This window comes from Dryocola mayonis, from assembly GCF_051307045.1.
In the GTDB taxonomy this organism is placed as follows: domain Bacteria; phylum Pseudomonadota; class Gammaproteobacteria; order Enterobacterales; family Enterobacteriaceae; genus Dryocola.
This window is the reverse complement of sequence record NZ_CP150452.1, coordinates 517,931-979,303: the sequence shown is the minus strand read 5'-3', so window position 1 is coordinate 979,303 and position 461,373 is coordinate 517,931. Positions and strand designations below refer to the sequence as shown.

The 461,373-nt window shown below is 56.1% G+C and carries 346 protein-coding genes, 8 tRNA genes, 3 rRNA genes, 87 pseudogenes, 1 riboswitch and 1 other annotated feature (2 of these 446 only partly in view); of the genes and pseudogenes, 161 read left to right on the top strand and 283 right to left on the bottom strand.

Annotation, left to right across the window (positions count from 1 at the left end):
• Positions 1 to 313, bottom strand: the 5' portion of a protein-coding gene (gene nrdR, locus WLO32_RS04730) for a transcriptional regulator NrdR (protein WP_064516598.1). 137 nt of this gene lie to the left of the window's left edge; only the first 313 of its 450 coding nucleotides appear in the window; it begins with the start codon at positions 311 to 313; its stop codon lies beyond the left edge, outside the window.
• A 150-nt stretch (positions 314 to 463) separates the two neighbouring features.
• Here nrdR and WLO32_RS04725 point away from each other — a divergent pair, with 150 nt between their 5' ends.
• Positions 464 to 1,012, top strand: a complete 549-nt coding sequence (locus WLO32_RS04725) for a DUF3251 domain-containing protein (RefSeq protein ID WP_435947360.1) — start codon at positions 464 to 466, stop codon at positions 1,010 to 1,012.
• 361 nt (positions 1,013 to 1,373) lie between these two features.
• Positions 1,374 to 2,259: pseudogene (locus tag WLO32_RS04720) on the top strand (nucleoside-specific channel-forming protein Tsx).
• Positions 2,260 to 2,457: 198 nt separating this feature from the next.
• Here the strand turns inward: WLO32_RS04720 and secF are convergent.
• From secF to queA, 5 genes and pseudogenes are all read right to left on the bottom strand, one after another.
• On the bottom strand, positions 2,458 to 3,429 hold the full coding sequence (gene secF / locus WLO32_RS04715) for a protein translocase subunit SecF (RefSeq protein ID WP_435947359.1): 972 nt from the start codon (positions 3,427 to 3,429) through the stop codon (positions 2,458 to 2,460).
• Positions 3,430 to 3,439: 10 nt separating this feature from the next.
• On the bottom strand, positions 3,440 to 5,287 hold the full coding sequence (gene secD / locus WLO32_RS04710) for a protein translocase subunit SecD (protein ID WP_435947358.1): 1,848 nt from the start codon (positions 5,285 to 5,287) through the stop codon (positions 3,440 to 3,442).
• 26 nt (positions 5,288 to 5,313) lie between these two features.
• Complete coding sequence (gene yajC, locus WLO32_RS04705; protein ID WP_121265305.1) at positions 5,314 to 5,646, bottom strand: preprotein translocase subunit YajC; 333 nt, start codon at positions 5,644 to 5,646, stop codon at positions 5,314 to 5,316.
• A gap of 21 nt (positions 5,647 to 5,667) precedes the next feature.
• The gene (gene tgt, locus WLO32_RS04700; RefSeq protein ID WP_435947357.1) at positions 5,668 to 6,795 is read right to left on the bottom strand and encodes a tRNA guanosine(34) transglycosylase Tgt; all 1,128 of its coding nucleotides are present in this window, start codon (positions 6,793 to 6,795) and stop codon (positions 5,668 to 5,670) included.
• 81 nt (positions 6,796 to 6,876) lie between these two features.
• Positions 6,877 to 7,948 (bottom strand): annotated as a pseudogene (queA, locus tag WLO32_RS04695) (tRNA preQ1(34) S-adenosylmethionine ribosyltransferase-isomerase QueA).
• Positions 7,949 to 8,052: 104 nt separating this feature from the next.
• Between queA and acpH the strand changes: the two are divergent.
• The gene (gene acpH, locus WLO32_RS04690) at positions 8,053 to 8,634 is read left to right on the top strand and encodes an ACP phosphodiesterase (protein WP_435947356.1); all 582 of its coding nucleotides are present in this window, start codon (positions 8,053 to 8,055) and stop codon (positions 8,632 to 8,634) included.
• Between the two features lie 200 nt (positions 8,635 to 8,834).
• Positions 8,835 to 9,437, top strand: a complete 603-nt coding sequence (locus WLO32_RS04685) for a peroxiredoxin C (RefSeq protein ID WP_121265297.1) — start codon at positions 8,835 to 8,837, stop codon at positions 9,435 to 9,437.
• A 74-nt stretch (positions 9,438 to 9,511) separates the two neighbouring features.
• Here the strand turns inward: WLO32_RS04685 and malZ are convergent, their stop codons facing one another.
• Positions 9,512 to 11,329: a maltodextrin glucosidase gene (malZ, locus tag WLO32_RS04680; protein WP_435947355.1), complete on the bottom strand. Its 1,818-nt coding sequence runs from the start codon at positions 11,327 to 11,329 to the stop codon at positions 9,512 to 9,514.
• A 678-nt stretch (positions 11,330 to 12,007) separates the two neighbouring features.
• Between malZ and WLO32_RS04675 the strand changes: the two genes are divergently transcribed.
• On the top strand, positions 12,008 to 12,280 hold the full coding sequence (locus WLO32_RS04675; protein ID WP_435947354.1) for a SymE family type I addiction module toxin: 273 nt from the start codon (positions 12,008 to 12,010) through the stop codon (positions 12,278 to 12,280).
• Between the two features lie 60 nt (positions 12,281 to 12,340).
• Here WLO32_RS04675 and WLO32_RS04670 read toward each other — a convergent pair whose 3' ends face one another.
• From WLO32_RS04670 to WLO32_RS04655, 4 genes and pseudogenes are all read right to left on the bottom strand, one after another.
• A complete protein-coding gene (locus WLO32_RS04670; RefSeq protein WP_435947353.1) occupies positions 12,341 to 12,637 on the bottom strand; it encodes a hypothetical protein in 297 nt (98 codons plus the stop codon).
• Between the two features lie 374 nt (positions 12,638 to 13,011).
• Positions 13,012 to 13,527, bottom strand: a pseudogene (locus WLO32_RS04665) (DUF6862 domain-containing protein); the annotation flags it as partial.
• Positions 13,528 to 13,746: 219 nt separating this feature from the next.
• Complete coding sequence (locus tag WLO32_RS04660) at positions 13,747 to 14,232, bottom strand: hypothetical protein (RefSeq protein ID WP_435947352.1); 486 nt, start codon at positions 14,230 to 14,232, stop codon at positions 13,747 to 13,749.
• Positions 14,229 to 15,554, bottom strand: a complete 1,326-nt coding sequence (locus WLO32_RS04655) for a VENN motif pre-toxin domain-containing protein (RefSeq protein WP_435947351.1) — start codon at positions 15,552 to 15,554, stop codon at positions 14,229 to 14,231. The genes WLO32_RS04660 and WLO32_RS04655 overlap by 4 nt, the downstream gene beginning before the upstream one ends.
• Here WLO32_RS04655 and WLO32_RS04650 point away from each other — a divergent pair.
• Together WLO32_RS04650 and WLO32_RS04645 are read left to right on the top strand one after the other, a co-directional pair.
• The gene (locus WLO32_RS04650; RefSeq protein WP_435947350.1) at positions 15,541 to 15,921 is read left to right on the top strand and encodes a hypothetical protein; all 381 of its coding nucleotides are present in this window, start codon (positions 15,541 to 15,543) and stop codon (positions 15,919 to 15,921) included. The two genes, WLO32_RS04655 and WLO32_RS04650, sit on opposite strands and share 14 nt — an antisense overlap.
• 178 nt (positions 15,922 to 16,099) lie before the next feature.
• Positions 16,100 to 16,384: a SymE family type I addiction module toxin gene (locus WLO32_RS04645; protein WP_435948244.1), complete on the top strand. Its 285-nt coding sequence runs from the start codon at positions 16,100 to 16,102 to the stop codon at positions 16,382 to 16,384.
• 66 nt (positions 16,385 to 16,450) lie between these two features.
• On the opposite strand, the gene WLO32_RS04640 is transcribed toward WLO32_RS04645, so the two are convergent.
• From WLO32_RS04640 to phoB, 7 genes and pseudogenes are all read right to left on the bottom strand, one after another.
• Positions 16,451 to 16,720: a colicin immunity domain-containing protein gene (locus tag WLO32_RS04640; protein ID WP_435947349.1), complete on the bottom strand. Its 270-nt coding sequence runs from the start codon at positions 16,718 to 16,720 to the stop codon at positions 16,451 to 16,453.
• A pseudogene (locus WLO32_RS04635) lies at positions 16,717 to 16,944 on the bottom strand (colicin D domain-containing protein); the annotation flags it as partial. The pseudogene WLO32_RS04635 and the gene WLO32_RS04640, both read right to left, overlap by 4 nt.
• Before the next feature lie 417 nt (positions 16,945 to 17,361).
• A pseudogene (locus WLO32_RS04630) lies at positions 17,362 to 26,299 on the bottom strand (hemagglutinin repeat-containing protein); the annotation flags it as partial.
• A 352-nt stretch (positions 26,300 to 26,651) separates the two neighbouring features.
• On the bottom strand, positions 26,652 to 28,025 hold the full coding sequence (gene proY, locus WLO32_RS04625; protein WP_435947348.1) for a proline-specific permease ProY: 1,374 nt from the start codon (positions 28,023 to 28,025) through the stop codon (positions 26,652 to 26,654).
• A 70-nt stretch (positions 28,026 to 28,095) separates the two neighbouring features.
• A complete protein-coding gene (brnQ, locus tag WLO32_RS04620; protein ID WP_435947347.1) occupies positions 28,096 to 29,418 on the bottom strand; it encodes a branched-chain amino acid transporter carrier protein BrnQ in 1,323 nt (440 codons plus the stop codon).
• A gap of 451 nt (positions 29,419 to 29,869) precedes the next feature.
• Positions 29,870 to 31,175 (bottom strand): annotated as a pseudogene (gene phoR, locus WLO32_RS04615) (phosphate regulon sensor histidine kinase PhoR).
• A 22-nt stretch (positions 31,176 to 31,197) separates the two neighbouring features.
• Entirely contained in the window at positions 31,198 to 31,887 is a 690-nt protein-coding gene (gene phoB, locus WLO32_RS04610; protein ID WP_121265288.1) for a phosphate response regulator transcription factor PhoB, read from the bottom strand.
• 182 nt (positions 31,888 to 32,069) lie between these two features.
• Here phoB and sbcD point away from each other — a divergent pair.
• Positions 32,070 to 33,282, top strand: a pseudogene (sbcD, locus tag WLO32_RS04605) (exonuclease subunit SbcD).
• Positions 33,283 to 33,284: 2 nt separating this feature from the next.
• Positions 33,285 to 36,441 (top strand): annotated as a pseudogene (gene sbcC / locus WLO32_RS04600) (exonuclease subunit SbcC).
• Positions 36,442 to 36,481: 40 nt separating this feature from the next.
• On the opposite strand, the gene mak reads toward sbcC, so the two are convergent.
• Entirely contained in the window at positions 36,482 to 37,393 is a 912-nt protein-coding gene (mak, locus tag WLO32_RS04595) for a fructokinase (protein ID WP_435947346.1), read from the bottom strand.
• A 126-nt stretch (positions 37,394 to 37,519) separates the two neighbouring features.
• Here mak and rdgC point away from each other — a divergent pair.
• Positions 37,520 to 38,432 (top strand): annotated as a pseudogene (rdgC, locus tag WLO32_RS04590) (recombination-associated protein RdgC).
• Between the two features lie 91 nt (positions 38,433 to 38,523).
• Here the strand turns inward: rdgC and ppnP are convergent.
• The 4 genes from ppnP to aroL form a co-directional block, all read right to left on the bottom strand.
• Positions 38,524 to 38,817 carry a pyrimidine/purine nucleoside phosphorylase gene (gene ppnP, locus WLO32_RS04585; RefSeq protein ID WP_121265280.1) on the bottom strand — a complete coding sequence of 98 codons (294 nt, stop codon included), beginning with the start codon at positions 38,815 to 38,817 and terminating at the stop codon, positions 38,524 to 38,526.
• Positions 38,818 to 38,898: 81 nt separating this feature from the next.
• Positions 38,899 to 39,576, bottom strand: coding sequence for an AroM family protein (locus tag WLO32_RS04580; protein WP_435947345.1), 678 nt, complete (start codon positions 39,574 to 39,576; stop codon positions 38,899 to 38,901).
• Positions 39,577 to 39,856: 280 nt separating this feature from the next.
• Positions 39,857 to 40,048 (bottom strand): YaiA family protein, encoded by a 192-nt coding sequence (locus WLO32_RS04575; RefSeq protein ID WP_121265276.1) that lies wholly within the window; start codon positions 40,046 to 40,048, stop codon positions 39,857 to 39,859.
• Between the two features lie 44 nt (positions 40,049 to 40,092).
• Entirely contained in the window at positions 40,093 to 40,617 is a 525-nt protein-coding gene (gene aroL / locus WLO32_RS04570) for a shikimate kinase AroL (RefSeq protein WP_435947344.1), read from the bottom strand.
• A gap of 351 nt (positions 40,618 to 40,968) precedes the next feature.
• Between aroL and WLO32_RS04565 the strand changes: the two genes are divergently transcribed.
• Positions 40,969 to 41,682 carry a DUF2076 domain-containing protein gene (locus WLO32_RS04565; protein ID WP_435947343.1) on the top strand — a complete coding sequence of 238 codons (714 nt, stop codon included), beginning with the start codon at positions 40,969 to 40,971 and terminating at the stop codon, positions 41,680 to 41,682.
• A gap of 15 nt (positions 41,683 to 41,697) precedes the next feature.
• Here WLO32_RS04565 and WLO32_RS04560 read toward each other — a convergent pair.
• The 3 genes and pseudogenes from WLO32_RS04560 to WLO32_RS04550 all read right to left on the bottom strand — a co-directional run.
• A pseudogene (locus WLO32_RS04560) lies at positions 41,698 to 42,141 on the bottom strand (YaiI/YqxD family protein); the annotation flags it as partial.
• Entirely contained in the window at positions 42,141 to 42,596 is a 456-nt protein-coding gene (locus WLO32_RS04555) for a DUF421 domain-containing protein (protein ID WP_435947342.1), read from the bottom strand. The pseudogene WLO32_RS04560 and the gene WLO32_RS04555, both read right to left, overlap by 1 nt.
• Positions 42,597 to 42,605: 9 nt before the next feature.
• Entirely contained in the window at positions 42,606 to 43,121 is a 516-nt protein-coding gene (locus WLO32_RS04550; protein WP_435947341.1) for a hypothetical protein, read from the bottom strand.
• 94 nt (positions 43,122 to 43,215) lie between these two features.
• Between WLO32_RS04550 and proC the strand changes: the two are divergent.
• A pseudogene (proC, locus tag WLO32_RS04545) lies at positions 43,216 to 44,026 on the top strand (pyrroline-5-carboxylate reductase).
• A 102-nt stretch (positions 44,027 to 44,128) separates the two neighbouring features.
• On the opposite strand, the gene adrA reads toward proC, so the two are convergent.
• The 6 genes and pseudogenes from adrA to WLO32_RS04515 form a co-directional block, all read right to left on the bottom strand.
• Positions 44,129 to 45,247, bottom strand: coding sequence for a diguanylate cyclase AdrA (gene adrA, locus WLO32_RS04540; RefSeq protein WP_435948243.1), 1,119 nt, complete (start codon positions 45,245 to 45,247; stop codon positions 44,129 to 44,131).
• 90 nt (positions 45,248 to 45,337) lie between these two features.
• Positions 45,338 to 45,667, bottom strand: a complete 330-nt coding sequence (locus tag WLO32_RS04535) for a PsiF family protein (RefSeq protein WP_435947340.1) — start codon at positions 45,665 to 45,667, stop codon at positions 45,338 to 45,340.
• 102 nt (positions 45,668 to 45,769) lie between these two features.
• Positions 45,770 to 47,186, bottom strand: a pseudogene (gene phoA / locus WLO32_RS04530) (alkaline phosphatase).
• Positions 47,187 to 47,270: 84 nt separating this feature from the next.
• Positions 47,271 to 47,531, bottom strand: coding sequence for an anti-adapter protein IraP (gene iraP / locus WLO32_RS04525; RefSeq protein WP_121265260.1), 261 nt, complete (start codon positions 47,529 to 47,531; stop codon positions 47,271 to 47,273).
• A 260-nt stretch (positions 47,532 to 47,791) separates the two neighbouring features.
• Positions 47,792 to 49,009, bottom strand: a complete 1,218-nt coding sequence (locus tag WLO32_RS04520) for a multidrug efflux MFS transporter (RefSeq protein ID WP_435947339.1) — start codon at positions 49,007 to 49,009, stop codon at positions 47,792 to 47,794.
• Positions 49,010 to 49,080: 71 nt separating this feature from the next.
• The gene (locus WLO32_RS04515; protein WP_435947338.1) at positions 49,081 to 49,779 is read right to left on the bottom strand and encodes an extensin-like domain-containing protein; all 699 of its coding nucleotides are present in this window, start codon (positions 49,777 to 49,779) and stop codon (positions 49,081 to 49,083) included.
• A 133-nt stretch (positions 49,780 to 49,912) separates the two neighbouring features.
• On the opposite strand from WLO32_RS04515, the pseudogene ddlA reads away from it, so the two are divergent.
• Positions 49,913 to 51,014 (top strand): annotated as a pseudogene (gene ddlA, locus WLO32_RS04510) (D-alanine--D-alanine ligase).
• 1 nt (position 51,015) lies between these two features.
• Here ddlA and WLO32_RS04505 read toward each other — a convergent pair.
• Positions 51,016 to 51,246, bottom strand: a complete 231-nt coding sequence (locus tag WLO32_RS04505; protein ID WP_435947337.1) for a DUF2754 family protein — start codon at positions 51,244 to 51,246, stop codon at positions 51,016 to 51,018.
• 267 nt (positions 51,247 to 51,513) lie between these two features.
• Here WLO32_RS04505 and WLO32_RS04500 point away from each other — a divergent pair, with 267 nt between their 5' ends.
• Positions 51,514 to 51,840 (top strand): DUF2755 family protein, encoded by a 327-nt coding sequence (locus WLO32_RS04500; protein WP_121265250.1) that lies wholly within the window; start codon positions 51,514 to 51,516, stop codon positions 51,838 to 51,840.
• A gap of 30 nt (positions 51,841 to 51,870) precedes the next feature.
• On the opposite strand, the gene WLO32_RS04495 is transcribed toward WLO32_RS04500, so the two are convergent.
• Positions 51,871 to 52,980: a DUF1615 domain-containing protein gene (locus WLO32_RS04495; protein ID WP_435947336.1), complete on the bottom strand. Its 1,110-nt coding sequence runs from the start codon at positions 52,978 to 52,980 to the stop codon at positions 51,871 to 51,873.
• Positions 52,977 to 53,867, bottom strand: coding sequence for a LysR family transcriptional regulator (locus WLO32_RS04490; RefSeq protein ID WP_435947335.1), 891 nt, complete (start codon positions 53,865 to 53,867; stop codon positions 52,977 to 52,979). The genes WLO32_RS04495 and WLO32_RS04490 overlap by 4 nt, the downstream gene beginning before the upstream one ends.
• A gap of 101 nt (positions 53,868 to 53,968) precedes the next feature.
• Here WLO32_RS04490 and WLO32_RS04485 point away from each other — a divergent pair, with 101 nt between their 5' ends.
• From WLO32_RS04485 to WLO32_RS04470, 4 genes and pseudogenes are all read left to right on the top strand, one after another.
• On the top strand, positions 53,969 to 54,553 hold the full coding sequence (locus tag WLO32_RS04485) for a nuclear transport factor 2 family protein (RefSeq protein ID WP_435947334.1): 585 nt from the start codon (positions 53,969 to 53,971) through the stop codon (positions 54,551 to 54,553).
• A gap of 86 nt (positions 54,554 to 54,639) precedes the next feature.
• Positions 54,640 to 55,095, top strand: a complete 456-nt coding sequence (locus WLO32_RS04480) for a MarR family transcriptional regulator (RefSeq protein ID WP_435947333.1) — start codon at positions 54,640 to 54,642, stop codon at positions 55,093 to 55,095.
• A gap of 23 nt (positions 55,096 to 55,118) precedes the next feature.
• Positions 55,119 to 56,298: pseudogene (locus WLO32_RS04475) on the top strand (efflux RND transporter periplasmic adaptor subunit).
• A 10-nt stretch (positions 56,299 to 56,308) separates the two neighbouring features.
• A complete protein-coding gene (locus WLO32_RS04470) occupies positions 56,309 to 57,844 on the top strand; it encodes a DHA2 family efflux MFS transporter permease subunit (RefSeq protein ID WP_435947332.1) in 1,536 nt (511 codons plus the stop codon).
• Between the two features lie 32 nt (positions 57,845 to 57,876).
• Here WLO32_RS04470 and sbmA read toward each other — a convergent pair.
• The 3 genes and pseudogenes from sbmA to lpxP all read right to left on the bottom strand — a co-directional run bounded on the left by sbmA (position 57,877) and on the right by lpxP (position 60,711).
• Positions 57,877 to 59,095 (bottom strand): annotated as a pseudogene (sbmA, locus tag WLO32_RS04465) (peptide antibiotic transporter SbmA).
• Positions 59,096 to 59,205: 110 nt separating this feature from the next.
• The gene (locus WLO32_RS04460) at positions 59,206 to 59,730 is read right to left on the bottom strand and encodes an isochorismatase family protein (RefSeq protein WP_435947331.1); all 525 of its coding nucleotides are present in this window, start codon (positions 59,728 to 59,730) and stop codon (positions 59,206 to 59,208) included.
• Between the two features lie 54 nt (positions 59,731 to 59,784).
• Positions 59,785 to 60,711 (bottom strand): kdo(2)-lipid IV(A) palmitoleoyltransferase, encoded by a 927-nt coding sequence (gene lpxP, locus WLO32_RS04455; RefSeq protein WP_435947330.1) that lies wholly within the window; start codon positions 60,709 to 60,711, stop codon positions 59,785 to 59,787.
• 321 nt (positions 60,712 to 61,032) lie between these two features.
• Here lpxP and WLO32_RS04450 point away from each other — a divergent pair, with 321 nt between their 5' ends.
• The 3 genes from WLO32_RS04450 (at position 61,033) to WLO32_RS04440 (ending at position 63,998) form a co-directional block, all read left to right on the top strand.
• Positions 61,033 to 61,320: a hypothetical protein gene (locus WLO32_RS04450; protein ID WP_435947329.1), complete on the top strand. Its 288-nt coding sequence runs from the start codon at positions 61,033 to 61,035 to the stop codon at positions 61,318 to 61,320.
• A gap of 171 nt (positions 61,321 to 61,491) precedes the next feature.
• Positions 61,492 to 62,649, top strand: a complete 1,158-nt coding sequence (ampH, locus tag WLO32_RS04445) for a D-alanyl-D-alanine-carboxypeptidase/endopeptidase AmpH (protein ID WP_435947328.1) — start codon at positions 61,492 to 61,494, stop codon at positions 62,647 to 62,649.
• A gap of 77 nt (positions 62,650 to 62,726) precedes the next feature.
• Complete coding sequence (locus tag WLO32_RS04440; protein WP_435947327.1) at positions 62,727 to 63,998, top strand: DUF445 domain-containing protein; 1,272 nt, start codon at positions 62,727 to 62,729, stop codon at positions 63,996 to 63,998.
• A 35-nt stretch (positions 63,999 to 64,033) separates the two neighbouring features.
• Here the strand turns inward: WLO32_RS04440 and WLO32_RS04435 are convergent, their stop codons facing one another.
• The 6 genes and pseudogenes from WLO32_RS04435 to WLO32_RS04410 form a co-directional block, all read right to left on the bottom strand.
• Positions 64,034 to 65,122: a YncE family protein gene (locus WLO32_RS04435; RefSeq protein WP_435947326.1), complete on the bottom strand. Its 1,089-nt coding sequence runs from the start codon at positions 65,120 to 65,122 to the stop codon at positions 64,034 to 64,036.
• Positions 65,123 to 65,257: 135 nt separating this feature from the next.
• A complete protein-coding gene (locus tag WLO32_RS04430) occupies positions 65,258 to 66,019 on the bottom strand; it encodes a sensor histidine kinase (protein ID WP_435947325.1) in 762 nt (253 codons plus the stop codon).
• Positions 65,994 to 66,635, bottom strand: coding sequence for a hypothetical protein (locus WLO32_RS04425; protein WP_435947324.1), 642 nt, complete (start codon positions 66,633 to 66,635; stop codon positions 65,994 to 65,996). The genes WLO32_RS04430 and WLO32_RS04425 overlap by 26 nt, the downstream gene beginning before the upstream one ends.
• On the bottom strand, positions 66,604 to 67,290 hold the full coding sequence (locus tag WLO32_RS04420) for a response regulator transcription factor (RefSeq protein ID WP_435947323.1): 687 nt from the start codon (positions 67,288 to 67,290) through the stop codon (positions 66,604 to 66,606). Before WLO32_RS04420 ends, WLO32_RS04425 begins: the two co-directional genes overlap by 32 nt.
• Positions 67,290 to 68,066 (bottom strand): MipA/OmpV family protein, encoded by a 777-nt coding sequence (locus tag WLO32_RS04415; protein ID WP_435947322.1) that lies wholly within the window; start codon positions 68,064 to 68,066, stop codon positions 67,290 to 67,292. The genes WLO32_RS04420 and WLO32_RS04415 overlap by 1 nt, the downstream gene beginning before the upstream one ends.
• Positions 68,067 to 68,127: 61 nt before the next feature.
• Positions 68,128 to 68,980: pseudogene (locus WLO32_RS04410) on the bottom strand (SDR family oxidoreductase).
• Between the two features lie 92 nt (positions 68,981 to 69,072).
• Between WLO32_RS04410 and WLO32_RS04405 the strand changes: the two are divergent.
• Both WLO32_RS04405 and WLO32_RS04400 read left to right on the top strand, forming a co-directional pair.
• A complete protein-coding gene (locus WLO32_RS04405) occupies positions 69,073 to 70,053 on the top strand; it encodes a LysR family transcriptional regulator (RefSeq protein WP_435947321.1) in 981 nt (326 codons plus the stop codon).
• 141 nt (positions 70,054 to 70,194) lie between these two features.
• Positions 70,195 to 72,822 carry a bifunctional diguanylate cyclase/phosphodiesterase gene (locus tag WLO32_RS04400; RefSeq protein ID WP_435947320.1) on the top strand — a complete coding sequence of 876 codons (2,628 nt, stop codon included), beginning with the start codon at positions 70,195 to 70,197 and terminating at the stop codon, positions 72,820 to 72,822.
• An 18-nt stretch (positions 72,823 to 72,840) separates the two neighbouring features.
• On the opposite strand, the gene WLO32_RS04395 is transcribed toward WLO32_RS04400, so the two are convergent.
• From WLO32_RS04395 to WLO32_RS04380, 4 genes and pseudogenes are all read right to left on the bottom strand, one after another.
• The gene (locus tag WLO32_RS04395; RefSeq protein ID WP_435947319.1) at positions 72,841 to 73,167 is read right to left on the bottom strand and encodes a hypothetical protein; all 327 of its coding nucleotides are present in this window, start codon (positions 73,165 to 73,167) and stop codon (positions 72,841 to 72,843) included.
• A 321-nt stretch (positions 73,168 to 73,488) separates the two neighbouring features.
• Positions 73,489 to 74,277: a phosphotransferase family protein gene (locus WLO32_RS04390; RefSeq protein WP_435947318.1), complete on the bottom strand. Its 789-nt coding sequence runs from the start codon at positions 74,275 to 74,277 to the stop codon at positions 73,489 to 73,491.
• A 203-nt stretch (positions 74,278 to 74,480) separates the two neighbouring features.
• Positions 74,481 to 74,651 (bottom strand): annotated as a pseudogene (locus WLO32_RS04385) (helix-turn-helix domain-containing protein); the annotation flags it as partial.
• A gap of 43 nt (positions 74,652 to 74,694) precedes the next feature.
• Entirely contained in the window at positions 74,695 to 75,723 is a 1,029-nt protein-coding gene (locus WLO32_RS04380; RefSeq protein WP_435947317.1) for an LLM class flavin-dependent oxidoreductase, read from the bottom strand.
• A gap of 216 nt (positions 75,724 to 75,939) precedes the next feature.
• On the opposite strand from WLO32_RS04380, the gene WLO32_RS04375 reads away from it, so the two are divergent.
• Together WLO32_RS04375 and WLO32_RS04370 are read left to right on the top strand one after the other, a co-directional pair.
• Complete coding sequence (locus tag WLO32_RS04375) at positions 75,940 to 76,731, top strand: MBL fold metallo-hydrolase (RefSeq protein ID WP_435947316.1); 792 nt, start codon at positions 75,940 to 75,942, stop codon at positions 76,729 to 76,731.
• A gap of 135 nt (positions 76,732 to 76,866) precedes the next feature.
• Positions 76,867 to 77,566 (top strand): annotated as a pseudogene (locus tag WLO32_RS04370) (RluA family pseudouridine synthase).
• A gap of 16 nt (positions 77,567 to 77,582) precedes the next feature.
• On the opposite strand, the gene WLO32_RS04365 reads toward WLO32_RS04370, so the two are convergent.
• From WLO32_RS04365 to WLO32_RS04340, 6 genes are all read right to left on the bottom strand, one after another.
• Positions 77,583 to 78,122, bottom strand: coding sequence for a DUF2058 domain-containing protein (locus WLO32_RS04365; protein WP_121265205.1), 540 nt, complete (start codon positions 78,120 to 78,122; stop codon positions 77,583 to 77,585).
• 129 nt (positions 78,123 to 78,251) lie between these two features.
• Complete coding sequence (locus tag WLO32_RS04360; protein ID WP_435947315.1) at positions 78,252 to 79,805, bottom strand: peptide MFS transporter; 1,554 nt, start codon at positions 79,803 to 79,805, stop codon at positions 78,252 to 78,254.
• 523 nt (positions 79,806 to 80,328) lie between these two features.
• On the bottom strand, positions 80,329 to 80,679 hold the full coding sequence (locus WLO32_RS04355; RefSeq protein ID WP_435947314.1) for a VOC family protein: 351 nt from the start codon (positions 80,677 to 80,679) through the stop codon (positions 80,329 to 80,331).
• 482 nt (positions 80,680 to 81,161) lie between these two features.
• On the bottom strand, positions 81,162 to 81,509 hold the full coding sequence (locus WLO32_RS04350; protein ID WP_435947313.1) for an SRPBCC family protein: 348 nt from the start codon (positions 81,507 to 81,509) through the stop codon (positions 81,162 to 81,164).
• Positions 81,506 to 81,820 carry an ArsR/SmtB family transcription factor gene (locus WLO32_RS04345; RefSeq protein WP_435947312.1) on the bottom strand — a complete coding sequence of 105 codons (315 nt, stop codon included), beginning with the start codon at positions 81,818 to 81,820 and terminating at the stop codon, positions 81,506 to 81,508. Before WLO32_RS04345 ends, WLO32_RS04350 begins: the two co-directional genes overlap by 4 nt.
• A 70-nt stretch (positions 81,821 to 81,890) precedes the next feature.
• Complete coding sequence (locus WLO32_RS04340; protein ID WP_435947311.1) at positions 81,891 to 82,484, bottom strand: ATP-dependent Clp protease proteolytic subunit; 594 nt, start codon at positions 82,482 to 82,484, stop codon at positions 81,891 to 81,893.
• A 668-nt stretch (positions 82,485 to 83,152) separates the two neighbouring features.
• On the opposite strand from WLO32_RS04340, the gene WLO32_RS04335 reads away from it, so the two are divergent.
• From WLO32_RS04335 to WLO32_RS04285, 11 genes are all read left to right on the top strand, one after another.
• Entirely contained in the window at positions 83,153 to 83,992 is an 840-nt protein-coding gene (locus WLO32_RS04335; RefSeq protein ID WP_435947310.1) for a DeoR/GlpR family DNA-binding transcription regulator, read from the top strand.
• Between the two features lie 4 nt (positions 83,993 to 83,996).
• Positions 83,997 to 84,977 carry a substrate-binding domain-containing protein gene (locus WLO32_RS04330; RefSeq protein WP_435947309.1) on the top strand — a complete coding sequence of 327 codons (981 nt, stop codon included), beginning with the start codon at positions 83,997 to 83,999 and terminating at the stop codon, positions 84,975 to 84,977.
• A 1-nt stretch (position 84,978) separates the two neighbouring features.
• On the top strand, positions 84,979 to 86,487 hold the full coding sequence (locus WLO32_RS04325; protein ID WP_435947308.1) for a sugar ABC transporter ATP-binding protein: 1,509 nt from the start codon (positions 84,979 to 84,981) through the stop codon (positions 86,485 to 86,487).
• Complete coding sequence (locus WLO32_RS04320; protein WP_435947307.1) at positions 86,480 to 87,469, top strand: ABC transporter permease; 990 nt, start codon at positions 86,480 to 86,482, stop codon at positions 87,467 to 87,469. Before WLO32_RS04325 ends, WLO32_RS04320 begins: the two co-directional genes overlap by 8 nt.
• Before the next feature lie 14 nt (positions 87,470 to 87,483).
• On the top strand, positions 87,484 to 88,533 hold the full coding sequence (locus WLO32_RS04315) for an ABC transporter permease (RefSeq protein ID WP_435947306.1): 1,050 nt from the start codon (positions 87,484 to 87,486) through the stop codon (positions 88,531 to 88,533).
• Positions 88,533 to 89,225: a D-allulose 6-phosphate 3-epimerase gene (gene alsE, locus WLO32_RS04310; RefSeq protein ID WP_435947305.1), complete on the top strand. Its 693-nt coding sequence runs from the start codon at positions 88,533 to 88,535 to the stop codon at positions 89,223 to 89,225. The genes WLO32_RS04315 and alsE overlap by 1 nt, the downstream gene beginning before the upstream one ends.
• On the top strand, positions 89,222 to 90,118 hold the full coding sequence (gene alsK / locus WLO32_RS04305) for an allose kinase (protein WP_435947304.1): 897 nt from the start codon (positions 89,222 to 89,224) through the stop codon (positions 90,116 to 90,118). Before alsE ends, alsK begins: the two co-directional genes overlap by 4 nt.
• A complete protein-coding gene (locus tag WLO32_RS04300; RefSeq protein ID WP_435947303.1) occupies positions 90,115 to 91,083 on the top strand; it encodes a ribokinase in 969 nt (322 codons plus the stop codon). Before alsK ends, WLO32_RS04300 begins: the two co-directional genes overlap by 4 nt.
• 49 nt (positions 91,084 to 91,132) lie before the next feature.
• A complete protein-coding gene (locus tag WLO32_RS04295; RefSeq protein ID WP_435947302.1) occupies positions 91,133 to 92,110 on the top strand; it encodes a substrate-binding domain-containing protein in 978 nt (325 codons plus the stop codon).
• A gap of 12 nt (positions 92,111 to 92,122) precedes the next feature.
• On the top strand, positions 92,123 to 93,091 hold the full coding sequence (locus WLO32_RS04290) for a nucleoside hydrolase (RefSeq protein ID WP_435947301.1): 969 nt from the start codon (positions 92,123 to 92,125) through the stop codon (positions 93,089 to 93,091).
• Positions 93,092 to 94,190: 1,099 nt separating this feature from the next.
• Positions 94,191 to 94,784, top strand: a complete 594-nt coding sequence (locus tag WLO32_RS04285; protein ID WP_435947300.1) for a LuxR C-terminal-related transcriptional regulator — start codon at positions 94,191 to 94,193, stop codon at positions 94,782 to 94,784.
• Between the two features lie 28 nt (positions 94,785 to 94,812).
• Here WLO32_RS04285 and WLO32_RS04280 read toward each other — a convergent pair.
• A pseudogene (locus WLO32_RS04280) lies at positions 94,813 to 94,938 on the bottom strand (hypothetical protein); the annotation flags it as partial.
• A gap of 149 nt (positions 94,939 to 95,087) precedes the next feature.
• On the opposite strand from WLO32_RS04280, the gene WLO32_RS04275 reads away from it, so the two are divergent.
• Positions 95,088 to 95,858: a winged helix-turn-helix domain-containing protein gene (locus tag WLO32_RS04275; RefSeq protein ID WP_435947299.1), complete on the top strand. Its 771-nt coding sequence runs from the start codon at positions 95,088 to 95,090 to the stop codon at positions 95,856 to 95,858.
• Positions 95,859 to 96,620: 762 nt separating this feature from the next.
• Here the strand turns inward: WLO32_RS04275 and WLO32_RS04270 are convergent.
• The 7 genes from WLO32_RS04270 to WLO32_RS04240 all read right to left on the bottom strand — a co-directional run bounded on the left by WLO32_RS04270 (position 96,621) and on the right by WLO32_RS04240 (position 102,520).
• A complete protein-coding gene (locus tag WLO32_RS04270) occupies positions 96,621 to 97,481 on the bottom strand; it encodes a hypothetical protein (RefSeq protein ID WP_435947298.1) in 861 nt (286 codons plus the stop codon).
• Positions 97,482 to 98,023: 542 nt separating this feature from the next.
• Positions 98,024 to 98,548, bottom strand: a complete 525-nt coding sequence (locus WLO32_RS04265; RefSeq protein ID WP_435947297.1) for a fimbrial protein — start codon at positions 98,546 to 98,548, stop codon at positions 98,024 to 98,026.
• A gap of 16 nt (positions 98,549 to 98,564) precedes the next feature.
• Positions 98,565 to 101,144, bottom strand: coding sequence for a fimbria/pilus outer membrane usher protein (locus tag WLO32_RS04260; RefSeq protein WP_435947296.1), 2,580 nt, complete (start codon positions 101,142 to 101,144; stop codon positions 98,565 to 98,567).
• A gap of 91 nt (positions 101,145 to 101,235) precedes the next feature.
• Positions 101,236 to 101,481: a fimbrial biogenesis chaperone gene (locus WLO32_RS04255; protein WP_435947295.1), complete on the bottom strand. Its 246-nt coding sequence runs from the start codon at positions 101,479 to 101,481 to the stop codon at positions 101,236 to 101,238.
• Positions 101,453 to 101,941: a fimbria/pilus periplasmic chaperone gene (locus tag WLO32_RS04250; RefSeq protein WP_435947294.1), complete on the bottom strand. Its 489-nt coding sequence runs from the start codon at positions 101,939 to 101,941 to the stop codon at positions 101,453 to 101,455. The genes WLO32_RS04255 and WLO32_RS04250 overlap by 29 nt, the downstream gene beginning before the upstream one ends.
• Positions 101,942 to 101,991: 50 nt before the next feature.
• Positions 101,992 to 102,363, bottom strand: a complete 372-nt coding sequence (locus tag WLO32_RS04245) for a fimbrial protein (protein WP_435947293.1) — start codon at positions 102,361 to 102,363, stop codon at positions 101,992 to 101,994.
• A complete protein-coding gene (locus tag WLO32_RS04240) occupies positions 102,356 to 102,520 on the bottom strand; it encodes a hypothetical protein (RefSeq protein ID WP_435947292.1) in 165 nt (54 codons plus the stop codon). Before WLO32_RS04240 ends, WLO32_RS04245 begins: the two co-directional genes overlap by 8 nt.
• Before the next feature lie 936 nt (positions 102,521 to 103,456).
• Between WLO32_RS04240 and WLO32_RS04235 the strand changes: the two genes are divergently transcribed.
• Positions 103,457 to 103,723: a hypothetical protein gene (locus WLO32_RS04235; RefSeq protein WP_435947291.1), complete on the top strand. Its 267-nt coding sequence runs from the start codon at positions 103,457 to 103,459 to the stop codon at positions 103,721 to 103,723.
• Between the two features lie 149 nt (positions 103,724 to 103,872).
• On the opposite strand, the gene WLO32_RS04230 is transcribed toward WLO32_RS04235, so the two are convergent.
• The 4 genes and pseudogenes from WLO32_RS04230 to WLO32_RS04215 all read right to left on the bottom strand — a co-directional run.
• Positions 103,873 to 104,511, bottom strand: a complete 639-nt coding sequence (locus WLO32_RS04230; RefSeq protein ID WP_435947290.1) for an IbrB-like domain-containing protein — start codon at positions 104,509 to 104,511, stop codon at positions 103,873 to 103,875.
• Positions 104,490 to 105,710 (bottom strand): phosphoadenosine phosphosulfate reductase, encoded by a 1,221-nt coding sequence (locus tag WLO32_RS04225; protein WP_435947289.1) that lies wholly within the window; start codon positions 105,708 to 105,710, stop codon positions 104,490 to 104,492. The genes WLO32_RS04230 and WLO32_RS04225 overlap by 22 nt, the downstream gene beginning before the upstream one ends.
• Before the next feature lie 232 nt (positions 105,711 to 105,942).
• Positions 105,943 to 106,443 (bottom strand): NlpC/P60 family protein, encoded by a 501-nt coding sequence (locus tag WLO32_RS04220; protein ID WP_435947288.1) that lies wholly within the window; start codon positions 106,441 to 106,443, stop codon positions 105,943 to 105,945.
• Positions 106,444 to 106,883: 440 nt separating this feature from the next.
• A pseudogene (locus tag WLO32_RS04215) lies at positions 106,884 to 107,064 on the bottom strand (type VI secretion system baseplate subunit TssF); the annotation flags it as partial.
• Positions 107,065 to 107,314: 250 nt separating this feature from the next.
• On the opposite strand from WLO32_RS04215, the pseudogene WLO32_RS04210 reads away from it, so the two are divergent.
• Both WLO32_RS04210 and WLO32_RS04205 read left to right on the top strand, forming a co-directional pair.
• Positions 107,315 to 107,704 (top strand): annotated as a pseudogene (locus WLO32_RS04210) (GTPase); the annotation flags it as partial.
• Positions 107,705 to 107,799: 95 nt separating this feature from the next.
• Positions 107,800 to 108,657: pseudogene (locus WLO32_RS04205) on the top strand (site-specific integrase); the annotation flags it as partial.
• Between the two features lie 14 nt (positions 108,658 to 108,671).
• Here the strand turns inward: WLO32_RS04205 and WLO32_RS04200 are convergent.
• The 4 genes and pseudogenes from WLO32_RS04200 to rbsK form a co-directional block, all read right to left on the bottom strand.
• Positions 108,672 to 108,747: transfer RNA gene (locus WLO32_RS04200), tRNA-Thr, on the bottom strand.
• Between the two features lie 177 nt (positions 108,748 to 108,924).
• Positions 108,925 to 109,939, bottom strand: a pseudogene (locus tag WLO32_RS04195) (aldose 1-epimerase family protein).
• Positions 109,940 to 109,950: 11 nt separating this feature from the next.
• Positions 109,951 to 111,267: an L-fucose:H+ symporter permease gene (gene fucP / locus WLO32_RS04190; RefSeq protein WP_435947287.1), complete on the bottom strand. Its 1,317-nt coding sequence runs from the start codon at positions 111,265 to 111,267 to the stop codon at positions 109,951 to 109,953.
• Positions 111,268 to 111,294: 27 nt separating this feature from the next.
• Positions 111,295 to 112,216: pseudogene (gene rbsK, locus WLO32_RS04185) on the bottom strand (ribokinase).
• 325 nt (positions 112,217 to 112,541) lie between these two features.
• On the opposite strand from rbsK, the gene WLO32_RS04180 reads away from it, so the two are divergent.
• Positions 112,542 to 113,330: a DeoR family transcriptional regulator gene (locus WLO32_RS04180; RefSeq protein ID WP_435947286.1), complete on the top strand. Its 789-nt coding sequence runs from the start codon at positions 112,542 to 112,544 to the stop codon at positions 113,328 to 113,330.
• A gap of 90 nt (positions 113,331 to 113,420) precedes the next feature.
• Here WLO32_RS04180 and proA read toward each other — a convergent pair whose 3' ends face one another.
• Complete coding sequence (gene proA, locus WLO32_RS04175; protein WP_435947285.1) at positions 113,421 to 114,674, bottom strand: glutamate-5-semialdehyde dehydrogenase; 1,254 nt, start codon at positions 114,672 to 114,674, stop codon at positions 113,421 to 113,423.
• Between the two features lie 10 nt (positions 114,675 to 114,684).
• Positions 114,685 to 115,788, bottom strand: a complete 1,104-nt coding sequence (gene proB / locus WLO32_RS04170; RefSeq protein ID WP_435947284.1) for a glutamate 5-kinase — start codon at positions 115,786 to 115,788, stop codon at positions 114,685 to 114,687.
• Between the two features lie 292 nt (positions 115,789 to 116,080).
• Here proB and ompC point away from each other — a divergent pair, with 292 nt between their 5' ends.
• Positions 116,081 to 117,178, top strand: coding sequence for a porin OmpC (gene ompC, locus WLO32_RS04165; RefSeq protein WP_435947283.1), 1,098 nt, complete (start codon positions 116,081 to 116,083; stop codon positions 117,176 to 117,178).
• 44 nt (positions 117,179 to 117,222) lie between these two features.
• On the opposite strand, the gene crl is transcribed toward ompC, so the two are convergent.
• From crl to gpt, 3 genes are all read right to left on the bottom strand, one after another.
• A complete protein-coding gene (gene crl / locus WLO32_RS04160) occupies positions 117,223 to 117,624 on the bottom strand; it encodes a sigma factor-binding protein Crl (protein ID WP_435947282.1) in 402 nt (133 codons plus the stop codon).
• Positions 117,625 to 117,680: 56 nt separating this feature from the next.
• The gene (frsA, locus tag WLO32_RS04155; protein ID WP_435947281.1) at positions 117,681 to 118,928 is read right to left on the bottom strand and encodes an esterase FrsA; all 1,248 of its coding nucleotides are present in this window, start codon (positions 118,926 to 118,928) and stop codon (positions 117,681 to 117,683) included.
• Positions 118,929 to 119,042: 114 nt separating this feature from the next.
• Positions 119,043 to 119,501 (bottom strand): xanthine phosphoribosyltransferase, encoded by a 459-nt coding sequence (gpt, locus tag WLO32_RS04150; protein WP_121267589.1) that lies wholly within the window; start codon positions 119,499 to 119,501, stop codon positions 119,043 to 119,045.
• 265 nt (positions 119,502 to 119,766) lie between these two features.
• Between gpt and pepD the strand changes: the two genes are divergently transcribed.
• Complete coding sequence (pepD, locus tag WLO32_RS04145; protein ID WP_435947280.1) at positions 119,767 to 121,224, top strand: beta-Ala-His dipeptidase; 1,458 nt, start codon at positions 119,767 to 119,769, stop codon at positions 121,222 to 121,224.
• A gap of 47 nt (positions 121,225 to 121,271) precedes the next feature.
• On the opposite strand, the pseudogene dinB reads toward pepD, so the two are convergent.
• The 8 genes and pseudogenes from dinB to WLO32_RS04105 form a co-directional block, all read right to left on the bottom strand.
• Positions 121,272 to 122,329, bottom strand: a pseudogene (gene dinB / locus WLO32_RS04140) (DNA polymerase IV).
• A gap of 311 nt (positions 122,330 to 122,640) precedes the next feature.
• Complete coding sequence (gene nqrM / locus WLO32_RS04135; protein WP_435947279.1) at positions 122,641 to 122,856, bottom strand: (Na+)-NQR maturation NqrM; 216 nt, start codon at positions 122,854 to 122,856, stop codon at positions 122,641 to 122,643.
• An 11-nt stretch (positions 122,857 to 122,867) separates the two neighbouring features.
• On the bottom strand, positions 122,868 to 124,091 hold the full coding sequence (gene nqrF / locus WLO32_RS04130; RefSeq protein ID WP_435947278.1) for an NADH:ubiquinone reductase (Na(+)-transporting) subunit F: 1,224 nt from the start codon (positions 124,089 to 124,091) through the stop codon (positions 122,868 to 122,870).
• A 12-nt stretch (positions 124,092 to 124,103) separates the two neighbouring features.
• Positions 124,104 to 124,700 carry an NADH:ubiquinone reductase (Na(+)-transporting) subunit E gene (gene nqrE / locus WLO32_RS04125; protein WP_435947277.1) on the bottom strand — a complete coding sequence of 199 codons (597 nt, stop codon included), beginning with the start codon at positions 124,698 to 124,700 and terminating at the stop codon, positions 124,104 to 124,106.
• A 6-nt stretch (positions 124,701 to 124,706) separates the two neighbouring features.
• Positions 124,707 to 125,345 (bottom strand): NADH:ubiquinone reductase (Na(+)-transporting) subunit D, encoded by a 639-nt coding sequence (locus WLO32_RS04120; RefSeq protein ID WP_435947276.1) that lies wholly within the window; start codon positions 125,343 to 125,345, stop codon positions 124,707 to 124,709.
• Positions 125,338 to 126,133, bottom strand: a pseudogene (locus WLO32_RS04115) (Na(+)-translocating NADH-quinone reductase subunit C). The gene WLO32_RS04120 and the pseudogene WLO32_RS04115 overlap by 8 nt, the downstream one beginning before the upstream one ends.
• Positions 126,126 to 127,364, bottom strand: coding sequence for an NADH:ubiquinone reductase (Na(+)-transporting) subunit B (locus WLO32_RS04110; RefSeq protein ID WP_435947275.1), 1,239 nt, complete (start codon positions 127,362 to 127,364; stop codon positions 126,126 to 126,128). The pseudogene WLO32_RS04115 and the gene WLO32_RS04110 overlap by 8 nt, the downstream one beginning before the upstream one ends.
• 3 nt (positions 127,365 to 127,367) lie before the next feature.
• Positions 127,368 to 128,711 carry a Na(+)-translocating NADH-quinone reductase subunit A gene (locus WLO32_RS04105; RefSeq protein WP_435947274.1) on the bottom strand — a complete coding sequence of 448 codons (1,344 nt, stop codon included), beginning with the start codon at positions 128,709 to 128,711 and terminating at the stop codon, positions 127,368 to 127,370.
• A gap of 476 nt (positions 128,712 to 129,187) precedes the next feature.
• On the opposite strand from WLO32_RS04105, the gene dpaA reads away from it, so the two are divergent.
• Positions 129,188 to 129,925: a peptidoglycan meso-diaminopimelic acid protein amidase gene (gene dpaA / locus WLO32_RS04100; RefSeq protein ID WP_435947273.1), complete on the top strand. Its 738-nt coding sequence runs from the start codon at positions 129,188 to 129,190 to the stop codon at positions 129,923 to 129,925.
• Here the strand turns inward: dpaA and WLO32_RS04095 are convergent.
• Both WLO32_RS04095 and lpcA read right to left on the bottom strand, forming a co-directional pair.
• Complete coding sequence (locus WLO32_RS04095; protein WP_121267580.1) at positions 129,896 to 130,663, bottom strand: class II glutamine amidotransferase; 768 nt, start codon at positions 130,661 to 130,663, stop codon at positions 129,896 to 129,898. The genes dpaA and WLO32_RS04095 overlap by 30 nt on opposite strands.
• A gap of 65 nt (positions 130,664 to 130,728) precedes the next feature.
• On the bottom strand, positions 130,729 to 131,310 hold the full coding sequence (gene lpcA, locus WLO32_RS04090; RefSeq protein WP_435947272.1) for a D-sedoheptulose 7-phosphate isomerase: 582 nt from the start codon (positions 131,308 to 131,310) through the stop codon (positions 130,729 to 130,731).
• Between the two features lie 215 nt (positions 131,311 to 131,525).
• On the opposite strand from lpcA, the gene fadE reads away from it, so the two are divergent.
• Entirely contained in the window at positions 131,526 to 133,970 is a 2,445-nt protein-coding gene (fadE, locus tag WLO32_RS04085) for an acyl-CoA dehydrogenase FadE (RefSeq protein WP_435947271.1), read from the top strand.
• Between the two features lie 110 nt (positions 133,971 to 134,080).
• Positions 134,081 to 134,848 (top strand): amidohydrolase, encoded by a 768-nt coding sequence (locus WLO32_RS04080; protein ID WP_435947270.1) that lies wholly within the window; start codon positions 134,081 to 134,083, stop codon positions 134,846 to 134,848.
• A gap of 88 nt (positions 134,849 to 134,936) precedes the next feature.
• Here WLO32_RS04080 and WLO32_RS04075 read toward each other — a convergent pair whose 3' ends face one another.
• The 13 genes and pseudogenes from WLO32_RS04075 to WLO32_RS04015 all read right to left on the bottom strand — a co-directional run bounded on the left by WLO32_RS04075 (position 134,937) and on the right by WLO32_RS04015 (position 148,829).
• On the bottom strand, positions 134,937 to 136,538 hold the full coding sequence (locus WLO32_RS04075) for a gamma-glutamyltransferase family protein (RefSeq protein WP_435947269.1): 1,602 nt from the start codon (positions 136,536 to 136,538) through the stop codon (positions 134,937 to 134,939).
• A gap of 15 nt (positions 136,539 to 136,553) precedes the next feature.
• Positions 136,554 to 137,429 (bottom strand): ABC transporter permease, encoded by an 876-nt coding sequence (locus tag WLO32_RS04070; RefSeq protein ID WP_435947268.1) that lies wholly within the window; start codon positions 137,427 to 137,429, stop codon positions 136,554 to 136,556.
• A gap of 2 nt (positions 137,430 to 137,431) precedes the next feature.
• A pseudogene (locus WLO32_RS04065) lies at positions 137,432 to 138,374 on the bottom strand (ABC transporter permease).
• A 22-nt stretch (positions 138,375 to 138,396) separates the two neighbouring features.
• Positions 138,397 to 139,912, bottom strand: a pseudogene (locus WLO32_RS04060) (ABC transporter substrate-binding protein).
• A gap of 21 nt (positions 139,913 to 139,933) precedes the next feature.
• Positions 139,934 to 140,998 (bottom strand): ABC transporter ATP-binding protein, encoded by a 1,065-nt coding sequence (locus WLO32_RS04055; RefSeq protein ID WP_435947267.1) that lies wholly within the window; start codon positions 140,996 to 140,998, stop codon positions 139,934 to 139,936.
• Complete coding sequence (locus tag WLO32_RS04050; protein WP_435947266.1) at positions 140,995 to 142,008, bottom strand: ABC transporter ATP-binding protein; 1,014 nt, start codon at positions 142,006 to 142,008, stop codon at positions 140,995 to 140,997. Before WLO32_RS04050 ends, WLO32_RS04055 begins: the two co-directional genes overlap by 4 nt.
• Positions 142,005 to 142,725, bottom strand: a pseudogene (locus tag WLO32_RS04045) (FadR/GntR family transcriptional regulator). Before WLO32_RS04045 ends, WLO32_RS04050 begins: the two are co-directional and overlap by 4 nt.
• Positions 142,726 to 143,103: 378 nt before the next feature.
• Positions 143,104 to 144,441, bottom strand: coding sequence for a nucleobase:cation symporter-2 family protein (locus WLO32_RS04040; RefSeq protein ID WP_435947265.1), 1,338 nt, complete (start codon positions 144,439 to 144,441; stop codon positions 143,104 to 143,106).
• Positions 144,442 to 144,466: 25 nt separating this feature from the next.
• Complete coding sequence (gene uraH, locus WLO32_RS04035) at positions 144,467 to 144,802, bottom strand: hydroxyisourate hydrolase (RefSeq protein ID WP_435947264.1); 336 nt, start codon at positions 144,800 to 144,802, stop codon at positions 144,467 to 144,469.
• Positions 144,799 to 145,305, bottom strand: a complete 507-nt coding sequence (gene uraD / locus WLO32_RS04030; protein WP_435948242.1) for a 2-oxo-4-hydroxy-4-carboxy-5-ureidoimidazoline decarboxylase — start codon at positions 145,303 to 145,305, stop codon at positions 144,799 to 144,801. Before uraD ends, uraH begins: the two co-directional genes overlap by 4 nt.
• Positions 145,300 to 146,551, bottom strand: a pseudogene (gene hpxK / locus WLO32_RS04025) (allantoate amidohydrolase); the annotation flags it as partial. The pseudogene hpxK and the gene uraD, both read right to left, overlap by 6 nt.
• Positions 146,551 to 147,792, bottom strand: coding sequence for a pyridoxal-phosphate-dependent aminotransferase family protein (locus tag WLO32_RS04020; protein WP_435947263.1), 1,242 nt, complete (start codon positions 147,790 to 147,792; stop codon positions 146,551 to 146,553). The pseudogene hpxK and the gene WLO32_RS04020, both read right to left, overlap by 1 nt.
• A 197-nt stretch (positions 147,793 to 147,989) precedes the next feature.
• Positions 147,990 to 148,829 carry a MurR/RpiR family transcriptional regulator gene (locus tag WLO32_RS04015; protein WP_435947262.1) on the bottom strand — a complete coding sequence of 280 codons (840 nt, stop codon included), beginning with the start codon at positions 148,827 to 148,829 and terminating at the stop codon, positions 147,990 to 147,992.
• Between the two features lie 114 nt (positions 148,830 to 148,943).
• On the opposite strand from WLO32_RS04015, the gene WLO32_RS04010 reads away from it, so the two are divergent.
• Genes WLO32_RS04010 through hpxZ form a run of 4 tightly spaced genes read left to right on the top strand, consistent with a single transcriptional unit; the run spans position 148,944 to position 152,483 of the window.
• Positions 148,944 to 150,530: a gamma-glutamyltransferase family protein gene (locus WLO32_RS04010; protein WP_435947261.1), complete on the top strand. Its 1,587-nt coding sequence runs from the start codon at positions 148,944 to 148,946 to the stop codon at positions 150,528 to 150,530.
• A 10-nt stretch (positions 150,531 to 150,540) separates the two neighbouring features.
• A complete protein-coding gene (gene hpxX, locus WLO32_RS04005; protein WP_435947260.1) occupies positions 150,541 to 150,726 on the top strand; it encodes an oxalurate catabolism protein HpxX in 186 nt (61 codons plus the stop codon).
• On the top strand, positions 150,723 to 152,099 hold the full coding sequence (locus WLO32_RS04000) for an AtzE family amidohydrolase (RefSeq protein WP_435947259.1): 1,377 nt from the start codon (positions 150,723 to 150,725) through the stop codon (positions 152,097 to 152,099). The genes hpxX and WLO32_RS04000 overlap by 4 nt, the downstream gene beginning before the upstream one ends.
• Positions 152,100 to 152,483, top strand: a complete 384-nt coding sequence (hpxZ, locus tag WLO32_RS03995; RefSeq protein ID WP_435947258.1) for an oxalurate catabolism protein HpxZ — start codon at positions 152,100 to 152,102, stop codon at positions 152,481 to 152,483.
• Positions 152,484 to 152,543: 60 nt separating this feature from the next.
• On the opposite strand, the gene puuE is transcribed toward hpxZ, so the two are convergent.
• Positions 152,544 to 153,500, bottom strand: a complete 957-nt coding sequence (gene puuE, locus WLO32_RS03990) for an allantoinase PuuE (protein ID WP_435947257.1) — start codon at positions 153,498 to 153,500, stop codon at positions 152,544 to 152,546.
• Between the two features lie 33 nt (positions 153,501 to 153,533).
• Complete coding sequence (gene hpxA, locus WLO32_RS03985; RefSeq protein WP_435947256.1) at positions 153,534 to 154,271, bottom strand: allantoin racemase; 738 nt, start codon at positions 154,269 to 154,271, stop codon at positions 153,534 to 153,536.
• A 226-nt stretch (positions 154,272 to 154,497) separates the two neighbouring features.
• Between hpxA and WLO32_RS03980 the strand changes: the two genes are divergently transcribed.
• A complete protein-coding gene (locus WLO32_RS03980; protein WP_435947255.1) occupies positions 154,498 to 155,997 on the top strand; it encodes an NCS1 family nucleobase:cation symporter-1 in 1,500 nt (499 codons plus the stop codon).
• A 54-nt stretch (positions 155,998 to 156,051) separates the two neighbouring features.
• Here WLO32_RS03980 and WLO32_RS03975 read toward each other — a convergent pair.
• Both WLO32_RS03975 and dnaQ read right to left on the bottom strand, forming a co-directional pair.
• Positions 156,052 to 156,128, bottom strand: a tRNA-Asp gene (locus WLO32_RS03975).
• Positions 156,129 to 156,253: 125 nt separating this feature from the next.
• Positions 156,254 to 156,991, bottom strand: a complete 738-nt coding sequence (gene dnaQ, locus WLO32_RS03970) for a DNA polymerase III subunit epsilon (protein ID WP_435947254.1) — start codon at positions 156,989 to 156,991, stop codon at positions 156,254 to 156,256.
• Between the two features lie 52 nt (positions 156,992 to 157,043).
• On the opposite strand from dnaQ, the gene rnhA reads away from it, so the two are divergent.
• On the top strand, positions 157,044 to 157,517 hold the full coding sequence (gene rnhA / locus WLO32_RS03965) for a ribonuclease HI (RefSeq protein ID WP_435947253.1): 474 nt from the start codon (positions 157,044 to 157,046) through the stop codon (positions 157,515 to 157,517).
• Here rnhA and WLO32_RS03960 read toward each other — a convergent pair.
• A complete protein-coding gene (locus WLO32_RS03960) occupies positions 157,474 to 158,232 on the bottom strand; it encodes a class I SAM-dependent methyltransferase (protein ID WP_435947252.1) in 759 nt (252 codons plus the stop codon). The two genes, rnhA and WLO32_RS03960, sit on opposite strands and share 44 nt — an antisense overlap.
• A 36-nt stretch (positions 158,233 to 158,268) precedes the next feature.
• Between WLO32_RS03960 and gloB the strand changes: the two genes are divergently transcribed.
• Together gloB and mltD are read left to right on the top strand one after the other, a co-directional pair.
• Entirely contained in the window at positions 158,269 to 159,024 is a 756-nt protein-coding gene (gene gloB, locus WLO32_RS03955) for a hydroxyacylglutathione hydrolase (protein ID WP_435947251.1), read from the top strand.
• A gap of 70 nt (positions 159,025 to 159,094) precedes the next feature.
• Positions 159,095 to 160,465, top strand: coding sequence for a murein transglycosylase D (mltD, locus tag WLO32_RS03950; protein ID WP_435947250.1), 1,371 nt, complete (start codon positions 159,095 to 159,097; stop codon positions 160,463 to 160,465).
• 49 nt (positions 160,466 to 160,514) lie between these two features.
• Here the strand turns inward: mltD and WLO32_RS03945 are convergent.
• The 3 genes and pseudogenes from WLO32_RS03945 to WLO32_RS03935 all read right to left on the bottom strand — a co-directional run bounded on the left by WLO32_RS03945 (position 160,515) and on the right by WLO32_RS03935 (position 163,479).
• Positions 160,515 to 161,283: pseudogene (locus WLO32_RS03945) on the bottom strand (class I SAM-dependent methyltransferase).
• A 70-nt stretch (positions 161,284 to 161,353) separates the two neighbouring features.
• Positions 161,354 to 162,157 carry an endonuclease/exonuclease/phosphatase family protein gene (locus WLO32_RS03940; protein WP_121267556.1) on the bottom strand — a complete coding sequence of 268 codons (804 nt, stop codon included), beginning with the start codon at positions 162,155 to 162,157 and terminating at the stop codon, positions 161,354 to 161,356.
• A 146-nt stretch (positions 162,158 to 162,303) separates the two neighbouring features.
• Positions 162,304 to 163,479: an MFS transporter gene (locus tag WLO32_RS03935; RefSeq protein ID WP_435947249.1), complete on the bottom strand. Its 1,176-nt coding sequence runs from the start codon at positions 163,477 to 163,479 to the stop codon at positions 162,304 to 162,306.
• Positions 163,480 to 163,583: 104 nt separating this feature from the next.
• Between WLO32_RS03935 and yafC the strand changes: the two genes are divergently transcribed.
• Positions 163,584 to 164,486, top strand: coding sequence for a DNA-binding transcriptional regulator YafC (gene yafC / locus WLO32_RS03930; RefSeq protein ID WP_435947248.1), 903 nt, complete (start codon positions 163,584 to 163,586; stop codon positions 164,484 to 164,486).
• A 7-nt stretch (positions 164,487 to 164,493) separates the two neighbouring features.
• Here the strand turns inward: yafC and dkgB are convergent, their stop codons facing one another.
• The 8 genes from dkgB to gmhB form a co-directional block, all read right to left on the bottom strand.
• Positions 164,494 to 165,297 carry a 2,5-didehydrogluconate reductase DkgB gene (gene dkgB / locus WLO32_RS03925; RefSeq protein WP_435947247.1) on the bottom strand — a complete coding sequence of 268 codons (804 nt, stop codon included), beginning with the start codon at positions 165,295 to 165,297 and terminating at the stop codon, positions 164,494 to 164,496.
• Between the two features lie 174 nt (positions 165,298 to 165,471).
• Positions 165,472 to 165,548: transfer RNA gene (locus WLO32_RS03920), tRNA-Asp, on the bottom strand.
• A 53-nt stretch (positions 165,549 to 165,601) separates the two neighbouring features.
• Positions 165,602 to 165,717, bottom strand: a 5S ribosomal RNA gene (gene rrf / locus WLO32_RS03915).
• A 106-nt stretch (positions 165,718 to 165,823) separates the two neighbouring features.
• A 23S ribosomal RNA gene (locus WLO32_RS03910) occupies positions 165,824 to 168,730 on the bottom strand.
• 195 nt (positions 168,731 to 168,925) lie between these two features.
• Positions 168,926 to 169,001, bottom strand: a tRNA-Ala gene (locus WLO32_RS03905).
• A 113-nt stretch (positions 169,002 to 169,114) separates the two neighbouring features.
• Positions 169,115 to 169,191: transfer RNA gene (locus tag WLO32_RS03900), tRNA-Ile, on the bottom strand.
• A gap of 68 nt (positions 169,192 to 169,259) precedes the next feature.
• Positions 169,260 to 170,801 (bottom strand): 16S ribosomal RNA (locus WLO32_RS03895).
• The 16S, 23S and 5S rRNA genes sit together here with 3 tRNA genes alongside, the layout of an rRNA operon.
• A 396-nt stretch (positions 170,802 to 171,197) precedes the next feature.
• Positions 171,198 to 171,758: a D-glycero-beta-D-manno-heptose 1,7-bisphosphate 7-phosphatase gene (gene gmhB / locus WLO32_RS03890; protein ID WP_435947246.1), complete on the bottom strand. Its 561-nt coding sequence runs from the start codon at positions 171,756 to 171,758 to the stop codon at positions 171,198 to 171,200.
• A 189-nt stretch (positions 171,759 to 171,947) separates the two neighbouring features.
• Between gmhB and metN the strand changes: the two genes are divergently transcribed.
• The 6 genes and pseudogenes from metN (at position 171,948) to proS (ending at position 177,538) form a co-directional block, all read left to right on the top strand.
• Positions 171,948 to 172,979 (top strand): methionine ABC transporter ATP-binding protein MetN, encoded by a 1,032-nt coding sequence (gene metN / locus WLO32_RS03885; protein ID WP_435947245.1) that lies wholly within the window; start codon positions 171,948 to 171,950, stop codon positions 172,977 to 172,979.
• Positions 172,972 to 173,625: a methionine ABC transporter permease MetI gene (locus WLO32_RS03880; RefSeq protein WP_271121938.1), complete on the top strand. Its 654-nt coding sequence runs from the start codon at positions 172,972 to 172,974 to the stop codon at positions 173,623 to 173,625. Before metN ends, WLO32_RS03880 begins: the two co-directional genes overlap by 8 nt.
• Before the next feature lie 44 nt (positions 173,626 to 173,669).
• A pseudogene (gene metQ, locus WLO32_RS03875) lies at positions 173,670 to 174,486 on the top strand (methionine ABC transporter substrate-binding lipoprotein MetQ).
• A 113-nt stretch (positions 174,487 to 174,599) separates the two neighbouring features.
• Positions 174,600 to 175,004 (top strand): Rcs stress response system protein RcsF, encoded by a 405-nt coding sequence (rcsF, locus tag WLO32_RS03870; protein WP_121264603.1) that lies wholly within the window; start codon positions 174,600 to 174,602, stop codon positions 175,002 to 175,004.
• Positions 175,001 to 175,708 carry a tRNA (N6-threonylcarbamoyladenosine(37)-N6)-methyltransferase TrmO gene (gene tsaA, locus WLO32_RS03865; protein ID WP_435948241.1) on the top strand — a complete coding sequence of 236 codons (708 nt, stop codon included), beginning with the start codon at positions 175,001 to 175,003 and terminating at the stop codon, positions 175,706 to 175,708. The genes rcsF and tsaA overlap by 4 nt, the downstream gene beginning before the upstream one ends.
• A 111-nt stretch (positions 175,709 to 175,819) precedes the next feature.
• Positions 175,820 to 177,538: a proline--tRNA ligase gene (gene proS / locus WLO32_RS03860; protein WP_435947244.1), complete on the top strand. Its 1,719-nt coding sequence runs from the start codon at positions 175,820 to 175,822 to the stop codon at positions 177,536 to 177,538.
• A 48-nt stretch (positions 177,539 to 177,586) separates the two neighbouring features.
• Here proS and nlpE read toward each other — a convergent pair.
• From nlpE to WLO32_RS03845, 3 genes and pseudogenes are all read right to left on the bottom strand, one after another.
• A pseudogene (nlpE, locus tag WLO32_RS03855) lies at positions 177,587 to 178,283 on the bottom strand (envelope stress response activation lipoprotein NlpE).
• Between the two features lie 37 nt (positions 178,284 to 178,320).
• Positions 178,321 to 178,740 carry an alternative ribosome rescue aminoacyl-tRNA hydrolase ArfB gene (arfB, locus tag WLO32_RS03850; RefSeq protein ID WP_435947243.1) on the bottom strand — a complete coding sequence of 140 codons (420 nt, stop codon included), beginning with the start codon at positions 178,738 to 178,740 and terminating at the stop codon, positions 178,321 to 178,323.
• On the bottom strand, positions 178,740 to 179,282 hold the full coding sequence (locus WLO32_RS03845) for a YaeQ family protein (RefSeq protein ID WP_435947242.1): 543 nt from the start codon (positions 179,280 to 179,282) through the stop codon (positions 178,740 to 178,742). Before WLO32_RS03845 ends, arfB begins: the two co-directional genes overlap by 1 nt.
• A gap of 203 nt (positions 179,283 to 179,485) precedes the next feature.
• Between WLO32_RS03845 and WLO32_RS03840 the strand changes: the two are divergent.
• Together WLO32_RS03840 and rof are read left to right on the top strand one after the other, a co-directional pair.
• A pseudogene (locus WLO32_RS03840) lies at positions 179,486 to 179,687 on the top strand (YaeP family protein).
• On the top strand, positions 179,674 to 179,934 hold the full coding sequence (gene rof, locus WLO32_RS03835) for a Rho-binding antiterminator (protein ID WP_121264583.1): 261 nt from the start codon (positions 179,674 to 179,676) through the stop codon (positions 179,932 to 179,934). The pseudogene WLO32_RS03840 and the gene rof overlap by 14 nt, the downstream one beginning before the upstream one ends.
• Positions 179,935 to 180,033: 99 nt before the next feature.
• Here rof and tilS read toward each other — a convergent pair.
• The 20 genes and pseudogenes from tilS to rpsB all read right to left on the bottom strand — a co-directional run bounded on the left by tilS (position 180,034) and on the right by rpsB (position 203,627).
• A pseudogene (tilS, locus tag WLO32_RS03830) lies at positions 180,034 to 181,342 on the bottom strand (tRNA lysidine(34) synthetase TilS).
• A 63-nt stretch (positions 181,343 to 181,405) separates the two neighbouring features.
• Complete coding sequence (locus WLO32_RS03825; RefSeq protein ID WP_435947241.1) at positions 181,406 to 181,795, bottom strand: VOC family protein; 390 nt, start codon at positions 181,793 to 181,795, stop codon at positions 181,406 to 181,408.
• A 55-nt stretch (positions 181,796 to 181,850) separates the two neighbouring features.
• On the bottom strand, positions 181,851 to 183,992 hold the full coding sequence (locus WLO32_RS03820; protein ID WP_435947240.1) for a lysine decarboxylase LdcC: 2,142 nt from the start codon (positions 183,990 to 183,992) through the stop codon (positions 181,851 to 181,853).
• Between the two features lie 116 nt (positions 183,993 to 184,108).
• Entirely contained in the window at positions 184,109 to 185,068 is a 960-nt protein-coding gene (accA, locus tag WLO32_RS03815) for an acetyl-CoA carboxylase carboxyl transferase subunit alpha (protein ID WP_435947239.1), read from the bottom strand.
• 12 nt (positions 185,069 to 185,080) lie between these two features.
• Positions 185,081 to 188,564, bottom strand: a pseudogene (gene dnaE / locus WLO32_RS03810) (DNA polymerase III subunit alpha).
• A 38-nt stretch (positions 188,565 to 188,602) separates the two neighbouring features.
• Entirely contained in the window at positions 188,603 to 189,196 is a 594-nt protein-coding gene (gene rnhB, locus WLO32_RS03805; RefSeq protein WP_435948240.1) for a ribonuclease HII, read from the bottom strand.
• Positions 189,196 to 190,346: pseudogene (lpxB, locus tag WLO32_RS03800) on the bottom strand (lipid-A-disaccharide synthase). The gene rnhB and the pseudogene lpxB overlap by 1 nt, the downstream one beginning before the upstream one ends.
• Positions 190,347 to 191,135 carry an acyl-ACP--UDP-N-acetylglucosamine O-acyltransferase gene (lpxA, locus tag WLO32_RS03795; RefSeq protein WP_435947238.1) on the bottom strand — a complete coding sequence of 263 codons (789 nt, stop codon included), beginning with the start codon at positions 191,133 to 191,135 and terminating at the stop codon, positions 190,347 to 190,349.
• 3 nt (positions 191,136 to 191,138) lie between these two features.
• Positions 191,139 to 191,595, bottom strand: a pseudogene (fabZ, locus tag WLO32_RS03790) (3-hydroxyacyl-ACP dehydratase FabZ).
• Between the two features lie 114 nt (positions 191,596 to 191,709).
• Positions 191,710 to 192,735 (bottom strand): UDP-3-O-(3-hydroxymyristoyl)glucosamine N-acyltransferase, encoded by a 1,026-nt coding sequence (gene lpxD / locus WLO32_RS03785; RefSeq protein ID WP_435947237.1) that lies wholly within the window; start codon positions 192,733 to 192,735, stop codon positions 191,710 to 191,712.
• A gap of 3 nt (positions 192,736 to 192,738) precedes the next feature.
• The gene (gene skp / locus WLO32_RS03780) at positions 192,739 to 193,239 is read right to left on the bottom strand and encodes a molecular chaperone Skp (protein ID WP_121264556.1); all 501 of its coding nucleotides are present in this window, start codon (positions 193,237 to 193,239) and stop codon (positions 192,739 to 192,741) included.
• 120 nt (positions 193,240 to 193,359) lie between these two features.
• Positions 193,360 to 195,767: pseudogene (bamA, locus tag WLO32_RS03775) on the bottom strand (outer membrane protein assembly factor BamA).
• A 33-nt stretch (positions 195,768 to 195,800) separates the two neighbouring features.
• Positions 195,801 to 197,153, bottom strand: coding sequence for a sigma E protease regulator RseP (rseP, locus tag WLO32_RS03770; RefSeq protein ID WP_435947236.1), 1,353 nt, complete (start codon positions 197,151 to 197,153; stop codon positions 195,801 to 195,803).
• 11 nt (positions 197,154 to 197,164) lie between these two features.
• A complete protein-coding gene (cdsA, locus tag WLO32_RS03765) occupies positions 197,165 to 198,022 on the bottom strand; it encodes a phosphatidate cytidylyltransferase (RefSeq protein ID WP_121264547.1) in 858 nt (285 codons plus the stop codon).
• 18 nt (positions 198,023 to 198,040) lie between these two features.
• Positions 198,041 to 198,794: pseudogene (gene ispU / locus WLO32_RS03760) on the bottom strand ((2E,6E)-farnesyl-diphosphate-specific ditrans,polycis-undecaprenyl-diphosphate synthase).
• 186 nt (positions 198,795 to 198,980) lie between these two features.
• On the bottom strand, positions 198,981 to 200,180 hold the full coding sequence (gene ispC / locus WLO32_RS03755) for a 1-deoxy-D-xylulose-5-phosphate reductoisomerase (RefSeq protein ID WP_435947235.1): 1,200 nt from the start codon (positions 200,178 to 200,180) through the stop codon (positions 198,981 to 198,983).
• A 155-nt stretch (positions 200,181 to 200,335) separates the two neighbouring features.
• The gene (gene frr, locus WLO32_RS03750) at positions 200,336 to 200,893 is read right to left on the bottom strand and encodes a ribosome recycling factor (protein ID WP_121264542.1); all 558 of its coding nucleotides are present in this window, start codon (positions 200,891 to 200,893) and stop codon (positions 200,336 to 200,338) included.
• Positions 200,894 to 201,029: 136 nt separating this feature from the next.
• Positions 201,030 to 201,755, bottom strand: coding sequence for a UMP kinase (pyrH, locus tag WLO32_RS03745; protein WP_034460858.1), 726 nt, complete (start codon positions 201,753 to 201,755; stop codon positions 201,030 to 201,032).
• A 144-nt stretch (positions 201,756 to 201,899) separates the two neighbouring features.
• Positions 201,900 to 202,751 carry a translation elongation factor Ts gene (gene tsf, locus WLO32_RS03740; protein ID WP_435947234.1) on the bottom strand — a complete coding sequence of 284 codons (852 nt, stop codon included), beginning with the start codon at positions 202,749 to 202,751 and terminating at the stop codon, positions 201,900 to 201,902.
• 150 nt (positions 202,752 to 202,901) lie between these two features.
• Positions 202,902 to 203,627 (bottom strand): 30S ribosomal protein S2, encoded by a 726-nt coding sequence (gene rpsB, locus WLO32_RS03735; protein ID WP_121264537.1) that lies wholly within the window; start codon positions 203,625 to 203,627, stop codon positions 202,902 to 202,904.
• 309 nt (positions 203,628 to 203,936) lie between these two features.
• Between rpsB and map the strand changes: the two are divergent.
• The 4 genes and pseudogenes from map to WLO32_RS03715 all read left to right on the top strand — a co-directional run bounded on the left by map (position 203,937) and on the right by WLO32_RS03715 (position 208,836).
• Positions 203,937 to 204,732, top strand: a pseudogene (gene map / locus WLO32_RS03730) (type I methionyl aminopeptidase).
• A gap of 64 nt (positions 204,733 to 204,796) precedes the next feature.
• Positions 204,797 to 207,471 (top strand): annotated as a pseudogene (gene glnD / locus WLO32_RS03725) (bifunctional uridylyltransferase/uridylyl-removing protein GlnD).
• Between the two features lie 39 nt (positions 207,472 to 207,510).
• Positions 207,511 to 208,335 carry a 2,3,4,5-tetrahydropyridine-2,6-dicarboxylate N-succinyltransferase gene (gene dapD, locus WLO32_RS03720; RefSeq protein WP_435947233.1) on the top strand — a complete coding sequence of 275 codons (825 nt, stop codon included), beginning with the start codon at positions 207,511 to 207,513 and terminating at the stop codon, positions 208,333 to 208,335.
• A 111-nt stretch (positions 208,336 to 208,446) separates the two neighbouring features.
• Positions 208,447 to 208,836: a DUF3461 family protein gene (locus tag WLO32_RS03715; protein ID WP_121264525.1), complete on the top strand. Its 390-nt coding sequence runs from the start codon at positions 208,447 to 208,449 to the stop codon at positions 208,834 to 208,836.
• A gap of 87 nt (positions 208,837 to 208,923) precedes the next feature.
• Here WLO32_RS03715 and WLO32_RS03710 read toward each other — a convergent pair whose 3' ends face one another.
• The 3 genes from WLO32_RS03710 to dgt all read right to left on the bottom strand — a co-directional run bounded on the left by WLO32_RS03710 (position 208,924) and on the right by dgt (position 213,344).
• On the bottom strand, positions 208,924 to 210,081 hold the full coding sequence (locus tag WLO32_RS03710) for a CdaR family transcriptional regulator (protein ID WP_435947232.1): 1,158 nt from the start codon (positions 210,079 to 210,081) through the stop codon (positions 208,924 to 208,926).
• A 168-nt stretch (positions 210,082 to 210,249) separates the two neighbouring features.
• A complete protein-coding gene (gene degP, locus WLO32_RS03705) occupies positions 210,250 to 211,689 on the bottom strand; it encodes a serine endoprotease DegP (protein WP_435947231.1) in 1,440 nt (479 codons plus the stop codon).
• Positions 211,690 to 211,829: 140 nt separating this feature from the next.
• Positions 211,830 to 213,344, bottom strand: a complete 1,515-nt coding sequence (gene dgt, locus WLO32_RS03700; protein WP_435947230.1) for a dGTPase — start codon at positions 213,342 to 213,344, stop codon at positions 211,830 to 211,832.
• Positions 213,345 to 213,438: 94 nt separating this feature from the next.
• Between dgt and mtnN the strand changes: the two are divergent.
• The 3 genes and pseudogenes from mtnN to WLO32_RS03685 all read left to right on the top strand — a co-directional run bounded on the left by mtnN (position 213,439) and on the right by WLO32_RS03685 (position 215,571).
• Positions 213,439 to 214,138 (top strand): annotated as a pseudogene (mtnN, locus tag WLO32_RS03695) (5'-methylthioadenosine/S-adenosylhomocysteine nucleosidase).
• Positions 214,131 to 214,931 carry a vitamin B12 ABC transporter substrate-binding protein BtuF gene (gene btuF, locus WLO32_RS03690; protein WP_435947229.1) on the top strand — a complete coding sequence of 267 codons (801 nt, stop codon included), beginning with the start codon at positions 214,131 to 214,133 and terminating at the stop codon, positions 214,929 to 214,931. The pseudogene mtnN and the gene btuF overlap by 8 nt, the downstream one beginning before the upstream one ends.
• Before the next feature lie 19 nt (positions 214,932 to 214,950).
• Positions 214,951 to 215,571, top strand: a complete 621-nt coding sequence (locus WLO32_RS03685) for a TRIC cation channel family protein (protein WP_435947228.1) — start codon at positions 214,951 to 214,953, stop codon at positions 215,569 to 215,571.
• 51 nt (positions 215,572 to 215,622) lie between these two features.
• On the opposite strand, the gene erpA is transcribed toward WLO32_RS03685, so the two are convergent.
• Entirely contained in the window at positions 215,623 to 215,967 is a 345-nt protein-coding gene (erpA, locus tag WLO32_RS03680) for an iron-sulfur cluster insertion protein ErpA (protein WP_121264506.1), read from the bottom strand.
• Positions 215,968 to 216,048: 81 nt separating this feature from the next.
• Positions 216,049 to 217,470 carry a H(+)/Cl(-) exchange transporter ClcA gene (clcA, locus tag WLO32_RS03675; protein ID WP_435947227.1) on the bottom strand — a complete coding sequence of 474 codons (1,422 nt, stop codon included), beginning with the start codon at positions 217,468 to 217,470 and terminating at the stop codon, positions 216,049 to 216,051.
• A 138-nt stretch (positions 217,471 to 217,608) separates the two neighbouring features.
• On the opposite strand from clcA, the gene hemL reads away from it, so the two are divergent.
• Positions 217,609 to 218,889, top strand: a complete 1,281-nt coding sequence (gene hemL / locus WLO32_RS03670) for a glutamate-1-semialdehyde 2,1-aminomutase (protein WP_435947226.1) — start codon at positions 217,609 to 217,611, stop codon at positions 218,887 to 218,889.
• Between the two features lie 83 nt (positions 218,890 to 218,972).
• On the opposite strand, the gene fhuB is transcribed toward hemL, so the two are convergent.
• The 6 genes and pseudogenes from fhuB to hrpB all read right to left on the bottom strand — a co-directional run bounded on the left by fhuB (position 218,973) and on the right by hrpB (position 230,152).
• Positions 218,973 to 220,958 carry a Fe(3+)-hydroxamate ABC transporter permease FhuB gene (fhuB, locus tag WLO32_RS03665; RefSeq protein WP_435947225.1) on the bottom strand — a complete coding sequence of 662 codons (1,986 nt, stop codon included), beginning with the start codon at positions 220,956 to 220,958 and terminating at the stop codon, positions 218,973 to 218,975.
• Positions 220,955 to 221,845 (bottom strand): Fe(3+)-hydroxamate ABC transporter substrate-binding protein FhuD, encoded by an 891-nt coding sequence (gene fhuD, locus WLO32_RS03660; protein ID WP_435948239.1) that lies wholly within the window; start codon positions 221,843 to 221,845, stop codon positions 220,955 to 220,957. Before fhuD ends, fhuB begins: the two co-directional genes overlap by 4 nt.
• Before the next feature lie 8 nt (positions 221,846 to 221,853).
• Positions 221,854 to 222,651 carry a Fe3+-hydroxamate ABC transporter ATP-binding protein FhuC gene (gene fhuC / locus WLO32_RS03655; RefSeq protein WP_435947224.1) on the bottom strand — a complete coding sequence of 266 codons (798 nt, stop codon included), beginning with the start codon at positions 222,649 to 222,651 and terminating at the stop codon, positions 221,854 to 221,856.
• A gap of 48 nt (positions 222,652 to 222,699) precedes the next feature.
• Positions 222,700 to 224,884: pseudogene (gene fhuA / locus WLO32_RS03650) on the bottom strand (ferrichrome porin FhuA).
• Between the two features lie 211 nt (positions 224,885 to 225,095).
• Positions 225,096 to 227,638: pseudogene (gene mrcB, locus WLO32_RS03645) on the bottom strand (bifunctional glycosyl transferase/transpeptidase).
• Positions 227,639 to 227,718: 80 nt separating this feature from the next.
• Positions 227,719 to 230,152 (bottom strand): annotated as a pseudogene (hrpB, locus tag WLO32_RS03640) (ATP-dependent helicase HrpB).
• A gap of 73 nt (positions 230,153 to 230,225) precedes the next feature.
• On the opposite strand from hrpB, the pseudogene thpR reads away from it, so the two are divergent.
• The 9 genes and pseudogenes from thpR (at position 230,226) to panD (ending at position 237,220) form a co-directional block, all read left to right on the top strand.
• Positions 230,226 to 230,766 (top strand): annotated as a pseudogene (gene thpR / locus WLO32_RS03635) (RNA 2',3'-cyclic phosphodiesterase).
• Positions 230,767 to 231,471 carry a DNA/RNA nuclease SfsA gene (gene sfsA / locus WLO32_RS03630; protein ID WP_435947223.1) on the top strand — a complete coding sequence of 235 codons (705 nt, stop codon included), beginning with the start codon at positions 230,767 to 230,769 and terminating at the stop codon, positions 231,469 to 231,471.
• Positions 231,472 to 231,662: 191 nt separating this feature from the next.
• The gene (dksA, locus tag WLO32_RS03625) at positions 231,663 to 232,118 is read left to right on the top strand and encodes an RNA polymerase-binding protein DksA (protein WP_121266913.1); all 456 of its coding nucleotides are present in this window, start codon (positions 231,663 to 231,665) and stop codon (positions 232,116 to 232,118) included.
• A gap of 64 nt (positions 232,119 to 232,182) precedes the next feature.
• Positions 232,183 to 233,079 carry a tRNA glutamyl-Q(34) synthetase GluQRS gene (gluQRS, locus tag WLO32_RS03620; protein WP_435947222.1) on the top strand — a complete coding sequence of 299 codons (897 nt, stop codon included), beginning with the start codon at positions 232,183 to 232,185 and terminating at the stop codon, positions 233,077 to 233,079.
• A gap of 57 nt (positions 233,080 to 233,136) precedes the next feature.
• Positions 233,137 to 234,534: a polynucleotide adenylyltransferase PcnB gene (gene pcnB / locus WLO32_RS03615; protein WP_435948238.1), complete on the top strand. Its 1,398-nt coding sequence runs from the start codon at positions 233,137 to 233,139 to the stop codon at positions 234,532 to 234,534.
• Positions 234,531 to 235,011, top strand: a pseudogene (gene folK / locus WLO32_RS03610) (2-amino-4-hydroxy-6-hydroxymethyldihydropteridine diphosphokinase). Before pcnB ends, folK begins: the two are co-directional and overlap by 4 nt.
• 70 nt (positions 235,012 to 235,081) lie before the next feature.
• Complete coding sequence (panB, locus tag WLO32_RS03605) at positions 235,082 to 235,876, top strand: 3-methyl-2-oxobutanoate hydroxymethyltransferase (RefSeq protein ID WP_435947221.1); 795 nt, start codon at positions 235,082 to 235,084, stop codon at positions 235,874 to 235,876.
• A 13-nt stretch (positions 235,877 to 235,889) separates the two neighbouring features.
• Positions 235,890 to 236,745: pseudogene (panC, locus tag WLO32_RS03600) on the top strand (pantoate--beta-alanine ligase).
• A 94-nt stretch (positions 236,746 to 236,839) separates the two neighbouring features.
• Positions 236,840 to 237,220: an aspartate 1-decarboxylase gene (gene panD / locus WLO32_RS03595; protein WP_435947220.1), complete on the top strand. Its 381-nt coding sequence runs from the start codon at positions 236,840 to 236,842 to the stop codon at positions 237,218 to 237,220.
• 47 nt (positions 237,221 to 237,267) lie between these two features.
• Here panD and WLO32_RS03590 read toward each other — a convergent pair whose 3' ends face one another.
• From WLO32_RS03590 to WLO32_RS03575, 4 genes and pseudogenes are all read right to left on the bottom strand, one after another.
• A complete protein-coding gene (locus WLO32_RS03590; protein WP_435947219.1) occupies positions 237,268 to 238,518 on the bottom strand; it encodes a polysaccharide deacetylase family protein in 1,251 nt (416 codons plus the stop codon).
• Between the two features lie 80 nt (positions 238,519 to 238,598).
• A complete protein-coding gene (locus tag WLO32_RS03585) occupies positions 238,599 to 239,030 on the bottom strand; it encodes a PTS sugar transporter subunit IIA (RefSeq protein ID WP_435947218.1) in 432 nt (143 codons plus the stop codon).
• Positions 239,031 to 239,147: 117 nt separating this feature from the next.
• Positions 239,148 to 239,919: pseudogene (locus WLO32_RS03580) on the bottom strand (ABC transporter permease).
• Positions 239,916 to 240,839: an ABC transporter ATP-binding protein gene (locus tag WLO32_RS03575; RefSeq protein ID WP_435947217.1), complete on the bottom strand. Its 924-nt coding sequence runs from the start codon at positions 240,837 to 240,839 to the stop codon at positions 239,916 to 239,918. Before WLO32_RS03575 ends, WLO32_RS03580 begins: the two are co-directional and overlap by 4 nt.
• Before the next feature lie 108 nt (positions 240,840 to 240,947).
• Here WLO32_RS03575 and can point away from each other — a divergent pair, with 108 nt between their 5' ends.
• A complete protein-coding gene (gene can, locus WLO32_RS03570) occupies positions 240,948 to 241,628 on the top strand; it encodes a carbonate dehydratase (RefSeq protein WP_435947216.1) in 681 nt (226 codons plus the stop codon).
• 52 nt (positions 241,629 to 241,680) lie between these two features.
• Here can and hpt read toward each other — a convergent pair whose 3' ends face one another.
• Positions 241,681 to 242,217, bottom strand: a complete 537-nt coding sequence (gene hpt, locus WLO32_RS03565) for a hypoxanthine phosphoribosyltransferase (protein WP_435947215.1) — start codon at positions 242,215 to 242,217, stop codon at positions 241,681 to 241,683.
• Between the two features lie 193 nt (positions 242,218 to 242,410).
• Here hpt and WLO32_RS03560 point away from each other — a divergent pair, with 193 nt between their 5' ends.
• Positions 242,411 to 244,795, top strand: a complete 2,385-nt coding sequence (locus tag WLO32_RS03560; protein ID WP_435948237.1) for a glucose/quinate/shikimate family membrane-bound PQQ-dependent dehydrogenase — start codon at positions 242,411 to 242,413, stop codon at positions 244,793 to 244,795.
• Between the two features lie 50 nt (positions 244,796 to 244,845).
• On the opposite strand, the pseudogene cueO reads toward WLO32_RS03560, so the two are convergent.
• Positions 244,846 to 246,406 (bottom strand): annotated as a pseudogene (gene cueO, locus WLO32_RS03555) (multicopper oxidase CueO).
• A 145-nt stretch (positions 246,407 to 246,551) separates the two neighbouring features.
• On the opposite strand from cueO, the gene WLO32_RS03550 reads away from it, so the two are divergent.
• The 3 genes from WLO32_RS03550 to speD all read left to right on the top strand — a co-directional run bounded on the left by WLO32_RS03550 (position 246,552) and on the right by speD (position 248,683).
• Positions 246,552 to 246,899: a YacC family pilotin-like protein gene (locus WLO32_RS03550; protein ID WP_121266924.1), complete on the top strand. Its 348-nt coding sequence runs from the start codon at positions 246,552 to 246,554 to the stop codon at positions 246,897 to 246,899.
• A gap of 108 nt (positions 246,900 to 247,007) precedes the next feature.
• Positions 247,008 to 247,874: a polyamine aminopropyltransferase gene (gene speE / locus WLO32_RS03545; protein ID WP_435947214.1), complete on the top strand. Its 867-nt coding sequence runs from the start codon at positions 247,008 to 247,010 to the stop codon at positions 247,872 to 247,874.
• Between the two features lie 14 nt (positions 247,875 to 247,888).
• Positions 247,889 to 248,683: an adenosylmethionine decarboxylase gene (gene speD, locus WLO32_RS03540; protein WP_121266926.1), complete on the top strand. Its 795-nt coding sequence runs from the start codon at positions 247,889 to 247,891 to the stop codon at positions 248,681 to 248,683.
• Positions 248,684 to 248,732: 49 nt separating this feature from the next.
• Here the strand turns inward: speD and yacL are convergent, their stop codons facing one another.
• From yacL to pdhR, 6 genes and pseudogenes are all read right to left on the bottom strand, one after another.
• Positions 248,733 to 249,095 (bottom strand): protein YacL, encoded by a 363-nt coding sequence (yacL, locus tag WLO32_RS03535; RefSeq protein WP_435947213.1) that lies wholly within the window; start codon positions 249,093 to 249,095, stop codon positions 248,733 to 248,735.
• Positions 249,096 to 249,245: 150 nt separating this feature from the next.
• Entirely contained in the window at positions 249,246 to 251,843 is a 2,598-nt protein-coding gene (acnB, locus tag WLO32_RS03530; RefSeq protein WP_435947212.1) for a bifunctional aconitate hydratase 2/2-methylisocitrate dehydratase, read from the bottom strand.
• Positions 251,844 to 252,196: 353 nt separating this feature from the next.
• A pseudogene (gene lpdA, locus WLO32_RS03525) lies at positions 252,197 to 253,622 on the bottom strand (dihydrolipoyl dehydrogenase).
• 213 nt (positions 253,623 to 253,835) lie between these two features.
• Positions 253,836 to 255,725, bottom strand: coding sequence for a pyruvate dehydrogenase complex dihydrolipoyllysine-residue acetyltransferase (aceF, locus tag WLO32_RS03520; RefSeq protein ID WP_435947211.1), 1,890 nt, complete (start codon positions 255,723 to 255,725; stop codon positions 253,836 to 253,838).
• 15 nt (positions 255,726 to 255,740) lie between these two features.
• Positions 255,741 to 258,405, bottom strand: a pseudogene (aceE, locus tag WLO32_RS03515) (pyruvate dehydrogenase (acetyl-transferring), homodimeric type).
• A gap of 142 nt (positions 258,406 to 258,547) precedes the next feature.
• Positions 258,548 to 259,313, bottom strand: a pseudogene (pdhR, locus tag WLO32_RS03510) (pyruvate dehydrogenase complex transcriptional repressor PdhR).
• Positions 259,314 to 259,865: 552 nt separating this feature from the next.
• Between pdhR and aroP the strand changes: the two are divergent.
• Positions 259,866 to 261,240, top strand: a pseudogene (gene aroP, locus WLO32_RS03505) (aromatic amino acid transporter AroP).
• 67 nt (positions 261,241 to 261,307) lie between these two features.
• Here the strand turns inward: aroP and ampE are convergent.
• Positions 261,308 to 262,163, bottom strand: a pseudogene (ampE, locus tag WLO32_RS03500) (beta-lactamase regulator AmpE).
• Entirely contained in the window at positions 262,160 to 262,723 is a 564-nt protein-coding gene (gene ampD, locus WLO32_RS03495) for a 1,6-anhydro-N-acetylmuramyl-L-alanine amidase AmpD (protein WP_435947210.1), read from the bottom strand. The pseudogene ampE and the gene ampD overlap by 4 nt, the downstream one beginning before the upstream one ends.
• 84 nt (positions 262,724 to 262,807) lie before the next feature.
• Here ampD and nadC point away from each other — a divergent pair, with 84 nt between their 5' ends.
• The 4 genes from nadC to hofC all read left to right on the top strand — a co-directional run bounded on the left by nadC (position 262,808) and on the right by hofC (position 266,940).
• The gene (gene nadC, locus WLO32_RS03490; protein ID WP_435947209.1) at positions 262,808 to 263,698 is read left to right on the top strand and encodes a carboxylating nicotinate-nucleotide diphosphorylase; all 891 of its coding nucleotides are present in this window, start codon (positions 262,808 to 262,810) and stop codon (positions 263,696 to 263,698) included.
• A 230-nt stretch (positions 263,699 to 263,928) separates the two neighbouring features.
• Positions 263,929 to 264,354, top strand: a complete 426-nt coding sequence (gene ppdD, locus WLO32_RS03485) for a prepilin peptidase-dependent pilin (protein ID WP_435948236.1) — start codon at positions 263,929 to 263,931, stop codon at positions 264,352 to 264,354.
• 2 nt (positions 264,355 to 264,356) lie between these two features.
• On the top strand, positions 264,357 to 265,742 hold the full coding sequence (gene gspE, locus WLO32_RS03480; RefSeq protein ID WP_435947208.1) for a type II secretion system protein GspE: 1,386 nt from the start codon (positions 264,357 to 264,359) through the stop codon (positions 265,740 to 265,742).
• Positions 265,735 to 266,940, top strand: coding sequence for a protein transport protein HofC (gene hofC / locus WLO32_RS03475; protein ID WP_435947207.1), 1,206 nt, complete (start codon positions 265,735 to 265,737; stop codon positions 266,938 to 266,940). The genes gspE and hofC overlap by 8 nt, the downstream gene beginning before the upstream one ends.
• A 29-nt stretch (positions 266,941 to 266,969) precedes the next feature.
• On the opposite strand, the pseudogene WLO32_RS03470 reads toward hofC, so the two are convergent.
• Positions 266,970 to 268,014: pseudogene (locus WLO32_RS03470) on the bottom strand (GMP reductase).
• Positions 268,015 to 268,286: 272 nt separating this feature from the next.
• Between WLO32_RS03470 and coaE the strand changes: the two are divergent.
• From coaE to yacG, 3 genes are read left to right on the top strand one after another with little or no spacing between them, the layout of a single operon-like run.
• Entirely contained in the window at positions 268,287 to 268,907 is a 621-nt protein-coding gene (gene coaE / locus WLO32_RS03465; protein ID WP_435947206.1) for a dephospho-CoA kinase, read from the top strand.
• Positions 268,907 to 269,650 carry a cell division protein ZapD gene (gene zapD / locus WLO32_RS03460; protein ID WP_435947205.1) on the top strand — a complete coding sequence of 248 codons (744 nt, stop codon included), beginning with the start codon at positions 268,907 to 268,909 and terminating at the stop codon, positions 269,648 to 269,650. Before coaE ends, zapD begins: the two co-directional genes overlap by 1 nt.
• Positions 269,651 to 269,659: 9 nt before the next feature.
• Complete coding sequence (gene yacG / locus WLO32_RS03455; protein ID WP_121266942.1) at positions 269,660 to 269,857, top strand: DNA gyrase inhibitor YacG; 198 nt, start codon at positions 269,660 to 269,662, stop codon at positions 269,855 to 269,857.
• Here the strand turns inward: yacG and mutT are convergent.
• From mutT to secM, 3 genes and pseudogenes are all read right to left on the bottom strand, one after another.
• A pseudogene (gene mutT, locus WLO32_RS03450) lies at positions 269,854 to 270,245 on the bottom strand (8-oxo-dGTP diphosphatase MutT). The gene yacG and the pseudogene mutT sit on opposite strands and share 4 nt — an antisense overlap.
• A gap of 64 nt (positions 270,246 to 270,309) precedes the next feature.
• Positions 270,310 to 273,017: pseudogene (secA, locus tag WLO32_RS03445) on the bottom strand (preprotein translocase subunit SecA).
• A gap of 22 nt (positions 273,018 to 273,039) precedes the next feature.
• Entirely contained in the window at positions 273,040 to 273,591 is a 552-nt protein-coding gene (gene secM / locus WLO32_RS03440) for a secA translation cis-regulator SecM (protein WP_435947204.1), read from the bottom strand.
• 22 nt (positions 273,592 to 273,613) lie between these two features.
• Here secM and WLO32_RS03435 point away from each other — a divergent pair, with 22 nt between their 5' ends.
• Positions 273,614 to 274,123 (top strand): DUF721 domain-containing protein, encoded by a 510-nt coding sequence (locus WLO32_RS03435; protein ID WP_435947203.1) that lies wholly within the window; start codon positions 273,614 to 273,616, stop codon positions 274,121 to 274,123.
• 15 nt (positions 274,124 to 274,138) lie between these two features.
• On the opposite strand, the gene lpxC is transcribed toward WLO32_RS03435, so the two are convergent.
• The 20 genes and pseudogenes from lpxC to leuO form a co-directional block, all read right to left on the bottom strand.
• On the bottom strand, positions 274,139 to 275,056 hold the full coding sequence (gene lpxC / locus WLO32_RS03430) for a UDP-3-O-acyl-N-acetylglucosamine deacetylase (RefSeq protein WP_121266946.1): 918 nt from the start codon (positions 275,054 to 275,056) through the stop codon (positions 274,139 to 274,141).
• Between the two features lie 100 nt (positions 275,057 to 275,156).
• A pseudogene (ftsZ, locus tag WLO32_RS03425) lies at positions 275,157 to 276,315 on the bottom strand (cell division protein FtsZ).
• 63 nt (positions 276,316 to 276,378) lie between these two features.
• Positions 276,379 to 277,635 carry a cell division protein FtsA gene (gene ftsA / locus WLO32_RS03420; protein WP_435947202.1) on the bottom strand — a complete coding sequence of 419 codons (1,257 nt, stop codon included), beginning with the start codon at positions 277,633 to 277,635 and terminating at the stop codon, positions 276,379 to 276,381.
• The gene (gene ftsQ, locus WLO32_RS03415; RefSeq protein ID WP_435947201.1) at positions 277,632 to 278,468 is read right to left on the bottom strand and encodes a cell division protein FtsQ; all 837 of its coding nucleotides are present in this window, start codon (positions 278,466 to 278,468) and stop codon (positions 277,632 to 277,634) included. The genes ftsA and ftsQ overlap by 4 nt, the downstream gene beginning before the upstream one ends.
• Position 278,469: 1 nt before the next feature.
• Positions 278,470 to 279,390 (bottom strand): D-alanine--D-alanine ligase, encoded by a 921-nt coding sequence (locus WLO32_RS03410; RefSeq protein WP_435947200.1) that lies wholly within the window; start codon positions 279,388 to 279,390, stop codon positions 278,470 to 278,472.
• Complete coding sequence (murC, locus tag WLO32_RS03405) at positions 279,383 to 280,858, bottom strand: UDP-N-acetylmuramate--L-alanine ligase (RefSeq protein ID WP_435947199.1); 1,476 nt, start codon at positions 280,856 to 280,858, stop codon at positions 279,383 to 279,385. Before murC ends, WLO32_RS03410 begins: the two co-directional genes overlap by 8 nt.
• A gap of 76 nt (positions 280,859 to 280,934) precedes the next feature.
• A complete protein-coding gene (gene murG, locus WLO32_RS03400) occupies positions 280,935 to 282,002 on the bottom strand; it encodes an undecaprenyldiphospho-muramoylpentapeptide beta-N-acetylglucosaminyltransferase (RefSeq protein ID WP_435947198.1) in 1,068 nt (355 codons plus the stop codon).
• Complete coding sequence (ftsW, locus tag WLO32_RS03395; protein WP_435947197.1) at positions 281,999 to 283,243, bottom strand: cell division protein FtsW; 1,245 nt, start codon at positions 283,241 to 283,243, stop codon at positions 281,999 to 282,001. Before ftsW ends, murG begins: the two co-directional genes overlap by 4 nt.
• Complete coding sequence (murD, locus tag WLO32_RS03390) at positions 283,243 to 284,559, bottom strand: UDP-N-acetylmuramoyl-L-alanine--D-glutamate ligase (protein ID WP_435947196.1); 1,317 nt, start codon at positions 284,557 to 284,559, stop codon at positions 283,243 to 283,245. The genes ftsW and murD overlap by 1 nt, the downstream gene beginning before the upstream one ends.
• Positions 284,560 to 284,561: 2 nt before the next feature.
• A complete protein-coding gene (mraY, locus tag WLO32_RS03385) occupies positions 284,562 to 285,644 on the bottom strand; it encodes a phospho-N-acetylmuramoyl-pentapeptide-transferase (RefSeq protein WP_435947195.1) in 1,083 nt (360 codons plus the stop codon).
• Positions 285,638 to 286,996, bottom strand: coding sequence for a UDP-N-acetylmuramoyl-tripeptide--D-alanyl-D-alanine ligase (gene murF / locus WLO32_RS03380; RefSeq protein ID WP_435947194.1), 1,359 nt, complete (start codon positions 286,994 to 286,996; stop codon positions 285,638 to 285,640). The genes mraY and murF overlap by 7 nt, the downstream gene beginning before the upstream one ends.
• Positions 286,993 to 288,481: pseudogene (murE, locus tag WLO32_RS03375) on the bottom strand (UDP-N-acetylmuramoyl-L-alanyl-D-glutamate--2,6-diaminopimelate ligase). The gene murF and the pseudogene murE overlap by 4 nt, the downstream one beginning before the upstream one ends.
• Positions 288,468 to 290,235: pseudogene (locus WLO32_RS03370) on the bottom strand (peptidoglycan glycosyltransferase FtsI). The pseudogenes murE and WLO32_RS03370 overlap by 14 nt, the downstream one beginning before the upstream one ends.
• A 15-nt stretch (positions 290,236 to 290,250) precedes the next feature.
• Positions 290,251 to 290,613, bottom strand: coding sequence for a cell division protein FtsL (gene ftsL / locus WLO32_RS03365; protein ID WP_435947193.1), 363 nt, complete (start codon positions 290,611 to 290,613; stop codon positions 290,251 to 290,253).
• Complete coding sequence (rsmH, locus tag WLO32_RS03360) at positions 290,610 to 291,551, bottom strand: 16S rRNA (cytosine(1402)-N(4))-methyltransferase RsmH (protein ID WP_435947192.1); 942 nt, start codon at positions 291,549 to 291,551, stop codon at positions 290,610 to 290,612. Before rsmH ends, ftsL begins: the two co-directional genes overlap by 4 nt.
• 3 nt (positions 291,552 to 291,554) lie before the next feature.
• Positions 291,555 to 292,013 carry a division/cell wall cluster transcriptional repressor MraZ gene (gene mraZ, locus WLO32_RS03355; RefSeq protein WP_435947191.1) on the bottom strand — a complete coding sequence of 153 codons (459 nt, stop codon included), beginning with the start codon at positions 292,011 to 292,013 and terminating at the stop codon, positions 291,555 to 291,557.
• Positions 292,014 to 292,577: 564 nt separating this feature from the next.
• Positions 292,578 to 293,584 (bottom strand): annotated as a pseudogene (gene cra, locus WLO32_RS03350) (catabolite repressor/activator).
• 175 nt (positions 293,585 to 293,759) lie between these two features.
• Positions 293,760 to 294,251: an acetolactate synthase small subunit gene (gene ilvN, locus WLO32_RS03345; protein ID WP_121266960.1), complete on the bottom strand. Its 492-nt coding sequence runs from the start codon at positions 294,249 to 294,251 to the stop codon at positions 293,760 to 293,762.
• A gap of 1 nt (position 294,252) precedes the next feature.
• Positions 294,253 to 295,977 (bottom strand): acetolactate synthase 3 large subunit, encoded by a 1,725-nt coding sequence (gene ilvI, locus WLO32_RS03340; protein ID WP_435947190.1) that lies wholly within the window; start codon positions 295,975 to 295,977, stop codon positions 294,253 to 294,255.
• A 408-nt stretch (positions 295,978 to 296,385) separates the two neighbouring features.
• Positions 296,386 to 297,331 (bottom strand): annotated as a pseudogene (leuO, locus tag WLO32_RS03335) (transcriptional regulator LeuO).
• Between the two features lie 817 nt (positions 297,332 to 298,148).
• Between leuO and leuA the strand changes: the two are divergent.
• From leuA to leuD, 4 genes and pseudogenes are all read left to right on the top strand, one after another.
• Positions 298,149 to 299,721, top strand: a pseudogene (leuA, locus tag WLO32_RS03330) (2-isopropylmalate synthase).
• Between the two features lies 1 nt (position 299,722).
• Positions 299,723 to 300,814 carry a 3-isopropylmalate dehydrogenase gene (leuB, locus tag WLO32_RS03325; RefSeq protein WP_435947189.1) on the top strand — a complete coding sequence of 364 codons (1,092 nt, stop codon included), beginning with the start codon at positions 299,723 to 299,725 and terminating at the stop codon, positions 300,812 to 300,814.
• Between the two features lie 2 nt (positions 300,815 to 300,816).
• On the top strand, positions 300,817 to 302,217 hold the full coding sequence (gene leuC, locus WLO32_RS03320) for a 3-isopropylmalate dehydratase large subunit (protein WP_435947188.1): 1,401 nt from the start codon (positions 300,817 to 300,819) through the stop codon (positions 302,215 to 302,217).
• 12 nt (positions 302,218 to 302,229) lie between these two features.
• Positions 302,230 to 302,835, top strand: coding sequence for a 3-isopropylmalate dehydratase small subunit (gene leuD / locus WLO32_RS03315; protein ID WP_435947187.1), 606 nt, complete (start codon positions 302,230 to 302,232; stop codon positions 302,833 to 302,835).
• Between the two features lie 100 nt (positions 302,836 to 302,935).
• On the opposite strand, the gene WLO32_RS03310 is transcribed toward leuD, so the two are convergent.
• The 6 genes and pseudogenes from WLO32_RS03310 to sgrT all read right to left on the bottom strand — a co-directional run bounded on the left by WLO32_RS03310 (position 302,936) and on the right by sgrT (position 306,102).
• Positions 302,936 to 303,400, bottom strand: coding sequence for a DUF943 family protein (locus WLO32_RS03310; RefSeq protein WP_435947186.1), 465 nt, complete (start codon positions 303,398 to 303,400; stop codon positions 302,936 to 302,938).
• A pseudogene (locus tag WLO32_RS03305) lies at positions 303,384 to 303,572 on the bottom strand (DUF3289 family protein); the annotation flags it as partial. The gene WLO32_RS03310 and the pseudogene WLO32_RS03305, both read right to left, overlap by 17 nt.
• A 110-nt stretch (positions 303,573 to 303,682) precedes the next feature.
• A complete protein-coding gene (locus WLO32_RS03300; protein WP_435947185.1) occupies positions 303,683 to 304,147 on the bottom strand; it encodes a DUF943 family protein in 465 nt (154 codons plus the stop codon).
• A gap of 39 nt (positions 304,148 to 304,186) precedes the next feature.
• Positions 304,187 to 304,465, bottom strand: coding sequence for a DUF3289 family protein (locus WLO32_RS03295; protein WP_435947184.1), 279 nt, complete (start codon positions 304,463 to 304,465; stop codon positions 304,187 to 304,189).
• Between the two features lie 180 nt (positions 304,466 to 304,645).
• The gene (locus tag WLO32_RS03290) at positions 304,646 to 305,824 is read right to left on the bottom strand and encodes a sugar efflux transporter (RefSeq protein ID WP_435947183.1); all 1,179 of its coding nucleotides are present in this window, start codon (positions 305,822 to 305,824) and stop codon (positions 304,646 to 304,648) included.
• Between the two features lie 92 nt (positions 305,825 to 305,916).
• On the bottom strand, positions 305,917 to 306,102 hold the full coding sequence (gene sgrT, locus WLO32_RS03285; RefSeq protein WP_435947182.1) for a glucose uptake inhibitor SgrT: 186 nt from the start codon (positions 306,100 to 306,102) through the stop codon (positions 305,917 to 305,919).
• 88 nt (positions 306,103 to 306,190) lie between these two features.
• Between sgrT and sgrR the strand changes: the two are divergent.
• The 4 genes and pseudogenes from sgrR to thiQ all read left to right on the top strand — a co-directional run bounded on the left by sgrR (position 306,191) and on the right by thiQ (position 311,283).
• Positions 306,191 to 307,850, top strand: a pseudogene (gene sgrR, locus WLO32_RS03280) (HTH-type transcriptional regulator SgrR).
• Between the two features lie 35 nt (positions 307,851 to 307,885).
• Positions 307,886 to 307,987, top strand: a riboswitch (TPP riboswitch).
• Positions 307,988 to 308,022: 35 nt separating this feature from the next.
• Positions 308,023 to 309,006 (top strand): thiamine ABC transporter substrate binding subunit, encoded by a 984-nt coding sequence (gene thiB, locus WLO32_RS03275; RefSeq protein ID WP_435947181.1) that lies wholly within the window; start codon positions 308,023 to 308,025, stop codon positions 309,004 to 309,006.
• Positions 308,982 to 310,592: a thiamine/thiamine pyrophosphate ABC transporter permease ThiP gene (gene thiP / locus WLO32_RS03270; protein WP_435947180.1), complete on the top strand. Its 1,611-nt coding sequence runs from the start codon at positions 308,982 to 308,984 to the stop codon at positions 310,590 to 310,592. Before thiB ends, thiP begins: the two co-directional genes overlap by 25 nt.
• Positions 310,576 to 311,283 carry a thiamine ABC transporter ATP-binding protein ThiQ gene (thiQ, locus tag WLO32_RS03265; RefSeq protein WP_435947179.1) on the top strand — a complete coding sequence of 236 codons (708 nt, stop codon included), beginning with the start codon at positions 310,576 to 310,578 and terminating at the stop codon, positions 311,281 to 311,283. Before thiP ends, thiQ begins: the two co-directional genes overlap by 17 nt.
• Here thiQ and WLO32_RS03260 read toward each other — a convergent pair.
• A pseudogene (locus WLO32_RS03260) lies at positions 311,274 to 312,048 on the bottom strand (DedA family protein). The gene thiQ and the pseudogene WLO32_RS03260 sit on opposite strands and share 10 nt — an antisense overlap.
• Positions 312,049 to 312,135: 87 nt before the next feature.
• On the bottom strand, positions 312,136 to 312,981 hold the full coding sequence (araC, locus tag WLO32_RS03255; RefSeq protein ID WP_121266974.1) for an arabinose operon transcriptional regulator AraC: 846 nt from the start codon (positions 312,979 to 312,981) through the stop codon (positions 312,136 to 312,138).
• A 341-nt stretch (positions 312,982 to 313,322) separates the two neighbouring features.
• Here araC and araB point away from each other — a divergent pair, with 341 nt between their 5' ends.
• The 6 genes and pseudogenes from araB (at position 313,323) to rluA (ending at position 323,494) form a co-directional block, all read left to right on the top strand.
• A complete protein-coding gene (gene araB / locus WLO32_RS03250) occupies positions 313,323 to 315,029 on the top strand; it encodes a ribulokinase (protein WP_435947178.1) in 1,707 nt (568 codons plus the stop codon).
• 10 nt (positions 315,030 to 315,039) lie between these two features.
• Positions 315,040 to 316,542 carry an L-arabinose isomerase gene (gene araA / locus WLO32_RS03245; protein WP_435947177.1) on the top strand — a complete coding sequence of 501 codons (1,503 nt, stop codon included), beginning with the start codon at positions 315,040 to 315,042 and terminating at the stop codon, positions 316,540 to 316,542.
• A gap of 107 nt (positions 316,543 to 316,649) precedes the next feature.
• A complete protein-coding gene (gene araD / locus WLO32_RS03240) occupies positions 316,650 to 317,345 on the top strand; it encodes an L-ribulose-5-phosphate 4-epimerase (RefSeq protein WP_435947176.1) in 696 nt (231 codons plus the stop codon).
• A 76-nt stretch (positions 317,346 to 317,421) separates the two neighbouring features.
• Positions 317,422 to 319,783 (top strand): annotated as a pseudogene (gene polB / locus WLO32_RS03235) (DNA polymerase II).
• Positions 319,784 to 319,928: 145 nt separating this feature from the next.
• Entirely contained in the window at positions 319,929 to 322,835 is a 2,907-nt protein-coding gene (rapA, locus tag WLO32_RS03230; RefSeq protein WP_435947175.1) for an RNA polymerase-associated protein RapA, read from the top strand.
• Entirely contained in the window at positions 322,835 to 323,494 is a 660-nt protein-coding gene (gene rluA, locus WLO32_RS03225) for a bifunctional tRNA pseudouridine(32) synthase/23S rRNA pseudouridine(746) synthase RluA (protein WP_435947174.1), read from the top strand. Before rapA ends, rluA begins: the two co-directional genes overlap by 1 nt.
• An 89-nt stretch (positions 323,495 to 323,583) precedes the next feature.
• On the opposite strand, the gene djlA is transcribed toward rluA, so the two are convergent.
• On the bottom strand, positions 323,584 to 324,396 hold the full coding sequence (gene djlA / locus WLO32_RS03220; protein WP_435947173.1) for a co-chaperone DjlA: 813 nt from the start codon (positions 324,394 to 324,396) through the stop codon (positions 323,584 to 323,586).
• Between the two features lie 182 nt (positions 324,397 to 324,578).
• Between djlA and lptD the strand changes: the two genes are divergently transcribed.
• The 6 genes and pseudogenes from lptD (at position 324,579) to apaH (ending at position 331,346) form a co-directional block, all read left to right on the top strand.
• Positions 324,579 to 326,957 (top strand): LPS assembly protein LptD, encoded by a 2,379-nt coding sequence (lptD, locus tag WLO32_RS03215; RefSeq protein WP_435947172.1) that lies wholly within the window; start codon positions 324,579 to 324,581, stop codon positions 326,955 to 326,957.
• 56 nt (positions 326,958 to 327,013) lie between these two features.
• Positions 327,014 to 328,307, top strand: a pseudogene (gene surA / locus WLO32_RS03210) (peptidylprolyl isomerase SurA).
• Positions 328,300 to 329,289 (top strand): 4-hydroxythreonine-4-phosphate dehydrogenase PdxA, encoded by a 990-nt coding sequence (pdxA, locus tag WLO32_RS03205; RefSeq protein WP_435947171.1) that lies wholly within the window; start codon positions 328,300 to 328,302, stop codon positions 329,287 to 329,289. The pseudogene surA and the gene pdxA overlap by 8 nt, the downstream one beginning before the upstream one ends.
• On the top strand, positions 329,286 to 330,110 hold the full coding sequence (gene rsmA / locus WLO32_RS03200; RefSeq protein WP_435947170.1) for a 16S rRNA (adenine(1518)-N(6)/adenine(1519)-N(6))-dimethyltransferase RsmA: 825 nt from the start codon (positions 329,286 to 329,288) through the stop codon (positions 330,108 to 330,110). The genes pdxA and rsmA overlap by 4 nt, the downstream gene beginning before the upstream one ends.
• 2 nt (positions 330,111 to 330,112) lie before the next feature.
• A complete protein-coding gene (gene apaG, locus WLO32_RS03195) occupies positions 330,113 to 330,490 on the top strand; it encodes a Co2+/Mg2+ efflux protein ApaG (RefSeq protein ID WP_121266984.1) in 378 nt (125 codons plus the stop codon).
• A gap of 4 nt (positions 330,491 to 330,494) precedes the next feature.
• The gene (gene apaH / locus WLO32_RS03190; protein ID WP_435947169.1) at positions 330,495 to 331,346 is read left to right on the top strand and encodes a bis(5'-nucleosyl)-tetraphosphatase (symmetrical) ApaH; all 852 of its coding nucleotides are present in this window, start codon (positions 330,495 to 330,497) and stop codon (positions 331,344 to 331,346) included.
• 32 nt (positions 331,347 to 331,378) lie between these two features.
• On the opposite strand, the gene folA is transcribed toward apaH, so the two are convergent.
• Positions 331,379 to 331,858: a type 3 dihydrofolate reductase gene (folA, locus tag WLO32_RS03185; protein WP_121266986.1), complete on the bottom strand. Its 480-nt coding sequence runs from the start codon at positions 331,856 to 331,858 to the stop codon at positions 331,379 to 331,381.
• 270 nt (positions 331,859 to 332,128) lie between these two features.
• Between folA and WLO32_RS03180 the strand changes: the two genes are divergently transcribed.
• A complete protein-coding gene (locus tag WLO32_RS03180) occupies positions 332,129 to 332,743 on the top strand; it encodes a LysE family transporter (protein ID WP_435948235.1) in 615 nt (204 codons plus the stop codon).
• 30 nt (positions 332,744 to 332,773) lie between these two features.
• On the opposite strand, the gene kefC is transcribed toward WLO32_RS03180, so the two are convergent.
• The 8 genes and pseudogenes from kefC to WLO32_RS03140 form a co-directional block, all read right to left on the bottom strand.
• On the bottom strand, positions 332,774 to 334,633 hold the full coding sequence (gene kefC, locus WLO32_RS03175) for a glutathione-regulated potassium-efflux system protein KefC (RefSeq protein ID WP_435947168.1): 1,860 nt from the start codon (positions 334,631 to 334,633) through the stop codon (positions 332,774 to 332,776).
• Complete coding sequence (gene kefF, locus WLO32_RS03170) at positions 334,626 to 335,156, bottom strand: glutathione-regulated potassium-efflux system oxidoreductase KefF (RefSeq protein WP_435947167.1); 531 nt, start codon at positions 335,154 to 335,156, stop codon at positions 334,626 to 334,628. The genes kefC and kefF overlap by 8 nt, the downstream gene beginning before the upstream one ends.
• A 103-nt stretch (positions 335,157 to 335,259) precedes the next feature.
• Entirely contained in the window at positions 335,260 to 335,493 is a 234-nt protein-coding gene (locus tag WLO32_RS03165; protein ID WP_435947166.1) for a YgdI/YgdR family lipoprotein, read from the bottom strand.
• Between the two features lie 122 nt (positions 335,494 to 335,615).
• A complete protein-coding gene (locus tag WLO32_RS03160; protein WP_435947165.1) occupies positions 335,616 to 336,104 on the bottom strand; it encodes a toxin-antitoxin system YwqK family antitoxin in 489 nt (162 codons plus the stop codon).
• A gap of 124 nt (positions 336,105 to 336,228) precedes the next feature.
• Positions 336,229 to 339,454 (bottom strand): annotated as a pseudogene (gene carB, locus WLO32_RS03155) (carbamoyl-phosphate synthase large subunit).
• A 16-nt stretch (positions 339,455 to 339,470) separates the two neighbouring features.
• Positions 339,471 to 340,619 (bottom strand): glutamine-hydrolyzing carbamoyl-phosphate synthase small subunit, encoded by a 1,149-nt coding sequence (carA, locus tag WLO32_RS03150; protein ID WP_435947164.1) that lies wholly within the window; start codon positions 340,617 to 340,619, stop codon positions 339,471 to 339,473.
• Between the two features lie 459 nt (positions 340,620 to 341,078).
• Positions 341,079 to 341,900 carry a 4-hydroxy-tetrahydrodipicolinate reductase gene (dapB, locus tag WLO32_RS03145; protein ID WP_435947163.1) on the bottom strand — a complete coding sequence of 274 codons (822 nt, stop codon included), beginning with the start codon at positions 341,898 to 341,900 and terminating at the stop codon, positions 341,079 to 341,081.
• Positions 341,901 to 342,050: 150 nt separating this feature from the next.
• Positions 342,051 to 343,058 (bottom strand): LacI family DNA-binding transcriptional regulator, encoded by a 1,008-nt coding sequence (locus tag WLO32_RS03140; RefSeq protein WP_435947162.1) that lies wholly within the window; start codon positions 343,056 to 343,058, stop codon positions 342,051 to 342,053.
• Positions 343,059 to 343,255: 197 nt separating this feature from the next.
• Here WLO32_RS03140 and WLO32_RS03135 point away from each other — a divergent pair, with 197 nt between their 5' ends.
• The 5 genes from WLO32_RS03135 to WLO32_RS03115 are packed head-to-tail and all read left to right on the top strand — an operon-like array spanning position 343,256 to position 347,557.
• Positions 343,256 to 345,001 (top strand): class I mannose-6-phosphate isomerase, encoded by a 1,746-nt coding sequence (locus WLO32_RS03135; protein ID WP_435947161.1) that lies wholly within the window; start codon positions 343,256 to 343,258, stop codon positions 344,999 to 345,001.
• Positions 345,002 to 345,005: 4 nt separating this feature from the next.
• Positions 345,006 to 345,434: a PTS sugar transporter subunit IIA gene (locus WLO32_RS03130; protein WP_435947160.1), complete on the top strand. Its 429-nt coding sequence runs from the start codon at positions 345,006 to 345,008 to the stop codon at positions 345,432 to 345,434.
• Between the two features lie 9 nt (positions 345,435 to 345,443).
• Complete coding sequence (locus tag WLO32_RS03125; RefSeq protein WP_435947159.1) at positions 345,444 to 345,938, top strand: PTS system mannose/fructose/N-acetylgalactosamine-transporter subunit IIB; 495 nt, start codon at positions 345,444 to 345,446, stop codon at positions 345,936 to 345,938.
• Positions 345,939 to 345,947: 9 nt separating this feature from the next.
• Positions 345,948 to 346,742 carry a PTS mannose/fructose/sorbose/N-acetylgalactosamine transporter subunit IIC gene (locus tag WLO32_RS03120; RefSeq protein WP_435947158.1) on the top strand — a complete coding sequence of 265 codons (795 nt, stop codon included), beginning with the start codon at positions 345,948 to 345,950 and terminating at the stop codon, positions 346,740 to 346,742.
• Entirely contained in the window at positions 346,742 to 347,557 is an 816-nt protein-coding gene (locus WLO32_RS03115) for a PTS system mannose/fructose/sorbose family transporter subunit IID (protein ID WP_435947157.1), read from the top strand. Before WLO32_RS03120 ends, WLO32_RS03115 begins: the two co-directional genes overlap by 1 nt.
• A 79-nt stretch (positions 347,558 to 347,636) precedes the next feature.
• Here WLO32_RS03115 and WLO32_RS03110 read toward each other — a convergent pair whose 3' ends face one another.
• The 3 genes from WLO32_RS03110 to WLO32_RS03100 form a co-directional block, all read right to left on the bottom strand.
• Positions 347,637 to 348,419 (bottom strand): glucose-6-phosphate isomerase family protein, encoded by a 783-nt coding sequence (locus tag WLO32_RS03110; protein WP_435947156.1) that lies wholly within the window; start codon positions 348,417 to 348,419, stop codon positions 347,637 to 347,639.
• On the bottom strand, positions 348,412 to 348,609 hold the full coding sequence (locus WLO32_RS03105; protein WP_435947155.1) for a hypothetical protein: 198 nt from the start codon (positions 348,607 to 348,609) through the stop codon (positions 348,412 to 348,414). Before WLO32_RS03105 ends, WLO32_RS03110 begins: the two co-directional genes overlap by 8 nt.
• Before the next feature lie 111 nt (positions 348,610 to 348,720).
• The gene (locus WLO32_RS03100) at positions 348,721 to 349,350 is read right to left on the bottom strand and encodes an alanyl-tRNA editing protein (protein WP_435947154.1); all 630 of its coding nucleotides are present in this window, start codon (positions 349,348 to 349,350) and stop codon (positions 348,721 to 348,723) included.
• A 91-nt stretch (positions 349,351 to 349,441) separates the two neighbouring features.
• Between WLO32_RS03100 and WLO32_RS03095 the strand changes: the two genes are divergently transcribed.
• Complete coding sequence (locus tag WLO32_RS03095) at positions 349,442 to 350,356, top strand: LysR family transcriptional regulator (RefSeq protein WP_435947153.1); 915 nt, start codon at positions 349,442 to 349,444, stop codon at positions 350,354 to 350,356.
• Here WLO32_RS03095 and rihC read toward each other — a convergent pair.
• The 6 genes and pseudogenes from rihC to ribF all read right to left on the bottom strand — a co-directional run bounded on the left by rihC (position 350,353) and on the right by ribF (position 357,043).
• On the bottom strand, positions 350,353 to 351,270 hold the full coding sequence (rihC, locus tag WLO32_RS03090; protein ID WP_435947152.1) for a ribonucleoside hydrolase RihC: 918 nt from the start codon (positions 351,268 to 351,270) through the stop codon (positions 350,353 to 350,355). The genes WLO32_RS03095 and rihC overlap by 4 nt on opposite strands.
• Before the next feature lie 71 nt (positions 351,271 to 351,341).
• Positions 351,342 to 352,293, bottom strand: a pseudogene (gene ispH / locus WLO32_RS03085) (4-hydroxy-3-methylbut-2-enyl diphosphate reductase).
• Positions 352,274 to 352,744 (bottom strand): FKBP-type peptidyl-prolyl cis-trans isomerase, encoded by a 471-nt coding sequence (fkpB, locus tag WLO32_RS03080; protein ID WP_435947151.1) that lies wholly within the window; start codon positions 352,742 to 352,744, stop codon positions 352,274 to 352,276. The pseudogene ispH and the gene fkpB overlap by 20 nt, the downstream one beginning before the upstream one ends.
• A gap of 3 nt (positions 352,745 to 352,747) precedes the next feature.
• The gene (lspA, locus tag WLO32_RS03075; protein WP_435947150.1) at positions 352,748 to 353,254 is read right to left on the bottom strand and encodes a signal peptidase II; all 507 of its coding nucleotides are present in this window, start codon (positions 353,252 to 353,254) and stop codon (positions 352,748 to 352,750) included.
• The gene (gene ileS, locus WLO32_RS03070; RefSeq protein WP_435947149.1) at positions 353,254 to 356,070 is read right to left on the bottom strand and encodes an isoleucine--tRNA ligase; all 2,817 of its coding nucleotides are present in this window, start codon (positions 356,068 to 356,070) and stop codon (positions 353,254 to 353,256) included. Before ileS ends, lspA begins: the two co-directional genes overlap by 1 nt.
• Positions 356,071 to 356,110: 40 nt before the next feature.
• On the bottom strand, positions 356,111 to 357,043 hold the full coding sequence (gene ribF / locus WLO32_RS03065) for a bifunctional riboflavin kinase/FAD synthetase (RefSeq protein WP_435947148.1): 933 nt from the start codon (positions 357,041 to 357,043) through the stop codon (positions 356,111 to 356,113).
• 327 nt (positions 357,044 to 357,370) lie between these two features.
• Between ribF and rpsT the strand changes: the two genes are divergently transcribed.
• Positions 357,371 to 357,634 carry a 30S ribosomal protein S20 gene (gene rpsT, locus WLO32_RS03060; protein WP_039897887.1) on the top strand — a complete coding sequence of 88 codons (264 nt, stop codon included), beginning with the start codon at positions 357,371 to 357,373 and terminating at the stop codon, positions 357,632 to 357,634.
• 66 nt (positions 357,635 to 357,700) lie between these two features.
• Here rpsT and nhaR read toward each other — a convergent pair whose 3' ends face one another.
• From nhaR to WLO32_RS03035, 5 genes are all read right to left on the bottom strand, one after another.
• Entirely contained in the window at positions 357,701 to 358,588 is an 888-nt protein-coding gene (gene nhaR / locus WLO32_RS03055; RefSeq protein ID WP_435947147.1) for a transcriptional activator NhaR, read from the bottom strand.
• A gap of 63 nt (positions 358,589 to 358,651) precedes the next feature.
• Positions 358,652 to 359,830: a Na+/H+ antiporter NhaA gene (gene nhaA, locus WLO32_RS03050; RefSeq protein WP_435947146.1), complete on the bottom strand. Its 1,179-nt coding sequence runs from the start codon at positions 359,828 to 359,830 to the stop codon at positions 358,652 to 358,654.
• Between the two features lie 217 nt (positions 359,831 to 360,047).
• Positions 360,048 to 361,181 carry a molecular chaperone DnaJ gene (dnaJ, locus tag WLO32_RS03045; protein ID WP_435947145.1) on the bottom strand — a complete coding sequence of 378 codons (1,134 nt, stop codon included), beginning with the start codon at positions 361,179 to 361,181 and terminating at the stop codon, positions 360,048 to 360,050.
• Positions 361,182 to 361,265: 84 nt separating this feature from the next.
• Positions 361,266 to 363,182, bottom strand: coding sequence for a molecular chaperone DnaK (dnaK, locus tag WLO32_RS03040; RefSeq protein ID WP_435947144.1), 1,917 nt, complete (start codon positions 363,180 to 363,182; stop codon positions 361,266 to 361,268).
• Positions 363,183 to 363,356, bottom strand: a complete 174-nt coding sequence (locus WLO32_RS03035) for a hypothetical protein (protein WP_183042622.1) — start codon at positions 363,354 to 363,356, stop codon at positions 363,183 to 363,185.
• A 125-nt stretch (positions 363,357 to 363,481) separates the two neighbouring features.
• On the opposite strand from WLO32_RS03035, the gene satP reads away from it, so the two are divergent.
• Positions 363,482 to 364,048 carry an acetate uptake transporter gene (satP, locus tag WLO32_RS03030; RefSeq protein WP_435947143.1) on the top strand — a complete coding sequence of 189 codons (567 nt, stop codon included), beginning with the start codon at positions 363,482 to 363,484 and terminating at the stop codon, positions 364,046 to 364,048.
• 48 nt (positions 364,049 to 364,096) lie between these two features.
• Here satP and WLO32_RS03025 read toward each other — a convergent pair whose 3' ends face one another.
• From WLO32_RS03025 to tal, 3 genes are all read right to left on the bottom strand, one after another.
• A complete protein-coding gene (locus WLO32_RS03025; RefSeq protein WP_435947142.1) occupies positions 364,097 to 365,422 on the bottom strand; it encodes an MFS transporter in 1,326 nt (441 codons plus the stop codon).
• A 125-nt stretch (positions 365,423 to 365,547) separates the two neighbouring features.
• The gene (gene mog / locus WLO32_RS03020) at positions 365,548 to 366,135 is read right to left on the bottom strand and encodes a molybdopterin adenylyltransferase (protein WP_435947141.1); all 588 of its coding nucleotides are present in this window, start codon (positions 366,133 to 366,135) and stop codon (positions 365,548 to 365,550) included.
• Positions 366,136 to 366,247: 112 nt separating this feature from the next.
• Positions 366,248 to 367,201: a transaldolase gene (gene tal, locus WLO32_RS03015; protein ID WP_435947140.1), complete on the bottom strand. Its 954-nt coding sequence runs from the start codon at positions 367,199 to 367,201 to the stop codon at positions 366,248 to 366,250.
• 216 nt (positions 367,202 to 367,417) lie between these two features.
• On the opposite strand from tal, the gene WLO32_RS03010 reads away from it, so the two are divergent.
• Both WLO32_RS03010 and yaaA read left to right on the top strand, forming a co-directional pair.
• Positions 367,418 to 368,863, top strand: a complete 1,446-nt coding sequence (locus tag WLO32_RS03010) for an alanine/glycine:cation symporter family protein (protein ID WP_435947139.1) — start codon at positions 367,418 to 367,420, stop codon at positions 368,861 to 368,863.
• A 68-nt stretch (positions 368,864 to 368,931) separates the two neighbouring features.
• Positions 368,932 to 369,706, top strand: a pseudogene (yaaA, locus tag WLO32_RS03005) (peroxide stress protein YaaA).
• A gap of 36 nt (positions 369,707 to 369,742) precedes the next feature.
• On the opposite strand, the gene WLO32_RS03000 reads toward yaaA, so the two are convergent.
• From WLO32_RS03000 to yjjY, 7 genes and pseudogenes are all read right to left on the bottom strand, one after another.
• Positions 369,743 to 370,018, bottom strand: a complete 276-nt coding sequence (locus WLO32_RS03000) for a DUF2502 domain-containing protein (RefSeq protein WP_435947138.1) — start codon at positions 370,016 to 370,018, stop codon at positions 369,743 to 369,745.
• Between the two features lie 215 nt (positions 370,019 to 370,233).
• Positions 370,234 to 371,520: a threonine synthase gene (gene thrC, locus WLO32_RS02995; RefSeq protein WP_435947137.1), complete on the bottom strand. Its 1,287-nt coding sequence runs from the start codon at positions 371,518 to 371,520 to the stop codon at positions 370,234 to 370,236.
• 3 nt (positions 371,521 to 371,523) lie between these two features.
• On the bottom strand, positions 371,524 to 372,453 hold the full coding sequence (thrB, locus tag WLO32_RS02990) for a homoserine kinase (protein ID WP_435947136.1): 930 nt from the start codon (positions 372,451 to 372,453) through the stop codon (positions 371,524 to 371,526).
• A 1-nt stretch (position 372,454) separates the two neighbouring features.
• Positions 372,455 to 374,918 (bottom strand): annotated as a pseudogene (gene thrA, locus WLO32_RS02985) (bifunctional aspartate kinase/homoserine dehydrogenase I).
• Between the two features lie 26 nt (positions 374,919 to 374,944).
• Positions 374,945 to 375,061: a sequence feature (Thr leader region), on the bottom strand.
• The gene (locus WLO32_RS02980; RefSeq protein WP_435948234.1) at positions 375,000 to 375,050 is read right to left on the bottom strand and encodes a thr operon leader peptide; all 51 of its coding nucleotides are present in this window, start codon (positions 375,048 to 375,050) and stop codon (positions 375,000 to 375,002) included. It overlaps the preceding feature by 51 nt.
• A 164-nt stretch (positions 375,062 to 375,225) precedes the next feature.
• Complete coding sequence (locus tag WLO32_RS02975) at positions 375,226 to 375,954, bottom strand: tRNA/rRNA methyltransferase (RefSeq protein ID WP_435947135.1); 729 nt, start codon at positions 375,952 to 375,954, stop codon at positions 375,226 to 375,228.
• Positions 375,955 to 376,338: 384 nt separating this feature from the next.
• Positions 376,339 to 376,480: pseudogene (gene yjjY, locus WLO32_RS02970) on the bottom strand (protein YjjY).
• Positions 376,481 to 376,575: 95 nt separating this feature from the next.
• On the opposite strand from yjjY, the pseudogene arcA reads away from it, so the two are divergent.
• Positions 376,576 to 377,293 (top strand): annotated as a pseudogene (arcA, locus tag WLO32_RS02965) (two-component system response regulator ArcA).
• A 286-nt stretch (positions 377,294 to 377,579) separates the two neighbouring features.
• Here arcA and WLO32_RS02960 read toward each other — a convergent pair.
• Both WLO32_RS02960 and creA read right to left on the bottom strand, forming a co-directional pair.
• Positions 377,580 to 377,717, bottom strand: a pseudogene (locus tag WLO32_RS02960) (two-component system response regulator CreB); the annotation flags it as partial.
• Positions 377,718 to 377,730: 13 nt separating this feature from the next.
• A pseudogene (gene creA, locus WLO32_RS02955) lies at positions 377,731 to 378,202 on the bottom strand (protein CreA).
• Between the two features lie 207 nt (positions 378,203 to 378,409).
• Here creA and robA point away from each other — a divergent pair.
• The gene (gene robA, locus WLO32_RS02950; protein WP_435947134.1) at positions 378,410 to 379,279 is read left to right on the top strand and encodes an MDR efflux pump AcrAB transcriptional activator RobA; all 870 of its coding nucleotides are present in this window, start codon (positions 378,410 to 378,412) and stop codon (positions 379,277 to 379,279) included.
• Here the strand turns inward: robA and gpmB are convergent.
• On the bottom strand, positions 379,276 to 379,923 hold the full coding sequence (gene gpmB / locus WLO32_RS02945) for a 2,3-diphosphoglycerate-dependent phosphoglycerate mutase GpmB (protein WP_121267023.1): 648 nt from the start codon (positions 379,921 to 379,923) through the stop codon (positions 379,276 to 379,278). The genes robA and gpmB overlap by 4 nt on opposite strands.
• 52 nt (positions 379,924 to 379,975) lie before the next feature.
• Here gpmB and yjjX point away from each other — a divergent pair, with 52 nt between their 5' ends.
• Positions 379,976 to 380,491, top strand: a complete 516-nt coding sequence (gene yjjX, locus WLO32_RS02940; RefSeq protein ID WP_435948233.1) for an inosine/xanthosine triphosphatase — start codon at positions 379,976 to 379,978, stop codon at positions 380,489 to 380,491.
• Here the strand turns inward: yjjX and trpR are convergent.
• Positions 380,488 to 380,817 carry a trp operon repressor gene (gene trpR / locus WLO32_RS02935; protein ID WP_435947133.1) on the bottom strand — a complete coding sequence of 110 codons (330 nt, stop codon included), beginning with the start codon at positions 380,815 to 380,817 and terminating at the stop codon, positions 380,488 to 380,490. The genes yjjX and trpR overlap by 4 nt on opposite strands.
• Before the next feature lie 55 nt (positions 380,818 to 380,872).
• The gene (gene sltY, locus WLO32_RS02930; RefSeq protein ID WP_435947132.1) at positions 380,873 to 382,807 is read right to left on the bottom strand and encodes a murein transglycosylase; all 1,935 of its coding nucleotides are present in this window, start codon (positions 382,805 to 382,807) and stop codon (positions 380,873 to 380,875) included.
• Between the two features lie 228 nt (positions 382,808 to 383,035).
• Here sltY and ettA point away from each other — a divergent pair, with 228 nt between their 5' ends.
• A complete protein-coding gene (gene ettA, locus WLO32_RS02925) occupies positions 383,036 to 384,703 on the top strand; it encodes an energy-dependent translational throttle protein EttA (RefSeq protein ID WP_435947131.1) in 1,668 nt (555 codons plus the stop codon).
• Between the two features lie 45 nt (positions 384,704 to 384,748).
• Here ettA and nadR read toward each other — a convergent pair whose 3' ends face one another.
• The 3 genes and pseudogenes from nadR to serB form a co-directional block, all read right to left on the bottom strand.
• A complete protein-coding gene (gene nadR / locus WLO32_RS02920; protein WP_435947130.1) occupies positions 384,749 to 385,981 on the bottom strand; it encodes a multifunctional transcriptional regulator/nicotinamide-nucleotide adenylyltransferase/ribosylnicotinamide kinase NadR in 1,233 nt (410 codons plus the stop codon).
• 36 nt (positions 385,982 to 386,017) lie between these two features.
• A pseudogene (radA, locus tag WLO32_RS02915) lies at positions 386,018 to 387,401 on the bottom strand (DNA repair protein RadA).
• 11 nt (positions 387,402 to 387,412) lie between these two features.
• Positions 387,413 to 388,391 (bottom strand): annotated as a pseudogene (serB, locus tag WLO32_RS02910) (phosphoserine phosphatase).
• 107 nt (positions 388,392 to 388,498) lie between these two features.
• Here serB and WLO32_RS02905 point away from each other — a divergent pair.
• Positions 388,499 to 389,137: a YtjB family periplasmic protein gene (locus WLO32_RS02905; RefSeq protein ID WP_435947129.1), complete on the top strand. Its 639-nt coding sequence runs from the start codon at positions 388,499 to 388,501 to the stop codon at positions 389,135 to 389,137.
• A 1-nt stretch (position 389,138) separates the two neighbouring features.
• On the top strand, positions 389,139 to 390,155 hold the full coding sequence (gene lplA, locus WLO32_RS02900) for a lipoate--protein ligase LplA (protein ID WP_435947128.1): 1,017 nt from the start codon (positions 389,139 to 389,141) through the stop codon (positions 390,153 to 390,155).
• Between the two features lie 82 nt (positions 390,156 to 390,237).
• Here lplA and deoD read toward each other — a convergent pair whose 3' ends face one another.
• The 12 genes and pseudogenes from deoD to WLO32_RS02840 all read right to left on the bottom strand — a co-directional run bounded on the left by deoD (position 390,238) and on the right by WLO32_RS02840 (position 401,488).
• A complete protein-coding gene (gene deoD, locus WLO32_RS02895; RefSeq protein ID WP_121267031.1) occupies positions 390,238 to 390,957 on the bottom strand; it encodes a purine-nucleoside phosphorylase in 720 nt (239 codons plus the stop codon).
• 60 nt (positions 390,958 to 391,017) lie between these two features.
• Positions 391,018 to 392,242 (bottom strand): annotated as a pseudogene (gene deoB / locus WLO32_RS02890) (phosphopentomutase).
• A 70-nt stretch (positions 392,243 to 392,312) separates the two neighbouring features.
• A complete protein-coding gene (gene deoA / locus WLO32_RS02885; protein ID WP_435947127.1) occupies positions 392,313 to 393,635 on the bottom strand; it encodes a thymidine phosphorylase in 1,323 nt (440 codons plus the stop codon).
• A 56-nt stretch (positions 393,636 to 393,691) separates the two neighbouring features.
• A complete protein-coding gene (deoC, locus tag WLO32_RS02880) occupies positions 393,692 to 394,471 on the bottom strand; it encodes a deoxyribose-phosphate aldolase (RefSeq protein WP_435947126.1) in 780 nt (259 codons plus the stop codon).
• A 507-nt stretch (positions 394,472 to 394,978) separates the two neighbouring features.
• Positions 394,979 to 395,755 carry a TatD family hydrolase gene (locus WLO32_RS02875; protein WP_435947125.1) on the bottom strand — a complete coding sequence of 259 codons (777 nt, stop codon included), beginning with the start codon at positions 395,753 to 395,755 and terminating at the stop codon, positions 394,979 to 394,981.
• Entirely contained in the window at positions 395,752 to 396,825 is a 1,074-nt protein-coding gene (locus tag WLO32_RS02870) for a patatin-like phospholipase family protein (protein ID WP_435947124.1), read from the bottom strand. Before WLO32_RS02870 ends, WLO32_RS02875 begins: the two co-directional genes overlap by 4 nt.
• A 121-nt stretch (positions 396,826 to 396,946) precedes the next feature.
• The gene (locus tag WLO32_RS02865) at positions 396,947 to 397,108 is read right to left on the bottom strand and encodes a DUF1328 domain-containing protein (RefSeq protein ID WP_002437547.1); all 162 of its coding nucleotides are present in this window, start codon (positions 397,106 to 397,108) and stop codon (positions 396,947 to 396,949) included.
• Between the two features lie 140 nt (positions 397,109 to 397,248).
• A complete protein-coding gene (osmY, locus tag WLO32_RS02860) occupies positions 397,249 to 397,860 on the bottom strand; it encodes a molecular chaperone OsmY (RefSeq protein WP_121267036.1) in 612 nt (203 codons plus the stop codon).
• 414 nt (positions 397,861 to 398,274) lie between these two features.
• Positions 398,275 to 399,864 (bottom strand): peptide chain release factor 3, encoded by a 1,590-nt coding sequence (prfC, locus tag WLO32_RS02855; protein ID WP_435947123.1) that lies wholly within the window; start codon positions 399,862 to 399,864, stop codon positions 398,275 to 398,277.
• A gap of 100 nt (positions 399,865 to 399,964) precedes the next feature.
• Positions 399,965 to 400,642 carry a pyrimidine 5'-nucleotidase gene (gene yjjG / locus WLO32_RS02850; RefSeq protein WP_435947122.1) on the bottom strand — a complete coding sequence of 226 codons (678 nt, stop codon included), beginning with the start codon at positions 400,640 to 400,642 and terminating at the stop codon, positions 399,965 to 399,967.
• Positions 400,643 to 400,662: 20 nt separating this feature from the next.
• Positions 400,663 to 401,106 carry a ribosomal protein S18-alanine N-acetyltransferase gene (gene rimI / locus WLO32_RS02845; protein WP_435947121.1) on the bottom strand — a complete coding sequence of 148 codons (444 nt, stop codon included), beginning with the start codon at positions 401,104 to 401,106 and terminating at the stop codon, positions 400,663 to 400,665.
• Positions 401,075 to 401,488 carry a DNA polymerase III subunit psi gene (locus tag WLO32_RS02840; RefSeq protein WP_435947120.1) on the bottom strand — a complete coding sequence of 138 codons (414 nt, stop codon included), beginning with the start codon at positions 401,486 to 401,488 and terminating at the stop codon, positions 401,075 to 401,077. The genes rimI and WLO32_RS02840 overlap by 32 nt, the downstream gene beginning before the upstream one ends.
• 107 nt (positions 401,489 to 401,595) lie before the next feature.
• On the opposite strand from WLO32_RS02840, the gene rsmC reads away from it, so the two are divergent.
• The 4 genes from rsmC to WLO32_RS02820 all read left to right on the top strand — a co-directional run bounded on the left by rsmC (position 401,596) and on the right by WLO32_RS02820 (position 403,084).
• A complete protein-coding gene (gene rsmC / locus WLO32_RS02835; RefSeq protein WP_435947119.1) occupies positions 401,596 to 402,627 on the top strand; it encodes a 16S rRNA (guanine(1207)-N(2))-methyltransferase RsmC in 1,032 nt (343 codons plus the stop codon).
• A 121-nt stretch (positions 402,628 to 402,748) separates the two neighbouring features.
• A tRNA-Leu gene (locus WLO32_RS02830) sits at positions 402,749 to 402,835 on the top strand.
• Positions 402,836 to 402,865: 30 nt separating this feature from the next.
• Positions 402,866 to 402,952, top strand: a tRNA-Leu gene (locus WLO32_RS02825).
• Between the two features lie 45 nt (positions 402,953 to 402,997).
• A tRNA-Leu gene (locus tag WLO32_RS02820) sits at positions 402,998 to 403,084 on the top strand.
• 55 nt (positions 403,085 to 403,139) lie between these two features.
• On the opposite strand, the gene WLO32_RS02815 is transcribed toward WLO32_RS02820, so the two are convergent.
• On the bottom strand, positions 403,140 to 403,376 hold the full coding sequence (locus WLO32_RS02815) for a DUF1435 domain-containing protein (RefSeq protein ID WP_435947118.1): 237 nt from the start codon (positions 403,374 to 403,376) through the stop codon (positions 403,140 to 403,142).
• A gap of 263 nt (positions 403,377 to 403,639) precedes the next feature.
• Here WLO32_RS02815 and WLO32_RS02810 point away from each other — a divergent pair.
• A pseudogene (locus WLO32_RS02810) lies at positions 403,640 to 404,705 on the top strand (GGDEF domain-containing protein).
• Positions 404,706 to 404,823: 118 nt separating this feature from the next.
• Entirely contained in the window at positions 404,824 to 405,612 is a 789-nt protein-coding gene (fhuF, locus tag WLO32_RS02805; protein WP_435947117.1) for a siderophore-iron reductase FhuF, read from the top strand.
• A gap of 57 nt (positions 405,613 to 405,669) precedes the next feature.
• On the opposite strand, the gene WLO32_RS02800 is transcribed toward fhuF, so the two are convergent.
• Positions 405,670 to 407,016, bottom strand: coding sequence for a PTS sugar transporter subunit IIC (locus WLO32_RS02800; protein ID WP_435947116.1), 1,347 nt, complete (start codon positions 407,014 to 407,016; stop codon positions 405,670 to 405,672).
• A 13-nt stretch (positions 407,017 to 407,029) separates the two neighbouring features.
• Positions 407,030 to 407,335, bottom strand: a complete 306-nt coding sequence (locus tag WLO32_RS02795; protein WP_435947115.1) for a PTS sugar transporter subunit IIB — start codon at positions 407,333 to 407,335, stop codon at positions 407,030 to 407,032.
• Positions 407,336 to 407,544: 209 nt separating this feature from the next.
• On the opposite strand from WLO32_RS02795, the gene WLO32_RS02790 reads away from it, so the two are divergent.
• From WLO32_RS02790 to WLO32_RS02760, 7 genes are all read left to right on the top strand, one after another.
• Positions 407,545 to 408,003 (top strand): YbaK/EbsC family protein, encoded by a 459-nt coding sequence (locus tag WLO32_RS02790; RefSeq protein ID WP_435947114.1) that lies wholly within the window; start codon positions 407,545 to 407,547, stop codon positions 408,001 to 408,003.
• 242 nt (positions 408,004 to 408,245) lie between these two features.
• Positions 408,246 to 409,022, top strand: a complete 777-nt coding sequence (locus WLO32_RS02785; RefSeq protein ID WP_435947113.1) for a threonine/serine ThrE exporter family protein — start codon at positions 408,246 to 408,248, stop codon at positions 409,020 to 409,022.
• Positions 409,013 to 409,486: a threonine/serine exporter gene (locus WLO32_RS02780; RefSeq protein WP_435947112.1), complete on the top strand. Its 474-nt coding sequence runs from the start codon at positions 409,013 to 409,015 to the stop codon at positions 409,484 to 409,486. Before WLO32_RS02785 ends, WLO32_RS02780 begins: the two co-directional genes overlap by 10 nt.
• Before the next feature lie 57 nt (positions 409,487 to 409,543).
• Complete coding sequence (locus WLO32_RS02775; RefSeq protein ID WP_435947111.1) at positions 409,544 to 410,185, top strand: TetR family transcriptional regulator; 642 nt, start codon at positions 409,544 to 409,546, stop codon at positions 410,183 to 410,185.
• Between the two features lie 76 nt (positions 410,186 to 410,261).
• Positions 410,262 to 410,708, top strand: a complete 447-nt coding sequence (locus WLO32_RS02770; protein ID WP_435947110.1) for a MarR family winged helix-turn-helix transcriptional regulator — start codon at positions 410,262 to 410,264, stop codon at positions 410,706 to 410,708.
• A 97-nt stretch (positions 410,709 to 410,805) separates the two neighbouring features.
• Positions 410,806 to 411,234, top strand: a complete 429-nt coding sequence (locus WLO32_RS02765; protein ID WP_435947109.1) for an organic hydroperoxide resistance protein — start codon at positions 410,806 to 410,808, stop codon at positions 411,232 to 411,234.
• 133 nt (positions 411,235 to 411,367) lie between these two features.
• Positions 411,368 to 411,874 carry a DUF2501 domain-containing protein gene (locus WLO32_RS02760; protein ID WP_435947108.1) on the top strand — a complete coding sequence of 169 codons (507 nt, stop codon included), beginning with the start codon at positions 411,368 to 411,370 and terminating at the stop codon, positions 411,872 to 411,874.
• 46 nt (positions 411,875 to 411,920) lie between these two features.
• Here the strand turns inward: WLO32_RS02760 and WLO32_RS02755 are convergent, their stop codons facing one another.
• Positions 411,921 to 412,673, bottom strand: coding sequence for a CDP-diacylglycerol diphosphatase (locus tag WLO32_RS02755; RefSeq protein ID WP_435947107.1), 753 nt, complete (start codon positions 412,671 to 412,673; stop codon positions 411,921 to 411,923).
• A 157-nt stretch (positions 412,674 to 412,830) separates the two neighbouring features.
• Positions 412,831 to 413,754: a LysR family transcriptional regulator gene (locus tag WLO32_RS02750; RefSeq protein ID WP_435948232.1), complete on the bottom strand. Its 924-nt coding sequence runs from the start codon at positions 413,752 to 413,754 to the stop codon at positions 412,831 to 412,833.
• A gap of 131 nt (positions 413,755 to 413,885) precedes the next feature.
• Between WLO32_RS02750 and WLO32_RS02745 the strand changes: the two genes are divergently transcribed.
• The 5 genes from WLO32_RS02745 (at position 413,886) to fimZ (ending at position 420,353) form a co-directional block, all read left to right on the top strand.
• Complete coding sequence (locus tag WLO32_RS02745; RefSeq protein WP_435948231.1) at positions 413,886 to 415,667, top strand: adenine deaminase; 1,782 nt, start codon at positions 413,886 to 413,888, stop codon at positions 415,665 to 415,667.
• A 33-nt stretch (positions 415,668 to 415,700) separates the two neighbouring features.
• A complete protein-coding gene (locus tag WLO32_RS02740) occupies positions 415,701 to 417,044 on the top strand; it encodes an NCS2 family permease (protein ID WP_435947106.1) in 1,344 nt (447 codons plus the stop codon).
• Positions 417,045 to 417,436: 392 nt separating this feature from the next.
• Positions 417,437 to 418,039, top strand: a complete 603-nt coding sequence (locus WLO32_RS02735) for a fimbria biosynthesis transcriptional regulator FimW (protein ID WP_435947105.1) — start codon at positions 417,437 to 417,439, stop codon at positions 418,037 to 418,039.
• A 336-nt stretch (positions 418,040 to 418,375) separates the two neighbouring features.
• Positions 418,376 to 419,149 (top strand): helix-turn-helix transcriptional regulator, encoded by a 774-nt coding sequence (locus tag WLO32_RS02730; RefSeq protein ID WP_435947104.1) that lies wholly within the window; start codon positions 418,376 to 418,378, stop codon positions 419,147 to 419,149.
• Positions 419,150 to 419,720: 571 nt separating this feature from the next.
• Entirely contained in the window at positions 419,721 to 420,353 is a 633-nt protein-coding gene (gene fimZ / locus WLO32_RS02725; protein WP_435947103.1) for a fimbria biosynthesis transcriptional regulator FimZ, read from the top strand.
• A 78-nt stretch (positions 420,354 to 420,431) separates the two neighbouring features.
• Here the strand turns inward: fimZ and sfmF are convergent, their stop codons facing one another.
• The 6 genes and pseudogenes from sfmF to fimA all read right to left on the bottom strand — a co-directional run bounded on the left by sfmF (position 420,432) and on the right by fimA (position 426,525).
• Positions 420,432 to 420,965, bottom strand: a complete 534-nt coding sequence (sfmF, locus tag WLO32_RS02720; protein ID WP_435947102.1) for a fimbria assembly protein — start codon at positions 420,963 to 420,965, stop codon at positions 420,432 to 420,434.
• Complete coding sequence (gene fimH / locus WLO32_RS02715) at positions 420,958 to 421,962, bottom strand: type 1 fimbria D-mannose specific adhesin FimH (RefSeq protein WP_435947101.1); 1,005 nt, start codon at positions 421,960 to 421,962, stop codon at positions 420,958 to 420,960. The genes sfmF and fimH overlap by 8 nt, the downstream gene beginning before the upstream one ends.
• A gap of 27 nt (positions 421,963 to 421,989) precedes the next feature.
• A pseudogene (locus WLO32_RS02710) lies at positions 421,990 to 424,579 on the bottom strand (fimbrial biogenesis usher protein).
• A gap of 31 nt (positions 424,580 to 424,610) precedes the next feature.
• Positions 424,611 to 425,306, bottom strand: a complete 696-nt coding sequence (fimC, locus tag WLO32_RS02705; RefSeq protein WP_435947100.1) for a type 1 fimbria chaperone FimC — start codon at positions 425,304 to 425,306, stop codon at positions 424,611 to 424,613.
• Between the two features lie 41 nt (positions 425,307 to 425,347).
• Positions 425,348 to 425,893 carry a type 1 fimbrial protein subunit FimI gene (fimI, locus tag WLO32_RS02700; RefSeq protein ID WP_435947099.1) on the bottom strand — a complete coding sequence of 182 codons (546 nt, stop codon included), beginning with the start codon at positions 425,891 to 425,893 and terminating at the stop codon, positions 425,348 to 425,350.
• 68 nt (positions 425,894 to 425,961) lie between these two features.
• The gene (gene fimA / locus WLO32_RS02695; RefSeq protein ID WP_435947098.1) at positions 425,962 to 426,525 is read right to left on the bottom strand and encodes a type 1 fimbrial major subunit FimA; all 564 of its coding nucleotides are present in this window, start codon (positions 426,523 to 426,525) and stop codon (positions 425,962 to 425,964) included.
• Between the two features lie 377 nt (positions 426,526 to 426,902).
• Between fimA and nepI the strand changes: the two genes are divergently transcribed.
• Positions 426,903 to 428,087: a purine ribonucleoside efflux pump NepI gene (gene nepI, locus WLO32_RS02690; RefSeq protein WP_435947097.1), complete on the top strand. Its 1,185-nt coding sequence runs from the start codon at positions 426,903 to 426,905 to the stop codon at positions 428,085 to 428,087.
• A 92-nt stretch (positions 428,088 to 428,179) separates the two neighbouring features.
• Here nepI and tauD read toward each other — a convergent pair whose 3' ends face one another.
• The 4 genes and pseudogenes from tauD to tauA all read right to left on the bottom strand — a co-directional run bounded on the left by tauD (position 428,180) and on the right by tauA (position 431,603).
• Positions 428,180 to 429,028 carry a taurine dioxygenase gene (gene tauD / locus WLO32_RS02685; protein ID WP_435947096.1) on the bottom strand — a complete coding sequence of 283 codons (849 nt, stop codon included), beginning with the start codon at positions 429,026 to 429,028 and terminating at the stop codon, positions 428,180 to 428,182.
• The gene (gene tauC / locus WLO32_RS02680; RefSeq protein ID WP_435947095.1) at positions 429,025 to 429,852 is read right to left on the bottom strand and encodes a taurine ABC transporter permease TauC; all 828 of its coding nucleotides are present in this window, start codon (positions 429,850 to 429,852) and stop codon (positions 429,025 to 429,027) included. Before tauC ends, tauD begins: the two co-directional genes overlap by 4 nt.
• On the bottom strand, positions 429,849 to 430,616 hold the full coding sequence (gene tauB, locus WLO32_RS02675) for a taurine ABC transporter ATP-binding subunit (protein ID WP_435947094.1): 768 nt from the start codon (positions 430,614 to 430,616) through the stop codon (positions 429,849 to 429,851). Before tauB ends, tauC begins: the two co-directional genes overlap by 4 nt.
• Before the next feature lie 11 nt (positions 430,617 to 430,627).
• Positions 430,628 to 431,603: pseudogene (tauA, locus tag WLO32_RS02670) on the bottom strand (taurine ABC transporter substrate-binding protein).
• 255 nt (positions 431,604 to 431,858) lie between these two features.
• Here tauA and WLO32_RS02665 point away from each other — a divergent pair.
• Positions 431,859 to 432,755 (top strand): LysR family transcriptional regulator, encoded by an 897-nt coding sequence (locus WLO32_RS02665; RefSeq protein ID WP_435947093.1) that lies wholly within the window; start codon positions 431,859 to 431,861, stop codon positions 432,753 to 432,755.
• Here WLO32_RS02665 and WLO32_RS02660 read toward each other — a convergent pair.
• The 3 genes from WLO32_RS02660 to WLO32_RS02650 all read right to left on the bottom strand — a co-directional run bounded on the left by WLO32_RS02660 (position 432,733) and on the right by WLO32_RS02650 (position 435,491).
• The gene (locus tag WLO32_RS02660) at positions 432,733 to 433,524 is read right to left on the bottom strand and encodes a substrate-binding domain-containing protein (RefSeq protein WP_435947092.1); all 792 of its coding nucleotides are present in this window, start codon (positions 433,522 to 433,524) and stop codon (positions 432,733 to 432,735) included. The two genes, WLO32_RS02665 and WLO32_RS02660, sit on opposite strands and share 23 nt — an antisense overlap.
• Before the next feature lie 10 nt (positions 433,525 to 433,534).
• Positions 433,535 to 434,842, bottom strand: a complete 1,308-nt coding sequence (locus tag WLO32_RS02655; RefSeq protein WP_435947091.1) for an MFS transporter — start codon at positions 434,840 to 434,842, stop codon at positions 433,535 to 433,537.
• A gap of 340 nt (positions 434,843 to 435,182) precedes the next feature.
• On the bottom strand, positions 435,183 to 435,491 hold the full coding sequence (locus WLO32_RS02650) for a LysR substrate-binding domain-containing protein (protein ID WP_435948230.1): 309 nt from the start codon (positions 435,489 to 435,491) through the stop codon (positions 435,183 to 435,185).
• Here WLO32_RS02650 and WLO32_RS02645 point away from each other — a divergent pair.
• Positions 435,490 to 435,996 carry an EamA family transporter gene (locus WLO32_RS02645; protein WP_435948229.1) on the top strand — a complete coding sequence of 169 codons (507 nt, stop codon included), beginning with the start codon at positions 435,490 to 435,492 and terminating at the stop codon, positions 435,994 to 435,996. The genes WLO32_RS02650 and WLO32_RS02645 overlap by 2 nt on opposite strands.
• Before the next feature lie 62 nt (positions 435,997 to 436,058).
• Positions 436,059 to 436,412 carry a DUF1294 domain-containing protein gene (locus tag WLO32_RS02640; RefSeq protein WP_435947090.1) on the top strand — a complete coding sequence of 118 codons (354 nt, stop codon included), beginning with the start codon at positions 436,059 to 436,061 and terminating at the stop codon, positions 436,410 to 436,412.
• Between the two features lie 45 nt (positions 436,413 to 436,457).
• Here the strand turns inward: WLO32_RS02640 and WLO32_RS02635 are convergent, their stop codons facing one another.
• The 7 genes and pseudogenes from WLO32_RS02635 to uxuA all read right to left on the bottom strand — a co-directional run bounded on the left by WLO32_RS02635 (position 436,458) and on the right by uxuA (position 443,310).
• Complete coding sequence (locus tag WLO32_RS02635; RefSeq protein WP_435947089.1) at positions 436,458 to 436,931, bottom strand: VOC family protein; 474 nt, start codon at positions 436,929 to 436,931, stop codon at positions 436,458 to 436,460.
• A 168-nt stretch (positions 436,932 to 437,099) separates the two neighbouring features.
• Positions 437,100 to 437,522, bottom strand: a complete 423-nt coding sequence (locus WLO32_RS02630; protein ID WP_435947088.1) for a hypothetical protein — start codon at positions 437,520 to 437,522, stop codon at positions 437,100 to 437,102.
• On the bottom strand, positions 437,509 to 437,940 hold the full coding sequence (locus WLO32_RS02625; protein WP_435947087.1) for a hypothetical protein: 432 nt from the start codon (positions 437,938 to 437,940) through the stop codon (positions 437,509 to 437,511). The genes WLO32_RS02630 and WLO32_RS02625 overlap by 14 nt, the downstream gene beginning before the upstream one ends.
• Before the next feature lie 191 nt (positions 437,941 to 438,131).
• A pseudogene (gene uxuR / locus WLO32_RS02620) lies at positions 438,132 to 438,897 on the bottom strand (Uxu operon transcriptional regulator).
• A 222-nt stretch (positions 438,898 to 439,119) separates the two neighbouring features.
• Complete coding sequence (gene uxaC, locus WLO32_RS02615) at positions 439,120 to 440,532, bottom strand: glucuronate isomerase (protein WP_435947086.1); 1,413 nt, start codon at positions 440,530 to 440,532, stop codon at positions 439,120 to 439,122.
• Positions 440,533 to 440,543: 11 nt separating this feature from the next.
• The gene (locus WLO32_RS02610; RefSeq protein WP_435947085.1) at positions 440,544 to 442,016 is read right to left on the bottom strand and encodes a fructuronate reductase; all 1,473 of its coding nucleotides are present in this window, start codon (positions 442,014 to 442,016) and stop codon (positions 440,544 to 440,546) included.
• Between the two features lie 109 nt (positions 442,017 to 442,125).
• Positions 442,126 to 443,310, bottom strand: a complete 1,185-nt coding sequence (uxuA, locus tag WLO32_RS02605) for a mannonate dehydratase (protein ID WP_435947084.1) — start codon at positions 443,308 to 443,310, stop codon at positions 442,126 to 442,128.
• Positions 443,311 to 443,715: 405 nt separating this feature from the next.
• Here uxuA and WLO32_RS02600 point away from each other — a divergent pair.
• Positions 443,716 to 445,021 (top strand): annotated as a pseudogene (locus WLO32_RS02600) (MFS transporter).
• Positions 445,022 to 445,066: 45 nt separating this feature from the next.
• Here WLO32_RS02600 and uidC read toward each other — a convergent pair.
• The 3 genes from uidC to uidA are packed head-to-tail and all read right to left on the bottom strand — an operon-like array spanning position 445,067 to position 449,551.
• Positions 445,067 to 446,332, bottom strand: a complete 1,266-nt coding sequence (gene uidC, locus WLO32_RS02595; protein ID WP_435947083.1) for a glucuronide uptake porin UidC — start codon at positions 446,330 to 446,332, stop codon at positions 445,067 to 445,069.
• A 37-nt stretch (positions 446,333 to 446,369) separates the two neighbouring features.
• Complete coding sequence (gene uidB, locus WLO32_RS02590; protein WP_435947082.1) at positions 446,370 to 447,743, bottom strand: glucuronide transporter; 1,374 nt, start codon at positions 447,741 to 447,743, stop codon at positions 446,370 to 446,372.
• Positions 447,740 to 449,551: a beta-glucuronidase gene (uidA, locus tag WLO32_RS02585; protein ID WP_435947081.1), complete on the bottom strand. Its 1,812-nt coding sequence runs from the start codon at positions 449,549 to 449,551 to the stop codon at positions 447,740 to 447,742. Before uidA ends, uidB begins: the two co-directional genes overlap by 4 nt.
• A gap of 406 nt (positions 449,552 to 449,957) precedes the next feature.
• Here uidA and WLO32_RS02580 point away from each other — a divergent pair, with 406 nt between their 5' ends.
• Positions 449,958 to 450,551, top strand: coding sequence for a TetR/AcrR family transcriptional regulator (locus WLO32_RS02580; protein ID WP_435947080.1), 594 nt, complete (start codon positions 449,958 to 449,960; stop codon positions 450,549 to 450,551).
• Positions 450,552 to 450,829: 278 nt separating this feature from the next.
• On the opposite strand, the gene WLO32_RS02575 is transcribed toward WLO32_RS02580, so the two are convergent.
• The 5 genes from WLO32_RS02575 to WLO32_RS02555 form a co-directional block, all read right to left on the bottom strand.
• Positions 450,830 to 451,342 carry a lysozyme inhibitor LprI family protein gene (locus WLO32_RS02575; protein ID WP_435947079.1) on the bottom strand — a complete coding sequence of 171 codons (513 nt, stop codon included), beginning with the start codon at positions 451,340 to 451,342 and terminating at the stop codon, positions 450,830 to 450,832.
• Positions 451,343 to 451,523: 181 nt separating this feature from the next.
• Positions 451,524 to 451,781 (bottom strand): colicin E3-like toxin immunity protein, encoded by a 258-nt coding sequence (locus tag WLO32_RS02570; protein ID WP_435947078.1) that lies wholly within the window; start codon positions 451,779 to 451,781, stop codon positions 451,524 to 451,526.
• 8 nt (positions 451,782 to 451,789) lie between these two features.
• The gene (locus tag WLO32_RS02565; protein WP_435947077.1) at positions 451,790 to 452,695 is read right to left on the bottom strand and encodes an S-type pyocin domain-containing protein; all 906 of its coding nucleotides are present in this window, start codon (positions 452,693 to 452,695) and stop codon (positions 451,790 to 451,792) included.
• Positions 452,652 to 453,365: a PAAR domain-containing protein gene (locus WLO32_RS02560; RefSeq protein ID WP_435947076.1), complete on the bottom strand. Its 714-nt coding sequence runs from the start codon at positions 453,363 to 453,365 to the stop codon at positions 452,652 to 452,654. Before WLO32_RS02560 ends, WLO32_RS02565 begins: the two co-directional genes overlap by 44 nt.
• A gap of 416 nt (positions 453,366 to 453,781) precedes the next feature.
• Complete coding sequence (locus tag WLO32_RS02555; protein WP_435947075.1) at positions 453,782 to 454,042, bottom strand: helix-turn-helix domain-containing protein; 261 nt, start codon at positions 454,040 to 454,042, stop codon at positions 453,782 to 453,784.
• A gap of 126 nt (positions 454,043 to 454,168) precedes the next feature.
• On the opposite strand from WLO32_RS02555, the pseudogene WLO32_RS02550 reads away from it, so the two are divergent.
• From WLO32_RS02550 to WLO32_RS02540, 3 genes and pseudogenes are all read left to right on the top strand, one after another.
• A pseudogene (locus WLO32_RS02550) lies at positions 454,169 to 454,418 on the top strand (helix-turn-helix transcriptional regulator).
• Between the two features lie 251 nt (positions 454,419 to 454,669).
• A complete protein-coding gene (locus WLO32_RS02545; protein WP_435947074.1) occupies positions 454,670 to 455,662 on the top strand; it encodes a DGQHR domain-containing protein in 993 nt (330 codons plus the stop codon).
• On the top strand, positions 455,659 to 456,549 hold the full coding sequence (locus WLO32_RS02540) for a hypothetical protein (RefSeq protein ID WP_435947073.1): 891 nt from the start codon (positions 455,659 to 455,661) through the stop codon (positions 456,547 to 456,549). Before WLO32_RS02545 ends, WLO32_RS02540 begins: the two co-directional genes overlap by 4 nt.
• 133 nt (positions 456,550 to 456,682) lie before the next feature.
• Here the strand turns inward: WLO32_RS02540 and WLO32_RS02535 are convergent, their stop codons facing one another.
• Together WLO32_RS02535 and dndA are read right to left on the bottom strand one after the other, a co-directional pair.
• The gene (locus WLO32_RS02535) at positions 456,683 to 457,393 is read right to left on the bottom strand and encodes a restriction endonuclease (RefSeq protein ID WP_435947072.1); all 711 of its coding nucleotides are present in this window, start codon (positions 457,391 to 457,393) and stop codon (positions 456,683 to 456,685) included.
• Positions 457,390 to 458,514, bottom strand: a complete 1,125-nt coding sequence (gene dndA / locus WLO32_RS02530) for a cysteine desulfurase DndA (protein WP_435947071.1) — start codon at positions 458,512 to 458,514, stop codon at positions 457,390 to 457,392. The genes WLO32_RS02535 and dndA overlap by 4 nt, the downstream gene beginning before the upstream one ends.
• A 421-nt stretch (positions 458,515 to 458,935) precedes the next feature.
• On the opposite strand from dndA, the gene WLO32_RS02525 reads away from it, so the two are divergent.
• The 3 genes in view from WLO32_RS02525 to dndD are tightly spaced (at most 2 nt apart) and all read left to right on the top strand, a layout consistent with a single transcriptional unit that may run on beyond the window.
• Positions 458,936 to 459,553 (top strand): phosphoadenosine phosphosulfate reductase domain-containing protein, encoded by a 618-nt coding sequence (locus WLO32_RS02525; RefSeq protein ID WP_435947070.1) that lies wholly within the window; start codon positions 458,936 to 458,938, stop codon positions 459,551 to 459,553.
• Positions 459,519 to 460,592, top strand: coding sequence for a DNA phosphorothioation system sulfurtransferase DndC (gene dndC / locus WLO32_RS02520; RefSeq protein WP_435947069.1), 1,074 nt, complete (start codon positions 459,519 to 459,521; stop codon positions 460,590 to 460,592). The genes WLO32_RS02525 and dndC overlap by 35 nt, the downstream gene beginning before the upstream one ends.
• A gap of 2 nt (positions 460,593 to 460,594) precedes the next feature.
• On the top strand, positions 460,595 to 461,373 hold the beginning of the coding sequence (gene dndD / locus WLO32_RS02515) for a DNA sulfur modification protein DndD (RefSeq protein WP_435947068.1). 1,198 nt of this gene lie beyond the right edge of the window; the window shows 779 of its 1,977 coding nt (coding positions 1-779); it begins with the start codon at positions 460,595 to 460,597; its stop codon lies beyond the right edge, outside the window.

Sequence of the window (461,373 nt, the reverse complement as noted above, 5' to 3'; positions counted from 1 at the left end):
TCGGCACCTCGCGCTCGCCGGTGCCGCGCAGCTGCGATTTGATGTGGTTGACCGCCATCTCTACGTCATCTGAGCTGACCGGGCGCTTTTCCAGCGCCTTCAGAATACCGCTGCGCAGCTTGTCTTCGTTAAACGGTTCGCGCACGTCGTTGCTTTTTACCACCCTCGGCATAACCAGCTCGGCCACTTCAAAGGTCGTGAAACGTTCATGACAAACCAGGCACTGACGGCGGCGACGCACGGAAGAGCCTTCGCCAACAAGACGGGAGTCGATCACTTTGGTGTCTACGGCAAAACAGAATGGGCAATGCATGGCGCGTCCTGAAGGATTATTCAATTAACAACAGTTTACCGCGAAGTGGCAGGAGTACAAAGACGCGGCCCGCCTCATCGGTGAAATATGACTTTTCATGGTCGAACAGCTACGCTTAGCTCAGGGATAACGAATAAGGAATTACAAGCTATGACAAAGACTTACTTAAGATTTTTCCTGGCAGGCGGCCTGATAAGCCTGACCGCCTGCGCCCAGCCAACCGAAGTGCACCAGATGCGTCAGGAGGTGGGCACCTTAAATAAGGAAATGACAAAGCTTAGCGATCAAACGGTAAAACTCACCCAGCAGAACTCGCTCAACGCTAAGTCTACCACCGGCGTATATCTGCTGCCGGGATCGAATACGCCGGCGCGTCTGAACAGCCAGATTGGCAATCTGCAGATGTCATTGAGCAACGTGGCGGCAGAAGCAAACGGCACGCGTGCAACCCTTACCATTAAGGGCGAATCCAACAAGCCGCTGCCGGCGTTCACCGGCGAGATTGCATGGGGACAAATCCAGGGCACTACGGACAGCTATCAGGAGGTAAATGTCCAGACGCAGCGGTTCGCGGCTCCGGCGAGCATTCTGGCGCCAGGCGAAGTCACTCTTCCTCTGCGCCTGTCTGGCATTACGCCGGACCAGTTGGGCTTTGTACGCATTCACGATATTCAGCCGAACGTTCCGCAGGCTGAATAAACGCAGCGTCCCGCTGGCTGACCACAGGCAGGGCGCATCGCGCAGGCTTATCCGCCCTGCCGGGGAAGCTTACATTCCCTTTTCCAATGTCACTTAGTGACACCCATCACATTTACTTGTAACAACCAGACACTCATTTGCTTAATTTTTCGTGGCAGGTACAATCACGCCGTTTTTAATGTATGCAAACGTGAACGCAATCGATTACGTATGTGACGATAATGTGAAATGAAACATATTTTTGTGAGCAGGGATTTCTATAATAGGCGCGCCGATTAAAAACCAGGTCAATGGTTGATGGCTTCGGGTGACGACTCACCTCCTCCCCTCACGGGAATCATGTAAAACAGTGGCAAATAATATGAAAAAAATTATTCTGGCGGCCGGCACCGTTCTGGCGCTTTCAAGCTCTTTCTCCGCTAACGCGGAAGACACTAAAAGCAGCGAATATATCTCTGACTGGTGGCACCAGAGCGTAAACGTGGTAGGCAGCTATCACACCCGCTTCGGGCCGCAGATCCGCAACGATACCTATCTGGAATATGAAGCCTTCGCCAAAAAAGACTGGTTTGATTTCTACGGTTATCTGGATGCGCCGGTCTTCTTCGGCGGCAACACCGACGCGAAAGGTATCTGGAACCACGGCTCGCCACTGTTTACGGAAATCGAACCGCGCTTCTCCATTGATAAACTGACCGGCACCGATCTCAGCTTCGGGCCGTTCAAAGAATGGTTTATCGCCAACAACTATATCTACGACATGGGCCGCAACAAGTCCGGTCGTCAGAGCACCTGGTATATGGGTCTGGGCACCGATATCGACACCGGCCCTGCCAATGAGCCTGTCGATGAACGTGTACGCTAAGTACCAGTGGCAGAACTATGGCGCCTCCAACGAGAACGAGTGGGACGGCTACCGCTTCAAGGTGAAATACTTTGTGCCAATCACCTCCCTGTGGGGCGGCAACCTGAGCTACATCGGCTTCACCAACTTCGACTGGGGTTCAGATCTGGGCGATGACAGCTTCTACGACAACAACGGCCGTCATGCGCGCACCAGCGACTCTATCGCCTCCAGCCATATCCTGGCGCTGAACTACGATCACTGGCATTACTCGGTGGTGGCGCGTTACTGGCACAACGGCGGCCAGTGGAACGATGACGCCAGCCTGAACTTCGGCAACGGCGATTTCAGCGTGCGTTCTACCGGCTGGGGCGGTTACCTGGTTGTAGGCTATAACTTCTAAGATTTACCAGCTTGTCGGGCGGCGCGACGCCTGCCCGACATCCAAAACCCGAGTTTGTAGGGTGGATAAGCGGATACGCCATCCCCTGACTTACCGGATTCAAGCCAGCTTAACCGCTGGCTTTTTTACGTCTGCCCCTGGCATCAGGCGAAAAAAAACCGCAGCACGGCGGCTGCGGTTTTATCTCTGGCTAAACGGTTAAGGCAGAATGGACGGCTGATCCGCGCCTTCTTTTTCTACTTTCTGCTGCAGCATGTGCTCGCGCTTCATGCCCAGCTTCAGCGCCAGCGCGGACGCCACGTAGATAGAAGATGCCGTACCGATAGAAACGCCGATAAGCATGGTCAGCGAGAAGCCTTTAAGCATCGCGCCGCCGAACAGATACAGCATCAGAATCACCACTAAGGTGGTGCCGGAGGTGATCAAAGTCCTGTGCAGCGTCTGGGTTAACGACACGTTGAAGATTTCGTAAGGCGTTCCGCGGCGGATCTTGCGGAAGTTTTCACGAATACGGTCGGATACCACGATGCTGTCGTTAAGGGAGTAGCCGATAACCGACATCAAAGAGGCGACGATGGTTAGGTCCACTTCGATATGGAAAAGCGACAGTACGCCCATGGTGATGATGACGTCGTGCGCCAGGGCGATAACCACGCCGGCCGCCAGGCGCCATTCAAAGCGAAAACCGACGTACACCAGAATGGAGATCAGCGCGACCAGCAGCGCCATCGCCCCGTTCTGCGCAAGATCGGCGCCCACGCTCGGCCCCACGAACTCAATGCGTTTTACCGCCGCGTTCTGGCTGGTCGCGTCGTTAATCACGCTGACGACTTTGCTGCCCAGCACCTGGCCGCCGGTTTCGCCCTGAGCAGGCGGCATGCGCACCATAATGTCACGGCTGCTGCCGAAGTTCTGCACCAGCGGCTCGGCAAAGCCCGCTTTTTCCAGCGCTTCGCGCATCTGATCCAGATCGGCTGGTTTTTCCAGCGAGATTTCGATGACCGTACCGCCGGTAAAGTCCAGACCCCAGTTGAAGCCCTTCACGCCGATAATGACGACGGAAAGGATCAGCAGCAGGCCGGAGATGCCGAAAGCCCAGTAATCCCAGCGCATAAAGTCGTAGACTCTACGCCCGTGGTTTAATTGTTCAACAGTATATTCCTGTGCCACAACGCACTCCTCAGATAGACAGCTTGTTGATGCGTTTGCCGCCGTACAACAGGTTTACGATGGCACGGGTACCGACGATAGCGGTAAACATTGACGTCGCCACACCAATACCGGTCGTGATCGCAAAGCCTTTAATTGCCCCGGTGCCAACGGCATACAGGATGATGACCTTGATAAGCGTCGTAATGTTGGCATCGAAAATGGAGCTGAATGCGCCCTGATAGCCTTCATGGATGGCCTGCTGTACCGAACGTCCGTTACTAAGCTCTTCCTTAATACGTTCGTTAATCAGTACGTTAGCATCGACGGCTACGGCAAGGGTGAGCACTATCCCCGCAATACCCGGCATGGTCAGCGTCGCGCCCGGCAGCAGGGACATAATCCCGACTATCAGCACCAGGTTAACAAGAAGCGCCGAGGTCGCAATCAGGCCAAACTTCTTATAGAAGAAGAGCATAAAGATGATTGAGACCGCAAGGCCCGCCAGACAAGCTTCGAGGCCCTGCTTGATGTTTTCCATACCCAGCGTTGGGCCGATGGTGCGTTCTTCAACAATCTGAATAGGCGCGATCAGCGCACCGGCGCGCAGCAGCAAGGAGAGCTGGCGGGCTTCGTTCGGGTTGTTGATGCCGGTGATGCGGAAGCTGTTACCCAGCCGCGACTGAATGTTCGCCACGTTGATAACTTCTTCTTCTTTCACCAGAACCGCACGGCCGGTGGCGTCTTTCTTACCGCTGTCTTTGTACTCCACAAACAGGGTCGCCATCGGTTTACCGATATTGTCCTTGGTGAAGTTAGACATGATGTTGCCGCCGGCGCCGTCGAGGGAAATATTAACCTGCGGCTGGTTGTACTCATCGGTGCTGGAAGTGGAGTCGGTGATATGGTCGCCGGTGAGGATCACGCGCTTGTACATGACAATCGGCTGGCCTTCACGGGTTTGCTTCACTTCAGAATCACCCGGCACGCGGCCCGATGCGGCAGCGGATTGATCGACGCTGGTGTTAACCAAACGGAATTCAAGCGTCGCGGTTGCGCCCAGGATCTCTTTCGCACGCGCGGTGTCCTGAATACCAGGCAGCTCAACCACGATGCGATCGGAACCCTGACGCTGTACCAGCGGCTCAGCCACGCCCAGCTGGTTTACGCGGTTACGCAGGATATTGATGTTTTGCTGAACCGCGTACTCACGCGCTTCGCTCAAGCGTGCGTCGGACATCACGGCGCGCAGCGCGTTGCTGCCCTGGCTTGAGATAACCAGATCGCGATGGCGAGGGCTTAAGTAAGAAACGGCCGCATCGCGGGCCGCCCCGTCACGAAAGACCACGTTCACGCCGTAGTTATCGGCCTTACGCACGTTGGTGTAGACAATGCCTTTTTCACGCAGGTCGCTACGCAGGCCTTCAATGGTTTGTTCCTGCAGTTTGCTCAGCGCGGTATCCATGTCGACTTCCATCAGGAAGTGCACGCCGCCGCGCAGATCAAGGCCGAGCTTCATCGGTTCCGCAGCAATTTTTGTCAACCAGTATGGGGTTGCCGGAGCGAGGTTAAGCGCAACGACGTACTTGTCGCCCAATACGCTCATCAGCGCTTCGCGTGCGCGCAGCTGCGTATCGGTGGTGTCAAAGCGTGCAAGGATCGCACCCTCTTCCAGAGCCACAGACTTAGCGGTGATTTTTTGTTCTTTTAAGGTGTTCTGGACCTGGATCAGCGTTTGCTCACTGGCGGCGACGCCGCGCGCGCCAGTTAACTGAACTGCCGGATCCTCACCATATAGGTTGGGAAGTGCGTATAGCAGGCCGACGATGATCACGACGACCAGCATGATGTACTTCCACAAAGGATAGCGGTTTAACACGGTAGTTCCCTTAGGGAAAACGAAAATTACAGCGCCTTCATGGTGCCTTTCGGCAGAACGGCAGCTACGAAATCACGTTTGATGACCACTTCATTGGTATCGTTCAGCGCGATGGAGAGGTAGCCGGTATCAGCAACTTTCACTACGCGCCCTACCAGACCACCGGTCGTCAGCACTTCATCACCTTTAGCGATGGAGTCCATCAGCTTCTTGTGCTCTTTAGTACGTTTTTGCTGCGGACGCAGGATCATGAAGTAGAAGATCAGGCCAAAGACCACCAGCATCAGGATCAAAGAGTACGGGCTGCCCTGCGCTGGAGCACCAGTTGCCGCTACCGCATCAGAAATGAAAAAGCTCATTAAAATTCCCTCATTATTAAATTAATCAACGTTCAAAGGTGGAACTGGTTTACCTGTGCGCTCGTAAAAATCACTCACGAAGTGCTCTAATTTACCCTCTTCAATGGCCTTGCGTAAACCAGCCATTAAACGCTGGTAATAGCGCAGGTTATGAATGGTGTTGAGCCGTGCGCCGAGTATTTCGTTGCAACGGTCAAGATGATGCAAGTAGGCACGTGAATAATTGCGACACGTATAGCAATCACACTCAGGATCGAGCGTTGAAGTGTCATCCTTATGCTTCGCATTGCGGATTTTCACCACGCCGTCGGTGACGAAAAGGTGACCGTTACGCGCGTTACGAGTCGGCATTACGCAGTCGAACATATCAATACCGCGACGTACGCCTTCGACCAGGTCTTCCGGTTTCCCTACGCCCATCAGGTAACGTGGCTTGTCAGCAGGGATCTGCGGGCAGACGTGCTCCAGAATGCGGTGCATATCTTCTTTAGGTTCGCCTACAGCCAGGCCGCCGACAGCGTAGCCATCAAAGCCTATCTCTACCAGACCTTTTACCGAGATATCTCGTAAATCTTCGTAAACGCTGCCCTGAATAATACCGAACAGCGCGTTTTTATTGCCAAGAGAATCAAAGCGATCGCGGCTGCGCTTCGCCCAGCGCAGGGACATTTCCATGGAGCGCTTCGCGTAATCCCAGTCCGCCGGGTACGGCGTGCATTCGTCAAAGATCATAACGATATCGGAACCGAGATCGTATTGAATTTCCATAGATTTTTCTGGATCGAGGAAAATCGCATCGCCGTTGATCGGGTTGCGGAAATGCACGCCCGCCTCGGTAATCTTGCGAATGTCGCCAAGGCTGAACACCTGGAAACCGCCGGAGTCGGTCAGAATCGGGCCTTTCCACTGCATAAAGTCGTGCAGGTCGCCGTGCAGCTTCATGATTTCCTGGCCCGGACGCAGCCACAGGTGGAAGGTGTTGCCGAGGATGATTTGCGCCCCGGTGTCCTGGACTTCTTCCGGCGTCATCCCTTTTACGGTGCCGTAAGTGCCGACAGGCATGAAAGCCGGGGTTTCAACTACGCCGCGGTCAAACACCAGGCGGCCGCGGCGTGCGCGACCGTCGGTGGTATCTAATTCAAATTTCACATTTCCTCCAGCATCAGAGAGACAGTCTGATGATTAAGACAAAAACGCCGTCGGGTTAGCCGGCGGCGCGCAATAAGGGGGTTAAGCGCCCGGGCGCTCGTTAATCGCCTGCGGATTGTACGTGATATACATCGCATCGCCGTAGCTAAAAAAACGATATTCGGCGTTAATCGCGGCCTGATAGGCCCGCATGGTGTGTTTGTAGCCGGCGAAAGCGGAAACCAGCATGATAAGCGTCGATTCCGGCAGGTGGAAGTTGGTCACCAGCGCGTCGATAACCTTGTACTGATAGCCCGGATAGATAAAGATTTGCGTATCGCCGAAAAAAGGTTCGATCAGATCGCTCTTCGCGGCCTGGGCTGCGCTTTCCAGCGAGCGAACGGAGGTGGTGCCTACCGCGATAACTTTATTACCGCGCGCTTTACAGGGCCAGCACGGCGTCCACCACCTCCTGCGGCACTTCCGCGTATTCGGAATGCATGATGTGGTCTTCGATGCTGTCTACCCGCACCGGCTGGAAAGTGCCCGCCCCAACGTGCAGCGTCACGAACGCCTGCTCGATGCCCTTGTTGCGCAGCGCTTCAAGCAGCGGTTCGTCAAAATGCAGACCGGCGGTCGGAGCCGCTACGGCGCCGGGTTTCTGGCTATAAACGGTCTGATACAGCTCGCGGTCCGCGTCTTCATCCGGACGGTCGATATACGGCGGCAGCGGCATATGGCCGATGCTGTTAAGGATATCCAGCACGCTGCGCTCGTCTTCAAACCGCACTTCGAACAGGGCGTCGTGGCGCGCAACCATGGTGGCGTGTACGCTTTCATCATCGCCCAGCAGCAGTTCAGCACCCAGCTTAGGCGCTTTGGAAGCGCGAATATGCGCGAGGATACGCTTGTCATCGAGCATGCGCTCCACCAGCACTTCAATCCTGCCGCCGCTGGCTTTGCGGCCAAAGAGGCGCGCGGGAATGACGCGGGTATTATTAAAGACCAGCAGATCGCCCGGGTTGAGCTTAGCGAGCAGATCGGTGAAAGTGCCATGCGTTAAATCACCCGTCGGCCCGTCAAGCGACAGCAAACGGCACGCGCTGCGGCTTGCCTGCGGATAGTGAGCGATCAGGGATTCAGGTAATTCAAAGGAGAAATCGGCAACACGCATGGCTTAAAAACTCAGACTCAAAAAGTGGCGGTACAGTCTAGTGCCAGGGGACATTCCCTGCAACCGGTAAGCCGCCATAAAGCTCAATACGGATAAAGTAATTTATGAATTTTCTCGCCCATTTGCACCTTGCAAGCCTTGCCCGCAGTTCGCTGCTGGGCAACCTGCTGGCAGATTTCGTCCGCGGTAATCCGGATGACAGCTTCGCGCCCGATATAGTGGCGGGTATTTATATGCATCGCCGCGTAGACGCGTTGACCGATGGGCTTCCCGAAGTGACGACGGCCAAAGGGTGGTTTCGTCCCGAAACGCGCCGCGTCTCGCCGATTACGCTCGACGTGATGTGGGACCATTTCCTCTCGCGCCACTGGTCGACGCTCAGCCCGCACATCGAGCTTGCAGACTTTATCGCCCACGCCCGGGCGAACATTGAACCGCACCTGCCGGACACGCCGCCGCGCTTTATTAACCTGAACAACTATCTGTGGGAAGAGCGCTGGCTTGAGCGATACAGCGATATGGCTTTTATTGCCAACGTTCTCAACGGCATGGCTTCGCGTAGACCAAAACTTGACGCTTTGCGAGCCTCCTGGCAGGACCTTGAGGATCATTACGAGCCGCTCGAAGAGCTGTTCTGGCAGTTTTACCCGCGAATGATGCTGCTGGCGGAACAAAAAAGTTTGTAAGCCATCGCAAACCGCGTATTAACTTCTTGCCCTTTGCTAAAAAAGGGCTATTTTGTCCAGCCGGTTTGCAAACATTCGATTTTTGATAGGTGAATCCTATCTGATTAATCGGCGCAGCGCGCTTGAGTTGCACAGATCACAACCCCTATACTCCCCCCCGTTGCGTTAACATTCACTTTTAAAAATTAACAGGAGTACATATGGTCCTGGTTACTCGTCCAGCCCCAGATTTTACCGCAGCTGCCGTACTTGGCAGTGGCGAAATCGTTGAAAACTTCAACTTCAAAGCACACACCAACGGTAAAGCAACCGTTGTGTTCTTCTGGCCTATGGACTTCACCTTCGTTTGCCCGTCTGAGCTGATCGCGTTCGACAAGCGTTACGAAGAGTTCCAGAAACGTGGCGTAGAAGTCGTTGGTGTATCTTTTGACTCCGAGTTCGTTCACAACGCATGGCGTAAAACCCCTGTTGAAAACGGCGGCATCGGCGAAGTGAAATACGCGATGGTTGCTGACGTTAAGCGTGAAATCCAGAAAGCTTACGGCATCGAACATCCGGAAGCGGGCGTTGCGCTGCGCGGCTCCTTCCTGATCGACAAAGCCGGTATCGTGCGCCACCAGGTTGTTAACGACCTGCCGCTGGGCCGTAACATCGACGAAATGCTGCGCATGGTTGACGCGCTGCAGTTCCACGAAGAGCACGGCGAAGTGTGCCCGGCGCAGTGGGAAAAAGGGAAAGAAGGCATGAACGCGTCTCCGGACGGCGTTGCTAAGTACCTGAGCGAAAACGTAGCTAAGCTGTAATCGCTAAAGCAAGTTTTAAAAAAGGCCGCGCAAGCGGCCTTTTTGTTTTTCCAGAACCGATATCCAGCAAAAAATTACAGGCTGCGCCACACCGCCGCCGAAACGCCCGGCAGCGACAGCTCGCGATTATCCAGCTTCGCTTCGCCTTCATGCTGCGTCCAGGCTTTGCCGCTAAGCAGCGGATTCCACGGTAGCGTTATCTCTGCCGCCTCGCCCCGATTAATCGCCACCAGCACGCGCTCGTTCTGGTAGACGCGCACGAACACCACCACGTCGCCTTCGGCATACGCCACCTGACATCCGCCCTGCCGCAGCGCCCTGCTCTGACGACGGAGCTTGCCCAGCCGCTGATAGAGCGCCAGCAGATCCAGATCCTGATCGCGTTTGTTCCACGGGAAAGGCTTGCGGCAGAACGGATCGTTAAAACCGTCCAGCCCGACTTCATCCCCATAGTAAACGCACGGCACGCCCGGCCAGCAGTACAGCCAGACAACCGCCAGCGGCAGACGGGCTACATCCTCGCCGAGGATCGACTTAAAGCGCGCCGTATCGTGGCTGTCGAGCTGGTTGAACATGCGCAGCTGCTGCTGATGAGACAGGCTCGCCCGGTAATTATCCATCCACGCCATACAGGTTTGCGCGTCGATGTGCTGCGGATCGTAGGAGATATCCGTGTTGGCCAGAAAGCCCCACACCGGGAAGGTAAAGCCGCGATAGTTCATCGCCGCGTCTTCGGCATCCACCTGTAGCCACTGGCGCGCGTCGCCGAAATGCTCGCCCAGCATATAGGCGTCCGCTTTGGTTTCCTTCGCCGCTTTGGTAATGCCGCTGACGTGCAGCAGGTTATTCTTCGCCCCGCCCTCTTCGCCCAGCATATGCACCACGTCCAGCCGCCAGCCGTCCATGCCCCAGGGTTCGCGCAGCCAGTGGCGAACCACGCTATCCTCGCCCTGGTAAATCTCTTCAACTAACGATGCAGAACGGTAATCCAGCTTTGGCAGGCTGGAGTAGCCCAGCCAGTCCAGCGCGCGCCCTTCTTCGGAGAAGCTGTAAAAATCACGCCACGGCGATGCCGGGTTATTGCAGGCGCCGGCCTGCGCCTGCTGGTTGCGGTCAAACCACGGATGCGTATCCCCGCTGTGGTTAAATACGCCGTCAAGCACCAGGCGCATCCCCTGCTGCTGCGTATTCTTACGCAGGCGCAAAAGCGCATGGTCGCCGCCGAACTGGGCGTCAACGTGGCGATAATCCTGCGTATCGTATTTATGTACGCTGGGCGCGGTAAATACCGGGTTGAGATAGAGCGCCGTGATGCCGAGCTTCTTCAGGTAGGGCAGCTTTTCGCTGATGCCGTCCAGATCGCCGCCGTAAAACGTCGAACCGCCCGCCTCGCCGCTTAGCGGCTCATCCCAGTCGCGCAGAATAATTTCGCGTTTCGCAGCGTGGTGATAGTAAATCTGGTCCTGTCCGGCTTTACGCGGCTGGCTGCGGGCAAAGCGGTCCGGGAAGATCTGATAGAACACCTGGTCCTGCACCCACTGCGGCCCTTCATCGGGCGCGTCAAAGGCAAACTGTTCCAGCCGAGCCGGGGGAATCAGGCTGAAGCCCTGCGGCGTAAACCAGCGCTGCTTATCAAGCCACAGCAGCTTAAAAGCGTAGCGGCGGCGCGGCTGGCCGGAGTTCAGATCGATAGCTCCGCTCCAGGCGACAACGCCCTCGTAAGGCGCATTTTTCTGCCGCGTCATGGCGACCGACGTTTCTTCGTTATCTTTTTCGCAGCGCAGCACCACGCGCTCAGGCAGATCGTCGCCTGCCAGCCAAAGGGTGATATGCAGCTTCTCTTTGCGAGTTTGTACGAATGGCGCAACCGGAAGGTGCCAGGCGTTCAACATAGTAACTTCCCCGTGTCTTAAAATTGACGCCACCTTGCCACAGCCGGTAGCTGCGTCACTCCCCATTCTCATTTAATTTGGGGGAGGAAAGCGGGGGTGGAGAAATAACGTTAGCTATAAAGCCAGGAACCCGCCAGAGGGAAGCGGGTAGCTTTGCGCCACACCGGACTAAGGTTCTGAGACCCTTAGATTCCAGCGGTAACCAACATAAAATAATTCGGTTATTTTTCTTATTTATTAACCTGTTAATGCATGAATAACTAACGGTTTGCATAAAACTGCGAGGGAGGTTACGCAGCTCCGCATCGCTCAGGTTACCGTGTTTCTCCCTGGCCGCCTTCATGCCTGCGGTCTCACCCAGCGTGATGATGCTCATCTGCCCGTTAATCTGGCTGAGTACCTGCTCCTCCTTCAGGCGCTGCTGCTCTTTTTCCTTGTCAAAGATGGGCGCAATGCTGCCATTGGCGTGGAGGCTATTATCACGCTGGCTGAAAGCGTCAGGTCATGACCCGCCTGCGATGCTGCCATCCAGACCACTGCCGCGCATGGGATCATCACCAGGATCATTAGCACAAGTCGTCGGCGAACAGCCCAGCATATTATTCTCAGCTGAGAAAAATTCTCAGTCAGAAGTTGTCACAACTGAAGCCCCGGAGCTAAAAAACCCGTCGTTATACCGTGGGTTACATCCGCGACTGGAAGACGTATAAAAAGGCTACCGCCATCACGCTTAAGGGCGGCTGGCTGGATGATGCGGGATTCAGGGCCGGCATACCGCTGAAGGTGCGGGTGATGCACGACTGTCTGGTGCTCACCGCTCAGGAGCCGCTCCCGGCTCCGCCGCCCGAGCCGGAGATCATGCAGATCCTGCGCAGGGTCTGTAAGTTCTCCGCCCGCAAGCAAAAACAGGTTACTGAGCTGATCGAAGTGATCAGTAAGCCGCAGCGGTAAGACGTTAACTGTCTGGCATATAAAGTAAAATCCCGGTGCAGTGGCCGGGATTTAGTTCATTTAATAATCAGAGTAATATGTGATTTGATAAGTATCGCCCAATTCTAGCTGAAGTAATTTAGCTAACTCTCTACCATCTCTAATAAAATTTAATTCATCTTCCTTTGTCTCAAAGCCTGATGCTGCTGGGTCTTCATCATTGAATATTGAGTCATATTTTTCTGACCAATTATCAAGTCGTTCCTTTAGCTCCTCAGAAAGGGGTAAGCTTTCCGGATCAATATTACCGACTTCTCCAGGAGAATTTTCCCATAGTGGAAATGAGTAATAATCCGCCATTAACTTTATCATTTTCATTTTACTCTCCCGGCAGGATTAGCACCTACCATAAAACCATTACTAGATACAGTAATTGCGAGGCGATGAATTTCACCATTTATAACTGTTTCATATATTGGACGGCCCGTTCCTTTTCCTTGATATCCAACAATTTTTCCTTCCGCAACAGCTTTCATTACCACGCCAGGTATTTGTGTTTCAGATACACCTATATTAGCAAAGTCTTTTGCGTGTTCTCCAGTGATGTGCTGCAATCCGGCCTTACTATTACCAGTTTCAAGAAAGACAATTTTCCCATCCGCGTTTTTGGCAACCTGTACAATATTTTCAGGAGTGTATTTTATTCCTTGAGATGTCATTTCTTTAAGTAATGATGCTTTTGTATTAGCATCTATACTTATATTTCCCAGTTTACTTGCCGCAGCACTACCTAACATAGGCGTCACCGAAGCAACGATGATATCCATTCCTTGCTTGGTTTCTGCATAACTCTGAGCAGTCTGGCGATCCACACCCAGCACATCCATTGCATACTGTGTCAGTGCATCCGTCACCTGCTGCTGATTCTGCGCATCAACGCTGGTGATATTCAGCAGGTTCACTATCTGGCCGTAAGCATCCGCGTACTGCTGGCTGGCTTTCGAGTTATAGTTGCCGGTGTTCTCGTACTCGCCTTTGGCGGCGATAACCTCCAGTCGCGCACTCGCACAGGCCGCGCTCCCTGCCGCACCGTTACCGCAGGCGTCGATAACCTTCTTATCGCTGGTGATATCTTTTTCACGCAGTTCATCGTATTTCTGCTGCGCTTTCTCCCGCTCTGCCGGGTCTTTGCTGTTGAGTTTCTGTTTCGCTATCTCAAGCTCTGTCTTCTCCGACACGCTCAGCCAGTTATTCTCAACAACAACTTTATCCATTGCAGATTGCCTGGACGAAATCTGTTTTCCCTGTACTTTCTGTTGTTATAACCATTTTTCTCGCTGTGTTTCCGGCGTAACAACTTTTTGCCCTGATGCGCCTTTTCAGCCTGTTACACTATTTCCCCCAAATCTGTTAAAGAACAGCTCCCAACACACTATGCCCATAATCCTTCCATGCAGTCATAGACAATATTCCCTGGGCGATAGCTTCTAATTATTCAGAGGGTAAGCTTTGGAAAAATCATTGTACGTCTCATAAAGATGATAAAATTTTGCACTAGGATCATTTTTCAGTTCTTCATATCTTTTCATTAGTTTTTTGAATAAACCCTCTGGTACAGGATAAGGATCTGTCTCATTTTTTGCACAATAAAAGTAGAACAGCGCCTTTTCAAGCTCTGCAAGAGTTATATTTTCTGCATTACCTGTCAAATACTCAAAGGCGTAAGGCCACTGTTCTGACAACAATAAGAAATTCAGTGCTGAACCTTTAATGAAAACACCATCAATGTTATTTGAATTAAGTATTTTTTTACAAAATGACAGACAGCATTCCGAATCTTTAACTAATAAATCACTGAGACACTCTAACGCATCATCCTCTGGATCGTTAAAAGAGTTAGCCTCTACATAGCCATTAGCTAGGTAACTTTCTAAACCTTCAATATCCTTTTCGGTACTATTCACATTTATCATTTGAATGCTCCCGTATTAACAGTTGAAAGTCTTTTCGTGCCATCAGGTAATATTGTCCATGTAGCATAAACCCTTACGTTACCGTTAGGCCCTGATACAACAATAGATGTTTGTCTATTTGAAGACGTAGCACCCTGTGCTGAGTCCAGTAACTTATCCATTATCTTGCTGTTATTACTGGCAGTATTCACTATACCTGCTTGTTCTAATACACGAGCCATATCTTGAGAACGCTCAATATTATGGATTTGTTTTTCTAACACTTCCATCCTTTTAGCATTACTTGGATCTTTTGCAAATTCTTTTTGGCTGCTAATTTTTGCATGTTTTAAAGAGTTATATTCTGTTTGCAAAGATTCCAAGTCACCAGAGGCTTTACCACGCATATATAGTTCAATCTTATCGACAGGTATTTTAGCATCACCTTTTACAGCTGTGATGTGATTTTTCCCATTTGCATCTGGGAGTGAGCTAACCTCGAAACTATTAGACAACCGTTGTTTACCAGCCAGAACCTCTATCTTACTGGCCGCAGCAGCACCTATTACTGGTGCCATCGAAGCCGCTACAACCTTCATTCCATCATAAGTTTCAACGTATGACTTTGCTGTCGCCTTATCGACACCAAACTGCACCATGGCATAGTTCACCATCGCATTCTTCACCTGCTGTTGATTTTGTGCATCAACGCTGGTGATATTCAGCAGGTTCACTATCTGGCCGTAAGCATCCGCATATTGCTGGCTGGCTTTCGAGTTATAGTTGCCGGTGTTCTCGTACTCGCCTTTGGCGGCGATAACCTCCAGTCGCGCACTCGCACAGGCAGCGCTCCCTGCCGCACCGTTACCGCAGGCGTCGATAACCTTCTTATCGCTGGTGATATCTTTTTCACGCAGTTCATCGTATTTCTGCTGCGCTTTCTCCCGCTCTGCCGGATCTTTACTGTTGAGTTTCTGTTTCGCTATCTCAAGCTCCGTCTTCTCCTGCACGCTCAGATAGTTATTCTCAACCGCATTCTTCCCGGCCACGGCACCGGCACCTGCCGCCTCTGTACTGTTACCGCTCAGGCCTCCGGCTATCCCCGCTGCTATCGTTGCCAGCGTGCTGATTTGCTGGCGTTCCTGCTCGCTCAGGTTATCAGTTTTACCACCGTAGTAGTTACTGATGATGTACTGCGCTGCCGCCTCACCGCTGAACGCCCCTGCCGCTCCCGCTGCGGCACTGTTCCCGCCCAGCTGGGCTGCCAGTGCGCCCCACACCGCATGCGTCATCAGGTTCGCTTCCCGGTTATCCCCGGTGGCATGCCTGATGGCCTGCGCCATCGCCGGACTGAGCCCCCCTGCCAGCGCCTGGCCGAAGTTGTCCGCATTCAGCCCGCCCAGTATGCCCGTGATGGCCCTGCACCACCATCTGCGGCGTGCTGCCCGTGCCGTACCCCTTCACGGTATCTCTGTATTCCTGAGTGTTGCGCAGCTCCGCATCGCTCAGGTTACCGTGTTTCTCCCTGGCCGCCTTCATGCCTGCGGTCTCACCCAGCGTGATGACGATGTTGCTCATCTGCCCGTTAATCTGGCTGAGGACCTGCGCCTCCTTCAGGCGCTGCTGCTCTTTTTCCTTGTCAAAGATGGGCGCAATGCTGCCGTTGGCATGGAGGCTATTATCACGCTGGCTGAAAGCGTCAGGTCATGACCCGACTGCGGTGCTGCCATCCAGACCACTGCCGCGCATGGGATCATCACCAGGATTATTAGTACAAGTCGTCGGCGAACAGCCCAGCACATTATTCTCAGCTGAGAAAAATTCTAAGTCAGAAGTTGTCACAACTGAAGTGCCGGAACTAAAAACCCGCCGTTAAACCGTAGGTTACATCCGCGACTGGGAGACGCATAAAAAGGCCACCGCCATCACGCTTAAGGGCGGCTGGCTGGCTGATGCAGGATTTGAGACCGGGACGCCGCTTAAAGTACATGTGATGCCCGGTTGTCTGGTACTTACGGCTCAGGAGCCTGTCGTTATTCCTCCACTGCCGCCGGAGCCGGAGGTCATGCTGACGCTGAGGAAGGTCTGTAAACTCCCGCTCCACAGGCAGCGGCAGGGCACTGATTTTATTGAGATGGTCATGGCGAAGAAGCCCCCGCTATCGGGAAGTTGAGTTGATAACTACCTGACAGGTAAAAGGATCCCGGCTTGATGGCCGGGATCCTTTATGTGAGATATATTAATTTGTTAGTTCATCTACTAATTTAGATATTTGATCTCGCAATTGATCTTCATCTAATTCATAGTCCTCTCTATCCAGTTCAGGATTATATAGATCAGCCAAGCAAAATATGCTTGATAAGCATTCGCTTAGTTTTTCTTCATCTTTCAATATAAGGCCTGAATCCCGTTCGATTCTCCATAACTCACTATAAGCCTCGGCAAAAACCGTGCCATTAATTCTTCCTCGAACAAATGACTTAGCAAACTCCAGAACAACAAAGCTCATCGTAACACCCCATTTTTAATATAATTTTCATACTGTGGCGTACCTGGTGTTAATTTGAACCCAGTGACAAAACCACCTGATTTATCTAGAACAACAGCATTATTAGTATTTGAATTAAAGTAAACCTTTGAATCTTTAACAAAACCGTAAGTTCCCTTCTCTGCTGTAGCAATATCTTCCATATGACTTTCAATTGCTGAGGCATACTGTTTTAGTGTTGCTGGATTTTTCTTCGTTGTCTCTATACCAAAATCAATAGCATGTTTGAATTTCTTATCCAGTTGTTTTTGAGATATCTCTGTTAATGCATTTTTAACGGGACTCGCTGTTTCTTTTATAACAAGCTTTCCTAATTTACCTAATAAGGCCAAAGCTCGCTCCGCCGGTAATGACGATAATACAGCTAACGCATAATCCCCAGTAGTTTCGGCCTGAAGCAATGCCATTACGGTATCTGACCCAGGATTTTTTTCCAGAATGGCTTTAATGACATCTTCTGGTAGATCACCTTTGCGGTAATGATCCCTGATAGCCTGTTTTTCCTGAGCAGTCAGTGAGCCATCAGTTGCAAGCTGCTCTTCTAATGTTCCTGCTCCTTCAAAATACTTCGCACCTTGGCTACCAAATATGTCTCCAAGGCTACTCAGCGCATTATTCTCAACCGCATTCTTCCCGGCCACGGCACCGGCACCTGCCGCCTCCGTGCTGTTACCGCTCAGGCCTCCGGCTATCCCCGCTGCTATCGTTGCCAGCGTGCTGATTTGCTGGCGTTCCTGCTCGCTCAGGTTATCAGTTTTACCACCGTAGTAGTTACTGATGATGTACTGCGCTGCCGCCTCACCGCTGAACGCCCCTGCCGCTCCCGCTGCGGCACTGTTCCCGCCCAGCTGGGCCGCCAGTGCGCCCCACACCGCATGCGCCATCAGGTTCGCTTCCCGGTTATCCCCGGTGGCATGCCTGATGGCCTGCGCCATCGCCGGACTGAGACCGCCCGCCAGCGCCTGGCCGAAGTTGTCCGCATTCAGCCCGCCCAGTATGCCCGTGATGGCCTGCACCACCATCTGCGGCGTGCTGCCCGTGCCGTACCCCTTCACGGTATCTCGGTATTCCTGAGTGTTGCGCAGCTCCGCATCGCTCAGGTTATCGTGTTTCTCCCTGGCCGCCTTCATGCCTGCGGTCTCACCCAGCGTGATGACAATGTTGCTCATCTGCCCGTTAATCTGGCTGAGGACCTGCGCCTCCTTCAGGCGCTGCTGCTCTTTTTCCTTGTCAAAGATGGGCGCAATGCTGCCGTTGGCATGTTCCACATCCCGGCTCAGCTCAGCCACGTCCTGCCGCTGATTTTCCTTGTCCCGGATAACAATGCTGCCACCGCTGATGGCCGACGACGTGGTGCCTTCCGCATGGCCCTGACTGCCGGACATACCAGTGAAAGCATTCGCCGCATTCGCCATCGCATTCCCTGCAGCCATCTGGCTGGCTGACATGCCCGATGCACCGGAGACGCTGATGCCGGTATGGCTGGTTTTATAGTCCGCTTCGTTGTGGATATCCGTCCAGCCGAGCGTTCCGGTATCGAGCCTGTTTTTGTCTGCCGTTGCCGTGGAGGCAATCACCGCGCCATCCAGCTGGGTATGGTTCCCCACGGTGACATCAAACCCGCCTTTACCAGCGTAAATCCCGCTCTGCTCCTGCACGGAATCGTAATTACTTTTGATTTTGTCCTTGCTCGCACTGACGTACGCGCTGCCGCCTCCGCCACCAAATGTGAAGCTGCCGCCAGCCGCCACGCTGCTCTGTTTGCTGTCGTAACGGTCACTGTCCTGCAGGCTGGAGAGGGTGAGGTTGTTACCCACATCTGCCGTCACTTTCTCTCCGTTGACCTGAGCCCCGCTCAGGGTGGTGTCACGCCCGCTGGTAATGGCGACGTTACGGCCTGCATCAAGGGTGGTCTCAGTCCAGGTGGTGCCGTTCCCCTTTTCACTCCCTTTGGAGCCATTTATGCTGGCAAAAATACTCAGGCCACCACCGTTTGTGCCCCCGCCAAAGCTGACGCCCGCACCACCGCCCTTACTGCTGTTTTTACCGGTGGTCTGCTGCGTATTGGCTGCGGCGCTTAAAAGAACATCGTTCTGCGCATCCAGCGTCAGATCGTTGCCCGCCTTCACCTGGCTGCCCGCAATCAGGATATCGCCGCTGTTGCCGTTGCCCTGATTTTTGCCGGTGGCAGTAATGGACACATTGTTACCGGCGCTGATGCCCGACCCTGACGCCATATCGTGCTGGTATTTCGATTCGGATTTCGACTGTTGATGATTCAGCGAGATGCTGACTCCTATGCCGTTATTCGGGTCCGCGCTCTGCTGCTGTAGCCCGTGATTTGCTCCAGCCTGCACGCCGGACAGAATAGCCTGGGTCCCTTTCAGTGCGCCGAGGCGGCTGTCACTGCTTTCTTTCGCCTCCCGTGCGGAGGAAACCGCTGAATTAATGGCCTCGCCCACCGCCCCCGACAGAGCCAGCGTTATCCCGGTAGATTTCTGCTCAAACTTCTCTTTAACCGAACGTTTGTCATGACCTGGATCGATAATCACGCTGTCGCCGGTGATACTGATGTCCCGGCTGGCAACCACATCTGAACCGCTGATGCGTGCCTGATTGTCTGCGGTGATGCTGACGCTGCCGGTTGTTGAACCCACGGTCGAGGCGCTCTGGCTCTGCGTCGTGCCAGCTTCGCGCCTGTCATGAGTGCTCCTGCTGCTGCCGACGGTGATACCAATCCCGCCGGTACCCATCAGACCGGACTTCTTCGTTTCTTTAAAGCGCCAGGAAGTGTCCGTATCGGTGGCTGCGGTAATCGAGACATCGTTACCCGCGACAAGCGCCACGTCACGGTCAGCCACCACATCCGACCCCTTAACCTTCAGATCGTTACCTGCACTGACGGTGACGCTGTTCCCGGAAAGCAGCGTGCCTTTCTCGCTTGTGTTGCTGTCTTCGTTAATGGTGTGGGTGGTCTTTTTACTGAAGAAACCGCCGCTTTTTTTCTTCTCTTCTTTATAGTGATAGTCACTTTCAGTTGCGGTGGTGAGCGTCACGTCACGCCCGGCGTTCAGTCCAATATCGCCTCCGGCCACAACTTCAGAAGCCTCCGCAGTGACATCCCGACCGGCAATAATGGTGGTATCCCCCCCGCTGAGAATCTCTGTTCCCTGCTGGCGGACGGATTCCGTGTTTTCCTTTTTCTTACTGGATTTGTAGCTGCTCCCTGCCGTGGTTTCCTGCGCCAGCAGATTCACGTCGCGCCCGGCCTGCATCGCGACATCATTTTCTGCGGCAAGACCCGCCGCCTGGCTGGTGATGTCCCGGCCTGCGGCTAATGTCAGGTCACCGCCGCTGCTGACGGTGGTGCGGGCAATATCCGTGCCGTGGGTTTCGCTTTTGCCCCGGCTGGCGCTTTCGCCGGTCTGCGCGGCGTTAAGGTTCAGGTCGTTGCCCGCCACCAGGGTCGCGTTGCCGCCCGCATTCACCGCGCTGGCTGAAAGCGTCAGGTCGTTGCCCGCCTGCATGCCCAGGCTGCCGCCTGCGGTAATGGTGCTGCCGCTTTGGGTCACAGATCCTTTGCTGGTTGCCTCCAGGCCCCGGAAGCCCGACTGGCTGTAGCTGCCGGTCACCTGGTTCGCCGTGACCGCAATATCGCCCCAGGCGTCCATCAGCAGGTTGCCACCGGCCGCAACATTTGCGCCGGTGATACTGATGTCCCGGCCCGCGCTCAGGCTCAGCGAGTCAAGCGCGGTAATTGAGGCGGTGTTGCCCAGCGTGGTGCCGGACATGCCGGCGTGGCCATATTTGCCTCCGCCGTCGAGGCTCCACCTCTCCGCCAGCGTGATGTTACTGATGCTGCCGTCCAGGCTCTCAAGCGCGACGGTTTTGCCGGCGATGGTCGAGCCGATATTATTGATATCACCCAGCGCGCTCAGCTGCAGGTTACCGCCCGCGTTCATCAGGCCGCCGTTCAGGTTGCTGATGCTGTTCCGGCTGTCGAGGCTCAGGCTATTGTTCGCGGTCAGGGTGCTGCCGCTGTTGGTAATATTGCCGCCGCTGAGGCTGACGTTATTACCGGCGATCACGCTGCCGTTGTTCACCGTCACGTCTTTCGGCGAGAGGTAAACTTTCGGGATCATCACCGTCTGGCCGTTGATGGTTGCGGCTTCCCACCACAGGATGCTGTGGTCAAGCGCCGCAATCTGTCCGGCGGTGAGCGACACGCCAAACTGCAGGCCCAGCGCCTGCTGCGCGCCGGCCGCGTTATCCATCAGGTACTGCATCTGCTCAAGATCGGAACCGATACCGTTGATGTAGCGCGTCCCGGTCTGGTTGAGGATGACATTATTCACATAGCGGGTGTCAAACGCCGCATCGCCGAGGAAGCGGTAGTCCTTGTCCGGGTTCAGGCTGAGGCGGTCCAGCATATACGACGAGCCAAGGAACTGACTGACGTTGGTGTACTGGCTGCCCGTCTCGCGTGGGGCTGCACCCGGGTTCATGCCGAGCAGCTTATACAGATCGCCAAACAGCGACGGATCGAGCTGGCCGAGGCCATCGAGTTTTGGGTTAACGGTGATCAGATACGGGCTGTCCGGATCGGTGGACGGCACAAAATAGCCGTTGTTGCCGGATGGCAGGGGATAGTTGCCATCCATGCCGCCTGGAGCCAGCCCCGTGCCGCCGCCGATTGCCTGGCTGGCGGTTGTGTCTTTCCAGTCCGGACCTGTAATGGCTTGGGTTCCGGCGTCTGCAAGTGCCTGCTGGCTTGCGCCGCCGCCGATGCTTTGCGCTGAAGGCGTGTTGAGGTTCGGCTTTGTGATGGTGTTGCTGATTTTGCCCGCGTTGGCGGTAGTATTGGTGTTACTGATATCGCTGGCAAAATTGGCGATAACGTTGCCACCAGCCTGAATGACAGCTCTGTAAGTCTCGCCCTGAACCTCATTAACTTCGTTATCTGAAAGAGTATACAGGAACCATATATCCTCTGGTTTCGGTACCCAGTTTGAATTAAATCCAGCCGAGTCAAATTCATATGTCTGCCAGACTTCATAAAATTTATTTTGATATGACTTATTTTCGAAAACTTTCCCACGGAGATTAATATCACCGTTCGCTAATATGAAAGATGCATTGTTAAAAAGATAATCAGCCTCAATGTTTATCTTGCCAGCAGACATGATTCGGGACACATTGCCCGTAGCAACGGCCTGCTCAGTGTTACTCTCAAGCAGATAACGTTTTGTGCGAGTTGTATCATCAATGTAGACATAAAGTTTTGGAGCAGGCCCCGCATTCCCACCACCCACCAACACCTCATATTCTGGGTGCCACTCTTCGTTTGCCCAGACTTTTATCGAGTTGCCATCCAGGTCAGGTATCTGGTCACGATAATCATTTTTTGAGCTGATAAATTCAATTTTTTGATATGAATTTTCGAGCCTCCCGGTCTTAATGGTGATATCGCCATTGGTGGTTTCGATATTCCCGGAGGTATTAATCACCTCGGCGTTCGCCGTGCCGCTGGCATCTTTCTGCATCACCAGGTTATTGCCCGCCAGCATATCGCCGCGCAGGTTCTGGATGCTGTTGGCAAACAGCGAGAGGTTGTTGTCCGCATACAGCAGGGCGGTGTTGATAATCGCCCCGGCCGCCGTTAACGCCAGGCTGCCCGCCGTGCCGGTAAAACCATCCAGGTTAATATTGCCCCGGCTGGTCAGGCTGACGTCCCCGCCTGCCTGCAGGCTGCCGCTGGCGTTCATCGCAATCTGGCTGCCGCTCAACGCCGTGGTGCCGCTGCCTGCGGTCAGTTGCCCGTTGTTGGTCAGCTTGCCCGCCGCGTTCAGCGTGATGCCGTTGCCCTGCAATGTGGCTCCGTTGGTGATATCGCCCTGGCTGCTGATGGCCAGCTGCCTGTTCGCGGCGATAACGCCCTGGGTGGTAAAGCCCTTGGTGAGCTTCAGCGTCAGGTTGCGGAGCGCCACCAGCTGGGCCTGCGCCGCTAAGCGAGATCATTTCGGCAAGCATATCTCCACCGCTGAACACCTTCCCGCCCGCGTTGTTGAGGCTGTTCCCCTTGAGCGTCAAACCCTGATTGCCCAGCAGCGTGCCGCTATTGGTCACAGTCTGCGTGTTGACGTTCAACTGTGCGGCCTGGAAGGTACCGCCGTTGGTCAGGCTGTTACCAGTAAGCGTCACCTGGTTTGCCGCCATCACGGTGCCGTTGCTGGCAAGCTTCGCCACGTTCAGCACCAGGTTCGTGGCCTGTAGCCAGCCGCTACCGCTGTAGTCTGGCGTGATGAAACTCAGATTGCCGCCAGAGAGAATTTTGCCGCCGTTGCGGGCCTGCGTTGCCGCGCTGAGCGTGGTTGTACCGTTGCCCTGAATAGTGCCGTCGTTGGTCAGCACGGGCGCGGTGAGGCTTAATGCGTTCTGGCTGAGCAGCACGCCGCTGGCCTGGTTGGTCAGGGCATTCAGCAGGGTGAGCTTCAGGCCGCTGTCGCCCTGCACGCGTCCGCTGTTGGTGAGTGAGCTGGCACTGAGTTGAGTATTCGCCCCCTGAAGCTGCCCGCTGTTGCTGACGTCTTTAGCGTTGACGTTAAGCAGCCCGCCGGTCAGCATTTTGCCCTGCTGTTGCAGGTTACCGCTGAGCGCGACATTCAGGCCGTTAACGCCACTGATTTCGCCGCCGTTGCTGAGTGAATCGCCTTTCACCTCCAGCGTTTTCGCACTGATCAGACCCTGATTACTCAATGCCTTACCAGTCAGGCGGGCGTCGCCCAGGGCGGTGATTTTGCTGCCGGTGGCGGCGATAACGTCGCCGCTCAGGGTCAGGGCTAAATCGAGCGCGCTCTGAATCGCACCGCTGTTGTTCAGGCTACTGCCGTCTAAGGTGATGTTCTGCCCCTGAAGCCGACCGCTGTTGGTCACGTCTCCCGCGCTCAGCGTCAGTGATTTCTGGCTCAGCAGGTCTCCGCTGTTGCTCAGCGCGCCGGTGCTGTTCAGGGTCACGCCGTTCAGGCCAATAACCGCTCCTCTGTTGTCGATGCTGTTCTGGCGCAGTGAAAGCGTATTGCCCTGAAGCTTGCCGTCGCTGGTGAAGGTCATTCCGGCGAGCGACATTTCACCTGACGAGAGGATGCTGCCGTGGTTGGTCAGAAGGGGCGCGTTCAGCCCGACATTGCCCTGGCTCATCAGATCGCCATTGTTGAGCAAAGCGGAGCCCAGCGTAGCGTTGAGATTGCCGGTTGCCAGCACGGAGCCGTTGTTGGTCCAGCTATCTGCCTGAGCGGTGAGGTTCTGCCCCTGCGTGGTCCCGGCAGTATTCAGCGTTTTACCGCTGAGAGAGAGGTCGCCCGCCGTCAGCCAGCGCCCGTTGCTCCCCTGCGAGAGCGTATCCCCGGCAAGCGTCAGCGCCCCGGTTCCCTGCAACAGGCCGTCGCCATTCAGCGTGGTTGCTTTAACGTTCAGCGTGTCAGCGATGATTTTGCCAGGATTGCTGAGGGAGCCAGAGCTTAGCGTTAAACCGTTGTCGCTGGTGATAAGCCCGCTATTGCGGATGTCCGGAATAGCCAGCGTCAGATTTGCGGCGCTGTAGAGGGTGCCATTCTGCTGGTTGTCCAGCTTTTGTGCGCCAATCAGCAATGCGCTTTCGCCCTGCATCAGGCCGCTGTTGGTGAGGGTTTGCAACTGAGTATTCAGGGTGGAAGCCACGAGCACGCCGCTGTTGGTCAGCTCTGGCGCACTGAGGCTAAGCGATGCCGCGCTGCTTTTGCCGCTGTGGGTGAGCTTTTCGCGAGCGTTAACCGTCATGGATTTTTGTGCCGCATGCGTTCCCGACAGAATGGCTTCCCGCACGCTGAGGCTGAGATTATTGCCGCTCTGAAGCTGTACGCTCGCCGCTGTGGAAAGCCTGTCGCCCTGCAGCTGGAGATCGCCACCCGCGCTGGTTTCGCCATCCAGCGTCGCCGTGGCGGTATTCAGCGTCATGGCGGCGTCACTGTGCGTCACCGAATTTTTGCCGGAGGCCAGGGTCTGCGCATTGACCGTCAGCCCTTTACCGCCGGACAGCACGCCGTTCTGCGCTACATCCTGCGCCTTCAGCGCCAAAGCATCGTCGCTCACCAGCGAGCCTGTATTGATCAGCTTCCCGCTGGCGGTGATGTCCGCTTTGCCCTTCGCGCCGGTGCTGCCGCTTTGGGTAAAATCTTTCGTATTGACGGTCAGGCTGCCGCCGCTCAGTAGGGAACCCGAGTTGCTGAGCATGGAGCTGCCCACGCTCAGGGAAGCCCCCTGAACGGAGCCGCTGTTATTCAACGTGCTGGAATTCAGCTGAGCACTGTTATGCGCCAGCAGCTTGCCGCCCTGCGTCAGGGTGTTGCTGCTTACCGCCAGCTTTTGCCCGGCGGTCATCTGCCCCTGCGTGTTCAGCGTATCGCTGGCTTTAGCCGCGATATTGCGGGCAGCGTTAATCTGGCTGGAGGCATCCTGGCTGATGTTTTTCGCGGTAAGCGTCGCATCGCGTCCGGCGGTCAGCTTTTCATTGGCGTACGAAATCGTGCCGCTGGCGTTCAGTACCAGGTCGCCATCGCTATTCAGCGAGCCGTTGCTCAGGGCAATGTCGCCCTTGCTGCTCAGCGTCATATTGCCGCCAGCTTTGTGATCGCCCGTCAGAGCGAGGCTTTCACCTTTGGCGGACAGCGCCCCGCTGGCAAGGCTGTTTTTCACCGCAAGCCTGCCGCTGGCATCAAGGGTGATGTCGCCCTGCCGCGCATTCAGGTTGCCCAGGTTAACGCCTACGCCTTTGTCGCTGGATACCAGGCGAATACGGTTGGCGTACATGCCGCCGAGCGCGCCGGTATCGACCGCAACGACCGGTGCTGCGCCTTCCCCGGCTATTGCCGTGGCGTTACCGCTGGCATCAACCCGGTTCGCCCCGGCGATCACCTTTAAGTCTCTGGCGTGGATCTCCGCATTCACTTCCGTGGCGCGGGCGATAATCGACAGCGCGTCCGTCTGGCTGGCGTCCAGGCCCTGGCCTTCAATGGTGATGGCGCCCTTTTTCACGTCCACCGCCAGCAGGTTACCGGCCGCATCAAAGACCGGTTTGCCGGTGGTCAGGGTGACGTTCGGCGTATTGATAAAGCCGCAGCCGTTGCAGGTGATGCCGTACGGGTTGGCGACCATCACGTTCGCCGCTTTGCCCGCCACTTCGGTGAACCCCTGCAGCTGCGAGCGGTTGCCGCCGTTAACTTCGTTAATGATGCCCCGCGCTTCCCGGCCCGCTTTCAGGTTCGGGTTGTTCTGGATTAAGCCGCCGAGCTGCGTCTGGTTAAGCTGCCCGGTGGCGTTATTGAGGATAATGCCCTCTTTGCCGACGTTGTAATCTTTGAACTGATTATGGGAAATCCCCGCCCCGTTCGGCGTGGCGATATTCACCACCGGCACGCCGTTTCCCGCCTTGTCGATTTGCGTGCCCGGCGCGGACGGCGTAAGGGTTGCGGCTACGGCAGGCAGTAAGGGCTGGGTTGCCAGCATGGCGCTGATGGCCCAGCTCAAAAGACGGTGATGCAGGCGGATCGGGGGCTGTTGATTATCCATAATCCAGGTTCCTTAAATCACAAACGCAATGCGGCAGTAAACGCTGACGTGGTCCGGCGCCAGCCAGTCGGAGATTTCACCGACTCGATCGTGAAGGTAACGAGGAGCTAGTCATATTCCGAAATGAACAGGAAATTAATCACAGTTAATGGCAGGCAACAATAAGCAGGGGATTATTTAAGATAATTCCAATGGCTTAACAGCAATTCAGTGAATTAAGGCTTGCGATCTTGCTGAGGAAGTTGAAGAGATTAAAACAAAAAACCCCGCCGCTGGCGGGGTTTGCATATCAATTATGTTGCGAGGCGACCTGCATATGGCGGCGTTTAAACATCCAGCCCACCAGCAGCAGGGCTATCCAGCCGCAGCCCACATAGAGCGAAATGCGGGTATCCGGGTGCCATCCGATAAGCGCGATGATAAACACGAGGAACACCAGGCCAAGGATAGTGGTCGCCACGCCGCCGGGAACCGGGAATTTTAGCGCTTTGGCTTCTTCCTTCGAAAGCCTGCGGCGGAAGGCGACCTGCGACAGCAAAATCATGATCCACACCCAGACGGTGGCGAACGTCGCCAGCGACGCAATCACCAGGAAGACGTTTTCCGGGATCATATAGTTCAGGTAGACGGCCAGCAGCATAGCGACGCTCATCACCAGCACGGTTACGAATGGAATGCCGTTGCGCGAGGTTTTTGCGAACACCTTAGGCGCGCTGCCCTGCTCCGCCATACCGTGCAGCATACGGCCTACGCCGAACACGTCGCTGTTAATGGCGGACAGCGAAGCGGTGAGCACCACAAAGTTCAGAATGCCCGCCGCAACGGTAATGCCCATATGCTGGAAGGTCAGCACGAACGGGCTGCCGGAAGTGCCCACCTGGTTCCACGGGTAGATGGACATGATGACAAACAGCGTGCCCACGTAGAACACCAGAATACGCAGCGGGACGGAGTTAATCGCGCGCGGAATAGATTTCTGCGGGTCTTTCGCTTCGCCGGCGGTGATACCGATAATTTCTATGCCGCCGTAGGCGAACATCACCATCTGCAGCGACATCACCATGCCCACCCAGCCGTTGCTGAAGAAGCCGCCGTTGCTCCACAGGTTGTGTATGCCCGTCGCCTGGCCGCCGTTGCCGATGCCCCAAAAGATGATGCCGATGCCGGCCACGATCATGATGATAATGGTGGCGACTTTAAAGAACGAGAACCAGAACTCCAGCTCGCCAAATACCTTCACGCTCATCAGGTTGATGGCGCAGATAATCAGCACCACGCTAAGCACCCAGATCCAGTGCGGCACCGCCGGGAACCAGACGCCCATATAAATGCCGAATGCGGTCACGTCGGCGATGGCAACAATCAGAATCTCGAAACAGTACGTCCAGCCGGTGATATAGCCCGCAAGCGGCCCCAGGTTATCCTGCGCATAGCGGGAAAACGAACTCGCTGCAGGGTTATGCACCGACATCTCGCCCAGCGCGCGCATGATGATATATGCCGCCACGCCGCCGATAATGTAGGCCAATAATACGCTTGGCCCCGCCATTTTGATGGCGTCCGCCGAGCCGTAAAACAGCCCCGTACCAATCGCCGAACCCAGCGCCATAAAGCGAATGTGCCGAGTGCTCAAGCCGCGCTTGAGCTTATTCTTGTTTTCCATCGTACCAAATCACTCTCAACAAATAAAAAACCACGGAGCGCAGCCCCGTGGTTAAACAACACACAAATTTTTAGTGGGCGTTTGAGACCACTCGTCGCCCTGCTGCGCGGTCCCAGACCACGGCGATTATCACCATCGCCAGGGTCGGCAATACCCACGCCAGGCCCTGATCGGCCAGCGGCAGACGCGCCGTCCACGCCGGCAGCATATCGCTAACGGCCGAGGCCTTGATCCCGTCAATGATACCAAACATTGTGCTGATGAGCATCGCCGGCGCTATCACGCGCGTTGAGTTGTGCCACCACGGACGGGTGAAGCTCAGCACCACCAGCGCGATACACGGCGGATAAATGGCCGTCAGGACGGGAATAGAAACCTGAATCAGGTGGCTCAGGCCGAGGTTCGACACCACCATCGAGAACAGGCCAAGGATAAACACCAGCGCGCGATAGGACAGCGGCAGATACTGGCTGAAGAACTCGGCGCAGGCGCAGGTCAGGCCGACCGCCGTCACCATGCAGGCGAGGAAAATCAGCGCGGCCAGGAAGAAGCTGCCCGCGCCGCCGAAGGTATGGGCCACGTAGGCATGCAGGATCGCGGCGCCGTTGGCGTTCTGATCGGCAACGAGCGTGGCGCTGTCGGAACCCAGGCGGAACAGCGCCAGATAGATAAGCGTCAGGCCAACGCCGGCAATCAGGCCGGCCCAGATGGTGTAGCGCGTCAGCAGGCGGGACTCGGTGACGCCGCGCGAGCGGGCCGCGTTGACGATAACTATGCCGAACACCAGCGAAGCCAGGGTATCCATCGTCAGGTAACCGTTCACGAAGCCGTTGGAAAACGCGGCATTCTGATAGGCTTCGGTGGCGGTGCTGATGCCGCCCGCAGGCCACAGCACGGCGCCGGCGGCCAGCACCAGAAGCGCGACGATTTTCACCGGCGCCAGCACGTGCCCGACGGTATCAAGCAGCTTGCCCGGATACAGGGAGATGCCGATAACCATGGCGAAATAGATAAGGCTGTAGATAAACAGCGGCAGTTCGCCCGTTCCCGTCAGGGGCGCGATGCCCACCTCAAAAGAAACGGTCGCGGTGCGCGGCGTGGCGAACAGCGGGCCGACGGCCAGATAGCAAATGGTGGCCAGCAGCACGCCTGCGCGACGGCCAATCGGCGAGCTCAGGCTGTCAATACCGCCGCCCACGCGGGCAATGGCGACAATGGTCAGAACCGGCAGACCCACGGCGGTCACCAGGAAGCCAAGCGAGGCCATCCAGACGTGTTCGCCGGCCTGTAAGCCAACCATCGGAGGGAAAATGATATTGCCCGCGCCGACAAATAACGCAAAGGTCATGAAGCCCAAAGCGATGATGTCGCGAGATTTTAAATGATGGGTCATAAAATAATTGCAGCCTGTGGATGTGTGGTGTTGAGTTTTTTCAAATTTCTCTGCCGTACAGCATGGCAAAAAAGTGGCGTATCCAGTTATCGACAGCGGAAAATACTGATCCCGATCGGCGGCGAAGAATAGTTGGTCGAATTACCACGCAAATTCAGTCGGTCTGGTAACACCAGGGGCGCAATTAAAACGCTTATAGCGTTTGAAGACAAGAAGGGATCGGGAAACCAGATTGATATCCTTAAATTAACCACAAATGCAGTGGATAAATTCAATTATCGGAAATTATTATGGTGCATCATGCGGTCATTTTAGCAACAGCTGACGAAATTTGGTTAACAGGCGGGCAAAAAACGCACAATTACCGGCGACTGGAAAGAGAAATTGACAGATTTGATTAAAAAATACTCAAAAGCCGGACGGGTAAGCACAGCGCTACCCGCCCGTTGCGTTACAGAGCCGTTGCCTTTTCGCTGACGATCAGCCGCTCGGGCAGCACAAAAGAAAAAGTGGTGCCCTTGCCCGGCCGGCTTTCGATCTCCAGCCGCGCCTCGTGGTGGCTCAGGGCGTGCTTGACGATTGCAAGCCCCAGCCCGCTGCCGCCCGTTTGCCTGGAGCGCGCTTTATCCACGCGGTAGAAACGCTCCGTCAGCCGCGGAATATGCTCCGCCGAGATGCCCGGCCCGTTATCCGCCACGCTGAATTTCGCCCCCTGCGGCGCCTTTTGCCAGCTGACGGTAATATGCGTGCCTTCAGGTGTATGATTCACGGCGTTGTAAACGAGGTTCGAAATTGCGCTGCGCAGCTGCTCCTCGTTGCCGAAGACCTTCAGCTCCGGGTCGACCTCAAACCGCAGCGTCTGCTTTTGCTGGCTTAGCGTCTGCGCCTCGCGCTCCACCACGCGCAGCATCAGCGGCACGTCGATCTTTTCGTTCAGCGCCATCGCCGGCGCCGCCTCAATGCGCGATAGCGTCAGCAGCTGCTTCACCAGCCCCTCCATACGCGACGTCTGCTCGCGCATGGTTCCCAGCGCTTTATCCCGCAGCGGCCCTTCCAGGCTCTGGTCCTGCATCATCTCCAGGTAGCCCTGCAGCACCGTTAGCGGCGTGCGCAGCTCATGGCTGACGTTGGCAAAAAAGTTGCGCCTTGCGCCTTCCAACTGGTGCATCTGCGTCACGTCGCGCGCCACCAGCAGCCACTGCTCTTCGCTGTAGGACATCACGCGAAACTCCAGGTGGCGCCCGTTGTTCAGCACCAGGGTCAGCGGACGGGTAAATTCTTTATCGGTTAAGTAGCGGGTAAATTCCGGATAGCGCAATAAGTTAAGGATATTCTGGCCGTTATCGTCCGGCCAGCGCAGGCCCGAGCAGCTGCTGCGCCAGGCCGTTGCACCAGAAAATCGTTCCTTCTTCCGTGGTCAGCACCACCGCGTCCGGCAGCGATTCGGCCCCGCTGCGAAAGCGCTTAATCAGATTTCCCAGCTCCTTACGCCGTTTCTTGTTGCGCAGCTGCATCTGATGCAGGCCGTAGAGCAAAGGTTCCCAGCTGCCCCGCCCCGGCGGCGGCGTCATGCTGCGGTCGACCCACAGCCACCAGGAAAGGCGCAGTAAATTCCAGAAATGCCAGGCCAGCAAAGCGGTAACCGCCGCCAGTAAAAACCAGGGAAGGTGGCCAAAAATCAGCCCGAGGATGACCGCCGGTAAACAGCAGAGCATCAGCTCCAGTACCAGCCTTTTCCATGACAAGCGTTCGAGCACGCGTCACACTCCTGTAAGGAAACTAAAAACGGGTCGAGAAGCGATAGCCCGTGCCGCGTACCGTTTGCACCATGCGGTCATGGCCGCTTAGTTCCAGCGCCTTGCGCAAACGTCGGATATGCACATCCACCGTGCGATCCTCAACGTACACGTTGGTGCCCCAAACGTGATTGAGCAGCTGTTCGCGGCTGTAAACCCGTTCCGGATGCGTCATAAAGAAGTGTAAAAGCTTAAACTCCGTCGGGCCCATATCAAGAGGATTTTCACCGGTCATCACGCGGTGCGACGACGGGTCGAGGCTTAGCCCCTGCATTTCAATAACCTCTTCCACCGCCATTGGCGAAATACGGCGCATGACGGCCTTGATGCGCGCCACCAGCTCCTTAGGCGAAAACGGCTTGGTGATATAATCATCCGCGCCCACTTCCAGGCCGCGCACGCGGTCTTCCTCTTCGCCGCGCGCGGTCAGCATCATAACGGGAATTTCTCTGGTCAGCGCCTCGCGTTTGAGGTGCTTAATAAACTGAATGCCGGAGCCGCCGGGGAGCATCCAGTCGAGCAGGATCAGATCGGGGAAAGGTTCGATAAGAAGATTCACGGCGGCGTCATAATCTTCCGCTTCTACTGGCTGAAAACCGTTTTGTTCGAGCACGAAGCTCACCATCTCACGGATTGGAGCTTCATCTTCTACGACTAAAATACGCTTCGCCATGTTTTGCCCTGTTTAAACAATGCCATTGCTGATTTGTGCGACAGTATGCGTCAGATTTATGACAGATTTATGAAAAAAATAACGGCCAGATGACGTATTGCCTTGAATTATGACGCGCGGAAGTGCCCTTCGTGACGACTGCCCTTATAATCTCCACACGCTTTTTTGCCACAGGACGGATTATGCGCATTATCCACACATCGGACTGGCACCTCGGTCAGAACTTTTACACCAAAAGCCGCGGGCCGGAACATCAGGCTTTTCTCGACTGGCTGCTGCAGGGCCGCGGTCGAGCATAGCGTGGATGCGATAATCGTTGCGGGCGATATCTTTGATACCGGCTCGCCGCCGAGCTACGCCCGCGAGCTTTACAACCGTTTTGTGGTGCAGCTGCAAGCCACCGGCTGCCGGCTAATCGTTCTCGCCGGGAACCACGACTCCGTCGCCACGCTCAACGAGTCCCGCGAGCTGCTGGCCTGCCTGAATACCTCGGTTATCGCCAGCGCTCGCCACGATGCGAGCGAACAAACGCTGGTGCTGAATAAAAAAGACGGCACCCCCGGCGCGATCCTCTGCCCGATTCCATTTTTACGCCCGCGCGATATTCAAAGCAGCCGGGCGGGGCTTAGCGGCCATGAAAAACAGCGTTCATTAATGGAAGCCATCACCGAACACTACCAGCAGTGCCACGCCGCCGCGCTGGCCGTTCGCGGCGAACAAAAGCTGCCGATTATCGCCACCGGCCATTTAACCACCGTAGGCGTGACCAAAACGGACGCCGTACGCGATATCTACATCGGCACGCTGGACGCCTTCCCGGCGCAAAATTTCCCGCCGGCCGACTACATCGCCCTCGGGCATATTCACCGTGCGCAGCTGATTGGCGGCACGGAACATATCCGCTACAGCGGCTCGCCCATTTCCCTGAGCTTTGATGAAACCGGCAAAGCCAAAAGCGTATACCTGGTGGAATTTGCCGAAGGCACGCTGCATGAGGTGACCGCTCTTCCCGTGCCCGTCAGCCAGCCGCTGGCGGTCATAAAAGGCTCGCTGAGCGAAATCGAACGGCAGCTTGAGCAGTGGCGGGATGCGTCTTGCGAGCCAAAAGTCTGGCTGGATATCGAAATCGCCACCGATGAATATCTGCACGATATACAGCGCCATATTCAGCAGCTGACGGAAAGCCTGCCGGTCGAGGTGGTGCTGCTGCGCCGCAGCCGGGAACAGCGCGATCGCGTCCTCGCCCAAAGCCATAAAGAAACCCTGAGCGAGCTGACCGTGGAAGAAGTGTTTGAGCGTCGCCTGGCGCAGGAAGAGACAACCGAAGAGCGCGGCCAGCGCCTGCGCACCCTGTTCGCCCGCACCGTCGCCGGCCTGCAGGATACGGAGGAATAAGCATGAAAATCCTCAGCCTGCGCCTGAAAAACCTCAACTCCTTAAAAGGCGAATGGAAGATAGATTTCACCCTGGAGCCCTTTGCCAGCAACGGGCTTTTCGCCATCACCGGCCCAACGGGCGCGGGGAAAACCACGCTTTTAGACGCCATTTGCCTTGCCCTTTACCATAAGACGCCGCGCCTCAATACGGTTTCGCAGTCGCAGAACGATTTAATGACGCGCGATACCGCCGAGTGCCTGGCGGAAGTTGAATTTGAGGTCAAAGGCGTGGCGTACCGCGCATTCTGGAGCCAGAACCGCGCGCGCAATGCGGTAAACGGCAATCTTCAGGCCCCGCGCGTCGAGCTTGCGGAAGTGGCAACCGGCAAAATCGTCGCCGATAAAGTTAAAGACAAGCTTGAGTACACCGCAAAATTAACCGGGCTGGATTACGACCGCTTCACCCGCTCAATGATGCTTTCGCAAGGACAGTTCGCCGCCTTTTTAAATGCCGACGCCAACGACCGCGCCTCGCTGCTTGAAGAGCTGACCGGCACGGAGATTTACGGCCTGGTCTCCGCCGCGGTGTTTGAAAATCACAAAAACGTACGCGGCCAGCTTGAGCAGCTGCAGCTTCAGGCGGCGGGCGTGGCGCTGCTGGACGAAGAGCAACAGCAGCAGTTGGCCGCAAGTTTGCAGGCGCTCACTCTTGATGAAAAAAACCTGCTCGCCGAACAGCAGAAGCTGCAGCTAAACCAGCAGTGGTTAAGCCAGCTTGAACAGCTCGATAGCAGGCATAGCCAGGCCAGACTTTCCCTTGCCGCCGCGGGCCAGGCCCTGCAGGACGCCGCCCCGCAGCTGGAAAAACTGACGCTGGCCCAGCCCGCCGAGAAGCTGCGTCCGCACTGGCAGCGCCTGCAGGAGCAGCAGGCCGCTTTGCAAAGCACGCTGGCTCAGGCAGATAAAGTAAACGCTCGCTTACAACAGGCGACGCAGCGCCGCCAGCAAACGCGGCTGTTCGCGGCGGCCAGGACAGCGGAACTTGCCGCAGAAACCGCGCGTTTGCAGGAGTGGCTGACAACGCACGATCGCTTCCGGCTGTGGGGCGCCGAGCTTGCCGGCTGGCGCATGGCCTTTAATCAGCAACAGCGCGATACCGCCCAGCTGCAGGCCCTGCAGCGCGATATTCTCGCCGGGCAGCAAAAACTCCAGGCTTTGCCCGCGGCTGAACTGAAGCTAAGCGCTGACGAAGCGAGCGCTCAGCTACAGGCGTTAGTCGCCGCTCGCCCCCGTCGCCAGCAGCTTGCCACCCTGCAGCCGCAGCTTGTTTCACTGCTCAAACATAAAAAACAGCAGCAGCAGGAGATCGCGACGCTCGAAGAGCAGTTAGCGAAAGGCGATGCGGAGCTGGCGCTAAAGCGTCAGCAATATAAAGACAAGCGTCAGCATGCGGACGACCTGGAGAAAGTGTGCGAAATGGAGCAGCGCATCGTCAGGCTGGAGGCCGAGCGCGCGCATCTGCAGCCCGACCAACCCTGCCCGCTGTGCGGCTCCACTCAGCATCCGGCGGTTGCGGAGTACCAGGCTTTACGGCCCGATGAAAACCAGCAGCGCCTGAGCGCGCTGCAACGGGAGGTCGCGACGCTGGCGGAACAAGGTTCGGCGGCCAGGGGCCTTGCTGGAAGCGCAGCGCCAGCAGCAGGCGAAGCTTACCGCCGCGGTTAAGGCGCTTAATGAAGAAGAGGCCGCGCTGCGCGCCCGCTGGCAGCAGCTGTGCGCCGAACTGCAGCTGGAATTGACTGCGGAAGACGATCTCAACGCCTGGCTCGAAGACGCAGAGCGGCGCGAACGGCAGCTAAACCAGCTCAGCCAGAGAATCGTGCAGGAGGAGCTGCTGGCTAAGGCGCAGCTGCAGTACGCCAGGCTGGAAGCGGAGATGGCCTCCGGGCGCGATGAGCTGAATGCCGCGCTCGAAAAAGCGGGCCTGCAGCATCCGCCTCACGGGGAAGAAAACAGCTGGCTTGAGCAGCGCCTGCAGGAATCGCAGCGGTGGCAGCAACAGCATGAACGGCTGCCGCATTTACAGCAGCAGCTCACCACGCTGGACGGCGTGTTAACCGCTTTCGTTGACGACGGCACCGCGCCACCGCCGCTGCCTGAAAATGAGCAGGCTCTTGCGCTGCAAAACTGGCATCGCCTGCACAGCGACTGCATTTCTCTTGCAAGCGAATGGAAAACGTTGCAGCAGCAGCGGCAGCAGGAAGAAACCCGCGCGGCCCGGGCAAAGGAGCAGTTCCTGAGCGCGCTGGCGGCCAGCCCCTTCCCTGAGGCCGCCGCGTTCCAGGCGGCCCTGCTCGACGAGCATGAGCGCCAGCAGCTGGAAGCGAAAAAACAACGGCTTGAGCAGCAGCATCAGCAGCAAATCATTCTTTGCCAGCAGGCGGAGCAGGCGCTTGCGCAACACAAATCGGCCCGTCCGCAAACGCTGGCCGCGGATGCGACCCTGGATTATCTGCAGCAGCAGCTTGCCCAGCTTCATCAACAGCTGCGTGAAAACACGACCCGGCAGGGCCAGATCCAGCAGCAGCTTCGCCAGGACGCGGAAAATCGTCTGCGCCAGCAGGAGCTGATGCGGGCCATCGCCGACTATCAGCAGCAGGTGGAAGACTGGGGCTATCTCAACGCGCTGATCGGTTCTAAAGAAGGGGATAAATTCCGCAAGTTCGCCCAGGGGCTGACGCTCGACAACCTGGTGTGGCTTGCCAATAACCAGCTCAACCGGCTGCACGGCCGCTATCTGCTGCAGCGTAAGGACAGCGAGGCGCTGGAGCTGCAGGTGGTGGATACCTGGCAGGCGGACGCGGTTCGCGATACGCGCACCCTTTCCGGCGGAGAAAGTTTCCTGGTGAGCCTGGCGCTGGCGCTGGCGCTGTCCGATCTGGTGAGCCATAAGACCCGCATCGATTCGCTGTTCCTCGATGAAGGCTTCGGCACGCTGGATGCCGAAACGCTGGATACGGCGCTGGACGCGCTGGATACGCTGAATGCGAGCGGGAAAACCATCGGCGTGATTAGCCATGTGGAAGCGATGAAAGAGCGCATTCCGGTGCAAATTAAAGTTAAAAAGATCAACGGGCTGGGGGTTAGCCGGCTGGCGAAGGAGTTTTCCGTAGGCTGATTTGACGACGTCGGATGGCGCACGCGCCACCCACCGCCTGTCACTTCTCCAGCGGCCAGAGCCACGCCGCGCCGCGCACGCCGCTGGAGTCCCCATGCACCGCCTTGCGGATCGGCGTCTCAAACTCGCCGCCGAACACCCAGGGTTTAACCAGCTGCGGCACCGTTTTATACAGCCGCTCGACGTTGCTCATCCCTCCGCCAAGCACGATAACGTCAGGGTCGAGAATATTGACGATGTGGGCGAGAGATTTTGCCAGACGCGTTTCGTAACGGCTGACAGCCAGCTCCGCCAGCGGATCCTGCTGTTCAGCAAGGTGGATAATCTCGTTGCCTTTAAGCTTAGCGCCGCTCAGGCGCTGGTAGTCGCCGGCGAAACCGGTGCCGGAAACGAAGGTTTCAATACAGCCCTGCTTCCCGCAGTAGCACGGCACCTCCTGGCGATGGCGCAGTTCGTCTTCGTCCATCCACGGCAGCGGATTATGGCCCCACTCTCCCGCCGTGCCGTTGCCGCCAATCAGGCTGCGGCCGTTGATGGCGATGCCCGCGCCGCAGCCCGTGCCGATAATCACCGCAAAGACAATGCCCGCTCCAGCCGCCGCGCCGTCGGTCGCTTCGGACACGGCAAGGCAGTTCGCGTCGTTCGCCAGCCTGACTTCACGCTGCAGCGCAGCCGACAGATCCTTGTCGAACGGCTGGCCGTTGAGCCAGGTGGAGTTAGCATTTTTCACCACCCGGGTGTAGGGCGAAATGGAGCCTGGAATGCCAAGCCCCACGGTGCCGCGCTCGCCCGTCGCCTCTTCGGCAAGCCGCACCAGCTCAACGATGGTGCCGATGGTTTGCTGATAATCATTTTTGGGGGTGGGCAGGCGGTGGCGAAATAACTGTTTGCCATCGTCCGCAAGCGCAATCACCTCGGTTTTGGTGCCGCCTAAATCAATGCCTATACGCACGGAAATGTCCTCATTTGATTAGCATTATCAACACAATAGAAGTAAGGCGCCGTTTAGGCAATGAAACGCAGCGGCTGATTCGCTATCATGCCCGCTGCGTTTCACTGACCTGACCGGGAAAAAATCATGCTGTGGTTCAAAAATTTAATGGTTTACCGTTTAAGCCGCGACATCACGCTTTCAGCGGATGAAATGGAAAAACAGCTGGCCCGCCTTCACGTTCAGCCCTTGCGGAAGCCAGGATATGGCAAAAACCGGCTGGGTGCCACCGATGGGCTCGCACAGTGATGCATTAACCCATGCCAGTAACGGGCAGATTGTGATTTGCGCCCGTAAAGAGGAAAAAATCCTCCCCTCGCCGGTTATCAAGCAGGCCCTGGAAGCGAAGATTAGCAAGCTGGAGGCCGATCAGGGCCGCAAGCTGAAGAAAACCGAGAAAGATTCTCTCAAAGACGAAGTGCTGCACTCTTTACTGCCGCGCGCCTTCAGCCGTTTCAGCCAGACCATGATGTGGATTGATACCGTTAACGGTTTAATCATGGTGGACTGCGCGAGCGCCAAAAAAGCCGAAGATACCCTGGCGCTGCTGCGTAAAAGCCTGGGATCGCTGCCGGTGGTGCCGCTGGCGCTGGAAACGCCTATCGAGCTGACGCTGACCGAGTGGGTTCGTTCCGGCGACGTGCCGGCGGGCTTTGCCCTGATGGATGAAGCCGAGCTGAAAGCCATTCTGGAAGGCGGCGGCGTGATCCGCTGCAAGCAGCAGGATCTGGTGTGCGACGAGATCGCCACCCACATTGAAGCCGGGAAAGTGGTCACCAAACTGGCGCTCGACTGGCAGGAGCGTATTCAGCTGCTGGTGGCGGACGATGGCTCGATTAAGCGCCTGAAGTTTGCCGACGCGCTGCGCGAACAGAACGACGATATCGACCGCGAAGATTTCGGCCAGCGCTTTGATGCGGATTTCATTTTAATGACCGGCGAACTGGCGGCGTTGATTAAGAATCTGGTGGAAGCCTTGGGCGGAGAGGCGCAGCGTTAACAATAAAGCGGCGGGTGGCGCTTACGCTTGCCCGCCCTGCGAAGAGCTGTCGTAAGGTGGATGAGCACACGCGCTCGCCACCGGTACAGGATTATTTATCAGCCAGATAACGGCAAAGATAGGACGTTGGTTCCGCCACCTGCAGATGGAATTCGCTGTGGCCCGGCACGTTGAAAACTTCGCCCGCGCCGTAGGTTTTCCACTCGGTTTCCCCCGGCAGCAGCACGTGCAGCGCCCCGCTTACCACAGTCATCTCTTCAGGTTGCGCGGTGCCGAAAGTATATTCCCCTTCCGCCATTACCCCGACGCTTGCCCGGCCCGTGCTGCTGCTGGTAAAGCCAATGGATTTCACTTTGCCGGAGAAGTACTCATTACTTTGAAGCATGGACTGGTCCTTTTAAAAATATTCAGAAAAAACAATATAGGGGGCAAAGCTTGAACCTGTCACGCAAATTGTTGCCCGCCGTCAGGCAAGCAGCTCGGAGGCCAAACGCGCAACCAGCACGTTCGATAATAATACCGGCACATCAAGCGCCTTTTGCAGCATATCGCGGTGCTTTTGGTGATAGCCAAGGCAATCCAGCACCAGCACATCCGCGCCCTCGGCGAGTAATTTTTTCCCGGCGTTAAGCAAATCGTCTTCCGTTCCGTGTACCGGGTTAGCCAGCTCGTAAAAAGGCGGATGCTCCAGCTGCTGCCACTTTCTATGCTGCGCCTTCAGAAGCTCTGGGATCGGCAGGATAATGCCCACCTGATGTCCGTCGACAATGGAGGCGACCAGCGGGGGAATAATGCGCTCCGGCTCCAGCAGTATGCCGTTATGGGCGGCAAGGCCGGTGAAGCGCTCCGTGCTCATCAGCAGGATGACATCGTAATCCTGCTTATCCAGCAGCCCGATCACGCTTTGCAGCGCCTGCTCGACTTTTCTTTTGGCAACGTGCACAAGGGTTCTGTCGGCAAGCAGACTAATGATTTCTTCTTCACCCTGCTCAACGCCGAATTCCGCTATGACCTCTTCCCGGGACATGTCGCCCAGCAGCGTAACGTGCTTGATTTGGTCTACAGAAATATGCTCGGTTAACAACGGCAGAATTTCACTGACGGGAACGACACCGATGGTGAGAATGGCTAATGTTGGTTTCATCTTTCTTTCCGCCTCTGTCCCGTATCAGCCCTTTACGCGCTGATGGTTTTCCCACTCGTAGATGCTGGCCGCAGGGTCGCTTGATAAGCGCTCACAAAGCGTAGCAGCATATCGCGGGAGCATCGCTGGATACTTTAACGAAACGTCAACGACACCGCCGCATCACATTATCGTAATGAGTTTTTAACTTAAGGAAGGGTTAAAAAATGTGATAGCAGAACAAGCACGGGGCTATTTGAGAAAATTCTTGGCGGGTTTACGGCGTCCTTGCCTGTACGGATCAGGTTTTTTCCGGATCCTCATAACGCCGTTTTGCATCCAGCGCTTCCTGCTCGGACTCGTGTTCGCTGATAAGCGTATCCGGGTGCGGATGGTCGGCCCTGAGTTGATACCAGGTCACGGTTTGGGTTTGCGAACCTTTCTGCACTTCGACTATTCGCGCAACTCTTGGGTAGGGAGGTCTGCTCGCCATCGCTCTTCCTTCAGTCATGGATGAGCGTTAAGTATAGACAAAGATTAGCTTGCGCGGGCCATTTGCAAAGCAGCGAGTACCGCATCAACAACGGCATCCGGCGCGTGGGAGGCATCAATCACGTGGTGGGCCGCCTGGCGATACAGCGCTTCCCGGGCCGCCAGCACCTCGACAATTTCATCGGTGATCGGCTTGCCGGTTAAGGTAGGACGCTGCCCTTCCTCGGGGAAAGCTTCCAGCCGGTCCGCCAGGATCTGGGCCGGCGCGCGCAGATAGATAACCACGCCCTGCTCGCGCATAAACTGACGATTAGCTTCGGCCAGCACCATGCCGCCGCCGGTAGCAACGACGACGTTCGGCGAGGTGACGCTCTTAAGCGCCTGAGTCTCGCGAGCGCGAAAGCCGTCCCATCCTTCCTGCGCCACAATATCCGCCACGCTCATGCTGGTGGTGGTCAGCAGATAATTATCGGTATCGACAAAATCACGGTTCAGAGCCTGCGCTAACGCCACGCCTACCGTCGTTTTACCGCAGCCGCGTGCGCCGACCAGAAATATGGGTTGAGTCATCAGGGGCTAATCCTCAGCAGTAAGCCTGGGTGTCACAAACACATCCATTAACAACGCCTCCATCATACCAGCTAGCTAGTACAGAAGGCGAGTGTAAATAAATCGTTACAAATAAACATTTTCGCTACGTAAAATGCTAATAAGCCACTCACGGTAAGCCTTAAGCATGTAAAGGAAATTTACCAGCGCTGGCGTGCGCCACCTTACTTGAAAGCCGCGGTGAAAAACAACCCCACAGAAGCTGCGATTCAGTAACACAATTGCGTAAACCTTTACCGTCGCGCCATTTTACATGCTGCGATTCTGATCCAGACTGAATAGTGAGAACTCATGATGACAGAGGTATGAACCATGCAATCTGAAGAGCAGCGTCTGATTGACGGGCTTTTTGAGCGCCTGAAACGGGCCGAAGAGAACAGCTCTCCACGCGACGACGCCGCAGACCAGCTCATCCAGCAGCATCTGGCGAAGCTTCCCGGCGCGGCCTACTACATGGCGCAGACGATACTGATTCAGGAAGCCGCCATGAAGCAGCTTAATAGCCGTATTCAGGAGCTGGAAGGCCAGGTGGCGCAGCTACAGCACGCTTCCCGCCAGCAGCAAAGCAGCGGCGGATTTCTTGCCGGGCTATTCGGTGCCGGCTCTTCGCGCGTCGCGGATCCTATTCCCGGCGCGCAGCAGTACCAGAGCGTGCCGCCGGGCAGCTACAGCGCGCCGCAGGCAACACCGGGCTATGCCGCGCCCGCGCCGCGCGGCGGCGGCTTTATTGCCGGAGCGCTGCAAACGGCCGCGGGCGTAGCAGGCGGCGTCATTATGGCGGATATGCTGACCAGCATGTTCCATCACGCCCGGCCCGAAGAGATAGTGAACATTATCAACGAGCCTGCGCAGCCGGTTAATAACGCGCCGGTCAACGCGGTCGACGACTATAACCAGGCCGACGACAGCCAGTTCCTGAACCAGGATGCGGGCCTGCCGCAGGACAATACAAACGACTACGACGGTTTCGCTAACGATGATTTTGGCAACGACGACTTCGGCAACGACGATGACAGTCTGATTTAAGCTTTTTTCGCCCGCGCGGGCCGCCAGCAGCCATTTTTCCAGCTCATTGGCAAACTGCTGGCGGTCACGCTGGTTCAGGCTGTCCGGCCCGCCCGTCTGCACGCCGCTTGCCCGCAGGGTATCCATAAAATCACGCATGGTTAACCGCTCGCGAATCGTCGCCGGCGTATAGCGTTCGCCGCGCGGGTTTAGCGCCATCGCGCCTTTTTCAATGACGTCTGCGGCCAGCGGAATATCAGCGGTAACCACCAGATCCCCGCTTTCGCAGCGGCGTACGATTTCGTTATCGGCGACGTCGAATCCCGTCGCAACCTGCAGGCTACGAATAAAGCGTGAAGGCGGGGTTTTCAGCCCCTGATTGGCGACCAGGGTAACCATTATCTGCGCGCGTTCCGCGGCGCGGAACAGCACTTCCTTGATAACTTTCGGACACGCGTCGGCATCCACCCAAATTTGCATTACGACTCCTGATCTTCTGTGGGAATGATGGCGATCTTGCCGTTCTTTTCCAGAATGGCAAATTTTATCTGATCCACCCGCTCCAGCCCCTGATTTATTCGCGCGGAAGAGAGAATGTCATCAATGTCTATCCCCGCCTTGCGCATACGCTTTTCCAGCGGCTGGCCGTATTCCACGAGGATAAGCGGCGATCCGTCGATAAACAGCTCGATCTTCGGAAAGCGCTCCTTCATTTTCCCGAAGACGATATCCATAGCAATCAGCGTGATAATGGTTATTGCGGCGCCGGTAAACGAAAAATCATTCCCCAGCAGCGCCTGCTGGGTCGCCTCGCTGATGATCAGCAGCAAAATGAAATCAAACGAGGTCATTTCCAGCAGCGTGCGTCGTCCGGCGATTTTCAACACGATCATCAGCAGAATGTACATCCCAACCGCGCGCAGAACGTTATCCATAATTTTTCCTTAGGGGAGTACCCACTGGCTCAGGCTCACAGGCTCTGCGCCTTTAAGCCGGATGGTAGAGGTAAAATGCCCGGCAGACTGGGGCTGGACCGTCAGCCAAAGCGCCTGCTCTTTGCCCATATTCGCAGGCCAGGTGAGTATCATTTCATGGCGGCTGGCGTGGGTAAGCAAGGGCTGCGGCTGGAGGCTTTGAATCACAAAGTTATCCATAAAATCCTGCCCCAGCGTCAGCACCGCGGGCTGGCCGGTGGCGAACTTAACGCGCAGGGTGAAGCTCTCATCGCTTTTGGCGCGCATAATGCGCTGATGCTCGACGCTCAGGCTGCCCTCTGCGTTGCTCGTGGTCGTCTGGCTTAGCCAGCCGTCGGAAAATGCCCCCAGCATGGCAAGCAGCACCAGCGCCAGCAGGCCGCGGCTGCCCCACTTTTCCAGGCTCCACTCTCTGAGCTGCCACTTCATATCCTCTTGCACCGGATAAGTTCGACCGGTGTATTCATCAGGTACGCGTTTTGCCATGGGTTCCTCCCACCGTTTTGCTTAAGCGTAGCCGAATCGCTTAAAAGCGCGTTAAGCTATAGCCCATCAAACATCACGGTCCTGGAGATACGCAATGGACAAGAAAATAGGTTTTGTTGGCTGCGGCAACATGGGTAAAGCGATTCTGGGAGGCTTAATCTCCAGCGGGCAGGTGCAGCCCGGCAGCATCTGGGTTTACACCCCGTCGCCGGACAAAGTGGAAGCCCTGCGTCAGGAATTTGGCGTCAACCCGGCGCAAAGCGTCCAGGAAGTCGCGCAGATCGCCGATATCGTCTTTGGCGCGGTGAAGCCTAATGTGATGCTAAAAGTGCTGGGAGAGATTAGCTCCAGCCTTAACAAAGAAACGGTGGTTATCTCCATTGCCGCAGGCGTCACGCTCGACTCGCTGGCAACGGCGCTGGGCCACGACCGCAAAATCATCCGCGCCATGCCTAATACCCCCGCGCTGGTGAATGCCGGTATGACATCCATTACGCCGAACGCGCTGGTTAATCCGGAAGATATCGCCGATGCGCTAAATATTTTCCGCAGCTTCGGGCAGGGCCGAGGTGGTCAGCGAAGCGATGATCCATCCGGTCGTGGGCGTCAGCGGCTCTTCCCCGGCCTATGTGTTTATGTTTATCGAGGCGATGGCGGACGCCGCGGTGCTGGGCGGCATGCCGCGCAGTCAGGCCTATCAGTTCGCAGCCCAGGCGGTGATGGGCTCCGCGAAGATGGTGCTCGAAACCGGTAAACATCCGGGCGAGCTGAAGGACATGGTTTGTTCGCCGGGCGGCACCACCATCGAGGCGGTAAAGGTCCTGGAAGAAAAAGGCTTTCGCGCAGCGGTAATGGAAGCGATGGTGAAATGTATGGCGAAGTCAGAGCAGTTAGGCAAGTCATAATCTTTTGCGGGGCGGGCAAGCATCGCCCGCCGTCAATGGCGGATGGCGCTGCCTGTCCGTCTTACGCTGTTGCAGGCTTCTCCTTTTACAAAGCAAAATCCGTCAGGCTGCGGCTTCGATGCGCCCGCGGCCGGCGTTTTTTGCTTTGTAAAGCGCAAGGTCCGCGGCTTTCAGCCACTCACGGTAGCTGGTCATCCTGTGATCGAACTCGGCCACGCCCACGCTAACCTGCAGGGTGACCTGCGGCGCGCACGGCAGCCGGAATGAATCGAGATGTTCGCGAACCCGCATCATCGCCTGAATGGCGTTTTCCTGCGGCGTGCCGGACATGATCACGCCGAACTCATCGCCGCCGAACCGCCCCACCACGTCCGTAATGCGCAGGGTCAGCTGCAAATGCTCGGTGATCGCCACGATCGCCTCGTCGCCCACGTCGTGCCCAAAGGTGTCGTTGATAGCCTTAAAGTGATCGATATCGATCAGCAATAGCGTGGCGTTGCGCTGGTAACGCAGGCAGTTTTCATATTCCCCGTGCAGCAGATGCTCCCAGTGGCGGCGGTTGTACACGCCCGTCATGCCGTCGCGCGTGCTTAGCTGCATCAGGCGCCGCTTGTGCTCGGCGAGTTTTATTGCCGTCCGGTAGCTGACCAGCCCGTAATAAATGGGATAGATAATCAACAGCGGCAGGCAAATCCAGACCTGAGAAGGCATGGTTTCAAGATTTAGCGGAATATGTATCAGGCCAAGGGTTATCGCACAGGCGCAGACAAGCAGCCCAAGGCCGCTTAAAAACAGCTTTACGCCGCCGCAGCCCATGTTGTTCATGCTCATCAGGGCCACGATAAGCGCGGAAGGCAGCGCGTTTAAGCCCATCACCGCGATCCACACGCCGCCCATCAGGGAGTCCACCAGCAGGTTACGGATTTCCGCGCGGGCGGGATCGGTCGCCCGGTCGGCTATCTGCCAGGCAAGATGCGGCCAGATAAAGCCGTTGGCCACCAGCAGCAGCCACCACCAGCCGGAAAGGGGCTGCATCACCAGGACGGAAGCGACGCAGAAAAAACCTGTCGCAAGTCCGATGACGCGGGGCAGATAGACCCGTCGGGCAAAGCGCCGCGCTGAGCGATGCTTGTCTTCATTAAGGTGTGTCGGGCAGTCCATAGATCCCCTGGAAAACCATCTGCTGAAATCGTGTTCATCACTCATGATTATTAGGAAGATTCTGGCGCATTTGCCGTAATTATAGAGAGGGGATACAGGGGGCAAGTATGATTTTTCGGGTGAGCCGGCCGGCCGGCTCACCCGTTGGAACTAACCCGCCTGTTTTTTCAGGCAGTTACTGATAAATGTTTTACGCGCATCGCCGGACAGCGTTTGCCTGCCCGCCTGTGCGTTACACGCCTTCATTTTTTGCTGCTGCGGCGTGAGTCGTTTATCGCCGGGAGCGGACTCGCTGTTCTTCAGGCAGTTGCTCATGTATGTCTTGCGCTCGTCCCCTTTGAGGGTTTTAGCCGTGGCCTGCTGATTACAGGTCGTCATACGCTGCTGCTGCGGCGTCAAGGCTTTGTCCGCCGCAGCCGCCGAACCTGCTACAGAGCCTGCTACACCTGCCAGTAACAACATCACCAGGGTCATTTTCATAGCACCATCCTTCTTAATATGTGGCGCTTTAAGCCTGGCCTGCGCGGCTCAAAAAGGCTACTTACCGCGCTGAGAATTCACGGTAATGTAGCCTTCGCCACATTATTGCAGCTCCATCGCCGCCTTCATGGTGTAGAAGAGATCCGTCTGGTCGGTTAAGCCCACCACGTTCGCCGCATAAGGGCCGTAAGCGGCAATGCGCAGCTGCGTGCCGGTATGCTCCTGCGAATCGCCCTCCGCATTACCGTAGCTGATGGCCATAACCGAGCCGTCTTTGGTGTTCAGCGCCTGGGTGAGGCCCGGCGCCCGGGTGTCAGGGGCGACAATCTGGCTGGCGTGCGCGTGGTCGGCCGTCACAATAACCAGCGTATTGCCGTCCTGACGGGCAAACTCCAGCGCTTTTTGTACCGCTTCGTCCAGATCGACCGTTTCGCCGATCTGCCCGCAAGGGTTTGCGGCGTGATCCTGTTTATCAATGGATGCGCCCTCCACCTGCAGGAAGAAGCCTTTTTCGTTGCCTTTTAGCAGCTCGATAGCCTTGTCGGTCATCTGCGCAAGCGAAGGCACGCTGGCGTCGCGTTCAGGGTTCGGCGTGCAGGTGACGGCCGGTTTGTCTATGTTGCCGTGATAGCTGGCCTTAGGCCCCTGCCAGCGTACCGGCATGTTGCCCGGCGCGAACATGCCAATCAGCGGTTTTTGCTGGCTGGCTTCGCTAATGGCAGCCAGGCCGCTGGCGTTATCCACCCACTGATAACCGCGGATCTCAGCCTGTTCGCGCAGCGTTTTACCCTGCCATTCTCCCGCTTTTGCGGTTTCAGCGAAGGTGGCCCGCTCCGCCGCCTAAAGTCACGTCGGCGCGGGCATTAAGCAGCTGTTCGGTAATGGAGCCCTGGCCGCCGTTTTCCAGCGCGTTTACCGCGCACTGTTCGCTGGTCGCCGTCGGGCCGTAGCATTTACGGGAAATCACGTGCGAAATTAACGCCGCCGGCGTCGCATCCTGGATCTCCGCCGTGGAGACGTTGCCGGTGGCTTTACCTGCGGCTTTAGCCAGCTCCAGAATAGTGGCGTTCGCTTTACCGTTTACATCGACGCCCAGCGCGCCGTTGTAGGTTTTCACCCCGGTGCTCCAGGCCGTGGCCGAAGCCGCGGAGTCCGTGACGTAATCAGGCTTGCGGGATTTTTTATCCAGCGAATAATGTGTGTACTGGCCGGTCAGCGGCAGCGCGTCGATGCCTTTAAAGAAACCGCCCGCTCCTTCGGCGTAGTTACGCGCGGCGGTGATTTCGGAATCGCCCATGCCGTCGCCAATTAGCAGGATGACGTTTTTAGCAGGTTTATTGATTAACGAAGCGCGCAACGCTTCCGTGCGATCGCTATTAATACGGCGAGCGCCGCCGGGCTGGGTGATATCCCCCGCGGCGGCGCGAAAATCTAAAGGCGAAGAGGTATTTTCCGCGGCGGCTGCCGTTCCGCTTAGCAACAAAGGGAATAAGGTTAGAATAATTGCGCTCTGTTTCACTTTATTTTCTCCGTGTAATAACTACAGGCTTAAATAAAAACAGAGCAAACAATATAAATATTGCGTGACAGAAAAATGACGGTTTCAGCTACGCGGATGGGTCAGCAGCTTCTCTAAATATTGCTTTAGCAAAAGCGTGTCACGAGTAGACACTTCCCCCTTTGGGCGAGCGTCGTGCATAGCCCCCTCAATGCTGGTAATCAACGCCTGCTGTTCGCTTTGCTCCATACGGCGAAGCAGCGCGGTAACGACTATCTCCAGCGCCTCTATCTGTGCCACAAACTCTTTTGACTCTTCTTCCTTTTCAGCGAGTTTAACCAGTAACTCGGCAATAAGATTTTTCATAACGCATGTCCCTGAGGGTTTGAAACCTGACGGTAGCACTACGTTTAACGCATTCCTAGAGGGCAAAGGTATTATTTTTACAGGGCGGTTTAATATTGTGCGAGACCGCAAAAAATGCAGGCCTATTAGCCCTGCATAAAAGTTGACGCCGCCCCGCCAATTCCCTATTTCCTGCGGCCGGAATAATAAAGCGCGCGGCGGTTGCTTATTATCCGGGGAAAAGACGTATTAAAAATTCCAGTTACCCAGGCCCGCTTCCTTTAACTTTGCAGCTTCCGCTGTTCGTCCTGTTGACGCTTACGGCGCAGGGCCAGCCCTAATTGCCAGACGTTAATCAGCACCACCAGCGCGGTGGCCATAAATACCCAGCGGAATCCCGCCACGGCCGAAACGCCGGCGCCCATCAGCGGCCCAACCACGTTGCCCAGATACATAAACGACTGGTTATAACCAAATATCCGCCCGGTCACCTGGTCGCTGGAATATTTCACCAGCAGGGTTTGCACCGCGGGCAGCATGGCGCCATCGGCAAAGCCGAGCAGGAAGCGCAGCACCGCAAGCTGCATCGGCGAGGTGACCCACGACATAGCGAAAAACAGCGCTACGGAGAAGATAAGCGTCGCCATTAATACGCGCGCGGTGCCGATCCTGTCGCCAAGCTTGCCGAGCCTCGGCGCCGAAAACAGCGCCGAAATGCCCGGCACGGCGGCGATAAAGCCGCTCATAAAGGCGATATTGCTGCTGTCCGGGGAGAGATGCTTGATAAAAAGCGCAAGGATAGGACCAATCGAACCATTGCAAAGCTGAATGACCAGCGTGGTGATAAACAGGCTAAGCATCAGCCAGGGATAAGGTAAGGTGGCGAAAACCGCCTTTCCCGACAGCCGTCCGGCCTTGCTGACCTGCGGGCGCACGCCTTCTTTTATCAGCAATAGCGTCACCGTAAAGCTGACCATCAGCAGGGCCGCCGTGACGAAAAAAACCATCCGCAGGCCGAGGTGGTCGGCCATATAGCCTCCCAGCAGCGGCCCCACGATAACCCCGCTGATTTGCGCGGTGGAGAGCGTACTGAGCGCCCAGCCGCTGCGCTCACGCGGCACCTGCGAGGCCACCAGAGCCATAGCGTTAGGAATATAGCCGGACGTCAGCCCCATCACGGCGCGCAGAATAAAAAGCTGCCAGACGCTGGTGGCGAAGGCCTGCAGGAGAATCGCCACCGCCATGCCCAGCGACGCACGCAGCAGCATCAGCTTGCGCCCTTTGCGGTCGGCGAGGCTGCCCCACATCGGCGAAACAATGGCGGAAACCAGGAAGGTGATGCTGAAGGTCAGCCCGGACCACATCGACAGCGCCTGATGAGAGGTGACGCCAAGCTGCTCCACGTAAAGCGGCAGAAACGGAAGAATTTGGCTGATGGCAAGGCCGGTAAAAAAGCAGCCGAACCACACCGAGATAATGTTGACCTTCCAGGATTCCATACTGTGCGCTTAGTAAGTGAGGTAAAACAAAAAGAAGCGGAATGCCGACAAGTTTATCATACAAAATCAGCTCACCGACACAGGCCGTAGCCGCGCATCCCCAGATGAAAGTGGTTGGCATGCGCCGCGTTGTAATCAGGTCCCAGCGCGTTGCCGAAAAATGGACAGCCGTTTTCAAAGACCGAATGCAGGTAGTCGCTGCCCTTTCCGTCAGCGTGCCAGCCTTTTAACACGCTGACCTGCTGCCCGTTGGCGAAGCCAAAACCGCTGACGTCCAGCGCGTCGGCCGTCGCGTGTTCGCTAAGGCGCGCGTTCTGGCGATGATAGATATTGCGGCAGGCGTAGCTGCCCAGATGATTGACGAGGGTTAACCTGCTGCCAAAGACGGTCTGCGACTGCGGCAACGCGCGCTGATGGACAAACATCGTGCTGCTCAGCGCCAGAGGACAGCTGGCCAGAAAGCTGCTGCTGAGCCTGACTTCGCCAAAACTCTGCACTCTTACCGCATCGGTTAAAGGACAGTCGCCGCTCGTCTGCGCCACGCTGCGAAAGCTCAGCTGCTTGCGTTCCTGCGCCTGCTTTAGCAGCGCAAGGCAGGCCTCGGGGTGGTTTGCCATCTGGCGCAGCTTGTAGCGGGTGACCAGCGTCGGCGGATCGTCGATGGACAGGGGCGCAAAGGGATTGTACTGCGCAGGAAGATGCTGATAAATCCACAACGCCGCCACCGCCGTTACGGCTAAGCCAATCACCGTGGTCACTCCTTTCGCCATTCCGCGGCCCTTATTTGTTTATGGAATAATCAGTATAGAAGTTGAGAGCTTTTAAGCGCGACGAAGCACATGAATCCACGTTATGAGCGTGGTATGTTGTCCGCCTTCGTAATGATTAAGGATGGGTTCAGGCATGGCAAAACTGCGGGTTGGTATCGTGTTTGGTGGAAAATCGGCGGAACACGAGGTGTCGCTGCAGTCGGCAAAAAATATCGTCGACGCCATTGATAAATCAAAGTTCGACGTGGTGCTGCTGGGCATTGATAAACAGGGCCAGTGGCATGTCAACGACGCTTCCGGCTACCTGCTGCACGCGGAAAACCCGGCGCTGATTGCCCTGAACCGCTCCGAGAAAAACGTCGCGCTGGTGCCGGGGCCAGACCCGCCAACAGCTGATTGAAGCCCGCGGCGCCCGGCCGCTCGATCAGCTGGACGTGATTTTCCCTATCGTGCACGGCACGCTTGGCGAAGACGGTTCGCTTCAGGGCATGCTGCGGGTGGCAAACCTGCCGTTCGTGGGCTCCGGCGTGCTGGGCTCGGCGGTGAGCATGGACAAAGACGTGACCAAACGCCTGCTGCGCGACGCCGGGCTGAACGTCGCGCCCTTTATCACCCTGACCCGCGCCAGCCGCAGCAAAATCAGCTTTGCCGAAGTGGAAAAGCAGCTCGGCCTGCCGCTGTTTATCAAACCCGCAAACCAGGGCTCTTCCGTTGGCGTAAGCAAGGTGAACAACGCACAGCAGTATGAAACCGCCGTCGCGCTCGCCTTCGAATTCGATCACAAAGTGGTGGTGGAAACGGGCATCAAAGGCCGCGAAATTGAATGCGCCGTGCTGGGCAACGACGACCCGCAGGCCAGCACCTGTGGCGAAGTGGTGGTCAACAGCGACTTCTACTCTTACGACACCAAATACATCGACGACAAAGGCGCGCAGGTTGTGGTTCCGGCAAGCCTTGCCACCGATATCAACGATAAAATTCGCGACATCGCGGTGCGCGCATACCAAACGCTTGAGTGCAGCGGCATGGCGCGCGTAGACGTATTCCTGACGGAAGATAATGAAGTTATTATCAATGAAATCAACACGCTGCCGGGCTTTACCAATATCAGCATGTATCCAAAGCTCTGGCAGGCAAGCGGGCTGGATTATCAGACGCTTATCACCCGCCTGATCGAGCTTGCGCTCGAGCGCCATCAGCAGGACAGCGCTCTGAAAAGTTCGATTACCGCTTAAGCTACTCTTTGGCCGCGCCCGGTTCTTCAGGCTCCGGGCGACGGCGAATCACCAGCCCCGCAAGCCAGAAGCATATTACCCAGGTCACCAGCCCCACCGCATAGCTTTGCCAGCCTTCGGTTTTAAAGCCCAGCAGGCCAATCACCCCGTTAAGAATGAAAATCAGCCCGATCGCCACGGCGTAATAGTGCCAGTCGCGACGCATTTTTAAGCTCAGGGTTTTCGCAGTCATGGTGCCGTCCATCAGGATAAAAAAGTTATCGCATTGTCGCACAGGCCGCGAAGGGAAGCCGCACGTTAATAGACGTCAATCGGCATAATGTTACAAAAATTTCATTTAAGTTACGAAATTGTGATTTGACGCAAAAAATGCAACTCCAGGAGGATTCCGGCGCGGAAATTACCAACAATCTGATATTGACAAAGCTTATGACCTGCCAAACTTGCTGCAATTATCGGGCGGAAACCTGATTGGCGTTTCGGTTCCATGGGAGGTCATATGACTGATATCACTTTGTCGAAACACGTTGTCCCCGCAACGATTACCGTTTCCACAAACAAAACAGGCGGCGCGACGCTCAGCAATATCGCCTATGCGGTGTTTATCCTGTTTTGCTTCTGGGTCGGCAGCCAGATCCTGAACCTGGTGGTTCACGCCCCCGGCGTGCTGGAACATCTGGCGCAGGGCAACGACGCGACTCGCCCGCGCATCGAAATGGGGCTGGCCGTCAGCACCGTGTTCGGGCTTGTGCCCTTCCTGCTGGGCTGCCTGTTCCTTGGCATCATCGGCCTTGCGGTAAAATTTCGCCACCGTCACTATTATTAAGTATTAAGCCCTCCGCGGAGGGCTTTGCTTCTAGCGCTTCATGCACGCTGCACGTCTTTCATCCACCCTTTTAGCAAACCACGCGGTGGTCAGATTACGCGTGATTTTCGGGCTCTCGAGCGTAATCCCCGGCAGCATTTCTCGCGGCAGTTTCTTCCCGGCTTTCTTGTCAGCCAAAGCATAAACCTGCTCGTACAGATCGGTCTTTTCAAAGTCTAGGCTGTCGCCTTTTTGCAGCGCGCGGTGAATCTGGCTTTCGCTCATATCCAGCCTGCTCGCCAGTTTTCTTACCGCCAGCTCCGTGCTGCCCGGCTTGTCGGTGTTATAGAGAATCAAATCGCCGTCCAGCGCCAGCTTCACGCCCGCGGCCTTGCTTACCGCGTTCTGGAAGGCGGCGTTACGGCTGGCGTACCAGCCCGCGTTGAAGTCGGCAAAACGGTAAAGCGGCTGGGTATAGCTGGCCGGATAGTTCAGCAGATGGTAGGTGCCAAACCACAGCCCGCCGCGACGCGTAAATACCTCCTGGCGCACCGTGCCTTCCATCTTCCACGGATAGCCCGCGCGGTGCTGTTCGGCAAAGGCGATGCTGACCTGCATCGGGCCGCCGGTGTGTACCGGGTTGAGATTGCCGAACAGCGTCTGCCCCATCGGCACCATATCGATAAAATCGTCAAATATCGCGCTTAGCTGCCCTTCGGTTTTGACGTTGTCCAGCCGTTCGCTGTAGCTCTTGCCGTTTGGCGATTTAATCAGCAGCGCGGTGCGCACCAGAAACGCCGGGATATGGAGCCTCTCAGCGCGGCGATCGATCTCTTTCCAGGCGATTTTACTCAGGCCGGGCACCGCCGGGTCGGCCACCAGATTCGACTCCTGCTGGGCAACCGCCAGCACCGAACAGATATTTTCTTCGCTTGGGGCGATATTCTGGCTCTTAAACGTCGTGGCCAGATCCTTTGCCCAGCCGCCGCGGTCCTGCACGCCCGCCGGGATTTTCTGCCTCGCTACCGTTTCGACATCGACCGGCTTTGCGGTTGCGGAAACCGGCGCGTTAGATTTAGTGGTACAGCCGGCGAGAAGCAGCATCGCTCCCAGGCCAAGGGCGAAAATTCCATGCTGTCGATTTAGCGTTGCAGTAGTCATAACGTTCCGTTGTGATGGTTTTGTAAAGCAAGGTGAATATAAGCGAGCGCCGCCCCCTGGGTTTCATCCCGGCGGCTCAACAATAGCAGCTCCGCGACAAAGCTTTTATCGGATATTGGACGATAAACCAGATGAGGAATGGCGACGTGGGTAAACGAATCGGGGAGCAGGACTACGCCCTGGCCGGAAGCGGCTATTGCAAGGGCGCCGAGCGTGCTGCTCGCATATTGCATTTCCGCGCCCTCGTTATCCCATTGCCGATGCATCCGCCTGAGCGCGTCATCCCCTACGCCTTCGGCGAACACCACCAGCGGAAACTTCGCCAGCATCGCCAGGGACACCGCCTGGCTGCCGGCCAGTGGATGGCTTTCCGCGAGGGCGAAGATCATCGGCCACTCGCCGATTTTAGCCGCGTCAATGCGCGGCGGAAGCTCGCCTGCGGGCGGCGAATAGGCGATATCGATCTGCCCATGCCCCAGCGCCTCTATCAGCGCCTTTGGGGCCAGCTCCCGCAGCTGTATTTCCACTTCGGGCGCCCGCAGGCGAAAGGCGCGCACGTGCTCCATAAGCCTGCCGGAAAGCACCGCATTGCCGGCAAAGCCAATGCGTACGCACCCCGTCTCGCCACGCAGGGCGCGCTGTACTATGGTTTTACTGTGCCCGGCCTGCTCAAGGGTGCGCTTTGCTTCCGCAAGCAGCAGCCTGCCCGCCTCGGTTAGCTCCACCTTCCGGCTGGTGCGGGTAAACAGCGCTCCTCCCAGCTCCTCTTCCAGCGCGCGGATCTGCATGCTCAGCGCGGGCTGCACGATGTTGAGCAGCTTCGCGGCCTGGCCGAAGTGGCCGCATTCGGCAACGGCCACAAAATAGCGTAAATGCCGTAATTCCATAACGGGACTCATCAGTAATAGTGATTGATTAATCATATCAATATATTTGAGCTATCACTATTTCGGGAACAAAATGTGGACCTACACCACAGGAGCCAACCATGAACACAAGCTATCTTGAAGACCGCCTCGCTATTAACGATTTAATGAACGGCTGGATGCACCGGGATCTGTCCGAGTGGGACGAGCTGGGCAAACTTTTTCATCCGGAAGGCACTATCGAAGTGACCTGGTTTGAAGGGCTGGCAAGCGAGTTTATTAAGGGGTCGATACGCATGGGCGGATCGGATATCGGCACCAAGCATCTGATTGGCACTCCGGTGGTCGCTTTTAACAGCGCGCGGGACAAGGCGATCTGCGAAACCAACGCCATGATTATCGGCCAGAACAGCAAGCTGGAGCTGGGCGCAACCTGCCACAACCGCTTTTACGACATGCTGGAAAAACGCGACGGCGTATGGCGTATCCTGCGCCGCCAGGTGGTCTATGATTTCGGCGCGTTCGACTTCCCGTTTGGCGCGGTCGAAATCGATAAGGAAGCGGCGAAGCGCTATCCCGCAGCCTATGCGCCGCTGGCGTACCTGCTTGAAAAATCAGGCTTCCCGGTTCAGCGCGTCTTCGCCACTAAAGGATCGGCGCTGGAAGCGGACATGAAGGCGCAGGCGCAGCGCTGGCTCGCCGCCTGACAAAACGTGCGCTTTTCTTGACATAACGTTGACAATTAAATGCCTGGTCAGTAGTTTCATTTGTAATTACTGACCAGGCAAATATCATGAGCAACAATCCGGGTATTATCGACAACAGGTTTCACCTTGGTTTGCTAATCCATCTGGCGAACCAGTTTAAAGATCAGCTTATCAGCCACTATTTTTCGGGGGCCGATATCACCCCGCCCCAGTTCAAAGTGTTGATTAGCATCTATAAAGGCTTCACCAGCCCGGTTGAGATCAGTAAAAATCTGGTGATGGACGCCGGGGCGATGAGCCGCATGGTGGATCGCATGGTTAAGCGCGATCTGATTATGCGCAGCCCGAATCCACACGATAAACGCCAGGTGATCCTGGCGCTCACTGATAAAGGCCTGGCCATTTGCGATCGCTTTCAGAACGAGGCGCTCTCCTCGATCCTGGGCAATCTCACCGCACGACTCACCCCTGATGAATCCCGTTTACTGGTAGAGCTGATTACAAAAATGCTGCCGGACGAGATTGTCGCTCCTCATCGCTAACGTCTTTAAAGGTCGCCAAGAAGATGGAAACCACCTCTACTGAACAAGTACAGCGCGGCAGCAAGCGCAAACGTAACTTCATTATTTTGCTTATTATTCTGGTGCTTGCCGCAGCGGGATGCCTCGCCTGGTATCTGCTGTATGCCCGCTACTACGAATCCACTGACGATGCCTATGTCAGCGGCAACCAGGTGACGCTCACGCCGCAGATCGCCGGGACGGTGACGCAGGTAACCGTGGACGAAGGCGATTACGTGCAAAAAGGCCAGCCGCTGGTGCTGCTCGATCCGAGCGAGACCGAAATCGCCCTGCAGCAGGCCGAGGGCCGACCTGGCCAACACAGTTCGCCAGGTGCGCGGGCTGTACAGCACCGCCGATAACTATCGCGCCCAGGTGGAGGCCAAACGGGTCGCCCTGCAAACGGCGCAAAGCGATTACGCGCGCCGTCAGAAAATCTTCGCAACCGGCGCTATCGCCGCGGAAGATCTCTCCCATTACCGCGATGCGGTCACCAGCGCGCAAAGCGATTTAGCGGCGGCCCAGCAGGCGTTAAGCACCAATACCGCTATGGTGGACGACACGGTCATCGACAGCCATCCGGAAATTAAAAGCGCCGTCGCCACGCTGCGCAGCCGCTATCTGGAAAACTCGCGCAGCACCATCGTCGCTCCGGTGAGCGGCTACGTCGCCAAACGTGCCGTACAGCTCGGCATGCGCGTGGATTCGGGCACTACGCTGCTGGCTATCGTGCCTCTTAACGAAGTGTGGGTTGACGCCAACTTTAAAGAGAGCCAGATGAAAGCCATGCGCCTGGGACAAAAAGTGACGCTCAGCGCGGATCTCTACGGCGACGATGTGGCATACCAGGGCACCATCGAAAGCCTTGGGATCGGCACCGGCAGCGCCTTCTCTTTGCTGCCCGCGCAGAACGCCAGCGGCAACTGGATCAAAATCGTTCAGCGCCTGCCGGTACGCATCAGGCTCGACCCGCATGACATGCAAAAACAACCGCTGCGCATCGGCCTGTCGATGAACGCCCGCGTGGATATCCGCAACGTCGAGGGTCATCTGCTGCCGCAGCAGACGGTTAGCGCTCCGCGTTTCACGACGGACGTCTACCAGAACCCGCTGACCGAGGCGGACAAGCTGGTGGCGCAAATCCTTCATGACAACAGCAAACCGGCGGCCGTAAAAGCCCGTTAAGAGAGACGTGATGCAAGATAAGGCGGCGTTTACGCCCCCCAGCCTGTGGCTTGCGACGCTCGCGCTGTCGCTTGCGACCTTTATGCAGGTGCTGGACTCCACCATCGCAAACGTTGCGCTGCCGACTATCGCCGGCAACCTGGGCGTCAGCGCGGACCAGGGCACCTGGGTTATCACCTCGTTCGCGGTGTGTAACGCCATCGCCCTGCCGCTTACCGGCTGGTTTACGCGGCGCTTTGGGCAGCTCAAGCTGTTTGTCGGTTCGGTGGCGATGTTTACCCTCACCTCCTTCCTGTGCGGTTTCGCCCACAGCATGACGGAGCTGATTATCTTCCGCGCGCTGCAGGGCTTTTTTGCCGGCCCCATGTTCCCCATGTGCCAGACGCTGCTGCTGGTTATCTTCCCGTCCAGCAAGCGCAGCATGGCGCTGGCGCTGTTATCGATGGTGACCGTGGTCGCGCCCATCGTCGGGCCTATTACCGGCGGCTGGATAACCGATAACTACTCCTGGCCGTGGATTTTCTATATCAACGTGCCGATAGGGATCTTCGCGGCGCTCGTCGTCTGGGCGCAGCTGCGCGAACGCGAAGAGACAACGACCCACGCGCCAATCGACTACATCGGCATCGCGCTTCTGGTGCTTGGCGTTGGGCTGCTGCAGGTGGTGCTGGACAAGGGCAACGATCTTGACTGGTTCTCCTCGACGGAAATTATCGTCATGTCGACGATCTCCGCTATTTCGCTGGTGTCTTTCGTAATCTGGGAGCTGGGGGAACGCCACCCTATCGTCAACCTGCGGTTATTTATGGATCGCAACTTCGCGGTGGGCACAACGGCGCTGACGCTGGGCTACGCGGCGTTCTTTGCCATCAATATTATCCTGCCGCAGTGGCTGCAAACGCAGATGGGCTATACGGCGATTTGGGCCGGGCTTGCCGCGGCGCCCATGGGCGTGCTGCCGCTGATGATGACGCCCGTTATCGGGCGCTACGCCGGCAAGTTCGACCTGCGGATCCTCGCCTCGCTGTCGTTCCTGACGATGGGCGCATCCTGCCTTATTCGCGCGCAGTTTAATACCGACGTGGATTTCCGCACCATTGCCGAAGTGCAGCTGTTTATGGGCATCGGCGTGGCCTTCTTCTTTATGCCGGTCACCACTATCGTGCTGTCGAACCTGAACGGCGCGCAGGTGGCGGAAGGCTCGGGGCTGGCCACCTTCTTCCGCGTGCTGGGCGGCTCTTTTGCCTCGTCGCTCACCACCTGGATTTGGTCGCGTCGCGAGGTTTATCACCACGCGAACCTGACGGAAAGCGTCTCGGCCTACAATCCGTCGGCGCTGGACTATCTGCATAAAGCAGGCGGCGCCACGCAGCAGCATATGGCGGCCATAGACAAAACCATCGAGCAGCAGGCCTACATGATGTCGACCATCGACTACTTCTGGATTTTAGGCTGGGGGTTTATGGCGCTGATGGTGGTTATCTGGTTCGCCCGCCCGCCGTTTATACGCTCAGGCGCGCCTGGCGCCCCGTCCGCGGGGCATTAAGAAAAAAGCTGCCCGCAAAGGGGCAGCTTTTTTTATACCGTTTCGCCAACGGCCGGCACCGGAATATCCTGCAGCGTGCGCTCGAAGCTGCGCAGACGCTTATAGATAGACATCAGCTCAACCAGCGTGGTCCAGGAGCTAATCAGGTACTGGAACGAGCCGCGAACCTGGCCGAACGCGTTGGTGATTTGCTGCATCAGCCCCAGGGTTATGACCCCGGCGGCAATTGACGGGAACAGCAGGAACAGGCCGAATACGTTATCCACCTGCAGGTAGAGGATGCGGACGATATTGAAATAGGTGTAGTGGAAATAGAGGCGGAAATAGTTATGCCTTACCTCGCCGAACAGCGCCTTGACCGTCGGCGGCGTGGCGCGCGACGGATCGTCTTCGCCGTAAACCAGCTCCTTACGGTAGGCCGCCTCCACCTTCTGATTGTTAAACTGCAGGCCCGGCAGTTTAATCCCCACCACCGCCAGCAGGCCGGTGCCCATAATCGACCAGACGATAGCGGCGATAACCAGGCCATAAGGCACCTCGCCAATAACCGGCAGCTCCTTAACGTGCGGGGAAAGCGCCACCAGGATCGGCAGGAAGGCGATAAGCGTCATCACCGACTGCAGCAGGCTGACGCCCATATCCTCAAGCGTCGAGGCAAAGCGCATGGTGTCTTCCTGCACGCGCTGCGCGGCCCCTTCGATATGGCGCAGCATCTGCCAGTGCTCCATATAGTAATCGTTCATCGCGGTACGCCAGCGGAACACGTAATGGCTGATGAAAAAGCTGTTTAACACGCCGACGGTGACATAGATTAGCGCGATGCCGAGGAACACCCCGGTTTCGCTGTAGAACTTATTGAGCGGAACCTTGTGCGGTGAGCTTAAGGCGCTCTGAATCAGGTCGAAGAAGGGCGCGTACCAGGCGTTGATCGCCACCCCCAGCTCCACCATAAACCAGGTGACGAAGACAATCAGCGCCGAGCCGAGAATCGACCAGTTCTGCCAGCGGTGAGGGCTGTAGATAAACCAGAACAGCGCAAACAGGCCCACGCACAGCGCATAGTAAGCATAAAAGATCAGCGCTTTTAACGTCCAGAAACGGCTGGCGTTAATGGGGATCTGCTGGCTTGCGCCGAACGCATTTTCCAGCCATACGCCCCCGCCGGCCCTGCCAGAAAATAACTGCGAGTAGTCCCCAAATGACCGCCGAAAGGAAAAACGCTTTCGGGTGCGGGAAAAAGGATTTGAACATACAACACTCCTGAGCACGACTTTTTGTTGTTATATCGGTTAGTTATAGCGAACCGGGCACATTACCGCTTGCGCAAACTTGTATCAAGGAGTGAAACCGCCTTACGGAATTTATCGCCAGCCGGCGACAATCTCCCCGACGGGTTTAACCTGCAAGCGGTTCCCCGGAATCGACAAATTGGCCCACACCTCGTTGTGCTGCTTAATCAGCGCTTCAGCGCTGACCGCTGAACGATTGGCGGTCGTGTGGGCGTCTGCGGCTACGGTGATGGCATAGCCGCGGCTGACGCCGTTTTTAATCGTCGTATCCACGCAGTAGTCCGTCGCGCAGCCGCAAACCACGAATGCATTGATGCCGTTTTTTTGTAAAAGTTCATCGAGTTCGGTGCGGTAGAAGGCGTCGCAGGCGGTTTTGGTGACGTACAGGGCGTCTGCCGGGCGATGAAGTTCAGGCAGGAGATCGAACGCCGGATGGCCGGGCTTCAGCTCCTCTTCGGCATGCTGAATGAAAATGACTTTATCGGCGGCCTGAATGAGCTGATTGATGCGGGAGGTGCAGTCTTCGCGGTTGATACGCGGGTTTGCAAACACCCCGTTTTGCATATCAATCACCATTAAAACACGTTGCGCGGGCATGGCTTATCTCCTGGTCAGAAAGGTAACCAGAAGACTAACATACCCGCGAAAGCATTAAGCGGTATAAAGCTTTGCCTGTCCGAAAGGACGAGTTTTGAAACGGCGATGCAGCCACAGATACTGCTCCGGGGCGCGCATGATTTCGCGTTCGATTTTGCGGTTCATATACGCGGCGGCGGCCTGTTCATCATCGACCGGATAGTCGTTAAGCTCCGGCTCGATAACCAGCTGATAGCCCGAGCCGTCGGCGTTGCGGATAAGCACGGTGGTGAGGATAACGGGTTTCGCCAGGCGGGCGATGGTGAAGGTGCCGTTGGTGGTCGCGGCCTGTTGCACCGCAAAGAACGGCGCAAACGAGCTGCCTTTCGGGCCGTAATCCTGATCGGGGGCAAACCAGACGGCCTCGCCGGACTTCAGCGCTTTCACCATGCCCTTCAGGTTGCGCCTGTCGATCATCGCCTTATTCGAGCGCGAACGGCCGAGGGTCTGCACAAACTCCATCACTTTATTGTTGTGCGGGCGGTACATGGCCATCATCGGGCGGCAAAGGCCCATCACGCGGCCGCCCAGCTCCAGCGACATAAAGTGCACGCCGATAACCATCACGCCGCGGCCTTTGTCGCAGGCGGCGTTGAGATTATGCAGGCCACGTACGTCAAACCATTTACGCACGCGTTCATCCGTCCAGAACCACGCCATGCCGGTTTCAATCAGCCCCATGCCGAGGGAGGCGAAGTTTTGCCTGACGATAGCGTCGATATGCGCATCGGAGTACTGGGGGAAACACAGCTTAAGGTTCTGACGAGCTATAGAAACGCGGCGCTTTAAAAAACGCATGGAAAACTTGCCGATCAGACGGCCCATTTTCAGGAGTACGGGGTAAGGCAGCTGTACCCAGAGCCACAGGATGGCCAGGCCAAACCAGGTTAGCCAATAGCGTGGATGGAGCAGGGGTTTGCAAAACAGCGGTTTAGTAGGCATATATCAGCTTCTTAATGCGTGAATAGTGTGTATCGCATAAAGAACTGAATCATTAGCGGTACAGCAGGATGCTGTTACTTGGACGCCACCGGGCGTGGATAGTTGCAGCGAGGTAAAAATTTACCGTCGTGATGATACGCATTTTCCGTTAAGTCTATGTATAAGACATGTCAGTTTTTTTACGTATTTCGCTTCATTGCGCCAGCGGCGTTTGTTATACAGCCTATCGCGATTAAAAAACAGGCAATAAATGCCAGGCTTTGAATTTTTTACGTTCATACTTAGAGAGCTTGCCCCTACCCATAACAGGAATCTTACAAGATGAAAAAACTTACTCTGGCTTTGCTCTCAGGTACCTTTTTGTTTGCCAGCGCCGCCGCAGTCGCGCAGAACCCGGCCAACAGCACCTCGACGCTGCAGGCTGAGAAGGAACAGCTCAATAATCCGAACCACATTATCGACGATTGCCGCGCCCCTGGAAATGAAGATAAAAAAGGCTGCGAGTCAGGCCATGAAATGCGCAAAGAGCATAAGAGCAACGATAAAACCGTTGAGCAAGGCGGCACCAAAGACGATGTGATGCAAAAAGATGTCGATAAATCTAACTAGCTAATCTGCACTGCGGCCGCCGGCCGCGGTGCTTTTCTACACGAAAAAGGCGCGGAAATGCCGCGTTACGCTTTTTTTGCTCACATTTATCATTTTCCATATTTGCGTAGCGCCCGGGCGTAGTATAAATACGGTGAATATCGCCCCACTTCGTTAAATGGATTACTCGCGTTGAAAATTCGTCTCCCGCGCATCGCCGCGCTAGCCATTGCTGCGCTCCCTGTTTTTGGTTTTGCCCAAACCTCGCCCGATCCCGTTTTCGCCTCTGAAATAGCCGAGCGCTACGCCAACCACATTTACTATGGCAGCGGGGCGACCGGCATGGCCATGGTGGTGATTGACGGCAACCAACGCGTCTTCCACAGCTTCGGGGAAACCCGCCCCGGCAATAATGTCCGCCCGCAGCTGGATTCGGTTATCCGTATCGCCTCGCTGACCAAGCTGATGACCAGCGAAATGCTGGTTAAGATGCTCGACCAGGGCAAGGTGAAGCTCGACGATCCGCTGAGTAAATATGCGCCGCCGGGCGCTCGCGTTCCCACTTTTAACGGCCAACCTATAACCCTCGTCAATCTGGCGACCCACACCAGCGCCCTTCCGCGCGAGCAGCCCGGCGGAGCGGCGCACCGCACCGTCTTTACCTGGCCTACGCGCGAGCAACGCTGGAACTGGCTTGCCGGCGCGACGTTAAGGTATGCACCCGGCACCAACGCCTCCTATTCGAACCTTGCTTTCGACCTGCTGGCGGACGCGCTGGGACTGGCGGCGGGCAAGCCCTATGCCGACTTATTCGATGAGCAAATCGCACGCCCGCTGGGCATGAAAGACACAACCTTCACGCCCTCTCCCGATCAGTGTAAGCGCCTGATGATCGCGCAAAAGGGCGCCAGCCCCTGCGATAACACCCTGGCGGCGGCCGGCAGCGGCGGCGTCTACTCCACGCCGGACGATATGATGCGCTGGATGCAGCAGTTCCTGAGCTCCGACTTCCACCAGCGCAACAGCCAGGCCGATCGCATGCAGACGCTGATTTATCAGCGTAAACAGCTGCACAAAGTGATTGGGATGGACGTGCCCGGCAAGGCCGATGCCTTAGGGCTGGGCTGGGTCTATTTAGCGCCGAAAAACGGCCGGCCGGGCATCGTGCAAAAAACGGGCGGCGGCGGCGGATTTATCACCTATATGGCGATGGTGCCGCAAACTAACGTGGGCGTTTTCGTGGTGATTACCCGCTCGCCGTTAACGCGCTTCGTTAACATGAGCGACGGCGTCAATGACCTGGTTTCCGAACTGAGCGGCTTTGCGCCGCGGGTCACTCCGGCTTCCTGATGCGGATAAGCAGGCCGTCGCGGCGGCCTGCCTGATTAAAGCTACCGCTTACGCAACAGCGGTTCTATGCTTAAGCCATGGAAAAAATGGCTGAATTAAAACGAACCAAGCGCCTTGCGCTTTCTTTACTGCTGATTGCTGCGGCAGTTTTTGTCACCACCCTCTTTTTGCCTCCCGGCTTCTGGGTAAGCGGGCTGAAGGCCATTGCCGAAGCGGCGATGGTGGGCGCGCTTGCCGACTGGTTCGCCGTGGTGGCGCTGTTCCGTAGGGTGCCTATTCCCTTTATCGCGCGGCATACGGCGATTATTCCGCGTAATAAAGATCGCATCGGCGAGAACCTCGGCTACTTCGTGCAGGAAAAATTTCTTGATACCCAGTCGCTAATCAACCTGATTCACCGCTACGAACCGGCGCAGACGATCGGCGTCTGGTTCAGCAAGCCGGATAACGCCCGGCGGGTCGGGCGGCACCTGCTGCAGGTCATGGGCGGCTTTCTGGATATGACGGATGACGCGCGCATCCAGGGGCTGCTGCGTCGGGCGGTGCATAAAGCCATCGATAAGGTCGATTTAAGCTACTCCAGCGCCCTGCTGCTGGAGAGCATGACGAAAAATAACCGCCACCAGGCCCTGCTGGATTCGATGATTGCCCAGCTGTTAACGCTGCTCAACCGGGACAGCACGCGGGAGTTTATCGCCCGCCAGATAGTGCACTGGCTGGAAACCGAGCATCCGCGTAAATCCAGGGTCTTGCCCACCGAATGGCTGGGCGAGCACAGCGCCGAGCTGGTCGCCAGCGCGGTCAACTCCATGCTTGACGATATCAGCCAGGATAAGGGCCATCAGATGCGCCAGGCCTTTGACCGCGCCACCTTCAAACTTATCGATAAGCTAAAAAGCGATCCGGAGATGGTGGAAAAAGCGGAAAACATCAAAAGCTATCTGAAAGAGGACGAGGCGTTTAACCGCTATCTGGGCGAGCTCTGGGGAGATTTACGCCGCTGGCTAAAAGAGGACATGAACAGCGAAGATTCGCGCATCAGGCAGCGTATTGCCGAAGCCGGGCAGTGGTTTGGCGAAACGCTGGTGGGCGATAGCGCCCTGCGCGCCTCGCTGAACGAACACCTTGAGCAAGCGGCCAGAAAGGTTGCGCCGGAGTTTGCGGCGTTTCTCACAAAACATATCAGCGATACGGTAAAAAGCTGGGACGCCCGCGATATGTCGCAGCAGATTGAACTGAATATCGGCAAGGATCTGCAGTTTATCCGCATCAACGGCACCCTGGTGGGCGGCTCCATCGGCCTGGTGCTCTATTTGCTGACCCAGATCCCCGCGCTGCTGAATTTATAGGGCGAATGGGCAAAAGCCCGTTCGCCCGGGTACACCTACAGCCGGGAGAGCTGCGCTAAAGGCACGCGTACAATGCTGTCCGGGCCTTTGCTTGAATGGTCTTTGTTAAAGCCCTGCTTCACCGTGACGTACAGCGTTTGTCCATCCGCAGACAGCAGCAGGCTGTTCGGATGCGGCGGCAGGCTCAGCTCTTTTTTCACCGCGTAGCTGCCGGCATCAAGAATCAACAGCCTGCCGGATTCGCGCTGGGTAAGGTAAATCTCGCCGCGCGCAGGGTTAAATTTCACCGCCAGCGTATCGCCCGTTTGCAGGTTCTTCAGCAGCTTGCCGGTATTAATATCCAGCACCAGCGTGGTTTTCGCTTTCGAGTTGTCGGTCACGAACAGACGGCCCGTCGCCGGATCTTCTGCAAGGTTAAGCAGCAGGGCTTCTTTCTCGCCGAGCGGCTTCCAGCGTTTTTCGATACGGTTTGTCTTCGGGTTGATAACGAGGATTTCGCCGCCGCCGTTGGCCGCATAGATACGCTGCGTCCGCTCGGAATAGAGCAGGCCGGTCACCCATTTGCCCGCGTTAGTGATGCGTTTTTTCAGCTTCAGCGTTTTCGCCTCCACCACCCAGATCACCGCCGGATCGGCCACGCCGCCGATGTACAACAGGCCATCATGCAGGATGATTTCACGCGCGCCGTAAGGGAAACCCTTCTCGTTACGCTCGCTGAACATCAGGCGCTTGAGCACCTTGCCGTCTTCTACGTTAACTGCGCTGATGCCGCCGTCCAGCGAGTTAGTCACATACAGCGTTTTGCCCTGCGGGTCCATCACCGCGCCGAAGTTCTTCAGGTCGGTATGCGCCTGGCCGATGGTTTTGAGCGAGACGGGATCGAGCTTATAAATCACCCCGCCCTGCACGTCCTTAAAGCCCTGCGCGGTGGCGACGTAAAGCGCGCCGTTCTGCTGGCTGAGCGCCATTTCATATACGCCTTCAGACAGCTCGCGCTGCGCTAACGGACTCTTCTGCTCCGCCGCAGCGACCGGCGTTGGTTTCGCCGTGGTGGCCTGATGCGCGCTACAGCCCGTCAGCGCCAGGGCGATCAGCGCAGCCAGCGCCGTTGTTCTTTTAGTCATGGTTTGATCCTTTCCCGTCAATGAGGCGGCGGCGAGTACGCCCCGAGCCGGACAGAACTCCGCAAAACCCGCCGCCCTCAAATGCAAATGAGAAACATAATCATTTATAACGGAAATGTAAAATGCTATCGCTGACTAAGCTGAATCTGTCGTGACTGCGCCTCTGTCCACCCGGACCACCAGCCCGGCTTCGCCATTAAAGGCAGCCAACGTCCAGCCGTGCGCGGAGCAAATCTCCTGGCAGATAGCCAGGCCCAGCCCGGCGCCAACGTCCCGACGATGCGCGCCGCGCCAGAACCGTTCAAACAGGTGCGGTATATGCTCCTGCGCGACGCCCGTTCCGCGATCGCGCACGCTCAGGCTGCCTGAGCGGATATCAACGCTGACCGTGGCGCCCGCCGGAGAATGCTGGACGGCATTCTCAATCAGGTTTTTCAGCAGGGTGAAGAACGCGCCACGATCCGCCCGCCATTTGCTTATTCCCTCCGCGGCGTTAACCCTAAGCTTCACGCCGGCGTCATCCGCTATTTTTTGCAGGTAGTTCACCGTATCCCGGGTAATCTGATACGCGTCCACGTCCGTGAACTGGTAGCTGAGCGGCTCGCTCGCTTCCGCCAGCAGCAGCAGTTGCTGCACCTGCCGCGAAAGATGGGCGACCTGGGCCAACAGCGCCTCGCGAACATCGGTATTGTCATCCATCAGCTCCACTTCCGTGCGCAACAGCGTCAGCGGCGTTTTTAACTCGTGCGCGGCTTTGGCGAGAAACTCCTGCTGGGTGCGAAAGCCGTTCTCCAGCCGATCGAGCGCCTGGTTGAAGCTGGTGATAAGCGGGATAAGTTCGGCGGGAACCAGCTCCGTGCGCAGACGTTCGCTAAGCGCCTGCGGGGAGATTTGCATGGCGGCCTGCGAAACCTTGCGCAGCGGCCCGCAACGAATATTTCAGGCTGACGCAGGCGCAAACGGTAAAAATCAGCAGCAGCAACAGGCTGAAAACGACAATGCCAAGCCGGATAAAAGGCAGCGCGAATCCCTGATGCAAAAAATCGACGATTCGCGAGCTAACCACCAGCTGCAAAAACCACCTTCGTCCATTATTTTCAACGCTCCCGGTCGCTCCCTCGTAGAGCACGCCATCCCGGGTGAAGGCGAAACGCCGGAAGGGCAACGCTGTAATATCGTTACCAGCCGGCCAGAATTTCTCATCCGCCGAGACAAGCACGACATTACCCTTGTCATCCAGCAGTCTCCATGCGGTTTCCTGACGCAGGCTGTCGTAAATCCACAGAGGATGCTCTTTGCTGTCGATTAGCCCTGTCGGCTTGCCCTGCGTATCGAACGTCAGATGCCCGACCAGCGCCTGCGCCCGGTCGGGAAGCTCCATGCCCGGCAGCCGATCCTGAACGATCGCGCCGAAAAGCACCAGCAGGCCGATACTCAGCAAAGTGCCGGCTACATAAGCCAGCAGGATCCTTACCGACAGGCTATTCATCCAGGTTGGCTTTTTGCAGCGCATAGCCCTGTCCCCGCAGATTGACGATGTGCAGCCCGGAGCCGAGAGCCGCAAGCTTGCGGCGTAAACGATGCAGGGCCACATCAAGGGCGTTCGGCGTAACCGTTTCGCTAAGCCCCCAGCCGGCGGCTTCCATCGCGCTGCGGCGAACTACCCCGCCCTGTTTATGCAGCAGCGTCATCATAATCTGCATTTCCGCCGGGGGGAGCACGCTGCGCTTGTCGCCGCAGCATAATATGCCGGCATCGGACAGCAGCCTAATATCGCCATAGGCAAGCTCCGGCTCCTGGCTCAGGGCCGGACGACGCAGCAAAGCCCGCACGCGCGCAACCAGTTCCGCCATAGCAAAAGGTTTCGCAAGATAGTCATCGGCGCCCGCCTCCAGCCCCTCGATGCGATCGTGTAAGGCATCGCGCGCGGTGAGGATCAGGCAGGGTAGCGTAAGATTGCGCAGCTTTAGCTGCTGCAGCAAAAGCAGGCCGTCCCCGTCAGGCAAACCACGGTCAAGCACCAGCGCCTGGTAAGGCACCAGCTTCAGCGCGCTTAACGCAGCTTCCCTGCTGCCGACTATGTCCGCAGAGATCCCCGCCTTAGCCAGACCCTTGCAAATCAGCCGGGCCAAAAGATCGTGATCTTCGATTAAAAGTATTCTGCCCATCAGAAACGATACAGATATCCCAGGAAAATTCGGTCTTCGGTTGAACGGTCAACTAACGGACTGTCCTTCACTTCGGAGGAAAGCCGTGTCGCCTCGAGATCCAGCATTAACGAGTGATGAGAGCTAAACTGGTAGACGCTGCGCAAGCCGAATTCCGTGCTAAAAGAGGCCTCTCCCTGCCAGGCCTGCCGCCAGTCGCGGACTTCATCCGCCCGCACGCCGTAGTAGTAATCGACATATTTTTTATCATGCCAGGCTGCGACGATTCGCGGTGTTAAGGAAAAGTCGCCCAGCTGCCAGGTCCGTTTCGCGCCGATCCTGACCCGCTGTCCTTTGCTGTTGCCGGACAAATCGTGCGTCCAGTCGGCGCTGATATTGACCCAGCTACTCTGCCACTGCGCCTGTGCCCCGCCCCAAAAGCCGCTTTTGCGCTTCGCCATGCCGTCGAGGATACCGGCATCGTCAGCATCATAGCCTGAACCATCGTATCTGCCGATAAGACCGAAATTTACGCGCTGGGTTTCACCAAACCGCAAAGGAGGGAGTTTTATTTCCCCCTCGGTGCCGAAAAAATGCAGATAATCATTCGCAAAATAGAGAAGCGGAACGGGCGTCGTCTCGCGCGACATATCTTTATAAGGCTTTTGCGTGCTTGCCGCGCCCAGGCCAGCGCCCCATTCTGCGCCGAAAGTGGAGGATGAAATCATCAGCGAGGCGCTGATGATGGCCGCGGCTACGCCCCATCCGGCCGGAAAGTGAGAGTGTCGGGATCCCATGCTTGTACTCCACGGATAAAAATGAGAGTGCGATTATCGGTGGTGTACTCTTACTGCTTACTTACTGACGACAGCCGGCCTCATATATTTTATCCACGCTTAACGCCACCGCTTTTGTCTCCTCAAGCACCCGCAGCCTGGTTGTCAGCGCCTCATGTATGGAGCGGTACGCCTTGCCGCCCAAAGCCAGCCGGAAAGGGGGATTGTCGGCGTCCGCCGCGGCAATAATGGCGTCCACGGTTTTTCCCGCATCGCCGTTAATCGCGATGCTGCCGTCGGCCAGGCCACGACGCACCTCGCCGGCGGGCGTGTCGTCATAGCAGGGCCATGGGCTCAGCGCTATCAATCCCGGCGGCAAAATTCGTGTCGGTCGGTCCCGGTTCGGCAAGCAGAAAATCAATGCCAAACGGCGCCACTTCCTGCGCAACAGATTCGATAAACCCTTCGATACCCCATTTAGTGGCGTGATAGAGGCTGAAATTCGGCCAGGCGATTTGTCCGCCTTCCGAGGAGATCTGAACAATACGTCCGCCCCCTTGCTGACGCAGATACGGCAACGCCGCCCGAATCAGCTGAACCGGGCCGGTGAGATTGGTGGCAAGCTGGCGTGTAATCTGCGCATCGCTCACCTCTTCCGCGGCGCCGAACAGCCCGTAGCCCGCGTTGCTGACCAGCAAATCGATACGCCCGGCATGCGCAAACGCCTGCTTTACGGCGCTGCGTATCGCTTCGGTATCCGTAACGTCCAACAGCAGGACGTGCAGCCGCCCACCATATGCGCTCAGCAGATCGTCCAGCGCGCCGGGCTTACGCAGGGTGGCGATAACCCTGTCACCCCGCGCCAACAGGCGCTCTGTCATCAGGCGCCCCAGGCCGCTGGAGGTGCCGGTAATAAACCAGGTTTTGTTGCTCATAATGTTCTCCGTAAAAGGAATTAACGTACGGATAAAGGGTATGGCACTATGACTGGCGTGATAAGACTCAACAAATAGCATGAAGAGGTGAAATGAAATCACCAGTGAAGTCCCCCACCCTGTCCGATCTGAAGGCCTTTATCGCCGTGGCGGAGCAGCGCAGCTTTCGCCGTGCGGCGGACCTGTCCGGCGTGACCCGCTCCACGTTAAGCCACGCCATTCGCGGCCTGGAAGAGCGTCTCGGCATCCGCCTGCTGCACCGCACGACGCGCAGCGTGGCGCTGACCGAAGCCGGAGAACAGCTGCTGCGGCGTATTTCGCCGCACCTGAGCGGGCTGGAGCAGGCGCTGGAAGAGGTGGCGGATACGCAAGGGCAAATGCTGGGCACCCTGCGCATCAACGGCGGTAAAGAAGCGATTTATCTGCTGCTGCATACGGTGATAGAGGAGTATCAGACGCGTTATCCCGGCGTGGAGCTGGATCTGGTGGTGGACGGCAGGCTGGCGGATATCGTCGCTGAAGGTTTTGATGCAGGCATTCGGCTGGCGGAAGATGTGCCCGCCGATATGGTAGCCGTGCGTTTTAGCGATGACGTGCGTTTTCTGGCGGTGGCCGCGCCGGCCTATCTGGCGCAGCACCCGGCTCCTGAAGTGCCGGACGATCTGGCGCGGCATCGGTGTATCCGCCAGCGGTTACCCAGCGGCAGACGTTATCGCTGGGAGTTCTCCCGCCGCGGGCAGAGCATCGCCCTGGACGTGCCCGGCACGCTGACGCTGAACAGTTCTCAGCTGATGGTGGATGCCGCCGTGAAAGGGCTGGGAATTGCCTATGTCCCGGAGCTCCACGCCCGGGCGGCGCTGGATAACGGGCTGCTGGTAACGGTTCTGGAGCCCTGGTGCCCGCCGATCCCCGGCCTGTGCGTCTATTTTCCGGCTAATCGCCATATGCCCGCCAGCCTGCGGGCGCTGATAGATATCATTAAAAATAACTCTCCGGTATCAGCCGGCAACCCCTTCCAGACGGCGTCGCGCGAGCTTTCAGGATCGCCTGGGCATGGGCCGGATAAAGTTTAAATCTGCCGTCAGGCCCCCCTTTTCTTTTCTTTATCAACTATCTTCAGTTTATCCACCCGCCAGTAAAGGCCCGGCGAACCAGGTCGATAACAAACCCGATCGGCAAGCCCGCCTCATAGACGGATACTCTGGTAAACAGGCATGAAAAACTACCCGATAGAAGATGACATCAGCAGCCCGGACGCTGAGTACCGCACTACCGCCGCCTTTATCAAACGCGCGCTGCTGCTGATGGTATCGCTGCTGGCCGCATTGTTTGTGGTGGCGATTTTCTCCCTGCTTTCCATTGCCAACAGCCTCAATCGCGACGCGGACGAGCGCAGCGGCATGCTGCTGCAAAAGGCCCTGCATAACCGCGTCGATACGCTTTCCAGCCATATAAAAGATTACGCATGGTGGGGCGAAGCTTATGCCAATCTGCACGTCAACCTCGATGCCGACTGGGCCTACAACCGGCAAAATATGGGCAGCTCGCTTTACCGCGATTTCGGCTACGAAGGCGTTTTCGTGCTGGACGGCGCGGGAAACAACCGTTACAGCGTGATCAGGGGCCAGCTTGCCTCCCGGAGCCTGACCGAGTGGCTCGGCGTTGATCCTGTGCCGACGCTGCTGCAGTCAATGAACCGATCCGATGCCCTGCCGCTTTCCTATACGATGGTGCTGAAGGGAAACCACCCCGCGCTGGTCGCCATGGCGGAGATCACCAACGGGGATGATAAGCATGTCGCCCTCGTTCCCGGCCCCCCTTCCATGCTGGTATTTGTCGATGTGCTGGATGATAAAAAGCTTGCGCAGATGGGCGAGTTTTACGGCATACACGAAACGCGGGTGCAGGATAAAAACGCGCCCCCGGAGCAAGGCAGGCGAGGCACGCTGACGCTGCCCGTACATGGCCAGACGATCGCTCTTGAATGGAAAAGCGAAGAGCCGGGCCGCCAGCTGATTCACTATATTTTGCCGCTGCTGGTGCTGCTGGCGATAAGCTGCGGCGCCCTTGCCTGGATGCAAAGCCGTAACCTGCTGAAAAAAGCCCGCATGTACGATGAGAACAGCTATTTGCTCGCCCAGAGCCGGCAGGCGCTGGCCGCCAGCGAACGCCGCTTCCGGGACGTCGCCGAGGCCACAACGGACTGGATATGGGAGACGGATAATGAGCTGCGCTTTACCTGGCTGTCGGACAGGTTTCCCGGCATTACCGGGCACAGCATCTCGTCATGGCTGGGCCGGCCCGTGACCGATCTGATGGAGGCCGATAACGTCCCGCTGGCGGAATGGATAACCCTGCCGGGCCAGACCGGCCACCGCCGTCTTCTTCACTGCAAATACCGCTCTGCGATGGGCCACCAGCGCTACTGTCATATCGCGATTAAACCGGTCATCAGCGCGGAAGGCGTGGCGGGCTACCGCGGCACCGCGACGGACGTCACCCTGGAGGTGGAAGCCCAGGAGCGCGTGCAGTATCTCTCCCGGCACGATGAGCTGACCGGCCTGCCAAACCGGGTGCGGATGCGCGAGTTTCTGGAGGGCAAACTGCGGGCGCTGCCTACGCTTGAGCATCCGCTGGCGATGATAAGCCTCGATCTGGACAAGTTTAAGCCGGTCAACGATCTGTTTGGTCACGGCGTGGGGGACAAGGTGCTGCACGAAGTCTCGGCCAGGCTGCGTAACTGCATTCGGGATAACGATCTGGTGGCGCGCCAGGGGGGCGACGAGTTTATCCTGATCATCTCGGATATCGCCGAACACAAATATCTTGAGACCCTGTGCAAAAGAATTATCAGCGAGCTGGTGCGGCCGTTCACGATTAACGGCCATGAGATCTTTATCGGGGCCAGCCTGGGCATTGCCCTGGCGCCGCACGACGCCGTGGAGGCAGGCGATCTGCTGCGCTATTCCGATATTGCGCTGTATAAGGCGAAAAACTCCGGGCGTAACAGGTGGCAGTTCTACACGCCGGAGATGGCCCAGCAGATGGTGCAGCGCCGTGAAATGGAGGACAGCCTGCGCGAAGCCATCAGGCTGCAGCAGTTCTGCCTGGTTTACCAGCCGCGCTACAACCTGAATCATTCGCAGATTGTTGCGGTAGAAGCGTTGATTCGCTGGCAGCACCCGCAGCTTGGGCTCTTAATGCCGGACCAGTTTATTTCGCTGGCGGAAGAAACCGGGCTTATCGCGCCTCTTAGCGAATGGGTGCTGAAAACCGCCTGTCGCGACGCCCAGCAGTCCCTTGATGGGCTGGCGGTATCGGTCAATATTTCTGCGCTGGAGTTTCAGTCCTGGGGAATAGTCGATCGCGTAAGCGAAGCGCTGCGGGAGTCGCAGCTCGATCCCGGCCGTCTGGAAATTGAGGTGACCGAAAACGCCACGCTCTGGAACCCGGAAAACAGCCTCGAGCTGATGCATGCATTGAAAAATATCGGCGTACGCCTGCTGATGGATGACTTCGGCACGGGTTATTCTTCGCTGAGCTACCTGCGTAATTTCCCGTTTGACGGCATCAAGCTTGATAAGTCCTTTATCTCCGGCATGCCGGAAAGCGAAAGCGCCAATACCATTGTGGAAAATATTATCGGCCTGGGGAAAGCCTTCTCGCTGAGCATTACCGCCGAAGGCGTGGAAACGCAGGGCCAGCTGCAAAAGTTGAAGATGCTGGACTGCGATGAAACCCAGGGCTATTTAATCGGCAAACCTATGACCCTGGCCGCGCTGAAGGAAGAAAGAGCGGCGATGGATGCCGCCGCGCAGCAGAATCTGGATAACGAGACGTAGGCCAGAGCGAGGGGGGAATTATAAAAAATAATTGCCACCTCGCCTTCTGACAAGAATAAAAATTTTCGCCCCCAACCACATGGGGGCAAAAAACAAAAATATACACACCGTAAAAAAATAAGCCAGAAAAAAAGGGACAAAATCATCTGCGCTAAAAAACTCAAATATAGCAAGAACTGTAAGCAGAACTAAAAAAATGGATACACCACAGAATACCCTATAGAGCCGTCTAATCGTTTCTTCGTATGATATTCTTTCTTTTTCTGACCATTTCTTTATAAAAGCCATATCTTTTTCAACGAATCCATTTTGCTTTAACTGCTGCATAACTTCTGAATTATTCATCTCCATAATATCCCTTTACTGAAGTGCAAATATATCAAGGCATCCCAATAAAAAATTTAGCTTTTTAGATAAGCATCCGGTGTAGCAGCAGATAGTAACACTGAGTAAATCCGTTCCCGATAGATGCGCGACACAAAATCAGAATTTTGACCGGGCAACTATCTTAAAAACCAGGAATAAACATCTTCTTTATAAATATTAGCTGTAGTTTGAGATGCCCGAACCGTGGCATGGAAACGATTAAATCTGGCCGTCGGCTATGAGCGAGGAGCAGATATCACAGCCTGTAATGGAAATCACGTTTTAATACTCAGTATTCCTTCAAAGCATTTCAACTACGTTATCTAACCAGTCAGGAAGATGGTCCTTGTACCAGTTAAGATAAAAAGGAAATACTGTCTTTTGTCTCTCATCAAGCAGCGTAATAACCTCGGTGACAATCCATGCTTTGGCAATAGCAATTTCCCTCGCTAACGCACGGGAATTATGCTGACCAGATAGGTGGCAATAGCGTTCTGCAAGGTCAATATACGTTTGCTTCGTTCCCATTCCTTTTATAAGGGGAGCCAGATCGATAGCTGGACTCCCTTTTCCAAACCTTTCCCAGTCGAAGAGAACTAAATCACCGTTTTCTCTCCTTCCCCAGTTGCCCGCATTGCTATCGCCCGATACCAGACTCTGGTAATCAAACAAAACATCACTACGCTGCTGAAAACGCCGTAGCAGTTGTGCACTTTTGTCAGGTAATGCCAGGAAGATAAGGGACTTTTCAAGCGCTAATGCTGACCATAGATGACGATGGTAAAGCCATTCGGTATTCGGAGGATAACGATGCAAAAGTCCCAGCATAGCTAATGCGTCATGATCTGCTACCGCGGCCTGTTCAACCCGGTGAGGAATATACTCCATTCTTAGCTTACGCAGGCTGGCATCAGCGGAAAAGAGCTTTGGGGTAGCAATCTCTGCCTGATTAAGCTCCATCGCAGCATGTTGATAAAAAGCATACTCAACCTCTCCGACAGGACACTTTTCAATGACCTGATGACCGCAGTCATTAACATCCAGAGCCACGTTGGCGGCGCCCATTTTGGATAAATCCCTACCAGACATACCCAGTCCTTTCAGAATCAGTGGATTGGCTGTCCCAATTGTAGAAGATAATGCCCACCGGCAATCACGCGCAGAACGATGAACCATAAAATTAACGTCGTGCGGGTTAGCTGTGTCTGCTTATGGCACTGACACAAAGTTGCCGGTACATAGCTACTTAGGACAGCCAGGAAGGTTTTAGCTTTGGCCACGGCAGGCTACGCGCTTCGGGTGGTTCGGGTCAGTAGCCGTATGTTTAAGCGCTCTTCCGGCGCCTTCATTGCATGGCCGAGCGCGGACTGTGAAACGCCAGGCTTACCGGCTGCTTTGGTAAAACTTCGCTCTCCTGCAACCACCAGAAAGCTCTGCAGCTCGTTGAAGTTTTCTTCAAGCATTGGCGATTCCTTTAAAACATCCGCGGGCGTTTTCATTTAAAACTTATGCGTCGCGCCAGCCCATGGCCGGAGCAACATGTTTCAGAATGGACTCGATAACGTGCGCGTTGTAATCCACACCCAGCTGGTTCGGCACGGTCAGTAATAAAGTGTCAGCTTCGGCGATCGCTTCGTCCTGTTTTAGCTGTTGGATCAGCTTTTCAGGCTCTGCGGCATAGCTGCGCCCGAAAATGGCGCGCGTTTTCTCATCAAGGAAACCAACCTTATCGCTGTCGTCACGACTTGCTCCGAAATACATGCGGTCGCGATCGTCCATCAGGGCAAAAATGCTGCGGCTGACCGAGACGCGCGGGGTACGCGTATGCCCCGCCTCCGCCCAGGCCTGCCGGTAGGCACGGATCTGTTTTGCCTGCTGTATATGGAAGGGTTCGCCTGTTTCATCGTCTTTCAGCGTGGAGCTTTGCAGGTTCATTCCCAGTTTCGCAGCCCACACCGCTGTGGCGTTCGAACCGGCTCCCCACCAGATACGATCGCGTAAGCCTGCGGAGTGCGGCTCAAGGCGCAGCAGGCCCGGCGGATTCGGGAACATCGGCTGTGGATTAGGTTTCGCAAAGCCTTCGCCACGCAGCACGTCCAGCAGCACCTCGGTGTGGCGGCGCGCCATATCAGACTCGTTTTCTCCTTCCTGCGGCACGTAACCAAAATGACGCCAGCCATCAATCACCTGCTCCGGGGAGCCGCGGCTGATACCAAGCTGCAAACGCCCTTCTGAGATCAAATCCGCCGCGCCCGCATCCTCCGCCATATACAGCGGGTTTTCATAGCGCATATCGATAACGCCGGTGCCAATTTCAATACGCCTGGTTTTCGCAGCTATGGCGGCCAGCAGGGGGAAAGGTGAGCTGAGCTGGCGGGCAAAGTGGTGCACCCTGAAATAAGCGCCGTCCGCGCCCAGCTCTTCGGCGGCAACGGCCAGATCGATGGACTGCAGCAGCGCGTCGGCGGCCGAACGGGTTGCAGACTGGGGCGACGGCGTCCAGTGGCCAAATGACAAAAATCCGATCTTTTTCATGGCGAGTTTATCCTGGTTTCAGGGAAAGGGGCGGCAGGCGGGCATGGTCCACAGCAAGGCACGCCCTTTCCTGTGTTGGGTTATCCCTACTTTACGCATTACCAGATGAGAATAAATATCGTTTGTTTAACAGACTACATCAAATAAATTCATTACGCGCTTATGTCCCGATGTGCCATGCTGATTATCGGATAGCGGAGCACAGAGGACGACTTAATGATCGCTATATGCAAAGCCTGCGGCACATCCTATGAAAGCGCGGGTTCCCATCCGCCACATTGCACAATTTGCGAAGATGAGCGGCAGTATGTGCCGGCAACGGGACAGAAATGGATCGATTCAGAAACGCTTATCGCTTCGCACACCAATAAGTGGCAGCAGCACGAAACCCATCTCCTCAGCATCCAGACCGTTCCTGGCTTTGCGATTAATCAGCGCGCTTTTATTCTGCGAACGCCGGAAGGCAATATTCTGTGGGACTGCATTGCCACCCTCGACGACGCCACCAAAACGCTTGTTTCCTCCCTGGGCGGGCTTAAGGCGATCGCCATATCGCATCCTCATTACTACACCACCATGCAGGAATGGGCAGCCGAATTTGACGCGCCAGTTTATCTACATGCCAGCGACAGCAGGTGGATCATGCGCGACAGCCCGTGGATTACCCTTTGGGAAGGTGACGTCCTTCAGCTGACCGCTGACGTCAGCTTAATACGTCTCGGCGGACACTTCGCCGGCGGCAGCGTTCTTCACTGGGCGCGGGACGAAGGCGTGCTGCTTACCGGAGACATCGTTCAGGTTACGCCGGGCGCAGATGGCGTCTCCTTTATGTGGAGCTATCCCAACATGCTGCCGCTGTCGGCAGCGACGGTCAGCGATATTATCCGCCGTCTGGGCGCGGTGAAATTTAAGAAACTCTACGGCGCCTTTGAAGGAAAGGATATTAAGGAAAATGCCGATGCCATCGTGCGTCGTTCAGGTGAAAAATATATCGCCTGTCTCGGGTAGCTTATTATTTCTGTAAGTTAAAGAATAACCGGGCGGCTCACTTTATTGAGTTCATCGGCCGGTCGCAGAAGAAAATAACGCCCGCGCGCTGAAAATTGGTTATTATCCGCTCCCACTCTTTATCCGGGCAGCCTGATGTCTACGATTTTCGATACCTTTATTGCCCCGCCGTGCCATGACAGCATAGAAACGCTCTATCAGGACGACCACCTGGTGCTGATCAATAAACCTGCCGGGCTGCTCAGCCTCTCGGGCAAAAATCCGCAAAACCTCGATTCGGTGCACCATCGGCTGGTACAGCTGTTTCCCGGCTGTACCTTGGTTCACCGCCTGGATTTCGGCACCTCCGGGCTGATGGTGATTGCCCGCAATAAGGCCATCAACGCCGCCCTGTGCCAGCAGTTCAGCCAGCGCACGGTGACCAAAGTGTACAGCGCCCTGCTCTGCGGGCATCTGGAAGATAACGAAGGGACGATAGACGCAGCGATTGCCAAAGATCCGGCGCTGTTCCCGCTGATGTCGATATGCGCCATCCGCGGCAAGCCCGCTCGCTCCCGCTATCGGGTCGTTGAGCGCTTTTATCATCGGCTGGAAGACGGAAGGTTACTGCCGCTGACGAGGGTGCGGCTAACCCCGGAAACCGGGCGCACTCACCAGCTCCGCATCCACTGCCGGCAGCTGGGCCACCCTATTTTTGGCTGCGATCTGTATGGCGGGCCGCCTGCTGCCGGGCACCGAAAGGACGCCGCGGCTGATGCTGCACGCCAGCGAGCTGGATTTTGTGCATCCCATCAGCGGAGAGTGGATCAGAGCCCGTCATACGAGCCCGTTCTGAAAGCGAAAGTACCTGCTTACCACATCAAATCGTCAGGCACTTTGAAATCGGCGTACGGATCGTCTTCATCCTGCTCTTCCTGGCTGAGCGCGCTGTTTAAGACAATGCTGTCCGCATCCCGCTGCGCAATTTTATCGGCGACGCTCGCGGGGATGATGGCATATTGACTCTCGCCGCCGTTATCAACCACCAGACGGGCAATGGCGAGACGGCCGCTAATCAGCTGGGCCTGCGTAAGCTTATCGACGAATATTTTTTTAATTAAATTATTATCGGTGAAGTTAAAACCAATATCGCCTTTGGCGACGTCGATTCTGTTCATCTCAATTAGCTGCTTGACCTGCGCTTTATATTCTTTAGATAAAGCGGCCTGTTTTTGCTGTTCGCTCAGCTGCTTATCACGCTCAAGCTGGGCTTTTTTATTTTCTTCCACGGCCTCTCTGGCCTCGCGAGCCTGAACCCTTGATTTCTTAGCCGTTCTCTGGACCTTAGCCATTTTTTTGCTGGTCACTAATCCCGCTTTGAGCATCTGCTCTTGTAAGGTGAGTTTTGTCATTTTCGTCTCTGCATGCGTTGCATATTTTGCAGGATTATACCCGTAATGGCGGAGGTTGTTCCATGACACAAAAAAGCCGATCGTTCGATCGGCCCTTTTGTTACAAGGTGATGATTTCCCGCTGACGGCTCAGGCGCTGGTCACCGGCTTTTGCTCCGTCTTCGCCTGGGCGTTTTCCAGCATACGGCGCACCGGAACGATAAGCACCATCAGCACCGCGGCGCAGATCAGCAGCGCAATGGAGCAGCGTGCGAAGAGATCCGGCAGCATATCCAGCTGATCGGCCTTCACGTGGCCGCCAATCAGGCCTGCCGCCAGGTTACCTAGTGCGCTTGCGCAGAACCACAGCCCCATCATCTGGCCGCGCATTCTTTCCGGCGCCAGCAGCGTCATGGTCGCAAGGCCGATCGGGCTCAGGCACAGCTCGCCAAGCGTCAGCATCAGGATGCTGCCCACCAGCCAGAACGGAGACACGCCGGCCCCACCGCTGCTCAGCACGTTCTGCGCCGCCAGCATCATCAGCCCAAAGCCCGCGGCGGCGCACAGAATGCCGATGACGAACTTAGTCATGCTGGCCGGACGCACGCCTTTGCGCGCCAGCATCGGCCACGCCCAGCTGAATACCGGCGCCAGCAGAATAATGAACAGCGCGTTGATTGACTGGAACCACACGGCGGGAATTTCAAAATCGCCAATCATGCGGTTGGTGTAGTCGTTTGCAAACAGGTTGAACGAGGTCGGCTTCTGCTCAAACGCGGACCAGAAGAAAGCGGCGGACACCAGCAGGATGAAGCAGACCAGCAGCCTGGCGCGCTCTTTGCGGTTCAGCCCGGCAAACACAAACAGATAGATAAAGTAGAGGGCCACCGAGGCGGCAATCACGTACACCAGCGCGCTGGCGACGGCGACGGGGTTAATGACAATCACGCCCTGCGCTATCAGCGTCACGACGATAGCCACGCCGGCCGCCAGCACCAGCAGCCATGCGCCGACGCCGTTTTTCTTCGCCACCGGGCTGTTCCAGGTTGAATCCAGGCCGACTTCGGCGTCGTAGCGTTTCATCGCCGGCACCGCGAACAGGCGGAAGATAACCAGCGCGACCAGCATCCCGATACCGCCGATGCCAAAGCCCCAGTGCCAGCCGTGGGTTTTTATCAGCCAGCCGGAGATCAGCGGCGCGATAAACGAGCCCATATTAATCCCCATATAAAACAGCGAGAAGCCGCCGTCGCGACGCGCATCGCCTTTTTTGTACAGCGTGCCCACCATGACCGAAATACAGGTCTTGAACAGGCCGGAGCCGAGGACGATAAACATCAGGCCGATAAAGAACAGGTTGTCGCCCATAAACGCGGAGAGCGCGATAGACAGATGGCCAAGCGCGATAAGAATCGAGCCGTACCAGACGGCCCTTTGCTGGCCGAGCCAGTTATCCGCCAGCCACCCGCCCGGCAGCGCGGCCAGGTACATGCTGCCGGCAAAAATCCCCACGATGGCCGAGGCGTTTTCACGCGCCAGCCCCATGCCGCCGTCGTAAACGGTCGCCGCCATAAACAGGATCAGTAAGGGACGAATGCCGTAAAAAGAGAATCGCTCCCACATTTCGGTGAAGAACAGCGAGCCAAGCGGATAAGGATGGCCGAAGAAAGTCCGGCTTTCGTTTTTATTAACAGAGGAATGCATAAATTCTCCATGAAGATGTGTCGAAGTGCCTGCAAGCACCGAAATGCATGGCGGCTGGGATGGCTGGCTGCCGCTCTTTAACATTCAGCAATTGTTATTTAACCATTTGATAACCGGTTACTGGTTTTGTCTAGTGCCAACCGCAGGACTTTAAGATGAAAAGTCGACGATTGTCTACTTTTACAGATTTTTTATCGGGTAGCGGAGGATAGTAATTGACATTGAATGACCGGTGAGCATTGGCATGGTTATGCTTAGTAAACAAATAGTTAATCAGATTAAGCGGTGTTTTTGAGAGTCTTCAGGCTATTTTTGAATAAGCGGCTGGAATAGTGCTGGTTTGTGCCAAAAAACGCTGTCGATCCGTCAGGGATGAGTTGAAAGGGTGTCGCGACCCGCCAGCATCCGGCAGAAGGAATGCAAACCCACAGAGCGGTTAATCATAAAATTGCGGGACACTTCGCAGCGTTGCATCATGCCGGAAATGGAAATCAAAAAAATATACTGGCTGCAGGCACGCTTTTTATTCGTGCTGAAGGATATTAATAAGTCTGCCGGATGGGTCGCGGATATAAAATCGGCGAACTCCCCACGGCTCGCTTACGGGGCCATATTCCAGGGCAAGCTCAACTTTTTGAACACGGCGCAGCACCTCGTCGAGATCGTCCACCTCAATGGAAAGATCGGGCACCGGCGTGTCCGATCCCCCTTCATTTGCAAAGCTGACTTGCGCAGCCATACTCTCAGAACTGGTATAAGTACGAATCCAGCCATGATCCATCGCCAGCTCAAGCCCAAGAATATTTTGGTAAAAATCATTCACTAAGGATGGATCAGGTATCATAAAGTTGGCGACGATTCGTTTAACCTTCATGTGTCTGCCTCCCGGGCGGTGGCTAAAATTAAGATTTTAAGATGTCACAAACCTGGCCCTGCAACTGTGGCGCAGCGCTCAGGATATGTTCAACTCGCTTATCAAAATAACCCCTTGCCCAAAAGATGAGGCCGAACCGCCGGCAAACCTACATACGGTCTGCAAATACCGTTTTCACTATAAACCTGTTTATCCCCTGCGGTATCTCACAACGGCCCCCGGAAAAAGCGTAAGCGAAGAAAGAACAAGATCTACGGAACGCGGGAAGAAGCCCACGGCGATATTTGATGCCGTCGCAATGATCCGTAACCGTAAGCATCGGCTTGGTTCAAACGATCGGATATCATCGACGGCATAGCAAAACCAATGTGATCAGCGGCTCGGAAGCGTCTGGTTTGTCCGTGGAGATTCAAACAGCGTCAGAATTACCAGCTTTATTACAGCCGCTTGCCGCCTCGCCAATATAAATTATTACCTGCCTGTCAGGCAGCCTTCATAGAAGTAATGGTATCGTCGTTTGCAGCCGGGGCAGACAGAGTTTTCAGGCGCTCATCAATCAGCACGTGATGAATCGTCAGAATGCTTCCGCCATTACCGTTCGGGCCGATCAGAAAGCGAACCTCGCTTTCGAGATAGGGAGGTTCATTATCCTTCATCTGATAGCTGACCTCTTTATTTGGTATAAATGAAACCGGTTCAGGGTTGCTGAGGTTAGCTGAGGGCAGCCACTGTTCCCTGTATTCAGGAATAGTGATGGCTCGCCAGACCTTTTCCGGCGCTTCTTTAAAGTGATATTCGAAAACCAGCTCTTTTGCATTATGGTTATTCATTGGTCCATGTCCGTTAGCAGATTTTTTAGTGCATCAATGCGGCCTGGCCAAAACGCTCTGTATTTTGTTAACCAGTGCATTAACAGCGAAAGCCCATCCGGATCAACTTCGTAGTTTACGAAACGCCCTTGTCGGGCTTCGCGTACCAGCCGGGCATCGCGCAAGACAGCAAGATGCTGAGACATGGCCGGCTGGCTGATCTCGATACCCTTGCGTAGATCCGTAGCGTTCATACTGCCATTAGCGAGCTTTTCAAAAATGGCCCGGCGCGTAGGGTCTGCCAGGGCCTTGAATAGGGAATTTTCATTCATAATTTCACATCAGCAAGCACTTATGTGGGATATAACATCAAAACATGATAGCTGCTCCACCCTGCCTGCACTATTTTATCTCGGTTTCCGAGATAATGATTTTTCCCACCAGCCCGTATTCCACGGCCTCTTCTGCACTCATCCAAAAATCACGCTGGGTATCGGCATCAATTTTTTCCACCGGATGCCCTGTCGCCGCTGCAAATATTCCATTTAGCCGGTTCTTCATTCGCACAATTTCTTTGCGATAGATTTCCAGATTACTTGCCGGCCCCTGTATACCGCCAGCGGGCTGATGAAGCATAAACCGGGTATTCGGCAGCGAATAGCGATTCTCTTTTTCCGCCGCAACATAAATCAAAGCTCCCGCGCTGGCCACGCATCCTGACCCGACCATAATGACCCCTGGAGTGATGAAACGGATAGCATCAAAGATCATATCTCCAGATTCGGCATGTCCGCCTGGCGAGTTAATAAATACACAGATGGGATCGTCGCCGATCGAGGCAAGAATGTGCAGCTGCTGTACCACTTCCTTTGCCATCCTGTCCTCTACTGTACCGGTAATGAAAATCTTTCTGGCATTGAGAAGATGATCCATAAACACAGGGCTTTGAGGAACATGCTTTTGGCTTTCATCCCTGCCGTTATCTGTATGAAACATAAAAACTCCAGGCTTGATCCAAAGGTCACGGCGGGATTCACAGAAGAATCAATGCATCAGTTAACTGAAACAGCCGTATCAGACTTATTATATAAGCACACACTTATATGTCTGGCAAGTTATCCCAGTTTTAAGTCAATTGCCTTTATTTGCGGTGTGTCAACACGCCCTGACGTCACAATGGCCCCGTAACCGTAAACATCGGCTTGCTTCAAGCGATCGGATATCATCAAGGGAATAGCAAAACCAATGCGATCAGCGGTTCGAAAGCGTCTGGTTTGTCCATGGCGATTCAGATCCCTCCGTGCAAAATCCTTCCTGTATACACCCCACAATTTACGTCTCCGGTTCCAGATTCCTTCCTGTGTCGCCTCTGATTTCATGCACAACGCTTAAAGAATCGGTCATTTACACATAAACAGGCATTAACGGTCATGTTAATTTCACTGTAAAACTATTTAGTGAAACGTGTTACTAACGCATTTCTCTTTAATTTGGCGATTATTTGTGATGGAAATCTCATTTTAATGCAACCTATTAATAATTTTCATTTATTTACTCAGCGAATGTCACTTTTTGCACTGTGGTAAATTCGCTGGCCCACATTTTTAACTGACGCACATTTTGCGCCGGTTGAATCTTCTAATTTATTGTCATCGGAGGTCATCATGTTACCGATTGAACGTCACCGTCAGATCATGGAAGAATTAAATTTACATGGTCGGGTATTAGTTTCTGAACTGGTTAAACTTTGTCAGGTTTCGCAGGAAACTATTCGCAGAGATTTATCTCTGCTGGAGAGAAAAGGATTATTACAACGCAGTCATGGCGGCGCGGTCGTAGCACAGAAATATCAGGGAAACGTAGCTGAAAAAAGCAATAACCCGAATGAACACGAATCAACTTTCCGCCTGAGAATGAATGAAAACCCCCAGGCAAAAACGTTGATTGCCAAAAAGGCGCTCGATTTTATTACGCCGGGCGATTGTATTTTACTGGACAGCAGCACCACCTGTTGGTTCCTGGCAAGACAGCTGCCGGATATAGAACTAACGGTGCTGACGAACTCACTGCATACCGTGCAAACGCTGGCTACCAGGAGCCATATTCGCACCATTTGCCTTGGAGGAGAGTATTCCGCCCACAATGGCGATTTTAACGGCGTTGTTGCCGAGCAGCCGCTGAAGGATTTTTTAATTAACAAAATATTTTTCTCCTGCAGCAGCCTTGGTAACGATGGCTATTTACGTTCCGCAAACGAAAACAATGCTCATTTAAAACAACAAATGTTGATGGCGTCAGAACGGAAATATCTGCTTATTGATTCAGTGAAGTTTCTGCGCCCCTCTTTCGCCCGAATTTGTCATTACCGGGAAGTTGATTTTTTAATTACAGATAGTCTGAAGGATAAAGAATTGCAACAAGAGTTAGCCTGGAATGGCGTCAATATTATTGACTGTTCGCAACGCCATAATGTTATGCAATTAATGAACTCTCAGGATATTTAATTATATGAAAAAGACAATTATCGCCTGTTCTCTACTGCTGGTATTTTCCGCCGCCGCTCATGCCGCTGACAAATTACGTATGGGCATCGTGGTTAAAGTGGGCGGCATTCCCTGGTTTAACGCGATGGAAGCGGGCATAAAAAGCGAAGCCGCGAAAGAAGGAATCGATGCCTGGATGGTCGGCCCTACTTCAGCTGACCCGGCACTCCAGGTCAGGGCAATTGAAGACCTGATTGCGCAGAAAGTCGACATCATCGGCGTCGTGCCTAATGACCCGAAGGTGCTGGAGCCGGTGCTGAAGCGCGCGCGCGACGCCGGCATCCGCGTGCTGGTGCATGAGTCTCCCGACCAGAAATACGCCAACTGGGATTTCGAACTGGTGGATGCCAAAACCCACGGCGAGAATCACATGAAAGCGCTGGCTGAATGTATGCACGGCGAAGGCAAATATGTCGCCTATATGGGCGGTTTGACGGTGCCGTTGCATAACGCCTGGGTGGACTCCGCCGTCGCGTATCAGAAAGCACACTACCCGAAAATGCAGATGGTCGGCGACAAGTTTGGCGTCGGTGAATCGCTGGATGACTCCATCCGCACTACCAATGAAGTGATGTCCAAGTACCCGGATTTGAAAGGCATTATCGCCTTCGGTTCCCAGGGGCCAATCGGCGCCGGCCGCGCGGTTATGGCGCGCAACAAAATCGATCAGGTGTGCGTCATCGGCGCCTTCAGCCCGGGTCAGGGCCAGATGCTGGTGAATCGGGGCGCCATCAAAGGGGGCTACATCTGGAACCCGATGACGGCGGGCGAAGTCTTCGTGCGCCTGGCGGGCATGATGCAGAAAAACCAACCGATCGCCGACGGTACGACCATTGAAGGTCTGGGCAAGGTGCGGGTCGATGAGCAGACCCACACCATTCTCGGCAACAACACCGAAAGCCTGGACAAAAACAACCTGCCTGAATTGGTCAAACTGGGGCTGTAATATGCAACTCATCGAACCACAGACGCTGATTACCCTCGAGAGCCTGTCGAAAACCTTCGGTGGCAACCGGGCATTAAGTGATATCTCACTGTCGTTGATGACAGGGGAAGTGCATTGCCTTGCTGGTACTAATGGCTGTGGGAAGAGCACGCTGATTAAAGTGATCTCCGGAGTACATGCTCCGGATGCGGGTAGCAAAATAACGCTCGGGGATAGCGGCGAACATTTTCCACGGCTGACGCCAAAGCAGGCGCGCGATTTTGGCGTGCAGGTGATTTATCAGGATCTGTCGTTGTTCCCCAATCTCAGCGTGGCCGAAAACATCGCCTTTGAGCATAACCTCGGCAATCTGCTGGGCTGGTTCAGCAAGAAAAGGCTGAGGGCCAGCGCTGAGAAGGTTATCAATGAACTCAAGTTTGACCTGAACCTCGATGCCAGAGTTTCCGAGCTGTCGATTGCCCAGCGTCAGCAGGTAGCGATTTGCCGCGCGCTGGTCGCTGACGCCCGGCTGGTCATTATGGATGAGCCAACGGCGTCGCTCACCCGTACCGAGGTAAATCAGCTGCTGCGCACCGTGCGCTACCTGAAAGAGAAGAATATCTGCGTGGTGTTCGTCAGCCACCGTCTGGATGAAGTGCTGGAGATTTCAGATCGCGTCACCGTGATCCGCGATGGACACAAAATGGGCACCTGGCCTGCCAGCGAAATGGACGGTCATCGTCTGACTGAACTGATGACCGGGTTGAAACTTGATTATCACCTGAAAGCGCCGACCCTTAATCCGCACCGCAAGCTGCTGGAAGTGGAAAATCTCAGTCGTAAAGATCAGTACCACGACGTCAGTTTTTCGCTGTATGAGGGTGAGGTGCTGGGGCTGTGCGGTCTGCTCGGCTCCGGCCGTACCGAACTGGCGCTGTCGCTGTTTGGTATGACCAAACCAGACAGCGGCAAAATCTGGCTCGACAGCAAACCGGTGCGCTTTCGCAGTCATGAAGATGCGATCAAATCCGGCATGGGCTATGTCTCTGAAGATCGCCTGACGCTCGGCCTGGTGCAGCAACAGTCCGTGGCTGACAACCTGGTGCTGTCGATTCTCGACCAGCTGCGCAACCGCTTCCACCTCATTGATGAATACCGCAAGAACAAGCTGATTCATGACTGGATACAGCAGCTGGGCGTGCGCGTCGCCGATCCGGAACACGCCATCTCCACGCTTTCAGGCGGCAATCAGCAGAAAATCGTGCTGGCGAAGTGGGTATTGACCCAACCCAAAATCCTGATCCTCGACTCCCCCACCGTGGGCGTCGATGTCGGTGCTAAAGCCAGCATCTACAGCCTGATCCACCAGCTGGCGAAAGAGGGGCTGGCAATCATCCTCATCTCCGATGAGGTGCCGGAGGTTTACTACAACTGCGACCGGATTTTGCATTTCCGTGACGGCACCGTACATGCCGAATACCAGCCGCAACAGGTAGCGCAGCAGCAGCTGGCGGAGGTGATCAATGCCTGATTTATCATTCTTTAAACCCCAGTCGAGTCAGGGCTGGCTGGCCTGGGTGCTGGTGTTCTTCTTCGTGGCGTTCTCGTTCGCAAGCGATCAGTTCCTGACGCTGCAGAACCTGCTCGATCTGACGGAAACCTATGCGGTTACCGGCATCTTTGCCCTTGGGCTGTTTGTGGTGCTGGTGACTGGCGGGATCGATATTTCCTTCGCTGCCGTGGCGTCGGTGGTGCAGTACGCTATCGCTTCGCTGTTCGTGCATTTTGGTTTTGATAACGCGCCGCTCAGCATTCTGCTGGCCATCGCCTGCGGCACGCTGTTTGGCGTGATCAACGCGGTGTTGATCTACTGGCTGCGCATTGTCTCGATCATCATCACCATCAGCATGCAGTCGCTCCTGTTCGGCATGCTGATGTGGATTACCGAAGGGCGTAGCCTCTACAACCTGCCGGAATGGTGGGTGACGCTGCATAACATCCTGCCGTTTAGCGTGCACGGCCAGACTTACCAGATTGGTTTGCCGCTTGCCATCATGCTGGTGATTGCCGCCATCACCTGGCTGCTGCTGAACAAAACCCATTTGGGCCGCCAGCTATATGCAACCGGCGGCGATCAGGAGTCGGCGCGCCGCATCGGCATCCGCGTCGGGCTAATCCATATCCTCGCCTACGGCTGGCTGGGGGCGCTGGCGGCAGTCGGCGGCCTGGTACAGGTCTACCGCGTGGGTGAAGTGGTGCCGAATGCGTTGGTAGGCGGTGAACTGGACGTGCTGGCCGCTACCGTGCTCGGCGGGGCTAGCCTGATGGGCGGCAAAGGCACCGTCACCGGGACGCTGATGGGAGTATTCCTGATAGCCATCCTGAAGAACGGCCTCAATCTGGTCGGCGTTTCCAGTTACTTCATGAACATTGTGATTGGCGTGGTGATTATGGTCGCCATTACCGTCACCCATTACAAAAAGCGTAAAGAAACCGACGTCAGCTTCGTCTGATCGGGGAGAGTGTCATGAAACATCTGAATTTTCTGAGCAGTGAAAAAGCGCATCCCGGCCTGCTGCTGTTGATTGCGCTCGGCGTCGCGGTATTCAGCATTATGCTGCCTGGCCGCTTCCTGACAAACTCCACGTTTATGAGCATGGCCTTCCAGCTGCCGGAGCTGGGTCTGCTGACGCTGGCGATGTTTATCGCCATCCTGAGCGGCGGCCTGAACCTGTGCATCATCGCCACCGCCAACCTGACGGCGCTGTTTATCGCCTGGGTGCTGCTGAACTTTATGCCAGCCGGCGCGGGCACCGGGCTGCAACTGCTGTGGCTGCTGATGGCGCTGGTCGGCGCGGCGTTAATCGCCACGCTGATCGGGGTGATTACCGGGCTGATGGTGAGCCGCATCGGGGCGCACCCGATTCTGGTGACGCTTGCGACCATGATGACGGTCAACGGTATTGGCATCTGGCTGACGCGCGGCGCCGCCGTGAGCGGCATGCCGGACGTGGTGCGCGCGCTGGGCGCGGACACTTTCCTCAACGTTCCGCTGCCGCTGTGGCTGTTCTTAATGACTGCGGGGCTGATGGCGCTGTTCCTCGGTAAAACCCGCGCCGGTAAATGCATCTATATGGGCGGCAGCAACATCAACGCCACCTGGTTTAGCGGCGTTAATACCCATCGTCTGCTGATTCTGGTTTACGTCATCTCCAGCCTGCTGTGCGTCATGGCCGGCCTGGTAATGATGGCGCGCTTTAACTCGGCGCGCATGGGCTACGGCGACTCGTATCTGCTGATCACCGTGCTGGCGATCATCCTCGGCGGCACCGATCCCAACGGCGGCTTCGGCCGCGTCACCGGGGTGGTGCTGTCGCTGATTGCGCTGCAGATCCTCTCCACCGGTTTCAACCTGTTAAACATAAGCCAGCATTTCAGCCTGGCGATGTGGGGTGCGGTACTGATTGTGGTTCTGGGCCTGAAATTCTTTAAAACCAAATTCAATCATTCCCGTGCGGTGCGTCGCAGTACTTTACTTGCACGCCAGACCGGCCTGACTAAAAAAAAGGAACTCTGATGCGTACCCAAATTTCTCCTTCACTGATGTGCATGAACCTGATGGAAATCAAACAGCAGCTGGCGGTTCTCGATACCCGGGCCGATTTCCTGCACATCGACATCATGGACGGCCACTACGTCAAAAACATCACGCTGTCGCCGTTCTTTATTGAGCAGATCCGCCCCCACACTAAGGTGGCGCTCGACGTGCATCTGATGGTGGAAGAACCGACCGACTTTATCGAGGCAATTGCCAAAGCAGGCGCGGATTATATCTGCCCGCATGCGGAAACCATCAATCGGGATGCGTTTCGCGTCATCAACCAGATTCGCTCCCTCGGCAAGAAAGTGGGCGTGGTGCTGAACCCGGCGACACCGGTGTCGTTTATCCATCACTACATCCATCTGCTGGATAAGATAACCGTGATGACCGTGGATCCTGGCTACGCGGGTCAGCCGTTTATCAGCGAGATGGTGAAGAAAATTGAAGAGTTGCGCGACCTGAAAGCGCGCCACGGCTACGGCTACCTGATTGAAATCGATGGCTCCTGTAACCAGCGTACCTACCGCACGCTGCTGGAAGCGGGCGCGGAAGTGCTGATTGTGGGCACCTCCGGGCTGTTCAACCTGCATGAAAATCTCGAAAACGCCTGGGAGCAGATGATGGGCAACATCGGACAGGCAAAAGACGAGTTACGGGAGTCAGCATGAGTCGAACCTGGCTGGGTATAGATATTGGCGGTACCAGCACGCGGCTGCTAACCCTGAGCGGGGAGAATCAGTGGGCGGGATTTCGCAAATTGCCGACCGCCAGCTGGGCGCAATCCGGCGACGCGCTGCGTGCGCTGGCCGGGCTGATTAACGAGATGCAGGCACAACAGCAGATTGACGGCGTGATGCTCGGCCTGCCGGGTATCCTCAGCCGCGATCGCCGGCACGTGGTCTCGCTGCCGTTTATCCAGGCGCTGGATGACACGCCGGTGGCCGCGCATCTCAGTGAAATTACCGGCATCCCTGTGGCGATGGACAAGGATGTTAACCACCTGATGCTATGGGACTTAATGCAGCTTGATACCCTGCCGGATAACGCCGTGGGTCTGTATCTGGGCACCGGGATGGGCAACAGCCTGTGGCTAAACGGCCAGTTCTACCACGGCGAACACGGCGGCGCGGGTGAAATTGGCCATATTCCCCTTATAGACAACGACTTGCCCTGTCCCTGCGGTAATTACGGCTGTGTAGAAACCCTGACCTCGGGCCACTGGCTGAGCCAGTGGGCGCGACAACACTGCGCGCGTACCGATCTGGGGCAGCTGTTTACCCTGCACGGCGATCGTCCGGAGCTGCAACAGTTTGTCAGCCGCCTGGCGAAAATTATCGCCGGCGAGATGAATATCCTCGACCCGCAGTATCTGATCCTCGGTGGCGGCGTGCTGGCGATGAACGATTTTCCGCTGGAATCGCTACGCCGCCAGATAGTCCGGCATCTGCGCCCGCCGGTAACACGCGATGGGCTGAAAATGGTGTTCAGCCATGCCACCGATCAGACCGGTTGTCGCGGCGCCTGCCTGGCGGCGGCGCGTCAGTTTGGGAGGAAAGAATGAAAGGCAAAGTCTGCGTGTTTGGCTCGTTCAATCTCGACATTGTCACCAAAATGTCGCGCTTTCCGCAGCCCGGCGAATCGCTCGTGGCGCACAGCAGCATGATGGGACCGGGCGGCAAAGGCTCCAATCAGGCCACCGCTGCGCTGCGCGCCGGCGCCAGAGTACATTACATCGGCAAAGTGGGTAATGACGACTTCGGCCAGTTCGCCCGCCGCCATCTGGAGAAGACCGGTTTTGACGCCATCACGCTATTTACCTGCAAGGAAAAACCGACCGGGAACGCGATGATCTATGTCGCCGGCGATAATGCCGAAAATATGATCTCGGTTTACCCGGGGGCCAACCTGATGGTCACGGCCGCCGAGGTGAACCGCTGTCAGCCGACGGTGGCGGCCGCCGACATTTTGCTGGTGCAACTCGAAAACAACCTCAGCGCCATTCAGCGCATGGTGGATAACGCCCGTCAGGCGGGAACCTATGTCATTGTCAACCCGGCCCCCTGGCAGAAGGTGAGCGACGCGTTTTTACGGAATGTTGATCTGTTAACCCCCAACAGCACCGAAGCCGGTCAGCTGACCAATACCAAAGTCACCGACTTTGCCTCGGCACAGGTCGCGGCGCAGATCCTGCACGGCAAAGGCGTGCGCAAGCTGATTATCACCCTCGGTATTCAGGGGGCGCTGCTCTCAACCGGCGAGCGCATGCTGGTGGTGCCCGTTTATCCGGCGCAGCCCACCGACAGCACCGGCGCGGGGGACTCCTTCAACGGCGCGCTGGCGGCGCGTCTGGCCGCCGGGGAACCGCTGGAACAGGCGGCGCTGTTCGCCTCGGCTTACGCTTCGGTGTGCGTTGAGCGCGCCGGGGCTGCGAACTCCATGCCACGTTACGACGACGCGGTGATACGTATGCAGCTCTACCCGGAACTGGCAATCAGCGAACTGAATGTTTCCGCCGCCACTTCGTAGAGCCTGGTTTTAAGCGCAGTACCCTATACCAACAATAACGGAGCACATAATGCAAAAAATAGCAGCAGTTCTGATCTCCCTTGCCCTTAGCGGGCATGCGCTGGCAGCCGAACCGTTGAAGATGGGCGTGGTGGTTAAGGTGGGCGGCAACGCCTGGTTTAACTCCATGGAAGAAGGCATTAAAAAAGAAGCGGCGAAAGAAGGCGTCAATGCCTGGCAGGTAGGGCCGACAGCGCAGGACCCGGCGCAACAGGTGAAAGCCATTGAAGATCTGATCGCGCAGAAGGTGGATATCATCGGGGTGGTGCCGGTCGATCCAGCGGCGCTTGAACCGGTTTTGAAAAAAGCCAAAGACGCGGGCATCAAAGTAATCGTGCATGAATCCCCGCAGCAGAAATATGCCGACTGGGACTTCGAACTGGTGGATGCCAAAACCTTCGGTGAAAGACATATGCAATTAATGGCCGAATGTATGAAAGAACAGGGCCAGTATTCGATTATTGTCGGCAGCCTGACTATTCCGCTGCATCGCCAGTGGGCACAGTCGGCGATTGACTACCAGAAAACGCACTACCCGAAAATGCAGCAGGTCGGCGATCTGTTTGGCACCGGTGAGTCGGTGGATGACTCCATGCGGGTAACTAACGAAATGATGAGTAAATATCCTGATTTCAAAGGCATGATGGCCTTCGGCTCTCCTGGCCCGGTGGGAGCCGGTCGCGCGGTTCAGCGTCGCAATGCCAAAGATAAAGTGTGTGTGGTGGGCGCATACAGCCCCAGCCAAGCCGCGTCCCTGGTGCGTAGCGGTGATATCAAAGGCGGCTATATCTGGAACCCGATGACCGCAGGCGAGCTATTCGTCCGCATCGGTAAAATGGTGGCGGAAAACAAAGCCATTACCGAGGGGAGCGAAATTGAAGGGATGGGCAAAATACAAGTCGATGCGACGAACCATACACTATACGGCCAGAACCTGGAGAGCCTGGGTAAAGATAATTTGCCGAAGCTGATCAAGATGGGTCTGTAAAGGGAGACTACCGTGAGCGCACGTAAAATCATCATTGATACCGACCCGGCGATCGGCATTCCGGGCACCGACGCCGACGATCCCATCGCCATTATCCTGGCGCTGAAAGATCCCAGGCTGGAGCTGATGGCGGTCACCACCGTATTTGGCAACTGCCCTCCTCTGCTGGGCGCGCGCTGCGCCACCCATATTTTACAGGTGGCGGGACGTACCGATATTCCGGTAGCCGTTGGTCAGGGCGTTCCGATGAGCGGCACGCTGCCGGAACTGCTGCAAAAGGCCTATGAAGGACCTCGCGGACGCGAAGGCAGCATTGTCCTGCCGCATGCGGATGATTCACACTGCGGCCAGCACGCAAGCGAGCTAATTATCGATTTGGTGCGTCAGTATCCTGGTGAGATCAGCCTGGTGTGTATTGGCGCACAGAGCAACCTGGCACTGGCGCTGATCAAGGCGCCGGATATTGCCCCGCTGATTAAAGAAGTGGTGATGATGGCGGGAGCCTTGGGGCTTGACGCTACCTGGGGTCGCGGCAATATCACGCCGGTGGCAGAGTGCAATATCTGGTTTGACCCACAGGCTGCGGACATCGTTTTCCGCTCGGGTATTCCGCTTACGATGGTGAGTCTCGACGTAACCAATGCGGCGACGGGGCTGGTGCTGACCAGAGAACATCTGCAGGGACTGAGCGATGAAACGCCGCTGACCCTGTTGTTGAAACAGGTATGCGCCTGCTATTTCGATGCGCCGATGTTCGATTGGTCGGAAGGCTGCGTGCTTTACGATCCTTTAGCCGTAGCGGTAGCGGCCGACAGGTCGATCGGTGTGTTTAAAGAGATGTCTATCGGTATTGAAACCCAGGGAAAACTCACTATCGGGCAAACAGTGCCCCAGCGTGATATGCCAGACAATGTGCGAGTCTGTACCCATATTGACGGACAGAAAATCGTTCAGGATATCGTGCAGACCATAGTCGAATGAAATAAAGGAGCAGGTGGAAGTCTGCTCCATTCTTCTTTAATACGTGATTAACTCTTTGTCCTGTAAATCACCGCATGCGTAAAACACGCCTCCAGCCACAACTATTTTATCTCGTCGAGTTCAGCGGATAACAATGCGGAGCGGTGATCGCTGACGCCGACACACTAAGCACACTGCTATAAAAGTGAAAAGTAACTGCGGATAAATTCGGAGGAGAACGCTTTAATATTTTTTTGGGTTTGAAATGGTGCCGATAATAGGAGTCGAACCTACGACCTTCGCATTACGAATGCGACGTTATTATATTATCACCATTTTAAAAACCTTCCTTTAAAACCATTAATACATTTTAAAACATGTTGAGGTATCGGGTTAATTATTCATCCTGCAATTGCTGATTGTCGAGAAGACCGGCTCTGTACCGCTCAATTGAACAGACAAAGTGTTCCTCTTGAGTCCATGTTATTGCATCGTGTTTAGTCAGATTTATGATTCCATTCACATAACTTTCTGATAACGGAATGATGAGCGGAAAGCTGCTCTTTTTCTTACCACCGGTTATCTGAGTTCTTCCCTTAAGCTAACAGGCAATCAGATGCCCATTCGCAGGATCCCAACCAGTGTGTTGAGTCCGGTGAATCCTTTTGATCCGATAGTAAAACTGATGTTGCCCGTTTCGGGTCTCGTGATTTGCCATCAGCATTAGCATAAGGGGTATGCTCCAGTCTGGTAGACATGTATGTCGCCACATCCCTATATGCCATGCTGAAGCCCCGGCAGTTATGAACCGGGAATATGGTTTCTCACCTCAAAGAATAACGAAAAAAATGCCGCCTCACCCCCGATAAAATAGAGTAATACCTCCAATTACGACAAAAATAACTGAAAATCGTGACGCGGTTCATATTCAGTCGCCATATGGCGTGAAATACGGTAGAGTGCCTTATCAACTGATAACGGGTATCGATATGATGCCTTGACCGTCAGAGTATCTTTGAAATAAACAGGAAACTCTTTCCTTCTGGCAAGGTGATTATCTTGCCGGATATATTTCTTCACTCTGTGTAAAAATAAAATTATTTCCGCAGCAATGTAAAATATGCAAATCTATACTGAAAACTATTTTTTAAAAATCGGCCTTCAGATATTACTGGAGAATAATGCCGACGGCGATATAAGCAATATGAACGCATTTGATCTGGAGGATAACCTGCTTGCCTTCATTACCAGTTATCATATCCGAAATTATAAAGCAGAGAATTTTATGGGTCCGCTACATTCCTATATCAGTCTTTGTAATGGCGTCATGACAGCAGAAAAGTTATACCACTATCTTAGGCAACATACCTCTGCCCCTTTCATGCTCAGAAAACCCTTGTCCCTTACTGTTAAGGAAATAAATCTGACAAACAGGCTGCTCGCTGGCTACTCTGTACGCAACGTTGCAGAACATTTTCAGATCAACCTTAAAACCGTATACGGGGTAAAAGCACGGGTAGAAAATAAACTGGGTGTACGCAACCTTTCGCAGCTCGCCATGCGCCTTACACTCTGGGAAAGGAAGCTCAATTTACTGACTGGCAGTATGCGCTCCTTTGATGCGCAACGGTGGGCACCGAGTCCTTCACGGGTAGCCAAGAATGTCGTTTTGCGCCAGCGGCGTGGTTACGCGCAACATATCCCATGCGGGTGAGTTTCAGGAGCGCATAGCGTGCGCTATAAATATCAAGTCCGCACGAATCCGCTATTTCCCGGGAGCGTACCCCGTCACCGTTCGTTTCTGCTGCACGGGTAATAAGATATTGCAGTACGACCTGATCCTTAAGACTAAGAGAGTGGGTATTCATAATAAAATCACCTATCTGATGTGGAAAACTGAGCGGCGATTTTACGCAAACAGATAAAAGTGGAAACAACTAAAGATTTAGCTAAGGTTAAATAACAACCTAAGAGAACTTATGTAAAAAAGATCAACCAGTTACATAAAGAGCGTATCATGGCAAAAGACGATGATGCAGCATCTTTACAGGATGCTGAGCAGTATATTCTGGACGGAAGACTGTATTTTTCCACTGAAGAATCGACTCTTCGGGACTTGAATCTGCAGAAAGTAGTAAAATTACAACAGCCAGCCTGTCGATGCCTGGCGTTATTAATTAAGCACCAGGGGGTACTGATACCCCAAAATGATCTCATTACTTATGCCTGGGGAGAAGAACGCTCGCAATATATCGCCCCAAATACGTTTTACCAATCAATGCATCATTTAAGACAGTCACTGGCACAGGTCGGTCTGCCGGATGTGATTTTTACCGTAACGCGGAAGGGAATCGGGATCAGCAGCGAACTGAGTATTATTCCCGCGACGGAATCTGATCCCCCTATACGCAATCAACATCGCTGGCATTCCTTTTTGAGAGTTGGCGGATATTTGTCAACAGCGGCTATTATTATATTTTGCTGTATCATTTTTTTAACATGGCAAAAATCCAGCAAAAAAAAAGAAAATATTTTCAGCAATTATACTCTCATACAGCAGCAGCGATGCCAGATTTACAGTTCCCTAGGCAATCTTACGGATAATAAAGTTAACTTTTTACTTCAGCGTGCCGGAATAACTTGCAGTGAAGATTTGACAATATTTATTACTGTCGCCGCAGGTGGAGAACGAAAAAGTCTTCTCGCCTGTTCAGGGTATACAACCCAAGCGCGACAATGTCAGATATTTATTATCATGGATCCTTTCGATGAAAAAACGCACAATTAAAATCGGAATCCTTTTGGTACTCACGGCTGTTCTTACAATACTGATTTATTCGGTAGTGGTAAACCGTCTACCTTCCCGAACGTCAATACACTCCTGCAAAAGCCAACTGACAGTGAAGCATGGTGAGCTCAGGTTCACTGCCGTTTTTGATTTTAGCTTCATGGTGAAGGGTTACGGATCTGTAGCTATCAACGGTGGAGGCCCTTGCCAGCGGAAAGCGCTTTACGATCGATCGTTCGATGTCATTCACGTACCAGGAAGATCGTGGCCGGTATCTCTTAACGGCAACAGAAATCCGCAGCTATTTCGGCGACGAAGGTGAGAAAAATCCAAGCCTCCCGCATCTGCCCCCATTTTTCGCTAACACGAATACTGATTTATCGCTGTCACAGGCATTTGACGGAAATGACGTGCCGGTGTTCATATTGCTGGGAACAACACCGTTGTTCTATTGCAGCAAGTATGAGTGAACCCAACGATGTGACGCACGTCACACGAACGACAGTGCTGTGAGCAGTTCGTAAGCGGCGGGGTTGCACAGTACCGACGCCGATCCGTTTGTTGGTCCAGGCCGGGTGCCACGCGATATTAGGAGGGGGCGAGGAGCCCCCGGCCCCAGGGTGCCCGTGGCATCCGTGGTTTCACAGGATGGATGCAGTGGTGGGAACGTTCCGCGAATCTTGGGGGGGGGCCGGATGGGGTGGGGCGTTTGGCCTAACGCCCCCCGATGGTACGAAGTCGGTTACGCGGAGTGCGCGATGTTCATAGGCAGGACGTGGTCATAAGTATAGATTCGTGTATGGTGCGTGCCATGTTCGTATTGGGTGTGTATGTTACCGTTGTAGTGGGCCCGTCGAGTACGATTTGTTTTTCCGCGAGTGTTGCACCATCAATTTTGATTGTACCGAAAATTGGTGGTGGGGTGGTGCGTACGACGGTGGTGCGGGCCCGCGTCCCGGACGTAGTAAACGCCCCTATTTTGACATCACGGTCACGTCCGCCGACGGAGATGTTATCGTCAAGGTGAAGAACCGCTTGTCCGAGGACGATGTCGGATGACGGTATTGCAATATTGGTTGTCACGACGTACGGTGGTTGCAGATGGTTGGACTTGGTCGATATAGTAAATTGCACACGTGTTGAGGCGCAGTGTAATGGCTGCACAGACGGATGAAGGGCTTTCACCCGCACATTGAGGGAAGTGGTTTGAGTCCAGTTCTCGACCATTACACCGTCAATGGTGATTCCCCCGTAGAACGTTTGTCCCAGTGCGTGGCTGGGCGTGGCAGTGATCGGTGCCGTTGAGCCGGAGCCAGATTGTTCTATATATTCCACGCATTCAAGGACTTTGGGTGTTGTCGATATCATGCGTTCGGCGCACATGTCCCCGAGGAGTGTGAATGATGTGCACAATCCGGGTGGGGCGTTCGAGGCGAGCAAAGGCGTTATTGTGTGCGATTGGCCATTAAGCAAGGGTGCGATGCACTGTGTCTGGTAGGTGGCGGCCTCGACGAAGGTAGGCAGGACAGCCAGCAGGGTACAGAAGGTGCGCATGGTAGCTCCATGAGAATAAGTGATATTGGAATGGGCAAAGGTGACTGATTCAAAGCCTCCCTTTGCCATATTTCTCACCGGTTATACATGACTGCACTCAGACGAAGGCTGTATCCTTCGATACACCTATTCACAGAGCCGCTCATAAAGCCGCATTCATCTATTTCCGATGGTTACATATTGCACTGCTTGCTCTGGGGTTTATATCCAATCCCTGCAAGCCCTTTTCCTTTGTTACACGGGATCGAGTTTTATTAGGAAAGTCGAATCAACGTTCCTGGGCCAAACTCGCATAAAAGTTCGCCTGCGTGCGCTGTCATTGAGATTAAAGTCATTGCTGCAATAATTAGTCGAATCATGAATTTACCATATTGAAGAAAATAAACATCAACCAAAAATATGCTTAAACACATTTTCCGTTTAATATTCCCACAAAAAGCAATCCATGCGTCAAAATTAAGCCTCGTCTTCCTCGGGTGTTTATCGAATTATCTTCGCCAGAACCGACTTTAAAAAACATGGTCAGACATCAGGAGCTCATCACCTGATGTCTGAATTTCACCCATGTATTCCGCCACACTGTCTAAGAGGAAGAAGAAATCATATAAGTATTAATCGTACATGAAAGTTAACGTCACCGACGATGCAAAACTTCCACCACTAAGCGGCGCGGTAGGAGTTACACGATGATACCCCGCCTTAAAATTGTAATTCCCCTTTTCATTAGTAAGGGGGACTGAAACTGTTGTGCCATATGCAAGAGCCGTATAAGAAGTATTCATAAAACTAAGACCAACTCCTTTTGCCGCTCCCGTATTATTATAGAATGTATTATTTTGTGGATGAGGGGTTCCAGTAACTTTTATCTTGATGGACGAAAGACCTGAAAATGAACAATCTATCGACACTGGAACGTCTATAATATTCTGAGAATAAGTATAATTTTGAAGATGAAGTACACCAATATCCGCCAGTGTGAAGGCCTGACTGCTTACAGCAAATTTGCAGGTTTCCCCCCGGACCGTTACCGAAATGGGTATCGACACCGATTGCGGAGCAGCCATCGCTGCGGGAGGATATATTAATCCAGTAGCCAGGATTACAGACATCGCCAGTTTAGTGAGCGCTTTAATCATAATTTACTCTCTTCTGTTACCGGCAAACGCCGTTAATGCGTATGATTGAGTCCACAACATCTGACGGAGTCAGGTGATAGTCTGCCTGGCAGTTTTGTCGCGCATCCTCTCCCCAGCTGGCGGTAACCACACCTTTCTCTTCCATGCCAGACAAATAAACCTGGCCACCGTCAGCCACAATGCTGCTGTTGTCTTTTGATGCAACTATTGCCCCAAACGGTAAAGGACGTCCGTTATGAGTCAGCGTCATTAACACCCGATAACCACGACGAGCTTTAAATTCGGCGCGAACGACGGCCCCTTTGGTAGGGATCACGCGGAGTATCGAGTCTTCAACATCCGTCAGGTCATCGAGCGCACGGGTATTCACCTGTATGCGGTTTTCACGGTAAGCCGAGGCATAAGGTTTGATGGTGTAGCCCTGCCAGTCTGTCGATACCCCAGGTTCATTTGTGATCCCCACGCCTGAAACGCCGGGCGTGGCAACCAGTACACTGGTTTCACCGAGCGGCTGGCCGATGGTCAGGCCATCACGATGGAGTAGAGCCCCCCCGGAGATACCATAACTCATCTGTTGCCAGTCACTGCTGTAGCTGTAACCGAGGTCAGTGTTACCGTATCCTCCCCGGTATCTCAGCCCGGCGTTACCGCTAGTTCCCTGAGTTCCCTGGCTACGGCTGTAACCCTGAGAGACGTTCCAGTCCAGGTTTCTGTTTTCCAACAGCTGGCCACTCAGTCCGGACTGCTGGCTGACATTGCCACGACCGTCACGACTGCCATTAACGGTGGCATAGACTGGTTTATCTGAGGACCATGAGAACAACCTGTTAAGGGGAACAGACAGAGAAAGGTTGATGTTATGGTCCTTATATGACGGTGCATTCTCGTTTCTGTACCGTGAATAGCTGTAGTTCACCGAATAGTTAACGGGGCCGATCGAGTTACTGTAGCCCGCACGGAATGAGTCATTCCCGGATGACGTATTCCAGTAACTCTCACGAACACCGGTGATCCAGACAGAGCCATAATCCCCCAGGGACTGGGAAACATTGGCCTCAAATCGGGCCCGTCGGTTATTGTAGAGGCTGTAGTAATCAGACCATGTATCAACAATGGGTTGCCCATTATTATCAAGCCCGGAATGGTCATTTCGCCGACCGGTCATGGTTTTCAGGGCGGTTTCATCCAGCGTATGGAATCCCCTGGTGGAATAGCGGTAGCCCGTCAGACGGAACGTAGTGCCCGTCGGGTTGAAGGCATGCGCGTAAAGAAAACGCAGGGACTGTCCCTTGTGTTCGGTGCCATCGGTCAGCGAGCTGTTCGCATGCGTGACATCGGCGGATACGGCCCCCAGACTGCCCATATTAATGCCTGCTCCGGACTGAACGGCAAGGTATTCAGATGAGAACTGTGTTCCACCGTAAAGCGTGACATTATGAGGTAATCCCCACATCAGGGTTCCCTGGGCGAAGGCCGGATCCTGATAACTATCGCTGCTGCCAAGGTATCGACCGGCGGTCAGACTGTATTTCATACGCCCTTCACGCTGCAGGGCGGGAAGCGTCGAGTAAGGGACAGTAAACGTATTAATCCTGCCACTGGCTTCCTTAACCCTGACTTCGAGGTCTCCGCTGGAGTACATGGGACTCAGATCGGTTATTTCAAAAGCACCCGGTGAAACAGTAGTCCGGTAAATAATATATCCATTCTGGCTGATACTGACTTCCGCATTACTTTCCGCTACTCCACGTACCACAGGTGCGAATCCGCGCAGGGTATCCGGGAGCATATTATCGTCGCTGGCGAGCTGAACGCCGCGAAATGCGAGTGAATCAAAAATATCGCTTCCGGTTGTGCTTTCTCCGACAACAAGGCTGCTCTTCAGCGGAATAATAGAGCGCTCTGCGAAGGTTCTCATGCGCTGCCATTGCTGATGTTTTCCATAATTGCTTTCATAATAATTCCAGCTCCGGTCATCGCGAAGACGCCAGCTTCCCAGATTCAGGCCGCTGGACAGACGCAGAAAGTAACTGGTGCCATCGTTATTGCTGCCGAAACGGTTGCTGCCACTGAAGCTGTAATTCATGAGGGCAGCGTTAATGCCATCATCCCATAGCGCCGGATCTGTTTCACCACCTGCCCGGTTGCGGGTAACCAATTGTGGAACACTGAGATCCAGACGCATTTTAGGGAAATCGAACAACGTAAAGGCACCCGGCACATGCTCAGCCAGGTTGACACACTGATCGTTCTTCATCGCCATCAGTGCCGGAAACAGTTCAACTTTCACTCCCGCATTATTCAGCATATCCCTGTTCAGACAGGGGAGCAGACCAGTGCCGTCCCGGGACTTTTCGCCAGCAGGGATAGCATCAAAGCGGACAGACTGGCGGGAAATGAAGTTCTGGTTAAGATAAATCTCAACCATATACGCCCCAGGCAACTGGGAGCCATCTGCACGAAACTGCGATAAATCAACCGCACCCTCTCCATCCATGGAAATAAGTTCCGTCGGGAAATACATTTCTGCATGGGCAGGAAAAGCAGATAAACCGGAGATAAATAAAGCAAGCTTGGCCTTTTTGAATGAATACATTTTTGGTCAACCCGTACACTTGCTATATTATAAATAGCAGAGGAAATATATAAAATAAGAGCAAATTATTTTAATAAGGAATAAAACGGACTCAGAACTTCCAGATAATTTCTTCCGTCAGGCCGCCATAGTCATTGATGGTCTGATAACTCAGAGACGCCGCCCGGGCAGAAGGTAAATTAATGTCTTCCGATCCGGATGGTGGAACCATAACGGATTCTTTGGTCGGCTGACCATCGGCTTTAATTGCGGTCAATGTAATGTAATACGGCGTAGGGTTTTTAACGATGGCTTTATGTCCTTCGCGACTAAATGTCAGTTTCTTTGGGGCCCTCATCAGGCGAAGGGTGAATTCCGGCCGGGCGGACAAACAATTTGATGCGGGTAGCAGCTGACAATATCAGAAGATTTTTACCTTCCACTGCATTCTTGTCGACAGCAGGAATGGCCTTTGAAACGAGGTAATACAGCGTTTCACGGTCTGAAGGCAACTTTGGACCGGCATACATCAGACGCAGTGTGTTTTCGCTTTGTGGGTTACTGACATACAGGGGCGGTGTAACAATAAAATCTTTAGCTTTATTGCCGTCACTGTCCTCAACCCAGGACTGAACCATAAAACGGGAGTCTTCTGAAGTATTATGAGCTGAAATACTGGTTTCTTTCTGGCCTGCAGGATAAATAATCCGGGTTCCCCCCAGCACAACACCGCCGCTGGCCTGAGTCAGCGCGGGCATCAGGCTGGCGAGGAGTAGTATAGAAACACTCCACATTTTATTATGTAAAAAGATTGGCATGGTATCCTCCTAAATAAAGCGCCGACCAAAATTAATCGGCGCGATACGACTTACTGGTAGTTCACAGTGAAGTTAGCTGATGCATTAGCGTCACCAGCGGCGACATCATCGTCGAGTGCGATATAACGAGCGGCAAATGCCAGTTCGTTGCTGCCGTCAACCATTGTCTGACCAGCAGAAGCAGTAGAACCATCAATTACCAATGGTGCGCCAGCCTGAAGGATTTGAAGACCGACGTTGGTAGTTGCCACAGCAGAAGTTGCCAGAGTATCATCCTTGCCGCTCACAGCATTACCGCTGAAGACGATTGAAACAGAGCCCGGGTTGGTGGCTGTATCACAACCTTCGAGAGTAATAGAGAACGGTTTTTCCTGGGAGGTAGTACCTGCTCCAGTAAATACGCTGACAGCAACATCACCCATCGGTACCGTCTGGGCCTTTAGAGCCAGCATTCAGACTACAGGAAGTTTCCACAACTTTACCGGTGAAATTAACAGTGCTGGATTCACCTTCAACGGCGAAAGCAGAAGATGCTGCGAAGATTGCCGGGATAGCCAGAGCAATTAATTTTAATTTCATTAGAATAAATTCCTTTCATGTATCTATTTTTTTGAATTAAATAGGTTGATTGTCAGAAATGGCTGTCATATTCACCTAAGTTAAATATTAAAGGGAAGACATATATGGCTAGCCTCATGTTTCTGACGGGGATGAATTTACACAGCAAAAGAATATTCAACAACCAAAATTGATAAAGGAAATAAAAAAAAGTAAATATATCTAAAACACATTCCACCAACACCCAATCACTACAAAAACAATAGCAAAATACCGCATCGCGACATAATGTTCTGGTGAAAAATATCAGCTAAAAATTTTATCTTTCGCTTACCGCATTTAACTAATAACTAAGGGACAGCAATTCACAGAAACATAATGCTAACAATTACAACTTATATTTAACAAGCACACAAAAAAAACACATTACTTATTTCTCTTATCTTATTAGGTGCCAACCATTTTACATGAGCTTATACAATGCCCCTTACCTCCATATATTATATCGCAATACCAGATATCCCCACTACCCTTATAGCAAGCCACGCATCACAACCAACCCTTTAGATAAAGCCTCTATTTTTTACTTCACTCTTACTATTTGATTGTTATTTCACCTTCCCATTTGTATTATCTGACGCAAAACTCAGTTAATCTTGACCAAAAACTTACTCACTGGCCTATTACCCTAAGTGAGTTTTCGATAAAATATAATTAATCAGTCGTAAAGATAATTTTAGATAAAAAAATAATAGCCGTAACATTACTAACCTTAAGCGCACAGTCATTCGCTGGCGTTGTCACATGCAACGCAAAGTATTTTTACAAAGGTCTGGAGCGTACCTGGCATGTTCCAGAATTAAAAGGCACAACAGTAAATGTCATCAGCGCCAATTCGTATATATCGTGGGAGCCGTATCTGGATCTCGATAATGCCATGGAAATACATCCTCCTTATTGGTGGTTTTTATTGTCCTTTTAAAACATCCACAGGCAGGACCAAGGGTAGCAGGAGAGATCAAAATTGAAAAAACTGACTCGCCCTATCCAGCCCCCTCAGTTACAGCCCTGGTAACTGGCGACGTTACCGTAAAAATTGGGCAAACCGCTTTGGATTCAATACCCAAAACAATAGAAGGTGGAGAAATTATGGTGGACGTTATTGAAAAAGATATAATAGGTACCCATTCAGGGATGATGCTCTTGCAAGTAGAATGCCCCTGAATCGGAATCCAGGCAGTGGAAGATCCTGGATGAATGCGAACTGAATATTGCATGCTTTTGTTTGGTTAAAGACATTATCATGAGCATCGTTAATGTCATGATAATGTCGTGATATTTTTTACCTCGACATATATCAAGCAAAAATAAGATCAGCGTGATGTCCAGGCCTCAGAGTACGTCCGGCCTCTGAACATTTCAGCCAGTCCGTTTATTTGACTCAAGCGCAGGACTTCATCCGGTTCCATACCCAGCTCTTTCGCAATGCGTGGAGCATCCCAGCCGAGGCGCGTCAGTTCCTGCACCAGGGCTGACATGGCCTGTATCTGATGACGGCCTCGCGCCCTGTTATGTCTGACCGTAGCAGCAATACGCCCTTCCCGGTTTGAGTCCTTTTTCACTGTAACGACCGGCACATAGCCATTATAACGCTTCTTTAACACCGGCTCTTCCATGCTGATCTGGTGACGGTGAAAACCATCTATCAGCTCATAATGACCATTGTCCAGTGGGCTGACGACAAGTGGCTGAGTAAAGCCGTCGGTCATCATGGAATGAACAAGCAGGTTGAGCTCCGGCGGCGCGATATTATTGGGGTTATAGTCGTTCCCCACAACAAGCTCCCCCGGTATCCACTGCACGGCGCTCACAGGTTCCTGACCGAATTCCCCCTTCTGACTGACATATACTGAAAGCTGATTTAAGATCATCGTGCTCTGGTCTGCCTGCATATCTTCCAGTAATGCATCAAGCTGCATACAGATCTCTTTCAGGGCACCAAAATGTTCCATGTTTTCCTCCTGTTTTTCATCCGCTCCAGGTAGCGGGCATAATGTCGGGGTTTTGTCGGACTAAAGCTGAGCCCGCGGCACCAGTAGTCATTTCCCAGTAAAACCTTACAGATACGACGCCAGGAGGGAATATCTTTTGCCCCTGTATCTTTTTCCTGTTCATCCGGAATATCTACAGGGTATTGCCTCTGCTGATACCAGCGAAGATAAACCGCGATCTTATTTTTATAATGCTCGGCCGTAGGTTCCGGCATGCTGTCCAGCAGGGCAAACGCGTATGCCTTCCAGCTAAGATGGCCAGGTTTTGTCAGATGACGACGGGCATAGAAGGCAGAATTATTCCTGGCGTAGGTTCCTCCGGTGTTGGCACCACTGACGCGCTGACAAAGTAATGCCCAGCGCTCAGGCTCCAGAATATGGTAAAGCCACAAACCCTGTCGCTGCTCAGGGCCAAAAGGTTCACAGACCCGCATAAACCTCATGGGAACACCGGCCTGATACATCAGGTTGTACAAAGGGTTACAGCGTTTGTTCGGGTTCCGGGCAAAATAAGTCCATATATCTGACACTTTCCAGTCATAGATGGGATAAATATTCCAGGTATTACCGGAGGCACTGGCGGTGGTCCAGGGCTTATCGTCGGCATAGCATATTTTTTGTCGGTTAGTAATTGCACGATAACGGTTGAGAGACTCATCAGTGCGGATGCCAATCATCATCGCCGCAGGGCTCTTGCCGGCAAACCAGTCAGAAAACCCAAGGGTAAAATCCTCAAATGTCATGGCGGAGGCATAAAAGGAGAAATAATCAGGATCAGTGATGGCATCAGCAGGAGATTCCCTGACCCAGGAACGGCCTTTTTCCCAGCACACCCATTCCGGCTGGAACTGAGAGACACCGTTCACCGTAGTGAGCGGAAGAGCCACCCATATAAACTGCTCAATGACATCCGCATATTCCGCTTTTAAGGCCCTGACATGGTCAATAGTCATCTGAAACTGCACTTCCCAGTCAATAAATAATACACAGAACTTCCGGCCCATCAGGCGGGCGATGTCAGCGGTTCGGTGTAGCATGACGGTAGAATCCTTTCCGCCGGAAAGAGACAGACAGACGCGAGAAAAAGTGTCCAGTGTCCAGGTAATACGTTCGGTTGTTGCATCAAAAACTGTCATTCCCAGAGGGATCTTGTCTGTCATTACCACTTTTATCAGCCTTATGTTATTTGCGCGTTGCCTCACTTCTGAGGAGATCCGCCGTGGTACTGTATTTTTAAGACACCTGGCGAGAAACAAGGAAATTTGTTATTCCGTTTCGTCCCGTGACATACACACCTATAAATACCCTGGCCAGACCGCCGGTAACAAAGCTGAGAGTGAATAAACAAGACGAAATGCCATAATGCGAATTTGCGGGTAACCCACATTGGGGTCAGGATTCGGCCTGTCCAATGACTCTTCTCGCCGTAAGGTAACGTTGTTTCCAGTAATTATTTGTTAATTTTGATAGTGTCACGCCTCGTGAACCGGAAGCATGTATAAACTGATGATGGCCGACAGAAACACCGACATGACGTACATCAGGTTTAGTCATAAAAAACACCAGGTCACCGGAACGGAGTTTTTTCCGGCTAACATAAAATCCGGTATGACTGAGCTCAGACGTTGTCCGGGGTAATTTCTTGCGCAATGTTTTGGCCAGAACTTTCCGGGCAAACGCCGAGCAGTCAATGCCGCCGCGACTGTTCCCTCCCCACCGGTAACGCGTTCCCTTCCATTTACTGAATTCCGACAACAGGTGTAAGCGGAGCTGACTACCGCGCAGGGATGTTTGAACGATTTTAGTATCGGTAATTCGCCCGGTTAAATTCACGGATGCATGAGAACACAATGCGGCCGCAAACAAAGCAGCAGATAGCAAAATTCTAATCATAACTCACATTAATTTCGTGCATATAAACTCTCAGTTCTTAATCCACACGCTAAGCCTCTTTTATTATTTAAATGATGATTTTTAACTTGTGACCTTCCATTAATAAATATACCTTCATATTGAAGGTGTGCTTATTAACCCCTATTAATATATCATCTGGGCAGATATATTAACAAGACGAAATATGTACATAGCTGCCATTCAATAATTAAATCTGTTTCACCATGGGTGAAATACAATTTTACGACAGAATCAGTAGCAGACCTGGGATTTGCGCGTCATTGTGTCGCAGAGGTATAAACAACAGAACTTGATATCAAAAAGACGTGTCAGGCAGGTGAGATCTACTCCTCAGGATTTATCCACGATACGGCTGTATGGACGCAGCCTGGATAATGAAGAGCAGACCTTGTACGGGAGCTTTTCCCGGTACTGCACTATCAGTCGGGCAGACGCAGTCTGTGGTTCTCTTTACACCGGGTGCATTTTCCTTGTTGCTGAACAATCAGCGTGAACTGATTAAACATGGCTTATGTCGGCATAAAGGGCCAGGAAACGCTTGAGCATCTCGCCGAACAGGTGAATATCCTCCTCCCCGGTAAAGCCGCTGCTGTCGAGGGTCGCCAGATTTGGATTCAGGATGGTTTGCAGATGGTTGCGCGTCCACAGCAAGGTAATCGAATTCCGGGATAGGGTCGTCAGATTTATGCTCAGACAACATCTCAGGTTACTTTTGCACCCGTGAGGGGCCCGAAGATCCCTACCATGAAAAAATAACTGCAATTAAAATTATTTCAGATAGATATTATCTCCGTGAATCCCCCCGCATCCTTACCGGATAGCGGGGATTTTTTTCTTTACGGAGTTTTGTATGCATAAATCTGACGGCCTTCAGGCCATTGAGAAACCCCTGGCTTCACTACCGCTCGCCATAGGCGGACAAATCCTTAAACACATCCACAAGCTGGCGCACCATGAGCCGGTAATTGGCATTATGGGGAAAACGGGTGCTGGCAAATCGAGCCTGTGCAATGAGCTGTTCCGGGGTGAAATATCTCCTGTCAGCGATGTAGACGCCTGCACCCGCGGCGCTCTGCGTTTCCGTCTTTGCAGCGGTGAGCGCAGTCTCGTTATTGTGGATTTGCCTGGCGTGGGCGAGAACGAACAGCGGGACCATGAGTACACAGCCCTGTATAGCCGCATTTTGCCTGAGATGGACCTGGTGTTGTGGGTTATCAAAGCAGATGATCGGGCATTATCCTGAGCGGCTCGACTTCGATCACTTCTATAACATGTACGAGCGTAACGGCGCTGCGTTTGGCGCAGTGCATACGCTGTTAGATGCGTGCTGGGTAGATATTGTCGGCAGTGAGTTCGATGGTTAATCGCAAGCATCGGATGAACTGGGAGGCTAAGCGCGACAGCCTGCTTAGAAGAGGTAAGCCGGTTCCCGAATTTAAGGATAAACCAGCGGCGGCAGCCACCAGGGCTACACATCTTGCTTTCATCCGGGCGCTTTTACGATGCGCTGCCAATGAATGGAGATGGATAGCCAAAGCACCGAACATCAAATGCCCGGTGCCGAAAAACAAGCGTATTCGCTGGCTAACCAAAGAGGAAGCGGCGAACCTGATCCGGGAACTTCCAGGGCATATGAAGCCTGTTGTTATTTTTGCACTGGCGACGGGGCTGCGCAGGTCGAACATAACAGGCCTGGAGTAGTCGCAAATTGATATGCAGAGGAAGGTCGCATGGATTCATCCTGAGGATGCGAAGGCAGGAAGGGCTATTGGGGTCGCCCTGAATGAATCGGCCTGTAAGGTATTACGGAGTCAGTTGGGGAAACACAACCGGTGGGTCTTTGTTCACACTGAATCATCCGTTCGTCCGGATGGCACGAGAACAAAGGCAGTACGCAAAATGCGCAGTGATGCTAACACGGCGTGGCGCGCAGCGTTGAGGCGGGCGGGAATAGAAAATTTCCGCTTCCATGACCTGCGGCATACCTGGGCAAGCTGGCTTGTTCAGTCCGGCGTACCACTCAGCGCACTGCAGGAAATGGGTGGATGGGAAAGTATCGAGATGGTGCAGAGATATGCGCACCTGGCACCGAATCACCTGACGCAGCATGCCATGCAAATCGATTCATTCCTGGCGGGGAATGGCATAAATATGGCACAAGGCGCTTTTGCTGAACTGGTGAATATCGCGTGAAGCCGCGTGGTTGCTGGTGCCGATAATAGGAGTCGAACCTACGACCTTCGCATTACGAATGCGCTGCTCTACCAACTGAGCTATATCGGCTTTTCAGGAGAGGGTCACGGGCGTGACCACGGTGTAAAAGGGTAAGAAAATCGGCCCGGCTCGTCAACCGCTGCTTTGTTTAGTTGCTTGTTTTTAGAGCGGCCTGCGGCAAAAGCCGCACAAAATGCACGGCCTCAATGTGCCAGCCGAAAAGCGGGTGCCGGGCACCCGCTTGCTTCAGGCGATGCCGGTGGTGACGGTAAAGGTACGAGTTTGCTGCGGCTCCAGCTCAATCAACGAGCCATTACGCTGCGCGGCAAGGAAACCTTCCGGACGGCAGGTCGCGGGCAACGCAAACGCCGCAACCTGCTGATCGCCGTTGTACAGGATCCAGCGGGTGACGTAGTTCAGCTCACTGCTTGCAAAACGGGTGACGAACGTGGTGCCATCCGGCGCGGTCATGCTGAATTCAGGCTTATCCGTCCACGCGTCAAGCTTGTCCGCAAAGAAGACGATTTCCGGATCGTAAAAACCGGGCTCGTTAAGCGTCGTCAGCGAGGCTTCCCCCTGCAGAATCCGCTGGTTAAACGCCAGCCACCGCTCGGTGGGCTTCACGTGCGCCGGAACCGACTCGCGCAGCTTCAGCGCCTCATCCGGGATGTTCTGGCTGAAGGTGGCGTCCGGCACATACGCATAGTTCATATGGCACATGTACTGCAGCGGCATCGCCACAGAGGCCAGGTTGGTGACCGCCATCTGGATGTCAAACAGCGCGCTGGCTTTGCGCATCACCACCGCAGGCTGCGCCCGGTAGCGGTGGCCGAATCCCATCACATATTCATAGCGCCCGGTAACGCGCAGGCTGTCGTCGTCCAGCTCCAGCCAGGCCTCATCCATCGCCGCGCAGGCCATCTCGCCGTGCAGCGGATGGTTATCCTCCGGCGACGGACAGCCATTCGCCAGCAGGGCCTGAGTGGAAGGCGAAGCAGCCGTAGGTCGCCACCACTTCCGCCGCGGGCTTCGGCTGGCTGAACATGTTACGCATGGTCAGATCGCAGCCGTCGAAACAGGCGTCCCAAATCATCTGCCCCATCCAGGGCAGAATGACCAGCTGGCCTCGGCTGTTTTGTACCCGCAGCCCTTCCACGCCGCTGGCATAACGAAACGCCGTTACCGTAAAATCGCTGTTTTGCAGCAGGATACGCGGCTGTTCGCCGAAGAGCTCCCGCCATAAGGTGATACGTGTTGTCATCATCAGTTCCCTCAGGATGCGATGGCTGCGGGCACGTCGCCGCGCACTTTGCTTTCACGCCAGAAGTAAATGCCGACGTAGATAAAGCACAGCATGGAGACCAGGAACGAGAGCTGCAGCGAGTGGAACATATCCGCCACGTAGCCCTGGATTGCCGGAACAAACGCCGCGCCGACGATCGCCATCACAATCACCGCTCCCGCCATCTCGGTATGTTCGTTATCCACCGTGTCCAGGGTTCCGGCATAAATGGTCGCCCAGCATGGTCCAAACAGCACGCTCACCAGCACCGCGACGTATACCGCGCTGAAGCTTGGCGCCAGCGCCACGTAAGCCAGCAGCAGCGCGCCAACGATGGAGTAAAGAATTAAAACTTTTTCCGGGTTGAAACGCGTCATCAGCACGTTGGCGATAAACTTGCCGATGAAGAAGCAGGCGAAGCTGTAGACCATGAAGTTCGAGGCATCACGCTCGTTGATGTTGCCCATTTCCAGCGCCAGACGGATGGTGAACGACCACACCGCCACCTGCATGCCGACGTAGAGGAACTGCGCCACAATGCCGCGGCGGAAGCGGGCGTTGGTCGCCAGGTAGCGCAGCGTCTCCATGGCCGACGGGCGTTTACGGCTGGTCTTTTGCGCCACTTTACAGGTCGGGAAGCGGGTCAGCAGGAACAGCACCATCACCACCACCAGCACCATAATCATGTACTTGTAGGGTTCGAGCGTGTTTTCCAGCATCAGCACCTTAAAGTTATGCATCTGCTCGGCGTTCATGCCCGCCATCTGTTTTTGCAGGCTCTCGCCTTCGGAGAAGACCAGATATTTACCCAGCAGAATGCCGGAGGCGGCGCCAATGGGATAAAAGGTCTGGCTGATATTCAGGCGCAAGGTGGCGTACGCCTTCGGGCCAATCATCGAACTGTAGGTATTCGCCGCCGTTTCCAGGAAGCTCAGGCCGATGGCGATGGCGAAAATAGCCGCGAGGAACATGGTGTAGGTTGCCATGTGCGACGCCGGGAAAAAGAGCGTACAGCCGACGATATACAGCGTCAGGCCGGTTAATATCGCCACTTTATAGCTGGTTTTCTTAATAACAAGGGATGCCGGGATCGCTATTAAAAAATAACCGCCGTAAAACGCGCTCTGTACTAATGCCGAGGCAAAGTTACTGAGTGAAAATACACTTTTAAATTGTGTAATCAGAATATCATTTAAGGCGGCTGCGCATCCCCATAACGGGAATAAACAGGATAACAAAATAAACTGGAACAGAGGGGTCTTATTCAGATACCCATCGGGCATCTGAATTATTTTTTTATCGTTCATAGTGCTACCTTTTACAGTGCAGGGAGATTATTCGTTTAACGCCAGGAACTCGTTAAATTGCTCAATGCTCGGGTAAGATGACTGTGTGCCCTTTCCGGTGACGCTAAAAGCCGCGAAGAGGGCTGCTTTTTTCATGGCGGCTTCAACGCTGCCGCTCTGGACATAATAATGGGTAAAGCAACCGATGAAGGCATCGCCCGCGCCGCTGGTATCCACCGCGTTCACTTTAAACGCCGGAACGTGTATTTCCTGGTCGCGCGTCATCCATAGCGCCCCTTTTTCGCCCATGGTCACGATAATATTATTCAGCCCCTTATCAACCAGGCTGCGGGCGGCGGTACGGATATTTTCATAAGTATCAACCGGCATGCCGGTTAATATTTCGAGCTCGGTTTCGTTAGGCACAAAGAAATCACATTTACAGGCATAGGACATATCGAATTCACGCAGCGCAGGCGCCGGATTTAATAACACTTCGATGCCGTGCTTGTTGCCGAACTCAATGGCGTGATAAACCGTCTCCAGCTGAACTTCCAGCTGCAGGACGATAAGCCGGCATTTTTTTAAATCGTCCGCCGCGCGATCGATATCTTCCGGGGAGAGAAATTTGTTCGCCCCTTTAATAATCAGAATGCTGTTGCTGGAGTTGGCGTTCACAAAGATAGGTGCCACGCCGCTGCTGGTGCAGGGCACTTTTTCCACATAGGTCGTGTTGATGCCCCAGGATTCGAGATTGCGGATGGTGTTATCCGCAAAAATATCATCCCCGACCTTGGTCAGCATCAGCACTTTTGAATTCAGCTTGGCAGCCGCCACGGCCTGGTTCGCCCCTTTTCCGCCGCAGCCAATCTTAAAGGGCCGGCGCTTCCAGGGTCTCCCCTTCTTTAGGCATCTGGTTGGTGTAGGTGATGAGATCAACCATGTTTGAGCCGATAACCGCGATATCCATTTTACTACCTCTCAGAAACAATCACATAACAATGATATTTAAGTAACATTATCATGTTATTTTAGTATCATTTGTGACTAAGATCGCGATTAAAAGATCATTTCAGCGTTTACTTAACGGGCACTATGGCCCTTTCCATCAGGCGAATAAAGCCTACAAATCATCACAATATTTTGAATTTAAAGTAATTATAATCATCAAAACGCGAGCGATGACGCTTTTAATTCTTCATTAGCGGCAGTATAGTAATGCGACGAAAGGATGTTCCTCGCGGAAAAAAATGTTACTGCAGGAACATACGCAACACGCATTGCGGAGAAGGTGAATGGAGACCAAGCAAAAAGAACGTATCCGGCGTCTGATGGAGCTGCTGAAGAAGACCGACCGCATCCATCTTAAAGAGGCCGCCCGCATGCTGGAAGTCTCTGTTATGACCATTCGCCGGGATCTCAGCCAGGATGATGAACCGCTGCCGCTTACCCTGCTGGGCGGCTATATCGTAATGGTAAACAAACCAGCCGCCTCACCAACCGCCGTCCCGCAGCCGGGCGAAAAGATCCACCACCGGGACGATCTGCCCGTGGCGATTCTGACGGCGGGCCTGGTGAGTGAAAACGATCTGGTGTTTTTTGATAACGGGCCGGAAATGCCGCTGGTTATCAGCATGATCCCGGACGACATCACCTTTACCGGTATTTGTTACTCGCACCGGGTATTTATGGCGCTGAATGAAAAGCCCAACGCCACCGCCGTTCTGTGCGGCGGCACCTATCGGCCAAAGAGCGATGCGTTTTACGACGCCAATAATCCGTCGGCTCTGGATTCGCTTAACCCGCGGAAGGTATTTATTTCCGCCAGCGGCGTGCACGAGCACTTCGGCGTGAGCTGGTTTAATCCCGACGATCTGGCCATTAAACGCAAAGCTATGGAGCGCGGCTTACGCAAGATCCTGCTAACGCGTCACGCGCTGTTTGATGAGGTCGCCCCGGCGAGCATCGGCCCGCTTTCGGCCTTTGACGTGCTGATTAGCGATCGTCCGCTCCCGGCGGACTATGCCGCGCACTGCCGAAACGGATTCGTTAAGGTCATCACGCCTGATTCAGAGAGCGAGTAGGCAAGGCTTCGTAAAGACGGCGTGAACAACGGTAAAATAAAAAGGCGGATGCCGGGCCGCAGCCTGACATCCGCCTTTGTTACTACTCAATCACGCGCGGATAGTGTCGTCGCCGTAACCAATCCATTTGTAGGTGGTGAGCGCTTCCAGGCCCATCGGGCCGCGGGCGTGGAGCTTCTGCGTGCTGACCGCCACTTCCGCCCCAAGGCCGAACTGGGCGCCGTCGGTAAAGCGCGTTGAGGCATTCACGTACACCGCCGAGGAATCCACTTCGTTCACGAAGCGGCTGGCGTTGCGCAGCGTGCGGGTCAGAATCGCATCGGAATGCTGGGTGCCGTGCTCGCGAATATGGCCGATGGCTTCATCCAGATCCGCCACCACCTTCACGTTCAGATGCAGCGACAGCCACTCGTCGTCGTATTCTTGCGCTTTTACCGGCAACGCTTCTGCCGGGCCGTTTTGCAGCAGCGGCAGGGATTTTTCGTCCGCGTGCAGCGTCACGCCAGACTCCGCCATCCGCCTGCTCAGCGCAGGCAGGAAGTTTTGCGCGATGCCCTGGTGTACCAGCAGCGTTTCTACCGTGTTGCAGGTGCTTGGACGCTGGGTTTTGGCGTTGACGATAATTTTCAGCGCCGGTTCGATTTCCGCCGTGTCGTCGACAACGATATGGCAAACGCCAATCCCGCCGGTGATCACCGGGATGGTAGACTGCTCGCGGCAGAGCTTGTGCAGCCCTGCGCCGCCGCGCGGGATCAGCATGTCCACGTAGCGATCCATCTTCAGCAGTTCGTTAACCAGCGCGCGGTCCGGGCTTTCAATAGCCTGTACCGCCGCGGCCGGCAAACCGCATTCGATAAGCGCCTGCTGGATGACCTTCACGGTCGCCGCGTTGGTGCGCCACGTCTCTTTGCCGCCGCGCAGAATAGCCGCGTTGCCGGTTTTCAGGCACAAAGAGGCGACGTCTACCGTTACGTTAGGACGCGCTTCGTAAATTACCCCGATTACGCCCAGCGGCACACGGCGGCGCTCAAGGCGCAGGCCGCTGTCTAACAGGCCGCCGTCGATCACCTGCCCTACCGGGTCGGCGAGGTTGCACACCTGGCGCACATCGTCGGCGATGCCTTTCAGGCGCGCCGGCGTAAGCTGCAGGCGGTCGAGCATCGCTTCGCTCAGGCCGTTACGGCGGGCTTCCAGCACGTCCTGCTCGTTGGCGGCGAGGATTTCTTCGGCCTGCGCTTCCAGGTAATCCGCCATGCGTTCCAGCACGCGGTTTTTTTGCTGGCCTGAAAGCAGCGCCATTTGATAAGAAGCCGCTTTGGCGTCTTTGCCCATCTGTTCTAACATCGCCAGCTCCTTAGTTAACGATCATATCGTCGCGGTGCACCGCAACCGGGCCGTACTCGTAGCCGAGGATGGCATCGATCTGCTGCGAGTGTTGGCCCGCGATACGGCGCAGCGCATCGCTGTTATATCGGCTTACGCCGTGGGCCACGTCGCGCCCCTCAAGGCTGCGGATACGGATAACCTCGCCGCGGGAGAAGTTGCCGCTCACGCTCTTAATGCCTTTTGGCAGCAGCGAGCTGCCGCGCTCAAGAATGGCGGAAAGCGCGCCATCATCGACGGTTATTTCACCGGCGGGCGGCGCGCCGAAGATCCAGCGTTTGCGGTTTTCCAGCGGAGACTGCTGGGCGTGGAAACGCGTGCCGACTGACGTGCCGGCCATCACATCGCCGATGACGCCGGGCCTGCTGCCGGCGGCGATAATCACGTCGATGCCCGCGCGGCAGGCGACGTCTGCGGCCTGCAGCTTGGTGCCCATGCCGCCGGTTCCGAGACCGGATACGCTGTCGCCCGCCACGGCGCGCAGCGCGTCGTCGATACCGCGCACTTCTTTAATCAGCTCCGCCGCCGGGTTGTTGCGCGGGTCGGCGGTGTACAGCCCCTGCTGATCGGTCAGCAGCAGCAGCTTGTCCGCCCCGGCCAGAATCGCGGCCAGCGCGGAAAGGTTGTCGTTATCGCCGACTTTAATTTCCGCGGTGGCTACCGCGTCGTTTTCGTTAATTATCGGCACGATGTTGTTATCAAGCAGCGCCCTGAGCGTATCGCGCGCGTTCAGGAAGCGCTCGCGGTCTTCCATATCGGCGCGGGTCAGCAGCATTTGCCCGACGTGGATGCCGTAAATAGAAAAAAGCTGTTCCCAGAGCTGAATCAGACGGCTCTGGCCGACGGCGGCCAGCAGCTGTTTGGAGGCGATGGTTGCCGGAAGTTCGGGGTAGCCCAGATGTTCGCGCCCTGCGGCGATCGCCCCGGAGGTGACAATAACGATGCGATGCCCGCTGGCGTGAAGCTGCGCGCACTGACGCACGAGTTCAACAATATGGGCGCGGTTCAGGCGGCGCGAGCCACCGGTTAATACGCTGGTGCCAAGTTTTACCACCAGCGTCTGGCTGTCACTCATGATTCTCTGCCGTTTCAACGAAATTAGAAAAATTAAAGGCCAGATGACGTTGTAGCAGGACTGGCGCGGCTTGCCAACAGGCGCTAAGGGAAAAGACGCAACAAACCGAGCCAGATCATTAAGCGTAGCGGTAGAGTTTGACAATTTTATGACTAAAAAACTTTTTTACCTTTATTTAAACTTTATCTTAGCTTGTCATAAATCTTTCATCTCCAAACGATAAAACTCTCTGCGTTTTTAAACGGGATACCGCCCGATTAAATTTAGCGCGTAATCATATTTGGGATGAAAAATGAAAAAGACCACACTGGCATTAATGGTACTGGGTATTGCCGCATCAACCGCTTCTCATGCCGCTGAGATTTTTAATAAGAATGGAAATAAATTAGATCTCTATGGAAAGGTGAAGGCCGAGCATTATCTTAGCGATAACAACAGTGTTGATGGCGATCAGTCTTATATTCGCCTGGGTTTTAAAGGTGAAACGCAAATTAACGAACAGCTGACCGGATTTGGCCAGTGGGAGTATCAGGTTGCGGCCAACAAAGCGGAAAGCGATGCCAATACCGCCAAAACGCGTCTGGCCTTCGCCGGTCTGAAAGCGGGTGATTTAGGCTCCTTCGATTATGGCCGTAATTACGGCGTGTTATATAACATCGCCTCCTGGACCGATATGATGCCGGAATTCGGCGATGACTCTTACACCAAAGCCGATAACTTTATGACCGGCCGCGCCAACGGCCTGGCCACCTACCGCAATACGGATTTCTTCGGCCTGGTCGACGGCCTGAAATTCGCCTTACAGTACCAGGGGAAAAATGAGAACGACGGCCGCGCGGCAAGCAAGGCCAACGGCGACGGCTTCGGTACTTCCCTGACTTATGAGCTTGGCGATAGCGGCGTAAGCGTAGGCGGCGCCTATACCCGGTCGAACCGTACCCTGGTGCAGAAAAACGGCGCTTACGGCCAGGGCGATAACGCTGAAGCCTGGACCGGCGGCTTAAAATACGACGCCAACAATGTGTATCTGGGCGCGATGTATGCGGAAACTCGTAATATGACGCCCATTTCCGGTACGGCATCGATTGGCGGGGTTAATACTGCCGTCAGCGGCTTCGCCAATAAAAACCAAGCGTTCGAAGTTATTGCGCAATATCAGTTCGACTTCGGCCTGCGTCCTTCCATCGGCTATGTGCAGTCGAAAGGTAAAGATATTGAAGGCGTTGGCGATGCGGACCTGGTGAAATATATCGACGTCGCGGCGACCTATTATTTCAATAAAAATATGTCCACCTACGTAGACTATAAAATTAACCGCCTTGACGATGACAACGCTCTTGGTCTGAACACCGATGATGTGGTTGCGCTGGGTCTGGTTTATCAGTTCTGATTGATTATCTGCTCGCCCTTCCTGCAAAGGAAGGGCGATTTCTTTTATGCGGAGAGTTTGACGGGCTTATCTGCAAAATCTTTGGCCGGCACCAAATCCATATTTAACGTTTTTAAGAGGTCGCGCAGGCGCTCATGGAATCCGCGCAGCGTTTGTTCCAGCCTGTCGTCTATTTCTTTGTCTTTGGAAGCCGTGGTGGTCCAGTTGCCGTGTTTGTCGAACAGACCAAAGTGATAGGTGTAGGTAAACTGCTTTTCCTGCGCTTCCAGCTCCATCCACCAGCCCCAGAACTCACGCAGCTCTGGCGCAGGTTTCACGTTGACGCATACTGCCAGGCAGTCGAAGAAGAAACGGTTGTCTTCGCACTGCTCTTCCCGGATATAGGGGCCAAGGGCGGCAAATTTTTTGATCAGTCTACCTTTCGGGTGTCCACTCGGTAACGTCATTGCGATCTCCTGTTGTGAAGCTCTGTTTTACCAAACCGATAAAATTTAGCAAATTTTTAACGCAATCTTTGTTTAATCCAGGCGGTAATTTCTTTTAAAGCGCTGTCAAAATTTTTATACACCGGATTAAACGGAATCGACAACAGCTTGCCATCGGCAGATGACGAAGTAATTAAACGCGACTCTTCTTCCGGGCTGAAGGGATCGTTGGCCCAAAACCCCGACAGCATTGGCGTCGGGCAACGTCGGCCGAGCAGGCCCTGCGTCTTTAACGAGTAGCGGTTCAGCTCGACGCTCAGCGCGCTGTCCGCGGCATCGTTCATGCCCAAACGGCTCGCCAGAACGTCAATATACATTTCCGGCACCAATGCCTGGCGCGCCGGATCGCTCAGCAGGCTGTGCACCACCGGCCCAAGACAGGCGACGGCTTTCAGACGCGGCGCTTCAAGGTAGGCCAGGCGAACCGCGACGTTTGCCCCAAAGCGGAAGCCAAAGGCGGCGACGCGGGTGTGATCGACCCACGGCACGTTCGGCAGGGCTTTTAACACGTGCTGGTGAAGCTGGCTGGAGTCCTGGGTGAGCTTCCATTTCGAGGAGTACCCTACCGACGGCATATCGATGGTCAGCATCGCAATGCCCTGCGGCGCGAAGTATTTTTCAAACAGGGTGTAATAGTCGCTTTGCAAAGCGTCCAGGCCGCCGCACATCAGCACCGTCGGGAAAGGGCCCTGCGAATCTTTCGGCATATGCAGAAAACCGGTAATCGAGCTGCCGCCGGTGATGGTGAATTCAATTTCCCGCAGGTCTCCGGAAAGGCGGGGAGCCGCCTCTTCAAAAGCCCGGTTGGCGAGCACCTGCGCCTGCTCGGCCAGCACGTCCCCTTTCAGGTGCGGATACGCCGCGATGCTGTAGAGGTTCGCCGCCTGCAGCCAGTATTTGCCCTTTTGCGCCTCAGCGGTTTCCTGATTGGCCTTTTGCTGCCACAGCATCGCCTGTTTCGACCATTCGTAGATCCAGTTGCCGCCGCGATAGCCCACGATGGTGTCGTACAGCTCATCGTCCGTGCGCTCTTCGTTACAGCAGACGATGCGCGCCTGCACCTCGAGAATTTCACGCGGATCGACGCCGCGCCAGATCCACATCAGCCGGTTGACCATGCGATACCAGTGGGGAACGGTTTTACCATCAAGCGCGGATTGAATAGCGGGGGCAGCGTGGTGCTGAGAGCGACGAACTAACGTCGATGTCTCCGGGTGCTTAAAGCGTGGTTTAAACAGAACTTCACTAAGGTTGGCCTGTGACATCGGTTTTCTGCCTCCATGAAACGTCAGGAACGCAGTATTGTACTCTGTCGCCAGCCAAATAACACAAACGCCCGGCGGCGCCGGGCGTAAATGAATGCAAATTATGTAGGGGTATTAACGGCCGGCCAGCGGCGGGACGAACACTACGCCCATATCCCACGGCTGCTCAATCCAGGTGTTCTGTGGGATATCAATAACATAATCGTCTACCAGCGGCTGGCCTGCCGGCTTGGCAAAGATAGTGACGAAATGCGCTTTCGGGTACATTTCGCGAATCGCAACCGCGGTGCCGCCGGTATCAACCAGATCGTCGATAACGATAAAGCCTTCGCCGTCGCCTTCAGCACGTTTGAGGACGGTCAGCTCGCGCTGGTTGTCATGGTCATAGCTGGAAATACATACGGTATCAACATGACGAATACCCAGCTCACGCGCCAGCAGCGCGCCCGGAACCAGACCACCACGGCTAACGGCAATGATGCCTTTCCACTGTTCGGCAGGCAGCAGGCGGCTCGCCAGCTTGCGGGCGTGAATCTGCAACATGTCCCAGGTGACGACGTATTTTTCGCTCATGTGAAGTGTCCCGGCCTATTATTAACGGCTTAAAAATGTTCAAAGGGGTTTTGGTTGCGCGAGATTATAGAGATCTGGCGCACTAAAAACCAGTACTGCGGGTGGGCGGCGGCGGTTTTTAAGTGGATTGGGTCGTCATGCCCGAAGAGTTAGTGGTATTCTCGAACCATCGCGCAAGCCCTGCTTGTGGTGTATATCAAACAGGTCAGCCACTGGCCTGTGTGCCAAAAAATTCTTAGCCGAGTCGATGTCAAGGAGACCTAACGTGTCTGAATTGTCTCAATTATCTCCGCAGCCGCTGTGGGATATTTTTGCCAAAATCTGTTCTATTCCGCACCCTTCTTATCATGAAGAGCAACTGGCGGAACACATCCTGTCCTGGGCAAAAGAAAAAGGGTTACACGTAGAACGCGACCAGGTCGGCAATATCCTGATCCGCAAGCCTGCCACCGCAGGCATGGAAAACCGCAAAGCGGTCGTGCTGCAGGCTCACCTTGATATGGTGCCGCAGAAAAACAACGATACCGTGCATGACTTCACCAAAGATCCTATCCAGCCTTATATTGACGGCGAGTGGGTAAAAGCCCGCGGCACCACGCTTGGCGCGGATAACGGCATCGGTATGGCCTCTGCGCTGGCGGTGCTGGCTGACGAAACCGTGGCCCACGGCCCGCTGGAAGTGCTGCTGACCATGACCGAAGAAGCCGGTATGGACGGCGCATTTGGTCTGCAGGCAGGCTGGCTGCAGGCCGATATCCTGATCAACACCGACTCCGAAGAAGAAGGCGAGATCTACATGGGCTGCGCGGGCGGGATCGATTTTATCACCACGCTGCCTGTGCAACGCGAAGCGGTTCCGGCCGGTTTCGAAACCTATAAGCTGACCATCAAGGGCTTAAAAGGCGGCCACTCCGGCGCCGAAATTCACCTGGGTTTAGGCAACGCCAACAAGCTGCTGGCCCGTTTCCTGTTCGCTCACGCCGCGGAACTGGATGCGCGCCTGATCGACCTTAACGGCGGCACGCTGCGCAACGCTATCCCACGTGAAGGCTCTGCCATTCTGGCGGTGCCTGCTGATAAAGCGGCGCTGCTGAAAGAGCTGGCGGACAATTTCCTGGCGATTTTGAAAAACGAACTGGGCGCGGTAGAGAAAAACACCACCGTCCTGGTTGAGCCTGTCAGCAATACCCAGCCTGCGCTGACCGCCGGCAGCCGCGATACCTTCATTAAGCTGCTGAACGCGACGCCAAACGGCGTCATCCGTAATTCCGACGCGGTCAAAGGCGTGGTGGAAACCTCGCTGAACGTGGGCGTGGTTACCCTGAGCGAAGAGAGCGCTGAAATCATCTGCCTGATTCGTTCTCTTATCGACACCGGTAAAGATTACGTGGTCGACATGCTCAAATCGCTGGGCCAGCTGGCCGGCGCGCAGACCATCGCCAAGGGCAGCTATCCTGGCTGGCAGCCGGATGCAAACTCTCCGGTCATGGGCCTTGTGCGCGAAACCTACCAGAAGCTGTTCAACAAGACGCCTAACATCATGGTTATCCATGCGGGTCTGGAATGCGGGCTGTTCAAAAAGCCTTATCCGGATATGGATATGGTTTCCATCGGGCCAACTATCACCGGGCCCCACTCGCCGGACGAGCAGGTGCATATCGAAAGCGTGGGCCAGTACTGGACTCTGCTGACCGAGCTGCTAAAAGCGATTCCTGCGAAGTAAGTTCGTCTTTATACAGACTTCCTAAGCCTCTCCCCGGAGAGGCTTTTTTACAGCCCCAGCAGAAGCTGCCGCTCCAGCTGCGGATCCAGCAGCGTGACGTGCAGCCCCACCAGCCTTACGCCCCGCGCCTGCCGGCGTTCACTCCAGGTCTTCCTGGCGATAGCTATCAAATCGGCTTTGTTAAGCTGCGGCCAGACGTGTTCCTGGGTGGTTTGCTGAAAGTCATTAAATTTGAGTTTGACGCCCTGGCGGGCAATCAGCAGGTCGGGCTTTACCTTCTTCAGCCTTCTTTCGAGCTCCTGATAGAGATGTTCGATGATGGCCTCGCACTCTTCCCATTCGTGAATATCTTCCGCCAGCGTTTTTTCAACGCCGACGGATTTACGCTGCCGGTCGTTGCTGATTTGCCGTTCGTCTATGCCCTGGCTGCGCTCCCAGATTACGCGGCCAAACTTTCCAAAACGCTTTAACAACGAGGCCAGATCGGTTTTCTGCACGTCGGCGCAGGTGCGTAACCCAAGGCTTTCAAGCTTTCCTGCGGTCACTTTGCCGACGCCGGGAATTTTGCCAAGCGGCAGGGTTTCTAAAAAAGCCGGCACGTCTTCAGGTGTGATGACGTACTGCCCGTTTGGCTTGTTGAGATCGGAGGCGATTTTGGCGAGGAACTTAACCGGGGCGATCCCCGCCGAGGCCGTGAGATTGAGCTCATCGGAAATCGCCTGGCGAATCTCACGCGCAATCAGCGTGGCGGAGCCGTGGCAGTGCGGGCTGTCTGAAACATCCAGATAGGCGCCTCGTCCAGCGAAAGGGGTTCGATTAAAGGGGTATAGCGCGAGAAGATTTCCCGAATATGGTTAGAGGCTTCTTTGTAGGCGTCGAAGCGCCCCGGCAGCAAGGTGAGGTGCGGGCAGAGCTTCAGCGCCATCGCCGTGGACATGGCGCTGTGTACGCCGTATTTGCGCGCCGGATAATTTGCGGTACTGATGACGCCGCGCCGCTGCGCGCTGCCGCCAATCGCCAGGGGAATATCGCGCAGGGCTGGATTATCACGCATCTCAACGGCGGCGAAGAAGCAGTCCATATCGACATGAATGATTTTACGCATGCTCATCCAACCTGGTTATTTACTGGATAAGTATACAGTTAGAAATAAGGTTGTGGCAATTCGTCGGGTGGCGCTTTGCTGACCCGACCTGCCAATCTCGGGGATTTCGCCGTGGAATGTCGGGTGGCGCTTTGCTTACCCGACCTACACCATCTCGAGGGCTTCGACGTGGAATGTCGGGTGGCGCTTCGCTGACCCGGCCTACCAATCTTGGGGATTTCGCCGGGGAATATCGGGTGGCGCTTTGCTTACCCGACCTGCGGGTTTGGTGTTGTAGGGTGGATAAGCAAAGCGCCATCCACCGCTACCCTTTATAGAATACGTAAATCCTGCCGTTTCGCTTCCCGCGCCATGCGCTTTTTGCGCGCGTCGCAGGGTTCCGGGCAGTTACACGCCTTTTCCATTCCCAGGGCGGTGATTCCGCCGCAGCTGCCCTGGATGGCTTTGCGCTTAACGATAAAGCCCAGCGACATGCCAAAAACAACCAGCAGAAAAATGGCGAAGGTCGCGATAAATACGGTCAGCATAAGCGCTCCTGTCAGCCGCCGAAGTCGTCGAGCATGATGTTTTCATCCTCCACGCCCAGGTCTTTGAGCATTTTAATCACCGCCGCGTTCATCATCGGCGGCCCGCACATATAAAATTCGCAGTCTTCCGGCGCGGGATGGTTACGCAGGTAGTTTTCCAGCAACACGTTATGGATAAAGCCCGTATACCCCGTCCAGTTATCCTCCGGCTGCGGATCGGAAAGCGCCACATTGAAGGTGAAGTTAGGGTTTTCGCGCGCCAGCTGCGCAAACTCATCTTCATAGAACATTTCACGCAGCGAACGCGCGCCGTACCAGAAGCTGATTTTGCGTTTGCTGCCCAGGCGCTTAAGCTGATCGAAAATGTGCGAGCGCATAGGCGCCATGCCCGCGCCGCCGCCGATAAACACCATTTCGGCGTCCGTATCTTTGGCAAAGAATTCGCCAAACGGCCCGGAAATAGTCACTTTATCGCCCGCCTTCAACGACCAGATGTAGGAGGACATAATCCCCGGCGGCGCGTCGGGCACGTGCGGCGGCGGCGTGGCGATACGGACGTTGAGCATGATAATGCCCTCTTCTTCCGGATAGTTCGCCATGGAGTAAGCGCGTACGCACGGCTCCTTCACCACCGACTGGAAACGGAACAGGTTGAATTTGTCCCAGTCGCCGCGGTACTTCTCCGGCACGTCAAAATCAGCGTAGCTGACCTGATGCGGCGGCGATTCGATCTGAATGTAGCCCCCCGCGCGGAACGGCACCACGTCGCCGTCCGGAATGCGCAGCTTCAGCTCTTTGATAAACGTCGCTTTGTTGTCGTTAGAGATAACTTCGCATTGCCATTTTTTGACGCCGAAGATTTCCTCCGGCAGCTCGATTTTCATATCCTGCTTCACCGCCACCTGGCAGGCGAGCCGGCAGCCTTCTTTGGCCTCGCGTTTGCTGATGTGGGAAAGCTCGGTGGGCAGAATATCCCCGCCGCCCTCTTTGATTTTTACCCGGCACTGCCCGCAGGAACCGCCGCCGCCGCAGGCCGAGGAGATAAAGATCCCCTGGCTTGAAAGCGTGTTAAGCAGCTTGTCGCCGGCGGGCGCGTGGAACCTTTTGTCCGCGTCGTTGTTGATCTCAATCAGCACGTCGCCAGCATTCACCAGCTTTGATTTGGCGAACAAAATCAGCAGCGCCAGCGCCAGAACGATCAGCGTGAACATCACTACGCCAAGAATAATTTCCATAACTTTCCGTCCTTACAGCTGCACGCCGGAGAAGGACATAAAGCCCAGCGCCATCAAACCGGTGGTGATAAAGGTTATCCCTAAGCCGCGCAGTCCTGCGGGCACGTTGGCGTATTTCATCCTCTCGCGAATACCGGCCATGGCGACAATCGCCAGCATCCAGCCGATGCCGGAGCCGAAACCATAAACGATGGATTCGCCAAAGCTGTAGTCGCGCTGCACCATAAACGACACGCCGCCGAAGATGGCGCAGTTCACGGTAATCAGCGGCAGGAAGATGCCCAGCGCGTTGTAGAGCGCCGGGAAGAAACGATCGAGGATCATCTCCAGAATCTGCACCAGCGCCGCAATAACGCCGATAAAGGTGATGAAGTTCAGGAAGCTGAGATCCACCCCAGCCATCAGCGCGCCGTCGCGTAGCACCAGGTTATAAACCAGGTTGTTGGCCGGAACTGAAATGCCAAGGACGACGGTAACCGCCACGCCGAGGCCAAACGCCGTTGAGACTTTCTTCGACACGGCAAGGAAAGTACACATGCCGAGGAAGAAGGCGAGCGCCATGTTTTCAACAAACACCGCGCGTACGAACAGACTAATCATATGTTCCATCGTCTGTTAATCCTTTTCCTGCTGCGCCGGCTTCCACGTACGCAGCGCCCAAATCAGCAATCCGATAATAAAGAACGCGCTCGGCGCCAGCAGGAACAGGCCGTTTGGCTGATACCAGCCGCCGTTTTGCACCGTTTCCAGCACGGTGACGCCAAACAGTTTGCCGCTGCCGATAAGCTCGCGGATAAAACCGACCAGCAGCAGGATCACGCCGTAGCCCAGGCCGTTGCCGATGCCGTCCATAAAACTCGCCAGCGGCGGCGCTTTCATGGCGTAGGCTTCGGCGCGTCCCATAACGATACAGTTGGTGATGATCAGCCCGACAAAGACGGAAAGCTGCTTTGAGATCTCGTAGGCGTAAGCGCGCAGGATCTGATCGACTACGATCACCAGCGAGGCGATGATCGCCATCTGGACGATAATGCGCACGCTGTTGGGGATGTAGTTACGGATCATCGAGATAAACATGCTGGAGAAGGCGGTAACCACCGTGACGGCTATCGTCATCACCAGCGCCGTTTCCAGTTTGGTGGTGACCGCAAGCGCGGAGCAAACCCCGAGGATTTGCAGCGCGATGGGGTTGTTGTCCACCAGCGGGCTAACCAGCACCCGCTTAACTTCCTTCATGCCTGACATATCAGCCATTGTTAAGCGCTCCTTCACGAACCTGCTTCAGGAAAGGGCCAAATCCCAGCTCGCCCATCCAGAAATCGAAAGTGTGTTGCACACCGTTTGCCGTCAGCGTCGCCCCCGACAGGCCGTCTACGCCATACTGGTCGCCCGGGCGCGCGCCGCCTTTTACCACGCGCAGCGCCGGCCTGCCGTTATCGTCGAGCAACTTCTTACCGATCCACTGCGCGCGCCAGTTCGGGTTTTCTATTTCGCCGCCCAGCCCCGGCGTTTCGCCCTGGTCATAATAGGTGATGCCTTTTACGGTGCGCCCGTCGGTTTGTAGCGCGACAAAGGCGTACATCATCGACCACAGGCCGTTGCCGTAAACCGGCAGCACGATTTCCTGCACTTTATTTTGCTCATCCCGCACCAGATAGATTTCCACGATGTTGGCGCGGCGTTTAATGCCGGCGCGGTCTTCACCCGATGAGAGCGCGACGCTTTGTTCCGGGTCGCGCAGCGCGGCGGCGTGGTCAAATTCAGCCGGGTCTTTGGCAAGCATTTCGCCCGTTTTCAGATTCAGCAGGCGCGGGGTGATGCGAGACGCAAAGATTGTTTTTACCTCTTCGCCGCTCATCTTCGGCGCGGGCCAGACCGGCGACGTCCAGAATGTTGCGCTGCTTGTCGAGCGCTTTCTGCTCCTGCTGGCGCGACTTCAGGCCCACGGCGGAGCCCGCCACGACGACGGAGCATACCAGGCAAAGCACCAGCACCACCAGCAGCGTTCTGCCGATGCTATCGTTACTTTTTACGTCAGCCACGCGACTTCCTCCGCTTGATATTGGCCTGCACCACCAGGTAATCGAACAGCGGCGCAAAGAGGTTGGCGAACAGAATCGCCAGCATCATTCCTTCCGGATAGGCCGGGTTAGCCACCCGAATCAGCACGCATATTACGCCGATCAGCCCGCCGTACCACCACTTGCCTTTGCTGGTAAAGGAGGCGGACACCGGGTCGGTGGCCATAAACATCATGCCGAAGGCGAAGCCGCCCAGCGCCAGATGCCAGTACCAGGGCATGGCGAACAGCGGATTGCTGTCCGAGCCGATGAAATTAAACAGGGTGGCGGTGGCAATCATGCCGAGCATCACCCCGGCGACGATGCGCCAGGAGGCCACGCGGGCAAACAGAATGACGGCGCCGCCAATCAGGATCATCAGCGTTGAAACTTCGCCAATGGAGCCGGGAATCTTGCCCACAAACGCGTCCATCCAGGTGACCGGCTGCCCGGTGACCACGTTGACTAACGCCTCGCCGCCGCCGTGGGACCACTGGGAAAGCGGCGTGGCGCCCGAGAAACCGTCGGCCGCCGTCCATACCAGGTCGCCGGAGATTTGCGCCGGATAGGCAAAGAATAAAAACGCGCGTCCGGCAAGCGCCGGGTTAAGGAAGTTGCGCCCCGTGCCGCCGAAAATCTCTTTCGCCATCACCACGCCGAAGCTGATGCCCAAAGCGGCCTGCCAGAGCGGCAGCGTCGGCGGAACCACCAGCGCAAACAGAATGGAGGTGACGAAGAAGCCTTCGTTGATTTCGTGCTTGCGGATAATGGCAAACAGCACTTCCCAGAAGCCGCCCACCACGAAGACGGTGAGGTAGACAGGCAGAAAGAACACCGCCCCCAGGGTCATCATGCTCAGCCAGCCCGCGTCCGGCGCGAAGCTGACGCCCAGCCACTGCGCAACGGCATAATGCCAGTCGGCCGCTATAACCTGCTGCAGCTGTTCGGGGCCATAGAGCCTGTGCAGCGCAGGAATGCTTTGCAGCCCGACGTTGTACATTCCCCAGAACATCGCCGGGAAGACGGCGAACCACACCAGGATCATCATGCGTTTCAGGTCGATGGCGTCACGCACGTGGGACGCGCCCGGCGTAACCTGCCCCGGCGTGTAGAACAACGTGGCCGCGGCTTCATACAGCGGGTAGTATTTTTCTAATTTGCCGCCCTGCGTAAAGTGCGGCTGTGCTTTTTCAAATAAGCGCTTCAGGCCCATGGGTTATCCTTCCTGCTCGATGCGGGTTAACACCTCGCGTAATACCGGGCCGTATTCATATTTCCCCGGGCAAACATAGGTACACAGCGCCAGATCTTCTTCATCGAGCTCCAGACAGCCCAGCGCCTGCGCGCTGTCGGTATCCCCCGCCAGCAAATCGCGCAGCAGCATGGTCGGCAGAATATCCAGCGGCATGACGCGTTCATAGCTGCCGATAGGCACCATTGCGCGCGCCCCGCCGTTGGTGTCGGTGGAGAAGCTGAAGAGCTTGCGTTTCAGGAAGTGGCCGAGGGTGGTACGCGTGACGGAGAATTTATCTGCCCCCGGCATCGCCCAGCCAAACAGCTCTTTCTCGCGCCCTTCTTTCAGCGCGGTAACCTGCAGATGGAAACGCCCAAGCCAGGCGCGCGGGCCCGCAGCCTGCACGCCGCTGAGCACGGAACCGGAAACGACGCGGTTTTCACCTGCCAGCAACTCGCCCCGGCTGAGTGCTTCAATGGAGGCCCCCAGACAAGTACGGATCAGGCGCGGCCTTTTTACCTGCGGGCCCGCCAGGGAAATCACCCGCTCGGTCCACAGCTCGCCTTCGATAAACAGCTTGCCGATGGCAATGACATCCTGATAGTTCAGGTGCCACACCTGCTTTTGCAGGCTGACCGGCTCGATAAAATGTATGTGAGTACCTGCCAACCCTGCCGGATGGGGCCCGGCGAACTCATTAAAGGTAACCTGCCCGACAGGATGGCCCCCCAGCTTGCCGCCGCTGGCCTGGCAAACCTGTACTTTGCCGTTGGTCAGCCGCGACAGTAGCGTCAGGCCCGCGTCGAACATCTGGCGATTCGCCAGAATAATGGGCTGAGGATCGGCCGCCAGCGGATTGGTATCCATAGCGGTGACGAAAATGGCGGCCGGCACGGTGCCCGGCTGCGGCGCTTTACTAAAGGGGCGCGTGCGCAGCGCGGTCCACAGGCCTGACGCAAGCAGCTGGGCCTGGACGGCTTCACGCGGCACAGCGGCCAGGGATTCGGGAGCATGACGTTTAAAAACAACCGCTTCTTCTCCGCGCACCTCAATAACGACGGACTGCAGCACGCGGCGCTCGCCGCGTTTGATGGCGCTAACAACCCCGCTGGCCGGAGCGGTAAACATCACGCCCGGGTTTCTTTTATCTTCAAAAAGAGCCTGCCCTTTGAGTACCTTATCCCCTTCTTTTACCAGCATTGAAGGACGCACTCCCACGTACTCTTCGCCGAGCAAGGCGACAAAAGGCACAGCCGGGCCAGCATAAATTTGCTGCTCGGGTAACCCGGCGATAGGCAAATCGAGACCTTTTCTGATTTTTATCATAAGGTTATCACGTATAAATTAGGCTAATAAAAACCGACAAAACGCAGCCGACAACGAACGGGCCGAGTCAAATTTCAACCGCAACGACCGTCGGGAAGGTAAAAAGAGGGGGTGCATCCGTTCGTCACGCCTGGTGGGTGGAGTCGCCAGGCCCTGCCTGGCAACGCTGACTTAGGGAAAGCGTCCTTATCTTATCCTCGGGCCATCATGCGGCCGGGATTTTAGCATTATTGGCGCCGGGTTTGGGAGAAATGCGGGAAGTTAAGCCCGGCAATGGGAGCTGTTACGCAAAAACCTAAACTCTTTTGCTTTAGCGGTGAATTAGTTAATATCCATTTGCCGCAAACTCGCCAGTCTGCGCTTGCGAAATTTATTGATGATGCTAATGTGAGCGCACCGAATACAGATTAGTCTGATTTCAGGTCTCTTTTGCCGTCCTGGCATTTGGTTACAGGTTTATCAAGGAATCAAGCAGTATGTCCAAGATCGCACTTCTTATTGCGATGCTCATGATGCCGTTCATGTCGTTTGCCAGCTTGCTTAATGGCAACGCCTCGCCCGCGCCGGTCAGCAAAGAATTCAAACAGCAGTTGATGGGTTCTCCCGTTTATATTCAGATCTTTAAAGAAGAGCGTACCCTTGAGCTGTACGTCAAAATGGGTGAACAGTATCAGCTGCTCGACAGCTATCGAATCTGTAATTATTCCGGCGGCCTGGGACCGAAACAGCGTCAGGGCGACTTTAAAAGTCCGGAAGGTTTCTACAGCGTGGACCGCAGCCAGCTGAAGCCTGACAGCCGCTTTTATAAAGCGATTAATATCGGCTTCCCGAACGAGTTCGATCGTTCCCATGGCTATCAGGGCCAGTATCTGATGATCCACGGCGCCTGCGTCTCCATCGGCTGTTATGCCATGACCGACAGCAGCATCGATGAGATTTTCCAGTTTGTGACCGGCGCGCTGGTGTTCGGGCAGCCGAAGGTGCAGGTAAGCATCTATCCGTTCCGCATGACGGACGCGAACATGGAGCGCCACAAGTACTCTTACTACATTAATTTCTGGAAGCAGCTGAAGCCGGGATACGACTACTTCATGGCGAATCGCCAGCCGCCGGCGGTTTCCGTTATCAGCGGCAACTATGTGATCAGCAAGCCGGTCGTACCAACGGTACAACCTCAGCTCGCCTCAAACTACACGCTCTCCGAGACAAAATAGCACCGACTCGCCTGGCGCAATCCTGTGCCAGGTTTCGTTGCCGGTGAGCGGCTGCGTAGCAATAACCGTGACCACATCGTTAGGTGTGGTCTCTTCCTGAAAGTCGATCTCCACGTCCCTGTCCAGCAGTTTTGCCACGCCAAAGGGTGCCCGCCGGGTTATCCAGTAGAGGTTGGTGGAGCAGAACGCCAGCACGTAACGCCCGTCCGACAGCAGCATATTGAACACGCCTTTTTCACGCAGCTGAACCGCAAGCTCGGTGATATAGCGGAAAACCGCCTGCATATTGCCCGGGGTGCGCGGATAGCGCTGCGTCAGCTTGTGCAGCAGCCAGCAAAACGCCTGTTCGCTGTCGGTTTCGCCAATCGGACGAAACGGCCCGGTTTCAAGCCGGCGGTGGCCTTTAAGCTGGCCGTTGTGGGCGTAGGTCCAGTTGCGACCCCACAGCTCGCGGGTAAAAGGATGCGTATTTTCCAGCGCGACTTTGCCGCGGTTTGCCTGGCGGATGTGCGCCACGACAGAGCAGGATTTAATGGGGTAATCCTGCACCAGCCTTGCGATGGGAGAATTAAAGCTCGGCTGGGGATCTTTGAACGTGCGGCAGCCTTTGCCCTCATAGAAGGTGATGCCCCAGCCATCTTTATGGGGCCCTGTTCCGCCGCCACGCTGTACCAGCCCGGTAAAACTAAAGCAGATATCCGTCGGTACGTTGGCGCTCATCCCGAGCAGTTCGCACATTTCAACCTCCTACCCTAAACACCCCTCATTCTGTCCCTCTCCGTGAGGCAGAGGGACAAAGCGAGTTAAGCCTTAACCATCTCTTTTTCGATCAGCTGAATCAGGATATGAATCACCTTGATGTGGATTTCCTGAATGCGATCGGCATAGCCGAAGTGCGGCACGCGAATTTCGATATCCGCCGTACCCGCCATTTTGCCGCCGTCTTTCCCGGTAAGCGTAATGACCTTCATGCCTTTTTCGCGCGCGGCTTCGATCGCTTTAATAACGTTACCAGAATTACCGGAAGTGGAAATCCCCAGCAGGACGTCGCCTTCACGGCCTACCGCTTCGATATAGCGGGAGAAGATGTAGTCGTAGCCGAAATCGTTACTCACACACGAGATGTGGCTTACGTCTGAAATCGCAATGGCCGGGTAGCCCGGACGGTTTTCGCGATAGCGGCCCGTCAGCTCTTCGGCAAAATGCATCGCGTCGCAGTGGGAGCCGCCGTTACCGCAGGAAAGCACCTTACCGCCCGCCTTAAAGCTATCCGCCAGCAGCACGGCCGCGCGCTGAATCGCGTGGATATTAGCTTCATCTTTCAGGAAGTTAGCCAGCGTCTCGGCGGCTTCGTTCAGTTCGTTACGAATAAGATCCTGGTACATGAGGATGTCCTTCAGTATTTATTGATTGGGTAAACACCAGCAGTTTACCGGATAGCGCGAGAAGCGCCATAACCTGATGCTTTTATGGATCCGTGCGGCAACAATGTGAGCAAGGTTGTAATTATTTTGTAAACACATTGCTAAAAAAGTGCGCATACACTAAAACCAATACATCACAAGTGGTCAGACCTCCTACAAGCAAGGGAGCTTTCTTTATGTTGATTTTGAGTGTTGTTGCAACCGTTATTCTGCTCGGCGCGCTGTTTTACCATCAGGTCAATCTGCTGCTCAGCAGCGCGATCCTGCTGGCGTGGACGGCAGCTTTAGGTTTTGCCGGTATCTGGTCCGTCTGGGTACTCGTCCCCCTCGCCATTATTCTGGTGCCGTTCGTCTTTACCCCAATGCGTAAGTCGCTGATTTCCGCCCCGGTGTTTAAAGGCTTCCGTAAAGTGATGCCGCCGATGTCGCGCACTGAAAAAGAGGCGATTGACGCAGGCACCACCTGGTGGGAAGGCGATCTGTTCCGCGGCAGGCCGGACTGGGAAAAGCTGCATAACTATCCGCAGCCGCAGCTGAGCGCCGAAGAACAGGCTTTTCTTGACGGCCCGGTCGAAGAAGCCTGCCGCATGGCGAATGATTACCAGATTACCCACGAGCTGGCCGATCTGCCGCCGGAGCTGTGGGACTATCTGAAAGAGCACCGCTTCTTTGCGATGATCATTAAGAAAGAGTACGGCGGGCTGGAATTCTCCGCTTACGCTCAGGCCCGCGTGCTGCAGAAGCTTGCCGGCGTTTCGGGCATACTGGCGATCACCGTCGGCGTGCCTAACTCATTAGGTCCGGGCGAGCTGCTCCAGCATTACGGCACCGAAGCGCAAAAAGATCACTATCTGCCGCGCCTGGCCCGCGGACAGGAAATCCCCTGCTTCGCGCTGACTAGCCCGGAAGCAGGCTCCGATGCGGGCGCAATCCCCGATACCGGCGTAGTTTGCATGGGCGACTGGCAGGGCCAGCAGGTGCTGGGTATGCGCCTGACCTGGAACAAGCGCTACATTACGCTTGCCCCTATCGCCACCGTGCTGGGCCTGGCGTTCAAACTCTCTGACCCGGACCATCTGTTAGGCGACGAAGAAGAGCTCGGCATCACCTGTGCGCTGATCCCAACGCACACGCCGGGCGTTGAAATAGGCAAACGTCACTTCCCGCTGAACGTGCCATTCCAGAACGGCCCGACCCGCGGCAAGGATATTTTTGTACCGATCGACTACATCATCGGCGGCCCGAAAATGGCGGGCCAGGGCTGGCGCATGCTGGTGGAATGCCTGTCCGTAGGACGCGGCATCACCCTGCCTTCTAACTCAACGGGCAGCCTGAAAACCATCGCTATGGCGACCGGCGCCTATGCCCATATTCGCCGCCAGTTCCGCATCTCTATCGGCAAGATGGAAGGGATTGAAGAGCCGCTGGCGCGCATTGCGGGCAACGCTTACGTAATGGACGCCGCAGCGTCGCTGATTACCTACGGTATCGTGCTCGGTGAAAAACCGGCGGTGCTGTCCGCGATTGTGAAATATCACTGTACCCACCGCGGCCAGCGCGCCATCCTCGACGCGATGGACATCGTCGGCGGCAAGGGCATCATGCTTGGCGAGTCTAACTTTGTCGCTCGCGCTTATCAGGGCGCGCCTATCGCCATCACCGTTGAAGGGGCGAACATCCTCACCCGCAGCATGATTATCTTCGGTCAGGGGGCGATTCGCTGCCATCCTTATGTTCTCGAAGAGATGGCGGCCTCGCAAAATAACGATCTGAACGCCTTCGATAAGCTGCTGTTCAGGCATATCGGACACGTCGGTAGCAACAAAATGCGCAGCCTGTGGCTGGGCCTGACCAACGGTCTGGGAAGCGCCACGCCGACCCGCGACGCCACCAAACGCTACTATCAGCATCTGAACCGCCTGAGCGCTAACCTGGCGCTGCTGTCCGATATTTCCATGGCGGTGCTGGGCGGCAGCCTGAAACGCCGCGAGCGCATCTCCGCCCGCCTTGGGGATGTGCTAAGCCAGCTGTATCTCGCCTCCGCGGTGCTCAAGCGCTACGAAGACGAAGGGCGCAACGAGGCGGATCTGCCGCTGGTGCACTGGGGCGTGCAGGATGCGCTCTTCCAGGCGGAGCAGGCGATTGACGATTTGCTGCGCAACTTCCCTAACGGCTTTGTCGCCGGCATGCTGCGCCTGGCAATCTTCCCGCTCGGCCGTCGTTACGCTGCGCCATCCGACAAGCTGGACCATAAGCTGGCGAAGATCATGCAGGTGCCGTCGGCTACGCGTTCACGCATCGGCCGCGGCCAGTACCTGACGCCGAGCGAGTTTAACCCGGCGGGGCTGCTGGAACAGGCGCTGCTGGACGTGATGGCCGCCGAGCCGATCCATTTGCGCATCTGCAAAGAAAGCGGCCACAACCTGCCGTTTACGCGTCTGGACGAACAGGCTGAACGGTGGCTGGCGGAAGGAAAAATCGATGCCCAGGAAGCAGCGATTCTGACCAGGGCCGAAGCAAGCCGCCTGCGCAGCATCAACGTCGACGACTTCGATCCGGAGGCGCTGGCAACTCAACCGGTAAAGCTGCCGGAAAAACACCGTAAAATCGAAGCCGCGTAAGCCGCGTTAAACCTGAAAACCCCGCCAGCCGGGGTTTTTTATTGCCCAACAAAAGCCGCCGAACTCATGCTACAGTGAAGGAAATACCTTTATTCATGGGGTCCGTGATTGTGTCTGGCTTAAAAATTTCCCTTCTGCAACAGCCGCTGGTCTGGATGGATGGCGCGGCAAACCTGCGTCATTTCGATGTGCTGCTCGACGGCATTCACGGTCGCGATCTGATTATCCTGCCTGAGATGTTCACCACCGGTTTTGCCATGGAAGCCGCAAAGCAGTCGCTGGCGGAAGAGGAAGTCATCGACTGGATGCAGTTCAAGGCGCAGCAAACGCAGGCGATGATCGCCGGCAGCGCCGCCCTGCAAACGGAACGCGGCCCGGTAAACCGCTTCCTGCTGGTAAAGCCGGACAGCCAGGTGCACTTCTACGACAAGCGCCACCTGTTCCGCATGGCGGACGAGCACCACCATTATCAGGCGGGCGAGGAGCGCGTCGTGGTGGAATGGCGCGGCTGGCGTATCCTGCCGCTGGTCTGCTACGACCTGCGCTTCCCGGTGTGGTCGCGCAACCGCAACGATTACGATCTGGCGCTGTACGTCGCAAACTGGCCCGCGCCGCGCTCCCTGCACTGGCAAAGCCTGCTGGTCGCCCGCGCCATTGAAAACCAGGCCTACGTCGCAGGCTGCAACCGCGTCGGCACCGACGGCAACGGCCACCACTATCGCGGCGACAGCAAAATTATCAGCCCGCAGGGCGAGATCCTGGCAAGCGCGGAAGCGCACCAGGCCACAAGGCTTGATGCGGATCTGTCGCTGATTGCGTTACAGGAGTACCGGGAGAAGTTCCCGGCGTGGCAGGATGCGGATCCGTTTAGCCTGTAGGGCGAACGGGGTCAGGTCGGATAAGCGCAGCGCCATCCGACATTTGCGGCGGGTGGCGCTAACGCTTACCCGCCCTAAAAATACCAACTCAATAAACCAGCGCCTGCCCGTCTTTACGGCTTTCCGTCGCGGCGATGTAATGCCCCTCAGGCGCGCGCACTATTATCTGCGCGCCGCCGAAGTTATAGGCCTGAAGCGGGTCTTCCACCACGATGGTATGGCCCATTTCGCGCAGCGCGGCTATGGTATTGCGATCCATCGTCGATTCCACCACGACCTCCCTGCCCTGCACCACTCGCCAGCGCGGCGCGTCAATCGCGGCCTGCGGGTTCTGTTTGTGCAGCATGATGCGAATCGCCATCTGCAGGTGCCCCTGCGCCTGCATCGGCCCGCCCATCACGCCGAACGACATCAGCGGCTGTCCGTCTTTATCCAGCGCGAACGCGGGAATAATGGTGTGGAACGGGCGCTTGCTGCCCGCCACACAGTTCGGGTGCGCTTTATCCGTCACGAAGCCTGCGCCGCGGTTTTGCAGGCTGATACCGGTCCCCGGCACCACGATGCCGGAACCGAAGCCCATAAAGTTGGACTGGATAAACGACACCATCATGCCGCTGGCGTCGGCGGTGGAGAGATAAACCGTGCCGCTTTGGGTCGGTGAACCATAGGTGAAATCGCTCGCCTTATCCGCGTCGATAAGCCGGGCGCGCGTTTTCAGATACTCATCGCTCAGCAGATGCCTGGCGGCGAACTCCATATGGTCTTCGTCCGCCACGTAGCGGTCGAGGTCCGCCAGCGCCAGCTTCATCGCTTCGATGGACAGATGCAGCGTCTCCACCGAATCCGGGCCGTAGCGGCCGATATCCCACTGCTCGAGAATGCCCAGCGCAATCAGCGTGGCGATGCCCTGCCCGTTCGGCGGCAGCTCCTGAACGGAGCCGCCGGCAAACTCTTTCGACAATAGCTCAACCCAGTCGGCCTTGTGGTTCGCCAGGTCCTCTTTCGTCAGGTGCGCGCCGTGCTCCTGAGCAAAAGCGGCGATCTTCTGCGCCAGCTCGCCGTGGTAGAAGGCTTCGCCGTTGGTCGCGGCTATTTTTTCCAGCGTGTCGGCCTGCGCCGGGTTGCGGAATATCTCGCCCGTTTTCGGCGCGCGGCCGCCGGGCGCGAAGCATTCGCTAAAGCCCGGCTGGTCTTTTAATTTCTTGTAGCCGCGCTCCCAGAGCTGGCCGATAAGCGGGGAAACCGGGAAGCCGTTGCGCGCATACTCAATCGCCGGCTGGGCAAGCGTGGTGAGCGGCAGCGTGCCGAAGCGCTCCGCCAGCGCCACCCAGCCGGATACCGCGCCCGGTACGGTGACCGCGTCCCAGCCGATTTCCGGCATGGTTTTATGTTGCGCAAAGTGGTCATGGCGCCAGGCCGCCGGGGAGCGCCCGGTGGCGTTCAGCGCGTGAAGCTGTTTTCCATCCCAGACGATGGCATAGGCATCGCTGCCGATACCGCAGCCGGTCGGTTCCACCACGGTCAGCGCCATGGCGCTGGCGATCGCCGCATCAACGGCGTTGCCGCCCTGCAGCAGCATGCGCAAGCCCGCCTGGGCCGCCAGCGGCTGCGAGGTGGTGACGGCGTTACGGCCCATCATGGCCGGGCGGTAAGAGGGATAGCCTACCTGAAAATCTATTGCTTCTTTCATCACGTCTCCTGCGTGTTAATCGTTGCGGGGATCGAGCGCATCGCGCAGCCCGTCGCCCAGTAAGTTGAAACCTTGCACCGTCAGAAAAATGGCCACGCCGGGGAAGATGGACATCCAGGGAGCCTGCTCCAGGAAGCCTTTTGCGGTGTTGAGCATCGCGCCCCAGGAAGGATTCGGCGGCTGCTGGCCAAGGCCGAGAAACGACAGGCTCGCCTCGGTGATGATCGCGGCGGCAATCGCCAGCGTGGACTGCACCAGGATCGGCGACATCACGTTCGGCAGCACGTAGCGAATGATTATCCAGCGGTCCGGCAGGCCGATGGCCCGCGCCCCGTCGATGTACTCTTCGTTGCGGATAGCGATCACCTGTCCGCGCGTCAGGCGGGCGAAGATCGGCATCGCCGACAGGCCGATGGCGATCATGGCGTTGCTCAGGCTCGGGCCTAAAAACGCCCCCAGCGCGATGGCCATGATCAGAAACGGACAGGCAAGCAGCGCTTCGATAACCCGCGAGATAACCCCGTCCCAGATCCCCTGGAAATAGCCGGCGACCAGCCCCAGCGGCACGCCGATCGCCACCGCGATCAGCACTGAAATACAGCCCGCCAGCAGCGAGGTGCGCGCGCCCCAGACGATGCGCGAGAGGATATCGCGCCCCAGCTCATCGGTGCCGAACCAGTAAAGCTCCGAGGGCGGCTTGCGCACCGCCAGGAAGTTGGCCTTCAGCGGATCGAAAGGCGCGATCCACGGCGCCAGCAGCGCGACCAGCACAAAGACGCCGACGATGACCGCGCCGATCATCGCGCTCCTGTTGGCGAGAAACTTCTTCAACACGCGGTTCGGCGTTTTCGGCGCGCTTATCGCCACGCCGGTTGTGGTCAGTTCAGCCATGCTCAGCTCCGCATTTTCGGGTTGATAAGGACATACAGCACGTCCGCCACCAGGTTCAGCACCAGGAAGCCGATGGCCCACCACCAGCACCACGCCCTGCACTACGGCGTAGTCGCGGTTAAACACGGAATCCACAATCATTTTGCCGAAGCCGGGAATGGTGAAGACCTGTTCGGTCAGCACCGCGCCGCCCAGCAGTTCGCCAAACAGCAGCGTGGTTAAGGTAATCACCGGCACCAGCGCGTTGCGAAACGCGTGCTTAAGGATGACGCGTTTTGGCAGCAGGCCTTTGGCGCGGGCGGTACGGATGTAGTCAGCCTTCAGCACGGCAATCATCGAGGCCCTGGTATGGCGCATTAACGTAGCCGCAAGCCCCGTTCCCAGCACCAGCGCGGGCAGCAGCAGCGTGCGCAGGTTCTGCAAAGCATCCTCGCTAAAGGGCACAAAGCCGGAGGCGGGCAGCCACTGAAGATTGACCGAAAAGATAAGGATCAGCAGGATGCCGAGCCAGAAATGCGGCACCGAAATCCCCGAGATCGCCACGAAGTTCGTCCCGTGGTCAACCCAGCTGTTTTTATGCACCGCCGCCACGATCCCCATGCTGATGCCCACCAGCAGCGCGATAACCATCGCCAGCAGCGACAGCTCGAGCGTAACCGGCAGCTTGCTGGCGATCAGCGCGGTGACCGGCTCATGCGTGCGCAGGGACATGCCCAGATCGCCCTGCAGAGCGTTGGTCAGCCAGTGAAAATACTGCAGCGGGATCGGATCGTTCAGGTGCAGCTCGTCGCGTAGCTGGGCGATCACCGCCGGATCGCGCTCTTCGCCCGCCATGGCGATCAGCGGATCGCCCGGCAGAAGCTTTTGCAGGCCGAAGACCATGACGCTGACGATAAGCAGCGTCGGAATGGCCAGCAGCAGGCGTTTGCATATCAGTTCCAGCATGATGCCTCCAGGCCGCTGCGGGTTAAGGGGCCAGCGTTAAGCCGGCCAGACGCACGATGCCGTCCGGGTACGGCTTAAAGCCCTGCACTTTTTTGTTCAGCCCGAAGATGCGCGGCTCGAAGTAAAGGTAGGCGATGGGCATATCGGTTTGCAGCTGCTGCACCACTTTGTCGTACAGCGCCTGGCGGGTAGCCTGGTCGTTGCTCCGGCGGGCCTGTAGCAGCCATTCATCCACCTGCGGGTTGCTGTAGCGCCCGTCGTTAAGGTTGCCTTTGCTGTTGATAAACGCGAACAGGCTGCCGTCCGGATCCGGGCGGCCAGACCAGCCGGAAAGGCTCAGCTGATAATCCCCGCTCTGCTGGCGATCCAGTAGCGTGGCGAACTCGGTCATTTGCAGGTTGAGATTAAAGCCCGCCTCGGCGGTCATCGCCTGCAGCACCTGGCCCACCTGCTGAGAGGTCGGGTTGTTCGGCACCAGCAGCGACACGTTCAGCGGCCCGTTGACGCCCGCCTCTTTGAGCAGCGCTTTCGATTTCTCTACGTCGCGCGGCGCGACGGGCAGCTTCACGTGGTAAGGGCTAACGGTGGACAGCCCCTGGTTTGAGGGCGCATACAGCCCTTCGAACACCACCTGGTTGAGCGCGTCACGGTCGATGGCGAGGGAGAAAGCCTCGCGCACGCGGGCGTCTTTAAACGGATCGTTAGCCGGCACTTTGCCGTTGTTGATATTAAAGGTGATGCCCTGATAGCCAAGGCCGGTGACTTTGGCGAGGCTCAGCCGGCTATCGGGCCTCCACGGTTTTCACGTCGCTTGCGGCAATGCCTTCGGTGACGTCAAGGTCGCCGGCGCGCAGGTTGGCCAGGCGAACGGAGGCGTCAGGAATCGGCAGAAATATCACTTTATCGAAGTGGTAGGCGCCTTTGTTCCAGTAGTTTTCAAAGCGCTTGAGCACGATGCGGTCCTGGGACACGCGGCTTTCGAACTGGTAAGGGCCGGAGCAAACCGGATGCGCGGCGAAATCGGGCCTGGTTGCCGCTTTCGGCGCCATCATCGCGCCCGCGCGGTCGGTAAGCTGGCTGAGCAATGCCGCATCAGGCGATTTCAGATGCAGCACCACCTGCGTGGGGCTTTTCACCTCCACGGACTCAACGGAGGACAGGTCGCTTTTGCGCAGCGAGCCCGGCATGGTCATGGCGCGATCCAGGTTGTACTTCACCGCTTCGGCATCGAATTTTTCGCCGTCGTGGAAGGTCACGCCTTCGCGCAGGTTCAGCGTCAGCGTCTTGCCCTCGTCGCTCCACGCCCAGTCCTTCGCCAGCCCCGGCACCACCTGCAGGTTTTCGTCCACGTCCACCAGGCGGTCGCACATGGCGGCAAAGACAAAGCGCCCGTAGTAGGTGCGCGCCTGATGGGGATCGAGCATGTCCGGGTCGGCACCCAAACCGACGCGCAGCACGCTTTCGGCATACGTCTGGGCGCTGGCGCCCAGCAACAGCACGCTTCCCAGCGCGCCCACCACTGCTTTATGCAATTTCATCGTCGTTCTTCTCCAGAGGGGTCAGGATTGTTGAGATGCCGCCTGTTCAAACAGCGCGCGGCGACGCAAGAAAGCGCCTGAAGGCGGCGCAAGATAAATAACGCTGCGGTCGCGGTTGATCTCCTGCCAGCGATGGCAGGCCACCTGACGTCCGCCGTCCAGCACCTGCATGATTGGCTCGCGCTGCGTGCATTCTTCATTAGCGTGCGGGCAACGGGTGTGGAAACGGCAGCCGCCCGGAGGGTCGGAAGGATTCGGTAAGTCGCCCTGCAGTAAAGGAGCCTGCCGCGGCGCGCCGGGCTGCATGCGGGGAGCCGAAGCGATCAGCGCCTGGGTATAGGGATGCAGGGGCGCATCAAAAATGTCATCGACGTGGGCCAGCTCGACAATCTGGCCGAGATACATCACCGCCACGCGGTCGCTCATATGGCGAATCACCGCCAGCCCGTGGGCGACGATAATCATCGTCAGGCCGAACTGCTCCTTGAGGCTCTCCAGCAGGTTCACCACCTGCGCCTGCACGGAGACGTCCAGCGCCGAAACCGGCTCATCGCCCAGCAGCAGCTTCGGGCCGGAGGCCAGCGCGCGGGCAATGCCGATACGCTGGCGCTGGCCGCCGGAAAATTCGTGCGGATAGCGCCGGGCCCAGGCCGCGGGCAGGCCCACCGTTTTCAACAGCTCGGCCACGCGGTGCGTGCGGTCCGCCTTGCTCATGTTCTGGTGCAGCCACAGCGGCTCGCCCACGATGTCTTCAACCGTCATGCGCGGGTTGAGCGAGGCAAAGGGGTCCTGAAAGATGATTTGCAGCTCGCGGCGCAGCTGGTTCAGGCGCGCGGCGTTCACCCGGGTAATCTCTTCGCCCTGATAAAAAACCTGTCCCTGGGTCGGGGCCAGCAGGCGCAGCAGCAGCCGGCCGAGGGTGGATTTCCCCGAGCCGGACTCGCCGACGATCGCCAGCGTTTCACCCGGCCAGACTTTTAGCGAAATGCGATCCACCGCCGTTACCTGCGTGTTGCGGGCGAACAGGCGCTTTGGCCCGGCAAAGGCTTTGCTTAATTCGAGACATTCAAGAATCGGCGTCGTCATGCGATTTCTCCCAGCGCGATGTGCTGTTCAAGAGGCGCCCGGAAGCAGGCGACCTGGTGATGGGGCCCCATGTTTTGCAGCGCGGGCTTGTGCTGGTGACAGCGGGTTTCGGCAAAGGGGCAGCGGGTGGCGAAGCGGCAGCCTTTCGGCATCGCCTCCGGCAAAGGAACGGAGCCGGGGATGGTGGCAAGCGCGCCCTTGCGTGCGCCCAGCGAAGGAATAGACGCCATCAGGCCGATGGTGTAAGGGTGCTGCGGATCGGCAAAAATCGTCTCCACGCTGCCGCTTTCCACCACCTGCCCGGCATACATCACGGCGACGTGCTGGGCGACTTCCGCTACCACTCCCAGATCGTGGGTGATCATCAGCACCGCCGTGCCGGTTTCTTCTTTCAGGGTATTGAGCAGGGAGAGGATCTGCGCCTGGATAGTGACGTCGAGCGCGGTGGTCGGCTCATCGGCAATCAGCAGCTGCGGATGGTTGATCAGCGCCATGGCGATCATCACGCGCTGGCGCATGCCGCCGGAAAGCTGATGTGGATATGCCTTCAGGCGCATGGCCGCGGCCGGGATCTGTACTTTTTCAAGGATCGCCTGCGCCGCGGCCATCGCTTCACGGCGGTTCACTTTGCGATGGCGCATTACCGCTTCGCTCAGCTGATCGCCCAGCGTAAAGGCCGGGTTCAGCGAGGTCATCGGCTCCTGGAAAATCATCGCCAGCTGGTTGCCGCGAATATCCGCGTATTCACGGGGCGACAGGCTGCGCAGATCGTAATGGTTGAACTGCATCTCCCCGCTGACGATCTGCGCGCTGGCCGGCAGCAGGCCCATCAGCGCAAGCGACGTAATGCTTTTGCCGCAGCCGGACTCCCCCACCAGCGCCAGCGTTTCCCCGGCTTTGAGCGTCAGGGTGATGCCGTCCAGCACGCTGACCGGCGAGCCGCTAAATTTTACGTTCAGGTTGCGCAGACGCAGGACCGGCGCCGGCGGATTCAGAGGGATCGTCGTCATAGGCTGGTGCTTTCCTGATGGTTGATGGCCTGAATAAGCGCCTGCTGCAAATCAAGCAGGTGTTCGTGCATCGCGGCGGCCCGCTTCCACGGGCTGGCGCGCGGCAATATGTTTGAGGATGTTCTGGTGATGATCGTCATAGCGGGTGACGCGTGCGGGCGTGCGGGCAAGCTCGCGCAGGTGCTGCCAGCTCGGCTCGCGGCGCACGGCATCGATGGCGTCGAACAGGCCGAGCATCAGGCGGTTGCCGGCGGCCTCGGCAATGGCGCGGTGAAAGGCGCTGTCCCACAGCTCGTTGAGATCCGGGTCGCTCGGGCTGACCTGTTCGATGCGCTCAATCAGGCGCGCCATGAGGGCGATTTGCTCCCCGGTGGCGCGTAACGCCGCGAGGCGGGCAAGTCCAGGCTCAAGCTGGAGGCGCGCTTCCATCACCTCATGCAGATTGGTTTGCTGCAGCAGGCCCTGCAGTGCCAGAGGCTCCACGGGAGCGGCAGGGCCGATAAAAGTGCCTTTACCCTGCTTGCGCCAGATGCGCCCTTCTTCTTCCAGCACGTCCAGCGCGCGGCGGATTTCACGGCGTCCGACGCCCAGGCGTTCGCTCAGCTCGCGCTCGGTCGGTAACGAAATCCCCGGCGTTGATTCATGGGTGTGGATCAACGCACGCAGCTGTTCTAACGCGGAACTGGAATTTGCCAGAAACCGGGAGGTTTTTGTCATGCGGTTGCCTGCTATCGTCGGGTCATAAATTTTATTTATATTTCTTAAACAATAAGTTATGAGCCGCAGGCCCAATGCTTATCCTGCTAATGACTTGCAATACTCGAACCAATTTCTGAATGGTTCGCAAAAAACCCGGCGAGAAAATTTAACTCATTAATTTTGTTGCATAAAAAATTAATAGTATTGGTTCAATATGCATAGAGCGCGGTTTAACCCGCGCGGAAAATGCACAACAATAGTGCAAATAACGCACCATGGTTGTGCATTTGTTAATTTAATGGTTCAAGATGATGCACACTTGTTTATTAAATGTTAAATACCACCGCGCGATCGCAGAGATCGCGCAGCGGTATCCAAAAACTCTGGAGAAAAGACTCAGGAGGCTTCGGGTAAACGACGGCGTGACGGACGTAACCGGGAATTGAAGAGGATATTGAGCGTAAAAGCCGCAAGGCAGGTAGCGCTGATGCCTGAATGCAGCAGCGTGTGCACCCAGTCGGGGAACCGATCGTAGAAGGTCGGCATCACAATCGGGATCATGCCGAACGCCAGCGCGGTGGCGACCACCACCAGGTTCATATTCTCCCTGTAGTCCACTTTTGCCAGCGTGCGGATACCGCTTGCCGCCACGGAACCAAACAGCACGACGCCCGCGCCGCCCAGCACCGGCATCGGAATGCAGGCGATAATCCGCCCCAGCACCGGCAGCAAACCCAGCGCCACGAGAACCATCCCGCCCGCGCTTACCACAAAGCGGCTTTTAATGCCCGTCAGGGCAACCAGGCCGATGTTCTGCGCGAAGGCGCTTTGCGGAAACGAGTTGAATAGCGGGGCGATGGCGCTGGTGAGCATATCGGCGCGCAGACCGTTAGCGATGCGCTTACCGCTTACCTCCGTGCCGACGATTTCGCCAATCGCCATCAGCCCGGCGGTGGTTTCGGTCAGCAGCACCAGGACTATCAAAAACATTGAAAGGATCGCCGCCCCGTCAAAAACGGGCGCGCCGAAGGCAAAGATCGTCGGCATGGCCACCCAGTCGCCCTGCGTCACGCCGCTGAAATCCGCTTTCCCGGTCGCTACCGCCGCCAGGGTGCCGATGACCATTGCCGCCAGCACCGCAATGCGCGTTACGCTGCCGCGCCCGAGGCGGTTAAGCAGCAGAATCACGCCAAGGGTCAATGCCGCAAGGCCGATATTCGCAGGCGATCCCCAGTCCGCCGCCTTCATATTGCCGCCCATCGCCCAGCGCGCGGCAACCGGCATCAGCGACAGGCCGATAACGGTGATCACGCAGCCGGTCACCACCGGCGGGAAAAAGCGAATAATCTGGGCGAAAAAGGGCGTGATCAGCAGGCCAAGCAGGGACGAGGCGATAACCGCGCCAAACACCACCGGCAGCCCGCCGCCGGTCACCAACGTCACCATCGTGGCCACGCCCGCGAAGGAGACGCCCTGCACCAGCGGCAAACGCGAGCCGAAAAAAGGAATGCCAAGCGACTGAAGCAGGGTCGACAGCCCGCTGATAAACAAGGCGGCGGTGACCAGCAGGCCGATATCAGCCGCGTCCAGCCCCGCGGCGCTGCCGATAATCAGCGGCGGGGCGATGATGCCGCCGTACATCGTCAGCACATGCTGTAGTCCCCAGGCAAAGCTTTTCACCGCCGGGTAACGCTGGTCTTCCGGGCGCGCGCAGGCGCTATTATTCTGTTTCATGCAGCCCTTCCGTTTGTGAGTGAATTCAACTGCCGCGATAGGTTGACCACGACCAGGGGGAAATCAGAAACGGCAGGTGATAGTGTCCGCCGCTTTCAGGAATAACGAAATCAATCTGCGCCGTGGGATACAGCGTTTCGCGCAGCGTGGCCGCAAAATAAAGGCCGATTTCCGCCGTCAGGCGATAGCGCCCCGCAGCCAGCGGAGCGGAAACGAGATCTTTTAAACGCCCGTCGGCATCCGTCTGCCCTTCGCCAATGATTTCCCAGCCGTCGGCAAACTGATATTCAAGACGGATGGCAACCCCGACGGCGGGCTTGCCAAGGGCGGTATCTAACACGTGGGTGCTAAGCTTGCTCATCGGGCAAAGACTCCTTCAAGACGCAGCAAGGTAATCTGACGCAGCTGTTCGAGCGCCTCGGTTTCCTCCCGCTCGGGTGAATTTTTCAAACGGCGATGCAGCTCCGCGAGGATCTCTTCCCCGCTGCGGCCTTTGGCGCGAATTAAAAACACGCGCCCGAAGCGGGCTTCGTATTCGCGGTTTCCCCTGGCCAACGCGAGCGCTAAGGCGTCATTTTGGGTATTGACCGCCGCCTGCTCGCCGCGGGAAAGCGACGCTTCCCGGCTGCCGCCCTGCGCTTTTTCGCCAATGCGGGGATGCGCGGCAAGCGCGCGGCGCAGATCGTTGCCATCCCAGCCATGGCTGAGCTGCGCGGCTCTTGCTAACAGCGCGTTTAGCGAATCGTAAGGGCGGGCCGCCGCAACGCCTTTTGCCCATTCCGGCAGGGCAACGCATGGCGCAATCAAATCAAGCGCATCGGTTTCTGTGCCAAGATTAAACGCCTCAAGGGGCGAGCGGGCCAGATGAACAACCGCCTGCGTATAGGCCTGTACGGCCAGCGCCACGTCCGCGGCGATAACGGACTCCGCCGGATGATGGCTAATGCCGCGGTCGCAGCGGACAAACAGCATGCCCACCGGCCAGCGTTCCGCGATAGCGATAGCGTCGTGCCCCGCGCCGCTCGGCAGCGACAGGCTTCTTCCCTGCACGGCCCTCCACCGAGGCGCTTAATTTTCTTTGCAGCGCGGCATCGCATGGCGTGGCGGGAATGGCATAGTAGGTTTCGGCGCTGAATGACACGCCGCGACGCGCCGCAATGCTTTCTCCTTCCCGCAGCAGCAGCCCGAACAGGGTTTCAAGGCTGTCATCCTGCGGGCTGCGGATATCCAGGGTGAGATGCGCATCGCCCGGAATCACGTTTACCGCCCCCGGCGCGCACTGCAGCGTGCCGACGGTGGCGACCAAATCCGGCCCCTGCTCGCGCGTGGCGCTCTCGATAAAGGTCATCCATTCCGCGGCGGCGGCCAGCGCGTCTTTGCGAAGGGACATCGGCACGGTTCCGGCGTGTCCTGCCTCGCCGCTAAACCGGCAGTTTAAACGGCGGGCGCCGTTAATGGCCGTGACCACGCCGAGGGCTAGATTTTCCCGCTCCAGCACCGGCCCCTGCTCAATGTGCAGCTCCAGATAGGCGCTGAACGCCTCCGGCTGGCGGGCCGCATGGCCGATACGCGAAGGGTCCAGGCCGGCGTTGAGCAGCGCCTGCGCTACGCTAATCCCCGCCGCATCTTCACAGGCAAGCCAGCTTTCCGGCCAGCCACCGGTTACTCCCCGGCTCCCCAATAGCGTGATGCCAAAACGCGTGCCTTCCTCATCGCCGAAGCCGACGATTTCTACCGCCTGCTCCAGCTGCAGGCCGTGCTGGTAAAGAAAGGCGACGACCTCAAGCGCGCTCAGCACGCCTAACATGCCGTCGTAGCGTCCGGCGTTGCGTACGGTATCGAGGTGCGAACCAAGCAAAATGGCGGGCGCGCCTTCGGTCGAGCCTTCGTAGCGGCCGCAGATATTGCCCACGGCGTCCTGCCAGGTGGTCATGCCGATCTGCTCCATCCAGCCGGCAACCAGATGGTTCGCGCGTAAATGCTCCGGCGAGAGGTAAACGCGCGTCAGCGCGTCCGGCGTTTCGCTTATTGCCGCAAGCTCATCGGCGCGCCGCATCACGCGCCGGGCGGCGGCGTCCGCCTCGGCGGCGTTCATCGTAAGTCTGACCATCAGCGGCTTTCCTGTGCGTAAAGGTTCCACGCCGCCTGCATGGCTGCCCCCTGCGTGGTTTTAAAACCAAGGCGGTTCAGCACGGCCTCCAGCGCCGTCAGCGTCTGCAGCACGCAGTCCTTGCGGGCGTTGTAGCCCATGGTGCCGATACGCCAGATTTTGCCCTGCAGCGGGCCGAAGGAGGTGCCGATTTCGATATGGAAATCTTCCAGCAGCAGCCTGCGAACCTCTTCGCCATTTACCGCAGACGGGATCACCACGCCCAGGACGTTGTTCATTTTGTGCCGCAGGTCGCCGAAGGTTTCCAGCCCCATGCCCTGAATCCCGGCGACTAACGCCCGGCCGTGCAGCTGGTGGCGGGCAATGCCCTGCTCCAGCCCTTCTTCCAGCAGCACGCGCGCGCATTCGCGGGCGGCGAATAACATGCTGGTGGCTTCGGTATGGTGGTTCAGGCGCTCCGGCCCCCAGTAATCCATCACCATGCCGAGGTCGAAATAGTTGGAGTAGATCATTTCGTCGTCGCCGTCCTGATGCAAAGCGGTGCGAATGCCCTCCTCCACGCATTTGCGGCGGCGGATCGCCTCTTCCATTTTCGGGCTAATGGTAATCGGCGAGCTGCCGGACGGGCCGCCAAGGCACTTCTGTAACCCGGCGGACACCGCGTCCAGCCCCCAGGCGTCGGTTTCCAGCGCGTTGCCGCCAAACGAGGCGGTGGCGTCCGTATAAAACAGCACATCGTGACGGCGACAAATCTCGCCCAGCTCCGCCAGCGGCTGCAGCATGGTCGTCGAGGTGTCGCCCTGCACCGTCAGCAGCAGGCGCGGCCTGACGGTTTTGATGGCATCCTCAATGCGGTCCGGCGTAAAGACCTCTCCCCACGGCGCTTCGATGGTATGCACCTCCGCGCGGCAGCGGCGGGCGATTTCACACAATAAATGGCCAAAGCGGCCAAACACCGGCACCAGCACTTTATCGCCGGGACGAATAGCGGAAAGCAGAATCGCTTCGATACCCGCACGGGAAGTGCCGTCCACCAGCAGGGTCCAGCGGTTCTGCGTGCGGAACGCTTCGCGGTACAGCACCATCACTTCATTCATATAGCCCGTCATCGCCGGGTCGTACTGCCCGATCAGCTGGCTGGCCATGGCGCGCAGCACGCGCGGGTCGGCGTTGATCGGCCCCGGCCCCATTAGCAGGCGGTGCGGCGGGTTAATCTGTGAATAAGCCTGGATATCGAACATGGCGGTTCCTTTTACTCTGCTTGAAACAAAAGATTCTTAATGAAAGGTTTTGCAACTAATGTGCCAGCCAGGGATAAAGGCGGCAAGGCAGGAAAAACGGATTTACAGGGCGTTCAGGCGACGGCGCCGCCTGAGGATAAAAAGAGTATGAACCAGAATGGTTCACTGCGGATGTGCAAACGCACCGCCGCGGTGCGCTAGCGCTGCTCTAACTCTTCCAGCTCGTTATACAGCTCGGCGATGTGATGGATACGCTGGCGGCCGGTGGCGAGCGCTTCATGCAGCACCGCATTAGACAGCAGGTTAACCAGGCTCATGGCGCTGCTGTAGCTGTCGAAGGCCGACACGCTTTCCAGCGGCGCGGCGAGGTGCCAGCTGGCAAGCGACGCCAGGCCCGACGCCTGCGTCTCGCTCATCACCAGCAGCGGAATGCCCCGCTCATGCAGATTAGCCAGCAGCGGCCTGATGATGCGCGGGCGGCGGCGGAACGCTATCGCCACCACGCAATCGCGCTCGCTGATGTCCACCAGCTCTTCCGCCAGCGTCTGGCCCGGCTGGGGGAGCAGATACACATCGCTGCGGCTTTGCAAAAGCTGCTGGCGCAGGTGCGTCGCTACCGGCCAGGAATTGCGCAGGCCGATAATAAAAATGCGCCTGGCGTTTACCAGCGCCGAAACGGTGGCCGCAAACTGCTGCGCATCCAGCGCGTTCACCCAGTGGGTTAAGTTCGCCATCTCCTGTTTGTAGTGCCGCGCCAGCAGCGTATTGCCCTGCACCGCGTCCCGGTTTTCCGTCAGCGGCATGCCGCTTTGGCGCAGGGTGCGCAGCTCATCGCGCATATCTTTGTAACGATCGTAGCCCAGGCGTTTAAACAGGCGGCTTACCGTCGCTTTTGATACGCCCGAAAGACGCGCCAGCTCGGCGCTGTTATAGCTAATCAGGTCATCGAAATGATCGACGATAAATGCCGCAACCCTTTGTTCCTGAGGAGAAAGGTGTTCGTAGGCGGCGCGCAGCCGCTCATCTAACTGTTTCATGGCGATCCCTGTAACTTTTGTTTCATGCGAGCCTGACACACCGCAACGATCCTCGTCAACCTGGAACATCTCTTGCTTGGGTTAACGCCACGCCCCGAACCGAAGAGAAAAAAGATGATGCAAAGTAATATGGCTCCCTCGGGTATGGCGGTAACGCCGCACCACCTCGCCAGTGAAACGGCGCTTTCCGTATTACGGCACGGCGGAGACGCCATCGAAGCCATGGTGGCGGCGGCCGCGACCATCGCGGTGGTTTATCCGCATATGAACGGCATTGGCGGCGATGGATTCTGGCTTATCGTGCCGCCAGAAGGCGAGCCCGTGGCCATTGACGCCAGCGGCGCTGCGGGATCGCTCGCAACTTTTGATTTTTATGCCGGGGAGCGGGTTATTCCTCACCGCGGGCCGAAGTCTGCCCTGACCGTGCCCGGTACGCTCAGCGGCTGGCAGGAGGCGCTGAAGGTTTCCGCGCAGCTGGGAGGCGGCCGTCTGCCGCTTTCCCGGCTGCTGGCCGACGCCATTCGCTACGCCGCCGACGGCATCCCCGTTACGCGGTCCCAGGCGAAGGCCACGCACGATAAATACGACGAGCTGGTCAACATCCCCGGTTTTGCGCAGACGTTTTTATCGCGCGGAGAAATTCCACGGGCGGGCAGCCGCTTTACGCAGCCAAAACTGGCAGAGACATTGGCCCGTCTCACCGTCGAAGGGCTGGAGAGCTTTTACCGCGGCCCGCTGGCGGCGCTGATGGCGGAAGAACTTCAAGAGCTGGGCATGCCGATAACCTATCAGGATCTTGCCGCCCAGCGCGCAAAACGGCGTATTCCTCTGCATCTGAGCCACCAGCAGGGCGATATTTATAATATGACGCCGCCGACCCAGGGGCTGGTTTCGCTGGCGATTCTCGGCATCACCGATAATTTAGCCATGGCGGACGCCGACGAGGCGCAAACCGTTCACCGCATTGTGGAAGCCACCAAAAAAGCCTTCGCGCTTCGCGATCGCTACATCACCGATCCGCGTCATATCACCACCTCCATTCAGAGCCTTTTGGAGCCGGAACCGCTCGCGGCGCTCGCCGCAGACATCGACGATGGCCAGGCCGCGGCCTGGGGAACCGGCAAAGGTCCGGGCGACACGGTATGGATGGGCGTGATTGATAATAGCGGGCTGGCGGTGTCGTTTATCCAGAGCATCTACCACGAATTCGGCAGCGGCGTGGTACTGCCGAAAAGCGGCGTGCTGTGGCAAAACCGCGGCGCGGCCTTCAGCCTCGATCCCGGGCATCTGCTCGCGCTTGCTCCCGGCAAACAACCTTTTCACACGCTGAATCCTGCGGCGGCACGTCTCGCCGACGGTCGCACTATGGTTTACGGCTCAATGGGCGGCGACGGACAGCCGCAAACCCAGGCGGCGATTTTTACCCGGCACGTAGTACAGGGTATGCCGCTGCAGGAAGCGGTGAGCGCCCCGCGCTGGCTGCTCGGCAGAACCTGGGGCCAGGCGTCCGACAGCCTGAAGCTGGAAGGCCGATTCAACGAACAAACTTTCGCAACGCTTCGCAGTCTGGGTCACGAAGTTGAAGCGCTGCCCGATTTTAGCGAAGCGGTTGGGCACGCGGGCGCCATTGTGCGCCACACCAACGGTATGCTCGAAGGAGCCTACGATCCCCGCAGCAACGGCAGCGCCGCCGGATTTTAAGGAGCTAACTATGTCTCAATCCTTCGACTGGTCCACCTACATCAGCCTGATGGAGCAACTGCTGGACGTTCCCTTAAACGACGAACGTCGCGAAGAGCTGGCGGTGCAGCTCGCCCGCATTGCCGCCATGGCCGGGCCGCTGCTGGCCTTCGAGCTGCCGCAGCGCCAGGAAGTCGCCGGGGTCTATAAGCTATGAACCTATTGTCGATCCGCGAGATACAGCAGGGCCTGGCGCAGGGAAGCTTTTCAGCCCGTGAGCTCGCCCAGCGTTCTTTAGCCGCCATCGAGCAGGCTAACCCGTCGGTCAACGCTTTTACCGCCCTGACGCCGAAGCGCATGCTGGATGAAGCCGCTGCTATTGACCGGTTGCGGGCGCGGGGCGAAACCCTGCCGCCGCTGGCGGGCGTGCCCTATGCGGTAAAAAACCTGTTTGATATTCAGGGAATGACGACGCTTGCCGGGGCGGAATTATTCAGCAACGATCCCCCGGCCGCGGCGGATGCCTTTGCCATTCGCCAGCTGCAGGCGGCCGGCGCGACCTTAGCCGGCGCGCTGAATATGGACGCTTATGCCTACGGCTTCACCACGGAAAACAGCTATTACGGCGCGACGCGCAATCCCCGGGATCTTTCCAGAATCGCCGGCGGCTCTTCCGGCGGTTCGGCGGCGGCCGTCGCGGCGGGGTTAGTCAGCTTTACGCTGGGCACCGATACTAACGGTTCGATCCGTGTTCCTGCCTCGCTGTGCGGCGTGCTGGGCTTAAAGCCCACCTTTGGCCGGCTTTCCCGCAGCGGCAGCCAGCCGTTTGTCGCAAGCCTCGATCATATCGGCCCGCTGGCGCGCAGCGTTGACGACCTTGCGCTGGTTTACGACGCCCTTCAGGGCGCCGATAGCGCAGACGGTTTTCAGGCCGCGCGTCCAGCGGAACCGGCGGCTGGCAAGCTGACGGACGCAGGCGGCTTGCGCTGCGCGGTGCTCGGCGGCTTTTTTGAAACCTGGTGCGACAGCGTGGCGAAAAATGCCGTTGCAACCGTTGCCGGAGCGCTTAAAGCCGAGGAAAGCATTACCTTGCCGCAAGCCGAACTGGCGCGCTCCGCGGCCTTTGTGCTGACCGCGGCCGAAGGAGGCAACCATTATCTGCCCGCGCTGCGCGCCCGGGCGGAACGCTTCGAGCTTAATTCCCGCGAGCGCCTGTTAGCCGGGGCGATGACGCCCTCGGCATGGTACACTCAGGCACAGCGTTTCCGCGCCTGGTTCCGCGACCAGACTCTGCCACTCTTCGATCGGTTTGACGTATTAATCGCACCCGCAACGCCGGGCTGCGCGTCTTTTATCGGTCAACAGACGATGCAAATCAACGGCGTAGATCTGCCGGTGAAAGCCAGTATGGGAATGCTCGCCCAGCCGATTTCATTTCTGGGTTTACCGGTGGTCACGGTGCCTTTAGCGGGCGCCGGCGGCCTGCCCGTCGGCATACAGCTCATCGCCGCGCCCTGGCGTGAAGAGGTGTGCCTGCGCGCTGCCCGACTGCTTGAATTGCAGGGAATCCTTGATGTGAAGGTGAATTAAATGACGCGTGACAATATTGACCGTCCGGCCATTCTTAACGAGGTGCGGGCGGCGTTTTATCGCTATGAGCAGGCATTGATTAGCAATGATATCGCCGTGCTGGACGAGCTTTTCTGGGACGACGCCCGCACCGTTCGCTACGGCGTGACGGAGAATCTGTACGGCATCGAGCAGATTCGCGCCTTCCGCACGGCCCGCTCGTCGCAGGGGCTGGAAAGGCTGCTGGATAACACCACCATCACCACCTACGGCGATGATATGGCGGTGGCGAGCACCGAGTTTACCCGCGACGGCAGCGAAAGAATCGGCCGCCAGATGCAAACGTGGGTGAAATTCCCCTACGGCTGGCGCATCGTGGCGGCGCATGTCAGTTTGATGGGGTAATCATTCACCGCAGCAGTCGGATGGCGCTGCGCTTATCCGACCTGCAAATCCCGCTAAACTCTACCTGCCGTTGAACGGATGCGTCCGCGCCCAATGCTGCGCGATATCCTGCCGACGGCAAATCCACGCGTCGTCAAACTGCTGCACATAATCCAGAAAACGCTGCAAAGCGCGAAAGCGCCCCGGCCGGCCCAGCAGTCGGCAGTGCATGCCGATCGACATCATCTTCGGCGCGGTTTCGCCCTCTTCATACAGCACGTCGAAGCTGTCTTTCAGATAGGTATAAAACTGCTCGGCGGTGTTAAAACCCTGCGCGGTGGCGAAGCGCATGTCGTTGGCGTCAAGCGTATAGGGCACGATAAGGTGCGGCTTTACCGTACCGTCTTCGCAGGCCACTTCGCTCCAGAACGGCAGGTCGTCCCCGTAGTAGTCGCTGTCATAGAGAAAGCTGCCGTTTTCCGCCACCAGCCGCCGGGTGTTCGGGCTGTCGCGGCCGGTGTACCAGCCGAGCGGCTTGCTGCCGAACAGGTCGCTGAGGATTTCAATGGCCTGATGCATATGCTGGCGTTCGGTGGCGGCGTCCAGGTTTTGATAGTGGATCCAGCGCCAGCCGTGGCTGACGACGTCGTAATCCGCGGCCTTAATGGCTTCGACAATATCCGGATTGCGCGCCAGCGCCATGGCCACGCCGAATATGGTCATGGGCAGGCCGCGCTTTTGAAACTCGTTGTGGATGCGCCAGAAACCCGCGCGCGAGCCATATTCGTAGAGGGAATCCATCGACATATGGCGATCCGGGTAGCTGGCGGCGCCGATAATATCGGAAAGAAACTGCTCGGAGCCGCTGTCGCCGTGCAGCACGTGGTTCTCCGCGCCTTCTTCGAAGTTCAGCACGAACTGTACGGCGATACGGGCTTTGCCGGGCCACCGCGCGTGCGGCGGATTACCGGCGTAGCCTTTCATGTCACGAGGATAGTTTTCGGTAAAGTTATAGCTTTTTTTCGGTACGGCTTGCATGGTTCGATCCTTTCTCAGGGCCGAGCCCGAACATCAACTCAGCATGTCAAAACAGCCCGATAGCGGCTTTTTATTCGGATACGCGAGATCGCCGTATTTACTGGTGCCCAGGCCAAGAGCGATAAGGGATTCCACCATTTTTACCGCGGCGGTGACGCCGTCGATAACCGGCACGCCCAGCTCGGCCGTCAGCTCCCGCGCCAGGTTGGCCATTCCTCCGCAGCCCAGCACGATGGCTCCGCTGTTATCTTCCTTTATGGCCCGTATACAGCGCTCGCGCACCTTTTGCTGAGCAAGACCCGTGCCATCTTCTAAAGCCAGCACCGGCAGGTCGATGGCATGAAGCGCGGCGCAGTGGTGTTCAAAGCCGTACTGGCGCAGCAGATGCCGGGCGATGATCAAAGTGCGCGGCAAAGTGGTGACAACGGAAAAGCGCGTGGCAACCAGCGTAGCGGTATGCATGGCGGCCTCCGCAATACCGATAACCGGGCCGCTCGCCAGCTCACGCGCCGCCAGCAGGCCAGGATCGCCAAAGCAGGCGATCACGTGCCCGCTTACGCCCTGCTGTTTGCCAAGCTTGATTTGTTCCAGCACGCCGACGGCGGCGATAGCTTCGTCAAAATGCCCCTCGATAGACTCCACGCCCTGGGACGGACAAACCGCGATAATTTTGCTGGTCGCTGCGGCGACGCCGCGCGCCGCTTCGGCGATGGTGCGCGTCATCGCCGCGTTAGTGTTGGGATTGATAACCTGAATCAAATGTTGCGTCATGCTCGCTCCTGTTGGTGTCGTTGCCCCGTTTTACAGCCCCACTCCCGGGCACGCCTGCTTTTTTTGCACTGTGATAATGCACGTATTGCGCTTATAAAGCGCTATTAAGGCATCAGTAAGCGCTGCAAACCCATTTGTTCCTTAAAAATTGCAACCTGGCCTGGTTCATGCAACGAAAGTTGCAGACATTCCGTCCGCATCTGTTTTTCTAAAAGGAGCAGATTTCATGCCAAACATTGAACACAGCGCCACAGCCCTGCCAGAGAACCCAAACGCCGGTTACAGTCCACGCCTGTGTAACGACGATCTGGCGCCGACGCGCAGCCAGAGCTGGTCCTGGTACAATATTTTTTCTTTCTGGATGTCCGATGTGCACAGCATGGGCGGCTACGTGGTCGCCGCCAGCTTCTTCACCCTCGGGCTGGCGAGCTGGCAGGTGCTGCTTTGCCTGCTGGTGGGGATTTGCATCGTGCAGCTGTGCGCAAACCTGGTTGCCAAACCCAGCCAGATGGCCGGCGTGCCCTACGCGGTGATTTGCCGCCAGGCGTTTGGCGTATTCGGCGCGAATATCCCGGCGGTCATACGCGGGCTTATCGCCTTTGCCTGGTACGGCATACAAACCTGGCTTGCGGCCAACGCGTTGATGCTGGTGATACTGAAGTTCTGGCCGTCGCTTGCGCCGATGACCGCCGGACATTTCCTCGGCCTTTCGCATCTGGGCTGGGTTTGCTTCGGCATTATGTGGGTGCTTCAGGCCATGGTCTTCTGGCACGGTATGAACGCCATTAAGCGCTTTATAGATATCGCCGGGCCTGCGGTTTACGTAGTGATGATGGCGCTGGCCGGCTGGATTTTGTATCAAACCGGCTTCGAAGGGATTTCCTTTACCCTTGCCAGCAAGCAGCTCACCTCCGGCGAACAGGCGTGGCAAATGCTGACCGCAACCGCGCTGGTGGTTTCGTATTTCTCCGGGCCGCTGCTGAACTTCGGGGACTTCTCCCGCTACGGTAAAAGCATGAAGGAGATCCGCCGCGGCAACCGCTGGGGGCTGCCGTTTAACTTCCTGCTGTTCTCGATTGTCACCGTGGTTATCGTCTCCGGCACCCAGTCGCTGTTTGGCAAAATGATCACCGATCCTATCGAAACCGTAAGCCACGTGGGCAACAGCCTCGCCATGGCGATTGGCCTGCTGACGATGATCACCGCCACCATCGGCATTAATATCGTCGCCAACTTCGTGTCGCCCGCTTTCGATTTCTCTAACTGTTCGCCGCAGAAAATCAGCTTCCGCACCGGCGGGATGATCGCCGCGGTGGGTTCCGTGCTGCTCACGCCGTGGAACCTGTTTCAGTCGCCCGAGCTTATCCATTACACGCTCGACGTGCTGGGCTCCTTTATCGGACCACTGTTCGGCATTCTGCTGACCGACTTTTACATCATCAAGCGCAGCAAGGTCTATGTGGATGATTTATTCGATGACACGCCAAAGGGACGCTACTGGTATAAAAACGGCTTTAATCCAAAAGCGATTGTTGCGCTCGTGCCGTCCGTGGCAGCCTGCCTGACGATAAGCTTTATCCCTTCGCTGCATGAGGTGGCGAACTTCAGCTGGTTTATCGGCGCGTTTTTAAGCTCAGGCTGCTATCGCTGGCTGGCGCGCAGTGAAAAAGAGAGCGGCGCGGCGGGATACTCCGCACAGGTCGCGGTTTCGAAAGAACAGGTTTAAAACCACAGAAACGACAAAGGCCTGAATCATTGCTGATTCAGGCCTTTTGAATTGTGGCGGAACGGACGGGACTCGAACCCGCGACCCCCTGCGTGACAGGCAGGTATTCTAACCGACTGAACTACCGCTCCGCATTGTCCCCCGTCGGGAACGAAGCGGATATTACGGATTGCCCCGCATGCCGTCAACGGTTTTTCTTATAAAGTTAACCGGTTGCCGCAAAAATCGTCTGAATGCTGTTTTTTAAGCCGTTAGCTCAGCTTTCGGCTCGCCACAGGCAGCTTCCGCCCTTTTTCATGACCAGATCCAGCCGCGATTCGTGGGCGGCGATTTCTTCATCGCTGGCCTGAATAACGCGTAATCCCGTCGCGCTGCGCACCACGCGCTGAATGCCGTCGCCGCCCTGCTTTTGCTGAATATCGCCTTCCATGGAAAATTTCAGCGTCGTCTGGCCGCCGGTCATCATCAGATAGACATCGGCCAGAATCTGGGCATCGAGCAGCGCCCCGTGCAGGGTACGTTTGCTGTTGTCTATTTCGTAGCGTGAACACAGGGCGTCGAGGCTGTTGCGCTTGCCCGGGAACATCTTACGCGCCAGCGCCAGGCTATCGGTAACTTTACAGAAGGTGTCGGTTTTAGGGATATCGCGCTTAAGCATGGCGAACTCATAATCCATAAAGCCGATATCAAACGAGGCGTTGTGGATGACGAGTTCCGCGCCGCGAATATACTCCATGAACAAATCAGCAACCTGGTCGAAGGTTGGCTTATCCGCCAGGAATTCGTCAGCGATGCCGTGCACGCCAAAGGCTTCCGGGTCCACCAGCCGGTCGGGCTTCAGGTAGACGTGGAAGTTATTGCCGGTCAGGCGTCGGTTAATCACCTCAACCGCCCCGATTTCAATAATGCGATGGCCTTCGTAGTGAGCACCGATCTGGTTCATACCGGTGGTTTCCGTATCGAGGACGATCTGTCGTGTAATAGCTGTGCTCATAGCGCTCGTTTATGTCAGACTTGGCTTTTTAATCACAGGAAGTCTACCAGAGATGCGTAAACAGGTAGAAATTTTCACCGATGGATCTTGCCTCGGCAATCCCGGTCCGGGTGGGTATGGTGCCATTTTACGGTACAAACAGCATGAAAAAGTCTTCAGCGTTGGCTATCGTCTGACCACCAACAACCGCATGGAAATGATGGCGGCCATCGTCGCGCTTGAGGCGCTCATTGAGCCTTGCGACATCGTGCTCAGCACCGACAGCCAGTATGTGCGCCAGGGGATCACGCAGTGGATCCACAACTGGAAAAAGCGCGGCTGGAAAACCGCGGAGAAGAAACCGGTAAAAAACGTCGATTTATGGCAGCGCCTGGACGCGGCGCTTAGCGAGCACAACATCACCTGGGAGTGGGTAAAGGGCCACGCCGGCCACCCGGAAAACGAGCGCTGCGACGAACTGGCGCGCGCCGCGGCGTCGAACCCTACTCTTGAGGATGTTGGCTATCTACCGGACGCGAAGAGTTAACCCCTTCACGATACTGGCGCGTAGCGCCTACCGCCGAGCGAATTGGCGATTTCGCCTTGCGGTTTTTCAGCGGGTTTAACGTCAGCGGTAAAGTACGCTTACGCGCCACGATAACATGCATGCACCCTAAAGCCGGAAGGTGGGTGCTAAGCATTTTCCCGCCGTGTTTATGCCACGGCAAAACCTGAAAGCCTCGCTGATACACCACTTCGAAATTAAGCAAAGCCAGCCAGTCAAACTGGCGCATCGGCGTAAACATTCGGCTATTGTAGGGAATGCGTTTACGCAAGAAAGGAATGGTTTTTCCAAGGCCCAGTAAACTTATCGGGTTGAAGCTGCTGATGACGAGCCAGCCATCGTCGATCAATACGCGATCGGCCTCGCGCAGCAGGCCGTGCGGATCCGGGCTCCACGGCAGCGTATGGGCCAGCAGGCAGGCATCGACAGATTTCGCGGCGAAGGGCAAATGCAGCGGATCGGCGTTCACCTGCAGCTGCGCGCCCTGCGGCGCGACGTTCACCTGATGTGAAATAGCGCAGCCGCTGGTATCGATTTCCGCGCTCAGGTTGCCTATTTTAAGCAGGTGAAAGCCAAACATTTTGCCAAGCCACGGGCGCAGCTGATTTTCAAGCGCCTCGCGGTAGTATTCCCCCCAGGGCAATTGTCCCCAGTGATGCGGTGAAGTGAAATTGTCAGGTATCCTTGCCGGTTTCATCACTACCTTCTAATCGCTTTGCCAGGAGATTGAATTATGAATCTTAACAGTATTCCCGCCTTCCAGGATAACTACATCTGGGTGCTCAACGATGAACAGGGTAAATGCATCATTGTCGATCCCGGCGAAGCGGCGCCGGTGCTTAAAGCCATCGCCGAGCATCGCTGGCAGCCGGAGGCCATTTTACTCACCCATCACCATCACGACCACGTTGGCGGCGTGAAAGAACTTGTGCAAAAGTTCCCGGGCCTTGTGGTATACGGCCCCGAAGAGACGCTAGATAAGGGAACGAACCGGGTAGTAAATGAGGGAGATAAGGTCAATATTTTAGAGTATGAATTTAGTATAATTGCCACGCCGGGTCACACTTCAGGACACATCTCTTATTTTAGTTTTCCTTACCTTTTCTGCGGAGACACCATGTTTTCCGGAGGCTGCGGCAGGCTTTTCGAAGGCACGCCAGAACAAATGTATCAATCTTTTCAAAAGATTAACGCTTTACCCGCCGATACGTTAATTTGCTGTGCGCATGAGTACACTTTATCAAACATGCAATTTTCCTTAAGTATTTTGCCGGATGACGAAGAGTTAGTGCGATACTATCGAAAAGTTAAGGAGTTACGTGCAAAAAACCAATCAACGCTGCCGGGTTCTTTACAAACTGAGCGTAAAATTAATGTTTTTTTAAGAACACAAGATCCTGATCTAAAAGAAATAATTAAAAAAGAAACAAACTTGCAACAACCAGAGCAAATATTCGCATGGTTACGCGCAAAGAAAGACAGATTCTGAATTTTCTGGTTGTGTTGTCCGGCGGGCAAATGTATTCTTGCTCGTCTTTTAAGCAACCATTGACACACACATGAAGGCAAAAGCGATATTATTCGCCACTGTCTTGCTCGTGGGGTGCCAGGCGTCAAAGCATGACGCTAACATCCAACAGCATGCGCAGAGTCTGTCTGCGGCTGGTCAAGGTGAAGCAGGAAAGTACACTGGTCAAGCGGCTTCGACGCGATGGATGGACGATGGGACGTTCCTCGCGCAAGATCAGAACCTGTGGAACTTCATCGGCGACGAGCTAAAGATGGGGATACCGGAAAACAGCCGGATCCGCGAACAGAAACAGAACTACCTGAGAAATAAGAGCTATCTCCACGATGTAACATTACGGGCAGAGCCGTATATGTACTGGATTGCCGGGCAGATTAAGAAACGTAATATGCCGATGGAACTGGTACTACTACCCATAGTGGAGAGCGCTTTTGACCCCCACGCGACTTCTGGCGCAAATGCCGCTGGCATTTGGCAGATTATTCCAAGTACGGGGCGCAATTACGGTCTTAAGCAGACCAAAGCGTACGATGCACGCCGTGATGTAGTGGCTTCCACCACCGCAGCGCTGGATATGATGCAGCGTTTGAACAAAATGTTCGACGGCGACTGGTTACTCACCGTAGCCGCGTACAACAGCGGCGAAGGCCGTGTGATGAACGCGATTAAAGCGAACAAAGCCCGTGGTAAACCCACGGACTTCTGGTCGCTTTCGCTGCCGCGGGAAACCAGAATCTACGTGCCGAAGATGCTGGCGCTGGGAGATATTCTCAAGAATAGCCAGAAATACGGCGTGCGTCTGCCGACAACGGACGAAAGCCGCGCCCTGGCGCGGGTTGAGGTCCATAACCCGGTACAGTTGACTCAGGTTGCCGAAATGGCGGGCATACCGCTCACCACGCTGAAAACCTTTAACGCAGGGGTTAAAACCTCCAGCGTGGGCAAAAATCAGCGCTACGTGATGGTGCCGCAAAAGCATGCCGACCAGCTAAAAGCCTCGCTGGCCGCGGGTGAAATCGCCGCCGTCCAGCCGACGCTGATGGCCGATAACCGCAGCAGCGCGGGCGGCAGCAAATCTTATAAGGTTCGTTCAGGCGATACCCTGTCGAGCATTGCTTCGCGCTTAGGCGTGAGCACGAAGGATTTGCAAAGCTGGAACGGTATACGCGGCGCGCAAATCAAGGTGGGCCAAACGCTGAGCGTCAGAAATGACGGCGAGCGTTTAGCCAAAAATGACAGCATCACCTATCAGGTGCGCAAGGGCGACTCTTTGTCGAGTATCGCGAAACGTCACGGCGTGAACATTAAAGATGTTCTGCGCTGGAACGATGATACGGACAACCTGAAGCCAGGCGATCGGCTGACGCTTTTTGTCAACAACAGCGCCACGCCCGATACCTAATCGCTAAGCAAAAAAGGCACCTCGCAAGGTGCCTTTTTTATTGCCTCAGCTAAGACCTGACCGCCTCCAGCATCACAATATCGCTGGTAAAAGAACCGTCATCCTGCAGCTCAAAATAACGCTGAACCTCGTCAGAGGCGCTTTGCTGATAGGCGCGTATCGCCTCCGCCAGCACGGCGGGCGTTCTCATCCTCGCAATCCAGCTCGAAAACTCCAGAACCAGACGGTCACACAGCAGGTTTTGAGAAATAAGGCCCGCCTCATTAAACAAGCTCAGCCATTCACCGCTGGAGTAATTACGTACGTGTGAGGTGTCGCGCAGGGCCCTCGACCGTTTGCAGCCAGATATCCAGCACGGGATGGCCCGGAGACATTACGTCCATAAAGATGACGACGCCACCCGGCTTCAATACGCGACGGACCTCCCGCAGCGCCTTGCCCACGTCATGCCAGTGGTGCGCCGAGTAACGGCTAATCACAACATCAAATGACTCGTCGGCAAAGGGTAAGGCTTCGGCATAGCCTTGTCGGGTAGTGAGATTAGCCATGCCGCGGGAACGCGCCGCATCGCTAACTACCTCCAGCATCTGTCCGGAAAGATCGTAAGCTACCACTTCGTTCACCCGGCCTGCGGCAATGAAACTGGCGTGCCCCGCCCCGCATCCCATATCCAGCAGCCTGGCCTGCGGGAAAGCGGCCAGACGCGCGCTCAGACGCTCCAGATCGCGCCCTGCGGCATGCACCGCGCTTGTCAGATACGCGCCGGCCTGGGAGCCGAACTGCCGATCGACTTTGTCATGGTGAGATTGTGTTGTCATTGTATGTCCTTGCGTTTGAGTAAAAGAAAGGGCAGCACACGGGTCTGCCCAACGGCAGACCTGACTAACCTTACTTCAGCTCAGGTTTGCCGGGACGGAATTCAACTAGTAGAGGATTGTGGTCAGAGGCGCGGGTAACCAGCACCGAGGCTTCCGTAACGTTTAAACCACGGTAGAAAACGAAATCCAGCGGGCGGCCGAAAGCCTTGCGGCGATGATCGTCGGTAAAGCGAACTTCGCGCAGGGTCATTTCACGGGCGAAGCGGTAAAGCGCATTCATTCGCGGGCGGCTCCATGCGTTGAAATCGCCGGCCATGATTACCGGGCCGTTATGGTGGCCAATCTGATCGCCAATCGGACCGAGCTGTTTGCTGTAGACGTCCACGCCCAGGCTAAAATTCACGGCATGAATGTTTACCACCATTAACAGGCGCCCGTCAGGCAAAGGATAAACGGTAACTAAAGCGGACTTGGACAGACGCAGAATAGGTTCCCGCTCCCGCAGCGGACAACAATAAACGGGGTGCGCGGCAGAAAGCGTCATGACGCCGGAAGGGTGCTGCGGTAAGACAAAGGCCGGGACCTGATCGGCAGCCAGATAGTTGCTGGTCGCGAACGCCACCAGCTCAGGCGTGGTCTGCGCCTCTTGCAGCAGTACGAGATGAGCGTCTTTGCCAAAATTTTGCAGCACCGAAAGCCAGTCGGCTCGCTGCTGCTTAAAGATATTCCACACCAGCACGCGCAGTGCGCCTTCACCGGGCAGAGGAGCGCCGGGTGGCAATGCCTGGCCTATGGTCGCAAATGAGCCAGGCGGCAGAATGCGTTCTGCAGGCTGACCGGCGACATATCGCATGGCATAAGTATTTTTGCGCACGTTTGACTAACGACCTCGGTAACCAAAGAGCCCTCTGACTCAGGGCGGTCTTTCAGTTATAGGGGCTTTATTGCTGAGTTTCAATGACCATTACAAACTGTTGACGGATCAGAGCGTAACAAAACTTCACGCTCTGACCCTTTCAGCTAGCCAATAGCAGCTTCGGCTCGCTTATCAAGCCGCCCGCTCAGGCCGATTAACAGCAAAGCGCCCGCGACGATGATCGCGCCAATCCACGGCGTCTGGGCCAGGCCAAAACTCTGCACCGTCTGGCCGCCAATAACGGAACCTAACGCGATACCGATATTAAAAGCCGCGATGTTCAGGCCGGATGCGACATCTACGGCATTCGGCGTGTACTCTTCCGCTTTTTGCACAACGTAAACCTGCAGGCCCGGCACGTTGCCGAAAGCGAAGATGCCCATCACCAGAATCGTCGCCAGCGCCGCAATATGTGAACTGGCGGTGAACTGGAAGAGCAGCAATAACGCGGCCAGGGCAGCAAAGATAAACTTCAACGCGGGCACGGCCCCGTGTCGGTCAGCCAGCCTGCCACCCCAGATGTTGCCAATGGCGACGGACACGCCGTAGCCGAGCAGAATCCAGCTCACCGCCGCGGGAGAATATCCGGCAAGCTCCTGCATCATCGGAGCCAGGAAAGTAAAGGCGGTGAACACGCCGCCATAGCCAAGCGCCGTGATCGCGTAGATCATCAGCAGGCGCGGATGAGTCAGCACTTTAAGCTGCTCTTTCAGGCCCGCAACGGCGCGTAGCGGAATATTTTTCGGCACCAGAATCATGCTGCTGATAAGTGCGATAACACCGATAAAAGAAACGGCGAGGAAAGTTTCGCGCCAGCCAAAATGCTGGCCGATAAAGGTTCCTAACGGCACGCCTGTTACCAGCGCGACGGTCAGGCCGCCAAACATAATAGCAATCGCGGATGCGGCTTTTTCCTTTGCGACAAGGCTTGTGGCGATGGTGGAGCCGACGGAGAAGAACACGCCGTGCGCCAGGCCCGTCAGCAGGCGGGCAACGATCAGCGTTTCATAGTTCGGCGACAGCCAGGCCAGCAGGTTGCCCGCGGTGAACAGCGCCATCAGGCCTGTCAGCAGCCGTTTGCGTGGCAGTTTCGCCGTTAATGCGGTTAATACCGGCGCGCCAACGGCGACGCCCATCGCATAAATGGAAACTAACAGCCCGGCAGAGGGCAGTGAAATGGAAAGCTGGTCGGCTATCGTCGGGACCAGGCCCACGATAACAAACTCGGTAGTACCGATTGCAAACGCACTGATAGTCAGTGCCAGTAGCGCCAGAGGCATAATTTACTCCATAGCAGGTGTCTTTTGATGACACGCAGTATGGCCGGATGGTTAAATAACAAAAATATGCAAAATCTCAATATAATTTTGCCGCAGGAGCAATAATGAAAGCGACCTCTGAAGAGCTGGCGATTTTCGTCGCCGTGGTAGAAAGCGGCAGTTTCAGCCGGGCCGCGGAACAGCTCGGCCAGGCAAACTCGGCCGTAAGCCGCGCGGTGAAGAAGCTTGAGATGAAATTAGGCGTCAGCCTGCTCAACCGTACGACCCGACAGCTGAGCCTGACGGAGGAAGGCGAACGCTATTTTCGACGCGTGCAGCAGATCCTGCAGGAGATGGCCGCCGCAGAGAATGAGCTGATGGAAAGCCGCCAGACGCCACGGGGGCTGTTACGCATTGATGCGGCAACGCCGGTAATGCTGCATCTGCTGCTGCCGCTGATAAAGCCCTTCCGGGAGCGCTATCCTGAGATGACGCTTTCTCTAGTCTCCTCTGAAACATTCATCAACCTGATTGAACGTAAGGTAGATGTCGCTATACGCGCCGGGACATTAACGGATTCAAGCCTGCGGGCCAGGCCGTTGTTTGCCAGCTATCGTAAGATTATCGCTTCACCGGAGTATCTTGCGGAGTATGGAATGCCGGAGAGTACAGACGATCTTAAAGATCATATCTGTCTGGGATTTTCCGAGACGGCAAGCCTCAACCGCTGGCCAGTTGCGCAGGTTGATGGGCAGCTCTATGACATAACGCCGGGGATCGCCTCGAATAGCGGTGAAACGCTTAAGCAGCTTTGCCTGATGGGAAACGGGATTGCCTGTCTTTCTGACTATATGATTAATCAGGAAATTGCCGAAGGAAGGTTTGTCGAGCTGATGGCTGATAAACTTTTGCCTGTCGAGATGCCTTTTAGCGCCGTTTACTATAGCGACCGGGCGGTCAGCACGCGGATCAGGGCGTTTATCGACTTTCTGAGCGAGCATGTAAAACAGCCCCCGCAGGGGCTGTAACGGTTAATTAATCCCACTCAGGCGCTAAGCCTTCCGGGCTAACCAGACGGTCATTGCAGTCAAGCGTAGCGATGGCTGCCATATCTTCAGCGTCCAGCTTCAACGTTTGCGCCCGCAGGTTGCTTTGCAGGTTCTCACGTTTGGTCGAAGAAGGAATAACCGCGTAGCCCAGCTGCATTGCCCATGCCAGAATGACCTGGGCAGGCGTGGCGCCGTGTTTGCCGGCAATACGGCCAATCACCTCATCCGCCAGCGCCTTGCCATAGGCGAGCGTCATATAAGACGTGATGTGAATATCGTGCTGCTGCGCCCATTCAACCACCTTAAGGTTTTGCAAATAAGGCGAAAGCTCAACCTGATTGGTGGCGATATTTTCTGCGCCAATCGCATCAATTGCCTGCTGCATCAGCGGGATAGTGAAGTTTGAAATACCAATCTGGCGCGTCAGGCCTGCTTTTTTCGCCTCCAGCAGCGCCTGCATAAATTCAGCGACGGGCACGGCGTCGTTTGGCGATGGCCAGTGGATCAAAGTCAGATCGACATAGTCCGTACGCAGCTTGCTCAAGCTCTCTTTCAGGCTTGGGATCAGCTTGTCTTTGCTGAGGTTCTCAATCCAGATTTTGGTGGTGATAAACAGATCGCCACGCGCCACGCCGCTCTCTTCAATCGCCTGCCCTACCGCAGCTTCATTATCATAGATCTGCGCTGTATCAATGGCGCGATAGCCAAGCTCAAGGGCAGTTTTTACTGACGCGATGACGACATCGTCTTTTAAGCGAAAAGTACCTAAACCAAATGCAGGAATTGTCATGACTTGCCTCGTTGGGGATATGTGTTTGTAATGCGAGGATTATGCAGGCAATGACTATGATGAAAAAGACGGATAAACGCAGAAGATATTTGCCAGAAACGCAACAATAGGGGTTTTCAGGCGGATTACAGGCAAAGAAAAAAGCCCTGAGTCTAAGACTCAGGGCTTAATAAGTGGCGGAACGGACGGGACTCGAACCCGCGACCCCCTGCGTGACAGGCAGGTATTCTAACCGACTGAACTACCGCTCCACCGAATTTCTTACAGCATCAGGGTTAACCCCGATTTTACTTCTGAATTTGGAGCCTGGCAGTTCCCTACTCTCGCATGGGGAGACCCCACACTACCATCGGCGCTACGGCGTTTCACTTCTGAGTTCGGCATGGGGTCAGGTGGGACCACCGCGCTGTTGCCGCCAGGCATATTCTGTTTACCGGCCGTCACTGCTCATGACCACCGGCTTAAAATCTCGGTTCAGGCTGAAAATCAAATTATTCTGTCTCTCACAAAACACCTTCGGTGTTGTAAGGTTAAGCCTCACGGATCATTAGTACTGGTTAGCTCAATGCATCGCTGCACTTACACACCCAGCCTATCAACGTCGTCGTCTTCAACGTTCCTTCAGGAGACTTGAAGTCTCAGGGAGAATTCATCTCGGGGCAAGTTTCGCGCTTAGATGCTTTCAGCGCTTATCTCTTCCGCATTTAGCTACCGGGCAGTGCCATTGGCATGACAACCCGAACACCAGTGATGCGTCCACTCCGGTCCTCTCGTACTAGGAGCAGCCCCCCTCAATTCTCCAGCGCCCACGGCAGATAGGGACCGAACTGTCTCACGACGTTCTAAACCCAGCTCGCGTACCACTTTAAATGGCGAACAGCCATACCCTTGGGACCTACTTCAGCCCCAGGATGTGATGAGCCGACATCGAGGTGCCAAACACCGCCGTCGATATGAACTCTTGGGCGGTATCAGCCTGTTATCCCCGGAGTACCTTTTATCCGTTGAGCGATGGCCCCTTCCATTCAGAACCACCGGATCACTAAGACCTGCTTTCGCACCTGCTCGAGCCGTCACTCTCGCAGTCAAGCTAGCTTATGCCTTTGCACTAACCTCACGATGTCCGACCGTGATTAGCTAACCTTCGTGCTCCTCCGTTACGCTTTAGGAGGAGACCGCCCCAGTCAAACTACCCACCAGACACTGTCCGCAACCCGGATTACGGGTCTACGTTAGAACACCAGCCATTAAAGGGTGGTATTTCAAGGTTGGCTCCACGCAGACTGGCGTCCACGCTTCAAAGCCTCCCACCTATCCTACACATCAAGGACCAGTGTTCAGTGTCAAGCTATAGTAAAGGTTCACGGGGTCTTTCCGTCTTGCCGCGGGTACACTGCATCTTCACAGCGAGTTCAATTTCACTGAGTCTCGGGTGGAGACAGCCTGGCCATCATTACGCCATTCGTGCAGGTCGGAACTTACCCGACAAGGAATTTCGCTACCTTAGGACCGTTATAGTTACGGCCGCCGTTTACCGGGGCTTCGATCAAGAGCTTCGCCTTGCGGCTGACCCCATCAATTAACCTTCCGGCACCGGGCAGGCGTCACACCGTATACGTCCACTTTCGTGTTTGCACAGTGCTGTGTTTTTAATAAACAGTTGCAGCCAGCTGGTATCTTCGACTGGCTTCAGCTCCATCCGCAAGGGACTTCACCTACGCGCCAGCGTGCCTTCTCCCGAAGTTACGGCACCATTTTGCCTAGTTCCTTCACCCGAGTTCTCTCAAGCGCCTTGGTATTCTCTACCTGACCACCTGTGTCGGTTTGGGGTACGATTCTGTGTTACCTGATGCTTAGAGGCTTTTCCTGGAAGCAGGGCATTTGTCACTTCAGCACCGTAGTGCCTCGTCATCACGCCTCAGCCTTAAAGTGTTCCGGATTTGCCTGGAACACAAGCCTGCACGCTTAAACCGGGACAACCGTCGCCCGGCCAACATAGCCTTCTCCGTCCCCCCTTCGCAGTAACACCGAGTACAGGAATATTAACCTGTTTCCCATCGACTACGCCTTTCGGCCTCGCCTTAGGGGTCGACTCACCCTGCCCCGATTAACGTTGGACAGGAACCCTTGGTCTTCCGGCGAGCGGGCTTTTCACCCGCTTTATCGTTACTTATGTCAGCATTCGCACTTCTGATACCTCCAGCAGACCTCACAGTCCACCTTCAACGGCTTACAGAACGCTCCCCTACCCAACAACACATAGTGTCGCTGCCGCAGCTTCGGTGCATGGTTTAGCCCCGTTACATCTTCCGCGCAGGCCGACTCGACCAGTGAGCTATTACGCTTTCTTTAAATGATGGCTGCTTCTAAGCCAACATCCTGGCTGTCTGTGCCTTCCCACATCGTTTCCCACTTAACCATGACTTTGGGACCTTAGCTGGCGGTCTGGGTTGTTTCCCTCTTCACGACGGACGTTAGCACCCGCCGTGTGTCTCCCGTGATAACATTCTCCGGTATTCGCAGTTTGCATCGGGTTGGTAAGCCGGGATGGCCCCCTAGCCGAAACAGTGCTCTACCCCCGGAGATGAATTCACGAGGCGCTACCTAAATAGCTTTCGGGGAGAACCAGCTATCTCCCGGTTTGATTGGCCTTTCACCCCCAGCCACAGGTCATCCGCTAATTTTTCAACATTAGTCGGTTCGGTCCTCCAGTTAGTGTTACCCAACCTTCAACCTGCCCATGGCTAGATCACCGGGTTTCGGGTCTATACCCTGCAACTTAACGCCCAGTTAAGACTCGGTTTCCCTGCGGCTCCCCTATACGGTTAACCTTGCTACAGAATATAAGTCGCTGACCCATTATACAAAAGGTACGCAGTCACCCCATAAAGAGGCTCCCACTGCTTGTACGTACACGGTTTCAGGTTCTGTTTCACTCCCCTCGCCGGGGTTCTTTTCGCCTTTCCCTCACGGTACTGGTTCACTATCGGTCAGTCAGGAGTATTTAGCCTTGGAGGATGGTCCCCCCATATTCAGACAGGATACCACGTGTCCCGCCCTACTCGTCGAACTCACAGAAGGTGTGCCTTTGTGTACGGGAGTATCACCCTGTACCCTGCGACTTTCCAGACGCTTCCACTGACACACAAACTGATGCTGGTTCTGGGCTGCTCCCCGTTCGCTCGCCGCTACTGGGGGAATCTCGGTTGATTTCTTTTCCTCGGGGTACTTAGATGTTTCAGTTCCCCCGGTTCGCTTCGTTAAGTTATGTATTGGCTTAACGATAGTGCAACGGATTGCACTGGGTTTCCCCATTCGGAAATCGCCGGTTATAACGGTTCATATCACCTTACCGGCGCTTATCGCAGATTAGCACGTCCTTCATCGCCTCTGACTGCCAGGGCATCCACCGTGTACGCTTAGTCGCTTAACCTCACAACCCGAAGATGTTTCACTTCAGATTATGAAAATTTGAGAGACTCGAACATATCGTAAACCCATTCTTTATTACGGAAGAATGAGACGACATGTCGTTTCAATTTTCAGCTTGTTCCGGATTTTTAAAGAGCAAATATCTCAAACGTGATTCCTGAGAATCAGTTTTGAGATACCGTTGAGCATGAAATGATGGTGGAGCTAAGCGGGATCGAACCGCTGACCTCCTGCGTGCAAGGCAGGCGCTCTCCCAGCTGAGCTATAGCCCCATCGATTTCGTAAAACCTTTGATTTACCGAAAATTGTTCGCTGGTCAAGGCGCAGCGTCACGAAGCATATTTTGATATGCGAGTGATGCTGTAACGCAGGATAGCGGAGAATTTGGTAGGCCTGAGTGGACTTGAACCACCGACCTCACCCTTATCAGGGGTGCGCTCTAACCACCTGAGCTACAAGCCTATAAGGTTTTACTGCTCGTTTTCTATCAGACAATCTGTGTGAGCACTGCGCGGGTTGTATCTTTAAGGTAAGGAGGTGATCCAACCGCAGGTTCCCCTACGGTTACCTTGTTACGACTTCACCCCAGTCATGAATCACAAAGTGGTAAGCGCCCTCCCGAAGGTTAAGCTACCTACTTCTTTTGCAACCCACTCCCATGGTGTGACGGGCGGTGTGTACAAGGCCCGGGAACGTATTCACCGTGGCATTCTGATCCACGATTACTAGCGATTCCGACTTCACGGAGTCGAGTTGCAGACTCCGATCCGGACTACGACGCACTTTATGAGGTCCGCTTGCTCTCGCGAGGTCGCTTCTCTTTGTATGCGCCATTGTAGCACGTGTGTAGCCCTACTCGTAAGGGCCATGATGACTTGACGTCATCCCCACCTTCCTCCAGTTTATCACTGGCAGTCTCCTTTGAGTTCCCGGCCTAACCGCTGGCAACAAAGGATAAGGGTTGCGCTCGTTGCGGGACTTAACCCAACATTTCACAACACGAGCTGACGACAGCCATGCAGCACCTGTCTCAGAGTTCCCGAAGGCACCAATCCATCTCTGGAAAGTTCTCTGGATGTCAAGAGTAGGTAAGGTTCTTCGCGTTGCATCGAATTAAACCACATGCTCCACCGCTTGTGCGGGCCCCCGTCAATTCATTTGAGTTTTAACCTTGCGGCCGTACTCCCCAGGCGGTCGACTTAACGCGTTAGCTCCGGAAGCCACTCCTCAAGGGAACAACCTCCAAGTCGACATCGTTTACGGCGTGGACTACCAGGGTATCTAATCCTGTTTGCTCCCCACGCTTTCGCACCTGAGCGTCAGTCTTTGTCCAGGGGGCCGCCTTCGCCACCGGTATTCCTCCAGATCTCTACGCATTTCACCGCTACACCTGGAATTCTACCCCCCTCTACAAGACTCTAGCCTGCCAGTTTCGAATGCAGTTCCCAGGTTGAGCCCGGGGATTTCACATCCGACTTGACAGACCGCCTGCGTGCGCTTTACGCCCAGTAATTCCGATTAACGCTTGCACCCTCCGTATTACCGCGGCTGCTGGCACGGAGTTAGCCGGTGCTTCTTCTGCGAGTAACGTCAATTGCTGAGGTTATTAACCTCAACACCTTCCTCCTCGCTGAAAGTACTTTACAACCCGAAGGCCTTCTTCATACACGCGGCATGGCTGCATCAGGCTTGCGCCCATTGTGCAATATTCCCCACTGCTGCCTCCCGTAGGAGTCTGGACCGTGTCTCAGTTCCAGTGTGGCTGGTCATCCTCTCAGACCAGCTAGGGATCGTCGCCTTGGTGAGCCGTTACCCCACCAACAAGCTAATCCCATCTGGGCACATCTGATGGCAAGAGGCCCGAAGGTCCCCCTCTTTGGTCTTGCGACGTTATGCGGTATTAGCTACCGTTTCCAGTAGTTATCCCCCGCCATCAGGCAGTTTCCCAGACATTACTCACCCGTCCGCCACTCGTCGGCAAAGAAGCAAGCTTCTTCCCGCTACCGTTCGACTTGCATGTGTTAGGCCTGCCGCCAGCGTTCAATCTGAGCCATGATCAAACTCTTCAATTAAAAGCTTGATGTGCTTCAACACGTGAAGCGGTGCTCAAAGATTACATTCACATAATTCACTAATGAATTACTGTCTGGTCACTCTTCAAGGCTTGATATTTTTTTGCACCCGAAGATGCTGAGATATCAATCCTGCGAGTGCCCACACAGATTGTCTGATAAATTGTTAAAGAGCGGTGCAATCAGCGGCGAAGCCTGCTGTTGCGAGGTGGCGTATATTACGCTTTCCTCTTTCAGAGTCAAGCGTTTATTTTCGCTTTCGTCTGCCTGACGGGCCGGTTTGTAAGCCGTTGTGCCGTGTCAGTGGAGGCGCAGTATAGGGATTTTTCGGAGGCTGACAACCCCTAATTTCAAAATAATTTCCGACCGCGCATTTTTTAATCACAAAGGCGATTTTTAGCGCGATTTAATCGCCTTCGGCAGGTCTGCGAGGCTATTAATCACCAAATCCGCCGCGGCTTCACCTTCCGCGGTGACCGGCTTACCGCTGCGCACCAGCACTTTCGTGCCTACCTGCGCGGCCGCCGCTGCCTGCATATCTTCCAGCTTGTCGCCAACCATATAAGAAGCGGCCATATCAATATGTAAATACTCCGCGGCGGACAGCAGCATGCCCGGCTGCGGCTTACGGCAGTCACAGCTTTGGCGGAACTCTTCTACTATTGCCTCCGGATGATGCGGACAATAGTAGATGCCGTCGAGATCCACCCCACGGTCGGCCAGCGACCAATCCATCCACTCGGTGAGATTTTCGAAATCAGCTTCGGTAAACATGCCGCGGGCGATACCGGACTGGTTAGTGACCAGCACCAGCGCATAGCCCATCTCTTTTAGTTCGCGCATGGCTTCGATCGCGCCGTCGATAAATTCAAAGCGATCGACTTCATAAACGTAACCATGATCAACGTTAATGGTGCCATCGCGGTCGAGAAAAATAGCGGGAACAGACTGTGCCACCTGGAAACTCCTGAAACTGAATTATTGCGCCTAGTATCGCATATTTTAAGGCCGTGGAGAGAGCGGAGGTTCACGCCCCGATTGATTTAGACGTCTGGATGCCTTAACATCCATATCGATGACGGTCATCGCCCGTTATCGGCAGTAGAAAATGCCACGGCTAACTCTTATACGATAATAAATAACCTAATGATTAAACTTTCAAACATCACCAAAGTGTTTCAGCAAGGGAACCGCACCATACAGGCGTTGAACAACGTCAGTCTGCACGTTCCCGCTGGGCAAATTTATGGCGTGATTGGCGCATCCGGCGCGGGTAAAAGCACCCTTATCCGCTGCGTGAACCTGCTTGAGCGTCCAACGCAAGGCTCGGTGCTGGTTGATGGCCAGGAGCTGACGACGCTGTCCGAAGCCCGGTTGACGAAAGCCCGCCGGCAGATTGGCATGATTTTCCAGCACTTTAATTTACTTTCATCCCGTACCGTTTTCGGCAACGTTGCCCTGCCGCTGGAGCTGGACAATACCCCGCGTGAAGAAATTAAGCGCCGCGTTACCGAGCTTTTGGATCTTGTAGGCTTAAGCGAAAAGCATGACGTCTATCCGGCTAACCTTTCCGGCGGGCAGAAACAGCGTGTCGCTATTGCTCGCGCGCTTGCCAGCAACCCGAAAGTGCTGCTGTGCGATGAAGCCACCAGCGCGCTCGACCCGGCCACGACCCGTTCTATTCTTGAACTGCTCAAAGACATTAACCGTCGTCTTGGCTTAACCATCCTGCTTATCACCCATGAGATGGACGTGGTGAAACGCATCTGCGACCGCGTCGCCGTTATCAGCGACGGCGAGTTAATAGAGCAGGATACCGTGAGCGAAGTGTTCTCCCATCCGAAGACTCCGCTTGCGCAGCAGTTTATTCAATCCACCCTGCATCTGGATATTCCGGAAGACTACGCCCGGCGCCTGAGCGCTGAAACGCGCGATGAATTTGTTCCCTTGTTGCGCCTGGAATTTACCGGCCAGTCCGTGGACGCGCCTTTGCTTTCCGAGACGGCCCGCACCTTCAACGTAAACAGCAATATCATCAGCGCCCAGATGGACTACGCCGGCGGCGTGAAGTTCGGCATCATGCTGTGCGAAATGCACGGCGCGCAAAACGACACGCAAGCCGCAATTGCCTGGCTGAAAGAACAACATGTAAAAGTAGAGGTGCTGGGCTATGTCTGAGCCGATGATGTGGTTGCTCCTGAAAGGAGTCTATGAAACGCTGGCGATGACCTTTGTGTCCGGCTTCTTTGGTTTTGTGCTCGGCCTGCCGGTGGGCGTACTGCTTTATATTACTCGTCCAGGCCAGATCAGTGCGAACGCGAAGCTCTACCGCGGCATGTCCGCGCTGGTTAACATCTTCCGTTCGATTCCTTTCATTATCTTACTGGTGTGGATGATTCCCTTCACTCGTGCGATTGTTGGCACATCCATTGGCCTGCAGGCGGCCATCGTGCCGCTGACCGTCGGCGCGGCGCCGTTTATCGCACGTATGGTGGAAAACGCGCTGCTGGAAATTCCGTCGGGCCTGATTGAAGCGTCCCGCGCTATGGGCGCCACGCCGATGCAGATTATCCGCAAGGTGCTGCTGCCCGAGGCGCTGCCGGGCCTGGTCAATGCCGCCACTATTACCTTAATTACGCTGGTCGGTTACTCGGCTATGGGCGGCGCGGTCGGCGCCGGCGGCTTAGGGCAGATTGGCTATCAGTATGGTTATATCGGTTATAACGCTACCGTGATGAATACGGTATTAGTGTTATTGGTAGTATTGGTGTATCTAATCCAGCTATCTGGCGATCGTATCGTCCGGGCTGTTACTCACAAATAAGACGTTCAACACAACATCGTTTTTTACTCAAGTAAGGAAGGGATATGTCTTTTAAATTGAAAACCTTTGCGGCAGTTGGTGCTTTAATTGGTTCACTGGCTCTGGTGGGTTGTGGTCAGGACGAAAAAGATCCAAACCATATTAAAGTTGGCGTTATCGTGGGTGCCGAGCAGCAGGTTGCTGAAGTTGCGCAGAAAGTCGCTAAAGAAAAATATGGCCTGGACGTTGAGCTGGTTACCTTCAACGATTACGTTCTGCCGAACGAAGCGCTGAGCAAAGGCGATATCGACGCTAACGCCTTCCAGCACAAACCATACCTGGACCAGCAGATTAAAGACCGCGGCTATAAGCTGGTGTCCGTTGGCAACACCTTCGTTTACCCGATTGCCGGCTACTCCAAGAAAATCAAATCCCTGGATGAGCTGCAAAACGGCGCGCAGGTTGCCGTGCCAAACGACCCGACTAACCTTGGCCGTTCCCTGCTGCTGCTGCAAAAACAGGGTCTGATCAAGCTAAAAGACGGCGTAGGCCTGCTGCCAACCGTGCTGGACGTCACCGAGAACCCAAAAAACCTGAAGCTGGTTGAGCTGGAAGCGCCTCAGCTGCCGCGTTCTCTGGACGACGCCCAGATCGCGCTTGCGGTGATCAATACCACTTATGCCAGCCAGATTGGCCTGACGCCGGCGAAAGACGGCATCTTTGTTGAAGATAAAGAGTCTCCGTACGTCAACCTGATCGTCTCCCGCGAAGATAACAAGGATGCGGAAAACGTGAAGAAATTTGTTCAGGCCCTACCAGTCTGACGAAGTTTATGAAGCGGCAAACAAAGTCTTCAACGGCGGCGCGGTGAAAGGCTGGTAATTTCCCGGCGGCATTTTTTGCATAAATAATCTAAGACGGGCTCATGCCCGTCTTGTTATTTTTGCAAGAGCTTGATTCAATATTCCCGATTTATCATTCATTGAGGAAAAACTATGCGTGCTTTACCGATCTGTTTATTAGCAGTCATGCTGAGCGGCTGTTCTATGCTAAGCAGATCCCCCGTTGAACCCGTTCAAAGCACCGCAGCACCAGCGAAAGCTGAACCCGCCAAACCTAAGGCTCCGCGTCCGGCGCCGGTAAAAATCTATACCAATGCGGAAGATTTAGTCGGCAAGCCATTCCGCGACCTGGGCGAGGTCAGCGGCGAATCCTGCCAGGTAAGCAATCAGGACTCCCCGCCGAATATCCCAACCGCACGCAAGCGCCTGCAGATTAACGCGTCAAAAATGAAAGCCAACGCGGTGCTGCTGCATAGCTGTGATGTTACCAGCGGTACGCCGGGCTGCTACCGACAGGCGGTTTGCGTAGGGTCCGCACTGAACGTATCGGCGAAATGACGGCGTTCACCTTTGAACAAATTGGCGTAATTCGCTCACCTTATAAAGAAAAGTTTGCCGTTCCGCGCCAGCCGGGCCTGGTCACGGACGGAGGCGGCGAACTTCATTTGTTGCCGCCTTTTAATCTGGCCGATGCCATACGCGGCCTGGAAGGCTTCAGCCACCTGTGGCTTTTATTTGTCTTCCACCAGACGATGGAAGGCGGCTGGCGTCCAACGGTGCGCCCTCCCCGCCTTGGCGGCAACGCCCGCATGGGCGTCTTTGCCACGCGCTCCACCTTCCGTCCTAACCCAGTCGGCATGTCGCTGGTAGAGCTAAAAGGTATTCGCTGTGAAAAAAACCAGGTGATTTTGCAGCTCGGCAGCCTGGATTTGGTAGACGGCACGCCGATTGTGGATATCAAACCTTATTTGCCCTTCGCTGAAGCGCTGCCTGACGCCGTTGCGGGCTACGCCCAGAGCGCCCCCGTTGCGGATATGCCGGTTTATTTCACCGCCGATGTACAGCAACAGCTGGCGAGCCTCGATAAAACCTACCCGCATATCGCGCGCTTTATTCAACAGGTGCTGGCGCAGGATCCCCGTCCGGCTTATCGTAAGGGCGAAGAGGCGGGTAAAACCTATGCCGTACTGCTGCTTGATTTCAATGTGCGCTGGCGCGTTACGGAGCAGGGTTCTGAGGTGTTTGCTGTCGAAGCGCGCTAATTTATCGCCCCTCTCTTTTGACATCCCTGCCACACTGGTAAACTAAACCACTTTTTTGAAGCAGGCTGCCTTGCAGCCGGTTATCAGCCGTTCAAATGGAACCGTAATAACATGCGTACTAGCCAATATCTGCTCTCCACCCTGAAGGAGACACCTGCCGACGCCGAAGTCATTAGCCATCAGCTGATGCTGCGCGCCGGGATGATCCGCAAACTGGCCTCCGGTTTATATACCTGGCTGCCGACCGGTTTGCGCGTCCTGAAAAAAGTCGAAAATATCGTGCGTGAAGAGATGAACAACGCCGGTGCCATTGAGATGTGCATGCCCGTTGTTCAGCCCGCCGATCTGTGGCAGGAGAGCGGCCGTTGGGAACAGTACGGTCCGGAATTGCTGCGTTTTGTCGACCGCGGCGAGCGTCCATTTGTTCTCGGCCCGACCCATGAAGAAGTGATCACCGACCTGATTCGTAACGAGCTGAGCTCTTATAAGCAGCTGCCGCTGAACTTCTTCCAGATCCAGACTAAGTTCCGCGACGAAGTGCGCCCACGCTTCGGCGTTATGCGCTCTCGCGAATTCCTGATGAAAGACGCTTACTCTTTCCATACCTCTCAGGAATCTCTGCAGGAAACTTACGATGCGATGTATCAGGCCTACAGCAAAATCTTTACCCGCATGGGTCTGGATTTCCGCGCTGTTGAAGCGGATACCGGCTCCATCGGCGGCAGCGCATCCCACGAATTCCAGGTGCTGGCGCAAAGCGGCGAAGATGACGTTATCTTCTCTACCGAATCTGATTACGCGGCCAATATCGAATTCGCCGAGGCCGTAGCGCCGGCCGGCGGTCGCGCAGCGCCGAGCGTGGAAATGACGCAGATCGACACCCCGAATGCGAAGACCATCGCCGATCTGGTAGAGCAGTTCAACCTGCCGATTGAGAAAACCGTGAAGACGCTGCTGGTCAAAGCGACCGAAGGCAGCGCCTGGCCGCTGGTTGCCCTGCTGGTGCGCGGCGATCACGAACTGAACGAAGTGAAAGCTGAAAAGCTGCCGCAGGTTGCAAGCCCGCTGACTTTCGCCACCGAAGCGGAGATCCGCGCCGTGGCTAACGCCGGCCCGGGCTCTCTTGGCCCGGTCAATCTGCCGATTCCGGTAGTGATTGACCGTAGCGTAGCGGCGATGAGCGATTTCGCCGCCGGCGCCAACGTTGACGGTAAACACTTTGTGGGCATCAACTGGGAGCGTGACGTCGCGCTGCCGCAGGTGGCGGATATCCGTAACGTGGTGGAAGGCGATCCAAGCCCGGACGGTAAAGGCACGCTGCTGATTAAGCGCGGCATCGAGGTAGGCCACATCTTCCAGCTCGGCACCAAATATTCAGAAGCCATGAAGGCTTCGGTGCAGGGCGAAGACGGCCGTAACCAGACGCTGACCATGGGTTGCTACGGTATCGGCGTAACGCGCGTTGTGGCTGCGGCGATTGAGCAGAACAACGACGAACGCGGCATTCTGTGGCCGGATGCCATCGCACCTTTCCAGGTTGCTATCCTGCCGATGAACATGCACAAATCTTTCCGCGTGAAAGAGCTGGCGGAAGAGCTTTACTCCACCCTGCGTGCCAAAGGCATCGACGTGCTGATGGATGACCGTAAAGAGCGCCCTGGCGTGATGTTTGCGGATATGGAGCTGATTGGTATTCCACATACCGTGGTCATCGGCGATCGCAATCTCGACAGCGAAGAGGTTGAGTACAAAAACCGTCGCGTCGGCGAGAAGCAGATGATTAAGACCGGCGAAATCATCGATTTCCTGGTAAGCCAGATCCAGCGCTAATTTTTGTTACGCGCGTAAAAAAGCCCTGCTCTGCAGGGCTTTTTTTTATCAGTTGGAACAGCTTTTACCTGCTTCGAACTTCGCGGCCTTATCCGCCACCAGCGTTTTTTGCAGCTCGCCGCTGTCCGGCGATGCCTGTAGGGTAAAGTGCCCTTCCACTGCCAGCAGCACCGGCTGCATATCCTTTCCCCGGGCCGCTGCGTAGCCGCGCTCCAGATCCGCATTGCTGGCTACGGCAAAGGTGCGTCCGGTTGCGCAATCCTGGAATATCGCCGCGTCCGCCATGTACTTATACATGCCTTTCATCGCCATAGGCGTAGCGGGCAGCGCGTCGTTCGTTGGTTTTAGCGTGTAGTTGAACTGCGACTCGACCGGGTTTCCTTCGCGGTCGAGCATCTCAAGCCCGTCAGCTTGCGGCCGGAAATAGAGCTTATCGCCGCCGCTTTCTGTCAGCACCAGCTTATCGGCGGTGCGCGCCCATGAGCCGTAAGAGGCGAAGACCGACGGCGATTTCGCGCCCTGATAGCGCTGGTTCATCACCCAGGTGCCGTCTTTCTCAAGAAATAATGAAGTTTCAATGCCTTCGCAGTCGGCGCAGGGCAGCAGCCCCTTGTAACTTTGCTGCATCGGTTTTAATTCGGCAGCCTGGGTGGGTTGCAAAGTCTGCATTTCGGCACGGTTGTTACAGCCGAAAAGGGCAAACAGGCTGCAGGGCCGCCACCGCTGATATTAAAAGTTTCTTCACCCTCTATTCCTTATGCTGGTTATCTCAGTGCCCGTCGTTATTCAGGACGGCGGACCTTCCCGCGCAGCGATTTCGTCGTCGACTTTTGTGCTTTCGACGCCAGACGACGTTCTTTTGAAGCACGCGTCGGCCTGGTGGCCCGACGGCTTTTCTGCTCGGCGGTTAATTCTTTAATCAAAGAGACCAGGCGAGCCACGGCGGCTTCACGGTTCATCTCCTGGCTGCGGTATTCCTGCGCCTTTATCACCACCACGCCGTCAGGCGTGATCAGATGATGGCTCGCGGCAAGCAGCCGCTCTTTGTAATATTCTGGCAAGCTGGAAGCGCGTATGTCAAAACGCAGATGAATAGCCGTTGAGGTTTTATTCACATGCTGACCGCCCGCGCCCTGCGCCCGGATGGCGGTGATCGTCACCTCCTGCTCGGGGATTTCAACCGTTCGGGAAACGCTAATCATTAATGCTGCAGCCACGCGGTAAAGTGAATTTCAGCGTTGCTTACCGCATCCGACAGCCAGATTGCGCCATCCTGAATGGTCGCCTGCAGGTTCATGCTGCGCGTGCCGAATTCGCTAAGCCGGGCCAGCTGCTCATCGTCCAGATACCAGATGCTGAGGTTTTTAAACTGGCTCAGCTTGTTCTGATTTTGCTGCCACCAGATCTGGGCTGCACGACTATTGTAGGTAAACAACGCCACCTGCGCGGCCTGGCTGCAGGCTTTTTTCACCCGGCGCTCTTCGGGCAGACCCAGCTCAATCCACAGGTCGATGCCCAGATGGTCGTTGCGCTGCCAGATTTCAGGCTCTTCTTCCGCGCTCAAACCGCGCGTAAACTGCAGACGCTCGTCCGCATATTTAATCCACGCCAGCAGGCGCAGCATCATGCGTTCCTGGGTTTCAGAGGGATGGCGCGCAAGCGTCAGGTTGCTATCCAAGAACTTATTGCGATCGAGATCGGCAACATTCACCATCGCTTTATAGATTGTTGCTTTTAACGCCATCACGCTTCTCCAGACTTATTTGGCGCTCATTGTAACGAAAACCTCGCTAAAACGCTGTTATCTATTCACAAGACCAGGCGTTCACGCTGCTGATATCGGTTTCATGCCTGTGGTATAGTCACCTTGCTAAACAGAGTTTATCTTCGTAGGCTTAAGTTCCATCCACGAGTAAGTCTGAAGTCGAGACTCTGACAGGAGGGCGTGTGGAAAAGTATTGTGAACTGGTTCGACAGCGCTACGCGGAGATCGCGAGCGGGGATTTAGGCTATATTCCGGACGCGTTAGGTTGCGTTCTGAAGGTGCTAAATGAGGTGGCCCTGTAGCGAAGCACTGCCAGAATCAATCAGGGAACAGGCGGCGTATGCTGCCGCGAACTTACTGGTGAGCGATTATGTCTGTGAATGATGCCTATCAACCCATCAATTGTGATGACTATGACAATCTCGAGCTCGCCTGCCAGCATCACCTGTTACTGACGCTGGAATTGAAGAGCGGAGAGGTTTTGAAAGCGAAAGCAAGCGACCTGGTGACTCGTAAAAACATCGAATATTTGATTATCGATGATGCAGGAAGCACGCGTGAAGTTCGACTCGATAAAATCACCAGCTTCAGTCACCCTGAAATTGGCACCGTTGTGGTCAGTGAAGAATGATGGTCAGCGGATCCTGACGCACAATATGCAGGACAAGCGGGCAGCCCTGAGGCTGTCCGTTTTTTTATCCGCTTGCGCCATAGCCGGCGGCGCGTATCGTTACTCGCTCTTTTTTTGCCAGTCAATATGCCAGCACGATCCTTCCGTTGCCTGCCCTTCGCGGGTCACAAAAATGCCCGGGGCGGCGATCAGCTGCTCGCCATAAAATACCAGCGGCGTGGCATTGCGCCGCCATGAAGGGATCTGCAGCTCCTGCCAGATTTTCTTCAGGCTTCGGCCGCGATCGCGCCCGACGATATGATGAGTGCCGCCAGCTTTAAAACGAATGCTAACGGGTTCGTCGCGGCGCGGCGCGCGAACGGCCTGCCCTTCGGCGGCCAATGTCAGCGTGCCAAGGCCTGCGGGAAGGATAAGCGGGGCATAAGGCGCCGCCCAGTGCAGAACGGTATCGCCCTGCCCGCTCGCCGACCGCACCCAGTACAGCGCCCCCTGAAAACGACGCACCTCGTAGTCGCCAAACTTCAGCCGCGGGTTGGCATCGTCCCGGCTGGAGGCGACCTCATCCCACACGCGCTGTAAAGCCGCCCGTGAAGGCATCGCCGCTTTATGAGTAGCAAACCAGCGCCGCAGCAACGCAGCGCGACGGGTTTCGCTCAGGCTGGCTAAGGGGGCGATACGCAAGGCGCCATCTTCCAGCAGCAGCGCGGCAAGCTGCTCCGCCAGCAGTTCATCCAGCAGCGCTTCCTGCTCGCCGCAAAGTTCGGCGCTGCGGGCCACGCTGCGCGCAAAATGCGGCCAGCGCCGCTGTAAAACGGGCAGCACGCGCAGCCGCAGGAAATTTCTGTCGTAAGCGTCGTCCTGATTGCTTTCGTCTTCAATCCACGTCAGCCGATGAAGGCGGGCCCAGGCCTCCAGCGTTTCCCGGCTTTGCCCAAGCAAAGGGCGCAGCAGGACCGTGCCGGCAAATGCGAGCCGGGCCCGGCATGGCCGCAAGCCCGGCCGGGCCGCTGCCTCTTTTTAACGCCAGTAAAAACGTTTCGCACTGATCGTCCAGATGCTGCGCCGTCAGCAGCGCTTCTGCGGGCCGCAGCGCATGAGTTAATGCCTGATAGCGAGCCGCGCGCGCCTGCGCTTCAACGCCTTTTCCGTCATCGGCTAAGCGTACCCGGGCCACCCGCAGGGGAACGTTCCACCGCGTGCAGAGCTGCTCGCAGTGAGCGGCCCATTTATCGGCGTTAGCGCTGATGCCATGATGAATGTGCATGGCGCGCAGCTGCAGGTCGGGGGCGATGGTTTCGCGCAGCGTAACCAGCTGGTGCAGTAAAACCGTCGAATCCAGCCCGCCGCTAAACGCCACCAGCAGGCTGCGGTGCGGATGAAGTGATGACAGTAGCGGCTGGAGATCCATATTCAGTATTTTGCGTGAGGGTTTGCCCGGCACGTTACCGGGCAACGGCGACAGAGGCAAGAGCTACTGCTGGTAAAGTTCCAGCGGCAGGCCGTCCGGGTCGGCGAAAAAGGTGAAACGCTTGTCGGTAAAGGGATCGATGCGGATGGGTTCACAGGCTACGCCGTGCTTTTCCAGATGCGCAACCGCCCGATCCAGATCGTCCACGCTGAACGCCAGGTGGCGCAGCCCGCAAGCCTCCGGACGGCTGGGGCGCGCAGGCGGGAACGGGAAGGAGAAAAGCTCGATAACGTACCGACCGTTTAACGCCAAATCGCCTTTCCAGGAGTCCCGCTCTTCGCGATACGCTTCCGCCTGTAGCGTAAAGCCCAGAATATTGCAGTAAAACTGCTTGCTGGCCTGATAATCCGAGGCGATGATTGCGATGTGATGCACCTGCTTTAAACCTAACATATAAGCTCCTTTATCTTTGTGGCACGTTACCAGCACGCCTTATTAAATCAAGGCGTTATACCACTTTTAAGACTCGTACCCGGTATACGCCGTCTTCCCCCAGCTCCGCGCCGTGGATATCCGTTTCAAAACCAGGATAGTGCTCGCCCACCGAACAGAGCATCAGCAGAAAATCCAGCACCGCGCGGCTTTCGCTGGTAATCATCTCGCCCGGCATCACTACCGGCACGCCCGGCGGATACGGCAGGATCATGTTGGCAGAAACCCGGTTTAGCAGCTGCTCGATTTCCACGGTTTCAACATTCCCCTTTACCTGCTGCTGCCAGGTCTGGTGCGGTGTCAGCTTTATCTCCGGCAGGACATCGAAAGCACGCAGCATCAGGTCGGGCAAATTATGCTGCCTGATAAGCCTATGGATCCCCTGGGCCAAATCCTGAATACGCATATTGCGGTAGAAGTCCGGATCCTCGGCATAGAGATCCGGCAGCATATTTTTGACCCGCAGGTTAAGATCGTAAGAGCGTTTAAACTCCGTCAGGCCGCGCAGCAGACTGAGCGCTTTGGTTTTGTCGATGCCGATGCTGAACAGGAACAGCAGGTTGTACGGCCCGGTCTTCTCCACCACCACGCCGCGCTCATCAAGAAACTTCGCCACCAGCGCCGCGGGGATCCCAACGTCTGCCATGGCTCCTGACTCGTCCATGCCGGGCGTCAAAATCGTCACCTTAATGGGATCGAGATACATATGGTCGGCATCCGCATCTTTGAAACCGTGCCAGTCTTCCTCACCGGGTGAAATCGGCCAGCAGGCGGCCTCGTCAATGTGTTCCGGCTGCCAGATATCGAAGAACCAGTCCTCCGACTCTTCGCGCAGGCGCTGAACCTCGCGGCGAAAATGCAGCGCCCGCTCCACGGAACGGTTGATCAGACGCTTGCCCGGGTTGCCGCGCAGCATGGCGGCCGCCGTTTCTATGGACGCCACCAGCGGATAGCTCGGCGAAGTTGTCGTGTGCATCATGTAGGCTTCATTAAAGGTCCGTTCGTCGTAATCGCCTTTAATGTGGATCAGGGACGCCTGGGAAAGCGCCGCCAGCAGCTTGTGGGTGGACTGCGTTTCGTAAATCACCTTCCCCGGCACCCGCTCCCCGCTCATGCCGCTTTTGCCCTGATAAATAGGATGAAAATTGGTATAGGGAACCCAGGCGGAATCAAAGTGAATCGAGGGAACGTCCAGGGTATGTTTAATAAACTCGGTGTTATACAGCAGGCCGTCATAAGTTGAGTTGGTGATGATGGCGTGCACCGGCCACTGCGCATCCTGAGTGGCGAGGACCTTTTCTTCAATGCTTTCGCGCAGGAATTCGCGTTTCGGAATGCCGCCCAGAATCCCCAGCGCGTTGCGCGTCGGCTTTAACCAGATGGGCACCAGATCGGTCATCATCAGCAAATGCGTCAGCGATTTATGGCAGTTGCGGTCGATTAAAACGGTGCTGCCCGAAGGCGCGGCATACATCCCGACAATTTTGTTTGAGGTGGAGGTGCCGTTGGTCACCATATAGCTTTGCTCCGCGCCGAAGGTGCGGGCGATATACTCTTCGGCTTCCAGATGCGGGCCGGTATGGTCAAGCAATGAGCCCAGTTCGGTCACCGAGATCGACACATCCGCTTTTAACGTATTGCCGCCGAAGAAATCGTAAAACAGGCAGCCGACCGGGCTTTTTTGATAAGCCGTCCCCGCCATGTGTCCCGGCGTACAGAAGGTATATTTCCCCTCTTTAACGTAGTTGAACAGCGCGCGGGTAAACGGCGGCGTGATGGTGCCGAGATACTCGCTGGTGTACTGCCTGATACGCACGGCGATGTCGTCCGCCGCACTGAGGGCGTATTCAAAGAACCACAGTGCCATGCGCATCTCGTTGACGCTGACGTCCAGCGACGAGTGGGTATTGATAAAAGCGTAAAGCGGCAGGTACTCGTTAAGCAGGTTAATTTCGCTGCACAAATCGAGGCTGTACTCGTCCCAGTCGAAAATCACGCCGCAAATTCTTGGGTTGTGTTCGATAAGTTTCAGCAGGTCGGTGCTGTTGGTCGGGTAGATGAGCTGGAAGCCCTGTTTCTCCAGCTCCTGATGCAGCTCTTTTATCGGCTCGTCTTTATAAAAAACGCCCTGCGGTCCCATAATGGCGATGATATTCACAGCTTACCTCCTGGCAAAAGTCTCAGCTAAGCATAGCGCAATGCCCTTTTCAGTGGGGCGATAAACGCAAAAAGGGCCGGAAAATCCGGCCCTTAGGGTCAATACGCGGCAAAATATCAGGCGTAGCCGTAGCTCATTAAACGCTGATAGCGGCGGTTAAGCAGCTCATCTTTGTTCAGCCCGTCCAGATCGGCAAGATCCGCCAGCAGCTGCGCTTTTAAAGACGCGGCCATGGTTTCCGGATGACGATGCGCGCCGCCCAGCGGTTCAGGAATAACGGTATCGACCAGCTTCAGCTCTTTCAGACGCGTGGCGATAATGCCCATCGCTTCCGCAGCAAGCGGCGCTTTGTCGGCGCTTTTCCAGAGAATGGAGGCGCAGCCTTCCGGAGAGATAACGGAATAGGTGCTGTACTGCAGCATATTCACTTTATCGCCCACGCCGATGGCCAGCGCGCCGCCGGAGCCGCCTTCACCGATCACCGTACAGATGACCGGCACCTTCAGACGAGACATTTCACGCAGGTTACGGGCGATGGCTTCAGACTGGCCACGCTCTTCCGCGCCAACGCCCGGGTATGCCCCTGGCGTGTCGATGAAGGTGATAATCGGCATATTAAAACGCTCGGCCATCTCCATCAGGCGCAGCGCTTTACGGTAGCCTTCCGGCGCCGGCATACCGAAGTTGCGGCGAATTTTTTCTTTGGTTTCACGTCCTTTCTGGTGACCAATAACCATTACCGGACGGCCGTCAAGACGCGCGGTGCCGCCAACGATAGCCTTATCGTCAGCATAGGCGCGGTCGCCCGCCAGTTCGTCAAAGTCATCAAAAGCGAGACGAAGATAATCGAACGTGTAGGGGCGCTGCGGATGGCGCGCCAGCTGGGCGATTTGCCATGCTCCTAAATCGGCGAAGATTTTACGCGTGAGTTCTACGCTTTTTTCACGTAGACGCTGCACTTCTTCGTCCAGATTGATATCCAATTTTTCATCCTGACGGCTAACGGCGGTCAGGGAATCGATTTTCGCTTCCAGCTCTGCGATCGGCTGTTCGAAATCAAGGAAATTCAGACTCATAGTATTCCTGTATTAGTCAAACTCCAGTTCCACCTGCTCCGAACCTATCAGGGTACGCAAATCGTTGAGTAAACGATCGCTGGGTGAGACACGCCATGCTGCGCCAAAGCGCAACCGCGCGCGTGCATCTTCCCTCTGATAGTAGAGATGTACCGGAATTGTCCCCGAACGATGGGGTTCCAGAGACTGACGGAGACGGTTTAAAAGCTGGTCATCAATTTGCCTGTCCGTCAGCGAGATAGCAAGCCCGCGCGCATACTTTTCGCGGGCTTCGTCAATGTCCATCAGTTCACGAGCGGTCATTTTAAGGCCGCCGCTGAAGTCATCAAAGCTGACCTGTCCGCTGACGATCAGGATACGGTCTTTCTCCAGCAGGTGCTGGTACTTTTCTAACGCATCTGTGAATAACATCACTTCCAGACGACCGGAACGATCGTCGAGAGTACAGATGCCAATGCGATTGCCTCTTTTGGTCACCATGACCCTTGAGGCAATCACCAGACCCGCAGCCGTGGTCATTTTACCACGTTCTGTCGGGTGCATCTCTTTCAGGCGCATGCCGCCGACATAGCGCTCAATTTCTTTCAGGTACTGGTTGATCGGGTGGCCGGTAAGATACAGCCCCAGGGTTTCCCGCTCGCCGTCCAGCACCGTGTGTTCGGGCCACGGAATGACGCTGGCATAGGACTGCTCGATCTGTTCCGGCTCTTCGGCCAGCACGCCGAACATATCCGCCTGGCCAATAGCTTCCGCTTTCGCATGCTGATCCGCGGCTTTCAGCGCGTCGCCCAGCGCGTTCATCAGCGCGGCGCGGTGCGGCCCCCAGGCGATCGAAAGCCCCGGACATAATGAGCTTTTCCAGCACGCGGCGGTTTAGCTTTTTCGTATCCGTGCGCGCGCAAAGATCGAACAGCTCGCGGAAATAGCCGCCCTGGTTACGCGCTTCAAGAATCGCTTCAATCGGCCCTTCGCCTACGCCTTTAATCGCGCCGATGCCGTAAACAATTTCGCCTTCGTCGTTAACGTGGAAATGGTATAGCCCGGAGTTGATATCCGGCGGCAGAATTTTTAATCCCATGCGCCAGCATTCGTCCACCAGGCCCACCACTTTTTCGGTGTTGTCCATATCGGCGGTCATGACCGCCGCCATGAACTCTGCGGGATAGTGCGCCTTGAGCCACAGGGTCTGATAGGAAACCAGCGCGTAGGCGGCGGAGTGGGATTTGTTAAAGCCGTAGCCGGCGAACTTCTCCACCAGGTCGAAGATTTTTATCGCCAGCTCGCCGTCAATGCCGTTTGCTTTCGCGCCGTCTTCAAAGCTTGAACGCTGCTTCGCCATCTCCTCGGGTTTTTTCTTACCCATCGCGCGACGCAGCATATCCGCGCCGCCAAGGGTATAACCGGAGAGCACCTGGGCTATCTGCATAACCTGTTCCTGATACAGGATAATGCCGTAGGTGGGCTCCAGCACCGGCTTCAGGCTTTCGTGCTGCCACTGAATATCAGGATAGGAAATCGCTTCGCGGCCGTGCTTACGGTCGATAAAGTTATCAACCATGCCGGACTGCAACGGGCCCGGACGGAACAGGGCCACCAGGGCTATCATATCTTCGAAGCAGTCGGGCTGCAGGCGTTTGATCAGATCCTTCATGCCGCGGGATTCAAGCTGGAATACCGCGGTGGTTTCCGAGCGTTGCAGCATGTCGAAGCTTTTCTTATCGTCGAGCGGAATAGCGGCGATATCAATCGGCTCAAGTCCCTGCTTCGCCCGGCGCGGGTTAATCATTTTCAGCGCCCAGTCGATGATGGTGAGCGTACGTAAACCCAGGAAGTCGAACTTCACCAGGCCTGCGTATTCCACATCGTTTTTATCAAACTGGGTGACCGGGTTTTGCCCCTGGTCGTCGCAATAAAGCGGAGCAAAATCGGTGATTTTGGTCGGGGCGATAACCACGCCGCCGGCGTGCTTGCCGGCGTTGCGCGTGACGCCTTCCAGCTTGCGCGCCATGTCGATCAGCGCTTTCACTTCTTCGTCCGCTTCGTAGATCTCAGGCAGCTGCGGTTCCGCTTCGAAGGCTTTCGCAAGCGTCATGCCCGGATCCGGCGGGATCAGCTTCGAGATGCGATCGACAAAGCCGTACGGGTGGCCCAGCACGCGCCCCACGTCGCGGATAACCGCTTTCGCCGCCATGGTGCCGAAGGTGATAATCTGCGATACCGCATCCCGGCCGTACATTTCGGCTACGTGATCGATTACCCGATCGCGCTTTTCCATGCAGAAGTCGATATCGAAGTCGGGCATCGACACGCGTTCCGGATTAAGGAAACGTTCGAACAGCAGGTCAAACTCCAGCGGGTCGAGATCGGTGATTTTCAGCGCGTAGGCCACAAGCGACCCCGCGCCTGAACCACGGCCGGGCCCGACGGGAACGCCGTTATCCTTCGACCACTGGATAAACTCCATCACGATCAGGAAGTAGCCCGGGAAGCCCATCTGGTTGATAACCTGCAGTTCAATGTCCAGACGTTCATCGTAAGGAGGGCGCTTCTCAGCGCGCACTTGCGGGTCCGGGAACAGGAATTCCAGACGCTCTTCCAGGCCCTCTTTAGATTTCACCACCAGGAAATCTTCGGTGGTCATATCGCCGGTCGGGAACTGCGGCAGGAAGTATTCGCCCAGGCGAACGGTGACGTTGCAGCGGCGGGCAATCTCAACGCTGTTTTCCAAGGCTTCCGGGATATCCGAGAAAAGCTCGCACATCTCTTCTTCGCTACGCATATATTGCTGCGTGGAATAGCTGCGCGGACGCTTTGGATCGTCGAGCGTAAAGCCATCGTGGATGGCGACGCGAATTTCATGGGCGTCGAAGTCGGAGGCATCAATAAAGCGCACGTCGTTGGTGGCAACGACCGGCAGGCCTCGCTCTTCGGCCAGAGCCACGGCAGCATGCAGATAGTTTTCTTCATCGGCGCGGCCGGTACGGATCAGCTCAAGATAGAAGCGATCGGCAAAATATTGCTGGTAGAACGCCAGGCACTGATCGACCTGGGCATGGTTTCCACGCAGCAAGTTTTTGCCGATATCCCCCATGCGTCCGCCGGAAAGCAGGATCAGGCCTTCGTTTAGCTCCGCAAGCCAGCCGCGGTCGATAACCGGGCCCGCGGCCCCGTAGCCGCGCTGATAGGCTTTAGAAATCAGCAGGGTGAGGTTCTGATAGCCGACGTTGTTGGCGGCAAGCACGGTCAGATGGCTAAGCTCGTCGCCCAACAGCTCGTTGGCGACGTTGAAATCCGCGCCAATAACAGGTTTGATGCCGGCGCCGTGGGCGCCGCCGTAAAACTTCACCAGGCCGCACAGGTTGGTAAAATCGGTAATAGCTAAAGCCGGCATATTCAGCGCCGCGGCTTTTTTCACCAGCGGCCCGATTTTCGCCAGCCCATCAATCATGGAATAATCACTGTGCACCCGCAGGTGAACGAAACGTGGTTCAGCCATTTCTCATTCCGATTAAATGTGTACCCGTTACCCGCAGGTCAGGACGCCAGCCCAAGGGCGCGTCTGACCGGAGCAAAACTACGACGATGGTGCTCGGTGGCACCGTGCTCTGCCAGCTTTTTAAGGTGAAAAGCCGTTGGGTAGCCCTTGTGCCGGGCAAAGCCGTACTGCGGGAAACTCAAGTCCAGCATGGCCATTTCGCGGTCGCGCGTAACTTTAGCCAGTATTGAAGCGGCGCTGATCTCAGCGACCCTGCTGTCCCCTTTTACCACCGCCAGGGCAGGCACGGGTAAAGCCGGACAGCGATTTCCGTCAATAAGCACGTATTCCGGCGCGATGGCCAGGCCCGCCACGGCTCGCTGCATAGCAAGCATAGTCGCGTGCAAAATATTTAGCCGGTCAATTTCTTCCGGCTCGGCGCGCCCGAGGCTCCAGGCCAACGCCTTTTCGATGATTTCATCGTAAAGCGCGTTACGTCTTTTTTCCGAAAGTTTTTTGGAGTCCGCAAGGCCGACGATGGGCCTTAGGGGATCGAGGATCACGGCTGCCGTAACCACGGCGCCGACCAGCGGGCCGCGGCCCACTTCGTCCACACCCGCAACCAGGTGCGTGTGCGGATAGATAAATTCCATCATTGCGCCAGCTCCAGCACGGCGTCGGGCCGCCTGCTCGTCCGCGTTGCAGCGAATCTGTTCATGCAGAGCGCGGAAGGTGTCATGCATTTGATGGCTTTGCGCGCCGTCTTCAAGCAGCGGCTCAAGCGCCGCCGCCAGCGCGACGGGCTCGCACTCTTCCTGAAGCAGCTCTTTGACGAGCTCGCGCCCGGCAAGCAGGTTCGGCAGCGAAACATAATCCGTTTTTACCAGGCGCTTCGCCAGCCAGAAGGTGAAAGGTTTCATGCGGTAGCCGACCACCATCGGGCATTTAGCCAGCATGCACTCAAGCGCTGCGGTGCCGGACGCCAGCAGCGCGGCATCGCTGGCCACCATCGCCTCTCGCCCCATGCCGTCTAACAGATGAACGTTAAGCTCGGGGGCGATATCGGCTTTAATCTTCTCAAACTGTTCACGCCTTTTGGCGTTAACCAGCGGGACGACGATTGCAAGATCCGGGAAACGGCGGCGAAGCAGCTGCGCCGTGCGCAGAAAATCGGCGCTTAGCATCTCAACCTCTGCGCCGCGGCTGCCGGGCAGCAGCGCCAGACATTTCACGGCGGGCGAAATGCCAAGGGTCGCGCGCGCCGCGTTTTTATCCGGATCGAGCGGCATCGCATCCGCCATCGTGTGGCCGATAAAGCGGCAGGGAACGTTGAAACGGTCGTAAAACGCTTTTTCAAAAGGCAGGAATGCGAGCACCAGATCCGTTGCTCTACCAATTTTGAAAACGCGTTTTTGGCGCCACGCCCAGACGGAAGGGCTGACGTAATGAATAGTGCGAATGCCCTGCTTTTTAAGGTTGCCTTCCAGGGTGATATTGAAATCAGGCGCGTCGATACCGACGAACACGTCCGGCTGCAGTTCCGTAAAGCGGCGGGTTAAATCGGCACGGATATGCAACAGACGGCGCAGGCGACCGAGCACTTCAACGATGCCCATCACCGCCAGCTCTTCCATTTCATACCAGGCTTCGCAGCCTTCGGCCTGCATGCGCGGCCCGGCTACGCCCACAAAGCGGGCATCCGGATGACGGGTTTTCAGCGCGCGTATAAGGCCCCGTACCAAGAATATCGCCGGAAGTTTCTCCGGCGACCAGGGCAATCGTTAGGGGACGACCAGGCTTCATTTAGCGAATCAAGCCGCGCGTGGAGCGCGCAAAGAATTCAACAAATGCGTTAACTTCCAGATGCTGCTTAGCAAGCTCAGCGATTTCCGGTTTTGCCTCGTCGAGGGTTTTGCCGCTGCGGTAGAGCAGTTTATAAGCGTTGCGAATCGCGTGCAGCGCTTCTTTGCTAAAGCCGCGGCGCTTCAACCCTTCGATATTAACGCCAAACGGCGTCGCGTGGTTGCCCTGCGCGATAACGTACGGCGGAACATCCTGTGCTACGCCGGAGCAGCCGCCAACCATCACGTGCGCACCGATAATGCAGAACTGGTGCACCGCGGTCATGCCGCCGATGATAGCGAAATCATCAACGGAGACGTGGCCGGCAAGCGTTGCGTTATTAGCGAGGATACAGCGATTGCCGACGGTACAATCATGCGCCACGTGAGCGTTGATCATCAGCAGGTTATCGCAGCCCACCTTCGTCAAGCCACCGCCCTGTTCTGTGCCGCGGTGAATGGTGACGCTTTCGCGGATGCGGTTGCGATCGCCAATTTCCACGCGGGTGGGCTCATTTGCATATTTAAGGTCCTGGTTAACTTCACCAATAGAGGCGAACTGATAAATCTCGTTATCGCGGCCGATGGTCGTATGACCATTCACCACAACGTGAGACTTCAGCACGGTTCCCTCACCGATCTTTACATGCGGACCAACCACACAAAACGGGCCAATATGGACGTTAGCACCGATAACGGCGCCTTCTTCCACAATGGATGATGGATGAATAAAGGCGGATTTATCAATCACGTATCAGCTCTCCCGGCTGCGGGCACACATCATAGTTGCTTCGCAGACAATTTTACCGTCAACGGTAGCCACGCCCTTAAAGCGAGTCAGACCACGGCGGGTTTTTTCGAAAGTTACTTCCATGACCATCTGGTCGCCTGGCACAACCGGACGCTTGAAACGCGCCTCGTCGATGCCAGCAAAGTAATAAAGTTCGCCAGGCTCCAGTTTCCCTACGCTTTTGAACGCCAGAATGCCGGTGGCCTGCGCCATTGCTTCAAGAATCAAAACGCCCGGGAAAATGGGTTTGCCAGGGAAGTGGCCCCTGGAAAAACGGCTCGTTTACGGAGACATTTTTTACTGCGCGTAGAAAACGACCTTCTTCAAAATCCAGAACACGGTCAACCAGCAAGAACGGGTAACGGTGCGGCAGAAGCTCTAAAATCTCTTCGATGTGCAGAGTATGAGTGTCGGTAGTCAAAATACTCTTCCTGTCCAAATATACTAAATGACAATAATAACACGGCCTGCGGCTATCACGGGACAGCTTGCAGGCCGCAAATCAGAAACGCTACGCGTCAAGGGCTGGCGATGATTAGTCTTGTTGATTGACCTTACGCTCGATAGCTTTTAAGCGTTTGCTCATTTCATCGATATTCATCACTAACGCGGCGGTTTTGCGCCACACTTTATTCGGTTGTAACGGAATACCTGAAGAATAGACCCCAGGCTCAGTGATCGGACGCATTACCATGCCCATACCGGTTACGGTGACCTTATCGCAGATCTCCATATGACCGTTAATCACGCTGGCGCCGCCAATCATACAGTAACGCCCAATTTTGAGGCTACCGGCCATGATGACGCCGCCCGCGACGGCGGTATTGTCGCCAATCACAACGTTATGTGCAATCTGGCACTGGTTATCAATGATAACACCATTACCAATAATCGTGTCGTCCAGGGCGCCGCGGTCAATCGTAGTACAGGCGCCGATTTCGACACGATCGCCGACGATCACCCGGCCAAGCTGGGGGATCTTCACCCAGTTGCCGCGATCGTTGGCGTAACCAAAACCATCCGCGCCGATAACGGTGCCCGACTGGATTAAGCACTGCTCGCCAATCTGGATTTCGTGGTAAACCGAAACGTTGGCCCACAGGCGGGTGCCGGCCCCAATTTTGGTATTTTTGCCGATAAAGCAGCCCGGGCCGATAATGACGTTATCACCCAGCACAACGCCGGATTCTATAACAGCATTGGCGCCAATCGCCACATTGTTGCCTAACGTCGCGGTCGCATCGATCACCGCGCCCGGCGCGATGTTTTGCGCAGGCTGCGGCGTGGAATCAAGAATTTGCGCCATACGGGCATACGTCAGGTAGGGATTCTTCACTACCAGCGCTGCGCTGTTGGCGAAAGGAAGGTCGGCTTGGGTCATTACGACGGCAGAAGCCTGGCAAGTTGCCAGCTGCTCATGATAACGCGGGTTAACGATGAACGTGATATGGCCTGCCTGGGCCGAATGCATGGATGCCACGCCGGTGATGACGATATCGCCATCACCGTGCAATTCCGCATCCAACTGCTGGGCTAATTCAGCCAGTCGAATTGAAGACATTACTTATTTAACCTGTTTTAGTACATCTGCAGTGATGTCTTTTACGCCGCTACCCGCATAGGCAACGGTGCTGGTGTCCAGCACAACATCATAGCCTTTGTCGTCAGCAACCTTCTTCACCGCGCTCTGGATACGAGTAACCAGTTTGCCGCGCTCTTCGCCAGAACGACGTTGACGATCCTGTTCAAAAGCCTGAGCTTTAGTAGAGAAGGTCTGGCGCTGAGCCATCACGTCTTTTTCCAGTTTGCTACGATCGCTGGCTTTCATGGTAGAGCCATCGCGCTGCAGACGCTGCATTTTGGACTGCAGATCGTTTTCCATTCCCTGAAGTTCAGTGGCACGGCCTTTGAACTCGTTTTCCAGGGTTTTGGAGACGCCGGTGTTCTGTGCAACCTGCTGGAACAGATTGCCCATGTTTACAACAGCGATACTTTCAGCTGCCTGAACGCTGGCTGATGCAGCCATAGCGATACCAAGACCTGCGGCAAATAACCACTTTTTCACTATAAACTCCTTACCATCCCATATGTGTCCGAAGACACTGTCTTTTGCGTGCACCAGCCCATTACCTGCCGGGCCGGTATCTACGCTTCACTGCCTGTCGCATTCCTTCGCGCAAAACAATTACCAGGTTTTACCAATGTTAAACTGGAACTGTTCCGCTTTGTCGCCGTCGTATTTCTTAAACGGCTGGGCATAGGAGAAGACCAGCGGGCCCCAACGGTGACATCCATTGCAATGCTAAACCTGCGGACATACGAATGTTGCTTGGGTCGCTGTAATCCGGCACCCCGGCGGCCTTCGTCTCTGCGGTATTTTCCCAGTTGGTATCCCAGACGGTACCGGCATCCACGAACAGGGACGTACGCACCGAGTTGGCGTACTTCTCGCTCAGGAACGGCGTTGGGGTGATCAGCTCGAAGCTCGCCACGCCCATGGCGTTGCCGCCAACCGCATCGTCGGAACCGCAGATAGTGCCCGTTCCGCAGTTATCCTGATTCGGCCCGTAATAGACCGCCTTCGGACCGATGTTGTTCGACTGGAAACCACGAACCGTGCTGGAGCCACCGGCATAGAAGTTTTCATAGAACGGCATCTCTTTACCGCCTAACCCATCGCCGTAGCCCCAACGGGTACGACCCAACACGACCCAGGTGTGGTCTTCGTTGATTGGGAAGTAGCTTGCGGTATCCAGCGTGACTTTATAGAACTCGTTATCCGAGCCCGGCACGGTAACTTTACCGTTCAGGTTGACGCGCGAACCGTCCGTCGGGAAGAACCCGCGGTCCAGTTTGTTGTACGTCCAACCATAGTTCAGGGTGAAGTCATCTGCTGCAAAACCGTTGTCATCAGATGTTTTAGATGTGCTCTGGCCCACAGAATCCAGATAACGCCACATCGCCACCTGCGGCTGCATGTTGGACAGGTCGTTATGCACGTAGCCTAAGCCCAGACGCAGGGTGTTGTATTCGTTGACCGGGAAGCCGAGCGTACCGTCCACGCCGTAGCTGGTGTTGGTATAGTCGGACAGATCCGCGTCGTCAGCTTTAAAGTCGTTATAGAACAGACGACCGCCGAGGCTTACGCCGTCTACGGTGAAGTACGGATCGGTAACGGACAGTTCGGCATAGGTCTGGTAGTCGTTTTTCGTGCCGTTGATGCCCACAGAGTAGCCGGTACCTAACCAGTTATCCTGCTGCACGCCCACCTGGAAGCTCACGCCGCTTTCAGTGCCGTAGCCGACGCCGAAGTTGAAGCTGCCGGTGTTACGCTCTTTGACTTTATAAACAACGTCAACCTGATCCGGGCTTCCTGAAACGCGCTGGGTATCGACATCGACGGTTTCAAAGTAGCCGAGGCGATTCAGACGCTCTTTACCCTGATCGACGAGATCGCTGCCCAGCCATGCCCCTTCCATCTGGCGCATTTCACGACGCAGAACGGAGTCTTTACTGGTGTCGTTGCCTTCGAAGCGCACTTTACGCACGTAGTAACGGTTGCCGGAATCAACGCTGACATGCAGTTTTACGGTCTTGTCTGCGTCGTTGATTTCAGGCTGGGTCTGAACGCGAGGATAGGCATAGCCGTAACGACCCAACAGCTTCTTGATGTCGTCTTCCATCTTAGTGACTTTGGTGCCGTTATAAAGCTCGCCCGGCTTCAGCCTGGTCAGGCTTTCGATTTCCGCCGAGTGGGCCCGCCAGGTTGCCGTTCACCGTTACGCCGGCAATTTTGTACTGGTCGCCTTCGGTGACGTTAACCGTCACGTAAATGCTTTTCTTGTCCGGCGTCAGGCTAACCTGCGTGGAGTCGATGTTAAAGCGCGCGTAGCCGCGATCCAGATAGTAGCTACGCAGGGTTTCGAGGTCGCCCGCCAGCTTCTGTTTCTGGTATTTGCGGTCGCCCACCACGTTCCACCACGGCACTTCGTCGCGCAGCTGGAAGTGCGAGATTAACTCTTCGGTGGAAAACGCGTGGTTGCCGACAATGTTGATCTGCTGAATTTTGGCGGAAACGCCTTCCTGGAATACCAGTTTCAGGTCAACACGGTTACGCGGCAGCGGCGTAACCACGGCTTTAACGCTGGCGCTGTACTTGCCAACGCTGTAGTAGAAGTCTTCCAGCCCTTTCTCGATATCCGAGAGGGTGGTGCGGTCCAGTGATTCACCGACACGCACGCCAGAAGCCTCAAGGTTCTGCTTAAGCATGTCGTCCTTCACGGACTTGTTACCGGAGAAAGTAATACTTGCGATCGTCGGGCGTTCTTTTACCTGAACGACCAGCGTTTCGCCATCACGCAGCACCCGGACATCTTCGAAGTTTCCGGTGGCAAACAGTGAACGGATAGTATTACTGATATCCTCGTCAGAGACAGTATCGCCTACGCGAACCGGCATGCTGAGGAGGGCCGCACCGACGGCGACTCGCTGCAGGCCTTCGAAATGAATGTCTTTCACTACGAACCCGTCTGCACCGTATACGGTGGCGCTGCTAAACAGCAGCGACGCTATGAGCAACTTTTTCATCGCCATCGTTGTTATGCGTTCTTCCTAACCTAATTCTCTCTAAAACCGAGAGAAATCATTGAAAAGTGCAAGCCCCATTAACAGCACCAGCAAGATAGAGCCGATGCGGTAACTAAAGTCTTGAACTCGCTCGGAAACCGGTCCGCCCTTCAGTTTTTCAATCGCCAAAAAGAGCAGATGCCCGCCGTCCAGAACGGGGAGCGGAAACAGGTTGATAATCCCTAAGTTGACGCTGATAAGCGCCAGGAACATCAGATAGTAAATCAACCCGAATTCCGCCGACATACCTGCCCCTTGAGCTATGGAGATTGGCCCACTGAGGTTGTTCAGTTTTACGTCACCGGTTATTAATTTCCCCAACATGTTGACCGTCAGCTTCATCAGCTGCCAGGTTTTACCCGTGGCCTCTGCTACGGCGACAAACGGCCCATACTGGCGCACTGTCTTATACTCATCCGGCAGCGGGATAACCTTTGGTACCACACCCGCAAACCCTTCAGCCTTCGCTTTACCCGGTTTTGTATCCGGTATCAGCGTTAAAGACAAGGGCCGCCCCTGTCTTTCTACTTCAACAGCCAGAGACCGGCCTGGATTATCACGCACCAGGCTGACAAAATCCGTCCACTGGTTGATAAGCGCACCCTCGACTTTAACGATCCTGTCTCCGGCTTGCAAACCCGCCTTATTAGCTGCTGATTCAGGCTGTACTTCTGCGAGCACCGTCTCAACCTGCGGACCGCGCGGCCTGATACCTAACGAGACAACGGGATCTTCTCTGTCGGGCTCAAACTGCCAGTTGCGTAAATCGAGAGTTTTCTCGCTGGTCTGATTGGTGCCCAGAGGCGCAAGGCTAATGCGCGCGTTTTCATCACCAATCTTCGCCACCAGAGCAAGACGAACTGCATCCCAATCAGGCGTTTCGATACCATCTATCGCTTTAAGTTCCGTGCCTGGCGCAATTTGTGCCTGCGCCGCTATCGAGTTGGGCGTTATTTCACCAACAACCGGACGCACGCCGGGAACGCCAATGATAAACACCAGCCAGTAGGCGAAAACGGCGAAGATAAAGTTGGCAACCGGCCCGGCGGCGATAATGGCCGCGCGCTGGGAGACGGTTTTGTTGTTGAAGGCGTAATGGCGCAGCTCCGGGCTAACCGGCTCAACGCGCTCATCAAGCATTTTGACATAGCCGCCCAGCGGGATCAGGGCGATGACAAATTCTGTACCGTGGCTATCGAGACGTCGCCAGAGCGCTTTACCAAAACCAATAGAGAAACGCTCAACGCGCACACCACAACGGCGGGCAACCCAGAAATGGCCGAACTCGTGCACGGTAATTAAAACGCCCAGTGCGACGATAAATGCTGCCAGATTCCAGAGTATGCTCAGCATAAAACCTTCCGTTAAATCGTCCTGAAAACGAGCAAAAGCAGACAGGCAAACACCGGCACCGCCGCTGTCAGACTGTCAATGCGATCTAAGATACCACCATGACCGGGGATCATGTGACCGCTATCTTTAATTCCTGCTTCGCGCTTGAACATGCTTTCGGTTAAATCGCCCAGTACGGAGGCCAGCGCGGCGACAACTGAACACACCAGCAGGATAGAAGGCGTAACGTCCAGATTCGCCCACATGCCGAACATCCACGAGATAACGGCCGAAGTAAACAGGCCGCCGATAAAACCTTGCCAGGTTTTACCCGGAGAAACCTTTGGCGCCAGCTTATGCTTACCGAACATTTTACCGAAGAGATAAGCGCCGGAATCAGCTCCCCAAACGAGGATCATAACGTACAGCAGCCACATCGCGCCGGTGTAGTGGTTGCTGTCGTAATGCCAGCTGCGCAGCACAACCATGCCCCAGAAGAACGGCACGATAGTCAGCAGGCCGAAGATCAGCCGCAGGGTTCTGGAGTTGCGCCAGATAGCCGCGGAGGCCGGATAAAACAGCACCAGCAACAGCGCCGCAACCCACCAGGCAAGCGAGGCCCAGAGCGAGAATTCAATCAACGGGATATGTACCGTGCGATGGTATTCCGGTAGGGCAAAAAGCATCGCCGCCAGCAGCAGGCCGCAAAGTACCGCCAGCCATACCCGCTGGGATCGCGCTTTAAATCCGGCCAGCTGTCCCCATTCCCAGGCGGCTAACATGCACACGACAAGGGTGGTGATAGCAAAACCGACCGGCGGAAGCAGGAACAGCGCAGCAATGACAACAGGTATTAAAATAAACGCAGAAATCAGGCGATACTTCAGCAAAAGTGACCCCCAACAGGCTTATTCGCCACCAGGTGCAGTGCCGCCAAAACGACGCTCTCGATTCGCAAAAGCATTTAGCGCACCTTCAAAGTCTTGTTCATCGAAATCAGGCCAAAGAACATCCGTAAAGTAAAGCTCTGCATAGGCAATCTGCCAAATCAGAAAGTTACTGATGCGATGCTCCCCTCCTGTCCTAATTACTAAATCCACGGGGGCCAGTTCATTCATGCAGATCTGCTGGCTTAGCAACTCTTCATCAATCTGGTCCGGGCGCAACAAACCTTCCTGCACCTGCCCGGCAAGATGCCGAACTCCCTGAATAATATCCCAACGACCGCCATAATTCGCGGCGATGTTGAGCGTCAATCCGGTATTTTGACTGGTCAGCGCTTCGGCTTTATTAATACGTTCTTGCAAACGCGAGTTGAAGCGGGCCCGTGTCGCCAATGATTCGCAAACGAACATTGTGGCGATGTAAGCTTTTGACTTCGCTGTCTAAAGCCCATACAAACAGCTCCATCAACGCGCTCACTTCCTGCGCCGGGCGATTCCAGTTTTCACTGCTAAAGGCATAAAGCGTGAGCGCCTCAATGCCGTTATTGGCCGCAAAGCTGACGGCACGGCGGACGGATTTCGCTCCCGCTTTATGACCAAAGACCCTCATCTTCCCCTGTCGTTTAGCCCAACGACCATTGCCATCCATAATAATGGCAACATGGCGCGCGCCATGTGCGGGTGCGGTTTCGCTTAATTGTTGGTTTGCTGACAACATAACGCGTAATAATTCCCTGATAAGGATTAAGCGGTACTCGAGAATGACTTCGGTCTTCACACAAAAAAGCCGTGCTATGACACGGCTTTCCACCTTTCAATCAGCCATATCCGATGGAAAGGTGGCGCAGACTATATCACTGAAGCACAACGCTAACAAATGGCGGGAGGCCGGCCGACTGAATTATCATCGGTAAGCGACGCGCGTCACCAGATTTCTGGCGATTTCACGCGCGGCTGCATCCACCGCCTGCACCTCGTCAACGCTTTGCGGCTCGGTCAGATCGACCTGTTCCAGCGCCGCGCGGTTAAGCGCCGCGATATCCGTAAACCGCAGACGATGGTGTAAGAAAGCCTCCACCACAATCTCGTTCGCCGCGTTAAGAACGGTTGTCGCAGCCTGCCCCTGCTCGAAGGCTTCAATCGCAAGCTTCAGGCAAGGATAGCGGTGATAATCCGGCTCCATAAAGGTAAAGGTGCCGATCTTGCAGAAATCCAGCGGCTCAACACCCGACGCCACGCGTTCCGGGAACGCCATCGCATGCGCAATAGGCGTGCGCATATCCGGCGCGCCCAGCTGCGCCAGCACGCTACCATCAAGGTAACGCACCATAGAGTGGATAACCGACTGCGGATGGATCAGCACTTCCATCTGTTTTGCGCGAGCATTAAACAGCCAGCGGGCTTCAATATACTCGAGACCTTTGTTCATCATGGTGGCGGAGTCAACGGAGATTTTGCGCCCCATCGACCAGTTCGGATGGCAACATGCCTGGTCCGGCGACATTGCCGCCAGATCGCCAATCGGCGTTTCACGAAAAGGGCCACCAGACCCGGTGAGGATAATGGAAGAGACGCCATTATCTTCCAGCTCAGCGTATCCCAGGTTTTGCTGAATTGTTTCCGGTAAACTCTGAAAAATCGCGTTATGTTCGCTGTCGATAGGCAATAACTGCGCCCCGCTGCGCTTTACGGCATCCATAAACAGACGCCCGCAGGTCACCAGCGACTCTTTGTTGGCCAGCAGAACCTGCTTGCCCGCCGCGATAGCGGCAAGCGTTGGCAGCAGCCCCGCCGCGCCGACAATCGCCGCCATCACCTGATCGACGCCGTCTAACGCCGCCATGTCGCAGGCGGCTTTCTGTCCCGCCAGCACCCGGGTGGCGCTGCCCTGCTCGCGCAGAATTTCACGCAGCCGCTGGGCTGACGCCTCATCATCCATCACCGCCCAGGCCGGTCGAAACTCCAGGCACTGCTCTGCCATACGTGCGACGTTCTTCCCGGCCACCAGCGCCATCACGGAAAATTGTTCAGGGTTATGACGAACGACGCTCAGGGTGCTGGTGCCGATAGAACCGGTGGAACCAAGGATGGTCAGCTGCTTCATCTGGGACTCTGGATTGTAATAGTAAAAAAGACAAATAAGTGTGCGGCGGCAGACAGGGCTTGTCTATGCCTTTGAGCGAAAAGCAAAACGCCGTAAACAAAACCCGTGAAGCGAATCACGGCCTGTGTACGGCGTTTGGTCTGTCACGAAGAAGATTAGAACTGCATCAGCTCGGTTTCTTTATCGGTCAGCGCCGCATCGATTTTTTTGATGGCGGCGTCGGTCATTTTCTGAACGTCGTCCTGGGAACGGCGATCGTCATCTTCGCTGATCTCTTTATCTTTCAGCAGGGCTTTAACCTTGTCGTTAGCGTCACGACGTACGTTGCGTACCGCAACGCGGGCGCCTTCAGCTTCGCCGCGAACGACTTTGATCAGGTCTTTACGACGCTCTTCGGTCAGCGCCGGCAGCGGAACGCGAATATCGCTGCCCGCAGAGCTTGGGTTCAGACCGAGGTCGGAGGCCATAATTGCTTTTTCAACGGCCGGGCTCATGGAGCGGTCGAACACGTTGATTTTCAGCGTACGGGAGTCTTCAACCGTCACGCTAGCCAGCTGGCGCAGCGGGGTTGGCGTGCCGTAGTATTCCACGACGATGCCATCCAGCAGGCTTGGGGAAGCGCGGCCGGTACGCACTTTGCTGATTTGGGTTTTGAACGCTTCAACGCATTTTTCCATGCGCACTTCAGCATCTTTTCTGATATCGCTAATCACGTTACGAATCCTTGAAAACTGGTTTAAGGCAGACCACGCTTACCTGCGCAGCAATCGCGCTGCGAGCTAAGTATAGCCCTGTTTATTCTTAGGTGCGTTAAAGCCAAATCTTACCCTGATTAGGCTTCGACTGAAATTATTCAGTGATAAGAGTGCCTTCTTTTTCACCCATGACCACGCGGCGCAATGCGCCCGGCTTATTCATGTTGAAGACACGAATCGGCAGCTTGTGGTCACGGGCGAGGGTAAAGGCGGCCAGATCCATAACCTTCAGCTCTTTATCCAGCACTTCCGTATAGGTTAGCTGCTCGTAGAGGGTCGCCGTAGGATCTTTAACCGGATCGGCGGTAAACACGCCGTCTACTTTGGTGGCTTTCAGCACCACATCCGCTTCAATCTCGATTCCGCGCAGGCAGGCGGCCGAATCCGTAGTGAAGAATGGGTTACCGGTGCCGGCGGCAAGGATCACCACGCGGTTGTTACGCAGCAGGCTGATTGCCTCAGCCCAGCTATAGTTGTCGCACACGCCATTCAACGGAATAGCGGACATCAGGCGGGCGTTCACATAGGCGCGATGGAGCGCGTCGCGCATCGCCAGGCCGTTCATTACGGTCGCCAGCATGCCCATGTGGTCGCCCACAACGCGGTTCATGCCGGCTTTCGCCAGGCCCGCACCGCGGAATAAGTTGCCGCCGCCGATTACCACCCCGACCTGAATACCCAGTTCAACCAGCTCTTTAATTTCCTGAGCCATACGGTCCAGTATGCTCGCATCGATACCGAAACCTTCAGTGCCCTGCAGGGCCTCGCCGCTTAGCTTAAGCAGGATGCGTTTATAGACGGGTTTTGCATTGGTAGCCATGTTTCTTTCCTGAGAACAGTAAACGTTGGGGATGGATAAATCTGGCGACATTGTGTCGCATATCAGCAAGAACTGTATCAGATCAGACTGATATTTGAGGCTGGATAAAAAGGAACCGCCAACTGGCGGCTCCTTTTTTAAAAATTAAGACTGCTTGGACATGGCAGCAACTTCTGCTGCGAAGTCAGTCTCAACTTTCTGGATGCCTTCGCCCACTTCAAAGCGGATGAAGTTAGTCACGTCGGCATTGTGCTCTTTCAGGAACTGACCAACGGTTTTGCTTGGGTCAATAACGAAAGGCTGGCCGGTCAGAGAAACTTCGCCGGTGAATTTCTTCATGCGGCCTTCAACCATTTTCTCTGCGATTTCTTTCGGCTTGCCGGACTGCATGGCGATGTCCAGCTGAACCTGGTACTCTTTTTCTACCACTTCAGCAGACACATCTTCAGGCTTCACGAATTCAGGCTTGCTTGCTGCAACGTGCATTGCAACCTGCTTAACCAGCTCTTCGTCAGCGCCTTTAGCCGCGATCAGAACGCCGATACGCGCGCCGTGCAGGTAGCTGCCCAGCACTTCGCCTTCCAGAGCAGCAACGCGACGGATGTTGATGTTCTCACCGATTTTCGCAACCAGCGCTACGCGCTCTTCTTCGAACTGAGCTTTCAGCACTTCAACGTCGGTGATTTTGCCAGCGACTGCGGCATCCAGCACCTTGTCAGCGAACGCCTGGAAACCGCCATCTTTAGCAACGAAGTCAGTCTGGCAGTTAACTTCCAGAATCACACCGTAGTTGCCTTCGATTTTGGTTTTGATCACGCCGTCAGCAGCAACGTTACCTGCTTTCTTAGCGGCTTTGATAGCGCCAGATTTACGCATGTTTTCGATTGCCAGCTCGATGTCGCCGTTAGCTTCAGTCAGGGCTTTTTTGCAATCCATCATGCCTGCGCCAGTACGCTCACGCAGTTCTTTTACCAGAGCAGCGGTAATTTCAGCCATTCTTTAATCCTCGGTTATCTCGTGAAGAGAGATAAGCCCTGGTTCACGTGTGGGCGAACCCTGGCTCAAAATAAAAAGGGGGCCTGAGACAGGCCCCCTAACCAAACTATGCAATACCTGGTTAATAAGGGCTCGAAAGAGCGAACCTTATTATTCAGCTTCTACGAAGCTTTCTTCTGCCTGAGCAGCCAGATCCTGAGAACGGCCTTCACGCACGGTAGCTGCAACAGCACCCAGGTACAGGGTAACGGCACGGATTGCATCGTCGTTACCTGGGATAACGAAATCAACGCCATCTGGATCGGAGTTGGTATCAACGATTGCGAACACTGGGATGCCCAGGTTGTTAGCTTCTTTGATAGCAATGTGTTCGTGATCGGCATCGATGACGAACAGAGCATCCGGCAGGCCGCCCATGTCTTTGATACCGCCCAGGCTGTTTTCCAGCTTGTCCAGTTCACGGGTGCGCATCAGCGCTTCTTTCTTGGTCAGTTTGTCGAAGGTACCGTCCTGAGACTGAGTTTCCAGATCTTTCAGACGTTTGATGGACTGACGAACGGTTTTCCAGTTAGTCAGCATACCGCCCAACCAGCGATGGTTCACGAAGAACTGATCGCAGCTCAGAGCAGCTTCTTTTACTGGTTCGCTTGCAGCGCGCTTAGTACCAACGAAAAGGATTTTGCCTTTACGAGAAGAAATCTTGCTCAGCTCAGCCAGGGCTTCGTTGAACATAGGTACAGTTTTCTCAAGGTTGATGATGTGAACTTTGTTACGCGCGCCGAAGATGAAAGGCTTCATTTTCGGGTTCCAGTAACGGGTCTGGTGACCGAAGTGAACACCAGCCTTGAGCATGTCGCGCATGGAAACAGTTGCCATGTTTAAAACCTCTATAGTAATTGGGGTTAAGCCTCCACGTATCCCATATTACCGACCCCTGAGGGCACCCCGGAATATGTGTCGATACGTGTGTGTTATTTACACAAAGTGAGAGTGTTGGCCGCATGCCGAAAAATCGGCAGTCACAGTCCGGCGCGCTTTATACCATAAAAGAGACGCAGACTCCAATAGTTGTTGGCAGACGCGGCGGCGCTCCATTCTCAATTTGGCACTGTCGGTAGGCCCTGATAACATTGACGTACACCTGCTCAATTATTGTCGAAAAGTCGACATCTGCGGAACGAATTAATGGCCATCTCAATTAAAACACCTGAAGAAATCGAAAAAATGCGCGTTGCCGGCGCGCTTGCCGCCGAAGTGCTGGAAATGATCGAAGCCCACGTCAAGCCCGGCGTAACTACCGGCGAGCTGGACCGTATCTGCGATGATTACATCGTCAACAAGCAGCAGGCGGTTTCCGCATGCCTTGGCTATCATGGCTTCCCGAAATCGGTGTGCATCTCTATTAACGAAGTGGTTTGCCACGGTATTCCGGATGACGAAAAGGTCCTGAAAGATGGCGATATCGTCAACATCGACGTGACCGTTATCAAAGACGACTATCACGGCGATACCTCCAAAATGTTTATCGTGGGCAAACCTACGATTCTGGGCGAGCGCCTGTGCCGCGTTACGCAGGAGAGCCTGTATCTGGCGCTGCGCATGGTAAAACCGGGCATTCGTCTGCGTACCCTGGGCGCGGCGATTCAGAAATTCGTCGAGGCGGAAGGCTTCTCTGTGGTGCGCGAATACTGCGGGCACGGCATCGGCCCGCGTCTTCCACGAAGAGCCGCAGGTTCTGCATTACGATGCCGATGACGGCGGCGTGGTGCTGCAGGCAGGCATGACCTTTACTATTGAACCTATGGTCAACGCCGGCGACTACCGCATTCGCACCATGAAAGACGGCTGGACGGTGAAAACCAAAGATCGCAGCTTGTCTGCACAATACGAGCATACTATTGTGGTGACAGATAACGGCTGCGAAATTCTTACGTTACGCAAGGATGACACCATCCCGAACGTTATTTCGCATAACGAGTGATTTTCCTGACGTAAGTCAGCACTCAAAGCCGGCCCGCGCCGGCTTTTTTTATGGATGGCGGAATATGACCCAGAGCTTACCCGAGCAGTATGCCAACACCGTGCTTCCTGAGATTTCCGGGCAACCTGATTATCCCGCAAGCTGGCCTGAAACCGATCTCAACTGCGGCCAGATTAAGACGCATATCGATATTTTCCAGCGCTGGCTTGGAGAGGCGTTCGATAGCGGCATTTCCGCCGAGCAGCTGATCGACGCCCGAACCGAATTTATTGACCAGCTGCTGCAGCGCCTGTGGCTATTTTATGGATTTGGCGATGTGCCCGAGGCCGCGCTGGTCGCCGTCGGCGGTTACGGACGGGGCGAACTGCACCCGCTTTCCGACATCGACTTATTAATTCTCAGCCGTAAACGTTTAAGCGACGCGCAGGCGCAAAAAATCGGCGAGCTGCTCACCTTGCTGTGGGACGTGAAGCTTGAGGTCGGCCACAGCGTTCGCACCCTCGAAGAGTGCCTGCTTGAAGGGCTGTCGGATTTAACCGTCGCCACCAACCTGATTGAAACCCGCCTGCTGATTGGCGACGTCGCCCTGTTCCTCGAGCTGCAAAAGCACGTCTTCAGCGATGGCTTCTGGCCGTCGGCTAAATTCTTCGCCGCCAAAATCGACGAGCAGGAAGAGCGCCACCGGCGCTATCACGGCACCAGCTATAACCTGGAGCCGGATATCAAAAGCAGCCCCGGCGGCCCTGCGCGACATCCACACGCTGCAATGGGTCGCGCGCCGCCATTTCGGCGCGACATCCATGAGCGAAATGGTCGGCTTCGGCTTTTTGACCGAGGCGGAGCGCAAAGAGCTCGATGAGTGTCAGCACCTGCTGTGGCGCATTCGTTTCGCCCTCCATCTGGAGGTGAGCCGCTACGACAACCGCCTGCTGTTCGACAGGCAGCTCAGCGTCGCCCAACGCCTTAACTACAGCGGCGAAGGCAACGAGCCGGTTGAGCATATGATGAAGGACTTCTACCGCGTCACGCGCCGCGTCGGCGAGCTTAATCAGATGCTGCTGCAGCTTTTCGACGAGGCGATCCTCGCGCTCGACGCCAGCGAAAAGCCCCGCCCGCTGGACGACGACTTCCAGCTCCGCGGCTCGCTTATCGACCTGCGCGACGAAACGCTGTTTATGCGCGAACCGCAGGCCATTCTGCGGATGTTTTATATGATGGTGCGCAACCGCGACATCACCGGCATTTACTCCACCACGCTGCGCCACCTGCGCCACGCGCGCCGCCATTTAACGCAGCCCTTATGCTATATCCCTGAGGCGCGCGACCTTTTCCTGGCAATCCTGCGCCATCCGGGCGCCGTAAGCCGCGCGCTGGTGCCTATGCACCGCCACAGCGTGCTGTGGGCGTATATGCCGCAGTGGTCGCATATCGTCGGGCAGATGCAGTTTGACCTGTTCCACGCCTACACCGTTGATGAGCACACCATCCGCGTGCTGCAAAAACTGGAAAGCTTCTCGAAGGAAGAGACGCGCCAGAAGCACCCTCTGTGCGTGGATCTCTGGCCGCGCCTTTCCCATCCGGAGCTGATTCTGATTGCCGCCCTGTTCCACGACATCGCCAAGGGGCGAGGCGGAGACCATTCGGTACTGGGCGCGCAGGATATTTTGAAATTTGCCGAGCTTCACGGCCTGAACTCGCGGGAAACCCAGCTTGTCGCCTGGCTGGTGCGCCAGCATTTGCTGATGTCCGTTACCGCCCAGCGCCGCGATATTCAGGATCCGGAGGTCATCAAGCAGTTTGCCGAAGAGGTGCAGACCGAGAATCGCCTGCGCTATCTGGTGTGCCTGACGGTGGCGGATATCTGCGCCACCAACGAAACCCTGTGGAACAGCTGGAAACAGAGCCTGCTGCGCGAACTGTACTTCGCTACCGAAAAACAGCTGCGTCGGGGCATGCAGAACAGCCCGGACATGCGCGAGCGAGCGCGTCACCATCAGCTGCAGGCGCTGGCGTTGCTGCGCATGGATAATATTAATGAGGAAGCGCTGCACAATATCTGGCGGCGCTGCCGGGCAAATTACTTTGTGCGCCATACGCCGAACCAGCTGGCCTGGCACGCGCGCCATTTGCTCAAGCACGATCTCAACAAACCGATGATTCTGCTCAGCCCGCAAGCCACGCGCGGCGGCACGGAGATCTTTATCTGGAGCCCGGACCGCCCTTACCTGTTTGCCGCGGTGTGCGCGGAGCTGGATCGGCGTAACCTCAGCGTGCACGATGCGCAGATCTTCACCACCCGCGACGGCATGGCGATGGACACCTTTATCGTGCTGGAGCCCGACGGCAGCCCGCTGTCCGGCGATCGCCACGAGTTAATTCGCCACAGCCTTGAGCAGGCGATTACCCAAAGCAGCTGGCAGCCGCCGCAGCCGCGCCGGCAGTCGGCCAAACTGCGCCACTTTACCGTCGATACCGAGGTGAACTTCCTGCCAACGCACACCGACAGACGCACTTTCCTGGAGCTGATTGCGCTCGATCAGCCCGGCCCTGCTGGCACGGGTCGGCCAGGTGTTTGCCGATCTCGGAATTTCGCTGCACGGGGCGAGAATCACCACCATTGGCGAGAGAGTAGAAGATTTATTTATAATTGCGACGGCCGACCGGCGCGCGCTTAATAATGTGCTGCAACAAGAGGTTCAACAACGGTTGACAGCGGCCCTTAATCCAAACGATAAATAACAGTCTGTTAATTTAGTCACAATCAGGAAAAATTTCACAATGCAGCAGCTACAAAACGTCATTGAATCCGCTTTCGAGCGCCGCGCCGATATCACCCCGGCTAATGTTGATACCGTCACTCGCGCTGCGGTAAACCAGGTTATCTCCCTGCTCGACAGCGGTGCGCTGCGCGTTGCCGAAAAGATTGACGGCCAGTGGGTTACCCACCAGTGGCTGAAAAAAGCCGTACTGCTTTCCTTCCGTATCAACGACAACCAGGTCATGGAAGGAGCGGAAAGCCGCTATTTTGATAAGGTGCCGATGAAATTCGCCGACTACGACGAAGCGCGCTTCCAGAAAGAGGGCTTCCGCGTTGTGCCACCAGCGGCGGTGCGCCAGGGCGCGTTTATCGCTCGCAACACCGTGCTGATGCCCTCTTATGTCAACATCGGCGCCTACGTTGACGAAGGCACCATGGTGGATACCTGGGCGACGGTCGGTTCCTGCGCGCAGATCGGCAAGAACGTGCACCTGTCCGGCGGCGTCGGCATCGGCGGCGTGCTGGAGCCGCTGCAGGCGAACCCGACCATCATCGAAGATAACTGCTTTATCGGCGCGCGTTCAGAAGTCGTGGAAGGCGTTATCGTAGAAGAAGGCTCGGTGATTTCCATGGGCGTCTATATCGGCCAAAGCACCCGCATTTACGATCGCGAAACCGGCGAAGTGCACTATGGCCGCGTGCCGGCAGGTTCGGTCGTGGTTTCCGGCAACCTGCCGTCGAAAGATGGCAAATACAGCCTCTACTGTGCGGTTATCGTGAAGAAGGTCGACGCGAAAACCCGCGGTAAAGTCGGTATCAACGAGCTGCTGCGGACCATCGACTAAAAAATAAATGTTCAAAAGGCGGGGTAACCCGCCTTTTTTGCATCCGGGACTGGCGGGAAAGGAATTTTCCGTTGATTATCTATAGGTTAATGATATCGAAAAGGTAACGCTATGTACGATAACCTGAAAAGTCTGGGTATTACCAATCCTGATGAAATCGATCGTTACAGCCTCCGGCAGGAAGCCAACAACGATATCCTGAAAATCTATTTCCAGAAGGATAAAGGCGAGTTCTTTGCTAAAAGCGTGAAGTTTAAGTATCCGCGCCAGCGCAAAACCGTCGTCGCCGATGGCGTAGGACAGGGCTACAAAGAAGTGCAGGAGATAAGCCCCAACCTGCGCTACGTGATCGATGAATTGGATCAGCTCTGTCAGCGCGATCGCACCGAGGTGGACCTGAAGCGTAAGATCCTTGAAGATCTGCGCCATCTGGAATCGGTTGTGACCAATAAGATCAGCGAAATTGAAGCCGATCTGGAAAAGCTAACCCGCAATAAATAAGTTCCCCCGGCGGATGGCGCCGCGCCTGTTCGCCCTGCTTCGCAGCTGCATGTAGGGCGGATAAGCGCAAACGCCATCCGCCCTATTTTACCTCTGCTCGTCGAGCTGCAAAGCGACATACAGCAACAGGCGATCGTCGAAATTCCCCAAATCCAGTCCCGTTAGCTCCGAGATGCGGTTAAGCCGGTACTCAAGCGTGTTTCTGTGAATAAAGAGCGCCTTCGACGTAGCCAGCGGCTGCACGTTATGGCTAAACCACGCGCTTAAGGTTCTGCGCAGCAGGCCGTTGTTATCCATGCTTTTTAAACGCGCCAGCGGCCGCGCCAGCTCGTTGGCCTGCCAGCCGCCCCGCAGGCTGTCGAGCAGAACGGGCAGCATCAAATCCTGATAGAAGTAGCTGCGGCTTTCCGGCATGCGCTGTTTGCCGACCATCATGGTCGTACGCGCGGTGCGATAAGAGCGGGCGATGCTGCCGGGGCCGGTAAAATAGTTGCCGAGCGCCACGCGAAAACGTAGCTGGCCGTTCTCTTTCATGCGGCTGATAAGCTGTTCAACGCGCTTACGGTGATCTTCGGCATCCCAGCGCCCGAACTGATTGAGCGCGGGTTTGAGCACCACCATCTCCGTCAAAGAGACAATCGCTATCAGGTTATTGCGCTCGGGGGTGGTAAGCGCGTTCTGCAGCTGCTGCAGCTCTTCCATGGCGCTGTCCACGCTAAGCTGGCCGCTGTCCACCTCCACCACCGCCACCACGCGGGGCTGATTGAGGTCGATACCCAGCCTTTGCGCCCACTCGGTCAGCGCCGCGGAGTGCTCGTCCGCCTGAATCAGGTTCATCACCAGCTCTTCACGCAGGCGGCTGTCCTGCGCCAGCAGGTGCATCAGGCGGGACTGTTCGAGCATCATTTCCGCGGTCATGCAGACCAGCTCGCCGTACTTACGCAACGCATTCGGCTCGCCCGTCAGGCCGATTACCCCAACGATTTCGCCGTCGATACGCAGCGGCAGGTTGATCCCCTGGCGCACGCCGTGCAAATGGCGGGCTACGGCGTCGTCAATATCCACCACGCGCCCCTGCGAAAGCACCAGCAGCGCTCCTTCGTGCAGCTCGCCGATACGTTCCCGATCGCCGCTGCCGATAATGCGTCCGCGGGCGTCCATCACGTTGATATTGGTGTCGATGATGGTCATGGTGCGCGCAACGATGTCCTGCGCCATTTTCGTATCAAGGTGCCAGCCAGCCATTGCTTCCTCTCCCGTCGTGCTAATGGCCTAGCATAGGCGACGGAAATAGCTCAGGCATTGTGCAAATGCCCGAAGCGGCGCGCAGGAATGTGGAGTTGTGGCAAGGTTCACAAAAAAGGGCCGCTTTCGCGGCCCTTATTACGGGGAGAGAATGGCTGCGGCCGGCTATTACTGCATCAGCAGATAAATAGTGCTGTCGCCGCGCTGAATATTAAGCGCCATCACCGAAGGTTTAGTGTCGAGGACCTTGCGCAGCTCGGCGATATTGTTCACCGGCTGCTGGTTGATGCCGATAATAATATCGCCTTTTTTCAGGCCGATACGCGCAGCAGGGGTATTACCTTTTACCGAATTGACGATCACGCCTTTTTCATCTTTACCGCTGCGGTTGCTCATTTCCGCGCCTTCAATGCCGGTAAAGATGGTGGAGGAGTCCACCTGAGTCTGGCTGCTTTGCTGCAGTTCCAGATTCACGGAAACCGGCTTGCCGTCGCGCAGCAGGCCAAGGGTAATTTTGCTGCCTACCGGCATAGAACCCACTTCCGCACGCAGCGCCGCAAAGCTGCTGATGGCCTTACCGTTCATCGACACCACCACGTCGCCGGCCTTCACGCCCGCCTTGGCTGCGGAAGAGTTAGGCATAACCTGGCTTACGAAGGCGCCGCGCTGCGCATCGACCTTCATGGCTTTCGCCAGCTCGGAGTTCAGCTCGGTGCCCATAATGCCCAGCTCGCCACGCTTAACCTGGCCGTACTGCACCATCTGCGCGGTGAGGTTTTTCACCATATTGCTCGGAATGGCGAAGCCAATGCCGATGTTGCCGCCGTCCGGGGCAAGGATCGCGGTATTGATGCCGATCAGCTCGCCGTTCAGGTTAACCAGCGCGCCGCCGGAGTTGCCGCGGTTAATCGCCGCGTCCGTCTGGATGAAGTTTTCATAGTTTTCGATATTCAGACCGCTGCGCCCCAGCGCCGAAACGATCCCCGAGGTCACGGTTTCGCCCAGGCCATACGGGTTGCCGATGGCTACCGTGTAGTCGCCCACGCGCAGGGCGTCGGAGTCGGCCATTTTAATCGCCGTCAGGTTTTTCGGATCCTGCAGCTGCAGCAGCGCGATATCGGAGCGCGGATCTTTACCCACGACTTTTGCTTCAAACTTGCGGCCGTCGCTCAGGGATACCTGAATTTTGGTTGCGTTATCAACGACGTGGTTATTGGTCACCACGTAGCCTTTGGCGGCATCGATAATGACCCCGGAACCCAGAGCGGCGAATTTCTGCTGCTGTGAACCGCCGTCAGACCCGCCCCCGGGACCGCCCTGACAGAATGGAGAGCTCTGGAAAGGCGAACCTTCCTGGCAGAATGGCGAATTGTCGCCGAAGAACTGTTGGAAATTGCGCCCCATGCGCGGAGTATTTACCGTGGTGCTGCCTTCAACGTTAATACTCACCACCGATGGCATGACTTTTTCAAGCATCGGCGCAAGGCTTGGCAGCGGCTGCGAGGCAGATGCGGAAGAAGCCGTCTCAGCGGCGATGGCGGACACAGGCCCCAGCGCCAAACCCAGACTCAGAGCCAGCGCACTCATTGCTAAAGTGGTTTTTTTCATCTCTTTCACTCTCAAGTTATAAGTCACGCGTAATTGCTGTGCAGGTCTATATAGAGTGGTGTTATAGCGCTTAGTTCCGCCGATAACTCACTGGAAAAAGTAAAAAATTATTGGTCGTCTTTACAAAACTCAACGACGCGTTACTCCACCGCCATTAAACGCCGATATTCATCCCAGGCGTATAAATCCGTCATGCCGCTGATGTAATCCTGAATCAGCCGGCAGCGATAATAATACTCCCGCACGGCGTATTCAGGCTCCGCAGGCGTTAAGTCGTTTACGGCTTCGATATAAGCAAGCCGGTGCTTGGTCGACAGCTTATGGTAAAGCCGCGTCTCGATAGGCAAACGACGCAGGCTCTCTTTTTCCACCAGCTCAGCAAAATCCTCGGCGGATATATTGAGGAGCGGGCTGTAAATTTCAAGCAGTCCGCTGATAACCCGGTAGCCCTGCAGCTCTAGCTGTTCCACCTCAGGATGGCTGAAGACCTGCTTTATCGCCACCTGCTTATATAACTCCAGCAGCCGCGCAAAGGGGCTGTCGTCCTCCAGCAGAGCGTGATTAAACTCGCCGCTGTAAATCTCCGGCAGGTTGTCGATAAAACGCTGCGCCGCATACGGCACCAGCTGATTTAACGTATTGACCCGCAGATACATGAAAAACTGATCTTCGGTGCTGCGGCGCATTTGGTTAGTGCTGGATTTGCGCCACGCCTCGTTCACCACTTTTTCAAACAGGTCATCCGGCCGGCGCTCTCCCCAGGCGGCGCAGAGGTGCTGGTAAAGCTGCTCGACGCTGAAGATATTTTTCTCAACGGCGTCTTCAAGGTCCGCCACGCAGTAGGAGATATCGTCCGCGGCTTCCATAATCCAGGTAAGAGGAAAGCGGCTGAATTCTCCCAGCTTTAGCTCCGCACGCAGGCGTTTGATGTAGCTCTCTTCGGAAAGGTAAAAGCCGGGCTTTTTCATCAAATAGGCGTGGCTTTGCGGCGGGTCGCCGACAAACCAGGCGGGACGGGTATATTTCAGGATGCAGCCCACCTGCGCCCAGGTCAGATTCATCCGCAGCAGGCTGTGCACCAGGCGAATGCCCTGCGCGTTACCTTCAAAATGGCAAAGGTCCTGACGCACGTTGCGGCGCAGCTCGTTTAGGCGCTCCTCTCCTTCCCGCAGCCGCAGCGCGTTTACCTTACAACGATCGTCGCTACGCGGCTGGCTGCCGGCGTCTGCGGGAAAAAGCCGCTGGCGAAACCAGTCGTTGATGGCCGACTCGCCAAAATGCCCGAAAGGCGGATTGCCGATGTCGTGCATCAGACAGGCCATTTCGACAATGCTTTCAAAGGGCCCGGTCAGCTCGCTCAGCCCGTATTTTTCAAGGGACTGCTGCTCCTTAAGACGGCTGAGCACCTCTTTGGCGATGTAGCGCCCAACCTGCTGCACCTCCATAGAGTGCGTCAGGCGGGTGCGGACGGAAGCGTTTCGCTCAAGAGGGAAAACCTGAGTTTTTTGCTGCAGCCGGCGGATCGCCGGAGAATTGATGATTCTGCCGCGATCGCTTTCGAAAATGCGCAGAATCTCATGTTCATTCTTGATGCCGGTAGGCGATCGGAAACGACGGTGCCAGTTAATTTTCTTGCGGAAATCTAGTTCACTCATGCCCTCTCCTTCGCCCGACTCAAGAGCGGATTAATTCCTTTACGCTTGCCATGATAGACTATGCATCCTAACTAACACTATTGCGAGTATCTCTATGAAAGCAGGCATTATTGGTGCAATGGAAGAAGAAGTTACGCTGCTGCGTGACAAAATCGAAAACCGTCAAACGCTGAAGCTTGCGGGCTGTGAAATTTACACCGGCACGCTCAACGGCGTGGAAGTGGCGCTATTGAAATCCGGCATCGGTAAGGTCGCGGCGGCGATGGGCGCAACCCTGCTGCTTGAGCACTGCAAACCGGACCTGGTTATCAACACCGGTTCCGCAGGCGGCCTGGCTTCTGCTTTGAAGGTAGGCGATATCGTCGTGTCTGACGAAGTGCGCTACCACGATGCGGACGTGACCGCCTTTGGCTACGAGTATGGCCAGCTGCCGGGCTGTCCTGCGGCCTTTGCAGCCGATGCCAAACTGATTGCCGCAGCGGAAGAATGCATTACCGAGCTGAACCTGAACGCGGTGCGCGGCCTGGTCATCAGCGGCGATGCGTTTATCAACGGCTCCGTGGCGCTGGCGAAAATTCGCCACAACTTCCCGCAGGCCCGTAGCGGTAGAAATGGAAGCCACGGCCGTCGCCCATGTTTGCCACAGCTTCGGCACGCCGTTCGTGGTGGTGCGCGCGATTTCTGACGTGGCCGATCAGCAGTCTCACCTGAGCTTCGACGAGTTCCTGGCGGTAGCGGCGAAACAGTCCACGCTGATGGTTGAAAAGCTGGTGCAGAAGCTGGCTCGTGGTTAACAGGACGTTCTGGCGCGCGGCAGGCGCCTTGTTGTTCTGCCTGCCCCTGCTGCTGTGCGCCGCGCCGCGGGTTATCTCCCTGTCGCCGGGCAATACCGAGCTTGCCTTCGCGGCGGGTATTACGCCGGTGGCGGTAAGCGCCTGGTCAGATTACCCGCAGGCGGCCAAAAAGCTTGAGCAGGTGGCTAACTGGCAGGGCATGAACCTTGAACGCATCGTGGCGTTAAAGCCGGATGTGGTGCTGGCCTGGCGCGCCGGCAACGCGGAACGCCAGGTGAACCAGCTGGCGGCGCTCGGGATAAAAGTCGTCTGGTTAGATCCCACCACGGTTGCCGAGGTCATTTCCGCGCTGCGCCAGCTTGGGGAATTCAGCCCAACGCCGGAAACCGCGAATAAAGCTGCCGACAGGCTGGCGGCGGAATTCCAGGCGTTAAAAGCGCAGTACGCGCAGGCGGCGAAGAAAAAAGTGTTTCTCCAGTTCGGGCAGCATCCCCTCTTCACCTCCGGGAAAGGTTCGCTGCAAAACGAAATCCTGACGCTGTGCGGCGGGCAGAATATCTTTGCCGACAGCCGCGTTCCATGGCCGCAGGTCAGCCGCGAGCAGGTGCTCGTGCGCAAACCGCAGGCTATCATCATCACCGGCGATAAGACGCAGATCCCACCGGTGCAGCAATTCTGGCAAAGCCAGCTACCTATTCCGATCATTGCGGTGAATGATGACTGGTTTAGCCGCTCGGGCCCGCGTATTATCCTCGCCGCAAAACAGCTCTGCGCGGAGCTGGCGAAACAATAGCGTCTTCTGAGGATAATAAATGCTGGTCTACTGGCTGGATATTATTGGCACAGCCGTCTTTGCTATCTCTGGCGTCCTGCTTGCCGGAAAACTCCGTATGGATCCTTTTGGCGTGCTGGTGCTGGGCGTGGTGACGGCCGTAGGCGGAGGAACAATACGCGACATGGCGCTGGCGAACGGCCCTGTGTTCTGGGTAAAAGATCCGACGGATCTGGTGGTGGCGATGGTCACCTGCCTGCTGACTATCCTGCTGGTGCGCCAGCCGCGCCGCCTGCCGAAGTGGATCCTACCGGTACTGGACGCCGTCGGGCTTGCCGTGTTCGTCGGCATCGGGGTAAACAAAGCTTTTCTGGCGGGCACCAGCCCGCTGATCGCCATCTGCATGGGCGTGCTGACCGGCGTGGGCGGCGGAATTATTCGCGACGTGCTGGCGCGTGAAATCCCGATGATCCTGCGCACGGAGATTTACGCTACCGCCTGCATCATCGGCGGCATTGTGCATGCTACCGCTTTCTATACCTTTAAAGTTCCGCTGGAGCAGGCCAGCATGATCGGCATGCTGGTAACGCTGACGATACGCCTTGCGGCGATCCGCTGGCATCTTAAACTGCCGACCTTTGCCCTTGAAGACAGACAGTAAGGCATAAAAAAGCCGTGTTTCATAACACGGCTTTTTCTTTTCCCGCAGCGCTTAGACGCTAAAGGAGGAACCACACCCGCAGGTGCTTTTCGCGTTCGGGTTAGTCACCACGAAGCGAGAACCTTCCAGACCCTCGGTATAATCTACCGCGCCGCCTACCAGATACTGCAGGCTCATCGGGTCAACCACCAGCGCGACGCCCTGCTTCTCAATGGTCATATCGCCGTCGTTGATCTGGTCATCAAAGGTGAAACCATACTGGAAGCCGCTGCAACCACCACCGGTGATGTAAACACGCAGTTTCAGATTCGGATTCTCTTCATCTGCGATCAGGCTCTTAACTTTATTGGCTGCTGCTTCTGTAAACTGCAGGGGCAGCGCTACGTCATCACTCATTTTTTGCTCCCAACGAAATAACAAGCCGGGTAAATTTTAACCCGATCTTTAGGGCCATTATCTAATACGGGGTCAAATCGTTCAAGTATTCTCCCCGGCCGGGCCCGGCTGCGCTTTAGCCCGCATTGCTGCTTCCTGGCGTGCTAAAGTGCGCGCAAGTATTGAGGAGTATAGAGGTTTTCCGCCGAGGAATTGCGCTAATAGTGTCGCGCCAAGGCAGGTAATAATCATTGGCAAAATGAGCTGATAATTGTCGGTCATTTCCAGCACCAGCACGATGCCGGTCAGCGGCGCGCGCACCGATGCGGCAAACAGCGCGCCCATTCCCGCGATAGCAAAGGTACCCACATCAAGGTGATAAGCCGGAAACCACGCGGCGCCTGCCATGCCAAACGCGGTGCCAAGCAGGGTGCCCAGCGCCAGCATCGGCGCGAAAATCCCGCCCGGCGCGCCCGATGAAAAACAAAGCAGCGTGGTAATAACGCGCGCGATAAAAATAAACAGCAGCATGCCCAGCGTGTAATTTCCCGCCGCGGCGATAGGGATCAGGTTAAAACCGCCGCCCGCCGCCGCGGGCTGAATAAGACCCAACACGCCGCAGATTCCGCCCAGCAGGCCGCCGATGAGCACCCATTTTTTAATCTCGCCGCCGTGGATGCGTTGAAACATATCCTGGGTGCGAAACACCAGCGAGTTGAACAACACGCCGACTATGCCGAACACCATCCCTAATACCAGATACAGCCAGAGCGTATTAACGGGAGCGTTTGCAAGCCTGCCCACCTCGATGACCGCGTTTTCGCCATTAAAAATGCGAAATACCACGCTCGACATAATCACGCCGATAAAGACCGCTTTTATCGAAATCAGGCTGTAACGAAACTGCGGCCGCATCTCTTCGATGATAAACAAAATGCCCGCAAGCGGCGCGTTAAAGGCCGCCGACAGCCCGGCGGCGGCACCCGTTGCCAGTAAAGTATGCCGCGCTTCCGCGCCGCGCAGGCGAAAAATATCCAGTATCATGCGGCCAATGTTGCCGCCCAGCTGCACCGTCGGACCTTCGCGCCCCAGCACCATCCCCGCGCCGAGCGTGCCCATGCCGCCGATGAACTTCACCGGAATGACCCGCCACCAGCGCACCGGCCGCAGCTCTTCCAGCGCGCCTTCGATTTCAGGAATGCCGGAGCCGCCCGCTTCCGGCGCAAACCGGCGTACCAGATAGTAGCCAACCATCGCTAACAGCGCCGAGCTGATAAAAGCCGCCGGCCAGACGATGACGGAGCGATCCGCAACCTGTGCCAGCATCGCCAGGCGATTTTGCTGCATCCAGTTAACGGCTTTTTCAAAAGCCACGCCCGCAAGGCCGGCCAGCGTCCCGACGAGGGCCGCCATAAACAAAATCGCCGCCGGCGTTTTGTCCTGGCGAATCAGGCGGCGCACGGCGTCGCCTCTGCGCAAACGCGCAATCTGCCGCGCTTCAAAAGAGGATTGCAAAGGGTTCATGAACGTAATCATTAATAAGTAATACAAATCGAGCGGGCATTCTACTCGTCCGGCGCGCCTGGGCAAAACTTTCATAACCCCGAAGGTTTCCCTTAGAATAGCCCGTTGCCACTCTTTCCACGAATCAGGAGCCGATTCATGAGTAAATCAGAAAATCTGTACGCTGCCGCCCGTAAAGTCATCCCAGGCGGGGTGAACTCGCCGGTACGTGCTTTTACCGGAGTCGGCGGCGTCCCGCTGTTTGTTGAGCGCGCCGACGGCGCCTATCTGTTTGACGCCGACGGCAAAGCCTACATCGACTACGTCGGTTCCTGGGGACCGATGATCCTTGGCCATAACCACCCGGCGATTCGTAACGCGGTTATCGAAGCCGTGGAGCGCGGCCTGAGCTTTGGCGCGCCGACCGAAATGGAAGTCAAAATGGCCGAGCTGGTGACGGAGCTGGTGCCGACGATGGACATGGTGCGCATGGTGAACTCCGGTACGGAAGCCACCATGAGCGCCATCCGCCTGGCGCGCGGTTTCACCGGCCGTGACAAAATCATTAAATTCGAAGGCTGTTACCACGGCCACGCCGACTGTCTGCTGGTGAAAGCAGGCTCCGGCGCGCTGACGCTGGGCCAGCCGAATTCGCCGGGCGTGCCTGCGGACTTCGCAAAACACACCCTCACCTGCACCTATAACGATGTCGCCTCGGTACGCGAAGCGTTTGAGCTATACCCGCAGGAAGTGGCCTGCATCATCGTTGAGCCGGTCGCGGGCAATATGAACTGCATTCCGCCGAACGCTGATTTCCTGCCGGGCCTGCGCGCGCTGTGCGACGAGTTTGGCGCCCTGCTGATTATCGACGAGGTGATGACCGGCTTCCGCGTAGCGCTGGCCGGCGCTCAGGCTTATTACGGCGTTGAGCCGGATCTGACCTGCCTTGGCAAAATCATCGGCGGCGGCATGCCGGTGGGCGCCTTTGGCGGCCGCCGTGAAATCATGGACGCGCTGGCGCCGACCGGCCCGGTTTACCAGGCGGGCACGCTTTCCGGCAACCCTATCGCTATGGCTGCGGGCTACGCCTGCCTGACCGCGGTTTCCCAGCCGGGCGTCCACCAGACGTTAACCGCGCTCACGGAAATGCTGGCTGACGGCCTGCTGCAGGCGGCAAAAGACGAGAATATCCCGCTGGTCGTCAACAACGTCGGCGGCATGTTCGGCCTGTTCTTTACCGATGCACCAACCGTCACCAACTATAAAGACGTGATGGCATGCGACGTGGAGCGCTTCAGGAAATTCTTCCACCTGATGCTGGAAGAAGGCGTGTATCTGGCGCCGTCCGCGTTTGAGGCGGGCTTTATGTCGGTCGCGCACTCGAAGGAAGATATTCAGAAGACCATCGACGCCGCGCGCCGGGTGTTTGCGAAGCTTTAACTTTGCGAGTAGAGGTGGATGGCGCAGGCGCCGTCCACCCTACATTCACAAACCCCAGTTCGGGCAAGCGCCAGCCGATATCGCTAACGGCTTTGCTTACGCAGCAAATAAATAAAATAAGGCGCGCCGATAAAGGTCGCCAGCAGCCCGGCGGGCACCTGATCCGGGAACAGCAGCATCCTTCCGCACCAGTCCGCGGCCACCATCAGCATCCCGCCCAGCAGGGCAGCCATCACCAGCTGCGGCATCGCGCGGCGGAAACCGAGCATGCGTGCGATATGCGGAGCCATCAGCCCGACAAAGCTCAGCGGCCCGACGGTTAGCGTCGCGGCGGCGGTGAGCGCGGAAGCCAGCAGCAGCAGGGCAAATCGCGACGGCGTGAGCGCCATGCCCACCGCGCGCGCGGTTGCGCCGCCCAGCGGCAGAATCATCAGCCAGCGGCGGCACAGCGGCGTGAGGGCCAGCAGCACGACCATCAGAATGAAGGTTTTGACCGCCTGATCGCCGGTCACGTTATAGGTTGAGCCGGAGATCCAGGTGAGAATGCCCGCCATTCGCGGATCGCCGCTTGCCATCAACAGCATCAGCAGCATGGTAAAAGCCGTGCTCAGCGCCATGCCCGCCAGCAGCATGCGCTGGGGCGAGAAGCCCCCTCGCCCTGCGGCAACCATAATGACCAGCAGGGTTGCCGCCGCGCCAAGGCTGCCCGCGGGGAACAGCCAGCCGAAGGCATTCCCCGGCACGATAAACAGCATGATCACCACGCCAAACGCCGCGCCGGAGCTGATGCCCAGCACTTCCGGGCTGGCCATCGCGTTGCCCGTCAGCCGCTGGATTACGCTTCCCGCCACGGCCAGCATCATCCCCGCCGCCAGCGCCGCCAGCATGCGCGGCCAGCGCCACGGCAGAAGATCGTGGAACATCTCGCCGTTCACCCAGCTCCAGCCGTGGGCGTCGCGCCCGAGGGTGAGCGCGGTAGCCATGACCAGCAGCAGCAGGCCGCCGCCGGCAAGCGCCCACCAGCCGAGATGCTGGCGTTCGGCAGGCACGTTATCGCCGGCGTTCATCGCCGGCATCCCCACCGTGCGCAGACGCGGCAGCAGCCACAGCAGCAAAGGCGCGCCAATCAGCGCGGTCACCGTACCTGTCGAGATCTCACGCCATGCGCTGGTCAGCCAGATAACCACCTGGTCCGAAAGCCAGAGAATCAGCGCGCCGATCAGCGGCGCCAGCAGCAGACGGATCACAAGACGGCGCGCCCCCAGCATTTTTGCCAGCAATGGCGCGAACAGGCCGATAAAGCCGATAATGCCCACCGCGTTGACCAGCAGCGCGCTGATAGCGATGGCGAGCGTTAACGCCGCGAGGCGAACCAGAGACAGCGCCAGGCCAAGATTACGCGCCACGCCGTCATCGAGGCCCATCAGCGTCAGCGGACGCAGCAGCAGCAGCGTCAGCAGCAGCCCGCCGACCAGACGCGGCCACAGGCCGTTGACGATGCTCCAGTCCTGCTGGTTCAACGCGCCCGTGCTCCACAGGAACATATTCTGCAGCTGGTCGTGGTGGAAAATAGCCAGCAGCTGATTGACCGCTCCGCAATACAGGCTGAGCACCAGGCCCGCCAGAATCAGCGTAACCGGCGACAAACGCTTGCCCCACGCCACGCCGAACACCAGCAGGCCAACCACGCCCGCGCCGATCAGCGCGGCAAATTGCTGGGTCTCAAAGCCGCCCGGCAGCGCCCACAGCGTCGCAACGGTTACGCCCAGCTGAGCGCCGCTCGCTACGCCAAGCGTGGTCGGCTCGGCCAGCGGATTTCGCAGCACCTGCTGGAACAGCACGCCGACCAGCCCCAGGCCCGCGCCGACCAGCAAAGAAATCGCCAGCCGCGGCAGCAGGCTGTAGTGGAACAGCATCTGGCTAATATCGTCGATATTGGGCTGCCGCCAGGCCTTCGACCACTGCGCCGAAGGCAGCTGCGCATTCAGATTGTGAAGCGTCAGCGCGCAGGCCGCGACAAACAGCAGCGCCAGCAGCGCGGCGGGGAACAGAACATGATGACGTCTCACGCGGCGCTCCCTACGGCTTTCGCCAGCATTTTCGTGAAGTTCATGGCGGAGAGGGTGGCGCCGTACAGCCATACCGCCGGCACGCGCTGAAAACGATGCTGGCGTACGAACGGCATCGCTTTCCACAGCGGCGTGGCCATCATTTTGGTCATTTCGTTGTCGTTGTTGTGATCGAAACAAATCACATCCGCATCTTTAATCGCCGCCAGGCGTTCAAGCCCCGTCACCGCGGTGCCCCAGAAATTGGTTTCGCCGTGCCAGGCATTTTTCACCCCCAGCAGATCCATCACCTCCTGGAAGAGGCTGTTTTGCCCGACGATCAGCGCGTGGCGCGGGTCGAGCAGCGTCATCAGCAGCACCGGACGATCGCCCCGCTGCGCAAAGCGCGGTTTCATGTCAGCGATAAAGCGGTCGAAATGGTCCAGATGATCTTTTGCCGCCTGCGGCATGCCCAGCTTTTCTCCGAGTTCGCTCAGCGAATGACGCGCAACGGTCAGCGGCCTGCCGGAACCATCGTTAAAGTTGAACCCAAGCCCCGGCGCGATGCGCGTCATTTTTTCAGGCGACGGCCCGTAGCCCGCGGAGTAGAGGATCAGCGAAGGTTTCAGCTGGGTAAGCAGCTCCAGGTTAGGCTCGGTGCGCAGGCCGACGTCAATAACGCCGGCGGGCAATGCGGGCTCGCCTACCCAGGCGCGGTAGTTGTCCATATCGGCTACCGCCATCGGCGTGACGCCAAGCGCGAGCATCAGCTCGGCGGGCAGCCATTCGAGGGCGACGATGCGGCGAGGATCGACAGGCGCCGCCTGCGCGCCGCCCGTTCTGAATAAGAGCGGCGACAGCGCCAGCGCCGTCAGCAGCTGGCGACGGCTTATTGGTGGGTTAATCAGTTCAGACATCAGTAAACGAAGCTCACCGGTGCAGCGCCCGCAGGATGCGGCAAAATCCCCATCGGAATGCCGTAGATATGCTCAAGCGTTGCGCTTTGCATAATTTCAGCCGGGCTGCCCTGAGCGATCTTTTCGCCGCCGCGCAGCGCCACCAGATGGTCGCAATAGCGCGCGGCCATATTAATATCGTGCAGCACGGCAATCACCGTTAAGCCACGCTCCTGGCTCAGCCGATGGATAAGCGCGAGGACGTCCACCTGATGGGCGATATCCAGCGCGGAGGTCGGTTCATCAAGCAGTAAACAGCGGCTGTCCTGCGCCACCATCATCGCAATCCATGCGCGCTGACGCTCGCCGCCGGAAAGGCTGTCCACCAGACGGTGGGCAAAAGGTTTCAGGCCAACCAGCGCAATCGCCTCTTCCACCAGCTCCCTGTCCGCTACGCCAAATCGCCCCAACGCGCCGTGCCACGGATAGCGACCGATGGCGACCAGCTCACGCACCGTCATCCCTTCCGCCGCGGGCAGCTGCTGCGGTAAATAAGCCACCTGCCGCGCAAAAGCCTTGCTGCTCCAGCTGTCCAGCGGCTGGTCGTTCAGGCGCACCTCGCCCTGCGAGGGCTTTTGATGCCGCCCCAGCATTTTCAGCAGCGTGGATTTGCCCGAGCCGTTATGGCCTATCAGGCCGGTAACTTTACCGATGGGAAAGGTGAGGGACAGCGGATGAAGCAGCGTGCGGCCTGGGACGCGAAAGGTGACGTCGGTGAGGCTGAAGGTAGTATCGGGATGGGGATGTTTGTCGTGCATGCTGGCCCAACTTGTTGAAGGGCACGGCGAACCGTGCCCGGGAGACAATTAGAAGCGGAAGGTCGCGGTGGCAACCACCTGACGTTCTGCGCCCCAGAAGCAGCCATAGGTCTGGAAGCAGCTGGCAACGTATTCACGATCGAGCAGGTTGTTGACGTTCACGGCAATGCTTGAACCGCTCATACCGAAACGGCCCAGGTCATATTTGACCACCGCGTCCATCACGGCAGCGCTGCCGACTTCAAAGGAGTTCGCCGGATCGCCGTAGCTTTTACCAATGAAGCGGCCGCCGGTGCCGAGAGTCAGACCGCTTAGCGCACTGTCGTTAAAGGTGTAATCGCCCCACAGGGAAGCCATATGTTCCGGCACCTGCTCTGGCGTATTGCCTTTCAGATTGGTGTCTTTGGTGTATTCCGCATCGGTATAGGTGTAAGAAGCGGTCAGGTTAATATTGGCATTAAGCGCCGCTTTCGCTTCCAGCTCCACGCCGCGGGCGCGAATTTCACCGGCCGGAACCTGGCCCTAACGGGTTGGCTGGGTCAGCCGTCAGGTTGTTGGTTTTGGTCAGCTGGTAGACAGCACCGGTGATAACAACCGGCATATCTTTCGGCACATACTTCACGCCCGCTTCGTACTGCTCGCCTTTAGACGGAGCATAAGAAGTGCGTGGATTGCTCCAGAGATCGAATGCGCTTGGCTCGAAGGACTGGCTGTAGCTGAAGTAAGGGCTGACGCCATTGTCGAACAGGTAGTTTACGCCGCCGCGCCAGGTAAACTTCTTGTCATTACGCTCAATATAGCCGCCGCCATCGCCGCGAACCGTGGTTGCCTGCTCAGACCAGTCGTAACGACCGCCCAGCGTCATCACCCACTTGTCCCACTCGGCCTGATCCTGAACGTAAATACCGGTCTGCTTGCTTTCGTTCATCTGATACGGAGCCGCATCGCCGAAATCAAAATCTTCCATGGTTGGATTGTAGAGATCCAGCTGCGGCGCGCTGCCGAAGGTCGCGTTGATGTCGTTACGCATGCGCATGTAATCAACGCCCGTCAGCAGGGTGTGCTCAAGCGCGCCGGTTGCGAATTTGCTTTCCAGCTGGGTATCTACGCTGAAGTTTTGCAGACGTTCGTTGTCCACAACCGTACCGCGGTTAAGCATATGGCCGTTCGTCGCGTCGATACCTGTACCGTACACGCTTTGCTGAGCAGTTTTCATCTCGGTAAAACGCAGGTTCTGACGCACGGTGAAGGTGTCGTTGAAGCCGTGTTCGAAGCTGTAACCGACCATTTTCTGGTTACGGGAATAGGTATTATTGGTCGCGCCTTCGTTGAAGCTGGTCGGCAGACGCGAACCGTCCGGTAAAGGTTGTACCGTGCCTTCTTTTGGCAGCCAGCCGTAGTAGCCGGTTTCTGGCTCATTCTGGAAGTAGGACAAGAAGGTGAAGTTAGTCTTGTCATCCGGACGCCAGGAGAAAGATGGAGCGATGGCGTAACGCTGCTGTTTAGCGCTTTGCTGCTGCTCGTTGTTAGAGCGCGCCAGGCCGGTCAGACGATAGGAGTAGACGCCGTTATCATCCAGCGCGTCGCTGAAGTCAAAGCCGGTCTGGAACAGATTGTCCGTACCCATTTTAAACTGAACTTCATGCAGCGGCTCCGTGGTCGGGCGCTTGCTGACCATAGAGATGATGCCGCCCGGGTTGCTCTTACCGTAGAGAACGGAAGTTGGGCCGCGCATCAGCTCAACGCGTTCCAGCATATAAGGATCAATGACCGCGTCATTATAGAAGTTGCCCTGAAGCTTCAGGCCGTCCAGGTAGTTATTTTGGTTCAGACCCACGGAGGAGAAGCCGCGAATGATAACGAAATCATAGGTGCTGGAAGCGCCACGGCTGTTAACGGTAACGCCTGGGGTATAACCCAGTGCTTCCTTAACGGATTTAGGCTGATGCGTTTGCATCTCTTCATTCGTCACCACCGAAACAGACTGTGGCGTCTTTTCGATAGGCGTATCCGTTTTGGTCGCCGTCGCCGCACGTTTAGCGGCGATAGTCGGAGCCGGGCCCCATGCGCTTTCCTGCGGCGCTGCGGCAGTAACGGTGATGGTGTCTTCTTTTTTAGCCGTGCCGTCTGCGGCAAAGCTTGATGCGCTGACGCCGCCTACGGCGGCAGCAACAAGCACAGCGAGCTTGCGAACGGAGGTGCTGACTGGTTGTCCAGTGATTGAACGCGCCATTGTATAATCTCTGATGAGTGAGGAATGATAACGTAAACGATAATTATTATTATGCCCGCGGGATAATAGTCGAAACGGAAAGCGCAAGGCAAGCGGATCGCGCCCCCTGGCGCGCTAAAGGAATAATAATTAACCTGGGTTATTTTCAGGGATTAACAGAAAAGAAAAACCCCCGTTACATACGGGGGTTTTTGATGACATTTGGCGCAAATCAGTTACTGCCGAACATGTCCTTAATCCAGCCGGCAACGCCATCGCTTTTTTCCTGCTGCTGAGGCTGCTGTTGCTGTTGCTGCTGCGTCGGCTGCTGAGGTTCGCCGGACGACTGATCGAACGGATTATTGTTCTGCTGTTGCTGCAGGCTCTGCTGGCACAGCGCATCCGGATTGGTCGTCCAGACCGGCAGCGTACGCGTCGCGCCGCCTGCGCACTGGAAGTTGCCCGCGTCATCCACACCCATATCGACGATATCTTCCGGCGGCGTTAACGTCAGCGGAATCGGCGTCTGGTTTGCCAGATAGCGCTGGTAGAGCGCCATAGCGCCGCTCGCGCCGTAAAGCTTGGTCGGCTGGTTGTTATCGCGCCCAACCCAGGTGATGGTCACTTCTTTACCATCGATGCCCGCAAACCAGGTATCCACGTTGTTGTTCGTGGTGCCCGTTTTACCGGCCAGGTGCAGGTTAGGATATTTGGCGCCCAGCGCGCGGCCGGTACCACGGTTCATTACCTGCTGCATGGTGTAGAGCGTCATATAGGGCCGCCTGCGCGGGAACCGCCTGCTCCGCCTGTGGGAAGCTCTGATACAGCACCGTTCCGTCTTCCGCAATCACCGAGCGCAGCGCGGACAGCGTGGCTCTGTTACCGCCGCTGGCGATAGTCTGGAACGCCTGCGCAACCTGAATCGGCGTCAGGTTCAGCGCGCCCAGAATCATCGCCGGAACCGGGTTAAGCTGATCTCTCGGCACGCCAAGCTTAGTCCAGGTCTCGGTTACGGCCGGCAGCCCAAGCGCCAGACCCAGGTTAACGGTTGGCACGTTCATGGAGCGGGTCAGCGCATCCACCAGCATAACCTGTCCGCTAAAGCGACGATCGTCGTTCTGCGGCGACCAGACCTGGCCGTTTGGCTGGCGCAGGGAAATCGGCGCATCCGCAATCCAGGTATTCAGGCGATAGCTGTCCGGCTTGCTGAGCGCCGTCAGATAGGTCGCCGGTTTCGCCAGGGAACCGATTGAACGACGCGCCTGCATCGCGCGGTTGAAGCCGGCGAACTGCGCTTCCGCCCCGCCGACCATCGCGCGAACCTCGCCGGTATACCTGTCGACGATAACCATCGCCGCCTCAAGATCCTTCAGCTTACGGGAGGCGCGCAGCGCCGGCACGCCTTCGCTGACGGCTTTTTCCGCCGCGTCCTGAGAAACCGAGTCGAAGGTGGTAAAGATCTTCACGCCGGAGAGGTCTTTAACCTTGTCGCCCAGTTTCGCCTGCAGCTCGTTACGCACCATCTGCATAAACGCAGGCTGCGGCGTAATCACCCCGCCGCGCGGCTGCACGCCCAGTGGACGGGCGCTCAGCATGTCGTACAGCTCCTGATCGATAACCTTCTGTTCCTGCAGCAGGCGCAGCACAAGGTTACGGCGCTCGAGGGCCAGTTTCGGGTTACGCCACGGGTTGTAGATCGACGCGCCTTTCACCATGCCCACCAGCAGCGCCTGCTGATCGAGGCTCAGCTCCTCCACCGGGCGGCCAAAGTAGTAGAGGCTTGCCAGCGGGAAGCCGCGAATTTCGTTATCGCCGCTCTGACCGAGATAGACCTCGTTCAGGTACAGCTCCAGAATACGATCTTTACCGTAGCGGGCGTCCATAATGAGCGCCATGTACGCTTCGTTCGCCTTACGCCAGTAGGTTCTTTTACTGGTAAGGAACAGGTTTTTCACCAGCTGCTGCGTCAGCGTACTCGCGCCCTGCACCGTGCGTCCTGCGGTCAGGTTCGCCAGCACCGCGCGGCCGATAGAGTAAACGCTGATCCCGTCATGCTCATAGAAATGACGGTCTTCGGTGGCGATCAGCGTATCGACCAGCAGATCCGGGAAGCCCGTGCGCGGCACAAACAGGCGCTGCTCGCCGTTTGGCGACGACAGCATGGTTATCAGCCGCGGATCGAGGCGGAAGAAACCGAAGCTGCGGTTACTGTCCATATTCTGGATAGATTCCAGATGATCGCCGTCGAACACCAGACGAGCGCGGATCTGCCCTTCTTTGCTGTCCGGGAAATCAAACGGACGACGGATCATCTCGATGCTGTTGGGCCTGCACGGTAAACTCGCCCGGACGCGTCATGCGCGTGACCTGGCGATACTGGGTGGCCTCCAGCAGATTAACCATCTCTTTTTTGCTGTACGGCATGTCCGGCTCAAGGTTCACCATGCGGCCGTACACCGCCGCCGGCAGCTGCCAGACTTTGCCGTCGATGCGGCTGCGGATCTGCTGATCCAGGTAGACGCCGTAAATCACGAACAGCACCACAAAGACGACAAACAGCTTCAATAAGAACCATAGCCAGCGGTGTTTTTTACGCCCCTGACGGCCATTACCGCCTCCTTTCCCCTTACGTGGCGGCATCGGTTCCTCATCATCATAATCATCGTCGTAGTCGTCATACTCTTCTTCCCTGAGTCGACGACGGCTCACCTTCTCTTTTACCGGACGAGCTGGTTTCCCTTTACGTCCAATAGGTTCGCGGTCATTCCCCGCCATTGCTTTCTCCACCAAATAATGAGGCGCACGGCCTGATTCTCCTTTCTTCCGCCCTCAGCGAAAGAAGAAATCTCTCAAAGTCATTGATACTTCTTTGTACGCCGCGTCGGCGGCGTTGTTGCCGGCGAGTCCGGCCAGACATGTTTCGGATAGCGTCCCTTCATCTCTTTTTGCACTTCCCGGTACGCCCCCTTCCAGAAGGCGGTTAAATCACGCGTAATCTGCAAAGGACGCTGCGCGGGTGAGAGCAGCTCAAGCACCAGCGGCACTCGCCCTTCGGCTATGACCGGGGTTTGCGCTTCGCCAAACATCTCCTGCATGCGCACCGCCAGCACGGGCGGATTCTCTTCATCATAGCGCAGAGCAATCTGGCTTCCGGTCGGCACAGTGTAATGAGTTGGCAGCGCACTATCCAGACGTTGACGTAAGCTCCAGTCAAGCAGGTTCTGTAACGCCCGGATAATATCGATTTTTTTTAAAGCGCGCAGCGAGTGTATGCCGTGCATTTCCGGCAGCAGCCAGCTATCCAGCTCCCGCAGCAGCGCTTCCTCGCTGACGTCAGGCCAGTCGTATTCCGGCAGCCATCTGGCGGCGCAGGCCAGACGGATGCGCAGCTGCTGCGCCTGCGGCGTCCAGTTCAGCACGCCGAGCCCGCGGTCGCGAATGCCGTTTAGCATCGCCTGATGCAGCTCATCTTCCGTAGGTTTTGCCAGCGGCTGCACTTTGATCACCAGCTGGCCAATCTGCGTGCGGCGGAACGCCTTTAAGGTTCCCTGCGCTTCGTCCCATTCTACGGAGTCGCTTTGGGTCAGCAGTTCCGGCACGCCTGCGGCTAACGCCTCGATATCCAGCGGTAAAGCCTGCAGCATACGCGCGTCCGGGCTCTGGCTGCCCTGCAAAAGCAGCGGCGCTATCAGCCATTCGTAGCGGGTCAGGGGGTCATCCTGATTGAGCATCGCCCCGAGGCCGTTAGCCAGCTGGTAGCGCCCTTCCTGCCCGCGCCTGCGGGCAATACGGTCGGCAAAAGCCCGCGCGAGCAAAGGGCCGGCTAAATCGATATCTGCCTGTCCGCCGCGGCTGTTTAAAACGCTTCAGAAGCAGGTTTGCGCGCTGCTGCCAGTTTTCCTGGCGGCGGCCGAAAGCGTTACGTAAATCGCCGTCCTGGCCGCGCGGCGGCTCTTCCAGAATCGCCACCAGGCGCGCGGCCGTCGCCTGCTCGTCGGGCGTTCTGGCGGCGACCAGCATGGCGGCAAAGCGAGGATCGTTGCCCAGACGCGCCATTTTCCGGCCCGTCGGTGTCAGGCGATACTGCTCGTCCAGCGCGTTGAGCCGACGCAGAAGCGTGCGCGCCGCGTGAAGATTAGCCGCAGGCGGCATATCCAGCCAGGTCAGCTGCTTCGGGTCCTGACAGCCCCACTGTAAAAGCTCAAGCCACAGGCCGCAGAGGTCGCTTTGCAGGATTTCGGGTTCGCTCTGCGCGGCCGCCCGTTCCGCCTGCTCAGCGCTGGTGAGATGTAAACATATGCCGGGCTCAAGACGCCCGGCGCGGCCGGCGCGCTGGGTCATGGAAGCCTGGCTGGTGCGCTGCGTGACCAGCCGCGTCAGCCCCGAGCGCACGTCGAAGCGCGCCACGCGCTCCAGCGCGCAGTCCACCACCAGCCGGATACCCTCGATGGTCAGGCTTGTTTCGGCAATATTGGTCGCCAGCACCACCTTACGCGTACCGGCAGGGGCCGGGAGAATCGCCTTACGCTGCTCGCTAAGCGTCAGGGCGCCGTATAACGGGCAAAGCTGCACGTCGCTTGCTATACGCTCCTCAAGCTGCTGCTGCACGCGCTGAATTTCACCCACGCCCGGCAGGAATACAAGCAGCGAGCCGGAGGCTTCGCGCAGCAGGTTTGCCACGACAACGGCCACCGCTTCGTCGAAGCGCTGGTGGGCGGCAAGCGGAACGTAGCGGCGTTCCACCGGGTAAGCGCGTCCTGCGGAGCTGATAACCGGCGCCTCGGGAAGACAGCGCTGCAGGCGCTGGTTATCAAGCGTGGCCGACATGATCAGCAGCTTAAGATCGTCGCGCAGGCCGAGCTGGACGTCCAGCAGCAGCGCGAGGGCCAGATCGGCCTGCAGGCTGCGCTCGTGAAATTCATCGAGGATCACAAGCCCGATGCCGTTAAGCTCCGGATCCTGCTGGATCATGCGGGTCAGAATGCCTTCCGTCACCACCTCAAGCCGCGTATCCGGCCCAACGCAGGTTTCGGCGCGCATCCGGTAGCCAACCGTTTCTCCGGGTTTTTCACCAAGCAGTTCAGCCAGCCTCTGCGCAACGTTGCGCGCCGCCAGACGACGCGGTTCCAGCAGCAAAATGCGCCCGTCGACGACGCCGGATTTAAGAATCTGCAGCGGAAGCCAGGTGGATTTCCCCGCCCCGGTAGGCGCGTTGAGCAGCACCTGCGGCGAATGCTTAAGCGCGTGAAGAACATCGGGTAACACCGCAGCGACCGGTAATGACGACACAAACAGCTCCAAAGGGTTAACATACGCAGTCGCGCATTGTAGCATCCCGCAAAATCTTAACCGAGAGACAACTATGGCCGACACCCGCCGACTGTTCTTCGCCCTCGAGATGCCCGCCGAGGCGCAGCGGCAGATTATCGCCTGGCGCGCCGAAAATTTTTCCGCAGAGGCCCGGACGTCCCGTCGCCGCGGCCAGCCTGCATCTGACGCTCGCTTTTCTTGGCGACGTGAGCGGCGAAAAGCAAAAAGCGCTGTGCCGGCTCGCCGGCCGTATCCGCCAGCCAGAATTTACGCTGACGCTGGATGACGCCGGGCTGTGGGTGCGTTCACGGGTGATCTGGCTGGGCCCGCGCCATGCGTCGCTCGGCCTGATTCAGCTGGCCAATATGCTGCGCGCTCAGGCGGCCAGAAACGGCTGTTATCAAAGCCCGCAGCCGTTTCATCCTCATGTGACGCTGTATCGTAACGTGACCCGCGCCGTGCCCCTGCCGCCGCCCAACTTTCGCTGGCAGTTTAAAGTCGACGAGTTTGTGCTTTACGAGTCGGTTTACGCCCGAGGGCGCACCCGCTACCAGCCGCTGGAGCGCTGGCGGCTAAATAATAAGGAAGAGTAGATGGAATTTGTCCCGGCGCTACAGCCCGCCACGCTGATTAAACGTTATAAACGCTTTCTGGCCGATGTCCTCACCCCCGCCGGCGAATTACTGACGCTTCACTGCCCGAATACCGGCGCCATGACCGGCTGCGCAACGCCTGGCGATACCGTCTGGTATTCGACGTCGGCGAATTTAAAGCGCAAGTACGCCCATACCTGGGAGCTGACGCAGACGCAGACCGGCGACTTTATCTGTGTGAATACGCTGCAGGCAAATAACGTCGTCAGGGAAGCGCTGAAGGAAAACCGGCTGGCGGAATTAAGCGGTTATACGGAAATCCTTAGCGAGGTGAAGTACGGCGCGGAGCGCAGCCGCATCGATTTTATGCTGCAGGCGGATAATAAAGTTAACTGCTATATTGAAGTGAAATCAGTCACGTTATCCGAACAGGGAAGTGGCTTTTTCCCGGACGCCGTCAGCCTTCGCGGGCAGAAGCATCTGCGGGAATTGATGAGCGTGGTTATGCATGGAGAGCGCGCAGTGCTGCTGTTTGCGGTATTACATTCCGCTATCACTCGTGTCTCACCGGCACGCCACATCGACGCAAAATATGCGCAACTTTTGTGCGAGGCGCAGGAATGCGGGGTAGAAATAATTGCCCGCCGGGCAGAACTTTCTGCCAGAGGGCTTACTCTAACTTCGCCGTTGCCTGTCTGTTTATAACGTTACCTTTATAAAGAGCAGTTAACGTATTGTATGTTTTGTGTTCTGGCCGCTCGCGTAAATACGCTTTTCTTCACAGGGTTGTCAAGAGAGGAATTTATATAATTGCCATCCTGAAAAGCATCTGCTATTTATAGCGGCCTGATTTTCCCCCGACAGGGGACCGATAGTGCGTGTTAAGGAGAAGCAACATGCAAGAAGGGCAAAAGCGTAAAACATCGTCCCTGAGTATCCTCGCCATCGCTGGGGTGGAGCCGTACCAGGAGAAAGCGGGCGAAGAATACATGAACGAAGCCCAGCTGTCGCACTTCAGGCGTATACTTGAAGCCTGGCGTAACCAACTTATGGATGAAGTTGATCGTACCGTCACGCACATGCAGGATGAAGCCGCTAACTTCCCGGATCCGGTAGACCGTGCCGCCCAGGAAGAGGAGTTCAGCCTGGAACTGCGCAACCGCGATCGCGAACGTAAACTGATCAAGAAGATCGAAAAGACGCTCAAGAAAGTAGAAGACGAAGATTTTGGCTACTGCGAATCCTGCGGCGTTGAAATTGGTATTCGTCGTCTTGAAGCTCGTCCGACAGCTGATTTGTGTATCGACTGCAAAACGTTGGCAGAAATTCGCGAAAAACAGATGGCCGGCTAACGGCCCGCAATTTCACAACATTCCAAAGGCGGGAGTCTCTCCCGCCTTAATTATTTGTAGACTCATGACGGCTCCTCATTACATCGGGCGTTTTGCCCCCTCGCCTTCGGGCGAACTCCATTTCGGCTCGCTGATTGCCGCCCTTGGCAGCTATTTGCAGGCGCGCGCAAATCAGGGTCAGTGGCTGGTTCGTATCGAAGATATCGACCCGCCGCGCGAAGTACCCGGCGCCGCCGGGACAATCTTGCGCCAGCTTGACCACTACGGCCTGCGCTGGGACGGCGAAGTGCTTTGGCAGTCCGCGCGCCATGAGGCCTACCGTGAAGCGCTCGCCTGGCTGCGCCAGCGCGGCTTAAGCTATTACTGCACCTGTACCCGCAGCCGCATTCAGCAGATCGGCGGTTTTTACGACGGCCATTGCCGAACGTTAAACCACGGGCCGGAAAACGCAGCGATGCGTCTGGTGCAGCGCCAGCCGGTATTAAGTTTTAAGGATCGCCTGCGCGGCCGGTTAGTGGCCGACGAACATCTGGCGCGGGAAGATTTTATTATCCACCGCCGCGACGGGCTGTTTGCCTATAACCTCGCCGTGGTGGTGGATGATAATTACCAGGGCGTAACCGAAATTGTGCGCGGCGCCGATTTAATCGAACCCACAGTACGGCAAATTTCCCTGTATCAGCAGTTTGGCTGGCGCGTGCCGCAATACGTTCATCTGCCGCTGGCGCTAAACGAGCAGGGCAATAAATTATCCAAGCAAAACCATGCCCCCGCCCTGCCGCAGGGCGACCCGCGTCCGGCGCTGGCCGCGGCTTTAACTTTTTTAAACCAGCCGCTTATTACCCCCTGGCAGGACCTCACGCTTGAGGGCCTGCTAAGCGAAGCGGTGGAAAAATGGTCGCTTGCAAAGGTGCCATTAGCTATGCAAACGAATACGTCATTCTCAAATGCCCCGCACTGAGCTATGATTAGCCGCTGTTTTTTTTGTCCCTAATGATTGACACTGCCGAGGTGGACTATTTTTACCCGAGTCGCTAATTTTTGCCGCAAGGTGCTTAACCGCGATGATGTTGTGGCGCAGGAGAGCGAAGATCTCCCGCAAATCACGGTCATTCCGCGTGACCAGCACGCTATCTCCCGCAAAGATATCAGTGAAAATGCCCTCAAGGTGCTCTATCGTCTGAATAAAGCCGGCTACGAGGCATACCTTGTCGGCGGCGGCGTTCGTGACCTTCTGCTTGGCAAAAAACCGAAAGATTTCGACGTCACAACCAGCGCCACGCCGGATCAGGTACGTAAACTGTTCCGCAACTGCCGCCTGGTGGGCCGTCGTTTCCGTCTTGCGCACGTGATGTTCGGGCCGGAAATCATCGAAGTCGCCACCTTCCGCGGCCACCACGAAGAGCAAAAAGCCGATCGTCAGACCTCGCAAACCGGTCAAAACGGCATGCTGTTGCGCGATAACATCTTCGGCTCCATCGAAGAAGACGCCCAGCGTCGCGATTTTACTATCAACAGCCTCTATTACAGCGTGGCGGATTTTTCAGTCCGCGACTACGTCGGCGGCCTGCGCGATTTACGCAACGGCGTGATTCGCCTGATTGGCGATCCGGAAACGCGCTACCGTGAAGATCCGGTGCGCATGCTGCGCGCGGTCCGCTTTGCGGCCAAGCTGAATATGACCATCAGCCCGGAATCCGGCGAGCCTATTCCACGCCTGGCTACATTGATTAACGATGTGCCTCCGGCGCGCCTGTTTGAGGAATCCCTCAAGCTGCTGCAGGCAGGCCACGGCTACGCAACCTATGAACTGCTGCGCGAATACCAGCTGTTCCAGCCGCTATTCCCGATTATCACCCGCTACTTCACCGAGCAGGGCGACAGCCCGATGGAGCACATCATCGCTCAGGTGTTAAAGAACACCGATAACCGCATTCACAATGAGATGCGCGTTAACCCGGCCTTCCTGTTCTCCGCCATGTTCTGGTATCCGCAGCTGGAGATGGCGCAAAAGCTCACCCAGGAAAGCGGCCTCGCCTATATGGACGCCTTCGCCCTGGCGATGAACGAAGTGCTGGATGAAGCCTGCCGCGCGCTGGCGATTCCAAAACGTATTACGACGCTGGTACGCGATATCTGGAGCCTGCAGCTGCGCCTGTCGCGCCGCCAGGGCAAGCGCGCCTGGAAGCTGATGGAGCATCCTAAATTCCGCGCCGCCTACGATCTGCTGGCCCTGCGCGCCGAAGTGGAAAACAACCAGGAGCTGCTGCGCCTGACCAAATGGTGGGGAGAATTCCAGGTCGCCGCGCCGCCTGCGCAGAAAGATATGCTCAACGATCTGGGTGATGAGCCCGCGGCGCGTCGTCGCCATCGCCGCCCGCGCAAACGTGCGCCGCGCAGCGGAGGAGCTGCATGACGCTGGCGTATATCGCGCTGGGCAGCAATCAGGCGTCGCCGCTGGAGCAGGTTGCCCGCGCGCTTAACGCCATCGCGGCCATTCCGCAAAGTCGGGTGGTCGCCACTTCTTCTTTTTATCGTACTCCCCCGCTCGGGCCCGCAGGATCAGCCGGATTATCTGAACGCCGCGGTGGCGCTGGAAACAGAACTGTCCCCCGAGGCGCTGCTTGATCATACTCAACGCATTGAGCTTGAGCAGGGCCGCGTGCGCAAAGCTGAACGCTGGGGGCCGCGCACGCTGGATCTCGACATCATGCTGTTCGGCGAGTTAACCCTTTCCACGCCGCGCCTGACCGTGCCCCATTACGATATGAAAAACCGGGCATTTATGCTGGTGCCGCTGATAGAAATCGCCCCCGACTGCGCCTTCCCGGAAGGCCTGCGCGTCGCCGACGTGCTCGCGACGCTTTCCCGCGCGGGCATTACTTACTGGTAACGCCGAACCTTTTCCTTTGTTAAAGTAGCCATCAATTACACTCCCTCACTCTTCCAATCCAGGGACTGCCATGAAACCAACCACCATGTCTCAGTTGCGCCAGTGGAAACAGGCTCAACGCAAATTCGCCACCATCACCGCCTATGACTTCAGCTTTGCCAAACTGTTTGCCGAAGAGGGCATCGGCGTAATGCTGGTCGGCGATTCGTTAGGGATGACGGTTCAGGGGCACGACTCTACGCTGCCGGTAACCGTAGAAGATATCGCTTACCATACGCGCGCGGTTCGCCGCGGCGCACCGCACTGCCTGCTGCTTGCGGATCTGCCGTTTATGGCTTACGCCACGCCAGAACAGGCCTTCGCCAACTCGGCTGAGGTGATGCGCGCCGGTGCGAATATGGTGAAAATCGAAGGCGGCCGCTGGCTGGTGGAAACCGTCAAAATGCTGACCGAGCGCGCCGTGCCGGTTTGCGGCCACCTGGGCCTGACGCCGCAGTCGGTGAATATCTTCGGCGGCTACAAGGTTCAGGGACGCGACGAGGCGGCCGCGCAAACGCTGTTTGACGATGCCGTAGCGCTCGAGGCCGCCGGCATTCAGCTACTGGTGCTGGAGTGCGTGCCTGTTGCGCTTGCTAAACGCATTACCGAAGCGCTGAGCATTCCGGTGATTGGCATCGGCGCGGGCAACGTCACCGACGGCCAGATTCTGGTGATGCACGACGCCTTCGGCATTACCGGCGGCCACATTCCAAAATTTGCGAAAAACTTCCTCGCTGAAGCGGGCGATATGCGCGCAGCCGTGCGCCAGTACGCCGCCGAGGTTGAGTCCGGCGCGTACCCGGGCGAAGAACACAGTTTCCACTGACAGGAGAAAGGTCGTGTTGATTATCGAGACGTTACCGCAGCTGCGCCTGCAAATTCGCCGCTGGCGCCAGGAGGGCAAGCGCATCGCCCTGGTGCCGACCATGGGCAACCTGCACGACGGGCACATGACGCTGGTCGAAGAGGCAAAGGCCGCGGCCGATGTGGTGGTGGTGAGCATTTTTGTCAACCCGATGCAGTTTGACCGCCAGGAAGACCTGGCGCGTTATCCGCGCACGCTGCAGGAAGACTGCGAGAAGCTCAATCGCCGCAAGGTCGATTTGGTGTTTGCTCCCGCTCCGTCAGACGTGTATCCGCAGGGCATGGATACGCAAACCTTTGTCGAGGTGCCGGGCATTTCCACCATTCTTGAAGGCGCCAGCCGTCCGGGCCATTTCCGCGGCGTGTCCACCATCGTCAGCAAGCTGTTCAACCTGGTTCAGCCTGACGTCGCCTGCTTCGGCGAAAAGGACTACCAGCAGCTGGCGCTGATTCGCAAGATGGTTGCCGATATGGGCTACGACATAGAGATCGTCGGCGTGCCGACGGTGCGCGCGAAAGACGGCCTGGCGCTAAGCTCCCGCAACGGCTACCTGAGCGCCGAGCAGCGCAAAATCGCCCCGGGCCCTTGCCAAAGTGATGAACTCGCTGGCCGACAGGCTGCGCGCGGGCGAGCGCGATATCGAAGAAATGCTGGCGCTTGCGGCAGCCGAGCTGAACGAAAAAGGCTTTCGTTCCGACGACCTGCAAATCCGCGACGCGGACACGCTGCAGGAGCTGGACGCGCGGAGCGAACGCGCGGTGATCCTGATGGCCGCATGGCTTGGCCAGGCGCGTCTGATTGATAACGTTCAGGTTGATTTAGCGCAGTAGACAGTCCGAAAAAAACGGGCAATACTGCTGCGATATATTCATGGAGCCGATATGTATCGGTTCTGTTTAAGCCCAGTCAGAAAGGTTTAATTTTATGATTCGCACCATGCTGCAAGGCAAGTTACACCGCGTGAAAGTGACCCAGGCGGACTTGCACTATGAAGGCTCCTGCGCCATCGATCAGGACTTCCTGGAGGCGGCAGGCATTCTGGAATATGAAGCCATCGATATCTATAACGTGACCAACGGCAAGCGTTTCTCCACTTACGCTATCGCCGGCGAGCGCGGTTCTAAAATTATCTCCGTCAACGGCGCCGCCGCGCACTGCGCCGGGGTGGGCGACATCCTGATTATCGCCAGCTACGTGACGATGCCGGACGAGCAGGCCCGCAGCTGGCAGCCGAAAGTGGCCTACTTTGATGGCGACAACGAGATGAAGCGCCTGGCAAAAGCCGTACCGGTTCAGGTAGCTTAAGCTTCAGCATTAAAAAAAAGACCCGCTTTAAGCGGGTCTTTTTTTGCTCAGGACGCCGGCTGGTTAGCAATCAGCCGCGACATTGTCTCCAGCGAATCCGTACGCAGAATATAAAGGCGTTTTAACAAGAACGGATTATCCCCCGGCTTCACCTTGCCTCTTACGGTGGTCACCGCCATATGGAACCCCGCGTCATTCGCCGCCTTTACCGCTTTATCGTCATAGCCGCCAAACGGATAGGACAAATAGAGCACGTGGGGATTAAACTGCGCCAGCGCGCGCCTGGAGCGTTCAAAATCAAACAGAACGTTATGGTAGCTGCGGCTGAGCAAGATCGGGTGGCGGTAGCCGTCGACCCGGTGCAGGAAATGGGTGTGCGACTGTACGTCAAACACGTCCTGGCTGGCCTGCAGTTCCGAAAGGCTCATAAACTGCAACGCCTGCGGATTCCACTGCTGCGGGTGGCGCTTAATGCGCGACGAGATGATAAACATGGTCGCCTTAAAGCCGTACTCTTTGAGAATCGGCCTGGCGTAGCGATAAACCGACTTTAAGCCGTCATCGAAGGTGATCACCACCGAACGCGCAGGCAGGTTCATGCGGTTACGCACGTAGCCTTCGAGCTGGTACATGGTCAGCGTGGTATAGCCCATATCGCGCAGCCAGGTCATCTGGTTGCTGAAGGCCACCACGGAGGTGGTGGTTGAGGTATGGCGGAAACGCGTGTTTTCTTCGTCGCGCAGGATGTGATGATAGGTCAGCACCGGAATGCCGTTGTCCTGCTGCGCATCCAGGCTGCTGATATAGCCCAGACGGTTGCCGATGCGGATCTGAAACCAGGTCTGGTTCAGGCGATCTTTCAGTCGCGCAAGAACGGGGTAGCGCAGGTTTTCCGCTAGCGTACCAAAAGGCGCGCTGCCGGTGCTCGGGGCGTTATAGATCTGCACGTCGCGGAAGGTGACAAGATTTTGATTGCTAAGCGGCTTGTTTAAATCGCCCAGCCGGTCTTCAACGCGCTGTTTGCCCGCCACCGGCCCGAGATGGTTTTTGTCGATAAAGCCGGTGCCGAAGCCAAAGCGAAATTCGTAGTAATCCGCAGCCGTAGGCACCACCGCAAGAATTTGCCCTTCCTGAATCGTGCCTACCGTTTTGACTTTATCGCCTACCTGCGCCCAGACGACGGCATCTTCGGTAGTTTGCATATATTGCGCGGGAGTGGCGTGGCTGCTGAGCAGGCTGGCGTTAGCCTGCCCCATGCAGCACAGCATCAGCAGGCAGTAGAAAACTCGAGTTAACATAAAGGTTTGATAGCACTTTTGCACAACGAAGGAAGGAGCGCTTATTTTAGCAAAAGCCCGACTAATACCAACCTTTCAAATCAGTACTGATGCAATAAAACGAAGGGCGGATGTTTTTTCTGCTGGTGCCAGAGGCTGGTGACCTCATCGCCGCCCTCCTCCACGATGAGCCGGCGGAAGGCATCGCTGGAAAGCGTCGCGCGGTGGTTACGCATGGCGAAAAGCAACTGTAGCGTAACGCCGGAGATAACTTCGCAGTGGGGATGTTTATGGCACAGCTGCGCGGCCGTACGGTAGGGCGCGGCGCCGGTTTTGTCGGTCAGGAAAATGACGCCGTCTCCGGAATCGCATTTATAAAGGGCATCGCACAGCATGCGGCCGAGCATGTTGGTGCTAAGCCCTTGCCAGAAATTAACGGCATAGCACTGCGGCTCGGGGCCAAAGCGCTCCTGAATGACATCCAGCATATCCTGTGCAAAGTAGTCGTGACCCGTAATCACCCATCCCAACATATCGCATCTCCTTTTCGCGAAACGTCAGTGTGACACAACGGGCCGCAGGCGGCGTGATGTCAGTCAATCTCTGGCTGAAAACGTCCGGAAAGCTTCCCCCGCAGGGGAAGCCAAAGGCTAGCTGCGCAGACCGCGGCCCGCGCTGGATCAGATACCAGCACAGCAGATAAAACGCCGCGATAAAGCCCACCAGCACCACGACGGTGAAGAGCAGCGGAACGTCGCTGATGCCGAGAAAACCAAAGCGGAAGCCGCTAATCATGTAGACGATGGGGTTAAGGTGCGACAGCGCCTGCCAGAACGGCGGCAGCAGCGTCAGCGAATAGAACACGCCCCCCAGATAGGTCAGCGGCGTCAGCACGAAGGTGGGAATCAGGCTGATATCGTCAAACGTTTTGGCGAACACGGCGTTAAGCAAGCCCGCCAGCGAGAACAGCACCGCCGTCAGCACCAGGGTCAGGGCGACAAACAGCCAGGAGTGGACCTGGAACGGCACGAAGAACAGCGAAATCGCCGTCACCAGCACGCCCACGCACAGGCCGCGCGCCACGCCGCCGCCGACGTAGCCGGCGATAATAACGTGCGTAGGCACCGGCGCCACCAGCAGCTCTTCGATATTGCGCTGGAACTTCGCGCTGAAGAACGACGAGGCTACGTTTGCGTAGGCGTTGGTGATCACCGCCATCATGATCAGCCCCGGCACGATAAACTGCATGTAGGTAAAGCCGTGCATTTCGCCGATGCGCGAGCCGATCAGGTTGCCGAAGATAATGAAATAAAGCGTCATGGTGATGACGGGCGGCACCAGGGTCTGAATCCAGATGCGAGTGAAACGGTGGATCTCCTTGGTCCAGATGCTTTTTAACGCCACCCAGTAAAGATGCATCATGCGTGCTCTCCTGTTTTATTGACCAGCGTGACGAACAGCTCTTCCAGACGGTTGGCCTTGTTACGCATGCTTAATACCTGCACTCCCTGCGCGCTTAGCTGGCTAAAGACGCTGTTGATGCCCTGCTCGCGCAGCACTTCCACCTCAAGCGTCGAGGTATCCACCAGGCGGTACTGGTAGCCTTCAAGCTTCGGCAGCGGGCTTTTTGGCGCGAGATCGAGAATAAAGGTTTCGGACTTCAGCTTGGAAAGCAGCGACTTCATCGAGGTATTTTCCACCAGCTCGCCGCGTTGAATAATGCCGATGTTGCGGCAGAGCATTTCAGCCTCTTCCAGGTAGTGGGTGGTCAAAATAATGGTGGTGCCTTTATCGTTCAGGTCTTTTAAAAAGCCCCACATGGAACGACGCAGTTCGATATCGACGCCGGCGGTTGGCTCATCAAGAATCAGGAGCTTAGGTTCATGCATCAGCGCCCTGGCAATCATCAGGCGACGCTTCATGCCGCCGGATAACATGCGCGCGCGTTCGTTGCGTTTTTCCCACAGATCGAGCTGTTTTAAATATTTTTCGCTGCGCGCTATCGCTTCGCCGCGCTCAACGCCGTAATAGCCGGCCTGGTGCACCACGATCTGCTGCACCGTTTCGAACGGGTTGAAGTTAAACTCCTGCGGAACCAGCCCGAGCTGGCGCTTTGCATTCACCACGTCTTTTTGCAGGTCGTAACCAAACACGCGCACGCGGCCGGAGGTTTTATTGACCAGCGAGCTGATGATGCCGATGGTGGTGGATTTGCCCGCGCCGTTCGGGCCCAGCAAGGCGTAAAAATCCCCCGCCTCAACGCGAAGATCTATGCCGCGCAGGGCCTGAACGCCGCCGGGATAGGTTTTCGTGAGCTTTTCCAGTTCTAATGCAATGGTCATTGTTTGGGGTTACCTTTCACGATACAAATTTGTTAAGCAGTTTTAAAATTTATCGAGTTGCCCTATATTACCTCAACGCACTTATTCGGTTACAGGTTGTTAACCTCCATGAAAGATATAGATACCCTCATCAGTAATAACCAGGTCTGGTCAAAACTGATGGAGGATGAAGACCCGGGCTTTTTTGAACGCCTGGCCCTGGCGCAAAAACCTCGTTTTCTGTGGATTGGCTGTTCGGACAGCCGCGTGCCGGCTGAACGTCTGACCGGCCTTGAGCCCGGCGAGCTGTTTGTTCATCGCAATGTGGCGAACCTCGTTATCCATACCGATTTAAACTGCCTTTCCGTCGTGCAGTACGCGGTGGACGTGCTTGAAGTCGAACACATTATCATCTGCGGCCACTACGGCTGCGGCGGCGTTCAGGCGGCGGTTGAGAACCCGGATTTAGGCCTTATCAACAACTGGCTGCTGCACATCCGCGATATCTGGTTCAAGCACAGCTCGCTGCTGGGAGAGCTCCCGCAGGAACAGCGCCTTGATACCCTGTGCGAACTGAACGTTATGGAGCAGGTGTATAACCTGGGCCACTCCACGATTATGCAATCCGCGTGGAAACGCGGGCAGAAAGTCACGGTGCACGGCTGGGCTTACGGTATTCACGACGGCCGCCTGCGCGATCTGGAAGTGACGGCGACCAGCCGCGAATCCCTTGAGCAGGGCTATCGCAGCGGGATTTCAAACCTCAAGCTGACCCACAGCAGCCATAAGAATAGAGCGGTTTCCCCGTAATACAGATAGCAAAAAGGGCCTTCAAGGCCCTTTTTCTTTTCCGCGCGCTTAACTATTCGTCCAGCAGAACGACTTTGCCGACGTACGGCAGATGGCGATAGCGCTGGGCATAATCAATACCATAGCCCACGACGAACTCGTCAGGGATGGAGAAGCCAACCCACTCGACGTTGACGTCCACCTCGCGGCGCTCCGGCTTATCCAGCAGGGTGCAGATAGCGAGGGATTTTGGCTGGCGCAGGCTGAGGATTTCACGCACTTTGCTTAGCGTGTTGCCGGAATCGATGATGTCCTCGACGATCAGAACGTCTTTGCCGCGAATATCTTCATCGAGGTCTTTAAGGATTTTCACATCGCGGGTAGTGGACATGCCGCTGCCGTAGCTGGAGGCGGTCATAAAATCGACTTCGTGAGGCACCTGCACCTCACGGCACAGGTCCGCCATAAACATAAACGAGCCGCGCAGCAGGCCAACCAGCACCATATCGCTGCCGCTGTCACGATAATGTTCGCTTATCAGACGGCCTAATTCAGCGATACGGGACTTGATCTCCGCTTCGGGGATCATCACTTCTACAGTATGTTTCATATCTATAACCATATGATTTAAAAACAAATCATTTAATGTCGGCGCAGCTTTATCCAACACAAAATATTCAGGCCAGCAGTATAACAGCAAAACGTCGTTGCATGCGCTTTCGCTAAAAAAGCCATTTATGTGATGTAAGTCACACTTGTTAATAACTATAATTAATTGCTATCAAACTTTTAAGAGCGTGATAATTGTGAAAATAAATAACTCAGAAAGGCGTGTCTTCACGACCTTATCGGCCCTGTTTGCGGTGCTTACCGGGCTTTATTTACTTATTGGCGGGATATGGCTAGTGGCAATTGGTGGGTCGTACTACTACCCAATTGCAGGGGTGGTGATGCTTATCACCGCATGGTTACTTTGGCAACGTAAGGTGCTGGCGCTGTGGGTTTATGCCGCACTGCTGCTTTGTACCCTGGCATGGGCGGTTTGGGAAGTTGGTTTCGACTTCTGGGCGCTTACGCCGCGTTTAGATGTGCTGTTCTTCTTCGGCGTGTGGCTGCTGCTGCCCTTTGTCTATCGCCAGTTTATTCTGCCTTCCGCAGGCGCCGCGCCGGCCTTAGGCGCCGTTCTGGCCATTACCGTCGTGGCCCTTATCTGGGCGGTATTTAACGATCCGCAGGAAATTAACGGTACGCTCAGCGCAGAGGCTACCGCCGCTGCCGCGCCGGCCTCCACCATTCCTGACGCCGACTGGCCAGCTTACGGCCGCAATCAGGAAGGCCAGCGCTACTCTCCGTTAAAACAGATCAACGATAAAAACGTCGGCCAGCTCAAAGAGGCCTGGTCATTCCAGACCGGCGATGTGAAGCGTCCAACCGATCCGGGCGAAGTCACCAACGAAGTTACCCCGATTAAAATCCGCGACACGCTTTACCTGTGTACCGCGCACCAGCAGCTGTTTGCGCTGGATGCCGCTACCGGCAAGCAGAAGTGGAAATTCGATCCGCGTCTGGATACCAATCCTTCGTTCCAGCACGTGACCTGTCGCGGCGTTTCCTATCATGAAGCCACTGCGGATAACGCCAGCCCGGACGTAGTTTCAGACTGTCCGCGCCGCATCATTCTGCCGGTGAACGACGGCCGCGTATTTGCCCTGAACGCTGATAACGGCCAGCTGTGCGAAAGCTTTGCCAACAAAGGCATTCTGAATCTGCAAACTAATATGCCGGTAACCACCCCTGGCATGTACGAGCCAACCTCGCCGCCAATCATCACTGATAAAGTAATAGTGATTGCGGGTGCGGTAACGGATAACTACTCTACCCGCGAGCCGTCCGGCGTTATTCGTGGGTTTGACGTCAACAGCGGCAAGCTGCTGTGGGCATTCGATCCGGGCGCGAAAGATCCGAATGCGATTCCAGGCGATGAGCACCACTTCACCATCAACTCACCTAACTCCTGGGCGCCGGCTGCCTACGATGCCAAACTGGATCTGGTGTATCTGCCGATGGGCGTGACCACGCCGGATATCTGGGGCGGCAACCGTACGCCTGAGCAGGAACGTTATGCCAGCAGCATCCTGGCGCTTAACGCGACCACGGGTAAACTGGCCTGGTCTTACCAAACCGTGCACCACGATCTGTGGGACATGGATATGCCTTCCCAGCCGACGCTTGCGGATATCACCGACAAGAACGGCAATACCGTTCCGGTAATTTATGCGCCGGCGAAAACCGGCAACATCTTTGTGCTGGACCGTCGTGACGGCAAGCTGGTGGTGCCGGCGCCGGAAAAACCGGTGCCGCAGGGCGCGGCGAAAGGCGACCACGTTACCCCAACCCAACCGTTCTCCGATCTGAGCTTCCGTCCGAAGAAAGATCTGAGCGGCGCGGATATGTGGGGCGCGACCCTCTACGATCAGATGGTCTGCCGCATTATCTTCCACAAGCTGCGTTATGAAGGCATCTTCACCCCGCCATCTGAGCAGGGCACGCTGGTGTTCCCGGGTAATCTGGGGATGTTCGAATGGGGCGGTATTTCCGTCGATCCGAACCGTCAGGTCGCTATCGCCAACCCGATGGCGCTGCCGTTTGTCTCCCGCCTGATGCCGCGCGGCCCGGGCAACCCGATGGAGCCGCCTGAAGCAGGACAAGGCACCGGTTCCGAGGTAGGGATTCAGCCGCAGTACGGCGTGCCTTACGGCGTAACGCTCAACCCGTTCCTCTCTCCGTTCGGCTTACCTTGTAAGCAACCGGCGTGGGGCTACATCTCTGCGGTGGATCTGAAAACCAACGAAGTGGTGTGGAAAAAACGTATCGGCACCGTGCGCGACAGCTCGCCGCTTCCGCTGCCGTTTAAAATGGGCATGCCGATGCTGGGCGGTCCGATTTCCACCGCGGGCAACGTGCTGTTCATTGGCGCAACCGCAGATAATTACCTGCGCGCCTACAACATGAGCAACGGTGAAAAACTGTGGGAAGCGCGTCTGCCGGCCGGCGGCCAGGCAACGCCGATGACCTATGAAGCGAACGGTAAACAGTACGTCGTGATTTCCGCAGGCGGCCACGGCTCCTTCGGCACGAAGATGGGCGATTACATCGTCGCCTACGCGTTACCGGACGACGCTAAGTAATATCGCTAAGTAATAAAAAGAGGGTAAGCGCCAGCGCTTACCCTCTTCTTTTACACCACCGTAAACCCGAGCATCATGCCGGTATCTTCATGCTCAAGCAGATGGCAGTGCGCCATATAGGCATGCTCCCTTGAAGCCAGATGATCAAAGCGTACCAGCACCTCGCTGCGTCCGCCTTCGACATGAACCGTATCCTTCCAGCCCTGACGATGGGCGGCGACCGGCCGGCCGTTTTCGCTCAGAATACGGAACTGCGTGCCGTGAATATGGAACGGATGCAGCATCATGTCGCCTTCGCCCGAGAGGGTCCATTTCTCGTATTGCCCCTGCACGACCGCAAAAGCAGGCTCGTTCATCGCAAAGGCCTTGCCGTTAATCCTGTTGGCGTTGTGGAAGTCAAATCCCTGCCCTCCTTTCTCATGCGCCATGGCGCCGTGGTGCATTCCCTGCATGTTGCCGTGTCCGGCCATGCTCATGCCCGCCATCGCTTTCTCACCGTATTTATCCGTCAGCGCCTGCATACCCATCATATCGAGCATCGGATCCATCGTCAGCTGCAGCAGGCGCTGGTTTAGCCCTTCATGGGCAGGCAGCGCGGGCACCTTCGCCAGGCTGTCCGGCAGCGTGCCCGAAGCGACAATACGCAGCGGCTGGATGCGCACAACCGGCGCTGGCTTATCGAACGGCGCGACGGTCATGCCCATCTGTTTGACGGGCAGCGTGACGATATCAAAAGGCCTGCCGTCGCTGGTATCCACCAGCACTTCGAAGCGTTCGCCCGTCAGCATCGCCAGTTCGGTAACCCTGACCGGCTCGGCCAGCAGGCCGCCGTCGCTGGCAATCACGAACAAAGGGCGATTGTCGCTGGCGGCGATGTTCAGGGTGCGGGCGTTGCAGCCGTTCAGCAGGCGCAGGCGCAGCCAGCCGCGCGGGTTGGCATGCTGCGGATAGCTCACGCCGTTGCACAGCAGGGTATCGCCAAACCAGCCCACCGCGGCGCTCACCAGGTCCAGCTGGTAATCAATCTGTCCGTCAGCGGAAAATCGTTTGTCCTGAATAATCAGCGGAACATCGTCAATGCCCCACTGCTTTGGCAGCATCAGCTGGCGGCTTTCGGTGTCTTCAATTAACACCAACCCTGCAAGCCCCATGGCCACCTGATGGCCGGTTTTCCCGTGCTGATGAGGATGGAACCAGCACGTCGCCGCCCGCTGCCGCGGAGTAAATGTGACGCTGCGCTTGCCGCCCGCGGCAATCACGCCCTGCGGGGCCGCCGTCGACCTCGCCCGGAACTTCCAGCCCATGCCAGTGCACCGTAGTCTCTTCAGCCAGGCTATTATAGATATCAACGGTCACAGCTTCGTTCTGCGTAAGCCGCAGGGCGGGACCAAGCAGCTTGCCGTTATAACCCCAGGTGGTGGCGGAGTTTGCCCCAAAAGCGGTCTTGCCGGACTGCACGGTTAAACGGATGCTGTTTCTGGCATCCGGAGCGAGTAAATCAGGGACGGGTAAAGCGGGAAGATCCGCCGCCAGCGCCGCGCGGCTCCAGAGCGGCAGCGCGCTGAACGCGCCGACGGCGGCGGAATATTTTAAGAAATCACGACGATGCATATTCAAGTCCTTCAGGTCAGCAGGCGTGTCCGTGAGCATAAACCTTTCCCCAACGGGAAGGTCAAGTTTGCGGCAGATAATAAATCTCGTCGTGGTCCAATTAACTGTGATAACGTTTCGCATCTGATAAAAAGTGGTAGACGTGATGAAGATGGGAGTTAGGGCGTTAATGTTGGGTGTTTTGCTGGCCTTTTCCACCAGCAGTCAGGCACTTAGCGAATCCGAAGCGGAAGATATGGCCGATCTGACCGCGGTGTTTGTGTTTTTGAAAAACGATTGCGGCTATCAAAACCTCCCTAACGGACAGATTCGTCGCGCGCTGGTCTTTTTCGCTCAGCAAAACCAGTGGGATTTAAGCAACTACGATAGCTTCAACATGAAGGCTTTGGGCGAGGACAGCTACCGCGATCTGAGCGGCATCGCCATCCCGACGGCAAACAAATGCAAATCGTTGGCCCGTGATTCTTTAAGCCTGCTCGCCTACGTTAAGTAACCCGTCTTCCTCAGGCCTGTGCTGAAATAATAGCCGTGCATACGCGGCTATTGTTGGCTATCATGTTGCGCCCATTTTTCAAGGGTGTTAACGAAGAGGTGTAGGCCCATGACCGATAAAAAAGTGTGGCGCGAAACGCTGCATGACAATTTTGGCCAGTACTTTGCCATCGACAACGTGCTGTATCACGAGAAGACGGAACATCAGGATCTGGTTATCTTCGAAAACGCCGCTTTTGGGCGCGTGATGGCGTTAGACGGCGTGGTGCAAACCACCGAACGCGACGAGTTTATTTACCATGAAATGATGACCCACGTGCCGCTGCTGGCCCACGGCCGGGCGAAGCACGTGCTGATTATCGGCGGCGGCGATGGCGCGATGCTGCGTGAAGTCACGCGACACAAAAGCGTTGAAAGCATCACCATGGTGGAGATCGATGCGGGCGTAGTGTCATTTTGCCGTCAGTATCTGCCTGACCATAACGCCGGCAGCTACGACGATCCGCGCTTCAAGCTGGTTATCGACGACGGCGTTAATTTTGTTAACCAGACCGCGCAAACCTTTGACGTAATTATTTCCGACTGCACCGACCCAATCGGGCCGGGTGAAAGCCTGTTTACCTCCGCCTTTTACGAAGGGTGCAAACGCTGCCTGAACCCCGGCGGGATTTTTGTGGCGCAAAACGGCGTGTGCTTCCTGCAGCAGGATGAAGCCGTCGACAGCCACCGCAAGCTCAGCCACTACTTTGCGGACGTAAGCTTTTACCAGGCGGCGATCCCTACCTATTTCGGCGGCATTATGACCTTTGCCTGGGCGACGGATAACCCCGAGCTTCGTCAACTGAGCGCCGAATCCATCCAGGCGCGTTTCCAAACAGCCGGCATCAGCTGCCGCTATTACAACCCGGCAATCCACACGGCGGCGTTCGCTTTGCCGCAATATTTACAAGATGCGCTGGCCAGCCAGTCATCCTAAGGAGGTGATAAAAATTGAAAAAGCTGAAACTGCACGGCTTTAACAACCTGACGAAAAGCCTGAGTTTTTGTATCTACGATATCTGCTATGCCAAAACCGCCGACGAGCGTGATGGTTATATTGCGTATATTGACGAGCTGTATAACGCCAACCGTCTGACGGAGATCCTCAGCGAGACCTGCTCCATTATTGGCGCGAATATTTTGAATATCGCCCGCCAGGACTATGAACCTCAGGGTGCGAGCGTCACCATTCTGGTGAGCGAAGAGCCGGTCGACCCGCAAAGCATCGACAAGTCCGAGCACCCCGGCCCGCTGCCGGACGCCATCGTCGCCCACCTTGATAAAAGCCATATTTGCGTACACACCTATCCGGAAAGCCACCCGGAAGGCGGCCTGTGTACTTTCAGGGCCGATATAGAAGTCTCGACCTGCGGCGTTATTTCTCCGCTTAAGGCGCTGAACTACCTTATTCACCAGCTGGAATCCGATATCGTCACCGTTGATTACCGCGTGCGCGGCTTTACCCGCGACGTAAACGGCATGAAGCACTTTATCGATCATGAGATTAACTCGATTCAGAACTTTATGTCCGACGACATGAAGGCGCTGTACGATATGCTGGACGTGAACGTTTATCAGGAAAACATCTTCCATACCAAGATGCTGCTAAAAGAGTTCGATTTGAAGCACTACATGTTCCACACCCGCCCGGAAGATCTGAGCGAGGAGGAACGCAGGATGATTACGGATTTACTCTGGAAAGAGATGCGCGAGATTTATTACGGACGCAATATCCCGCATATCTGATGCTGTTGCGGCGGGTAGCGCTCTGTTTACCCGCCCTGCAAAGAAACGGCTAGCGGTGGTTCACAAACTCCCGGTAGGCATGCACCACCTGCAGGAAGTCTTCCACGCCGCAGAATGACAGGCTTTCTTCGTCATAGTAGCTCATCCCTTCTTCTATCTCATCGCCCGCCATATCCAGCTGGTTGGCGCGGATAATCACCTCTTCGCCATCGAGCCAGAGGGTGTATTCATGCCCGGTGCGCTGCCACTGGCGTTCGCTGCCTTTTACCGCCTGGGCCGCCTGCTCCACTTCCTCAAGCAGCTTAAGGTTATCTTTTACTTCTTCGTTAAACCAGTGGCCCACCACTTCGTGGCCCATCGACATACGCACCAGCACTCGCCCGGTGACATCGCGCAAAAACTCATATTCCATGGTGTATTCCTCTGCTGGGCGAGGGAAATCCAGCACCCCTTCGCGTATAGGGTAATTATCGCAGCAAAGTCGGCGAAAAACAGCGTGGTGGAACGCCTGGCGCAAATAAAAAGGGAGGCCGAAGCCTCCCTTTTACATTTTGCTTAGTTATCAGACCGCGGTCTGGAAAATAACGCCGTCGGCCTTCTCGGTATACTGAGACAGCTTGTCGAAGTTCAGGTAGCGATAGGTGTCTACCGCCGTCTTATCGACCTGCGCCATAAAGGTCTGGTATTCGTCAGGCGTCGGCAGCTTGCCCAGCAGGGAAGCTACGGCGGCCAGCTCTGCGGACGCAAGGAAGACGTTCGCCCCGGTGCCTAAACGGTTCGGGAAGTTACGGGTAGAGGTGGAAACCACCGTCGCGCCATCGGCGACGCGCGCCTGGTTACCCATGCACAGCGAACAGCCTGGGATTTCGATACGCGCCCCGCTCTTGCCAAAGACGCTGTAATAGCCTTCCTCAGTAAGCTGCGCGGCATCCATACGCGTTGGCGGCGCGACCCACAGACGGGTCGGCAGCTGGCCCTGGTGGCTATCGAGCAGCTTGCCGGCGGCACGGAAGTGGCCGATGTTAGTCATGCAGGAACCGATAAACACCTCATCGATTTTTTCGCCCGCAACGTCTGACAGCAGACGCGCGTCGTCCGGATCGTTCGGCGCGCACAGGATCGGCTCTTTGATATCGTTCAGGTCGATTTCAATTACCGCGGCGTACTCCGCGTCCGCGTCCGCTTCCATCAGCTGCGGATCGGCCAGCCATTTTTCCATGCCCTGGATACGGCGCTCAAGCGTACGACGATCGCCGTAGCCTTCGGCGATCATCCATTTCAGCAGCACGATGTTGGAGCTCAGATACTCTTCGATCGGCTCGCGATCCAGCTTGATGGTGCAGCCTGCGGCGGAACGCTCCGCGGAGGCGTCGGTCAGCTCAAACGCCTGCTCGACTTTCAGCGTCGGCAAACCTTCGATTTCGAGGATTCGGCCGGAGAAGATGTTCTTCTTGCCCTTCTTCTCAACGGTCAGCAAGCCTTGTTTGATGGCGTACAGCGGAATGGCGTGAACCAGGTCGCGCAGGGTGATGCCCGGCTGCATTTTGCCTTTGAAGCGCACCAGCACGGATTCAGGCATATCCAGCGGCATTACGCCGGTCGCCGCCGCAAAGGCCACGAGGCCGGAACCCGCCGGGAAGGAAATGCCGATAGGGAAACGAGTATGGGAGTCGCCGCCTGTCCCTACGGTATCCGGCAGCAGCATACGGTTCAGCCAGGAGTGGATGACGCCGTCGCCCGGACGCAGCGACACGCCGCCGCGGTTCATGATGAAGTCCGGCAGCGTGTGGTGCGTGGTAACGTCCACAGGCTTAGGATAAGCCGCCGTATGGCAGAAGGACTGCATCACTAAATCGGCGGAGAAGCCCAGACACGCCAGGTCTTTAAGCTCGTCGCGGGTCATCGGTCCGGTGGTGTCCTGAGAGCCTACGGAGGTCATCTTCGGCTCGCAATACTGGTTCGGACGAATGCCTTCCACGCCGCAGGCGCGGCCCACCATTTTCTGCGCCAGCGAGAAGCCGCGGGTGCTGGCCACCACGTCTTTCGCCTGCACGAAGACTTCGCTGTGCGGCAGACCCAGCGCTTCGCGCGCTTTGGTGGTCAGGCCGCGGCCGATAATCAGCGGAATACGGCCGCCGGCACGGACTTCATCCAGCAGCACGTCTGTTTTCAACTCGAAGCTGGCGATCGGCTCGTTGGTTTCATGGTTGCGCACTTCACCTTGATACGGATAGATGTCGATAACATCGCCCATATGAAGATTGTTTACGTCCACTTCGATTGGCAGCGCGCCGGCATCTTCCATGGTGTTGAAGAAGATAGGGGCGATTTTGCCGCCGAGCACCACGCCGCCGCCGCGCTTGTTCGGCACGTTCGGGATGTCGTCGCCCATAAACCACAGCACGGAGTTAGTGGCGGATTTACGCGATGAACCTGTGCCGACTACGTCGCCGACGTAGGCCAGCGGGAAACCTTTTTTGTTCAGCGCTTCGATCTGTTTGATCGGGCCCACGCTTCCCGGCTGGTCCGGCTCAATGCCTTCGCGGGCGTTTTTGAGCATCGCCAGAGCGTGCAGAGGGATATCCGGACGCGACCACGCATCCGGCGCCGGAGACAGGTCATCGGTGTTGGTTTCGCCGGTCACCTTAAAGACGGTGACGGTGATTTTTTCCGCAAGCTTAGGGCGGCTCAGGAACCACTCGGCGTCGGCCCAGGATTTCAGCACCTGCTGCGCATGGACGTTGCCCGCTTTGGCTTTTTCTTCCACGTCGTAGAAGTTATCGAACATCAGCAGCGTGTGGGACAGCGCTTTAGCCGCTATTGGCGCCAGCTTTTCGTTATCGAGCGCATCAATCAGCGGGTGAATATTATAACCGCCCTGCATGGTGCCAAGCAGTTCAACCGCTTTTTCAGGGGAGATTAACGGGGAGATAGCATCGCCTTTGGCGAGGGCCGCCAGGAATCCGGCTTTAACGTAGGCGGCTTCATCAACGCCTGGCGGAACACGATTGGTAATCAGATCTAACAGAAATTCTTCTTCACCCACCGGCGGGGTTTTCAGCAATTCAACCAGCGCAGCCATTTGGGTGGCATCTAAGGGTTTGGCAACAATCCCTTCAGCAGCACGTTCAGCTACGTGCTTACGGTATTCTTCTAGCACGACGGTTCTCCTCGCTCTCATTGTCATTATGGCGCCAGGCTAAATCTCTTCACGCTCCTGTGAGACAGCAGTTTGTAGGGTAAATGCCCGGATCCGCGACGGCAGCATAGCAGGATTTTGGGGGGGTGTTAATCCGTTTACAAAAAAGCAACATTAAATCCTTGCTGAATCGTTAAGGGCGAAATATTACTTTTCGATATGACCTTCAGGCACAAAAAACCGCCTTCCGGCGGCGAGTTGTTTTGCGCAGGATGAACCCTCTCATCCAGGCGTGTCGGCTTTCGCAGGCTTATCCGGCCTACGCAAAGGCAAAAAAAACGGCCCCGCAGGGCCGTTTCATCAAACGCTGAAAGTTACTTTTTCTTCGCTTTCGCGTTTGGCAGGTCGGTGATGCTGCCTTCGAAGATCTCAGCCGCCAGGCCCACGGACTCGTGCAGAGTCGGGTGCGCGTGGATGGTAAGCGCGATATCTTCAGCGTCACAGCCCATTTCGATAGCCAGACCGATTTCACCCAGCAGCTCGCCGCCGTTGGTGCCGACAATCGCGCCGCCGATAACGCGGTGGGTCTCTTTGTCGAAGATCAGCTTGGTCATGCCGTCCGCGCAGTCGGAAGCGATAGCACGGCCAGAAGCAGCCCACGGGAAGGTGGCGGTTTCATAGCTGATGCCTTTTTCTTTCGCTTCTTTCTCGGTCAGGCCAACCCATGCGACTTCCGGCTCGGTGTAAGCGATGGATGGAATCACTTTCGGGTCGAAGTAGTGCTTCATGCCGGCGATAACTTCCGCGGCAACGTGGCCTTCATGAACGCCTTTGTGAGCCAGCATCGGCTGACCGACGATGTCGCCGATAGCGTAGATGTGCGGCACGTTGGTGCGCATCTGCTTGTCGGTGCGGATAAAGCCGCGATCGTCAACCTCAACGCCGGCTGCGCCCGCCTCCAGCAGCTTACCGTTAGGTACGCGGCCGATAGCCACCAGAACCGCGTCGTAACGCTGTGGTTCCGCAGGGGCTTTTTTACCTTCCATCGTGACGTAGATGCCGTCTTCTTTGGCTTCAACGGCGGTCACTTTGGTTTCCAGCATCAGGTTGAACTGCTTGCTGATGCGCTTGGTGAAGACTTTCACCACGTCTTTGTCCGCGGCCGGGATAACCTGGTCGAACATTTCAACCACGTCAATCTCTGAACCCAGCGCATGGTACACGGTACCCATTTCCAGACCGATGATGCCGCCGCCCATAACCAGCATGCGTTTTGGTACGGATTTCAGCTCCAGCGCGTCGGTGGAATCCCATACGCGTGGGTCTTCATGCGGAATGAAAGGCAGCTGAATCGGACGGGAACCCGCCGCGATAATCGCGTTATCAAAGTTAATGGTGGTTGAGCCGTTTTCGCCTTCAACCACCAGGGTGTTGGCGCCGGTGAATTTACCCAGACCGTTAACAACTTTGACCTTACGGCCTTTCGCCATACCGGACAGACCGCCGGTCAGCTGGTTGATAACCTTTTCTTTCCAGGTACGGATTTTGTCGATGTCGGTTTTCGGCTCGCCGAAAACGATGCCGTGCTCGGCCAAAGCTTTCGCTTCTTCGATAACTTTTGCAACGTGCAGCAGGGCTTTAGAAGGGATACAGCCAACGTTAAGGCAAACACCACCCAGGGTGCTGTAGCGCTCAACAATTACGGTCTCCAGACCTAAATCAGCGCAACGGAAGGCAGCAGAGTAACCTGCCGGGCCCTGCCCCAAGTACCACGACCTGAGTTTTGATTTCAGTACTCATCATGACCTCTTAATTTATTTCCGGCGGGTCTGACGTCATTTTTATGTCTTAACGCCCATCATCCACCGGGACGTTCTATCCGCCCGCAGTTTACAAAATTGTTAACAAATTTGAAACAACAAACGGCAAACGATTTATGTTATGCAGCCGCTAATCTCAAACAGCGTCATGAGATTATCAGAAAAAAGCCGGCCGACCGGCCGGCTTTTTCGATTACATCACCAGGCGGCGAATATCAGCCAGCATGTTGTTGATGATGGTGATAAAGCGCGCGCCGTCGGCACCGTCGATCACGCGGTGGTCGAAGGAGAGCGACATCGGCATCATCAGACGCGGCGTGAACTCTTTACCGTTCCACACCGGCTCCATCGCGGACTTGGAGACGCCCAGGATAGCCACTTCAGGGGCGTTAACGATCGGCGCGAAGTGAGTCGTCCCGATACCGCCCAGGCTTGAGATGGTGAAGCAGCCGCCCTGCATTTCGCCGGCGGTCAGCTTGCCGTCGCGAGCTTTTTTGGAGATAGCCATCAGTTCGCGGGACAGTTCGGTGATGCTCTTCTTGTTCACATCCTTGAACACCGGAACCACCAGACCGTTTGGCGTATCTACCGCCACGCCGATGTTGATGTATTTTTTCAGCGTCAGCTTCTGGCCGTCTTCGGACAGGGAGCTGTTGAAACGCGGCATCTGCTCGAGCGCTGCGGCAACGGCTTTCATGATGAACACCACAGGGGTGAACTTCACGTCCAGCTTGCGTTTAGCGGCTTCTTCGTTCTGCTGTTTACGGAACGCTTCCAGATCGGTGATATCGGTTTTGTCGAAGTGCGTAACGTGCGGGATCATCACCCAGTTACGGCTCAGGTTCGCGCCAGAAATTTTCTGGATACGGCCCATTTCAACTTCTTCGATTTCGCCGAACTTGCTGAAGTCCACTTTTGGCCATGGCAACATGCCCGGCAGACCGCCGCCGGTCGCGGCGGCTGGAGCGGATTCAGCGCGCTTAACGGCGTCTTTCACGTAGGCCTGAACGTCTTCGCGCAGGATACGGCCTTTACGACCGGTGCCCTTCACTTTCGCCAGGTTCACGCCGAACTCGCGCGCCAGACGGCGAATCAGCGGGGTAGCGTGGACGTAAGCGTCGTTTTCAGCGAATTCAGATTTGCCTTCGGCTTTAGCCGGCGCCGCTGCAGGTTTTTCTGCTTTAGCCGCCGGAGCCGGAGCCGCTGCTTCCTGCTTCGCAGCCGGAGCAGGCGCTGCGCCTTCAACTTCGAAGACCATAATCAGGGAGCCGGTAGACACTTTGTCGCCGGTGCTGATTTTGATTTCTTTTACGGTGCCGGCGAACGGCGCCGGAACTTCCATAGAAGCTTTGTCACCTTCAACGGTGATCAGCGACTGCTCGGCGGCAACTTTATCGCCCACTTTCACCATCACTTCGGTCACTTCTACTTCGTCGCCGCCGATATCAGGCACGTTAACTTCTTTCGCGCCGGAGGCAGCCGGCGCAGCGGCGGCCGGAGCGGCTTCAGCTTTGGCTTCCGTCGCAGCCGGCGCGGCGCCCGCTACTTCGAAGACCATAATCAGGGAGCCGGTAGACACTTTGTCGCCGGTGCTGATTTTGATTTCTTTTACGGTGCCGGCGAACGGCGCAGGGACTTCCATAGAAGCTTTATCACCTTCAACGGTGATCAGCGACTGTTCCGCTTCTACTTTGTCGCCCACTTTAACCATGATCTCGGTAACTTCTACTTCGTCACCGCCGATGTCCGGCACGTTCACTTCTTTCGCGCTCGCGGCTGCTGGAGCCGCAGCGGCCGGCGCTGCTTCTTTCTTCTCTTCTGCCTGAGCAGGCGCAGCGGCTGCTGCACCTTCGGCGGAATCGAAAATCATGATCAGTTTACCGGTCTCGGTTTTGTCACCGACGGAGACTTTAATCTCTTTTACGATGCCGGCCTGCGGAGACGGAACTTCCATAGAGGCCTTGTCGCCTTCTACGGTGATCAGCGACTGTTCAGCTTCAACTTTGTCGCCAACTTTTACCAGGATCTCGGTGATTTCAACTTCATCAGCCCCGATGTCCGGTACATTGATTTCGATAGCCATTTTATTCTTTACCTCTTATGCCAGACGCGGGTTGACTTTATCTGCATCGATATTGAATTTAGCGATAGCTTCGGCCACCACTTTCTTATCGATTTCGCCACGTTTAGCCAGTTCGCCCAGCGCGGGCCACTACCACATAGGAAGAGTCAACTTCGAAGTGGTGACGCAGGTTTTCGCGGCTGTCTGAACGACCGAAGCCATCAGTGCCCAGTACGCGGTAGTCGCTTGCCGGGATGAAGTTACGGATCTGCTCAGCGAACAGTTTCATATAGTCAGTGGAAGCCACCGCCGGCGCATCGCTCAGGACCTGAGCAACGTACGGTACGCGTGGTTCTTCGGTTGGGTGCAGCATGTTCCAGCGCTCACAGTCCTGACCGTCGCGAGCAAGCTCGGTGAAGGAGGTGACGCTGAATACGTCGGAACCTACGCCGTAGTCTTTCGCCAGGATCTGAGCCGCTTCACGCACGTGACGCAGGATAGAACCGGAGCCCATCAGCTGAACTTTACCTTTGCTGCCTTCTACGGTTTCCAGCTTGTAGATACCTTTACGGATACCTTCTTCCGCACCCTGCGGCATCGCAGGCATGTGGTAGTTTTCGTTCAGCGTGGTGATGTAGTAGTAAATGTTCTCCTGCGCTTCACCGTACATACGCTCCAGACCATCATGCATGATGACGGCCACTTCGTAAGCGTAAGCCGGGTCGTAAGAGATACAGTTAGGGATAGTCAGAGACTGAATATGGCTGTGGCCGTCTTCGTGCTGCAAACCTTCGCCGTTAAGCGTAGTACGACCGGAAGTCCCGCCGATCAGGAAGCCGCGCGCCTGCTGGTCACCCGCAGCCCAGCACAGGTCGCCGATACGCTGGAAACCGAACATGGAGTAGTAGATGTAGAACGGGATCATCGGCAGGTTGTTGGTGCTGTAAGAAGTCGCAGCCGCCAGCCAGGATGAGCCTGCGCCCAGCTCGTTGATGCCTTCCTGCAGGATCTGACCTTTCTCGTCTTCTTTGTAGTAAGCAACCTGCTCACGGTCCTGCGGGGTGTACTGCTGGCCGTTCGGGCTGTAAATACCAATCTGACGGAACAGGCCTTCCATACCGAAAGTACGCGCTTCGTCGGCGATGATTGGAACCAGACGGTCTTTGATAGACGGGTTCTTCAGCATCACGTTCAGGGCGCGAACGAAAGCGATAGTGGTGGAAATTTCTTTGTTTTGCTCTTCCAGCAGCGGGCCGAAATCTTCAAGCTTAGGCAGCTCGAGTTTTTCAGTGAACTTAGGCAGGCGGGACGGCAGGTAGCCGTTCAGCTTCTGACGCTGGCCGTGCAGGTAGTTGTACTCTTCGCTGCCTTCTTCGAACTTAACGTACGGCAGTTTTTCGATATCGGCATCGGCAACAGGCACGTTGAAACGGTCACGTACGTAACGCACGCCGTCCATGTTCATTTTCTTAACCTGGTGAGCGATGTTTTTACCTTCCGCGGTATCGCCCATGCCGTAACCTTTGATGGTGTGGGCGAGGATTACGGTCGCTTTACCTTTGGTTTCCTGCGCTTTTTTCAGCGCGGCGTAGACTTTCTTCGGATCGTGGCCGCCGCGGTTCAGCGCCCAGATCTGATCGTCGGTCCAGTCGGCAACCAGGGCGGCAGTTTCCGGATATTTACCGAAGAAGTGCTCGCGCACGTAGGCGCCGTTTTTAGATTTGAAGGTCTGATAGTCGCCGTCAACGGTTTCGTTCATCAGCTGAATCAGTTTGCCGCTGGTATCTTTACGCAGCAGCTCGTCCCAACGGGAACCCCACATGACTTTGATAACGTTCCAGCCGGCGCCTGCGAAGATGCCTTCCAGTTCGTTAATGATTTTGCCGTTGCCGGTTACCGGGCCATCCAGACGCTGCAGGTTGCAGTTGATGATGAAGCACAGGTTGTCCAGTTTTTCACGGGTCGCGATGGTGATGGCGCCTTTGGATTCCGGCTCATCCATTTCGCCGTCGCCCAGGAACGCGTAAACGCGCTGCGCGGAGGTGTCTTTCAGACCACGGTGTTCCAGGTATTTCTGGAATTTAGCCTGATAAATCGCGCCGATCGGGCCCAGACCCATAGAGACGGTCGGGAACTGCCAGAATTCCGGCATCAGTTTCGGGTGCGGATAAGAAGAAAGACCGTTGCCGTGAACTTCCTGACGGAAGTTGTTCATCTGCTCTTCGGTCAGACGGCCTTCCAGGAAGGCACGCGCGTACACGCCCGGAGAGATGTGGCCCTGGAAGTACACCAGATCGCCGCCGTCTTTTTCAGTGCGGGCGCGGAAGAAGTGGTTGAAGCACACGTCATAAACGGTTGCGGAAGACTGGAAAGAAGCCATGTGGCCGCCCAGCTCGAGGTCTTTTTTAGACGCACGCAGCACGGTCATGATGGCGTTCCAGCGGATAGCAGAACGAATACGGCGCTCCAGCTCCAGATTGCCCGGGTATTCCGGCTCATCTTCAACGGCAATAGTGTTGACGTAGTTGGCTACACCTGTACCAGCAGCCACTTTAACGCCGCCTTTGCGGGCTTCGGCCAGCAGCTGGTCGATGAGATACTGAGCACGCTCAACACCTTCTTCACGGATGACCGATTCGATCGCCTGTTGCCAGTCGCGAGTTTCGATCGGATCCACGTCATTTGGGAAACGTTCTGACATGGGTGGTATTCCTTATCTGTGTCTAATACGTTGATTATCTGGAACCTGTCCCATTGTGCTTTCCTTGAAAAAACACAATAAGACAGGTTCTGCGTTTAGTTGCCGCGCTCTAAATTTGGCGCCTGCGAGCCTGAAGTTGGCTCTATTCCTTTCGTTGCTGTAAGCGCCGCAGAGAACGTTCACGACGGCTCTGTTCGCGGCTGCGATCCAGCAATATTTCCTCGATAAATGCCAGGTGACGATGCGACGCTTCACGCGCCTGCTCCGGCTGGCGAGCCATAATCGCCGCAAAAATGCTGGCGCGATGGCTGCTCACTTGCGCCAGCATTTCGCGACGCGCGTAGAGCAATTCAAAATTCTGGCGAACGTTTTGTTCAAGCATGGGTTCCATGCAGCGCAACAAGTGTAGTAGCACAACGTTGTGTGCGGCTTCAGTCACTGCGATTTGATACTGCATAACGGCGTCGGATTCAGCATCCAGATCGCCGGACTCCTGCGCCCGCTCGATAGCGACGTGGCAGTCGCTAATGCGTTTGAGATCTTCATCAGTCCCGCGCAATGCGGCGTAATACGCGCCGATCCCTTCCAGGGCATGGCGGGTTTCAAGCAGGTCAAACTGGGATTCAGGATGGTCAGACAGCAGTTCTACGAGCGGGTCGCTTAAGCTCTGCCAGAGGCTGTTTTGGACAAAAGTGCCACCGCCTTGTCGACGAAGCAGTAATCCTTTTGCTTCGAGACGCTGTATGGGCCTCGCGCAGGGAAGGACGAGAAACGTCAAACTGACGCGCCAGTTCACGCTCGGGTGGGAGTTTTTCGCCGGGACGCAAGGTTCCCTCAAGGATAAGAAACTCCAACTGCTGCTCAATCACATCGGATAATTTAGGTTGGCGAATTTTGCTGTAGGCCATTCTTCCCTTTTCCTAAGCCATTTGCCCGGAGTCAATTGGTATGACCAATTTCATATTCGTGACGCTAAAGTAACAAAGTATTCACCTTCTGTCCATATTGGTTTTGATTGAAATCAGTAAAGCGGGCACTTTTTAACAAGATTACAGAAACGACATTTCAATTATGTAACCTTGCACAAATCTTGCGTTTACCCCGAAAGTGGCAGGTTTAACTTTTATGAAACAGCGGGTGGTCCTTTTTTTTACAAAATGAACCGATTCAGCTCGTTAAAGGATGAATATAAATTCACGGATGGCGCTTAATAGCGGCATTAAATTCAGGTTAATAAACGGAAGCTTTATTTATCGCTGCTCTCTTTTTATCCAACTCGTCACGCCAATAAGAGAAAGCAGGTGCAAACGCTGGCGCTTACCACTATTCTTGGCGCTGCGGTAGTCCACAACGCAAAATACTGGAATTAACAACCGTAAAAGAAAGACTACACCTTACGGAATTACAAAATTACACGCGCGTGAACGCGTATAAAAACAACCAAATCACGAGGTTTAACGATGGATGGTCAACAGCAAGGCGGCGACACGCTAAAGCGCGGCCTTAAAAACCGCCATATTCAGCTTATCGCGCTGGGTGGAGCTATCGGGACGGGCCTGTTTCTGGGCAGTGCCTCCGTTATCCAGTCTGCGGGTCCGGGCATTATTCTCGGCTACGCTATCGCAGGCTTTATCGCCTTTTTAATTATGCGTCAGCTGGGCGAAATGGTTGTTGAAGAGCCGGTCGCCGGTTCATTTAGCCATTTTGCTTATAAATACTGGGGCGGGTTTGCCGGCTTCGCTTCCGGCTGGAACTACTGGGTGCTTTATGTGCTGGTGGCGATGGCGGAACTGACCGCCGTCGGGAAATACGTGCAGTTCTGGTGGCCTGAAATCCCGACATGGGCATCCGCTGCCGCCTTCTTTGTGCTGATCAACGCCATCAACCTGACCAACGTCAAAGTGTTCGGCGAGATGGAATTCTGGTTCGCCATCATCAAGGTCGTCGCCGTTGTGGCCATGATCCTGTTCGGCGGCTGGCTGCTGTTTAGCGACACCGCAGGGCCCGCAGGCGACGGTGCGCAACCTTTGGGAACAGGGCGGATTCCTGCCGCACGGCATGACGGGGCTGGTGATGATGATGGCGATCATCATGTTCTCATTCGGCGGCCTGGAACTGGTAGGGATTACCGCCGCTGAAGCGGATAACCCGGAGATCAGCATTCCTAAAGCCACCAATCAGGTTATCTACCGCATTCTGATTTTCTACGTGGGCTCGCTGGCGGTTTTACTTTCGCTGATGCCGTGGACGCGCGTCACCGCGGATACCAGCCCGTTCGTGCTGATTTTCCATGAGCTGGGAGATTCTCTGGTCGCAAACGCCCTGAATATCGTGATCCTGACCGCCGCCCTGTCGGTCTACAACAGCTGCGTTTACTGTAACAGCCGCATGCTGTTTGGTCTGGCTCAGCAAGGGAATGCGCCTAAAGCCCTGCTGAAGGTAGACAGACGCGGCGTTCCGGTTACCACTATCCTGGTATCCGCCATCGCAACGGCGCTGTGCGTGTTGATTAACTACCTGATGCCGGGCGAAGCCTTTGGCCTGCTGATGGCGCTGGTGGTCTCCGCGCTGGTGATTAACTGGGCCATGATCAGCCTTGCCCATATTAAATTCCGTCGTAAGAAGGATCTGCAGGGGGTGAAAACCCGCTTCCCGGCGCTCTTCTATCCGCTGGGTAACTGGATTTGCCTGCTCTTTATGGCGGGGATTCTGGTGATTATGGCCATTACGCCTGGCATGGCGATTTCCGTATGGCTGATTCCGGTTTGGGTGCTGATCCTGGGCATCGGTTACTGGATTAAAACGCAGCGCAGCGGCAAAACCGTTAAAGCCTGATTCCTTTCTCAGCAACAAAAACGCCCCGTTTAATACACGGGGCGTTTTTCTATCTGCCTGCTGCCAGTTAAACCAGCGTGCCGTAAATCGTCAGCAGCGCCACCACAACCACAATCACCAGCGACGTTTTCTTGGCCATAGAAACCGCCGCTTTTGGCGTTTTAACCTTGTCATGATGCGGCTCGCGCGCCAGCGAATACTGCGCAAGCCGGGTCAGCACCTGGTACTGCGAGGTATGGCGATCGGCAAGGGAAGCAAACCATGCCGGCAGCGCTCTCTCGCCATGCCCGAGCAGGGCGTAAGCCACGCCGACCAGGCGTACCGGCACCCAGTCCAGCACGTGCAAAATGGCATCGATGCCTGAAAGCAGGCGCTGATGCGGCGTATGGTGTCGGGCAAGCCAGGTCTGCCAGGCGCGCAGGAAAGCGTATCCCGCAAGCGTGACCGGCCCCCCACAATCCTCCGACGATAAACCAGAAAATCGGAGCGAGATAGAAACGGAAGTTAATCCACAGCAGCGCGTTTTGTAACTCTTTAAGATATTCGCGCTCATCGCAGTCGGGCGGCACGCCGTGGATTAGCGTCAGCTCGCTTGCCATCGCATCGCGCGCGTGGAGATCGTCGTGGCTGGCGGCCTGCAAATAGGCGTGATAGTGCAGCCGCACCTGCCCTGCGCCGATACACAGCACGCCAAGCGCAATCCAGAACACCAGCAGCGGGATATTAAAGAACAATCCCTGCAGGGCGCGTACGCAAAGAAAAACGACCAGCATGCACAGCGCCGTCATTAAAATCGTGCGCAGCATGGAAAAATGCTTCACCCGCCGGAAAACAACCTCCAGGCGATGATCCAGCTGCCAGTGCTCCCCCATCTTAAACAGCCGTTCCCAGAGGGTGACCAGCAAGAGTGTAAAAAGCGTCATCTCATCTCCTTATTCGACGTGGCTTCCAGCGACTGGCGGAAACGCGCCCAGTCAAAAGAAGGTCCGGGATCGGTTTTGCGCACCGGGGCGATATCGCAATGGCCCGTCATATGCTGGGCAATGGAAGGATATTGCTTAATTAACAAGCAGGTAAGCGAGGCCAGCTGCTGATATTGCTCGTCAGTGTAGGGCAAGGTATCGGTGCCTTCCAGCTCAATACCGATGGAAAAATCGTTGCAGCGCTCCCGGCCTTGATAAACCGAGACGCCCGCGTGCCAGGCGCGTTTATCAAAAGGCACGTACTGTACAATTTCGCCGTCGCGACGAATCAGGCAGTGGGCGGAAACCCGCAAATGGGCGATGTCGGCAAAATAGGGATGAGCGTCAGGATCAAGCCGGCCGGTAAATAACGCATCAATCCAGGGCCCGCCAAATTCTCCCGGCGGCAGGCTGATGTTATGCACCACTAATAAAGAAGGGGTTTCGTCTTCCGGTCGGCAATCAAAATGGGGGGAAGGGACATGTTTTACACCCGCCAGCCAGCCGTCTACAAGCCGCATGCGTGGTACTCCTCAGTAGTGGTACTTGACGTCGCATCAGAGTAGCATGTTTCGACCTTAACTTAGCCATTTCGGAGTTTTATCATGCCGCCCCGCCGTTATAACCCAGACCGCCGACGTGACGAGCTTATCGAACGCATCAGCCTTGATATACCGCAGGCCGTTTCCCTCGCCCTGCGTGAAGACCTTGGCGGCGAAGTCGATCCTGACAAAGACATTACCGCCCAGCTGCTGCCGGAAAACCATACTTCGCACGCGGTGGTGATTACCCGCGAAGACGGCGTTTTTTGCGGCAAACGCTGGGTCGAAGAAGTCTTTATCCAGCTGGGCGGGGATGTCCAGGTGAAGTGGCATGTGGAAGATGGCCAGACGGTAGCCGCAAACCAGCCGCTTTTCGAGCTTGACGGCCCTTCCCGCGTTTTATTAACCGGTGAGCGTACCGCGCTGAACTTCGTGCAAACCCTTTCCGGCGTCGCAAGCGAAGTCCGCACCTATGTCGATCTGCTGGCGGGCACCAACACACAGCTGCTGGATACGCGCAAAACCCTGCCCGGCTTGCGTACCGCGTTAAAATACGCCGTACTTTGCGGAGGCGGCAGCAACCACCGTCTGGGATTATCGGACGCGTTTCTGATCAAAGAAAACCACATTATCTCCTCGGGCTCTATTCACCAGGCGGTTGAAAAAGCGTTCTGGCTCCATCCGGACGTGCCGGTAGAAGTGGAGGTGGAGTCCCTGGACGAGCTTGAGCAGGCGCTGAAAGCCGGGGCGGATATCATCATGCTCGATAATTTCAACGTCGAACAGATGCGCCAGGCGGTATCGCTGACGGCAGGCAAAGCGCGTCTGGAGGTGTCCGGAAACGTTACGAAAGAAACCATCCGTGAATTTGCCGAAACCGGCGTAGATTTTATTTCCGTGGGCGCGCTGACCAAGCACGTACGCGCCCTCGACCTCTCCATGCGTTTCCGCTAAATCTTGCTGTGAAGATGGGCCGGCCGGCCCATCTTTTTTGCGCTTTTACGTAGTACCTCGCACTATCGCCGTGTGCTTTTGCAACCGCGTTAAAAATCCTGGAAAGCATCTTCCTGAGCAAAATTTTGCTTCTCGCAGCCCTTAATTAAGCCTGACAAAGTAGCGTCACTTTCATTAAGGAGCGGCCTGTGAACAAGCATAAGCAAAAAGGATTTACCCTCATTGAGCTGATGGTGGTGATCGGCATCATTGCGATTCTGAGCGCTATCGGCATACCAGCCTATCAAAACTACCTGCGCAAAGCGGCTCTCACCGATATGCTGCAAACCTTTGTCCCCTACCGGACGGCGGTTGAGCTGTGCGCCATAGACAAAGGCGATGTAACGGCCTGCGACGCAGGCAGCAACGGCATCCCTTCCGCAAAAACTACGCGTTACATCAGCAGCATGAAGGTTGAGAAAGGCGTTATCACCCTTACCGGCCAGGAGACGCTAAAAGGTTTAAGCGTGGCGTTAACGCCGGTATGGAAAGACGCGGAAGGCGTTACGGGCTGGAAACGCAGCTGTAATACCGCCGACGGCGGCTCTCTCAGGCAGGCGTGCGAAGAGGTGTTCCGCTTTGAGAGCGAAACGGCTAACGAAGCTGCGGGAGAATAACCATGTCCAGCCGTCAACAGCTTCTTGCCCTGTGCGCCCGGTATAACGCCGTGCTGCTGGGAGAGGAAGCGCACAGGCTGCGCATTGCCGTAGCCCCTGACCCGCCGACGCAGCTGTTCGAATCACTACGCTTTATCTGTGACAAACATGTCGAAGTGGAATTCTGGCCCGCGGAACGTCTGGAAAAGGCCAGGCATCTTCCCGCCGCCGCGGAGGCTGAAGAGACGCAGGAAAAGGGGGGCCCGGTTGTCAGCCTGCTGAATGACACTCTGCAAAAAGCCATACAGCTACGGGCATCGGATATCCATTTCGAACCCACGGCGGAAAATTACAGAATCAGGTTACGTATCGACGGCGTGCTGCAGCTGCAGCCTCTGCTTCCCGCCGGCCTGGCGGCCCCGCTAACCGCGCGGCTAAAAGTGCTGGGCAACCTTGATATCGCAGAGCGTCGCCTGCCGCAGGACGGGCAAATGGACGTGGATGCCGGCAGCTGGAAAGCCTCCTTCAGAATCTCCACCCTTCCCGTCCGGCACGGGGAAAAAGTGGTTCTGCGCCTGCTTCAACAGACGGAACACCCGCTGCAGCTGGCGGCGCTGGGAATGAGCGCGAAAGACAACGCTCTTTTTCAGCTGGCGCTGGCTCATCCGCAGGGCATGATTCTGGTTACCGGGCCAACGGGCAGCGGCAAAACCCTCACCCTGTATAGCGCGCTAAACGCGTTAAATAAAACCGGTATTAACCTGTGCAGCGTGGAGGATCCGGTTGAAATACCCCTGCCGGGTCTGAATCAAACCCAGGTGAATATCAAAACGGGCCTGACCTTTCAGCACATACTACGCGCCCTGCTGCGCCAGGATCCCGACGTGATTATGGTAGGTGAAATCAGGGACGGCGAAACAGCGGAGATAGCCATAAAAGCGGCGCAAACCGGGCATCTGGTGCTGTCCACTTTGCATACCAACTCGACCATTGAAACGGTTATTCGCCTTGAGCAAATGGGCATCGCCCGCTGGATGCTGGCTTCTGCGATTCAGATGGTGGTGGCGCAACGGCTGGTCCGCAAGCTTTGCGTCCACTGTAAAAAGCAAAAGGCCCGGCCCCTTACTTTGCCGGACAGCCTGTGGCCGGGCCCGCTACCGGACTGGCAGCCTGTCGGCTGCGAACGCTGTTACGGCGGCTTTTATGGCCGTACGGCGTTATTTGAAATCCTTCCGGTTGATACCCCCTTGCGCATGGCCATCGCCCGGGGAGCCGACGCCGGCGATATTGAAGCGCTCGCCCGCAAACAGGGCATGGTGACGCTTTTCGAAGGGGGCTGCCTTGCCGTATCCCAGGGCCTGACGACGCTTGCAGAGGTTTATCGCGTACTGGGCGTTCCCCATGGCTAACTTTAGGGTCTGGTCCTGGAAAGCCGTCGACCAGCGGGGTCAAATCAGACAGGGTGTCGTGCTGGCGGAGAATCGCGCAGCGGTGGAGGCGCAGCTTGGCGAACAAGGGTTACAGTTGTTCAGCGCGCGAAGGAGCGTGGGCGCACGACGAGGATGCTGGCATATCCAGCAGAAGATACAGGTATTCCGCCAGCTGGCGACATTGCTGCAGGCGGGGATTTCTCTCGCCGATGGGCTGGCTCTTATAGCGGATCGGCATCCTTACCGGGAGTGGCGCGCATTGCTTCAGCGTATTGCGCAGCAGGTATCGCAGGGGTTGCCTTTCTCTGATGCGCTTCGTCAGTGGCCGGGTATTTTCCCGCCCCTGTTTATTACGCTGATCCACATAGGGGAGCTAACGGGAAAGCTGGATGAGTGCAGCCGGCGGCTGGCAGAGCAGCAGGAACAGCTCTACCGCCTGCAAAAAAAAGTAACGAAGGCGCTGCGTTACCCACTTTTTATCCTTGCCGTGGCTTTCGCCGTCACCGCAGGCATGCTGGGATTTGTACTGCCCGAATTCGCCGCTATCTATAGCTCCTTTAACGCCTCGCTACCGGCGATCACCCTGGCGGTGATGGGCATCTCCAGCTGGGTGACTTCCCAGGGCGCCCTGTGGTTATTTATCGCTATTATCGCCGCAGGGTGCTGGTTTGTTTTACGCCGCCAGAAGCCGTGCTGGCAGGAATACGAACAAAAGCTTCTGCTCAAAACTCCTCTGGCCGCGCCCTTATGGCGAGGGCAACTCCTCAGCCAAATCTATACCACCCTGGCCCTTTCGCAGCAGGCGGGCATCCCTCTGCTGCAAGGACTGGCGGCGGTGGAACAAACCATTGCGCCGTTGCTGTGGAAAAAGCTGCTCGCGCAGATTAGCGCCCGGGTAGCGGAGGGAGTGCCCTTCTGGCAGACGCTAGAAGACACGGAACGCTTTACGCCTCTGTGTTCTCAGCTAATCCGCATCGGCGAGGAGTCCGGCGCGCTGGATCTGATGCTGGAGAAGCTTGCCGTCTGGCATCACGACGCTACGCAAGAAATGGCCGATAGCCTGGCCGCAGCGCTTGAACCCATGATGATGCTGGTGATTGGGATAATTATCGGTACGCTGGTCATCGCCATGTACCTACCAATTTTCCAGCTCGGGGATGCGATGAGCGCAGGATAATGGCGCAGCGGACTGCGCCAGAAACCCGCTTAGAGGCTGTTGAAGACGCGGTTTTCCTGCTCCGCTACGCGGATAAAGGTGGTGCGCTTGGTCAGCTCTTTCAAACGGGATGCGCCTACGTAGGTGCAGGCTGAACGAAGGCCGCCGAGGATATCGCGGGCAGTGTTCTCAACCGGGCCACGCAGCGGCAGCTTAACGGTTTTGCCTTCCGCCGCGCGGTACTGGGCGACGCCGCCGACGTGACGGGTCATGGCTGACTCGGAGCTCATTCCGTAGAACAGCATGAATTTCTCACCATTCTCTTCGACCACGGTGCCGCCGCTTTCTTCATGGGCCTGCCAGCATACCGCCCAGCATGACGAAGTCTGCGCCGCCGCCGAAAGCCTTAGCCACATCGCCCGGCACGGTACAGCCGCCGTCGCTGACTATCTGGCCGCCAAGACCGTGAGCCGCATCGGCGCACTCAATGACTGCGGAAAGCTGCGGATAGCCGACGCCGGTTTTTACACGGGTGGTGCACACGGAACCCGGGCCGATACCTACTTTAACGATATCCGCGCCGGAAAGAATCAGCTCTTCGCACATCTCGCCCGTCACCACGTTACCGGCACAGATGGTTTTGCCCGGCCAGGTTTCCCGCGCTTTGCTGACAAACTGCGTGAAGTGTTCGGAATAGCCGTTGGCAACGTCGATGCAGATGAAGTTCAGGCCAGGATGCAAAGCCAGAATCTGTTTGGTTTTAGTAAAGTCGGCTTCGGAGGTGCCGGTAGAAACCATTACGTGGCGCAGCACGGAATCGGGAACAGCTTTAACGAACTCGCTCCATTGTTCAACAGAGTAATGCTTGTGAACCGCGGTGAGGATATCAAAGGAGGCCAGCGCCTGCGCCATGCCGAAGGTACCTACCGTATCCATGTTCGCCGCGATAATCGGCACGCCAGACCATGCAATACCGGAATGTTTGAAAGTAAACTGGCGCTCAAGCTCTACGTCGGAGCGGCTCTTCAGAGTGGAACGTTTCGGGCGGATAAGAACGTCTTTAAAACCTAACTTCAAATCTTCTTCAATACGCATGTTGCGGATTCCTGGTAAATGGCGATGGACGCGGGAACGTTATCGGCGGTACAACTGCCAACTCCAGTGACGCTATCATACGCACTAATAATGGCTCCGCAAGACTGCGAAAACAGACTTTTTTAAGCTACAATCGTTTAAATTTACCTGAGAAATAGTGAACCCGGCCAGGAGGATTTCCGTTTTCCTTTTTTGCCGCTTTTTCTCCTGATTATCTCAGGGAAAAAAATGCTATATATTTCTGATTAAACATGGTGTTAAGGTCCGGCTTTATGGTTTATACGGTGGCATTGACGGGTGGAATAGGCAGCGGAAAAAGCACTGTCGCCAATGAATTTGCCCGCCTGGGCGTGACCGTCGTTGACGCCGATGTCATTGCCCGACAGGTTGTTGAACCCGGCCAGCCCGCCCTGAACGCCATTTCTGCACATTTTGGCAAAGAGATCCTTCTTCCTGACGGCGCTCTTAATCGCAGAATTCTGCGCGAAAAGATCTTTTCTTCCCCTGCGGAAAAACAGTGGCTGAACGATCTTTTGCACCCGCTTATTCATCAACGCACCCAAAATGAAATCAGCCATTCCCTCTCGCCTTACGTGTTATGGGTGGTTCCGCTGTTGGTTGAAAACCATTTACAGCGTAAAGCAGATCGCGTGCTGGTCGTTGATGTCTCGCCAGAAATACAGATTGCACGTACCATTAGCCGCGATAACGTCAGCCGACAGCATGCGGAGCAGATCGTTGCCGCGCAGGCGACCCGCGAAGAGCGGCTGGCCGTTGCTGATGATGTGATTAATAACGACGGCTCGCCCGATCGGGCGGCCGCACATGTTGACCGTCTGCACCGCCGGTATCTGGAACTGGCGAGTCAGGCCGCACAACAGGATAAAGAATAATGAGCACTCAGATCCTTTTTGAGCACCCCCTGAATGAAAAAATGCGCACGTGGCTGCGCATCGAGTTTCTCATCCAGCAACTGCAGGCTTCTTTACCCATCAACGAAAGCGCCGACGCTCTGCATTTTTTCCGCAATATCGGCGATCTGCTGGATGTCTTTGAGCGGGGAGAAATCCGCACGGATATACTTAAAGAGCTTGAGCGCCAGCAGCGTAAACTGCTGAGCTGGTCTGAAGTACCGGGCGTTGATATGCAACGCATTGATTCCCTGCGCGCCCAGTTAAAAGAACGCGGCAGCGTGCTGATGTCCGCGCCTCGTATAGGCCAGACCCTGCGCGAAGATCGTTTAATCGCCCTCGTGCGCCAGCGTTTAAGCATTCCCGGCGGCTGCTGCAGTTTTGATCTGCCGACGCTGCATATCTGGCTGCATCTGCCGCAGGCGCAACGGGATGAACAGGTAAGCTTCTGGCTGGCAAGCCTGCAGCCCCTGAAACAGTCGCTGGATCTGCTGCTGGATATCATTCGTAACTCGTCCCCGTTCCGTAAACAGACCAGCCTGAATGGTTTTTACCAGGATAACGGCGACGACGCCGATTTACTGCGCCTGCAGCTGGATCTGGCATACCAGCTCTATCCGCAAATCTCCGGCCATAAAAGCCGCTTTGCGATCCGCTTTCTGCCGCTGGACAGCGAGCGCGGAATTATCCCCGAACGCCTCGATTTCGAACTGGCGTGCTGTTAAGGAGAAAAGATGTCTGAAACTACCGTCGTTAACTGCCCCGGCTGCGGTAAAGCCGTTATCTGGAATGAAACCAGCCCTTACCGTCCGTTTTGCAGCAAACGCTGCCAGCTTATTGATTTAGGCGAATGGGCCGCGGAAGAAAAGCGCATCCCAAGCAGCAGCGATCTCTCTGATACCGATGGCTGGAGCGAAGAACAGCAGCCTTAAGGCTGCTGTAATTTATTGATAACCGGTTCGTTGGCCGGCGGAAAATCGCCGGCTTTCAAATCCTGCTGCGCAATCCACTGTCCCGGCTGCCCTTCTTTGCCCCACGGCTCCCCTTCCCAGCCTTCAACAAGGTAAAACCACAGCGTGATGTGCCTGTCGGGGAACTGATACGCCAGGGTTTCAAACTGCGAGTAGCGCGTCGCGGTAATGCCCGTCTCTTCGTGCAGCTCACGCACCAGGGGCCCTGCGCGGGCGTTTCGTCCGCTTCGATTTTCCCTCCCGGGAATTCCAGCATGTTCGCCATATGGGCGTCGCCCGCCCTTCGGGTAATAAATATTTCACCCTGTGGGTTACGAATGATGCCGACGGCAATCTGTAGTTGTTTCATTTTTAATCAGGCGCTCCATAAAGAAAAGGCGCAGCAAGCTGCGCCTTAAGCTACTGGCTTGTGCTTAGCTCAGACGGCCGTGGCACTGTTTGAATTTTTTACCGGAGCCGCACGGGCAAGGGTCGTTACGACCCACTTTGCGCTCGCCGGTTTCTGCCGCCAACGCAATGGCGGCCTGAGTATCGTCGTCAACGTGGCTTAGCTGCTGCATCTGAGCCAGGCGCTCGGCCTCTTCACGACGCTGCTGCTCCATGGCTTCAACTTCTTCCGGCATGCGTACCTGGACTTTGCTCAGGGTGCTGATCACTTCGTATTTCAGCGACTCAAGCATGGCCGCAAACATAGCGAAGGATTCGCGCTTGTACTCCTGCTTCGGATCCTTTTGCGCGTAGCCGCGCAGGTGGATGCCCTGACGCAGGTAGTCCATCGCCGCCAGATGCTCTTTCCACAGGGAGTCGAGCGTTTGCAGCATCACGCCTTTCTCGAAGTGGCGCATCATCTCAACGCCGACAACCTCTTCTTTGCGCTGATAAACTTCGATCGCGTTTTGCAGGATGCGCTCACGCAGCGTCTCTTCATGCAGCTCAGGCTCTTTGTCCAGCCACTCTTTGATTGGCATATCGAGGTCAAAGTCGTTTTTCAGGCGCTCTTCGAGCCCCTGAACATCCCACATCTCTTCCAGAGACTGCGGCGGGATATGAGCGTCGATGGTGGTTTTGAACACGTCTTCGCGGATGCTGCTGATGGTTTCGCTTACGTCGCTCACGTCCAGCAGCTCATTACGCTGGCTGTAGATGGCGCGGCGCTGGTCGTTGGCGACATCGTCGTATTCCAGCAGCTGCTTACGAATATCGAAGTTGCGGCTTTCAACCTTACGCTGCGCGTTGGCGATAGCTTTAGTCACCCATGGGTGTTCAATGGCTTCACCCGGCTTCATGCCCAGCTTACGCATCATATTGGACACGCGATCCGAGGCGAAGATACGCATCAGGGCATCTTCCATAGACAGGTAGAAGCGGGAAGAGCCCGCATCGCCCTGACGACCGGAACGGCCCGCGCAGCTGGTTATCGATACGACGGGATTCGTGACGCTCGGTACCGATGATATGTAAACCGCCGGAAGCCAGCACCGCTTCGTGACGAACCTGCCAGTCGGCCTTAATCTGCGCGATCTGCTCAGGCGTCGGATCTTCAAGCTCGGCCACTTCGGCCTGCCAGCTGCCGCCCAGCACGATATCCGTACCGCGGCCCGCCATGTTGGTGGCGATGGTTACCGCAGCGGGATAGCCAGCCTGCGCCACAATGGCCGCTTCGTTAGCGTGGAACTTAGCGTTCAGCACGTTGTGCTTGATGCCCGCTTTGGTTAACTCGGCGGACACCACTTCGGATTTCTCGATGGAGATGGTCCCCACCAGTACCGGCTGGCCGTTTGCCGTACGCTCTTTAATGTCTTCGATGATGGCGCCGATTTTGTCCATTTCGGTCATATAGACCAGATCCGGCATGTCTTTACGGATCATCGGACGGTTGGTCGGCACCACAATGGTATCGAGCTTGTAGATGGAGCTGAATTCGAAAGCTTCGGTGTCTGCGGTACCGGTCATACCTGCCAGCTTTTCATACAGGCGGAAGTAGTTCTGGAAGGTGATGGAAGCCAGCGTCTGGTTCTCGTTTTGAATCTCCACGCCTTCTTTTGCTTCCACGGCCTGGTGCAGGCCATCGGACCAGCGACGGCCCTGCATGGTACGGCCGGTGTGTTCATCAACGATAATGACTTCGCCGTCTTTAACGATATAGTCAACGTCGCGGGTAAAGAGCACGTGCGCGCGCAGTGCGGCAGTGACGTGGTGCATCAGCATAATGTTCGTCGGGGAGTAAAGCGACTCGCCCTCGTCCATCATGCCCGCCTCCATCAGCAGCTCTTCAACTTTCACCAGGCCGCGTTCGGTCAGGTTAACCTGGCGGGATTTTTCATCCACGGAGAAGTGGCCTTCGCCCTGGAAAGTGTCGGAGTCTTCTTTTTCCTGACGAATCAGGTGCGGAATGATGGTATTTACTTTTTTGTACAGCTCGGAGCTGTCTTCGGCCGGGCCGGAGATGATAAGCGGAGTACGGGCCTCGTCAATCAGGATGGAGTCCACCTCATCCACCAGCGCATAGTGCAGCTTGCGCTGAACGCGTTCTTCAGGGCTGAACGCCATGTTGTCGCGCAGGTAGTCAAAGCCGTATTCGTTGTTGGTGCCGTAGGTGATATCGGCAGCGTAGGCTTCGCGCTTGGCCGGGGGCCGGCATGCCCGGCAGGTTGACGCCGACGCTCAGGCCGAGGAATTCAAACAGCGGACGGTTGTTTTCCGCATCACGCTGGGCCAGATAGTCGTTCACCGTTACCACGTGGACGCCTTTGCCGCTCAGCGCGTTCAGGTAAGCAGGCAAAGTCGCCGTCAGCGTTTTACCTTCACCGGTACGCATTTCCGCGATGCAGCGATCGTTTAGCACCATGCCGCCGAGCAGCTGCACGTCGAAGTGACGCATACCGAAGACGCGTTTGCTGGCTTCACGCACCACGGCGAAGGCTTCAGGAATTAAATTTTCCAGCACTTCGCCCTTTTCCAGACGGGCGCGGAACTCGTTGGTTTTCGCCTTCAGCTCATCGTCAGAGAGCTTTTCCATTTGCGGTTCCATGCTGTTAATCATGGTCACCACTTTACGCATACGGCGCAAGGTACGGTCGTTACGACTACCAAAAACTTTAGTTAACAATTTGATTAGCATAATAAATTCTCGAACGCCTGCATCAGAGCAGATCTACAGATAATGTTATAATTAAAAGAATTTTGTTTAGCTGATGCGTTGTGGGGCCGGCGCGAATCCCCTGCACCTGGCTTAGCCATATCGCGGTAGTGAATACCGCAACCGCGGGACGCTGCCAGAGAGAGAGATGGCGGACGATAACGGGAGGCTTGCTTTCCTGGGTCAACAGCGCGTTGAGCGTATCCAGCAAAGCGAGATGCTGCGCCTGTAGCGGCATACTTTCCTGAGCGACCGGCAGCGTCTGGGGCGCCATAGCAAAAGAAAGATGGCGGATTACGGTACGGATGGCATGCTGATGCCAGTAATCCACATTAAATGAGGGACGGCGGGTGCTTTCCTGCAATAATGCCAGGCTATCGAAGCTAACCTGATTAAGATAGTCCTGACTGCTGGCAGAGGTTTCCGCGGGGGCGTTATGGTCGGTATTGCCGCTGAACGCAGGCATGCCGAAACTCGCCGCGACCATCCCCAACAGGAGATGCGGCCAGAAGTAACGTCTGCCAAACTGTCGCCAACGATTTAGAATACCAATCACTTTTTCCGCCGGAGCTTATAGTATGCGTGATAGTCGCCCGCAATCTTTAGATAACCTGTTCGACGATGCCGGAGCTCAAAGCGTGCTGCAAAACGTGCAGCAGCGCGCGGCTGCCTTATTGCGGCTCAACCGGGCAGTGAGAAGCATAATACCCGCTCAACTGCATCCCTGGTGCCGGGTCGCAAACTTCCGGCAGGGGATCCTCGTACTTGAAACGGCGAATGCCAGCTGGCTGATGCGGTTACGCTATGAACAGGCCACGCTGCTGAGTGCATTACGCGCACAAATACTACCATCATTGACGTCGATCGACATCAGGATTAATCCTTCGCTGGCAGCAATTGGCAAGGATTCCGTACAAGAAAACAGCATTCAGACGTCGGGTGGACAATTTGCGGTAAATCGGGAATTAAGCGAGCAAAGCGCGGAGGCATTACGCGAGGTGGCTAAACGTAGCCCGGAGAAACTTAGAGCGGCAATAGAACGACTGGCTTCGTTGGCCGGAGAGAGTACCAACAAAAACCAGTCGTAATTGATATATCAGGCCTTACGCCAGCACCATGGTTGGCGCTTTGAATGCCAGAGGAAGCTCAGCGTCGTCTTCAAAGGTCGCCCATTCCCAGGCTTCCTGCTTCGCTAAAACCGCCTGCAACAGCTTGTTGTTCAGCGCATGACCAGATTTATAGGCGGTAAACGCGCCGATAATGTTGTGGCCACACATGAACAGGTCGCCGATGGCATCGAGCATTTTGTGACGAACGAATTCATCTTCAAAACGCAGGCCGTCTTCGTTCAGTACGCGATAATCGTCAACAACGATGGCACAATCGAAGCTGCCGCCCAGGCACAGGCCGCGGGACTGCAGATATTCGATATCACGCATAAAACCGAAAGTACGAGCGCGGCTGATCTGGCGCATAAACGCGTCCGCAGAGAAGTTCATGCGGTAACGCTGGGTGCTGGCATCAATCGCCGGATGGTTAAAGTCGATGGTAAAGTCCAACGAAAAACCATTATACGGCCTGAATTCAGCCCATTTATCGCCATCTTCAACACGAACCGTCTCTTTGACGCGCACAAATTTCTTCGCGCAGTTCAACTCATCGATCCCGGCGTCAAGCAGCAGGTAGACGAATGGCGCCGCGCTACCGTCCATAATCGGGATTTCTGGCGCATCGACTTCAACGATAATGTTGTCGATACCCAGCCCCGCCAGGGCAGCGTTAAGGTGCTCAACGGTAGATATCCGCACATCGTGCTCGTTCACCAGGCAAGTACAGAGCATGGTATCACGCACAGATTTTGCATCTGCCGGAAAATCCACCGGAGGATTCAAGTCGGTGCGACGATAGATGACCCCGGTATTGGCCGGCGCAGGGCGCAACGTCAGCGTGACCTTTTTGCCGGTATGCAAACCGACGCCAGTCGCCTGAACGATACGTTTAAGTGTCCTTTGTTTGATCATCGTATAATCTCGCCAAATTACTTATCCAACCGAAGTGTATATCACAATCGGCAGGCCAGTTTAGCACAAAGAGCGGATATGCCCAACTTCAGGTTTATTCTTAATCAGCCTGCTTGCGCAGAAACGCTGGAATATCCAGATAATCAGGCTCTTTCGCAGTTTGCGGCGTGTTGTCGTTAACGACTTTAGCAGCAGGTTTTTGTTCCTGCGTCAGGGGCGCCATACCGTGCTGCTGGTAGCGATCCATAACAGGCTGCTGGGTCTGCTGCTGTTTGTTGGTCACCAGGGTAATTTCAGGACGCTTGTCCATGCCAATACCGGTAGCCACAACGGTAACGCGCAGCTCGTCGTTCATCTCTGGATCCAAAGAGGTGCCGATCACTACGGTGGCGTTATCAGAGGCGAACGCACGAATGGTGTTACCCACGGTTTCGAACTCATCCAGACGCAGGTCGAAGCCAGCGGTGATGTTGACCAGCACGCCGCGAGCGCCGGACAGGTCGATATCTTCCAGCAGCGGGCTGGAGATGGCCATTTCCGCCGCTTCTTCAGCGCGGTCTTCGCCGCTTGCAACCCCTGAGCCCATCATGGCGTAACCCATTTCGGACATTACGGTGCGCACGTCGGCAAAGTCGACGTTCATCAGGGCCCGGACGGGTAATCAGTTCGGCGATACCCTGCACTGCGCCTTTTAATACGTCGTTCGCCGCGCCAAACGCGTCGAGCAGAGAGATGCCACGGCCCAGCACTTTGAGCAGCTTGTCGTTTGGAATGGTGATCAGGGAGTCAACGTGTTTTGACAGCTCGGCGATGCCCTGCTCCGCGAAGGCCATACGCTTCTTGCCTTCGAAGTTAAAAGGCTTGGTTACGACGGCTACGGTCAGAATACCGAGGTCTTTCGCAACTTCAGCGACCACAGGTGCCGCGCCCGTACCGGTACCACCGCCCATACCTGCGGCGATAAACACCATGTCTGCGCCTTCCAGTGCGGCACGCAGCGCATCGCGATCTTCATCGGCTGCGGAACGGCCCACTTCAGGATTTGCCCCAGCGCCCAGACCTTTGGTAATACCATTACCAATCTGGATCGTCTGGCCTACTGCAGTTTTACGTAACGCCTGCGCGTCGGTATTCACCGCGAAGAATTCAACGCCCTCGATGCGCTCGCGCACCATGTGTTCAACGGCATTACCGCCGCCGCCACCGACGCCGATGACTTTAATCACCGCGTCGTTGGTCAGTTCCATAGGTTCAAACATAGTTTCTCTCCGTTTTGTGCCTGTCGCCTGAGACCGCTAATTTTGTCCGGTCTCTTATAAAAATTAAAACTCTTTTCTCAGCCAGCTGTTGATTCGCTTAAACCATGAGCCGACAGAGGTCCGTTTTTCCACTTCTGCTTCACCGCTGAGATGAGACTCCTTCCCGTAGTGCAGCAAGCCGACGGCAGTCGAATAGTACGACTCCTGGGCATAATCAGTCAGGCCAGTGATATTTAACGGCTGTCCGATACGCACCTGCGTATGGAACACGCGCTGGGCGCAGGCCGCCAGACCTTCAATTTGCGCCGCGCCGCCGGTCAATACAATCCCCGCGGCCAGGTGGTGCTTCACACCCTGCAGGCGGAGCTGCTCCTGCAGCTGTAAAATCTCTTCGTTAACCAGGTTAAGCAACTCGGTATAACGTGGCTCAATCACTTCAGCAAGCGTCTGACGCTGCAGGCTACGCGGCGGACGACCGCCCACGCTTGGCACCTCGACGTTTTCGTCTTTGCCGACAATCGAACCCAGCGCGCAACCATGGCGTACTTTAATGGCTTCGGCATCGCTTGGCGGCGTACCGAAAGCATAAGCGATATCACTGGTCACCACGTTTCCCGCATAGGGAATAACCTTGGTGTGGCGCAGCGCGCCGCCGGTGTATACCGCAATGTCCATTGTACCACCACCGATATCAACTACGCAGACGCCCAGTTCACGTTCGTCTTCGGTTAAAACGGAGTAGCTCGCAGCCAGGCCCGCAAAAATAAGTTGGTCAACTTTCAGGCCGCAACGTTCAACGGCTTTAACAATGTTTTTGGCCATATCGTTGTGGCAGGTAATCAAATGCACCTTGGCCTGCATACGCACGCCAGATAACCCTACCGGATTTTTAATGCCTTCCTGATAGTCGATGGCATATTCTTGCGGGATAACGTGCAGAACGCGATGTTCGTCACGAACGCGCACCGATTTCGCGGTGTGCACGACGTTTTCCACGTCCTCCTGCGTCACCTCTTCTTCGGAGATCGGCACCATACCAATTTCGTTCTGGCAGCTAATATGCTTGCCGGACAGCGCCAGGTAAACCGAAGAAATTTGGCAATCCGCCATAAGCTCGGCCTGATCGATTGCCCGCTGTACGCATTTTACTACCGATTCGAGGTCGTTAACTCCGCCTTTATCCATCCCACGGGATGGGCAGCTACCCACGCCGATAATATTGACCATACCGTCGGGCAGAACTTCCCCTACTAAAGCGGCGACCTTCGCGGTGCCGATCTCCAGTCCAACTACCAGTTTTCTGTCCGTCGCCTTGATCATTGTTGTTCTGCCTGTGCCTGATTCTGTTGCTGATTAGGATTAGGTTCCTGTTCGGGAGCGGGCTGCCAGCCTACCGCCGCGCCAGAGTCATACCGCAGGTCGACATAGCTGACGACTTTGTTGTCAGCCTGCTCCTGCTGTTGCAAAACCGGATAAAGTTCTACAAATCGACTCAGGCGTTTCATCGTATCGCCCCGGCCCAGATTGAGCTTAATACCGTTGTTCAGCGTCAACTGCCAGGAACGACGGGCGGTCATCGCCGCCTCTTTCAACGTGAATTTATCCTTTGCCAGCACCTGCCCCATTGCGCGATAGCCCTGCAAAACTTCACCTTCACTCCCTTCCGGGCCGGATAACATAGGTAAAGTCTGCTTTCCCGTACGATCTGCCGGGACGCTGAACGAGTTGCCTTCGGCGTCAATCATGTGCTGATCATTCCACCGCGCTATGGGTACATATTCAACCAGATGAATCTTCAATTCGTCCGGCCACTGCTTTCTTACGCTTGCCTGCTTGATCCAGGGCAAACGTTCAATCTGCTGCTGGATGATATTCACATCCTGCGTCATAAAGGTGCCCGGAGGCCCCAGCGCCAGAATCGACTGGCGAATATCATCATTGCGCGTGTAGTGCCGATCGCCGGTTACCACTAGCCTGGAAAGGGGCAGACGCTGAGCGTCTTCCATCCAGCCGACCACAATCCAGCCGCCGATAAACACCGTAAACAGCACCGCACTCAGGAAGATAATGCCCGCCAGGCGTCCGCCGTTGCTGCGACGAACGCTGGTTGGTTCTTCCTGGCGATTACGCGCATTCAGGGCTGCTTGCGACATATCAGTCCGCCAACTCCAGAATACGTACTACCAGCTGTGAGAAAGTCATCCCCGCCTGCCGCGCCGCCATGGGCACCAGGCTGTGGCTGGTCATGCCCGGGGAGGTGTTTCCTTCCAGCAGATAAAACCGCCCGTCGCTATCCTGCATAACGTCCACGCGGCCCCAGCCGCTGCAGCCTAAAACCTGCCAGGCCTGCAGCACTAACGCCTGCAGCTCCTGTTCGCGCTGCTCCGCGAGGCCCGCCGGGCAGAAATATTTAGTCTCATCAGAGAGATACTTCGCGTCATAATCATAGAAGGTTCCAGCCGGTTGGATACGAATTGACGGTAATATTTCCTCGCCGAGGATCGCTACCGTGTATTCAGGCCCGCTTAACCATTTCTCCACCAGCACTTCTTCATCGTGCTTAAAGGCCAGCTCCAGCGCGGCAGGAAGTGCTGCGACGCTGTCGACCTTCGACATCCCAACGCTTGAACCTTCACGGCTCGGCTTGACGATAACCGGCAGGCCCAGCTGCGCGATGCGCTCCTTGGTGGCGGCGGTAATCCCCGCCTCAAGGTCGCGGCGCGTTAATGCAACCCAGGGCGCAACCGGCAAATTCGCACCCTGCCACAGCAGCTTGGTACGCAGTTTATCCATGGTGATAGCCGAAGCCATCACGCCGCTGCCGGTGTAAGGCAGGCCCAGAAACTCTAACAGCCCCTGCAGCGTACCATCTTCACCGCCGCGGCCGTGCAGCGCGATGAAAACTTTATCGAAACCCTGAGCCTTCAGGTCGGTTACCGGGGTTTCTTTTGGATCGATACCGTGCGCGTCTATACCGCCTTCAATCAAACCGGCCAGGACGGCGGCGCCGGACTGTAGCGACACCTCACGTTCAGCGGAGGTGCCGCCCAGCAGAACAGCGATTTTATCAGCCATGGTGGTCTTCCTCCTGCGCCTGCGGCTGCAGTTTAATTTCAGCCAGTTTTCTCGCAATCTTGCCGACGTTTCCGGCGCCCTGAATAAGAATCAAATCATTTCCCGTCAGCACCGGCGCAAGCATATCCGCCACCTGGCCTGCTTCCGGCACGAGGATTGGATCCACTTTACCGCGGCTGCGGATGGTGCGACACAGCGAACGGCTGTCGGCGCCGGGGATAGGCGCTTCGCCGGCGGCGTACACGTCCAGCATCAGCAAAGAGTCCACCTGGGAGAGCACATTGGCGAAATCGTCATACAGGTCGCGGGTGCGAGTAAAACGGTGCGGCTGGAAAATCATTACCAGATTTTTGTCTGGCCAGCCTGCGCGCGCGGCTTTAATGGTCGCGTCCACTTCCGTCGGGTGGTGGCCGTAATCGTCAACCAGCATCGCGCTGCCCGCCTTGCCGTTTACCGGCTCCAGCGGATATTCGCCCAGGAAATCAAAGCGGCGGCCGGTACCCTGGAAGCTTTCCAGGGCGCACAGGATGGCGTCATCTTCGATGCCTTCCTCGGTGGCAACGGCAACCGCCGCCGCCGCGTTCAACGCGTTATGACGGCCGGGCGCGTTCAGCGTGACGTGCAACTCCGGCTTGTCCAGACGCACGATGGTGAAATGTCCCTGCGGACCTTTCTGCTGATAGTTTTCGATGCGGACATCCGCATCCTCGCTAAAACCGTAGGTGGTGGTTTGACGGCCCACGCGCGGCAGCAGCTCGCGGATCACCGGATCGTCGACGCACATCACCGCACGGCCGTAAAACGGCAGATTGTGCAGGAAGTTAATAAACGTCTGCTTCAGGTTCTCGAAGTCGCCCTGGTAGGTATCCATATGGTCGGCTTCGATGTTGGTCACCACAGAAACCATCGGCTGCAGATGGAGGAATGACGCATCGCTCTCATCCGCTTCCGCGATTAAATAGCGGCTGTTGCCCAGCCGCGCATGCGTTCCCGCCGCCTTAACCAGCCCGCCGTTAACGAAGGTAGGATCCAGACCCGCTTCCGCGTAAATGCTCGATACCATCGCCGTCGTGGTGGTTTTCCCGTGGGTGCCCGCGATGGCGATGCCATGACGGAAACGCATTAATTCAGCCAGCATTTCGGCACGACGGATAACCGGAATGCGCGCTTCATGAGCGGCGACTATCTCCGGGTTATCCGCGGAAATGGCGGTGGAAACCACGACCACGCTTGCGTCACGCACGTTTTCAGGGCGGTGATTAAAATAAATAGTGGCACCCAGTGCCGACAACTGTTGCGTGACCGGATTAGGCGCCAGATCGGATCCGCTAATCTGGTAACCTTCGTTGGCCAAAACCTCGGCAATGCCGCCCATGCCGGCGCCGCCGATGCCAACAAAGTGAATGTGCCGGACGCGACGCATCTCGGGCACGATAGAACGCAGTTTCGCCAGTTGTTGTGTATTCATTCTTTAACCTGCGGCGCCTTGCGCCATTACATCAAAAATTCACGGGTGGAAATCGCCACCCACAACCTTTAAATCATTACGCCAGTGCTGCGGCGCTTACTTCTTTGGCTACCCGCTCGGTGGCGTCAGGAATGGACGCTGCGCGCGCGCGTTCGGCCATCGCCAGCAACCTTGTCCTGTCCCATCCGGCGAGCGTTTCGGTAACGGCGTCCACGGTAAACTGTGGTTGCTCCAGGATTTTGGCGGCCCCGGCCTTTTCCAGCGGCAACGCGTTCCAGTACTGCTGACGGTCTTTATGCTGGAAGGGGACGAACAGCGCGGGCAGGCCCGCGGCTGCGATTTCGCTTACGGTCAACGCGCCCGAGCGGCATACCACCACATCCGCCCACGCGTATGCAGCGGCCATGTCGTCGATAAATTCAGTCACCTTATGCTGAGGCTGCGCGGCTTCCGCATAAGCCTGCTGCACTACGGCCTGCCCGCCCTTGCCGCACTGATGCCAGATAGTCACGGCGGCGCCGAGACGCCCCGCTACCTGCGGCATGGTCTGGTTCAGCACGCGAGCGCCCTGGGAACCCCCGACCACCAGTACGCGTACCGGACCTTCACGCCCGGCAAAACGCGCCTGGGGCAAAGGCAGCGCCAGCACGTCCGTGCGCACCGGGTTGCCGACTACGTCAGCATGCGCAAAAGCGCCAGGGAACGCCTGCATTACCTTTTTGGCGATTCTGGCGAGCCATTTATTGGTCAGCCCCGCAATACCGTTTTGCTCGTGCAAAACAACGGGAATGCCAAGCGACCATGCGGCCAGCCCGCCCGGGCCGGAAACATAGCCGCCCATGCCCAGCACCACGTCCGGACGATACGCTTTCATAAGCGCCCTCGCCTGCCGCCAGGCGTTAAAGATACGCGCCGGCGCCAGCAGCAGCGCTTTCAGCCCCTTGCCGCGCAGGCCTGAAATGCTGATAAAGTCGATTTCAATGCCGTGTTTCGGAACAAGGTCCGCTTCCATACGATCGGCGGTGCCGAGCCAGCGCACCTGCCAGCCTTCGGCCATCAGGTGATGAGCCACCGCAAGCCCCGGGAAAACGTGTCCTCCGGTGCCGCCCGCCATCACCATTAACCGCCGGGATTGTTTGCTCATCGCACACCCCGCGTAAACGCCTGGGCTTTTGCCAGACGCGTTTCATAATCAATACGCAGCAACATCATGATTGCCGTAGACATAATCAATAAGCTGGAGCCGCCGTAACTGATAAGCGGCAGCGTCAGGCCCTTCGTCGGCAGCATGCCCGCCGCCGCGCCCACGTTAACTAACGCCTGGAAACTGAACCAGATACCGATGGAACAGGCGAGGAAGCCTGCAAATCGTTGATCCATTTCAAGAGCGCGTTTGCCGATGGACATCGCGCGAAAAGCGACGAAGAATACCATCAATAAAGCCAGCACCACACCGATATATCCCAGCTCTTCGCCAATAATGGAGAAGATAAAGTCGGTGTGCGCTTCCGGCAAATACTCCAGCTTTTGTACCGAATTTCCCAGCCCCTGGCCCCAGAGTTCGCCGCGGCCAAACGCCATCAGCGACTGCGTCAGCTGGTAGCCGCTGCCGAAGGGATCTTCCCACGGGTTCCAGAAAGAGGTTACGCGGCGGATACGGTACGGTTCGGCCAGGATCAGCAGCACGACCGCCGAAATGCCCATGCCGATAATAGCGATGAACTGCCAGAGCTTGGCGCCCGCAAGGAACAGCATCGCAAGCGTGGTGACAAACAGCACCACCACCGTACCCAGGTCAGGCTGGGCCAGCAGCAGGACGGCCATCACCAGAATCACGCCCATCGGCTTCAGGAAGCCGCGTAAGTTATTACGCACCTCATCAACCTTGCGCACAAGGTAGTTGGCGAGGTAGCAGAACAGCGACAGCTTGGTGAACTCGGCCGGCTGAATGCGCAGCGGGCCGAAGGCGATCCAGCGCGACGCGCCGTTAACCGAGCTCCCCACCACCAGAACGACAAGCAGCATCGCAATGGAAAGCAGCAGCATCGCCGTGCTGTGACGCTGCCAGAAGTCCATCGGCAGGCGCAGCGTAATCAGCGACAGGATAAACGCCAGCACGATATACAGCCCGTCGCGTTTGGCAAACAGGAAAGGATCGTTTGCCAGACGCTGGCCAACCGGCATCGACGCCGAGGTCACCATGATAAAACCAATGGCGGCAAGGCCGAATGTTAGCCACAGCAGGGTGCGGTCGTAGAGCACCATGCTGTTTGAGTCGGCCTCACGGGAGCCCATCACCCAGCCTTTGAGCGCAGATGACACCCATGCCAGGATACCGAATCCTGGAACACGTGGCATACGCAGGCGAGGGAGTGATAAACGCATCAGCCCAGCTCCTTCGCAAGTCGGGTAAAGAGATCCCCGCGCTGTTCAAAGTTTTTGAACTGATCGAGGCTTGCGCAGGCCGGCGACAGCAGGACCATATCGCCCGGCTTAACGCGCGGAGCGATAAGCGCCATCGCCTGCGCCATCGTTTCCGTTTGCTCCGCCACTTCCGGACGCAGTCGCGCCAGCTCCGCGCCGTCACGGCCAAAGCAGTACAGGCGAATATTCGCCCCCTGCAGATATCGCGCAAGCGAAGAGAAGTCGGCAGATTTGCCGTCGCCGCCCAGCAGCAGATGCAGCGTGCCGTCCACCTGCAGGCCGTTCAGCGCGGCTTCGGTGCTGCCTGGGTTGGTCGCTTTGGAATCGTTGATCCAGCGAACGCCGTTATGCTCCCAGGCCAGCTGGAAACGGTGCGCGAGGCCGGTAAAGGTGGTCAGCGCCTTCAGGCTGCTGGAGCGCGGCAGTTTTACCGCGTCGGCCAGCGCAAGGGCCGCCAGCGCGTTGGTGTAGTTGTGCTGGCCTGCCAGCTTCATTTCTTTGGTGCTTAGCACCTTCTCGCCCTTCACGCGCAGCCAGGTATCCCCCTGCTGGCGATTGAGATGATAGTCGCCCACGTCCACGCCGAAGCTGATGCAACGCTCGTCTGCGCCGCGTACCGGCATGGTCAAAGCGTCGTCCGCATTCACCACGCACACCGCCGCATTTTCATAGATGCGCAGTTTGGCCGCCCGATACTGCTGCAGGCCAAACGGATACCTGTCCATATGATCTTCGCTGACGTTGAGGATCGTGGCCGCCGCCGCCTTCAGGCTGTAGGTAGTTTCTAACTGGAAGCTGGAAAGCTCCAGCACGTACAGCTCGCGATTCGGCTCAAGCAGCATCAGCGCCGGCAGGCCGATATTGCCGCCTACCCCAACGTTTATGCCTGCGGCCTTCGCCATTTCACCCACGAGGCTTGTCACCGTGCTTTTTCCGTTTGAACCGGTAATCGCCACGATCGGCGCCTGCGCTTCGCGGCAGAACAGCTCGATATCACCGACGATTTCCACGCCCTTCGCGGCCGCGTTGCTTAAAGCAGGCTGCGCCAGCGCGATACCAGGACTGGCGACGATAAGATCCGCCGCCAGCAGCCAGTCTTCATTCAGGGAGCCGAGATGGCGCTCTACCGCTTCCGGCAGCTTATCAAGGCCCGGCGGGGAGATACGGCTGTCCATCACCCGCGGCGTAACGCCGCGCGCAAGGAAGAAATCCACGCAGGACAGGCCGGTCAGGCCCAGCCCGATAATGACGACTTTTTTACCCTGGTAATCTGCCATGATTAACGCACCTTCAGCGTAGCCAGGCCAATAAGGACCAGCATCAGCGAGATAATCCAGAAGCGCACGATAACGCGCGGTTCCGGCCAGCCTTTAAGTTCATAGTGATGATGAATCGGCGCCATGCGGAAAATACGCTGTCCGCGCAGCTTAAAGGAGCCCACCTGCAGGATAACGGAAAGCGTTTCGACCACGAACACGCCGCCCATAATCACCAGCAGGAACTCCTGACGCAGCAGAACCGCGATAGTGCCAAGCGCGCCGCCCAAAGCCAGCGAGCCGACGTCGCCCATAAACACCTGCGCCGGATAGGTGTTGAACCACAGGAAACCTAAACCCGCGCCGACGATCGCCGTGCAGACGATAACCAGCTCCCCCGCATGGCGCAGATAAGGAATGTGCAGATAGCTGGCAAAGTTCATGTTGCCGGTGGCCCATGCCACCAGCGCGAAGCCGCCGGCGACCAGCACCGTAGGCATGATAGCCAGGCCGTCCAGCCCGTCGGTCAGGTTAACCGCATTGCCGGTGCCGACAATCACAAAGTAGGCCAGCAGCACGTAGAACAGGCCAAGCTGCGGCATCACGTCTTTAAAGAACGGCACCACCAGCTCGGTGGCCGGCGTTCCTTTTCCGGCGATGTACATGGTGAAAGCCACGGCAAGCGCGATGACGGACATCCAGAAATACTTCCAGCGCGCGATAAGCCCTTTGGTATCTTTGCGCACGACTTTGCGATAATCGTCGACAAAGCCTATCGCCCCGTAGCCCACCAGCACGAACAGCACGCACCAGACGTACGGATTGGATGGATAGGCCCACAGCAGCACGGAAATCACGATAGAGGTCAGGATCATGATCCCGCCCATCGTTGGCGTACCGCGCTTGCTGAAGTGTGACTCCGGGCCGTCGTTACGCACGACCTGGCCGAAAGAGAGCTGTTGTAAACGTGCAATCATGCGCGGGCCCATCCACAAAGAGATGAACAACGCGGTCAGCAGGCTGACGATGGCGCGAAACGTCAGGTAGGAAAAGACGTTAAAGCCGGAATAATATTTGACCAAGTGCTCGGCCAGCCAAACTAACATGTTCCTTTCTCCTGTAATGCGCACACCACCTCTTCCATGGCGGCACTACGTGAACCCTTCACTAAAATGGTCATCATTGAATGCTCCGCAATTAGCGCTTTAAGGCGCGCTATCACGGCTTTTTTATCGGTAAAATGTTCGCCGACTTCAGAGGCCTGGCTGATAATTTCGCTCAGCGTGCCGACGCTCAGCACGAGGTCGATGCCGGCGGCTTTCGCGGCCTCGCCGACCTGGCGGTGGCACTCCTGCGCCTGGCTGCCCAACTCGCCCATATCGCCGACCACCATCACGCGAAAACCCGGCATCTCAGAAAGCACCTGGGCGGCGGCGGTCATCGAGCCGACGTTTGCGTTATAGCTGTCATCAAGCAGCAGCTGCGTGTCGGAAAGCTGAATCGGATACAGGCGGCCCGGCACGGCTTTCAGCTCCGCCAGTCCCGTTTTCACGGCTTCAGGCGGCGCGCCTACGGCCATCGCCAGCGCGGTGGCTGCCAGCGCGTTGGCGATATTGTGGCGGCCCGGCAGGGGCATGGTGACCTCTACATCGCCCGTTGGGGTTTGCAGGGTGAATTCCGTACCGTGGGAAGTGATGCGCACGTTGGTCGCGGTAAAATCGCTGTCCGCGGCGTTAGGGGAGAAACGCCAGGTTTTGCGCTTGCCGATAACGGCCTGCCAGTTGAGCCAGTCGTTATTGTCCGCGTTCAGAATAGCGATGCCGTTAGCGGGCAAACCGGTAAAGATTTCCCCTTTGGCTTTCGCAACGCCCGCAAGCGAACCGAAGCCTTCCAGGTGCGCGGCGGCGAGGTTATTTACCAGCGCCGCTTCCGGCCGGGTCAGCCCTACCGTCCAGGCGATTTCGCCCTGATGGTTTGCCCCAAGTTCGATAACGGCATAGTCGTACTCGGGGGTCAGACGCAGCAGCGTCATCGGCACGCCGATGTCGTTATTCAGGTTGCCGGCGGTATACAGCGTGTTGCCGCACTGGCGCAGAATCGCCGCGGTCATCTCTTTTACGGAGGTCTTACCGGAAGAACCGGTCAGCGCCACCACGCGAGCGGGAACCTGCTGGCGAACCCAGGCGCCGAGCTGGCCAAAGGCGAGGCGGGTGTCTTCAACCACCAGCTGCGGAACGTCGATCGGCAGCTTACGGCTAACCAGCAGCGCGCCCGCGCCGCCTTTAACCGCGTCCTGTGCGAAATCATGGGCGTCAAAACGTTCGCCTTTAAGCGCGACGAACAGGCAGCCCGGCGTTAATTTACGCGTGTCGGTAGTGACATCCACGATATCCGCGTCAGCGCCGTGCAGCCGTCCCGGCAGAATCCCGGCGAGCTGGCTTAGTGAAACGCGAATCATGCTACAACCCCCAGCAAACGTGCTGCGGTCACGCGATCGGAATAGTCGAGACGGCGATTACCGACGATCTGATAATCTTCATGGCCCTTGCCAGCCACCAGCACCACGTCATTTTCTTTGGCCTGCATGATGGCGTTGGTCACGGCCTCGGCGCGTCCTGACACCACATAAGCGCGGCCCGCATCAAGCATGCCGGCAAGAATGTCGTCGACGATAGCTTTTGGTTCTTCCGTGCGCGGGTTGTCGTCGGTGACCACGACCACGTCAGCGTACTGCTCCGCAATAGCGCCCATCATCGGACGTTTGCCCTTATCACGGTCGCCGCCGCAGCCGAACACGCACCACAGCTTACCGGTGCAGTGCAGACGCGCGGCCTGCAGCGCTTTCTCCAGCGCATCCGGAGTGTGCGCGTAATCCACCACCACGGTAGTTTTGCCCGGCGCGGTGAACACTTCCATACGGCCGCAGACGGGCTGCAGGCGCTGCGCCGTTTTTAAGAGATCCGCAAGTTCGTAATCCAGCGCCAGAAGGGTTGCTAAAGCCAGCAGCAGGTTGCTGACGTTAAATGCGCCCATCAGGCGGCTTTCGACGACGCCATCGCCCCAGGAAGAGCTGAACTGGATAGTGGCTCCGCCATCGTGATAATGAACGTTTGTTGCCTTCAGCCAGCGCCCACGGCAGTCCGGCTGAAGGTTGTTTTCCATAGTCACCGCTACGGCATCCGGCAGGCGCGCCAGCCACTTGCGGCCGACTTCATCGTCCGCGTTGATAATGGCCTGACCGGCTTCATGCTCGGAAAATAACAGCCATTTAGCGGCCTCATAGCCGGCCATATCACCATGGTAATCAAGGTGATCGCGGCTGAGATTGGTAAACACGGAAGCAGCAAATTTCAAGGCCGCCACGCGGTGCTGCACCAGACCATGGGAAGAAACTTCCATCGCCGCGAAGGTTGCGCCCTGCTGATGCAGGTTAGCGAGCACTTGCTGCACATCAACAGCCGAGCCGGTGGTATTTTCGGTTGGGATAACCTGGTTAAGCAGCCCGTTGCCGACGGTTCCCATCACCGCGCTGGTTTCACCCAGCAGCTGGGCCCCACTGCGCGAGCAGCTGCGTGGTGGTGGTTTTGCCGTTGGTGCCGGTCACGCCGACCAGACGCAGCGCGTCGGAAGGTTCGTGGTAAAAACGCCCCGCAAGCGCGGAGAGTCGCTGGTGCAGCTGGCTGAGGTAAATCACCGGCACACCGTGCATTTCACGGATTTCGCCATCGCTTGCTTCGCCCTGCGCTTCGGCAACGACAGCCGCTACGCCTTGCGCAATTGCCTGCGGGATATATCGACGCCCGTCCGCCTGATGACCGACCACCGCCACAAAAAGGTCGCCCGAAGCCGCCACGCGGCTATCGAGTGTCATCTCTCGCAGTGCTCTCTCCGGTGCCGCTGACACCCACGGAGCGAGAAGGTCGCGCAAATTACGATCTGCCACCTGATCCCTCTTTCTGATTAATTACAAATTCGCTTTTTTCACCGGTTGCCAGCGCGTCTGGTTCAATGTTCATGGTGCGTAATACGCCGCCCATGATGGCACCGAACACGGGCGCAGATACGGCACCACCGTAATATTTACCCGCCTGCGGATCGTTAATCACCACCACCAGCGCAAAGCGTGGCTGGCTTGCTGGCGCGACGCCCGCGGTGTAGGCAATGTATTTATTGATGTATTTTCCGTCCGGGCCGACTTTCTTCGCCGTACCGGTTTTAATGGCGATGCGGTAGCCTTTGATGGCCGCTTTTACGCCCCCGCCGCCCGGCAGGGCCACGCTTTCCATCATGTGTACGACGGTGCGCACCGTCGCTTCCGGGAAAATACGCTCGCCGGGCACCGGCGGATCAACTTTGGTTATCGACAGCGGACGGTAAACGCCGTAGCTGCCGATGGTTGCGTAGACTCGCGCTAACTGTAACGGCGTTACCATTAGCCCGTAGCCGAAAGAGAAGGTGGCCCTCTCTATGTCAGACCACCGTTGTTTTTGAGGATATAAGCCACTGCGTTCCCCGACCAACCCCAAATTGGTCGCTTTTCCCAGTCCAAAACGTGAGTAAGTATCTACTAACGCTGAGGAGGGCATCGCTAACGCCAGTTTGGAAACCCCGACGTTACTCGACTTCTGTAGCACCCCGGTAAGGGTCAATTCGCTGTAGCGCGCCACGTCTTTGATCTCATGACCATTGATGCGGTACGGCACGGTATTCAGTACGGTATTCTCCTGCACGACGCCGCGCTGCAGCGCGGTCATCACCACCATCGGCTTAACGGTTGAACCGGGTTCAAACACGTCGGTGATGGTGCGGTTACGCATAATGTCTTTTGCGGTACCGGTCAGGTTGTTTGGGTTATAAGACGGGCTGTTTGCCATCGCCAGCACTTCGCCGGTGTTGACATCCACCAGCACGGCGCTGCCCGACTCGGCCTTGTTAAAGGCTACGGCGTTATTAAGCTCGCGATAAACCAGCGCCTGCAGGCGTTCATCAATGCTCAACGCCAGGTTATGGGCGGCCTGGCTGTCCGTCGAGGAAATATCTTCGATGACGCGGCCATAGCGGTCTTTACGCACGATGCGCTCGCCGGGCTGGCCGGTAAGCCATTTATCAAAGCTTTTCTCAACGCCTTCAATCCCCTGGCTGTCGACGTTGGTAAAACCAATGAGGTGAGCGGTAACTTCGCCTGACGGATAGTAACGGCGGGATTCTTCGCGCAGATGAATGCCCGGCAGCTTCAGCTTTTTGATGTAGTCGCCGATGTCCGGGTTAACCTGACGCGCCAGATAAATAAAGCGCCCTTTCGGATTGCTGTTAACGCGCGAGGCAAGCTGGTCGAGCGGCATTTTCAGCGCGTCGGCCAGCGCTTTCCAGCGGTTATCAAGGGTGATGCCGCCGGCTTCGTGCAGCTCTTTCGGATCCGCCCAGATGGCTTTCACCGGCACGCTTACCGCCAGAGGGCGGCCCGCACGGTCGCTTATCATTCCGCGCGAGGTGGAAACCTCCTGCACGCGCAGGGAACGCATGTCTCCCTGACGTACCAGCATATCCGGGGCGATAATCTGCAGCCAGGCGACGCGGCCCTAACAGGAAAGCCAGCGCCAGTAAGATACAACCGCAAAGCAACGCAAAACGCCAACCGATAAAGTTGGCCTGCTCTTCCTGGCGTTTTGGTTTAAGCGTTTTTGCCGCTGCTCTCATCTGTCGCGCGATTCCTTATTGCTGAACTACGATGTTTTCCTGCGAAGGATCCACATGCTGCAGCTGCAGCTTCTCCGTAGCGATCCGTTCCACCCGGCTATGATCGCCGAGGGCGTTTTCTTCTAAAATCAGGTTGCGCCATTCAATATCCAGAGCGTCGCGCTCCACCACCATCTGTTCACGTTGAGCCGTAAGCAAACGGGTGTGGTGCGCGGTGGTCACCACTGAAATGGCGGTAAAAATAATGGCGATAAACAAGCACAGTGGCAGTTTGCCGTGGCGTAAAAGATCCCCGCCAATAACCGTTGGCAGCGCGTGGCGCTCGTTGCTGCCAAGCTGGGTTACTTTTCCCAGGGCTTCTGTCACCGCGTTTATCATGCGTTAGTCCTCTCAGCAATGCGCAGAACCGAACTGCGGGCACGCACGTTTTCCGCCACTTCTTCATCGCCTGGCATCATTTTGCCAAGCGATTTCAGATAGCGGCCGCCGAGCTTGTTCAGCTGCGCTTCCGTCATCGGCAAACCGGCCGGCACCTGCGGACCGCGGCTGTTCTCGCGCATAAAGCGCTTCACGATACGGTCTTCAAGGGAATGGAAGCTGATTATCGACAGGCGTCCGCCGGGAGATAAGGCCTCAATCGAGCCTTTCAACGCGTTTTCAATCTCTTCGAGCTCGCTGTTAATCCAGATACGGATGGCCTGGAAAGTGCGGGTCGCAGGATGCTTAAATTTGTCTTTAACCGGCATTGCCGCCGCCACAACCGCAGCCAGCTCTTTGGTGCGGGTCATCGGCTGTTCGCGGTTACGCTCGACGATGGCGCGCGCAATACGTTTGCCGAACTTCTCTTCGCCGAAGGTTTTAATCACCCAGGCGATGTCGGCTTCGTCTGCGGTCAGCAGCCACTGCGCGGCAGATTGCCCGCGGGTTGGATCCATGCGCATATCCAGCGGGCCGTCGCGCATAAACGAGAAGCCGCGCTCTGCGTCATCAAGCTGGGGTGAGGAGACGCCGAGATCGAGCAAAATACCGTCGATTTTACCCGTAAGCCCGCGTTCGCCTACGTACCGGGCAAGCTCCGAGAAAGGACCGTGAATGATGGTGAAACGCGGATCGTCAATCGCCTGAGCCGCCGCGATGGCCTGCGGATCGCGGTCGATAGCCAGCAAACGACCTTCTGCGCCCAGCTGGGAGAGAATCAGTCGTGAATGGCCACCGCGACCAAACGTGCCATCAATGTAAATGCCATCGTGACGAATATTAAGGCCGTTCACGGCCTCATCAAGCAGCACCGTAGTGTGTTTAAAATTTTCCATCATTACTTATAGTGACAAGTCCTGCAGGCGTTCCGACAAACCGGTTGCCGTTTCCTGCTCAGCGTCGATGTCTTCCTTGATCTGTTGATGCCAGGTCGCTTCATCCCACAGTTCAAACTTATTGAACTGCCCGACCAGCATGACTTCTTTGGTCAGCCCGGCGTGCTGGCGCAAAACAGGCGCCACCAGCAATCGCCCGGCACTGTCCATCTGACATTCGCTGGCATGACCAAGTAAAAGGCGTTGAACGCGGCGCTCTACGGGATTCATGCTCGACAAACGGGCTAGCTTTTGTTCAATAATTTCCCACTCGGGGAGGGTATAGAGCAGCAGGCAGGGGTGATGGATGTCGATGGTGCACACCATCTGACCTTCTGAGGTTTCGACAAGCTTTTCCCGGTATCGGGCAGGTACGGCAAGCCGCCCCTTGCTGTCGAGATTGACTAATGTTGCCCCACGGAACATGCCAGCCTCACCCTAAATTGACCCTTTCCACCACTTTACCCCACAAATTCCCACCCGAGGGAGTTTACGGAGCGGAGGAAAAGCTTGTCAAGCAAGCCTCGCGGCTCAGGGAAATAAATTTCCCAGCCTAAGCGATTGATTAATGGCTGGCGTGAAAAGCACTGCAAGAGCGAAGCAAAATTAACGCTATGAATATTTGAAAGAAAAGAGACGAATAAACATGCAGCTCGTTAAATCGACTGAAAACCCTGTAAGCGAAATATTAAGTACTCAGTTTGCGACGCGGTCGGCATTTTAAGGCATTTCCCGCCAGGATAACAGCGCCGGATGCGGGCTGAACGCAGCGCGGGGGCGGGCGTGGGGAAAAGTGAATCACTATTGTTTAATTAACCGACATTTTTTAACGCCTCGTATGTAACAAAATAATACAACGGAGCGAATTAAACTTTTAAAAGATTCTTTTCTTTACATTAGCGGTAAGGAAATTAAACGCCTGAAATAATAAAGGGATTATAAAGAAGAAAAATCTTAATTAACAAAGGCAGCCGAAACTGCCTTTTTTGGTTAATGGCGGCTTAAGCTGCCGCGATGATAAAGGTTGCGGCGAATGCGGGTAAGGCGCCCGGTTTAGGTTTTCGCGGTTCATCAAGGCTTGCGAGCACCAGCTCCAGCACGCGCTCGGCCACGTCCCGATGGCGCTGCGCTACCGCCAGCACCGGGCACTGCAGGAAATCGAGCAGCTCGTGATCGCCAAAGGTGGCGATCGCCAGTTCGGAAGGCAAACGTCCTTCACGGCGCAAAGTGACGTCCATCACTCCCTGCAGCAGGGCGAACGACGTTGTATACAGCGCCTGCGGCATCGGATGCGTTTCCAGCCATTTTTCGAAGAGCTGACCTGCGGCTTCGCGCTCATAGCTGTTCGCATACAGGAAATGGACCTCGCGCGGGTCATCTTTCCAGGCCGTACGAAAGCCCTGTTCACGCAAGTAGCTGACGGAAAGCTCGGGCAGCGCGCCGAGATAAAGAATCGTTTCGCCCGGGAATTTACGCAGCTCCTCAGCGAGCATCTCAGCATCTTCCTGATCGGCGCCCACTACGCTTGTAAAATGTTCGCGATCCAGCGCCCGGTCGAGGGCGATGATGGGAAAAGAGTCCTTCGCCCAGCGCTGATAGAAAGGATGCTCCGGCGGCAGAGAGGTTGAAACGATGATGGCGTCAACCTGGCGCTGTAAGAGATGCTCGATACAACGCATCTCGTTATCCGGCTGGTCTTCTGAGCAGGCAATCAGCAGCTGGTAGCCGCGCTGGCGCGCCTGACGTTCAAGGTAGTTCGCAATTCGGGTGTAACTGGTGTTTTCCAGATCCGGGATCACAAGGCCAATAGAACGCGTGCGCCCCGCCCGTAAACCCGCCGCCACCGCGTTCGGGTGGTAGTTATGTTCGCGTACAACCGCCATGACTTTCTCAACGGTTTTGTCACTGACACGATACTGCTTTGCTTTACCGTTGATGACGTAGCTCGCCGTGGTGCGCGAAACTCCGGCCAGGCGCGCGATTTCATCCAATTTCACAGTAGCCCCTTAATCAGAAAGTTATCCATAACCATACCCTGGTCATGGTTACAACATTGACATCTAAGCGCAGAATAATACCTCCAGCAACTGCTTTTGCAGGCAGTTGCTGAAAGGTTTGCAAAAAAAAGCCCGGTATCGCTTACCGGGCCTGTGAACCAGATCACATTTATTACTAACGCATTATTTTATCGCCGCGCGAGACGCCAACGATGCCCGAGCGCGCCACCTCGACGATTTTCGCCACTTCACGGATAGTGTTCAGAAAAGCATCGAGTTTATCGCTGGTGCCGGCAAGCTGAACCGTATAAAGCGTGGGGGTGACGTCGATGATTTGGCCGCGGAAAATTTCCGCGCTGCGCTTCACCTCTTCGCGTCCGTATCCGCTGGCCTGCACTTTCACCAGCATGATTTCACGTTCAACGTGCGCCCCCTGCCCCAGCTCGCTCACCCGCAGCACGTCCACCAGCTTATGCAGCTGCTTTTCGATCTGCTCAAGCACTTTTTCATCGCCGACGGTCTGTATGGTCATGCGCGACAGGGTTGGATCGTCCGTCGGCGCGACGGTCAGGCTTTCGATGTTGTAGCCGCGTTGAGAAAACAGACCGATAACCCGAGAGAGCGCTCCGGATTCGTTTTCCAGTAAGACAGATAATATCCGGCGCATATCAGGTTCTCTCCGTTTTGCTTAACCACATTTCGTCCATTCCCCCGCCGCGGATCTGCATCGGATAAACGTGTTCTGTCCCGTCGACCGTGACGTCCACGAAGACCAGGCGCTGATTTTTCACCGCTTCTAGAGCTTCCGCCAGCTTGCTTTCCAGCTCATCGGGTTGGGTAATGCTGATGCCGACATGCCCGTAAGCTTCCGCCAGGCGAACAAAGTCAGGCAGCGACTCCATATAAGACTGGGAATGACGGCCGGAATAAATCATGTCCTGCCACTGCTTCACCATGCCGAGGTAACGGTTGTTAAGGTTTAATACCAGCACCGACAAGCCGTACTGCAGCGCCGTAGAGAGCTCCTGAATATTCATCTGAATACTGCCGTCGCCGGTCACGCACACCACGGTTTCCTCGGGCAGCGCCAGTTTCACCCCGAGCGCCGCCGGCAGGCCAAAGCCCATGGTGCCAAGCCCGCCGGAGTTTATCCAACGACGCGGCTCGTCAAAGGTGTAATAAAGAGCGGCGAACATCTGATGCTGGCCCACGTCAGAAGTCACGTATGCTTTACCGTCGGTGAGCTTATAAAGAGTTTCGATAACCGCCTGCGGCTTAATCTTTCCGCTTTCACGGTCGAATTCCAGACACTGCCGTGCGCGCCAGTGTTCAATTTGCTGCCACCAGTCGCGAATATCATCGCCTGACTGCGGCGTATCTTCCTGCGCCAGCAGCTCAAGCATCTGTTGCAACACCAAACGCGCGTCGCCCACGATAGGAATATCTGCCCCAACCGTTTTCGAAATAGAGGTCGGATCGATATCAATATGCAGCACGGTGGCGTTCGGACAGTATTTCGCCAGGTTGTTGGTTGTGCGGTCGTCAAACCTCACCCCTACGCCAAAGATCACATCCGAGTTATGCATGGCCATATTGGCTTCATAGGTTCCGTGCATCCCTAACATGCCCAGCGCCTGCCGGTGCGTGCCCGGAAACGCGCCCAACCCCATTAAAGAAGAGACGACGGGGATATTGAGCTTCCCGGCTAGCTCACGCAGCTCCGCATGACAGGCGGAGGTAATAGCGCCGCCGCCCACATACATCACCGGCTTTTTCGCGCTCAGCAGGGTCTGCAACGCGCGTTTTATCTGACCTTTATGTCCCTGCGTCGTCGGGTTATACGAGCGCATGCTCACCGTTTCCGGGTAGCTGTAAGGAAGCTTATTTGCCGGGCTCATAATATCTTTCGGCAGGTCCACCACCACAGGCCCCGGGCGGCCGCTTGCGGCCAGCCAGAACGCTTTTTTGATGATGCCGGGAATATCTTCAGCCTGCTTAACCAGGAAGCTATGCTTTACCACCGGGCGCGAAATGCCCACCATATCGCACTCCTGGAAAGCATCGTACCCGATGAGGGAGGTGGCGACCTGGCCTGAAAGCACAACCAGAGGGATGGAGTCCATATAAGCGGTAGCGATACCGGTGATGGCATTGGTCGCGCCGGGTCCTGAGGTTACCAGCACAACCCCGACTTCCCCGGTTGCTCGTGCCAGTCCGTCAGCCATATGTACGGCGGCCTGTTCATGGCGGACCAGCACATGATCGATCCCACCAATTGTATGGAGCGCATCGTAAATATCGAGTACAGCGCCCCCCGGATAGCCGAATACATGCTTAACGCCCTGATCGATTAACGATCGGACGACCATCTCGGCTCCTGACAACATCTCCATGGTTTGCCTCCAGGCTCACGTGTTGACCGACGGCAGAATTCATTTCCGCGCGGTCATTAAGGCAGGTTCTTAGGCCCTGCCTGACTTTTTATTTGTAAGTTTTCCTTCCTAACATAACCGTTGAAAATCAGGCGATCAATCACATGACCGCGCGCCTGCCCGCTGGTTTTTAACTTCCTTGCTACAAAACGCCGACATGACGAAGTTAACTCCTGAATATAAGCAAATACTATTACTGAATATGTTATGAACGGGAGAATTACAGGTGAAATCTAATTAACGCGGGGGTTTTGATGAATAGCGAGGCGGCTGTCAGAAAATGCTACAGCATAAAATGCTGCATTGAAGACGATAAAAAGGAAAACCGGCCTGTTTTCAGGCGCCGGTTTATCCGCTAACGCTCGGGGACTATCTGCGGCAAACAGAAGTAAGTAATTTCGCCATCCACTGGTGGCCCTCGGTCTTTATCCGCCGCCTCGTGCCATGACAGGTAGCAGGTACGCCTGTTTTCCTTAAGCGGAAGGGCAAATATTTTCAGCCGCAAACTTTCGGAGAATTCTTCGGCCAGCCAGCGCGGAGCGATCGCCACTAATTGCGTCTGCGATACGACATTCAGCACGCTTGTCAGCGCCATTCCCTGATAAGAAATACAGGCTTGTCTTGGCGGCGTCTGGTACCAGAGCGCGCTAAAGGAAGCAAAACGATCCAATGAAACCACCGCATGCTGCTCGTTATAAATATCTTTCTCTTTTAACGGCGCCATCAGCCGGGGGTGTTTTTGGCTTGCCACCAGAACCATTTCGTCTTCAAACAGCGGCACACAGGTAAATTCCGAACGGCGAAAATCATCATAGGCGATAACAAATTCCGTTTCCTGATAGCGCAGCTGGTGCTCGATGTCTTTATGCAGGCAGGATTTAAACAACAGCTGAATATTAGGCGCCGAATCCCGGACGTTATTAAAAATGACGGAGGTCAGCAAATTATCAAGCGGGCTGCTGACGCAAAGTTGAAAAACGCGTTCACTTTCGTCGGGTTCAAAGCCCGTGCCCGGCAGTTCGTTTTGAACAAGCTGTAAGGCCTGGCGGACGGAGGCAAACAGCTGATAAGCCCGCGCCGTGGGCTGTATTCCGCGCCCGTAGCGTACAAACAGCTCATCGTTGAACATAACCTTCAGGCGCGCCACCGCGTTGCTGACCGCCGGCTGCGACATTCCCAGCAGCCGGGCGGCTTTTGTAATGTTCTGAACCTGCATCACCGCGTCAAAAACGGTCAGCAAATTTAAATCCACCGCGCGTAGCCGGTATTTATTCCCGTCATTCACGGGCGGACGTTGTATATAATCTTCAGACATTATTCACTCCAGTAACAGGGCAGAACCTTTTGTCCGTCAGGCTCTGCATGCAATTCCATTCGACCTTTAAAAATATACTGGCAGCAACAATCAGCGGGTCCGTCATCTTAACATCCGCCGTCCCGCTCAGGTATGCCCGACTCCGGAAATCATCTTATTGCTATAACAGAGCTCGCACAATGGCCGCAAGGCGCTGTAGGTTTCCGAACTGATTTACCGGCAGCTAATACAAACACAAAATGTCCCTGCGTACAATAATTGACCCAATGAATAATATTTTAAACGCTGGCCAATTATTTAAAATACGCCCACTTTGATTTTAGGAATATCCTACATAAAGATCGCTTTACTCCATTCAAAAAGGATGAAAGCCGCTGCGGCATATTAAAGATACGCCTAATTAATCACTTTTTTATGTCGTAATCAGCAATTCAACCGGCTTCATTTTTTTGGTTATTTCTGAAAACAACCGTTTTAAAGAGCATTAGCATATTTTTGGATTCTCCTTGTTTTTAGCATAATAGCCTGGCCCACGCGTTCATTGCGCCAGGCCCTGCTGACGTTCATCAACCGCTTAGGGTTGACACGGCAAAGCAGATCAAGTACCAATAAATGCATATCGCAAACGCTTGAGGCCTGAAACATGATTCGCACCCATCGCCTACTAGTTCTACTACTAAACGCATCTTATTTGCGCGGTAGACTGGTGGGCGACATCAAGCGTTGATTCAAGCCATCAGACTGAAAAAACCCGCGCCGCTGCGCGGGTTTTTTTATGCCCGCAGCGCCGGCGCTAAAACAAAAAAAGGACCATAACATGAGTCAGCAAGTCATAATTTTTGATACGACCTTACGTGATGGTGAGCAAGCGCTGCAGGCCAGCCTGAGTGTGAAAGAGAAGCTGCAAATCGCGATGGCGCTGGAGCGTATGGGCGTCGATGTTATGGAAGTCGGTTTCCCGGTTTCCTCCCCCGGCGATTTCGAATCCGTACAGACCATCGCCCGCAACGTCAAAAATAGCCGCGTATGCGCGCTGGCCCCGCTGCGTAGAAAAAGATATCGATGTCGCAGCCGAATCCCTGAAAGTCGCAGAAGCATTCCGCATCCATACCTTTATCGCCACCTCTCCAATGCATATCGCCACCAAGCTGCGCAGTACGCTGGATGAGGTAATCGAGCGCTCGATCTATATGGTGAAGCGCGCGCGTAATTACACCGACGACGTTGAATTCTCCTGCGAAGATGCGGGACGCACCCCGATTGCTGACCTGGCGCGCGTAGTAGAAGCCGCGATTAGCGCAGGCGCAACCACTATCAATATCCCTGACACCGTCGGCTACACCATGCCGTTTGAGTTCGCCAACATCATCACCGGCCTGTACGAGCGCGTACCAAATATCGATAAAGCGATTATTTCCGTACATACCCACGACGACCTGGGCCTGGCGGTAGGCAACGCCATTGCGGCAGTTCACGCCGGCGCTCGCCAGGTTGAAGGCGCGATGAACGGCATCGGCGAGCGCGCCGGCAACTGTTCGCTGGAAGAAGTCATCATGGCCATTAAGGTGCGCAAAGACATCATGAACCTGCACACCAACATCAATCACCATGAAATCTGGCGTACCAGCCAGATGGTCAGCCAGATTTGCAATATGCCGGTGCCGGCTAACAAAGCCATCGTCGGCACCGGGGCTTTCGCCCACTCCTCCGGCATCCACCAGGACGGCGTGCTGAAAAATCGCGAAAACTACGAAATCATGACCCCCGAGTCCATCGGCCTGAATCAGGTACAGCTGAACCTGACCTCCCGCTCGGGGCGCGCCGCCGTGAAACACCGCATGGACGAGATGGGTTATAAAGAGAGCGACTACAGCCTGGATAATCTGTACGACGCTTTCCTGAAGCTGGCGGACAAAAAAGGCCAGGTCTTCGATTACGATCTGGAAGCGCTGGCCTTTATCGGCAGGCAGCAGGAAGAGCCGGAGCATTTCAGCCTGGAATATTTCAACGTGCAGTCCGGTTCAAGCGTTATCTCAACCGCGTCCGTGCAGCTGCACTGCGGTGAAGAAACGCATTCTGAAGCCGCGACGGGTAACGGCCCGGTTGACGCGGTTTACCAGGCCATCAACCGCATCACCCATTACGACGTCGAGCTGGTGAAGTATCAGCTGTCAGCAAAAGGCCAGGGTAAAGACGCGCTGGGCCAGGTAGATATCGTTGTTACCCATAAAGGCCGCCGTTTCCACGGCGTAGGTCTGGCGACCGATATCGTCGAATCCTCAGCGAAAGCGATGATCAACGTGCTGAACAACATCTGGCGCGCCGGCGAAGTCGAAAAAGAATTGCAACGCAAAGCTCATAATAATGAAAACACTCAGGAAACCGTGTGACATGTCAAAATCTCATCATATAGCAGTATTGCCCGGCGACGGCATTGGCCCGGAAGTGATGGCGCAGGCGATGAAGGTACTGGATGCCGTGCGTACGCGCTTCGATATGCGTATTACCACCAGCTCCTATGACGTTGGCGGCATCGCCATCGACCGCCATGGCAATCCTCTGCCTCCGGTTACCGTTGAAGGCTGCGAGCAGGCTGACGCCATTCTGTTTGGCTCAGTCGGCGGCCCGAAATGGGAACATTTGCCGCCGACCCAGCAGCCAGAGCGCGGCGCGCTGCTGCCGCTGCGTAAACATTTCAAACTATTCAGCAACCTGCGCCCTGCGCGTTTGTACCAGGGGCTGGAAGAGTTTTGCCCGCTGCGTGCCGATATCGCCGCCAAAGGCTTCGATATTTTGTGCGTGCGCGAGCTGACCGGCGGGATCTATTTCGGCCAGCCAAAGGGGCGCGAAGGCTCTGGCATGCATGAAAAAGCTTTCGATACCGAGGTTTATCATCGTTTTGAAATCGAACGCATCGCGCGTATCGCCTTTGAGTCAGCGCGTAAGCGCCGCAATAAAGTCACCTCCATCGATAAAGCGAACGTGCTGCAGACATCCGTGATGTGGCGCGAAATCGTCAATGAAATCGCCGGCGAGTATCCGGACGTCACCCTGTCGCATATGTATATCGACAACGCCACCATGCAGCTGATTAAAGATCCTTCCCAGTTCGACGTGCTGCTGTGCTCCAACCTGTTCGGCGATATTCTGTCAGACGAATGCGCGATGATCACCGGCTCAATGGGCATGCTGCCTTCCGCCAGCCTGAATGAGCAAGGCTTCGGCCTGTACGAACCTGCGGGCGGCTCGGCGCCGGATATCGCCGGCAAAAATATTGCAAACCCCGTTGCGCAGATCCTGTCGCTGGCCCTGCTCCTGCGCTATAGCCTGGACGCTGAAGAAGCGGCAAGGGCCATTGAAAATGCCGTGAACCTGGCGCTGGAAGAAGGCTTCATGACCTACGATCTGGCCCAAGATGGCAAAGCAATCAGCACCGACGAGATGGGCGACACCATTGCCCGCTTCGTGGCTCAGGGGAAATAATCATGGCGAAGACGTTATATCAAAAATTGTACGATGCGCATGTCGTTTACGAAGCGGCGGACGAGACGCCGCTGCTGTATATCGACCGTCATCTGGTTCATGAGGTCACCTCGCCGCAGGCGTTTGACGGCCTGCGCGCGCACCGTCGTCCGGTGCGTCAGCCGGGTAAAACCTTCGCGACCATGGATCACAACGTTTCCACGCAGACCAAAGACATCAACGCCTCCGGCGAAATGGCCCGCATCCAGATGCAGGAGCTGATGAAAAACTGCAAAGAGTTCGGCGTCGAGCTGTATGACCTGAACCATCCGTACCAGGGCATCGTTCATGTGATGGGGCCGGAACAGGGCATTACGCTGCCGGGGATGACCATCGTGTGCGGCGACTCCCACACCGCGACCCACGGCGCATTTGGCGCGCTGGCGTTTGGCATCGGCACTTCTGAAGTCGAGCACGTGCTGGCCACGCAAACCCTGAAGCAGGGCCGCGCCAGGACGATGAAGATTGAGGTCACCGGCAGCGCTGCGCCAGGCATCACGGCAAAAGACATCGTGCTGGCGATCATCGGTAAAACCGGCAGCGCGGGCGGCACCGGTCACGTGGTGGAATTCTGCGGCAGCGCCATTCAGGCCCTCTCAATGGAAGGCCGCATGACGCTGTGCAATATGGCCATCGAAATGGGCGCCAAAGCGGGCATCGTTGCGCCGGATGAAACCACCTTTAACTACGTGAAGGGCCGTCTGCACGCGCCAAAAGCCGAAGACTGGGACGAGGCGGTCGCGTACTGGAAAACCTTCAGCACGGACGAAGGCGCAAAATTTGACAGCGTGGTGACGCTGGACGCCGCCGATATCGCGCCACAGGTCACCTGGGGCACCAACCCGGGGCAGGTTATTTCCGTGACGGAAAATATCCCGAACCCGGCATCCTTCGCCGACCCGGTCGAACGCGCATCGGCCGAAAAAGCGCTGGCCTATATGGGGCTGAAGCCGGGCATTCCGTTGACCGAAGTGGCTATCGACAAAGTCTTTATCGGCTCCTGCACCAACTCGCGCATCGAGGATTTGCGTGCCGCGGCGGAAATCGCCAAAGGCCGTAAAGTCGCGCCGGGCGTACAGGCTCTGGTTGTGCCGGGTTCAGGTCCGGTAAAAGCGCAGGCGGAAGAAGAAGGCCTGGATAAGATTTTCATTGAAGCAGGTTTCGAATGGCGTCTGCCCGGCTGCTCAATGTGCCTGGCGATGAACAACGATCGTCTGGAACCGGGCGAACGCTGCGCTTCGACCAGCAACCGTAACTTTGAAGGCCGCCAGGGCCGCGGCGGACGCACGCACCTGGTGAGCCCGGCGATGGCGGCGGCGGCGGCCGTTACCGGTCATTTTGCTGACATCCGCACGTTGAAATAAGGGAAAAACACCATGGCAGAGAAATTTACCCAACATACCGGCCTGGTCGTTCCGCTGGATGCCGCAAACGTTGATACCGACGCAATTATTCCGAAGCAGTTTTTGCAGAAGGTCACCCGCACCGGTTTTGGCGCGCACCTGTTTAACGACTGGCGCTTTCTGGACGATGCCGGACAGCAGCCTAACCCGGAGTTCGTGCTGAATTTTCCCGAGTTTAAAGGCGCATCCATTTTGCTGGCGCGTGAAAACTTCGGCTGCGGTTCATCGCGCGAGCACGCGCCCTGGGCGCTGACCGACTACGGCTTTAAAGTCGTTATCGCGCCAAGCTTTGCGGATATCTTCTACGGCAACTCGTTCAACAACCAGCTGCTGCCGGTCACCCTGAGCGAAGCAGAAGTCGACGAGCTGTTTAAGCTGGTGGCGGCAAATCCGGGTATTAAATTTGTTGTGGATCTGGAAGCGCAAACCGTGAAGGCGGGGGAAAAAACGTATTCTTTTAATATCGATACCTTCCGCCGCCACTGCATGCTGGAAGGGCTGGACAGCATCGGCCTGACGCTGCAGCACGAAGGCGCTATTTCCGCCTACGAACAGAAACAACCGGCGTTTATGCAGTAAGCTCCCCTGCCGCCCCTTTCCTGCAAAGAGAGGGGCACAGCCGGGCTGCCCGTCACCCTGCCGCCCGGCGTCTTCTTTACCCAATCCTTTGCTAAACGGCTTACTTATTTTTCATTTTAACTATCCCGCCGTTTTTCCCAATTACATATCTGTTGCCATCGAAAGAGAAAAATGGCTCTTCATCATTGTACCTGTAGATAGTCATAAACTTTTCTTTATCAATGCAGTTTTTTGGCGTTTGCATATCATAGAAACACATGCGGTCATATTTCCCTTCCTCTTTGTAACCCTCACCAAAATCCCAGAAAATCATGACGTAAAAGCCATCTTCCGCAGGTTTTGGAGCATTATATTTTTCTTTTATTATGCTCTTATTTTCCAGCCACCACCTGATTTTACCTTTATCAGTAAAGGGGAGGTTGCGCACTAAAATATCACTATAGTTACTCCGCTGATGGATGGCGACGATTTGCGCCGGATGCAGTACCCGCCAGATAAAACAGCCCAGCAGGACGCTGCCGGCCAGCAACAGCATAAAGATGATTTTTTTATTTCTTGCTTTCACTGCGCTCTCCGTCAATCTCGATGGTGGCTACCATATTGGTTATAAAAGGTTTAAAACCAAGCTGGTTGTATCTCTGAAGCACAAACCAGAGACGGAAAAAACGGAGTTTTTTAAAGGTTGTATTCAGGACATTCTCCTTAACAAGGCCCACATCATCCTTTATTTTATAATATGCGGTTATGCAAAGGCGCTATTTACGCCTGGAAACGGAAACAACTGGCATTTATGCAGTAATCCCCACTGCCGCCCGGCGTTTTTTTACCCAACCCTTCGCAAAACGGCTTACTTATTTTTCATTTTAACTATCCCGCCGTTTTTCCCAATTACATATCTGTTGCCATCGAAAGAGAAAAATGGCTCTTCATCATTGTACTTGTAGATAGTCATAAATCTTTCTTTATCAATACAGTTTTTTGGCGTTTGCATATCATAGAAACACATGCGGTCATATTTCCCTTCCTCTTTGTATCCCTCGCCAAAATCCCAGAAAATAATAGTATAACTACCATAAGATGCAGGTTTAGGAATACCATAGCGACTTTTTAGCCTATCCTTATTTTCCAGCCACCAGGCTATTTTCCCCCGATCGGTAATCGGGAGGTTTTTTACTAAAACAGAACTGAAGTGTCCATCCTCATGCACAGCAACAATTTCTATCGGCCGAAGGCTTCGCCAGATAAAATAACCCAGTAAAAGGCTGCCAACCAGTAATACCACTGAAAGAATTTTTTTACTTTTTGCTTTCATTACGCTCTCCGTCAATCTCGATGGTGGCTGCCATATTGGTTAGCGCGATAAATAACGAAACTCATCAAAAAGGAGGCTGGCGCACTCCTGACGGCTAACCTTTTCATTTTCGCCACGGGAGTCATAAATTCGCATTTGATTAAACAGGGTAATTTTAGTCAGGGTATAAGGATTAACTCTTGAAGAAACGTCCGTTAAATTAAACTGTGATTTTAGCTGCGCCTCCGACAGATCGCCGTAGCGCATATCGCCCGCGCCATAGTCATCCATGCGCTTTTGCGTTTTGAATATCTCGCAGGGGAATTGCAATTTATCCATAGGATTACACTCCTTGTATAATCGTCATTTTGCTTTCTACAGGAGGATAAGCGATTAACCAGCGAGAAAAAACAGCAGGAGCTTAAATCAGATTTTTGCCCGCTATTATTATGACAACGTTTAACGCCCCGCTCCGGTTCGGTAAAAACCAGGCGAGGCCGAAGCGTTAACGTACCAGGCTTATATATTCTTTACCCGGCTCGTCAGCCCTAAAGCCGCTACCGCAAGCACGGCAATCAGCCAGTATACGGAATAGTGCCCAAAGCTCTCGGTAAGTGCCCCTTGCAACACGCCCGCCAGAATCACCCCGGTTGAAATGCTGTTCGTAAAGAGCGTGGTGGCGGAACCCGGCCGCCCGGGCATTAAATCCTGGAACCAGAGCATGCCGATACCGGCCACGATACCGATAAACACCGCGTTAAAAAGCTGCAAAATCAGTAACGCCGCCCGATGGTGAAACACAATCAGCCCAACGTAGAACAGCACGCCGGCGGCCACGGCGATGATCATCATGCGCCGCTTCCCGAAACGCTTCACGTAGTAGCCCGCCAGAATCATGGCCGGAATTTCCAGTCCCGCCGCCGTTCCCATCAGCAGGCCGGCAAGCGATTCAGGCAGCCCTAAATCACTGCTGATCCACAGCGGCATATCGATGATATACATGGTGTTGCAGGTCCACATCAGCATCGAGGCGATAAACAGCATACGCACGTTTTTATCCTTCCAGCCGCTGACCTGCGTAAGCGCCACGTCGGCGGCCTGCTCGATTCTGGCGACGGAAGGCAGCGCAAAGAAGATAAGCGCTAGCGAAATAACAAAAATTCCCGCGGCGATAAGAAACATGGTGGTAAAGCCGTAGTTCAGCGCCAGCATAAAGGAGAGCGGCGGGCCGATAACCCAGGCAAGCGAGAGCTGAGCGCGCATCACCGAACTGAACATCACCACTTCACGCGCGGAGCTATCCGCGTATTCGCGCGCCAGAGCAAAAATCTGCGGCATGGCGGTATTTGCTACGGAGGCGAACATCACGCCGAGGGTAATTAACGTCAGGTAATGGCGATTAAAAGCAAACAGCACACAGTTTGCCACCGCCATCACGCAGCAGACCATTATCAGCCTGCGCCTGTCGCCCTGGCTGTCGGAGCGTTTGGCCAGCAGCAGGCTGACCAGGATGCCGGCCACGGCGTTGACGGTATAAAACAGGCCGACCCAGAAAGGGCGCACTTCCACCTCGCGCGACAGAAACAGGCTGAGAGTGGGCGCCTGAAGCGCTCCCGCAATGCCCATCATAAAAGCGACTACCATAAAAGCGGCGTATACCGGATTGATACGTCGTCTTTTAGTCAGAAACCAGGCCATGCGGGATCCTTAATACATGCGGGCATAAGTGCTGAAATCATAAACTAAAAAAGCCAGCAGTTAACCTGCTGGCTGGTGAAAAGCACCAATACTCAGTCACACTTGATAAAGGCGGCTCCGGGCTTGTCGGCCGTCGGGGTAGTAACCTCCCACTGCATTAAGTCTTCGAGCATCCTCAGACGTTGCCCTGCTGTCAGGCGAGCCAGCCATCCAGACTCGACAAATTTTGTCGCGGCAAAGTAATTTCGGTAAAACTCAACGGCTGATGACCGATTCATATGCCCCTCCTCGCTTTCATCGTTGATGATTATTGGCGTAATATAGGGAAAGTTAAATTGATGAGTTTCCAGCTGGAGTTCCTCTTTTATGTCTTCCGGTCGTTTGCAACAACAGTTCATCCGCCTGTGGCAATGCTGCGACGGTAAGCCGCAAGAAACTACGCTTAACGATCTGGCGGAGATGTTGAACTGCTCGCGCCGCCATATGCGTACGCTTTTAAATGCGATGCAGGAAAAAGGCTGGCTAAGCTGGAAGGCGGAAGCCGGGCGCGGCAAGCGGTCGCAGCTTGAATTCCTGTATACCGGCCTGGCGCTCCAGCAGCAGCGGGCCGAGGATCTTCTGGAACAGGATCGAATCGATCAGCTGGTGCAGATCGTCGGGGATAAAGCCGCCGTGCGGCAGATGCTGATCTCCCACCTTGGCCGCAGCTTCCGCCAGGGCCGCCACATTCTGCGCGTGCTCTATTACCGGCCGTTGCTGAACCTGCTGCCCGGTTCGGCGCTGCGTCGTTCAGAGACGCATATCGCCCGGCAGATTTTCAGCGGCCTGACGCGCATAAATGAGGAAAACGGGGAACTGGAAGCGGATATCGCCCATCACTGGCAGCAGATTTCGCCCCTGCAGTGGCGCTTTTACCTGCGTCCCGGCATTCATTTTCATCATGGCCGCGAGCTGGACATGCTGGATGTAATGACCTCCTTGCAGCGCATTAATAGCCTGCCGCTGTATGCCCATATCAGCCAAATCAGCACGCCAACGGCCTGGACGCTGGATATTCACCTGTCCCAGCCGGACCGCTGGCTTCCCTGGCTGCTTGGCAGCGTGAACGCGATGATCCTGCCGCGGGAGTGGCAGACGCTGGATAACTTTTCCCGCCAGCCCGTGGGCACCGGCCCTTATTCCGTAGTGCGCAATAACAATAACCAGCTCAAGATTCAGGCCTGGGATGACTATTTCGGCTATCGCGCGCTTATTGACGAGGTGAATTTCTGGGTGCTGCCGGAGATCGGCGAGGAGGTGAGCTGCGCCGTACAGCTGCAGGGCATGCCGGATAGCGAAAAAGCGGTAGAGAGCCGGCTGGAGGAGGGCTGCTATTATCTGTTGTTCGACAGCCGTTCTTCACGCGGCAGCCATGACGGCGTGCGCGCCTGGGTAAGCCACGTGCTTGCCCCTATTAATCTGCTGTATGGCGCGGGCGAACAGATTCAGCAGTACTGGTTCCCGGCCTACGGGCTGCTTCCGCGCTGGCATCATACGCGCCCGCAGCCCGCGGGGGAGAAGCCCGCCGGCCTTGAAACCCTGACCCTGACTTTCTATCGCGACCACGTAGAGCATCGGGTCATCAGCAATATTATGGTGCAGCTCCTCGCCGCGCACGGCGTTCATCTTGAGGTGCAGGAGGTGAGCTACGAAGAGTGGCACCAGGGCGCGGGCCGCCAGCGATATCTGGCTTAACAGCGCCAACTTCACCCTGCCGCTGGAGTTTTCGCTCTACGCCCACCTCTACGAGGTGCCGCTGATTCAAAAATGCATTGGCATCGACTGGCAAACCGACACCCTTAGCTGGCATCAGGGCGAGCTGGCGCTGCCGGAGTGGTGTCAGCAACGCGTTGAGCGCAATGATATTTTGCCGCTGATTCACCACTGGCTGCGCATTGAAGGCCAGCGCAGCATGCGCGGCGTCAGAATGAACACGCTCGGCTGGTTCGATTTTAAATCCGCCTGGTTTGCGCCGCCTGAGCCATAGCGCTTCCGAATCATTCACAGAATCATTACAATGGCGCGTTCTCAACGGGGTGCCAGGACAAATTGTCCGCGCTGAGATAATACCCGTCGAACCTGATCCGGATAACGCCGGCGAAGGGATTTGAGGCTTATTGCTCAAAGTCCTTTGCCACCCCTAATTGAAGAGGTGCAAAGTGTTCAAAAAATTACTGCCGCTGCTCATGCTCGCCGCCGCCCCGGCGTTCGCGAAACCCCTGCTCACCGTTTATACCTATGACTCCTTTGCCGCGGACTGGGGTCCGGGTCCGGCGGTAAAAAAAGCCTTTGAGGCCGACTGCGGCTGCGAGCTGAAATTCGTCGCGCTTGAAGACGGCGTATCGCTGCTTAACCGTCTGCGCATGGAGGGTAAAAACAGCAAGGCCGACGTGGTGCTTGGGCTGGATAACAACCTTCTGGAAGCGGCTTCGCAAACCAAACTTTTCGCCGCGGCCAACGTCGACACCAGCGCTCTGAAAATTCCCGGCGGCTGGAAAAACGCCACCTTCGTCCCCTTCGATTACGGCTATTTCGCCTTCGTCTACGATAAAAACAAGCTGAAAAACCCGCCGAAGAGCCTGAAAGAGCTGGTCGAAAGCGACCAGAAATGGAAGGTGATTTATCAGGATCCGCGCACCAGTACGCCGGGCCTGGGCCTGCTGCTGTGGATGCAGAAGGTCTACGGCGATAAAGCCCCCGAGGCCTGGGCGAAGCTTGCGGGCAAAACCGTCACCGTCACCAAAGGCTGGTCTGAGGCCTACGGTCTGTTCCTGAAGGGCGAAGGCGATCTGGTGCTGAGCTACACCACTTCTCCGGCCTACCACATCATTGAAGAGAAAAAGGATAACTACGCCGCGGCGGACTTCAGCGAAGGGCATTATCTGCAGGTGGAAGTAGCGGGCCGCCTGGCCGCCAGCAAACAGCCGGAGCTTGCGGAAAAATTCATGAAGTTCATCACCCAGCCGGGCTTCCAGAACGCCATTCCAACCGGCAACTGGATGTATCCGGTCACCGACGTGAAGCTGCCGGCAGGCTTTAGCAGCATCAAAAAACCACAAACCTCGCTGGAATTCACGCCGAAGGAAGTCTCCGATCTTCGCGCCGGCTGGATTAGCGCATGGCAACGCGCAGTCAGCCGCTAATTCCCGGCTGGCTGCTGCCGGGCCTGTCTGCCGCCGCCCTTGTGGTGGCGGTAGCCCTGGCGGCCTTTCTGGCGCTGTGGTTTAACGCGCCGCAAAGCGATCTGCGCGCGCTGGCGCAGGACAGCTATCTGTGGCACGTCCTGCGCTTCTCCCTGTGGCAGGCGTTTCTCTCCGCCGCCCTTTCGGTATTCCCGGCGATCTTTCTGGCACGCGCGCTCTATCGCCGCCGCTTCCCCGGCCGCCTGGCCTTGCTGCGTTTATGCGCCATGACGCTGGTGTTGCCGGTGCTGGTCGCCGTATTTGGCATTCTGACGGTTTACGGACGCGTCGGCTGGCTGGCGTCGCTCTGCTCCTGGCTGGGCGTGGAATGGACTTTCTCGCCCTATGGCCTGCAGGGCATTTTGCTGGCGCACGTCTTTTTTAATTTACCCATGGCCACGCGGCTTTTGCTGCAGGCGCTGGAAAGTATTCCCGGCGAACAGCGGCAGCTTGCCGCCCAGCTTGGCATGCAGGGCTGGAATTTCTTCCGCTTTGTGGAGTGGCCCTGGCTGCGTCGCCAGATCCTGCCCGCCGCCGCCCTGATTTTTATGCTCTGCTTCGCAAGCTTCGCCACCGTGCTCTCGCTGGGCGGCGGGCCGCAGGCGACGACCATCGAGCTGGCTATTTTCCAGGCGCTGAGCTACGACTACGATCCCGCCCGCGCGGCGCTGCTCGCGCTGGTACAGATGATTTGCTGTATGGGCCTGGTGCTGTTAAGCCAGCGGTTCAGCAAAGCTATTCCCGCAGGCGTAAGCCAGGTGCAGGGCTGGCGCGATCCGCAGGACAACCTGCGTCGTAAGCTGTGCGACGGTGCGTTAATCGCCCTCGCCCTGCTGCTGTTATTGCCGCCTCTGCTGGCGGTCATCATTGACGGCGTGAATAACGGATTCAGCACCGCGCTGGCGCAGCCGATCCTCTGGCGGGCGCTGTTCACCTCGCTGAGGATAGCCGTTGCCGCCGGCGTTATCTGCGTAATCATCACCATGATGCTGCTGTGGAGTTCAAGAGAGCTGCGTCTGCGAAGCCGCGCTTTTGCCGGACAGGCGCTGGAGCTGAGCGGCATGTTAATTCTCGCCATGCCGGGCATCGTGCTGGCGACCGGCTTCTTCCTGCTGCTGAATAATACGGTCGGCCTGCCGCAGTCTGCCGACGGCATCGTGATTTTTACCAACGCGCTGATGGCTATCCCCTATGCGCTAAAAGTGCTGGAAAACCCGATGCGCGATGTGGCGGAGCGGTACGGCAAGCTGTGTCAGTCGCTGGATATTAAAGGCCTGCGCCGTTTGCGCTTAGTTGAGCTGCGGGCGCTGAAAATTCCGCTGGCGCAGGCGCTGGCCTTTGCCTGCGTGCTGTCGATTGGCGATTTCGGCGTGGTGGCGCTGTTCGGCAACGAAGATTTCCGCACCCTGCCGTTCTATCTCTACCAGCAAATCGGCTCCTATCGCAGCCAGGACGGCGCCGTCACCGCGCTTATCCTGCTGATGCTCTGTTTTGCCCTGTTCACCCTGATTGAAAAACTTCCGGGACGCCATGCTAACGCTGACTGATGTAACCTGGCTTTATCACCATTTGCCGATGCGCTTTTCCCTCACCGTGGCGGCGGGCGAACGCGTGGCGGTGCTTGGGCCAAGCGGCGCGGGGAAAAGCACCCTGCTGAGCCTGATCGCCGGTTTTCTGCAGCCGGCCAGCGGGGAAATTATCCTTGGCGGCGAGAACCATACCCATACCGCGCCCGCACGGCGCCCGGTCTCCATGCTGTTTCAGGAGAACAACCTTTTTACGCATTTAAGCGTGCGGGAAAATATCGGGCTGGGAATGCATCCCGGCCTGAAGCTCAGCAAGGAACAGCGTGAGCGTCTGCGGACCATCGCCGCGCAGATGGCGATTAGCGATCTGCTGGACCGCCTGCCGTCGCAGCTTTCCGGCGGGCAGCGTCAGCGCGTCGCCCTGGCGCGCTGCCTGGTGCGCGAACAGCCCGTGCTGCTGCTCGATGAGCCCTTTTCCGCCCTCGATCCGGCGCTGCGCTTTGAAATGCTGCAGCTGCTTGAGGATCTTTGCCGGCAAAAACAGCTCACCTTATTGATGGTTTCCCACAGCATTGAAGATGCGGCGCGCATAGCCGAAAGGAGCCTGGTGGTGGTAGACGGCCGCATCATTTGGGATGGCGATACGGCAAGTTTAATCAGCGGCGAAGCGAGCGCTTCTGGCCTGCTGGGGATAAAAACGGCTCAGGGCTGACCCGATAATACCTTCCAGAGGATCTTCAGGTAGAGGGGCATCAGCGGGTGCATCTGCAATGCGGCAAAGCTGCCGGCCGCCAGCGCGACGGTCAAGGGCGCAAGCCAACGCAAACGCGCGCGCGGCAGATAGCGCGTCAAGCGATCCTGACCCGATTTACCGCAGCGCCACCAGCGCCAGCTCAGCCAGCCCGCCAGCCACACCAGCAGCGCCACGCCCAGCAGCAGCCATTTGAAGCTGCTGCTTTGCATATCCGCAGGAATATCGATAGCCGCGCCCGCCAGAATGCCCGGCATAAAGTACAGCGGCGGCCAGAAAATGCAGCCGATGATATTCGGCAGAATAAATTTCGCCACGGGCAGATCCAGCATTCCCGCCACCATCGGCACCAGCGGGCGGGTCGGGCCAACAAAACGGCCGACCAGAATGGTGAACATGCTGTGCTGATGCAGCGCATGCTCGGTTTTATCCAGCAGCGCCTTGTTCTTTTTCATAAAGGACCATCGGTGCAATGGCCCTTTAAAACGTCCGCCCAGCCAGAATGAGATCCAGTCTCCCAACAGGCAGCCCACAATTCCCGCCGCCCAGGCGTGCCAGAAGCCGACCTGCCCGCTGCCAATCAGCGCGCCGAGCCCCGCCATCATCACCGTGCCCGGTAAAATCAGCCCCACCAGCGCCAGCGATTCCAGAAAGGGCCACCAGCATTACCGCGATAAGCGAATAGGCCACTGACTGTGTAATAAAGTGTTCCAGCAAAGCTTCCATAAAGCATCCGTCGAGAAACGAGTAGGCGATTCTCCTGAGTGATTACACTATCGTCAAGGCATCATTTGTATGAATGAATAATAGCGGCTATTCACAGCCCGCGCGGAATTCGCTCGGGCTTGCTCCGGTGCATTTTTTGAACACGCGGGAAAAGTAGAGCTGGTCTTCGAAACCCACGTTGCGCCCGACGCTTGCGATCGGCATGCGCGTGGTGCTGAGCAGCAGCTTCGCCTGGCTGATGCGCTGGTCTTCCCGCCAGCTTAAAACGCTGACGCCAAGCTGCTGACGAAACAGGTGCGATAGCCGGGATGGCGATAAACAGACGTGCTGCGCCACGCTTGCAATATCGAAATGGCTGTCCGCAAGGTGGTCGCTGATGTACTGACAGGCGTCGCGCACGCGGTTATCCAGCGGCGGATTAAGCGAGGCGCTCATGGCTTCCATGCGGCGCAGCAGAAGCTGCTCAAGAAGATTGATCGCCAGCAGCTCCGCGTAGCGCCCTTCGGCCTGCCCGGCGTCGATTATCTGCTGAAACAGCTGCGAAAACCCTTCCTGCCGGGCATCGTCGGGGCGATAAAATCCCGTATGGGCGAATATCGGCTCCCAGTTCAGCCACTCCTGCCAGTAGGCGCGCGGGCGGAAGTAAACCCACTGGTGATACCACTCTTTGCTGTTCGGGGCGCGCCCATAGTGATGCACTTCGCCGGGCGGGAACAGCAGCATGTCGCCGGGGCGGCAAACGTAATTCTTTCCCTGGTTGTTGATGACCCCTTCCCCACGCACGGTGAGATTGAGGATATAGCCTTTCATGCCCAGCGGCCGGTCGATAAAAAAATCGAGCGGCCCCTGCGCCTCAATCGGCGTTAATCCCGCCACCAGATGCGCGTTAAAGGAGTAGCCGGGCAGCAGGGGATCGTTTTGGAGTTCAGGCATTCACACGCTCGCTTTTTATCAGAGATAAGAGAAACAATTTGTCCATATCCGTGACTGAGTTCTCATCGCCCCCGGCTACATTTTCACAAACAGGCTGATTTTTATCAGAAAGCCGCGATCCGCACGCCCTGATGCTTTTTAACGGGCCGCCGCATGCTTTTATGAAGTTAACCAAAGTGTCTATAACAGTGGCAGAAAAGTCCACATCGAATATTTGCGGGGCGTCACATTTCGCGCGCCCATAGCTATTTTATCCATAACTACAGCGATTAAGACCTGACCCTTTCCGGCGGCAAAACCTACTGTTCATTACATAAGTGTTTACCGTCTGGAGTAAAAAAATGTCGATTGCGCTGGGCCTCGATTTTGGCAGCGACTCTGTGCGCGCCTTAGCAGTGGATTGTGAAAACGGAAGCGAACTGGCCACAAGCGTAGAGTGGTATCCCCGCTGGCAGGAGGGCCGCTACTGCGATGCCGCCCGCAACCAGTTCCGCCACCATCCACGGGATTATATTGAGTCAATGGAGCGGGCGCTGAAAACGGTGCTGCAGGAGCTGAACGCCGAGCAGCGCGACGCCGTCTGCGGCATTGGCGTGGACAGCACCGGCTCGACGCCCGCGCCGATAGACGCGGACGGCAACGTGCTCGCCCTTAACCCCGAGTTTGCCGACAATCCGAACGCCATGTTCGTGCTGTGGAAGGACCACACCGCGGTTGAAGAGGCCGAAGCTATTACCCGCCTGTGCCACACACCCGGCAAAAATGATTACTCGCGCTACATCGGCGGCATTTATTCCAGCGAATGGTTCTGGGCCAAAATTCTCCACGTGACCCGTGCGGATCGACAGGTCGCCCAGGCCGCGGCCTCGTGGATTGAACTTTGCGACTGGGTGCCCGCCCTGCTTTCCGGCACCACGCGCCCGCAGGACATACGCCGCGGCCGCTGCAGCGCGGGCCATAAATCTCTCTGGCACGAAGACTGGGGCGGGCTGCCGGCCGCAAGCTTCTTTGACGATCTCGACCCGCTAATCAATCAGAACCTTGCGTACCCGCTGTTCAGCGACACCTGGACTGCCGATATTCCGGTCGGCAATCTTTCCGCCGAATGGGCCCAACGCCTTGGCCTGCCGCAAAGCGTGGTGATTTCCGGCGGCGCTTTCGACTGCCATATGGGCGCGGTCGGCGCGGGCGCGCAGCCGAATACGCTGGTGAAAGTCATCGGCACCTCCACCTGCGACATCCTGATCGCCGATAAGCCGACCGTGGGCGAGCGCGCCGTTAAAGGAATCTGCGGGCAGGTGGACGGCAGCGTGGTGCCTGATTTTATCGGCCTGGAAGCAGGCCAGTCCGCCTTTGGCGATATGTACGCCTGGTTTGGACGCGTGCTCGGCTGGCCTCTGGAACAGCTGGCGCAGCAGCATCCTGAACTGCGCAGCCAAATCAACGCCGCTAAAAAACAGCTGCTGCCCGAGCTGACCGAAGCCTGGGCAAACAATCCCTCGCTGGACCATCTGCCGGTGGTGCTGGACTGGTTTAACGGACGCCGCACCCCGAACGCCAACCAGCGCCTGAAGGGCGTGATTACCGATTTGAACCTGGCGACCGATGCGCCGGCGCTGTTCGGCGGGCTGATCGCCGCTACCGCCTTTGGCGCGCGGGCCATTATGGAGTGCTTCACCGAACAGGGCATCCCGGTTAACAACGTGATGGCGCTGGGCGGCATCGCCCGTAAATCGCCGGTCATCATGCAGGTGTGCTGCGACGTGCTAAACCGCCCGCTGCAGATTGTCGCCTCCGACCAGTGCTGCGCGCTTGGCGCGGCGATTTTTGCCGCCGTTGCCGCAGGCAAACACGCGAATATTTCACAGGCGCAGCAGGCGATGGCGAGCCCAATCGAAAGCACTCTGCAGCCGCTCGCCCGGCGCGCCGAGCGGTTTGAGCAGCTTTACCGCCGCTACCAGCAGTGGGCCATCAGCGCGGAACAACACTATCTCCCTTCAGCGCCCGCAACGGCGAGCAACGCCCTTCAGGCTGCGACAACCCATTAAGGACAGGATGATGAACGTTTTTGAACAGTACGAAGTGTGGTTTGTGATCGGTAGCCAGCATCTTTATGGCCCGGAAACGCTGCGCCAGGTGACCCAAAACGCCGGGCAGGTGGTGAACGCGTTGAATAAAGAAGCCGGCCTGCCGTGCAGGCTGGTGCTCAAGCCTCTCGGCACCACGCCGGATGAAATCACAGCGATTTGCCGCGACGCCAGCTACGACGATAAATGTGCCGGCATGGTGGTGTGGCTGCACACCTTCTCGCCGGCCAAAATGTGGATTAACGGCCTGAGCATCCTCACTAAGCCGCTGCTGCAGTTCCATACCCAGTTTAATGCGCAGATCCCGTGGGACAGCATCGATATGGACTTTATGAACCTGAACCAGACCGCCCACGGCGGCCGCGAGTTCGGTTTTATCGGCGCGCGCATGCGTCAGCAGCATACCGTTGTGACCGGCCACTGGCAGGACCCGCAGGCGCACCGGCGCATCGGCGCGTGGATGCGCCAGGCCGTATCTAAACAGGATACCCGCAGGCTGAAGGTCGTGCGCTTCGGCGACAACATGCGTGAAGTCGCGGTCACCGACGGGGATAAGGTTGCCGCCCAGATGAAATTCGGCTTCTCGGTCAATACCTGGGCGGTAGGCGACCTGGTGGCGGTGGTTAACGCCGTCAGCGACGGCGACGTGAACGCGCTGGTGGACGAGTACGAAAGCAGCTATCGCCTGACGCCCGCCGCGCAGCTAAACGGCGAAAAGCGTCAAAACGTGCTGGATGCGGCCCGAATCGAGCTGGGAATGAAAAAGTTCCTGCTCGACGGGGGCTTCCACGCCTTTACCACCACCTTTGAAGACCTGCACGGCCTTAAACAGCTGCCGGGGCTGGCCGTTCAGCGCCTGATGCAGCAGGGCTACGGCTTTGCGGGGGAAGGCGACTGGAAAACCGCCGCCCTGCTTCGCATTATGAAGGTGATGTCGAGCGGCCTGAACGGCGGCACCTCCTTTATGGAGGACTACACCTATAACTTCGAAAACGGCAACGATATGGTGCTCGGCTCGCACATGCTGGAGGTCTGTCCTTCTATCGCGCTTGCGGAAAAACCCATCCTTGACGTACAGCACCTCGGCATCGGCGGCAAGGCGGATCCGGCGCGCCTGATCTTCTCCACCCAAACGGGCCCGGCGGTAAACGCCAGCCTTATCGATCTGGGCGATCGTTTCCGCCTGCTGGTGAACTGCGTGGATGTCGTCGAAGCTCCGCACCGGTTGCCAAAGCTGCCGGTTGCCAACGCGCTGTGGAAAGCCCAGCCGGATCTGCCTACCGCATCCGAAGCCTGGATCCTTGCGGGCGGCGCGCACCATACCGTTTTCAGCCAGGCGCTGACGCTGGACGACATGCGTTTGTTCTCCGAGCTGCACGGCATCGAGCTTGCCGTTATCGACAGCGAAACGCGCCTGCCGGCGTTCAAAGACGCCCTGCGCTGGAACGAGGTTTATTACGGCTTTAAACGCTGATTCGCCATCCTTTTTGTAGGGCGGGCAGGCATAGCGCCGCCCGCCGATAGATGAGAGCGGTGGATGGCGCTTTGCTTATCCGTCCTCTAAAAAGTCCGGGACTCAATATGTTAGAAGATCTAAAACGGCAGGTGCTGGAAGCGAATCTGGCGCTCCCGCAGCACAATCTGGTAACCCTGACCTGGGGCAACGTCAGCGCGGTGGATCGCGAGCGCGGCGTGCTGGTAATCAAACCGTCAGGCGTTGAGTACGGCATCATGACCGCCGGGGATATGGTGGTGGTAAGCCTGGCGACGGGCGAAGTGGTGGAAGGTGGCAAGAAACCGTCGTCAGATACGCCGACCCATCGCCTGCTGTATCAGCGTTTTCCGCATATCGGCGGCATCGTTCATACCCACTCGCGCCATGCCACTATCTGGGCGCAGGCCGGGCAGTCTATTCCGGCCACCGGCACCACCCACGCCGACTACTTCTACGGCGCCATTCCCTGCACGCGTAAAATGACCGATGAAGAGATAGCCGGCGACTATGAGTGGCAAACCGGGGAGGTTATCGTGCAGACCTTCGCCGAACGCGGAATAGATGCGCTTCAGATGCCCGGCGTGCTGGTGCATTCCCACGGCCCTTTCACCTGGGGCAAGGATCCGCAGGAGGCCGTACACAACGCCATCGTGCTCGAAGAGGTAGCCTATATGGGCATTTTCTGCCGCCAGCTGGCGCCGGAAATGGCCGCGATGCAGCAGACATTGTTAGACAAGCATTACCTGCGTAAGCACGGCGCCAGGGCCTATTACGGCCAGTAAGCACTGTACATAAAAGCAGTAATCTCCGGCGAAGTGGGCTATAATCAGACCACTTTTCCTTTTAAGAGAATACAGCGTGTCGCAAGCTCGGCAGGGGTTTTTGTTAACGCGCCACTGGCGAGATACCCCGCGTGGCACAGAGGTGGATTTCTGGCTGGCAACGGATGAAGGCCCGGTTAAAGTGCGCCTGCCGTACCAGGAATCCGTCGCTTTTATTCCGCAGTCGCAGCAAAGCGAAGCCGAACGTCTGCTTGCCGGCGAAAGCCAGTATCGCCTTACCCCGCTCCCCTTAAAAGACTTCCAACGTCAGCCCGTTAGCGGTCTCTACTGCCGCCAGCACCGTCAGTTAATGCGCCTTGAAAAACTCCTGCGCGACGGCGGCGTAAAGGTGTATGAAGCCGATATCCGCCCGCCGGAACGCTTTTTGATGGAGCGTTTTATCACCGCACCCGTCTGGTTTAGCGGCGAGGAGCGCAGCGGCGAGATAACCGAAACCCGCCTTAAGCCCGCTCCGGGGTATCGCCCCCCGCTGAAATGGGTTTCGCTGGATATTGAAACCAACCGGCACGGCGAACTCTACTGCATCGGGCTTGAAGGCTGTGGGCAGCGCATCGTCTATATGCTCGGCCCGGAAAACGGCGACGCAAGCGAACTGGATTTTACCCTCGAGTACGTTGCCAGCCGTCCGCAGTTAATTGAAAAGCTCAACGCCTGGTTTGCCCATCACGATCCCGACGTGCTGATCGGCTGGAACGTGGTGCAGTTCGATTTACGCATGCTGCAGAAGCTGGCCGAGCGCTATCAGGTGCCGCTGCGGCTTGGCCGCGGCAACAGCGTGCTGGAGTGGCGCGAACACGGCTTTAAGCAGGGCGTGTTCTTCGCCCAGGCGCCGGGACGAGCGATCGTTGACGGCATCGATGCGCTGAAATCGGCCTTCTGGAATTTCTCTTCATTCTCTCTGGAGGCCGTTTCCCGGGAGCTGCTCGGCGAAGGCAAGTCGATAGATAATCCCTGGGACAGGATGGATGAAATTAACCGCCGCTTTGCGCAAGACAAGCCGGCGCTGGCGAAGTACAACCTCAAAGATTGCGAGCTGGTCACGCGAATTTTCCATAAAACCGAGCTGATGCCTTTTCTGCTGGAGCGAGCCTCGGTTAACGGCCTGCCGCTGGACAAGCACGGCGGCTCCGTGGCGGCTTTTAGCCACCTTTATATTCCGCGCATGCACCGCGCCGGCTATGTCGCCCCGAATCTGGGAGCGATCCCGCCGCAGGCCCAGCCCCGGCGGCTACGTTATGGACTCACGTCCCGGCCTGTATGATTCGGTGCTGGTGCTGGATTACAAGAGCCTGTATCCGTCGATCATCCGCACCTTTCTTATCGATCCGGTCGGGCTGGTCGAAGGCATGGCGCATCCCGAGCCGCAGCGGGCGGTCGAAGGTTTTCTCGGCGCCCATTTCTCCAGAACCACCCACTGCCTGCCGGAGATCGTCGGCCAGATCTGGCATGGCCGCGACGAAGCGAAACGCCAGGGAAATAAGCCGCTTTCCCAGGCGCTGAAGATCATTATGAACGCCTTTTACGGCGTGCTGGGCACCAGCGCCTGCCGCTTCTTCGATCCGCGTCTTGCCTCATCGATCACCATGCGCGGGCACCAGATCATGCGCAAAACCAAAGAGCTTATCGAATCCCAGGGCTTTGACGTGATTTACGGCGACACCGATTCCACCTTCGTGTGGCTGAAGAAAGCCCATTCAGAAGAAGACGCCGCCCGCATAGGCCAACGGCTGGTCGGCCACGTCAACGAATGGTGGTCGCGGCATCTGCGGGAAACGCAGCAGCTAAACAGCGCGCTTGAAATCGAGTTCGAATCCCATTTTTGCCGCTTCCTGATGCCAACCATTCGCGGCACCGTGGAAGGCAGCAAAAAACGCTACGCGGGGATGATTCAGGAAGGCGAGAAGCAGCGCATGGTGTTTAAAGGCCTGGAGACGGTGCGCACGGACTGGACGCCGCTGGCCCAGCAGTTCCAGCAGACGCTCTACCTGCGGGTTTTCCGCAACGAGCCCTATCAGGACTATATTCGCGAGACGATAGCCAGCCTGATGGCCGGCGAGCTGGACGATCGGCTCGTCTATCGCAAAAGGCTGCGTCGCCCGCTTAGCGAGTATCAAAAAAACGTGCCGCCGCATGTGCGCGCCGCGCGCCTCGCCGACGAGCACAATCAGCGGCTTGGCCGGCCCGCCCAGTATCAAAACCGGGGCACTATTCAATACGTGATGACGTTAAACGGGCCGGAGCCCGTGGACTACCAGCAGTCGCCGCTGGATTACGATCACTACCTCACCCGCCAGCTTCAGCCGGTGGCGGAAGGAATTTTACCTTTCCTTGAGGATGACTTTGCTACACTGATGACAGGGCAATTAGGGCTATTTTGACGGTGACTATCTTGTTTCCTTCCAGTACCATAGCGCCCTCCTGAAACATCCATGTACCTGCTTATTGAACTGCCGCCCCCTTTTGCGCGCGGCGGTTATGCTATTGCCTGCAAATCTTAGTAACTGATAATAGAGTCGAAATCTTATGCCTTTTACACTTGGTCAACGTTGGATCAGCGATACCGAAAGCGAACTGGGACTGGGGACCGTCGTCGCAGTAGACCCAAGGATGGTTACCCTGCTTTTCCCTGCCACCGGTGAAAATCGTCTGTATTCCAGGAATGACTCGCCTATCACCCGCGTGATGTTTAATCCGGGCGATACCGTCACCAGCCATGAAGGCTGGCAACTCAAAGTTGATGAAGTTAAAGAAGAAAAAGGCTTACTCGCCTACGTTGGCACCCGTCTGGATACCGAAGAGGCCAACACCATGCTGCGCGAGGTTTTCCTCGACAGCAAGCTGGTCTTCAGCAAGCCGCAGGACCGTCTGTTTGCCGGCCAGATTGACCGCATGGACCGTTTTGCCCTGCGTTTCCGCGCGCGCAAATACCAAAGCGAGCAGTACCGCCAGCCGTGGAGCGGCCTGCGCGGCATGCGCACCAGCCTCATCCCGCACCAGCTGAATATCGCCCACGACGTGGGCCGTCGCCATGCGCCGCGCGTCCTGCTGGCGGACGAAGTGGGCCTCGGAAAAACCATCGAAGCCGGGATGATCCTGCACCAGCAGCTGCTGGCCGGCAGCGCCGAGCGCGTGCTGATCGTGGTGCCGGAAACCCTGCAGCACCAGTGGCTGGTTGAAATGCTGCGCCGCTTTAACCTGCGCTTCGCGCTGTTTGACGACGAGCGCTACGCGGAAGCCCAGCACGACAGCGATAACCCGTTCGAAACCGAACAGCTGGTGATCTGCTCCCTTGATTTTGTGCGCCGCAGCAAGCAGCGCCTTGAGCACCTGTGCGACGCCGAGTGGGATTTAATGGTGGTCGACGAAGCTCACCATCTGGTGTGGAGCGAAGACGCCCCCAGCCGTGAGTATCAGGCCATCGAACAGCTTGCCGAGCGCGTGCCCGGCGTGCTGCTGCTAACCGCAACGCCTGAACAGCTGGGTATGGAAAGCCACTTTGCGCGTCTGCGCCTGCTGGACCCAAGCCGCTTCCACGATTTTGAGCAGTTTGTCGAAGAACAGCAAAACTACCGCCCTGTCGCGGACGCCGTCGCGCTGCTGCTGGCCGGCAACCATCTGACCGACGATCAGTTAAACACCCTGTGCGATCTTATCGGCGAGCAGGACATTGAGCCGCTGCTGCAAACCGCCAACAGCGACCGCGAAGGCAGCGAGAGCGCGCGTCAGGAACTGATTTCCATGCTGATGGACCGCCACGGCACAAGCCGCGTGCTGTTCCGTAATACCCGTAACGGCGTGAAAGGCTTCCCGAAACGCGAGCTGCACACCATCCGTCTGCCGCTGCCGACGCAGTACCAGACGGCTATCAAGGTGTCGGGGATTATGAGCGCGCGTAAGTCTGTCGAAGACCGCGCCCGCGACATGCTCTACCCGGAGCAGATTTATCAGGAGTTTGAAGGCGACAGCGGCACCTGGTGGAACTTCGATCCGCGCGTTGACTGGCTGATGGGCTACCTGACCAGCCACCGCTCTCAGAAGGTGCTGGTGATTTGCGCGAAAGCCGCCACCGCCCTGCAGCTGGAACAGGTTCTGCGCGAGCGCGAAGGCATTCGGGCGGCCGTGTTCCATGAAGGCATGTCGATTATCGAGCGTGACCGCGCCGCCGCCTGGTTTGCGGAAGAAGACACCGGCGCCCAGGTGCTGCTGTGTTCTGAAATCGGCTCCGAAGGCCGTAACTTCCAGTTCGCAAGCAACCTGGTGATGTTCGACCTGCCGTTTAACCCGGACCTGCTGGAACAGCGCATCGGGCGTCTGGACCGCATCGGCCAGGCCCACGACATCCAGATCCACGTGCCCTACCTTGAAAAGACCGCGCAGTCGGTGCTTGTGCAGTGGTATCACGAAGGGCTGGACGCCTTTGAGCACACCTGTCCGACGGGCCGCGCTATTTACGACAGCGTTTATACGCAGCTGATTCAATACCTCGCCGCGCCAGAAAATACCGCCGGTTTCGACGAGCTCATCAAGCAGTGCCGCGAACAGCACGACGCGCTGAAGCTGCAGCTCGAGCAAGGCCGCGACCGCCTGCTGGAAATCCACTCCAACGGCGGCGAGAAATCTCAGGCGCTGGCCGAGGCGATTTCCGCCCAGGACAACGACACCGGGCTGGTGAGCTTCGCCCTGAACCTGTTTGACATCGTCGGCATCAATCAGGACGATCGCGGCGACAACATGGTCGTGCTGACCCCTTCCGATCACATGCTGGTGCCTGATTTCCCGGGCCTGCCGGAAGACGGCTGCACCATAACCTTCGAGCGCGATGTGGCGCTGTCGCGCGAAGACGCGCAGTTTGTCACCTGGGAACACCCGATTATCCGCAACGGCCTGGATCTGATCCTTTCCGGCGATACCGGCAGCTGCGCCCTTTCGCTGCTGAAAAATAAGGCGCTGCCGGTGGGCACGCTGCTGCTGGAACTGGTGTACGTCGTGGAGGCGAAAGCGCCGAAGCAGCTGCAGCTTAACCGCTTCCTGCCGCCGACGCCGGTTCGTATGCTGGTGGACAAAAACGGCACCAACCTCGCAGGCCAGGTGGAGTTTGAAAGCTTCAACCGCCAGCTGAGCGCGGTAAACCGCCATACCGGCAGCAAGCTGGTGAACGCGGTGCAGCAGGACGTGCATGCCATCCTGCAGCTGGCGGAAGAGAAGGTCGAAGCGGCGGCCCAGGTTCTGATTAAAGCCGCGCGCGAAGAGGCGGACGAGAAGCTCAGCGCGGAGCTCTCCCGACTCGAGGCGCTAAAAGCCGTTAACCCGAACATTCGCGATGACGAGCTGGAAGCTATTGAAGCCAACCGTCTGCAGGTGCTTGAGAGCCTCGCGCAGGCAAACTGGCGCCTGGACGCGCTGCGTCTGGTCGTGGTGACGCACCAGTAATGATAATGGAACCCTACAACCCGCCGAAGGATCCCTGGCTGGTCATCCTTTATCAGGATGAGCATATTATGGTGGTCAACAAGCCTTCGGGCCTGTTGTCCGTGCCGGGGCGTCTTGATGAGCATAAAGACAGCGTGATGACGCGCATCCAGCGTGACTTCCCGCTGGCGGAATCGGTGCACCGGCTGGATATGGCTACCAGCGGCGTGATCGCCGTGGCGTTGACCAAGGCTGCCGAACGCGAGCTGAAACGCCAGTTTCGCGAGCGGGAGCCGAAGAAGCAGTATGTGGCGAGGGTGTGGGGTCATCCGCAGCCGGAAGAGGGGCTGGTGGACCTGCCGCTGATTTGCGACTGGCCGAACCGGCCTAAGCAGAAGGTGTGCTACGAAACCGGCAAGTCTGCGCAGACGGAATATCAGGTGCTGGAGTATGCGGCGGATAATACCGCCCGCATCCTTTTAAAACCCATTACCGGGCGTTCGCACCAGCTGCGCGTGCATATGCAGGCGCTGGGGCACCCTATTCTCGGAGACCGCTTCTACGCGACCCCGGAAGCGCGGGCGCTAGCGCCGCGTTTACAGCTGCATGCGGAAATGCTGACCATCACCCATCCCGCTTACGGCACGCCGATGACGTTCCGCGCGCCGGCGGACTTCTGATGACGCCCTAAGGTGGATGGCGCTACAGCTTATCCACCTTATCCTTAACCTTGCAGGGCGGGTAAGCGCCAGCGCCACCCGCCACAAACTTACTTAAAACCCTTCGCCGTCTTTATCAAATCGTAGGCCTTCTGGATTTCCTGGGCTTTCTGCTTCGCCATCTGCATCATCTCCGGCGGCAGCCCTTTAGCCACCAGCTTGTCCGGGTGATGCTCGCTCATGAGTTTGCGGTAGGCGCGCTTGATGACCGCCGGGTCATCGCCGCTCTTCACGCCCAGCACGTTGCAGGCGTCCTCAAGCGTCGGGCCGCGCTGTTGCTGCTGGAAACCGCCTTCCTGCCGCTGGCTATAGCCGCCGCCAAACTGCTGGCCGCCTTCCATCATGCGCAGGAACTGATCGAACTGCAGGCGTGAAATGCCGAGTTCTTCCGCAATCACATAAAGCACCTGACGTTCGTTAGGGTGCAGCGAGCCGTCGGCAAAGGCCGCCTGAATCTGAATTTCCAGAAACATCCTAATCAAATCAAAACGGCCAAAACAGACGCTGCGCAGCTGGCGCATTTTCTCGCGCAGCGGATAGCCGTTCTCTTTGCCGGTGCGAAATGCGTGCTGCGCCGCGCTTCTTGCGTTGCCGTGCAGCTGCATCTGGTCCATCAGCAGGGAGGCTATCTGAATATCCGCCTCGGTAACGCGTCCTTTCGATTTGGTCAGATGGCCCATCACCTCAAAGGTGGTGCTAAAAAACAGCGACTGACGCTGCTGTTGATTAGAAAACCAGGCGCTGCGGCGGCTGCGCACCTTATCGATCGTATGACCAATCAGCAAGCCTAACACCACGCCCCAGAAGCCACCGCCCATAATAAGTGCTATTGCGACACCGAGTACTTTTCCCCAATACTGCATATACTCCCCAAATCGTCATGCTGTCGGCTAGAATTTGCTTTATCATACCCGTCATTGATAGCGGTGCCTAACGGCCGCGCGCTAACGGGCAGGATTAACACTAGCGCTGTGGTGATGAGTAAGTTAGTCTCTGACCGTTTGCCGACGCTAAGCCATTGATGATGGAACAACGAATAACACGTATGAAAAAACGTATTCCCACCTTGCTGGCCACCCTGATTGGCTCAGCGCTTTATAGCCAACAAGGTCTGGCTGCCGATCTTGCCTCGCAGTGTATGCTTGGCGTACCCAGCTATAATCGCCCGTTGATCGCAGGCGACACGAATAACCTGCCGGTTACGATTAATGCTGACCATGCGAAAGGCGATTATCCTGACAACGCGGTATTTACCGGCAACGTGGATATTCAGCAAGGCAACAGTCGTCTGCAATCCGATGAGGTTCAGCTGCATCAAAAGCAGGTCGAAGGACAGCCCGACCCCGTACGTACGGTGGACGCGTTGGGTAATGTGCACTACGACGACAATCAGGTCATCCTGAAAGGTCCTAAAGCCTGGTCTAACTTAAACACCAAGGACACCAACGTCTGGGAAGGCGACTACCAGATGGTCGACCGCCAGGGCCGCGGCACGGCCGACGTGATGAAACAGCGCGGCAATAACCGCTACACCATCCTTGATAACGGGACTTTCACCTCCTGCCTGCCGGGCTCCAACACCTGGAGCGTAGTGGGAAGCGAAGTGATTCAGGACCGCGAAGAGCAGGTCGCTGAAATCTGGAACGCCCGCTTTAAGCTTGGCCCGGTGCCGGTGTTCTACAGCCCTTATTTGCAGTTGCCGATCGGCGATAAACGCCGCTCCGGCTTCCTGATTCCCAGTGCGAAATACAGCACCACGAACTACTTTGAGTTTTCGCTTCCGTACTACTGGAACATCGCGCCGAACTTCGATGCCACCATCACGCCGCACTATATCGATAAGCGCGGCGGCATCCAGTGGCAGAATGAATTCCGTTACCTGACCCAGGCGGGTGCCGGCCTGATGGAGTTCGACTACCTGCCGTCTGACGACGAGTATAAAAACGAGTCTGGCGTTCAGCCCGGTGAAAGCGATCGCCGCTGGCTATTCTACTGGCGCCATAGCGGCGTTATGGATCAGGTCTGGCGCTTCAACGTCGACTACACCAAAGTCAGCGATGATAAGTATTTTAATGACTTCACCTCGCAGTACGGCTCCAGCACCGACGGCTACGCGACGCAAAAATTCAGCGTCGGCTATGCTGTGCAAAACTTTGACGCAACGATTTCAAGCAAGCAGTTCCAGGTGTTTGATTCCCAGCGTACGCGTAACTCCTACCGTGCCGAACCGCAGTTGGACGTCAACTACTACCAGAATGACGTCGGGCCTTTCGATACGCGCATCTACGGCCAGGCAGTAAAATTCACCAACGTGAATGAAAACCTGCCGGAAGCCACGCGTCTGCACGTAGAGCCAACAATCAGCCTGCCGTTATCCAACGGCTGGGCAAGCCTGAATACCGAAGCCAAGGTCATGGCTACGCATTATCAGCAGACCAACCTGGATGAGTACCGCTACTACGTCAGAAATAGCGCAACCAGCCTTGCCGCGGCCAACAAGCTCGACGGAACCGTTAACCGTACCCTGCCGCAGTTCAAAATGGACGGTAAGCTGATTTTCGACCGCGATATGGACTCGGTCGCCGGCTGGACGCAAACTCTGGAACCGCGCGCTCAGTATCTTTATGTCCCTTATAAAGATCAGAGCAATATTAATAACTATGACTCGTCCCTGCTGCAGTCCGACTATAACGGCCTGTTCCGCGACAGAACCTATGGCGGTCTGGACCGTATTGCCTCCGCAAACCAGGTTACTACCGGCTTAACCTCGCGTATTTATGATGATGCGTCGATTGAACGTTTTAACGTTTCTGCGGGTCAAATCTACTACTTCACCCAGTCGCGTACCGGCGATGATAATATCAACTGGGAGAAGGATAAGCAGACGGGCTCCGTGGTCTGGGCGGGTGACACCTACTGGCGCGTAACCGACCGCTGGAATTTACGCGGCGGCCTGCAATACGACGCGCGTCTTGATAACGTTGCGACCGGTAACGGCGTGATTGAATATCGTCGCGACGTCGACCGTATGGTGCAGCTGAACTACCGCTATGCCAGCCCGGAATATATTCAGGCAACGCTGCCGAGCTTTGCGACGGCAAGCCAATATAAAAAAGGCATTTCGCAGGTGGGTATGACGGCAAGCTGGCCGGTTGTCGATCGCTGGTCGGTTGTCGGCGCGTACTACTACGACACCAACGCGCAACAGGTGGCAGACTCCCTGCTTGCCGTGCAGTACAGCTCATGCTGTTATGCTATTCGCGTCGGCTACGAGCGTAAAATTAACGGCTGGGAAGACAATCAAAGCAAATACGACAACGTATTCGGCTTTAACATCGAGTTACGCGGCCTGAGTTCGAACTATGGCCTGGGCACACAGCAGATGTTGCGTTCTAACACTCTGCCGTATCAAAGCTCGATGTAATTCACTTTGACTTGAAAACGTAATCCGCTTTGCGGCTAAGTAAAAATGGAAAAAGTATGAAGAACTGGAGAACGCTGCTTCTTGGTATCGCCCTGGCGGCGAATACTACCTTCGCGGCGCCACAAGTGGTCGACAAAGTAGCAGCCGTAGTAAACAACGGCGTAGTCCTTGAAAGCGATGTCGATGGCTTAATGCAATCGGTAAAACTCAATGCTCAACAAGCGGGCCCAGCAGCTGCCGGATGACAACACGCTGCGCCATCAGATCCTGGAACGTCTGATCATGGACCAGATAGTCCTGCAGATGGGCCAGAAAATGGGCGTGAAAATCACCGACGAGCAGCTTGATAAAGCGATTGCGGACATTGCCGCGCAGAACAAAATGAGCATGGATCAGATGCGTAGCCGTCTGGCCTATGACGGCATCAATTACAGCACCTATCGCGAACAGATTCGTAAAGAGATGACCATCTCCGAGGTGCGCAATAACGAAGTGCGCCGTCGCGTCACCATTCTGCCGCAGGAGGTTGATTCTCTGGCGCAGCAGGTCGGCAGCCAGAACGACAGCAGCACGGAGCTGAACCTGAGCCACATCCTGATCCCGCTGCCGGAAAACCCAACCTCCGATCAGGTTGACGAAGCGGAGAAACAGGCGCGTGATATCGTTTCGCAGGCGCAAAACGGCGCGGACTTCGGCAAGCTTGCTATCACCTATTCAGCCGACCAGCAGGCGCTGAAAGGCGGCCAGATGGGCTGGGGCCGTATCCAGGAGCTGCCGTCAATTTTCGCCCAGGCGCTGTCCACCGCGAAAAAAGGTGACGTCATCGGGCCGGTGCGTTCCGGCGTGGGCTTCCACATCCTGAAGGTGAACGATCTGCGCGGCCAGAGCCAAAGCGTTTCCGTAACCGAAGTGCATGCCCGTCACATTCTGCTTAAGCCGTCGCCGATCCTGACCGATCAGCAGGCGCGTCTGAAGCTTGAGCAAATCGCAGCCGATATTAAGAGTGGCAAAACCACCTTTGATAAGGCCGCAAAAGAGTTCTCTGACGATCCTGGCTCCGCTAATCAGGGCGGCGATCTCGGCTGGTCTTCTCCGGACGTCTACGATCCGGCCTTCCGCGACGCCATCATGAAACTCGGCAAAGGCCAGACCAGCGCGCCGGTGCACTCTTCCTTCGGCTGGCATTTGATTGAACTGCTGGATACCCGCAAGGTCGACAAGACCGACGCGGCGCAGAAAGATCGCGCGTACCGCATGCTGTTTAACCGTAAGTTCTCCGAAGAAGCGCAGACCTGGATGCAGGAACAGCGTGCCGGCGCTTACGTGAAGATTAACGGCAGCAATGGCTAATGTCTTTCGCGTGACCCTTACTCCCGGCGAACCCGCCGGGATTGGTCCCGACCTGGTCGTCGCGCTCGCGCAGCGCGACTGGCCTGTTGAACTGGTCGTCTGCGCAGCCCCTGAACTCCTGCTTGAACGAGCAGCCCTGCTCGGCCTGCCGCTTGTCCTTCAGCCTTATCAGCCTCATCTGCCGGCCGCGCCTCAGGCCGCGGGAACCTTAACCATCCTGCCGCTCGCTCTGCGCGCCCCTGTCGTGCCCGGCCAGCTGGACGTGCGTAACAGCGCTTATGTTGTAGAAACGCTGGCCCGCGCCTGCGATGGCTGCCTTAACGGTGAGTTTGCGGCGTTGATTACCGGGCCGGTGCACAAAGGCATCATCAACGACGCCGGCATCCCGTTTATCGGCCATACGGAATTTTTTGAAGAACGCTCGCACAGCGAAAAAGTGGTGATGATGCTGGCAACCGAAGAGCTGCGGGTGGCGCTGGCAACGACGCATCTGCCGCTCAAAGCGATTAGCGATGCCGTCACGCCAGATTTATTACGCCAGATAATCTCTATCCTGTATCATGACCTGCAAACTAAGTTTGGTATTGCGCGGCCTCACGTGCTGGTATGCGGCCTCAATCCCCATGCGGGAGAAGGCGGCCATATGGGCACCGAAGAGATTGATACCATTATTCCGGTACTCGAAGAGATGCGCGCGCAGGGGATGAACCTCTCAGGCCCGCTGCCGGCTGATACGCTTTTTCAGCCTAAGTATCTCGACCACGCCGATGCGGTACTGGCGATGTATCACGACCAGGGCCTGCCGGTATTAAAATACCAGGGCTTTGGCCGCGCGGTGAATATCACCTTAGGCTTACCTTTTATCCGCACCTCGGTTGACCACGGGACCGCTCTTGAACTTGCAGCCCGGGGAAAAGCCGACGTCGGCAGTTTTATTACGGCGCTTAATCTCGCCATCAAAATGATTGCTAATACTCAATGAATACTCGCGTCCACCAGGGCCACCTTGCCCGTAAACGTTTTGGACAAAACTTCCTTAATGACCAGTTCGTTATCGACAGTATTGTTTCCGCTATTAATCCGCAGAAAGGCCAGGCGATGGTTGAAATCGGCCCCGGCCTCGGTGCATTAACCGAGCCTGTGGGTGAACGCCTGGACGAAATGACCGTTATCGAACTCGACCGCGATCTGGCGGCCCGCCTGCAGACGCATCCTTTCCTGGCCCCTAAGCTGACGATTTATCAGCAGGATGCCATGACCATGGACTTTGGCGAGCTGTCCAAAAAAATCGGCCAGCCGCTGCGCGTATTCGGCAACCTGCCGTATAACATCTCTACGCCCTTGATGTTCCATCTCTTTAGCTATACTGATGCCATTGCGGACATGCATTTCATGCTGCAAAAAGAAGTGGTGAATCGTCTGGTTGCGGGCCCAAACAGTAAGGCGTATGGTCGTTTATCGGTAATGGCGCAATACTACTGCAACGTTATCCCGGTGCTCGAAGTGCCGCCAACGGCCTTCACGCCCGCGCCGAAAGTGGATTCGGCGGTCGTACGCCTGATTCCTCATGCGACGATACCGCACCCGGTAAAAGAGCTGCGCGTGTTAAGCCGCATTACTACGGAAGCGTTTAACAAGCGCCGTAAAACGATTCGCAACAGCCTGGGTCATCTGTTCAGCGCAGAGGTCATGGCGGAACTGGGTGTCGATGCGACCCTGCGCGCTGAGAACATCTCGGTCGCCCAGTATTGCCGGCTGGCAAACTATCTGGCTGAAAACCCGCAGCAGCCGAAGGAGAGTTAACGATGTTAAATTCGCCCCGCGTATGCGTTCAGGTACAGAGCGTTTATATCGAATCCCAGTCCTCCCCCGAGAACGAACGTTTCGTCTTTGCTTATACCGTAACCATCCGCAACCTGGGGCGAACGCCGGTGCAGCTGCTTGGCCGTTACTGGCTTATTACCAACGGCAACGGCCATGAAACCGAGGTGCAGGGCGAAGGCGTCGTCGGCGTCCAGCCCCATATCGAGCCGGGCAACGAATACAGCTATACCAGCGGCGCGGTGCTTGAAACGCCGCTGGGCACCATGCAGGGCCATTACGAAATGGTCGATTCTCAGGGCGAGGCTTTCCGCGTCGCCATTCCCGTCTTCCGTCTGGCCATTCCAGCCTTCATTCACTGATACGATGTCTACATACCTGATTGGCGACGTTCACGGTTGCTACGATGAACTCATAGCCCTACTGCAGCAGGTTGAGTTTACGCCTGGCAAAGATACCTTATGGCTTACGGGCGATCTTGTCGCGCGGGGGCCGGGCTCGCTTGAAGTGTTGCGCTACGTCCGCGATCTGGGCGACAGCGTGCGCATGGTGCTTGGCAACCATGACCTGCACCTGCTGGCGGTTTACGCCGGCATCAGCCGCAACAAGCCGAAAGATCGCGTCTCACAGCTGCTTGAAGCGCCGGACGCGGACGAGCTGCTCAACTGGCTGCGCCGCCAGCCGTTGATTCAGGTCGACGAAGAGAAAAAGCTGGTTATGGCGCATGCCGGGATCACTCCGCAGTGGGATATCGATACGGCTATCGCCTGCGCCCGGGACGTGGAGGCGGTGCTTTCAAGCGACAGCTATCCGCTGTTTCTCGACGCCATGTATGGCGATATGCCAAACAACTGGTCGCAGGAGCTTAGCGGCCTCGCCCGCCTGCGTTTTATTACCAACGCCCTTACCCGTATGCGCTACTGCTTCCCGAACGGCCAGCTGGATATGTACTGCAAAGACACGCCGGAAAGCGCGCCTGCGCCGCTTAAACCCTGGTTTGCTATTCCAGGGCCGGTGACGGATGCCTGGTCAGTCATCTTTGGCCATTGGGCCTCCCTTGAAGGCAAGGGGACGCCGGAAGGCGTTTACGGGCTGGATACCGGCTGCTGCTGGGGCGGAGAGCTAACCTGCCTGCGCTGGGAAGATAAAACGTATTTTGTTCAGCCGTCGAATCGCAAAGCCGAACTCGGCGGCGGCGAAACGGCCGTAGCGTCATAAAAAAAGCCCGGTTAATACCGGGCTTTTTACTTTTAGCGACGTTCCAGCACTTCGAAACAGTAGCCGTGCGAGTTGTTCTCGTCGGCGTCGTGGAATTCGCTGAACGTTGACTGCCACTCGTCCGGATCGTAATCAGGGAAGTGCGTGTCGCCTTCCACTTCCGCATCAATATGCGTCAGGTACAGGCGCTGAGCTTTCGGCAGGAACTGCTCATAGACGCGCCCGCCGCCAATCACCATGATCTCTTCGGCATCGCCGCAGGCTTTGATCGCCTCATCAACGGAGCCGACCCACTCGACGCGATCGTCAGTGCCCGGTTTGCTGCTGATAACGATGTTCTTGCGGCCGGGTAACGGGCGGCCAATAGATTCCCATGTCAAACGTCCCATCACGACCGGTTTATTTAACGTATTACGTTTAAACCAGGCCAGATCGGCCGGTAAGTTCCAGGGCATGGCGTTTTCCATGCCAATAACGCGATCTACCGCTAAAGCAGCAATCAGACTGATCATTCTGTTAACCCAAGGCTGGTGAAAAAATTGCCGCCACTATACGTAAAGCGCATTCTTTCGTCGACTGCCCTTACCCTTCGCGACAAAAATTATTTTTGTTCTGCTACCTTGGGCAAAGAGTGCTTTCTTCCTTGCCCTAATACGAACAAAGGGTTAGCAAAAATTTCTCAGGCGATCGTTGAAATAGCGCTTATCCGTCACGGCGGCCACTATAAGTTTATGCAATGGCTGAGGTATAGTTTGCTTTTATTCTCTGCGCTGGACTTCGTCATGCTGGAAACCACTCTTTTTGTCGCCACCATTGCCACGTTGGGCATGCTCTCCCCCGGTCCTGATTTCTTCCTGGTGATAAAAAACGCCGCTCGCTACACGCGTTCGGCGGCAATGATGACCTCCCTTGGGGTAATAAGCGGCGTGGCCACGCATATGACCTACTGCGTCGCCGGTCTCGCCGTCGTCATTACCACCACTCCGTGGCTGTTCGGCCTGCTGAAATACGCCGGCGCGGCGTATTTAGTCTGGGTTGGCCTGCACGCTCTGTTCTCCCGCGGCGGCAGCAAAATGGACGTCAGCCAGATTGCCCGTCAGGAAACCACGCTCAAAAAAGCCTTTTTGCAGGGCTACCTGTGCAACCTGCTCAATCCCAAAGCCACGCTGTTCTTCCTGTCGATTTTCACCCAGGTGTTAAGCGTCAATTCCGGCATGCTGGATAAAATGTGGTATGCGGGCGTTATCCTTATGCTCTCCGTTATCTGGTGGCCGCTGCTGGTGGTGTTAATCCAGAGCGCGCCGGTACGCCTTGGCCTCGCAAAGGCGCAGAAAATAGTTGATAAGCTGCTGGGCGGAATGCTGGTTGCGCTGGGAATTAAGGTCGCGCTGAGCTAAAAAAATGCTCCCGTCAGGGAGCATATTGTCTTAATTCTCAGGTTTTGCTGGCGGCTCATCCGCCAGCCTGCCGGAATGAACCCCTTCTTCCGTTCCCTGCCAGCCGTGCCGCTGGATAACGTTCAGATGCGCGCGGTCTTCGTTAATCACTTCGGTCAACATGGCGCTGGTGCGTTTAAGCACGTCTGCGCGGGCGGGCATATCCGCGGCGGCGACCATCTCTTCCACCATTTGCATATTGAAGCGCCGGAAATGATCGGCGCGCTCGCGCGCCTCATAGCTTCCCACTCCCAGGCCTTCCAGCGCGCGGCGCCCCACCTTCAGCGCGCTCTCAAAGGTTTCACGCTCCGGCTGCCCCACGCCCGCCTGACGCAGACGGATAAAGTGATCAAGGTCCCGCGCCCTGGCGATAACCTGCAGATGCGGGAAATGCTCCTGCGCCAGTTCGGAAAGCTGGATATTGGCATCGGGATCGTCGATGGCGTTGATCAGCACTTCCGCTTTTGCCGCGCCGGCAGACTCAAGCAGGTCAACGCGCGTGGCGTCGCCGTAAAATACTTTGGTGCCGAATTTACGCAGCGTTTCGATATGATCCGGGTCGTGATCGAGCACCACCATTTTTACGCCGCTGGTGAGCAACAAACGGCCGGCGATCTGCCCGAAGCGGCCAAAGCCCGCAACGATCACCCGCGGCTGCTCTTCGTCGATCTCATCCGCCTCGCGCGCCTGCTCTTTGCCCGCTTTTTCCAGGCGGCTGAGCAATACCAGCAGCAGCGGCGTTGCGGCCATGGAGAGCGCGACGGCAAGCGTAAGGGATTTCGCCCAGCCGTCGTCGAGCACTTCCGCCATTCTTGCGGCGCCGAAAATCACGAAGGCGAACTCGCTGCCCTGTCCCAGCAAAACGGCAAACCAGCCGCGCTGCTTACGCGGTACTTTTAAAGGCCCGGCGATAAGCCACAGCATCAGCGTTTTGATAATCAGGAAGCCTGCCAGCAGCGCAAGAATGCGCAGCGGGTTTTGCACCAGCGTGCCGAAGTCTATCGACATGCCGACGCCGATAAAGAACAGCCCAAGCAGCAGCCCCTTAAACGGCTCGATATCGCTTTCCAGCGCGTGACGGTATTCCGAACTTGCCAGTAAAACTCCCGCCAGGAACGCCCCCATCGCCATCGACAAGCCGGCTTCTTCAAGCAGCAGGCCAAAACCGAAGACGAGGAAAAGCGCGACGGCGCTGAACACCTCGCGCAGGCCGGAGCGGGCAACAAAGCGTAATACCGGGCGCGTAACGTAGCGTCCAAGTACCACCACCAGCGCCAGCGCGCCTGCCACCTTCAGGGCCGAAATAGAAAATGCGGCGAAAGTTGTGGTCGCGCCGCTGCTCGCCAGCAGCGGGATCATCGCCACCAGCGGAATAGCGGCAATATCCTGGAACAACAGCACCGCAAAGGCGCTGCGCCCCATCTGCGAAATGGTCAGGTTACGCTCGTTCATGGCCTGCATAGCAATCGCCGTGGAAGAGAGCGCAAGGGTCAGGCCGATCAATATCGCCACCTGCCAGCGCAGCCCCATCAGCGTACAGAATAAGCCGAGTAACAGCCCGCAGGCCGCCATTTGCAGCAATCCGCCGCCGAACACCGAGGCACGCAGCGTCCACAGGCGACGCGGATCCAGCTCCAGCCCGATGACAAACAGCATCAGCACCACGCCAATCTCTGCAAAATGCAAAATCGCCCCGGCGTCCGTCACCAGCCGCAGCCCCCAGGGGCCGATGATGCAGCCGGCAATCAGGTAGCCGAGCACCGAACCTAAGCCCAGCCGTACCGCCACCGGCACGATCAGCGCGGCGGAGCCGAGATAGATCAGCGCCTGAATCATGCTATGGCTATCCATGGTTCGCCTCCAGCCAGTCTGACAAACGCTGCTTATAAAGCCCTGCCTGCGCGTCGAGCGTATTCTCGTCGCACACGAAGGTGAAATGAATGGCGAAAGCCGGCAGCCACTTCATGCCGCAGTAAAGCGCCGTCGCCTGCAAAGGCTGGCCCAGCACCTCGAAGCCGGGATGGTCGCCCAGTTCGAAATGGCCTTTTCCGCCGCCGGTGGTCACCGCCCACATAACGTTTTTATCGCGCAGCGCGGTGCCGCCGCGGCCATAGGCCCAGCCGTGGGCGAGGACTTTATCTATCCACAGTTTCATCAGCGGCGGCATGCTGTACCACTGCATCGGATGCTGCCAGATAACGAGATCCGCGCGCCCGAGCGCTTGCTGTTCCGCTGCGATATCAATATTGAAATCCGGATAAAGTTCATAGAGCGAACGGACTTCCACACCGGGCAGCGACGTGGCCTGCTCGATCATTTTACGGTTGGCGTGGGAGTGTTGCGGATAGGGATGCGCATAGATAATTAGGATCATGAATTAGCCTGTTGTTTTACTGCCTTCTTTTCCCAAAGGAGTGTAGTCAGTAATTCAGCAGGCTAATAGTCAATATTGCCGGCGGGCTAAAGGGGAAGCTGAATTAGTTATCCAGTTCGCCCATTGATTTAACCTGATCGCGATTGATTTGCTCGGTCTGGCCGGTTTCCGCGTTTTTATAAGAGACCAGGCCGGTATCGTCATCAACCTGCGGCTTGCCGTCGGTGACGATAGTTTTGCCATCGGTCGTTTTTACCGCCTGGTTAGAGGAACAGCCGGCAACGGTAAACAGCGTCGCGGCGGCAAATACGGAGGCCATCAGAATTTTGTTTTGCATTTTATTCTCCCTGTTTGTAAGCATTTTTCATTACCTGACTCAAAACTTTAGCAGACTCTTCCAGCTGCGGTGGAAAATGCAGAACTCTCTGAGGCCCGGCCGCCGCAGGCGAGGAGGTCAGCTTAACTTTTCTGCGCAAAACCGTCTTTATAAACCACCGTTTGCACAACCTTGCCGCTGGCATCGTAGGTTTTCGCTTCGCCGTTCGCCACGCTCCCTTTATAGGTAATGGTCGTACGCAGCTTGCCGTCCTGCGTGTAGCCCTGAGAAAGCCCTTCCGCTTTACAGTCCACCAGCGGCGTGTGGGTTCTTAGCTGTCCGTTTGGATAGTAGATATCCAGATAGTCATTGAAGCAGCGGTTTTTAACGTTGGTTTCGAACTTCTTATTGCCGTTGTCGTATTTCTCAACAAGCTTGCCCTCAGGCACCTTATCCGCCACGCTAACCACCGGCACCGCTAGCTTTTTCTGCGGCGTCAGGTCGTCCTGTAATCCTTTTGCATAATCCGGCGTCATTCCCATCGCATCGATGGTATTGGTTACCGAGGAAGAAAATTCCGCGCAGCCAGACAGCAGCAGGGCCAGAGACAGAAAAGTCATTGAACGTTGCACAACAAACTCCTTTTTAGGTATTACCGTAACATGTAATTAACGGAACGAAGATACAACCGCCAATATTGGTGGTTAAGGCAATAAAAAACCCGCCGAAGCGGGTTCAGAAATTAAGCCGGGGGGCTTATTTTGCAATTTGCGCGTGCATTTCCTGCACGGAAATCACCTTCTCGGTGGCATCGGCGTTCAGCGCCATCGCGGTGGCAAAGCCGCCGTTCAGCGTGGTGTCGTAATGCACTTTATACTGCAGCGCGCTGCGGCGAATCAGCTTGGAGTCTTCAATCGCCTGGCGGCCGGCGGTGGTGTTGATGATATAGGTGTACTCGCCATTCTTGATACGGTCCTGAATGTGCGGACGACCTTCATGCACCTTGTTCACCAGCCGCGGGTTAATACCCGCTTCACCCAGCACGATAGCCGTACCGTGGGTAGCGTCCAGCTCGAAGCCCTGCTTAAGCAGCTTGGCGGCGAGATCCACCACGCGCTCTTTATCGCCTTCGCGCACGGAGAGCAGCGCGCGGCCAGGCTTACGCATGGTGGACTGGCTGCCGAGCATCGCCTTCGAGAAGGCTTCCGCGAAGGTGCGGCCTACGCCCATCACCTCGCCGGTAGAGCGCATCTCTGGCCCCAGCAGCGGGTCAACGCCCGGGAACTTGTTGAACGGCAGCACCACTTCCTTCACCGAGTAGTAAGGCGGGATGATTTCTTTGGTTACGCCCTGCTCGACCAGCGTTTTGCCGACCATCACGCGCGCGGCCACTTTCGCCAGCGGGATACCGGTAGCCTTCGAAACAAACGGCACGGTACGCGCGGCACGTGGGTTTACTTCAATCAGGTAGACTTCGTTATCCTTCACCGCAAACTGCACGTTCATCAACCCGCGCACCTGCAGTTCGAAGGCCAGCTTCTGCACCTGCTGGCGCATTACGTCCTGAATTTCCTGGCTTAGCGTGTAGGCCGGCAGAGAACACGCGGAGTCGCCGGAGTGCACGCCCGCCTGCTCAATGTGTTCCATGATGCCGCCAATCAGCACGGTTTCGCCGTCGCAGATGGCGTCCACGTCCACTTCCACCGCATCGTCCAGGAAACGGTCCAGCAGCACTGGCGCATCGTTAGACACGCTTACCGCGGTCTGGAAGTAGCGACGCAGGTCCGCTTCGTCATAGACGATTTCCATCGCGCGGCCGCCCAGGACGTAGGACGGACGCACCACCAGCGGATAGCCGATTTGCGCAGCCTTCTCCACGGCCTGTTCGATGGCGGTGACGGTGGCGTTGGCTGGCTGTTTCAGCTTCAGGCGGTCAACCGCATGCTGGAAACGCTCGCGGTCTTCGGCGCGGTCAATCGCATCCGGGCTGGTGCCGATAATCGGCACGCCGGCGGCTTCCAGCTCGCGGGCCAGCTTCAGCGGAGTCTGGCCGCCGTACTGCACGATAACGCCTTTTGGCTTCTCAACGCGGACGATTTCCAGCACGTCTTCGAAGGTGACCGGCTCGAAGTACAGGCGGTCTGAGGTGTCGTAGTCGGTAGAAACGGTTTCCGGGTTGCAGTTAACCATGATGGTTTCATAACCATCTTCGCGCAGCGCAAGCGATGCGTGCACGCAGCAGTAGTCAAACTCAATGCCCTGGCCGATACGGTTTGGCCCGCCGCCCAGCACCATGATTTTATCGCGGTCGTTGTTCGGGTTAGCTTCGCACTCTTCTTCATAGGTGGAGTACATGTACGCGGTGTCGGTGGAGAACTCCGCCGCACAGGTATCGACACGTTTGTAAACCGGGTGCAGCTTGTACTGTTCGCGCAGCTTGCGGATTTCGGATTCGCGAACGCCGGCCAGTTTCGCCAGGCGCGCATCGGCAAAACCTTTACGCTTAAGAACGCGCAGGAAGTCGTGGTCGAGGCCGGTGATGCCGATTTCTTCGACTTTCTCTTCCAGACGCACCAGCTCTTCAATCTGCACCAGGAACCAGCGGTCGATATTGGTCAGGTTGAAGACGCCGTCTACGGACAGGCCCGCACGGAACGCGTCGGCGACGTACCAGATACGCTCGGCGCCGGCGTCCTTCAGCTCGCGGCGGATTTTGGTCAGCGCTTCCGGGTCGTCCAGATTCACTTTTGGATCAAGACCCGTGGCGCCCACTTCCAGGCCGCGCAGCGCTTTTTGCAAAGATTCCTGCTGGGTGCGGCCAATCGCCATGACTTCGCCGACGGATTTCATCTGGGTGGTCAGACGGTCGTTGGCGCCGACGAATTTCTCAAAGTTAAAGCGAGGAATTTTCGTTACGACGTAGTCGATAGAAGGTTCGAACGAGGCCGGCGTTTTACCACCGGTAATGTCGTTCATCAGCTCGTCGAGGGTATAACCCACCGCCAGCTTCGCCGCTACTTTGGCAATCGGGAAGCCGGTTGCCTTTGAGGCCAGCGCGGAAGAGCGCGATACGCGCGGGTTCATCTCGATAACGATCAGGCGGCCGGTTTTCGGGTTGACCGAGAACTGTACGTTGGAGCCGCCCGTCTCTACGCCGATTTCACGCAGCACCGCCATCGAGGCGTTACGCATGATTTGGTACTCTTTGTCGGTCAGCGTCTGGGCCGGCGCGACGGTGATGGAGTCGCCGGTATGGATACCCATCGGGTCGAAGTTTTCGATGGAGCAGACGATGATGCAGTTGTCGTTTTTATCGCGCACCACCTCCATCTCGTACTCTTTCCAGCCGATAAGCGACTCGTCAATCAGCAGCTCTTTGGTCGGCGAAAGATCCAGACCGCGCTCGCAGATTTCTTCGAACTCTTCGCGGTTATAGGCGATGCCGCCGCCGGTGCCGCCCATGGTGAATGAAGGACGGATGATGCACGGATAGCCCACGTCGGCCGCAACGGCCAGCGCCTCTTCCATGTTGTGAGCGATGCCGGAACGCGCGGTATCCAGACCGATTTTCTTCATCGCCACGTCGAAGCGACGACGATCTTCTGCTTTATCAATCGCGTCGGGCCGTCGCGCCAATCATGGTGACGCCGAACTCTTCCAGCACGCCCTGGCGCTCCAGCTCCAGCGCGCAGTTCAGCGCCGTCTGGCCGCCCATGGTTGGCAGCACCGCGTCCGGGCGCTCTTTTTCGATGATTTTACGCACCACTTCCCAGTGAATCGGCTCGATGTAGGTGGCATCGGCCATTTCCGGGTCGGTCATGATGGTGGCCGGGTTAGAGTTCACCAGGATGACGCGGTAGCCCTCTTCGCGCAGCGCCTTACACGCCTGCGCGCCGGAGTAGTCAAACTCACAAGCCTGGCCGATAACAATCGGGCCTGCACCAAGGATCAGGATGCTTTTAATATCTGTACGTTTTGGCATTTTTTATGGCTCCTGATTATTTGGCGGTAGAACGGTAGTGCTTAATCAAGTCGATAAAGTGGTCGAACAGCGGCGCGGCATCGTGCGGGCCCGGGCTCGCTTCAGGGTGCCCCTGGAAGCTGAACGCCGGCTTGTCGGTACGATGAATGCCCTGCAGGGTGCCATCGAACAGCGACTTGTGGGTAACGCGCAGGTTCGCCGGAAGCGTGCTTTCTTCCACCGCAAAACCGTGGTTCTGGGCGGTAATCATCACGCAGTCGCGGTCTAAGTCTTTAACCGGATGGTTGCCGCCGTGGTGGCCGAACTTCATCTTCACGGTTTTCGCGCCGCTTGCTAAAGCCAGCAGCTGATGGCCGAGGCAGATGCCGAATACCGGCACGTCGGTCTCGAGGAAAGATTTGATGGCGCTAATCGCGTAGTCACAAGGGGCCGGATCGCCCGGGCCGTTGGACAGGAAGATGCCGTCCGGATTCATTTTCAGCACTTCCTGCGCTGAGGTCTGCGCCGGGACAATCGTCAGGCGGCAGCCGCGGTCAACCAGCATGCGCAGAATGTTGCGCTTCACGCCGTAGTCATAGGCCACCACGTGGAAAGGCAGCTCTTCTTCTTTTGCCGCTTCCGGCAGCTCGCCTTCAAGCGTCCAGCTCCCCTGCTGCCAGGCGTAGGATTCTTTGGTGGTGACTTCTTTTGCCAGATCCATGCCGTTCAGGCCCGGGAAGGCTTTCGCTTTCTCAAGCGCCAGCGCGGCGTCAACGCTGTCGCCCGCGATAATGCAGCCGTTCTGGGCGCCCTTCTCGCGCAGCAGGCGGGTCAGCTTACGGGTATCGATATCGGCAATCGCCACGATGTTATGGCGTTTTAAGTAAGAAGAGAGGTCCTCGGTATTGCGGTAGTTGCTGGCAATCAGCGGCAGGTCACGAATGACGAGGCCCTGCGCATGTACCTGGGAGGATTCTTCATCGGCGGAATTGGTGCCGACGTTGCCGATATGAGGATAGGTAAGAGTGACGATCTGGCGGGAGTAGGAAGGATCAGTGAGGATTTCTTGATAACCGGTCATAGAAGTGTTGAAAACGACTTCCCCCACTGCCTGACCCGATGCCCCAATGGCCCGACCGTGGAATTGGGTTCCGTCTTCCAGAACCAATATTGCTGACTTAATCAAAACGTCCTCCAGGGGAATAAACATTCAATTTATTCGCATATTAATTCAAAACCCATGCCTGAATCAAATGCAAAACAGCCTGTCATTCGGATTTTTGACAAACGGCGGCATTCTAAGGACAAGTTGGCTAAAAGTCTACCTTAAGACGAACTTTTTATAGGTATTTTGCCGCTCTGGTTAAAAAAACCGGCATTGACAGGTAAAACGAGCAGCTAACTTAGCACAGGTAATCGATTGCGAGGCAGGAAGAATAGATATTTGTCCCGCGACGTCAGTAAAAGTGGACCAGATGGTCAAAATTAACGTTACGACAACATAAAATAAGAGGAAAAGTTAGATTTATAGAGGCTTGAGGATAAAGTATTTAGATAATCCGAAAAATAAAAAGGGCAATAAATTATTGCCCTGTCAATCAAAGCATTATGATTGCAATAACCACATCACGATGGGTAATAAGGTTTACAAATTGTTGAGATCCAGCACGTCGCGCATATCAAAAAGACCGCTTTCCTTATGGCTTAGCCATAAAGCCGAACGAACGGCGCCGTTTGCGAAGGTCATACGGCTTGAGGCCTTATGACCGATCTCGATGCGCTCGCCGATATCCGCGAACATAGCGGTATGCTCGCCCACGATGTCCCCGGCGCGAACGGTTGCGAAACCAATGGTTCCAGGCACGCGCTCGCCGGTATGGCCCTCGCGGGAATAGACCGCGCAATCTTTTAAATCTTTATCCATCGCCTGCGCAATGGCTTCGCCCATCGCCAGCGCGGTGCCGGACGGCGCATCCACTTTGTGGCGGTGGTGGGCTTCGATAATCTCGATGTCGGTATAATCGCCCATCACTTTGGCCGCTTTTTCCAGCAGCTTCAGCATAACGTTCACGCCCACGCTGAAGTTGGCGGCAAAGACGATCGGGATCTCGGCTGCGGCCTCGCGAATGGCCTGCTTGCCCGCATCGTCAAAACCTGTGGTGCCGATAACCATACCTTTGCCGTGCTGAAGACAGAATGCGAGATGGCTCAGCGTGCCTTCCGGACGGGTGAAATCGATAAACACGTCAAAATCGTTCACCACTTTATCCAGGCTGTCGCTAACGGCTACGCCGGTTTTCGCCACGCCCGCCAGCTCGCCCGCATCGCTGCCGAGCAGGGATGAGCCGGGACGCTCAAGCGCCGCGCCAAGCTGCACGCCTTCCAGCTGTAAAGCGGCCTGAATAAGTTGTCGTCCCATACGACCGCCCGCGCCCGCAATGGCGACGCGGATCTGTGCTGCGTCCATATTCACTCTCTTTATTAATTTGCTGATAAAACATTCTCAGGTTAACCAGCCCCGCTAAAGGCCGCCAGCCGAAAACACCGATAATTAGAAATTTATGACAAACCGCCGCAGTTATCAGTAAAAGCCATTATTTACCTAATAAAAAAGGGGTTACTGAAAGCCGCACGATTCGCGCACCACGAGCGTTGGCGGCAGAATAATGCGCTGCGGCGGCTCGTCGTTGCCCTGAATACGGCTAAATAACAGCTCTCCCGCTTTGCGACCGATTTCCTTCGCGGCGACCGAAACCGTCGTCAGCGCGGGCTGCACCAGCGCGGCCTCGGTCACATCGTCAAAGCCTACCAGCGCAAAATCCTTGCCCGGCGCACGCCCCATTTTGCGCAGGGCCTGCATAACGCCAAGCGCCACAATATCCTGGTAGCACACTGCCGCAGTGATTTCCGGATAGCGCTGAAACAGCGTCTCGGCGACCCGGGCGCCGTCACTTTGGCTGGCCGCCGAAGAAACCACCCACTCGCTGTCAGGCCGAATGCGGTTTTCCAGCAGCTTGCTGCTGTAGCCGCCGATGCGCTGTGCCCGGGTAATGGAGTTTTCGCTGCCGCCGATAAAAGCGATATGGCGATGCCCGAGCCGCAGCAGATGCTGCGTTGCCAGCTGCGTGCCGAGAAAGTTATCCGTACCTACAAAGTCAAAATCTACGTCATCCAGCGGGCGCACCACCATTATTGCCGGAATGTTGCGCCGCCTGAGCGTTTCAAAAAACAGCGGCGGCGTTTCACGCGCGGCGCACAGCACCATGCCGCAGGCATTATTGCGCATCAGGGAATCAACGAACTTTTGCTGCCGCTCGCCGGACTCTTCGCTGTTCGCCAGGAACAGCAGCAGATCGTGGCGCTCCATTTCCTGACTCAGCCCCGCCGTCATCTCGCCGTAAAAAGGGTTGGTGATGTCATGCAGCAGCAGACCGACCTGGTTGCTGGTGCGGTTGCGCAGGTTAGCTGCGGTCTGGTTGTAGACGTAACCCAGCTCGTCCAGCGCCGCAAGCACGCGCTGACGGGTTGCGGCGGATATACGGCCGCGATTGCGCAGAACCATCGAGACGGTAGCCGTCGAAACGCAGGCGCGCTGTGCAACCAGGGCAAGGGTAACGGTGCTCATTTTCTTTCCCCAAATGAAGCTGTTGCAAAGAGATTAATCGAATAACCTGAAAAATGCATTTCTACCTGTGAAAGCCGTCACAGATAACCGTGAGTCTCGCCGCCTGTTGCGAGAAATGGCGGGTTAATCGCGTTTACCACCCTTTCCAAACAAGGTTAATCGATTAATCTTAAGCTATCGCCATCAGGGAGCCATTTATGAAGCACGCAGCGTACGATAAGTACCCCGAAGTACGTATAACGGGGTTCGACAACCAGGCGTGGCAAGGCTGGGAAGCCATAGCCCAGGCCGTACAACGGCGTTTGCCCCACAAGGATAAAACCGTTTTAGTGATTGACTGCTATCCCGGCGTACGCCAGGAAGAGCTGCACGACAGGCTGATAGCCCATCTTAATCCTGCGCTGCTCATCAACGCAGAAACGGCTCGCCTGAGCGAACGGCATCTGCATGATTTGCTGGCGCAGAACCTCACCCAGGACCGGGTGTTCGGCGTGCTTTCCTGCCACCAGCTCGGCGAATTTTTCTGCCGCGATAAACTTGCCCGCGCGCAGCGTGAAGTAAACGAAGCCCGCGGTCTTGTGGTGGTTTACGGTCCCGGCGCGTCGCTGGTGCATCAGGGCGATGTTCTCGTTTACGCCGATCTGGCGCGCTGGGAAATTCAGCAGCGTTTCCGCGCCGGCGAACTGGGCAACTGGGGCGCTAACAACGAAAACGAAGATATCCTGCGCCGCTATAAGCGGGCGTTTTTCATTGAGTGGCGCGTGTTCGATCGCCATAAAACGCCGCTGCTTAAACGCGCCGATTTTCTGCTTGATACCAACAAGGCAAACGCCCCGACGATGGTCAGCGGGGAAGCGTTGCGTCACGCCCTGCAACAAGCCACGCGGCAGCCGTTCCGCGTGGTGCCGTTTTTCGATCCCGGCGTGTGGGGCGGCCAGTGGATGAAAGACAAGTTTGATCTCGATCCCTCTAAGCCAAATTACGCATGGTGTTTTGACTGTGTGCCCGAGGAGAACAGCCTGTTGCTGCGTTTTGGTGATGTGCGGATCGAGATCCCCTCTCAGGATCTGGTGCTGCTCTACCCCCGTCCACTGCTGGGCGAAAAAGTCCATGCGCGCTTTGGGGCGGAGTTTCCGATCCGCTTTGATTTCCTCGACACCATCGGCGGGCAGAATCTTAGCTTCCAGGTGCATCCGCTCACCGAATACATTCAGCAGCATTTCGGCATGCACTACACCCAGGATGAAAGTTACTACCTGCTGGAGGCCGAGCCTGGTGCCCAGGTGTATTTAGGGACGAAAACCGGCGTCGATCCGCAGGCCATGCTCGACGATCTGGCGAGCGCGCAGCGCGGTGAAAAAGCCTTTGACGATGAAAGATTCGTTAACCGCTTCCCGGCGCGTAAGCACGATCATTTCCTGATCCCGGCGGGGACGGTGCACTGTTCCGGCGCGGGCGCGATGGTGCTTGAAATCAGCGCCACGCCGTACATCTTTACTTTTAAACTCTGGGACTGGGGCCGTTTGGGCCTGGACGGCCTGCCGCGTCCCGTACATCTGGAACACGGCGCCCGGGTTATCGACTGGCAGCGCGATACCGCCTGGGTAAGCGAGCATCTGGTCAATCGATTCGAACCCCTGGCCGAAGGAGACGGCTGGCGCGAAGAACGCACCGGCCTGCATCAACGGGAATTTATCGAAACCCGCCGCCACTGGTTCAGCAAACCGGTGCTCCACCACACCCGGGGGGGCGTCAACGTGCTCAACCTGGTTGAGGGCAGCGAAGCGCTGGTGGATAGCCCGGGCAACGCCTTCGCGCCGTTCGTGGTGCATTATGCCGAAACATTTATCATTCCGGCGGCAGTAGGCGAATACCGTATTTCCCCGTATGGCAGCGGCTGCGGACAAACGCTTGCCACCATGAAAGCCTGGGTAAGAGGATAACACTATGATTAATTTCATCCTGGCAACGCACGGTCCGCTGGCGGACGCGCTGCTGGCAAGCTCCCGCATGGTGTATGGCGAACTGCCGCACGTTTTCCCGATAACCCTGAGCGAAAACAAAGGAATCAACAGCTTTACCGCAGAATTTTCGGCGGTGTTAAAAGAGGCCGCTAAAGGGGCGGATGGCGTGATCGTGCTGTGCGATATGCAAAGCGGCACGCCGTGGAATATCGCCAGCCGACACGCTTTCGATCCTCAGGCGCAGCCGCCCGTCGCCGTGCTTGCCGGGGTCAACTTTCCCATGCTGCTGCTCAGCGACGAGGTAAAACATCTCGCCGACCTTGAAGCGGCGGCCATGCAGCTTCTGGCGCAGGCCCGCGATTCGCTGGTGCAGGCAAGGCCGGCCGAAACCACACAATTCGACGATTTCTAAGGGGGAACGATGAGTATTTCCTTTGTACGCATTGACGACAGGGTTATCCACGGCCAGCTCGTGACCCGCTGGGCAAAAGAGCTGCCGTGCGATGGCATTGTCGCCATCGATGACGCCGTGGCCGCCGACCCGCTGCTCTCCTCGGTGATGAAAGGCGCGGTGCAGGACATTAAAGTCTGGCTGTTCGATACCGCCACGGCGATTGAAAAACTGCCGAAAATCATCGCCAGCGAAAAGCGTTATTTCGTGATCGGCAAATCGCCGGTCACGCTCAAACGCCTCGAAGAGGCGGGCATCAGCCTGCAAAACGCCAACGGTAAAATTAACGTCGGGCCGATGAGCGCCCGTGTCAGCACCACCACTATCGGGCCTAATCAGTCGGTCAGCCCGGAGGAAGCGGCAGCTTTTGATTTCCTGTCGCAACGCGGCCACCAGATTGAGTTTCGCCTGGTGCCAGACGCCAGCAGCTACGGCTGGCAGGACGCACGACTTAAAATCAAATAAGGAGCGCATATGGCTTTCGAAGCAGCGCTAATCGGCATTCTGTGTTACCTGGGTGCGCTCAGTAGCCCGTGGCTGCTGGGACTCACCGGCGGCTGGTATTTAATTACCCGCCCGCTGGTTTCAGGCATGCTGGTCGGTTTTATTCTCGGCGATGTGCAGACCGGGATCGTCATTGGCGTGGCCGTGCAGGCGGTCTACATCGCGATGGTCACCCCGGGCGGCTCGATGCCCGCCGATCTTAACTTTGTTGCCTTTCCGGCTATCGCGCTGGGCATTTTATCCAACAGGGGCCCGGAAGTGGCCGTGGCGCTGGCCGCGACCATCGGCATCGCAGGGACCGTGCTGTTTAACGCCATGCTGGTGCTGAACTCATGGTGGAACCACCGCGCCGACGTGGCGCTGGAAAAAGGCGACGAGCGGGGTATTTATCTCAACAGCGCTATCTGGCCCCAGGCGACCAATTTCCTGATGCGCTTCGTGCCGACCTTTATCGCCGTCTATTTTGGCGCTCAGTACATTAGCGCCTTTATGGACAGCCTGCCGCATATCGTGCTGGCAACCATGAACGTGCTCGGCGGCATCCTGCCCGCGGTCGGCATCGCTATTTTGCTCAAGCAGATCATTAAGAATTACAGCATGCTGATCTACTTCCTGGTGGGCTTTATCTGCATCGTTTTTCTCAAGCTCAATATGGTGGCGCTGGTCATCGTAGGGGCGCTGCTGGCGCTTATCCATTACAACTACAAGCCGGAACCGCAGACGGCCGGTGCGGCCAAACCGGCCGATGATGAGGATGAATTCTGATGGAAGAACGTAAACTCACCCGCCGGGATCTCAGGCGCTGCTGGCGCAGCTGGATGATGTATAACCTTTCCTCCATGAGCTTTGAGCGCCTCGAATCCTTTGGCTTTTGCCTGAGCATGCTGCCGGTGGCGAAAAAGCTTTACCCCGACGCGCAGGAGCGCAAAGAGATGCTCAGGCGCCACGCGTCGTTCTACAACACCGAGCCGCAGCTCGGGGCGATTGTCAACGGCATGGTGCTGGGCCTTGAGGAAAAGCGCGCCAACGGCGAGCCAATCGATGGTGAAACCATCAACACCCTGAAAGTTGGCCTGATGGGGCCGGTCGCCGGCATCGGCGATTCCATGATCCCCGGCATGCTGATCCCGATCCTGCTGAGCATCGGCATGGCGCTGGCGGCGGGCGGCAGTATCCTCGGGCCGCTGTTTTACTGCGTGGCCTGGCTGGCGATTATCATTCCCGGTTCGTGGTTGCTGTTTTTAAAAGGCTACCGCATGGGCTCGACGTCCGTCGAGATGCTGGTCAGCAGCAGGTCGACCCGCCTGCGCGAAGCGCTCTCCCTGCTGGGTGTATTTGTCATGGGCGGCGTGGCGGCAAGCTATGTGAAGCTGGGGACCGGGCTGGAGTTCGTGACCAAAGAGGGTGTAAATATCCATCTGCAGCAGATGCTCGACGGTATTTTCCCGCAGCTTCTGCCGCTGGTCGTGGTGATTGGCACCTGGTATCTGATGGCCAAACGCGGCGTCTCGCCGGTAAAAGCAATGCTGCTGCTGTTGGTCCTGGCGGCGGTAGGCGTGGCGATTGGTCTGTTTGCTTAAATATGCGGCGGGTAGGGCTTAGGCCTTACCCGACCCAGGTTTGTAGGGTGGATAAGCGCAAGCGCCATCCACCTTATCATTAAGGATGAAAATTCACCCATTTCTGCGTGGCTATTGCCGGTTTTGAAATAAACTGAAAGCGCGCCGGATCCTCAATAAACTGCTGATACAGCGGCCTATCGGTAATGCCGAATTCGTCGTACCTGCGCGGTGAAATTACCTGTAATCGTCCCGGCATATAGCGCCGGTTATGCAGCCAGGCGATGTGTTCGTCCTGCAGTAGCGGATACCATGCCAGCCCTTTGTATGCCCGCACCGCCTCGTATTCGAAGCCGTATTCACGGTCGCACCAGGCGCCAAAGGTCAGAGGTTGGTGCGGTGAGGCGGAAATCGTGGCGTGCGCCCAGCCGGGCGGCACCAGCACCTTCTCTCCGGGCCCGGCGCAGACTGCAAAGCAGCGCCCCGGATCGTCGGCGACGTACTCCTGCATATAGATAATCGCTTTACCCTGCCAGATTTCGTAAAGCTCCGGCGGCGACCAGCCGCTGTGCCCGCTGATGCGGTGGATATGCCCCTGGCTGCGGATCGGCTCGTCGCCCAGCCGTCCGCTGGCATAGGTCACCACGCCGAACAGCAGCATGCGTTTTTTAAGCTCTTCGCGATCGGCCAGGCGCGCGACATCCATAGCTATGGCATAAACCTCTGCCGGGCCTGCGCAATCAGGATCGCGCAGCGAAGCGCGGATCTGATCGAGCTTGCGGATCTCCGGCAGCGGACCTATTACCTCTTCACCGTAGCTAAAGCCCAGCGGCGAGTGATGAACCGTCATATCGAGGCCGGAATCAAAGCGCCGCTCAGCCATTTTGCACCTCTTCGCCCTGAGTCCTGCCGCCGCGCTCAACACCCCTTAAGGCAAAACCCTGCGTCAGCGAAGCATAATTGTGAAACACGCCGCGTAGATTTCCACAGCGCGTCGCTTTAATGACGTTTGCAGCCGAAAGCTGAGCGTTCAGGAACGCCGCGCCCGGTGGCGCGCTAAAAGATATCTTCATTAATTTTCTCCGGCCCAAGGAGAACAGCACCGCAAGGATAGCAGATTAATCGATTAACCTCACAACGGGCCCGCTGCTTTGCAAAGGCAATCACACTCCCTGTGCCTGCGATTATTTAATAGCGTAATTGACGATTAGCTGGCCTTTTTTCACTTTGATGCCGGTAATCTCCAGGGAGCCAATCTCAGATAGCGAGCCTACGTGCGTACCGCCGCACATATAGGCGGGCAGCTCGCCAAACCGCACTTTGCGCCGGCCGTCCTCAAATTCAATATGGCGAATTAACCTGTCCGTTTGCCAGCGTTCAATTTTTTCCGTTACCGCAGCGGCATCGGGTACCGCGGCGTATTCCCCGGCGGCAAAGGTAATCCGCCCTTCGCCCGGCCAGTGGTGCGCCTTAACCGGCCGCCAGCCGTATTGCTCCCCGGCATAGCCAATCAGATGCCCGGCGGAATGCCAGCGGGAATGCAGCATGCGGGTCGCCGCGTTCACCAGCAGATCCACCTCACCTGGCTCCAGCGGCTGCGGCAAAATATGCACCACGCTTTCACCGCGCTGCGCCACCTCCTCAACGGACAGGCCAGCAATCCAGCCTTTATCCGCTGGCTGTCCTCCCCCCTGCGGATGGAATAACGTTTTGTCCAGTTCAACCGCATAGCGTCCGTCTGGCTCGGCGATACAGCGCGTCACCCGCGCGTGCCCTTCTGTTTCATCGCTTGTGTAATAAAGGCGTTCAGTCATTGTGTCCTCCTTATGGTAAGGAGAGTATATTGTGATTATTTACAGGGATAATCCGCTTGATAATCAATGCACCTTTGCCTGGTAAGCACAAATGAACGCTATGCTGCTCCCCGACCTCGCCACCTTCGTGCTGATTGTTGAACAAGGCAGCTTTTCCGCCGCCGCCCGCGCATCCGGCGCGACGCCCTCCGCTATCAGCCGCAGCGTATCGCGGCTTGAGCGCGAAATGGGGGCTAAGCTGCTGCACCGAACAACGCGCAAGCTTGCGCTGAGCGAAACGGGAAAAACGGTGTATGAGCACGCGCTCGATATGCTGGAAGCGGCCAGGCAGGCGATGGATTCCGGCAGCAGCCTGCAAACCGTCGCCCAGGGCAGGCTGACGCTCAGCGTCCCAAAGGCGGTTGGCCGGTTCGTTATCCATCCCCTGATGCCTGAATTTCTGGCGCGCAATCCGCAGGTGGATGTTTGCCTGCGTCTGGAAGATCGCTATATGGATTTGATTGATGACGGCGTGGATCTGGCGCTGCGCATCACCAATACCCCTTCGCCCGGGCTCTACGGCAAGCCGCTGATGCCCGTCACGCATATTATCTGCGCGACGCCAGAATATATGGCACGGCATGGCACACCGAAAGAGCCGGGGGATTTACGCGCCCATAGCTGTATCAGCCTTGGCGAAACGCCTGCCGACTCGCGCTGGAAATTCTCTTATCAAGGTAAAACGGAAACTATTCAGACGCGCGGGCGCTATGCGGCAAACCATACCGGCGTGCGGCTGGATGCGGTAAAACGCCATCTTGGTATCGGCAGTCTGCCGCTATTCACCGCCCGCGAAGCGCTGGAGACGGGCGAGATTATTCAGGTATTGCCCGAATGGGAGTTTATCAGCACCTACTCCGGCGAGCTGTGGCTGCTGTGGACGCGCAACAAACATATGCCCGCCCGCATGCGGGCGATGATTAACTACCTTAGCGAGAAAATGGCCGCGCCGTCCGCCGCCTCTTAAGGGGCCAGCGCCAGCACGTCGGCTACCCATTGTTGAAAGCCCGGGACATCAATCTCCAGCGCCACCTGCGCATTGGCCTCGCGTTGAAAACGGCCTTCTATGTCCACGACCGTGGTGCCTGCCGTATATTCCCCCCGGGTTTCCACCGCCACAAAGCACGGATGCAGGCGGAAGAGTTCCGGTTTTACCAGCCAGGCGATCGCGCACAGGTCATGCATCCGCAGACCGGTTGTCATGCTGCCGCTGCGGTAATGGCTAAACAGCGCATGAAGCATTTTACCGGTTTGATTACCCAGCGGCAGCTGCTGCAGATAACGCGGGCTGAGCATCGCCTGGTTGGTGACGTCCAGGCCGCACATAACGATCTCCAGCCCGCTTGCGAACACCCGCGCGGCGGCTTCCGGATCGATGGCGATATTAAACTCGGCGTTCGGCGTGAAGTTGCCGCGTCCGGCAGAGCCGCCCATCATCACCAGACGTTTAATTTTGCTTTTACAATCCGGATACTGGGTCAGCAGCAGCGCGATATTTGTCAGCGGCCCGATAGCGACCAGCGTGAGCGGCTCAGCGCTGCTGTTCAAAGCCTGCCAGATGGCCTCGAAAGCAGGCTGCGCCAGCGGCCTAAGCCGGTGTTCAACAAACGCATAGCCTTCCATGCCGGTTTCGCCGTGGACGTACGCGGCGTCACGCAGCTTGCGCACCAGCGGCGTGGCGGCGCCCCGGGCCACGGGAATATCTTTGCCCCAGAAATGCATAAGCTGCAGCGCGTTACGCGTGGTTTTTTCTACCGAGACGTTGCCGGCAACGGTGGTGATAAGTTTTAAATCAATCTGCGGCGCAAAGAGCGCGGCGGCAATCGCCACCGCGTCGTCGATACCGGGATCGGTATCAAGAATAATGGGGACTGGATTCATGCTTTCCTCCATAAAAAATGCCAGACGGTTTCACCCGGCTGGCATCTTCTCATGTTCCCGAACGGCTTACGTTACTCTACTTCACGAACGTCCATACGCAGCTCGCGCGGCACTTCAAAGACGATGTTTTCTTCGCGTCCCGTCAGCTCGCGTGTTTCGCTGCCGCCAAGCTCGCGCAGGCGGGCAAGCACGTTTTGCACCAGGATATCCGGCGCGGAAGCCCCGGCGGTAACGCCGACGCATTTCGCTTCTTTTACCCAGCCTTCCTGAATATCCGCCGCGTCGTCAATCAGATACGCCGATTTCCCCATACGCTGCGCGAGTTCAGCCAGACGATTGGAGTTAGAAGAGTTTTTCGACCCCACTACCAGCACCACATCCGCTTCATCAGCCAGCGCACGCACCGCTTCCTGGCGGTTAGTGGTGGCGTAACAAATATCATCTTTACGCGGGCCGATGATTTTCGGGAAGCGGTTACGCAGCGCGTCAATCACATCGGAAGTATCATCCACCGACAGCGTGGTCTGCGTCATAAACGAAAGACGGGATTCGTCTTTCACGTTCAGCTTGCTGACGTCTTCCGGGGATTCGACCAGGTACATTCCCCCTTTCGGGTTGCTGTACTGGCCCATGGTGCCCTCCACTTCCGGATGGCCCCGCGTGGCCAATCAGAATGGATTCTTCACCACGGCGGCTGGCGCGCGCCACTTCCATATGCACTTTGGTCACCAGCGGGCAGGTGGCGTCAAACACCGTCAAATCACGGCATTTTGCTTCGTTCCGCACCGCCTGGGAAACCCCGTGCGCGGAGAAAATCAGGATCGCGCCGTCCGGCACCTCGCTGATTTGCTCGATGAAAATCGCGCCGCGCGCGCGCAGGCTGTCCACCACATAGCGGTTATGCACCACTTCGTGACGGACATAGATTGGCGCGCCGTAGATAGCCAGCGCGTTTTCCACAATGCTGATAGCGCGGTCGACCCCGGCGCAAAAGCCGCGTGGGTTAGCCAACAGGATCTGCATTCAACGCCTCCAGTACCGGATCGATCTCCAGCACTTCGATATCAAAATGAATGGTTTGCCCGGCGAGCGGGTGATTAAAGTCAACGGTGATGGAATCGCCGTTCACTTCACGCACGACGCCCGGCATCTCGCTGCCATCCATTGCGGTGAAAAGCATAATCGCTCCCGGCTCCGGCTCGCCCGCATCAACGAATTCGCGACGGGAGAAATACTGGATCATATCCGGGCTGGGTATGCCGAACGCGGACTCGGGGGCCAGAGAAAAGGCTTTTTTGTCGCCGGCCTTCAGGCCGACAAGCTGATCTTCCAGACCCGGCGACAGCGTTTCATCGCCGAGGGTGAAGAGCGCAGGCTTACCGTTGTTATGGGTGGACTCAGCGGTAGAGCCATCTTCGAGCTTCAGCGTGAAATGCACCAACACCCGGCTGTTGGCCTGTATGGAATCAGCCATAGGTTACCCTTTAATCTTTGCGGGCTTGTCGGAGGAGACGAAGAACCCCTCCAGCACAATCAGCGCCGCGCCGATACAGATTGCGGTATCGGCCAGGTTGAAGGTGGCAAAGTGCCAGTCGCCGACATAAAAATCGATCATATCGACGACGAAACCGTGCCACAGACGGTCGAACAGGTTACCCAGCGCGCCGCCAATAATTAAAGCATAGGCAATATTATGCAGCTTCTGGCTCGCTTTCGCGCGGTACATCAGCACCGCCAGCACCACGCAGATACCGATGGCGATACCCGCGAAGAACCAGCGCTGCCAGCCGCCCTTATCAGCGAGGAAGCTAAACGCCGCGCCGTAGTTACGGGCGTAGTGCAGATTCAGCGACGGAAACAGCGAGACGGTGTCCCCCAGCATAAAATGCTGGAGGATAAGGTACTTGCTGCCAAGATCGACGATCAGCACCACGACCACCAGCCACAGCCAGCGCAGGCCGGTAGAAAGAATCGGTTTACTCATCAGGCAAATTTACGCTTTTCGCCGTCGCCGGCTACGTTGCTGACACAGCGGCCGCAGATTTCTGCGTGTTCCGCCACCTGGCCGACGTCCTGGGTATAGTGCCAGCAGCGCGGGCACTTCTCACCGTCGGCTTTACGCAGCGCGACCTTCAGGCCTTTAAGCATTTCGCTTGCCTGAGCGTCTTGCGGCGCCTGCGCATAATCCGCAACTTCAGCTTCGGAGGTCAACAGGACAAATCGTAATTCTTCGCCGAGGCTGTTGAGCTTCGCCGCCAGCTCGCTATCCGCGTACAGCGTTACCGCCGCTTCCAGCGAACCGCCAACGCGCTTATCGGCACGCGCCTGTTCAATGACCTTGTTCACTTCGCCACGAACCGTCAGCAGCGTATCCCAGTAGTCATTGTTCATGGTTTCGCTTTCGGCAAGACCAAACAGGCCTTCGTACCAAACGCCGGTAAAGACGTACTGCTCGCGGTCGCCCGGCAGGTAGCCCCAGATTTCATCTGCGGTGAAGGACATGATCGGCGCCATCCAGCGCACCAGCGCTTCGGCGATATGGAACAGCGCGGTCTGGCAGCTGCGACGCGCCACGCTGTCCGCTTTCGCGGTGTACTGGCGATCTTTGATGATGTCGAGGTAGAACGAGCCCATTTCGATGGAGCAAAAACGCATCAGGCGCTGCACCACTTCGTGGAAATCGTAGTTTTCGTAGGAAGCCAGGATATCGGCCTGCGCTTCCTGCGCGCAGCCAACGGCCCAGCGGTCCAACGTCACCATCTCTTCCGGTTTCACCATGTCGGTTTGCGGATTAAACCCGTTCAGGTTAGCCAGCAGGAAGCGCGCGGTATTACGGATACGGCGATAAGAGTCAGCGGCGCGCTTGAGGATTTCGTCGGAAACCGCCATTTCGCCGGTGTAGTCGGTAGAGGCCACCCACAGGCGCAGGATATCCGCGCCCAGTTTGTTCATCACGTCCTGAGGAGAAACGGTGTTGCCGATGGACTTGGACATTTTGCGGCCCTGGCCATCGACGGTAAAGCCGTGGGTCAGCACCTGGCGGTAAGGCGCCTTGCCTTTCATCGCCGTCGAGATCATCAGGGAAGACATAAACCAGCCGCGATGCTGATCCGAGCCTTCCAGATACATATCCGCCGCGTGGCCGTTGAATTCCGGACGCACGTCGACAACGGATGAGTGCGTTGAACCGGAGTCAAACCAGACGTCCAGGGTATCCGGCACTTTGGTGTAGTTTTCAGCGTCGTCGCCCATGACGTCGCGCGGATCGAGATCCCACCATGCCTGAATACCGTCCTGCTCTACGCGCTTAGCGACTTCTTCCATCAGCTCCAGCGTGCGCGGGTGCAGCTCTTCGGTCTCTTTGTGTACGAACAGAGACATCGGCACGCCCCAGGTGCGCTGACGGGAAATACACCAGTCCGGACGGTTCGCCACCATGGACTCGATGCGCGCCTGGCCCCAGTCAGGGATCCACTGCACGCCTTTGATCTCTTTTAAGGACTGCGCGCGCAGGCCTTTTTGATCCATGCTGATAAACCACTGCGGCGTGGCGCGGAAGATGATTGGCGTTTTGTGGCGCCAGCAGTGCGGATAGCTGTGCAGCAGTTTTTCAACGTGCAGCAGAACGCCTTTATCACGCAGGATGTTCACGATCAGATCGTTGGCTTTGAACACCTGAACGCCGTCCAGCCCTTCGTAAGTCCCCGGCAGGTAGCAGCCGTCCGGGCCAACCGGGTTGGCGATCTCCAGACCGTATTTCTGGCTGATAACATAGTCGTCCGGACCGTGGCCGCCGGCGGTATGCACCGCGCCCGTACCGGCTTCCAGCGTAACGTGATCGCCAAGGATCGCCGGCACGTCGAAATCGAGGAACGGATGTTTAAAGCGCATCAGCTCCAGTTCGGCGCCCTTCGCGGTGCCCAGAACCTGCCAGTCATCGATAGCCGCGCTTTTCATAACGCCTTCGAGCAAATCTTTCGCCACGATCAGCGCCTGGTCCGCAACCTGCACCAGCACGTAGTCGAATTCAGCATTCAGGGAAACGGCGCGGTTAGCCGGCAGCGTCCATGGAGTGGTGGTCCAGATAACCATCGAAACCGGACCGTTAACCTGCGTGGCGCCGAATTTGGCTTTTACCGCGTCGGCATCAACGGCCTGGAAGTTAACGAAGATAGACGGAGAAGTTTTGTCATAGTACTCAACTTCCGCTTCAGCCAGCGCTGAACGGCAGTCGACGCACCAGTGCACCGGCTTCGCCCCTTTATGCAGGTGGCCGTTGCCGATGATTTTACCGAGCGCACGAATGATGTTCGCTTCGGTGTTGAAATCCATGGTCAGGTAAGGACGCGACCAGTCGCCCAGCACGCCTAAACGGATAAAGTCCGCACGCTGGCCCTCAACCTGCTCCGCCGCGTATTTACGGCATTCGGCGCGGAATTCCGCCGCAGAGACTTTCTCGCCCGGCTTGCCGATCAGCTGCTCAACTTTCAGCTCGATTGGCAGACCGTGGCAGTCCCAGCCCGGCACGTACGGAGAATCAAAACCGGAAAGCCCTTTGGACTTCACGATAATGTCTTTCAGAATCTTGTTAACCGAGTGACCAATATGAATGCTGCCGTTCGCGTAGGGAGGGCCATCATGCAGAATGAAGGATTTTTTGCCCTTTTTTGCATTGCGGATGATGCCGTACAGATCGTCATCGTTCCAGCGCGCCAGCATGCCCGGTTCGCGTTTGGCGAGATCGCCGCGCATCGGGAACCCTGTTTCCGGCAGGTTCAGGGTAGATTTAAAGTCACTCATTAGATTCTCGGTTCCGTATTTCGGTTTGAGGAAAGTCTGCTCAGGCGTTTGACCCGAAAAACTCGCGGGCTGTTACCACGTCTTTTGCGATTTGCGCTTTAAGTTCATCAAGCGAGGCAAACCGCTGTTCATTGCGTATTTTTTTACGCAGCACCACATCTATATGGTGCCCATACAGGTCCATTGCAACGTCCAGCAAATGGACCTCCAGCTGCTGGCGCATTCCGGCGACCGTCGGACGAGTGCCGATATTGGCAACGCCTGGCAGCAGCCTGTCGCCGAGGCCCGCTACTTCTACCGCAAAGACCCCTTTGACCGGGGAAACCTGACGACGCAGCGGTAGGTTCGCCGTCGGAAAGCCGATGGTGCGCCCTAACTCATCACCGTGAACGACGCGTCCTGAGATGATAAACGGGTGCCCAAGCAGGCTTTGGGCCAGCTCAAGGTTGTCGTCAGCCAGCGCCTGGCGAACCGCCGTGCTGCTGATGCGCACGCCGCCTTCGCAGAAGGTTTGCGTGCTGGCGACGTCAAAGCCGTACTCCTGGCCTGCCTTCTGTAATAACAAGAAATCCCCCTGGCGGCCAGCGCCAAAGCGGAAATCGTCCCCGACGGCGAGGAACTTCACCCCCAGGCGGTCAACCAGCAGATCGCTGACAAAGTTTTGCGCCGTCAGCGCGGCAAAGCGTCGGTCGAAGCGGACGCAGAGCACGTAGTCCACGCCGCACTCCGCCAGATAACGCAGCTTCTCGCGCAGCCTTGTCAGGCGTGCGGGAGATTTGCCGGCGGCAAAAAGCTCAAGCGGTTGCGGCTCGAAGATCATGACCATCACCGGAAGATTGCGCGCGCGCCCTTCCGCGCACAGCCCCTGCAGCAGGGACTTGTGGCCTCGATGCACGCCGTCGAAGTTACCAATGGTGAGGACACACCCGTGGTGATTCTGGCGTAAATTATGTATGCCGCGTATCAGCTTCATGGCTGGCTCAAGACAGTGGAAATCGGCGGATTATATCAACTACCACGATGAACGTTAACCAACGATTGCCCCCTTTGGCATAAAGCTTGAAGGATTTCATTACGCTGAAGGAGAGTTTCAGCAGGCAAGCGCGCCGTTGCGCGAATTTTGTTAGCTAAAGGCTGTATTCGTAGCCATGAAGCTGGTAGAATCCGCGCCATCACAACGTAAGAGGTGTCGTAAGTTTAACGGCGCTTATTTGCACAAATCCATTGACAAAAGAAGGCTAACCGGGCATATTCCTCGGCCTTTGAATTGTCCACATAGATCATATTTGGGAGTTGGACCTTGGCTAATATCAAATCAGCTAAGAAACGTGCTGTACAGTCTGAAAAGGCTCGTAAGCACAACGCAAGCCGTCGCTCTATGATGCGTACTTTCATCAAGAAAGTATACGCAGCGATTGAAACTGGCGACAAAGCTGCTGCACAGAAAGCATTTAACGAAATGCAACCAATCGTGGACCGTCAGGCTAGCAAAGGTCTGATCCACAAAAACAAAGCTGCGCGTCATAAGGCTAACCTTACTGCGCAAATCAACAAACTGGCTTAATCGCCTTTGTGTTGTCAGCTTAAAAAAACCGGCTCAGGCCGGTTTTTTTATGCCCGTCATTCACCGCTACTTAAACAGCGCCGAGTAATCACGGTTGCACACGCGCTGCACCGCCGGGTGCTGAATCATGCGTTCGGCAAAAATAGCGTGATACTCCTCCATCACGTTCTCAATGCGCCCGATCTCTACGATATTGTCATCGCTGTAGATATCCTGCCCGTAAAGCGTAGGCGCGACGAAAATAGCGTTGTGCGCCGCTCCGAACGCTTTCATCAGCGCGGCATCGTCAAACTCGCCGAGGATTTCCACCTTCAGGCCCTGGCCGTTAAGCCAGTTAAGAATTTTGCGCCCCAGCATTGAACGGCGGCCGGGTATCAGCAAACGCCTCGTTTCAAGGCAGGCCGGGAACGGCAAATCCGGCAGCGGATGCTGACACCAGAAACTGATGCCGCACTCGCCGATTTTCACCGAAAACAGGCCTTCTTGCTGCGTGGAGTCAATGGGGCAGTCGGAGATAATCATGTCCAGCCGGTGCTGGCTGAGCTGCTCGAGAAGCATTTCGTGGGTCGATTCAAAGCAGCGCAGGTGAATCTGCTCGTCTTCCACCACCGCGGCATCCAGCACGCCGCTCACCAGCCGTTTGGAAAGCGCGTCGGCAATGCCGACGTCGAACAGCAGGCTGGACTCTTTGCGGTAGTTAACGATATCCAGCATTTCCTGGCTTAACGTAAACATGCGGTCCGCATAGCGGAACACCAGCTGCCCCAGCTCGGAAGGCTCCAGGCCCCGCCCTTTACGCTTGAACAATTTACCGTCCAGCCGCTCTTCCAGCGCTTTTATTTGCCCGGTGATGGTCTGCGGCGTCAGGTAAAGCACCTGCGCCGCGCCTACCACGGAGCCTTCTTTACAGACATGCCAGAAATAATAGAGGTGGTTGTAATTGATATGGGACACGCGCTTTCCCTCCCTGAGAAACTATCCGTTGGCTGACGGCGGTTTCGCGCCGTCAGCGTAAAATTAGTGCTGCTGCGCCAGCGCTGAAAAACGCCTTCTGAGCATACTGTACCCCACCACGGCGGACAGTAAAGATCCCAGCAGGATACCGAGCTTCGCCCAGGTGATAAGCGCGGGGTCAACGCTGCTGAAGGCAAGCGAAGCGATGAAAATAGACATCGTAAAGCCGATTCCGCACAGCACGCCCACGGCCATAATATCTTTGCCCGTGGTTCCCTCGGGCAGGCTTGCCAGCCTGAGCTTTAGGGCCGCCCAGCAAAACAGGCTGATACCCAGCGGCTTACCGATAAACAGGCCGGCGATAATCCCCATCGGCAACAGTGACGTTAAGCCTGCGGGCGTCACGCCGTGCAGGGATACGCCCGCATTAGCAAAGGCGAACAGCGGCAGAATCAAGAACGCCACCCAGGGATGCAGCACATGCTCCAGCGCGCGGGCGGGCGATCGCCCATCCTTTTCCTTCAGCGGGATGAAGAAGCCGATAACCACCCCGGCAAGCGTCGCGTGAACGCCGGACTTCAGGACGGCAGTCCACAGCACAAGGCCGACCAGAATATACAGGCCCGTGCGGCGAACGTTGCAGGCGTTCAGCAAAGCCAGCAGCGCAATGGCGCCCGCGGCTACGGCCAGCGACAGCAAGGAGAGATCGCTGGTATAGAACAAGGCGATAATGACGATCGCCCCCAGATCGTCGATAATCGCCAGCGCCATCAGAAACACTTTTAAAGCGACCGGCACGCGGTTGCCCAACAACGCCAGAATACCCAGCGCAAAAGCGATGTCCGTGGCGGCAGGTATCGCCCAGCCCTCGCGCGCGACGGGATCCTGGAAGTTAAAGAGCAAATAGATAACGGCGGGAGCGATCATTCCCCCAAGCGCTGCGATCAGCGGGAAAGCGGCCTGCCGCCGGCTCGCTAAGGATCCGGCGACCATTTCGCGCTTCACTTCCAGGCCAATCATCAAAAAGAAGATGGCCATCAAAGCGTCGTTCACCCACAGCAGCAGGTTTTTACCGATCTCTAAAGAGCCGATGCGTACCTCAACGGGCGTGTCTAAAAAAGCCTGATAAAAGCCGCTGGTGAAATCGAGATTGGCCAGCGTCATCGCAAGCGTTGCGGCAATAATCAGCAGGATGCCGCCTGCGGCATCATTATGGAAAAAACGTTGCAGTGTTTTGGTCATTTTTTTATCCTGGATTTAAGCAGCGCAAACATTTAAGCCACCAACAGGCCGTTAAAATAACAGGCTACACACTTCGTTAAAATCAGGTTATATAGCGATGAAAGCTCGGAAATTACGAATAAAAATTTTCACCGCCTGGCGGTGCGCGAAACAATAAAAAAAGCCTGAGCCGGTATTACCCGGCTCAGGCCTGTTCTTTACAGCGCAAGCTGATGAATTATTTAGTTAAGTCATCAAAGAATCGTTTTACGCCGTCAAAGAAGCTTTTAGAGCGCGGGCTGTTTTTCTCGCCGCTTGGGCCGCCAAAGCTCTCTTCCAGATCGCGCAGCAGCTGCTTTTGTTTTTCATTCAGGCTGACGGGCGTTTCTACCACCACGCGGCACAGCAGATCGCCCTGCGCGCCGCCGCGTACGGATTTCACGCCTTTGCCACGCATTCTGAACAGCTTGCCGGTTTGCGTTTCGCCCGGCACCTTCAGGTTCACGCGGCCATCAAGCGTCGGCACTTCGATCTCGCCGCCCAGCGCCGCCATCGCAAAGTTGATCGGCACTTCGCAGTAAAGGTTATTGCCTTCACGTTCGAAGATCGGGTGCTGCTTAACCTGCACCTGAACATACAGATCGCCCGACGGCGCGCCGTGCTCGCCTGCTTCACCCTCACCGGCCAGACGAATACGATCGCCGGTATCCACGCCCGCCGGAATTTTCACCGACAGCGTTTTGGTTTTTTCTACACGGCCGTGGCCATGACAGGTGTTGCACGGATCTTTAATAATGGTGCCGCGGCCCTGACAGTGCGGACAGCTCTGCTGCACGGTAAAGAAGCCCTGGCGCATCTGCACCTGACCGGCACCGTGGCAGGTCGGACAGGTTTGCGGCTTGGAGCCCGCTTTCGCACCGCTGCCGTGGCAAACGTCGCACTCTTCAAGCGTTGGAATGCGGATCTCTTTGGTCACGCCGCGAACGGCCTCTTCCAGCGTTAAATCCATGTTGTAACGCAAGTCGGCGCCGCGCGCGGCGCGCTGACGACGGCCGCCGCCGAAAATATCGCCGAATACGTCGCCAAAGATATCGCTGAAATCAGCGCCGCCGCCGCCAAAACCGCCGCCGCCGCCCATGCCGCCTTGCTCAAACGCTGCATGACCGTACTGGTCATACGCCGCGCGTTTTTGCTCGTCGGTCAGAATTTCATAGGCTTCTTTGATTTCTTTAAACTTACCTTCAGCCTCTTTGTCACCCTGATTACGATCCGGGTGGAATTTCATCGCCAGGCGTTTGTAAGCTTTTTTGATTTCACGCTCGTCCGCCGATTTCGGGACGCCTAAAACCTCGTAATAGTCTTTCTTCGCCATGTCTTTATTCTGCCCCTAACATGCGTACACGGGCGTGGAGAAAACCCCAACGCCCGTGCCAGTTATCAACCGCTCAAAGGGCGATTATTTTTTGTCTTTAACTTCTTCGAATTCAGCGTCAACCACGTCGTCGTCTTTGCCGGCGTTGGTCGCGTCCGCCGCGCTGCCCGCCTGCTGTTCAGCGTGTTGCTGCTGAGCCAGTTCCATCAGCTTCTGGGACACCTGCGCCAGCGCCTGCATTTTCGCTTCGATATCCGCTTTGTCTTCGCCTTTCAGAGAAGTTTCCAGCGCGCTTAACGCAGACTCGATAGCCGTTTTGTCGTCAGCCGGCAGTTTGTCGCCCGCTTCTTCAACCTGCTTACGGGTGCTGTGCAGCAGATGGTCGCCCTGGTTGCGGGTCTGCACCAGCTCTTCGAACTTACGGTCGGACTCGGCGTTAGCTTCCGCGTCGCGTACCATTTTCTGGATCTCTTCTTCGTTCAGACCGGAAGAAGCCTTGATGGTGATCTTCTGCTCTTTACCGCTGTTTTTGTCTTTAGCGGAAACGTGCAGGATACCATCGGCATCGATATCGAAGGTAACTTCGATCTGCGGCATGCCGCGCGGCGCAGGGCTGATGCCGTCCAGGTTGAACTGACCCAGAGATTTGTTATCGGAAGCGCGTTTACGTTCACCCTGAATCACATGGATGGTTACCGCAGACTGGTTGTCTTCAGCGGTAGAGAACACCTGGCTGTGCTTCGTCGGGATAGTGGTGTTTTTGTTGATAAGCGCGGTCATCACGCCGCCCATGGTTTCGATACCCAGTGACAAAGGGGTAACGTCCAGCAGCAGCACGTCTTTCACTTCGCCCGTCAGAACACCACCCTGAACGGCTGCGCCAATGGCAACGGCTTCGTCCGGGTTAACGTCTTTACGCGGTTCTTTACCAAAGAACTCGGCAACTTTTTTCTGCACCATCGGCATACGGGTCTGGCCGCCGACCAGGATAACGTCCTGGATGTCGGATACGGACAGGCCGGCATCCTGCAGCGCGACTTTCAGCGGATCGATGGAACGGTTTACCAGATCTTCGACCAGGGATTCCAGCTTCGCACGAGTCACTTTGATGTTCATGTGTTTTGGACCGGTCGCGTCTGCGGTGATGTACGGCAGGTTCACGTCGGTCTGCTGCGCAGAAGACAGTTCAATTTTCGCTTTTTCAGCGGCTTCTTTCAGGCGCTGCATCGCCAGCGGATCGTTACGCAGATCGATGCCCTGATCTTTCTTGAACTCTTCTACCAGATAGTTAATCAGACGGCTGTCGAAGTCTTCACCACCCAGGTGGGTATCACCGTTGGTTGCCAGAACCTCGAAGGTTTTCTCGCCGTCAACTTCGTCGATTTCGATAATAGAGATATCGAAAGTACCACCGCCCAGGTCGTAAACCGCGATAGTACGGTTGCCGACTTCTTTATCCAGACCGTAGGCCAAAGCCGCCGCGGTTGGTTCGTTGATGATACGTTTTACTTCCAGACCTGCGATACGACCGGCGTCTTTGGTTGCCTGACGCTGTGCGTCGTTGAAGTAAGCAGGTACGGTGATAACAGCTTCAGTTACCGGCTCGCCCAGGTAATCTTCCGCGGTTTTCTTCATTTTTTTCAGCACTTCGGCAGAGATCTGCGGAGGCGCCATTTTCTGGCCCTTCACGTCAATCCACGCGTCGCCGTTATCCGCGCCGATAATTTTGTACGGCATGATAGCTTCGTCGCGCTGCACTTCTTCGTCCTGGAAACGACGGCCAATCAGGCGTTTGATCGCAAACAGGGTGTTCTGCGGGTTAGTCACTGCCTGACGTTTAGCCGGCTGACCTACCAGAGTTTCGCCATCCTGGGTGTATGCGATGATGGAAGGCGTGGTGCGATCGCCTTCGGCGTTTTCCAGCACGCGTGCCGTGGTGCCGTCCATGATTGCTACACAAGAGTTGGTTGTGCCCAGGTCAATACCAATAATTTTACCCATCTAAACGTCTCCACTTAAAATTTGTTCGTCATGTGGTTGTGAACCTGTTATGCGGGCAAACAAGAGTGTTTCAACTGCCCAAACGTGTTTTTTTCCAGGTCCGTCAACTGCGGTTGCATACAAGATGGGGTCGGCTTGTCCGCCATCAAGGGGCAAAGCAAAAAAAATTTTCATCTGCACACCCGTTTAGATCATGGACTCCTGTCGGACACCTGATTATGATGCCGCGCCCCGCAGCCCTTTAACGGATGCGCGGCCTTAATACACACTACATTTCAGCTGAATTTTTTAGAGGAACTATGGGCAACACTAAGTTGGCTAACCCCGCTCCGCTGGGCTTAATGGGCTTCGGCATGACCACCATTTTGCTCAACCTGCACAACACCGGTATTTTCCCGATGGATGTCAACATCCTTGCCATGGGCATTTTTTATGGCGGTATTGCCCAGATTTTTGCGGGCCTGCTGGAATTTAAAAAAGGGAACACCTTCGGCTTAACCGCCTTCACCTCTTATGGCTCTTTCTGGCTGACCCTGGTCGCCATTCTGATTATGCCTAAGATGGGCCTGGCCGATGCCGCGAACGCACACTTCCTTGGCGCATATCTTGGCCTGTGGGGCGTATTCACCCTGTTTATGTTCTTCGGCACGCTGCGTTCCGCGCGCATGCTGCAGTTCGTGTTTGCCAGCCTTACCGTATTGTTTGCCCTGCTGGCCGTCGGCCACCTGGTCGACAACGAAGGCATCGTTCGCGTGGCGGGCTGGATTGGTCTGGTCTGCGGCGCAAGCGCCATCTATCTGGCGATGGGCGAAGTGCTGAACGAGCAGTTTGGCCGCACCGTGCTGCCGATTGGCGAAAAGCATTAATTACTGCCGCAGTCGATAAGTAAAAAGCGGAGCCGGGCTCCGCTTTTTTTATGAGTGCTGCAGCGGTCTTTCCACTACCGCATCTTCATGATTCAGATCCTGGCGCAGCCAGATCCCCAGCGCTAATCCCACCAGCGCCAGCGCCAGCACGTACCAGGCGGGCGCCATCGGGGATACGCCCATCAGCATGGTGACCAGCACTGGCGTAAGGCCGCCGAAAATGGCGTACGACACGTTATAAGAGAAAGAAATGCCGGTAAACCGCACCTCCGCCGGGAACGCCCGCACCATAACAAACGGCACCGCGCCGACAACCCCAACGCTCAGCCCTGCAAGGCCGTAGAGCACAAACAAATGCTGAGGATAGACTGGGGTCAGGTGATAGAACATCCAGCTGCAGACCGCCAGCAGCAGGCTGCCGATGATAAAGGTTTTGCTCGCGCCGATACGGTCGATAACCAGGCCCGCGGCAATACAGCCAAAGCACAGCATCACGGTGGCGATGCTGTTAGCCTGCAGCGTCAGCGCAGGCGCTATGCCGACCTGTTTTTGCAGCCAGGTGGGGGCCATTAAAATCACCACTACGATACCCGCGGAAAGCAGCCAGGTGAGCAGCATGGAAATCACCACCGCCTTCTTATGGTTAACCACGACGGACTTGAGCGGCAGCTCTTCGGCCAGCGCTTTGCGTTTTTGCATCTCGATAAAGATGGGGGTTTCCTGCAGCCAGCGGCGTAAGTACATCGCCACCAGCCCGAAGATGCCGCCCAGGAAGAAAGGAATACGCCAGCCGCCGTCGTGGATGGCTTCCTGCGTCATGGAGGTATTGATGAGGGTTGCCACGACGGAGCCGAGCAAAATCCCTACGGTTAAGCCGGCCGTAAGCGTTCCGCAGGCAATGCCGATACGTTTATAAGGAACGTGCTCGGCGACGAACACCCAGGCGCCGGGCACTTCGCCGCCGATGGCCGCGCCCTGAAGGACGCGCATCAGCAGCAGTAACAGCGGCGCCGCAATGCCAAGCGTGGCGTAGGTCGGCAGCAGGCCAATCGCCAGCGTCGGCAGGGCCATCAGCAGAATACTCAGCGTGAACATTTTTTTGCGCCCGACGAGATCGCCGAAGTGCGCCATCACGATGCCGCCCAGCGGACGGGCCAGATAGCCGGCGGCAAAAATGCCGAAGGTCTGCACCTGGCGCAGCCATTCCGGAATATCCGCAGGGAAGAAGAGCGCCCCGACTACCGTTGCGAAAAAGACAAAAATAATAAAGTCGTAGAATTCGAGCGCGCCGCCGAGGGCCGCGAGGGTCAGAGTTTTGTAATCCTGACGGTTCAGAGGTCTTGCTGGTGGTGTCGTTGCTTTTTGTATGGACATAAGAAACCGCGCGTAAAGAGGAGTGTGATAATTATTTTCCGCCTTGCTGTAAAGCAAACATTACTATAACGGTTAAAAATCGACACTCCAGAGGCGCTGCATCTTATATCAGAAAGGGGCTAACTTTAGGATTTTGTTTCGCGGATAGCGCTCTTAGGACGAAAAGCTGCTACTACCCTCGGGTCAGTTTCAATATAAGGCCCGTCCAGCAGCTGTACACAATAAGGTACACTTGCAAAGATGCCGGGCACGATCGCTTTACCGTTTTCATCCTTCACCCCTTCCAGGGTTTCCTGAATGGATTTCGGCTGGCCTGGCAGGTTGAGGATCAGCGCCTGTTTGCGAATCACCCCCACCTGGCGCGACAAAATAGCCGTCGGCACATAGTGCAGGCTTATCTGGCGCATCTGCTCGCCGAAGCCGGGCATTACGCGGTCGGCAATCGCAAGCGTTGCATCCGGGGTAACGTCGCGGCGAGCCGGACCGGTTCCGCCGGTCGTCAGCACGAGATGGCAGCCCATTTCATCCACCAGCCCGCAAAGCGTTTGTTCGATTATCGATTGCTCGTCTGGGATCAGGCAGGTTTCAATGTGAAAAGGCGTGGTGAGCGTACGTTGCAGCCAGGCTTCGAGGGCCGGAATGCCTTTATCCTGGTAGACGCCGCTGGAGGCGCGATCAGAGATGGAAACTAAACCGATGCGTAAGGTATTCATATCACTCCCGGGGAAATCAGCAAACCTGGGCGGAATGATACACGGCGAAGAGGGTTGCAGACAGGGGATACCCCTAAAAAGCGTGACCGGGAGCCCCGGCCCACGTCGAGGATTACAGCAGTTCGCCGATCATTTTTTCCAGTTTTTCCTGGTCGATAGCAAACTTGCGGATGCCGTCGGCCAGTTTATCAACGGCCATCGGATCCTGGTTGTGCTGCCACAGGAACTGGGATTCGGTAATGCGTTCAGGACGCGCTTTCACATCGCCGCTGTAAGCCAGTTTACGCTCAACCGCGCCTTCGCTTTCCGCCAGCTCTTTAAGCAGCGCCGGAGCGATGGTCAAACGGTCGCAGCCAGCCAGCTCAAGGATTTCGCCTGCGTTACGGAAGCTTGCGCCCATCACCACGGTCTCGTAGCCGTGCTGTTTGTAGTACTGGTAGATTTCAGCCACGGACACCACGCCCGGATCTTCAGAGGCCGCGTACTCTTTCTTATCGGTGTTAGCTTTGTACCAGTCGAGGATACGGCCAACAAACGGAGAAATCAGGAACACGCCCGCTTCGGCGCAGGCGCGAGCCTGGGCAAAGGAGAACAGCAGCGTCAGGTTGCAGTTGATGCCTTCTTTTTCCAGCTGCTCGGCTGCGCGGATGCCCTGCCAGGTTGAAGCCAGTTTGATCAGGATGCGGTCGTTGCCGATGCCCGCGTCGTTGTAGAGTTTGATCAGGCGTTTAGCTTTCGCGATGCTGGCTTCGGTGTCATAGGACAGACGAGCGTCAACTTCTGTAGAAATACGACCTGGGATCAGTTTCAGGATTTCCAGACCAATGTTTACCGCCAGCTTATCGGTGGCGTCTACTACCTGCTGTTCCCGGTTGCTGCTCTGCTCGCGCGCCCAGTTCACCGCATCGTCAATCAGTTTGCGGTATTCAGGGATTTGCGCTGCGTTCAGAATCAGGGAAGGGTTAGTGGTAGCATCCTGCGGCTGGTACAGCTTCATTGCCGCAATATCTCCGGTGTCAGCAACCACTGTGGTCAGCTGACGCAGGGAGGTCAATTTATCCGTCATGATAGTGTTTCTCGTCAGGTGTAGCTTGTTAGGGAGATGTAACCGGTCTTGCCTGATGATATCACGACGCAAGTCAGGTGCAACCGTAGCAACACGCAGCCTGGAAGCCGGCGCATTTATGATAAACTGCCGAAAATATTTGCCTGCTATGTCTTGGGCGGCGTGTGATAAACGCCCCCCGACGAGGCTCATCCTACATTGACAAGAAGGACGTTAATGAACGATTTTCTTCAATTTATCAACGATGTACTATGGGGATCCGTGCTGATCTACCTGCTCATCGGCGCAGGCCTGTGGTTTACTTTTCGCTGTGGTTTTGTTCAGTTCCGCTATTTCACCCAGTTTCGCTCCCTTATCAGCCCCTCCCCTTTCCACGACGGCGCGGGGATTTCCTCTTTTCAGGCGCTTTGTACGAGCCTTGCCGCGCGCGTGGGCAGCGGCAATATCGCAGGCGTGGCGCTGGCTCTGACGATAGGCGGTCCGGGCGCGATTTTCTGGATGTGGGTGGTCGCCCTCATCGGCATGGCGACGTCATTTGCCGAATGCTGCCTGGCGCAGCTCTACAAGCGCCGTGACGACGAGGGCAACTATCGCGGCGGCCCGGCCTGGTACATGGCCAGCGGGCTGGGAATGCGCTGGATGGGCGTTATGTTCTCCGTCTTTTTAATGCTCGCCTTCGGGCTAATTTTCAACGCCGTACAGGCCAACTCCATCGCCAATGCGGTGAACCACGCCTTCGCCATACCGAAAACCTGGGTGGGCATTCTGCTGGTGGTGCTAACCGCCGTGGTTATCTGGGGCGGGATGCGCGGCGCGGCGCGCCTTGCGCAATATCTGGTGCCCTTTATGGCGCTGGTTTGGGTGATGATGAGCCTGTACGTCGTCACGCTGCACGCCGCTCGTATTCCTGACGTCGTCATGCTGGTGTTTAAAAGCGCTTTCGGCTGGCATGAAGCGGCTTCCGGAGCGCTGGCGTTCACCCTGGGCCAGGCGATTACGACGGGTTTTCAGCGCAGCATGTTTTCTAACGAGGCGGGAATGGGGTCAACCCCCAACGCCGCCGCCGCCGCGTCCGCATGGCCCCCGCATCCTGCTTCGCAGGGGCTGGTGCAGATGTTCGGCGTGTTTATCGATACCATGATTATCTGTACCGCCACGGCGGCTATCGTGCTGTTCTCGGGCATGCTTGATAACCCAACGGCCAGCGCTGACGGCATAACGCTTGTGCAAACGGCCCTAAGCAGCATGGTTGGAAACTGGGCCTCGGGATTTATCGCCTTTATCGTCTTCCTGTTCGCCTTTACCTCCATCGTGGCGAATTACGCCTATGCCGAGAACAACCTGCTGTTTTTGCAGCCTAAAAGTTTGTTCACGCCGGTGCTGTTCCGCTGTCTGGCGTTAGTGATGGTGATGTCCGGCGCCCTCTCTCCCCTGCCGCTGGTGTGGCAGCTCGCCGATGTGGCCATGGCGTGCATGGCGATAATCAACCTCAGCGCCATTCTTTTGCTTTCACCGGTGGTGCGCGAGATAACCGCAGACTATCTACGCCAGCAGAAGCTTGGCGTAACGCCGGTCTTTGATCCCGCCCGCTTCCCGGAAATCCAAAACCAGCTGGCTCCGGGCGTGTGGGACTCGACAAAGGTCAGCAAAACCGGGCGCTAATCGCAACCATTGGCGGATACTTGCAGGAAATTTGTTAAAGTAGGCGGCATAATTTGCCAGGAGCGAACATGCTGATTGTTATTTCCCCCGCTAAAACGCTTGATTATCAAAGCGAACTGCCGACACAACGCTATACCCAACCGGAGCTGCTGGAATATTCGCAGCAGCTGATTGGTCTTGCCCGTAAGCTCAGCGCGCCGCAGATCGCCTCGCTGATGAGCATCAGCGACAAGCTGGCCCTCGCTCAACGAAACGCGCTTCCACGAATGGCACCCGGATTTCACTGCGCAAAACGCGCGCCAGGCTATTCTGGCTTTTAAAGGCGACGTGTATACCGGTCTGGAAGCTGAAAAATTTAGCGAGGCGGATTTTGATTTTGCGCAACGGCATCTGCGTATGCTGTCGGGCTTGTATGGCGTGCTGCGCCCGCTGGATCTGATGCAGCCGTACCGCCTGGAGATGGGCATTCGTCTGGAGAACCCGCAAGGCAGGGATCTTTATCATTTCTGGGGCGACGTCATTACCGAAAAACTGAACCAGACGCTGGCGGATCAGGGAGATAACATCCTGATAAACCTGGCTTCAGACGAATACTTTAAGGCGGTAAAACCGAAGAAGCTGCAGGCTGAGATTATCAAGCCCGTGTTCCTTGATGAGAAAAACGGCAGGTTTAAGGTTATCAGCTTCTACGCCAAGAAGGCGCGTGGGCTGATGAGTCGTTACATCATCGAAAACCGGCTCACCAAGCCTGAACAGCTCTGCGCGTTTAACAGCGATGGCTACTCCTTTGACGAAGCGGCATCGGGCAAAAACGAGCTGGTGTTTAAGCGTCACGAACAGTAAAAACGAAGCGGCGGGAGAGCCCTCCCGCCGCTGAAATCAACGGTGGTTCCAGTGGTTATCATGGCGATCGCGATCGCGGTGGTTGTCATGATGGTCATCGTGCCTGTGCGGCTGCCAGCGGTTGCTGCGCCACTCATAATGGTTGCCCCACCAGCCGCGGTCGCGCCAGTGGCCGCCGTCCCAGTAATTGCCGTTATTGTCCCGATCGCCAATTTGCAGCTTCACTGCCGGAACCAGGGTTATTTCTGCCGCCTGTACGGCCAGAGGAGTCACCACCAGAAACGATAACGCCAGAACGATAGATTTCAACATAAGTCACTCCTTACTGCTTCATAGCCCGATATGGGTCGTTAGGGAGAGCTTATGCCGATTGACGCCCGGTTGTTATCCTGCGCAATCCTAATATCTAAGTGCCCGCATTTTATGGGAATTCCTACTTTTTTCCTCCCCATTCTCTGCTTATTTTCTCCATAATCAGCCATAAAAAAACCACCCCGCAGGGTGGTTTGTTAACCATCGGCAGGCCGTCAGGCTTTAGCCATCATCAGTTCGCGCAGCGCGGCAAAATCTGCCGGCAGATGATGAGACAGCAGCGGCAAATCAGCGCGCGACGCCAGCTCTTCGGGCAGCGGCAGCTTCTCACCCAGAATCTCTTCCACGCTCTCTTTGAACTTCGCCGGATGCGCCGTTCCGAGGAACAGACCGTATTCGCCCGGCTGCAGCTGGTCGCGCAGCGCGCGCCAGGCGATAGCGGCATGGGGCTCGGAAATATACCCTTTCGCCCGCAGCTCAAGCATCGCCTGCTTCGTCTCTTCGTCGCTCAGCGCGGCATAGCCCAGCTCGGTCAGGCGCCAGATTTTGCGGCGGAACAGCTCTTCCACGCGCGGCCAGTTGTTTGGCTGGCTGACGTCCATCGCGTTCGAAAGCGTGGCGACCGTCGTGTTCGGCGTCCATTTCCCGTCGGCAAGGAAGCGCGGAACCGTGTCGTTGGCGTTGGTGGCTGCAATAAAGCGTTTGACCGGCAGGCCGAGTGATTTTGCCAGCAGGCCAGCCGTCAGATCGCCGAAGTTGCCGCTCGGCACGGAAATCACCAGCTGATTGCGGGCTTCCTGCGGCAGCTGCGCTACGGCCTCGAAGTAGTAGCAAATTTGCGCCAGCAGGCGGCTGATATTGATGGAGTTGGCGGAGTTTAATCCCAGCGCCGTTTTCAGCTCTTCGTCATCGAACGCCTGTTTCACCAGCGCCTGGCAGGCATCGAAATCGCCGTCAATAGCGACGGTTTCAATGTTGCCGCCAAGCGTGCAGAACAGCTTTTCCTGCAGCGGGCTGATTTTACCGCGCGGATAAAGGATCACGACACGCACGTTTTTCAGGCCGTAGAAGGCATGAGCGACTGCCGCACCGGTATCGCCGGAGGTAGCCGTTAAAATAGTGACCGGCTTATCGCCGCTGATATGCGTCAGCATCTGCGCCATAAAACGGCCGCCGAAATCTTTAAAGGCCAGCGTTGGGCCGTGGAACAGTTCGAGGCAGCCAATATCCGCCTCGACGCTTTTAACCGGCGCCGGGAAAGCAAAAGCCGCGCTGACGCGCTCTTTAAGCTGCTCCTGCGGAATTTCATCGCCGATAAAAGCAGAAAGGATTTTGCTGCTGCGCGAAACGAAATCCATCTTCAGCATTTCGTCGATTTCGGTCAGCCCGAACTCCGGCAGGTCGTGCGGGAAAAACAGCCCCTGCTGTTTGCCAAGGCCCTGCGTAACCGCCTGGGCAAAGTTGACCTGCTCGTTATGATCTTTAAGGTTATAGAGTTTCATTCGTTATCCCAGCACTCGTGCGCCAGCCGTATCCAGACGGCAAATATGTACAAAACCTTCCTGATTCTGCAAATAATGTTGGCTGAGCCAGTCAGCCACGCGTTGTGCGGTATCGGTGTTATCGCACAGCGCAAATAAGGTCGGGCCCGAGCCCGAAATGCCGCTCGCCAGCGCGCCAATGTCCGCCACCGCCTGACGCGCTTCATTAAAGCGAGGCAGCAGTTTGGCGCGATAAGGCTCGGCGATGACATCACGCATCAGCTTCGCCGCAAGCCCCGGCTGACGGGTATGGCAGGCGTGGATAAAGCCTGCGAGATGCCGGCCGTGGCTGATGCAGTCCTGGCGGCGATACTGCGCCGGGAGAATGGCGCGGGCTTCGGCGGTAGAGACTTTAATCCCCGGATACGCCAGCACCCACAGCCACTCGTCGAAGCCCGGCACCGGCTGGCTGATAATGCCATTTTCCTCGATCATCAGCTGCATGCCGCCAAGGAAGCACGGCGCGACGTTATCATAGTGAACGCTGCCCGAAATTCGCCCTTCCAGCTCGCCCATCAGGCTAAGCAGGCGGTTATCGCTAAGCGGCCGGCCGCAATATTCATTCATCGCCATTAACCCGGCGACCACCGAGCAGGCGCTCGAACCGAGGCCCGAGCCTATCGGCATACTTTTTTCCAGCGTCATCGCTACGGGAACTTTTTTGCCGATCTCCTGGCAGAAGCGCTCCCAGCACTGATAAACGATGTTCTCACGCGGTTCGGCCGGCAGTTTACCGGCAAAGCGCCCGATATTATTCAGCGTGAAGGCGTCCGCCGCCTCAACGGTGACGTAATCTCCCAGCAGCGAGCCATCTATCGGCGAAACCGCCGCCCCCAGCACATCAAACCCGACGCTCATGTTGGCACTGCTTGCCGGGGCGTATACTTTAACCATCTTAAACTCCTAACTTCCATGACAGGGTGCGCAACAGGTCCGCAAAGACGCCGGCAGCAGTGACATCGTTGCCCGCACCGTAGCCGCGCAGCACAAGAGGCAGCGGCTGGTAATAATGGCTGTAGAAGGCCAGCGCGTTTTCGCCGTTTTTCACTTTATACAGTGGATCGTTACCGTCCACGGCGTCAATTTTAACTTTGCAGCTGCCGTCTTCTTCGATGGCGCCCACAAAACGCAGCACTTTGCCTTCATCGCGCGCCTTCGCCACGCGAGCGGCGAAATCATCGTCCAGCTGCGGCAGGCGCGCCATAAAGGATTCGACGTCGCCGGTGGAATCGAAGTATGCGGGCAGAACCGGTTCGATAACGATGTCGGAAAGCTCAAGGTTGCTGCCCGTTTCACGGGCCAGAATCAGCAGCTTGCGCGCGACGTCCATACCGGAAAGATCGTCGCGCGGATCCGGTTCGGTATAGCCCATTTCACGTGCTACCCGCGTCGCTTCCGACAGGCTCATGCCTTCATCAAGCTTGCCGAAGATAAAGGACAGCGAGCCGGAAAGGATGCCGGAGAAACGGCGTAGCTCATCTCCGGCATTCAGCAGGTTTTGCAGGTTTTCGATAACCGGCAGACCCGCGCCGACGTTGGTATCGTAGAGGAATTTACGACGCGACTTCGCCGCGGCGTTACGCATCTGGTGGTAGTAATTCATGGTGGAAGTGTTCGCCTTTTTATTTGGCGTCACCACGTGGAAGCCTTCGCCGAGGAAATCGGCATACTGATCCGCCACCGCCTGGCTTGAAGTACAGTCGACGATGACCGGGTTTAGCAGATGATATTCTTTTGCCAGGCGAATCAGGCGGCCCAGGTTAAACGGCTCTTTCGCCTCGGCCAGCTCCGCCTGCCAGTTTTCCAGATCCAGGCCGTGTACGTTGGTCAGCAGAGCCTTTGAATTTGCCACCCCGCAGACGCGCAGATCGATATGTTTCTTTTTCAGCCACGCCTGCTGGCGCTTTACCTGCTCAAGCAGCGCGGCGCCCACGCCGCCCACGCCAATCAGGAACAGTTCGATAACCTGGTCGGTGTTGAACAGCATCTGGTGGGTGACGCGCACGCCGGTAACCGCATCGTCGTTGCTGACGACCACGGAGATTGAACGTTCGGAAGATCCCTGCGCGATTGCCACGATATTAATGTTCGCCCGGGCAAGCGCCGCAAAGAATTTTGCGGAAATGCCGCGTAGCGTACGCATGCCGTCGCCGACCACGGAGATGATCGCCAGGTGCTCCATAATCGCCAGCGGCTCAAGCAGGCCTTCTTTCAGCTCCAGATAAAACTCCTCTTCCATAGCGCGACGGGCGCGGGCGCAGTCACCCTGCGGCACGCAGAAGCTGATGCTGTATTCAGAAGAAGATTGCGTAATCAGCACCACGGAAATGCCGGCGCCGGACATCGCCGCGAAAACGCGGGCCGCCATGCCGACCATGCCTTTCATGCCCGGCCCCGAAACGTTGAACATCGCCATATTATTCAGGTTGGTGATGCCCTTAACCGGCAGTTCGTCCTCATCGCTTTCAGCCCCGATCAGGGTGCCCGGCGCCTGCGGGTTGCCGGTATTTTTGATAAGGCATGGGATCTGGAACTGGGCGATGGGGGTAATGGTGCGGGGATGAAGGACTTTGGCGCCGAAGTAGGACAGCTCCATGGCTTCCTGATACGACATCGATTTCAGTAGCCTGGCGTCGGGAACCTGTCTTGGGTCGCAGGTATAAACGCCGTCGACGTCGGTCCAGATTTCACAGCAGTCGGCGCGCAGGCAGGGCCGCCAGCACGGCAGCGGAATAATCGGAGCCGTTGCGGCCTAAGACCACAAGCTCCCCTTTTTCATTGCCGGCGGTAAAGCCCGCCATTAATACCATGTGGTCAGCCGGGATGCGGCTTGCGGCGATGCGGCGGGTGGATTCAGTAATATCAACGGTGGATTCGAGGTAATGGCCAATAGCGAGTAGTTTTTCGACCGGATCGATAACGGTAACCTTATGCCCGCGGGCTTCAAGGAGCGCGGCCATGATGGCGATAGAGAGCTTTTCGCCGCGGCAAATGATCGCCGCATTAATACTGTCCGGGCACTGCCCCAGCAGGCTGATGCCGTGCAGCACGTGTTTGAGCTGGGCGAACTCCTGTTCGACAAAGGCCTTAAGCCTGGCAAGCGGGAAGCCGGGCTGCGCTTCGGCAAGCCCGTTGAGCAGCTCGCTAAAAATACGCTCCGCGTCGCTGATGTTCGGCAGCGCATCCTGTCCACCGATGGTTTTTTCAATCATCGCCACCAGGTGATTAGTAATTTTTGCCGGGGCAGACAGCACGGTGGCCACCTGCCCCTGTTTGGCATTACTTTCCAGGATATCGGCAACGCGCAGGAACCGCTCCGCATTTGCCACTGACGTACCGCCGAATTTCAACACTCGCATTGGATATTACCCCTTGATTTTTAGTCGAAAAAAAAGCCCGCACTGTTCAGGTGCGGGCTTTTTTCGTTTTTCCTTTATGCGTCAGCCCGCACCGTTACCTGTGGTAATGGTGGTTGTAATAATTGTGGTCATTGGGCTGGTGCGAATCATGGATGTTGTGTGCTCTTAATCTGATTTACCTATATTGGTTAAAGTATCCGCCCTGCTAAGTCAATTTAATTTTGTTTTTAGCAAAGCGGACTTCCTGCAACCGTCACGCTGAAAAACGCAGCGAAAATGGCATAAACGCGCTGTTTAAACCGGGAGGCTACTTCCCGCTTTCACTGCCATCTATCGAATCCGCAGAATTATCAGCTGGCAGATTTATTTCGATATCGTGCAGCAAACGGTGCAGCATCGCGGTGTCTCGCTGCGTCAGCAGTCCTAAACGCTGCTGTAGCCAGTCGGCCATTTTCTGATCGTCCGCGACGTCAAGACGGCCGGTCAGCGCCGTTATGCGCAGGCGTAAGGCGCTTAATTGTTGAACATCCGCCCGCTGACTTTTTACCTGCGGCAGCTGCATCAGGGAAGAAAGCTGGTAGCAGTAGACCATCACCGCCTGGCCTAAATTCAGCGAGGGGTAATCCGCCGCCATAGGTACGCCGGTCAGCACGTCGGCCAGCTCCAGCTCTTCATTGGTCAGGCCGGAATCCTCGCGTCCAAAAACCAGCGCAGCGGTTCCCACCCATTCACGCTTCTCTTCCAGCAGCGGTATTAGCTCCTGCGGCGTCGCGTAGTAATGAAACCTGGCCCGGCTGCGGGCGGTAGTCGCAACGGTAAAATTTACGTCGTGCAGCGCAGCGGCGAGCGTCGGGAAATGCTGTGCGTTATCAAGGATATCTCCGGAGCCGTGCGCCACCCAGCGCGCTTCTGGTTTCAGGTGGGCGTCGCTTGCAACAATACGCAGCTCCGTAAAGCCCATAGTCTTCATGGCACGGGCGGCGGCGCCGACGTTTTCGGCTCTGGCAGGTGAAACCAGGATAATGGGTAAGCGCATCAAAACTCTCTTAAAAATCGTCAAATCCGGAAAAAACCGGCGGTAAAATGATAATGCGCGTCACAAATTTACTTTAATGCAACATTCGCCTGCGCAATATAAGTTATATAAACATAAATGAGATGCATAATTTTTCAGGCGCAAAAGCGTGAAAAACACGATATCTGGCTGTTAATTATAGATAAACAGCGCTGATTGTCATAAGTAAATCCAATCGGTTGGTTTTATGACGACTTACGCTTAATGGCGTTGATTATTAAAAAATTGTGACGCAGGCTAGCAATAGGCTACGATGATTTCATCAAACTGTTAACGTGCTACAATTGGAATTGATATATGTCAACGAAGCGTAGTTTTATCAGATGTCTGAAGCGGTCCTGCCTGTTATGTTGCTGTTAAAATGGTTAGGATAGCAGCCGTTTTTGACACCGTCGGGTCCAGAGGGAAAAGCGCCCACGACCAAGCTAATGATGTTGTTGACGTTGATGGAAAGTGCATCAAGAACGCAATTACGTACTTTAGTCACGTTTAGCCCGACATGTTAATTTATGGCATGTACCAGGCAGGTCAGGGACTTTTGTACTTCCTGTTTCGATTTAGTTGGCAATTTAGGTAGCGAACATGCAGACCCCGCACATTCTTATCGTCGAAGACGAGTTAGTAACACGCAACACGTTAAAAAGCATTTTTGAAGCTGAAGGCTACGATGTCTTTGAAGCGACAGATGGCGCAGAGATGCATCAAATCCTTTCAGATAATGACATCAACCTGGTCATTATGGATATCAACCTGCCGGGCAAAAACGGCCTGTTGCTGGCGCGTGAACTGCGCGAGCAAGCCAACGTGGCACTGATGTTCCTGACTGGCCCGCGATAACGAAGTTGATAAGATTCTCGGTCTTGAAATCGGCGCGGATGATTACATCACTAAACCTTTCAACCCGCGTGAACTGACTATTCGTGCCCGCAACCTGCTGTCCCGCACCATGAATCTGGGCGCGATCAGCGAAGAACGCCGTTCGGTTGAAAGCTACAAGTTCAACGGCTGGGAGCTGGATATCAACAGCCGTTCTCTGGTTAGCCCGAATGGCGAACAGTACAAGCTGCCGCGCAGTGAATTCCGCGCCATGCTGCACTTCTGTGAAAATCCAGGCAAGATTCAGTCACGCGCCGAGCTGCTGAAGAAAATGACCGGGCGTGAGCTCAAACCGCACGATCGTACCGTTGACGTCACCATCCGCCGTATTCGTAAACATTTCGAATCCACGCCGGATACTCCTGAAATCATCGCCACCATTCACGGCGAAGGTTACCGTTTCTGCGGCGATCTGCAGGAATAGTTCAGGCGGCCGGCGGCCAGTATTGCAAAAGGGCGGATTATCCGCCCTTTTCTTTTGTCCGGGTTAACGATCTACTTCCACAGCCGGAACCGCTGCGGATCCTGTTGAGCGCCCTTTTCGCGCGTCCCCTTTTTACCCATCCCATACCAGTCGAGATGACGGGTCAGCAGCCAGGCGGCGTTAAAGCCGAGATGCTCCGCAACCGCCAGCAACAGAAAATTTGCGCGGCCATCTCGTTTAATTCGAACCGGCCAATCTGCTGGACGTCGCCCGCCTGAAGCAGCCGTTGCTTCTGCAGGCGGCGCAGCACCGGCAATCCGCGCTCGAAACCCCGCACCCTGAACCCTTCCTGCTGCAGCGTATAGATAAGCGTATCGGCGATGCTGGCTTCATCTTCGACTAGCCAGAGGGTGGTCTCGCCCATCTTTTGCTTCCCGTTAATGCCACGGCATAATCGGCACGGCGCTCAGCGCATTCTTCGGTGAGCCCTCGACCACTTTGTCGGAGTAGGGCCAGGTACGCCAGGGCATTACGTTTCGCATCGTAAAAACGCACCACCTGCAGCTTTTTAAAGACCAGCGAGGTGCGCTTCTGGAACACCACTTCTCCCTGCGACTTGCCGGTTTTAATTTTCTCGCTGAGCTCAACCGGCCCAACCTGCTGGCAGGAAATGGCCGCATCCGCCGTATCTTCGGCCAGCCCCAGCCCGCCCTTGATGCCGCCCGTTTTGGCCCGGCTAATGTAGCAGGTGACGTTTTTAACATCCGGATCGTCAAAGGCCTCGACGACGATTTTATGATCCGGCCCAAACACCTTAAACACCGTATCCACCGAACCGATTTGTTCCGCAAAAACGCTCTGGGAGAGCATCGCTACCGCAGCCGCTGCGGCTAAAACTTTGTATTTCATATTGTTACCATTAATAAAGATTACCCCGGTTGACTATTCAGCCTTTGGGGAAAAAGTCGTTTAATATCACGTTATTAATAAAATCATACGTGGGACACGCTGATTTTGGCACAGGTTGCTAAAAAAAACTCTCCATGCCAGAAGAACAAAAAGTGCTATTATCCGGCCATAATTTCGGCATTCGCTGTGTCAGGATGAGGATATTTTATGGATCAGGCTGCGATCATTCGCGATCTGCTTACCTGGCTGGAAAGCCATCTGGATCAGCCACTTGCGCTGGATAACGTTGCGGCAAAAGCAGGCTATTCCAAGTGGCATCTACAAAGGATGTTTAAAGACGTAACGGGGCAGGCAATCGGCGCCTATATTCGTGCCCGTCGCTTATCTAAATCCGCCGTCGCGCTGCGTCTTACCGCTCGTCCTATTCTTGATATTGCCCTTCAGTATCGCTTTGATTCGCAACAGACGTTTACCCGCGCCTTTAAAAAACAGTTCGCCCAGACGCCGGCGTTATATCGCCGATCGCCGGACTGGAGCGCTTTTGGCATGTGTCCGCCGCTGCGTTCAGGAGAATTTACGCCGCCGCAGGCGCACTTTATTACCCTGCCGGAAACGCACCTGGTCGGCGTCACCCAAAGCTACAGCTGCACGCTTGAACAGATCTCCGATTTCCGCAACGAGATGCGGATTCAGTTCTGGACCCAGTTCCTTGGCAATGCGCCTACGCTTCCTCGCGTGCTGTACGGCCTGCACGAGCCGCGTCCGAGCATCGAGAAAGACGACGAGCAGGAGGTGTTCTACACCACGGCGCTGACGCCGGAGATGGCCAACGGCTTCCTGCCGGATTCGCATCCGGTTACGCTTGAAGGCGGCGATTACGTCCAGTTTAACTATGAAGGGCCGGGCACGGGGCTGCAGGACTTTATTCTGACCGTCTATGGCACCTGCATGCCGTCGCTCAACCTGACCCGCCGTAAAGGCCAGGACATCGAGCGCTTCTTCCCGCAGGAAGAAGCCCGGGTGGAAGGCAGGCCGCGGCAAATCCGCTGTGAATATCTAATTCCGGTACGACGTTAACGCTGCAGTTCGTCTAACGCAGGGGCATCTAAATGCGAGATGTCGCCTGCCGTTTCCACCACCCAGCCTGGCGCAAGCCACGGGCTTTCCTGATGATCGACGCGCGAAATAGAACAGTTTCGCAAACGCAAACGGCGTTCTGCCCAGGCCGGCAGGCCCAGAATCGTGCTGACCAGGCAACCCAGCGCCATGCCGTGGCTCACCAGCAGCGGACGGCTTCCCGCGGGCAGGTCGCGGCAGGCGTTAAGCGCCGCGTGCATGCGTTCGCTCATTTCCAGCATCGACTCCCCTTCGGGAATGCGGCCGTCCGGCGTGCCGTTTACCAGCAGACGACGCCAGCCCTCTTCCTCTTCGCTCAGGGTATCCAGATGGCGGCGTTCGAGCACGCCCATATCCAGTTCACGCAGGCGCGCATCAAGAGTGACATCGCACCCGCAAGCCTGCGCAATAATCTCTGCCGTACGACGCGTACGCCCTAAATCGCTGGCGATAACGTGAGTAATGCCAAGGGCCTTCACGCGTTCGGCCACCTGCCATGCCTGACGCTCCCCTTTTTCAGTCAGCGCGCTGTCTGACTGGCCCTGAATGCGGCGCTCCGCATTCCACTGCGTTTCACCATGGCGAACAAGGTATACCTGTAACATGCGTTTTATCCGTTATACTGCTGCAACAAAAATCTTCAGAGTTTCAGTGATTATGTACCATGTCGTCTGCGCCACAACTAATCCTGCCAAAATTCAGGCTATTCTGCAGGCATTTGACGAAATCTATGGCGAGGGATCCTGCCATATTGAGTCCGTGGCCGTCGAGAGCGGCGTGCCGGAACAGCCCTTCGGAAACAGTGAAACGCGAACTGGCGCACGATGCCGCGTGATAAACGCGCGCCGGCTTCGGCCCGCGGCGGATTTTTGGGTGGCGATAGAAGCCGGCATTGATGAGGGCAGCACGTTCAGCTGGGTGGTTATCGAAAACCGCGGTACGCGTGGCGAAGCGCGTTCGGCCACGCTGCCGTTGCCGGAAGTGATTCTGGAGAAGGTAAAAGCGGGCGAGGCGCTGGGCCCGGTGATGTCGGCCTATACGGGCATCGACAAAATCGGCCGCAAAGAAGGCGCGATTGGCGTATTTACCGCCGGCAAGCTCACGCGCAGCAGCGTTTATCACCAGGCGGTAATATTAGCTTTGAGCCCGTTCCACAACGAGATTTACCGCTAGCCGCCCTTGCCTAGCAGCTCCTGCTCCAGCCACTGGCAAAGCTCGGGCGGAGCGGATTTCAGGCTGTTGGAACCGCGCGTAATAGTGGCAATGCCCGCGCCAAGCTCGTTTTTTAGCTCGCGCTGGCTCATTTCCCCCTTTAGCAACTCTTCAATGATTCTGACGCGGGTGCCCAAAGCGGCACGTTCATCCGGCGTAAGCAGCAGGGCTAAAAGCGGCAGATGAAGCTGCTTATCAAAAGATTTTTGCAGCAAATCCACAAAGCGAAGCCATTCCTGATTGCTTTGCTCGGCCTGCGCCGCCGAGTATTGAGAGAGCTGGGTCATGTTATGCCACCATACTATTTAACTAGTACAGCAGCATAACATAAACTCCCGCAACTCAATAACGGCGTCGCCACTCGGCGTCGGTCAATAGCGGCGCCGATTTGCCCATGAAATACTTATAGTAGGCGTCATAGGCCAGCACGTTTTTCACATAGCCGCGCGTTTCGGAGAACGGAATACTTTCCACAAAGGCGACCGCATCGATGCGCCCCGCGCTGTTGCCAAGCCAGGTTCTGACCCGTCCGGGCCCGGCGTTATACGCCGCCGATGAGAAAATACGGTTGTTCTCAAACTGCTGATACACCGACTCTAAATACGTGGTGCCGATATTGATATTCGTATCGGGATCGAGCAGCTGGCCGGGGCTTGAGTAGCCCGCGATGCCAAATTTTTGCGCCGTATGGGCCGCCGTCGCCGGCATCACCTGCATCAGGCCGCTCGCTCCCACAGGCGAGCGCACTTTCGGGTTCCAGGCGCTTTCCTGCCGGGCAATGGCCATCGCGTAGCTTTGCGAAATATCCTTGCCGCTGACATAGCGCGCAAAAGTCTCTTTGTAGGCCAGCGGGAAACGCTCTTCGAGGTGATCCCACAGCTTGCCCGCGATCGTCGCCTGAACGCTCAGATCCCACCAGTTTTGATCGAATGCGTAACGCGCCAGCCCTTCCTGCTCGGGTTTGCTGCGGCTGGTTATCAGATTCGCCCATTCGCTGCGGGCGGTGTTATCCATATTCCAGTACATCAGCTCGCGCACGCGCGCCATTTCAGGCCCCTGCACCAGCGCCGGGTTCACCGCCACGGCTTTATCCACGCGCAGCGGATAATCTTCGCCCAGACGCTGGGCTGCGATCATCGGGTAAAAACCGCGCTGCTGCATCAGGGAACGAAGGATCTCTTTCGCTTCGTCTTCGCGCCCGCGCTCAAGCAGCAGGTCGGCCTGCCAGTACCGCCATTCGTCTTTTTCTTTGGCGTCCATCGGCAGGCGCGCAAGCCAGGTGTTCAGCCCGGCGCGATCCCCTGCGCCCAGCGCCATGCGCACGCGGCGCTCGATAAGCGAGGTCGACTGCGAGCGCATAATCACGTCGTCGCGCCAGCTGGCCTGCTCAGAGGTGATATCGTTGCCCATCAATAGCCAGGCCACGGTCTCTTTCAGCTGCTGGGCCTGGTCTTCGTTCAGCTGCTGGGCCTGCACCAGCGACGGGATCATCAGCCGGGCGTTTTCCGCGTCCTGACGCGCAATGCGGGTAAAGGCTACCGCAGCCGCCTGGCGCGTAAAATCCGTCGCCCCGACGGTACGGGCAAAAGTGAGCACCGTATTGGGATCGTTTTGCAGGCTGATAAGCGAGCTGGCAATCGTCTGGTAATCCGCCGGCATCTGGTTTGCCAGATTCGTCACCAGCGAAGCATTGCCCTCTTTCATCGCCAGACGAATACGCTCCAGATACGCCAGCGGATCCTGCGTCCCGGATGAACGCCAGGCCGAGAACAGGCGATCGCAGCTCGCAGGCAGGTTCTTGCCGCTCAGCCACAGCTCTTTCGCCCCGCTCCAGGCGGCATCGGCCTGTCCGGTGTTCCACTTCGCGTAGTAGTAATTACATTTAGCTTCCGTCGTGCCCGGCGGCTCCGGGCTGAAGGCCAGCAGCCCGCGCCAGTCTTCGCGGCGCGCCAGTTCGTTTACAAAGCGGGATTTCAGCGCGCGCGCTGGAGGCAGCGTAGGATTGGCCTGGATAAACTGGCTGACGGCCACCGTCGGCTCGTTCATTAAATCATCGGTGAGCAGGCGATACTGCAGATAAGGATAGAGCGGGTAATCCTGCAAACCGGGCAGCATCTGCTGCACCACGTCCATTTGCCTGTTGTCCCACGCCTGTTTGATTTGTGCATAGCGGCTGCGTTGCTCATCGAGCGAATCGGCCCGAGCCACACCGGCGATTGTGGCCAGGCAAACGCCTGCGGCCAGCATACGCCACACAACCTGTCTGGATTTCCCCACAAGTTCTCCTCACATTCTCAAGGCGGCATCATGCCACCACGTTATCTTCATGCTAACCAGGGGGCGCCCGTTGCGCCACGCCCGTTGCAGATATTTTGCCAATAAACGCTTTAAGGCCGCTTTGGGTAACACAACCCGAGCGCCCTGCTGGGATTAGCTGCTGAAAACGGCTACACTTCGCCACTGATACGCTACCCTTAAATCACGAAAAAGAGGCGAAGTCGCACTGTGGCTCAATTCGTTTATACCATGCATCGTGTCGGCAAAGTCGTTCCGCCGAAACGTCATATTCTCAAAAATATCTCGCTCAGTTTCTTCCCTGGCGCCAAGATCGGCGTGCTGGGTCTGAACGGTGCCGGTAAATCCACTCTGCTGCGCATCATGGCCGGCATCGATACCGAAATTGAAGGCGAAGCCCGTCCGCAGCCCGGTCTGAAAATCGGTTATCTGCCTCAGGAACCGCAGCTCAACCTTGAGCACACGGTTCGTGAGTCCGTTGAAGAAGCCGTTTCCGAAGTGGTCAACGCCCTGAAAGGCCTGGATGAAGTGTACGCGCTGTACGCCGAACCGGATGCCGACTTCGATAAGCTCGCGGCCCAGCAAGGCAAGTTTGAAGAAATCATCCAGGCGCACGACGGCCATAACCTGAACGTGCAGCTTGAGCGCGCGGCCGACGCGCTGCGCCTGCCGGACTGGGATGCGAAAATCGCTAACCTCTCCGGTGGTGAACGCCGCCGCGTGGCGCTGTGCCGTCTGCTGCTCGAAAAACCGGATATGCTGCTGCTCGACGAACCGACCAACCACCTGGATGCGGAATCCGTGGCCTGGCTGGAACGCTTCCTGCACGACTTCGAAGGCACCGTTGTGGCGATTACCCACGACCGTTACTTCCTTGATAACGTCGCGGGCTGGATTCTGGAACTGGACCGCGGCGAAGGCATCCCGTGGGAAGGCAACTACTCCTCCTGGCTTGAGCAGAAAGACCAGCGTCTGGCGCAGGAAGCCTCTCAGGAAGCGGCCCGCCGTAAGTCCATCGAGAAAGAGCTGGAGTGGGTGCGCCAGGGCGCGAAAGGCCGTCAGTCGAAAGGCAAGGCGCGTCTGGCCCGCTTTGAAGAGCTCAACAATACCGAATACCAGAAACGTAACGAAACCAACGAACTGTTTATTCCACCGGGCGCGCGCCTGGGCGATAAGGTCGTTGAGGTTACCAACCTGCGTAAGTCCTACGGCGACCGCGTGCTGATTGACGATCTGTCCTTCTCCGTGCCGAAAGGCGCGATTGTCGGCATCATCGGCCCGAACGGCGCGGGTAAATCCACCCTGTTCCGCATGATGTCCGGTCAGGAACAGCCTGACAGCGGCACCATTGAGCTGGGCGAAACCGTGAAGCTGGCCTCCGTCGATCAGTTCCGTGACTCGATGGACAACAGCAAAACCGTGTGGGAAGAAGTCTCCGGCGGCCAGGATATCATGCGTATCGGCAACACCGAGATGCCAAGCCGCGCCTACGTCGGCCGCTTTAACTTCAAAGGCGTCGACCAGGGCAAACGCGTAGGCGAGCTGTCCGGCGGTGAGCGCGGTCGTCTGCACCTGGCGAAGCTGCTGCAGGTGGGCGGCAACATGCTGCTGCTCGATGAACCAACCAACGACCTGGATATTGAAACCCTGCGCGCGCTGGAAAACGCCCTGCTGGAGTTCCCGGGCTGCGCGATGGTTATCTCCCACGACCGTTGGTTCCTGGACCGTATCGCCACCCACATTCTGGATTACCAGGATGAGGGCAAGGTTGAATTCTTCGAAGGTAACTTTACCGAATACGAAGAGTACAAAAAACGCACCCTCGGCGCGGATGCGCTGGAGCCTAAGCGTATCAAGTACAAACGTATTGCCAGGTAAAGAAAACGGGGCGCACAGAGCGCCCCGTTTTTTTAAGCAAACAGGCTACCCCTGCTCGCCAATCATATCCTTTACCAGCTCAACGCAGCGCAGGAAGCGGGAGTCATAATCTGACTCTTCAACGTGCACGTAGCTGATATTGTTCTCTTCAAGCATCGAGACCAAAAGATTCTGGAAGGACTTTCTGTCCGCGTCGCTGCCAAGGCTTCTGAGCCCGTCGGCTACCCACGGCGTGTTGTTTTCCAGCAGGATAACCAGGTCGAAGCGGTATTCATCGATAAGCGCCTGCACGAACGGATGCTCCCGCCCTTCGTACTTTTTGCAAAAGGCCTGGGTGGTAACGAAGTCGGTATCGATAAAGGCCACTTTATTGGCGTACTTCACCGCAAAATCCACGTACTGGGCGTGACCGATGGCAATCTTGTCGTAGTCGGAATACTGCAGCGCCATCTCATCGCCGCCGAGGTGCGAAAACACATAATCCCGCCCGTACTCCCAGGCGCTGGTGGTGTTGAAGATGTTGGCGAGCTTGTTCACCATCCACGACTTGCCGCTCGACTCCCCGCCCAGAATCGCCACGGTTCTGACGAAGAACGGTTTCACCTCGGTCGGGATGTACTCCCAGTAGCGGAACGGGTTTTCGCGAATCTGCCCGCCGCTGATATTCATAAAGGTCCGTTTCGGATCGATAAGCACCGTTTCGATGCCGAGCTGCTCGGTAAACCGCGGCGCGTCGCTCTCTTCCGAGGTGTAGATGCGGTCGGCGTTGATGCCTTTGCTTTCCATAAAGGCTTTAATACCGCGGCTCCAGACGTCCCAGCCGTGCGGGTACGGCTCCATCCCCTCTTCGTTAAACGAATGAATACGGATGTTTTTTTGATATTTGAAGGTCTGCAGCAGCCAGCGCAAACGGTCGCCGGTGGTGGGCTGTTGCGACATGGCGCTGTCTTCAAACAGCAGCCGGTCGCGGGTTTCGTCATAGCCCATGATGATATGCAGCTCATCGACCTGGCTTGCGGCGCGCTGGATTAAATAGATATGGCCGGTATGCAGCGGGTAAAACTTCCCGAACACCACGCCTACTTTTTTCTCGCGCCTTGGGAATTCAAGGCCGAGAAAACGGTGCAGCGCTTCGAGCTTCTGGGCGCTCGGGCTTTTAATTTTGGCGTTCAGTAACTGGCTAAGATAGCCCTTGGTCATGCCGCAGGCTTCTGCGACCTGCTGCAGCGTCACGCTCTGCTGGCGAATAGCGGTCTTCAGGTACTCGAAAGACGACATGCTGCCTGCCTCTTGCAAAAATGGGCGAATAATCAATTATAAGTCGTCAAAGACCGTCAGCGCATCCGAGAGTTTTTTCACGCCGAAGACCTGCATCCCTTCCGGCAGCTTTTTCGGCACGTTAGCCTGCGGAACAATCGCACGCTTAAAGCCGTGTTTCGCCGCCTCGGAGATACGTTCCTGGCCGCTTGGCACCGGGCGAATTTCGCCCGCGAGCCCCACTTCGCCAAAGACCACTAAATCCTGCGGCAGCGCCCTGTTCCGCAGGCTGGAAACCATCGCCAGCAGCAGCGCCAGGTCGGCGCTGGTTTCGGTGACCTTCACGCCGCCCACGACGTTGACGAAGACGTCCTGATCCGCCATTTGCAGCCCGCCGTGGCGGTGCAGCACCGCCAGCAGAATCGCAAGGCGGTTCTGCTCGAGACCAACGGCCACGCGGCGCGGGTTGGACATCATCGACTGATCCACCAGCGCCTGAATTTCTACCAGCAGCGGGCGCGTGCCTTCCCAGACCACCATCACCGAGCTTCCCGGCGTGATTTCATCGCCGCGGCTTAAAAAGATAGCGGAAGGGTTGCTGACTTCGCGCAGGCCCTTGTTCCGTCATGGCGAACACGCCCAGCTCGTTAACCGCGCCAAAGCGGTTTTTATGGCTGCGCAGGGTGCGAAAGCGCGAATCGGCGTCGCCATCGAGCATCACCGAACAGTCAATGCAGTGCTCGAGCACTTTGGGCCCGGCAAGGGAGCCGTCTTTGGTGACGTGGCCGACCATAATAATGGCCACGCCGCGCGTCTTGGCAAAGCGCGTAAGGTATGCGGCAGATTCACGCACCTGCGCCACGCTGCCCGGCGAAGACTGCACGTCCGCCATGTGCATCACCTGGATGGAGTCGATAACCATCAGCTTCGGCGCTTCCTCTTCGGCAATCATGCAGATTTGCTCGATGCCGGTTTCCGAAAGCATATTCAGGTTGGCGGTGGGCAGCCCTAAGCGGTGGGCGCGCATGGCGACCTGCTGTAAAGACTCTTCGCCGGTGACGTACAGGGTTTTCATCTGCTCGCTGAGTTTGCACAACGTTTGCAGCAGCAAAGTTGATTTACCGGCGCCCGGGTTGCCGCCAATCAGAATGGCGCTGCCCGGCACGACGCCGCCGCCCAGCACGCGGTCGAACTCTTTAAAGCCGGTTGAGAAACGCGGCAGCTCTTCGAGGCTGATGTCAGAGAGCTTTTGAACCCGGCTTGCTCCGGCGCTGCCCGCATAGCCGGACAAGCGTTCGTTGCGCGCGACGGTTGGCGAGGCGGCGATGCGCACTTCCGTGATGGTATTCCATGCATGGCAGGCGCTGCACTGCCCCTGCCAGCGCGGATAATCCGCACCACATTCATTACAGACAAATGCGCGTTTTGGAGCTTTCGCCACCTTAATACCTCTTAACGTTCTTCCTGGATAAGACTGCCGGACAGAATACAGAATACGCCCATCAGGTCGGCATGGCGGATAGTGATTTCTGTTTTTTCGTTTACTTTCGGCTTGGCATGGTAAGCAATGCCCAGCCCGGCGGCCTGAATCATGGGTAAATCATTAGCCCCGTCGCCAATGGCAACGGTCTGCTCGACGGGAATGTCATATTTGATTGCCAGCTGCTTTAGCGTCTCGGCCTTAAACTGCGCATCGACTATCTGGCCGATAACCTCGCCGGTCAGCTTGCCGTCGCGAATTTCCAGCTCGTTTGCCACCACGGCGGTAAGATGCAGCCTGTCGCGCAGGTGTTCCGCAAAGAAGGTGAAGCCGCCGGAGGCGATGGCGACTTTCCAGCCGAGAGACTCAAGCTTTAGCACCAGCGACGTCAGGCCCGGCATCAGCGGAAGATCGTTAAGCACCTGGCGCAAAATCGATGCGTCCGCCCCTTTCAGGGTGCCCACGCGTTGTTTCAGGCTGGCGGTAAAATCCAGCTCGCCACGCATGGCGCGTTCGGTCACCTCCGCCACCAGCTCGCCCGTCCCGGCGAGTTTAGCAATCTCATCAATGCATTCGATTTGAATCGCGGTGGAGTCCATATCCATCACCAGCAGGCCCGGCGTGCGCAGGTGGGGGATTTTGCCCAGCGGGGCGACGTCCAGACCGGCCTCGTGAGCAAGCTTCGTCGCTCTTGGGGTTAACGAACCCGCGAGGCGGATAACCTGATAATCTTCCACGCACCAGGCGGTCACGATCACCATCGCGGCGCCCAGCTTGCGCTGGTAGCGGTTAAGGCACGCCTTATCGAGATTCCGGCCATACAGGAGCCAGCCGCTGCGGGCCCGCGCGATAATCCAGCGGCATGACTTCATCACCGCTTAACGATAATGGCAATCCAGGCCAGAGGGCAACATCGTTGGGCAAGTCGCACCAGGTCAAACTATTTGGCATTACAGCTCCTGAAAAAAGATAAAGGCCGGTACAAAACAACGCATGAGGCTACCCTGTCCACGCCGCTTCTGGCAACATTAAAGTAAGCAATTTTCCGAAGGTGCATTATGGCTCGTGCAAAAATGAAATTCAGGCTGCATCGCGCAGTGATTGTTCTCATCTGCCTCGCACTTTTGGTCGCGCTGATGCAGGGCGCGTCCTGGTTTAGCCAGGGACACCAGCAGGCCCGCAACGTGCAGCTTGAAGAGCTGGCCCGCACGCTGGCGCGCCAGGTCAGCTACAGCCTGATTCCCCTGATGAAATCTGAAAACCCGGATGAAAAACGCATCGGTACCCTGCTGGCTTTGCTCACCCGCGACAGCCGGATCCTTGACGCAGGCGTCTATAACGACGAAGGCGATCAGGTGGCAAGGGCGGGCGAAGGCATAGACGTCCGCGACCGCCTGGCGTTAGACGGCAAAAAAGCGGGCAGCTATTTTAACCAGCAGATCGTCGAGCCGATTGTCGAAAAAGACAGCCCCATCGGCTATCTGCGCATCACGCTTGATACCCACAGCCTGCCCACGGAAGCCAAACAGGTGGATAACACCACCAATATTCTGCGCCTGATGATGCTGCTGGCGCTGGCGATCGGCATAGTGCTGACCCGCACGCTGCTGCAGGGCAAGCGCACCCGCTGGCAGCAGTCACCCTTTCTTCTTACCGCCAATACCGAGGTGAAAGAAGATGAAGAAAAGGATTCCTGATATGTCCAGGCTACGCCTGCTTATTTCCGACTCGCACGATCCCTGGTTCAACCTGGCGGTAGAAGAGTGCATTTTCCGCCAGATGCCCGCCACCCAGCGGGTGCTCTTTTTATGGCGTAACGCCGATACGGTGGTGATCGGCCGGGCGCAGAATCCGTGGAAAGAGTGCAACACCCGGCGCATGGAGGAGGACAACGTGCGGCTGGCAAGGCGCAGCAGCGGCGGCGGCGCGGTGTTCCACGACCTGGGCAACACCTGCTTTACCTTTATGGCCGGAAAGCCGGAATACGATAAAAGCGTGTCGACGGCCATCGTCGTCAACGCGCTGAATTCGCTGGGCGTTCACGCCGAAGCGTCCGGGCGAAACGATCTGGAAGTGATGACCGCGCAAGGCGCGCGCAAGGTATCGGGCTCGGCCTATAAAGAAACCATGGATCGCGGATTTCACCACGGCACGCTGCTGCTAAATGCAGATTTGAGCCGCCTTGCGAACTACCTCAATCCGGACCCGAAAAAACTTCAGGCCAAAGGCATCACCTCCGTTCGCGGGCGCGTAGCCAATCTGGGCGACCTGCTGCCGGGCCTGACCTATGAAGATATTTTTGCGGCGCTGCGCGAAGCCTTCTTCGACTACTACGCGCAGCGCGTTGAGGCCGAGCATATCTCGCCGGAAGCCCTGCCGGATTTACCGGCCTTCGCCGAAACCTTTGCCCGCCAGAGCAGCTGGGAGTGGAATTTTGGCCAGGCGCCCGCCTTCAGCCACCTGCTGGATCAACGATTTACCTGGGGCGGCATCGAGCTGCATTTCGACGTTGAGAAAGGCCATATTACCCGCACGCAGATTTTTACCGACAGCCTGAACCCGGCACCGCTGGAGGCACTGGCGTCACGCTTGCAGGGCTGTTTGTATCGCTCTGACGTGCTTGCGCAGGAGTGTGATGCGCTGTTGGGGGATTTCCCGGAGCAGGAAAACGAGTTGCGGGAGCTGTCGGCATGGATTGCGGGGGCGGTACGTTAATTGCCGGATGGCGGCTTGCGTCTTCGCCGGCCTGCCAAACCGTAGGCCCGGTAAGCAAAGCGCCACCGGGCACAGCACAGAATTACTCTTTATCACCCAGCAATACGGATTCAAGCGCGATCTTGATCATATCGTTGAAGGTGGTCTGGCGTTCCGCCGCCGTGGTCTGCTCGTGGGTACGGATATGGTCGGAAACGGTGCAGATGGTCAGGGCTTTCGCACCGTATTCCGCCGCCACGCCGTAGATACCCGCCGCTTCCATTTCCACGCCCAGGATGCCGTATTTTTCCATCACGTCGAACATTTGCGGGTCCGGCGTGTAGAACAGATCGGCGGAGAAGATGTTGCCTACGCGAGCTTCCACGCCCAGCGCTTTCGCCGCGTCAACCGCGTTACGCACCATATCGAAGTCCGCGATGGCCGCAAAGTCATGGTCTTTGAAACGCAGGCGGTTCACCTTGGAATCAGTGCAGGCGCCCATGCCGATAACCACGTCGCGCAGCTTCACGTCGGCACGAACCGCGCCGCAGGAGCCCACGCGAATGATTTTCTTCACGCCGAAATCGGTAATCAGCTCTTTGGTGTAGATAGAGCAGGACGGGATACCCATGCCGTGGCCCATGACGGACACCTTACGGCCTTTATAAGTCCCGGTGTAGCCCAACATGCCACGCACGTTGTTCACTTCGCGCACGTCTTCGAAGAAAGTCTCGGCGATGTGTTTAGCGCGCAGCGGGTCGCCCGGCATCAGCACGACGTCTGCGAAATCACCCATTTCTGCGTTAATGTGTGGCGTTGCCATCTTTTTATTCCTTGATTTGAAGAGGTAAACGTTCGGGCGGAGGCTGTCCGCCCGACGAAATCACAGCATATTTTTGCCGTAGTCCATGTCGCTCAGGCCGAAGTAGGCCGCCACGGTCTGGCCGATATCCGCGAAGGTTTCACGGTGGGCCACGGGAGCCGGCTTTTACTTTCGGGCCGTAAATCAGCACCGGAATATGCTCGCGGGTATGGTCGGTGCCTTTCCAGGTCGGGTCGCAGCCGTGGTCCGCGGTGAGGATCAGAATATCATCCTCTTTAAGCAGCTCCATCAGCTCCGGCAGGCGGCGGTCAAAGAGCTCAAGACCTGCGGCGTAGCCCGCCACGTCGCGGCGGTGGCCCCAGGAGGAGTCGAAATCAACGAAGTTGGTGAACACGATGGTTTCATCGCCCGCTTCTTTCATCTCTTTGATGGTGGCGTCGAACAGCGCGTCCAGACCGGTCGCCTTCACTTTTTTGGTGATGCCGACGTGGGCATAGATATCCGCGATTTTACCCACGGAAACCACCTGGCCGTTTTTCTCTTCGACCAGTTTTTTCAGCACCGTCGGCGCCGGCGGCTCAACGGCCAGGTCGTGACGGTTACCGGTACGCTGGAAGTTACCCGGCTTGTCGCCGATAAACGGACGAGCGATAACGCGACCGATGTTGTAGCCGCCTTCGGTCAGCTCCTCGCGCGCGATTTCGCACAGCTCATAGAGCTTATCCAGGCCGTAGGTTTCTTCGTGGCAGGCAATCTGGAATACGGAGTCCGCGGAGGTATAGAAAATCGGCTTGCCGGTTTTCATATGCTCTTCGCCCAGCTCATCCAGAATCACCGTACCGGAAGAATGGCAGTTGCCGAGGTAGCCCGGCAGGTTCGCGCGCTCAACCAGCTTATCCAGCAGTTCCTGCGGGAAGCTGTTTTGCGTGTCTGAGAAGTAGCCCCAGTCGAACAGCACCGGCACGCCGGCGATTTCCCAGTGGCCCGACGGCGTGTCTTTGCCGGAAGAGAGCTCATGAGCCCAGCCGTAAGCGCCGATAACCTCGGCGTTGCCGTCCATGCCCGCCGGAATTTTACCGGTAGAGCCTTCCGCGGCTTTAACCAGCCCCAGACGAGTCAGGTTCGGCAGATGCAGCGGCCCTTTACGACCCTGATCCGCTTCGCCTTTTGCACAGGCTTGCGCAATGTGCCCGAATGTGTCGGAGCCAACGTCGCCGAAGCGTTCAGCGTCTTCAGTCGCGCCGATGCCGAAAGAGTCCAGCACCATAATAAATGCACGTTTCATAATTTCTCCTGCGTCTATGCGCCAGAAACGCCCGTGGACGTTTCAAAAAGTGATCGGATCAGTATGCCATTTATTGACTAATTCTGCGATAAACGACCGGCGTTTGCGTCGGCTGGCTATCGTTAACTTTGATTGCCGCTTTTACCGCGCGCGCCGCTTCCTGCCACTGTTCTTCGCTTGCGGCATGAATCACCGCCAGCGGACGAGAGGTGTCCACGCTGTCGCCCAGGCGGGCCATATCGGTAAAGCCCACGCTGTAGTCGATGGTATCGGAAGCCTGACGGCGGCCGCCGCCCATAGAAACCACCGCCATGCCTAATGCGCGGGTGTCCATTTCGTTCACGAAACCAGCGCGTTCGGCGTAAACCGCTTTACTGAGGACGGCGGTCGGCAGATATTTTGCGTAGTTTTCCACAAAGTCGGCCGGGCCTTTTTGCGCCGCAACCATGCGGCCGAACACTTCCGCCGCTTTACCGTTATCCAGCACGGCCTGAAGCTTAGCGCGAGCGTCCGCCTCGTCTTTAGCAAGCTTGCCGGAAAGCAGCATTTCCACACAAAGCGCCATGGTCACTTCCAGCAGGCGCGGGTTGCGGTATTCACCGGTGAGGAACTGCACCGCTTCGCGCACTTCTACCGCGTTGCCCGCGCTTGAAGCCAGCACCTGGTTCATATCGGTCAGCAGGGCGGTGGTTTTAACGCCCGCGCCGTTGGCCACGCCGACGATCGCTTCCGCCAGCTCGGCGGACAGCTCGTAGGTCGGCATAAAGGCGCCGCTGCCGACTTTGACGTCCATCACCAGCGCGTCCAGCCCTTCGGCCAGTTTCTTCGCAAGGATTGAGCCGGTGATCAGCGGGATGGAGTCCACGGTCGCGGTAATGTCGCGCGTGGCGTAGAAACGCTTATCCGCAGGCGCCAGCGAGTTGGTCTGGCCGATAATCGCCACGCCGACGTTTTTAATGATGTCGCGGAAGCGGTTATCGTCAGGGAAAATGTCAAAGCCCGGAATCGCTTCGAGCTTATCGAGCGTGCCGCCGGTGTGGCCCAGACCGCGGCCGGAGATCATCGGGATATAGCCGCCGCACGCCGCCACCATCGGGCCGAGCATCAGCGAAGTCACGTCGCCCACGCCGCCGGTGGAGTGTTTATCCACAATCGGGCCGTTGAGATTAAGGCTCTTCCAGTCCAGAACGGTTCCTGAATCTCGCATCGCCATCGTCAGCGACACGCGTTCCGGCATGGTCATATCATGGAAGAAGATGGTCATCGCCAGCGCGGCAATCTGTCCTTCGGAAACGGTATTGTCGCGAATGCCGTTAATAAAGAAACGGATCTCTTCGTCGCTTAACGGCAGGCCATCACGTTTTTTACGAATAATTTCTTGAGCGAGAAACAAGGTAACCCCCTGAATATATCAGGTAAATGCGGCGGTGAACCCGCCGCAGGAAGAGATTAATAGCTGCTGGCGCTTTTGCCGTCGCCGTGACCCAGCGCTTTTAACAGGCTGGCAAGGAGGCTGGAAGCGCCAAAGCGGTAGTGGCGGGAATCCGCCCAGTCAGCGCCAAAAAGCTCGTCGGCGATGGACAGGAACAGCGCCGCGTCTTCAGCGCTGCGCACGCCGCCCGCCGGTTTGAAACCAACGGTTTTTTCCACGCCCATATCACGAATAACTTCCAACATGATGCGTGCGCTTTCAGGCGTCGCGTTGACAGGCACTTTGCCGGTAGAGGTTTTGATGAAGTCCGCGCCGGCTTTGATAGAGATTTCAGAAGCTTTACGAATCAGCGCCTCTTCTTTCAGCTCGCCGGTTTCGATGATAACTTTCAACAGAACGTTTGCCGCGGCGCAGGCTTCTTTACAGGCTTTCACCAGATCGAAACCAACCTGCTCGTTGCCGGCAATCAGCGCGCGGTACGGGAACACCACGTCCACTTCGTCCGCGCCATAAGCGATGGCCGCGCGGGTTTCGGCCAGCGCGATTTCAATGTCGTCGTTGCCGTGCGGGAAGTTGGTGACGGTAGCGATACGGATATCCGGCGTGCCCTGCTCTTTAAGCGTTTTGCGCGCAATCGGAATAAAACGTGGGTAGATGCAGATCGCCGCGGTGTTGCCTACCGGGGTTTTCGCCTGATGGCAAAGCGCGATGACTTTTTCGTTAGTGTCATCGTCATTCAGGGTGGTCAGATCCATCAGTTTCAGCGCGCGCAGGCTGCTTGCAGTTAAATCGGTCATAACTCTCTCCAACAAAAGATACAGAAGTCTCAGGCTTTCGAAACTCAACACGTTGGAGCGGACTTGGTTCCATGAAGAGGAGAGGCGACGCTTATCGCCATCACGTTGAGATCCTTCTCACCGCACATTGCCGGTAGCAATGTTATAATTCTAACACTCACTACCATGGCAATTTTGTGTATTGCTTCACAAAAGCCAAAGGCGGGGTTACATGCTTGCCACATTATATGTGATTTAATAAACAAAATAACGCGCTAAAGCCCCTAACCGGCCGTAAAAATGGCGGCCAGCGCGCCGGCCGTGGCTTTATCAGCAATGTTATAATTTTAACATTGGCGATGAATCATTACAACGTAAGGAAAGCCTGCGCGATGGTTGCGCTCATTTAAGAAGGTTAGCAAACCCAGGCTGCGCGGAGGAAATAATTGCTTTCGTAGGGTCAGCAGGAATTACAGGCAAGCTATTGATTTATTTAGCGAAGTAAAAGCATATTGATGTACCGGATAATTACCAGCGGAAAAGCCTGTCTGCGTTGTTAATCAAAGCGCCAGCAATCTCCTGCGCCGGTTCCAGGCGAAGCTCGCACAATACCCGGAAAACATCTGCAACGCGTTCCGGACGGTTTGGCTGCCCCTGCCAGCCGTTAAGCGGCATGTCCGGCGCGTCTGTTTCCAGCAGCAGTGAGGAAAGAGGAACCTGAGCGATAACGTCGCGGGTTTTGCTGGCCCGCGGATAGGTAATGGTGCCGCCAACGCCGAGGAAATAACCCAGCTCGATAAACCGCTCGGCCTGCTGCAGGCTTCCCGCAAACGCGTGTACTACGCCGGTACGGGGCAAATCGTGGCGTCTGAGATGCATGGCCAGCTTGTCGTGGGTGCGGCGCGAGTGGAGGATCACCGGCAGCTCATAGCGTTTCGCCAGTTTAAGCTGCAAATCGAGCAGGGTTTCCTGCCGCTCGAACATGGGGTTATCCATATAGAGATCGAGGCCGATCTCCCCTAACGCCACCAGCTTGTCCGCCCCCTGCCGCAGATGGTGCTCCAGCAGGGCTACAGCGGCGTCATGATGCTTGTGAATCACAATCGGATGCAGGCCGATAGCGGCATACAGCGCAGAATGCTGTTCCGCTAAGGCCAGCACGGCAGCAAAGCGCTCCGTTTCAATCGCCGGAACGATAATTTTTTCCACCCCGGCCTGCTGCGCTAGCGCAATGCTGTTGGCTTCGTCGCCGGTGAAAGGCGCGAAGTCAAAGTGGCAGTGGGTGTCATAAAATTTAGGCGTCACGCGGAGTCCTCGTTATTAAAAGAGGCATCGTTGGCTTCCGGCGCGTCCAAAACCGTTTTGATAAGGGGTTCGTTCGCCACCACCGCAGGCGGCACAACCAGCGGCCCGGGCGTAATAATACGGGGGCGATGACGCTTGATGGGCGGCTTCGCCGCCAGCTGCCTGCCGATCGTGGCGAGGAAGTAGCGGCCGCACAGGCGTCCGGTTTTGTAATCGGCCTGCAGCGAAGGCAGGCGGCTGCCCAGCGCGATGCTCATCAGCGGCTTAGGCGGATAGATTTCAAAAATGCGCAGATTACCCGGCGGCTTTTCGATAAAGCTCTGAATTTCGCGGTAGCTCGCCTCGTGGTGCTGCACCAGATTAAGCAGCGGCTGCAGGCTGCTGTCGCCCAGCCAGCGCTCCATGCGCTTAAACCACTCCGGCGTGTAGTACATCTGCGAAGGAACGGTACGGATGACCACCAGCGTGTCGGCGCCGAGACGCGCAGCCTCCCGAACCGGAACCGCATCGCTTATGCCGCCGTCCTGATAGCTGACGCCGTCGATATCCACGCCGGTACGGTAAAAGCCGGGGATAGCGCTCGATGCCTTGATGATGTTAAGCCAGGTGTCGCTGGTCGGCGAGAAGTAGCCCGGCGAATAGTCATCGCTGCGGCACGCGCACATATAAAATTGCTTGCCCGTCTCGAAAAGCTTATCCGCATGGGACATCGACAGCGGCAGTCTGGAGGAGGTCGACTCAACGAGCCAGTCGAGGTCAATCAGATTTCCTCCGCGCACGAAGCGCAGCGGATCGAAGAAATCCCGCGTGGTGGTAAAACGCGTGATCACCCGCCGCGCGTAGCCCGGCTGGTTACAAACGTAGGCTGAAAGGTTTTGCGCGCCGGCGGAAGTGCCCAAAAACAGGTCGAAGGGGTTGAATTCGGCGCGCATGAACTCGTCCAGCACCCCGGCAGTGAAGATCCCGCGCTGCCCGCCACCTTCGCAAATAATGGCAAGCTTACCGGGACTAAAGGGTTCAAGTGCGAGCGGCGCAATATTGCCGAGCGTCACGGGTATACGTTGTCCCACCCTGCTTTCCTGAAATCTAAGTTATTTTTCTTGCCGGGCACTCCGAAGACAGGAGTACAAACGTAAGAGCCAGTCATAAATGACTGGCTCTTAACGGTCGGTCTATTACTGTTATAGCACGCTATGGACGTCTGCGGCCCATAAACAGGCTGACCAGGAACAGAATGATACCTACCACGAAGACAATTTTTGCCGCGCCTGCTGCAGTACCAGCTAAGCCACCAAAGCCCAACGCTGCTGCAATCAACGCGATAACCAGAAAAATAATGCCCCAACGAAACATAAGCCTCTCCTTAAACCATAGTGAACTCGAATCGCTTCTTAATGAGTGCCCTCAGGCTGCCCACTGGCGATATATGAGTAGCGGTAGTGCTGACTGATTCCCCCGGACAATCCGAGGGAATGAGTTTCGGTATATTGCGATTACTGTACTTTCAGGTCGTTTTTAACGCTTTTCACGCCGTCAACGGCTTTGGCGATGCTCTCAGCACGTTCGGACTGCGCGTTGTTTTTCACATGGCCTGAAAGCTGAACAACGCCATCGGTGGTTTCTACTTTTACGTTACGAGACGGAACGATGTCGTCTGCTAATAGTTTAGCTTTGATTTCACTGGTGGTGGCGGTATCACCGGCGTAACCGCTTACCGATTTGTCTTTACCATCGCGCACGTGAAGCTTATCGCTTACCGAGGAGACGCCTTCAACGCCTTTAGCGATGGACACCGCTTGCTCAGCCTGAGCCTGGCTCTCAACAAAACCGCTCAGGGTCACGACTTTTTTATCGGTTTTCACCGAAATATCGGTGCTTTTAATATTCTCATCGTCCACCAGCGCGGCTTTCACCTTCGCGGTGATGGAGCTGTCGTCCATGAAGTTACCGACTTTATTCATAGAGCTATCGATTTTTTTCCCTGCGGAGTCGGCCGTTGATTCAGTCTTGTTCAGCATGGTGTCTTCTGCAAGAGCGGAACCGCTTGCCAGAACCGAACCCAGAACCACCGCCAGCAGAGTTTTCGAAATCTTAGTCGTAGTCATCGATTTATTCCTGTAAGTTTGCTCAGAATTTGAGCTCTAAGCCACAACGTGGCAGCTTTGCTGTAAAGGCAATAAGCCTAAGCTTGCTCTCGGTCTGTGACGTTCTGATATGTAAACGAGGGTTTGTTCACCCTGTTCGATATCATGCCCTTCATGAGTTAAAGCAGTTATTAATATTGCGGCAACAAAGCTTCCTTGAAAAACATCCCGCAAAACCGTTCCTGGATGGGATATTTATCCGTGTGGCCTGTCATCACTTTGTTAAATATAGATCACAATCGCAAAATTGCATGTCCAGTCGGGTGAAAAATGGACGATTGGAGAGGAAATGCCGGAAATTAAGAACAATCCGTAAGAGGTTAATAAAACAGGAAAAGTAGCAGGACACGGCGGCCGCCGCGCCCTGCAAGGGGATCAGTGCTCGCGGGTTTTACGGAACGTCACATCCGGGTAGCGATCCTGCGTCAGGTTAAGATTAACCATCGTCGGGGCGATATAGGCCAGGTTATCACCGCCGTCGAGCGCCAGCTGCACTTCGTTTTTACGTTTGAACTCTTCAAACTTCTTCACGTCGTTGCACTCCACCCAGCGCGCCGTCGATACGTTGACGGACTCGTAAATCGCCTCAACGTTGTATTCGCTTTTAAGCCTTGCGACGACCACGTCGAACTGCAGCACGCCCACCGCGCCCACGATCAGATCGTTATTGGCGATGGGACGGAATACCTGCACCGCGCCCTCTTCGGAAAGCTGAACCAGGCCTTTAAGCAGCTGCTTTTGCTTAAGCGGGTCGCGCAGGCGAATACGACGGAACAGCTCCGGCGCGAAGTTCGGAATGCCGGTGAACTTCATCATTTCGCCCTGGGTGAAGGTATCGCCAATCTGAATGGTGCCGTGGTTGTGCAGGCCGATGATATCGCCCGGGTACGCTTCTTCAACGTGGGAGCGGTCGCCGGCCATAAAGGTCAGCGCGTCGGAAATCACCACGTCTTTGCCGGTACGAACCTGGCGCAGCTTCATGCCCTTTTCGTATTTACCGGAAACCACGCGCATAAAGGCTACGCGGTCGCGGTGCTTTGGATCCATGTTGGCCTGGATCTTAAAGACGAAGCCGGTGAACTTCTCTTCCGCCGCTTTAACTTCACGGGTATCGGTGTTGCGCGGCATCGGCGCCGGCGCCCACTCGACAAGGCCATCGAGCATATGATCAACGCCGAAGTTGCCCAGCGCGGTACCGAAGAAGACCGGCGTCAGCTCCCCTTCGAGGAACAGATCGCGATCGAACTCGTGGGACGCGCCCTGCACCAGCTCCAGCTCGTCGCGCAGCTGCGCTGCCAGCTCTTCGCCGACGGCGACATCAAGCTCGGGGTTATTTAACCCTTTGACGATGCGCACTTCCTGAATGGTGTGGCCTTTACCGGTCTGGTAGAGATAGGTTTCGTCTTTATAAAGGTGGTAGACGCCTTTGAACAGCTTGCCGCAGCCGATAGGCCAGGTTATCGGCGAACAGGCGATTGAAAGCTCGCGTTCAACTTCATCCAGCACTTCCATCGGATCGCGAATGTCGCGGTCCAGCTTGTTCATAAAGGTGAGGATAGGCGTATCGCGCAGACGGGTAACTTCCATCAGCTTGCGGGTACGGTCTTCAACGCCCTTCGCGGCGTCGATAACCATCAGGCAGCAGTCCACCGCCGTCAGGGTACGGTAGGTATCTTCCGAGAAGTCTTCGTGCCCCGGGGTATCGAGCAGGTTGACCAGGCTGTCGCGGTACGGGAACTGCATCACGGAGGTGGTAATCGAAATACCACGCTGCTTTTCCATTTCCATCCAGTCGGATTTCGCATGCTGGCTGGAGCCGCGGCCTTTTACGGTACCGGCGGTTTGGATCGCCTGTCCGAACAGCAGCACTTTTTCAGTGATGGTCGTTTTACCGGCATCCGGGTGGGAAATGATCGCAAAGGTGCGGCGTTTCGACACCTCTTGCAGATAAGGAGACAAGGTCATAATGATATCTTCTGTGAAAGCGCGCGGCCTTGAGCCACGCGGCTGGTGAACGTATTCTGGCGGCTATTTTACCCATCAGTATGGGTTTAACAATCAACAATCATGGCTTACACAACAGTTGCTCCAGTTCACCGAGTGAGGAAACCTGCCAGGTAGGGTTGATCCCCTCAGGCAGGCTGCGTCCGTGGGCGTTCAGCCAGCAGGTGGCAAGACCGGCATTGATGCCGCCTAAAATATCCGATTCCGCCGTATCGCCCACCATCATTACGCGTTCGCGCGGCGGATTGCCCATCTGTGCAAGGGCATAATCAAAAATTCTGCGATCCGGTTTGGCGACGCCGACCTGCTCGGAAATCACCAGCAGGTCGAAAAAGTCCCGCAGACCGGTACGCTCAAGGCGGATTTGCTGTAGCGCAGTAAAGCCGTTGGTGATGATGCCAAGCTTAGCCTTGCCCTTAAGCGCGGCGAGCAGCGAGACGGCGCCCGGCAGCGGCGCGCAGATTTCCGCCATCGCGTTCAAAAACGCGGCGTTTAAATCGCCCGCGGGCACCTTCAGCTTTTCAGCCCAGCCCTGAAAGCGCTGGTGCTGAAGCTGCAAAGCGTTAATGGCGCCGTTCTGGTAATCCACCCAAAGAGGTTTATTGACGGCCTGGTAGTCCTGAAAATCATCAGCGGTAAAGGTGACGCTATAGTCGAGAAACATCCGCTGTAAGCCGTCGAAGGCGTTAAAGGTAAATAACGTTTCGTCGGCATCAAATAAAATCCAGTCCCAGTTCATCAGCTTACCTTCTCTTTGTATTAACCTAGCGGTAACGCCATGATGATGGCGTCTTCCCTGCCCTCTTTGGTCGGGTAGTAGTTGCGGCGAATCGTCGCCTCGTTAAAGCCCAGGCTCTCATAGAGGGCGATGGCCGGCGTATTCGAGGCGCGGACCTCAAGCCACAGGGTCAACACGTCTCGCGCTTCCAGCTCGCGGATTAAATGCTCCAGCAGCTGACGGCCTAAACCTTTGCGCTGCCAGGCGGGATCGACCGCGATATTAAATAAGGTGGCCTCGTCGAGGACCACCTGCGTTACGGCGAAGGCCGCCATCTCGCCATCGACGTCAAGCCGCAAATTGAAATAGCGATCGCCCTGATTGCTGGCGAAGGTTTTTTCACTCCATGGAAAGGCGTGGCTGCGCTGCTCGATGGCGTAGGCCGCCGCTAAATCACCCGGCTTCAGGGAATAGATCGTGTTCATGTTCGCAAATTTGCTGCCACAGCGCCCGTCGGGCGGCGCCATTATGATAAAGCTCGTTTAAGGCGGGCGTGGTTAACTGCGCGCCGGGAAGGGGCAGCGGGTCGTCAACGCCCAGCCGCCAGCTGTTGCAGCGCATATCGGCCGGCAGCATCGCCGCACGCTCCGGCGTGAGCTGCATCACCTGCGGCGGCGTAAGCGCCAGGCTGCGCAGCACGTCGCTGACTAAAGGATCGCTTAACGCCGGGAGATCTTCGGCGACCATCACCAGACGCGTATTCGCCTGCAGCGAAACGGCAATCTCTCCCTGCAACGCCCGGGGCCGTCGCAGCTCCCACTGGGTAATCCCCAGCTGTCCTAACAGCCAGTCGCGTCGCAAGCTCATCACGAAACCTTTGCAGAGTGCCAATTGGGGCGCAAATATAGCAAATACATCGAATGTCCGCCATTAAACCTCTATAATCGCCGCTCTGATTTTGAAGGAGTGTTCTGATGTCTGCGTTAACCCCGGCAAGCGAAGTGCTGCTGCGCCACAGCGATGATTTTACCGAGAGCCGCGTACTGTTTGCCGGTGACCTACAAGACGATTTGCCAGCCCGTTTTGCGACCGCGGCGAGCCGCGCTCATACCCAGCAGTTCCACCACTGGCAGGTACTGAACGGGCAGATGGGCGAAAACGCGCAGTATGGCCTCATCGCCGATGCCGGGATCGTCGGCGACAGCGACACGCTGGTTTATTACTGGCCGAAGAACAAACCGGAAGCCCACTTCCAGCTGATGAACAACCTGTCTTTGCTGCCGGTTGGCAGCGATGTGTTCGTGGTCGGCGAAAACCGCAGCGGCGTACGCAGCGCCGAACAGATGCTGGAAGAGTTCTGTCCGCTGACCAAAGTCGACAGCGCGCGTCGTTGCGGCCTGTATCACGGCCGTGTGGAAAAGCAGCCGCAGTTTGATGAACACGCCTGGTGGGATGAATATCCGCACGAAGGCATGACGGTGAAAACCCTGCCGGGCGTCTTCAGCCGCGACGGCCTGGACACCGGCAGCAAGCTGCTGCTTTCCACCCTCACGCCGCACACCAAAGGCAAAGTGCTGGACGTCGGCTGCGGCGCGGGCGTGCTCGCCATTAGCCTTGCCAGCCATTCGCCGAAAGTTCGCCTGACCTTATGCGACGTGAGCGCGCCGGCGGTTGAAGCCAGCCGCGCGACGCTTGCTGCGAACGGCATCGAAGGGGAAGTCATCGCCAGCAACGTCTATTCGGAAATAAACGGCCGTTTCGACATGATTATCTCCAACCCGCCGTTCCACGATGGCATGCAAACCAGCCTTGACGCTGCGCACCAGCTTATTCGCGGCGCGGCCCGTCATCTGAATATGGGCGGCGAGCTGCGCATCGTGGCCAACGCCTTCCTGGCGTACCCTAACGTGCTGGACGAAGTCTTTGGCAGTCATGAAGTGATTGCCCAGACGGGCCGCTTTAAGGTTTACCGCGCCGTGCTGGCTCGCGGCGCCAAAAAGCGCTAATCACGCCCGGGCGCCGCTTTTTTCAGCAATTACCAAAGCGGCGCCAAATTAACTGTTGACGAAGTTCAGAAAACATCTAGAATGCGCCTCCGTGGTTGTGATACTTCGGTATTACAGGTATGCGAAGGTGGCGGAATTGGTAGACGCGCTAGCTTCAGGTGTTAGTGTTCTTACGGACGTGAGGGTTCAAGTCCCTCTCTTCGCACCACCAACAACCACGAGATATCGTTCGCACTGCGCGAAGGTGGCGGAATTGGTAGACGCGCTAGCTTCAGGTGTTAGTGTTCTTACGGACGTGAGGGTTCAAGTCCCTCTCTTCGCACCAATGCGATGACGATATCACCTCTTTAAGCGCAAGCTTAAAACCTGTGCGAAGGTGGCGGAATTGGTAGACGCGCTAGCTTCAGGTGTTAGTGTCCTTACGGACGTGAGGGTTCAAGTCCCTCTCTTCGCACCACTTCTTAGTTATTCCCCGGTGATTTCCTTAGCTTGCAGATTTCCTGCGCCCTGTTTTACCTCATTCCGGCATTCATCATCACCAACGCAAGCCCGCTGGCAAAAGCAACGCCTGATGGCAACAGCACATAATGCCGCAGCCGCCTGTGGTACAGCATCGCCGTTGAGGCGACCAGACCCAGCACCACCAGCGCACGCCACTGGCTAAAAGACAGATCCATATAGACCAGCGCCGCGACTATCAAACCCGGCACTATCGCTCCCCAGGCGCTTTCAAGCTGACGTTGCAACATTTTAGCTATCTCATCAATTGGTAATGATAACCAATATCATATGATAATATTTCTTATCTGTCAGCCACCGCCGGCGGCTTTTTAAGCTGAACATGAGAGTGTTTCATCACCGGATGACAGATATTCATGAAAGTGATAGATTTAAGCCTGACGTTAATAAAACTCATCAATAAAAATAGATAACGTTAATCAGCAATCCGCAAGACATTTTAAATCAACGCAATTTCGCACCTCTACACCTGACCGAAAGAATTAATTTAGCTATGAGTGCAAAAACCTGGCGGGCATTAATAAAAGGGAAGCATCAGCTTTCTTTACGTTTATTTCTCTTACTGAACGCGATATCCGCCTGTTTCACCATGGCGAACCCTCTCTATGGCGCCATGGCCTTTACCCTGCCCGCCATGCTGGTATTGCTGTGCAGTACGGCGCTTTTAATCTGGCAATTTGTTGATAAACAAAGATTAATCAGCATTAATTTAGTATCTTTTTTACTGGGCGTATTATGGGCCTGGCATATCGTTATTAAAAATAGCGTCGTTCCCAATACCGACGCTTCGTTTTTAATAATCGCCCTGCTGTCGATCTTATTTATTGGTTCTATCTCCTTTATCAACAATTTACAGGCTTTTACTCTGCACTGCCTGCCGGTGACGTTAACCATTTTGTGGCTCGATCAGGGCGAACACTGGCCGCGCGTTATTTACTCCGTCGCGCTGCCCGGCATCGGCATCACCATTCAGCATATTATTCAGCGGCGTAACGATAAGTTCACCCAGCGGCTGATGAACAAGCTGCTCGAAGAGAAAGAGACGCTCAGCGACCTGAGCATGCTCGACCCGCTCACGGGCCTGTACAACCGCCGCGGCTTCCAGAACCGTTTTGAGAACGTGATGGCGGGCCGGCAGCGGCAACCACTACGTGCTGCTGCTTGATATCGACCATTTCAAAGCCTACAACGATAACTATGGCCACAGCATGGGCGACCAGGCCTTGATTCGCGTTTCCGCCGCCGTGCGTGATGCGGTGCGCTCCAGGGATATCGTCACCCGCTACGGCGGCGAAGAGTTTATGGTGCTGCTGACCAATATTGACGCCGGGACGGCCATGCAAACCGCGGAAAACATCCGCCAGCGCGTTTACGATCTGAAGATTCTGCACCTGTTTAACGAACAGGTCGCCACGAACGTCACCGTCAGTATTGGCCTTGCCCCGCTTATCGACGACGGCATCGAAGAGGCGCTGAAGCTGGCTGATAAAGCGCTTTACCGCGCCAAAAACCAGGGACGCAACAGCATCCTCACCAGCGATTCGCTACGGGCGGCGTGAACGACGCCGTCTTTTTACAAAACTCCCGCCCGCCGCGCGCATTTTCACCTTGCTAACGGCTTTCCCTATAGTTAGGATTGGCAATCATTATCATTTAGATTACCGGTTGCGGCAGGCGATGGCGTTTCAGTCCCAACAATTTATCGATGACCTTGCATGGCACACGCCCTTTCGGCGCGCTGAGCCGCTGCTCGCGGACGAACTGCGCGACCACTTCACGTCGCATCGTGCGTATTTCAACGAAATCGTTAAGCTCAACGAATCCGCGCCTGATAAAGCGCTGACCTTCTACCAGTGGGCGCAGCCCGCCACCCTCGCCTCCCTGATGGCCTGCTATGCCGATCATATCTATCGCCACCAGCCGCAGCTGCCCCGTGAAGGCAAACCGCTGAAGTCCCTTTGGGCGCAGTGGTATCTGGGTTTGCTGGTGCCGCCTTTGCTGATGGCCCTGCTGACGCACCCGCGCGCGCTGGATATCGATCCGGCGCTGATTCGCGCCGAGTTTCATGAAACGGGCCGCGCGGCTACTTTCTGGCTGGACGTGCAGGAAGATCTTAGCGCCACGGTATTACCGCTTCGCCTGCGCGTGGAGAAACTAGTTGTGAAAGGCCTGATGCCGATTGTTGACGCGCTGGAAGACAGCGGAGACATCAACGGCAAGCTCATCTGGGCAAATACCGGCTATCTCATCAACTGGTTCCTCGGCGAGATTAAAGACCTGCTCTGCGAAGAAACGGTTGCCGACCTGCGTCAGGCCTGTTTCTTTGAAAAACGGCTTGCCGATGGCGGGGATAACCCTCTTTACCGCACCGTCGTGCCGCGCGAAGGATTACTGGTTCGCCGTACCTGCTGCCAGCGCTACAAGCTGCCGGACGTTCAGGGCTGCGGCGACTGCACGTTAAAATAGCCAACGGCAGATAACAAAAAACGGCGGGTTTCCCCGCCGTTTTCACCTACATCACGCTTACGCTGCCTGCTGGCTTGCTTCCCCAGCGGCTTTCTGCGCTTCTTCCGCTTCCTGCTCAAGCAGCTGCTTCTCGTACACTTTGAAGAACGGGAAGTAGATGATGGCGGAAACCACCGCCAGCAGCACCACCAGAATCGCCGCGCGGAAATCCCAGCCCAGCGCCCAGGCGGCGCCAATCGGCGCCGGCGCCGTCCACGGCACCACGGAAATTACGCGGCCAATCAGGTCCATCTTCATCGCGCCCCATGCCAGCACGGCGTTAACCATTGGCGCCAGCAGGAACGGAATGAAGAACACCGGGTTCATCACGATTGGCGTACCGAAAATGACCGGTTCGTTAATGTTAAAGCAGGTTGGCACGATACTCAGGCGGCCAATGGAACGCAGGTGGGCCGATTTACTACGCAGGTAGCAAATGACCAGCCCCATGGTGGCGCCGGAGCCGCCGACCACGATAAAGAACGTCCAGAAGGCTTCCATAAAGATGTGCGGCAGCGGCGCGCCCTGCGCCAGCGCGCTCTGGTTCATGCCGAGGTTGGTGAGCCAGAACATCTGCAGCATGCCGGAAACAATCGCCGCGCCGTGAATGCCCGCAAACCACAGCAGGTGGCCGATGAGCACCGCAAGCAGAATCGCCGGCAGAGAATCCGCCGCGGAAACCAGCGGTTTAAACAGGGACATGATGGCCTGCGGGATAAGCATATCGAACTGCGACTGAATGAACAGGCTCAGCGGATAGAGCGTCAGCACCACAACCAGCACCGGAATCAGCAGATCAAAGGAGTTTTTGATCATCGGCGGCACCTGGTCCGGCAGCTTGATGCCGATGTTATGCGCCTTCAGGAAACGCATCATCTCAACGCAGTAAACCGCCACCAGAATCGCGGTAAAGATCCCCGTCCCGCCGAGGCTGTCAACCGGCAGCGTGCCGTTGGTTTTCGGCGCCGCGACCAGCAGGAACGCCATCAGCGACAGCATGGCGCACATAAACGGATCCAGACCGTGGGACTTCACATAGTGCTTGCCGAGGTTATAGGCGATAGCCGCGCAGATATAGATAGACATGATGCCCATCGTCATATCGAACGGGGTGAGGATTTGCCCTTCGAAATGTTTTGCCGCATCCAGCCACGCGCGGGCGAAGCCCCAGGTGGTGGTCGGCGAGAAAGGCGGATAGGCGAAGACCAGCAGGAAAGAGCCGACGATCATAAACGGCATGGCGGAGATAAAGCCGTCGCGGATAGCCATAACGTGTCGTTGGGCCGAGATGCGTCCGGCGACCGGGCTTACGTAGTTTTCAACAAAACGAAAAATCAAATTAAAGGCGGCATGGTTAGAAGACATAGTCGTTCTCCTGTCAGGCTATCAACGCGAGTGCGTCAGCGAGAATCTTGTCGCCGCGCATCATTCCGTAATCCATAGAGTTGATCACCGTGACCGGGATCTGTTTGGGTGCTGCCTGTGCCTTGAAATCCTCCAGGCGGTATTTAATTTGCGGCCCGAGTAAACAACAGTCATAACCGGGCATCACGTCGGTGAACTCTTCAAGGCCGACCGCTTTAATTTCGACGTCAATCTGTTGCACTAAAGCGGCTTGCTTCATCCTGTTCACGACCATGCTGGTAGACATACCAGCGGCACAGCATAAAAGGATACGTTTCATAGACTGCTCTTATTATGTGGGTACAGGGGTGGTTACAGATTCAGTATTCCTCGCTCTTTGACGGACTGCAACCGGTTACTGTAACCGGTTGCAGTGATTGTGAAGGAGATCCAGGATTCGCTGAAATAAAGCGGGCTTGATGAGGATAAGCGGTTTACAGAAAGCACAACCTTATGCGAAATTATTTCCAGTTAAATCAGGAGAAACACATGAGTCTGCAGTCTGTGCGGCAATTCTTTGCCGACCACGCCCCCGATATCGACATCATCGAACTCAATCAAAGCACCGCCACCGTAGCCCTTGCCGCCGTTGCGCATAACGTTGAGCCCGGCCAGATTGCCAAGACGCTGTCCCTGAAGGTAAAAAATGACGTTATCCTCGTCGTCGCCAAAGGCGACGCCCGGCTGGATAACAAAAAGCTTAAAGCCGTATTCGGCGCCAAGGCCCGCATGCTCAGCAGCGATGAAGTCGTTACCTGGACCGGCCACCCCGTCGGCGGCGTCTGCCCTTTCGGTCTCGAAAATCCGCTGGCCGTCTATTGCGACATTACGCTCAAACAGTATGACGAAGTGCTGCCCGCGGCGGGCGCCATTCACAGCGCCGTGCGCATAGCGCCGGAGCGCCTGGCCGACCTGACGTGCGCAAAATGGATCGACGTTTGCCTTTAGAACACACAACAAAGAAAGAAAAAGCGATCCTCGTCTCAACTACTCATTGAGCCCGCAGGCCCTGATGGTGAAATGCGTGGTAAGCCTCGTTGCGGCGCAGGCCGGGCAGCATGAAAAAGCGATCGAAAAGGTTATCTGTACAAACATTGATCTGGCACGTCTGAACGCGGGGGCGGGCCTGTGCTAATAATGGTCAATTAAATTTGTGCGACTCGTATCGCTTTCATCCTCCAGGGCAAGGCATGCAAACAGACGGCAACGTACAGCGGGAGATCACCCGCTTATGTATTCAGTGCGCGCTTTTTTTACTGCAGCACGGCGCGGAAAGCGCGCTGGTTGAAGAACTCTCCACTCGTTTAGGCATCGCGCTGGGCATGGACAGCGTTGAAAGCTCCATCTCAGCGAACGCCATAGTGCTGAGCACCATTAAAGATAACCAGTGCCTGACCACCACGCGGAAAAACGTCGACCGCGGCATCAATATGCACGTGGTCACCGAGGTGCAGCATATTGTGATCATGGCTGAGCATAAGCTGCTGGATCATAAAGATGTTTTAAAGCGCTTCGCCCATATCAAACCCCTGCGCTATCCGCGCTGGCTGGTGGTGGTGATGGTGGGGTTATCCTGCGGCTGCTTCTGTAAGCTGAACAACGGCGGCTGGGACGGCGCGTTCGTCACCTTTCTGGCCAGCTCCACGGCGATGTACGTCCGCCAGCTGCTCACGCAGCGCCATCTGCATCCGCAGATTAACTTCTGCATCACCGCTTTTATCGCCACCACCGTCTCGGGCCTGCTGATAGCCAAAGGGCCGTTCGCCAGCGCGTCAAACATCGCGATGGCGGCAAGCGTGCTGCTGCTGGTGCCGGGCTTCCCGTTAATTAACGCCGTGGCGGACATGTTCAAAGGCCACGTCAACACGGGCCTGGCGCGCTGGGCGATGGCGAGCCTGCTGACGCTCGCCACCTGCATCGGCGTGGTGATGGCCATGGCTATCTGGGGGCTGCGCGGATGGGCATAATAGATTTCGTTCTCGCGCTCATGCAGGACATGGTGCTGGCGGCAATTCCGGCCGCGGGTTTTGCGCTGGTCTTTAACGTGCCGCAGCGGGCGCTGCCCTATTGCGCGCTGCTTGGCGCCATAGGACACGGCTCGCGCATGGCGATGATGACCGCAGGCGTCAATATTGAGTGGAGCTCGTTTATCGCCGCTATTCTGGTGGGTACGATTGGCATCCAGTGGTCGCGCTGGTATCTCGCCCACCCGAAGGTGTTTACCGTGGCGGCGGTGATCCCGATGTTTCCCGGCATTTCAGCCTACACCGCGATGATTTCCGCCGTGAAAATGAGCCATTTCGGCTACAGCGAAGATCTGCTGATCCTGCTGGTAACGAACTTTCTGAAAGCGTCGTTTATCGTAGGCGCCCTGTCCATTGGCCTGTCATTGCCGGGTTTATGGCTGTATCGCAAGCGCCCACGAGTGTAGATTATTTGGGTAAAAGCCCGGACAATGCCGCGTAGCTGATAATCTTAAGGAGCCCGCGTGGAAGCCCACGAAATCTATCTTCCGGAACGTTTCGCCGAGGCGAGCCTGAAAGAGAAAATCTTTTTTAGCGCCATTGCCCTGTTCGCTGAGTTTGGCCTGAGCGGCGCGCGCATGGAGCAAATCGCCGAGAAAGCGGGCACCACCAAGCGCATGGTGGTGTATCACTTTAAGAATAAAGAGCTGCTCTACGTACAGGTGCTGGAATATGTCTATACGCAAATTCGCGGCTCGGAACGCAAGCTTAATCTGGCGGACCTGCCTCCGGTTGAGGCCATGGTGGCGCTCGTGGAATGGACGTTTGATTACCACGCCACGCACCCGGACTTTATTCGCATCATCTGCATGGAGAACATGCAGCGCGGGCGCTTCGTAAAAGAGTCCGCCTACCTGCGCGAGATCAACCGCAGCGCGCTGGAGCTGCTGGAAGATATCCTGTCGCGCGGCCAGCAAAAACAGCTGTTTAACCCGGCGATAACCGCCAAAGATGTGCATCGCCTGATCAGCAGCTTTAGCTTCTACCACGTCGCCAACAGCTACACCTTCTCCAACCTGTTCGAAGAAGGGCGGGACCCGGCGGAGCACACCGAACACTATCGCAAGATGGCGGTAAAAGTGGTGCTGCGCTATATCGGGCCGTAGCTAAGCGGCTACGGGCGCCGCAGCGCGGCAACAAAATAACTTGCAATTAAATCGTGCGCTATCTATATTCAACCCCATGAAGAAGACACAGACTCCCGTAAACGCGCTGCTGCTTGATAACCAGCTCTGTTTTGCGCTCTACTCCGCAAACCTTGCGGTGAATAAACTGTACCGGCAGCTGCTGGCTCCGCTCGGGCTCACCTATCCGCAGTACATTGTGATGCTGGTCCTGTGGGAAAAGGATGACGTAACGGTGTCGGAAATCGGGGAAAGGCTGTATCTGGATTCGGCAACCTTAACGCCGCTGCTAAAGCGCCTTGAGGCCGCGGGGCTGTTGACCCGTAATCGCTCGCGGCAGGATGAACGCCAGGTTGCCGTGATGCTGACCGACGAAGGCAAAGCCTTGCAGGCGAAGGCGAAAACCATTCCGGAATCGGTGCTCTGCGCCTCGGCGTGCAGCGTGGATTCCATGCTGGAACTGAAGGCGCAGCTCGAAACGCTTCGCCAGAATCTCGGCGAATAGTAGCGGCCAGACGCGGCCAACGCGGCTGGCTTAAAATCCACGAATAAATAGCACGCGATTTTATCGCATACACTACAAATAAGACGAGGAACCTGCCATGTCATTAGAAAAAGTTGTTTATACCGCTAAAGCGAAAGCCACCGGTGGCCGTGACGGCCGCGCAACCTCTTCCGACGGCGTTCTGGACGTCAAGCTGGGCGTTCCGAAAGAGATGGGCGGCGCGGGCGGCGAAGCCACTAACCCCGAACAGCTGTTCGCCGCGGGTTACTCCGCCTGCTTCCTGGGCGCCATGAAGTTCGTCGCCGCCCGGGATAAGATTGCCATGCCGAAAGACGCCTTTATCGAAGGCGAAGTGGGCATCGGCCCGCTGCCGACCGGTTTTGGCATTGAAGCGAAACTGAATATCCATCTGCCGGGCATGGACGCGGCGGAAGCCAAAAAGCTGGTGGACGCCGCCCATATCGTTTGCCCGTATTCTAACGCCACGCGCGGGAATATCGATGTCGCGCTGAATATTCTCAATTGATCGTCTAAGGCCGGGGAAACCCGGCCTTTTCATTACTATTAAGAACTCTCTTAATCCCGTCCCGCCGTCGCAAAGCGTTATACTCTGCGCTGACTTCTCCTGCCTGGCAGGTTATCAAAATGGGTATAACAAGATGAAAGCAAGCAATCGTATGGTATGCGCCCTTGCGCTGGCGGCCTCGTTTTTTGCCGGCCAGGCCGCGGCGGCAAGCTGGCAGGATCAGCTTTCCAGCGCGGCAAGCGAATTAAGCAAAAGCAACGCCACAACCACCAGCGGCACGCAGAGCGGCGGGCTTTCCCTCTCCTCGCTGACCGGCCTGCTTAACGGCGGCAACCAGGCGCTGAGCTCTAACAGCATGACCAACGCCGCGGGCGTGATCGAGTACTGCGCCAAAAACAAACTGGCGACCGCCACCAGCGCCGAAAACATCAAAAGCCAGCTGATGAGCAAGCTGGGCCTGGAAAACACCACCAAGCCCGCCGAGGAACCTGACTATAACCAGGGCCTGCTGGGTCTGCTGAACACCGGCAAAGACCAGCAGCTGGATCTGAACACTATCGGCAGCTCGCCGCTGGCGGAAAAAGTGAAAACCAAAGCCTGCGATCTGGTGTTAAAACAGGCCGCCAACTACATTTCCTGATAGCCAGCTCTATTATCTGCCCCGCCGTGCCGTGGGGCAGAACCTGTCAGCGCCCCAGCGCGCAGCCGTAATCAAGAATCTCCCCCGCCGTGCCCAGGTTCAAATCCGTGACTTTCAGCCGGTTAGCCAGCAGCACAAATTCGCCCTGCCCGGTCATCGTCACCGCCAGCCCGTATTTGGCGATGTCGTCGCCATGCTGGCCGACATAGGCATTCAGCAAAGCAAACGGGCTTTGCTGCGCAAAGGCGCTGGCCGGGATTTTCATCGCCAGATATTCATGGCCCTGCAGCTTCTCGCCGAGCGGCTGCCAGCTGCTGCCGATATGCGGCTCCCGCTGGCTAAGGGTCTGGTAAACGTCCGGGCGCAGGCAGGCGAGATGGATATGCAGCTGGTTTTGCGAACGCCCATACCAGGAGTTTATCGCCAGCCCCAGATAGCGGTCGCCGAGGGGTTTCTCCGCCAGCTGCTTCAGGCGCCCGCGTTCCTGCCAGGCATAGTAAAAGTAATTCGGGGCATCCGGCTGCTGAAGCGCGGGGCTTTCGATACCGGTGATTTTCTCCGTGGGCATCATCAGCGTATGCAGCGGCCCTTTGGCGTCTTTAAACACCACCACATGCTTATCCAGCGCCACCTCCAGACAGGGCGCGGGATCGTGGCGCTGCTGCTGATTCGGCACGCACTGCTGGCTGACTATCTTCCACAGCGCGTCGCTGTTAGCGCGGATATATAGCAGCCAGACTGCGGCGGCCACGACCAGTACGATCGGCAGGAAAAAGAGAATACGCAGGGTTTTCTTCATGAAGGTTAACGTCCTTTGTTGGCAAAAATGTACCACAGCGGAATAAGCAGCGCGCCCGGCCTTGAGCAGTTCAGGCGCAGTGATTCCCATGGCGCTTTCCGTATATCAGTTTGCTACACATACTAACGCAACGTATAGCAATCGGGTACACAGCAGCTTAACGCTGCTGCAGCGCGCTGACGATCAGCTGGAAACATCCCTCAATCTGCGGCGGGAAAACCTGCTGGCTGCTGCGCATCAGCGCGACGGTGCGGCTTAACGAGGGCTGCTGAAGATGCACCACCGTCAGCTCTTTATCCTGCAGGTGCGTGGTGTAAAGCTCCGGCAGAATAGCGACGGCAAGACGCGAACGCACCAGGCCATACAGCGTTTCGATATACTCCACCTGATAGCGCGCCGTCAGGCTAAGCCGCTGGCTTTCGGCCATCGCGGACACCAGACGGCTGATATTTCCTTTGGCAAAGACCGCGATATCGCAACGGGTAAGGTGCCGCCACGGGATATGGCTGGAGGAGGCAAGCGGATCCTCACGGTGCATAACCGCGACAAAAGGATCCTCCTGCAGCGGGTGGATCTCAAGCGTATCGGGCACGGAGCTGTCCAGCGCGCCGATGCCGAAATCCAGCTGCCCGTTCTCCAGCTGGGCGATCAGCGCATCGTTGGTGCGATCGTGGAACTCAATGCGCAGGCGCGGAAAATGCGCCGCCAGAAGCTGGGGAATATGCGGAAACAGCAGGCTGCCCACCGAAGGCACAAGGCCGATGCGCAGCGTGCCGTCGCCGCCTTCCTGTACGATACGCTGCATATCGTCAAAGGATCGCTGCGCCACGTACAGCACCCGCTCCGCATGGGGCAGAATCGCCGCGCCCAGCTCGGTGAGCGTCACCGCCGAGGCCGTGCGGTTAACCAGCTTGCCGCCGAGCACCGACTCGACCTGGCGCAGCGCGCTGCTTAACGCCGGCTGGCTGATCGCCAGTCGGCTTGCGGTATCGGTGAAATGGCGCAGCTTTGCCAGCGTCACAAAATACTGGATCTGTTTTAAAGAGAGCGCGGGCAGGCGCTGCCAGGGTTCAGCCATGATGGTATCAGGATTCGCAAGGTAAACGTTTGCCACAGGATAAACGTTTCTTATCGGCCGATAAATTAAATCATCTGGGTAAACCCCGCCTGCCTGGAGTAGCCTGCCACTATTTCCAGCCGGACGGTAAAACGATGAACCCACATGAATTTGCGGACCCGCGCCGCCGGGCGGTCAAAGCGGCCCTGGGCGAAGCGCCTTTCGATCTGCTGCTGAGCAATGCGAACCTGATTGATATGGCGACGGGCGAAATCCGCCTCGTCGATATCGGCATCGTCGGCGCCCTTATCGCCAGCGTCCATCCTTGCGGAAGCCGGAGCGAGGCCGCAGAGGTTCACGACCTGGCGGGCGCATACGTCAGCCCCGGCCTGATGGACACCCACGTTCACGTTGAAAGCTCCCACCTGCCGCCCGCCCGCTACGCGGAAATCGTCGTGGCGCAGGGCACCACCACCATCTTCTGGGATCCGCACGAGCTGGCAAACGTGCTGGGCGTGGAGGGCGTGCGCTACGCCGTGGAGGCGAGCCGCGGTTTACCGTTACGCGTGATCTGCGCCGCACCGTCCAGCGTTCCCTCAACGCCGGGCCTGGAAATGTCCGGGGCGGATTTCGCGGGCAAGGAGATGGAAACCATGCTCGCCTGGCCGGAAGTGGCGGGCGTTGCGGAAGTCATGGATATGCACGGCGTGCTGAACGGCAGCGAACGCATGCTGGAAATCCTCAACGCCGGGCTGAACAGCGGCAAGCTGATTGAGGGCCATGCGCGCGGCCTGAGCGGCGCACGGCTGCAGGCCTACCTTGCCGCGGGCGTCACCTCCGATCACGAACTCACCTCCGCCGCCGATGCGCTGGAAAAACTGCGCGCCGGGCTGACTATCGAAATCCGCGGCTCCCATCCGTATCTGCTGCCGGAAATCGTGGAGGCGCTCAACGCCCTGCCCCATCTCTCCTCGCAGGTTACGGTCTGCACGGACGACGTGCCGCCGGATATCCTGCTGGAAAAAGGCGGCATCATCGCCCTGCTGAATTTGCTGATTGAACACGGCATGAAGGCGACCGACGCGCTGCGCCTGGCGACGCTCAACGCCGCCATCCGCCTGCAGCGTAACGATTTAGGGCTGATTGCCGCCGGGCGCACGGCGGATCTTGTCGTCTTCGATTCGCTGGAAAAGTTACAGGCGAAAGCGGTGTACGTTGCGGGGCGGCATACCGCGCAAAATGGCAAACTGCTTACGCCCGTTAACGCGCCGGACGTATTGCCGCCGCGCGATACGGTGCGTTTAAAAGCGCTGTCGCCCGCGGATTTTATCCTTAGGGCTCCCGTCGTCCACGGCACCGCTACGCTGCGCCACATCAAGGGCGCGCGCTTTACCCAGTGGAGCGAAACCACCGCAGAAGTACGTGGCGGGCAGGTGCAAATTCCGGCTGGATTCAGCCTGATTTGGGTACAGCACCGTCACGGCCGCCACGAGGCGAGGCCACAGCTGGCGCTGCTGGAAGGCTGGGGCGAACTGCGCGGCGCCATTGCGACAACCTATTCTCACGACTCCCATAACCTGGTGGTGCTGGGCCGTCATCCGCAGGATATGGCGCTGGCGGCTAACGCCTTAATCGCCAGCGGCGGCGGCATGGCGCTCAGCCAGAACGGCGAAATTCTCGCCCAGGTGGCGATGCCCATAGCCGGCATGCTCTCCGATTTGCCCGCGGCGGAGCTGGCGAAGCAGTTCCACGAGCTGCGCGAGCTGAGCAATAAGGTCGCCGACTGGGAACCGCCATACCGGGTATTTAAAGCTATTGAAGGCACGTGCCTTGCGTGCAACGCCGGGCCGCACCTGACCGATCTCGGCTTAACGGACGGCGCCACGCGTCAGATTATCGACCCGCTTATTGCCTGCCGGGAAACGCTGGCGGAATAACAACGCAACTTTAAGATAGCAGGAGAGCCATAAATGGCCGAAAACTCAGTAAGTCCAGCCGCTGCGGAGGGCTGGCTGGAGCGGCGCTTCCAGCTTCGCGCGCGGCAAAGCAAGGTGAAAACCGAATGTCTTGCAGGCATAACCGGCTTTCTTGCCGCCGCGTACCTGCTGGTGGTGATCCCCGGCCTGCTGGCGGCGGGCGGAATGGATAAAGGAGCCGTCACAACGGGCACCATTCTGGTGTTTGTCGCGGGCACGATGCTGATGGCCTTTTACGGCAACCTGCCGTTTATCGTAGGTCCCGGCATCGGCGGATCGGTGCTGGTTGGCGTTACCCTTGCGGGCAGCGAAGGCATCGGCTGGCAGACCGGCCTCGGCATCGCCTGCTGGTCCGGCACCCTCTTTTTCGTCCTCACCCGGCTTGGGCTGCGCGAGGTGGTTACCCGCTCCGTGCCGCAGTCCATCAAGCTTGGGCTCACGGCGTCCATCGGGCTGTTTGTTGCCGTACTGGGCTTTCGCAACGCGGGCCTGGTGCTGGCGAATGCTAAAACCAACGCGCTGATGTTGGGCGATTTTATCGCGCCCGGCGCGCTGGTGGCGCTGTGCGGATTGTTCCTCGCCATTGCATTACAGGCGCGGCGCGTTCCCGGCGCGATTCTCTGGGCCATTTTGTTCGCCACCCTGGTCGGCATCCCGTTCGGCGTCACGCATCTGCCGCAAAGCTTTATCGCTATGCCGCACTCGCTCGCGCCGGTGCTGGGCCATGTGGATATGACTGGCGCGCTGAACATCGCCTTTCTGCCGTACCTGTTTGTGTTCTTCGCCTCGGAGTTTTTCTCCACTATGGGGACCACGCTTGCGGTGGGCGGTGAGGCGGGTCTGCTGGACGAGCACGGCAATATGCCGCATATCAACCGTCCGTTTATGGTGGACTCCATTGCGGCAGCGCTCGGGCCGTGGGTGGGGATCCCGGCGGCGACGGCGCTGATCGAGTCTTCCGCAGCCGCCGAGGCCGGCGGGAAAACGGGGCTGACCGCGCTGGCCGCGGCCACCATGTTCCTGCTGATGCTGCTGTTTACGCCGGTCGCCCTGATGATCCCGAAAGAGGCCACCGCTCCCGCGCTGATCCTCATCGGCCTGCATATGTTCAGCGGGCTGCGCAAGGTGGATCTGGCGAACTTCACCGAAGGCCTGCCGGTGCTGATGATGGTGATGATCACGCTGATCGCCAACAGCTTCGGCACCGGCATCGCGGGCGGGCTGCTGTTCTATATCATCATTCAGGCCATCGCCGGGAAGTGGCGCGAGATCCCGCCGGGTTTATATCTGCTGGCGATCCCGCTGGTGTATTACTTTGCGACGCTTGTGCGCCACTGAGCGGCTTATCGCCCGGCACGTCTTCCGGCACGTTTTCCTCAGGCCGGGCCGCAGAAAGGTCGACGGATAAGGATCCGTTGATGACATACAAAAAGGGTTGCCAGGCCATACCCACCTCCAGCGGCGTTTTCTTATATTTTAGAAAACGCCCGGCGGGCAGCCTTCAGCAAAATGTCTTAGCAAGCGCACGGCGCTAAGTCTTTTTTATCTGTTTATCTCTCTCGCGCAGAAACCAGCGTAGATAAATCCACGCACGCCTTTTTTAAAAGCGCCAGGAAACCGCCTGGCGTTAAGTCATCCTTGCGCCCCGCGGAATTAAGTCCACAGGTGTTCATCCTGCTTACGGTTTAAACTAAGCTTCCTGCTCCGCTTATTTATTAAAAAGGGTTTACATGCTTACCGTTGCCATAAAAGAAAAAAACAGCCTTTTTGCTCAGGGTATAAAAATCATTATTGAGCGAATATGCAGCCGTCGTCATGAAACCTTTCATTTTTTACCCGTTGAGCACCAAGACGTTGCCGATATTTTATTTATCTCCCTTGAAGATAACTGGGTCAGCGCCGATTGTTATAAAATCCCCCAGACCACCAAGACACAGCGCGTAATTCTTATCTGCCGAAAACATGAGCATGAAAAACTGATGTTCCGCCCCTGCCTGTATATGCTGCCGGCCATCTTTCGCGAGGATGAAATCGATGAAATCAGCCATAAAATAGCCCACTGGACGAACCCGGCCAGACGCGGGAAAAACACCAGGGCCGTTCCTGCGGGCGTTTGCAAGTACTGCACAACGCGCCATTTTTCCGTCCACGAGCGCGAGCTTCTCCGGCACATTGCATGCGGCCGCTCGCTGAGCGATGCGGCAAAGCTGATGAACCTTGATGAGCCTGCGGCGGCGCAGCAACGCCTGGTTATCATGAAGAAGTTAGGCATCAGCAGCCAGCAGGGCCTAATAAAATTTATTAAAATGAACCTGCTCTTTTTACTTGATTAACCAGGCTAAATCTATTCACCGCCCGCTGCCGGTTATTTATTCAAAAAAGCATGAGCCCTTTATTTTCCATTAAGAAATTTCTTCAATAAATTTAAGCCCGGCCTGCTATCTAATTCGATACCCCGCAGCCACAATAAACCGCGCGATAATCAGGAGCGCCTGCCCGTTTAGTTTCTGATTATCTTTTTACTGCCACACTAGCGCTTCACAAAAAATACACGGTTAGCGACAAAATAATTATGCATACCTCTTTTGCTTCAGCATACTTCTTTGGCACTCTGCCTCCCGGCCGGCATTTTCCCTGCCGCCGTCAAGAGATAGCTGACCGGACAGCCAGTGAGTGAACATTTGTATTCAGCCGCGCGTAAAAGAAGGCCTCGTCGCCCCGGCGGCGATGGCCCGGCATGGCCCTGCGGCCCGGCCGTTCCGCTGATTTTCGACCGTCTTGAGTATCTGCAGCAGCAAATCAACGCAGCGCGCCGGCCAAAGCCGGTGGATATGCTGCTGATCACTCACGACGGCTATCTGTCGCTGGCGCTTAGCCAATATTTCTTTAAACGTACCCGCACGCACATTTGCCCGACGCCTGAAGAAGCGGAGAGCTTTTTCAGACAGAACCCTTTGCCGCGCATCGTGATCGATCTCGACGGTATCACGATGCCAGTGCTCCGGGCGCTGGACACCGTGCGCAGCTGGCAAAAAAAGCGGCCCGGCATCAGTATCACCCTGCTCACCTCCACCCGTAGCCCGGCGGCGGCCTCTTTTATTGCCGCAGCCTCGGGCTGTCGGGTTATCGAACGGCATCTGGAAATCGTCATATTGTTATATTTATTGATGCAACAGCCTTGTTCCCCCAGGCCGATTCAGGCTAACTATACGCGCGCGAATGATAACCTCTCCCCACGGGAATGGACCCTCCTGCTGGAAGTCGCCAAAGGCCGCTCGCTCAAAGCCATCGCCTCTTCGCTTGAGAAGCCTTATCACTCCGTGGTGTATACCCTCGGGCGGGTCGCCGGCCGCCTTGGCCTGAATAACAGGAAGGCGCTCATTTATTTACTGCACGAACTATCCCTGGCGCCCATGGAGAAACATTTATTCGTAAGCCGCTGACCTTCTTGTGAAATTAGGAAATTACTTATTTTTCATGTTCCAAACATGTTAAATAAGAACTATTCATTAACAGTTATAACTATTCCTGGAAGCCTGTTTCCCGCGACGCCTCTTGTTTTGTCCGGCAAAGGGCGTTTTTTCACCACCGATAGCGTTAACAAAAACAAAACAATCAACACTTAATATTATATTTAATATTTAAATTAAACTTTTAAACTAAATATTTCATTTAGCGTGGTAATAGGTTCTGAATGTAATTTTAGTTATCCTGGAATGCAGAACTTAATAGCGCCGCTGGCGGCCGCAGGCAACGGCAGACTTTCTCTCATATAATATGAATGTATAATCCCCACACCAAATAAACTAATTAGAATAAACTTTTTCTACATGTATTGAGCCGTTTTTTAGCACCCCCATCACGTATCGAAATATATAATCACCAGGACTAATTAATTTTTAGGGAGAAACCTGCACGCACCGCCAAAAGCTAGCCTGTTAATATTTCATAAATTTCGCTGCCAGTGACCCTGCGTCAACGCGATGTTTTCCTCAAACAATCCGAGGCAAAAAAATGAAACCTGCATCCGTAATCATTATGGACGAGCATCCTATTGTCCGCATGTCGATAGAAGTCCTGCTCCAGAAAAATAAAGCAATTAGCGTAGTATTGAAAACCGACGATGGCCGGGAAGTCATCGACTATATGCGCGCTCATTCGGTCGATCTGGTGATCCTGGATATCGAGCTGCCGGGGGTTGATGGATTCACTTTACTGAAAAGAATCAAGAGCCTGCAGGAAGATACGAAAATACTTTTCCTGTCTTCCAAATCTGAGAGATTTTATGCCGGGCGCGCGATTCAGGCCGGCGCGAACGGCTTTGTCAGCAAGCGTAAAGAACAGGAGGATATTTATAATGCGGTAGAAATGCTGCTGGCAGGATATTCCTTCTTTCCTTCTGACACCCTGCATTTCATCAGCCAGCCAAACGCAAGAAAAGGAGCGGTTGACGATATGCCGCTTTCAAACCGTGAGGTCACCGTATTACGTTACCTGGCGCATGGTTTATCGAATAAGGAGATTGCGGAGCAGCTTTTGTTAAGCAACAAAACGATTAGCGCACATAAAGCCAATATATTTTCCAAGCTGCACGTCACCTCTATTGTCGAGCTTATCGATTACGCACGCGTAAAAGAATTATTATAAAAGCGTACGCCTGGCTTGAAACGAAACGTCCGGGAACATACGCTCCCGGATTTTCATTTTTACGCAGCGCGCTGGATATTAATAATAATTAATCATAAAGGTTGCTTCAGCATCGGCCTTGCCCGGCTGCGGGTTATCGGCAAGCGCGATATAACCGGCGAAAAAGGTCAGCGCGGCATCGCCGTTGGCGTCCACCGCCACGTCCTGGCTGGCGCGGTCTAAAGGAAGTTCGGATTTATCGCCATCGCGCAGCTCCACCGCGATATTCGTCGCGCTGCTCGTATCACTGAGCGCCAACAGCCCCGGATGGCCCGCAACATTTTTCCCTGAAAAGGTAATAGATGCCGACCCCGGCGGACAGCCTTTAAGCTTCAGCGTAAAGGGCATGCTTTGCGTCCTGCTGCCCGCCGTGCGCAGCTGTCTGGTGGGCCAGGTGCCCAGCTGCACCGTTTTGTTATCGTCGCCGGTTTCCACATAGCAGCTGTAATCCACCACGTTGCCGCGCAGTTCGATATTGATTTCACCCAGCGGTGAATCCGCCCGGGCGTTGCCTGCCGCCAGCCCGATAAGCAGGCACAACGCCAGGCGCCTGCAGCTGTATCTGTTAGTCATAGTCCACCCGCAAATAGCCCCGCGCCGTAAACGGACCTTCCGCCGGTTTGCTTCCCGTCACGCTTACCGGCCACGCGCGTATATCAACTCTTGAGGCCGAGGCGTCGTCGAGCCGGAAATTGATTTTGCTGCCCAGGTTATCAGGCGTAAGCGGCGTTCCGTTTCCGTCCGCGATAATAAAGCCGAGATCTTTATTGTTGGAAATCAACATATTGCCCTGGCTCTTCTCCGCTTCCACGCGCAGCGAGAGATAGGCCTGCGCATCCACATTGGTACACTTAATGCCGATCGTTCTGGTTTGCGGCGTAACGCCCTGCGGGCGGTTCCCCGCTCCGGCCTGGCTAAACAGCGCCGCGCCGATATCACCAAAATCAAACTCGACGATTTGCCCGGCGTTAATCTCGCAGGTTTGCGGGACTTCGACCTTGCCGCTGTAGCTGATGGTATAAACCGGCGTGGTCAGCGGGTCGGTGCTGCGCGTGGTGACATAGACACTAAACATGGTCTGTTTCGGGATCGGCACCATGTTGATAAAAGGACGCGTCACCTTAAGCCGAAAGACCAGATTCGAATCCTTAACCGGGAACGGCTGCCCGCGGGAAACGTTCGGGTGGCTGCCCATCTGGATGTAGTCGCGAGGCGGGTAAAACACCCCCGAATAGCTGTCGGTGATCTTCATCCCGCCGTTAAGGTAGTCGTTTATTTTCAGGTATTTGTAACCATCCAGCGTTTCCTGAATCGGCAGCGTGGTGACGTAGCTGCGCATGGTGGTGTTTCCGCTCGTCCCCGCCGGACAGGTGGCGTTAACGCCGACCCACTGCGACTTTTCCGCCAGCGTCACAATCTGCCCGGCGTGGTTGTTCGCGCTGGTAAAGACGTTCGAGAGATCGTATGAAACCTCGGTCGGCACGCCGTTTGAGTTAGCACAAACCGTGGCAAACGCCGGCGCTGCGCAGGCCAGCAGCGCGGCGCCGGCCAGATAAGTCTTCGCTTTCATTGTTAGTTTCCCAAGCCGTGAGCTTCGCTATGAACAGGTGGCGCCAGCCACCACGACAGCCTGTTTCAGGCTTTCTTGCGGCAGAACATAAGGAGCGAAGCAGCGTGAACTTTTGCCGTCTCCCCACTGAACGAGCAGTTTCCCTTTGAGCGGTAAACCGCTGAGGTAGATTTGCCCGTCGTCGCCCACCATGCTGGTTGCGCCGCTGTTTTCTTCACGCACGACCGAACCGAACGGCACCGCCCGCCCGCCACGTTTTACGGTAATAATCGCCCGTACGCCGATGCGGGCGTTAAATGCGGCGCGCACCAGCGCGCCCTGCGTCGGCACCACGCTGCTGACGTTGTTTTCAATATCGGTATGGTTATCCATCGAGTTGGTATCCAGCGCGATGCGGTTGTAGCGATAAACCGTGGCGTAGGGCATCACGGCGTAGCCGCGCCAGTCCGTTTTCACCCCGGTCTGGTTTTCAACGCTGACGCCGGAGGCGCCCGGCGCTTTTATCAGCACGTTGGTATCGCCCAACGGCTGGCTGAGGGTAACGCCGTCGGCATGCCCCACCACGCCGCCGGAGGCCTGCCAGTTGAATTCTCGCTGGTCGCGGTCGTAGTTGTAGCCCAGCCCCAGGGTGCCGTAGGTCGCCTGCCAGCTGGCATTGGCGCTGCCGCTGTAGCCGTTGGCGCTGCTGTGGCCCTGGGTCAGGCTGTAGTTCAGGTTGCGGTCTTCAAGCAGGGTGCCGCCGACGCCGGTCTGCACGGTATTTTTCCCGTCTGAATTCCGGCTGGCGGCAAAGGTGGCATAGGCGCGGTCGATGGCCCTGTCCCGCGAATAACGCCGGCCCAGCAGCGTGCTGAACGGCACCGAGAGGTTAAACGCCAGGATGCGATCGTTATTCGCAAGCCCAACTGATTTGCTCCACGACGCCGACACCGAGTAGCTGATGCCGCGCCAGCCGCTGGCGTACCCGGCCTGATACCAGGTGTTGTCTTCGTCGGTGCCCCAGTAGGTTTGCTGGCTGCCGGAAACGTACAGCGAGCCGTAGTCGCCTAACGACTGGGAGATATTGACCTGAAAACGCCCGCGCTTGCTGTAGCGCAGGTTGTGGTAGCTCTGCGGCGTCTGCACCTTGTGGTGCGCGCCGTCGTCCTGCAGCTCGTACTCGTAGCCTTCCATATTTTTATAAGCCGCCTCATCCAGGGTGTAGAACCCGCGCGTGGAGTAGCGATAGCCAAGAAGCTGGAAGTTGGTGCCGTAGCCGCTCAGGGATTTGGCATACAGGAAACGCAGGGACTGGCCCTGGTGCTCGCTGTTGTCGGCAAGCCTGCTGCGCGCGTGGGTGACGTCCACCGAAATCGCCCCCCATTCGCCGAGGTTTTTGCCAAGCCCCAGCGCCGCCGCGGTGTAGCGCTGGGCAAGCTGCGAACCGCCGTAGGCGGTGTAGCCGTCTGGCAGGCCCGCAATCAGGGTGCCCTGGGTAAAGAACGGCGTATCCTGCTGGCTGTTGCCGCTGCGGAAATCGCCGGCGACCAGGTCGTACTTCAGCCGTCCTTCGCGCTGCAGCAGCGGCACGGTGGAATACGGCACGGTGTATTTCTGCAGGCCGCCGTCTTTTTCTTCCAGCGTCACCTCAAGGTCGCCGCTCGAAGAGGTCGGGTTCAGATCGCTGATGGCGAACGCGCCGGGCGACACGTAGCTCTGATAGATAACAAAGCCGTTCTGGCGAATGGTGATTTTAGCGTTGGTACGGGCGATGCCGCGCACCGTTGGCGCGTAGCCCTGCAGGCTGTCCGGATACATGCTGTCCGAGGAATAAAGGCGCGCGCCGCGAAAACCGAGGCTGTCGAACACATCGCTGCCGGTGTTGCTGTCGCCCATCACCAGCTCGCCCCTGAACGGGATAATCGCCCGCTGCACGTAGGTGCTGATGTTCTGCCAGCTGTTGTTGCGGTAGCCGTTCCCGCGGGTGTAGCTCCAGGCGCCGTTGTTACGCAAACGCCAGGGCCCGTAGTTCAGGCCGCTTTGCAGGCTTAAATAATAGCTGTCGTCGTTGGTGGGCCCGGTTGCCGGTAAAGGAGTAGTTGACCAGCGCCGCCGGAATGCCTTCGTCCCACTGATCCGGCGGGATATAGCCGCGGGCGCTGTTAAGCAGCGCAGCCTGCGGCAGGCTGATGTCGAGGCGCAGCCTGGCGAAATCAAAGGTGATTTCCGCGCCGGGAACGGCCTCGGCTACCGGCACGCAGGCGCCCGCTTTATATTTTGCCAGCTCAGGGTAAGCGAGCATATTCAGCCCGAGGCGCTTAAGCCAGTCGACGTCGAGGCATGGCGTCAGGCCGCCGGATTTCACGGTTTCGCCGGGCCGGGCGCCGTCGGTCTCTGAAAACAGCAGATCTTCGGTGGCGATAAACTCATCGTTGCGCCAGATATCCACACGATACTTGCCCGGCGGCTGATGGTTGCCTTTTTCAAAACGCGATAAATCCGCGACGGCGGCGGCATCCCCGGCTAAAAACGCCGGATTGAAGTAGCTTTCGGCCACGCTTATTCCCGGCCAGAGCGCCGCCAGGACCGACAGTGGGCCAAAGACGAGCGCCTGGTGCGTAAGCGACTTTTTCATCATTTCCCTGCTTCCCCATAGCTGCCAGGCGGCGTCACTGCATCTGGCCCGCTTGCGCCGGCGTGACCGCGCCGTAGTCGTTCACGGTCTGGAAGGAGACGCTGCCGGCAACACCCGCAGGCACGGCGACCTGCGCCACGCTCTTCGGCGCCACCATAGTATTCGGCAGCTTCGTATTGCCGATTTTCAGATTGACCGTCGAGATATAGTACGGCGACGGATTGTGCAGGCTCAGATGGCCAACGCTGCGTTTAAAACGCAGCTGCTTTAGCGCCTCTTCTGGCTGCATCTGCAGGTTTTTCGGGCGCACAAACAGCTTGATGCGCGACAAAATCGCCAGCTGCAGCACGTTGTTATTCGCCACGGTATTTTTATCCACCGACGGAATCGCCTTCATATTCATCCAGAAGAGGGATTCGCGATCCGCAGGCAGCGGCTGGCCGACATAAATAATGCGCAGGGTGTTTTCGCTTTTTGGCTCGCTGACAAACAGCGGCGGCGTGACGATAAAACTTTTATCTTTTTCGCCGAGATTGTTCTCCACCCAGGAACTCACCAGATAACGTTCTTTAGCGCCGCTATTGGTAATAGAAAGAGAAGCCTGCTTCGCGTCGGCGGGATAAATAACACGCGTGGCGCCAAGGCCAATTCCTCCTGCCGCCTGAGCAGAAAATGCAGTTATTAACAGGCATAGCGCTGCGGCCACCCCGGTTTTAAATAGTGTATTCATCACGACAGATACCATCTAAATTACGTTATGAAGGGCTCGACTCAGGGGTAAACCAGCGTGAACCAGACATCAGAATGAATATTTCCCGGCAATACGCGTCCGGAAACCGAACGGTAACGAGCGGTGAAATGAAAAGTCATTTCCTGGGTTTTAACCGGCATAAAATAGGCCGGCGCGGTATTGGGAATAATGAGCTGCTGTTCGCTGTCGAATAAAGCAAGCCCGATACCGGCGCTGGCGTCATTGCCGTTTACGCTGGTCGCCGCCAGAAAGACCTGCGGGTCTTCGACGGGCGTGGCGCCCTGAAAAGCGATGCCCACCTGTTCAGCAACGTCGGGCAGGCAGCCGGTCAAGCGGATGGCGAACGGAATGCTGACTGGCGCATAGCTGCCCACGCCCTGAAAAAGAGTGCTGCGGTACTGCCCCATCTGTATGGTCATCTCCTGGCTTTCGGGCGCGACGGCGCAGGCGCCGTTAACCAGCGAGCCCTGCATATGCACTTTGCCGCCGTCAATCACCACCGTTCGCTTCGCCAGCGCCGGGCTTGCCGCGGCCAGTAACAGGAGGCACAGAATTTTCCTTTTCATGCTCGCCTTCTCAGGATTAACGTGAAATCTGCCTCTTCCCTGAGGCGTGCATCATCCCTGCGCTTTAATTACTCGTATTTCATAACGAAAGTGGCGTCAGCGTTGGCTTTACCCGCGGTCGCGGTTGCCGCCGTCGCTTTATAGCGCGCGGTGAACGGCAGGGTGTTAGTCCCGTCGGTCAGGTTCTGAGCGGTGGAGAAGGTCGCGCCGTCCGGGGTCAGCACTTTAGAAGCGCGGTCGAGGATTTCGATGCCTACGCCCTTAGCGGTGGTGGTGTTGTCGCCGGAGTTAACCGCCAGCAGGGTGGGATCAACGGCGTCGGCCTGGCCTGCAAAAGCGGCCGAAGCGGTAGCGGCTACGGTGCTGTCACAGTCGTTCAGAACGATGGTGAAAGGGATCTGCGCGGAGGTATCGCCCGCTTTGGTGAAAGAGGCGGTGCGGTACTGACCCAGTTTTACCACCTGACCGTCAGACTCGGTGCTTACCGCGCACGCGGCGTTAACCAGCTCGCCTTTAAAATGAACGGTGCCGCCGTTAACGGTAACCGGCGTAACCGGGTCTTCCGCTTGAGCCGCGCCGCTCATCAGGACGATGCCGGCAATTAAACAAGAAGCAATTTTGCTGAATTTCATGAGTATTCCTTAAATGATTAAAACGCACAGCGCGGAGAGTAATGAATATATATTCCGGTATTTATTAATTATCTTTTCGCTGAAGCAGCCTCCACCGGCCTGATAAATAAGGCAGTGCTTTCCGGTAATTTTCAGCAATATCGATAATTAATTAAATATTTAAAACGCCAGCTGGCGACGGGGGATAAATTAATAGAATCGGGGGTTAAATCATACCCGCTAAATCTTTATATAACCTAAGCGGCGTCTTAATAACCTCTAAGAAATCGGGTAAATCACCCCGGTTTTCGCCGAATAAAGTTGCCAAAACGTTAAATGCGTCACACTCAGGGTGTTACACTATGCGGCTTTATGACAAAAAGTATCCGGTGACGAAATTGAGTGAGCATGTTGAAGAAGTAAGCCAGCCGGGAGCGGTGTCGCGCCCTAACTGGTCGGCGGTTTTCGCCGTAGCGTTTTGCGTCGCCTGCCTGATTACCGTGGAATTCCTGCCGGTAAGCCTGCTGACGCCGATGGCGCAGGAGCTGGGTATTTCAGAAGGCGTGGCCGGGCAATCGGTCACCGTGACGGCGTTTGTCGCCATGTTCTCCAGCCTGTTTATCACCACCGTCATCCGTTCCGCCGACAGGCGCTACGTCGTTTTTCTGTTCGCCGTGCTGCTCACCCTCTCCTGCCTGCTGGTTTCCTTTGCGCAAAACTTTACGCTGCTGCTGGCAGGGCGCGCCTGCCTGGGGCTGGCGCTGGGCGGCTTCTGGGCGATGTCGGCCTCGCTGACCATGCGCCTTGTACCCGTAAGAACGGTGCCGAAAGCGCTGTCGGTTATCTTCGGCGCCGTCTCCATCGCGCTGGTTATCGCCGCCCCGCTGGGCAGTTTCCTGGGCGGAATTATCGGCTGGCGCAACGTGTTTAACGGCGCGGCGCTGATGGGCGTGGTCTGCATTATTTGGGTCTGGAAAGCGCTGCCGCCGCTGCCGGGAGAATCCACCCGGCATAAGCAAAATATGTTCGGGCTGCTTAAGCGCCCCGGCGTGCTGGCGGGCATGGCGGCTATTTTTATGGCCTTCGCCGGGCAGTTTGCCTTCTTTACCTATATTCGTCCGGTGTATATGACCCTTGCGGGCTTCGACGTCGACGGCCTGACGCTGGTGCTGCTGAGTTTCGGTATCGCAAGCTTTGTGGGCACCTCCCTTTCGGCGGTGTTTCTTAAGCGTTCGCTGAAGCTCGCGCTGGCCGTGGCGCCTATGGTGCTGGCGCTGAGCGCGCTGGTTCTGGTGCTGTGGGGAACGGACAAGATCGTGGCGTCGGCCATCGCCATTATCTGGGGCTTTGCCTTCGCGCTGATACCGGTCGGCTGGTCAACGTGGATCACCCGCTCGCTTGCGGATCAGGCTGAAAAAGCGGGATCTATTCAGGTGGCGGTCATTCAGCTCGCCAACACCTGCGGCGCCGCGGTCGGCGGCTACGCGCTGGATAACCTGGGCCTGCTCTCGCCGCTGGTGCTTTCAGGAAGCTTAATGCTGCTGACAGCGGCTTTGGTGGCTGTGAAGGTGCGGGTTAAATAACGCTATCCCCCGGCGGTTGGCACTTCGTTTATCCGCCCTACAAAAACAGTAGGGTGGATTAGCGCCAGCGCCATCCACCAGCCTTACTCCAATCATCCCCGGTAAAAAGGCTTATCGCCTAATATCGTCGCGCGGTGCATAACACGCCGCGCGGGAAGGTAATCGGCGTTCGCGTAATGCTGCGTGACGCGGTTATCCCAGATGGCGATGTCGTTTTGCCGCCAGCGCCAGCGCACCTGGAACTCCGGTTTGGTGATATGCGCGAACAGGAAAGCCAGCAGCGCGTCGCTCTCTTTCTGGGAAAGATCGACGATGCGCGTGGTGAAGCCTTCGTTAACAAACAGCGCCTGCTTGCCGCTCACCGGATGGGTGCGGATAACCGGATGCGTAAGCGGCGGATTTTTGGCGACGGCCTCGCGCCAGCGCGCATGCTCCGCCTCGGTGCGGGTATGCTTGTATTCCGGGAAAGACTTCCTGAAATCATGCTCCGCCTTAAGGCCGGAAAGCAGGCGCTTAAACGGCTCGGACAGCGCCTCGTATGCGGCAATGCCGCTGGTCCACAGCGTGTCGCCGCCCGTTTCCGGCAGCAGCTTCGCGGCGAGGATCGCCCCGGCGGGCGGCGTTTCAATAAAGGTCACGTCGGTGTGCCAGTTGTCGTTATCCGGCGGGTTATCGTTGTGGGTATCCAGCAGGATAATTTCTTCCACGCCTTCCGCATGCGGGTAAACCGGATGAATGTGCAAATCGCCGAAGCGCAGCGCCAGCCCGCGCTGCTGCGCCGGGGTAATCGGCCGATCGCGGAAGAACAGCACCTGATGGCGGATCAGCGCGTGATAAATTTGCTCGAACTGGTTGTCGCTCAGCCCGCGCGTTAAGTCCACGCCGCTGACCAGCCCGCCGATGTATGGCCCCAGCGGCACAATATTCACTTTTTCACTCATTGCCCTTCTCCATGCCATGGGGTTAAACGACGCTGCAACGCGCGCAGACCCAGCTCTAAACAAAATGCGATAACGGCAATCACGCCGATGCCGGCCAGCACCACGTCGGTTGCCAGAAACTCACCGGCGGACTGCACCATAAACCCCAGCCCGCGGGTGGCGGCGATAAGCTCGGCGGCCACTAAAGTTGACCAGCCCACGCCCAGCCCGATGCGGAACCCGGTCAGTATCTCGGGCAATGCGCCCGGCAAAATCACGTGCCATACCACCTGCGCTCGCGAGGCTCCCAGAGCACGGGCGGCGCGAACACGAACCTGCTGAGCGCTGCGCACGCCGGCCATGGTCGACATCGCGACAGGCGCGAAAATCGCCAGATAAATCAGCAGGATTTTCGAGGTTTCGCCGATGCCGAACCAGATGACCATCAGCGGTAAATAGGCCAGCGGCGGCACCGGGCGATACAGCTCGATCAGCGGATCGAGGATGCCGCGCACCGTCGGGCTTAGGCCCATCGCGATGCCAACCGGAATGCCAATCAGCACCGCGGCCGCCAGCGCGGTAAGGATGCGCAGCAGGCTGGCCGCAAGATGCTGCCAGAGCGTCGCATCCATAAAGCCCTGGGGACCTGCGATACTGATAAGCTTGCTTAACACCTGCCCCGGCGGCGGCAGAAACAGCGGGCTTATCCACTGTTCGGCGGCCACCCACCACCACAGCACAACGATGGTGGTCAGCGTAACGAGGCTTAACGTAATCTGGCGCGAGAACGGCCAGCGCAGGGCGAGGCGCCTGCGACGCGGTTTATCTGGGATCGCGATGCTCACAGGAAGCCCTCCCGCTGTTCAAAGACACGGCTCAGCACGTACTCGCGCTTCGCGATAAATTCAGGATCGGATTTGATGCTGCGGCAGGATTCGCCTGCGGCAAAGCGGCGGCCGAAATCGAGCGGCAGACGCTCCAGCACGCGCCCCGGCCCTGCGGAAAGCAGCACCAGCTCGGTGGCGAGGAAGACCGCCTCTTCGATGTCATGGGTGATAAGCAGCACCTGGCGGCGGCTCTCATGCCACAGCTTTAACAGCAGGGTCTGCATCTGTTCGCGGGTAAAGGCGTCCAGCGCGCCAAAAGGCTCGTCGAGCAGCAAAAGCTGCGGCTGGGTGGCAAGAGCGCGGGCGATGCCCACCCGCTGCCGCTGGCCGCCGGAGAGCTGCCAGATGGCGCGCTCCGCCTTGTCCTCAAGGCCGACCTTGCGCAGCATATCGCGCGCGATCTGCTCTCGTTGCGGCTTCGGCTGCCCGGCAAGCTGCAGGCCGAAGGCGACGTTGTCCAGCACCGTTCGCCACGGCAGCAGCCCTTCGTTCTGGAAGACCACGCCGCGCTCGGCGCCCGGCCCGGTTACCTGCTTGCCCTGCAAGGTGATGCTGCCGGTGTGGTAAGGAACAAAGCCAGCTATCAGGTTTAACAGCGTCGTTTTTCCGCAGCCGGACGGGCCGAGCACCACCAGCAGCTCCCCTTCATCCACCGTCAGGCTGATGTCGTTGAGGACGGTTTTACCGGCATAGTCTGCACTGAGTCCTGAAACCTGTAACATGGCCTGCCCCCTTACTGCGCCAGCGTTTTCACGAAGCGGTCGGTGACGAACTGGCTGTAGTCCGTTTCCACCGCCGGGACTTTGCCCTGCGACTTCAGGAACTGCGCGGTGTCGACGATCGCTTTATTGACCGGGCCGCTAAGCTGCTCGGTCTGCTGCCCCGGCGTGAGATAGGTATTGCCCTTCACCAGCGCCGGCACGTCGCTTTCCGGAACGCCGCTCAGACGGGAAAGCTTGCTGAGGTTATCCGGCTGCTTAAGCCAGGCATCCGGGTTATCGATATAGCCTTTTTGCGCGGCGAGAGCACTTTTGGCGAAGGCCGCCACCACGTCAGGATGCTGCCGGGCAAAGTCTTTGCGCACGACCCAGACGTCAAGCGTCGGCGCGCCCCATTTGCCCACCTGCGCGGAATCGGTCAGCACGGTGCCATCTTTCTCCAGCTCGTTTACCGCGGGCGCCCAGACATAGGCGCCGTCGATATCGCCACGCTGCCAGGCGGCGATAATCGCCGGAGGCTGAAGATTAAGGATCTGCACCTGGCCGGGCTTGATGCCCCAGTGTTTCAGCGCCGCCAGCAGGCTGTAGTGGGTGGTGGAGATGAAAGGAACGGCGATGCGTTTACCGATCAGATCCTTTGGATCGGTGATGCCTTTTTTCACCACCAGCGCCTCGGAGTTGCCGAGCTGGGACGCCAGCAGGAACACTTCAATCGGCACCTTCTGGCTGGCGGCCCACCGCCAGCGGGCTGGAGCCGATATTGCCGATCTGCACGTCGCCGGAGGCCAGGGCGCGCACTACGCTCGCCCCGCTGTCGAACTTGCGCCATTCCACTTTGGCGCCGCTGTCTTTAGCAAAGGTGTTGTCGGCCTGCGCCACTTTCGCAGGCTCCGCGGAGGTTTGATACGCCACGGTAACGTCTACCGCGAACGCCGGTGCGGCAATAAAGGCCAGCGCTGCCAGCCAAAGAGAATGTCGTGATGCTGCCATGGTGTCTGCTCCTGTCTCGATGATGTGAGCAGTATTTCCAACGGCGGCGATGACATAAAAGAATTAAAAATTATCGCTAATGCTTTTATGTCCTTAGATAAGATTTTGCTTTGGATAGCCGGAAAACGGGAAAGACGCAAAAAGAGAAAACGCCCCTGTCGACGCCGCTCTGAGGCACAGGCTTGTGCTTAAAGCTTTTCCGCCGCCCCGCGCCTTGTTAATATTTTGTTGTGTAATAGTTAAACCGAGGCGCGAATGTTGCCCAATTTTGATTTGCAGGATTTATACGCGTTTATCGCGCTGTGCGAGCACGGCAGCTTTCGCTACGCGGCTGAGGCAATCTGTATCTCGCAGTCCGCGCTAAGCCGCCGTATCGAAAAGCTTGAATCCTCCCTTGGCGTGCGGCTTTTTGACAGAACGACCCGCAGCGTAACGCTGACGCAGACCGGAAGAACCTTTGCTCCCCGCGCCCGGCATCTGCTAAGCGACTTTGAGGACGCCCTTAACGGCATCAGCGAGCGTGCGGCCTTCGGCAGCGGCATGGTGACCGTCGCCTGCGTGCCTTCCGCCGCCTATTACTTTATGCCCAGGGTCATTGCGCGCTTCAGAACGCAGTTTAAAAAAATCCGCATCCGGCTTATCGATACCAGCGCCGGGAATGTGTATACCGCCGTACATAACAAACAGGCCGATTTCGGCTTAAGCTTTCTCTCCAGCGGCGAGGCGGACCTGACGTTTCTGCCTTTAGCCGATGAAACCTACCAGGTGATTTGCCCCCCTGCTCACCCCTTCGCACAGCGCGACAGCCTGACGTGGCAGGCGTTTTTTAACGCCGACTATATCTGGCTGAATAAATCTTCCGGCAACCGCCACCTGCTCGATCGGGCGCTGGGCGAGATTGCCAGGCGCCGTGCCCCGGTGTGCGAAACGCAGCACGTCACCACCATGATGGGCATGGTCGAAGCGGGGCTGGGGATTGCGGCGGTGCCCTCCATGGCCCTTCCTGACAGCGGGCATCCTTTGCTGGTGCAAAAACCGCTCACGGAGCCCGTGGTTAAAAGGCAGGTGGGGCTGATCAAAAGGGCGGGAACGGCGCTGTCCCCCGTGGCGGCCGAGCTGGAAAAAACGATTATCGGGCTATTCCGCCCGTAGCAGGCAGCGGGTCCAGCCCCGTCTGGCGCACCACCGTTTGCGCTTCAGGCGACGCCAGATAGCGAAGCAGACGTCGGGCCTGCTGCTGGTGAGGCGCTCCGGCCACTACCGCGCCGGCAAAGCGGGTAACGTACTGCACGGATTCAGGAATACGGCCGATAAATTTAGCGCCTTTCACCGGCAGCAGCTCGCTCACCTGCTGAAAACCAATCTCCTCGTCGCCCTTCGCCACCACGGACGCGACGGGGATCTTTTCTATCATCCTCGTCTTATCCCTGACCTGCGCGGCAATGCCCAGCCGGTTAAAAAGCTCAGCCTGCACATAGCGTCCGCTGGCGCTGTCGGAATAGGCAATGGACTTCGCTTTTAGCAAAACGGCTTTCAGGTTATCGATATTGCTGATATCCGGGGCGGCGGAACCTTCGCGTACCACGGCGCCGATGCGGGAATCCGCAAGCTCGGTACGGCTGCCTTGCGCAATCTTTCTTTGCTTATCCAGGTCGTCCAGCGCGTAGCCGACCATGATAACCACATCCGCCGGCTGGCCTGCCGATAAACGGTTAGGGATAGCCTCCGGCGAGTTGCCCATCGACGGCCCGTGAACGATATGCACGGTATCGCCCGTTGCGGCCTGATACTGCGGCGCAAGCTTATCCAGCGCCGCTGAAAATCCGCCGGAAATCATAACCGTAATGTCTTCCGCCCCCGCCGTGGCGCAGAAAGTTATCGCCAACAGAAAAGCGGCGGCCCGGAGCTTAAGCTGTTTCATTTGTTGTTCCTTAGCTAAATGATTTACGGGTATGCCAGCTGCGATCGGATGCCTGGTGATAAAGCCAGAGCGTGGCAAGCAGCGCGCAGACGGCGGCGAAGCTCATCCAGTACCCCGGCGCCGCTTTGTCGCCGGTATACTGAATCAGCGCGGTAGATACCGCCGGCGTAAAGCCGCCAAACAGCGCCGTTGCCAGACTGTAGGCCAGAGAGAACCCCGCCACGCGAACCTCTGCGGGCATGATTTCCGCAAGCGCGGGGATCATCGCGCCGTTATAAAGACCATACATAAATGACAGCCACAGCAGCACGGCCAGCATCATGCCGAAGCCGGGCGCGTTAGCCAGCAGGGTGAGCGCGGGCCAGGTGGTGAAGATCGCCAGCAGCGTCATGGCAATCAGCACCGGCTTGCGCCCGAGGCGATCGGAAATGGCCCCGCCGATGGGCAGCCAGATAAAATTCGAAATAGCGACCAGCAGCGTCACCAGCAGGCTGTCTGAGGAACTCAGCATCAGGACTTTTTTACCGAAGGTCGGCGCATACACGGTGATCAGGTAAAAGGCGGTCGTGGTCATCGCCACCATCAGCATGCCGGCAATCACCACGCGCCAGTTATTAAGCAACGTTTTCAGCGCCTGGCCTATTTCGAGATGGCTGGCCCGCTTTGCAAACTCTTCGGTTTCATCCAGATGGCGGCGCAGCATGAAGATAAACGGCACGATCAGGCAGCCGATAAGGAAAGGAATGCGCCATCCCCAGGCGTGCAGGGTGCTTTCGTCCATCAGCAGATTAAGGGCGTAGCCGAGCGAGGCGGCCACCATAATGGAGACCTGCTGGCTGCCGGACTGCCAGCTGGTATAAAACCCCTTGTGGCCGGGCGTGGCGATTTCAGAAAGATAGACGGAGACGCCGCCCAGCTCCGCGCCCGCCGAAAAGCCCTGCAACAAACGGCCGCACAGAACAAGCAGCGGCGCCCATAATCCAATGGTGTCGTAGCCGGGCACCAGCACGATTAAAAACGTGCCCAGCGCCATAATGGACAGGGTGACGATCAGCCCTTTGCGCCGCCCGACTTTATCTATCCACGCGCCGAGGACGACCGCGCCAATGGGGCGCATCAAAAATCCGGCCCCAAAGACGGCAAAGGTCATCATCAGCGAGGCGAATTCGTTTTCAGCCGGGAAGAACACGTGGGCAATGTAGGTGGCATAGAAACCGAACAGGAAGAAATCAAACTGCTCAAGAAAGTTTCCTGAGGTGACCCGCAGGATAGCCATTGCCCTGGAGCGAAAGGTCGGTGTGTCGGCAGCAAAAGGCATATCGCCCTCCATAATTAACAATAATTTTTAGTTTTATTAACCTTTAATCAACCATGAGAGTGCGATATTTACGCCGCCTGGATAAGTGCATTTCCCGCATGTATTGATGCGGCAGACGCATCAATTTAATGACAAGCGGGAGCTAACGCGGCCCTGCCAAGGCCCACGGCAGGAATTCATCCTTACGGAGCGAGGCTTATTACGTGAGGTTCGCCACATTTAGCGGCTGGAGGCGTGGCTGATAAAGACCAAAACGGGCCGCAGGAGCATTGCCGTTTTGCGACGGGCTGTCTGCGGCAAGCGCCCGGCTCCGGTAGCCCGACGGCGCCTTAAATACTTTTTAGTTTTCAGCGCCCAGGCGGGCTACGAGGTAATCGATAACGCTGCGCAATTTTGCCGACGGGCGGCTATCCTGCGGATAAATGAGGTACATGGGGGTAGGTTTATATGACCATTCGGGTAATACAGCCACCAGCCGACCCTGCGCGATATCATCCCTGAGTACGGATTCAGGCTGCAGCACAATGCCGCAGCCATGCAGCGCCGCGATCCTCAGCGCATTGCCCTGGTTTGACATAAAACGCCCTTTAACCGCGGCCTTAAAAATCTCACCGTTCGGCCCCAGCAATTCCCAGCGGTCCTGATGAATCCAGTATGAGATCCCAAGGCAGCTAAAGTGGCTTAGCTGGTCCGGATGCGCCGGCGCACCGTGCTGGGTTATTTACACGGTAGGCGCTTCGTATTTTCCTCACTGGTCCCCTTTAAAATATACTACGCTTACGACCGCCCTCGGGATGACAAGCATACTGTTGCTGAACGCACTTATTTACGCCTGCGGTTGGGTCCCTGTCCCCTCAGCCTCTGATTTACTTTTCGTTAGCCCGCAGATTATTTACACATCCATTATCGCCAGCTTTATTGGCATCCTTTGCTGGAACGCAGGCAATAAAATCCTGACGCCGCTCAATGGCGTATTATTTATGGATATTGTTCCCATTACCGCTTTTTCAATTTCAGCGATGGCAGGCGTAGAGCCTGGCTATTCAGAAATTGCCGGAGCATGTATCACCGGCTCGGCGCTTATACTCAACAACCTGTATTTACGTTATCGCACTTCTGCAAGAAAAGTTATTCCGGCGCAAGAGGCGAAGTAAATACATGTTAATTTTAAAATATCGGGTATAATTGCGCCTCTCTTCCGACTGTAACTAACTATATGAATTTAAACCGCTTCTGTTATTTGCTTTTGGTATTAGCGGCTATCGGCTGCGCATTTCTGCCCCGCCCGTTTGCGATGTGGCTAATGTCTGTGAACCTGCTCACGGCGGGGATTTATGGACTGGATAAGCTGGCGGCCCGTAAAGCCTGGCGGCGAATACCGGAACTCACCTTGCTGGTATTTGGTTTTGTGGGCGGCTGGCCCGGCGCCATTGTCGGTCAGCAAGTATTTCGCCATAAAACGCAAAAGCAGCCGTTCAGAACTTACTTCGCCATCAGCGTGGTGCTGAATCTGGCGGTTGTGCTGGCGGCGGCGTATGGGCTGCCTCACCACGCGTGGCCTGCATTGTAGAGGGGATACGCGCCGGCGCCATCCACCGTCCTGCCTTTCGGATCATCAGCCGCGTATCGCCGCATCGATTGCGGCAACGTCAATTTTCTTCATCGACATCATCGCCTCAAACGCGCGCCTGGCGGTGTCGCCGCCCGTTGCCAGGGCTGCGGTCAGTATGCGCGGAGTGATTTGCCAGCTCACACCCCATTTATCTTTGCACCAGCCGCATTCGCTTTCCTGGCCGCCGTTGCCGACGATAGCGTTCCAGTAGCGGTCCGTTTCTTGCTGATCGTCGGTGGCTATCTGAAAGGAAAAGGCCTCGCTGTGTTTGAAATGCGGCCCGCCGTTGAGGCCGATACAGGGCACGCCCGCCACCACAAACTCAACAACGATTGTGTCGCCGGCTTTGCCGTCCGGATAGTCGCCGGGCGCAGGAATAACGGCGCCGACGCTGCTGTCCGGAAAGGTTGCGGCGTAGAAACGAGCGGCGTCTTCCGCATCATGATCGTACCAGATACAGACAGTGTTCTTAGCCATAAGAGGGCCTGCTTATCGTGTTTTGCCAGCAATAAGTATGGTTCGGATCTGGTTCATGCGGGCGTAAAAGCCGCGATCTGTGGCCTGTATCGCTTAACTGACGGGAACTTCCTGCCGGGGCGGGAAGGTGAAACTCACGAGGCAGTCGCAGAACTACCGGCTTTGTTATTAAAATTTATAAACAACCTGTACGGCTACGCCCTTTTCGCTTTTTAAGGCTCTTACCATTACGGTTTCTGCCGGGTCCGTGCCTTGCCAGCACACATTATCAATATTGCAGGTGCCCTGCCGTTGGTAGCCCATTGACGTCAGATAACCGTCAATCTTACTTGTCTCCTCGATCCCATAGAATTTCACCGCATATACCTGCGCTGCCGGCCCCGTGATATTCGCAAAATCGAAGTCATAACGATTGGAAATGCGCGGCATATTTTTCAGGATATCGGGAGTATAAAAATTATATTCCCGCTTATCCTGCTCGGTATAGCTTGCGCTGCCGGCAAACTCCATTTCGATATAAGGCCAGGCGCAGATAAGCACGGCTGCAAGCAGTACGCCGGTGGCAATGAGCTTATTGTTACAGGAAATCATAAACAACCTGCACAATCACCGTTTTCTCCCCGGTCAATATTCCGACATAAACGGTTTCCCGGGGATCTGTGCCCCGCCAGCATGTCGAATTTAAATTGCATTCGGCCTGCTTTTCGTAGCCGCTGGAAGTCAGCCAGGCCGCGATTTTACTCGTATCATCGGTGCCATAAAACTTCACGGCGTTCACATGTTTTGCCGGCCCCGTGATATTCGCAAAATCGAAGTCATAACGTTTGGAAATACGCGGCATATTTTTCAGGATATCGGGAGTATAAAAATTATATTCCCGCTTATCCTGCTCGGTATAGCTTGCGCTGCCGGCAAACTCCATTTCGATATAAGGCCAGGCGCAGATAAACACGGCTGCAAGCACAACAAACACCGCCACGGCGCTGAGGGCTTTAGCTGATTTACGCATAGGGCAGCGTCCCTTTTGCTTTCTCATGAATTCATCCTTGATTTCTCTTCCTGTTCAGAAGGTGAAACTTAACATATAAACCGGGCATTACATGTCCGATTTATTTAAATTTCACAACGGCATATAACCGCCCGGCCACAGAGAAAAGCCGTAAAAAAGGCCATCCGCGGATGACCTTTTTTAATGGAATATCAGGCTTCGTGTAGTGGCCAGGACTCGAACAGGTAGCCGTCGAAGTTAATATCATCCACGTCGGAAAGCTCCAGCAGCCGCAGCTTAACGTTTTCAAGGTGCTGCCACATCGCCAGTTTCGCCGCGCGGGCATCTTTTTTGATCAGCGCGGCGAGGATCTGCTTATGGTCGACGAGCCACTCTTTGCGGTACTGGGTATCTTTCAGATGGCGGTGCAGCTGGATCCACATTGGGTTGTTGACGCGCCACTCCCAGGATTGCTTAAACAGCTCCACCAGCATGCTGTTATGGGTCGCTTCGGCAATGGCCAGGTGAAACTGCATATCGCCGACTTCGTGATCGTCGGAAACCAGATCCTGCTCCTGAATCTGCAGCGCGCGGCGCATTTTAATGATGTCGTCGCGGGTGGCCCTGCAACGCGGCAAATTCAGCGATATTGCTTTCCAGCAGCTGACGGGCCTGCAGGAGTTCAAAAGGCCCGGCATCGTTGCACTGGCTGACGCCGTTCTCTTCGCTTTGCTCTTCATCATTGCCGGGAATGCGCACCACATAAATGCCGGCGCCTCTGCGCACTTCTACGATGCCTTCGATTTCCAGCATAATCAGCGCTTCGCGCACCACGGTTCTGCTGACGTCCAGCATATCGGCGATTTCACGCTCCGGCGGAAGACGCGCGCCCATGGCGTATTTTTTATCAACGATCATCGAGCGCAGCATCATGCCCACTTCCTGGTAGGGGCGCTGCTGGGATGTGGCCTGTTTCATGGTGATTTTGATTTCACTTTTCTGGATTAGCTCCGCCATACCGGAGGCAATCCAAACTATACCATAAGAGAGGCGAAAGTGATTAGCTCTCAGGCTAAGCGAAAGCAGACCGATGCAATTAAGTCTTTAATTTAGCTTGTTTTTTTCAAGCGAAGCAGCGACAGAACGGCTGTTTACCCCTTCTGTCGCCGCGCAGGCCCAGGCGTGAAATCCCGGTAAAACTTATTTTGTCGTGAAGTAACGCTGGGCGTTATTAAAGCAGATATCCTGCACCATACGGCTCAGCATCGCCTCGTCATCCGGGATCTCCCCGTCCTGCGCCCACTGGCCGATCAGGTTGCAGAGAATACGTCGGAAATACTCGTGGCGCGTATAAGAGAGGAAGCTGCGGGAGTCGGTCAGCATACCGACAAACTGGCTTAGCAGGCCCATCTGCGAGAGCTGTTCCAGCTGGCGCAGCATGCCGTCTTTCTGATCGTTGAACCACCAGCCGGAGCCGAACTGCACCTTGCCGGCAACATTCGGCCCCTGGAAGTTGCCGATCATCGTCGCCAGCACTTCGTTATCCCCCGGATTCAGGCAGTAGAGGATCGTTTTCGGCAGCTCGTCGGTAATATCCATGCTGTCGAGCAGGCGGGAGAGCGCCCAGCTGATTTTATTGTCGCCGATGGAGTCAAAGCCGCTGTCCGGCCCCAGCAGGCGGAACATACGGGTATTATTGTTGCGGATCGCGCCGATGTGCAGCTGCATCACCCAGCCGCGCGCCGCGTACTGACGGCCCAGCCAGACCAGCACGGCGGTGGAGAACTGGGCGATTTCAGGCTCGCTCAGCGCCTCTCCCCGCAGGCGTTTGCCAAGGATGGCGTCGAGCCGCGCGTCGTCAGGCACCGGCGCAAAGCGCAGCGTTTCAATGCCGTGATCGGCGGCGCGGCAGCCGCAGGCGGCAAAGTGATCCAGGCGACGGCCGAGCGCCTGGCGCAGGTCGTCAAAGCGGGTAATGCTTATATCCGCCGCCGCTTCCAGCTTGGCCAGGTAATCAACAAAGCCGTCCAGCTCTATTTTAAAAGCTTTATCCGGACGCCAGCTCGGCGCGACTTCTATGTCGATGCTGTCATCGGCGGCAATCTGACGGTGGTATTCCAGAGAATCAACCGGATCGTCAGTCGTGCCCACCATGCGCACGTTCATCTGGCGCATGATGCCGCGGGCGGAGAACTCAGGCGTAGCCAGTTTTTCATTGCACTGTTTCCAGATGCCGTCGGCGGTATGCGGGCCGAACAGCGTGCCGGTGATGCCGAACGGGCGGCGCAGCTCAAGGTGCGTCCAGTGGTAAAGCGGGTTGCCCAGGGTTTTCGGCACCGTGTTTGCCCACGCCATATACTTCTCATAGTCGCTGGCGTCTTTGCCGGTAATCAGCGACTCTTCCACGCCCGCGCTGCGCAGCGCCCGCCACTTATAGTGATCGCCTTCCAGCCAGATCTGCCCCAGGTTATCGAAACGGCGGTCTTCCGCTATCTCCTTTGGGTTCAGATGGCAGTGGAAATCATAAATCGGCATATCCGCCGCGTACCTGTGGTACAGCGTGCGGGCGATGTCGTTTTTCAGCAAAAAATCTTCCGTCATAAATGCCGTCATTGCTCTTCTCCTTAATCGTTCAGCGCCGCAACCGCCGCACGCGCGCCGTGCTGCAACAACTGCTGATAAGCCTCGGTCACGGCCTGTACGAACTCGCTGTTGCCCGGCAGGTCGCTGCCAAAGATGGATTCAATCGCCAGCAGGGCGCGCACGCGCTCTTCCGGTTTCTGATACTGCTGATGGATGGCCTGGTAATGCGCGGCCAGCGGGTCAACCACATCAATGGCGTTCCCCTGTTCATCCACGCCGCTTACGTAGCGCATCCAGCCCGCCACGCCCAGCGCCAGGTGGCGATAATCATTGCCCTGCTGCAGATGCAGGCGAACCGGATCCAGCAGGCGCTGCGGCAGTTTCTGGCTACCGTCCATCGCGATCTGCCAGGTGCGGTGCTTGAGCGACGGATTGGTGAAGCGCGCGATCAACAGGTTGGCGTACCCTTCCAGATCGGTGCCTTCCGGCATTGAGAGCGTCGGCGCCTGCTCTTTGAGCATCAGCGCGAGCGCCGCTTTGCGGCAGGCGGCATTGGTCATGGTATCCGCGATGGTGTCATAGCCGCCGAGATAGCCCAGATAAGCCAGGAAAGAGTGGCTGCCGTTGAGCATACGTAGCTTCATCATCTCAAAAGGCACCACGTCCGCCACAAACCGGGCGCCGACCTTATCCCAGGCCGCGCGGCCGTTGACGAAGTTATCTTCAATCACCCACTGGCGGAACGGCTCGCAGGCGATAGCGCAGGGGTCATAGACGCCCAACTGCCCGGCCACCAGCCGCAGCGTTTCTTCCGTCGCCGCCGGGACAATGCGGTCGACCATGGTGCACGGGAAGGTGACATTTTCAGCGATCCATGCGGCCAGCCCGGCGTCGCGCGCCTTCGCCAGCCCGAGTACGGCGGCTTTCGCCACGTGGCCGTTTTCGCGCACGTTATCGCAGGAAAGCACGGTAAAGGCTTTCAGACCCTGCGCACGGCGCATGCTCAGCGCCTCGACGATATAGCCGACAGCCGATTTTGGCTGCTGCGGCTGGGCAAGATCGTTTTTAATCAGCGGATTGTTTAAATCCAGCTCGCCGCTGGCGGCATCGGTGCAATAGCCTTTTTCGGTCACGGTGAGCGAGACAATGGCGGTTTCCGGGCGCGCCATCGCCTTCAGGATGCCTTCGTGGCCGTCGAATTCCGGGTGCAGCGCTTCCGTCATGGAACCGATGATTTTCAGCTCGGTGCTTTCCGCGCCGCGCTCTGCGACGGTATACAGCAGATTTTGCGCTTTCAGGTTCTCAATCAGGCGCGCGTCGTTGCCCGGCATCAGGTTAACTTCGCAGATGCCCCAGTCGCTGTCGCTTTCCTCCAGCAGATGGTGGGTAAAGAGCGCCTGGTGCGCGCGGTGAAACGCGCCGCAGCCCAGATGAACAATACGGGATACCAGACGCGATCCGTCCCGCTGCGGGCGGGCGACGGATACCTTGCCGGTGGCGATATTCTGTTGCATTGCAAACTCCTGTCGTGCGACGTCTTCGCCCGCAGGTTGTGGGGCGAGAATGCGGCTGTGACCTTGAATAAGGGAAACCGCATGGCGCGCTGCGCCATGCGGAGGATGGTTATTTGCTGAAGAAAGCGCGCTGGATAGCCAGCTCGACGCCGCGAACTTCCGCCAGGCCTTTGAGTCGACCAATCGCCGAGTAGCCGGGGTTGGTTTTCTTTTTCAGATCGTCCAGCATCTGGTGGCCGTGATCCGGGCGCATCGGGATAGGATCTTCGTTGCCTTCCGCTTTGCGGCGGTGCTCTTCTTCAGCGATGGCTTTCACCACTTCATACATGTCCACATCGCCGTACAGATGCGCGGCTTCGTGGAACGTTTTTGGGTTTTCTTCACGCAGCGTGGAGCGCAGATGGGTGAAGTAAATACGTGGGCCGAACTTTTTGATCATATCAACCAGATCGTTGTCCTCACGCACGCCGTAGGAGCCGGTGCACATGGTGAAGCCGTTCGCCATGCTGCTCACGGTGTCCACCATCCACTGCATATCTTCAACGGTAGAGACGATGCGCGGCAGGCCGAGGATAGGACGCGGCGGATCGTCCGGATGAACCGCCATACGTAAGCCGACCTGTTCCGCCACCGGAATAATGCTCTGCAGGAACCAGGCGAAATTGTCGCGCAGTTTCGCTTTGTCGATATCTTTGTAGGTCGCCAGATGGCTGCGGAACTGCTCCAGGGTGTAGCCCTCTTCCGCGCCCGGCAGGCCGGCGATGATATTGCGGGTCAGGCGCTCTTTGTCTGCGTCGCTCATCGTGGCGAACCGCTCGTTCGCCTGCTCGATCTCTTCCGCCGTGTAATCGGCTTCCGCCCCCTGGCGCCGCAGAATATGTAGTTCAAAAGCGGCGAACTCAATCTGGTCGAAGCGCAGGGCTTTTGAGCCGTCCGGCAGCACGTATTCAAGGTCGGTGCGGGTCCAGTCCAGCACCGGCATGAAGTTATAGCAAACGGTGTAGATGCCGCACTGCGCCAGGTTGCGCAGGGTCTGCTGGTAGTTTTTGATCCACAGACTGTACTGCCCGGTATGGGTTTTGATGTCCTCGTGGATCGGCACGCTTTCCACTACCGACCACACCAGGCCCGCCTCTTCAATAATGGCTTTGCGTTTCAGGATCTCTTCAACCGGCCAGACTTCACCGTTGGGAATCTGATGTAAAGCCGTCACCACGCCGGTTGCGCCAGCCTGGCGTACGTCTGACAGCGTTACCGGATCGTTAGGACCGTACCAGCGCCAGGTTTGTTTCATCTGCTATTTCCTCTTCTTTCGATGGCATCGTTGTGGTTGACCAATCGCTGTCGACCTGCCGGAGCGTTCACCGTACAACGGAGTAATACGCATTAAGTTCGGCCAGAACGGCGTCGATGTCAACCATGATATGCAAATTGGTTAACCACATCACAAAGAGCGTCATATCTGGTCATCCAATTTTATTTATTTGATCTGCGTCAAATTTTAGCGTGCAAAAAAAACACAAGATGCACCCACACGTGGTTTCACGCACTCGGCTTAACGGCATTGCAGCCACGGTCACGGCGCGGTTACGGCTACGCTTTTCTGATATTCAGCATGTGGTCAACCAATTCACATGATTTCCGTTTTCCCCGCCGGCAGCGGCTGGCGTGAAGGCAGTATTCTTAACGAGGCTTTATCATGAAGTTAACGAAATTAAGATGGTGGATTATCGGTCTGGTCTGCCTGGGGACCATTGTGAACTACCTGTCCCGCAGTTCGCTCAGCGTCGCGGCGCCGGCGATGATGAAAGAGCTCAATTTTGATGAACAGCAGTACTCCTGGGTGGTGAGCGCCTTCCAGCTTTGCTACACCATCGCGCAGCCGCTTACCGGCTATCTGATGGATGTCATCGGGCTGAAGATCGGCTTCTTTATCTTCGCCTTGCTCTGGTCGGTGATTAATATGGCGCACGCGCTGGCAGGCGGCTGGATAAGCCTTGCGTTCCTGCGCGGCCTGATGGGCCCTGACCGAAGCGTCCGCCATTCCTGCAGGCATTAAGGCGAGCGCCGAATGGTTCCCGACCAAAGAGCGCGGCATCGCGGGCGGGCTGTTTAACATCGGCACTTCTATTGGCGCCATGCTGGCGCCGCCGCTGGTGGTCTGGGCGATGCTGACCTTCGCGGATAGCGGCATCGGCACCGAAATGGCGTTTGTCATTACCGGCGCCATCGGCGTGCTGTTCGCCATCACCTGGTTCCTGATCTATAACTCGCCGAACAAGCATCCGTGGATCACCCATAAAGAGCTGCGCTACATCGAAGACGGCCAGGAAAGCTATCTGCAGGACGATAACAAAAAGCCGGCCGTGAAAGAGATCCTTAAGCAGCGTAACTTCTGGGCGCTGGCGATCACCCGCTTCCTGGCCGACCCGGCGTGGGGCACCCTGAGCTTCTGGATGCCGCTGTACCTGATTAACGTCATGCATCTGCCGCTAAAAGAAATCGCCATGTTCGCCTGGCTGCCGTTCCTCGCGGCGGACTTTGGCTGCGTTGCGGGCGGCTTCCTGGCGAAGTTCTTTATGGACAAGATGAAGATGACCACCATCAACGCGCGCCGCACCAGCTTTACCATCGGCGCCGTCCTGATGATCTCTATCGGCTTCGTCAGCATCACCACCAACCCGTATATCGCCATCGCGCTGATGAGCATCGGCGGTTTCGCTCACCAGACGCTTTCTACGGTGGTTATTACCATGTGCGCCGACCTGTTTAAGAAAAACGAGGTGGCGACGGTCGCGGGCATGGCGGGCTCTGCGGCATGGATGGGGCAGCTGAGCTTCAACCTGTTTATGGGCGCGCTTGTCGCGGTGATCGGCTACGGCCCGTTCTTCGTGGCGCTTAGCATGTTCGATATCATCGGCGCCATTATTCTGTGGACGCTGATTAAGGATCCGGCGAAGCACAACCCGCAGCCTGCGGCGCGGACGTTAGCTTCCCAGAGCTAACCGCCGCCCGACTTGAACGGCCACCCTGCGGTGGCCGTTTGCGTTTCACTTAAGCAGGAAATCATACTGAACGCTCATTTTTACATCCCAGTAGTTGAGCCGATCGCCCAGCGGGCTGCCGTCGCGCTTTTCCCTGCCCTTATCGGCGGCGAGGAAAAGGTTCATTCCCCGTAGCGGCCCTTCTTCCACCTTATAGTTAACCGCGCCTAGCATCCCCAGCCCCTCGATCTGCACGTCGCGCTGGCTGGACTCATAGCCGCGGGTGACGACGGGCGCAAGCGTCATGGTCAGCTGCGGCGTGAGGCGATAGTTCACCCCCGCCTGCCAGGACTGCATCCCTTCCCGGTTACGATCGAGGCTCAGGGAGAAGGGATAACCGATGTCGGTATCCACAACCGCGCCGCTGACGGCGTGCCGCAAATAGCCCCCGCTTGCGAACAGCCCGCCCCACGGCGTGCTCCAGGTCAGCTGGCCGCTGGCCAGCCCGGTTTCGTCAGGCTGGGAAGACGAGCGGCTTAGCCCTTCCAGCTTTGCGTAAAACCCCAGCAGCTCGCCTTTCAGGGCGTAATCCTTCGCCAGCGGAATACGCTTTTCGAAAATGCTTTGCGCCTGGGTCGAGACGTCGTCCTGCACCGAGCCGCCAACGGAATAACGGCTGTTTTCATCGTGCCAGCTGGCGGCTAAAAACGTGCGCGGCCGGTGCCTGTCGTATTTACCCGTCCTGGCGTTGTAGACGCCTTCATCGCGCACGCCGGTGGCGGAGTCGGTCCACTGAAACACGCGTGTGCGCCACATGGTCCAGAGTTCCACATTCGGCGTCAGCGCCACCTGGCCCAGCGCCCCTTCCGAGACCGTGGGCAAGGTGCGCTGCGAGCTGCCCGCAATCAGCGGGATGCGCCAGGGCAGGCTGCCGTAGCTGTAATCCGTGCCGAAACGGCCGAGCTTTAAGCGAATATATTCCAGCGGCTTCAGTTTTATCGCCCCGAGCGCATAGCCAAAGCTTTCATGCCCGTCTAAATACCAGCGCGTGCTCATATCATTGCGCGCGCCAAGCTTATAGACATAATACGCGCCGCCTTCAACGCCAATAAACTGTGAATAATATTCGCTGTTAAAATCAACCAGCCCGCCCTGCACCCAGGCGTAAATATCCCTGCCCGCGCCGGCGCTCGGTTTATCGGCTCTGCGTAATTCATTTTTCAGCCTGAAACGCAATGCGGAGTCGTCGTCGGTCATCGGTATGGCCCAGGCGCCGGGGCAAGCCGCGGCCACGGCCAGCGAAACAGCCGCTATCTTCGCGCTATTTTTCATCGTTTAACCTGTATATTTTAATTATTTTGTGGGGAGGCTATTTATTGAAATCTTTAATTAACTGCTGCTGTGATATTTTTCGTTTATCTATTTCCTGAATAATGTCCTTAAATTTTTTATCGGTAAGGGGATAAAACCAGAGAATAATAAATGCCAGCAGCATAAATCCGCATGGCACCAGCGAAATGGACATGCGGATCCCCATAATCACCTCGGGCACCTGCGCCTGATTAGCAATGTAGCCGCTGAGCCCCAGAATAAACGCCGGGATGGAGCCGCCAATCGCCTGGCCGCATTTGCGGGTAAAAGAGAATAAAGAGTACGTTAAGCCTTCGATACGAACGCCGGTGAGATACTCGCCGTACTCGACGGTATCCGCCTCCAGCGCCCACATCACCGTCATCGTGATCCCCTGCCCCACGGACGCAATGGCAAGCGCGGCCAGGGCTACCGGCACCGAATAGATCGACATAAAAAAGAACAGCAGATAGCCGCAGCTTCCCAGGATCGCCCCGAGCAGAAAGGTGTTCTTTTTGCCCATGCGCTTCACCATGCCGGGCACCAGCGGGGCCGATGCCACGGTGCCGATCAGCATCTGGACGAGCACCATAACGGAAAAGAGCCCGGTATCGTTCAGCACATAGCGAACATAGAAAAGCGACGACGCGCTGACGGAGAAAGTGGAGATCAGCACGCAGAGCGCGCCTGCGCACAGCATGAGCAGCGGCCGGTTTCGTTTTAGCGTCTGCAGGCTAATCTTCAGCGAAGGCTGGGCCACAATGCGCACCACGTTTTCGCTGGTCGATTTAAAGCAGAGGAAATACAGCGCCATGCCGGTAACGGCCAGCACGATGGTCCAGAAATGGTATACCGACGCCATCTCGCCGGGACCGGCGCGGGTGATGTTCGGCCCGATCAGAAAGGCCAGACATACAAAAGTCAGGGAGCCCGCAATGCCCCGCGCGGCCCCCAGACGCGCGCGCGACTGGGGTTGCTGGGTCATGGCCGTCGCCAGCGACCCGTAGGGAATATTGACGATGCTGTAGCACAGCCCCAGCCCCATGTAGGTGAGGTAAGCGTAAATGACCTTGCCGCTGTGGCTCCACTCCGTGGGAACGCAGAACACCAGCACGCTAAACACCATTAACGGGGCGGAGCCGAACAGCAGGAAAGGCCGGAATTTTCCCCAGCGGGTGTTGACGCTGTCGACGATGCGCCCCGCCGCCACGTCGGCGAAGGCGTCAAATACGCGCACCAGCAGCAGCATGGTGCCGGCGGCGGCGGCGCCGACGCCCGCGACGTCGGTGTAATAGCTCAGCAGGAACAGCGCCCCCATCGCGAAGGCGAAGTTATTGGCGACGTCACCCAGGCTGTAGCCCACGATGCTGCGCCAGGAGAGTTGTTGACTCATTCTTTCTCTCCCTGGCGTGGTTTCTCGCCAAAGCTCATGCCGGTCCAGCGTTTTTGCAGCAGGAAGGCCGCCGATTTTGGCTTTCTGTCGCGGGTGAAAATCCCTTTCCGGTTGCCGCCGACGCGCATAATGCCCTGCGAAGTGGCGAAGTCGGCGAAGTTCCACACCTGCTCGCCGACCACCGCGCCGACGCGGTCAAACACGCGATGGTACATATCAAGCCAGGCGCACTGGTACTCTTCGCTCCACATATCACCGTACATGGAATGCAGCCCCACGAGGGTGTCGACGCCGTATTCGGTGATGATAATCGGCCGGTGAAGCTTCTCCTGCCAGGCCCGCAGCTCTTTCTCCAGCACCTTCTCCGCCTTGTCCAGATCGCCGCTTTGCACATACCAGCCGTAGTAGCGGTTCAGGCAAACGACGTCGAAGAGATCGGTAATGGTGTCGCTTTCCACATCGCAGAACATCACGTTCACGCAGGTTATCGGCCGGGTGGGATCGAGCTCGCGCGTCGCCTGCGCCAGCGGAGCGAAGTATTCCCGCGCGCCCTGCGGACGGGTATCCGGCTCGTTGGCGATGCTCCACATCACCACGCTTGGGTGGTTCTTATCCCGGGCGATCAGCTCCCTGATGGCCTGCAGGTGCGCCTGCCGCGTTTCATCGTTTACCGCCTCATCGCCGTAGAGCTCTTTTGGCCTTTCGCCGGCGTCGAAGCCGATGCCCAAAGAGAGGTTAAAGCCGACGGCGGCCGTTTCATCGATGATGACGATGCCGTGTTCATCCGCCCAGTCGAGCATCTCTTCGGCATACGGATAGTGGGAGGTGCGGTAGGAGTTCGCCCCGATCCAGTCCATCAGCGCGTGGTCGTGCACCATCAGCACGTTGTCGAAGCCTTTACCGCGCAGATCGGCGTCCTCATGGCGGCCAAAGCCGGTGAAATAGAACGGCTTGTGGTTGATCAGGAACTGCTCGCCCTTCACTTCCACCGAACGGATGCCGATGCGCAGCGGATATTCATCCTGCTCTTCCTGATGCTGCGCGATGACCCGCAGCTCATAAAGATAGCCCTCGCCGGGTTGCCATAGCTGCGGCGCCTGCAACAGCAGCTCGCCTTCGGTTCCCTGCCCCGAAGCGACAAGCTGCTGCTCCGCATCGCGCAGCTCCACCCGCACCTCGCCGCCCGCGCGGGCCTGCCAGGCGACGCTGGCCTGAGCGAGATCTTCGGCGACACGGGTCACAACGGTAATGTCTTCAACAAAGGTTTGCGGCGTGGTGTAGAGCATGACGCTGCGGTGAATACCGGCGTAGTTAAAGAAATCGTGAAAATACGACTGCTCCTTTCTGCCGTCTTCGCGGCGCGACACGATGCCCGGCGGGATCGTCTGCCAGCTGAGTTCGTTATTCACGCACACCGTGATGCGCACGCGCTCCCCGGCGGCGGCAAAGCGGCTGATATCCGCTTCAAACGGCGTGTAGCCGCCCTGATGTTCCATCACGAAGCGGTCGTTGACCCAGACTTTGCCGTAGTGGGTCACCGCGTCGAAGCGCAGGACGATACGCTGGCCGTTCCAGCCCTGCGGGATGCGCACCTCCCGCTGATACCAGACGTTGCCGACGTAGTTGCGGATTTCCGCATCGGCGAACTGATCGTTAAAGCTGCCCGGTACGGCAATGGCGCGGCTTAAGGATAACGGCTGACGCCACCACTGCTGCACGTGGCCGCAGCCGTCGGCATCCATGCAAAACGACCACAGGCCGTCCAGCTTTTTGATTTCCCGGCTCGCGGTTTCGACAGGACGTAACATTTTATGACTCCTTGCAAGGGTGAAAGGCTATTGGTCAACCAGAAAGCGCGAACAAGTTAACCAGTTATCTGATGGGAAATAGTTAGCACGGAGCGATCGGCAGGGAGAACGAAGAAAAAAGAGATCTGAAAGGCAGGTCAAAGATCCAGTGATTGCGCAGAAAATTTTGTGCCTTCGATCGCATAAACGGCTTTATCCGCGTTGACTTATGCTAAAAAATAGTCAACCGAACGTTCATTCGAATAACGGACGTAAAGAGAGTAGTATTCCTGCAAGCTAAACCGGTAAAGCGTCGATAGCGAAAATCGCAGCTTATTGGTTGACCAGACAAGCGCAAAACGGAGGGTAGGCGTTCGCCGCCCATCTGGTTACACTGCTGTTTTCAACGCCAAAACGGGTCAACCTGATGGATAACATGATTACCGAACCCTTGCCGACGCGTATGCGGATCCTGCGCGCGGCCAGGCAGTGCTTTGCGGAGAATGGTTTTCACAGCGCCTCGATGAAGACGATCTGCAGGGCCTGCGAAATGAGCCCCGGCACCCTGTATCACCACTTTACGTCCAAAGAGGCGTTGATTGAGGCGATTATCCTTGAGGACCAGGAAAGAGCCCTCACCCACTTTCGCGATCCGCTGGAAGGCGTAGGGCTGGTGGACTACCTGGTGGACTCGATGATTGCGGTGACTAAAGAGGACTACGCCCAGCGTGCGCTGGTGGTGGAAATCATGGCCGAAGGGATGCGTAACCCGCTGGTCGCGGAAATGCTGAAAAACAAATATCACACTATTACCGGCTCCCTTATCGAACGCTTTACGGAGGCGCAAAAGAAAGGGGAAATTGGCGCGGAGATAAATAAAGAGATAGCGGCCAGAATGCTGCTGGCCATTACCTACGGCATTTTGTCGGACAGCGAAGCGGCGGAAAACGCCCGGCACGCAACCTTTGCGGATACCTTCAGGAATCTGATTAAAGGCTTACTGAGCGTGCCGCAGAACTGATATTTACGGTGCGGTGGCCTGCGCCACCGCCAGGCGTATTTATACCCACTAAAAGCGCGGCGTCAGCAAATCCTCAATCAGCAGGTTAAGCAGTTCTGAATCGCCGGCGATATGCTGCGGCCGGGTCGCGATAAGTTTTCAGCCGTTGAGCGTTCAATCAGATACGGCGGCAGCGGCTTTCAGCGTTGTATTTCATCGCTGCGGGATGTCTCGCAAAGCGGGAGAAAAATGAGGCGGACGTCTGTTGTAATGCAGGCCAGCTTAAAATATAAGTCGCCCTACTGCCTTTGCGCCCTTAAAACTTCAAGCTCTTTAATTCTTCCGTTATTCAGATTAATTTTGCATTGCATAAGCAAGGGATAATGGTTTTGCGCATTTTCACTTATTTGTGAGGTAGCCAGATCGCAAAAAAGATCGCGATGCTTCACCCAGTTTTGCCGATCCTCCACCAGTTTCTTTTCGTTGTCGGATACAACAGAAGAGTTTTCATCCTGATAATCAACGTTAGCGGCTAACCACTCTTCAGACTGCACAAGAGCCTTCGTGGCGTTAAACAAGGAAGCCAAACGCTGTTCAGATGCTGACAATTTATCCTCAAGACATCGAATGTAGAAAGAATATTCTTTTGTCTCCTTTTGACAAAGGTCGATTTCCTTGCCTGAAATCAAAGGATGCTGCGAGCAAAAAGCATTTGTTATCGGGAAAAGTAAGCAGATAACTATCGATACCGGCAAAACCATTTCGACAAAATACGATTTATCAGGTTTGCTTACTGGAAAGATACCAAACATATTGTCATCCTTTAATCCTGTTTAAGTTCTTATCAAACCTTCCCATTAAAGAATACAGGCGGTTCATGGGAATTAACCACGCCTGCACTGTCCGGCATCCAGATGATGAGATCCGAACCAGCAGAATGACCGGTAAGCGGCTTAAAAGCAGCCTGAGGCTCAACGCCCCTCATACAAATGGTTACCATGTATCTCTATAATCGAAAGCCACAAAGTAATCATAGGAAGTCAGATCAATTATATGGTTAAAATATGGCTGTAAACTGCTAACCCACTCCCTCTTTACTTCAAATACCCCATTGTTTACGATTCCTTTTGTGGGCATATTGAGTTCCTCCGTCATGATTCCCGCATCGTTACCGAAATCGGCAGAATATTCTTTTCCAGCACCAAGTTCTGTTGACTTATCGAACCATTGTAATCTTATTTTTAAACCCATATTTTCTCTCACAGGTAGCGTTTAATATTTCTGCCTTTCACAGCAGGCTTCACTTTTTCGCCCGTTTTGTGGTTTATAGAACCAAGATGTTCCCCATCACTGGCCTGATACGCTTCCAATTCGCCATGCTGCGAATCCCATTCATATATTCGTCGCCCTTTGGAGTCAAACCAGCGTTCTCGCTTACCTCCCCCGCGTTGCTTAGGCGTTTTTGGCTTAGCTTCTGTTAGCCCTGAAATACCTGTGATTTCCTCTGTTGACGGTGCAGAGTGGTAGTCGTGCCCGTCCGGCGGTAAACCACTTCGTGCTTTGCTCAGATAAATATAAATCGGCGGAATATCAGGCAGAGGCAGGATAATAATGTAGTCTGCGAATCCCTTCTCTTCCGCCGCCGGGCTGGTCGTGCTTTCAATACTGGTATTTTCGGACAGCGGATCAACAATTACCGGGTCCGGCAGTACCGGAAGATCCTGATTCCCGGTATTCGAGGGTACGTTCACACCCGAACTGTCCGGCGTCCAGATGATGACAATCGGCTCGTCTTCTTCGGTGGTGAAGGTGTACGCCTGGCGGGTTTCATCCCACTCCATCTTGCGCACCCGCACCATGTCGCTGCCCGGCGGCGTATGCCAGCCACGCGGCGCCAGGTTTCCTTTGTCGTCGCTTTCCCACGTAAAGCGTACCCGGCTCGGAGCCTGCCGCATCTGCTCGGCACGCATGCGGTCGATAAAATCCTGCTCGCCGTCGTTGAGCCTGCCGGGCATCATGCCGACCAGCAGTCCGGCAACCGGGGCCCCCACGCCGCCCGCTGCAATGCTGGCTGAACGAGCCGCCCATGTACCATAGGTAACCGCCCGTCCGGCTAACAGCTCAAGAACGCTTGCTCCTGCCGTGGGCCGTTTGCGCTCTGGCAACGCCGGCAGCGGCAGCCGTTGCTGCCTGATAATCCATGTCCTCGTTATCGCCAGACCACCACTTATAAAGGGCGCTGCGCTTCTTCGGTTCTGGTGTGCCGGCAGACGTCGGCGTTTTTTTCTTTGTCGACTGCGCGCGCTGCGCAGTTTCTGCATTAGTCGCAGGATCAGCCGCGGGGGCGGCCCGGAAGAAAGCCATCTCAGCGAAATTGGTATGCGGTTCACGCTGGTCGCCCGCATCGTTGCAACCCTCACCGCGCAGGCAGGATTTAGCGAAAACGCGGTCAGCAGTCTGTTGCTCTTCGGTCTGCCGGGCGGCCAGTATGGTGCCCTGCTTTTCCTGCGCTACGTGTACCCGTGGCGAGCCAGAACCCATTCCCTGACCAAGCGGGGCGATAACTTTGTTAGTACCCGGCGGACAACCGCAAAGAACTTCGGAACCATCCACGGCGGACGCAATGCCGTGCCAGGTTAGCCGGTTCTCCCCTGAAATAATCTTCCCGGGCTGACCACACCGCGGGCACGGAGAGGTTTTATCGCCCACGCGAAGTATCATCAGCCCGGACTCGATACAGTTTGGAACGCTGCCGTAGCAGGTTGCGCCGGTCGTGGTTTTATCCCCGTGCAGCGCCTGCCCGCGCCCGTAGCAGTCCGTGCGATAGCCGCCCATCCGTTATCCCTCCCGGCTGGCAGGGAAATCTTCAGCTATCGGTACATTCATGCGGGTACTGGTAATCACATCGCCGTTAGCCTGCGCTGCCAGTCCCCCAGGGATGAAATCGTTGTGGTATTGCCTGCCCATAAAAGTCCTTTTAGTGGTTAGGATAAGAAAAGCGTCCAGGTTGTGGGTGAATGTCAATTGAGGAAGCAAACGCCGCCACAGAAATAGTTATAACAGTATTTTTATTTATTAATCAATTAGTTGAATATGTAACGGGTTGGGGTAATGGTGGGGTTTGAACGGTTATACAGATACTAATGGAGCCAATGCGGTGAGACTGACAAATGAGAAGAAGATCGAAGGGGAAGTTTGAATTTGTAGTAAAAGAGGCATCACTTTTTCAGCGTGATGCCTTAAAGGACGGTTCATCTATTCATGCAACGAATTAATTTCTTTCTGTCGAGCAGATTACCTTCCTGGTCGAAATATCTGCTGGGCCATATTTCTGAGGGTTCCATACCCAATGCATTTGCGATAAGAAATTCACCCTTTGGCCAGGGGCGAGAGAGTGCGTTAGCCAGCGTAGACGAACTCAGCCCAGACTCACGAGACAAAGCTGCTAGTGACGAATTACGTTTTTTCAATTGCGCAATGATATCAGCCGGATGCATATCAGTTCTGTTCATCTCGTTCACTCCTTTGCGTTAAATCAACAGTTCAAATTTGCACCACAAATACTAAGTAATACTTAGTACATTTTCAACTATCAGATACCAGAATCGTGATTCTGTTTCCAGACTTACAGGATCATCATGCTGCCGCACCGTTTAAAAGAAGCGCGTCTCAGAGCGGGTTTGTCACAACAGAAATTAGGTATTCTTGCGGGCATTGATGAAGCAACGGCCAGCGCACGGATGAACCAGTATGAGCGCGGCATTCACACGCCAGATTTTGCATTGGCCCTGCAAGCTGGCGGAAGTGCTTAAGATCCCGGCCTGTTACTTTTATACGGTTGAAGATGATTTGGCTGAGGTTGTGGCGGGTTGGTATAGTAAGCAATAAAGAAAAAAAAGAGACTTATGCTACTGTAAAAATAATTATTTGCAATGTTTTAAAATAAACTTTACGGCTTCAAGCTAGTAACAGAAAAATAAATTAGGGAGTAGACCCAAATGACATATAAAACGCTCATAAAGGTATTTAAATACCCCTACGGAAAATATATGGAACCAATTTTCCCACAAAACTAGCCCGAAGGAAAATGAGCATTTTTTCCATTATTTTTTTCTTTAATGATAATAGTGAGTTATAACATGAGCATAATAAAAACGTTGGCTTTTGATATTGGTGTAGGTGATACCAAATGTTTTGTGACCGTTTTAAAAGCAAAAAAACTCTTCAAAATCAGTTCAGTTTCAAGAGCACATGAAGATCCAGAATCAGGATATCAGAGGTTATTAAATTTAAAGCGAGCAAAAGACATTGCTGGTTATTTAAACGATGGAAACATTATTCCCGGATCCATAATACTTAGTGCACAAAACGGTTGCGCTATTAAATATGATAACAAATCACATGAACTTGAAATAAATGTTACAAATGGAAATCTTTTTGTTATAGATGGTCAGCATAGGCTCTATGGTGCAAGCCTTGCTGAGCAAGATGTTTCACTTCCTGTATGTATATTTACGGAACTCGACATACAGCAAGAAGTTCAATATTTTTTAGACGTCAATTCAAATCAAAAAGGAGTACCAAAAACTTTAAGAATTGAATTATTAAAATTCCTGTCAGAGCCTGAATCAAAAGATGCTATTAGAAACAAATTATTAAAAGAGCTAGGGGAGGACCTCTCCTCGCCATTATATGGCAAAATATCGACAACTGTTTCAGTGTCAGGAAAATTATCGCATGTACCATTCAAAGCTGCATTAGATCCATTGTTAGAAGGCGATGTACTGAGTAATTTTAACTATGAGCAGAAAAAGATTCTATTATTAAATTACTTAACGGCAGTTGAGAAAGTATTAGAAAATATTGATGGCGGTGAAAATAAAATTGCTAACGCGGCTTTTTTTCAAGCTATTTTTAAAGTTTTTGAAAAAGCATGTAATATGGCTCTAACTTTTAATAAAAGCTATTCAACTGACTCATTTTATAATGTACTGGATGGCTTATCTAAGTTAGATCTTGATAATAACAATGGGACTAATCAACAAGCAATTACTAACCTTGCATCAGAAATGTCTAAGCTATTGGATATCCATAGTAAAACTCTGGGTGTTCCGGGGGATTTACTTCTATGATCCATGAAGAATTAGCACGCCATACCTTAAAAAGGATAAATTCTCTCAGCTTATCTCCGGATATAGGAGAAAAGTATTATTTCAAAGATACAATAAAAAGTAGTTTAGTCGAGGACATCGGATTATGTGAAGTTCATTTATTATTAGATAAAACAATAACAATTGAAATGAATTGCGATGATTATAAACAAGCATTATTTGCAGATTTTCATTTTGGAAAAAACAGAATTGATGAACAAATAAAAAACGTTAATTTTCTTTTAAAATCCAATGCCCAGCCTGCTTGGGTACTAATTTCTGTTTATTATGCTTGTTTTTTTATGGCTAATGAAATATCTAAACTCTTTTGCAATTACATCATTAACTTTGATAAAAATGAATATTCTTCGCTACTAAATTCGGCGAAAGAAACCATCTCTAACGATATTAAAAACGATGACAATAATAGCTTTAGAATACGCGTTAACGAAGCGGATTATGAGAACAAAGTAAAACTAACCTTAAGGAGATGTGAACCGAAACCACATTATGAAGTGTGGAAAAATCTGAATAATATAATTGGAGAATTAGTTGTACCTGAAATTTTAAATCATTACAAGATGCTTTTAAGAAATATATGTGGTCATCATAAATCCGCATGGAAATTGCCAAGCACAATTAGAAACGAATGGAATTATAAATACTCTAATTATTATGGAGAAAAGGGTTATGAATTAGCGAAGACATTTTTAACGCTTATTAAAAATCATGATTCAGCGATGAAATGGGCCGGTAACCGCGCGTTAAAAGCTCATGAAGAAAATAACGTTGCAAGTATTGCATACTTATATCATTGTTTATTAAAAACAATAGAACTTATAGCTAGGAAAGTATGCCTAAAAGATTGAATCATTTAATTTGAAATAATTATCCTCTAACTTTTGAGTAGGATCATTCCCACAACAGATCCTGCTCAAAATCATAAATTTCAACAAGTTCTCTCTGTACACCAATTCTCTTATCAATCATAAAATCAGCAAGCTATTCTCCATCAATAAGAACAATAGGTATACATGCTGGTTTAAATGAAACATCCTCTGCTTCTTTGGTGTATGAACTAGTTGTCATATATATTTTTTGTTCAAAATCTCCTGTGATATCTCCTCGAAACGCTGAAATGGAATTTCTACCTATTTTATTTTCAGCAGCATATTTTTTGCACTGGACTACAACTCTCATGCTCGCAGAGCCAATCTTCAAACGGCCAGTAACGTCGATGCCACCATCACGTCCTTTTCTTGTAAGTTTCATCTCCAGAAAACCATATTTTGCCAAAAAAATACGACAAAAATCCTCAAATTTATCGGGCGTAAGAGCACGTAAACTCGCGATAATTTCCTTTTTAACTTTATGACGCTGCTTGGCTGCAAGCTCATGAATCTCTTGAATAGATCTTTCTACATCTTCTGCTTTAATCTCTTCCTCTACATTCGATGTTTCTGTGTTAGAACCAATTAATTCGTACCTACCATCTATAAGTTTTCTAAAATATTTAATCTGGTACATATAGCTTATGGCTTTATTTTTGCAATGGCGTTCTAATGTAACCCGTAGAACCGATTTAGGATCTTTAGCACCAAATTCATAAAACCCATACTGAACAATAATTTCGTAAATTTCGAATACAATAGCAGAACGCCCTAATAATTGCAGAGCTCTGATAGCAGCATCTACTATAGTTCTTGATATCACAATAATCTCTGTATTTTCTCAGCAATAGCTTGTAAAGGAATATCTTGATTCATATAACACCATGAAATTCTTATTGCGCCCTCAATCCGTTCTTCATTGTATCCCATAGCTTCAAGCACATGACTTGCATTATAATTTTGAGATGTGCATGCTGAACCATTAGAAATGGCAATAACTCCTTTTAGAGCTACCATTGCAGCTTCAGAATTAATTGTAGGGATTGAGACGTTTAAAACATGGCTTGCAGTATTTTCGCCATTCACACTCGCCCCAAAAGAAAGAAACAACTCAAGAAGAGATTTCTTAATTTCTTCACATTTCCTTTGCCATTCTAAATGATGCTTTTCTGCTTCTGCACAAGCCAGCCCAAGTCCTGCAATAAGTGCTACAGGTAGAGTTCCAGGGCGTAACCCTTTTTCTTGTCCTCCACCAAACATTAAGGGCTCAAGAGGCACTCTAGCAAACCCTCTTCTTCTAACTATCAATGCACCTATACCTTTTGGCGCATATAGTTTATGTCCGCTGACACTTAGCATATCAATACGAGAATTCGTTAATGCCTCTGGATATTTTCCGAATCCCTGAGCCGCATCAATATGAAAATAAGTATTATGCTCTTCAAGAACAGAGCAAATATCCTCAATGGGCTGAATTGAACCTGTTTCATTATTTATATGCATAATTGAAACTAGAATTGTATCATCTCTAAGTGCATTTTTAACATCTTGTGGATTAACAATCCCAGTTTCATCAACTTTCAAATATGTCACTTCAAAACCATTTTTTTCTAGATATTGAAACGGTTCCAATACAGCTTTATGCTCAATACTTGTAGTTATTATGTGCTTTTTAGCCAGTTTATTGGCTTCTGCTCTTAGACCAAGAATTGCTATGTTATTACTCTCTGTGGCTCCGCTAGTGAAAAAAACTTCGCTTTTATCTGCCGCAGCTAACGAAGCAATTTGTGCCCTGGCTTTTTCTATAGCCTGTTTTGCGACCAATCCAAACTCATGCGTGCGACTCCCTGCGTTCCCAAACTCTTCACGGAGATAATGAGTTACAAGGTCAGCTACGGCTGGTGACATAGGAGTGGTAGCATTGCAATCCAAATAGACTGTCATTCAATATGACCCGCTGTGAATTAGTGGCTTCAGTAACTATATGCTGACATAGCCCTATCGCTACATCAAGGCGACTCATGGCAAAAACAAGAGCAAAAAACCTGTATAGACATCTAGTGTTTTTTACCTGCTCAGCTATTGACGCCATCTGCCAGAACCTTAAGATACCTATCATGAGTGAAACGTCGAGCGATCAATGTGTCCATACAAGGTTTGAGGGTAAGTGGACTCTATGTTATGTGCGACCGTACGTTTTCAATCCGCAACAAAACAGGCCCCTTCAGCCAAGAGACAAAAGTCGCCATCAATTGTACAGTTAGACGTTGCCTCCAACCGCTTTCCAAGTGATACACCGAACTCAGATGCCGTTCCAGCATTGAGCCAAGCGCTTTCGAAATCTAAGTTTAAACAAAGGTAGAAAATGACAGTTCAAAATCATCAACCAGCAAGTTCAGCCTTTGACAAAGATGGGTTCAGAGAGACTATCGAGAAGATCGTTGAACAAACTAAAGATCTCTATCTTAGCGATGATATTCCGTGGGTGATTGGCTACAGCGGTGGCAAAGACTCGACTGCGATTCTCCAGCTTGTATGGCAAGCACTTTCAGAACTAGCAGCAGAAAAAAAAGCTCACAAAAAAGTGCATGTGATCAGTACAGATACGCTTGTCGAAAACCCTATTGTTGCACTATGGGTTACTCGTTCTCTCAAACAGATGGAAGCTGCAGTAAACGAACAAGATATCCCCTTAACTCCACATCGTCTCACACCGGCTGTTAATGATCGTTTTTGGGTGAACTTGATCGGCCGAGGTTACCCGGCACCTCGATATAAATTTAGATGGTGTACCGATCGTTTGAAGATAAGCCCTTCAAATAACTTTATTAAAGGTGTTGTGCAAAAAAATGGCGAAGCCATTTTGGTCTTAGGTACGCGTAAAGCTGAGAGCAATGCGCGCGCGACAACGATGGAAGTTTACGAAAACAGGGCAGATAACACTCGTCGTGCCGCAGGCCCTGTCTGTAAACAAAGAGCTTGATCGAGTATGGGTCTATACACCAATTTCTGATTGGAGTAACGACGATGTCTGGCAATATCTTATGCAGGTTAAAAATCCATGGGGTTTCAAAAATCAAGAGCTGTTAACAATGTATCAAGGCGCCACAGCAGACGGTGAGTGTCCTCTGGTCGTAGATAAATCAACACCTAGCTGCGGTGATAGTCGCTTTGGCTGTTATGTTTGCACCATGGTTGGTGAAGACAAATCCATGTCCGCAATGATACAAAACGATAGTGAAAAAGAGTGGATGTATCCTCTTCTGGCTCTAAGAAACGAAATTGATATTAATGATTCCAATAAAGAAAAAAAATCGCTAAAAATACAGGCAGATAAAGATCGACGTGATTTTCGCCGTATGAATGGTAGCTTGACCGTTCATATTAATGAATATGGAGCAGATCTGGTTAGAGGGCCTTATCGTCAGCACTTCCGTGAACATATGTTACGTAAAGTGCTTGAGGCTCAAGTACAAGTACAACAACTTGGTCCCGAAGAAGTTAGAGATCTTGAACTTCTGACAATAGAAGATCTAGAAGCTATAAGAGAACTATGGGTTAATAGTAAAAATGAGGTTGAAGATAGTGTTCCTGTTATATACCAATCTGTCATGAATAAACCCTATCCGGGAGCTAAACAGAAAAAGCATCCAATTTTAAACCATGATATCATGCAAAAACTGAAGGAAAAATGTGCTGAGTACGATGATCTCGACGGCCTAAAATATGAGCAAGTAAGGGATTTACTTACAATAGCAGATAAGCATAAAAATATGATTCGCCGTTCAAAGCTTTTTGAGCAACTTGAAAATGCTTTAGATAAAACCGCATTCAATAATATATCTGAAGCTCGTCACTTTGCACTAGAGAAACGCTTTAACGAAAATAAATATAAGATGCAAGATCCAAGTGTGGATGATGAAGAGAAAAGAAAATTAGTATGGGAAATCGAAAAAATAGAAGAATCAATTACCAACTATAAACATTTACAACTTGAGCAGATCGATATACAAGAGATTTAATTATGATTTTTGAAGAGGTCAATTTATATAATTTTGGCATTTATCAAGGCCATCATCAAATATGTCTTGATAGCCCAAGCTACGAAAAGCCGATTATATTAATAGGTGCGCTTAATGGTGCCGGTAAAACAACGTTTTTAGATGCATTACAATTAGCCTTATATGGAAAATTTGCGAAATGCTCTAATAGAGGGCGTTTAGCCTATCACACCTATTTAGAAAAAAACATTAACTCTTTTTCCCAAGATAGGGCTGCCTATATATCATTAAGGTTTCGTCATGGGGATAGTTCCAATAATCCTCAAGTATACGAAATTAAAAGATCGTGGATAAAGGAATCCTCTAAAGAATGTAAAGAACGTATTACTGTATCATTCAATGGAAAAAATGATCAGCTCCTAAGCGATCATTGGGATGATTTTGTTAACGAATTTATTCCCCAGTCCATTTCTGAGCTTTTTTTCTTTGATGGCGAAAAAATTGAAAATTTAGCAGATCCTAAAAGGTCGGCAGAATTACTTAAAACAGGCATAGAAGCACTTCTTGGCTTAGAAATGCTTTCGAAATTATCATCAGATTTGAAAGTGCTAAAAAGAAAAAAACAGGAAAATCAACTTAAAAAAATTGATTTTGAAGAAATTGAAATGTTAAAAAAAGAATTAACGATACTTAATCAGGAAAAAAACAATTTAAAAGAAGCCCTTCAGCAAAAATATGTACAAGAACATGAAGAGACGGAACTGTTGGAAAATGTTCGACAAAAACTTCTGACAAGTGGCGC

What these genes read in the sequence shown, in the direction of transcription:
- deoC (WP_435947126.1), bottom strand. Translation starts at nt 394,471, where the DNA reads ATGACCGATTTAACTGCAAGCAGCCTGCGCGCGCTGAAACTGATGGAT.
- lpxP (WP_435947330.1), bottom strand. Translation starts at nt 60,711, where the DNA reads ATGCCTACTAAACCGCTGTTTTGCAAACCCCTGCTCCATCCACGCTAT.
- WLO32_RS04515 (WP_435947338.1), bottom strand. Translation starts at nt 49,779, where the DNA reads ATGGCGAAAGGAGTGACCACGGTGATTGGCTTAGCCGTAACGGCGGTG.
- WLO32_RS02640 (WP_435947090.1), top strand. Translation starts at nt 436,059, where the DNA reads ATGAATTTAAACCGCTTCTGTTATTTGCTTTTGGTATTAGCGGCTATC.
- yjjG (WP_435947122.1), bottom strand. Translation starts at nt 400,642, where the DNA reads ATGAACTGGGACTGGATTTTATTTGATGCCGACGAAACGTTATTTACC.
- rsmC (WP_435947119.1), top strand. Translation starts at nt 401,596, where the DNA reads ATGTCTGCGTTAACCCCGGCAAGCGAAGTGCTGCTGCGCCACAGCGAT.
- WLO32_RS04110 (WP_435947275.1), bottom strand. Translation starts at nt 127,364, where the DNA reads ATGGGCCTGAAGCGCTTATTTGAAAAAGCACAGCCGCACTTTACGCAG.
- WLO32_RS02540 (WP_435947073.1), top strand. Translation starts at nt 455,659, where the DNA reads ATGATCCATGAAGAATTAGCACGCCATACCTTAAAAAGGATAAATTCT.
- ilvI (WP_435947190.1), bottom strand. Translation starts at nt 295,977, where the DNA reads ATGGAGATGTTGTCAGGAGCCGAGATGGTCGTCCGATCGTTAATCGAT.
- WLO32_RS02610 (WP_435947085.1), bottom strand. Translation starts at nt 442,016, where the DNA reads ATGCAACAGAATATCGCCACCGGCAAGGTATCCGTCGCCCGCCCGCAG.
- dnaQ (WP_435947254.1), bottom strand. Translation starts at nt 156,991, where the DNA reads ATGAGCACAGCTATTACACGACAGATCGTCCTCGATACGGAAACCACC.
- WLO32_RS04460 (WP_435947331.1), bottom strand. Translation starts at nt 59,730, where the DNA reads ATGCCCGCGCAACGTGTTTTAATGGTGATTGATATGCAAAACGGGGTG.
- tsaA (WP_435948241.1), top strand. Translation starts at nt 175,001, where the DNA reads ATGACGGCGTTCACCTTTGAACAAATTGGCGTAATTCGCTCACCTTAT.
- fimI (WP_435947099.1), bottom strand. Translation starts at nt 425,893, where the DNA reads ATGAAAAGGAAAATTCTGTGCCTCCTGTTACTGGCCGCGGCAAGCCCG.
- mltD (WP_435947250.1), top strand. Translation starts at nt 159,095, where the DNA reads ATGAAGGCAAAAGCGATATTATTCGCCACTGTCTTGCTCGTGGGGTGC.
- fimC (WP_435947100.1), bottom strand. Translation starts at nt 425,306, where the DNA reads ATGAATACACTATTTAAAACCGGGGTGGCCGCAGCGCTATGCCTGTTA.
- leuC (WP_435947188.1), top strand. Translation starts at nt 300,817, where the DNA reads ATGGCGAAGACGTTATATCAAAAATTGTACGATGCGCATGTCGTTTAC.
- WLO32_RS04500 (WP_121265250.1), top strand. Translation starts at nt 51,514, where the DNA reads ATGACTGATATCACTTTGTCGAAACACGTTGTCCCCGCAACGATTACC.
- WLO32_RS04495 (WP_435947336.1), bottom strand. Translation starts at nt 52,980, where the DNA reads ATGACTACTGCAACGCTAAATCGACAGCATGGAATTTTCGCCCTTGGC.
- WLO32_RS04040 (WP_435947265.1), bottom strand. Translation starts at nt 144,441, where the DNA reads ATGAAACAGAATAATAGCGCCTGCGCGCGCCCGGAAGACCAGCGTTAC.
- trpR (WP_435947133.1), bottom strand. Translation starts at nt 380,817, where the DNA reads ATGACCCAGCTCTCTCAATACTCGGCGGCGCAGGCCGAGCAAAGCAAT.
- WLO32_RS04415 (WP_435947322.1), bottom strand. Translation starts at nt 68,066, where the DNA reads ATGGGATCCCGACACTCTCACTTTCCGGCCGGATGGGGCGTAGCCGCG.
- WLO32_RS03110 (WP_435947156.1), bottom strand. Translation starts at nt 348,419, where the DNA reads ATGGCTGAGCGGCGCTTTGATTCCGGCCTCGATATGACGGTTCATCAC.
- WLO32_RS03980 (WP_435947255.1), top strand. Translation starts at nt 154,498, where the DNA reads ATGCCAAACATTGAACACAGCGCCACAGCCCTGCCAGAGAACCCAAAC.
- dndA (WP_435947071.1), bottom strand. Translation starts at nt 458,514, where the DNA reads ATGACAGTCTATTTGGATTGCAATGCTACCACTCCTATGTCACCAGCC.
- murD (WP_435947196.1), bottom strand. Translation starts at nt 284,559, where the DNA reads ATGGCAGATTACCAGGGTAAAAAAGTCGTCATTATCGGGCTGGGCCTG.
- panB (WP_435947221.1), top strand. Translation starts at nt 235,082, where the DNA reads ATGAAACCAACCACCATGTCTCAGTTGCGCCAGTGGAAACAGGCTCAA.
- rnhA (WP_435947253.1), top strand. Translation starts at nt 157,044, where the DNA reads ATGCGTAAACAGGTAGAAATTTTCACCGATGGATCTTGCCTCGGCAAT.
- WLO32_RS04120 (WP_435947276.1), bottom strand. Translation starts at nt 125,345, where the DNA reads ATGGCTGATATGTCAGGCATGAAGGAAGTTAAGCGGGTGCTGGTTAGC.
- WLO32_RS04015 (WP_435947262.1), bottom strand. Translation starts at nt 148,829, where the DNA reads ATGAAACAGTTAGATGAGCGGCTGCGCGCCGCCTACGAACACCTTTCT.
- WLO32_RS04565 (WP_435947343.1), top strand. Translation starts at nt 40,969, where the DNA reads ATGCAATCTGAAGAGCAGCGTCTGATTGACGGGCTTTTTGAGCGCCTG.
- yafC (WP_435947248.1), top strand. Translation starts at nt 163,584, where the DNA reads ATGAAAGCGACCTCTGAAGAGCTGGCGATTTTCGTCGCCGTGGTAGAA.
- WLO32_RS03165 (WP_435947166.1), bottom strand. Translation starts at nt 335,493, where the DNA reads ATGCAAAACAAAATTCTGATGGCCTCCGTATTTGCCGCCGCGACGCTG.
- WLO32_RS04010 (WP_435947261.1), top strand. Translation starts at nt 148,944, where the DNA reads ATGATGCAAAGTAATATGGCTCCCTCGGGTATGGCGGTAACGCCGCAC.
- WLO32_RS02560 (WP_435947076.1), bottom strand. Translation starts at nt 453,365, where the DNA reads ATGGGCGGCTATCGCACGGACTGCTACGGGCGCGGGCAGGCGCTGCAC.
- fadE (WP_435947271.1), top strand. Translation starts at nt 131,526, where the DNA reads ATGTTGATTTTGAGTGTTGTTGCAACCGTTATTCTGCTCGGCGCGCTG.
- WLO32_RS02840 (WP_435947120.1), bottom strand. Translation starts at nt 401,488, where the DNA reads ATGAGCTTGCGACGCGACTGGCTGTTAGGACAGCTGGGGATTACCCAG.
- WLO32_RS04375 (WP_435947316.1), top strand. Translation starts at nt 75,940, where the DNA reads ATGATCGCTATATGCAAAGCCTGCGGCACATCCTATGAAAGCGCGGGT.
- malZ (WP_435947355.1), bottom strand. Translation starts at nt 11,329, where the DNA reads ATGTTGAACGCCTGGCACCTTCCGGTTGCGCCATTCGTACAAACTCGC.
- WLO32_RS03435 (WP_435947203.1), top strand. Translation starts at nt 273,614, where the DNA reads ATGCGTGATAGTCGCCCGCAATCTTTAGATAACCTGTTCGACGATGCC.
- puuE (WP_435947257.1), bottom strand. Translation starts at nt 153,500, where the DNA reads ATGCAAGCCGTACCGAAAAAAAGCTATAACTTTACCGAAAACTATCCT.
- hpt (WP_435947215.1), bottom strand. Translation starts at nt 242,217, where the DNA reads ATGAAACATACTGTAGAAGTGATGATCCCCGAAGCGGAGATCAAGTCC.
- dapD (WP_435947233.1), top strand. Translation starts at nt 207,511, where the DNA reads ATGCAGCAGCTACAAAACGTCATTGAATCCGCTTTCGAGCGCCGCGCC.
- sgrT (WP_435947182.1), bottom strand. Translation starts at nt 306,102, where the DNA reads ATGAATCGGTCATCAGCCGTTGAGTTTTACCGAAATTACTTTGCCGCG.
- crl (WP_435947282.1), bottom strand. Translation starts at nt 117,624, where the DNA reads ATGACGTTACCGAGTGGACACCCGAAAGGTAGACTGATCAAAAAATTT.
- gspE (WP_435947208.1), top strand. Translation starts at nt 264,357, where the DNA reads ATGTCCAGCCGTCAACAGCTTCTTGCCCTGTGCGCCCGGTATAACGCC.
- WLO32_RS04655 (WP_435947351.1), bottom strand. Translation starts at nt 15,554, where the DNA reads ATGGCGCAGGCCATCAGGCATGCCACCGGGGATAACCGGGAAGCGAAC.
- ftsQ (WP_435947201.1), bottom strand. Translation starts at nt 278,468, where the DNA reads ATGTCGCAAGCAGCCCTGAATGCGCGTAATCGCCAGGAAGAACCAACC.
- WLO32_RS04345 (WP_435947312.1), bottom strand. Translation starts at nt 81,820, where the DNA reads ATGAATGAAAATTCCCTATTCAAGGCCCTGGCAGACCCTACGCGCCGG.
- WLO32_RS02760 (WP_435947108.1), top strand. Translation starts at nt 411,368, where the DNA reads ATGAAAGCAAGCAATCGTATGGTATGCGCCCTTGCGCTGGCGGCCTCG.
- WLO32_RS04485 (WP_435947334.1), top strand. Translation starts at nt 53,969, where the DNA reads ATGAACACAAGCTATCTTGAAGACCGCCTCGCTATTAACGATTTAATG.
- tauB (WP_435947094.1), bottom strand. Translation starts at nt 430,616, where the DNA reads ATGTTACAGGTTTCAGGACTCAGTGCAGACTATGCCGGTAAAACCGTC.
- ftsL (WP_435947193.1), bottom strand. Translation starts at nt 290,613, where the DNA reads ATGATAAACGCGGTGACAGAAGCCCTGGGAAAAGTAACCCAGCTTGGC.
- WLO32_RS04000 (WP_435947259.1), top strand. Translation starts at nt 150,723, where the DNA reads ATGAACCTATTGTCGATCCGCGAGATACAGCAGGGCCTGGCGCAGGGA.
- osmY (WP_121267036.1), bottom strand. Translation starts at nt 397,860, where the DNA reads ATGACTACGACTAAGATTTCGAAAACTCTGCTGGCGGTGGTTCTGGGT.
- WLO32_RS02630 (WP_435947088.1), bottom strand. Translation starts at nt 437,522, where the DNA reads ATGATTTCCTGTAACAATAAGCTCATTGCCACCGGCGTACTGCTTGCA.
- nqrE (WP_435947277.1), bottom strand. Translation starts at nt 124,700, where the DNA reads ATGGAACATATGATTAGTCTGTTCGTACGCGCGGTGTTTGTTGAAAAC.
- WLO32_RS04400 (WP_435947320.1), top strand. Translation starts at nt 70,195, where the DNA reads ATGAAAAACTACCCGATAGAAGATGACATCAGCAGCCCGGACGCTGAG.
- WLO32_RS02765 (WP_435947109.1), top strand. Translation starts at nt 410,806, where the DNA reads ATGTCATTAGAAAAAGTTGTTTATACCGCTAAAGCGAAAGCCACCGGT.
- aceF (WP_435947211.1), bottom strand. Translation starts at nt 255,725, where the DNA reads ATGGCTATCGAAATCAATGTACCGGACATCGGGGCTGATGAAGTTGAA.
- prfC (WP_435947123.1), bottom strand. Translation starts at nt 399,864, where the DNA reads ATGACCTTGTCTCCTTATCTGCAAGAGGTGTCGAAACGCCGCACCTTT.
- WLO32_RS02575 (WP_435947079.1), bottom strand. Translation starts at nt 451,342, where the DNA reads ATGTTTGGTATCTTTCCAGTAAGCAAACCTGATAAATCGTATTTTGTC.
- WLO32_RS03095 (WP_435947153.1), top strand. Translation starts at nt 349,442, where the DNA reads ATGAACGCTATGCTGCTCCCCGACCTCGCCACCTTCGTGCTGATTGTT.
- dksA (WP_121266913.1), top strand. Translation starts at nt 231,663, where the DNA reads ATGCAAGAAGGGCAAAAGCGTAAAACATCGTCCCTGAGTATCCTCGCC.
- WLO32_RS02770 (WP_435947110.1), top strand. Translation starts at nt 410,262, where the DNA reads ATGAAGAAGACACAGACTCCCGTAAACGCGCTGCTGCTTGATAACCAG.
- WLO32_RS04220 (WP_435947288.1), bottom strand. Translation starts at nt 106,443, where the DNA reads ATGATTAGAATTTTGCTATCTGCTGCTTTGTTTGCGGCCGCATTGTGT.
- araA (WP_435947177.1), top strand. Translation starts at nt 315,040, where the DNA reads ATGAACGTTTTTGAACAGTACGAAGTGTGGTTTGTGATCGGTAGCCAG.
- WLO32_RS02735 (WP_435947105.1), top strand. Translation starts at nt 417,437, where the DNA reads ATGCTTACCGTTGCCATAAAAGAAAAAAACAGCCTTTTTGCTCAGGGT.
- murC (WP_435947199.1), bottom strand. Translation starts at nt 280,858, where the DNA reads ATGAATACACAACAACTGGCGAAACTGCGTTCTATCGTGCCCGAGATG.
- WLO32_RS04490 (WP_435947335.1), bottom strand. Translation starts at nt 53,867, where the DNA reads ATGGAATTACGGCATTTACGCTATTTTGTGGCCGTTGCCGAATGCGGC.
- yajC (WP_121265305.1), bottom strand. Translation starts at nt 5,646, where the DNA reads ATGAGCTTTTTCATTTCTGATGCGGTAGCGGCAACTGGTGCTCCAGCG.
- ftsW (WP_435947197.1), bottom strand. Translation starts at nt 283,243, where the DNA reads ATGCGTTTATCACTCCCTCGCCTGCGTATGCCACGTGTTCCAGGATTC.
- WLO32_RS04245 (WP_435947293.1), bottom strand. Translation starts at nt 102,363, where the DNA reads ATGGGTGATGTTGCTGTCAGCGTATTTACTGGAGCAGGTACTACCTCC.
- aroL (WP_435947344.1), bottom strand. Translation starts at nt 40,617, where the DNA reads ATGACTCAACCCATATTTCTGGTCGGCGCACGCGGCTGCGGTAAAACG.
- folA (WP_121266986.1), bottom strand. Translation starts at nt 331,858, where the DNA reads ATGATCAGTCTGATTGCTGCTTTAGCGGTAGATCGCGTTATTGGCATG.
- WLO32_RS04505 (WP_435947337.1), bottom strand. Translation starts at nt 51,246, where the DNA reads ATGACTGCGAAAACCCTGAGCTTAAAAATGCGTCGCGACTGGCACTAT.
- tauD (WP_435947096.1), bottom strand. Translation starts at nt 429,028, where the DNA reads ATGAGTGAAAAAGTGAATATTGTGCCGCTGGGGCCATACATCGGCGGG.
- WLO32_RS03115 (WP_435947157.1), top strand. Translation starts at nt 346,742, where the DNA reads ATGGAAGAACGTAAACTCACCCGCCGGGATCTCAGGCGCTGCTGGCGC.
- WLO32_RS03685 (WP_435947228.1), top strand. Translation starts at nt 214,951, where the DNA reads ATGCTGGTCTACTGGCTGGATATTATTGGCACAGCCGTCTTTGCTATC.
- WLO32_RS02780 (WP_435947112.1), top strand. Translation starts at nt 409,013, where the DNA reads ATGGGCATAATAGATTTCGTTCTCGCGCTCATGCAGGACATGGTGCTG.
- WLO32_RS04650 (WP_435947350.1), top strand. Translation starts at nt 15,541, where the DNA reads ATGGCCTGCGCCATCGCCGGACTGAGCCCCCCTGCCAGCGCCTGGCCG.
- tsf (WP_435947234.1), bottom strand. Translation starts at nt 202,751, where the DNA reads ATGGCTGAAATTACCGCTGCTCTGGTAAAAGAACTGCGTGAGCGTACT.
- WLO32_RS04450 (WP_435947329.1), top strand. Translation starts at nt 61,033, where the DNA reads ATGAAAAAACTTACTCTGGCTTTGCTCTCAGGTACCTTTTTGTTTGCC.
- proS (WP_435947244.1), top strand. Translation starts at nt 175,820, where the DNA reads ATGCGTACTAGCCAATATCTGCTCTCCACCCTGAAGGAGACACCTGCC.
- WLO32_RS04285 (WP_435947300.1), top strand. Translation starts at nt 94,191, where the DNA reads ATGCAAATCTATACTGAAAACTATTTTTTAAAAATCGGCCTTCAGATA.
- acpH (WP_435947356.1), top strand. Translation starts at nt 8,053, where the DNA reads ATGAATTTTCTCGCCCATTTGCACCTTGCAAGCCTTGCCCGCAGTTCG.
- WLO32_RS04360 (WP_435947315.1), bottom strand. Translation starts at nt 79,805, where the DNA reads ATGCATTCCTCTGTTAATAAAAACGAAAGCCGGACTTTCTTCGGCCAT.
- WLO32_RS04095 (WP_121267580.1), bottom strand. Translation starts at nt 130,663, where the DNA reads ATGTGCGAACTGCTCGGGATGAGCGCCAACGTACCGACGGATATCTGC.
- fucP (WP_435947287.1), bottom strand. Translation starts at nt 111,267, where the DNA reads ATGAACGATAAAAAAATAATTCAGATGCCCGATGGGTATCTGAATAAG.
- lpxD (WP_435947237.1), bottom strand. Translation starts at nt 192,735, where the DNA reads ATGTCTTCAATTCGACTGGCTGAATTAGCCCAGCAGTTGGATGCGGAA.
- kefF (WP_435947167.1), bottom strand. Translation starts at nt 335,156, where the DNA reads ATGATCCTAATTATCTATGCGCATCCCTATCCGCAACACTCCCACGCC.
- rseP (WP_435947236.1), bottom strand. Translation starts at nt 197,153, where the DNA reads ATGCTGAGCATACTCTGGAATCTGGCAGCATTTATCGTCGCACTGGGC.
- dgt (WP_435947230.1), bottom strand. Translation starts at nt 213,344, where the DNA reads ATGAGTGAACTAGATTTCCGCAAGAAAATTAACTGGCACCGTCGTTTC.
- hofC (WP_435947207.1), top strand. Translation starts at nt 265,735, where the DNA reads ATGGCTAACTTTAGGGTCTGGTCCTGGAAAGCCGTCGACCAGCGGGGT.
- iraP (WP_121265260.1), bottom strand. Translation starts at nt 47,531, where the DNA reads ATGAAAAATCTTATTGCCGAGTTACTGGTTAAACTCGCTGAAAAGGAA.
- WLO32_RS04480 (WP_435947333.1), top strand. Translation starts at nt 54,640, where the DNA reads ATGAGCAACAATCCGGGTATTATCGACAACAGGTTTCACCTTGGTTTG.
- dapB (WP_435947163.1), bottom strand. Translation starts at nt 341,900, where the DNA reads ATGGACGCAGCACAGATCCGCGTCGCCATTGCGGGCGCGGGCGGTCGT.
- deoD (WP_121267031.1), bottom strand. Translation starts at nt 390,957, where the DNA reads ATGGCAACGCCACACATTAACGCAGAAATGGGTGATTTCGCAGACGTC.
- WLO32_RS03140 (WP_435947162.1), bottom strand. Translation starts at nt 343,058, where the DNA reads ATGAGCACCGTTACCCTTGCCCTGGTTGCACAGCGCGCCTGCGTTTCG.
- uxuA (WP_435947084.1), bottom strand. Translation starts at nt 443,310, where the DNA reads ATGAAACAAACCTGGCGCTGGTACGGTCCTAACGATCCGGTAACGCTG.
- degP (WP_435947231.1), bottom strand. Translation starts at nt 211,689, where the DNA reads ATGAAAAAAACCACTTTAGCAATGAGTGCGCTGGCTCTGAGTCTGGGT.
- WLO32_RS04355 (WP_435947314.1), bottom strand. Translation starts at nt 80,679, where the DNA reads ATGAAGGTTAAACGAATCGTCGCCAACTTTATGATACCTGATCCATCC.
- WLO32_RS04335 (WP_435947310.1), top strand. Translation starts at nt 83,153, where the DNA reads ATGTTACCGATTGAACGTCACCGTCAGATCATGGAAGAATTAAATTTA.
- WLO32_RS02800 (WP_435947116.1), bottom strand. Translation starts at nt 407,016, where the DNA reads ATGTCTTCTAACCATGCCGCCTTTAATTTGATTTTTCGTTTTGTTGAA.
- yacL (WP_435947213.1), bottom strand. Translation starts at nt 249,095, where the DNA reads ATGGAATATGAGTTTTTGCGCGATGTCACCGGGCGAGTGCTGGTGCGT.
- nqrF (WP_435947278.1), bottom strand. Translation starts at nt 124,091, where the DNA reads ATGGAAATTATTCTTGGCGTAGTGATGTTCACGCTGATCGTTCTGGCG.
- WLO32_RS04365 (WP_121265205.1), bottom strand. Translation starts at nt 78,122, where the DNA reads ATGACAAAACTCACCTTACAAGAGCAGATGCTCAAAGCGGGATTAGTG.
- WLO32_RS04275 (WP_435947299.1), top strand. Translation starts at nt 95,088, where the DNA reads ATGGCAAAAGACGATGATGCAGCATCTTTACAGGATGCTGAGCAGTAT.
- WLO32_RS02580 (WP_435947080.1), top strand. Translation starts at nt 449,958, where the DNA reads ATGGATAACATGATTACCGAACCCTTGCCGACGCGTATGCGGATCCTG.
- WLO32_RS02905 (WP_435947129.1), top strand. Translation starts at nt 388,499, where the DNA reads ATGGCTCGTGCAAAAATGAAATTCAGGCTGCATCGCGCAGTGATTGTT.
- clcA (WP_435947227.1), bottom strand. Translation starts at nt 217,470, where the DNA reads ATGAACCCTTTGCAATCCTCTTTTGAAGCGCGGCAGATTGCGCGTTTG.
- WLO32_RS03120 (WP_435947158.1), top strand. Translation starts at nt 345,948, where the DNA reads ATGGCTTTCGAAGCAGCGCTAATCGGCATTCTGTGTTACCTGGGTGCG.
- WLO32_RS02555 (WP_435947075.1), bottom strand. Translation starts at nt 454,042, where the DNA reads ATGAACAGAACTGATATGCATCCGGCTGATATCATTGCGCAATTGAAA.
- WLO32_RS04255 (WP_435947295.1), bottom strand. Translation starts at nt 101,481, where the DNA reads ATGAGGGCCCCAAAGAAACTGACATTTAGTCGCGAAGGACATAAAGCC.
- WLO32_RS02745 (WP_435948231.1), top strand. Translation starts at nt 413,886, where the DNA reads ATGAACCCACATGAATTTGCGGACCCGCGCCGCCGGGCGGTCAAAGCG.
- WLO32_RS04660 (WP_435947352.1), bottom strand. Translation starts at nt 14,232, where the DNA reads ATGATAAATGTGAATAGTACCGAAAAGGATATTGAAGGTTTAGAAAGT.
- uraH (WP_435947264.1), bottom strand. Translation starts at nt 144,802, where the DNA reads ATGAGCAAGCTTAGCACCCACGTGTTAGATACCGCCCTTGGCAAGCCC.
- uidB (WP_435947082.1), bottom strand. Translation starts at nt 447,743, where the DNA reads ATGAGTCAACAACTCTCCTGGCGCAGCATCGTGGGCTACAGCCTGGGT.
- uxaC (WP_435947086.1), bottom strand. Translation starts at nt 440,532, where the DNA reads ATGACGGCATTTATGACGGAAGATTTTTTGCTGAAAAACGACATCGCC.
- WLO32_RS02795 (WP_435947115.1), bottom strand. Translation starts at nt 407,335, where the DNA reads ATGAAACGTATCCTTTTATGCTGTGCCGCTGGTATGTCTACCAGCATG.
- WLO32_RS03035 (WP_183042622.1), bottom strand. Translation starts at nt 363,356, where the DNA reads ATGAAAATTTTTTTTGCTTTGCCCCTTGATGGCGGACAAGCCGACCCC.
- WLO32_RS04425 (WP_435947324.1), bottom strand. Translation starts at nt 66,635, where the DNA reads ATGCGCTGCAAAAAGCCAACCTGGATGAATAGCCTGTCGGTAAGGATC.
- WLO32_RS02545 (WP_435947074.1), top strand. Translation starts at nt 454,670, where the DNA reads ATGAGCATAATAAAAACGTTGGCTTTTGATATTGGTGTAGGTGATACC.
- WLO32_RS04725 (WP_435947360.1), top strand. Translation starts at nt 464, where the DNA reads ATGACAAAGACTTACTTAAGATTTTTCCTGGCAGGCGGCCTGATAAGC.
- frsA (WP_435947281.1), bottom strand. Translation starts at nt 118,928, where the DNA reads ATGTCACAGGCCAACCTTAGTGAAGTTCTGTTTAAACCACGCTTTAAG.
- dnaJ (WP_435947145.1), bottom strand. Translation starts at nt 361,181, where the DNA reads ATGGCGAAGAAAGACTATTACGAGGTTTTAGGCGTCCCGAAATCGGCG.
- tal (WP_435947140.1), bottom strand. Translation starts at nt 367,201, where the DNA reads ATGACGGATAAATTGACCTCCCTGCGTCAGCTGACCACAGTGGTTGCT.
- ftsA (WP_435947202.1), bottom strand. Translation starts at nt 277,635, where the DNA reads ATGATCAAGGCGACGGACAGAAAACTGGTAGTTGGACTGGAGATCGGC.
- WLO32_RS04580 (WP_435947345.1), bottom strand. Translation starts at nt 39,576, where the DNA reads ATGAAACCAACATTAGCCATTCTCACCATCGGTGTCGTTCCCGTCAGT.
- dnaK (WP_435947144.1), bottom strand. Translation starts at nt 363,182, where the DNA reads ATGGGTAAAATTATTGGTATTGACCTGGGCACAACCAACTCTTGTGTA.
- can (WP_435947216.1), top strand. Translation starts at nt 240,948, where the DNA reads ATGAAAGATATAGATACCCTCATCAGTAATAACCAGGTCTGGTCAAAA.
- ileS (WP_435947149.1), bottom strand. Translation starts at nt 356,070, where the DNA reads ATGAGTGACTTTAAATCTACCCTGAACCTGCCGGAAACAGGGTTCCCG.
- fkpB (WP_435947151.1), bottom strand. Translation starts at nt 352,744, where the DNA reads ATGGCTGATTCCATACAGGCCAACAGCCGGGTGTTGGTGCATTTCACG.
- mog (WP_435947141.1), bottom strand. Translation starts at nt 366,135, where the DNA reads ATGAATACCTTACGCATCGGTTTAGTTTCCATCTCTGATCGCGCCTCC.
- robA (WP_435947134.1), top strand. Translation starts at nt 378,410, where the DNA reads ATGGATCAGGCTGCGATCATTCGCGATCTGCTTACCTGGCTGGAAAGC.
- gpt (WP_121267589.1), bottom strand. Translation starts at nt 119,501, where the DNA reads ATGAGCGAAAAATACGTCGTCACCTGGGACATGTTGCAGATTCACGCC.
- rnhB (WP_435948240.1), bottom strand. Translation starts at nt 189,196, where the DNA reads ATGGAATTTATCTATCCGCACACGCACCTGGTTGCGGGTGTGGACGAA.
- lplA (WP_435947128.1), top strand. Translation starts at nt 389,139, where the DNA reads ATGTCCAGGCTACGCCTGCTTATTTCCGACTCGCACGATCCCTGGTTC.
- ispC (WP_435947235.1), bottom strand. Translation starts at nt 200,180, where the DNA reads ATGAAGCAGCTGACCATCCTTGGTTCCACCGGTTCTATCGGCACCAGC.
- rsmA (WP_435947170.1), top strand. Translation starts at nt 329,286, where the DNA reads ATGAATACTCGCGTCCACCAGGGCCACCTTGCCCGTAAACGTTTTGGA.
- WLO32_RS04270 (WP_435947298.1), bottom strand. Translation starts at nt 97,481, where the DNA reads ATGGCAAAGGGAGGCTTTGAATCAGTCACCTTTGCCCATTCCAATATC.
- WLO32_RS04250 (WP_435947294.1), bottom strand. Translation starts at nt 101,941, where the DNA reads ATGCCAATCTTTTTACATAATAAAATGTGGAGTGTTTCTATACTACTC.
- apaH (WP_435947169.1), top strand. Translation starts at nt 330,495, where the DNA reads ATGTCTACATACCTGATTGGCGACGTTCACGGTTGCTACGATGAACTC.
- WLO32_RS04265 (WP_435947297.1), bottom strand. Translation starts at nt 98,548, where the DNA reads ATGATTAAAGCGCTCACTAAACTGGCGATGTCTGTAATCCTGGCTACT.
- thrB (WP_435947136.1), bottom strand. Translation starts at nt 372,453, where the DNA reads ATGGTTAAAGTATACGCCCCGGCAAGCAGTGCCAACATGAGCGTCGGG.
- lptD (WP_435947172.1), top strand. Translation starts at nt 324,579, where the DNA reads ATGAAAAAACGTATTCCCACCTTGCTGGCCACCCTGATTGGCTCAGCG.
- WLO32_RS04550 (WP_435947341.1), bottom strand. Translation starts at nt 43,121, where the DNA reads ATGGCAAAACGCGTACCTGATGAATACACCGGTCGAACTTATCCGGTG.
- fimZ (WP_435947103.1), top strand. Translation starts at nt 419,721, where the DNA reads ATGAAACCTGCATCCGTAATCATTATGGACGAGCATCCTATTGTCCGC.
- fhuF (WP_435947117.1), top strand. Translation starts at nt 404,824, where the DNA reads ATGGCGTTTCAGTCCCAACAATTTATCGATGACCTTGCATGGCACACG.
- WLO32_RS04050 (WP_435947266.1), bottom strand. Translation starts at nt 142,008, where the DNA reads ATGACGACGATCCCTCTGAATCCGCCGGCGCCGGTCCTGCGTCTGCGC.
- gloB (WP_435947251.1), top strand. Translation starts at nt 158,269, where the DNA reads ATGAATCTTAACAGTATTCCCGCCTTCCAGGATAACTACATCTGGGTG.
- alsK (WP_435947304.1), top strand. Translation starts at nt 89,222, where the DNA reads ATGAGTCGAACCTGGCTGGGTATAGATATTGGCGGTACCAGCACGCGG.
- WLO32_RS03105 (WP_435947155.1), bottom strand. Translation starts at nt 348,609, where the DNA reads ATGAAGATATCTTTTAGCGCGCCACCGGGCGCGGCGTTCCTGAACGCT.
- nadR (WP_435947130.1), bottom strand. Translation starts at nt 385,981, where the DNA reads ATGTCGTCTTTCGAGTACCTGAAGACCGCTATTCGCCAGCAGAGCGTG.
- WLO32_RS03100 (WP_435947154.1), bottom strand. Translation starts at nt 349,350, where the DNA reads ATGACTGAACGCCTTTATTACACAAGCGATGAAACAGAAGGGCACGCG.
- nadC (WP_435947209.1), top strand. Translation starts at nt 262,808, where the DNA reads ATGCCGCCCCGCCGTTATAACCCAGACCGCCGACGTGACGAGCTTATC.
- fimH (WP_435947101.1), bottom strand. Translation starts at nt 421,962, where the DNA reads ATGAAAGCGAAGACTTATCTGGCCGGCGCCGCGCTGCTGGCCTGCGCA.
- WLO32_RS03590 (WP_435947219.1), bottom strand. Translation starts at nt 238,518, where the DNA reads ATGTTAACTCGAGTTTTCTACTGCCTGCTGATGCTGTGCTGCATGGGG.
- WLO32_RS04555 (WP_435947342.1), bottom strand. Translation starts at nt 42,596, where the DNA reads ATGGATAACGTTCTGCGCGCGGTTGGGATGTACATTCTGCTGATGATC.
- WLO32_RS02785 (WP_435947113.1), top strand. Translation starts at nt 408,246, where the DNA reads ATGCAAACAGACGGCAACGTACAGCGGGAGATCACCCGCTTATGTATT.
- leuB (WP_435947189.1), top strand. Translation starts at nt 299,723, where the DNA reads ATGTCAAAATCTCATCATATAGCAGTATTGCCCGGCGACGGCATTGGC.
- sfmF (WP_435947102.1), bottom strand. Translation starts at nt 420,965, where the DNA reads ATGACTAACAGATACAGCTGCAGGCGCCTGGCGTTGTGCCTGCTTATC.
- WLO32_RS04240 (WP_435947292.1), bottom strand. Translation starts at nt 102,520, where the DNA reads ATGAAATTAAAATTAATTGCTCTGGCTATCCCGGCAATCTTCGCAGCA.
- WLO32_RS04320 (WP_435947307.1), top strand. Translation starts at nt 86,480, where the DNA reads ATGCCTGATTTATCATTCTTTAAACCCCAGTCGAGTCAGGGCTGGCTG.
- WLO32_RS02660 (WP_435947092.1), bottom strand. Translation starts at nt 433,524, where the DNA reads ATGAAACAGCTTAAGCTCCGGGCCGCCGCTTTTCTGTTGGCGATAACT.
- coaE (WP_435947206.1), top strand. Translation starts at nt 268,287, where the DNA reads ATGGTTTATACGGTGGCATTGACGGGTGGAATAGGCAGCGGAAAAAGC.
- mraZ (WP_435947191.1), bottom strand. Translation starts at nt 292,013, where the DNA reads ATGTTCCGTGGGGCAACATTAGTCAATCTCGACAGCAAGGGGCGGCTT.
- WLO32_RS04260 (WP_435947296.1), bottom strand. Translation starts at nt 101,144, where the DNA reads ATGTATTCATTCAAAAAGGCCAAGCTTGCTTTATTTATCTCCGGTTTA.
- WLO32_RS04230 (WP_435947290.1), bottom strand. Translation starts at nt 104,511, where the DNA reads ATGGAACATTTTGGTGCCCTGAAAGAGATCTGTATGCAGCTTGATGCA.
- WLO32_RS04180 (WP_435947286.1), top strand. Translation starts at nt 112,542, where the DNA reads ATGGAGACCAAGCAAAAAGAACGTATCCGGCGTCTGATGGAGCTGCTG.
- lspA (WP_435947150.1), bottom strand. Translation starts at nt 353,254, where the DNA reads ATGAGTAAACCGATTCTTTCTACCGGCCTGCGCTGGCTGTGGCTGGTG.
- araB (WP_435947178.1), top strand. Translation starts at nt 313,323, where the DNA reads ATGTCGATTGCGCTGGGCCTCGATTTTGGCAGCGACTCTGTGCGCGCC.
- hpxA (WP_435947256.1), bottom strand. Translation starts at nt 154,271, where the DNA reads ATGACGCAACATTTGATTCAGGTTATCAATCCCAACACTAACGCGGCG.
- hpxX (WP_435947260.1), top strand. Translation starts at nt 150,541, where the DNA reads ATGTCTCAATCCTTCGACTGGTCCACCTACATCAGCCTGATGGAGCAA.
- lpcA (WP_435947272.1), bottom strand. Translation starts at nt 131,310, where the DNA reads ATGTACCAGGATCTTATTCGTAACGAACTGAACGAAGCCGCCGAGACG.
- WLO32_RS03845 (WP_435947242.1), bottom strand. Translation starts at nt 179,282, where the DNA reads ATGGCGTTAAAAGCAACAATCTATAAAGCGATGGTGAATGTTGCCGAT.
- WLO32_RS04330 (WP_435947309.1), top strand. Translation starts at nt 83,997, where the DNA reads ATGAAAAAGACAATTATCGCCTGTTCTCTACTGCTGGTATTTTCCGCC.
- ilvN (WP_121266960.1), bottom strand. Translation starts at nt 294,251, where the DNA reads ATGCGCCGGATATTATCTGTCTTACTGGAAAACGAATCCGGAGCGCTC.
- WLO32_RS03130 (WP_435947160.1), top strand. Translation starts at nt 345,006, where the DNA reads ATGATTAATTTCATCCTGGCAACGCACGGTCCGCTGGCGGACGCGCTG.
- dpaA (WP_435947273.1), top strand. Translation starts at nt 129,188, where the DNA reads ATGTCCAAGATCGCACTTCTTATTGCGATGCTCATGATGCCGTTCATG.
- rcsF (WP_121264603.1), top strand. Translation starts at nt 174,600, where the DNA reads ATGCGTGCTTTACCGATCTGTTTATTAGCAGTCATGCTGAGCGGCTGT.
- WLO32_RS02665 (WP_435947093.1), top strand. Translation starts at nt 431,859, where the DNA reads ATGTTGCCCAATTTTGATTTGCAGGATTTATACGCGTTTATCGCGCTG.
- sfsA (WP_435947223.1), top strand. Translation starts at nt 230,767, where the DNA reads ATGGAATTTGTCCCGGCGCTACAGCCCGCCACGCTGATTAAACGTTAT.
- WLO32_RS04440 (WP_435947327.1), top strand. Translation starts at nt 62,727, where the DNA reads ATGGAAAAAATGGCTGAATTAAAACGAACCAAGCGCCTTGCGCTTTCT.
- gluQRS (WP_435947222.1), top strand. Translation starts at nt 232,183, where the DNA reads ATGACGGCTCCTCATTACATCGGGCGTTTTGCCCCCTCGCCTTCGGGC.
- zapD (WP_435947205.1), top strand. Translation starts at nt 268,907, where the DNA reads ATGAGCACTCAGATCCTTTTTGAGCACCCCCTGAATGAAAAAATGCGC.
- rluA (WP_435947174.1), top strand. Translation starts at nt 322,835, where the DNA reads ATGATAATGGAACCCTACAACCCGCCGAAGGATCCCTGGCTGGTCATC.
- proY (WP_435947348.1), bottom strand. Translation starts at nt 28,025, where the DNA reads ATGGAAAACAAGAATAAGCTCAAGCGCGGCTTGAGCACTCGGCACATT.
- WLO32_RS04685 (WP_121265297.1), top strand. Translation starts at nt 8,835, where the DNA reads ATGGTCCTGGTTACTCGTCCAGCCCCAGATTTTACCGCAGCTGCCGTA.
- accA (WP_435947239.1), bottom strand. Translation starts at nt 185,068, where the DNA reads ATGAGTCTGAATTTCCTTGATTTCGAACAGCCGATCGCAGAGCTGGAA.
- WLO32_RS04300 (WP_435947303.1), top strand. Translation starts at nt 90,115, where the DNA reads ATGAAAGGCAAAGTCTGCGTGTTTGGCTCGTTCAATCTCGACATTGTC.
- WLO32_RS04325 (WP_435947308.1), top strand. Translation starts at nt 84,979, where the DNA reads ATGCAACTCATCGAACCACAGACGCTGATTACCCTCGAGAGCCTGTCG.
- WLO32_RS04020 (WP_435947263.1), bottom strand. Translation starts at nt 147,792, where the DNA reads ATGTTCGATATCCAGGCTTATTCACAGATTAACCCGCCGCACCGCCTG.
- uidC (WP_435947083.1), bottom strand. Translation starts at nt 446,332, where the DNA reads ATGAAAAATAGCGCGAAGATAGCGGCTGTTTCGCTGGCCGTGGCCGCG.
- WLO32_RS04340 (WP_435947311.1), bottom strand. Translation starts at nt 82,484, where the DNA reads ATGTTTCATACAGATAACGGCAGGGATGAAAGCCAAAAGCATGTTCCT.
- WLO32_RS04640 (WP_435947349.1), bottom strand. Translation starts at nt 16,720, where the DNA reads ATGAGCTTTGTTGTTCTGGAGTTTGCTAAGTCATTTGTTCGAGGAAGA.
- WLO32_RS03290 (WP_435947183.1), bottom strand. Translation starts at nt 305,824, where the DNA reads ATGGCCTGGTTTCTGACTAAAAGACGACGTATCAATCCGGTATACGCC.
- ribF (WP_435947148.1), bottom strand. Translation starts at nt 357,043, where the DNA reads ATGAAGCTGATACGCGGCATACATAATTTACGCCAGAATCACCACGGG.
- yacG (WP_121266942.1), top strand. Translation starts at nt 269,660, where the DNA reads ATGTCTGAAACTACCGTCGTTAACTGCCCCGGCTGCGGTAAAGCCGTT.
- murF (WP_435947194.1), bottom strand. Translation starts at nt 286,996, where the DNA reads ATGATTCGCGTTTCACTAAGCCAGCTCGCCGGGATTCTGCCGGGACGG.
- WLO32_RS04225 (WP_435947289.1), bottom strand. Translation starts at nt 105,710, where the DNA reads ATGACAGACAAGATCCCTCTGGGAATGACAGTTTTTGATGCAACAACC.
- WLO32_RS03550 (WP_121266924.1), top strand. Translation starts at nt 246,552, where the DNA reads ATGAAGATGGGAGTTAGGGCGTTAATGTTGGGTGTTTTGCTGGCCTTT.
- WLO32_RS04575 (WP_121265276.1), bottom strand. Translation starts at nt 40,048, where the DNA reads ATGGCGAGCAGACCTCCCTACCCAAGAGTTGCGCGAATAGTCGAAGTG.
- WLO32_RS03935 (WP_435947249.1), bottom strand. Translation starts at nt 163,479, where the DNA reads ATGCCTCTGGCGCTACTGGCACTGACTATCAGTGCGTTTGCAATCGGT.
- panD (WP_435947220.1), top strand. Translation starts at nt 236,840, where the DNA reads ATGATTCGCACCATGCTGCAAGGCAAGTTACACCGCGTGAAAGTGACC.
- WLO32_RS04070 (WP_435947268.1), bottom strand. Translation starts at nt 137,429, where the DNA reads ATGGCTGAACTGACCACAACCGGCGTGGCGATAAGCGCGCCGAAAACG.
- WLO32_RS03575 (WP_435947217.1), bottom strand. Translation starts at nt 240,839, where the DNA reads ATGACCATTGCATTAGAACTGGAAAAGCTCACGAAAACCTATCCCGGC.
- araC (WP_121266974.1), bottom strand. Translation starts at nt 312,981, where the DNA reads ATGCCTGAACTCCAAAACGATCCCCTGCTGCCCGGCTACTCCTTTAAC.
- rimI (WP_435947121.1), bottom strand. Translation starts at nt 401,106, where the DNA reads ATGAACACGATCTATTCCCTGAAGCCGGGTGATTTAGCGGCGGCCTAC.
- WLO32_RS03410 (WP_435947200.1), bottom strand. Translation starts at nt 279,390, where the DNA reads ATGGCTGATAAAATCGCTGTTCTGCTGGGCGGCACCTCCGCTGAACGT.
- hpxZ (WP_435947258.1), top strand. Translation starts at nt 152,100, where the DNA reads ATGACGCGTGACAATATTGACCGTCCGGCCATTCTTAACGAGGTGCGG.
- mraY (WP_435947195.1), bottom strand. Translation starts at nt 285,644, where the DNA reads ATGTTAGTTTGGCTGGCCGAGCACTTGGTCAAATATTATTCCGGCTTT.
- WLO32_RS03300 (WP_435947185.1), bottom strand. Translation starts at nt 304,147, where the DNA reads ATGAAAGCAAAAAGTAAAAAAATTCTTTCAGTGGTATTACTGGTTGGC.
- lpxC (WP_121266946.1), bottom strand. Translation starts at nt 275,056, where the DNA reads ATGATCAAACAAAGGACACTTAAACGTATCGTTCAGGCGACTGGCGTC.
- arfB (WP_435947243.1), bottom strand. Translation starts at nt 178,740, where the DNA reads ATGATTAGCGTTTCCCGAACGGTTGAAATCCCCGAGCAGGAGGTGACG.
- dkgB (WP_435947247.1), bottom strand. Translation starts at nt 165,297, where the DNA reads ATGACAATTCCTGCATTTGGTTTAGGTACTTTTCGCTTAAAAGACGAT.
- nqrM (WP_435947279.1), bottom strand. Translation starts at nt 122,856, where the DNA reads ATGCTGACCGTATTTATCGCGACCTTCGCCATTTTTCTGCTGGTTGTT.
- nhaA (WP_435947146.1), bottom strand. Translation starts at nt 359,830, where the DNA reads ATGACCAAAACACTGCAACGTTTTTTCCATAATGATGCCGCAGGCGGC.
- WLO32_RS03880 (WP_271121938.1), top strand. Translation starts at nt 172,972, where the DNA reads ATGTCTGAGCCGATGATGTGGTTGCTCCTGAAAGGAGTCTATGAAACG.
- satP (WP_435947143.1), top strand. Translation starts at nt 363,482, where the DNA reads ATGGGCAACACTAAGTTGGCTAACCCCGCTCCGCTGGGCTTAATGGGC.
- proB (WP_435947284.1), bottom strand. Translation starts at nt 115,788, where the DNA reads ATGAGTGACAGCCAGACGCTGGTGGTAAAACTTGGCACCAGCGTATTA.
- WLO32_RS04430 (WP_435947325.1), bottom strand. Translation starts at nt 66,019, where the DNA reads ATGCAAATCTCCCCGCAGGCGCTTAGCGAACGTCTGCGCACGGAGCTG.
- ppnP (WP_121265280.1), bottom strand. Translation starts at nt 38,817, where the DNA reads ATGCTTCAAAGTAATGAGTACTTCTCCGGCAAAGTGAAATCCATTGGC.
- WLO32_RS04405 (WP_435947321.1), top strand. Translation starts at nt 69,073, where the DNA reads ATGAAATCACCAGTGAAGTCCCCCACCCTGTCCGATCTGAAGGCCTTT.
- WLO32_RS04075 (WP_435947269.1), bottom strand. Translation starts at nt 136,538, where the DNA reads ATGAAAGAAGCAATAGATTTTCAGGTAGGCTATCCCTCTTACCGCCCG.
- alsE (WP_435947305.1), top strand. Translation starts at nt 88,533, where the DNA reads ATGCGTACCCAAATTTCTCCTTCACTGATGTGCATGAACCTGATGGAA.
- WLO32_RS02790 (WP_435947114.1), top strand. Translation starts at nt 407,545, where the DNA reads ATGAGTCTGCAGTCTGTGCGGCAATTCTTTGCCGACCACGCCCCCGAT.
- WLO32_RS04520 (WP_435947339.1), bottom strand. Translation starts at nt 49,009, where the DNA reads ATGGAATCCTGGAAGGTCAACATTATCTCGGTGTGGTTCGGCTGCTTT.
- pyrH (WP_034460858.1), bottom strand. Translation starts at nt 201,755, where the DNA reads ATGGCTACCAATGCAAAACCCGTCTATAAACGCATCCTGCTTAAGCTA.
- rof (WP_121264583.1), top strand. Translation starts at nt 179,674, where the DNA reads ATGTCTGTGAATGATGCCTATCAACCCATCAATTGTGATGACTATGAC.
- pdxA (WP_435947171.1), top strand. Translation starts at nt 328,300, where the DNA reads ATGGCTAATGTCTTTCGCGTGACCCTTACTCCCGGCGAACCCGCCGGG.
- yjjX (WP_435948233.1), top strand. Translation starts at nt 379,976, where the DNA reads ATGTACCATGTCGTCTGCGCCACAACTAATCCTGCCAAAATTCAGGCT.
- thiQ (WP_435947179.1), top strand. Translation starts at nt 310,576, where the DNA reads ATGCTAACGCTGACTGATGTAACCTGGCTTTATCACCATTTGCCGATG.
- WLO32_RS03710 (WP_435947232.1), bottom strand. Translation starts at nt 210,081, where the DNA reads ATGGCTGGCTGGCACCTTGATACGAAAATGGCGCAGGACATCGTTGCG.
- WLO32_RS02655 (WP_435947091.1), bottom strand. Translation starts at nt 434,842, where the DNA reads ATGCCTTTTGCTGCCGACACACCGACCTTTCGCTCCAGGGCAATGGCT.
- WLO32_RS03025 (WP_435947142.1), bottom strand. Translation starts at nt 365,422, where the DNA reads ATGTCCATACAAAAAGCAACGACACCACCAGCAAGACCTCTGAACCGT.
- metN (WP_435947245.1), top strand. Translation starts at nt 171,948, where the DNA reads ATGATTAAACTTTCAAACATCACCAAAGTGTTTCAGCAAGGGAACCGC.
- WLO32_RS03825 (WP_435947241.1), bottom strand. Translation starts at nt 181,795, where the DNA reads ATGTTAGGTTTAAAGCAGGTGCATCACATCGCAATCATCGCCTCGGAT.
- araD (WP_435947176.1), top strand. Translation starts at nt 316,650, where the DNA reads ATGTTAGAAGATCTAAAACGGCAGGTGCTGGAAGCGAATCTGGCGCTC.
- WLO32_RS04435 (WP_435947326.1), bottom strand. Translation starts at nt 65,122, where the DNA reads ATGACTAAAAGAACAACGGCGCTGGCTGCGCTGATCGCCCTGGCGCTG.
- uidA (WP_435947081.1), bottom strand. Translation starts at nt 449,551, where the DNA reads ATGTTACGTCCTGTCGAAACCGCGAGCCGGGAAATCAAAAAGCTGGAC.
- rihC (WP_435947152.1), bottom strand. Translation starts at nt 351,270, where the DNA reads ATGAATCCAGTCCCCATTATTCTTGATACCGATCCCGGTATCGACGAC.
- murG (WP_435947198.1), bottom strand. Translation starts at nt 282,002, where the DNA reads ATGAGCAAACAATCCCGGCGGTTAATGGTGATGGCGGGCGGCACCGGA.
- gpmB (WP_121267023.1), bottom strand. Translation starts at nt 379,923, where the DNA reads ATGTTACAGGTATACCTTGTTCGCCATGGTGAAACGCAGTGGAATGCG.
- WLO32_RS04105 (WP_435947274.1), bottom strand. Translation starts at nt 128,711, where the DNA reads ATGATAAAAATCAGAAAAGGTCTCGATTTGCCTATCGCCGGGTTACCC.
- WLO32_RS03960 (WP_435947252.1), bottom strand. Translation starts at nt 158,232, where the DNA reads ATGAAACCGGCAAGGATACCTGACAATTTCACTTCACCGCATCACTGG.
- rpsB (WP_121264537.1), bottom strand. Translation starts at nt 203,627, where the DNA reads ATGGCAACTGTTTCCATGCGCGACATGCTCAAGGCTGGTGTTCACTTC.
- WLO32_RS03585 (WP_435947218.1), bottom strand. Translation starts at nt 239,030, where the DNA reads ATGTTGGGATGGGTGATTACGGGTCACGACTACTTTGCACAGGATATG.
- thrC (WP_435947137.1), bottom strand. Translation starts at nt 371,520, where the DNA reads ATGAAACTCTATAACCTTAAAGATCATAACGAGCAGGTCAACTTTGCC.
- brnQ (WP_435947347.1), bottom strand. Translation starts at nt 29,418, where the DNA reads ATGACCCATCATTTAAAATCTCGCGACATCATCGCTTTGGGCTTCATG.
- WLO32_RS04535 (WP_435947340.1), bottom strand. Translation starts at nt 45,667, where the DNA reads ATGAAAATGACCCTGGTGATGTTGTTACTGGCAGGTGTAGCAGGCTCT.
- fimA (WP_435947098.1), bottom strand. Translation starts at nt 426,525, where the DNA reads ATGAAATTCAGCAAAATTGCTTCTTGTTTAATTGCCGGCATCGTCCTG.
- WLO32_RS03295 (WP_435947184.1), bottom strand. Translation starts at nt 304,465, where the DNA reads ATGGATAAATTGCAATTCCCCTGCGAGATATTCAAAACGCAAAAGCGC.
- apaG (WP_121266984.1), top strand. Translation starts at nt 330,113, where the DNA reads ATGTTAAATTCGCCCCGCGTATGCGTTCAGGTACAGAGCGTTTATATC.
- WLO32_RS02570 (WP_435947078.1), bottom strand. Translation starts at nt 451,781, where the DNA reads ATGGGTTTAAAAATAAGATTACAATGGTTCGATAAGTCAACAGAACTT.
- WLO32_RS03715 (WP_121264525.1), top strand. Translation starts at nt 208,447, where the DNA reads ATGTACGATAACCTGAAAAGTCTGGGTATTACCAATCCTGATGAAATC.
- ampD (WP_435947210.1), bottom strand. Translation starts at nt 262,723, where the DNA reads ATGCGGCTTGTAGACGGCTGGCTGGCGGGTGTAAAACATGTCCCTTCC.
- WLO32_RS04380 (WP_435947317.1), bottom strand. Translation starts at nt 75,723, where the DNA reads ATGAAAAAGATCGGATTTTTGTCATTTGGCCACTGGACGCCGTCGCCC.
- WLO32_RS02525 (WP_435947070.1), top strand. Translation starts at nt 458,936, where the DNA reads ATGACAGTTCAAAATCATCAACCAGCAAGTTCAGCCTTTGACAAAGAT.
- ompC (WP_435947283.1), top strand. Translation starts at nt 116,081, where the DNA reads ATGAAAAAGACCACACTGGCATTAATGGTACTGGGTATTGCCGCATCA.
- WLO32_RS02815 (WP_435947118.1), bottom strand. Translation starts at nt 403,376, where the DNA reads ATGTTGCAACGTCAGCTTGAAAGCGCCTGGGGAGCGATAGTGCCGGGT.
- WLO32_RS02740 (WP_435947106.1), top strand. Translation starts at nt 415,701, where the DNA reads ATGGCCGAAAACTCAGTAAGTCCAGCCGCTGCGGAGGGCTGGCTGGAG.
- WLO32_RS04295 (WP_435947302.1), top strand. Translation starts at nt 91,133, where the DNA reads ATGCAAAAAATAGCAGCAGTTCTGATCTCCCTTGCCCTTAGCGGGCAT.
- WLO32_RS04670 (WP_435947353.1), bottom strand. Translation starts at nt 12,637, where the DNA reads ATGAAAATGATAAAGTTAATGGCGGATTATTACTCATTTCCACTATGG.
- leuD (WP_435947187.1), top strand. Translation starts at nt 302,230, where the DNA reads ATGGCAGAGAAATTTACCCAACATACCGGCCTGGTCGTTCCGCTGGAT.
- WLO32_RS04395 (WP_435947319.1), bottom strand. Translation starts at nt 73,167, where the DNA reads ATGAATAATTCAGAAGTTATGCAGCAGTTAAAGCAAAATGGATTCGTT.
- djlA (WP_435947173.1), bottom strand. Translation starts at nt 324,396, where the DNA reads ATGCAGTATTGGGGAAAAGTACTCGGTGTCGCAATAGCACTTATTATG.
- erpA (WP_121264506.1), bottom strand. Translation starts at nt 215,967, where the DNA reads ATGAGTGATGACGTAGCGCTGCCCCTGCAGTTTACAGAAGCAGCAGCC.
- WLO32_RS02635 (WP_435947089.1), bottom strand. Translation starts at nt 436,931, where the DNA reads ATGGCTAAGAACACTGTCTGTATCTGGTACGATCATGATGCGGAAGAC.
- speE (WP_435947214.1), top strand. Translation starts at nt 247,008, where the DNA reads ATGACCGATAAAAAAGTGTGGCGCGAAACGCTGCATGACAATTTTGGC.
- thiP (WP_435947180.1), top strand. Translation starts at nt 308,982, where the DNA reads ATGGCAACGCGCAGTCAGCCGCTAATTCCCGGCTGGCTGCTGCCGGGC.
- WLO32_RS03180 (WP_435948235.1), top strand. Translation starts at nt 332,129, where the DNA reads ATGCTGGAAACCACTCTTTTTGTCGCCACCATTGCCACGTTGGGCATG.
- WLO32_RS04315 (WP_435947306.1), top strand. Translation starts at nt 87,484, where the DNA reads ATGAAACATCTGAATTTTCTGAGCAGTGAAAAAGCGCATCCCGGCCTG.
- rsmH (WP_435947192.1), bottom strand. Translation starts at nt 291,551, where the DNA reads ATGATGGAAAATTTTAAACACACTACGGTGCTGCTTGATGAGGCCGTG.
- WLO32_RS04420 (WP_435947323.1), bottom strand. Translation starts at nt 67,290, where the DNA reads ATGGGCAGAATACTTTTAATCGAAGATCACGATCTTTTGGCCCGGCTG.
- hemL (WP_435947226.1), top strand. Translation starts at nt 217,609, where the DNA reads ATGAGTAAATCAGAAAATCTGTACGCTGCCGCCCGTAAAGTCATCCCA.
- ppdD (WP_435948236.1), top strand. Translation starts at nt 263,929, where the DNA reads ATGGTGGTGATCGGCATCATTGCGATTCTGAGCGCTATCGGCATACCA.
- rapA (WP_435947175.1), top strand. Translation starts at nt 319,929, where the DNA reads ATGCCTTTTACACTTGGTCAACGTTGGATCAGCGATACCGAAAGCGAA.
- WLO32_RS02755 (WP_435947107.1), bottom strand. Translation starts at nt 412,673, where the DNA reads ATGAAGAAAACCCTGCGTATTCTCTTTTTCCTGCCGATCGTACTGGTC.
- WLO32_RS02865 (WP_002437547.1), bottom strand. Translation starts at nt 397,108, where the DNA reads ATGTTTCGTTGGGGCATTATTTTTCTGGTTATCGCGTTGATTGCAGCA.
- WLO32_RS02975 (WP_435947135.1), bottom strand. Translation starts at nt 375,954, where the DNA reads ATGCGCTTACCCATTATCCTGGTTTCACCTGCCAGAGCCGAAAACGTC.
- WLO32_RS03000 (WP_435947138.1), bottom strand. Translation starts at nt 370,018, where the DNA reads ATGTTGAAATCTATCGTTCTGGCGTTATCGTTTCTGGTGGTGACTCCT.
- WLO32_RS04470 (WP_435947332.1), top strand. Translation starts at nt 56,309, where the DNA reads ATGCAAGATAAGGCGGCGTTTACGCCCCCCAGCCTGTGGCTTGCGACG.
- WLO32_RS03135 (WP_435947161.1), top strand. Translation starts at nt 343,256, where the DNA reads ATGAAGCACGCAGCGTACGATAAGTACCCCGAAGTACGTATAACGGGG.
- WLO32_RS03010 (WP_435947139.1), top strand. Translation starts at nt 367,418, where the DNA reads ATGAACGATTTTCTTCAATTTATCAACGATGTACTATGGGGATCCGTG.
- WLO32_RS04350 (WP_435947313.1), bottom strand. Translation starts at nt 81,509, where the DNA reads ATGAATAACCATAATGCAAAAGAGCTGGTTTTCGAATATCACTTTAAA.
- WLO32_RS04055 (WP_435947267.1), bottom strand. Translation starts at nt 140,998, where the DNA reads ATGACGACGCCGATTCTTGAATGTCTCGAATTAAGCAAAGCCTTTGCC.
- WLO32_RS04390 (WP_435947318.1), bottom strand. Translation starts at nt 74,277, where the DNA reads ATGTCTGGTAGGGATTTATCCAAAATGGGCGCCGCCAACGTGGCTCTG.
- kefC (WP_435947168.1), bottom strand. Translation starts at nt 334,633, where the DNA reads ATGGATAGCCATAGCATGATTCAGGCGCTGATCTATCTCGGCTCCGCC.
- WLO32_RS02625 (WP_435947087.1), bottom strand. Translation starts at nt 437,940, where the DNA reads ATGCGTAAATCAGCTAAAGCCCTCAGCGCCGTGGCGGTGTTTGTTGTG.
- WLO32_RS03125 (WP_435947159.1), top strand. Translation starts at nt 345,444, where the DNA reads ATGAGTATTTCCTTTGTACGCATTGACGACAGGGTTATCCACGGCCAG.
- proA (WP_435947285.1), bottom strand. Translation starts at nt 114,674, where the DNA reads ATGTTAGAACAGATGGGCAAAGACGCCAAAGCGGCTTCTTATCAAATG.
- phoB (WP_121265288.1), bottom strand. Translation starts at nt 31,887, where the DNA reads ATGGCGAAGCGTATTTTAGTCGTAGAAGATGAAGCTCCAATCCGTGAG.
- fhuC (WP_435947224.1), bottom strand. Translation starts at nt 222,651, where the DNA reads ATGCACGACAAACATCCCCATCCCGATACTACCTTCAGCCTCACCGAC.